The sequence below is a fragment of the Paraburkholderia fungorum genome, from assembly GCF_900099835.1.
GTDB lineage: Bacteria > Pseudomonadota > Gammaproteobacteria > Burkholderiales > Burkholderiaceae > Paraburkholderia > Paraburkholderia fungorum_A.
This window is the reverse complement of sequence record NZ_FNKP01000003.1, coordinates 346029-807401: the sequence shown is the minus strand read 5'-3', so window position 1 is coordinate 807401 and position 461373 is coordinate 346029. Positions and strand designations below refer to the sequence as shown.

388 protein-coding genes, 2 tRNA genes, 1 pseudogene and 1 riboswitch (2 of these 392 running past the window's edge) are annotated in these 461373 nt (G+C 60.8%); of the genes and pseudogenes, 221 read left to right on the top strand and 170 right to left on the bottom strand.

What is annotated here, in order from left to right; translation table 11 throughout:
• On the top strand, positions 1 to 833 hold the 3' portion of the coding sequence (locus BLS41_RS32850; RefSeq protein WP_074771919.1) for a GntP family permease. It extends 676 nt beyond the left edge of the window; 833 of the gene's 1509 nt are visible here — the last part of the coding sequence; its start codon lies beyond the left edge, outside the window; it ends in the stop codon at positions 831 to 833.
• A gap of 152 nt (positions 834 to 985) precedes the next feature.
• Here BLS41_RS32850 and BLS41_RS39785 read toward each other — a convergent pair whose 3' ends face one another.
• The 3 genes from BLS41_RS39785 to BLS41_RS32840 form a co-directional block, all read right to left on the bottom strand.
• Positions 986 to 1090, bottom strand: coding sequence for a YadA-like family protein (locus BLS41_RS39785; RefSeq protein WP_290439542.1), 105 nt, complete (start codon positions 1088 to 1090; stop codon positions 986 to 988).
• 9 nt (positions 1091 to 1099) lie between these two features.
• Positions 1100 to 1381 carry a hypothetical protein gene (locus tag BLS41_RS39240; protein ID WP_253189865.1) on the bottom strand — a complete coding sequence of 94 codons (282 nt, stop codon included), beginning with the start codon at positions 1379 to 1381 and terminating at the stop codon, positions 1100 to 1102.
• Between the two features lie 219 nt (positions 1382 to 1600).
• On the bottom strand, positions 1601 to 3004 hold the full coding sequence (locus BLS41_RS32840) for a replication initiation protein (RefSeq protein ID WP_074773336.1): 1404 nt from the start codon (positions 3002 to 3004) through the stop codon (positions 1601 to 1603).
• A gap of 1054 nt (positions 3005 to 4058) precedes the next feature.
• Here BLS41_RS32840 and BLS41_RS32835 point away from each other — a divergent pair.
• Positions 4059 to 5270: a ParA family protein gene (locus tag BLS41_RS32835; protein WP_171910365.1), complete on the top strand. Its 1212-nt coding sequence runs from the start codon at positions 4059 to 4061 to the stop codon at positions 5268 to 5270.
• The gene (locus BLS41_RS32830; RefSeq protein WP_074771917.1) at positions 5267 to 6241 is read left to right on the top strand and encodes a ParB/RepB/Spo0J family partition protein; all 975 of its coding nucleotides are present in this window, start codon (positions 5267 to 5269) and stop codon (positions 6239 to 6241) included. The genes BLS41_RS32835 and BLS41_RS32830 overlap by 4 nt, the downstream gene beginning before the upstream one ends.
• Positions 6242 to 10057: 3816 nt before the next feature.
• On the opposite strand, the gene BLS41_RS32825 is transcribed toward BLS41_RS32830, so the two are convergent.
• Complete coding sequence (locus BLS41_RS32825; RefSeq protein WP_143026439.1) at positions 10058 to 12076, bottom strand: esterase/lipase family protein; 2019 nt, start codon at positions 12074 to 12076, stop codon at positions 10058 to 10060.
• A gap of 1564 nt (positions 12077 to 13640) precedes the next feature.
• On the opposite strand from BLS41_RS32825, the gene BLS41_RS32815 reads away from it, so the two are divergent.
• The 3 genes from BLS41_RS32815 to BLS41_RS32805 are packed head-to-tail and all read left to right on the top strand — an operon-like array spanning position 13641 to position 19358.
• The gene (locus BLS41_RS32815) at positions 13641 to 14762 is read left to right on the top strand and encodes an efflux RND transporter periplasmic adaptor subunit (protein ID WP_143026438.1); all 1122 of its coding nucleotides are present in this window, start codon (positions 13641 to 13643) and stop codon (positions 14760 to 14762) included.
• On the top strand, positions 14759 to 17830 hold the full coding sequence (locus tag BLS41_RS32810; RefSeq protein WP_074771913.1) for an efflux RND transporter permease subunit: 3072 nt from the start codon (positions 14759 to 14761) through the stop codon (positions 17828 to 17830). The genes BLS41_RS32815 and BLS41_RS32810 overlap by 4 nt, the downstream gene beginning before the upstream one ends.
• Positions 17817 to 19358: an efflux transporter outer membrane subunit gene (locus BLS41_RS32805; protein WP_253189864.1), complete on the top strand. Its 1542-nt coding sequence runs from the start codon at positions 17817 to 17819 to the stop codon at positions 19356 to 19358. The genes BLS41_RS32810 and BLS41_RS32805 overlap by 14 nt, the downstream gene beginning before the upstream one ends.
• A gap of 163 nt (positions 19359 to 19521) precedes the next feature.
• Here BLS41_RS32805 and BLS41_RS32800 read toward each other — a convergent pair whose 3' ends face one another.
• On the bottom strand, positions 19522 to 19827 hold the full coding sequence (locus BLS41_RS32800; protein WP_074773321.1) for a hypothetical protein: 306 nt from the start codon (positions 19825 to 19827) through the stop codon (positions 19522 to 19524).
• A 561-nt stretch (positions 19828 to 20388) separates the two neighbouring features.
• Between BLS41_RS32800 and BLS41_RS32795 the strand changes: the two genes are divergently transcribed.
• Entirely contained in the window at positions 20389 to 21825 is a 1437-nt protein-coding gene (locus BLS41_RS32795; RefSeq protein WP_074771911.1) for a basic amino acid/polyamine antiporter, read from the top strand.
• Positions 21826 to 21845: 20 nt separating this feature from the next.
• Here the strand turns inward: BLS41_RS32795 and BLS41_RS32790 are convergent, their stop codons facing one another.
• The 8 genes from BLS41_RS32790 to BLS41_RS32755 all read right to left on the bottom strand — a co-directional run bounded on the left by BLS41_RS32790 (position 21846) and on the right by BLS41_RS32755 (position 29411).
• Complete coding sequence (locus BLS41_RS32790; RefSeq protein ID WP_074771909.1) at positions 21846 to 24941, bottom strand: complex I subunit 5 family protein; 3096 nt, start codon at positions 24939 to 24941, stop codon at positions 21846 to 21848.
• Complete coding sequence (locus BLS41_RS32785) at positions 24935 to 25309, bottom strand: sodium:proton antiporter (RefSeq protein ID WP_074771907.1); 375 nt, start codon at positions 25307 to 25309, stop codon at positions 24935 to 24937. The genes BLS41_RS32790 and BLS41_RS32785 overlap by 7 nt, the downstream gene beginning before the upstream one ends.
• Before the next feature lie 16 nt (positions 25310 to 25325).
• Entirely contained in the window at positions 25326 to 26021 is a 696-nt protein-coding gene (locus BLS41_RS32780) for a Na(+)/H(+) antiporter subunit B (RefSeq protein ID WP_074771905.1), read from the bottom strand.
• Positions 26018 to 26362 carry a monovalent cation/H(+) antiporter subunit G gene (mnhG, locus tag BLS41_RS32775; protein WP_074771902.1) on the bottom strand — a complete coding sequence of 115 codons (345 nt, stop codon included), beginning with the start codon at positions 26360 to 26362 and terminating at the stop codon, positions 26018 to 26020. Before mnhG ends, BLS41_RS32780 begins: the two co-directional genes overlap by 4 nt.
• A 3-nt stretch (positions 26363 to 26365) precedes the next feature.
• Positions 26366 to 26608 carry a hydrogenase subunit MbhD domain-containing protein gene (locus BLS41_RS32770; protein ID WP_074773318.1) on the bottom strand — a complete coding sequence of 81 codons (243 nt, stop codon included), beginning with the start codon at positions 26606 to 26608 and terminating at the stop codon, positions 26366 to 26368.
• A 2-nt stretch (positions 26609 to 26610) separates the two neighbouring features.
• Positions 26611 to 26871, bottom strand: a complete 261-nt coding sequence (locus tag BLS41_RS32765; RefSeq protein WP_074771899.1) for an MrpF/PhaF family protein — start codon at positions 26869 to 26871, stop codon at positions 26611 to 26613.
• A complete protein-coding gene (locus BLS41_RS32760; protein ID WP_074771897.1) occupies positions 26864 to 27391 on the bottom strand; it encodes a Na+/H+ antiporter subunit E in 528 nt (175 codons plus the stop codon). The genes BLS41_RS32765 and BLS41_RS32760 overlap by 8 nt, the downstream gene beginning before the upstream one ends.
• 466 nt (positions 27392 to 27857) lie before the next feature.
• A complete protein-coding gene (locus BLS41_RS32755; RefSeq protein WP_143026484.1) occupies positions 27858 to 29411 on the bottom strand; it encodes a phospholipase D family protein in 1554 nt (517 codons plus the stop codon).
• Between the two features lie 380 nt (positions 29412 to 29791).
• On the opposite strand from BLS41_RS32755, the gene BLS41_RS32750 reads away from it, so the two are divergent.
• Positions 29792 to 30544, top strand: coding sequence for a ceramidase domain-containing protein (locus BLS41_RS32750; RefSeq protein WP_074771893.1), 753 nt, complete (start codon positions 29792 to 29794; stop codon positions 30542 to 30544).
• 21 nt (positions 30545 to 30565) lie between these two features.
• On the opposite strand, the gene BLS41_RS32745 is transcribed toward BLS41_RS32750, so the two are convergent.
• On the bottom strand, positions 30566 to 31042 hold the full coding sequence (locus BLS41_RS32745) for an Lrp/AsnC family transcriptional regulator (protein ID WP_074771891.1): 477 nt from the start codon (positions 31040 to 31042) through the stop codon (positions 30566 to 30568).
• A gap of 133 nt (positions 31043 to 31175) precedes the next feature.
• Between BLS41_RS32745 and BLS41_RS32740 the strand changes: the two genes are divergently transcribed.
• The 9 genes from BLS41_RS32740 to BLS41_RS32700 all read left to right on the top strand — a co-directional run bounded on the left by BLS41_RS32740 (position 31176) and on the right by BLS41_RS32700 (position 41065).
• On the top strand, positions 31176 to 32399 hold the full coding sequence (locus BLS41_RS32740; RefSeq protein WP_074771889.1) for an amino acid aminotransferase: 1224 nt from the start codon (positions 31176 to 31178) through the stop codon (positions 32397 to 32399).
• 15 nt (positions 32400 to 32414) lie between these two features.
• A complete protein-coding gene (locus BLS41_RS32735) occupies positions 32415 to 32807 on the top strand; it encodes a RidA family protein (RefSeq protein ID WP_074771887.1) in 393 nt (130 codons plus the stop codon).
• A gap of 113 nt (positions 32808 to 32920) precedes the next feature.
• Entirely contained in the window at positions 32921 to 33994 is a 1074-nt protein-coding gene (locus BLS41_RS32730; RefSeq protein WP_074771885.1) for a porin, read from the top strand.
• A 113-nt stretch (positions 33995 to 34107) separates the two neighbouring features.
• Positions 34108 to 35556, top strand: a complete 1449-nt coding sequence (locus BLS41_RS32725) for an amino acid permease (RefSeq protein WP_074771883.1) — start codon at positions 34108 to 34110, stop codon at positions 35554 to 35556.
• A gap of 104 nt (positions 35557 to 35660) precedes the next feature.
• The gene (locus BLS41_RS32720; RefSeq protein ID WP_074771881.1) at positions 35661 to 36455 is read left to right on the top strand and encodes a hypothetical protein; all 795 of its coding nucleotides are present in this window, start codon (positions 35661 to 35663) and stop codon (positions 36453 to 36455) included.
• Between the two features lie 416 nt (positions 36456 to 36871).
• Entirely contained in the window at positions 36872 to 37309 is a 438-nt protein-coding gene (locus tag BLS41_RS32715; protein WP_074771879.1) for a PRC-barrel domain-containing protein, read from the top strand.
• A 166-nt stretch (positions 37310 to 37475) separates the two neighbouring features.
• Entirely contained in the window at positions 37476 to 38021 is a 546-nt protein-coding gene (locus BLS41_RS32710) for a sugar dehydrogenase complex small subunit (RefSeq protein WP_074771877.1), read from the top strand.
• A 30-nt stretch (positions 38022 to 38051) separates the two neighbouring features.
• Entirely contained in the window at positions 38052 to 39650 is a 1599-nt protein-coding gene (locus BLS41_RS32705; protein WP_074771875.1) for a GMC family oxidoreductase, read from the top strand.
• 2 nt (positions 39651 to 39652) lie between these two features.
• Complete coding sequence (locus BLS41_RS32700; RefSeq protein WP_253189863.1) at positions 39653 to 41065, top strand: cytochrome c; 1413 nt, start codon at positions 39653 to 39655, stop codon at positions 41063 to 41065.
• An 87-nt stretch (positions 41066 to 41152) separates the two neighbouring features.
• Here the strand turns inward: BLS41_RS32700 and BLS41_RS32695 are convergent, their stop codons facing one another.
• Positions 41153 to 42061, bottom strand: a complete 909-nt coding sequence (locus tag BLS41_RS32695) for a LysR family transcriptional regulator (RefSeq protein ID WP_074771873.1) — start codon at positions 42059 to 42061, stop codon at positions 41153 to 41155.
• A gap of 143 nt (positions 42062 to 42204) precedes the next feature.
• Here BLS41_RS32695 and BLS41_RS32690 point away from each other — a divergent pair, with 143 nt between their 5' ends.
• The 6 genes from BLS41_RS32690 (at position 42205) to BLS41_RS32665 (ending at position 46617) form a co-directional block, all read left to right on the top strand.
• Entirely contained in the window at positions 42205 to 43257 is a 1053-nt protein-coding gene (locus tag BLS41_RS32690; protein WP_074771871.1) for an aromatic ring-hydroxylating dioxygenase subunit alpha, read from the top strand.
• A gap of 37 nt (positions 43258 to 43294) precedes the next feature.
• Positions 43295 to 44254 carry a PDR/VanB family oxidoreductase gene (locus BLS41_RS32685; protein WP_074771869.1) on the top strand — a complete coding sequence of 320 codons (960 nt, stop codon included), beginning with the start codon at positions 43295 to 43297 and terminating at the stop codon, positions 44252 to 44254.
• An 82-nt stretch (positions 44255 to 44336) separates the two neighbouring features.
• On the top strand, positions 44337 to 44996 hold the full coding sequence (locus BLS41_RS32680) for a M24 family metallopeptidase (RefSeq protein WP_074773311.1): 660 nt from the start codon (positions 44337 to 44339) through the stop codon (positions 44994 to 44996).
• Positions 44997 to 45246: 250 nt separating this feature from the next.
• Positions 45247 to 45765: a chromate transporter gene (locus tag BLS41_RS32675; RefSeq protein WP_074773307.1), complete on the top strand. Its 519-nt coding sequence runs from the start codon at positions 45247 to 45249 to the stop codon at positions 45763 to 45765.
• A gap of 39 nt (positions 45766 to 45804) precedes the next feature.
• A complete protein-coding gene (locus BLS41_RS32670; RefSeq protein WP_074771867.1) occupies positions 45805 to 46341 on the top strand; it encodes a chromate transporter in 537 nt (178 codons plus the stop codon).
• Positions 46342 to 46422: 81 nt separating this feature from the next.
• Positions 46423 to 46617, top strand: a complete 195-nt coding sequence (locus BLS41_RS32665) for a hypothetical protein (RefSeq protein ID WP_074771865.1) — start codon at positions 46423 to 46425, stop codon at positions 46615 to 46617.
• Between the two features lie 96 nt (positions 46618 to 46713).
• Here BLS41_RS32665 and BLS41_RS32660 read toward each other — a convergent pair whose 3' ends face one another.
• The 3 genes from BLS41_RS32660 to BLS41_RS32650 form a co-directional block, all read right to left on the bottom strand.
• Positions 46714 to 49227 carry a TonB-dependent siderophore receptor gene (locus BLS41_RS32660; protein ID WP_253189862.1) on the bottom strand — a complete coding sequence of 838 codons (2514 nt, stop codon included), beginning with the start codon at positions 49225 to 49227 and terminating at the stop codon, positions 46714 to 46716.
• 151 nt (positions 49228 to 49378) lie between these two features.
• Positions 49379 to 50425 (bottom strand): FecR domain-containing protein, encoded by a 1047-nt coding sequence (locus tag BLS41_RS32655; protein WP_074771861.1) that lies wholly within the window; start codon positions 50423 to 50425, stop codon positions 49379 to 49381.
• Complete coding sequence (locus BLS41_RS32650; RefSeq protein WP_074771859.1) at positions 50404 to 50931, bottom strand: sigma-70 family RNA polymerase sigma factor; 528 nt, start codon at positions 50929 to 50931, stop codon at positions 50404 to 50406. Before BLS41_RS32650 ends, BLS41_RS32655 begins: the two co-directional genes overlap by 22 nt.
• 252 nt (positions 50932 to 51183) lie before the next feature.
• On the opposite strand from BLS41_RS32650, the gene BLS41_RS32645 reads away from it, so the two are divergent.
• Positions 51184 to 51492, top strand: a complete 309-nt coding sequence (locus BLS41_RS32645) for a hypothetical protein (protein WP_074771857.1) — start codon at positions 51184 to 51186, stop codon at positions 51490 to 51492.
• Positions 51493 to 51669: 177 nt separating this feature from the next.
• Positions 51670 to 52128 carry a Fur family transcriptional regulator gene (locus BLS41_RS32640; RefSeq protein ID WP_074771855.1) on the top strand — a complete coding sequence of 153 codons (459 nt, stop codon included), beginning with the start codon at positions 51670 to 51672 and terminating at the stop codon, positions 52126 to 52128.
• 55 nt (positions 52129 to 52183) lie between these two features.
• On the opposite strand, the gene BLS41_RS32635 is transcribed toward BLS41_RS32640, so the two are convergent.
• From BLS41_RS32635 to BLS41_RS32610, 6 genes are all read right to left on the bottom strand, one after another.
• Entirely contained in the window at positions 52184 to 53548 is a 1365-nt protein-coding gene (locus BLS41_RS32635) for a cytochrome-c peroxidase (RefSeq protein WP_074773303.1), read from the bottom strand.
• Between the two features lie 83 nt (positions 53549 to 53631).
• Positions 53632 to 56109, bottom strand: coding sequence for an alkaline phosphatase family protein (locus BLS41_RS32630; protein WP_074771853.1), 2478 nt, complete (start codon positions 56107 to 56109; stop codon positions 53632 to 53634).
• A gap of 298 nt (positions 56110 to 56407) precedes the next feature.
• The gene (locus tag BLS41_RS32625; RefSeq protein ID WP_074771851.1) at positions 56408 to 58666 is read right to left on the bottom strand and encodes a multicopper oxidase family protein; all 2259 of its coding nucleotides are present in this window, start codon (positions 58664 to 58666) and stop codon (positions 56408 to 56410) included.
• Between the two features lie 369 nt (positions 58667 to 59035).
• Positions 59036 to 60478, bottom strand: coding sequence for a CHASE2 domain-containing protein (locus BLS41_RS32620; RefSeq protein WP_253189860.1), 1443 nt, complete (start codon positions 60476 to 60478; stop codon positions 59036 to 59038).
• A 76-nt stretch (positions 60479 to 60554) separates the two neighbouring features.
• Positions 60555 to 61172 (bottom strand): OmpA family protein, encoded by a 618-nt coding sequence (locus BLS41_RS32615; protein ID WP_074771846.1) that lies wholly within the window; start codon positions 61170 to 61172, stop codon positions 60555 to 60557.
• The gene (locus tag BLS41_RS32610; protein ID WP_074771844.1) at positions 61169 to 61636 is read right to left on the bottom strand and encodes a FecR family protein; all 468 of its coding nucleotides are present in this window, start codon (positions 61634 to 61636) and stop codon (positions 61169 to 61171) included. Before BLS41_RS32610 ends, BLS41_RS32615 begins: the two co-directional genes overlap by 4 nt.
• Positions 61637 to 61966: 330 nt before the next feature.
• Here BLS41_RS32610 and BLS41_RS32605 point away from each other — a divergent pair, with 330 nt between their 5' ends.
• The 3 genes from BLS41_RS32605 (at position 61967) to BLS41_RS32595 (ending at position 65203) form a co-directional block, all read left to right on the top strand.
• The gene (locus BLS41_RS32605; RefSeq protein WP_074773300.1) at positions 61967 to 63037 is read left to right on the top strand and encodes an MBL fold metallo-hydrolase; all 1071 of its coding nucleotides are present in this window, start codon (positions 61967 to 61969) and stop codon (positions 63035 to 63037) included.
• A gap of 128 nt (positions 63038 to 63165) precedes the next feature.
• On the top strand, positions 63166 to 63924 hold the full coding sequence (locus BLS41_RS32600; RefSeq protein WP_074771842.1) for a tetratricopeptide repeat protein: 759 nt from the start codon (positions 63166 to 63168) through the stop codon (positions 63922 to 63924).
• Between the two features lie 121 nt (positions 63925 to 64045).
• Positions 64046 to 65203, top strand: a complete 1158-nt coding sequence (locus BLS41_RS32595; protein WP_074771840.1) for an FUSC family protein — start codon at positions 64046 to 64048, stop codon at positions 65201 to 65203.
• Here BLS41_RS32595 and BLS41_RS32590 read toward each other — a convergent pair.
• The 3 genes from BLS41_RS32590 to BLS41_RS32580 form a co-directional block, all read right to left on the bottom strand.
• The gene (locus tag BLS41_RS32590) at positions 65198 to 66751 is read right to left on the bottom strand and encodes a phospholipase D family protein (RefSeq protein WP_074771838.1); all 1554 of its coding nucleotides are present in this window, start codon (positions 66749 to 66751) and stop codon (positions 65198 to 65200) included. The genes BLS41_RS32595 and BLS41_RS32590 overlap by 6 nt on opposite strands.
• Positions 66752 to 66775: 24 nt before the next feature.
• On the bottom strand, positions 66776 to 68188 hold the full coding sequence (locus tag BLS41_RS32585; protein ID WP_074771836.1) for a DUF2252 domain-containing protein: 1413 nt from the start codon (positions 68186 to 68188) through the stop codon (positions 66776 to 66778).
• 237 nt (positions 68189 to 68425) lie between these two features.
• Positions 68426 to 69340, bottom strand: a complete 915-nt coding sequence (locus tag BLS41_RS32580; RefSeq protein WP_074771833.1) for a LysR family transcriptional regulator — start codon at positions 69338 to 69340, stop codon at positions 68426 to 68428.
• Positions 69341 to 69574: 234 nt separating this feature from the next.
• On the opposite strand from BLS41_RS32580, the gene BLS41_RS32575 reads away from it, so the two are divergent.
• From BLS41_RS32575 to BLS41_RS32515, 13 genes are all read left to right on the top strand, one after another.
• Positions 69575 to 70906, top strand: coding sequence for an MFS transporter (locus BLS41_RS32575; protein ID WP_074771831.1), 1332 nt, complete (start codon positions 69575 to 69577; stop codon positions 70904 to 70906).
• A 15-nt stretch (positions 70907 to 70921) separates the two neighbouring features.
• A complete protein-coding gene (locus BLS41_RS32570) occupies positions 70922 to 71662 on the top strand; it encodes an SDR family NAD(P)-dependent oxidoreductase (protein ID WP_074771829.1) in 741 nt (246 codons plus the stop codon).
• Complete coding sequence (locus BLS41_RS32565; RefSeq protein ID WP_074771827.1) at positions 71659 to 72507, top strand: sugar phosphate isomerase/epimerase family protein; 849 nt, start codon at positions 71659 to 71661, stop codon at positions 72505 to 72507. The genes BLS41_RS32570 and BLS41_RS32565 overlap by 4 nt, the downstream gene beginning before the upstream one ends.
• Positions 72504 to 73328, top strand: coding sequence for an amidohydrolase family protein (locus tag BLS41_RS32560; protein ID WP_074771825.1), 825 nt, complete (start codon positions 72504 to 72506; stop codon positions 73326 to 73328). The genes BLS41_RS32565 and BLS41_RS32560 overlap by 4 nt, the downstream gene beginning before the upstream one ends.
• A 52-nt stretch (positions 73329 to 73380) precedes the next feature.
• On the top strand, positions 73381 to 74232 hold the full coding sequence (locus BLS41_RS32555) for a shikimate dehydrogenase family protein (protein WP_074771823.1): 852 nt from the start codon (positions 73381 to 73383) through the stop codon (positions 74230 to 74232).
• A gap of 563 nt (positions 74233 to 74795) precedes the next feature.
• The gene (locus BLS41_RS32550) at positions 74796 to 75353 is read left to right on the top strand and encodes a GNAT family N-acetyltransferase (RefSeq protein WP_074771821.1); all 558 of its coding nucleotides are present in this window, start codon (positions 74796 to 74798) and stop codon (positions 75351 to 75353) included.
• A gap of 48 nt (positions 75354 to 75401) precedes the next feature.
• On the top strand, positions 75402 to 76343 hold the full coding sequence (locus BLS41_RS32545; RefSeq protein WP_143026437.1) for an ABC transporter substrate-binding protein: 942 nt from the start codon (positions 75402 to 75404) through the stop codon (positions 76341 to 76343).
• Between the two features lie 272 nt (positions 76344 to 76615).
• Positions 76616 to 76843 carry a hypothetical protein gene (locus BLS41_RS32540; RefSeq protein WP_074771819.1) on the top strand — a complete coding sequence of 76 codons (228 nt, stop codon included), beginning with the start codon at positions 76616 to 76618 and terminating at the stop codon, positions 76841 to 76843.
• A gap of 181 nt (positions 76844 to 77024) precedes the next feature.
• Positions 77025 to 78026: an LLM class flavin-dependent oxidoreductase gene (locus BLS41_RS32535; RefSeq protein WP_074771816.1), complete on the top strand. Its 1002-nt coding sequence runs from the start codon at positions 77025 to 77027 to the stop codon at positions 78024 to 78026.
• Between the two features lie 35 nt (positions 78027 to 78061).
• A complete protein-coding gene (locus tag BLS41_RS32530; RefSeq protein WP_074771814.1) occupies positions 78062 to 79384 on the top strand; it encodes an LLM class flavin-dependent oxidoreductase in 1323 nt (440 codons plus the stop codon).
• A gap of 93 nt (positions 79385 to 79477) precedes the next feature.
• Positions 79478 to 81274 (top strand): amino acid ABC transporter permease/ATP-binding protein, encoded by a 1797-nt coding sequence (locus tag BLS41_RS40035; protein ID WP_074771812.1) that lies wholly within the window; start codon positions 79478 to 79480, stop codon positions 81272 to 81274.
• A 19-nt stretch (positions 81275 to 81293) separates the two neighbouring features.
• Complete coding sequence (locus BLS41_RS32520) at positions 81294 to 82232, top strand: ABC transporter substrate-binding protein (RefSeq protein ID WP_143026481.1); 939 nt, start codon at positions 81294 to 81296, stop codon at positions 82230 to 82232.
• A gap of 132 nt (positions 82233 to 82364) precedes the next feature.
• Positions 82365 to 82709 (top strand): DUF3088 domain-containing protein, encoded by a 345-nt coding sequence (locus BLS41_RS32515; RefSeq protein ID WP_074771808.1) that lies wholly within the window; start codon positions 82365 to 82367, stop codon positions 82707 to 82709.
• Positions 82710 to 82752: 43 nt separating this feature from the next.
• On the opposite strand, the gene BLS41_RS32510 is transcribed toward BLS41_RS32515, so the two are convergent.
• The 3 genes from BLS41_RS32510 to BLS41_RS32500 form a co-directional block, all read right to left on the bottom strand.
• Positions 82753 to 85353 carry a fused MFS/spermidine synthase gene (locus BLS41_RS32510; protein ID WP_074771806.1) on the bottom strand — a complete coding sequence of 867 codons (2601 nt, stop codon included), beginning with the start codon at positions 85351 to 85353 and terminating at the stop codon, positions 82753 to 82755.
• A 21-nt stretch (positions 85354 to 85374) separates the two neighbouring features.
• On the bottom strand, positions 85375 to 87042 hold the full coding sequence (locus tag BLS41_RS32505) for an arylsulfatase (RefSeq protein ID WP_074771804.1): 1668 nt from the start codon (positions 87040 to 87042) through the stop codon (positions 85375 to 85377).
• 208 nt (positions 87043 to 87250) lie between these two features.
• A complete protein-coding gene (locus BLS41_RS32500; protein ID WP_083380264.1) occupies positions 87251 to 88318 on the bottom strand; it encodes a formylglycine-generating enzyme family protein in 1068 nt (355 codons plus the stop codon).
• A gap of 453 nt (positions 88319 to 88771) precedes the next feature.
• Here BLS41_RS32500 and BLS41_RS32495 point away from each other — a divergent pair, with 453 nt between their 5' ends.
• Genes BLS41_RS32495 through BLS41_RS32470 form a run of 6 tightly spaced genes read left to right on the top strand, consistent with a single transcriptional unit; the run spans position 88772 to position 95117 of the window.
• Complete coding sequence (locus tag BLS41_RS32495; RefSeq protein WP_074771802.1) at positions 88772 to 89731, top strand: AAA family ATPase; 960 nt, start codon at positions 88772 to 88774, stop codon at positions 89729 to 89731.
• A gap of 10 nt (positions 89732 to 89741) precedes the next feature.
• On the top strand, positions 89742 to 90704 hold the full coding sequence (locus tag BLS41_RS32490; RefSeq protein ID WP_074771800.1) for a DUF58 domain-containing protein: 963 nt from the start codon (positions 89742 to 89744) through the stop codon (positions 90702 to 90704).
• The gene (locus tag BLS41_RS32485; RefSeq protein WP_074771798.1) at positions 90701 to 91225 is read left to right on the top strand and encodes a DUF4381 domain-containing protein; all 525 of its coding nucleotides are present in this window, start codon (positions 90701 to 90703) and stop codon (positions 91223 to 91225) included. The genes BLS41_RS32490 and BLS41_RS32485 overlap by 4 nt, the downstream gene beginning before the upstream one ends.
• Complete coding sequence (locus tag BLS41_RS32480) at positions 91212 to 92228, top strand: vWA domain-containing protein (protein ID WP_074771796.1); 1017 nt, start codon at positions 91212 to 91214, stop codon at positions 92226 to 92228. Before BLS41_RS32485 ends, BLS41_RS32480 begins: the two co-directional genes overlap by 14 nt.
• A gap of 1 nt (position 92229) precedes the next feature.
• The gene (locus tag BLS41_RS32475) at positions 92230 to 93810 is read left to right on the top strand and encodes a vWA domain-containing protein (RefSeq protein WP_074771794.1); all 1581 of its coding nucleotides are present in this window, start codon (positions 92230 to 92232) and stop codon (positions 93808 to 93810) included.
• Positions 93807 to 95117 (top strand): BatD family protein, encoded by a 1311-nt coding sequence (locus tag BLS41_RS32470; RefSeq protein WP_074771792.1) that lies wholly within the window; start codon positions 93807 to 93809, stop codon positions 95115 to 95117. The genes BLS41_RS32475 and BLS41_RS32470 overlap by 4 nt, the downstream gene beginning before the upstream one ends.
• A 146-nt stretch (positions 95118 to 95263) precedes the next feature.
• Here the strand turns inward: BLS41_RS32470 and BLS41_RS32465 are convergent, their stop codons facing one another.
• The 3 genes from BLS41_RS32465 to BLS41_RS32455 all read right to left on the bottom strand — a co-directional run bounded on the left by BLS41_RS32465 (position 95264) and on the right by BLS41_RS32455 (position 97338).
• Positions 95264 to 95785 (bottom strand): hypothetical protein, encoded by a 522-nt coding sequence (locus BLS41_RS32465; RefSeq protein ID WP_074773291.1) that lies wholly within the window; start codon positions 95783 to 95785, stop codon positions 95264 to 95266.
• 152 nt (positions 95786 to 95937) lie between these two features.
• A complete protein-coding gene (locus BLS41_RS32460) occupies positions 95938 to 96438 on the bottom strand; it encodes a hypothetical protein (protein ID WP_429253276.1) in 501 nt (166 codons plus the stop codon).
• Between the two features lie 120 nt (positions 96439 to 96558).
• On the bottom strand, positions 96559 to 97338 hold the full coding sequence (locus tag BLS41_RS32455; RefSeq protein ID WP_074771790.1) for a DUF2092 domain-containing protein: 780 nt from the start codon (positions 97336 to 97338) through the stop codon (positions 96559 to 96561).
• 301 nt (positions 97339 to 97639) lie between these two features.
• Here BLS41_RS32455 and BLS41_RS32450 point away from each other — a divergent pair, with 301 nt between their 5' ends.
• Positions 97640 to 98737 (top strand): HAD family hydrolase, encoded by a 1098-nt coding sequence (locus BLS41_RS32450; protein ID WP_074771788.1) that lies wholly within the window; start codon positions 97640 to 97642, stop codon positions 98735 to 98737.
• A 20-nt stretch (positions 98738 to 98757) separates the two neighbouring features.
• Here the strand turns inward: BLS41_RS32450 and BLS41_RS32445 are convergent, their stop codons facing one another.
• Positions 98758 to 99549 (bottom strand): hypothetical protein, encoded by a 792-nt coding sequence (locus tag BLS41_RS32445; protein ID WP_143026435.1) that lies wholly within the window; start codon positions 99547 to 99549, stop codon positions 98758 to 98760.
• A gap of 319 nt (positions 99550 to 99868) precedes the next feature.
• On the opposite strand from BLS41_RS32445, the gene BLS41_RS32440 reads away from it, so the two are divergent.
• Both BLS41_RS32440 and BLS41_RS32435 read left to right on the top strand, forming a co-directional pair.
• Positions 99869 to 99953, top strand: a tRNA-Leu gene (locus BLS41_RS32440).
• A gap of 414 nt (positions 99954 to 100367) precedes the next feature.
• Positions 100368 to 100577, top strand: coding sequence for a hypervirulence associated TUDOR domain-containing protein (locus tag BLS41_RS32435; protein WP_074771784.1), 210 nt, complete (start codon positions 100368 to 100370; stop codon positions 100575 to 100577).
• Between the two features lie 67 nt (positions 100578 to 100644).
• Here BLS41_RS32435 and BLS41_RS32430 read toward each other — a convergent pair whose 3' ends face one another.
• The 3 genes from BLS41_RS32430 to BLS41_RS32420 form a co-directional block, all read right to left on the bottom strand.
• Positions 100645 to 101295: a trimeric intracellular cation channel family protein gene (locus BLS41_RS32430; RefSeq protein WP_074771782.1), complete on the bottom strand. Its 651-nt coding sequence runs from the start codon at positions 101293 to 101295 to the stop codon at positions 100645 to 100647.
• On the bottom strand, positions 101292 to 102560 hold the full coding sequence (locus BLS41_RS32425) for a M20 family metallopeptidase (protein ID WP_074771780.1): 1269 nt from the start codon (positions 102558 to 102560) through the stop codon (positions 101292 to 101294). Before BLS41_RS32425 ends, BLS41_RS32430 begins: the two co-directional genes overlap by 4 nt.
• A gap of 428 nt (positions 102561 to 102988) precedes the next feature.
• Positions 102989 to 104290 carry an aspartate aminotransferase family protein gene (locus BLS41_RS32420; protein ID WP_074771778.1) on the bottom strand — a complete coding sequence of 434 codons (1302 nt, stop codon included), beginning with the start codon at positions 104288 to 104290 and terminating at the stop codon, positions 102989 to 102991.
• A gap of 78 nt (positions 104291 to 104368) precedes the next feature.
• On the opposite strand from BLS41_RS32420, the gene BLS41_RS32415 reads away from it, so the two are divergent.
• On the top strand, positions 104369 to 105253 hold the full coding sequence (locus tag BLS41_RS32415) for a LysR family transcriptional regulator (RefSeq protein WP_074771776.1): 885 nt from the start codon (positions 104369 to 104371) through the stop codon (positions 105251 to 105253).
• A 7-nt stretch (positions 105254 to 105260) separates the two neighbouring features.
• Here BLS41_RS32415 and BLS41_RS32410 read toward each other — a convergent pair whose 3' ends face one another.
• From BLS41_RS32410 to tssJ, 4 genes are all read right to left on the bottom strand, one after another.
• Positions 105261 to 105830 (bottom strand): DsbA family protein, encoded by a 570-nt coding sequence (locus BLS41_RS32410; RefSeq protein WP_074771774.1) that lies wholly within the window; start codon positions 105828 to 105830, stop codon positions 105261 to 105263.
• 354 nt (positions 105831 to 106184) lie between these two features.
• Entirely contained in the window at positions 106185 to 106964 is a 780-nt protein-coding gene (gene icmH / locus BLS41_RS32405; RefSeq protein ID WP_074771772.1) for a type IVB secretion system protein IcmH/DotU, read from the bottom strand.
• Positions 106961 to 108307 carry a type VI secretion system baseplate subunit TssK gene (tssK, locus tag BLS41_RS32400; protein ID WP_074771770.1) on the bottom strand — a complete coding sequence of 449 codons (1347 nt, stop codon included), beginning with the start codon at positions 108305 to 108307 and terminating at the stop codon, positions 106961 to 106963. The genes icmH and tssK overlap by 4 nt, the downstream gene beginning before the upstream one ends.
• Before the next feature lie 107 nt (positions 108308 to 108414).
• Positions 108415 to 109053: a type VI secretion system lipoprotein TssJ gene (gene tssJ, locus BLS41_RS32395; protein WP_074771768.1), complete on the bottom strand. Its 639-nt coding sequence runs from the start codon at positions 109051 to 109053 to the stop codon at positions 108415 to 108417.
• Positions 109054 to 109390: 337 nt separating this feature from the next.
• Between tssJ and BLS41_RS32390 the strand changes: the two genes are divergently transcribed.
• The 9 genes from BLS41_RS32390 (at position 109391) to tssA (ending at position 120062) form a co-directional block, all read left to right on the top strand.
• Positions 109391 to 110083 carry a tetratricopeptide repeat protein gene (locus tag BLS41_RS32390; RefSeq protein WP_074771766.1) on the top strand — a complete coding sequence of 231 codons (693 nt, stop codon included), beginning with the start codon at positions 109391 to 109393 and terminating at the stop codon, positions 110081 to 110083.
• 34 nt (positions 110084 to 110117) lie between these two features.
• Positions 110118 to 110666: a type VI secretion system contractile sheath small subunit gene (gene tssB / locus BLS41_RS32385; protein ID WP_074771764.1), complete on the top strand. Its 549-nt coding sequence runs from the start codon at positions 110118 to 110120 to the stop codon at positions 110664 to 110666.
• An 11-nt stretch (positions 110667 to 110677) separates the two neighbouring features.
• Positions 110678 to 112168 carry a type VI secretion system contractile sheath large subunit gene (tssC, locus tag BLS41_RS32380; RefSeq protein ID WP_074771762.1) on the top strand — a complete coding sequence of 497 codons (1491 nt, stop codon included), beginning with the start codon at positions 110678 to 110680 and terminating at the stop codon, positions 112166 to 112168.
• 72 nt (positions 112169 to 112240) lie between these two features.
• Entirely contained in the window at positions 112241 to 112744 is a 504-nt protein-coding gene (locus BLS41_RS32375) for an Hcp family type VI secretion system effector (RefSeq protein ID WP_074771760.1), read from the top strand.
• A 69-nt stretch (positions 112745 to 112813) separates the two neighbouring features.
• A complete protein-coding gene (tssE, locus tag BLS41_RS32370) occupies positions 112814 to 113293 on the top strand; it encodes a type VI secretion system baseplate subunit TssE (protein ID WP_074771759.1) in 480 nt (159 codons plus the stop codon).
• Positions 113294 to 113353: 60 nt separating this feature from the next.
• Positions 113354 to 115192 (top strand): type VI secretion system baseplate subunit TssF, encoded by a 1839-nt coding sequence (gene tssF, locus BLS41_RS32365; protein ID WP_074771758.1) that lies wholly within the window; start codon positions 113354 to 113356, stop codon positions 115190 to 115192.
• Complete coding sequence (tssG, locus tag BLS41_RS32360) at positions 115156 to 116241, top strand: type VI secretion system baseplate subunit TssG (RefSeq protein ID WP_074771757.1); 1086 nt, start codon at positions 115156 to 115158, stop codon at positions 116239 to 116241. Before tssF ends, tssG begins: the two co-directional genes overlap by 37 nt.
• 34 nt (positions 116242 to 116275) lie before the next feature.
• On the top strand, positions 116276 to 118942 hold the full coding sequence (tssH, locus tag BLS41_RS32355; RefSeq protein ID WP_074771756.1) for a type VI secretion system ATPase TssH: 2667 nt from the start codon (positions 116276 to 116278) through the stop codon (positions 118940 to 118942).
• Position 118943: 1 nt separating this feature from the next.
• On the top strand, positions 118944 to 120062 hold the full coding sequence (tssA, locus tag BLS41_RS32350) for a type VI secretion system protein TssA (RefSeq protein WP_074771755.1): 1119 nt from the start codon (positions 118944 to 118946) through the stop codon (positions 120060 to 120062).
• A 91-nt stretch (positions 120063 to 120153) separates the two neighbouring features.
• Here tssA and BLS41_RS32345 read toward each other — a convergent pair whose 3' ends face one another.
• The 4 genes from BLS41_RS32345 to BLS41_RS32330 form a co-directional block, all read right to left on the bottom strand.
• On the bottom strand, positions 120154 to 121104 hold the full coding sequence (locus tag BLS41_RS32345; protein ID WP_074771754.1) for an OmpA family protein: 951 nt from the start codon (positions 121102 to 121104) through the stop codon (positions 120154 to 120156).
• Between the two features lie 4 nt (positions 121105 to 121108).
• The gene (gene tagF / locus BLS41_RS32340) at positions 121109 to 122098 is read right to left on the bottom strand and encodes a type VI secretion system-associated protein TagF (protein WP_074771753.1); all 990 of its coding nucleotides are present in this window, start codon (positions 122096 to 122098) and stop codon (positions 121109 to 121111) included.
• Positions 122095 to 125955 (bottom strand): type VI secretion system membrane subunit TssM, encoded by a 3861-nt coding sequence (tssM, locus tag BLS41_RS32335; RefSeq protein ID WP_074771752.1) that lies wholly within the window; start codon positions 125953 to 125955, stop codon positions 122095 to 122097. The genes tagF and tssM overlap by 4 nt, the downstream gene beginning before the upstream one ends.
• 97 nt (positions 125956 to 126052) lie before the next feature.
• On the bottom strand, positions 126053 to 126898 hold the full coding sequence (locus BLS41_RS32330; RefSeq protein ID WP_074771751.1) for a M15 family metallopeptidase: 846 nt from the start codon (positions 126896 to 126898) through the stop codon (positions 126053 to 126055).
• Positions 126899 to 127022: 124 nt separating this feature from the next.
• On the opposite strand from BLS41_RS32330, the gene BLS41_RS32325 reads away from it, so the two are divergent.
• The gene (locus tag BLS41_RS32325; protein ID WP_074771750.1) at positions 127023 to 127970 is read left to right on the top strand and encodes a hypothetical protein; all 948 of its coding nucleotides are present in this window, start codon (positions 127023 to 127025) and stop codon (positions 127968 to 127970) included.
• Between the two features lie 305 nt (positions 127971 to 128275).
• Here the strand turns inward: BLS41_RS32325 and BLS41_RS32320 are convergent, their stop codons facing one another.
• From BLS41_RS32320 to tauA, 3 genes are read right to left on the bottom strand one after another with little or no spacing between them, the layout of a single operon-like run.
• Entirely contained in the window at positions 128276 to 129130 is an 855-nt protein-coding gene (locus BLS41_RS32320; RefSeq protein ID WP_074771749.1) for an ABC transporter permease subunit, read from the bottom strand.
• Positions 129127 to 129921, bottom strand: coding sequence for a taurine ABC transporter ATP-binding protein (locus tag BLS41_RS32315; RefSeq protein ID WP_074771748.1), 795 nt, complete (start codon positions 129919 to 129921; stop codon positions 129127 to 129129). Before BLS41_RS32315 ends, BLS41_RS32320 begins: the two co-directional genes overlap by 4 nt.
• Positions 129918 to 130943 carry a taurine ABC transporter substrate-binding protein gene (tauA, locus tag BLS41_RS32310; RefSeq protein ID WP_074771747.1) on the bottom strand — a complete coding sequence of 342 codons (1026 nt, stop codon included), beginning with the start codon at positions 130941 to 130943 and terminating at the stop codon, positions 129918 to 129920. The genes BLS41_RS32315 and tauA overlap by 4 nt, the downstream gene beginning before the upstream one ends.
• Before the next feature lie 299 nt (positions 130944 to 131242).
• On the opposite strand from tauA, the gene BLS41_RS32305 reads away from it, so the two are divergent.
• Together BLS41_RS32305 and BLS41_RS32300 are read left to right on the top strand one after the other, a co-directional pair.
• Positions 131243 to 132649: a selenium-binding protein SBP56-related protein gene (locus BLS41_RS32305; RefSeq protein WP_074771746.1), complete on the top strand. Its 1407-nt coding sequence runs from the start codon at positions 131243 to 131245 to the stop codon at positions 132647 to 132649.
• Positions 132646 to 133323, top strand: coding sequence for a hypothetical protein (locus tag BLS41_RS32300; RefSeq protein WP_074773288.1), 678 nt, complete (start codon positions 132646 to 132648; stop codon positions 133321 to 133323). Before BLS41_RS32305 ends, BLS41_RS32300 begins: the two co-directional genes overlap by 4 nt.
• A 26-nt stretch (positions 133324 to 133349) precedes the next feature.
• Here BLS41_RS32300 and BLS41_RS32295 read toward each other — a convergent pair whose 3' ends face one another.
• Entirely contained in the window at positions 133350 to 134267 is a 918-nt protein-coding gene (locus tag BLS41_RS32295) for an AraC family transcriptional regulator (RefSeq protein ID WP_074771745.1), read from the bottom strand.
• Between the two features lie 104 nt (positions 134268 to 134371).
• Between BLS41_RS32295 and BLS41_RS32290 the strand changes: the two genes are divergently transcribed.
• The 3 genes from BLS41_RS32290 to BLS41_RS32280 all read left to right on the top strand — a co-directional run bounded on the left by BLS41_RS32290 (position 134372) and on the right by BLS41_RS32280 (position 137462).
• Positions 134372 to 135109 carry an SDR family oxidoreductase gene (locus tag BLS41_RS32290; protein WP_074771744.1) on the top strand — a complete coding sequence of 246 codons (738 nt, stop codon included), beginning with the start codon at positions 134372 to 134374 and terminating at the stop codon, positions 135107 to 135109.
• A 182-nt stretch (positions 135110 to 135291) separates the two neighbouring features.
• Positions 135292 to 136614: an MFS transporter gene (locus BLS41_RS32285; protein WP_074771743.1), complete on the top strand. Its 1323-nt coding sequence runs from the start codon at positions 135292 to 135294 to the stop codon at positions 136612 to 136614.
• 476 nt (positions 136615 to 137090) lie between these two features.
• Complete coding sequence (locus BLS41_RS32280) at positions 137091 to 137462, top strand: DUF1842 domain-containing protein (protein WP_074771742.1); 372 nt, start codon at positions 137091 to 137093, stop codon at positions 137460 to 137462.
• Between the two features lie 73 nt (positions 137463 to 137535).
• Here the strand turns inward: BLS41_RS32280 and BLS41_RS32275 are convergent, their stop codons facing one another.
• Complete coding sequence (locus BLS41_RS32275; protein WP_074771741.1) at positions 137536 to 138954, bottom strand: inorganic phosphate transporter; 1419 nt, start codon at positions 138952 to 138954, stop codon at positions 137536 to 137538.
• Positions 138955 to 139251: 297 nt separating this feature from the next.
• Here BLS41_RS32275 and BLS41_RS32270 point away from each other — a divergent pair, with 297 nt between their 5' ends.
• Both BLS41_RS32270 and BLS41_RS32265 read left to right on the top strand, forming a co-directional pair.
• Complete coding sequence (locus BLS41_RS32270; RefSeq protein WP_074773286.1) at positions 139252 to 140682, top strand: MFS transporter; 1431 nt, start codon at positions 139252 to 139254, stop codon at positions 140680 to 140682.
• Positions 140683 to 141173: 491 nt separating this feature from the next.
• Positions 141174 to 143804 carry a beta strand repeat-containing protein gene (locus BLS41_RS32265; RefSeq protein ID WP_074771740.1) on the top strand — a complete coding sequence of 877 codons (2631 nt, stop codon included), beginning with the start codon at positions 141174 to 141176 and terminating at the stop codon, positions 143802 to 143804.
• 587 nt (positions 143805 to 144391) lie between these two features.
• Here the strand turns inward: BLS41_RS32265 and BLS41_RS32255 are convergent.
• Entirely contained in the window at positions 144392 to 145117 is a 726-nt protein-coding gene (locus BLS41_RS32255; protein ID WP_074771738.1) for an SDR family oxidoreductase, read from the bottom strand.
• A gap of 123 nt (positions 145118 to 145240) precedes the next feature.
• On the opposite strand from BLS41_RS32255, the gene BLS41_RS32250 reads away from it, so the two are divergent.
• Both BLS41_RS32250 and BLS41_RS32245 read left to right on the top strand, forming a co-directional pair.
• Complete coding sequence (locus BLS41_RS32250; RefSeq protein ID WP_074771737.1) at positions 145241 to 146206, top strand: LysR family transcriptional regulator; 966 nt, start codon at positions 145241 to 145243, stop codon at positions 146204 to 146206.
• A 65-nt stretch (positions 146207 to 146271) separates the two neighbouring features.
• Positions 146272 to 146679 carry a GFA family protein gene (locus BLS41_RS32245; protein WP_074771736.1) on the top strand — a complete coding sequence of 136 codons (408 nt, stop codon included), beginning with the start codon at positions 146272 to 146274 and terminating at the stop codon, positions 146677 to 146679.
• A gap of 24 nt (positions 146680 to 146703) precedes the next feature.
• Here BLS41_RS32245 and BLS41_RS32240 read toward each other — a convergent pair whose 3' ends face one another.
• The gene (locus BLS41_RS32240) at positions 146704 to 147219 is read right to left on the bottom strand and encodes a GFA family protein (RefSeq protein ID WP_253189859.1); all 516 of its coding nucleotides are present in this window, start codon (positions 147217 to 147219) and stop codon (positions 146704 to 146706) included.
• An 87-nt stretch (positions 147220 to 147306) separates the two neighbouring features.
• Between BLS41_RS32240 and BLS41_RS32235 the strand changes: the two genes are divergently transcribed.
• Positions 147307 to 147795: a CPBP family glutamic-type intramembrane protease gene (locus BLS41_RS32235; protein ID WP_074771734.1), complete on the top strand. Its 489-nt coding sequence runs from the start codon at positions 147307 to 147309 to the stop codon at positions 147793 to 147795.
• Positions 147796 to 147809: 14 nt separating this feature from the next.
• Here the strand turns inward: BLS41_RS32235 and BLS41_RS32230 are convergent, their stop codons facing one another.
• Complete coding sequence (locus BLS41_RS32230) at positions 147810 to 148565, bottom strand: CerR family C-terminal domain-containing protein (protein WP_074771733.1); 756 nt, start codon at positions 148563 to 148565, stop codon at positions 147810 to 147812.
• A 130-nt stretch (positions 148566 to 148695) separates the two neighbouring features.
• Here BLS41_RS32230 and BLS41_RS32225 point away from each other — a divergent pair, with 130 nt between their 5' ends.
• Genes BLS41_RS32225 through BLS41_RS32215 form a run of 3 tightly spaced genes read left to right on the top strand, consistent with a single transcriptional unit; the run spans position 148696 to position 153009 of the window.
• Complete coding sequence (locus BLS41_RS32225) at positions 148696 to 149838, top strand: HlyD family secretion protein (RefSeq protein WP_074771732.1); 1143 nt, start codon at positions 148696 to 148698, stop codon at positions 149836 to 149838.
• The gene (locus BLS41_RS32220; RefSeq protein WP_074771731.1) at positions 149831 to 151444 is read left to right on the top strand and encodes an MDR family MFS transporter; all 1614 of its coding nucleotides are present in this window, start codon (positions 149831 to 149833) and stop codon (positions 151442 to 151444) included. The genes BLS41_RS32225 and BLS41_RS32220 overlap by 8 nt, the downstream gene beginning before the upstream one ends.
• Positions 151444 to 153009 carry an efflux transporter outer membrane subunit gene (locus BLS41_RS32215; RefSeq protein ID WP_253189857.1) on the top strand — a complete coding sequence of 522 codons (1566 nt, stop codon included), beginning with the start codon at positions 151444 to 151446 and terminating at the stop codon, positions 153007 to 153009. The genes BLS41_RS32220 and BLS41_RS32215 overlap by 1 nt, the downstream gene beginning before the upstream one ends.
• An 8-nt stretch (positions 153010 to 153017) precedes the next feature.
• Here the strand turns inward: BLS41_RS32215 and BLS41_RS32210 are convergent, their stop codons facing one another.
• Positions 153018 to 153956: a LysR family transcriptional regulator gene (locus tag BLS41_RS32210; protein ID WP_074771730.1), complete on the bottom strand. Its 939-nt coding sequence runs from the start codon at positions 153954 to 153956 to the stop codon at positions 153018 to 153020.
• 115 nt (positions 153957 to 154071) lie between these two features.
• On the opposite strand from BLS41_RS32210, the gene BLS41_RS32205 reads away from it, so the two are divergent.
• The 4 genes from BLS41_RS32205 to BLS41_RS32190 all read left to right on the top strand — a co-directional run bounded on the left by BLS41_RS32205 (position 154072) and on the right by BLS41_RS32190 (position 158461).
• On the top strand, positions 154072 to 155259 hold the full coding sequence (locus tag BLS41_RS32205; protein WP_074771729.1) for a M20 aminoacylase family protein: 1188 nt from the start codon (positions 154072 to 154074) through the stop codon (positions 155257 to 155259).
• A gap of 116 nt (positions 155260 to 155375) precedes the next feature.
• Positions 155376 to 156608 carry a porin gene (locus BLS41_RS32200; RefSeq protein WP_171910363.1) on the top strand — a complete coding sequence of 411 codons (1233 nt, stop codon included), beginning with the start codon at positions 155376 to 155378 and terminating at the stop codon, positions 156606 to 156608.
• Between the two features lie 45 nt (positions 156609 to 156653).
• Entirely contained in the window at positions 156654 to 157028 is a 375-nt protein-coding gene (locus tag BLS41_RS32195) for a BON domain-containing protein (protein ID WP_074771727.1), read from the top strand.
• A gap of 140 nt (positions 157029 to 157168) precedes the next feature.
• The gene (locus BLS41_RS32190; protein ID WP_074771726.1) at positions 157169 to 158461 is read left to right on the top strand and encodes an MFS transporter; all 1293 of its coding nucleotides are present in this window, start codon (positions 157169 to 157171) and stop codon (positions 158459 to 158461) included.
• Positions 158462 to 158565: 104 nt separating this feature from the next.
• Here BLS41_RS32190 and BLS41_RS32185 read toward each other — a convergent pair whose 3' ends face one another.
• Positions 158566 to 160035, bottom strand: coding sequence for an MFS transporter (locus tag BLS41_RS32185; protein WP_074771725.1), 1470 nt, complete (start codon positions 160033 to 160035; stop codon positions 158566 to 158568).
• Between the two features lie 352 nt (positions 160036 to 160387).
• Here BLS41_RS32185 and BLS41_RS32180 point away from each other — a divergent pair, with 352 nt between their 5' ends.
• Together BLS41_RS32180 and BLS41_RS32175 are read left to right on the top strand one after the other, a co-directional pair.
• Entirely contained in the window at positions 160388 to 161170 is a 783-nt protein-coding gene (locus BLS41_RS32180; protein WP_074771724.1) for an ABC transporter substrate-binding protein, read from the top strand.
• Between the two features lie 128 nt (positions 161171 to 161298).
• Complete coding sequence (locus BLS41_RS32175; protein ID WP_074771723.1) at positions 161299 to 161691, top strand: DUF1090 domain-containing protein; 393 nt, start codon at positions 161299 to 161301, stop codon at positions 161689 to 161691.
• A 35-nt stretch (positions 161692 to 161726) separates the two neighbouring features.
• Here the strand turns inward: BLS41_RS32175 and BLS41_RS32170 are convergent, their stop codons facing one another.
• The 4 genes from BLS41_RS32170 to BLS41_RS32155 all read right to left on the bottom strand — a co-directional run bounded on the left by BLS41_RS32170 (position 161727) and on the right by BLS41_RS32155 (position 164887).
• Positions 161727 to 162143 carry a DUF1801 domain-containing protein gene (locus BLS41_RS32170; RefSeq protein ID WP_074771722.1) on the bottom strand — a complete coding sequence of 139 codons (417 nt, stop codon included), beginning with the start codon at positions 162141 to 162143 and terminating at the stop codon, positions 161727 to 161729.
• Between the two features lie 28 nt (positions 162144 to 162171).
• Complete coding sequence (locus tag BLS41_RS32165) at positions 162172 to 162555, bottom strand: hypothetical protein (protein ID WP_074771721.1); 384 nt, start codon at positions 162553 to 162555, stop codon at positions 162172 to 162174.
• A gap of 233 nt (positions 162556 to 162788) precedes the next feature.
• Complete coding sequence (locus BLS41_RS32160; RefSeq protein ID WP_074771720.1) at positions 162789 to 164168, bottom strand: ATP-binding protein; 1380 nt, start codon at positions 164166 to 164168, stop codon at positions 162789 to 162791.
• Entirely contained in the window at positions 164165 to 164887 is a 723-nt protein-coding gene (locus BLS41_RS32155; protein WP_074771719.1) for a response regulator, read from the bottom strand. Before BLS41_RS32155 ends, BLS41_RS32160 begins: the two co-directional genes overlap by 4 nt.
• A 337-nt stretch (positions 164888 to 165224) precedes the next feature.
• Between BLS41_RS32155 and BLS41_RS32150 the strand changes: the two genes are divergently transcribed.
• The 5 genes from BLS41_RS32150 (at position 165225) to arsH (ending at position 169227) form a co-directional block, all read left to right on the top strand.
• The gene (locus tag BLS41_RS32150) at positions 165225 to 166067 is read left to right on the top strand and encodes a MipA/OmpV family protein (protein WP_074771718.1); all 843 of its coding nucleotides are present in this window, start codon (positions 165225 to 165227) and stop codon (positions 166065 to 166067) included.
• Between the two features lie 462 nt (positions 166068 to 166529).
• Complete coding sequence (locus BLS41_RS32145) at positions 166530 to 166862, top strand: ArsR/SmtB family transcription factor (protein ID WP_074771717.1); 333 nt, start codon at positions 166530 to 166532, stop codon at positions 166860 to 166862.
• A 73-nt stretch (positions 166863 to 166935) separates the two neighbouring features.
• Positions 166936 to 168012, top strand: coding sequence for an ACR3 family arsenite efflux transporter (arsB, locus tag BLS41_RS32140; RefSeq protein ID WP_074771716.1), 1077 nt, complete (start codon positions 166936 to 166938; stop codon positions 168010 to 168012).
• Positions 168013 to 168016: 4 nt separating this feature from the next.
• Positions 168017 to 168442: an arsenate reductase (glutaredoxin) gene (arsC, locus tag BLS41_RS32135; RefSeq protein ID WP_074771715.1), complete on the top strand. Its 426-nt coding sequence runs from the start codon at positions 168017 to 168019 to the stop codon at positions 168440 to 168442.
• The gene (gene arsH / locus BLS41_RS32130; RefSeq protein ID WP_074771714.1) at positions 168439 to 169227 is read left to right on the top strand and encodes an arsenical resistance protein ArsH; all 789 of its coding nucleotides are present in this window, start codon (positions 168439 to 168441) and stop codon (positions 169225 to 169227) included. Before arsC ends, arsH begins: the two co-directional genes overlap by 4 nt.
• A 168-nt stretch (positions 169228 to 169395) precedes the next feature.
• Here the strand turns inward: arsH and BLS41_RS32125 are convergent, their stop codons facing one another.
• Positions 169396 to 170367 (bottom strand): LysR family transcriptional regulator, encoded by a 972-nt coding sequence (locus BLS41_RS32125; protein WP_074771713.1) that lies wholly within the window; start codon positions 170365 to 170367, stop codon positions 169396 to 169398.
• A gap of 99 nt (positions 170368 to 170466) precedes the next feature.
• On the opposite strand from BLS41_RS32125, the gene BLS41_RS32120 reads away from it, so the two are divergent.
• The 6 genes from BLS41_RS32120 (at position 170467) to BLS41_RS32095 (ending at position 176824) form a co-directional block, all read left to right on the top strand.
• Entirely contained in the window at positions 170467 to 171543 is a 1077-nt protein-coding gene (locus tag BLS41_RS32120) for an ABC transporter ATP-binding protein (RefSeq protein WP_074771712.1), read from the top strand.
• A 69-nt stretch (positions 171544 to 171612) separates the two neighbouring features.
• Positions 171613 to 172326, top strand: a complete 714-nt coding sequence (locus BLS41_RS32115) for an HAD-IA family hydrolase (RefSeq protein WP_074771711.1) — start codon at positions 171613 to 171615, stop codon at positions 172324 to 172326.
• Between the two features lie 2 nt (positions 172327 to 172328).
• Positions 172329 to 173663, top strand: coding sequence for an NAD(P)/FAD-dependent oxidoreductase (locus tag BLS41_RS32110; protein WP_074771710.1), 1335 nt, complete (start codon positions 172329 to 172331; stop codon positions 173661 to 173663).
• Positions 173664 to 174572, top strand: a complete 909-nt coding sequence (locus tag BLS41_RS32105; protein ID WP_074771709.1) for an ABC transporter permease — start codon at positions 173664 to 173666, stop codon at positions 174570 to 174572. It begins immediately after the preceding gene.
• The gene (locus tag BLS41_RS32100) at positions 174572 to 175378 is read left to right on the top strand and encodes an ABC transporter permease (RefSeq protein WP_253189856.1); all 807 of its coding nucleotides are present in this window, start codon (positions 174572 to 174574) and stop codon (positions 175376 to 175378) included. Before BLS41_RS32105 ends, BLS41_RS32100 begins: the two co-directional genes overlap by 1 nt.
• Positions 175379 to 175396: 18 nt before the next feature.
• Positions 175397 to 176824: an aldehyde dehydrogenase family protein gene (locus BLS41_RS32095; RefSeq protein WP_074771708.1), complete on the top strand. Its 1428-nt coding sequence runs from the start codon at positions 175397 to 175399 to the stop codon at positions 176822 to 176824.
• A 101-nt stretch (positions 176825 to 176925) separates the two neighbouring features.
• Here BLS41_RS32095 and BLS41_RS32090 read toward each other — a convergent pair whose 3' ends face one another.
• The 10 genes from BLS41_RS32090 to BLS41_RS40030 all read right to left on the bottom strand — a co-directional run bounded on the left by BLS41_RS32090 (position 176926) and on the right by BLS41_RS40030 (position 187548).
• The gene (locus BLS41_RS32090) at positions 176926 to 178620 is read right to left on the bottom strand and encodes a GMC family oxidoreductase (RefSeq protein WP_074773277.1); all 1695 of its coding nucleotides are present in this window, start codon (positions 178618 to 178620) and stop codon (positions 176926 to 176928) included.
• 81 nt (positions 178621 to 178701) lie between these two features.
• Positions 178702 to 179772 (bottom strand): ABC transporter substrate-binding protein, encoded by a 1071-nt coding sequence (locus tag BLS41_RS32085; protein ID WP_074771707.1) that lies wholly within the window; start codon positions 179770 to 179772, stop codon positions 178702 to 178704.
• Positions 179773 to 180051: 279 nt separating this feature from the next.
• Positions 180052 to 181380: an NAD(P)/FAD-dependent oxidoreductase gene (locus tag BLS41_RS32080; protein WP_074771706.1), complete on the bottom strand. Its 1329-nt coding sequence runs from the start codon at positions 181378 to 181380 to the stop codon at positions 180052 to 180054.
• A gap of 54 nt (positions 181381 to 181434) precedes the next feature.
• A complete protein-coding gene (locus BLS41_RS32075) occupies positions 181435 to 181779 on the bottom strand; it encodes a cupin domain-containing protein (protein ID WP_074771705.1) in 345 nt (114 codons plus the stop codon).
• A complete protein-coding gene (locus BLS41_RS32070) occupies positions 181776 to 182768 on the bottom strand; it encodes a M14 family metallopeptidase (protein WP_074771704.1) in 993 nt (330 codons plus the stop codon). The genes BLS41_RS32075 and BLS41_RS32070 overlap by 4 nt, the downstream gene beginning before the upstream one ends.
• A 2-nt stretch (positions 182769 to 182770) precedes the next feature.
• Positions 182771 to 184249 carry an NAD-dependent succinate-semialdehyde dehydrogenase gene (locus BLS41_RS32065; RefSeq protein WP_074771703.1) on the bottom strand — a complete coding sequence of 493 codons (1479 nt, stop codon included), beginning with the start codon at positions 184247 to 184249 and terminating at the stop codon, positions 182771 to 182773.
• An 83-nt stretch (positions 184250 to 184332) separates the two neighbouring features.
• On the bottom strand, positions 184333 to 185421 hold the full coding sequence (locus BLS41_RS32060) for a tartrate dehydrogenase (protein ID WP_074771702.1): 1089 nt from the start codon (positions 185419 to 185421) through the stop codon (positions 184333 to 184335).
• Between the two features lie 111 nt (positions 185422 to 185532).
• On the bottom strand, positions 185533 to 186456 hold the full coding sequence (locus tag BLS41_RS32055; RefSeq protein ID WP_074771701.1) for a 2-hydroxyacid dehydrogenase: 924 nt from the start codon (positions 186454 to 186456) through the stop codon (positions 185533 to 185535).
• A gap of 6 nt (positions 186457 to 186462) precedes the next feature.
• Positions 186463 to 187347, bottom strand: coding sequence for a GNAT family N-acetyltransferase (locus tag BLS41_RS32050; RefSeq protein ID WP_074771700.1), 885 nt, complete (start codon positions 187345 to 187347; stop codon positions 186463 to 186465).
• 78 nt (positions 187348 to 187425) lie between these two features.
• Positions 187426 to 187548: a hypothetical protein gene (locus BLS41_RS40030; RefSeq protein WP_290439541.1), complete on the bottom strand. Its 123-nt coding sequence runs from the start codon at positions 187546 to 187548 to the stop codon at positions 187426 to 187428.
• 124 nt (positions 187549 to 187672) lie between these two features.
• Here BLS41_RS40030 and BLS41_RS32045 point away from each other — a divergent pair, with 124 nt between their 5' ends.
• From BLS41_RS32045 to BLS41_RS31995, 11 genes are all read left to right on the top strand, one after another.
• Complete coding sequence (locus BLS41_RS32045) at positions 187673 to 188287, top strand: helix-turn-helix domain-containing protein (RefSeq protein ID WP_074771699.1); 615 nt, start codon at positions 187673 to 187675, stop codon at positions 188285 to 188287.
• 454 nt (positions 188288 to 188741) lie between these two features.
• Positions 188742 to 190235, top strand: coding sequence for an aldehyde dehydrogenase family protein (locus BLS41_RS32040; RefSeq protein ID WP_074771698.1), 1494 nt, complete (start codon positions 188742 to 188744; stop codon positions 190233 to 190235).
• A gap of 103 nt (positions 190236 to 190338) precedes the next feature.
• Positions 190339 to 191007, top strand: coding sequence for a haloacid dehalogenase type II (locus BLS41_RS32035; protein ID WP_074773274.1), 669 nt, complete (start codon positions 190339 to 190341; stop codon positions 191005 to 191007).
• Between the two features lie 81 nt (positions 191008 to 191088).
• On the top strand, positions 191089 to 192366 hold the full coding sequence (locus tag BLS41_RS32030; protein WP_074771697.1) for an NAD(P)/FAD-dependent oxidoreductase: 1278 nt from the start codon (positions 191089 to 191091) through the stop codon (positions 192364 to 192366).
• Between the two features lie 76 nt (positions 192367 to 192442).
• Positions 192443 to 193246 carry an ABC transporter substrate-binding protein gene (locus tag BLS41_RS32025; RefSeq protein ID WP_083380191.1) on the top strand — a complete coding sequence of 268 codons (804 nt, stop codon included), beginning with the start codon at positions 192443 to 192445 and terminating at the stop codon, positions 193244 to 193246.
• Positions 193247 to 193358: 112 nt separating this feature from the next.
• Positions 193359 to 194015 (top strand): amino acid ABC transporter permease, encoded by a 657-nt coding sequence (locus BLS41_RS32020; protein ID WP_074771696.1) that lies wholly within the window; start codon positions 193359 to 193361, stop codon positions 194013 to 194015.
• A gap of 18 nt (positions 194016 to 194033) precedes the next feature.
• Complete coding sequence (locus BLS41_RS32015; protein ID WP_074771695.1) at positions 194034 to 194825, top strand: amino acid ABC transporter ATP-binding protein; 792 nt, start codon at positions 194034 to 194036, stop codon at positions 194823 to 194825.
• A complete protein-coding gene (locus tag BLS41_RS32010; protein ID WP_074771694.1) occupies positions 194822 to 195133 on the top strand; it encodes a (2Fe-2S)-binding protein in 312 nt (103 codons plus the stop codon). The genes BLS41_RS32015 and BLS41_RS32010 overlap by 4 nt, the downstream gene beginning before the upstream one ends.
• Entirely contained in the window at positions 195112 to 196488 is a 1377-nt protein-coding gene (locus BLS41_RS32005; protein ID WP_074771693.1) for an FAD/NAD(P)-dependent oxidoreductase, read from the top strand. The genes BLS41_RS32010 and BLS41_RS32005 overlap by 22 nt, the downstream gene beginning before the upstream one ends.
• Positions 196485 to 197666 carry an NAD(P)/FAD-dependent oxidoreductase gene (locus BLS41_RS32000; protein WP_074771692.1) on the top strand — a complete coding sequence of 394 codons (1182 nt, stop codon included), beginning with the start codon at positions 196485 to 196487 and terminating at the stop codon, positions 197664 to 197666. The genes BLS41_RS32005 and BLS41_RS32000 overlap by 4 nt, the downstream gene beginning before the upstream one ends.
• Before the next feature lie 12 nt (positions 197667 to 197678).
• Positions 197679 to 198101 (top strand): helix-turn-helix domain-containing protein, encoded by a 423-nt coding sequence (locus tag BLS41_RS31995; RefSeq protein WP_074771691.1) that lies wholly within the window; start codon positions 197679 to 197681, stop codon positions 198099 to 198101.
• A 158-nt stretch (positions 198102 to 198259) separates the two neighbouring features.
• Here BLS41_RS31995 and BLS41_RS31990 read toward each other — a convergent pair whose 3' ends face one another.
• The 3 genes from BLS41_RS31990 to BLS41_RS31980 form a co-directional block, all read right to left on the bottom strand.
• Positions 198260 to 198763 (bottom strand): Lrp/AsnC family transcriptional regulator, encoded by a 504-nt coding sequence (locus BLS41_RS31990; protein ID WP_074771690.1) that lies wholly within the window; start codon positions 198761 to 198763, stop codon positions 198260 to 198262.
• Positions 198764 to 198851: 88 nt separating this feature from the next.
• Entirely contained in the window at positions 198852 to 200252 is a 1401-nt protein-coding gene (locus BLS41_RS31985) for an aspartate aminotransferase family protein (RefSeq protein WP_074771689.1), read from the bottom strand.
• Between the two features lie 279 nt (positions 200253 to 200531).
• Positions 200532 to 201431, bottom strand: coding sequence for a GNAT family N-acetyltransferase (locus BLS41_RS31980; RefSeq protein WP_074773268.1), 900 nt, complete (start codon positions 201429 to 201431; stop codon positions 200532 to 200534).
• Between the two features lie 494 nt (positions 201432 to 201925).
• Here BLS41_RS31980 and BLS41_RS31970 point away from each other — a divergent pair, with 494 nt between their 5' ends.
• The 7 genes from BLS41_RS31970 (at position 201926) to BLS41_RS31940 (ending at position 212319) form a co-directional block, all read left to right on the top strand.
• Positions 201926 to 203506, top strand: a complete 1581-nt coding sequence (locus tag BLS41_RS31970; protein ID WP_074771687.1) for an ABC transporter substrate-binding protein — start codon at positions 201926 to 201928, stop codon at positions 203504 to 203506.
• A 105-nt stretch (positions 203507 to 203611) separates the two neighbouring features.
• Complete coding sequence (locus BLS41_RS31965) at positions 203612 to 204565, top strand: ABC transporter permease (protein ID WP_074771686.1); 954 nt, start codon at positions 203612 to 203614, stop codon at positions 204563 to 204565.
• Positions 204562 to 205572, top strand: a complete 1011-nt coding sequence (locus BLS41_RS31960; RefSeq protein ID WP_074771685.1) for an ABC transporter permease — start codon at positions 204562 to 204564, stop codon at positions 205570 to 205572. The genes BLS41_RS31965 and BLS41_RS31960 overlap by 4 nt, the downstream gene beginning before the upstream one ends.
• Complete coding sequence (locus BLS41_RS31955; protein ID WP_074771684.1) at positions 205572 to 207551, top strand: ABC transporter ATP-binding protein; 1980 nt, start codon at positions 205572 to 205574, stop codon at positions 207549 to 207551. Before BLS41_RS31960 ends, BLS41_RS31955 begins: the two co-directional genes overlap by 1 nt.
• Before the next feature lie 175 nt (positions 207552 to 207726).
• Positions 207727 to 209769: a hydantoinase/oxoprolinase family protein gene (locus BLS41_RS31950; protein ID WP_074771683.1), complete on the top strand. Its 2043-nt coding sequence runs from the start codon at positions 207727 to 207729 to the stop codon at positions 209767 to 209769.
• 20 nt (positions 209770 to 209789) lie between these two features.
• On the top strand, positions 209790 to 211802 hold the full coding sequence (locus BLS41_RS31945) for a hydantoinase B/oxoprolinase family protein (RefSeq protein ID WP_074771682.1): 2013 nt from the start codon (positions 209790 to 209792) through the stop codon (positions 211800 to 211802).
• 106 nt (positions 211803 to 211908) lie between these two features.
• Positions 211909 to 212319, top strand: coding sequence for a helix-turn-helix domain-containing protein (locus BLS41_RS31940; protein ID WP_074771681.1), 411 nt, complete (start codon positions 211909 to 211911; stop codon positions 212317 to 212319).
• Positions 212320 to 212359: 40 nt separating this feature from the next.
• On the opposite strand, the gene BLS41_RS31935 is transcribed toward BLS41_RS31940, so the two are convergent.
• The 3 genes from BLS41_RS31935 to BLS41_RS31925 form a co-directional block, all read right to left on the bottom strand.
• Positions 212360 to 213061: a DarT1-associated NADAR antitoxin family protein gene (locus BLS41_RS31935; protein ID WP_074771680.1), complete on the bottom strand. Its 702-nt coding sequence runs from the start codon at positions 213059 to 213061 to the stop codon at positions 212360 to 212362.
• A gap of 12 nt (positions 213062 to 213073) precedes the next feature.
• Positions 213074 to 214792, bottom strand: coding sequence for a DarT ssDNA thymidine ADP-ribosyltransferase family protein (locus BLS41_RS38110; protein WP_143026434.1), 1719 nt, complete (start codon positions 214790 to 214792; stop codon positions 213074 to 213076).
• Positions 214793 to 215079: 287 nt separating this feature from the next.
• Positions 215080 to 217179: a phosphatase PAP2 family protein gene (locus tag BLS41_RS31925; protein ID WP_074771679.1), complete on the bottom strand. Its 2100-nt coding sequence runs from the start codon at positions 217177 to 217179 to the stop codon at positions 215080 to 215082.
• Between the two features lie 650 nt (positions 217180 to 217829).
• On the opposite strand from BLS41_RS31925, the gene BLS41_RS31920 reads away from it, so the two are divergent.
• The 4 genes from BLS41_RS31920 to BLS41_RS31905 all read left to right on the top strand — a co-directional run bounded on the left by BLS41_RS31920 (position 217830) and on the right by BLS41_RS31905 (position 222933).
• Positions 217830 to 219353, top strand: coding sequence for a sugar ABC transporter ATP-binding protein (locus BLS41_RS31920; protein WP_074773262.1), 1524 nt, complete (start codon positions 217830 to 217832; stop codon positions 219351 to 219353).
• Positions 219354 to 219365: 12 nt separating this feature from the next.
• Positions 219366 to 220391, top strand: a complete 1026-nt coding sequence (locus BLS41_RS31915) for an ABC transporter permease (protein WP_074771678.1) — start codon at positions 219366 to 219368, stop codon at positions 220389 to 220391.
• 101 nt (positions 220392 to 220492) lie between these two features.
• Positions 220493 to 221434, top strand: a complete 942-nt coding sequence (locus BLS41_RS31910; RefSeq protein WP_074771677.1) for an ABC transporter substrate-binding protein — start codon at positions 220493 to 220495, stop codon at positions 221432 to 221434.
• A 200-nt stretch (positions 221435 to 221634) separates the two neighbouring features.
• Entirely contained in the window at positions 221635 to 222933 is a 1299-nt protein-coding gene (locus BLS41_RS31905; protein WP_074771676.1) for an L-fuconate dehydratase, read from the top strand.
• Between the two features lie 10 nt (positions 222934 to 222943).
• Here BLS41_RS31905 and BLS41_RS31900 read toward each other — a convergent pair whose 3' ends face one another.
• Positions 222944 to 223858, bottom strand: coding sequence for a LysR substrate-binding domain-containing protein (locus BLS41_RS31900; protein WP_074771675.1), 915 nt, complete (start codon positions 223856 to 223858; stop codon positions 222944 to 222946).
• 178 nt (positions 223859 to 224036) lie between these two features.
• Here BLS41_RS31900 and BLS41_RS31895 point away from each other — a divergent pair, with 178 nt between their 5' ends.
• From BLS41_RS31895 to BLS41_RS31880, 4 genes are all read left to right on the top strand, one after another.
• On the top strand, positions 224037 to 224924 hold the full coding sequence (locus tag BLS41_RS31895; RefSeq protein WP_074771674.1) for a transketolase: 888 nt from the start codon (positions 224037 to 224039) through the stop codon (positions 224922 to 224924).
• Positions 224921 to 225919 (top strand): transketolase family protein, encoded by a 999-nt coding sequence (locus tag BLS41_RS31890; protein WP_074771673.1) that lies wholly within the window; start codon positions 224921 to 224923, stop codon positions 225917 to 225919. Before BLS41_RS31895 ends, BLS41_RS31890 begins: the two co-directional genes overlap by 4 nt.
• Before the next feature lie 10 nt (positions 225920 to 225929).
• The gene (locus tag BLS41_RS31885) at positions 225930 to 226775 is read left to right on the top strand and encodes an NAD(P)-dependent oxidoreductase (RefSeq protein WP_074771672.1); all 846 of its coding nucleotides are present in this window, start codon (positions 225930 to 225932) and stop codon (positions 226773 to 226775) included.
• Between the two features lie 87 nt (positions 226776 to 226862).
• A complete protein-coding gene (locus tag BLS41_RS31880; RefSeq protein ID WP_074771671.1) occupies positions 226863 to 228188 on the top strand; it encodes an MFS transporter in 1326 nt (441 codons plus the stop codon).
• 145 nt (positions 228189 to 228333) lie between these two features.
• Here BLS41_RS31880 and BLS41_RS31875 read toward each other — a convergent pair whose 3' ends face one another.
• Both BLS41_RS31875 and BLS41_RS31870 read right to left on the bottom strand, forming a co-directional pair.
• Positions 228334 to 228870, bottom strand: a complete 537-nt coding sequence (locus BLS41_RS31875) for a cytochrome b (RefSeq protein WP_074771670.1) — start codon at positions 228868 to 228870, stop codon at positions 228334 to 228336.
• A complete protein-coding gene (locus BLS41_RS31870; RefSeq protein WP_074771669.1) occupies positions 228867 to 229928 on the bottom strand; it encodes a catalase family peroxidase in 1062 nt (353 codons plus the stop codon). The genes BLS41_RS31875 and BLS41_RS31870 overlap by 4 nt, the downstream gene beginning before the upstream one ends.
• A gap of 331 nt (positions 229929 to 230259) precedes the next feature.
• Between BLS41_RS31870 and BLS41_RS31865 the strand changes: the two genes are divergently transcribed.
• Together BLS41_RS31865 and BLS41_RS31860 are read left to right on the top strand one after the other, a co-directional pair.
• A complete protein-coding gene (locus BLS41_RS31865; RefSeq protein WP_074771668.1) occupies positions 230260 to 230790 on the top strand; it encodes a hypothetical protein in 531 nt (176 codons plus the stop codon).
• Positions 230791 to 230960: 170 nt separating this feature from the next.
• Positions 230961 to 231335 carry a hypothetical protein gene (locus BLS41_RS31860; RefSeq protein ID WP_074771667.1) on the top strand — a complete coding sequence of 125 codons (375 nt, stop codon included), beginning with the start codon at positions 230961 to 230963 and terminating at the stop codon, positions 231333 to 231335.
• Positions 231336 to 231493: 158 nt separating this feature from the next.
• On the opposite strand, the gene BLS41_RS38105 is transcribed toward BLS41_RS31860, so the two are convergent.
• The gene (locus BLS41_RS38105) at positions 231494 to 231949 is read right to left on the bottom strand and encodes a hypothetical protein (RefSeq protein WP_083380189.1); all 456 of its coding nucleotides are present in this window, start codon (positions 231947 to 231949) and stop codon (positions 231494 to 231496) included.
• Between the two features lie 243 nt (positions 231950 to 232192).
• On the opposite strand from BLS41_RS38105, the gene BLS41_RS31850 reads away from it, so the two are divergent.
• On the top strand, positions 232193 to 234094 hold the full coding sequence (locus tag BLS41_RS31850) for a S9 family peptidase (RefSeq protein ID WP_074773259.1): 1902 nt from the start codon (positions 232193 to 232195) through the stop codon (positions 234092 to 234094).
• Between the two features lie 409 nt (positions 234095 to 234503).
• Positions 234504 to 234818, top strand: a complete 315-nt coding sequence (locus tag BLS41_RS31845) for a hypothetical protein (protein WP_074771665.1) — start codon at positions 234504 to 234506, stop codon at positions 234816 to 234818.
• Positions 234819 to 235092: 274 nt separating this feature from the next.
• Here BLS41_RS31845 and BLS41_RS31840 read toward each other — a convergent pair whose 3' ends face one another.
• Positions 235093 to 235509, bottom strand: a complete 417-nt coding sequence (locus BLS41_RS31840; protein ID WP_171910362.1) for a GtrA family protein — start codon at positions 235507 to 235509, stop codon at positions 235093 to 235095.
• A 19-nt stretch (positions 235510 to 235528) separates the two neighbouring features.
• Positions 235529 to 236218, bottom strand: coding sequence for a class I SAM-dependent methyltransferase (locus BLS41_RS31835; protein ID WP_074771664.1), 690 nt, complete (start codon positions 236216 to 236218; stop codon positions 235529 to 235531).
• Between the two features lie 382 nt (positions 236219 to 236600).
• Here BLS41_RS31835 and BLS41_RS31830 point away from each other — a divergent pair, with 382 nt between their 5' ends.
• Together BLS41_RS31830 and BLS41_RS31825 are read left to right on the top strand one after the other, a co-directional pair.
• The gene (locus tag BLS41_RS31830; RefSeq protein ID WP_083380187.1) at positions 236601 to 237599 is read left to right on the top strand and encodes a glycosyltransferase family 2 protein; all 999 of its coding nucleotides are present in this window, start codon (positions 236601 to 236603) and stop codon (positions 237597 to 237599) included.
• The gene (locus tag BLS41_RS31825) at positions 237596 to 239224 is read left to right on the top strand and encodes a hypothetical protein (protein ID WP_074771663.1); all 1629 of its coding nucleotides are present in this window, start codon (positions 237596 to 237598) and stop codon (positions 239222 to 239224) included. Before BLS41_RS31830 ends, BLS41_RS31825 begins: the two co-directional genes overlap by 4 nt.
• 97 nt (positions 239225 to 239321) lie before the next feature.
• Here BLS41_RS31825 and BLS41_RS31820 read toward each other — a convergent pair whose 3' ends face one another.
• From BLS41_RS31820 to BLS41_RS31810, 3 genes are all read right to left on the bottom strand, one after another.
• Entirely contained in the window at positions 239322 to 241049 is a 1728-nt protein-coding gene (locus BLS41_RS31820; RefSeq protein ID WP_074771662.1) for a SulP family inorganic anion transporter, read from the bottom strand.
• A 90-nt stretch (positions 241050 to 241139) separates the two neighbouring features.
• Complete coding sequence (gene ppk2, locus BLS41_RS31815) at positions 241140 to 241955, bottom strand: polyphosphate kinase 2 (RefSeq protein ID WP_074771661.1); 816 nt, start codon at positions 241953 to 241955, stop codon at positions 241140 to 241142.
• Positions 241956 to 242799: 844 nt separating this feature from the next.
• Positions 242800 to 243717 (bottom strand): LysR family transcriptional regulator, encoded by a 918-nt coding sequence (locus BLS41_RS31810; protein WP_074771660.1) that lies wholly within the window; start codon positions 243715 to 243717, stop codon positions 242800 to 242802.
• 138 nt (positions 243718 to 243855) lie between these two features.
• Between BLS41_RS31810 and BLS41_RS31805 the strand changes: the two genes are divergently transcribed.
• Both BLS41_RS31805 and BLS41_RS31800 read left to right on the top strand, forming a co-directional pair.
• Positions 243856 to 244620 (top strand): SDR family oxidoreductase, encoded by a 765-nt coding sequence (locus BLS41_RS31805; protein ID WP_074771659.1) that lies wholly within the window; start codon positions 243856 to 243858, stop codon positions 244618 to 244620.
• Positions 244621 to 244695: 75 nt separating this feature from the next.
• Positions 244696 to 245487 carry an SDR family NAD(P)-dependent oxidoreductase gene (locus BLS41_RS31800; protein ID WP_074771658.1) on the top strand — a complete coding sequence of 264 codons (792 nt, stop codon included), beginning with the start codon at positions 244696 to 244698 and terminating at the stop codon, positions 245485 to 245487.
• Positions 245488 to 245785: 298 nt separating this feature from the next.
• Here BLS41_RS31800 and BLS41_RS31795 read toward each other — a convergent pair whose 3' ends face one another.
• The 3 genes from BLS41_RS31795 to BLS41_RS31785 all read right to left on the bottom strand — a co-directional run bounded on the left by BLS41_RS31795 (position 245786) and on the right by BLS41_RS31785 (position 248948).
• Positions 245786 to 247270, bottom strand: coding sequence for a catalase (locus BLS41_RS31795; RefSeq protein ID WP_074771657.1), 1485 nt, complete (start codon positions 247268 to 247270; stop codon positions 245786 to 245788).
• A gap of 136 nt (positions 247271 to 247406) precedes the next feature.
• Entirely contained in the window at positions 247407 to 248087 is a 681-nt protein-coding gene (locus BLS41_RS31790) for an alpha/beta fold hydrolase (protein WP_074771656.1), read from the bottom strand.
• 225 nt (positions 248088 to 248312) lie between these two features.
• On the bottom strand, positions 248313 to 248948 hold the full coding sequence (locus tag BLS41_RS31785; protein ID WP_074771655.1) for an HD domain-containing protein: 636 nt from the start codon (positions 248946 to 248948) through the stop codon (positions 248313 to 248315).
• A gap of 492 nt (positions 248949 to 249440) precedes the next feature.
• Here BLS41_RS31785 and BLS41_RS31780 point away from each other — a divergent pair, with 492 nt between their 5' ends.
• Positions 249441 to 250421: a helix-turn-helix domain-containing protein gene (locus BLS41_RS31780; protein WP_074771654.1), complete on the top strand. Its 981-nt coding sequence runs from the start codon at positions 249441 to 249443 to the stop codon at positions 250419 to 250421.
• A 61-nt stretch (positions 250422 to 250482) separates the two neighbouring features.
• Here the strand turns inward: BLS41_RS31780 and BLS41_RS31775 are convergent, their stop codons facing one another.
• A complete protein-coding gene (locus BLS41_RS31775; RefSeq protein WP_074771653.1) occupies positions 250483 to 251271 on the bottom strand; it encodes an MBL fold metallo-hydrolase in 789 nt (262 codons plus the stop codon).
• 350 nt (positions 251272 to 251621) lie between these two features.
• On the opposite strand from BLS41_RS31775, the gene BLS41_RS31770 reads away from it, so the two are divergent.
• Positions 251622 to 252539 (top strand): LysR family transcriptional regulator, encoded by a 918-nt coding sequence (locus BLS41_RS31770; protein ID WP_074771652.1) that lies wholly within the window; start codon positions 251622 to 251624, stop codon positions 252537 to 252539.
• 14 nt (positions 252540 to 252553) lie between these two features.
• Here BLS41_RS31770 and BLS41_RS31765 read toward each other — a convergent pair whose 3' ends face one another.
• On the bottom strand, positions 252554 to 252796 hold the full coding sequence (locus tag BLS41_RS31765; protein WP_074771651.1) for a hypothetical protein: 243 nt from the start codon (positions 252794 to 252796) through the stop codon (positions 252554 to 252556).
• Between the two features lie 199 nt (positions 252797 to 252995).
• Between BLS41_RS31765 and BLS41_RS31760 the strand changes: the two genes are divergently transcribed.
• A complete protein-coding gene (locus tag BLS41_RS31760) occupies positions 252996 to 253553 on the top strand; it encodes a helix-turn-helix domain-containing protein (RefSeq protein ID WP_074771650.1) in 558 nt (185 codons plus the stop codon).
• A complete protein-coding gene (locus BLS41_RS31755; protein ID WP_074771649.1) occupies positions 253537 to 253953 on the top strand; it encodes a VOC family protein in 417 nt (138 codons plus the stop codon). The genes BLS41_RS31760 and BLS41_RS31755 overlap by 17 nt, the downstream gene beginning before the upstream one ends.
• Positions 253954 to 254011: 58 nt before the next feature.
• On the opposite strand, the gene uca is transcribed toward BLS41_RS31755, so the two are convergent.
• The 7 genes from uca to BLS41_RS31720 form a co-directional block, all read right to left on the bottom strand.
• On the bottom strand, positions 254012 to 257635 hold the full coding sequence (uca, locus tag BLS41_RS31750; protein WP_074771648.1) for an urea carboxylase: 3624 nt from the start codon (positions 257633 to 257635) through the stop codon (positions 254012 to 254014).
• 191 nt (positions 257636 to 257826) lie between these two features.
• Positions 257827 to 258468: an urea amidolyase associated protein UAAP2 gene (locus BLS41_RS31745; protein ID WP_074771647.1), complete on the bottom strand. Its 642-nt coding sequence runs from the start codon at positions 258466 to 258468 to the stop codon at positions 257827 to 257829.
• A gap of 16 nt (positions 258469 to 258484) precedes the next feature.
• Positions 258485 to 259189, bottom strand: a complete 705-nt coding sequence (locus BLS41_RS31740) for an urea amidolyase associated protein UAAP1 (RefSeq protein ID WP_074771646.1) — start codon at positions 259187 to 259189, stop codon at positions 258485 to 258487.
• An 11-nt stretch (positions 259190 to 259200) separates the two neighbouring features.
• Entirely contained in the window at positions 259201 to 259992 is a 792-nt protein-coding gene (locus BLS41_RS31735) for an ABC transporter ATP-binding protein (protein WP_074771645.1), read from the bottom strand.
• Positions 259989 to 260804, bottom strand: a complete 816-nt coding sequence (locus BLS41_RS31730; protein ID WP_074771644.1) for an ABC transporter permease — start codon at positions 260802 to 260804, stop codon at positions 259989 to 259991. Before BLS41_RS31730 ends, BLS41_RS31735 begins: the two co-directional genes overlap by 4 nt.
• A 43-nt stretch (positions 260805 to 260847) precedes the next feature.
• Positions 260848 to 261915: a putative urea ABC transporter substrate-binding protein gene (locus BLS41_RS31725; protein ID WP_074771643.1), complete on the bottom strand. Its 1068-nt coding sequence runs from the start codon at positions 261913 to 261915 to the stop codon at positions 260848 to 260850.
• Positions 261916 to 261973: 58 nt separating this feature from the next.
• Positions 261974 to 262082: riboswitch (guanidine-I (ykkC/yxkD leader) on the bottom strand.
• 210 nt (positions 262083 to 262292) lie between these two features.
• Positions 262293 to 263114: an META and DUF4377 domain-containing protein gene (locus tag BLS41_RS31720; RefSeq protein ID WP_074771642.1), complete on the bottom strand. Its 822-nt coding sequence runs from the start codon at positions 263112 to 263114 to the stop codon at positions 262293 to 262295.
• Positions 263115 to 263312: 198 nt separating this feature from the next.
• Here BLS41_RS31720 and BLS41_RS31715 point away from each other — a divergent pair, with 198 nt between their 5' ends.
• On the top strand, positions 263313 to 264491 hold the full coding sequence (locus BLS41_RS31715) for an MFS transporter (protein ID WP_074771641.1): 1179 nt from the start codon (positions 263313 to 263315) through the stop codon (positions 264489 to 264491).
• A 219-nt stretch (positions 264492 to 264710) separates the two neighbouring features.
• Positions 264711 to 266477, top strand: a complete 1767-nt coding sequence (locus BLS41_RS31710) for a cytochrome c biogenesis protein DipZ (protein WP_074773250.1) — start codon at positions 264711 to 264713, stop codon at positions 266475 to 266477.
• A gap of 56 nt (positions 266478 to 266533) precedes the next feature.
• Here the strand turns inward: BLS41_RS31710 and BLS41_RS31705 are convergent, their stop codons facing one another.
• Both BLS41_RS31705 and BLS41_RS31700 read right to left on the bottom strand, forming a co-directional pair.
• On the bottom strand, positions 266534 to 268225 hold the full coding sequence (locus tag BLS41_RS31705; RefSeq protein ID WP_074771640.1) for an FAD-dependent oxidoreductase: 1692 nt from the start codon (positions 268223 to 268225) through the stop codon (positions 266534 to 266536).
• A 370-nt stretch (positions 268226 to 268595) separates the two neighbouring features.
• Positions 268596 to 268832, bottom strand: a complete 237-nt coding sequence (locus BLS41_RS31700) for a DUF4148 domain-containing protein (RefSeq protein WP_074771639.1) — start codon at positions 268830 to 268832, stop codon at positions 268596 to 268598.
• A 416-nt stretch (positions 268833 to 269248) separates the two neighbouring features.
• On the opposite strand from BLS41_RS31700, the gene BLS41_RS31695 reads away from it, so the two are divergent.
• Positions 269249 to 270517 carry a condensation domain-containing protein gene (locus BLS41_RS31695; RefSeq protein WP_074771638.1) on the top strand — a complete coding sequence of 423 codons (1269 nt, stop codon included), beginning with the start codon at positions 269249 to 269251 and terminating at the stop codon, positions 270515 to 270517.
• Positions 270518 to 270523: 6 nt separating this feature from the next.
• Here the strand turns inward: BLS41_RS31695 and BLS41_RS31690 are convergent, their stop codons facing one another.
• Positions 270524 to 271732 (bottom strand): cytochrome P450, encoded by a 1209-nt coding sequence (locus BLS41_RS31690; RefSeq protein WP_074771637.1) that lies wholly within the window; start codon positions 271730 to 271732, stop codon positions 270524 to 270526.
• Between the two features lie 272 nt (positions 271733 to 272004).
• Between BLS41_RS31690 and BLS41_RS31685 the strand changes: the two genes are divergently transcribed.
• A complete protein-coding gene (locus tag BLS41_RS31685; RefSeq protein WP_074771636.1) occupies positions 272005 to 273558 on the top strand; it encodes a methyl-accepting chemotaxis protein in 1554 nt (517 codons plus the stop codon).
• A 269-nt stretch (positions 273559 to 273827) separates the two neighbouring features.
• On the top strand, positions 273828 to 274919 hold the full coding sequence (locus BLS41_RS31680; protein ID WP_074771635.1) for an alpha/beta fold hydrolase: 1092 nt from the start codon (positions 273828 to 273830) through the stop codon (positions 274917 to 274919).
• 55 nt (positions 274920 to 274974) lie between these two features.
• Here the strand turns inward: BLS41_RS31680 and BLS41_RS31675 are convergent, their stop codons facing one another.
• A complete protein-coding gene (locus tag BLS41_RS31675) occupies positions 274975 to 275280 on the bottom strand; it encodes an H-NS histone family protein (protein WP_074771634.1) in 306 nt (101 codons plus the stop codon).
• A gap of 168 nt (positions 275281 to 275448) precedes the next feature.
• Here BLS41_RS31675 and BLS41_RS31670 point away from each other — a divergent pair, with 168 nt between their 5' ends.
• Positions 275449 to 276075, top strand: a complete 627-nt coding sequence (locus tag BLS41_RS31670) for a TetR/AcrR family transcriptional regulator (protein ID WP_074771633.1) — start codon at positions 275449 to 275451, stop codon at positions 276073 to 276075.
• Positions 276076 to 276125: 50 nt separating this feature from the next.
• On the opposite strand, the gene BLS41_RS31665 is transcribed toward BLS41_RS31670, so the two are convergent.
• Both BLS41_RS31665 and BLS41_RS31660 read right to left on the bottom strand, forming a co-directional pair.
• On the bottom strand, positions 276126 to 278153 hold the full coding sequence (locus BLS41_RS31665; RefSeq protein ID WP_074771632.1) for a secretin N-terminal domain-containing protein: 2028 nt from the start codon (positions 278151 to 278153) through the stop codon (positions 276126 to 276128).
• Positions 278154 to 278883: 730 nt separating this feature from the next.
• Positions 278884 to 279837, bottom strand: coding sequence for a carbon-nitrogen hydrolase family protein (locus tag BLS41_RS31660; protein ID WP_074771631.1), 954 nt, complete (start codon positions 279835 to 279837; stop codon positions 278884 to 278886).
• A gap of 493 nt (positions 279838 to 280330) precedes the next feature.
• On the opposite strand from BLS41_RS31660, the gene merB reads away from it, so the two are divergent.
• The gene (merB, locus tag BLS41_RS31655) at positions 280331 to 281020 is read left to right on the top strand and encodes an organomercurial lyase (RefSeq protein ID WP_074771630.1); all 690 of its coding nucleotides are present in this window, start codon (positions 280331 to 280333) and stop codon (positions 281018 to 281020) included.
• Between the two features lie 80 nt (positions 281021 to 281100).
• Complete coding sequence (locus BLS41_RS31650) at positions 281101 to 281586, top strand: RidA family protein (protein ID WP_074771629.1); 486 nt, start codon at positions 281101 to 281103, stop codon at positions 281584 to 281586.
• Positions 281587 to 281970: 384 nt separating this feature from the next.
• Here the strand turns inward: BLS41_RS31650 and BLS41_RS31645 are convergent, their stop codons facing one another.
• A complete protein-coding gene (locus BLS41_RS31645; protein WP_074771628.1) occupies positions 281971 to 283701 on the bottom strand; it encodes a hypothetical protein in 1731 nt (576 codons plus the stop codon).
• 317 nt (positions 283702 to 284018) lie between these two features.
• Here BLS41_RS31645 and BLS41_RS31640 point away from each other — a divergent pair, with 317 nt between their 5' ends.
• Genes BLS41_RS31640 through BLS41_RS31610 form a run of 7 tightly spaced genes read left to right on the top strand, consistent with a single transcriptional unit; the run spans position 284019 to position 291716 of the window.
• On the top strand, positions 284019 to 286190 hold the full coding sequence (locus BLS41_RS31640; protein WP_074771627.1) for a TonB-dependent receptor: 2172 nt from the start codon (positions 284019 to 284021) through the stop codon (positions 286188 to 286190).
• Between the two features lie 14 nt (positions 286191 to 286204).
• Positions 286205 to 286894 carry a MotA/TolQ/ExbB proton channel family protein gene (locus BLS41_RS31635; protein WP_074771626.1) on the top strand — a complete coding sequence of 230 codons (690 nt, stop codon included), beginning with the start codon at positions 286205 to 286207 and terminating at the stop codon, positions 286892 to 286894.
• Positions 286895 to 286896: 2 nt separating this feature from the next.
• Positions 286897 to 287295, top strand: coding sequence for an ExbD/TolR family protein (locus BLS41_RS31630; protein WP_074771625.1), 399 nt, complete (start codon positions 286897 to 286899; stop codon positions 287293 to 287295).
• 1 nt (position 287296) lies between these two features.
• Positions 287297 to 288055, top strand: a complete 759-nt coding sequence (locus BLS41_RS31625) for a TonB family protein (protein WP_083380186.1) — start codon at positions 287297 to 287299, stop codon at positions 288053 to 288055.
• Complete coding sequence (locus tag BLS41_RS31620) at positions 288052 to 289614, top strand: alkaline phosphatase family protein (protein WP_074771624.1); 1563 nt, start codon at positions 288052 to 288054, stop codon at positions 289612 to 289614. Before BLS41_RS31625 ends, BLS41_RS31620 begins: the two co-directional genes overlap by 4 nt.
• Positions 289615 to 289651: 37 nt before the next feature.
• Entirely contained in the window at positions 289652 to 290326 is a 675-nt protein-coding gene (locus BLS41_RS31615; protein WP_253189855.1) for a response regulator transcription factor, read from the top strand.
• The gene (locus BLS41_RS31610) at positions 290313 to 291716 is read left to right on the top strand and encodes a sensor histidine kinase (protein WP_074771622.1); all 1404 of its coding nucleotides are present in this window, start codon (positions 290313 to 290315) and stop codon (positions 291714 to 291716) included. Before BLS41_RS31615 ends, BLS41_RS31610 begins: the two co-directional genes overlap by 14 nt.
• 211 nt (positions 291717 to 291927) lie before the next feature.
• Here BLS41_RS31610 and BLS41_RS31605 read toward each other — a convergent pair whose 3' ends face one another.
• The 4 genes from BLS41_RS31605 to BLS41_RS31590 form a co-directional block, all read right to left on the bottom strand.
• Positions 291928 to 292212 (bottom strand): DUF4148 domain-containing protein, encoded by a 285-nt coding sequence (locus BLS41_RS31605; protein WP_074771621.1) that lies wholly within the window; start codon positions 292210 to 292212, stop codon positions 291928 to 291930.
• A 224-nt stretch (positions 292213 to 292436) separates the two neighbouring features.
• Entirely contained in the window at positions 292437 to 293591 is a 1155-nt protein-coding gene (locus tag BLS41_RS31600) for a porin (protein ID WP_074771620.1), read from the bottom strand.
• 89 nt (positions 293592 to 293680) lie between these two features.
• Positions 293681 to 294664, bottom strand: coding sequence for a LysR family transcriptional regulator (locus BLS41_RS31595; RefSeq protein WP_074771619.1), 984 nt, complete (start codon positions 294662 to 294664; stop codon positions 293681 to 293683).
• Between the two features lie 663 nt (positions 294665 to 295327).
• Positions 295328 to 295837 carry a hypothetical protein gene (locus BLS41_RS31590; protein ID WP_074771618.1) on the bottom strand — a complete coding sequence of 170 codons (510 nt, stop codon included), beginning with the start codon at positions 295835 to 295837 and terminating at the stop codon, positions 295328 to 295330.
• A gap of 434 nt (positions 295838 to 296271) precedes the next feature.
• On the opposite strand from BLS41_RS31590, the gene BLS41_RS31585 reads away from it, so the two are divergent.
• Entirely contained in the window at positions 296272 to 297426 is a 1155-nt protein-coding gene (locus tag BLS41_RS31585; RefSeq protein WP_074771617.1) for a hypothetical protein, read from the top strand.
• 122 nt (positions 297427 to 297548) lie between these two features.
• Here BLS41_RS31585 and BLS41_RS31580 read toward each other — a convergent pair whose 3' ends face one another.
• Both BLS41_RS31580 and BLS41_RS31575 read right to left on the bottom strand, forming a co-directional pair.
• Entirely contained in the window at positions 297549 to 298907 is a 1359-nt protein-coding gene (locus BLS41_RS31580; protein WP_074771616.1) for a sensor histidine kinase, read from the bottom strand.
• On the bottom strand, positions 298894 to 299577 hold the full coding sequence (locus tag BLS41_RS31575) for a response regulator transcription factor (protein ID WP_074773244.1): 684 nt from the start codon (positions 299575 to 299577) through the stop codon (positions 298894 to 298896). Before BLS41_RS31575 ends, BLS41_RS31580 begins: the two co-directional genes overlap by 14 nt.
• A 151-nt stretch (positions 299578 to 299728) precedes the next feature.
• Between BLS41_RS31575 and BLS41_RS31570 the strand changes: the two genes are divergently transcribed.
• From BLS41_RS31570 to BLS41_RS31550, 5 genes and pseudogenes are all read left to right on the top strand, one after another.
• Positions 299729 to 300418: a response regulator transcription factor gene (locus BLS41_RS31570; RefSeq protein ID WP_074771615.1), complete on the top strand. Its 690-nt coding sequence runs from the start codon at positions 299729 to 299731 to the stop codon at positions 300416 to 300418.
• Positions 300419 to 300543: 125 nt separating this feature from the next.
• Positions 300544 to 302037: an efflux transporter outer membrane subunit gene (locus tag BLS41_RS31565; protein ID WP_083380185.1), complete on the top strand. Its 1494-nt coding sequence runs from the start codon at positions 300544 to 300546 to the stop codon at positions 302035 to 302037.
• Positions 302034 to 303245 (top strand): efflux RND transporter periplasmic adaptor subunit, encoded by a 1212-nt coding sequence (locus BLS41_RS31560; RefSeq protein WP_074771613.1) that lies wholly within the window; start codon positions 302034 to 302036, stop codon positions 303243 to 303245. The genes BLS41_RS31565 and BLS41_RS31560 overlap by 4 nt, the downstream gene beginning before the upstream one ends.
• Entirely contained in the window at positions 303242 to 306355 is a 3114-nt protein-coding gene (locus BLS41_RS31555) for an efflux RND transporter permease subunit (RefSeq protein ID WP_074771612.1), read from the top strand. The genes BLS41_RS31560 and BLS41_RS31555 overlap by 4 nt, the downstream gene beginning before the upstream one ends.
• 763 nt (positions 306356 to 307118) lie before the next feature.
• Positions 307119 to 307440, top strand: a pseudogene (locus tag BLS41_RS31550) (SOS response-associated peptidase family protein); the annotation flags it as partial.
• A gap of 267 nt (positions 307441 to 307707) precedes the next feature.
• Here the strand turns inward: BLS41_RS31550 and BLS41_RS31545 are convergent.
• Positions 307708 to 308502 (bottom strand): SDR family NAD(P)-dependent oxidoreductase, encoded by a 795-nt coding sequence (locus BLS41_RS31545; protein WP_074771611.1) that lies wholly within the window; start codon positions 308500 to 308502, stop codon positions 307708 to 307710.
• A 681-nt stretch (positions 308503 to 309183) separates the two neighbouring features.
• On the opposite strand from BLS41_RS31545, the gene BLS41_RS31540 reads away from it, so the two are divergent.
• The 5 genes from BLS41_RS31540 (at position 309184) to BLS41_RS31525 (ending at position 313683) form a co-directional block, all read left to right on the top strand.
• Positions 309184 to 309906, top strand: a complete 723-nt coding sequence (locus BLS41_RS31540; protein ID WP_074771610.1) for a sulfite exporter TauE/SafE family protein — start codon at positions 309184 to 309186, stop codon at positions 309904 to 309906.
• 237 nt (positions 309907 to 310143) lie between these two features.
• The gene (locus BLS41_RS31535; protein WP_074771609.1) at positions 310144 to 310746 is read left to right on the top strand and encodes a hypothetical protein; all 603 of its coding nucleotides are present in this window, start codon (positions 310144 to 310146) and stop codon (positions 310744 to 310746) included.
• A gap of 379 nt (positions 310747 to 311125) precedes the next feature.
• Positions 311126 to 311791, top strand: coding sequence for a hypothetical protein (locus BLS41_RS38705; RefSeq protein WP_143026433.1), 666 nt, complete (start codon positions 311126 to 311128; stop codon positions 311789 to 311791).
• Positions 311792 to 311933: 142 nt separating this feature from the next.
• Complete coding sequence (locus tag BLS41_RS31530; protein ID WP_083380184.1) at positions 311934 to 312809, top strand: tetratricopeptide repeat protein; 876 nt, start codon at positions 311934 to 311936, stop codon at positions 312807 to 312809.
• A gap of 259 nt (positions 312810 to 313068) precedes the next feature.
• Positions 313069 to 313683 carry a hypothetical protein gene (locus BLS41_RS31525; RefSeq protein WP_253189854.1) on the top strand — a complete coding sequence of 205 codons (615 nt, stop codon included), beginning with the start codon at positions 313069 to 313071 and terminating at the stop codon, positions 313681 to 313683.
• A gap of 240 nt (positions 313684 to 313923) precedes the next feature.
• On the opposite strand, the gene BLS41_RS31520 is transcribed toward BLS41_RS31525, so the two are convergent.
• The 3 genes from BLS41_RS31520 to BLS41_RS31510 form a co-directional block, all read right to left on the bottom strand.
• Positions 313924 to 315480: a DUF1254 domain-containing protein gene (locus BLS41_RS31520; protein WP_253189853.1), complete on the bottom strand. Its 1557-nt coding sequence runs from the start codon at positions 315478 to 315480 to the stop codon at positions 313924 to 313926.
• A gap of 547 nt (positions 315481 to 316027) precedes the next feature.
• Entirely contained in the window at positions 316028 to 317497 is a 1470-nt protein-coding gene (locus tag BLS41_RS31515; protein WP_216350636.1) for a DUF1254 domain-containing protein, read from the bottom strand.
• Positions 317498 to 317966: 469 nt separating this feature from the next.
• Positions 317967 to 318860, bottom strand: a complete 894-nt coding sequence (locus BLS41_RS31510) for a LysR family transcriptional regulator (RefSeq protein WP_074771606.1) — start codon at positions 318858 to 318860, stop codon at positions 317967 to 317969.
• Between the two features lie 127 nt (positions 318861 to 318987).
• Here BLS41_RS31510 and BLS41_RS31505 point away from each other — a divergent pair, with 127 nt between their 5' ends.
• Complete coding sequence (locus tag BLS41_RS31505) at positions 318988 to 319983, top strand: zinc-binding dehydrogenase (RefSeq protein ID WP_074771605.1); 996 nt, start codon at positions 318988 to 318990, stop codon at positions 319981 to 319983.
• A 112-nt stretch (positions 319984 to 320095) separates the two neighbouring features.
• On the opposite strand, the gene BLS41_RS31500 is transcribed toward BLS41_RS31505, so the two are convergent.
• Entirely contained in the window at positions 320096 to 321001 is a 906-nt protein-coding gene (locus BLS41_RS31500) for an alpha/beta hydrolase (RefSeq protein ID WP_074771604.1), read from the bottom strand.
• 100 nt (positions 321002 to 321101) lie between these two features.
• Positions 321102 to 321830 carry an AraC family transcriptional regulator gene (locus tag BLS41_RS31495; RefSeq protein WP_083380183.1) on the bottom strand — a complete coding sequence of 243 codons (729 nt, stop codon included), beginning with the start codon at positions 321828 to 321830 and terminating at the stop codon, positions 321102 to 321104.
• Positions 321831 to 322240: 410 nt separating this feature from the next.
• Between BLS41_RS31495 and BLS41_RS31490 the strand changes: the two genes are divergently transcribed.
• The 3 genes from BLS41_RS31490 to BLS41_RS31480 all read left to right on the top strand — a co-directional run bounded on the left by BLS41_RS31490 (position 322241) and on the right by BLS41_RS31480 (position 323225).
• A complete protein-coding gene (locus BLS41_RS31490; protein WP_074771602.1) occupies positions 322241 to 322525 on the top strand; it encodes a hypothetical protein in 285 nt (94 codons plus the stop codon).
• A gap of 25 nt (positions 322526 to 322550) precedes the next feature.
• A complete protein-coding gene (locus BLS41_RS31485; protein ID WP_074771601.1) occupies positions 322551 to 322871 on the top strand; it encodes a hypothetical protein in 321 nt (106 codons plus the stop codon).
• Between the two features lie 153 nt (positions 322872 to 323024).
• Entirely contained in the window at positions 323025 to 323225 is a 201-nt protein-coding gene (locus BLS41_RS31480; RefSeq protein ID WP_074773235.1) for a hypothetical protein, read from the top strand.
• 252 nt (positions 323226 to 323477) lie between these two features.
• On the opposite strand, the gene BLS41_RS31475 is transcribed toward BLS41_RS31480, so the two are convergent.
• From BLS41_RS31475 to BLS41_RS31455, 4 genes are all read right to left on the bottom strand, one after another.
• Positions 323478 to 323885 carry a DUF2000 domain-containing protein gene (locus tag BLS41_RS31475; RefSeq protein ID WP_074771600.1) on the bottom strand — a complete coding sequence of 136 codons (408 nt, stop codon included), beginning with the start codon at positions 323883 to 323885 and terminating at the stop codon, positions 323478 to 323480.
• Between the two features lie 44 nt (positions 323886 to 323929).
• On the bottom strand, positions 323930 to 324787 hold the full coding sequence (locus tag BLS41_RS31470; RefSeq protein WP_074771599.1) for an AraC family transcriptional regulator: 858 nt from the start codon (positions 324785 to 324787) through the stop codon (positions 323930 to 323932).
• 607 nt (positions 324788 to 325394) lie between these two features.
• Positions 325395 to 327119, bottom strand: a complete 1725-nt coding sequence (locus BLS41_RS31460; protein WP_074773227.1) for a tannase/feruloyl esterase family alpha/beta hydrolase — start codon at positions 327117 to 327119, stop codon at positions 325395 to 325397.
• A gap of 766 nt (positions 327120 to 327885) precedes the next feature.
• Positions 327886 to 328821 carry a hypothetical protein gene (locus tag BLS41_RS31455; RefSeq protein WP_074771598.1) on the bottom strand — a complete coding sequence of 312 codons (936 nt, stop codon included), beginning with the start codon at positions 328819 to 328821 and terminating at the stop codon, positions 327886 to 327888.
• A 31-nt stretch (positions 328822 to 328852) separates the two neighbouring features.
• Here BLS41_RS31455 and BLS41_RS39235 point away from each other — a divergent pair, with 31 nt between their 5' ends.
• Positions 328853 to 329017, top strand: a complete 165-nt coding sequence (locus BLS41_RS39235) for a hypothetical protein (protein WP_171910361.1) — start codon at positions 328853 to 328855, stop codon at positions 329015 to 329017.
• A 92-nt stretch (positions 329018 to 329109) separates the two neighbouring features.
• Here BLS41_RS39235 and BLS41_RS31450 read toward each other — a convergent pair whose 3' ends face one another.
• A complete protein-coding gene (locus BLS41_RS31450; protein ID WP_074771597.1) occupies positions 329110 to 330039 on the bottom strand; it encodes a LysR family transcriptional regulator in 930 nt (309 codons plus the stop codon).
• Between the two features lie 147 nt (positions 330040 to 330186).
• On the opposite strand from BLS41_RS31450, the gene BLS41_RS31445 reads away from it, so the two are divergent.
• Together BLS41_RS31445 and BLS41_RS31440 are read left to right on the top strand one after the other, a co-directional pair.
• Complete coding sequence (locus BLS41_RS31445; protein WP_074771596.1) at positions 330187 to 330879, top strand: SDR family NAD(P)-dependent oxidoreductase; 693 nt, start codon at positions 330187 to 330189, stop codon at positions 330877 to 330879.
• Between the two features lie 119 nt (positions 330880 to 330998).
• Positions 330999 to 333038: a M3 family metallopeptidase gene (locus tag BLS41_RS31440; RefSeq protein WP_074771595.1), complete on the top strand. Its 2040-nt coding sequence runs from the start codon at positions 330999 to 331001 to the stop codon at positions 333036 to 333038.
• 54 nt (positions 333039 to 333092) lie between these two features.
• On the opposite strand, the gene BLS41_RS31435 is transcribed toward BLS41_RS31440, so the two are convergent.
• The 3 genes from BLS41_RS31435 to BLS41_RS31425 form a co-directional block, all read right to left on the bottom strand.
• Positions 333093 to 334403 carry an Nramp family divalent metal transporter gene (locus BLS41_RS31435; RefSeq protein WP_074771594.1) on the bottom strand — a complete coding sequence of 437 codons (1311 nt, stop codon included), beginning with the start codon at positions 334401 to 334403 and terminating at the stop codon, positions 333093 to 333095.
• A gap of 154 nt (positions 334404 to 334557) precedes the next feature.
• A complete protein-coding gene (locus BLS41_RS31430) occupies positions 334558 to 335184 on the bottom strand; it encodes a superoxide dismutase (RefSeq protein WP_074771593.1) in 627 nt (208 codons plus the stop codon).
• Between the two features lie 31 nt (positions 335185 to 335215).
• The gene (locus tag BLS41_RS31425) at positions 335216 to 335707 is read right to left on the bottom strand and encodes a DUF2753 family protein (protein WP_074771592.1); all 492 of its coding nucleotides are present in this window, start codon (positions 335705 to 335707) and stop codon (positions 335216 to 335218) included.
• A gap of 167 nt (positions 335708 to 335874) precedes the next feature.
• On the opposite strand from BLS41_RS31425, the gene BLS41_RS31420 reads away from it, so the two are divergent.
• Positions 335875 to 336303: a low affinity iron permease family protein gene (locus tag BLS41_RS31420; RefSeq protein WP_171910360.1), complete on the top strand. Its 429-nt coding sequence runs from the start codon at positions 335875 to 335877 to the stop codon at positions 336301 to 336303.
• A 365-nt stretch (positions 336304 to 336668) separates the two neighbouring features.
• On the opposite strand, the gene speB is transcribed toward BLS41_RS31420, so the two are convergent.
• From speB to BLS41_RS31380, 8 genes are all read right to left on the bottom strand, one after another.
• Positions 336669 to 337628 carry an agmatinase gene (speB, locus tag BLS41_RS31415; RefSeq protein ID WP_074771591.1) on the bottom strand — a complete coding sequence of 320 codons (960 nt, stop codon included), beginning with the start codon at positions 337626 to 337628 and terminating at the stop codon, positions 336669 to 336671.
• 10 nt (positions 337629 to 337638) lie between these two features.
• Positions 337639 to 338160 carry a helix-turn-helix domain-containing protein gene (locus BLS41_RS31410; RefSeq protein WP_253189896.1) on the bottom strand — a complete coding sequence of 174 codons (522 nt, stop codon included), beginning with the start codon at positions 338158 to 338160 and terminating at the stop codon, positions 337639 to 337641.
• A gap of 150 nt (positions 338161 to 338310) precedes the next feature.
• On the bottom strand, positions 338311 to 339030 hold the full coding sequence (locus BLS41_RS31405) for a DUF1989 domain-containing protein (RefSeq protein WP_074771589.1): 720 nt from the start codon (positions 339028 to 339030) through the stop codon (positions 338311 to 338313).
• 13 nt (positions 339031 to 339043) lie between these two features.
• Complete coding sequence (locus tag BLS41_RS31400; protein WP_074771588.1) at positions 339044 to 340303, bottom strand: M20 family metallo-hydrolase; 1260 nt, start codon at positions 340301 to 340303, stop codon at positions 339044 to 339046.
• Positions 340300 to 341184: an amino acid ABC transporter ATP-binding protein gene (locus BLS41_RS31395; protein ID WP_083380181.1), complete on the bottom strand. Its 885-nt coding sequence runs from the start codon at positions 341182 to 341184 to the stop codon at positions 340300 to 340302. Before BLS41_RS31395 ends, BLS41_RS31400 begins: the two co-directional genes overlap by 4 nt.
• Entirely contained in the window at positions 341181 to 341834 is a 654-nt protein-coding gene (locus BLS41_RS31390; RefSeq protein ID WP_074771587.1) for an amino acid ABC transporter permease, read from the bottom strand. Before BLS41_RS31390 ends, BLS41_RS31395 begins: the two co-directional genes overlap by 4 nt.
• A gap of 35 nt (positions 341835 to 341869) precedes the next feature.
• On the bottom strand, positions 341870 to 342532 hold the full coding sequence (locus tag BLS41_RS31385) for an amino acid ABC transporter permease (RefSeq protein ID WP_074771586.1): 663 nt from the start codon (positions 342530 to 342532) through the stop codon (positions 341870 to 341872).
• A gap of 33 nt (positions 342533 to 342565) precedes the next feature.
• Positions 342566 to 343423: a transporter substrate-binding domain-containing protein gene (locus BLS41_RS31380; RefSeq protein ID WP_074771585.1), complete on the bottom strand. Its 858-nt coding sequence runs from the start codon at positions 343421 to 343423 to the stop codon at positions 342566 to 342568.
• 447 nt (positions 343424 to 343870) lie between these two features.
• Here BLS41_RS31380 and BLS41_RS31375 point away from each other — a divergent pair, with 447 nt between their 5' ends.
• From BLS41_RS31375 to BLS41_RS31360, 4 genes are read left to right on the top strand one after another with little or no spacing between them, the layout of a single operon-like run.
• On the top strand, positions 343871 to 344956 hold the full coding sequence (locus tag BLS41_RS31375; RefSeq protein ID WP_083380180.1) for a FecCD family ABC transporter permease: 1086 nt from the start codon (positions 343871 to 343873) through the stop codon (positions 344954 to 344956).
• On the top strand, positions 344953 to 345777 hold the full coding sequence (locus BLS41_RS31370; protein WP_074771584.1) for an ABC transporter ATP-binding protein: 825 nt from the start codon (positions 344953 to 344955) through the stop codon (positions 345775 to 345777). Before BLS41_RS31375 ends, BLS41_RS31370 begins: the two co-directional genes overlap by 4 nt.
• Entirely contained in the window at positions 345777 to 347975 is a 2199-nt protein-coding gene (locus tag BLS41_RS31365; protein WP_216350635.1) for a TonB-dependent receptor, read from the top strand. The genes BLS41_RS31370 and BLS41_RS31365 overlap by 1 nt, the downstream gene beginning before the upstream one ends.
• 10 nt (positions 347976 to 347985) lie before the next feature.
• Complete coding sequence (locus tag BLS41_RS31360) at positions 347986 to 349008, top strand: ABC transporter substrate-binding protein (protein WP_171910359.1); 1023 nt, start codon at positions 347986 to 347988, stop codon at positions 349006 to 349008.
• Between the two features lie 124 nt (positions 349009 to 349132).
• Here the strand turns inward: BLS41_RS31360 and BLS41_RS31355 are convergent, their stop codons facing one another.
• Complete coding sequence (locus BLS41_RS31355; protein WP_253189852.1) at positions 349133 to 349612, bottom strand: DUF302 domain-containing protein; 480 nt, start codon at positions 349610 to 349612, stop codon at positions 349133 to 349135.
• Between the two features lie 124 nt (positions 349613 to 349736).
• On the bottom strand, positions 349737 to 350657 hold the full coding sequence (locus BLS41_RS31350) for a LysR substrate-binding domain-containing protein (RefSeq protein WP_074771583.1): 921 nt from the start codon (positions 350655 to 350657) through the stop codon (positions 349737 to 349739).
• A gap of 109 nt (positions 350658 to 350766) precedes the next feature.
• Between BLS41_RS31350 and BLS41_RS31345 the strand changes: the two genes are divergently transcribed.
• The 9 genes from BLS41_RS31345 (at position 350767) to BLS41_RS31305 (ending at position 370333) form a co-directional block, all read left to right on the top strand.
• Complete coding sequence (locus BLS41_RS31345; RefSeq protein ID WP_074771582.1) at positions 350767 to 351861, top strand: tartrate dehydrogenase; 1095 nt, start codon at positions 350767 to 350769, stop codon at positions 351859 to 351861.
• A gap of 269 nt (positions 351862 to 352130) precedes the next feature.
• Positions 352131 to 353441 carry an MFS transporter gene (locus BLS41_RS31340; protein ID WP_074771581.1) on the top strand — a complete coding sequence of 437 codons (1311 nt, stop codon included), beginning with the start codon at positions 352131 to 352133 and terminating at the stop codon, positions 353439 to 353441.
• 424 nt (positions 353442 to 353865) lie between these two features.
• Positions 353866 to 354969: an acyltransferase family protein gene (locus BLS41_RS31335; RefSeq protein WP_074771580.1), complete on the top strand. Its 1104-nt coding sequence runs from the start codon at positions 353866 to 353868 to the stop codon at positions 354967 to 354969.
• A 497-nt stretch (positions 354970 to 355466) separates the two neighbouring features.
• Positions 355467 to 356855, top strand: coding sequence for a class I SAM-dependent methyltransferase (locus BLS41_RS31330; RefSeq protein WP_074771579.1), 1389 nt, complete (start codon positions 355467 to 355469; stop codon positions 356853 to 356855).
• Between the two features lie 21 nt (positions 356856 to 356876).
• A complete protein-coding gene (locus BLS41_RS31325) occupies positions 356877 to 358211 on the top strand; it encodes a sensor histidine kinase (protein WP_074771578.1) in 1335 nt (444 codons plus the stop codon).
• Between the two features lie 7 nt (positions 358212 to 358218).
• Positions 358219 to 359340: a hybrid sensor histidine kinase/response regulator gene (locus tag BLS41_RS31320; protein WP_074771577.1), complete on the top strand. Its 1122-nt coding sequence runs from the start codon at positions 358219 to 358221 to the stop codon at positions 359338 to 359340.
• Positions 359340 to 360341: a response regulator gene (locus BLS41_RS31315; RefSeq protein WP_074771576.1), complete on the top strand. Its 1002-nt coding sequence runs from the start codon at positions 359340 to 359342 to the stop codon at positions 360339 to 360341. The genes BLS41_RS31320 and BLS41_RS31315 overlap by 1 nt, the downstream gene beginning before the upstream one ends.
• 528 nt (positions 360342 to 360869) lie before the next feature.
• Complete coding sequence (locus BLS41_RS31310; protein ID WP_074771575.1) at positions 360870 to 370127, top strand: hemagglutinin repeat-containing protein; 9258 nt, start codon at positions 360870 to 360872, stop codon at positions 370125 to 370127.
• Entirely contained in the window at positions 370124 to 370333 is a 210-nt protein-coding gene (locus BLS41_RS31305; RefSeq protein ID WP_074771574.1) for a CPCC family cysteine-rich protein, read from the top strand. The genes BLS41_RS31310 and BLS41_RS31305 overlap by 4 nt, the downstream gene beginning before the upstream one ends.
• A 44-nt stretch (positions 370334 to 370377) precedes the next feature.
• Here BLS41_RS31305 and BLS41_RS39770 read toward each other — a convergent pair whose 3' ends face one another.
• Positions 370378 to 370479 carry a SymE family type I addiction module toxin gene (locus tag BLS41_RS39770; RefSeq protein WP_366487162.1) on the bottom strand — a complete coding sequence of 34 codons (102 nt, stop codon included), beginning with the start codon at positions 370477 to 370479 and terminating at the stop codon, positions 370378 to 370380.
• Between the two features lie 17 nt (positions 370480 to 370496).
• Between BLS41_RS39770 and BLS41_RS39765 the strand changes: the two genes are divergently transcribed.
• The 8 genes from BLS41_RS39765 (at position 370497) to BLS41_RS31260 (ending at position 376294) form a co-directional block, all read left to right on the top strand.
• Positions 370497 to 371060: a hypothetical protein gene (locus BLS41_RS39765; protein ID WP_074771572.1), complete on the top strand. Its 564-nt coding sequence runs from the start codon at positions 370497 to 370499 to the stop codon at positions 371058 to 371060.
• Positions 371061 to 371367: 307 nt separating this feature from the next.
• The gene (locus tag BLS41_RS31290) at positions 371368 to 372078 is read left to right on the top strand and encodes a hypothetical protein (RefSeq protein WP_083380175.1); all 711 of its coding nucleotides are present in this window, start codon (positions 371368 to 371370) and stop codon (positions 372076 to 372078) included.
• A 9-nt stretch (positions 372079 to 372087) separates the two neighbouring features.
• A complete protein-coding gene (locus BLS41_RS31285) occupies positions 372088 to 372483 on the top strand; it encodes a hypothetical protein (protein ID WP_074771571.1) in 396 nt (131 codons plus the stop codon).
• Between the two features lie 281 nt (positions 372484 to 372764).
• Complete coding sequence (locus BLS41_RS31280) at positions 372765 to 373088, top strand: ribonuclease domain-containing protein (protein ID WP_083380174.1); 324 nt, start codon at positions 372765 to 372767, stop codon at positions 373086 to 373088.
• 60 nt (positions 373089 to 373148) lie between these two features.
• Positions 373149 to 373379 carry a barstar family protein gene (locus BLS41_RS31275; protein WP_290439540.1) on the top strand — a complete coding sequence of 77 codons (231 nt, stop codon included), beginning with the start codon at positions 373149 to 373151 and terminating at the stop codon, positions 373377 to 373379.
• Between the two features lie 255 nt (positions 373380 to 373634).
• Complete coding sequence (locus tag BLS41_RS31270) at positions 373635 to 374108, top strand: hypothetical protein (protein ID WP_074771570.1); 474 nt, start codon at positions 373635 to 373637, stop codon at positions 374106 to 374108.
• A 46-nt stretch (positions 374109 to 374154) separates the two neighbouring features.
• The gene (locus BLS41_RS31265) at positions 374155 to 374457 is read left to right on the top strand and encodes a colicin immunity protein (RefSeq protein ID WP_253189851.1); all 303 of its coding nucleotides are present in this window, start codon (positions 374155 to 374157) and stop codon (positions 374455 to 374457) included.
• Positions 374458 to 374539: 82 nt separating this feature from the next.
• Positions 374540 to 376294 (top strand): ShlB/FhaC/HecB family hemolysin secretion/activation protein, encoded by a 1755-nt coding sequence (locus tag BLS41_RS31260; RefSeq protein ID WP_074771569.1) that lies wholly within the window; start codon positions 374540 to 374542, stop codon positions 376292 to 376294.
• A gap of 144 nt (positions 376295 to 376438) precedes the next feature.
• On the opposite strand, the gene BLS41_RS31255 is transcribed toward BLS41_RS31260, so the two are convergent.
• The gene (locus tag BLS41_RS31255) at positions 376439 to 377494 is read right to left on the bottom strand and encodes a branched-chain amino acid ABC transporter substrate-binding protein (RefSeq protein ID WP_253189850.1); all 1056 of its coding nucleotides are present in this window, start codon (positions 377492 to 377494) and stop codon (positions 376439 to 376441) included.
• A gap of 341 nt (positions 377495 to 377835) precedes the next feature.
• Between BLS41_RS31255 and BLS41_RS31250 the strand changes: the two genes are divergently transcribed.
• From BLS41_RS31250 to BLS41_RS31235, 4 genes are all read left to right on the top strand, one after another.
• The gene (locus BLS41_RS31250) at positions 377836 to 379866 is read left to right on the top strand and encodes a PAS domain-containing protein (RefSeq protein WP_074771567.1); all 2031 of its coding nucleotides are present in this window, start codon (positions 377836 to 377838) and stop codon (positions 379864 to 379866) included.
• A 256-nt stretch (positions 379867 to 380122) separates the two neighbouring features.
• Positions 380123 to 380467: a response regulator transcription factor gene (locus BLS41_RS31245; protein ID WP_253189849.1), complete on the top strand. Its 345-nt coding sequence runs from the start codon at positions 380123 to 380125 to the stop codon at positions 380465 to 380467.
• Positions 380468 to 380534: 67 nt separating this feature from the next.
• Entirely contained in the window at positions 380535 to 381164 is a 630-nt protein-coding gene (locus BLS41_RS31240; RefSeq protein WP_074771565.1) for a response regulator transcription factor, read from the top strand.
• A gap of 234 nt (positions 381165 to 381398) precedes the next feature.
• Positions 381399 to 382511, top strand: coding sequence for a sensor histidine kinase (locus BLS41_RS31235; RefSeq protein WP_074771564.1), 1113 nt, complete (start codon positions 381399 to 381401; stop codon positions 382509 to 382511).
• 161 nt (positions 382512 to 382672) lie between these two features.
• On the opposite strand, the gene BLS41_RS31230 is transcribed toward BLS41_RS31235, so the two are convergent.
• On the bottom strand, positions 382673 to 383230 hold the full coding sequence (locus BLS41_RS31230; RefSeq protein WP_074771563.1) for a thioredoxin family protein: 558 nt from the start codon (positions 383228 to 383230) through the stop codon (positions 382673 to 382675).
• Between the two features lie 354 nt (positions 383231 to 383584).
• Here BLS41_RS31230 and BLS41_RS31225 point away from each other — a divergent pair, with 354 nt between their 5' ends.
• The 4 genes from BLS41_RS31225 (at position 383585) to BLS41_RS31210 (ending at position 386839) form a co-directional block, all read left to right on the top strand.
• Positions 383585 to 383980: a BON domain-containing protein gene (locus tag BLS41_RS31225; protein WP_074771562.1), complete on the top strand. Its 396-nt coding sequence runs from the start codon at positions 383585 to 383587 to the stop codon at positions 383978 to 383980.
• 115 nt (positions 383981 to 384095) lie between these two features.
• On the top strand, positions 384096 to 384533 hold the full coding sequence (locus BLS41_RS31220; RefSeq protein ID WP_074771561.1) for a DUF3331 domain-containing protein: 438 nt from the start codon (positions 384096 to 384098) through the stop codon (positions 384531 to 384533).
• 324 nt (positions 384534 to 384857) lie between these two features.
• Positions 384858 to 386258 (top strand): amidase family protein, encoded by a 1401-nt coding sequence (locus BLS41_RS31215; RefSeq protein ID WP_074771560.1) that lies wholly within the window; start codon positions 384858 to 384860, stop codon positions 386256 to 386258.
• A 113-nt stretch (positions 386259 to 386371) separates the two neighbouring features.
• A complete protein-coding gene (locus BLS41_RS31210; protein ID WP_074771559.1) occupies positions 386372 to 386839 on the top strand; it encodes a RidA family protein in 468 nt (155 codons plus the stop codon).
• 68 nt (positions 386840 to 386907) lie between these two features.
• Here BLS41_RS31210 and BLS41_RS31205 read toward each other — a convergent pair whose 3' ends face one another.
• The 4 genes from BLS41_RS31205 to BLS41_RS31190 form a co-directional block, all read right to left on the bottom strand.
• A complete protein-coding gene (locus BLS41_RS31205; protein WP_074773200.1) occupies positions 386908 to 387435 on the bottom strand; it encodes an RNA polymerase sigma factor in 528 nt (175 codons plus the stop codon).
• 43 nt (positions 387436 to 387478) lie between these two features.
• On the bottom strand, positions 387479 to 388750 hold the full coding sequence (locus BLS41_RS31200) for an epoxide hydrolase family protein (RefSeq protein ID WP_074771558.1): 1272 nt from the start codon (positions 388748 to 388750) through the stop codon (positions 387479 to 387481).
• Between the two features lie 149 nt (positions 388751 to 388899).
• On the bottom strand, positions 388900 to 389316 hold the full coding sequence (locus BLS41_RS31195; protein WP_074771557.1) for an organic hydroperoxide resistance protein: 417 nt from the start codon (positions 389314 to 389316) through the stop codon (positions 388900 to 388902).
• A gap of 62 nt (positions 389317 to 389378) precedes the next feature.
• Positions 389379 to 389603 (bottom strand): DUF4148 domain-containing protein, encoded by a 225-nt coding sequence (locus tag BLS41_RS31190; protein ID WP_074771556.1) that lies wholly within the window; start codon positions 389601 to 389603, stop codon positions 389379 to 389381.
• Positions 389604 to 390151: 548 nt separating this feature from the next.
• On the opposite strand from BLS41_RS31190, the gene BLS41_RS31185 reads away from it, so the two are divergent.
• Positions 390152 to 390931, top strand: coding sequence for an alpha/beta fold hydrolase (locus tag BLS41_RS31185; protein ID WP_074771555.1), 780 nt, complete (start codon positions 390152 to 390154; stop codon positions 390929 to 390931).
• A 67-nt stretch (positions 390932 to 390998) separates the two neighbouring features.
• On the opposite strand, the gene BLS41_RS31180 is transcribed toward BLS41_RS31185, so the two are convergent.
• Positions 390999 to 391907, bottom strand: coding sequence for a helix-turn-helix domain-containing protein (locus BLS41_RS31180; RefSeq protein WP_074771554.1), 909 nt, complete (start codon positions 391905 to 391907; stop codon positions 390999 to 391001).
• A 232-nt stretch (positions 391908 to 392139) separates the two neighbouring features.
• Between BLS41_RS31180 and BLS41_RS31175 the strand changes: the two genes are divergently transcribed.
• From BLS41_RS31175 to BLS41_RS31165, 3 genes are read left to right on the top strand one after another with little or no spacing between them, the layout of a single operon-like run.
• On the top strand, positions 392140 to 392820 hold the full coding sequence (locus BLS41_RS31175) for a response regulator transcription factor (RefSeq protein ID WP_074771553.1): 681 nt from the start codon (positions 392140 to 392142) through the stop codon (positions 392818 to 392820).
• Between the two features lie 46 nt (positions 392821 to 392866).
• Entirely contained in the window at positions 392867 to 397891 is a 5025-nt protein-coding gene (locus BLS41_RS31170; protein ID WP_074771552.1) for an AAA family ATPase, read from the top strand.
• A 1-nt stretch (position 397892) separates the two neighbouring features.
• Positions 397893 to 399755, top strand: coding sequence for a hybrid sensor histidine kinase/response regulator (locus BLS41_RS31165; protein WP_074771551.1), 1863 nt, complete (start codon positions 397893 to 397895; stop codon positions 399753 to 399755).
• A 42-nt stretch (positions 399756 to 399797) separates the two neighbouring features.
• Here BLS41_RS31165 and BLS41_RS31160 read toward each other — a convergent pair whose 3' ends face one another.
• The 10 genes from BLS41_RS31160 to BLS41_RS31115 form a co-directional block, all read right to left on the bottom strand.
• Positions 399798 to 401069 (bottom strand): multidrug effflux MFS transporter, encoded by a 1272-nt coding sequence (locus BLS41_RS31160; RefSeq protein WP_074771550.1) that lies wholly within the window; start codon positions 401067 to 401069, stop codon positions 399798 to 399800.
• A gap of 369 nt (positions 401070 to 401438) precedes the next feature.
• Positions 401439 to 401792: a RidA family protein gene (locus tag BLS41_RS31155; protein WP_074771549.1), complete on the bottom strand. Its 354-nt coding sequence runs from the start codon at positions 401790 to 401792 to the stop codon at positions 401439 to 401441.
• Between the two features lie 91 nt (positions 401793 to 401883).
• Positions 401884 to 403071, bottom strand: coding sequence for an NAD(P)/FAD-dependent oxidoreductase (locus BLS41_RS31150; RefSeq protein WP_074773195.1), 1188 nt, complete (start codon positions 403069 to 403071; stop codon positions 401884 to 401886).
• Between the two features lie 25 nt (positions 403072 to 403096).
• Positions 403097 to 404503, bottom strand: a complete 1407-nt coding sequence (locus BLS41_RS31145; RefSeq protein ID WP_074771548.1) for an NAD(P)/FAD-dependent oxidoreductase — start codon at positions 404501 to 404503, stop codon at positions 403097 to 403099.
• Complete coding sequence (locus BLS41_RS31140) at positions 404493 to 404864, bottom strand: (2Fe-2S)-binding protein (RefSeq protein WP_074771547.1); 372 nt, start codon at positions 404862 to 404864, stop codon at positions 404493 to 404495. Before BLS41_RS31140 ends, BLS41_RS31145 begins: the two co-directional genes overlap by 11 nt.
• Positions 404865 to 404871: 7 nt before the next feature.
• On the bottom strand, positions 404872 to 406008 hold the full coding sequence (locus tag BLS41_RS31135) for an NAD(P)/FAD-dependent oxidoreductase (protein ID WP_074771546.1): 1137 nt from the start codon (positions 406006 to 406008) through the stop codon (positions 404872 to 404874).
• Positions 406005 to 406802 (bottom strand): ABC transporter permease, encoded by a 798-nt coding sequence (locus BLS41_RS31130; protein WP_074771545.1) that lies wholly within the window; start codon positions 406800 to 406802, stop codon positions 406005 to 406007. Before BLS41_RS31130 ends, BLS41_RS31135 begins: the two co-directional genes overlap by 4 nt.
• A gap of 16 nt (positions 406803 to 406818) precedes the next feature.
• Entirely contained in the window at positions 406819 to 407691 is an 873-nt protein-coding gene (locus BLS41_RS31125; RefSeq protein ID WP_074771544.1) for an ABC transporter permease, read from the bottom strand.
• Positions 407678 to 408757, bottom strand: coding sequence for an ABC transporter ATP-binding protein (locus BLS41_RS31120; protein ID WP_074771543.1), 1080 nt, complete (start codon positions 408755 to 408757; stop codon positions 407678 to 407680). The genes BLS41_RS31125 and BLS41_RS31120 overlap by 14 nt, the downstream gene beginning before the upstream one ends.
• Positions 408758 to 408815: 58 nt before the next feature.
• A complete protein-coding gene (locus BLS41_RS31115; protein ID WP_074771542.1) occupies positions 408816 to 409871 on the bottom strand; it encodes an ABC transporter substrate-binding protein in 1056 nt (351 codons plus the stop codon).
• A 159-nt stretch (positions 409872 to 410030) separates the two neighbouring features.
• Between BLS41_RS31115 and BLS41_RS31110 the strand changes: the two genes are divergently transcribed.
• Positions 410031 to 410984 (top strand): LysR substrate-binding domain-containing protein, encoded by a 954-nt coding sequence (locus BLS41_RS31110; protein ID WP_074771541.1) that lies wholly within the window; start codon positions 410031 to 410033, stop codon positions 410982 to 410984.
• 136 nt (positions 410985 to 411120) lie between these two features.
• On the opposite strand, the gene BLS41_RS31105 is transcribed toward BLS41_RS31110, so the two are convergent.
• Positions 411121 to 412212: a porin gene (locus BLS41_RS31105; RefSeq protein ID WP_074771540.1), complete on the bottom strand. Its 1092-nt coding sequence runs from the start codon at positions 412210 to 412212 to the stop codon at positions 411121 to 411123.
• Positions 412213 to 412854: 642 nt separating this feature from the next.
• Between BLS41_RS31105 and BLS41_RS31100 the strand changes: the two genes are divergently transcribed.
• From BLS41_RS31100 to BLS41_RS31090, 3 genes are all read left to right on the top strand, one after another.
• The gene (locus BLS41_RS31100; protein ID WP_074771539.1) at positions 412855 to 413838 is read left to right on the top strand and encodes a LysR substrate-binding domain-containing protein; all 984 of its coding nucleotides are present in this window, start codon (positions 412855 to 412857) and stop codon (positions 413836 to 413838) included.
• A 287-nt stretch (positions 413839 to 414125) separates the two neighbouring features.
• Positions 414126 to 415097: an ABC transporter substrate-binding protein gene (locus BLS41_RS31095; protein ID WP_074771538.1), complete on the top strand. Its 972-nt coding sequence runs from the start codon at positions 414126 to 414128 to the stop codon at positions 415095 to 415097.
• Positions 415098 to 415570: 473 nt separating this feature from the next.
• Complete coding sequence (locus BLS41_RS31090; protein WP_253189848.1) at positions 415571 to 416797, top strand: porin; 1227 nt, start codon at positions 415571 to 415573, stop codon at positions 416795 to 416797.
• A gap of 163 nt (positions 416798 to 416960) precedes the next feature.
• Here the strand turns inward: BLS41_RS31090 and BLS41_RS31085 are convergent, their stop codons facing one another.
• A complete protein-coding gene (locus tag BLS41_RS31085) occupies positions 416961 to 417986 on the bottom strand; it encodes an ABC transporter substrate-binding protein (protein ID WP_074771536.1) in 1026 nt (341 codons plus the stop codon).
• 263 nt (positions 417987 to 418249) lie between these two features.
• On the opposite strand from BLS41_RS31085, the gene BLS41_RS31080 reads away from it, so the two are divergent.
• The 6 genes from BLS41_RS31080 (at position 418250) to BLS41_RS31055 (ending at position 425916) form a co-directional block, all read left to right on the top strand.
• On the top strand, positions 418250 to 419227 hold the full coding sequence (locus BLS41_RS31080) for a LysR substrate-binding domain-containing protein (RefSeq protein WP_074771535.1): 978 nt from the start codon (positions 418250 to 418252) through the stop codon (positions 419225 to 419227).
• Between the two features lie 450 nt (positions 419228 to 419677).
• Positions 419678 to 420679 (top strand): Bug family tripartite tricarboxylate transporter substrate binding protein, encoded by a 1002-nt coding sequence (locus tag BLS41_RS31075; RefSeq protein ID WP_253189847.1) that lies wholly within the window; start codon positions 419678 to 419680, stop codon positions 420677 to 420679.
• 131 nt (positions 420680 to 420810) lie between these two features.
• Positions 420811 to 421674 carry an amidohydrolase family protein gene (locus BLS41_RS31070; protein WP_074771533.1) on the top strand — a complete coding sequence of 288 codons (864 nt, stop codon included), beginning with the start codon at positions 420811 to 420813 and terminating at the stop codon, positions 421672 to 421674.
• 227 nt (positions 421675 to 421901) lie between these two features.
• The gene (locus BLS41_RS31065) at positions 421902 to 423938 is read left to right on the top strand and encodes a tripartite tricarboxylate transporter permease (RefSeq protein WP_074771532.1); all 2037 of its coding nucleotides are present in this window, start codon (positions 421902 to 421904) and stop codon (positions 423936 to 423938) included.
• A 35-nt stretch (positions 423939 to 423973) separates the two neighbouring features.
• On the top strand, positions 423974 to 424558 hold the full coding sequence (locus BLS41_RS31060) for a carboxymuconolactone decarboxylase family protein (RefSeq protein WP_253189846.1): 585 nt from the start codon (positions 423974 to 423976) through the stop codon (positions 424556 to 424558).
• Between the two features lie 158 nt (positions 424559 to 424716).
• Positions 424717 to 425916: an MFS transporter gene (locus tag BLS41_RS31055; protein ID WP_074771531.1), complete on the top strand. Its 1200-nt coding sequence runs from the start codon at positions 424717 to 424719 to the stop codon at positions 425914 to 425916.
• Between the two features lie 77 nt (positions 425917 to 425993).
• On the opposite strand, the gene BLS41_RS31050 is transcribed toward BLS41_RS31055, so the two are convergent.
• Positions 425994 to 427229, bottom strand: coding sequence for a LysR family transcriptional regulator (locus tag BLS41_RS31050; RefSeq protein WP_074771530.1), 1236 nt, complete (start codon positions 427227 to 427229; stop codon positions 425994 to 425996).
• Between the two features lie 143 nt (positions 427230 to 427372).
• Here BLS41_RS31050 and BLS41_RS31045 point away from each other — a divergent pair, with 143 nt between their 5' ends.
• The 9 genes from BLS41_RS31045 to BLS41_RS31005 all read left to right on the top strand — a co-directional run bounded on the left by BLS41_RS31045 (position 427373) and on the right by BLS41_RS31005 (position 436741).
• Positions 427373 to 428224, top strand: a complete 852-nt coding sequence (locus BLS41_RS31045; protein ID WP_074771529.1) for an amidohydrolase family protein — start codon at positions 427373 to 427375, stop codon at positions 428222 to 428224.
• A gap of 14 nt (positions 428225 to 428238) precedes the next feature.
• Positions 428239 to 429168: a substrate-binding domain-containing protein gene (locus BLS41_RS31040; protein ID WP_253189845.1), complete on the top strand. Its 930-nt coding sequence runs from the start codon at positions 428239 to 428241 to the stop codon at positions 429166 to 429168.
• Between the two features lie 68 nt (positions 429169 to 429236).
• Positions 429237 to 430595 (top strand): C4-dicarboxylate transporter DctA, encoded by a 1359-nt coding sequence (gene dctA, locus BLS41_RS31035; protein WP_074771527.1) that lies wholly within the window; start codon positions 429237 to 429239, stop codon positions 430593 to 430595.
• A 162-nt stretch (positions 430596 to 430757) separates the two neighbouring features.
• Positions 430758 to 431789, top strand: coding sequence for a porin (locus tag BLS41_RS31030; protein WP_074771526.1), 1032 nt, complete (start codon positions 430758 to 430760; stop codon positions 431787 to 431789).
• Positions 431790 to 431850: 61 nt separating this feature from the next.
• Complete coding sequence (locus BLS41_RS31025; RefSeq protein WP_074771525.1) at positions 431851 to 432876, top strand: amidohydrolase family protein; 1026 nt, start codon at positions 431851 to 431853, stop codon at positions 432874 to 432876.
• A 2-nt stretch (positions 432877 to 432878) separates the two neighbouring features.
• Positions 432879 to 433562 (top strand): 4-carboxy-4-hydroxy-2-oxoadipate aldolase/oxaloacetate decarboxylase, encoded by a 684-nt coding sequence (gene ligK / locus BLS41_RS31020; RefSeq protein ID WP_074771524.1) that lies wholly within the window; start codon positions 432879 to 432881, stop codon positions 433560 to 433562.
• Between the two features lie 82 nt (positions 433563 to 433644).
• Positions 433645 to 435582, top strand: coding sequence for a thiamine pyrophosphate-binding protein (locus BLS41_RS31015; RefSeq protein WP_074771523.1), 1938 nt, complete (start codon positions 433645 to 433647; stop codon positions 435580 to 435582).
• An 11-nt stretch (positions 435583 to 435593) separates the two neighbouring features.
• Positions 435594 to 436235 carry a c-type cytochrome gene (locus BLS41_RS31010; RefSeq protein ID WP_074771522.1) on the top strand — a complete coding sequence of 214 codons (642 nt, stop codon included), beginning with the start codon at positions 435594 to 435596 and terminating at the stop codon, positions 436233 to 436235.
• A 248-nt stretch (positions 436236 to 436483) separates the two neighbouring features.
• Positions 436484 to 436741: a DUF4148 domain-containing protein gene (locus BLS41_RS31005; RefSeq protein ID WP_074771521.1), complete on the top strand. Its 258-nt coding sequence runs from the start codon at positions 436484 to 436486 to the stop codon at positions 436739 to 436741.
• Positions 436742 to 436901: 160 nt separating this feature from the next.
• On the opposite strand, the gene BLS41_RS31000 is transcribed toward BLS41_RS31005, so the two are convergent.
• From BLS41_RS31000 to BLS41_RS30945, 12 genes are all read right to left on the bottom strand, one after another.
• Positions 436902 to 436979 (bottom strand) — tRNA-Gln (locus tag BLS41_RS31000).
• Positions 436980 to 437163: 184 nt separating this feature from the next.
• Positions 437164 to 438270, bottom strand: coding sequence for a lactonase family protein (locus BLS41_RS30995; RefSeq protein ID WP_436972045.1), 1107 nt, complete (start codon positions 438268 to 438270; stop codon positions 437164 to 437166).
• Between the two features lie 85 nt (positions 438271 to 438355).
• Entirely contained in the window at positions 438356 to 439912 is a 1557-nt protein-coding gene (locus BLS41_RS30990; RefSeq protein WP_074771520.1) for a methyl-accepting chemotaxis protein, read from the bottom strand.
• 178 nt (positions 439913 to 440090) lie between these two features.
• Positions 440091 to 441386 (bottom strand): cytochrome c, encoded by a 1296-nt coding sequence (locus BLS41_RS30985; protein WP_074771519.1) that lies wholly within the window; start codon positions 441384 to 441386, stop codon positions 440091 to 440093.
• The gene (locus BLS41_RS30980) at positions 441383 to 443152 is read right to left on the bottom strand and encodes a GMC family oxidoreductase (RefSeq protein ID WP_074771518.1); all 1770 of its coding nucleotides are present in this window, start codon (positions 443150 to 443152) and stop codon (positions 441383 to 441385) included. The genes BLS41_RS30985 and BLS41_RS30980 overlap by 4 nt, the downstream gene beginning before the upstream one ends.
• A gap of 38 nt (positions 443153 to 443190) precedes the next feature.
• Complete coding sequence (locus tag BLS41_RS30975) at positions 443191 to 443910, bottom strand: gluconate 2-dehydrogenase subunit 3 family protein (protein WP_074771517.1); 720 nt, start codon at positions 443908 to 443910, stop codon at positions 443191 to 443193.
• Between the two features lie 458 nt (positions 443911 to 444368).
• The gene (locus tag BLS41_RS30970) at positions 444369 to 445997 is read right to left on the bottom strand and encodes a GMC family oxidoreductase (protein ID WP_074771516.1); all 1629 of its coding nucleotides are present in this window, start codon (positions 445995 to 445997) and stop codon (positions 444369 to 444371) included.
• Between the two features lie 91 nt (positions 445998 to 446088).
• A complete protein-coding gene (locus tag BLS41_RS30965; RefSeq protein ID WP_083380171.1) occupies positions 446089 to 446661 on the bottom strand; it encodes a sugar dehydrogenase complex small subunit in 573 nt (190 codons plus the stop codon).
• Positions 446662 to 446726: 65 nt separating this feature from the next.
• Positions 446727 to 448196 carry a cytochrome c gene (locus tag BLS41_RS30960; RefSeq protein ID WP_083380170.1) on the bottom strand — a complete coding sequence of 490 codons (1470 nt, stop codon included), beginning with the start codon at positions 448194 to 448196 and terminating at the stop codon, positions 446727 to 446729.
• 131 nt (positions 448197 to 448327) lie between these two features.
• Complete coding sequence (locus BLS41_RS30955; RefSeq protein ID WP_083380169.1) at positions 448328 to 449143, bottom strand: cupin domain-containing protein; 816 nt, start codon at positions 449141 to 449143, stop codon at positions 448328 to 448330.
• A 118-nt stretch (positions 449144 to 449261) separates the two neighbouring features.
• A complete protein-coding gene (locus tag BLS41_RS30950; RefSeq protein WP_074771515.1) occupies positions 449262 to 450560 on the bottom strand; it encodes an MFS transporter in 1299 nt (432 codons plus the stop codon).
• A 115-nt stretch (positions 450561 to 450675) separates the two neighbouring features.
• A complete protein-coding gene (locus BLS41_RS30945) occupies positions 450676 to 451758 on the bottom strand; it encodes a lactonase family protein (protein ID WP_074771514.1) in 1083 nt (360 codons plus the stop codon).
• A gap of 319 nt (positions 451759 to 452077) precedes the next feature.
• Between BLS41_RS30945 and BLS41_RS30940 the strand changes: the two genes are divergently transcribed.
• Positions 452078 to 453289, top strand: coding sequence for an alpha-hydroxy acid oxidase (locus tag BLS41_RS30940; protein ID WP_253189895.1), 1212 nt, complete (start codon positions 452078 to 452080; stop codon positions 453287 to 453289).
• Between the two features lie 61 nt (positions 453290 to 453350).
• Positions 453351 to 454055, top strand: coding sequence for a molybdate ABC transporter substrate-binding protein (locus BLS41_RS30935; protein WP_143026474.1), 705 nt, complete (start codon positions 453351 to 453353; stop codon positions 454053 to 454055).
• A 22-nt stretch (positions 454056 to 454077) separates the two neighbouring features.
• Here BLS41_RS30935 and BLS41_RS30930 read toward each other — a convergent pair whose 3' ends face one another.
• Complete coding sequence (locus tag BLS41_RS30930) at positions 454078 to 455172, bottom strand: LacI family DNA-binding transcriptional regulator (RefSeq protein WP_074771512.1); 1095 nt, start codon at positions 455170 to 455172, stop codon at positions 454078 to 454080.
• A gap of 84 nt (positions 455173 to 455256) precedes the next feature.
• On the bottom strand, positions 455257 to 455925 hold the full coding sequence (locus tag BLS41_RS30925; RefSeq protein ID WP_074771511.1) for an aspartate/glutamate racemase family protein: 669 nt from the start codon (positions 455923 to 455925) through the stop codon (positions 455257 to 455259).
• 140 nt (positions 455926 to 456065) lie between these two features.
• Between BLS41_RS30925 and otnK the strand changes: the two genes are divergently transcribed.
• Both otnK and otnC read left to right on the top strand, forming a co-directional pair.
• Positions 456066 to 457367 carry a 3-oxo-tetronate kinase gene (gene otnK / locus BLS41_RS30920; protein WP_074771510.1) on the top strand — a complete coding sequence of 434 codons (1302 nt, stop codon included), beginning with the start codon at positions 456066 to 456068 and terminating at the stop codon, positions 457365 to 457367.
• Positions 457364 to 458026, top strand: coding sequence for a 3-oxo-tetronate 4-phosphate decarboxylase (gene otnC / locus BLS41_RS30915; protein ID WP_171910356.1), 663 nt, complete (start codon positions 457364 to 457366; stop codon positions 458024 to 458026). The genes otnK and otnC overlap by 4 nt, the downstream gene beginning before the upstream one ends.
• Positions 458027 to 458213: 187 nt before the next feature.
• On the opposite strand, the gene BLS41_RS30910 is transcribed toward otnC, so the two are convergent.
• Entirely contained in the window at positions 458214 to 458987 is a 774-nt protein-coding gene (locus BLS41_RS30910; RefSeq protein WP_074771509.1) for an AraC family transcriptional regulator, read from the bottom strand.
• A 93-nt stretch (positions 458988 to 459080) separates the two neighbouring features.
• On the opposite strand from BLS41_RS30910, the gene BLS41_RS30905 reads away from it, so the two are divergent.
• The gene (locus BLS41_RS30905) at positions 459081 to 460556 is read left to right on the top strand and encodes an efflux transporter outer membrane subunit (RefSeq protein WP_074771508.1); all 1476 of its coding nucleotides are present in this window, start codon (positions 459081 to 459083) and stop codon (positions 460554 to 460556) included.
• Positions 460557 to 460611: 55 nt separating this feature from the next.
• Positions 460612 to 461373: the 5' portion of an HlyD family secretion protein gene (locus tag BLS41_RS30900; protein WP_074771507.1), read on the top strand. The gene runs 363 nt beyond the window's last position; the window shows 762 of its 1125 coding nt (coding positions 1-762); the start codon lies at positions 460612 to 460614; its stop codon lies beyond the right edge, outside the window.

Below are 461373 nucleotides of genomic sequence, written 5' to 3'. Positions count from 1 at the left end.
TCGGCGCGGCGGCGAATGTCGCCGTGAATGAAGCGAAGCCCGCACTCAATGCAAACCTCGTGCGTGAACGCGCCACCGTTTCGCAGAGTTTCGATCCGGAGGAAATCGAGCACGGACATATCAGCAGCGACCTGCCGTCGTTCGGTGTCGCGATGACGCCGCTCGTGCTGGTGGTCGTCGTGAACTTCATCATGAGCATGATCGTGCTGCCGCGACTGGACGCCGACTATCTGTCGGATATCCGTTGGGGCGAGACGTCGCTGGCCGCGGTGGGCGGTGTGTGGGGCGTGTGCGTGGCGCTCGCGGTGGCGATTGTCGCGCTGGTGCTGCTCAACCGCCGTCGCCTGCCTGCCTTGCGCGATACCGTCGACGCCGGCGCGAACGCATCGGTGCTGCCGGTGTTGAGCGTCGGCAGTCTGGTGGGTTATGGCGCAGTGATCGCGGCATTGCCGGCGTTTGCGCTGGTGCGGGAATGGGTGCTCGGCGTGGGCGGCGGCCCGCTGGTGTCGCTTGCGGTCGCGACCAACCTGCTGGCCGCGCTGACCGGATCGGCATCTGGCGGTCTCACGATTGCACTCGATGCACTCGGTGGCACCTATCTGCAACTGGCCGCGCAACACGGCATCGACCCTGCGCTGCTGCATCGGGTCGCGGTAATTTCATCGGGCACGCTCGACAGCCTGCCGCACAACGGCGCGGTGGTCACCTTGCTGGCGGTGTGCGGATCGACTCATCGCGAGAGCTATCGCGACATTGTGATCGTCGGCATTCTCGGGGCGTTGCTTGCGCTGGTTGTGGTGATCGTTCTCGGATCGATTGTTGGGTCGTTCTAGTTCGCGCTCGCGCGGCTGGCGTTTTTCTGCGCACGTTACTGATTTCATCAACCGACGACTGGAATACGGATACGTTAGTGAGGCACAAAAAAAGCACGGTCTGCCAGGGCGGGCAAGACCGTGCAACACTTCTGTTGTCGCTTCGTATGTAGTTAGAACTCGCAGCCGACCCGGGCACGTCCGCCGGCATCGCCCGTGGACGTCACTGATACAGCGCCGTTCATCAGCCAGTTACCGCCCTGCGAACGATACGTCATACCTGCTGCCTACGCGCTGCCGTTCTTGTAATTGCCCACGCCTGCGGCAACGATCGTACGGCCGGGACCCGACGACGTCATGTTCGGCATCGCCATCGCTGCAGCGACACCGGCATACGCACTGCGCGCCACCTGATTGATCGCGTGATTCGCCTGATTGGACTGCTGCACACCTTGTGCGATTCCTTGCGGCAGCAGGTTGTTCACCGAGCAGGAATGTAAATGTTTGGCGCCACGGCGCCGGCAGAGTCCGTACCCGCCCTCTTCTCGAAGCGATACTGGCAAGGGCATGAGTAATGCTCATCCATCGCGAGGCGCGGGTTAAGTCCTACGCGATGACTTTGAAATATCCGTTGCCTGGACGCGATCTCATGTCGCTCCAGGTTCCCAGCTGTATCACGGACAGGAATTGAAAAAAACGGTAGCCTTGTGAGCGAAAGCAGTCGCACAGTCGTTACTGCTGGCGGCGGTGTGAGAAAACGAAATCGCGCGCCCGACGCAACTTGCCATTCAAGCCAATGCACGCGACGAATTCATCCGCCCAAATACGAACTGCCCGAGATACCAGACCAATTCGGTGTTCGCCAGAACAACGTCTTCAGTCACCGTTGACGGCTCGAGTTTCATGCGCCGAAGCATCAGCTTGCCTTCCCGCGACGTCGTCCACGCGTGCAAAAGTTCGTTCCGCGTTCTCGCGTCGGCAGCGTTGAAGAAATCGCGCCCCTTACCCGAATCCTCGTTCATGCGCGCACGAACTTCTTCCTCACGCGACGCCACGCTCCGCGCCACCGAGTTTCTCACTTCGGTTTTTGCGACCTGCTCCTGTACTTCGTCGGCTAAAAGCTTTGCCTGCACATCGACCATGGTCCGCTCGGCGTCGGACATTTTCCAGTTATCGCGGAGCGCTCTCATCAGATAGCCGGCCGGACTCTTTTTAACCTGGCCTCGGTTAATCCTGAATCGCGTGTATTCGATCGCCTGCTGGATACGCTCGTCGGTCCAGACGTCGCGGTTTTCCGAGATTTCGCTGAACTGCTTGGTGGAGAGCGTGAACTCGTCTGTAAGGGTCTTATAGAGATGGCTGGCGTCGGCCAAGCTCGCCAGCACGGCATCAGCCGTGTCCTTACGTTTGAGCAAGAACCGGATGCGGTCAATTTTTTTTGACGACGTCGACGCAGTCCTCGTCTCGTACGTCAACTCGATGTCTGACACATCGTTGATCTCACGCACGGCCGGTTCAAGCCAGTCACGCTTGAAATATTTGAAGATAGCGGCATTCGCGCCCATTCTGCCGGGCCAATTGCGCATCTCATCGAGCTGAATCCAATCCGTACGGCCCGCCGGGACGTGCGGCATCACCTTGTCGTAAATTGCGCGCGCGAGGCTGCGCGTGAACGCAGTTGAAATGCGCAGACTCAGCCAATGAGATTTTTGCGGATCGCGGATATGCGGAACAAGACGAGGGTGGACGTCGAAGCGCATCCGCCCGCGATGAAAACCAACCATGCCGATGAGCTGGACTTGAACCCACAGATCATTCTCATTGGGGTCCCGGTCCATAGGCGTATTCGTTACCCGAACCTTGGCGTTCTGAGCTTCGTCTGCAATGGTGCGCAAGTGCTTGAGATTGCGGCTGTCATAGCGCATCAACCACTTGAAGTAATTCAGCTCGACGTCGTACTGGTCGCGCTGTTCGGGCTCTTGTGCAACGATGAAATATGCGGCGTCGAGGAAGCGACGCGCCGGTAGCCCCATATTGACGATTTCGGTGAAGAAATCGTTGCGCTGATAGCCGATTTCGCGATTGGCCTCGTTGATGCGCAGTCCCAGGTCGAACATGTCCTCAAATAGCGCAAGTGCCATTTGTCGCGACGTTACCTTCGACTTGCCTTCTTCCGGACTGTCCGCCGCCATGTTTTTCATCCACTCTTTTTTGCTTTCGGGACTTTAAGCATGCGGTGGTGAGCTGTCAACACACAGAACCTCACCATCAAGTCTGACTGGAAGGCTGAGGTGGTGGCCGAATCCCGGGCGCGCACATTAAACCTCACCGTTGACACAATTAACCTCACCTTTTACGTAGCGTCTTCTCGGTGGAAATCCCTTGTAGACGGGCTCGAAGGGTAATTCCATCGCGTTCGCACAATGCACCTCACCCTGTGCGTTTAAGCCGCGTCTAAACACATCTAACCTCACCAACGTGCGGAACAGGTCTCACCTTGCTGCACATTCAACCGCACCTTCAGGCACAGCCAACCTCACCTTTTACACATATAACCTCACCTTGAGACCATTAAGTACTTGAATTTAATTGGGATAGAGATTCCCTGTTTGTTGGTTGGCTTGTTTACGATTTAAAAAAAACAAACAAACCAGCGTTCAGACATGAATGTGAGAGCCGGACATCAAGGTGAGGTTTGTTGTGCCGGGAACGAATGTAGCGTGGATGGTGAGGTTCATTGTGCTGCGCGTGGCTTACGAGGCAGTGATTGGTTCGCTAGGTTTGAATCGATCACCGGTTTTTAACCTGGAGGATGGTGAGGTTCATTGTGCGTGTGCTCGAGACTATCCTATTTCGGCAGAAATGCACCGAGGATCCAACCGTTCAGTGGACGAAGGTGAGGTTGGTTGTGCTGATTGTCGTTCCACGCATTTGGACAACGGGCTGATCTGCACAACGGGCCTCACCTTGTGGTTATTTTTTGAGCATTTTTCTGTATTTTTACGATGTTTAAACAAGGACGGTGAGGTCATTTGTGCAAATTTGATTCTCAACTCGCGGCTCTGCAGGTATATGAAGTTGGATGCATTGGAGCGCTCGAAGTCCGAAGTCATGTCTACCCGCCGAGAAAATGCAAAAATGCGGTAGATTTGCAAAAAAATCCACGTATAAACAGCGATTTGGAAAGCTATCTTCGAGTATTTCCTGTATTCTGAGGTTTCTAGAATTTTATGGAAAAACCTCAGAATGGTCAGAACGAGCCAACTCCCTGCCGTAGACCGAACAGTGCATTTTGAGCAGATTAGCCAGTTTGCGGAAAAGGTCACGATTTTCACAAATGAACTGCGTGACACGATTCTGGCTCCTCGTCCGCGAAAGACGGCTCCCGTTTTCAAAACGGGAGAAATCGCCGAGATGTGCAATATCTCCCACTCGCAGGTTCAATATCTCGCCACCAAAGGCGATGGTGAATTGCCCCCGGGTACCGCAGCCGGCACCGGCCGGACGCGAACTTTTACCTTGGAAGAAGCGCGGATCTGGGTGCAAAAGGTGTCGGACATATATCAGACATCGCTCGTTACGCGTCTGAAAGAGCCCGATGGAAAAATCGTCATAACGGCGCAGTTAAAAGGCGGGTCCGCCAAGACGACCACGACTATGTGTCTGGCGCAAGGGCTGTCACTACGCGGTCGAAAGGTGTTGGTGGTCGACCTCGATCCGCAGGCGTCACTGTCGGAGCTTTGTGGACTGTATGCAGAAAAAGACGTGACGCCCGAGGACACGGTGCTGCCGTTTGTCTACGATCAGGACATTGAGGGCGGTCTGGAGGCTCGAGTGCAGTCAACTTATTGGGATGGCATCGACGTGATCCCTGCTCACACTGAGTTGATTGGGGCGGAGTTTCATCTGCCTGCGATGCAAAAGATGAAGCCAGGCTTCCGATTCTGGACTGTGCTTCGCCAGGGTCTCGAACCTCTGCGAAAGAAGTACGACTACATTCTGATGGATACGTCACCTTCGCTCTCGTATCTAAATCTGAATGCGCTGATGGCCGCCGATGCAATGATTATGCCGATGGTTCCTGAAAACCTGGATTTCATTAGTTCGCTGTCGTTCTGGAGGCTTTTTTCAGACGTATCGAAAAGCTTTATCAAATATGAAAAGGATAAGAAGTACGACTTCGTTTCACTCGTGCTTTCGCGAGTGGACTACGGGCGAAACTCATCCGCGCCGATTGTGCGCGCCTGGGCGCAAAGTGCTTACGAAAACTGGCTGCATTCAATTGAGGTTCCGGCGAGTTCGGTAATGAGCACAGGAGCTTTAGCCTTCTCGACGGTCTTCGATATTAGCAGTACCCATAGTGCGGCCAAGTCGCTGCAACGAGTCAAGCAGCCACTCGTCGACTACTGCCGATGGATCGATGAGATCTATTCGGAAAAATGGAGGAATGCGCAATGAGCAATATGCGAGAACAACTGCTGGCAAAGACGTCTGGCATCCGTAAGACTTCGTCTATCAATGAAGAGGAAGTTAAGCGTAGCAATCGTACGCAGACTGCGCCAGGCCTCGCCGGTGCTTTGGCCGTCGCGCAACTTCGCGTACAGGAGTTGGAGTCAACAGGCGTAGCGTCGCTGTTGCAGGTGGGTGGAATCTTGCCGAATCCTTGGCAACCTCGACGCGTGTTCAACGAAGCCAAGCTGACAGAACTCGCGGAATCCATCCGCGAGGTGGGTTTGATGCAGCCTATCGTCGTCCGTCGTACCGGGGATGACTATCAGATTGTTGCTGGCGAACGCCGTTGGCGTGCCCACAAGATGTTGGGTATTGATGCAATCAAAGCCGTCGTCGCGGAATGTACTGATTCAGACATGGCCGTGCTTGCGATGGTTGAGAATATTAGTCGGGACGATTTGGCTGATTACGAAATCGGTGTTGCCATTCGACGATCGGAATCAGAGTTTCCTAACCGTAAGCGATTGGCAGAGGCGATGGGTTTGTCGCGCGCGGGTCTCTATCAATTTCTAGCGTTTGAAAATTTGCCTGATTTTGTAAAAAAAGACCTCGACATTCAGCCTCGCTTACTTGGGGGAACAGCGGCACAAGCTATCGCCGCCAGTATCAAAAAGCATGGTGAAGATGGCGTCAAAGCCGCCACGGAGATTTGGCCGCTTGTAGCGAGAGGGGAAATGGACCAAGGCAAGGCAGCCGCTGCTATTGCCGCGCTGGCGACGCGAAAGACCTCGTCAGAGGCGACCACTGGACGTAGCATCGATAAATTTTTCTCGGGACGAGAGCAGGCCGGAAGCATCACCAAAGACGTTAGCAACTTCACCATTAAGATTAAAGCGGGTGTGCTGACCGAGGCGCAAGAGGTGCAGATACGGCAACTCATCGGCGAAATGTTTCAGACACAGCCAAAAACAAGCTGATAGAACTGAATTCAAAAATACGGCCCGCATAATGCGGGCTTTATTTTTCGCTCTGCGGGGAGATTTGCTTTGCTGACGAGGTGTCTAGAGTCTAGACACCTGTATGGGGTGAGTGTCTAGAGTCTAGACACCTTAACAACGTTTTCATCCGTCGGCTAACTAAGGTAGATAAGGCAGACGGCGACCATTGAGGTAATCGAAATAGGTGCAACACGTACTTGCGTCACTCAAAAATTAAAACGGCTCAATATTTTGCCTGGTCTTTAAAATCGTAGGGCGTCGCTCACGCAAAAGTAGAGCCTCTGACAGGACCGGGTCAGTAGAGGCAAGGGGATGAATACTTAAGTTTCACGTGAGAACACCGGTTTGTATTCTCAATTGTGATTTTGAGCGTCAACTATACGCCTGCACTCCATCCGCGGAGGGTGCCAGTGTCGCCGCTAAGTCATCCGGCGAACTTTTGTCTAACGGTTGCAGTTGCTTTCGCGCCGTCATTTGGATTGCCTTTAAATCGGCTCGGGCATTGATATAGCTGCCGTACAGCTACTAGGTCGCATCCCTCCTGCACCCTAATTTGTCATTCACGTCGAACCTTGAACCGGGGCAATCGAAGCTATCTCCAGCCTAGGAAGGGCCGTTAGCATCGTCCGTGGAGTTTGACCAATGAGTAAAAAGCGCACAGGTGACATCTTGGTGACGATGGGCTTTCGTTCGGGGCCATGTAATCTGAGACCTAATTTGAATTATCTGCATTACCCTCAGAGGGCGTCTGCACGTGCTGCTTTACAGAGGCGGCGAAGCTAGCCGCGTTACGGTTAAAAAAGATGCCAATTTAGCGGCCATACGTTTTTTAGCGTGATCGCTATCGTGTTTTCATCCCAATACGCCCCAGTACAACCGGACGGCGATCACATGACCTATTAGGCCAGGATCACGCTGACTATTGGAGGAAGGCGACGGGGCCTCTCAGACAGAAACTCCCCTATCTGCTTGAGTACCGCCAATAGTGGTGTCCACCGAGCAATGCATAACGTCTGCCGCGGCATATTTTCATTGTTAGGGGATGTGGCTAGTAGCCCATCGCAGTTGTCGTCGGCTTGTAAAATGCTGAATTGCCTCTCGGCTTGCTTATTCGCGAGGGTAGCGACAGAGCTATATCCGCTGTTGATAAATCTTCATTCGGGAATAGCCGAGCGGTAGGCAGACAAACCGACCTGCAATCGAAAGCCGGATACCGCTGGACTCGATGCCCGATGAAGTACCGGTTTTAGTGAAAAACCTCAGTTTTCAACTTTGTCATGGAGAGCGGCTCATAGGAGCAGCTTAGCGGTGAAATCGCCATCGCTCCTTTTTTGTGGCTGCTGCTGTCGCCGTCTATGTGAACCCGATGCGCCAAAGATTTTGCTCCGCCCTCGCAGCGAACCGAAGTAGTCGCGTCACCGCGAGGCATATTTCTCGCATCGCGTTGGGTTTCTTGAGATCTCACCTAAAATCGACGTGTATATCGCATCAGCGAAGCGACGCGTGATCGAGTCGACGGTGGTCAAAGCAGGTCATCGGCCCATTGTCGAATGCCCGCAATCCTCATTTGTCCACGCCCTACCACGGCCGCAACCTCGCCCTTCCTTTAGCGTTTGTAACCGCCAGGAAACTCGGACCCTTCTAACCGGAGTAGAGTGTCAACAACTCCCTGCAGTCATAGCGCTTTCTACTTCTAATGCGCGCGAGGCAGTAGTTCGGAAGAATTGCTTAGACGCCGATCGAGTTTGCATATCTCTCTCGTGTACGAACAGCTTACCTGTACGCATTCAGACGAGCTGGCCTATGCCTTTAATGGTCTGCTCTTAAGCTGGAGACATACGGGGTCCAGATCGGTTGCTCGCTTTAACTAAACGCCTTGTTGTCAAGCGAGGCCGCTAGCGGCCATGCCTGGGGAGCAGCTAGGGGAGAGTACCGGCCTAAGCTGGACAACGACACAAATTACCAATGCCGCGGCGATGCTAATTGTCTTGCTCAGACGTAAGCGATTCGCTTGATCACGTTGGAGCGAGTGATTCAGACGGCACTTGCAGTTAGCTCGACACGGCTATTTCAATCAACCATACGAGATACGCCAACGCCGCGCACGGAATCACAAACAGTCGCCCAACTGTCTGAAACAAAAACTCTCGTACCATAAAAATATAGGGACATATCGAATCGCTTCAGGAATCGAATCTTTATCGGTTCGCAATCAGTACGAAACCTGTTGTTATGAGTATCGGAACCTCCTGCAGAGCGAAGCTTGACGGACCCGACTCCCAAATGTGGAGCAATCCGATCAGCGTCTACGACAAATATCGTCTCGCGGGCTACTTCGTTCGTCTTTGATTCTGTGAAACATTAGTGAATATTTGTTTGCCAAAATAACTTATTGTTTAATATGGTTTTTCTTTAAGTTTAGAGCATATGTTTCACGAAAATAGATGCTTTGATAACCCGCGTCAGCTTGTTTCCTTGAAATCCGTTCTTTTCCAATCAGAACTAGGATCATGCTTGGCGATTTGTATTATTTGCTACGTAATGTGTAGTGGGGGGGGGTAAAGGAGTTTTTATCGCAAGAAGTGGCTTTTGAAAGATGCCAACTTTTATTAGCATCGTCAGCGCCTTTGGCTCGCTTCGGCGACAACCGTGAGTGCCATCATTCACGACTCGACAGTGCTCTGCGTAAGAGGTTAGCCATAACTAGAACCGGCGGAAGCCGACTCATTCGCACTGCCGTGCCGCCAGTTTCAAAGCCTCACTGAGGCAGTCAACTTTGACCGCGCCGTCCACGCGACAGAGCATCCACGCCGAATCGCACTTGCCGATCAATTTCATATTCCGGGCGACCACATAGTTGGCAAACACCTGCGCAACGGAATCGAAAGATCTGCAAAGGAAATCCCGCCCCGCGTCGCGATATAACGCGCATCTTCGCAACCTGGGACACGCCGGGTGGCGCAGACGCGGACCAACATACGCTAGTGCAAGTAGAAATTCGCAATCATTGGCACGCACGCCGCAGACCCTCGCGCTACTTAGGTTCAGCTACTCGCCGCACCAACGGTCATTGCCGGTCTGCAAAGATTTCCAGCGCACCGTTCTGCGTTTGCGGACGCTCGCCCACCAGCAACTCGCTGAGAGCGCGACCGGCGCGGAGCGGCCCTTAAGGGCGTGATAACTTATAGGCCACGTCTCACCGAACCGAACCGAACCGGAGTCAGAAGCGAGCGGCGGAGTCGGTCACGAAGACGATCTAGGTGTGCTTGCCAATTCGCGGGAAGCCAATTCCGCGTTCGATTCATTGACTATGCTGATCTGCCAGACAACGGCGCATGGCCGAACCCAGGCGCGGTCGCAACGACCAGGTCAGCCACAGCCATCCCCGTAATTCATCTGGCTCCACACGTCCGCCCGATTCCCCTCAATCAGACTTCCCCCGATAAAGCGTTCGCTCGGCTTCTCAGTCGACGATATGAACTGCAATCCTAATCAATTGGACATCTTCCATAAGATGTTTCGTCAAAGACGCGCGTCGACAGAATGAGAGCCTGAAGGCATTGCCAATGAGGCAACCCGCACCTTCATCCGTGAGCGAATTATCGGCCCACATGTTTATCAGGCACGCTCGGACTTTGCAAATGCCATGGTGCCTCCTTCATGGACAAAGACAGCGATAACCTCAGTTAGCAGTCACGCCCACGCAAACCACAAACCGGCCGAATCCCAGGTCTCCCCAAAAACTGCCCCTCGCAATCACCAGGCCACCAACCCGAGCACGCAACCCCACTGCACTCACCGCCCACACCCCACCGCCCCATCTTCCTTCGCCACTTCCGCAATATCCTCATGCAAAATCCGCCGAATTTCCCGGATGGCCTGCGGCGTCTCCTGCACGCTATGTCCCGAGACGATCACCATTTCAGATCGTGCGTCGGCGAGATGCGCGCTCCGATACGGCACCACACCATCGTCGGAATCTTCAAGCGGGCCCGTTTCCCTACGCCTCGCGATAATCGAGTGGAAGCAGACTTCGGGGCTGATCGGCAACTGCGCAGTCGCCTGAATCAGCGGATCGCTCTCACGCAACTGCTCGATACTGTTAGGCACATGGAACGTCTGCCGCTCCTTGTCCCCGCTTTCAATGTTGGTCGCGCTCTGCATCACTTCTTCGAATTCGTGCAGCAGCGCAAGCGGCAGGCGCACCAGGTTCGCCGCCCAGCGAGCGATGCGATTGCTCGCGAACGGCGTGCCGCGGTGAGGCGCGGCAATGAAAATCGCCCGCTCGACCTGCGGCATCGGCGAAAAGCGTAGCAGCCGGTTCAGCCGTTCATCCTCGCGGTCTAACTCGGCGCCCTCGGGTAAATACTTGTCCTGGAACGTGGTCCATAGTTCTTCATCGGATGTCGAAACCAACAGCCTCGCGATAACGCCGCCCATGCTGTGTCCGATCAACACCATGCCGTGCGATGCCGTCGACGTGCCGTCCGGGTCGAAGTGTTGCAAGGTCTGCCGCGCGGCTCTGCGAATTCGCGCGAGACTAACGAGAATCGGCACGTTGGTCGGGTAATAAACCTGCCACACCTGAAAATGCTGACGAAGCACATCGTCGCCTTGAATGTCGTTCGCGACATTGACCCACGCCTCGGGACTGCTCGCCAGCCCGTGCAGCATCAGAATGATGCGTCGATCGGGATCGAATGGCTGCATCATATAAATGCGCGGAGTATCAATGCCGCGTGCGCGGCCAAACAGCGTGCGTAACGACTGTCCGGCAAAACCCGAGCGCGCGAGCCAGATCCCGTAACCCGCACTAAAGTTGGCCGCTAGCGGCACGGTCTGGTCATGCCGCTGAACACTTGCTTCGCGATAGGGGTCGTAGACCGCCAGAATCACATCACGTGTGTCGCGCAATTCTTCCAGCGTCTCGACGTTGAACAGAAACAGCGCGGTGACGTTCGGCGATGGCATTTCACGAAAGACCGGGGCCGACGTGGGACGTCCCGATGTCCCGGTAGTTGTCGTGCCGCTCGTGGAATCCTCTGCGGCTTCGGTCGCGCTGGCCGCGTCGTCGGCATGACCCGGTTCGGCGCGTTCGGCTGGCGAGGGAGTGTTCATCACCGCGACCAGCTCCGCGCCCAAACCGTCGCGGCGATAAATACTGCGCAGTCCTGCAAAAGAAAGCCTTGATGCCGGTATAACTTCGCGTGGTTCGCGCACACCTTCAGGCAATCGAAACCGGCTTAAGTCGATGTGAATTGTCCAGTTTCCTATCACCTGCTTGGCGGGGTCCCGATTGTCCGCGTCGGTGCCGACCGCGCCTCGGCGGAATAGGGCAGTCGCGAGTTCCTGCGCCGCGTAGTTGTAATAGTCACGCACCTGCGTCTGCCGATCTTCGAACGCACGTTCACCCGCCGTGCGCTGCCCGTAGAAGAGATAGGCATAAGCGTATCTGACCGTTCTCAGCCAGAGATCGAATTGGGCGTCACTCCAGGACGCGTTGTTGGCCGGCGTTTGAGCCATCGCCATCTGAAGCGAAAGCTCGGCCAGGCTGGCAAGACGCTGGTCGATATTGATACCCGGAACGGTCGCGATCGAATCGATGCACGCTTGCGGGTTTTGTTGACATGCGCCTTCATCGAGCGCCGCGATGCGCAACGTGTCGCGAGTCGCCGCGCTCAACCGACCCGTGGAAAGAATATCGCCGCGTCGCATGGCGATGTATTGCTGGGGGCCGAGCGAGCTGACGGTCACCATCGCGCACCCGGAGAGGAGGCTGGCGACCAGTAGGGCGAACGTAAGGCGCCACGGCATACGCAGTGACCGAGTGCGCGCCATTGTCAATTCGCCCACGCCATGCACCTGGGTATCTCCAGATTGCCGATCCGTTTAACTATACAAACGATTCGCGTTGATGATAGCTGCGCAGCACACCGACTTCTCGAACGATTGCGTCGAAGCATTGGGGCGATTACCTCATCTGCGTGGTTGACGGGACCGCTTGCGCGAGTCAGTTGAGCCGCGCTACCCATGTGCGCAGACATAGGAAATTGGAGGATACGCTGCAATGTGGCTTCACTGACCCAACCTCCGGTCGACCAGAAAGACCACCACGGTGACAGCAGTCTATTCGCCCTATGCGACCTCAGCAGGGGAAACTATATCTGCTTCATCGCAGAGCGCTTTGCGCGTTGTTACTCTCGCGCGAGAAACGCAGTTGGCGAAGCGCTCACGCATGAACCATGAAGTTGATGAAGCTGGGGATGCCTGATCGATATCACGGTCTTCGCTTGTACATAGATGGCGAGAATTAACATTTTCACACGACCGAAAAAACGGCACATCGACGTCTGCAGTCATGATATGAAGCTGAAAACAACCCGCCTTGATGTCCCCTTACAGTCCGTCCATTCAGCTATTTTCTTTTGACATGATCGGAGACTGAAGATCGGTATCCTGATCATGATAGAAAATGAGCGTGTGAATTTCCGGCCTCAATTTGTCAAATGTCGCGCCGCGCGCTAATTATTTGCATAAGGCAATCAAGCAATTGACGGACTTAGTATCGATCGGCCATCATGCATCGTAGCGGGTGCGCTGCATGATCGCCAGAACGTACGGTGCCCCGAGCACAGCGCAGGCAATCGTGCAATATGGGTGAGGGCAATGACGTGCTCATGACATTGTTTGTACGTGCCACGCGCAAACATTCAGGATTCGCTCGCAGAAAATGCATGATGTGCTTACCGTTAGCGAAGCGGAGCAATTGGATCAGTGCCGGGATTGGCAACGCCATACTTCGCTCGGTTCCGCACTTGTAGTTAAGCGCTTGACAATGAATTGTTTGGGAACTTAAATACTTTGTCAGGTAGCCTGAAAATCATGAACGGGTGTCCCGCGTTATGCGCAGACAATTCGCAAGAGATTTCGTTGGCCAGTTACCTTCGTTTATCTTTCGCCGGTGCTACGGGGCAGGCTGGCGCATCGACTGGAACACTCAGGTTCTGGTCATTGTCTTCCACCCCAAATGGCTCACCCTCGCGGTCGCATGGTCGGCGGTCCGGCCATCATTTTCGTTGTCGCGACGGGCAGGATTAAATTTTCAATCCGAGGTGCGGACATGAACGATATCAAGCAGGGTAAAGCAGCCCTCGATAGCCCGAACACAACACACTCGCACATCTCGCCAAGCAAGGAGGAGGTCGATGCCGCGACCATCGCGAGTGTCGACTGTCGCCACGCCGGACACTCTCATTGCGGCTGAACCTTCACTTTGTGTCGCCTACCTGAAATGCACGGTTTTAGATCGTCGCAAAAGGTCGGCAGGTTTCGTCATATCGCTCATAAGCGTAGTGGGTTAACCATACGAGAGGCCTGAATGACCGCTCACGAAAGCCGCCCCGCAGTGCGGTCCTGTGTGCTGCACGAGGTAGAGCGGCCGGTACGCCGGTCGCGAATAGTCATCGTTCTGGCACTCGCCGCATTGAGTGCATGCGGGCGACAACAGGAAGTCGCAACCGATACCGGGCCGCGTATGGTGCAGTTGGTGCCTGTCACGCAGGAAGGGGCCAACGAGTTGCGCGAGTTCACCGGCCGCGTCGAGCAGACCAGCATTTCGCCGCTGGCTTTCGAGGTGTCCGGGCGCGTCGTCCAGATTGCCGTGCTCGACGGCGGCCGCGTGCGCAAAGGTCAACTGATCGCGCGAATCGATCCCGAGCCTTATGAACTGGTGGTGCGCCGCGCCGAAGCGCAATACACGCAACTCGCCGACGACCTCAAGCGCAAGGCCGTACTGCATAACGAAAACATCCTGTCGGGCGGCGCCTTCGATCAGCTGAAGGCTGCGGTGGACGTCGCCGGAGTGCAGCGCGATCTGGCGCGTCGCGATTTACGCAATACCCGCCTGATCGCGCCGTTCGATGGGCGGATTGCACGACGCACCATTGAAACCCAGCAGATGGTGCAGGCCGGTGCACCTGTATTCAACCTGGAGAACGCGGAGCGAATCGAGATCGGCGTGGAGCTGCCGCAAAGTATCGCCGAAAGCTTGCCGCTCAATAACACCCTGCACGCGGAAGCGTGGACGCCGGACCGCCCCGACAACGTGTTCCCGCTGGTTTATCGCGAGCATTCGACACAGAGTTCGCCCATCTCGAGTTCTTACCGGTTGTTGTTCAGTGTCAAACAGCCCACGCAGCTTTCGCTGCTGCCGGGCATGGCGATGCGCGTGCGCATCGGCGCAACCCAGGCGCCCACGACGAACCTCGCCCTGTCGGTGCCGGTCGCCGCGCTTTCCGTCACGCCCGACGGCAAGCACAGGATATGGCGTTACGACCCCGGATCGAGCAAGGTCCACGCGGTGCCGGTCGATCTGCGCGAGATTCGCGACAACTCGGCCATCGTGGCAGGCGACCTGCATGTCGGCGACAAGGTAGTGGGGGGCGGCTCGCAGTTCGTCGCCGAAGGGCAGGCGGTGCGGCCACTGGATGAGAATCAATGAACCTCGCGCGCCCTCTTATCGAGAAGCCGTTGATCGCGTGGGTGATCACGCTCGTGTCGCTATTCGGCGGACTGTTCGCGTATATCAACATCGGGCGGCTCGAAGATCCGAAGTTCACGATCAAGACGGCCGTGGTCGTCACGTTCTATCCCGGCGCCAGCGCGAAGGAAGTCGAGAACGAAGTGACCGACCGGCTCGAAAGCTCGATCCAGCAGATGGAGCAGGTCGACTTTCTGCGTTCGCGCTCGATGCCCGGTTACTCGGAAGTTCGTGTACAGATTCGCGACCGCTACACCTCCGCCGATTTGCCGCAAGTGTGGGACGAACTGCGCCGCCAGGTCGGCGACGTGCAAGCGCGGCTACCTCCCGGCGCAGGTCCAACGGTCGTTCTCGACAAGTTCGGCGATGTCTACGGGATGTTTTACGCGATCACCGGCAAGGGCTATACGCAGGCGCAGCTTTTTGAATACGCGCGCGAATTGCGCAAGCAATTGCTGACGATGCCCGATGTCGCCGATATCGTGATCGCCGGAAATCAGCAGGAACAGATTACGGTCGAGGCCGATCAGGCGAAACTGGTCGCCAACAATCTTTCCACCGACGACCTCGCGCAAACACTCGCGCTGCAAAACGAAATCCGCCCGGCGGGACGCGAGCGCGTCGGCGATCTGCTGTTGCGGGTTGCGCCAACCGGTACATTGGATTCGCTTGACGCAGTTCGCTCAGTGCCCGTGGGTTCGACCGCAGGTCCGGTTCTACTCGGCGATCTGGGTAATGTGTCGTATGGCTACGCGAGGATTCCAAATAATCTGATTCGTTATAACGGCGAGCCCGCGCTCACCATCGGCATCAGCGCGCGGTCACGCGTAAACGTCGTGAAAGTGGGCGAGGAAGTGAAGGCGCGAATGCGCGAGCTTGAGCGCAGTCGTCCGCTCGGCATGGAACTGCATGTGCTTTACGATCAGCCGGAGGCCGTCGATGCGGCCGTCAAAGGCTTCGTGTTCGACGTGATGCTGGCGGTGGTCATTGTCGGCGTTGCGCTCGGTATCGGACTCGGCTGGCGCGCAGGTGTCGTGCTCGGCGTCGAACTCTTCCTGACGATTCTCGGCACCCTGTTCGTGATGTACGCCGCCGGCATCGAGTTACAGCGAATCTCGCTCGGCGCGTTGATCATCGTGATGGGGATGCTGACCGACAATACGATTGTCGTGTGTGAAGGCATGCTGGTTCGCGTGCAGAAGGGCATGTCGCATATCGATGCCGCCAACGAAGTGCTGCAGCAGGGGCAGTGGATTCTGCTGGCATCGACCGTGGTTGGCATTCTGGCATTTTCGGGCATTGGTCTTTCACCGGACGCGGTCGGCGAATTCTGCGCGTCACTGTTCGCGGTTGCGGCGATATCGCTGCTATTTAGCTGGGTGATCGCCATCGGCCTGACGCCGCTGTTTGGTTCGTACCTGTTTAAAGCCGATGAAGGCGACCAACCCGATCCGTTCGAGTCACGGCTGTATCGCAAGTATCGGGGTCTTTTGAACTGGGTAGCGGGCCGCCGGGTGCCGGTGGTGATTTCGCTGGCGGTGCTCACCGGCGTATGCATGTGGGGATTTCGTTTCGTTGAGCAAAGCTTCTTTCCCAATTCGACCACGCCTATCTTTTATGTAGACATGCGCTTGCCACTCGGCTCCGACATTCGCGCGGTCGCCGAAAAGACGCGTGGCGCGGAAAAATTCCTGCTTGCGCAAAATGGCGTGGCGAACGTCGGCACTTATATCGGCGGTGGCGCGACGCGCTTCTTCCTTGTCTACGACCCTGAAACGCGCGACCCGCGATACGCGCAATTCATCGTCACGGTGAAGGATCAGCGCGATATCGACACGATGATTCCCACCGTGACCGAGCAACTCGAGAAACGTTTTCCCAATGCGAGCTGGACGGTGATACGACCAAGCTTCGGCCCCGGCGGTAGCACGCCGATTCAGGCGCGCTTCATGGGCTCCGATCCTGGCGTGTTACGTGGTTTGAGTCGTCAGGCGCAGGCGATTCTGCACAACGATGGCGGCATGATATCGATCCGCGACGACTGGGAAACGCCTATCAACGTCGTGCGGCCGATATTCGACGAGTCACGCGCGCGCTCTGCCGGTGTTACGCGTCGGCAGGTGAACGACGTACTCGCGTATGGGACAGAAGGCCTCACGGCCGGCATCTTCCGCGAGCACGACCAGTTGCTGCCGATCGTACTGCGCGCACCCGATAGCGAGCAAGGCATGGAGCGCCTGCTCACGATGCAGGTTTTCAGCGCCGGGCAACGCCGTTATGTTCCGCTCGGCGACGTGCTCGACGGCGTCTCGCCGCAGACGGAAGAAGCCAACATCTCGCGCAACGATCGCATTCGAACGATCACCGTATCCGCTGGCGTCACGTATGGCAGCAACAGCGTGGCCGCGTTCAATCGCGTGCGGCACGATATCGAATCGATTCCGCTGCCGCCCGGTTACAGCTTCGAGTGGGGCGGTGAACACGAATCGTCGACCATCGCGCAGGAAAGTTTGTTCCGCCAGTTGCCGATGGGGTTCATCGGCATGATCCTGCTGGTGCTGTTCATGTTCGGCCGGCTCAAGCCTGCGCTGGTGGTGCTGCTTGTCGTGCCGATGTCGATCTGCGGCGTGACGGTCGGCCTGCTGCTGTTCCGTGGCGCGTTCGGCTTCATGGCGCTGCTCGGCCTGCTCAGTCTCATCGGCATGATGATCAAGAATGGCGTGGTGCTGGTTGAAGAGATCGACGGCCAGATTTCATCGGGCGTGCCGCGAATGCAGGCGGTCATTTTCGGCTCGATGAGTCGTCTGCGCCCGGTTGCGCTCGCTGCGGGCACGACGATTCTCGGGATGGTGCCGCTGTTATGGGACCCGTTCTTCAAAGACATGGCAATCACGATGATGGCAGGTCTCGCGTTCGCGACGGTCCTGACCATGGTTGCCGTTCCAGCGCTTTACGTGCTGCTCTTCTCGATCAAGAGCAACGAGTGGGAAGAGGGCCAACAAGCCGGGGATCAACATGGCAAGCCTTGATAACCGGAACCGCTCAGTGCCGCCTACCGCTTTTCGTTCGATCTTGCGTGCCACTTGCCATGCGTCGCTGGCTTCGCTGTTCGTCGCGATCGTATCGGGTTGCTCCGGTTCGCTGAGATTGGATTCGCCGAAGACGCTGCCGCAGAATTTCAACGAAGGCTTGTCGGCGGCAACGGACACGCACGCATCGCTAACCGACGAACAACTCGCCACGTGGTGGATGCAATTCAACGACCCGGCGTTGACGCAGTTGATCGAAACGGCGATCAGGAACAACTACGACATTGCCATTGCCGCGGCGCGGGTTGATCAGGCGCGCGCGGGCATACGTCTCGCTCGCTCGCAATTGTTGCCGTCGGTGGGCGTGGGTGCGCAGGCCGCGTCATATCACGGCGGAGAAACGGCGCTGGAGTTTCAGGAGTTTCTCGGCATCAACGATCTCGATGCGCAATTCTGGCGAATCGGTCTTCAGACCCAATGGGAGATCGACGTGTTCGGACGCGGACGTGCACGTCTTGCGGCAGCGCGAGCCTCGACGCTTGCAGCAGCCGGTGATGCGGAGGCCGTGCGGCTTGGTGTGATCGGTGGAGTGGCCGATCTTTATATGACGTATCGCGGGCTGTTGCAACAGCGGGAACTGCTTGCGCAAAGCCGTCAGATCGCCGCTGACTTCGTCACGATTGCCGAGCACAGTTTCAAGGCGGGCGTGGTGTTGAGCACGGATATCGATGTCGCAAGCGCAGGGCTCGCGCAAGTCGAGGCGCGTCAACAGGATGTCGAGACCGCTATCGCTGCTTCGCAGCTTGGGCTCGAAAATCTATGCGGCGTCCAGCCCGGTGAACTGACTACGACGTTGAGTTCGGCCAGCGGTTTGCCGAAGCCTTTACCGGATATCGTTCCCGGACAACCTGTCGATCTGTTGATGCGGCGACCCGATCTGATCGCCGCGCGAGACCGCCTGTTCGCAAGCGTGAAGCAATCGGATGCGGCGCGTCTGAATTACTGGCCGACCTTCTCGTTGAGCGCGCTGCTCGCACGCAATGGTTGGGAGATCGCTGGACAGGGGCTGGGGCCGAGTACGTTCTGGCTGTTCGGCGCAGCCGCCGCCATGCCGTTGATCGATTTCGGCGCGCGCGAATCGCAGGTGGAGTCATCGGATGCGCAGGCGCAACAGGCGCTCCGTGCGTATGAGAAAGCGGCATCCGGTGCACTATTCGATGTCGAGCAGGCATTGTCGAGATTGAAGCGCCAGGAGCAATTGCAGCAGGCACGCAATGAAGAGGTCGCACGTCGCGGCGAAGTGCTGCGAAAAACCACGCGTCAGTTCACGGTAGGCGACGTGGGGCGTCTGGATATCGACCAGGCGCGTATCGCGTTGCTCGAAAGCCAGGCGACGCTGGTGCGGGAGCAGGTCGGGCAGTTGCAGGCGCAGGTCGCCTTGTTCCGTGCGATGGGCGGCGGCTGGCAGCCGGCAACGTCTGCCGTTAGCGCATCGCCGCCGTATCCGATGCCGCCTGTTAGTCAGTAGGTGAGTCGCGCGCGACTCGTCAAACGGCATTTCCCCTCTCACGAAAAAAGCGCTGCTGCCGGAATGTCACAGCAGCAGCGCTTTTTTTGAATCTCATCGACAGAACAGTCGCGCTTCGCTGACAGCATCAACCCGCAACACTGCCAGCGGCAAGCTATTCACATTATTGCGGAGCCGATGCGCTCATCGCCGCCGTCGCACGCGCACGCGATTGCGATACCGACTTGTCGCGTTCGGCTTTAGCCTGAGCTTGCTGCTGCTTCGCCTGCTGCCTGGTCTTTGCATTCGCCGCGCGCTGCTTCTGATTGGCGCTGCGAACCTCCATCCGCTTCTGGACAATCGGGTCGCTGTGAGTGGCGCTGGCCATGGCCGGTGCATCGGCTGCGGGTTGCTGTGCAATTGCTGCGCCCGAGGTCAGGACGCTGAATACCACCAATGCAGTGGCGAATTTGAAAGTAGTGCGTGCCATCATTTGTGCTCCATTAACCAACATGATTAAACAATGTAAAACACCTTCCGAATTCACGCCATTCGTGGACCCCGGGTCTTCCTTTTGAGTCGACCTTCCTCGTGTCGTCGAATTCTCTTTGGCAACTTTGAGGTGCGTTGCTTTAATCATTGACCTGATTAGTACCAAGGGGGAAGCGTGCCATGCACCAGGGCTAACCCTTTGAAAATAGATGGCGTGCAAAATCTCTGTAGTCGTCCACAATGATTTCATGGCTTTGCGTCTGTCATGTGTCGGTGGTGCAATCCGTCTCGCGGGCACAAATCACCTGACCCCATAGCGAAGTTATCCTATGATGACAACAAGGCGTAAAGTGAAAAAACGACAAACGAGACCACCTGCGGCATTGTCGCCATCGGCGAAAGTTGATGGCACGTAGGTGCAGCGAACTCCGGCTTCCAACGAAATAAAACATACTGATGTCCGGCCGGAATTTCTCGCACACAACGGCCCGGTGTTCCAGTCATCAAGCCGACGCGTCAGTCACTTCTGAAAGCAATCTGCTTCCCTGAATGGTGAACAATGTCATCTCAAGTCGAGACAAAACTATCGCTGCCTGCATTGACCGCAATGGTCGTCGGATCGATGGTCGGTGCGGGAATCTTCTCGTTGCCGCGTAATTTTGCGCGCGCTACGGGACCGCTCGGCGCGATCATCGCGTGGTGTGTGGCGGGCATCGGCATGTATGCGTTGGCGCGGGTTTTTCAGGCGCTGGCCGAGCGACGCCCCGAACTCGACGCAGGCGTGTTCGCCTACGCGAGAGAAGGCTTCGGCGATTACGCAGGTTTCCTCTCCGCATTTGGCTACTGGATGGCGGGATGCTTCGGCAACGTGTCTTACTGGGTGTTGATCAAATCGACACTCGGCGCATTCGTCCCCGCATTCGGCGACGGCAATACCGCGACAGCGATCGCCGTGTCGTCTGTCGGCATCTGGCTATTTCATCTGGTGATGTTGCGAGGCGTGCAATCGGCCACGCTGATCAACACAATCGTAACCGTCGCGAAGGTGATTCCGATCATCCTGTTCATCGGCATCCTGATCGTGCTATTCCGCTTCGATATGTTTCATGCGAACTTCTGGGAGAGCGGCGAAAACGCGCTTCCGGCAAGCCTGTTTTCGCAGATTCGTTCGACGATGCTGATTACCGTATTCGTGTTCGTCGGCATTGAAGGTGCGAGCGTTTATTCCCGCTATGCAAAACAGCGCTCGCACGTCGGCGCGGCGACGATCACCGGTTTTATCGCCGTTTTGTGTCTGCTGGTGCTGGTCACGCTGTTGCCGTATGCGGTGCTCCCGCGCGCGGATATCGCCGTGATGCGTCAGCCTTCGATGGCTGCCGTATTGGGTGCGCTGCTCGGTCCGTTCGGCACGGTCTTTATCGGCGGCGGTCTGATCGTTTCGATTCTCGGTGCGTATCTCGCGTGGTCGCTGATCTGCGCCGAGGTGTTATTCGCCGCTGCGCGCACCGGCACGATGCCGACAATATTCTCGCGTCAGAACGAGCGCAAATTGCCGGTGGCCGCAATCTGGTTGACCAGTAGCGTGGTGCAGCTATTCGTCATCAGCACGTATTGGTCGAACGACGCGTTTTCGTTGATGTTGAATCTCACCAGTTCAATGGCGCTGATTCCCTATTTTCTGGTAGCTGCATTCGGCATCAAGGCTGCGCGTCGCGATATCGAAAAAGGTATCGAGCCGCAACGTGCATTACGCCGCGACTACCTGATCGCCGCGTTTGCGACGCTTTACACGGTGTTCCTGCTATTCGCAGGCGGAGCCAAATTTCTGATGATGTCGGCGTTGCTCTACGCGCCGGGCAGCATGTTGTTTATTCTGGCAAGGCGCGAGCGTGGCCTGGCCGTTTTCACGAAGGCTGAGTGGATCATATTCGTCGTTGCTGTCTGCGGCGCGCTTTCAGCGCTGATCGGTTTGGTCAGCGGCGCGATTGTGGTCTGAGTTCATCGTAGAGCGGCGATTTATCGCAAAGCGCCGCCACCGAATCCTGTGCTTGCGAAATAGAGCACAAGGAAATAGCCGAATACATAGAGCGCGTAAGTTTGCGCATTGCCGGTGTACACGAGGCGTATTTTCGCCGCTGCCGCGAGTGCGCCGTGTGAAACGCCGCGCCAGAAGATCTGCGCAATCGGCGGCAATGCGCGACCGAATATCGGCCGATAGAAGCTGAAAAAGCCCGACAGGCTTTCGGCCTGGCGGCGTCGGCTGCGATAGAACAGCACGACGATAGCGAACAGTACGGCGACCACGGCGAGCACCACAAGCACGACAGGTGTCGGGTTCCAGAATCCGTAAATGCTTTCGAGCGACATCCCTCCCCATACCAGTGTCGAAGCGAACTGCGGGTCGATTGCCGCCGACACCGGTTCGATCAGTAGCTTCGGGAAAAACGAAAGAATCACGATGCCGATCACCAGGACGAATTGCGGCAAAAGCAGCAGAAGCGGTGCTTCGACGACATCGGCTTGTTCCGCGCGGCGCGGCCCGAAAAAAAGTCCGCCGACAATCCGCGCCATATAAAGAAAGCCGACGAACGTTGCGAGCACGCCGCACACGGCGAGTCCGTACCAGCCCTTGTCGGTCATCGCGCTCAGCAGCAGCCACTTTCCGCCGAAACCCATCAGCGGCGGCAAGCCCGACATCGACACAATCGCGATCAGCACCGTCGCGAACGTGAACGGCATGGCGCGCGCGAGTCCACCGGTTTCCGCGAAGTTGCGGGTACCCGTGCGCATGATGATCCCGGCGAGCGCGAGAAACAGAATGCCCTTCACCAGCATGTGATTCGCAACCAGATAAAGCGCCGTGACCCAGCCGAGATGACTCATCAACGCAATCGCGGTGACGATGTAGCCAAGCTGACTCATGCTCGAAAACGCGAGCAGTCGCTTGAAGTCGTTTTGTCTGACCGCCATCAGCGCGCCTGCAATGGTGGTGAGCATGCCAATCCACGCCATCACGTGCGCCAGTTCCAGTCCGACTTCCGAGCGTATCGTCAGATACGTGCAGATCAGCAACCCGAACATCGACACCTTGCTGACTACTGCCGATAGCATCGCGGTCACGTCGTCTTCGGCTTCGGTGTACGCGCCGGGCAGCCACACATGCACGCCGATTGCGCCCGCCTTGATCAGAAAACCCGCTGCCAGCAGCACAAACGCGCGGCTTGCGTCCGGTCCCGACCGGATCAGCGCGGAGAGCTGGATGCTGCCGTCGAGCGCCGCGACTTCCGCGAAACCGGCAAGCAGGCAGAACGCGGACAGCAGCGAAAACAGCAGGAAGGTCAGTACATGTGGTCCAGCATTCCTGCATTTTGCGATCAGGAAACACGATGACAGCGTGACGATTTCCCAGCTATAGAAAAATTCGAGCGTGGTCGTCGCACGCAGCAACGCGGGGATCGAAAGCAGAAGAACCACGAGCATCGGATAAAAGCCTGCGCGAATATCGTCGCGATAGAGACTGGCCGCCGCGATCACGAAGCTCCCCGCCAGCAAAAGCCATGCGAAAAGTCCGGCGATGCCGTGCGCGTCCGACGCGAGCCATGAGCCCACGAGTGCGAGCACGATCAACGTCAAGATGCCTTTCAGGCGGCCCGGCAAACGGTCCGCTGCGTAGAACAGCGCACCGGCTATCAGCGGAGAAAAGAGCCATAGCGATCCCGCGCCCGAGAACGACGCGGCGGCGTAACCAGCCGCAATCAGAAGGGCCGCGACACAAAAGAGCGGGAATAGCGCAACCAGATCGGGACCGGCTTTCACCTCGTCATCCGATGGACGCAGTGCGCGCACGAACCAGTGAAACATGTAGGCGGCTTCGAGCAGCGAGCCGGTCAGAATCAGCGCGATCCAATAGGGCTTGCCGGCAATGGTCAACTGCATTACGAGTTCCCACTTCGCCCAAAAAGCGGGGAAGGGCGGTAGCCCGGCAATCGCTACGAGAAAGAGCCCGAGCAGCCCGATCAGCAACGGACTGCGCGACAGGATCGCGAACGCGTCGTCGCCGTGTCGTTTCAATATGCCGACGAGCCAGAACAGTCCCGCCTTCGCGAACAGGTGATTGATGAACAGACCGCCGACCACCAGTGGAATCGAAGCTTCCGCGCCGACTTGCCGAAGCAGTGAGAGCGCGAGCATCAAAAGTCCCATCTGTCCAATCGACGAATAGCCGAGTACACGTTGAGGCTTCGTCTGTTTAAGTGCGAGCAGATTTGAAAACAGGAAGGTCAACCCGCCCGAGATCGCGATCAGACCGAGTTGACCTTCGAACAAAGGCAGCAACTTGAGCAACGCGAAAAACACGCCCGCGGATACGCCGACCGACACCATCGCCGCGATGCCGCTCGGCGCGGTTTCGTAGACGTCGAGTCCCCAGCCGTTCGCCGGAAACGGCTTGAGCTCGATGACAAGGCAGGCGAAAACGAGCAGTACGGCAGTGACCGCAATCGGTCCGTTGAGTTGGGCGCGGACCGCGATCAGGTCGTCGATGTTCAGCGTGCCGCTCACGTAATAGAGCAGCACCGCGCCGAGCAGGAAGAAGGTCGACGCAATGACCGTTGCGATGATGTACTTGAACGCCGCCGATAACGCGGCCGGTGTGCGATCCAGTCCGAGCAGGCCGTACGTAGCAATCGAGACGATCTCGAGAAACACGAAGAGATTGAACAGATCGCGGGTCATCACCATGCCGTCGATGCCCATCACGAGAATCAGATACAGCAGCAACGCCGCGTAATTGCCACGCAGACGGTCCCACAGATGCAGCGCGCCAAGCAGCGCCACCATGTTCACGCTGAACGCGAAGAAGCCTTCCCAGATGCCGAAGCGCAGATTGATCGACGCAGGCGGCAGTGCGCCCGCCGTGAGGACTTCGATGGTGTCGCCGCCTTCGATCAGTCCGAAAAACGACACGCCGCTGACCAGCACGATTCCGCCGAGTGCGACGAAGAATCCGCCCGTCAGCCACGGCTTGCCGAGCCGGTACAGCAGCGGCATCACGAAGCCGCCACCCAGCCCGAGAATGAAGATGTTCAGCGGATGAAACAGCCCGGCTACCATTTCGACTCGGAGAACGCGTCGATGGAAAGCGTCTTTTTGGCCGCGTAAAGGCGAATCGCGAACGACAGCATCACGGCCGTTACCGACAGTCCGATCACGATCGCGGTCACCACGAGCGCGGACGGAATCGGATCGATCGCGCGCCGCGCGGCGTCCGCTTTGCTCAAGGCCGAGTCGATGATCGGCGCGGTGCCGCCGGTGATATAGCCGGTCGCGACCATCACGATATGCAACCCCGTGTCGATCACCGCGAAGCCGATGATGATGCGCAAAATGTTGCGCTGGGTCAGCATTCCCCATAGACCGATCAACGAGAGACAGAAGCCCGTGATCAGAAGGATGGTCGAAACCGGTAGGCCCGTGGTCATGCGCTGTTCTCCTTCGTCAGCTTCTGAACCGGTCGAGGATGACACTCAGCTCCGCGCCTACTTTGACGCCGAGCAATGCCGAGATCAACGGAATGGCGCCCGCACTGAAAAACGCGCCGAACTGGCCGCGCGGCAGAAAGCGTGCATCGAGAAAGCCGCCTGCCAGCACCAGCCCGAGAATGCCGATCAACACATAGATCACGCCCGCGAACGATTCGACGATGCTCAGCAACGCGACGTTCAGCGTGGCGCCGGGTCGCGCGAGCAGCATCAGCATTACGCCCGATGCTACGATTGCGCCGCCCTGAAAGCCGCCTCCCGCCGACAGATGCCCGTTCACGATCACATACGCGCCGAAGGTCAGGATCATGGGCAGCAATACCTGTGTGCCAGTTCTGACAATCTCGCCGGCTTTGCGGCGCGGGCTGTCTTCGTCCGCCGATTCAGCCGTTGTGCTTTCTTCTTTCAACAGCAGGCCGACGCTCGCCGCAACCATGAACAGCACGGCGACTTCACCCAGCGTATCGAAGCCGCGATACGTGATCAGAATGCCGGTGACGATGTTCGGTGCGCCGAGATCGATTGGCCCCCGTACGACGTAGTATTCGGCCAGCGGCCGCAGCGCCTGCAACTCCTGATAGCCGCCGACAATGCGCCAGAACACCACGGCGAACAGCGCGACGACCAGCAGCGCGAAGACGCGGCGCATCATGCCTGCTTCTCCCCGGCGCCGCGCTCTTCTTCGTCGACCAGCGCATCGGTCATCGTGGTCGATGCCATCGGAGTACGAATCAACCATGCCGCACGCGACAACGCATGCGACGACACCGGATTGGTCACCAGCACGAAATACGCGACGAGGATCAGCTGGAAGGTCCAGCCCGGGTGATAGAACGCAAGGCCGATCAGCACCAGCATGTTACCGAGCGTCGACGCCTTGGTGCCGGCCTGGATGCGCGTATAGGCATCGGGCATGCGCAACAGGCCGAGACCGGCCGAGAACAGAAAGATCGCGCCCGCCAGAATAAATACACTGCCGATCAGCTCGATCATGCGTTAGCCCCTCTCGTAACCGGTTTTGCGGATTGCGTAGAGAAAGATGAAGGTAGCGAGTCCCGACCCGATCGCGGCCTCGGCCATTGCAACGTCGGGTGCGGCGAGCAGCAGAAACGCGACTGCTGCAAACAGGCTCGCCAGTCCCGAACTGACCATCGCCGCCATGATGTTTTTCAGGCACACCGCCAATATTCCGCTGACGAGGATACTGGCGCACATCAGCAGAAGCAGGAGTTTCAACACGGTCAAAGGCCCCTTTCGAGAAAGCGTGCAATCGCGAGAACGGCCAGAAAACTGAGCAATCCGTAGACGAGCGCGACATCGATATAAACGATACGGCCCGACGTTTGCGCGTACAGCGCAATCAGCGAAAGCGAGATGACGGTGAGCGTGTCGATGGCGACGACCCGGTCGATGAGCGTCTTGCCGAGCACGAGGCGGATAACAGCGAAAAGAATGGCGAAAAAGATCAGGACAGTGGCGAGCTGAAGCATGATCTCAGCCAAAGACTTTCTCCAGATGCTTTTCAAAAGGCGTGACCAGCGCCTCGGTGGCTTCATCGATATCGGTAGTCTTGACGTCGAGCCAGTGAATAAACAGGATGTCGTCGCGAATATCCATCACGAGCGAGCCTGGTGTGAGCGCAATCGAATTAGCGAGCGCGAGGCGGCCCATGGGCGATTTCAGGTTGGTGCGAACCTTGATGATGCCAGGCGTTATGTCGATACGGCGCGCGTAGACATAAGCCATCATGTTCAGATTGGAGCGCACCAGTTCGACGATGAAGGTGCCGCTATAAGCGAGAAAGTGATAGAGCGAGCGGGGCGTCAAGCGCACCTGCCGCCATGCGTCGCATGTCGACGCAAACACATGGGCCAGCACCAGTGTGATCACTGCGCCCACGAGCGCGGGTGCGATGGCCAACGACGCGTTGGCGACCATCCAGATTGCAAACAGGATGACCCAGAGGCCGAACATCCCCTGAGGAAATAACGACGAGACAGGTTTTTCGTTGTGCGAAGCCACGTCTTCAGTTTCCAAAAGAGGGTCCCAGAAAAATTCTAGGTGACAACCTGTGGCAAATCAACCGACAGGCGGCGCAGGCAGTTCGACTGGGCGGTGATTCTTCAATGGAAAAACATAAGCAAAGCCCGGCGCTCTGACATCGCAAATCTGTGTCGTTGTTGACGGGTGAAACAAGCGCGAAGCCTTTGAGTTCGCTTCAACGATTCGGTCAATATAACGCAACTAACCGTCCGCGCCGTTTAGCGACCATAAATTGAAAACGCGCGGCAGCAAGTTTTATGTTCTCGCTACTGCTGGCTTACAGAAAGCGGAGGGCGAGCCTACTCGCGTTGAGCGCCATTTTCGGATCTTCTCTTAACGAATCGAAAGCGTTCTTTCTCTGCGGAGAATGCTGCTGCGGTGCCGTCGATTTACAAGCCATCTTTCTCCACGAACTCTTGGCCTATCAACCCGACGCATTCAAATGCTACAAAAGAGATTCAATAGGAAGAATCGACAGCATCCACACGCCCATCCGCCCATACCACGTCGTATTAGGCTCCGTGTTGTGGCGGATTTCCTGGTCGCCGTTTCGCTCGATCCAGTAGAGCTTGCCATTCTCGTCAAGCTGCACGACGTACGCGACCTTCGGCAGCAACGCGAGGAACTTGGTCTCGATCTGCGTCGCCAGTTCCGGGCTGTCGATCACGAGACCCAACTCCGTATTCAGATGCGCCGAGCGCGGATCGAAATTGAACGAGCCGACGAATACCCGCTGCTGGTCCACCACGAAAGTTTTGGCGTGCAGGCTCGACCCCGAGCTACCGAAAGGACCCGGCGACTGCTCCTTCTTTTGAGCCACGGCAGGATCACGCCGCAACTCGTAAAGATGGACGCCGCTCCTGAGCAATTCGACCCGCCGCCTCATGTAGCCGGAGTGAACGGCGGCGACATCGGTGGCTTCGAGCGCGTTGGTCAGCACGCGAACTTCCACGCCGCGAGCCGCCAGGCCAGTCAGATATTGCGTGCCCGAAGTGGCGGGCACGAAGTACGGCGAAACCAGATCGATCTCGTGTTCAGGGTCGCCCAACACTTCTCTCAACTGATGAGAAATCAGCGCTTCCGGCGGCGCATTGTTCAAACCCTTCGCCGGGTCGTCGCTGATCATCTCCGTCTTCGCCCATTCGAGCGGCAACGTCGCGTCGAGCATGTTCTGCACGATATGCGGACCGCGCAGTGCATTCATATAGGCTTCGGCGGCCGGGTCCCGCTCGATTGCCTGCGCCTTGCGCGCCAGTTCATCGAGTTGCGCGGCGCTCACGTGCGGCACGATCCGGTCGACGGGATAAGACGACGCGCTCGCCCAATAGCGGTCGAAGTCCCGAGCGACATCGGCGGCGGCAGGACCGACCGCGAGCACGTCGAGATCCGCGAAGACGATGCCGTCGGTGGCGTCGAAGTATTCGTCGCCGATGTTGCGGCCGCCGAGAATCGTCGCGGTGCTGTCGGCGGTCATCGACTTGTTGTGCATGCGCCGGTTGGCGCGCGAGAAGTCGGTCAGGAAGCCGATGAATTTGGGTCGACGGACCGTGAACGGATTGAACAGCCGGACTTCGATGTTCGGATGCGCATCCAGTGCCGCCAGCGTCGGGTCGAGCGAAGAGGGAATGCCGAGGTCGTCCAGCAGCAGGCGCACACGCACACCGCGATCGGCGGCCTCGTGAATTTCCTCAAGCAGCAGAGTGCCGGTCAGATCGTTGCGCCAGATGTAGTACTGGATGTCCAGCGTGCGTTGCGCAGAACGGATCAGGTCCATGCGCGCGGCAAACGCCATGTGCGCGTCCGACAGCGGATAGATGCCCGCGAGGCCCGCGTGCGTCGCCAGTTCGGGGGCGACCGCGCGGCCGAGTTTCGTGGATGCGGCGTCCGCGGGACTCAGCGACACCGACTCCGTGCGATTCTCCAGCGACGGCAGCGCGCAGCCCGACAGCACGCTCGCGCAAAGCAGCCACGCCGACGCCCTGCCGACCGAACGACGCATCACGCGCAACGAAAACGGATGAGCTTTCAACGCTTGCATTCGGTCCAAGATATCCTCGGGGCTCGGAATCGGCCGCCCGGTTTTACAATGGAGACGTCACATGAACCGGCCTGGGAGATGACCCTTGGGACGGCAAACATGGCAATATCGCAACGACGTTTTGCCGCCGCCGAATGGCTTCCTGAATTGCGCGGCTTGCCCAGAATACTATGGCCGGAGGATGGCCGTTAATCGCAAACCGGTATTTCATTACAGCGACCGGCTCGCCCGATGGTAGCGGCGGCCCGGGCAAATTCGAACGAGGACCAACCCTGGCCCGTCCCGACCGTGCATCGACGGAGCCAGGTCTACTAGCGTTTCGTCTTACCGGAGTCGAGCACGTGAACATTGCCCGTTTGCTGGTTGCCAGCGTCCTGATCTTCGCAGTTGGCACGGCGCTGCAATTCATCTGGCCGTTACCGCAACCTGCGTCCTACCATCACTTCGCCGACGAGCGCTCGCTCGGCATGTTGCCCAACGCAGCGGACGTGTTGTCGAATATCGTGATTCTGGTCGCGGGCCTGATCAATCTCCGATGGGTCGCGCGTCACGCGAGGCACCAGCCAGCGCAGTTTCCGGGCATGCTGGTCGTGGCCATCGGGCTGATCCTCACCGCTTATGGCTCGGCTTACTATCACTTTGCACCGTCGGACGCGACGCTCGTGTGGGACCGGCTTCCCATGACGATCGTCTTCGCCGGCATTCTGGCGATGCTGTGGACGTCGGTCACCGGACAGCGGGTGGGCTGGGTGCCGATCGCGATACTCGTGATCGTTTCGGTGGGCACCATCGGCTACTGGCTCGCATTCGACAGCCTTTGGCCATATGCCGAACTGCAGTTTGGCGGCCTCGCGGTGATCGTCGTGATGACCCTCATTCGCAAGGTCGACGCGCCGCTCGGTTGGGGCATGGTGATCGGTTTCTATGCACTGGCCAAGGTATTCGAAACGCTCGACTGGCAGATCTGGGCGCTCACCGATCACCTGTTCGCAGGCCATGCGCTCAAACATATCGCGAGTGGTTTTGCCGGTGCGTCGATCATGCTGATTGCGAGCCGGTCGCGGGCAAACGTGGCTCGCGGTGTATCGGCGTGAACCGCCGCGAGCGCGACTGACTCAGGACACCTTGTCGGCCAGATCGAGAATCGAGCCTTCCGGCTTGAGCGTCGACAGAACGATGTTCGAATTGGTCGATAGCACGCCCGGCATTCGGTGCAACCGGTTGATCACGAAGTCCGAATAGTGGTCGAGGTTGCGCGCGCGCACGACGAGCACGTAGTTCGACGTGCCGGTCACGATTCGCGCGGAAATCACTTCGGGCCATTCGTTGATGGCCTCGATAAAGCGTTCGTGCCACTGGTCGATTTCCGGCCGCATGCACACGTGGACCAGCGCTTCGAATTCGACGCCGATCTTTTTCGGCGCAATCACGCAGCGATAGCCTGCGATCACGCCTTGCTCCTCCAGTATCTTCACGCGCCGCAGACACGCGGACGGCGATAGCTTGACCGCGTCGGCCAGGTCCTGATTGCTGATGCGCCCGTCTTTTTCGAGGACGCGCAGGATACGCATATCGGTTCGGTCGAGGTCCATGTCGAAGGATCATTCAATTTTCAGGTTGGAATTCACAGACTCTATCACGCACGGCTTTACCGGCACACGAATACCGAAGCCAATTCTATTTTTTCCTCGATAACATGCACGCAACATTTTTTACGGAGCGCACATGTTTGAGCACGTCACGCCTTATCCCGGCGATCCCATCCTCTCGCTGTTTCAGGACTTCCAGAAGGACGCCGCGCCGCGCAAGGTCAATCTGAGCATCGGTCTTTACTACGACGAGAAGGGCGCGATTCCAGTGCTGTCGAGCGTTCGCAGCGCCGCCGCGCGCGTCGCCGAAACGGGTGCGCCGCATACCTATTTGCCGATGGAAGGCACGCCAGCGTTTCGCGCAGCGGTGCAGCGCCTCGTGTTCGGAGAAGACTGCGCGGCGGTCCGCGAAAAACGCGTGGCGACGATCCAGACGCTCGGCGGCTCCGGCGCGCTGCGGCTGGGCGCCGAATTCATCAAGCGTTATTTCCCGGATAGCGCGATCTGGCTGAGCGACCCGACGTGGGACAACCATCGCGTGCTGTTCGTCGGTGCGGGGCTGGACGTTCATTCGTATCCGTACTACGACCGCGAGACCAACGGCATCCGTTTCGACGACATGCTCGCGACGCTGGACACGTTGCCCGCCCGCAGCGTGGTGCTGTTGCAGCCGTGCTGCCATAACCCCACGGGCATCGACATGACGCGCGAGCAATGGCAGGCGGTGATCGCCCGCCTGACGCAGCGCCAGTTGATCCCGTTCATCGACATGGCCTATCAAGGTTTTGGCGACGGCCTCGCCGAAGACGCGTGGCCGATCCGCGCGCTATGCGATGCGGGACTCGCGTTTCTCGTCAGCAATTCGTTCTCGAAGAATTTCTCGCTGTATGGCGAGCGGTGCGGCGGTTTGTCGTTCGTCTGCGCGGGCGAGCGTGAAGCCGCGAGCGTGCTGAGTCAGGTGCAGGCGGGCGTGCGCCGGATGTATTCGAGTCCGCCGCTGCACGGCACACAGTTGATTTCCACGGTGCTGAACGATGTCGAACTGACCGCTCAATGGGATGCTGAAGTGGCCGGTATGCGCAGCCGCATCAAGCGGATGCGTGCGGCGTTGCGTGAGCGTCTCGAAGCGGCGGTGCCCGGCATGTCGTTCGATTACCTGACGACGCAGCGCGGAATGTTCAGCTACACGGGAATTCTCCCGGCCGAAGTCGATGTGCTGCGCGAACGCTACAGCGTTTATCTGCTGCGTTCGGGGCGTCTGTGCGTCGCGGGGTTGAACGACGCGAATCTCGATCTCGTCGCTGACGCAATCGGCACCGTGCTGAACGCGCGTAGCAACGCGTGTGCGTCTCTTTCCTGACTTCGGGTATCAGCCATGCCAAACCTTATTTCAACGGGTCTTCCCGAACCCCGTCAGCCGTTTTCATGGGCCACGCACGCGAGCGGCCTGATGTTCACCGCGCACGGTCCCGTCGATGCACACGGCGAAATTGCCGGTGACGGCATCGCCGAACAGACGCGTCTGACTTTGCAGAATCTCGCTCAGGCAGTGATGGCGGCAGGCGCGCAAATGCAGGATGTCGCGCAGGTGCTGATCTACATGGCGAACGCGAAAGACATGCCGGCCATCGACGCCGAGTACCGCAAGTTTTTCGCCGCGCCTTATCCGAATCGCACGAGTGTTGCGGTGGCGGGCTTCGCGCATCCAGACATGTTGATCGAACTGGTGGCGTATGTGGCGCTGCCATCGGGTACGCCGTCGCCTTAATCGAGCCGGAACGAAACACCTGCTGTCGGACGTTGACGGCAGGTGTTTGGCGAAACGCAAAACGTCCGGCAGACACGTCGTGAGATTTACCATAACCACAAAGGGGAAGTCCAATGAAGAAATCAATAAGATTGGCATTGCCAACTATTATCGGAATCGCGGCGTCAAGTAGTGTCTTCGCACAAAGCTCGGTGACGCTGTACGGCATTCTCGATCAGAGCGTGCGCTTCACGACGAACGCGGACGCCGCGAACAACAGCAGCGTGCAGATGACCAACGGCGCGATCACCAATAGCCGCTGGGGCATGAAAGGATCGGAATCGCTCGGCGGCGATCTGAAGGCAATCTTCCAGTTGGAAAACGGCTTCGAACCGCAGAACGGCAAGATGGATCAGAACCTGCTGTTCGGCCGCTATGCGTATGTCGGTCTCGAAAGCGGCTACGGCACGCTGAAACTCGGCCGTCAGGCGACCGAGGGCTTCAATCTGTTCGGCGATCTCGATCCGCTGACTATCGGCAACTATACCGCCAACATGTGGCCGTATTTCCTGACGCAAGGACGCGTGAGCAATACCGTCAGCTATGCGGGTTCCGCAGCGGGCGTGAGCGTCGGCGCAAGTTATGGCTTTGGCGGTCAGCCGGGCAGCATCAGCGCCGATTCGTACTGGGGAGTGCGCTCGTCGTATGCACATGGCCCGCTGATGGTCGGCGCCGTCTACCAGAACACCCGCGACGCCGCAGGCAAATCGCAGCAGATGTGGGGCGCAGCCGGCCGCTACGCGATCGGCACCGCCACGCTGTTTCTCGGCTATATCGGCGGTAATGACGCCACTGGAATGATCGACGAGGACTACCTCAACGACAGCAGCCGGACCGTCACGTACGGCTCGTTTGCGGATAACCCGCGCAAGGACACGATCGGCTATACCGGCTTCACCTGGCAGATCAATCCGGCCGTTTCGCTGACGAGCGCGTTCTACTACGACAGCATCAAGAATGTGAACGGGATCGGCGGCAACAGCGGCAAGCGCTATACCGGCGTGGTCGAGGCAGAATACGCGTTGTCCAAAGCCACGCAGGTGTACGGTACGGTCGACTACAACAAGGTCTCGGGCGGCGCACAAACCGAATTGCCTGGCAACAGCAATCAGACGGGCGTCGCGGTGGGGCTTCGTCACATTTTCTGATTGCCGCGTGCGATAAGAGCTTGATTGAACAGTAGGCCGGACAGCGCGGGTCCGCGTAGATCCGGCCATTCAGAATCCAGTCACGCGGGTTAAATGCATCACGGAGGGTATTGATGAGACACGAAGATCAGTTCCAGAAAATCGTCGAGCGGGAAAGCGGTTTGCGTCGCGGCCTGAGCGCCACACAAATGTCGATGATCGCGATTGGCGGCGCGATCGGCACGGGTCTGTTCCTCGGCAGCGGATTCGCCGTCAGCTTCGCGGGCCCGAGCGTGCTGATCAGCTACGCGATCGGCGCACTGATTTCGTTGCTGCTGATGGGCTGTCTTGCGGAGATGACCGTCGCGCATCCCACCTCCGGGTCGTTCGGCGCATATGCCGAGCATTACGTCAGTCCGTGGATGGGTTTTCTGGTTCGCTACGCGTATTGGGCATGCATCGTACTCGCGGTCGGTACCGAAGTGACGGCTATTGCGCTGTACATGAAGTACTGGTTCCCGACAGTGCCGGGATGGCTGTGGATCGTCGGCTTTTCGAGCGTGCTCGTGATCGTCAACGCGCGCAGTGTCGACGTGTTCGGCTCGGTCGAGTACTGGTTTTCGCTCATCAAGATTTCGGCTATCGCGGCGTTCATCGTGCTGGGTGCCTACGTGGTGTTCATCAATCCGTCACTGGTCGCGGTCGCGCAGCCGGGGCAGGAAGCTTCGGCTGCCGGCTTCCATCACTATTTCGCGGATGGCGGTTTCTTCCCTAAAGGCGCGTGGGGAACATGGGTCGCGGTGATCGTGGCTATCTTCAGCTATCTCAGCATTGAGATGATCGCGGTTGCCGCAGGCGAAGCGCAGGACCCGGAGCGCGCGGTGACCAAAGCGTTCCGCTCCACGATCGTCCGCCTTGTGTTGTTCTATCTGGTGACGCTGGCACTGATGCTCGCCATCGTGCCCTGGACTGCAGCCGGCAAGGACCAAAGCCCGTTCGTCAAGGTGATGGAAGCCATGCACATTCCGGGCGCTGCGGGCGTCATCAATTTCGTGGTGCTGGTCGCGGCATTGTCGGCGATGAACAGCCAGCTCTACATCACCACGCGGATGATGTTCAGCCTGTCGCGCGCCGGACATGCGCCGCGCCGTCTGGGCGAAGTGAACCGGCGCGGTGTGCCGATGGGCGCGCTGTTGCTGTCCACGAGCGGCATTGCGCTGGCGACCATTCTGAGCGTCGTGTATCCGGATGCATCGTTCACGATCATGATGGCGATTTCGATGTTCGGCGCGCTGTTCACGTGGACCATGATTTTCGTCACGCACTATTTTTTCCGCCGACATTGGGTGGCAAGCGGTCGGCCGACGCTGCGCTTCAGGATGCGGGGCTTCCCGGTGCTGACGTTGCTTGGCGCGGGCCTGACGCTCGCGGTGACCGTCACGACATTGTTCACCCCCGAGTTCCGCATGACGCTGATTTTCGGCGTGCCTTTCCTGACGGTGCTGAGCGTTATTTATTTCGTCGGTTATCGTCGGCGTTCGTTGTCTGATCAGACGGTGCGCATTGCCGAAGAGGCGAGTTAAGCGGCGGGTAATTGTTTGCTGGTCGGTTGTGGAGGGCTCGCGTGACGAGCCTTCCTTTCCGGCGACGAGGGTATGATTTCGCTTTAAATCCGCTCGCCCCCGGCATGCTCGCGCTCAAACTCACGCTTGTCCCATTGTTCCTGCTGATCGTTTCGATGTCGGGCAAATGGTGGGGGCCATCCATCGCGGGGTGGCTGGCGGGTTTGCCGGTCGTAGCCGGTCCGATTCTGTATCTGCTGGTACTCGCGCATGGCCCGGATTTCGGCGCGCGTGCCGCCACGCTTTCCCTCTCTGCGATCCTCGCGTCCGAAGCATTCAATTTCGCCTATGCGTGGACCTGCCGTTCACGCTCGTGGCCGATTGCGTTGCTTGCGGGACTCGCCACCTGGTTGATCGCGGCCTTCGCTTTGTCCATGTTGCCGACCTCGCCGTTATGGGCCGCAATCGCCGCTTTGTCCGCCGTATGTTTCGGCCAGTCGTTCCTGCCCCGTAGTTCCGCGGTTGCTGCAGGTGCGCCGCTTTCGCGCGCCGATCTCGTCGGCCGGATGGTGGCCGGTGCAGCGCTCACGATCGTCGTCACATCGTTATCTGGATGGGCCGGTGCGACGTGGAGCGGTTTGCTTGCCGTATTTCCGCTGCTTGGCTCCGTGCTGTCGGTGTCGTCTCATCGCGCGCATGGACCGGCGTTCGTGATCTCGCTGCTGCGGGGCATGGTGCTCGGCAGGTTCTCGTTTGCAGCGTTCTGTCTGGTACTGGTATTCGTGTTGCCTCACCAGCATCCATTGCCCGCTTTTGCAGAGGCCGCATTCGTCGCGATGTTTGTGCAGTGGTGTACCAAACGGCTTGCCACGATGAAGAATCCAGAGAACGAGAAGCCAGCCGTTGTCGCTGCGGAATGATTACCTATGCCGATTTGCGCGGCCTTCGCTTCTACCTAGAAGCAACTCGCTGTGAAAATATTTTATTCGGCCGGATGGCAACGCTTCTTTTTATCGTGTTAAGCAAAGTGTGCGTATTCGCGTGAATTAATTTCGCCTTTACGGACTGCTTTCACGTCCTCGCTGCGCGAACATGTCTATTCGCGCCGTTGGCGCAACACCGCCGAAACGGATTGACGTTTTTATATTTTTCGTGGCGTTCTTTATTAAAAGAAAACCTGTTCTTCTTCTCGCCTCGCGCATCGAATAGAAAAAATTCGACGGAAATTCGATAGATGTTTTCAAGGATCGAATTCTTTACTTTTTCTTTTCTGTAGCCTTTAATGAGAGCGTCCCGCATCGCCCTCCCCCGAAGAACGATACCTCCAGAGGAAGTCATGAAATCAAAAGTCGCCGCACTCGTGATTATGTCTGCCTCGCTCGGTATGCTGTCGTCCCATTCTTTTGCGCAAGTCGCGGGCGCTCAGCCGCTTGGTGTAACCGTCACGCAATCTACCGATCTGATTCTCGGCTGGAGCGCCAAGAAGTCGATCCTGAATAAGGCCGTGTACAACGAAAACGGCGAGAAAGTGGGCGTTATCCACGACATCATCGTTGCGCCCGATCATTCGGTTTCGTTCGCGATCGTCGCGGCCAATCAGTTCCTTGGCGTGTCTCATCACGACGTCGCCATTCCGGTCGAACAGCTCGACTACCAGGACGGCAAGCTGATCCTGGCTGGCGCGACCAAGGCCGCGATCAAGGCGCTCCCCGTATTCGAGTACACCAGGGTGAAGGCGACTCCAACGCCGCGCTCGGAGTATCCGCATCACTAGTCGTGATTTTGCTGGGCGTTATGTGTAGCGGCTCGCCGGGTGTCGTCAGAAAAGGTTGAGGGCGAACTTTATTGCGTGGAACTGTCGGGCGGGAACCCATCGCGCGAATGGGATTGCGGCGCCTGGCCGTTGACTGTTCATCGGCATTGGAAGATCAGGATAGATCATGACGACTCCGCTCGACTCCGGCGCGCGCCCACCCGCGCCCAATTCCACGCGACGCCTTCTGCTGACCAGCATTCTGGCGAGCTATGCCAGTTCGTTCATTCCATGGACGCTTGCCGGGGCACAGACGCCTGCGTCGGCGCCGGCATCCGCGAACGTGCTCGACGACTTCCTGAGCGTGTCGCAACTCATCACCGGCCATGCGACGCTCGACGCGGCGCAAGCAAAGCGTCTGCATGACGGCCTCGTTGCGACGATGCCGTCATTCGCGGAACAGTTGAGCGCGTTGGCAGCATTTGTTGCCAGCAACAAACCCGCCGCCCACGATCTGCAAACATCGCTCGATGCGGCCAATGCGCCATTCGCCAAACTGCCCGCGCAGATCGCCACCGCCTGGTACATCGGCGTGGTCGGCTCGGGCGCGGCGGCGCGCTGCGTCACCTACGAGTCGAGCTTGATGAACATCGTGGTCGCGGACCGCCTGAAGCCGCCGAGCTATGCGTATGGTCCGTACGGAAGCTGGGGGCGCAATCCCCTGGCCGCCTGAAGTTCGTGCAGCCAATCCAGGGAATCCAACATGCCTGATCAGCAATCAGCGGACATCGTCGTGATCGGTTCGGGTATTTGCGGTGCACTCGCGGCCCAACGGCTTGCGTTGCAGGGCGCTTCGGTGCTGATTCTCGAAGCCGGCCCGCGACTGGATCGCGGACGCATCGTCGCGAATTTCCGCAATTCGCCGCGCAAGAGCGATTTCATGTCGCCGTATCCGTTTTCGTCGTGGGCGCCGCATCCGGTCTATCAGCCCGAGGACAATGGTTACCTCGTGCAGGCCGGGCCGTATCCGTACAAACCGGAGTACATCCGCATAGTAGGCGGCACGACCTGGCATTGGGCCGCGCAGGCGTGGCGGATCCTGCCGAACGATTTGCGCATCAAGACGCTTTACGGTGTGGGTCGCGACTGGCCGATCTCGTACGACGATCTCGATCCGTTCTATCAGGAAGCGGAAGTGAAGATGGGCGTCTCGGGCGCGCCGAATACCGGCTCGCCGCGCACGCAGCCGTTCCCGATGGAGCCGGTCGCTGAGTCGTATCTCGAACAGCGTTTTCGCGAACGGCTCGCGCCGGGCGGCTTCGAAGTCGTCACCAATACCACCGCGCGCAACAGCCGCACCTACGACAGCCGCCCGGCCTGCTGCGGCAACAACAACTGCATGCCGATCTGTCCAATCGACGCGCAATATCACGGCGGTCTCGCTGTCGATGCAGCGGAAAAAGCGGGAGCAAAACTGATCGCGAATGCGGTGGTGTACCGCATCGAACACGACGAGCGCGGCCTTATCGCAGCGGTCCATTACTACGACCCGGACAAGACCACGCATCGTGTGACGGGAAAGACGTTCATTCTGGCCGCGAACGGTATTGAAAGTCCGAAGCTGTTGTTGCTGTCCGCGAGCGATAAATACAGAAACGGGCTCGCGAACAGCTCCGATACGGTGGGCCGCTTTCTGATGGATCACCCGAGCAACGGCCTCGTATTCGACGCCGAAGAGGAACTCTGGCCTGGCCGTGGCCCGATGAGTCCGAGTTCGATCAACTCGCTTCGCGACGGCGCATTCCGCTCTGAGCACGCGGCGTTCCGCATCGACATTTCGAACTCGTCGCAGGTGCAATCGGTGACGCAGGCATTGATCGCGAAGGGCGTGTACGGCGCAGAACTGGAAGAGCAGATCCGCTATCACGCGGCGCGGCAGTGCAGCCTGAAGAACGTGCTGGAGATCCTGCCTGATCCGAATAATCGCGTGACGCTCAGCGACAAAAAAGACGCGCTCGGCATTCCCACTCCGCAAATGCACTACGCGATGAACGATTACGTCGATAAAGGCATGGCGGCGGCGCGCGAGGCGTACACCCAGATCGCCGGATTGATGGGCGGCACGAACCTGCGTTATAGCCCGGACGGCGTGTACGGCAACAATCAGCACATCACCGGCACGATGGCGATGGGCAGCGACCCGAAAGACTCCGTCGTCGACGCATTCGGACGCGCACACGATCACGAGAATCTGTATATCGCGAGTACCGGTGTGATGCCCACCGCCGCCACGGTGAACTCCACGCTGACGGGCGTCGCGCTCGCGCTGCGGTCGGCCGAACACATTCACGCGAACGCCTGACGATGACTCAATTACAGACCATGAAATTGATGCGTCGTCTTGGCACGGCGCTGCTCGTGTCGGCCGGGTTTTCGCTGGCAGTGCACGCAGCGGACGACGATCTCATCAAACAGGGCGAATATCTCGCGAAAGCCGGCGATTGCGTGGCGTGTCATACCGCACCGCATGGCAAGCCGTTTGCCGGCGGTTTGTCGTTATCCACGCCGCTTGGCAATATCGTGTCGACCAACATTACGCCTTCGAAAACGCACGGTATCGGCAACTACACGCTCGAACAATTCAGCGCGGCCTTGCGACGCGGGATTCGCGCGGATGGCCAGCATCTCTATCCGGCGATGCCCTACACGTCGTACACGCAAGTGACCGACGACGACGTGAAAGCGCTCTACGCGTACTTCATGCAGGGCGTGACACCGGTCGACGAATCGCCGCAGGCCACTGCGTTGCCGTTCCCGTTCAACGTGCGTCTTTCGATGGCTGTGTGGAATCTGCTGTTCCTCGATCATGGGCCGTTCGTGCCGGATTCGTCGAAAGGTGTTGAATGGAATCGCGGCGCTTATCTGGTGCGCGGCCTCGCCCATTGCAGCACGTGCCATACACCGCGCAATGTGCTGATGGCCGAGAACGGTGCGATGGGTCTCGCCGGCAGCGTGGTCGGCACATGGTACGCACCGAACGTGTCTTCCGATCCGGTCAGCGGCATCGGCTCCTGGAGCGAAGCGCAGATTGCGGACTATCTGCGCACGGGTCATGTGATCGACCGCGCCCAGGCGGCCGGCCCGATGGCCGAAGCGGTGGATAACAGCCTGAGTCATCTGAACGCCGGCGATCTGAGCGCGATGGCGACTTACCTCAAGTCGACGCCGCCAATCCGCAATGCCGGCGATGTGCAGGCCGCGCATACGTGGGGTGGTCCGAAAGGCAGCTTCGACGAGATTCGCGGCGTAGCTTTGCCCGCCGACGCCAACCAGATGAGCGGTCCGCAACTCTACGACGCGTATTGCGCGAGTTGTCATCAGGCGAAAGGAGAGGGGGCGGGTCAGGGTATCGACGGTCCGGGGCTGCCTTCGCTGTTTCACAACACGGCGCTCGGTCACGCGAACACCAACAATCTCGTGATGGTGATGCTCGAAGGCGTGCACCGGCAAGCCAGTGCACCGGATGTGCTGATGCCCGCGTTCGGCAACCTGCTTTCCGACCAGCAGATAACGACGCTCGGCAATTATCTGCTGGCACAGTATGGCAATCCGCAAGCGCACGTGACGGCCGAGCAGGTGAAGACTTTGCGCGCGGGTGGCGAGGCATCGCCGCTGGTGTTGATTGCGCGTGCCGGGCTGGTGCTGGCGGCCGTTATCGTGTTGATACTGCTGTTTCTGCTGACGCGCAGACGGCGGCCACGAATGGCGCGGCGTTGAACGGCCGATGGCGGCATCGTCGATGCAATGACCCATCTCGTCGAGTTGAGCGGAGCGTGTCGCCGAATCGCAATCGGACCGGCGATCTCACGTTAGCCCGATACCTGCCATGCCCGTTTCGAAATAACGGATCACCTCACGCGCGCCGTGCGACAACTGCCGCCGCGCGGCCACGCAGAGATGCAGTTGCAGCGGCTTCAGATGCGTGTCTTTGAGCGGCCGGAATTCCATCTGACCGGCTGCGACATCGACCGCCACATCGAGCCAGCACAGCACCGCGACGCCCACGCCCTGGCGCACCAGCGAGCGCATCATCTGCGTGTTGTTGCATGCCATGAAGCGCTGCGCGTCGACATCGTGCCGATCGAATAACGACGTCACGCGTTCGCTGATCACCAGCGGCGGCGCGGGAAGAATCGGCTTGTGATCGAGCGTATGGCTCACTCGCACATCGGCGTTATCACGCAACGAGTGGCCAGGTTGGAACGCCACGCCCAACGGCGCATTCGCGGACGCGCGGATCTGCAAATCTTTGGTCGATTCCGACGCCAGCAGCAAGCCGAAATCCACGTCACCGGCGACTATTTTTCGCGCCACCTCGTCGTTGTCCAGCACCTGCACGCCGACCGTCAAACCCGGATGATCCACCGCGAGCTTCGCGATGACTTCCGCGACGAAGCCTTCCGTTAGCGCGTCGATGATCGCGACTTCGATGTGGCCGCGCTTCAATCCCTGTAGCTCGTCGATCTGCGTCAGCGCACGGCGATAGTCGCGCTGCCAGCCGCGCACGAGATTGACGAACACTTCGCCTGCGGCGGTCAGACGCAAGCCGCCGGGTACGCGCTCGAACAGCGGCGCGCCAATTTCCTTCTCCGCCTGAAGCACCTGGCGGTCGATCGCGGAAGCCGACACATGCAGCGCTTCCGCTGCCTTGCGAATGCTGCCGTGTTCGACGATAGCGCTGAAGTAATTCGTGAAGCGTGAGAACGTAATCATGAGGGTGTTGAGTTTTTTGCAACGGGGTGACGACAATTTGCTTGTTTATTGGAACGGCGGCGTCCGTAAAAATCAAGTCATCAAATTTCGCAAACCGCATTGCTGCGGAATGCGGGCCTCGCCCACACAAAAAGGACGCCCCCATGACACCGACCAAGGCCATCGTCTCGCCCCCGCCCAATTGCACGTTCGATGCTGAAGACTGGCAGCGTCTCGCGATGCACTGGTATCCGATAGCCTTGAGCGACAGCGTGCGCGACGCGCCCGTCGCCGCGATGCTGCTCGACGAACCGCTCGTGGTGTATCGCGTGGACGGCAAACTGGTGGTCGCGCGTGATGTGTGCCCGCATCGCGGCGTGCCGTTGAGCATTGGCAAACATGATGGAGAAGGCGTGGTATGCCGCTATCACGGTTTGCGTTTCGGTGAGGGTGGTCGTTGCAACCGTATTCCCGCCAGCCCGACTATCCCGATTCCGGCCAAGCTGCATTTGCGCACGTATCCGGCCGTCGAACGCTATGGCCTGGTGTGGACCTGCATCGGCGAACCGATTGGCGCTGAGGCCGTGGAGCCGGTGATTCCCGCGATGCCGTTCTGGGACGACGCGAATTTCCAGCAGATCGTTTGCCCGACCGTCGATATCGGCGGATTTGCGGGTCGTCAGATGGAAGGCTTTCTCGATGTCGCGCATTTTGGCTGGGTACATACCGACACTTTCGGCGATCCCGACAACACCGAGGTGCCCGCCTATACGCCGGTCGAAACACCGGTGGGCTTCTTCGCGGACTATCGCAGCAATGTCGGCAACTATCCGATCGGCGCGATTCAACGCGGTCAGGAAGGCTTTGAATGGCTGCGTCATTTCGAGGTGCATCTGCCGTTCACGGCAACGTTGACGATTCATTTTCCGAACGATGGCCGGCTCGTGATCATGAACGCGGCGTCGCCGGTGTCCGCACGCAAAACGCGCCTGTTTGCGCCGATTGCGCGTAATTTCGACAAGGACCAGCCTGTCGAAGCCGTGCATGAATTCAATCTGCGTGTGTTCGAGGAGGACCGCATCGTGGTCGAAACGCAGAAGCCGGAATGCCTGCCGCTCGACCCGTCGCTCGAAGCGCACATCCCTGCAGATCGAAGCTCGATTGCGTATCGCAAGGGGCTCCGCAAGCTTGGGCTCAGCCCGATTTTTGCCGCGTGAGCGTTCACGCCAACGCGCATTTGACTACGGAGCAATCATGAACTCGTTACGCGTGACGGTGGCGTCGATCGACGCGCAAGGCACAGGGAACCGGCGTATCTGTCTCGTTCCCGCCGACGGCTCGCCGCTGCCCGCGTTCGATGCGGGCGCGCACATCGACGTGAAGTTGCCGGGCGGCATGGTTCGCCAATACTCGCTGGTCAACGCGCCGTGGTATCGCGACGGCTATGAGATCTGCGTGCGGCGCGATGCGCAGTCGCGTGGGGCGTCGGCTTATCTGCACGATGTGCTGTCGCCCGGCGACGTGCTCGATATCTCCGGACCGCGTAACTGCTTCGCGCTCGAACGCGCCGCGCGTTATGTGCTGGTTGCGGGCGGGATCGGCATTACGCCGCTGCTGGCGATGGCGCAGAATTTGTCGGCGCAGCGGATTCCGTTCGCGCTGCACTACTACGGCGGTAGCGAGAGCGACACGCCTTATCTGAAGGAACTGCGCGCAGGATTCGAAACGGGCACGGTGACGCTGCATTTTAGCGAGAGCGGCGACAGCTTGCGTCACGCGATGCCGGCCGAACTCGACGCGCCGCTTGCCGACTCGATGATCTATTTGTGCGGACCGTCGGGCTTCATGGAGTGTTTGCGCGGCGGTGCGTTGGAACGTGGCTGGTCGCCGTCGCAGATAAAGAGCGAAGCGTTCGACGCGCAGCCCGTTGTTGCGCAACACGGCGACGCTGCGTTTGAAGTGGAAATCGAATCGACTGGACAGGTGTTCGTCGTGCCGCCCGGCGAAACGATTGCGAGTGTGTTGCAAGCGGGAGATGTCGCGGTTTCGTTGTCGTGCGAGCAGGGTATTTGCGGCGCGTGCCTGACGGGAATCGTCTCAGGCCGCGCCGATCATCGCGACGAGGTGTTGTCCGGCGATGAACGGGACGCGCACACGCAGATTGCAATCTGCTGCTCCAGATCGACGACTTCACGAATCGTTCTCGCGCTCTGATCCTTACGCTGGACCATCTTCGCTAGACGTCTGCGGCTTCCATCGCTATATTCATAAGGATATAGCGATGCAGGAGTGGCAGATGGAAGTCGATATGAAGCAGGCAGTAGGCAGCAAATTCTCATTGGAGTCGATGCTTGTCGCTCGCGACAGGACGTGGGAAGTCGTCGAGCGTATGGCATCGATTATTCAACCGGGCATGCTTGAATCTGAAGCAAACGCGCAGTGCATGACCGTGATGAAAGAGATGGGCATGGACCGCATCTGGCATCCGGTGCTGATCCGGTTCGGCGAAAATACGTTGAAGACATTCAAGCAACGCTCGCAAGGCGACCCGCGTTTGCAGGAGCGCGACATTTTCTTTGTCGATCTCGGGGTAGTGTGGGACGGGCACGAGGGAGATGCGGGCGCGACGTTCGTGGTCGGCGGCGATGAAGAAATGCAAGCCTGCGCAGACGCCGCCAAAACCGTGTTCGACGAAGTCGAGCAGCACTGGCGCACAACGGGCGCGGGCGGCAAGGCGTTATACGAGTACGCGGAGCAACGTGCTACCGCACTTGGCTGGCGATTGAATCTCGACATTAAAGGTCATCGCGTCAGCGATTTTCCGCATGCAATTTATAAAGCCGGCAATCTCGGCGATTTCGACGCGTCGCTGAATCCGGGCGTGTGGATTCTCGAGATTCAACTGGCACATCCGACACGGCCTTTCGGCGCATTCTACGAAGATCTGCTGGTGTAACGTCGCCGCTGCGCGAAGCAGGAGACTCGCTGACAGGTTGCAGATATCATTCTGTGCTTGTCGCGGTCCGCGGTGCTGAAGGCTCTCTGAAAGACACCCGTGACCTCTGGCCAAGTCATCGAGTTCGTGAGGAGGCGCATTGGCAAAAGATACCGGCGAGCGAGAGTTCGAAAACTCTCCATCGGCCCGCGATAACCCACAAGGGGACAGCGGAAGCCTTGCAGGAAAAGTCACCGCAACAGGGCTATTCCTGATCTTCGCGCGCATCGGCCTCACGAGTTTCGGCGGCGGCTTGAGCGGCTGGTTCATGCGTGAGTTCGTGCACGACCGGCATTGGCTCTCAGAAGAAGAATTCCTTAACGGACTCGCCTTGTCGCAAGCGCTGCCGGGCGTCAATATCAAGAACCTGGCAATCTGGATTGGCTATCGTCTGCTCGGCTGGCGCGGCGCGCTTGCGGGCTTTTGCGGCATTATCTTTCCGCCGGCGATCTTTATCGTATTGCTCGGCGTGTTCTTCTCGGCAATCGCCTATTTCCCGCTCACGCATATCGCTTTAGCCGGCGCCGCCGCCGGTGCAATCGGGCTGTCGCTATCGATGGCGATAACTGCCGCGCGCAGATTGCCGCGACGCTTTTTCCCGTATCTCGTGTTGATCTCGACCTTCACAGCCGTCGCGTTATTCAGGGTGTCGCTCGTGTGGACCGTGCTGATAGCCGGGGTGTTGAGCGTCGGCTACGAATACGCGCGTTCAGCCCGTTCATCGCAGTGACGTTAAGTCCGTCGATCAAGTTCAGGAGAGTCAGACGAAGTGTCCCGATCCCTTATCGCACTCCTTTCGCTATTCGCGCCTCTGTCGATCGTGACGGTCGGCGGCGGCCAGGGGATTATTCCCGAGGTGCAACGGCAAGTCGTCGATGTTCATCACTGGATGACGCACGCCCAATTCCTCAGCGACTTCGCAATTGCACGTCTCGCTCCAGGTCCCGGGTCGTTGCTGGCGACCTTGATCGGCTGGCAGGTCGGTGGTTTTGGCGGAGCCGTGGTGGCGACTCTGGCATTGTTCGGACCGACCGCGTTCCTGATGTACGGCGTCGCGCATGTGTGGAACCGCCATGAAGGCGCGCGCTGGCTGAATGCTTTGCAGGCGGGGCTGCGGCCTGTCGCTGCGGGGCTTATTCTCGCAGCCGTGTACGTACTGGTAAAAGAACTCGACGGCGGCTGGATTGCGTGGGTCACAGCGGCAATTGCAACCGTGCTCGTGATGACGACCCGCATCAATCCACTGCTTCTGATTGCAGGTGGCGCGGCCGTGTTTGTCGGCGCGCATTTTGCGGGTTTGCTTTAGGGCATTGAGTACGTGACCGATCGGCCACGCTCACCGCTAAGATCACCCCGACCACATCCAATCAACGTTAGAAAAAAATCTATGCTGCGTTTCATCTTCATTCACGGCATTCTGAAGTTCGGCGTTCCCGCTACGATCATTTATCTTGCCGTCATTTTTGCATGGCACCACGTCATTACACTACCCGACGTAAAAGCGGCATTGCTCGGCACGTTGATACTTTACGGCGGCGTTAGCGGCTACATTGAATGGCGCAAACGCTTGCGGCGGATGTGAAACGGTTCGCTCCGCCATTCTTCACCGCCTGCATGACGACGACCACGCACACACTCGCGGCCTGCGTCACGCAGTCGTAAAGCTCAAGCGCGCTCGTTACCAGCGATAGTTCGCGCCGGCGAACACCTGGCGCCCATACCCGAAGAAACATGCAGTCGTGAAGTTGCACGACGCCACATAACGCTTGTTCAGCAGATTCTGCGCGTTGACGTACAACTCCGAACCCTTCATACGCGACGAAAGACGCCCGAGGTCATAACGCAGCGTCGCGTCGACGAGCAGAAAGCTGCTGACCTTATACGCGTCCTCATAAGCGTAAGTGGTGCCTGTAAAACGCACGCCCGCGCCACCGGAAAGTCCGGCCAGCGGACCGCGATGCAGCGTGTAATACGCCCACGCCGAAGCCTGATGCTGAGGCACCGAAGGCAGGAATTGCCCTTGCAGACCGCTGTTGTCCTTCGTGTACTTCGTATCGAGGAACGTATAGCTCGCGGTCACATTCAGCGAATCCGTCAGGCTCATCTTGCCTTCGACTTCGACACCGCGCGAACGCGCTTCACCGGCTTCGCTCTGGAAGGCCGGATTGCTGGCGTCGGTGGTCAGCAGGTTCTTGCGGGTCAGATCGAATAGCGCGACCGTGAACATCGCGTCCCAGTCGTTGGGCTGATACTTGACGCCGATCTCATACTGACGCGCGCGCTCGGGGTCGAACGGCTTGCCGTTCACGTCGAAGCCGGATTGAGGCGCGAACGATTCGGTGTAGCTCACATATGGCGCAATGCCGTTGTCGAACACGTAGGTCAGACCGGCACGCTTCGTGAACGCGCGAGCGGATTGCGTGGTGTTGGTGTTGTCGGTGACATCACGGGTCGACGAATTCGACCAGTCCTGGCGTCCGCTGATCGTGAACACGACATGATCCCAGCGCATCTGATCCTGCGCATAGACGCCGAACTGATTGTTGCGGACCTGGTACAGCGTGCGGTCGGGATCGGCGACCGATTGATAGTAGTCGGGCGCGAGAATGTCGAGCGAAGGCGCGGAGCCGTAGCCGATCAGATAGGAGCTGCCCACGTGCTGATAGTCGAAGCCGGTCAGCACCGTGTGATGAATCGGACCGGTCGAGAACTTGCCTTCGAGCTGGTTATCGAGCGCGACGGTGTTCATCTGATCCGTCGATGCAATCGAATAGCGGTCGAGGGTGCGGTTGTCCGCTTCCAGACCACTGCCGTACACGCTCGCGTAGTCCTGGCTCAAATGGTAGTAGCGGCCGTTCGCGCGCACCGTCCAGTTCGGATCGAACTTGTGCTCGAACTTATAGCCGACCGATGCCTGCGTGCGGCTGAATCGCTCGAAGCCCGCGTCGCCGTCGTAGAAGTCGGACGGCAATTGGCCGTAAGGGCTCGACAGAACCGAGCCTTGCGGCGGCACGCTGCCATACGACGTGCTGCGCGGATCGCGTTGATAAAGCGCCAGCAGCGTCAGCGTGGTCTTGTCGTCGGGACGCCATGTGAACGACGGTGCAATCGCGATGCGTTCGTTGCGTGTGGTGTTCACCTGGCCTTCCTCGTCGCGCGCGATGGCGGTGAGGCGGTACAGGTAGTGGCCGTCCGCGTCGAGCGGGCCGGAGAAATCGAAGGTCGCCTGCTTGTGCGCGTAGTTGCCGAACTCGACGCCCACTTCATGAAGCGGCGTGCGCGTCGGCAGCTTGCTTTCCTGATCCAGCACACCGCCCGCCGATGCCTGGCCGTACAGCACCGACACCGGACCCTTCAGCACTTCGATGCGGTCCATCATGAACGGATCGAGTTGCGGCACCGAATACATGCCGTTGCCGAGCAGCTTGAGTCCGTTCCAGTAAGTGTCCGCGTCGAAGCCGCGTACGGTCAGCATGTCGTAACGCGTCGCGACGCCGCCGCGAGTTTCCGCGGTGACGCCGGATGTGTAGCGCACGGCCGCGTTCAACGTCTGCGCGTTCTGCTGGGTCATCTGATCGCGCGTGATGACGGAGACCGATTGCGGCGCTTCCAGCAGCGACGTGCCGGTTTTGGTCGCGGAGTTGGTCGTCGATGCAACATAGCCGACGGTCGGTCCATAGGAGCTGTCCTGCACGCTCTGCCCGGAGACCTTGACGGCAGGAAGCGTTTCGCCGTCGGTTGCGTCGCTCGTATTGGCGGGACGCGACTTGACCGTGAACACACCGGGGCTGTTTTCCGCTGCCTCAAGCTTCGTGCCCGCGAGCAGCGCCGCGAGGCCGCCGCTGACCGTGAAATTGCCGCTGATGCCCTTCGTGCTCAAGCCGTCGACCAGACGCGAGTCCAGTTGCACGGTCACGCCGGCCTGACTGCCGAAGTCGGCCAACGCCGCACCGAGCGGTCCCGCCGACACGGTGAACGCCTGTTGCGCGGATTTAGCGGAGACCGCAGGGGCGACGGACGTGGCATCGGCCGCGCGGCTGGCGGGGGCCACCGCGATGCTCGACAACGCGAGCGCGGCGGGGACGCCGCGCAACGCGATCACCATCGCTTGGCGGGAAAGTGAAGCGGCACGACTGCGGGAAACGGTTCGGCGGGAAGTCACTGCGGTTTTACGAAGACGGCGTGCGGACATGAATGTTCCTGGTCAGGCGGTTGCTGTTTGTTGCTCCTATATCGATGACACGCGAGATCGGGAAAGGGGACATGCAAACGCGAAATTTTTCCGGACGTGACGGCAGCGGGGGATTGAGCGGCGAACAGCGGCGACGATCAGGCAGACGCGTTCAGGTCTCAGTTGCTTGATGGCCGGCGGCGATCGTCACCCAGTAGCGGGTTCGATAGATAACCCGCACCGGCAAGGTGTCTGGCAGCGCGGCGAGGATGTTGTCGGTATTGCCGATCTGGAAAGCACCCGTGATCCGCAGATTCGCCACCGCCGGGTCGCAGCGCAATACGCCTGGCCGATAGCGGCTGAGTTCCGCGGCAAAGTCGTCGAGGCGCACGCTGTCGGCGAACAGCACGCCGCGCGACCAGTCGGCGATATGGCGATCCACAGCGGAAGCGGGGTCGATCGATGTGGCGGTGAAGCGGGTCTGCTCGCCCGCCGCGATCACGCGTTTCAACGCTGGCATCGAAACCGGTGTGATCTCCACCGCTCCGTGCAGGACGGCGACGCGCGTCGCGTCGTCCGGTTCGCGGCGCACGTCGAAACGCGTGCCGAGCGCGCGAATGTCACCCTGAGAGGTCTGCACGATAAACGGCCGGTAACTACCGGATACGCGATTCGCGTCCGGACCGGTCTCGACCAGAATCTCGCCGGTGTGAAGCACGACCCGGCGTTCGGTGTCGCTGAACGCGATATCGAAAGCGGTGGACGTGTTCAGATCGACGCGCGTTCCGTCCGCGAGCACGACGGTGCGGCGCTCGCCGGTGGCGGTGCGTTCGTCCGAGGTCCACTCGCGCCAAGGTGCCACCCGATACGCCATATAACCCGCCGACCCCGCGACGAGCAACGCGCTCAGCGTCTTGATCGCCGCGCGCCGGTCGAAACGGTTTTCGCGCCCGAGCGCAGGCAGTCCCACGCCGGGCTGAAGCATGCTGAATTTCCGGTCGATTTTCTGTGCCCGTTGCCATGCCCGCTCATGCTCGGGATCGGCCGCGCGCCAGCGTGCGCAGGCCGCGAGATTCTCCGGCGTCGCGTCGTCGTGCAGACGCACGAGCCAGCCGGCGGCGGCGCGCGCAACCGCGCGTTCGAGCGGACGCGAATCGTTGGAATTGTCGGAATCGTCGGTAGCGGCTCGCGCGGACTTCAGGTCGTCAGCAGGATGCATTCTTCGTAGGCCGCGGCCATGTAGCGTTTCACCGTGCGGATATTTACCTGAAGCCGTTCGGCGATCTCGGCGTAGGTCAGCCCTTCGAGTTGCGCGAGCAGGAACGTCGTGCGGGCCTTGGCACTGAGACGGTCGAGCATCGCGTCGATCTCGTGCAGCGTTTCGAGAATCACCGCCTGATCTTCCGGCGACGGCACCAGCGATTCCGGCAGCGTGGAGAGCGCGTCGAGGTAAGCGCGTTCCAGCGAAAGCCGCCGGTAATGGTTGAGCACGAGCCGTCCGGCGACCGTGGTCAGGTACGCACGCGGTTCGCGCAGATCGAGGTCGGGATCGAGCGCGTTCTGCCGGTCACGCGCGCAGAGGATGCGCAGAAACGTGTCGTGCGCCAGATCGGCGGCGTCAAACGCGTTGCCCAATTTGCGATGCAGCCAGGATTGCAACCACCCGTGATGATCACGGTACAGCGCGCGCACCCCCTGCTGCGCGTCGAGTGGAACGGAAGACATCGCACAATCCTCTTGCATCGATTGGAATAAGAACCATTCTCATTTATAACTCAATCGGCATATTTCCGCAACGCGCTGAAAGGGAAGTGTGCTTGATTTGCAACGTTTTACGGCGGGACACGCATGTTGCACATGGCTTATTAATCCTACTATCAGACGGATGATGCATTGCAGCGGGCGGTAGTCTGCGAAGGTCCGCGCAGCGCAAAGCAGACCGGTCTTTGCGCGATGCGTGATTAAAAAGGAAAGGCCATGGCCAGCCACTCCTGCGCCCCGTATCGCGGATACGGAATCGAGGTCCACGTGAGCCCTGATGAATCGGGGACGCTGGGCGCCAACCTAGCCGGTTACGCGCTTCGCTGGAGGGTGTCGCCGCCGGGTGCTCCGAACGATGACGTGGTGAGCTTCGCGGAGGAGCCCATCTTCATTTCCGAATTCGACGCGATCGCCTATGGTGAGGGCCGCGCTCACGCGTTTATCGATCAGCTGCTGTCCCTGCAAGGCCCGAAAAATGACGCAGCGGATACGCAGGGCAACACCGAGCAAACGTTCAAGGCCTGATCGGCATCGCGCAATGCTGTGCCGCAGAGCCCGCACTATCTATTCCCGGCTGACCGCAGCCGGTGATCCGGCCGTCCTTAAGGTTGCCTTAAGCAGCCTCCCTACATAGTTCGGCAAATTGCAATTCGCCCGACTGACGCAGGACGTCGGCTTTCTGACGCTCCCTCCACCAAGTTCATGAACATTCACCGAACCCTTAAGCGCGCCGGTTTGCGCTCCACGCGCGCGCGCGTGCTGGTGCTGGAATTCTTTCAACAGCATGCTCATGACCACCTTAGCGCCGATCGGGTTTACAGCCTTCTGAACGAAGAAATCCGTAATGTGAGTTTGTCTACCGTCTACCGTGTGCTCAATGAACTCACGGATGCGAAGCTGCTGTCCGGCCTCGTGTTCGGAGGCGGCCACATGGCTTATGAGTTGAATGACGGTGCCCGGCACGACCATATCGTGTGCACGGTGTGCGGCAGCATCCGCGAATTTTTCGATCCCGAGATCGAGGCGCGACAGCAAGCGGTGGCGGAAGACCTCGACTTCTCCGTGTCGGGACGACAACTCGTCGTGTTCGGTCTGTGCGCGGAATGCCGGGATCGCGGCGCGCACGTGAAGCGGGCGATTCCGAGCAGCATCGCGCGTTAGAGTGCTTTGGATCGATGAGTCCGCCGAAGGCTACGCGGACTCACCCCCTCTGCTGTTATCGCGCTTGCACTTTCGATCCACCTGCCGTTGCCGAGTAACCGTCGTTCAACGTCTGCAGGAACGCGATCACGTCGCGAATCTCCGTCTCGTTCAACGCGGGTTTGCCGCCGAGTTTGCGATCCATTGGTGCGTCTGCAAAGTCGACGTTGTCGCGATCGCGCGGCGGAAGATCGTCGAACTTGTCGACCTTGCCGTTGGCGCGCTTCGGATACCACTTGCCCGGATTCGTATCCCGTTCGACGTAAAAGTGCATCACGTCCTCGAGATTATGAAAGCGGCCATTGTGGAAGAACACCGAACGCGTCGCGCTATTGCGTAGCGTCGGCGACTTGAACATGCCGCAAAAATCCGTTTCCTTCGCCAGATCGCGGCGATAAGGACCGCACAAACCGAGGTCGAAATACTTCGGGTCGCGATTGACCGGAATCTCAGGATTACGCGGTACACCAAGCGCAATAAACGAAAAATCCGCGAATTGCGCAGGACGTCCGCCCGGTCCCGGCGTATCGAGATGGCACTTCGCGCAGTTGCCCTTGTCGGGATTGTTGAACAGCGCATAGCCGCGCAATTCCGCCGCGGTGAAATCCGCGTGACCGGACATCGCCGCGTCGAACTTGCTGGTGTACGGATGAAAGCTCGCGTCCTCGGTCTGGAACGCTTCGAGCGCTTCGCCGAGGCGCACGAATGCCTGGTCTGTCTGCGAAAAAATCTGCGCGCCGAACACCTTCCTGAAGTTCTCCGCCGATGCGCCGTGCTGAAGTTTTGCCACGACATCGGCAGCATTGAGGTTGGCCATCTCGTTCGGATTGAGCAGCGGCATCGACGCCTGCTCATGCAGCGAAGCAGCGGAGCCGTCGCGCATGAAACCACCGGTTGGGCCTTCGTCCTCGGTGTCTTCGGAGGCTGGCGTGTAGAAGTGCCGGCTGAATAGCGGCGTGAAGTTCAGGTAGCGCAGCGACGGCACCGAGCGCGTGCCGGGCCGGCGCATGTCTGGTCCGCCGAATTGGACGGCGAGACCGTTCGGCGGCCCGTAGGCATGCTCGGGACTATGGCAGCTTGCGCACGACATTTTTCCCGACGCCGACAGCGACGCATCGAAGAAGAGCTGCTTGCCGAGCTGCGCTTGCGGGCTCAACGTGGCGGGGCTCGCCGGATAACGCACCCATCGTTGCACCGACACTTTATTGCCGCTGGCCGGCGCGGCTTTCGCGGCAGCAGGTGCATTCTTCGCAGCCGCAGCAGCACCCGTACCCGCCGACTGCGCCGCCGCCAGCCCGACGCCCGCACCCGCGATCAATATGACAGCGGCGATTACCGCGACGCTCAAGCGAGTCGCCGGTTTGAAGCCAATTCGAATCATCTGCATGCCTGCATCTTTTCAACGGAAAACGGTGGGGCTACGCGCTCCACCGTTGCATTCATCTACGGCCCGACATCGCCCGATCAGAAGTTGAACATCGACATCAGATCGCCAATCGACGTCGTATTGACCGGCAAATACGGGCTCTGCGTCGACGTCACCGGATTCGGCAAGCGGTCGCGGCTACGCGTCGACAGAGGCTGCATGCGCCAGTTGCGCTCGATGAATTTGAGCACCGATGCGTGGTCGTAATACGTGTGATCGACCATGCCCGTGCGAGCATACGGCGACACCACCAGCATCGGAATCCGCGGACCATCGCCGAAGAAATCGAGGTTCTGGATCGCGCCGGTGTCGAAGTGACCGCCGCCTTCGTCGGTCGTGATCAGGATCGCCGTGTGCGCCCACAGCGTCGGATTGGCCTGCACGTTCGCCACTACGGTCTTCAGGAACGCCTCGTAAGTGGCCGGTGCCGAGTAGCCCGGGTGACCGCTGTCCAGGTTCTTCGGAACCACGAACGATACCGACGGCAGCGTGCCGTTCTTGATGTCGTTGGTGAAGGTCGTGAGATCGGTCAGGCCAGCTTTGAGCGCAGGCGTGCCCATCACGTTGCTCGACGCCACCAGCGGATCGCCGATGTTGTTGTACTGCGCCGACTGCGCGAGTGCTGCCGCCTGCACAGCGGGCAGGCTGTCCGCGAGTTCCAGAAGCTGGGTCTCGGCGGTGAGGTCGGCGGTGGTGCGTCCGCCCGTATACCACTTCCACGACACGCCCTTGGCCGCCAGCGCTTCCGCGATAGTCGGCACCGTCTGCGGCGGATAGTTGTAATTGTTCGCGCCGATCGGCTGCACGTTGCCGTTCAGGTCATAGCCGGGGTTGTAGTTGTTGACGAGGTAGTACTTGCCCGCATCGCAATTGCTCGCGACTTTCTTCGTCGCGAGGAAGTTGAGAATCGCGCTGACACCCGGCTGGCTCGTGTCCGAACAGTTCACGTACGAACCGCCTTCATAGCCGTCCTGCGTGTAGAAGTTCGGCGTACCCGTCATCGGATTCGGGTTCTCGATCTGGTTGGCCGGCGGCGTGGCGACTGCGCCCGCCGTGTTGAAGTACGGCGAGTCGGCGGTGGCGATCGAGAAGAAGTTCGCGCCCGTGCCGCCCATGACCGACTGGTGGTAGTTGTCGCTCACCGCGTAGGTTTGCGCGAGCGACTGGAAGTACGGCGCGTCACCCGTGGACATGTTCATGAAGCCCATCAACTCGCCGCCCTGCGACGGATTCGCCGGCGTGATGCCGGTCGTGTCGCCGCCCTGGCCGACCGTGGTGGCGACCCACGTGAACATGTCGTGCTTGCTGTTGTCGCCGCCGGTTTGCTGCCACATCTGGAAGAAGCGGTGAACCGGGTCCCCGGTCATCGCGTACAGCGTCAGCAACGGCGCGACGGCGGTGACCTGCTGCGCGTACGGCACGTACTTGGTGATCTGGAACGGGCCGTTCGGCAACGTGGCCGGGAAGCGCGTGTCGGGCGTGCCGCCGCCGGTCGTGAACGTCTGCAGGTTCTCGATGCCGATCTGTTCCGGTTGCGGCAGCGTCGCAAATGCGGACGAGCGCGCCGGGTCGATCGTATAGGCCGTCTGCGTCGCGCCCTGGTTCTGCGCGGCTTGCGAGAAGTTCGGACCGGGCGTGCCGTCCGCATTGATGATTCCTTCGGAGAGCAGGTTCTTCACCGTCTGACCAGTCGGCGCAACGTAGCCGCCGAACAGTCCGTCGAACGTCTGGTTCTCGCCGACGATCACGATCACGTGCTGGATCGGCGTCGTGGTCGGGCCGTTGCTCAGTGCCAGCGCGGAGGTCGCGGCGGTGGCCGGCATTACGCCGGAAACCGCGCCGGCCGCCGGAATCGAAACCTGCGCGCGGCTCGTGTCGGTACCGGCGGCAACCGTGCCGGCATGCACGTTGAAGTGCGCGATGTCGAACAGGTTATCGAGCGCGTTGGCCGAATTCGCCTGATACGTCGAGCCGATCGGATCGGCAACCGTGGCGGCCGGCACGTTGAACGCGGAGAACAACGGCTGCAATGCAGCGGCGACGTCCGCGTCCGCTTGCGCGATGGTCTTCGTCGAAATTTTCGCCGACGTGATTTGCGCGCTGGTCGGTGCGCCGCCCGGCACGATGCCGAGTACGCGTTGCGTGATCAGCGACGTGAACGGATTCAGATTGGCTGTCACAGCCGCGGGATTGTTCGTCGATGTGGGCGCGGGATCGATCACGGCCGAGAGCGTGGCGGGCGTGCCGTCGATATCGTTGAACGGCGCGGTGAGGATGAATGGCGGCTGGCCGGTCATCGACACGGTGAATTTGCCGGTCGAATCGGTGACGCCCGATTGCGTGCTCTTGCCGTTGCTGTCGGTCACTGTGATGCTCACGCCGACAATCGGCGCGCCTGCCGCCACAACCCCGGTTGCGTCGATGCTGGCGTTCGGCGAGGTGATGTCGTCGTGGCCGCAGGCGGCGAGCGAAAGTATGGCGCCCAGGCAGGCGAGTCTCGATGCACGTATTCTCATGTTTGTGGTGGCTCAGTCGTGTGGGTGATCTTGCTGATGTCGTATTTTTTCTACCCTGAGAGGCCGCATGACGCTGTGGGCCCGTTGGTGCCGCGATCATCCCAATGTCATATGACACGGTCGTGATGAGGCTGCATGGGGGCGCTGAGGCTTCTCTCTAACTGAACGTGATGGATCGCAATGCGGCGATTCGCATCTGTAGACGGCGCGCAAATGAAACGGCCGCACTCTCACGAAGAAGAGTGCGGCCGCAGTTTGAACTTGGATGATGGCGCGAGAACCCGTACCGCGCTTTATGTCATTTCTCTGCGAAATATTTCGCCGAACACATCGACGCTGTCAGCGCCAGTTGCGTCGGGTCGGGCGTTCTGCCTGTAATTCTGTTGTACCACTCTCCGGCTTTATCCGATGCGAGCCTGACCGGCTTTGCAATCCGTTGCAACATGGCCGTGGTCGGCGACACGATGCTGACGTTCTCCATCATGCCGCGATCTTCGTGATCGAGAATATGGCAGTGCATGACGAATTCGCCGGTGAAGTCTTCATACTTGGTGCGCATGACAAGCGTATAACCCGCCTTGATGAACAACGTATCGCGCACTACGCCACGCAGATTGCAATACTCCTGATCGCCCGTCGCGATTTCCGCTGCGGTGCATCCACCATTGACGGGATCGAATATCGATACATTCGCCGCGTTCTTGATGTCCATGATCTTGAACTTGTTGGTGTGAATGTGAAAGACGTGCGTGGCTAGCGGAGTGGCCTGCACATCCCACTCGTCGATGTGGCCCAGCGTACCTGTATAGGCGATTACGCCCGGATCGTATGGCAATCCATTAATCAGGAACTTCGCCGGATTGACGAATACATTGATATCGAAGATAGCCGGTACGACCTTGTCGATCTGACCATCCACCGGCGCGACGGGCGCGAACGCGGTGAGAGTCAGCGAAGCAAGATCGTTCTTTGCAGGCGTCGCGAGTGAAGGATTGGCGGCTACCAGTTGATCGCGAATGTACTGCCAGTACTTCGAATGCGAGCCGACGGTGGTATTGGGAATGTTCACGCCAGGACCGACGCGTGCAAGCGAGAGCAACCGACGGTCTTTGACCTTCTCGGCGTTGGGCCGGAAATTGATCGTCGCGGAACTGTCGGCGGCTTCGTCGAGAATGCAATAAAGACCCGGTGATGGAAATGCAACCAGCACGTCGCTGCGATAACCGGGGTTCATCGAATTGACGGTTTTCTCGACCATCGCGGGCATCGTAATGCCGTCTTCGGCGAACTCCAGTTGATTGACGGTTTCGCCGCTGCACAGCGCATCGAGTGTGGTCGCTTGTGTTGCTTTCGAGGTCGCGTTAGCCAGTTTCGTTGCCGCTGTGGTTGTCGCCGTACTGACCTGCGCGGCGCTTAGCGATTGCGAATCCGCGAGACCCAGCGCCGACAGATTCGCACGCACGATCTTCACGTTGATCGTGTCGCGATTGCCGCCGTGAACCATGCGCAGGCGGCGGATATCGCCGGCAGGAACGAGCGAAAGTGCGTTTGGAAATACGGGTTGCACGACGCCGTTGATCTGCGTATAGCGGCCCGAGATTTCCCATGTCGAATTCAATTGACCGGCATGACCCGGGCGCGGATCGGTCACAAACGAGAGCTGATTCGTGTAGCCGCGTATTGCTCCAGCACTGCTGCCCTTTGGACAGATCCATTCGAACGTGGTGGGGTCGGCGAGCGGTACGTCGGATGTGTCGCTACTGAAGCAGCCGTATTCGATCTGCTGGAACAGCATCACGTGTTCGCGCAGCGGCAGGTTGAACAATTTGTAATGCAGGATCGTGTCGATATCGGCGGTGCCGTCCGAGACACCCGCGCGAGCCGCGCGCGAACCCCGCACGATCAGTACGCCTGCCATTCCGCTCGCCACGTCGATAGCGGTCGATCCATGTAGATGCGCGTGATACCAGAATGTGCCGGAAGGGTGATTGGCCGGAATGTTGTACGTGTAGCGTTGTGACTTGGTCGGCAATACTGACAGCAGCACGTTGTCAGATGTGCCTGACGGCGACACATGCAGCCCGTGCGTGTGAATATTGGTGTAGTTGAAACAGTGCGGCGTCGTATGGTCGTTCGGAGCGCCCGGACACACGTCCAGCGGATCAGTGGTCGGCAGATTGTTATTTAAAGTCAGATTGAGCGTCGCACCCGGTTTGATCGTGATGGTCGGTCCTGTCGGGCAGCCGTTATACGAGCGCATCAGCACGTTATCAAACGAATTCGTGTCGGGGTTGTAGATGCTGTACTGACCCATCTTCGCCGTCAATGTCACCGATGCTGAATTGCCCAGTGGATTGAGTCCGGCAAGACATTGCAGACGCGCAAGAATCGATGCGAGTCCACTAGTCGTAGCGGTCGATGAGTTGTCGGAAACCGCAGCGGCTGTATCGCTCAAATCGGAGAAGGATCGCAACGTGGTCGTACTTTGTGCATGAGCCGGTGCAATGGACACAGCAACAAAAGCCGCTGCGACGAGAGTGATGAGATGGAATCGCATCGGAGGCTCCTCGACAATCAATCGGTTTGACGTTGATCTTCCTAGACGACAATAGGCTGTCGGGAAGATGTAAAAAGCCTTAACCGGAAGGCATGTGTGCGATAGCACACATAAGCGAGTCGAGCGCTGAATGTGATGAGACGCAGTAGCGTTCAAAGGGGAAAACAGCTGTTAATTCGTATTGAACGTTAATGAACGTTGTTGCTCGGCGTGAGTCAATGAACTCGAATGAGGAAAGACCAGGCAACGCGAATTGCAGTGCACGGCGTAGGGATAAGGCACCTATCAGGTGCAATAAATCGTGCACATGAACAGGGCGGCGCAAACAAAATAAGCCTTTATTAAAGCCACTTTATCGATGTCGATCCGTCAAGGCAGCGGTGCGTTACCTCTGCCATGCTTCCTGTCCGAATCAGCTTCACGTTCCGCTGCTTGCGCTGCTTCGGCCTTCACCTGTTCCTGCGCGTGAAGCAGCGAAGATGAAAAGAAACATCCCATAACCGCAGACAGAATAATAAAAATAGCCGCGGCATCGACCAGCAAACCGAATCGAATGAAGATGTAGTAGCAACAGAGAAGATTCGCAAAATGCAGCAGTAGGCCGACAAAAGCGGTTCCTTTCGGCACCGCCCTGATGAACGCAGCAAATCGTGAATCCTTGCGCGGCACGTACCAGACGATCAACAAGCCGAAGATCATGATAAATGCGCTTTCGGCCCACTTCAGCCATGTGGGGCGACGCAAAAAACGTCCCTCGAAAATCGTCTCGATGACCTGCGCCTGAATCTCGATGCCAGGCACCAGTTCTCCGAGCGGTGTAGTGCGCATGTCCGTCACACCGGCACCGGTGAGTCCGATCAGCACGAGCTTGTTGCGGATCCGCTCGGGATCGACCTTGCGCTGCAAAACGTCGCGCGCGGAGATGTAGCGGCTCAGCGTCGAGCGAATCGATGCGAAGTGCAGCCAGATGTCGCCGCCGGGTTGCGTGGGCACCAGCACATCCGCGACGCCCATTGCCTGCACGCCCGATGAGTTTGCAAACACTTCTACTGCTGGCGAGTCAGTGGCAAGGCGGAGCATTTCCATCGGCAGACTGGGGACCAACTTTTCGCCGAGGCCCATGACGAGCGGAATATGACGGACCACGCCTTGTTCGAGCGCGACGCTCAACATGGCCTGGCCGTGAGCGGCAGCCTGCAGCTCCGGCAAACTGGCGAGCACGAATTCATAGCGCGGCACGCTGTTCAGCGGGTCGGTGCCGTGCACGAGAATCGGCGCGCTGCGTAAATCGGTGCGTGTCGTGAAGGCGGCGTGATCGAGCGCGGCGGCACCGAGAATGGTTGGCGCGGCCCGCAGCGATCGCGCGAGGATCGCGTCGTGGCTCGGAAGCGTGCGCAATTCGGCAGCGAGCGACGCCGCCGATTTAGGCAAGTTGTCGGCCACCTTGTCGGGCGAGGTCTGGTCCGGCTCCGGCATGTAAATATCGAGTCCGATAGCCAGCGGTTTTTGTGCCGCAATCGCGTCGATCAGCCCGGCGAGCCGGTTGCGCGGCCACGGCCACTGGCCGACGCTCGCGAGTGTCTCTTCATCGATCTCGACGATGGTGACCGGCTGAGTCGTCGGAATTCGCGGATAGTGACGTTGAAACTGGTCGAATAGCAATTGCCGCGCGGTTTTGAACGAGTCCGGCAAAGTTTCGTCGAGCGTGTTCACAAAAGCGGGACGCGGAAGGTTGCTCGGCCATTCGCTCGACAGGTTGAGCAGGCTCAGCGCGAGCAGCATGATGAGCGCGACGGGACGCCCCTGGATCATCTTCAGCCAACGCCTGATCCGCGGAAACCATGGGTCGTAGACGCGTTTCATCAACGGGAGATTTTGTCGGCGCGGATCATTGAATCGTGATGACAACCCGGCGATTCATCTTGTTCGGAACGCCGTCCGCCGTTGGAACCAGCGGCTCACGCTTGCCTCGTCCCGCAGTCTCGATCTGCTGAACAGGAATGCCTTCCTTCACCAGAAACGATGCAGCGCTCTGGGCTCGCCGCATCGACAGCCTGTCGTTGAATTCCTGCGAGCCGGCCAGATCGGTGTGGCCGATCACGACAACCTGAGGCGCGGGCCAGTGCGCCAGAACCGCCTTCATTTTTTCGACCGTGGCAGGCGACTCGGGCGCGAGTTCCGTCGCGGAGTCGAACAGGAAAAATAACGTGAAGGTCATCGGGCGAGGCGGGCGTGCGGCAAGTAGCGCGCTGTATCGCGTCTGCACGTTCGACGAGCTATCCATGGTCTTTTCCATCGAGCCGTTGCTGGCGACATCGACGCCCGCGTACGCCTTGTCGATTGTTTGCTCGCCGTTGGCGCTGTGCACAACGACGGCGCCGACCTTGCCTTCCGGGTCGGGCAGCAGGATGATTCTGTCCGGCGGCGTGCTGCATCCACCCAGTAACGCGAGCGCGGCGAATGCCGCAGCGGTGATCGGCGGGACACGTCGAAGCTTGCCTCTCATCGCGCGCTCTCCTTGCTATCGCCGACTTCGATAATGAACTCGGTGCCACGTACGCCGAGCGTGGTGGTCGGCGTACTGAAACGAACGGCGTCGGGTCTCGCCTTGGCCAGTTTTCCGGAAATCACCGCTAGCGAGCCATGTTTGACGGTGGCGTCGAGCACGCCGTCGTGAGTCGTGGCATCGAACGCGAACTTGTTGAGTTCGAGAATCGTATTGGCACCAGCAGACAGTTGGGTCGTATCGCGCAACGTGATGCCGACCGACGACTCGGGGCCGGTCACGACGCGATCGCTGCTATAAACATCGCTGCCGATGGCGGCGCCCAGGCTCGCTCCGGCGTGCTCGATCTGCACGTTGCCCTTGACGGTTTTAACGACGCCGGCCGCGTCGTCGGCGACGGCATTGACGCTGGCCACGCATCCGCAGATCAGGATCAGTACGCATTCGAAGGGCGGGAGACGCATCGCTGGCACCTGATGGTGTAAACGCTACGCTTTGCGGTAGCGGGACATCCCCGAGGTCGGCGTCGTGTTGTAATTGAAGTTCGTGAGGCTGCTCGCGAAGCGGAGCAAATGAAGGATATGCAGAATTGCCGCCTCTGGACATCGGACCAGGATGTCATTGCGCCGTCCAGCAGAGTATGGCCCCAACCGGAACGGCTCTGTGCGCTTGCGCGCATACCGCGAAAGGAAGAACTTGCGGTAGACGATATTTCGTTTTTGGAGCGGTCGCCGTTCGAGCGGGATGCTTTTCGGCGCTTTTTTTAAAGGTACTTTGTAAGGAGCCAAATTGTGTTGATCTTCCGGCAACTCTTCGATCAGCAATCGTCGACCTACACGTATCTGCTTGCCGATAGCTCGACGGCAGAAGCTGTGTTGATCGATCCGGTATTCGAGCAGGCACGCCGCGATGCGGCATTGATCGAAGAACTTGGCTTGCGTCTTCTTTATACGATCGACACGCACGTCCATGCCGATCACGTCACCGGTGCGTGGTTGCTAAAACGCGGTACAGGTAGCCAGATTGCGATCTCCGCCGCGAGCGGGGCCGAAGGCGGCGACCGCTATCTGAGTGAGAGCGAGCGGGTCGAATTCGGTTCACGGCATCTGCTGGTTCGCGCTACGCCGGGTCATACGAGCGGCTGCATCAGCCTGGTACTCGACGACCGGAGCATGGCTTTTACCGGCGACTGTCTGCTGATCCGGGGTACAGGTCGCACGGATTTCCAGAATGGCGACGCGCGTGCGATGTTCGAGGCAATCCACGGCAAGATCTTTTCTCTGCCCGCCGAGTGCCTGCTGTATCCCGCTCACGATTACCGTGGATTGACGGTGACGAGCGTCGGCGAGGAGCGGCGATTCAATCCACGGCTCGGCGGAGAGTTGTGCGCAGACGATTTCGCGGGGTATATGTCGAATCTGCGCTTGCCGCATCCCAAACAGATCGACGTGGCCGTGCCCGCGAATCTGAAATGCGGCGTCGCGGCAAACGACCCGACGCAACTGGGTCAACCTGTTTGGGCGCCATTGACCTACACGTTTGCGGGCATCTGGGAAATCAATCCTGAATGGCTGGAGGAAAATCTGCATTCGGTGCAGATCGTCGACGTGCGCGAACCCGACGAATTCGACGGACCGCTCGGGCGTATCCCCAATGCGCAACTGGTTTCGCTCGGCGATCTTGCGAACCGCACCGGCGAGCTTGAGAAAGCGCAGCCAATCGTGACAGTTTGCCGCGCGGGAGGACGTTCGGCGCACGCCACGGTCATACTCCGGCAGGCTGGATTTGACGCGGTGGCGAATCTCGCGGGCGGCATGCTGCGTTGGCGAGCCGAAGGGCGGGTGGTTGAAAACGGCAGCGTGTAGTCAGGTTAAAACACCCTGCGGGGCGTGCAGAACCTCGGCACAAGGCACCTGCTGTAATAAAATTGTCAGCTTCAAGTCGGCGCGACCGTCACCGGCGGGCGCTTCCCTAGGTCGAGAGTTAAACGCACATGCCATATTTTTTCGGAATCGGTCTTCACGTCATCATCGCGATTTATTTTGCGGTGCATGCCGTGCGGAATCAGCAGAGCATCTACTGGCTTTTCATTCTCTTCGTCTTCCCGATGCTGGGAAGCGTGGTGTACCTGTTCGCCGTCTATCTGCCGAGCCTGCGTCAATCGCGCGGCGCGCGCGCGGCCACCCAGGCGATCACGCAATTCGTCGATCCGAATCGCGCGGTGCGCGAGGCACGCGCCGATTTCGACCGCTCGCCGACGGTTCAGCATCGACTTCGTCTGGGCGATGCATTGTTGGCCGCCGGTAACGCAGGCGAAGCGCTGGAGCATTTTCAGGCGGCCGCGAACGGGCCCTTTGCAAACGATCCCGCGTTGCTGCTCGGCCTCGCCAAAGCGCAGTTTGCCGTGAACAACCCCACAGCCGCCGACGCAACCCTGTTGCGTCTGTTCGACGCGAATCCGCAAGCCCGTAATCAGGGCGAGCCGGCGCTGCTATACGCGCGCGTCCTCGCCGCGCTTGGAGCGCCCGGCACGCGTGCGGCGTTCGAGCAGGCGTTGACGTGCGCCGGCGATGTCGCGCCGCGCTGCCTGTTCGCCGACTGGCTGGCAAAGCAACCGGACGATGCCGACCGCCGTCGCGCCGACAGCCTGTACGCGGAAATCGTTCAGGATGCGAGACACTGGCCGCGTCACGCGAAGGAACATAACCGGGAGTGGCTGCAACGCGCGCAGGCGGCGTCGGCGCGTCGGTAGGCGCGGTCTTCTCATGGCCCGATAGCGGCCTGCAAAGACTGCATTTCCGGGCAAGCTGCGTTATCGCCTAGACTGGGATGTACCCCGTTTCCCGCACGCGCCGCGAGCCGTGCTGCGAAAGATGATTCCCAAGGACAGCAACGAGAACTTCGGCGCCGACGGACAAAAACCCGCGTCCCAGGTTCTCATTCGACCTGAACCCAATGGCGATGGCGCACGTGGCGTCATCGGGTCGGCGGTTGCATGGCTGGAGCGGGTCGATCCCGGCACGCATCGGCGAATCAAGGGACTGCGGCTCGTCACCGCCTATGGCATCGCCGCCGCGTTGGGCACGTTGCAGGACATCATGCACAACCTGCCCGGCGCGACCTCGGTCGGTTCGCTGGCCGCGAGCTTCGCGCTTTGGGCAAGCGTGTCGGAAGCACGTATCGAACGGACGGAATCCAGCCGGGACCTGGTGGTGCTGTGCGCCGCCGCCGCTTTCGGCGCGGCGATGTTCATCGTTCTCTCGCTGCCATTGCGGGCAATCGCCACGGCAGGCCCGGAACTGACGCTCGTAACCGGCGCATTTCTGGTCGGCTATCTGAAGCGCTTCGGCATTCTCGGCGGTGGCACGGGCTCGCAAATCTATATCGGGCAGTTGCTCGCATACGGTGCCCATCTCACGATGGTGGAGTTGCCTGCGGTCGCCGTCGCCAGCCTGATCGCGATGCTCGCGTCGATCGTGCCGCGCATGCTCAGCGGCCCCGCCGAACATCCCGCCACGACGCTGCTTTCTCCGGTCGATATACCCGACAGGTGGACGCTTTCTCCCGAACTCATCATGGGCTTGCAGGCGGCCAGCGGCGCACTCGTCGTCGTCGCGTTGAACGAGGTGGTCGGGCTCAAGGAATCGGCGTGGGCGATTACGGCGTGCACGTATGTCGTCGCGGGGTCCGCGAGCGGCACGGCGGAGCGTGTACGGCGGCGGATTATCGGCACGCTGGTGGGCGTGCCGCTGGGTCTTGTGTGCCTGCCGCTGGTCGTTCACGCGCCGCTGCTGGCCTGGGTCGCGGCGGCGATGGCGATGATCGTCTACGCGATGGCGTTGCCCAACCGCTACGACATCGCCTGCGGAGCGTTCGCTTTCACGCTGATCGTGACGCTGGCGATCGGCGGCGTCCATTCGGTGCCGCTGCTCGCTGCGCGCGCCTGGGAGACGCTGCTCGGCGGCGCGCTCGGCCTCGCGGCTTCACGGTTCATTTTTCCGCTGCGATTGGGAAGAGACACACCGTCATAGCTCCGATTCGATCGGCAGCAGGCTGAGGAACCAGATTCCGACGCGCTTGAGTCCCGACACGTCCGGCTCGTCGAGTTCTGTTTCTTTTCCATTGGCGTCGGTGTCGATCCAGACGATCCGCTTTGTACCGTTCGCGTCGGTCCGTTCTTCGAGTCGCCACGCTATCTGATCCAGTTTCGGCTCCAGGCCGTCGACGACCTGTGCCGCGAGCGCACCGCTTTCGCAATACACGCCGATTTCCGTATTCAGCGTGATCGAACGAGGATCGAGATTCATCGAGCCGATGAAGATGCTGGACTTGTCGAACACGTAAGTCTTCGCATGCAGCGACGCCTTCGACGAACCCAGCAGCGACTTCTTCTCCTTCGAATCGCCGGAAGAAGCCGCCGGTTTCAACTCGTACAGATGAACGCCCGCATCGAGCAGATCCTTGCGATAGCGCTGATATCCGGCATGCACGGCCGCCACGTCGGTGGCTGCGAGCGAGTTGGTGAGAATGGTGACGCGAACACCGCGCGCGGTTTCTTTGCTCAGCCATTCGACGCCCTTTTTGCCGGGCACGAAGTAGGGCGAAACGATCAGCATCTGCTGACTGGGTTCGACGCTCAACGAATTGAACTGCGTCAGCAGATGGCCGGTTGAATCGTCCGGGGCACGCGTGATTTTTGCGGGGTCGTCATAGAGCAGGGTCGCTTTCCCCCACGCAAAATCGATGTCGCGCATCTGCATCAGCTCCGCGTAGCGCTGCGTGGCCCGGGCGACGTAGGGTGTATCGCGTTGTGATGCAACGAACGCATCCAGACGCTTGCGATAAGCGTCGAGCGCGCCAGGTTCCGCCGGATGACCCGTCAGGTTTTCGATCGGATACGCCGCGTCGGAATTCCAGAACTCGTCGAACGCGACGGAGATTTTGCTGACTACGGCGCCATGCGTCAGCACGTCGAGATCGCCGAACGACACGTCGTTAGACGCGCCGAAATACTCATCGCCGATATTGCGGCCGCCGACGATGGCCGCTTCGTTGTCGGCGATGATCGACTTGTTGTGCATGCGCCGGTTCACGCGGCTGAACTCCAGCGCCGCGCCCACTTTCTTGAAGCTCCGGCTCGCAACCGGATTGAACAGCCGCAACTGAATGTTCGGATGCGACGCGAGTGCCAGCAGTACCTGGTCGTCTCCGTTGGTGCCGAGGTCGTCGAGCAGCACGCGTACTCTCACGCCGCGATCCGCCGCGCGCAGCACCGCGTTCGCCAGGTGCCGGCCCGTCAGGTCGTCATGCCAGATGTAGTACTGGAGATCGAGCGTGCGATCCGCGGCATCGGTGAGTGCGATTCGGCCGAGCAAGGCGTCGACGCCATCGGGCAGCAGGTAAAACGCGGTCTGACCCGGATGCTTGCGCTCCTGCGGCGTGAAGGCCGCGCCGAGACGCGTGCTGTCCGACGGCGCGACGGCGTGGGTTTCGGTTCGCCCTGCCTGCGGCGGCAGGCTCGCGCAAGCCGACAACAGGACCACCAGCAGGACCGCGAACGCGGCGCGAAACTTTGTCATGGCAACACTCCGTACTACACGCGGTTATGCGACGAAATCGGCGGCCATGTCGGCGTCGGTGCGCGCTTCGAGTCGTCCGCTACGGCAGGCGTCGCGGAATACCTCGTAGTCCCGCTCCACCTGGTCGGCGTACGCGCGCGAATAGCCGACCAGCGCTTCCGTCATCTGGTCGCCGTTGCCGAGATAGGCGGCCACCTCGGTGGCCTGTCCGCCTGCTTTGGCGTGCGCCCGCGCGAGTACCCAGCCGCACAGGCCCGCATATTCGCGGAACGTCTCTTTCGAAAAGAGTTCGAGCGTGGCCGAGACTTTCATGTCGCGCAGTTGACGCCCGTAAATGTGCCGTCCGAACGGACCGGTAGTCCAGCCGAGGAACGGATCGCTCGCGCCCTGCATCAGACGCTGGCCATGCACCACACGCTGGCCCTGATGTTTCGACACAGGCGCTTCGAAATACCGTGATACGACTGAGGTCGACGCTTCCTTGAACTGGATGAACAATGGCTTCTCATGAGGATCGACCATCAACAGGATCAGGCACCGCGTTCCCACGCTGCCGACGCCGACAACCTTGAACGCAACGTCCTGCATCGAGAAATGCGCGAGCAGATTGCAGCGCACCGGTCCGAGTGACTTCAGATAATGACGGTAGATTGGCGCCATCAGCTTGGGCCATTCGCCGAGACCCAGCCAGTCGTCGTCGTGCGTGAAGAGGGTGTTTTTTCCGTGGACGTGAAACACGCCTGGTGGCGTATCGCGAATCTGCCAAACCCCGTTTCGGTGACTGGCAAGCTTCGGCAGCATCGTCTCGTGCGTGCGGCGCGACGCTCTTTCGATGCCGCTGCGGATATGAACGCGCGCATCTTCCGAAGTCGAAGTCTGTTCGAGGCGATCGAACGTGATGAGTTCGTACCAGAGTTCGAGCGGGCTCAGCGCCGAATAGGTCGAGGTCCACCGCTGATAGCTTTGTGCGACGATCGAGACGACTTCGTCGGCCAGTTTGTCGCCGTGGCCGAGATGCCGCACTGCAATGTAAAGACTCGCCGCGAGCCGCTTGAGGTCCCACTCCCACGGACCGACGGCGGTTTCGTCGAAATCGTTGATGTCGAACGCCAGTGCGCGCTCCGGCGTTGCGAAGCCGCCGAAGTTCATCAGGTGGCAATCGCCGCAAATCTGAAAGTGGAAGCCGCTATTGGCCGTGGTCGCGAGATCGTGCGCCTGGATGATCGCGCTGCCGCGATAGAACGTGAATGGCGACGCAAGCATGCGTCCATAGCGCAAGGGGATGAGTGCTTCGACGCGCCCCTGGCTGTTTTCGCGCAGTAGCTGGACCGGATCGCGGTCGGTGTTGCCGATCTTCGCGTGTGCGCTGCGCGGCGTGTTCTTGCGTGCGCTACGGCCGATTGCGCGGCGTTCCTCGAGCGAGTCAGACGGCGTCATCGTGAGCCCCTTGGGAATGCGGTGTTATTGAATTCGTTTCTAACGCGACGCCTGGACCGTGCCAGGGTGAATGTCGCTGAAGCTCATCAACCGGTTTTGCGCATTGCGTGGGCTGGGCTGTGCAGTCACGGTATGGACTGCGCCGGGTCAGCCGGTTAGCCTGTTCAGACTTTAGCGTGTCTGTTCGATTATTTCCATTTCCATCGAGCCTTACGGTTTGCCTTTCCAGCCGCACAATCAAACCGGCAGCGACGCGCCGGGAATCTGCCGGTTGATCCGCTGCGCCTGCCTGTAGACCTCATGCATCAACAGAGCCGTGTTGCGCGATGGCGGCGAGAACTTCGAATAGACGAAGGTCGACACGAGTTCAAGTTCCTCCACCAGCGGACGGATGAGGAAGCCCTGGCCGTCCGCAGCGAATTCGTCGACGATAGCGAGCCCGAGGCCGCCCTTGACCAGCGCCAACGCCTGGTCCGCGCGCGTGACGTCCACCACCGATTGCAGATCGACATTAGCCTGCTGACACGCGCGCGCGATCATCGTGCCGAACGGAATGTCGCGCCGGAACAGGATCATCGGCTCGCCGATCAGATCGGCGAGCGCAATCGGCCCGGTCGCCGCGAGGCGATGGCCGGACGGCACGACACACACCATCCTGCCGCGCATGAACGGCACGACGTCGAGATGCTCGTGTTCGATCGGCATCGACGTGATGGCGACATCGACGGCTTTGCTCAGCACTTCCATCGGCATATCGGCCATCAGCGTGGTATGCCAGTCGACGCTCAAGCCGGGCAATTGCCGTTTCAACTCGACAATCGCGGGCGCGACGATCGACGTCGCCAGTGACGGGCTGCACGACACCCGCAGCAAACTGGCCGGTCCCAGCGACAGCGCGCGCGCAAATTCATCGACACTCAACGCCGCCTGATAGACCTGCTCGACCTCACGGAATAGCGCCTGCGCTTCCGCCGTAGGAATCAGCCGACCCTTTGTGCGTTCGAACAGCCGCAGGCCCAGGGTGGTCTCCGTATGCGAAACGAGCTTGCTGACGGCGGGTTGCGACACGTACAGCATCTTCGCCGCCGCGTTGATCGACCCCGTCAGCATGACCGCGCGAAACACTTCCATCTGCCTGAGCTTGAACCGCATGCGTCCTCCAGAAGATGTAATCCGGGGATCTTAACCAAAAGTTATAGGGTAGCTGAATCTCGGCATACGACAAGCTGACGACAACTATCTAGTATCTGCTCAACGGAAGCCCCGGCTTCCGCATGGCGTCCCCGGCACCGCGAAAGTGGCGCTGCACCGGTGAAAGCGGCGGCCCGAACGATCCGCGGACCGGCTCGCGGGACGCGCTAAAAAAGCAGACAGGAAGGAGACACGATGAATCACGCAACCCAGTCCGGCGTCGCGTCACTCGACATGGCGACAACCGCGCGGCGCACCCGCGCCCGCTTCGGCATCCTCGCGCTGCTGGCGGTCGGCACGATGATCAACTATCTCGATCGCAGCGTCGCCGGCATTGCCGCGCCGAGCATGAGCCACGAACTCGGCCTCAATCCGGCGCTGATGGGCGTGATCTTCTCTGCCTTCTCGTGGACCTACACCGCCTCGCAGATTCCCGGCGGCGTGATGCTGGACCGCGTCGGCACCCGCTGGACCTATTTCTTCGCGCTCACGCTGTGGTCGCTTTTCACCGGATTGCAGGGACTCGCAACCGGCTTCGTGTCGCTGCTGATCATGCGTCTGCTGATCGGCATCGCCGAGGCGCCGTGTTTTCCGACCAATAGCCGCGTGGTGGCGATCTGGTTTCCGCAGAGCGAGCGCGCCCGCGCAACCGGCATCTATACCTTCGCCGAGTACGTCGGCCTCGCCTTTCTGAGTCCGCTGCTGTTCTGGCTCGAACAGCGCTATGGATGGCGCACGCTGTTCGGCATTGTCGGCACGGTCGGTGTCGTGTTCGGCGGTATCTGGCTGATGCGTTTTCACGAGCCGCATCAATCGAAAAGCGCGAATCGCGCGGAACTCGATTACATCGCGAATGGCGGCGGTGTGGTCGACGGAAGCCAGAAGGCGACGCACTTCCGCTGGTCCGATATCGGCGCACTGTTGAAACGCCGCAGCATGCTCGGCATCTGCATCGGCCAGTTCGCGTGCAATTCGACCAACGTGTTTTTCCTGACGTGGTTCCCGACTTACCTCGTGACCGAGCGTCATATGCCGTGGCTGCGAGTCGGGCTGATCGCCGTGCTGCCGTTTATCGCCGCGTCGGTCGGTACGCTCGCCGGTGGCTGGATTTCCGACGCGATGCTGCGCCGGGGCATCTCGCTGAACTGGTCGCGCAAGCTGCCGGTGATCGCGGGACTGCTGGCCGCGTCGAGCATCGTTCTCGCCAACTATGTCGAATCCACGCCAATGGTGATCGCGATTCTGTGCGTCGCGTACTTTGCGCAAGGCATGTCGGCGCTTGCATGGATGATCGTCTCCGACATCGCGCCGAAGGGTTTGCTCGGCTTGAGCGGCGGTCTCTTCAATCTGTTCGCCAACGCGGCGGGAATCGTCACGCCGCTGGTCATCGGCCTGATCGTCAATGCGACCGGATCGTTCGTCTATGCGCTGGCTTTTATCTCGGCGGTCACGCTGGTTGGCGCGCTTTCGTACATTTTCGTGGTCGGCGATATCAAGCGCATCGAACTACCGAACAACCTCATTTAAAGGAACAAGCTGGATATGACTCGCTATCACGAAGGAAAAGTGGCTATCGTCACGGGCGCCGCGCGCGGCATCGGTCTGGGCATCGCGAAGAAACTGAAAGCGGACGGCGCGCGTGTCGTGGTGTGGGATCTGAATGTCGGCGAGTGCGGCGCGGAGCAGTTGGGCTTCGAGCCGGATCATGTGCAGCAGGTGGACGTTGCATCGATCGAATCGGTTGAACAGGCTTTTGCGGTCACGCTCGATAAAGTGCGGCATGTCGATATCCTCGTCAATAACGCGGGCATCAACGGGCCGGTCGCGCCGTGCTGGGAGTATCCGGTCGATGCATGGCAACGCGTGATCGCCGTCGATCTGAACAGCGTGTTTTACTGCTGCCGCGTCGCGATTCCGCACATGCGCGCGCGGGGCGGCGGCCGCATCGTCAATGTGGCGTCGATTGCGGGCAAGGAGGGCGTGCAGTTCATTTCAGGGTACTCGGCGGCGAAAGCGGGTGTGATCGCGTTCACGAAAGCGGCCGCGAAAGAGTTGGCGAAAGACAACGTGCTGATCAACTGCGTCGCGCCCGCGATGGTCGAGACCGAACTGTTCAGCGAGATGTCCGACGCGCACATCGAAGCGAGCAAGGCGAAAATCCCGATGGGCCGCTTCCTTCAGATCGACGAAGTCGGCGCGATGGTGAGCTGGATCGCAAGTCCCGAATGCAGCTTTACCAGCGGCTTCACGTTCGATCTGACCGGCGGGAGGGCCACCTATTGAACCCGCTGACCGTAGCGCCGAAGCTGGCGGTCGCGCATCTCACCGCGCTGGAACTGACGCCGTGCGAACTGGTGCGGCACGCCGCGCGCGCGGGCTTCGGCGCGGTCGGCCTGAGGCTGAACCCGACCGCCCCTGGCGCGGTTGCGTATCCCTCTCTCGTGGGAAGCAGCGCGCATCGCGAATTGCGGCGTGTTCTCGCAGACGAAGGCGTCTCGGTGCATGACGTCGAGTTCATTCCGGTCATGCCCGACATCGACGTCGCCTCGTTTGCGCCGATGTTCGATGCCGCCGCCGATCTCGGCGCGCGTTGCGTGACGGTTTCCGGCGACGACCCCGATGCCGCGCGACTCGCGGCGAACCTTGCCGCGTTGTGCGAACTCGCGGCGCGGTCCGGCTTACGCGTCGATCTGGAATTCATGCGCTGGCGTCATGTCGGCACGCTGCACCAGGCGCGCGCGATGGTCGAACGCGCGGGCAGCGCCAACCTCGCGATTCTCGTCGATGCATTGCATCTCACGCGCTCGGGCGGATCTCCCGCCGATGTCCGCGCGCTGCCCGAGCACATGGTGCGTGCGGTTCAGCTTTGCGATGCATCGTCCATCGACCCAATCGGCGACGACGCGACGATTCTCGAAGCACGCGCCGGCCGCTTGCCGCCTGGGCAAGGTGCGTTGCCTTTGGGCGAATTGCTGAACGCTTTGCCTGCGGGAACGACGCTCGGCGTCGAAATGCCATTGCCGTCACTGCCCGCCGATGAGCGGCTCGAACTCGCCTATCGCAGCACGCGCGATATGCTGGCGTCTTCGCACTACCGTTACGAACTGTCTGGAGCATCTCGTCAATGACCATTTTCGACGAAGAAAAAATCGACTGTCATAATCATATTTTCGATCCGGTGCGCTTTCCGTATCGCGACGACACCGCGTATCGTCCGTCGATGCAGGAGATCGGCACCGCTGCGCAATTCGCTCGCGTAATGGACGCGTGCGGCGTACAGCACGCGCTGCTGGTCGGTCCAACGAGCGGCTATCGCACCGACAACCGCTGCATGCTTGACGCGATCGGGCAGGGCGGCAATCGCTTCAAGGGTATCGCCGTGGTGGACAACGACGTGAGCCGCGCGACGCTCGTGGAGATGAAGCGTGCGGGCGTCGTGGGCGTCGCGTTCAACCCGGCGATGGAAGGTGTCGAAGCGATGAGCGATGCCGACTCTCTCTTCGACACGCTTGCCGACCTCGATATGTTCGCGCAAATACAGGTCATCGGCGATCAGCTGATTGCATTGGAACCGTTGATCGCGCGCACGTCGACGCGAGTGCTGATCGACCATTGCGGCCGTCCCGAAGCGGCTGCGGGTTTGAACCAGCCGGGCTTTCAGGCACTGCTTCGTCTCGCCGACGCGGGCCGAACCGTGGTCAAGCTTTCGGGGCTGCAAAAGATTTCGCAACTCGATTACCCGTACGAAGATGCGCAGCCGTTCGCGTTGCAACTGCTTCGCACGTTCGGGCCGGATCGTTGTGTGTGGGGTTCGGACTGGCCGTTCCTGCGCTCGCCGGTACGGATGGATTACGCGCCGCTGTTGACGCTGATCCAGCGCCTGATTCCCGACTCCAACGCACGCCGGCGCGTCTTGTGGGACACTCCGCGCAGCCTGTTCGGCTTTTGAAGCCGACCCTCTTGCAGGCATGTTTCGGTTACCACCTCAGACCTCGATTTTGATGACCATTACCGGCAATACCCAAGTATTCATGATCGTCGGCGACCCTGTCGCTCAAGTGCGCGCCCCCGAGATCTACAACCATCTTTTCCAGCGGCACAACGTGGACGCCGTGCTGGTGCCCATGAAAGTGCCCCCCGCGAGCCTCGCCGGTTTCGTGCGTCATACGATGGCAGCGGGGAATGTCGGCGGCATGTGGGTGACGATTCCGCACAAGGCCGCGATGCAGAACCTGATGGATCGATGCGATCCGCTTGCACAGATCGCGGGCGCGGTGAATGCCGTGCGACGCGGCGACGACGGCGCGATTGAAGGCGCGCTGTTCGACGGTCTTGGCTTCGTCAACGGGCTGGATTATTTCGGCATTCCGCTTGCCGGCCGACGTGTGCTCGTGGTCGGTGCGGGCGGAGGCGGCCAGGCCGTGGCCGCCGCGCTGGCACAGCGAGGCGTGGGCCATCTGGCTATCTACAACCGCACGGCGGCGCGTGCTGCCGAACTGGTCGCGCGTTTGGCGCCGGTGTTCGGCAACATCGTGTCGGTCGCTGAAAGCGCCGATCCGGCGGGCTATGACCTGATCGTCAATTGCACGTCGCAAGGACTGAAGGCGGACGATCCACTGCCGGTCGACGTGCTTCGGGTGGACGAGGGCGCGTCGGTGGTGGACATCATCATGACCCGCGAACCTACGCCGTTGCTGAAGGCGTGTGCGCAACGCGGCATTGCGGCTCACGCCGGATTTGAAATGCTGGTGCAACAGATTCCCGAATACCTGAAGTTCTTCGGTATGACAGACCTCGCGCAAACGCTGCAGAACGACCTGACTGAAGTGCGCTCGCTTCTCTATCCGAAGTGACGGCTGCCTGATTGCGGTTCAAGCTAAGATTCGAAGACCGCGTCGGCACGCTCGCAATCCGCGTGAATGGCAGCGCGATTGCGGGCGAGTCTCGCCAATTTCAAAAGGAAACCGCATGACCCAGGCTTCGAGCTATGTGAACGGGCAGATTATTTATGTCGACGGCGGATGGTTGGCGGTGCTCTGAATACGCCCTTGCTCTAACGAAGAACCTGTTGCACCCATTGCGATGGCCCGGCCTATAAAAACTCAGGCTGCAAGCCATCGCAATTAATCCCGTCATACCGATCTCAATCCAGTTCAACAGCATTAAATACGCTCGATTGGAATTAAATTCGAAATGAATAATTGCTCTTAAATAGCAATTCATCCAGTATCGGCCGTTGATTTGTTTATACCAATTAGTTGGTTTGGTGGAAGTTGCCTGAGCGCTATCGTAGCCATCTCAATCAAGAAGTGATGCAGTACTGGCTTTCAATGAAAGCCGCTACAGCGTCATAAAGATGGCGATAGCCCGTGCAGTGCGTACCAAAGCGCACGCATAACCTCAGCCCTTCACAACAATGAGCGACAGCTTCCTCGATACCACGCCGCTAGATCCGCGCGCCAAACCCCTCATCGACGCTCTGACCATCGAGTACGACACCCGATACCAGGACTTCAGGGCCAAGGGCGTGACCGCTGCACAGGAACTTGCCCGCTATCCCGCCGAATTATTCGCGCCACCGCATGGTGCATTCGTGTTGCTGCTCCGCGATGGACAGACGATAGGCGGCGGCGCATTCAAACTTTACGACGAACGTACCGCCGAATTGAAGCGTGTATGGACGCACGGTGATTTCCGCCGGCAGGGACTGGCGAGGCAGGTGCTTCAGCAACTCGAAGCGCGCGCTATCCGGCAAGGCTACAGCCGTGTTTATCTCACGACAGGTTTCCGGCAACCGGAAGCGTGGGGTTTATATGTCGATTCCGGCTACGCGCCGTTATTCGATACCTCGCTCGATCCTCAGGTGATTCTTCATTTGCCCTTCGGCAAAGATCTGCTGGAGCCCGCGCGAACCAGCAGCCTCGACGATCTGAGAAAAGCCGAACTCGCGGTACCCGCCGAGTGGCGCAAGTAAATCCGCGCTGGCAAACCGCTTCGTAGATAACCTAAGGAAACCCCAATCATGACGAGTGGAAACATTCGCAAGTCGCTCGTGCTGAGCGCGATTGCAGTTGTGGTCTTCGGCCTCGGTTCAACAGCCTTCGCGGCCAATACGCTGGATCTGACGCCCGAGCAACGTATCCACATTCGCGCGGATCAGGACAAGGACGCGATCAAGTCCCTGCCCACGAGCTTCAGGTTTGTGCAGAACGACTCGTTGACAGTGGGCATTGCGGTGGCGTTGCCGCCGCTTAGCACCTACGCGACCGACGAGAAGACAGTGGTCGGCTTCGACCCGGACCTCGCGCAACTCGTCGCCGACAGCATTGGAAAGAAGCTGAAGCTGGTTCCGGTTGCATGGGCGGACTGGCCGCTGGCGCTCGCGTCGGGCAAGGTCGACGCAGTGATTTCGAACGTGACCGTGACCGAGGAGCGCAAGGAGAAATTCGATTTCTCGACGTATCGAAGGGACCAACTCGGTTTCTATACGAAGGTCGATAGCAAGATTATGTCGATCAAGGAACCGAAGGATGTCGCGGGTCTGCGAATCATCACCGATGCCGGCACGAATCAGGAAAAGATTCTGCTGGAATGGGACAAGGAAAACGTGGCGCACGGTCTGAAGCCACTCAGCATTCAATACTACGATGACGAGGCGGTGCGGGAAGTCGCGCTGCAGGCCGGACGCGCCGACGCGATTTTTAGTGTCAATGCGATGCTGGCTTATGTCGCGGCGCGGCAAGGGAAACTGCACCAGGTCGGTACTGTCAGCGGCGGCTGGCCGCGTACCGCCGAAGTGGCGATCACGACCCGCCGGGGCAGCGGTCTCGCCGATCCGCTCACCACGTCGCTGAACGATCTGATCGCGGACGGGAAGTACCATCAGATTCTGGATAAATGGAATCTGGATTCCGAGGCTATCAACAAGGCCGCGACCAATCCGCCGGGCTTGCCAAAACTCTGATAAAGCAAAGCCGTCATCCCGGTCGATGCCAACGCCGGGATGACGGCGGCGATGATTTTTCTGCCATGCAAAACATCAAGAAGCGGCCATTGCTATCCGCCCGCATGCGTCCGCGCAAATGTAGACCGCTCCTCGGTGTTTAAGAACTTCTCTTTAGCCAAAGGTGTTCTCACCTGCACAACCGCAGGGTGATTGCGCACGTCCGCGAGATTGCGTGAACACCAGAAAAAGCGATTCATATTCAGGGCATCGATGAACAAAATATTCACAGGGTGGAACCGACCGGCGCGGCTCCGCTGAAGCCTGAAAAATCCACGAATTTCGATCTCGGACTGGCGCTCAATCCGCTGCCGAAACTCACCCTCATGTTGGCGGTTCGCGCCAACAATCTGTTCAACGTTTACCCGAAGACTTTGCCCGCCGATAACCGGTTGCCCGGTATTCAATATGAAACGGCTTCATCTCAGACCGGCGTGAACGGCGAGTCCTATTACCACTGAGAGAAATATCTGTTTTAGCAGCCGAATCTCCACCCTGAAACCTTCATATGGATAGCTCTATTTAGTGAAAGTACTGGAGTGGGGTTCGGTGATAATTAATCAGAGCAGTTTGCCTTTACGTCAAAGTACGCGCACCCAGCAAGTGCTAACGACAATTGCCCGAGACGAGTCGTCACAAATCATGTCCTATTCAATTTCCCTGCTCGACAAAAGTCCCATTGCCGACGGTGCAACCGCAGCCGATGCACTCAAATTCACCATCGCATTGGCGCAGGCGGCGGAGCGGCTCGGTTACCATCGCTTCTGGGTCGCGGAGCATCACGGCGCGCCGGGTCTCGCCAGCTCCGCGCCGGAGATTGTCGTTTCACATCTGCTGGCTCATACCTCGAAGATTCGCATTGGTTCGGGTGGCGTGATGCTTCAGCATTACAGCCCGTTCAAAGTGGCGGAGAACTTCCGGCTGCTCGCTTCGCTTGCGCCCGGGCGCGTCGATCTCGGCGTCGGTAAAGCGCCCGGCGGATTGCCGTCGACTACGCGTGCATTGCAGTGGTTTCACGACAAATCGAAGAAGCCCGATTTTGCGGGTCAACTCGCGGAACTCGATGCATTCCTCGGTGCTGGTGTTGCGGACGATCATCCGTTAGCCGGCGCGCAGGCTATGCCTGTGCCGCCAGAATCGCCAGAACGGATTCTGCTGGGTGGAAGCGCCGAGAGCGCTGCGCTGGCGGCGCGTTATGGGTGGTCGTTCTGCTACGCTGGGCATTTCAATGGCGACGATGCGAACATCGAACGCTCCATTCAAACCTATCGCGACGCAAGCGGGCGCGCGCCGCTACTCGCCCTGTTTGCATTCGCTGCAGAGACGAAAGAGCAGGCCGCGCAACTGGTAGGTCCGCTGCGCATCTTCAAGCTGCAACTGTCGAATGGACAGAGCTTCAATCTGGGCAGCGCACAAGCCGCAGAAGAGTTTGCGCGTCAGACCGGCGCATCCGGTTATCGCATCGACGAACAGCGTCCTTACGTCATCGCGGGCACCCCCGAAGACGTTCATCGCGAACTCGACCGGCTCAGCGAGCGCTTCGGTATCGAGGAGTTCGTGATCGATTCGCCTGTCTCCAGTTACGCCGAGCGCCTTGCATCGGTCGAGCTTCTCGCCGCAGCTTGCGAAGTCGCCAGCGTTTGATCCTGTTCCCAACATTCTGAATAGCGACAATCACCATGACAACGCGAAACATCAATTTCGGCATCATGTTGCACGGAGCCGGCGGCCACATGAATTCATGGAAACATCCGGCGGGGCCAGCCGATGCCAGTGTCAATCTCGACTTCATTATTCGCACGACAAAAAAGGCTGAAGACAACGGCATTGCCTTCGCTTTTGTCGCGGACGGGTTGTATATCAACGAGAAATCGATTCCTCATTTTCTCAACCGTTTTGAGCCGATTTCGATTCTTTCCGCGCTGGCCTCGGTGACTTCGAAGATTGGACTCGCCGGAACGATTTCGACTTCGTATAGCGAGCCGTTCACGGTGGCGAGGCAGTTTGCATCGCTCGATCTGATCAGTGGCGGACGTGCCGGATGGAATGTCGTGACTACACCGCTCGAAGGCACCGCGAAGAACTACAGCGCGACTCATCCCGAGCACGCTTTACGCTATCAGATTGCCGACGAGTACCTGAGCGTAACGCAAGGGTTGTGGGATAGTTGGGATGACGATGCAGTTATCCGGAACCGAGAAACAGGCGTCTTTTTCGACAAGGACAAGCTGCATACGCTGGACCACAAAGGCAAGTTCTTTCAGGTCGCTGGACCTCTGAATATTGGCCGATCTCCGCAAGGGCAGCCGGTCATTTTTCAGGCGGGGTCGTCTGAGCCGGGCGTTGCGCTCGCCGGTAAATACGCCGATGCCGTGTTCACCCATTCGCCTTCGCTCGAAGAAACGCGGGTCTTTTCGGAGCAGGTCAAGAATAGTGCGGTAGAACATGGGCGCAGTCGCGACGATGTGAAGATCTACCCCGGCATCGGTCCGGTTGTAGGGGCGACGGCCGAAGAGGCGGAAGCGAAGTATCGCGCGATACGAGACCTGCTGAGTATCGACGAAGCGCTCGCCTATCTCGGCCGCTACTTCGATCACCATGACTTCAGCGCTTATCCGCTCGACGAACCGTTTCCCGAACTCGGCGATATCGGCAGGAACAGTTTTCGTTCGACCACCGACCGCATCAAGTCGGAGGCTCGCCGGAAGGGTCTCACGTTGCGCCAGGTCGCGCTGGAAACCGCTACGCCAAAGCCGCAATTCATCGGCACCGGCGAACAGGTCGCGGACGAGATCATTCGCTGGATCGATGCAGGCGCGGCCGACGGCTTTATTCTTGGTTTCGCGGTTCAGGCGCAAGGCCTCGACGATTTTATCCAGTACGTGATTCCGGTTCTCGAAGCACGCGGTCGTTATCAACGCACGCTGCAAGGCAAAACCTTGCGTGACCATCTCGGTTTGCCGCGTAAGGAAAGTCGCTACGCGCTGGCCGAAAAAGTCTAAAAAATAGGCGGTCGCGGATTCGCCAGCCACGTCAGATGCGCGGGTGCGTCCGGGCCGCCATGGTATCCCCCATGCAATAAAGGACAGAGAATCATGAACAAGTCCACCGAGCTCATGAGCCAGGCACTTTCTCCTGGTCTCGCCACGACGCCGACCGACTATTCGCGCTTGCGCATCGTTCCGGCTCGCTACCGGGCCCGGACAGCAGGGACCATTCTCGCTGTCGTGCTGATCGTTTTGTTGCTGAACTCGGTTCTGGGCAATCAGCATTGGGGATGGAGCGTATTCGCCGAGTGGTTCTTTTCCGGGCCGGTTCTCGCGGGCTTGGGGAAGACCCTGCTGCTGACCGCATTGGGTGCGTTATTCGGATTTATGCTCGGAACGCCGATCGCACTCGCGAGAGTGTCGCGCTCCCCGTTGCTCGCCGCCAGCGCCTGGGCTTTCGTGTGGGTTTTTCGCTCTGTCCCGTTGCTGGTTCTGCTATTGCTGCTGAACAACCTCGGCTACCTGTACGAAACGATCTGGATTGGCGTGCCCTTTACCAGCATCACTTTTGCCAATCTTCAAACTACCGAACTGATCAGCCCGTTCTTTGCGGCAGTACTGGGGCTCACGCTCAATCATGCCGCGTATGCATCCGAGGCAATCCGCGGCGGCATTCTGTCGGTCGATCAGGGGCAACTCGAGGCCGCTGCTGCGCTCGGATTGCCACGAATCCATCAGGCGTGGCGAATCGTGTTGCCGCAAGCCATGCGTTCCATCCTGCCGACCGCGTTCAACAACCTGATCGGTCTTGCTCAGGGAACCTCGGTCGTATATGTCCTGGCCATGCCGGAACTGTTCTATACGATCCAGGTGATCTACCGGCGCAATCTCGAAGTCATTCCGCTGCTGATGGTCGCGACGGTCTGGTATCTGATTATCCTGACCGTTCTGTCCGCCATCCAGGTGCATATCGAACGCTACTACTCGCGCGGTGCTTTGCGTAATCCGAAGCCGTCGTTCGTTATGTCGTTGCTGACGCGCTGGCGTCGGCGTGAGCAATCTGGCGCGGCGGAAAATGTTTCCAGCGTCGCTAATGCTGCTACGGGTGCGGCAACGATCTGCGGATGGAAGCGTAGTGAGAGCCGGGGCGGCGAAGTAGCGATTCACGGCGTCTCGAAGAGTTTCGGAACGTTGAAGGTTCTCGACAACGTATCGCTCACCGTGCGCGCCGGCAGCGTCACGGTCATTCTCGGGCGCTCGGGATCGGGTAAATCGACACTGCTGCGGACGATCAATCATCTTGAGCGTGTCGACGACGGATTCATCGATATCGACGGCGAACTGATTGGCTACCGGCGCGACGGCAACACGCTCTACGAATTGAAGGAACGCGAGATCTTGCGGCGTCGGATCGATGTCGGGATGGTGTTCCAGAACTTCAACCTGTTCGCGCATCTGACCGTGCTGGAGAACATTATCGAAGCGCCGCTGGCGCTGAGTGAAATCGGCAGGCCGGAGGCTGAAAAACTGGCACGCGAGTTGTTGGCGCGCGTTGGGCTCGCCGGCAAGGAAGACGTCTATCCGCGGCAGTTATCTGGTGGCCAGCAACAACGCGTGGCGATTGCGCGCGCGCTTGCGTTGAAGCCCAAAGTTCTCCTGTTCGATGAGCCGACTTCGGCGCTCGACCCCGAGCTTGTCAATGAGGTGCTCGATGTGATCAAGGAGTTGGCGCAATCAGGAACCACGCTGATCGTCGTCACGCATGAAATCGGGTTCGCGCGCGAAGTCGCCGACACCATTGTTTTTATGGAGCAGGGACGCATTCTGGAGACCGGCAGCCCTGACAAAGTGTTCAATGCGCCGGACCATTCGCGTACGCGTGAGTTTTTGTCCAAAGTGTTGTGACGCGGAGCTAAAGCCGATGATGAACCTTCACCGCAAGTTGCTTGCGCTCACCGTACTTTCGCTGAGCGCGATCGGGTTGTCGTCCGTTGCGGCCGAGCCCGTCGAGAAATTCGACTTCGGTCCCCAGCAAACCGGCCGCATTCGCGCGGAAAAAGACCCGCTCGCTGTCAACGCCATCAGGAAGAATTTCAGGTTTGCGAAAGAGGGCTTTCTGACAGTGGCGATCGCACCCTATGGGCCGCCCATTGCCAGCTATGCCACCGACGCGAAAACCGTGGTGGGCTCCGACGCCGACTACGCTCAATTGATTGCCGACGAACTCGGTCTCAAACTGAACATCGTGCCGATAGCCTGGGCGGATTGGCCGTTGGGGTTGACGTCGGGGAAATACGACGCGGTTATCTCCAATGTCGGCGTCACTGAACAGCGCAAGCAGAGGTTCGATTTTACGACTTACCGGCTGGGTCTTCACGGGTTCTACGTGAAAACATCCAGTCCGATCAAGGAAATCAAAGAGCCCAAAGATATCGCGGGCCTGCGCGTCATTACGGGATCGGGAACGATTCAGGAGAAGATCGTTCTGGAGTGGAGCAAGGAAGACGTCGCGCATGGATTGAAGCCCGTGCAAATCCAGTACTTCGACGACGACGCTGCTGCGCGCATTGCGCTATTGTCCGGCCATGCCGATGTTCACTTCGATCCCAACGCGCCGCTCGCATTCGAAGCGGCGCGGACCGGGCAAATCCGTTTGGTGGGGACCGTCAATGCGGGATGGCCGCTCAAAGCGGATGTCGCCATCGCGACGAGAAAGGACAGCGGCCTCGCCGACGCATTGACCATTGCCACCAACGACCTCATTAAAGACGGTAAGTATGCACAGGCGCTGGCACGTTGGGGTCTGCAAAGAGAAGCCGTCAGTCAGTCGGAAACGAATCCACCCGGACTGCCGACATTCTGATTGCTGCGACGTGTGAATTCGAAGCCGTCTGCCGATAGGCGCTAGAAGCTGCATGCATCGAGTTTCGTTTTGCCCGTATGATTTTTTCGGATCGGCCATAGGCCGGTCGACATCAACCTGCGAGTGCCATTTATGAGCCGCGATATTCTCTTTCTGCTGGAACCAGGTTTTACCGATCCCGCTCATCCCGGTGAGCGATTTATCTGTCCGCACGGCGCGCCGATTGAAGGATTGCTCGCGAGCGATCCCGCGCGTAACGACAGACTCGACATTCACCGGGTAGCGTTTTTGCGTCCGCGTGCCGACGTTATCGAAGCACTCGACGACGCGCATCAGGGACTGCCGGTTCTGATTCTCGGCGACGAGCGTCCTGCACCGGACGATGCGCAAAAACTGGGGGACAAGTATTTTGTCACCGACAGTGCGCGCATTCTTGCACTACTCGCAGAGCGGCACGGATTTCCCAAAGTCCATTGAGGTAAGCGGCGTTCTTCAGATCCGGCCTTCGAAACCGGGTCGATCAGTTTGCCGAACCGAAAACCGACCGGTAATACGGGTTCGAATCATCGGCACCTAACACCGTGCGGATTTCCTGCGCCCACGCATTACGGTCGCCGCGATACGCGTCGAGTCCCGCGCGGTAGAACGCATGCAACGTGTCCCGTTCATGGCGCAACGCGGACGTGAACGCGGTGTCCGCGTTCAAGAGCGGCGGCTCCATCTGCAAGGCGAGAAGTCGCGCGAGGGTCGAAGGAAACTCGGCGGGATTCACCCACGGCGCGTATTCGATTCGCGGATCATCGTCGGTGACAGGGCGCGCGTCGGCGGCGTAGTAGGCGAGCGCCGGACGGTCCGCGATCCACGTCGACAAAAGCGCTTCAGGCGAAGCAATGCCGACTTCGTTCAGCGCGCGGGCCACCTCAGGTTGCGCAAACCGCGCGCGGATGAGCGGCACGTCGAGCGTCAACGGTTGTAGCGAGCCGACCAGCATCATTTCGTGGAACTCCGTGGTCCATAGCGCCGCATACGGAAACACCTGCAGGAAGCTCTGAATCAGCGAGCGCGTCTCCTGTTCATTTTGCGTCGCGAGCGGCAGCCATTGCGCGACGATTCCGCGCTGATTCAATCGCGTTGCAGCGAGCCGGTAGAAGTCGGTCGAGTAGAGATTGACGACGCCCGCTGCCGATGGCGGCGGCGGCTCCAGCGTCATGAGATCGTAGCGATCGGTGCGCGAAAGCAACTCACGCCGCCCGTCCGCGATACGGATGTCGGCACGCGGATCGGCGCTCACATTCAGATTGCCTGCGAAAGCCGGCGAAGCACGCACGACCGCAGGCAGCAGTTCCGCGATCACGCGCTTCTGGAGATCCGGCCACGCGAGCAGCGCGCCGCCGGTAATTCCGGTGCCCAGTCCGATGACGAGCGCGGAGTGCGGCGTGCCGTCGTGGACGATCAGCGGCAGCAGTGCCTGCAGACGCATGTATCGCAGCGAAGTCATCGCGTCGCCGGAATTCGAAACGCCTTGAATATAGAGGCGCCGGAAGCGTTGCGCTGCGGGACCCTGTTCGAGTACCGCGACCGTGCCGCCCGTGCTTTCCTCGTAATAGACGAGATCGCCGCGATGCGCATCGGCGAGCAGGAGGCCGAGCCGGTTCGACGGCACGGCGACGACGGCCACGACCGCCAGCGCGGCAATGCAGACGCCTGCGGCCACGGCGGCTTTCTGCACGATCTGCGCGCTCAATGTCGCTGACAAGCCGATCAGACTCGCCGCGATCGCCAGCACGCCGATCGACCGGATCAGCCCGAGCGACGGTATCAGCACGAAGCCCGCGAACAATGTTCCGGCGATACCGCCTACGGTATTCATCGCGACGAGCCGTCCCACATGGGTTGCCAATGCGGGCGCCGGTTTTTGCCGGTCGCCGCCGGTCATCATTGCGAGCGCGAACGGAAACGCCGCGCCGAGCAGAAGCGTCGGCACGAGCACGATCGCGCACGCGGCGACCGCGAAGCCCGCGCACATCGAAGCGAGCAGGTTGCCGGTCAGGCTCAGAACGAAGTCGGCGGTGTGGCGCTGCGCGAGCATCAGCGAGTCGCCTGCGCACGCGAGGCCCGCGAACGCCGTGAGTCCGGCGAGTGCGATCAGCACGCCGAACACGCTGGACGGATCGCGCACACGACTCACATAACGCGCCGCGACAGCACTGCCGAGCGCCAGCCCCAGCAGGTAAGTCGCGAGCACGATGGAAAATGCGAAGCTGCGCGTGCTGATGAACTGCCCGATCGCCTGCGACCAGATCACTTCATAGCCGAGCGCGATGCCGCCCGCGACGGCATACAGCGCGATGGCGACGCGCGCGCGTCCAATGTCGGCGAGGGTGCGCGCAGCGGGTTCATCACGCGCGACGGACGGCACCGATGCCGTCGACGATGCATAAGCGCGACGCGCCAGCCATATCGCGCCGAGCGCCGCAAGCGCGTTGAGACCCGCTGCGGTATATGCGCTGGCCTTAACGCCGACGAGCGGGATCAGCAGGAACGCGGGAAGCAGCGCGCCGATGATCGCGCCAGCCGTGTTGGCCGCGTAGAGTCGTCCACCTGCGCCGCCGAGTTCCCGCTGCGATGGTCCGAGGGCGCGCAACAGCACAGGCAGGGTTCCGCCCATCGCAATCGCGGGCACGCCGACCAGCGCGAAGGGCAACAGCCACGCGAATGCGCCGACACTGTTCTGCAATCTGGCGAACACCCATGCCGAATGCCCCAGCGCGTGAGTCGCGCCGATTCCGAGCACCAGCACGCCGAATTCGAGCGCCGCGTAAAGCAGCAGTGGACGCGCGCTCCGGTCCGCGAGCCTGCCGAAGATCCACCCGCCGAGTGCGAGGCCCGCAAAGAACGCGCTGATGCCGGTGGTGACCGCTTGTACTTCGATGCCCACCACGAGCGTCAGCAGCCGCACCCACAGCACCTGATAGATCAACGCCGCGCTGCCGGATGCGAACAGCAGTAGCGCGGGCCATGCGAGCTTTAGTGCGGGCGCGGGCAGCGCTTCGCTGTGTGCCCGCGCGCCGCGCCTGCTCGTGCTTCGTTCAGCCTTGATAGCAGCGCCGAGGTCGATCATCGTGTGAATCGCGCTCCCTGATTATTTGCCTGGGGTTTCCATGCTCTTCGTCAGCGCCTCGGTCATCTGGTCGATGCTGAAGCTTGCAGGCCGCTGGCTCGGCGGATATTGCTTGAACGTCGCGAGGAACGGCCCGACCTTGGATACCGCATAGGACGCAAGGTAAGCGTTCTTCGCGGTCCAGTCATAGTACTGATCGGACACGATATCGGCGCGTTCGTACGGGTCCATACGGAGATTGAATATCTTCGGCACGCGCAGGCAGGTGAACGGATTCGCCCAGACCTGCATGCCGCCAGGCTCCCGCTGCTCGCAGAAAACGAACTTCCAGTCGTCGCTGCGCATGGCGACGAGGACGCCGTCGTCGTTGAAGTAATAGAACTCGTGACGCGGCCCCTGCTTCGCTTGCCCCGTCAGATAGGGCAGAAAGTTGTAGCCATCCAGATGATTCTTGAAATTCTTGCCGCTTATCGATACACCCTTGAGCAGGCGATCTGAGATGTTGGTGTCCCCGGCGGCGGCCAGCAGCGTGGGAAACCAGTCGAGTCCCGACATCATTTGCCGCGATACGCTTGCCGGCTTGATGTGCCCCGGCCACCGGATCATCGCGGGCACGCGGAAAGCGCCTTCCCAATTGGTGTCTTTCTCGCTGCGGAACGGGGTTGTTGCAGCGTCGGGCCATGAGAATTGATTCGGCCCGTTATCGGTCGTATAGATGACAATCGTGTTGTCATTGAGCTTGAGGTCGTCCAGGGCCTTCAACAGTTTGCCCACGTCGCCATCATGCTCGATCATGCCGTCCGCGTATTCGTTGCCGGGCATCCCGCTCTGTCCCTGCATCGAAGGGCGCACGTGCGTGAAAAGGTGCATGCGCGTGGTATTCATCCACACGAAGAACGGCTTGTTGGCTTTCGCCTGTCTCTGGATGAAATCGATCGCGGCTTGCGTGGTTTCGTCGTCGATCGTCTCCATGCGCTTGGTGTTGAGCGGACCGGTGTCCTGGATCTTGCCATCGGCGAACGAGTGAATGACGCCGCGCGGCGCATTGGCTTTTACCCACGCCTTGTCGTCTTTCGGATAGTAGGGGCGTTCAGGCTCTTCCTCGGCATTCAGATGGTAGAGATTGCCGAAGAACTCGTCGAAGCCATGAGCGGTAGGCAGATACTCGTTGCGGTCGCCCAAATGATTCTTGCCGAACTGGCCTGTCGCATAGCCGAGTGGCTTCAACGCCTGGGCGATCGTGATATTCGACGCCTGGAGGCCCACTGTTGCCCCAGGCAAACCCACCTTCGACAAGCCGGTTCGCAACGGCACTTCGCCCGTAATAAACGTCGAGCGTCCTGCCGTGCAGCTATTTTCAGCGTAGTAATCGGTGAAAATCATCCCTTCATTGGCGATGCGATCGATGTTCGGCGTCTCGTAACCCACCACGCCCTTGCTATACGCGCTGATGTTGGTTTGCCCGATGTCGTCGCCGAAGATCACGAGAATGTTCGGTTTTCCGGATGCCTTGGCGTTGTTCTGCGGCGCGGCAGCGGGTGCAGGCGCGGCCGGCTTCGCGGGGGCGGCGGGTTTGGCGGGCGTCTGGGCCGTGGAAACTACCGGCGGAACGATCAGCACGCAGACCGCCGCGATCGCAACGAGGGCTCCCGTGATGTAACGGACGCGTCGAAGTTTGGCTGTCGTCATCGTTGTTCTCCCGGGGAGTGTTCCCGATGTGAACGGTTGCCCGTTCGTGCGAACGCACGTCGTCTCTCATCGACATGCGTTCGCCGGATCAATCGTGTTGCGGTGTTGTGCGTGCGCCGTGCGTGATTCTGAAACCGGATCTGTTTGCGGCCTTGAGTCCCCGTCGTCGTCGTGAAAAGCGCGATTTGCATTGACTCAAAGCGAGCCCTTAACGCGCGGCGGTTGTGACTGCGTTGCCGTGTGTCTTGTCCCAGATGTCCTTGTCCATCACAAGCCGGAAGCCGAGATGCGACATGCTGTTGTAGGGATCGGTGCCGCGCCGTGCGCTCGGGCGATAGCTGAGGCAGTAAGCCTCGTTGCAGAGGAACGAGCCGCCGCGCGTGACGCGCTTGGGCGCTTCGACCGGCACGCCGGGATCGGCGGGGTCCCACGAACTGACAGGTCCGATCGGCTCGTTCACCACGCCGTCGGTCGCCGCCTCGCGCCGGAACTGATCCGCGCGATACCAGTCCGCCACCCATTGCCACGCGTTACCGGTCATATCGGAGAGACCATACGCATTCGCCGGAAAGCTACCGACCGGACTCGTGCCGGCCGCGCCGCCCGCCTTTGCATTGACGACCGGAAACGGCTGCGCTTCCTGGCCCTGCCAGACGTTCGCCATCTGCTTGCCGTCCGGGGCGAACTGATTGCCCCACGCGTAGGTTGCCTGGTCGAGTCCGCCGCGCGCGGCGAATTCCCATTCGGCTTCGGTCGGCAAGCGCTTGCCCACCCACTTCGCGTAAGCCTCGGCATCTTCGTAGGATACCTGCACGACAGGGTGATCGTCCTTGCCGTCGATATTGCTTGCCGGACCCAGCGGATGCCGCCAGTTTGCGCCCGGCACGAAGCGCCACCAGCGCGAATAGTCCTGCAGCGACACCTGTTCCTTCGTGCCGACAAACACCATCGCGCCGGCCTGAAGCGCACTGTCGGGCGGCCGTGGCGTGCCTGGCGGCAACTGCACTTCGAGCGTCTTCCAGTCGGGCTTTTTCTCGGCCGTAGTGACGTAGCCGGTCGCCTCGATGAACTTGCGGAATTCTGCGTTGGTCACGTGATGCTCGTCCATCCAGAACCCATGCACGCGGACCTCGTGGGCGGGTCGCTCGTTGGGCTGCGCGAGCTTGCTGTCGCTGCCCATCATGAAGTCGCCGCCGGGCACCCACGCCATGCCGGCGGGCCCTTTTGTGCCGTCACCGAGTACGGGGTGAATCGGCTGCGCGGCGCGTTCGCTCATGGCGCGGCTTACCGCGTAGCCCACGAGCGCCGGACAAAGCAGAAGCAGAACGGCCCACAGCCCAATGCGTTGAATGCGCGAACCGAGCCCGTTGCGCCGTGCACGCGACGACGCGTCAGACGCAGGGACGTCCGCACGCGATTGCGCCGGTTGCCGCTTCCTCGATTTCTCCGTCAATTCCGCCCCCTCGATAGAGCCGAAATGAGAACGCATCTTTGTGCAACCTATCCACAAATATACGAACTCCCCAGCGAATGCAATCATTTTTTCTTGAGCGAAAACTGCCCGAAAATCGCATGACGTACCGCTTCTTTTCGTCGATAAAGGAGTTTCCACGATGCTTTGACGAAAGCGCTTTACTCCAGTAACTTGTGCTTCACATTCGGCCGTGGCGGCACCCGGCGGGCAGGGTAGAAGCGAATCATCGAGCGAACCATCGACAGAGAGCGAGCCATGCGCGACACCATTCTTCGTTTCGAAGCGAGTATCGGGGAAGCGGTCATCGGTCAGGAGGCGGTCGTGCGGCAAATTCTGATCGCGTTGCTCGCCGACGGTCACGTGTTGCTCGAAAGTCTGCCGGGTCTCGCGAAAACGCGAACCGTGAAGGCCATCGCCGCGCGCCTCGCCGTGACGATGAAGCGCATCCAGTTCACACCCGACCTGCTGCCGTCCGACATCACCGGCGGCGAGACGCTGCTGCAATCGGGCAGCGAACGCACGCTGCGATTTCAGCCGGGTCCGATCTTCGGCAACCTGATTCTCGCGGACGAAATCAACCGCGCGCCGGCGAAGGTGCAGTCCGCGCTGCTCGAAGCGATGGAGGAACGGCAAATCTCCGTAGCGGGCGAAACTCACCTGATGCCTGGCTTATTCCTCGTGATGGCAACGCAGAATCCCATCGAGCAGGAGGGCACGTATCCACTGCCCGAGGCGCAGATGGACCGGTTCCTTCTCAAGGTATTGATCGGTTATCCGTCGCCGCAAAACGAGGCTGACATGCTGCGCCTGTTGCGGCGCGAGAGCGAAGGCACGGTCACGCAATTCGACACGCTGTCGCAGGAAACGGTGATCGCCGCGCGCGAGCAGGCACGGCGCGTTGCGGTGGCGCCCGCTATCGACGAATACATCGTGTCGCTCGTCAACGCGACACGCCACGGCGCCACGCTCGACGCGGATCTCGGCAAGTGGATCGAAGTGGGCGCGAGCCCGCGCGGCGCGATTGGACTGGATCGCGCGAGCCGTGTGCATGCGTGGCTCGACGCGCGCGATTTCGTCACGCCCGACGACGTGCGCGCGGTGATTCATCCGGTGCTGCGGCATCGGCTGCTGCTGTCTTACGACGCGAACGCGGACCACGTGAGCGCCGACCAGGTGATCGACCGGCTGGTGGAAAAGGTCGCGGTGCCCGCGTAGCACGGAGGCCATGATGCCGAGCGTGGAAGGATCGATTGGAAGCGTGTATGTCGATGCCGCGCATCTCGTGCAGCTGGAATGGCGCGCGCGCGGCTTGAGCTTCGTCGCGCCCGCGCCGGTATCGAGCATTCTGTCGGGGCGTCAGGCGTCGCGTATGCGCGGGCGCGGCCTGAACTTCGAGGAACTGCGCGGCTATCTTCCCGGCGACGATATCCGTCATCTCGACTGGCGCGTCAGTTTGCGAACGGGCAAGCCGCACGTACGTGTCTATACCGAAGAACGCGACCGGCCGCTGCTCGTCGTCGTCGATCAGCGGATGAGCATGTTCTTCGGATCGAGCCGCGCGTTCAAGTCGGTGGTCGCCGCCGAAGCTGCCGCACTCGCGGTATGGATGGGGTTTGCCGCAGGCGACCGGGTGGGCGGCGTGGTCTTCGGCGACGATGAAATCGTGCGCGTGCGGCCATTGCGCAGCCGCAGCCGCATCGACATGCTGTTCAACGCCATCGCGAGAATGAACGCGTCGCTCGCTGCCGAGAGTCCGGCGCGCACCAACTACCTGCAACTGAACGCCGCGCTCGAAGGCGTGTTGCAGATCGCGAGTCACGATTTTCTGGTCTGCATCATCAGCGATTTCGCGGGCGCGAACGAGCGCACACGCGGGCTTTTGCGCCAGCTATCCACACACAACGATGTGGTCGCGACGCTGGTCTACGACCCCTTGTGGCAGCGGATGCCCGAACATCGCGCGCTGGTTGTCAGCGAGGGGCGCTTGCAGGTTGAACTGCGCATCGAACACGAACGTGTGCGTGCGCCGCTTGCGAGTCTTTTTAGCGGACGTGCTGCCGAGATTGCTGAATTGCTACGCGCGAGCGGCGTTCCGTTGATGGCGCTCTCGACGGCGGAGCCTGTCGTCGATCAGGTGCGCCGGTTGTTCGGCGAGCGGCCGCGTCATGTACCGGGGAGCGGGATATGAGTGGGCCGCCCTTGAGCACCCTGGTGCCACGCGATACGCCAGCCGCGTTGCAGCCGCTGCGCGAATTGCCGTTGCCCGACACGGTGTCTTACACGCCGCAGACCATCGGCTGGCTGTTCGTCGCAGTGTTGCTGATCGCGGTGCTTGCCGCGTTCGCATGGCGCGCGAGGCGCCGTTACGAGCGCGCACGCTACAGGCGTGAAGCGTTGGCGGAGCTTGCGCGCATCGAAGCGAATCTGAATGACGACACCACGCGTGTCGCCGCGCTCGCCGGGATCGGTCCGCTCATCAAACGTACGGCGCTCGCTGCCGCGCCGCGCGCGCAGGTGGCGTCGCTGAGCGGCGCGGCGTGGCTCGATTATCTGCGTCAGCACGGCGCATTCGATGACGAAAGCGGCGCGCTTCTGTACACCGCGAGCTACGCACCGGCGGCGCGCGTCGCGACAATCTCGCCCCAACAGGCGCAGCGTCTTGCGCAAACGGCGCGCGGCTGGATCGAAAGTCATCATGTGGAAATTTGAATTCCCGTGGATGTTCGTGCTGCTGCCGCTGCCCGCGCTGGTGTGGTGGCTCGCGCCCGCGTATCGCACGACGGCGTCGGCGGTGCGCATGCCGTTCTTTCAGGAAATGGCCGACGTGACGGGCGAACGGCCCGCGCCAGGCGGCGTGCGTCTGCGCAGCAACTGGCTGCAACGTCTGCTGATGCCGTTTCTATGGCTGTTGCTATCGATCGCGGCGGCGCGTCCGGTGTTCGTCGAAGCGCCCGTCACGCGCGACCTGCCCGCGCGCGACCTGCTGCTCGCCATCGACCTGTCGCAATCGATGAGCGAGCGTGATTTTGTCGAGGGTGCAACCGGCGAGCACATGGACCGGCTCACCGCGGTGAAGCACGTCGTCGCGGATTTCATCGCGCGGCGCAAAGGCGACCGCATCGGCCTCGTGGTGTTCGGCGACGGCGCGTATCCCCAGGCGCCACTGACGCTCGATCACGACAGCGTGCTCACCCTGCTCGACGCGATGCGGATCGGCATGGCGGGTCCGCGTACGGCGATTGGCGACGCAATCGGCCTCGCGGTCAGGCTGATGGAGAACACGCCCGCGCAGGAGAAAGTGCTGATCCTGCTGACCGACGGCAACGACACCGCGAGCGCGATTCCCCCCGAGCAGGCGGCGCGGATTGCGAAACGGCACGGTATCGTCGTACATACGATCGGCATCGGTGATCCGCAAACCGAAGGCGAAGACAAGGTCGATCTCGACGCGCTTGCCCGCATTGCGCAGATCACGGGCGGCAGTGCGTTTCATGCGCTAGGCCGCGAAGAGGACCTCGCAGCGGTCTATTCCACGATCGACAGAATGACGCCGGAGAAGATCAAACGCGAGGTGTACCGGCCGCAGCGCGAGTTTTATTGGGTGCCGCTCGCGCTCGCTGTGTCGCTGCTCACGCTGTATCACGTGCTGGCGTATCTGATTGCGTGGCTGCGCGCGCCGCGTCGCGTGCTGGTCGAACGGAAGGAGGCGTGAGATGACGATCGATCTCACTGCATTCCATTTTTTGCGACCGCTCTGGCTGTTGCTGCTGATCCCGGCTGTGCTGCTGCCGTTCGCGTGGTTGCGGCGCAACGATGTGCGCGCGCGATGGCGCGCCATCATCGCGCCGCCTCTGCTCGAACATCTGATTGTCGGCGAGAAAGCGCAGCGCGGCGTGCGACCTGTGCATACGCTCGCCGCGCTGATCGCGCTCGGCGCGGTTGCGGCTGCCGGGCCGACGTGGCAGGAGGAGCGGCCTCCGTTCGATCAGGACAAGGCGCCGCTGGTCGTTGTGTTGGAACTCGCGCGGTCGATGGATGCAAGTGATGTCGCGCCGAGCCGCATCGAACGCGCGAAGCAGAAGGTGCTCGATCTCGCTGCCGCGCGCAAGGGCGCGCGCACCGGGCTGGTGGTGTTCGCGTCGAGCGCGCATCTGGTAGTGCCGCCGACTGAAGATCCCGCGATGCTTGAGCTATACGTCCCCGCGCTCGCGCCCGAGTTGATGCCTCGCGACGGCAGGAATGCGGCAGCCGGCCTCGCGATTGCCGAGCAGATGCTGCAAAAGGAACAGGCGGCGGGAACCATTGTGTTCGTGAGCGACGGCTTCGACGAGAGCGGCACCGACGCATTTTTGCGCATCGCCAAGCAGACGAAACACCAGTTGTTATGGCTCGCTGTGGGGACCGAAAACGGCGGCCCGGTTCGCGACGCGAAAGGCGACATTGCCACCGACGACGCAGGCGGCCCCATCGTGGGCGCGTTCGACGCGGCGGCGATTCGCAGAATTACGCAGGCCGCGTCGATTCCTTTGGCGAGCGTGCGCGCCGACGATGACGACATCGAATGGGTGCAGCGCCGCGCGCAGGTCTATCTCGAAGCAGCGCAGGAATCGAAGATCGTGCCGCGCTGGAAAGAGTCGGGTTACTGGCTCGTGCTGCCGATACTCCTGATCGCGCTATATAGCTTCCGGCGTGGCTGGACGGTGAAGTGGCTGCCAATTTTATTGATGACGTCGGCGGCGCTGTTCGCGCCCAGGCATGCGCAAGCGGCATCGTTTGAATGGCTTGATCTTTTCGCGACTCACGATCAGCAAGGGCGATGGAATTTTGATCACGGCAACTATGCGCGGGCTGCGGCGCGATTCGACGACCCGATGTGGAAAGGGCGGGCGCAATATCTCGCGGGAGATTACGCCGGTGCGCTCGAAACATTTTCGCGAATCGATTCCGCGCAGGCAGACTTTTACATCGGCAATTCGCTGGCGCACATGAAGGACTACGCGGGCGCGCTGAAAGCCTACGACAGTGCGATTGCGAAACGCGCCGGGTTCGCGGAAGCCCTCGCGAACCGTGACCTGGTGGTGAAGCTCAGCAAGGACAAGCCGGACGAAGGCGACGAATCCACCACGGTGAAGCCGGACAAGATCGATCTGCAGAAAAAGAAGGGCAAGGAGGGCAAGCCCATGCTCGTGCAGCAGCAGGCGCCTTCGGAAGACACGTGGATGCGCAATCTCAACACGTCGCCTGCAACGTTCATGCAGCGGCGTTTCGCGCAGGAGGCGCAAGGCGCACCATGATCTCGCGCTTCGTTGCGATCCTGTTCGCGTGCATGCTCATGTCCACCGCCGCGCATGCCGATGACGCGCCGCGCACGATGCTGCGCGCGCATCTGGAACCGGCGGGACCGGTGGTCGCGGGCAGCGCGGTGAAGCTCGTCGTCGATACACTCACGACGACGTATTTCTCCGAAGCCCCCGACTGGCCGCTGTTCGATCTGCACGACGCATTTGTCACGCTGCCCGACGACAGCGGCCAGAACCTGAACGAGACGATCGACGGCGTGCGCTGGTTCGGCGTGAGCCGCGAGTATCAGATCGTGCCGCGCGCGGCGGGCACGTTCGAGGTGCCGTCGTTCAGGATCACGCTGCATCCGGGCGGTTCCGATACGCCGGTCACGTTGGAGACGCCGACCCTTAGCTTCTCGGCGACGCTGCCGCCTGGTGCCGAGAATATGGCGACGTTCTTTCCCGCACCGAAACTGACGGCGACCCAGGTTGTCGAGCCTAAGGACGGGCGGCTCGAAGTTGGCGGCACGATCACTCGCATCATCACCCAGCGCGCGGAAGCGACCGCGCCGATGCTGATTCCACCGCTTGCTTTCGGCGACGTCGACGGTTTGCGCCGCTATGCGAAAGCGCCTGCCACGCGTGTTATTTCCGATGGCCGGGGCGGCCTCATCGCCGGCGAGCGTGTCGACACGGTGGCTTATGTCGTGAACCGGCGCGGACACTACACGTTGCCGCCCATCGATATCGAATGGTGGAACACGGCGACGAAACAGCGTGAGATGGTTCATCTGCCCGCCGTCACATTCACGGCGCGGGCTGCCCAGGAAAAACCGCTATGGGCGATTCCCGCCGATGCGCTCGCGGGTGCAGCCCGACATACGGTGATTTTCCTGAGTGCGCGCGATCTCGTGCTGGCGGGCGTCGTACTTGCGTGCATCGTCGCTGTGGTGGCGTTTTATTCGCGCATGCGCGGCTGGGTCGAGCTACTCTCGCGATGGTGGTCTGCGCGGCGCAAGCGGCGCGCGCAAGGCGAGTTTGCCGCGTGGCGGGGGTTGCGTACGGCGGTGGAATCCGGCGCGATGCAGCGTATCGTGCCCGCTCTCTATCGATGGATCGATGCCAGTCCGCGCTTTGCGCGTCCGGCACGTGTCGCCATGATCGACGATCCGCAACTCAAGCCGCTCGCCGATGCCGTGCAGCAGCACTACACGCAACGCACCACGAACACGCCGCACGTGCGGCTCGATTTTCGCCGGATACGGCCACGCGCACGCAAACAGAAGCGCGACGCTCTTCCGCCGTTGAACGAGAGGTGACACCGCTGCGCGACACGCGATTTGGTGCGACGCACATCGCAAAAGGTAGCGCATTGGCGACGCGGGTTCTGACGGACCGCTGCCCGCAGGCCGCAGCGTCGTGAACGAGGTCAATCCTTGCTGCGCCAACCGCGCGACAGGTGCCGTCAGCGCGACGATCCGCGCGAAACGTCGAGCGGCCCGAAAAAGATGGCCTTCAGCGTCCCGCGCCCCATCACCCGAGACAATTCGGCGATGACGCAATACATGAGTATGAGCGTGACCAGCAGTATCTGGATCGCCCAGAAGCGCGGCCAGTTTATTTCGGTTACCAGTACGTGATTCGCAGCGAGCAGAGTCGGCGCGTCCTTCCAGGCGTCGTACAGCCGCTCCAGATAATGGACGACGAGCGCGACCATCGCGTACATCAAGGTTTTCCACGCGACGTTCCAGATCAGCGGCTTGTCGGGAAAGCGGTTGATGAACGGCAGCATATCCGCGACGAGGACCGATTTGCCGAGTATCAGCGAGGCGATCAGAACCGAGCCCGAGGTTCCGATCGAAATGCCGGTGCCCTTGATCATCAGCGCGCGAATGAGCGTGACGATATGGAGAATGAAGAAAAAGAACAGGGTGGGCGGGATGGCCTTCATCACTTCATGCTTGATCCTGCCGGGCAGCGTGCTCACGATGAAATCCTCCGCTTCACCTGCGGCTAATGCGGCGATGACGCCCACTCAAACGCAGTTGCAGGACGTCATTGGCGGGCCGCCGCGTTCGCAAGCCTATCGCTGCCGGCAAGGGCGGCCCGGAAACCTGATAACCGGGCTACCTGTCGGTGTCAGTACGGCGCGCGCACCACGACGTATTGCGCGCCCTGTGGCTGATACCAGGTGCTGCCGCACTGCTGGTAGATCAACCCGCCGTAGTTCACGGGTACGCAATTTGCGGGCACCGTGCGCACCATCGATCCGATAACCGCCGAAGTGACAGCCACCGTCGCCGTGACGGCAGCCGCCGTCGCGATCGGGTGATAGTCGTCGTCCCAGCCGCCGTGGTGGTAGTAGTCGTCGTGATGATCGCCGCCGCCGTGATGGTCGTCGCCGTGATTATTGCCGTTCGCATTCACGTTGACATTGCGGTTGACGTTCACGTTGTTCACGCTGGTGTTGCGGACGTTGTTGGTACGCGGATCGGCGTGGACATTGTTGATCTGTCCGCCGCCGTGAGGGCCGCCGCCACCACCGTGAGGGCCGCCGCCGCCGTGAAATCCACCACCGCCGCCTCCGCCCCCACCACCGTGAAATCCTCCACCTCCGCCGCCACCGCCGCCTCGCTGCATGTGACCGCCGCCACCGCCAAATGCGAGCGCATCGGTCAGCGGCGCCGCGCCGAGGGTCGCACCAACGGTCACCAGAATCGGAAGCAGGGTTCGATTTCGCCAAAGTACGGTCTTCATGGCCTACTCCCGTTTTCCGTCAACCGGAACAACCTCGATCTTCTTCGCGCCCGCCGGGGGCCGGAACGTGAACTCGGAGTCCTTGAAAGTGGGCGAGGTCGTCCAGTCGATGATCGAGACCGACTGCGGACGCGCATCGTCATCCCGTCGCGTGATCACCAGCTTGCGCGGCAAAGGCTTGTCGCCGGTCGTGATCCAGATCTGCCAGTCGATATCCTTCTGGCGGAACGCGTAGTGGTCGGTCAGGTCCGGGCCGATGTAGTCCTGGCCCGCGAACATCGCGGATTCGAACTGGTCAACCGGCGCATCGGGCGTGCCCCAGACGAACAGGTCGGCAAGCGGAAATTCGATACCGTACCGTTCGTGCAGGCGCGCGACGAGCGCCGAGATATTGCCGTCGAAGGCGACCGTCGAGTAGTACTTCTGCTGCGGCACATAGAGCGATACGGTTTTGCCGTCGTAGAAGATCTCGCGCTCGCTTCTCGCGCTTCGCATCACTGTGCGAACCCGGTGAGGGCGGTCCACGTCGAGTTGCGCGACAGCAGTGTGCTGGAGTTTCTGGCCGTCTTCGAGAACGCGCTCACCAGTCAGGTCGAGCGTGACACTGAACCGCTTGAGCGACTGGAGATGCGTGCCCATTTTCTGGAGCGCCTGAATGGCGGCAGGATCTACCGGATTCGCGGGCGCGCTGGCGGCGACGGGGGCCGACGCCGTTTGCGCCTCGATGTGAGGCGCGAGCATCGTTCCGGCCACCGTCAGAATGGCAAAAACGCTTCGCTTCATTGTGCTCTCCCAATTCGTGAGAGAAACGCCTGGTGAATCTGAAGGCGTGTCGGCGGCGAGCATTTTCGCGGTATCCGCGGTGCACTCGCGCAGTCTAATGTAGTGTTCATCTGCGTGAAATGAAAGAACGAAATTCAATATTGCCCGAAGGGGAAGCGGGCTTGCCGCAAGTACCTATGGCTCGCTATGGTCTTCTGTGGGAAAACGCTTAACGGCGAACGGGTGCCTTCACATCACCGCGATCCGCCTCGACCGGGCACCCACCATGTCAGACACTGCCCCACTATCCGGAGGGAACACGATGGCATCTGAAACCGGTTTTACGGCGCTTACGAGGCCTGCGCTGTTGCAGCAGATCTCACGCTGTCTCGGCGGAATCGTTTTCTGCGCAGGCGTGCTGCTGAGCGGCTGCGCCAGCCATCAAACGCCGGGGGTGACATCGCAACCGGCGCAATCGGCCGGGCAACTGGCCGCGGCGTTGCCGTCATGGCAGGACGGCGCCGCGCGCACGGCCATCGTCAAGTTCATCGCCGATGTGACGCGCGAAGGTTCTTCCACTTATGTGCCGCCCGAGGCGCGCATTGCGGTGTTCGATAACGACGGCACGTTGTGGAGCGAGCAGCCTGTACCGTTCCAGTTGTCGTTCATGATCGAACGATTGAAAGCGGCTGCGCCGCAGCATCCGGAATGGACGCGTAATCCGGCGTATAAGGCGCTTCTCGCGAACGACACGGCAGCGCTTGCGAAGAACAGCAAGGCGCTTCTGCAGATGCTGGCCGTGGCTAACAGCGGCATGGCGACCGACGAATATGATCGCTCGATTCGCGCGTGGCTCGCCAGCGCGAAGCATCCGGTGCTCAATCGTCCGTATACCGAACTCGTGTATCAGCCGCAGCTCGAATTGCTCCGTCTGCTGCGAGCCAACGGCTTTCGCGTGTGGATCGTGTCCGGCGGCACGGCCGAATTCATGCGCGTGTGGGCGAAAGAGGCTTATGGAGTGCCGCCGGAACAGGTAGTAGGCAGCGAAGAGAAGCTGAAGTATGAAGTGCGCGACGGCAGGCCGGTGCTGATTCGCCAGCCTGGTTTTGATTTTATCGACGATGGTCCGGGCAAACCCGTCGGTATTTTTCGCTCGATCGGCAAGCGCCCGATTCTCGCTTTCGGCAATTCCGACGGCGACCGGGAAATGCTTGAGTATGTTGCAAGCGGTCCTGGCGAAACGCTTGCGTTGCTGTTGCATCACGACGATGCCGATCGGGAATTCGCTTACGACCGGCAGTCGTCAATGGCGCGGCTCGATAAAGCATGGGACGAAGCCAAACGCGAAGGATGGATCGTCGTCAGCATGAAGCAGGACTGGACTATCGTGTATCCGCCCAAGGCCGGCGCAATGCAATGACCGGTTGCCAATCCGGTCGATCACGGGTTCTCGAGCAGAGCCCGTGCGAACCGCCGGTACAACCAGCACGCGCATGTCGCGCCGACGACCATGCCTACAGAGGAGAATAGCGACACGACAATCGCAATGGGATAGAGCGATGTCGATCTATCCCCCGTGCTGAACCACGCGCGAAGAATAGCGAACAGGGCGATCAAAAAGACTTCGAGCGGCGCCAGTGTCAGCATGTGTGAAACGACGATTCGCCAGAAATGCCCGCGTGTATCGCGCCATGATGCACGCCAGCGAATGGCGCGTCCGATCCCGACATGACAGAACAACAAGCTGAAGCGAATTGCGATGAAGGTGACGACGCATATCGCAATCACGCTCCATACGAACAGTTGCAATCCCGTTTTGCCCAGATAGCCATTGAAAGAGTGGGTCACAGAAAACCCGACGGCGACTATCAGAGCGCCGACGACAATACTGCCGAAGCCGATTGCAAGACACAAACCGAAGTAGCGCCAGAATTGCTTTCCGAACACGGAGCGAGGATGGGATTCCTGCTCCCCGAGCATGACGTACCGCACAACCTGAATGGGCAGCGCAATCATGACCGCGAACCTGACGGGTATGAAAATCCATTGCAATAAATTCGATGCAATAGCTGATGACGAGAGGCCGTGCAAACCGCCTGATTCGATGGAAATAGCATTATCGGCAAGCAATATTGCAAATGCAGCGGCTACGGTAAAAGGCCTGCGGCGGACAAAACCTGTGGCATCCACCCACGCTTGCCGGACACATTCCCAAAAGGCCATTGCTCCCATGGCTCCCCCGTTCTCTGTTGTTTGAGGTCTGCTGCGCGGTCGTTGTCGGCCGCTTGTCCGATTTGTATTCCGACTGTCAGCTTAGCGGCGACGCAGCGAATTCCACGATATCACGGCTTGTGTCGTTCTCTCCGCGCTGCACCGTCACGCGAGAAAGTGCGATGTAACCGGTCACGCAATATTCACAAAAGCGAATTTAGTGGTTACAATGGCGCCCCGTTGCTTAGGTGACGGGACTGGCAGACGCCCCGGCTTGAAGGGGTAGTGCCGAAAGGTGTGTGGGTTCTTATCCAGACATCCTTTGTTGAAGAAGAAAGATGCCGACGTGGTGAAATTGGTAGACACGCTATCTTGAGGGGGTAGTGGCGAAAGCTGTGCGAGTTCGAGTCTCGCCGTCGGCACCAGATGTATGAGTTGTGAAGCAGGACCCAAGCGGACTATTCCGCACGCTATAACCCTGTAGGCGCCGGTAACCGGTTGTCCGACAGCGGCCGCATGACCCTTCAGTTGCAAGAGCCCCGGAGCAAATATTGTCGGATCGACTTTCGGTTCGCCGACGACAATCGCTCGCTCTCGCTCCTTTGGTGGCTTCAAAAATGATGCCGTCTCTTGGCTCGCCTCTGCAAACATTCCATTTCTGCGATTGACGCTCCGGACATCGCATACGGCTAGCAAGTCGCACACTCGTGGCAGTCCCTTTTTATCACTGCATACGCTTCCCGTTCGTTGCCAAAGGCAGCGTCCGGCGCGGAACAGAAATTGCGACAAAAGATCGCAGGCAGCGAGAGAAGCAAAACGACTATCCAAAGGAGTTCGACATGCCGACTCTATCCAAGGGCGACAAGGTGCAATGGCAAACCTCACAGGGACGCACCGAAGGCACCGTCACGCGCAAAGTGAGCGGCACAGCAAAAGCCGGCGGCCACGTTGCGAAGGCGTCCCCTGACAATCCTCAGTACGAGGTGGAAAGCTCGAAAAGCGGCAAGACGGCCATTCATAAGGCCGATGCTTTGAAGAAAGTCCGCTGATAAAGAGCGCGACGAGAGCGGGGTGCCTCGCCGCCTGTTTAGTACATGGAGGCGCAGGTCAGTGCGCTCAGGCTTGATCCGTATGCTGCGTATTCCGCGCATGCCGGTTGGCAAACGTAGGCAGATGCCACCTGAGCCGCAGCGAAGCGAGGCGCAAGCCGACGCAGGCGAGCGTGGCGACCCATGGCGTCCACGGCTGAGCCACGCCGAAGTGTTCGCATGCCACCATCAAGGCCGAACCCAGCAATGCGGCCGATGCGTAAATTTCCCTCTGCAGAATGACCGGTACGCGGGCGAGCAGAATGTCGCGCAACGTGCCTCCGCCAACCGCCGTGACCACACCGAGCAGCACTGCTGCTTCTGCGTTATGCCCATACGTCAGCGCTTTTTGCGCACCGGACACGGCAAATAGCCCCAATCCGATGGCGTCGAAAAAAAGCACGGAGTGCCGCAATTTTCTGATCTGCGGATACGCGACGATCACCATGAGTGCGGCGCCGATCGAGGTGGACAGATAGCGCCAGTTCGACAGACCAGCAGGCGGTATCGCGCCGATGCACACATCGCGCACGATGCCGCCGCCGCAAGCCACCACGAACGCGATAGCCAGCACGCCGAACAGATCGAGATTGCGCTGCTTCGCCGCCACCGCGCCGCTGATCGCAAAGACGAATGTTCCGACCAGGTCGAGTAGCAGAAAGAGGGCGTGTCCACTCATGACGCTGCGTTCCCCTCGCCGAGCCATTCCGCCGCCGCGCCCAGCATCGCGAGCAGGCCCGTTTTCAACGTGGGATGCAGCGTCGGCGCGAATTTCGGCGAGTGATTGCTAGGGATCTGGTTAAGCTGCTTCTTCGCCTTTGCGTCGGCATATTGCTGCGGGTCGGTTCCGCCGACAAACCAGAAAACGTAGGGCACATTCCAGCGACGCCCGAATATGCTGAAGTCTTCGCTGGCTGCGGCGGGTGGTGTTTCGTACGCACTTTCGCCGAATTGGGCGGCGAATGCCTGTGCGACGCGTGCAGTCGCTTCCTTGTCGTTCTCGGTCAACGGGTAGCTGCTGAGCGTGGTGAACTCCGGTTCCCTCGGCGCGTTGGACGCCACACACTCTGCGCAGCAGATTCGTTTGATGGCCGACAGCATGTACTCGCGCACGTCTTCGTCATAGGTACGCATGTTGAGTTTGAGCGTCGCATCGTCGGGGATGATGTTTTCTTTCGTGCCGGCCTGTAGCGATCCGATTGTCAGTACCGCGCTTTCGCTCGGCGCGATTTCGCGCGACACGATGGTTTGCAGCCGCAAGGTCGTCGATGCCGCCATGATCACCGGGTCGACCGATGTTTGCGGCTGCGAGCCATGCGAGCCGCGTCCGAAGAGCTTGACCTTGAGGCTGTCGCCCGCGGAGAGAATCGCGCCGCTGCGATAACCGACCGTGCCGGCCACGCCGACCATCACGTGCTGACCCAGGATGATGTCGGGCTTGGGAAAGCGCTCGATCATGCCGTCGTCCATCATGCTTTGAGCGCCACGGCCCACTTCTTCGCCGGGCTGAAAGACCGCGAGCACCGTTCCGCTCCACGTGTCACGATGCTGCGCGAGCAGGCGTGCGGCACCCATTAACCACGTGACGTGAAGATCGTGTCCACATGCGTGCGAAACGCCTACCTGTACCCCGTCTTCGTCTTTCGCGATGACCGTGCTCGCATAGGGCAGGCCGGTGGCCTCCGCGACCGGGAGCGCGTCCATATCGGCGCGAAGCATGACCGTCGGCCCCTCGCCGTTGCGCAACACGCCGACCACGCCGGTGACACCAATCTCGCGCGTCACCTCGAATCCCTGAGCGGCCAGGTAGTCGGCGGCGATTTTTGCAGTACGCACCTCCTGCATCGAAAGCTCGGGATGTTGATGCAGGTCTTTGTAAATGGCTTCGAGTTCGGGCAGCAGAGCGTCCGCGTCGGGTATGAGTGCGCTGATCAGTTGCTTCATGGGTCCTCCGTTGGCGGCGAGAGAGAAACTACGCATAGTCTGATGATCGGCCGGCGTCGCGATGACGTTTCAGGCGGAGCTGAGCGTGGACAAGGATAGCAGTGTCCTTTCCATCAACAGGCTGGCGCAAATGATCAGATCAAATACTTTTTGAGGAAATCAGATCGTGGAAGCCGGACCGCACTTTCCAGAAGGAAGAAGCGTAGCACCAGTCCCAAGTTTATATAGTTGAAAATTGCAACTATATGCTCGTGCTGTGCCGGGAGGAATGTGCCTGAGGGTAGGCGGGAAAGCGAATGGAGGAGTTGCATAAAAAGAAGCCGCGGCAGCGGCCGCGGCTTTTAAGTGCACTCGCCGAAGTCAGCCGGCGAGATGCCAGTATTACATATTGCTTTCAGTCGCGCTATAAATTGATGTCGAACCCGCGACTACAGCGACCGCTCAATGGCTTGTCCCAGTAACTTAAGGCCCAAATCGATTTCGTCTTCGCTGACGGTCAACGGCGGCGCGATCCTGAATACGCCGCCCATCCCCGGCAATTGCACAATGTTCATGCTGAGCCCCAGCTTCATGCACTCTCGCGTGATCTTTGCGCCGAGCCCGTCCGCCGGCTCCTTCGTGCGGCGATCCTTGACGATCTCCATGCCCAGAAGCAGTCCGCGTCCGCGAATGTCGCCGATGCATTCGAAACGTTCCATCAGATCCAGCAGCCCGCGCCTGAGTCGCGCGCCCATCACGTTGGCACGCGCGACCAGCCCTTCGCGTTCGACCACGTCGAGCACGCGCAAACCGACGGCGGCGGGCAGCGGATCGGACACGTGGGTCGTATAAAACAGGTACCCGAGTTCGTGAGCGCGCTCCTCGATCTGCGCAGAGGTGACGACCGCCGCCAGCGGCAGACCGGCGCCAAGCGTTTTCGACAGCGTAAGAATGTCGGGTGTCACGCCGTCGCGCTGGCAGGCGAACATCGTGCCCGTGCGGCCGACGCCGGTTTGCGCTTCATCGAGAATCAACAGCATCCCGCGCTCTTCGCATTTGCGCTTGAGCGCGGCCATGTAGCCTTCCGGCAACTCGATGATGCCGCCGGAGCTGAGAATCGGCTCTGCGATGAAGGCCGCGAGATTGCCGCTCGACTGACGATCGATGAGGTCGAACGCGTAATCCAGTTCGGCCAGATAGTCGTATTCGCCGTGCCGCTCGAATTTTGGCCGATACGTAAACGGCGCGGGAATCGCAAACGAGCCGACGGAGGCCGGACCCACGCCCTTGCGACCGGCGCTGTAGGTTGCGGAAGCGGCCGCGCCGGTCATGCCATGCCAGGACTGCGCAAAACCGACAATTTCATATTTACCGGTAACGAGCTTCGCCATGCGAATCGCCGCTTCGTTCGACTCCGCGCCGGTACTCAGGAGCAGCGCGCGGTCGAGTCCCTCGGGTGTGATGTCGGCTAGCCGCGTTGCCAGATCGACCACCGGCCGCGACAGCATTCCGCTGAAAAGATGATCCAGTTTGCCCGCGTATTCGTTGATGACCGACACGATTTCCGGGTGACTATGCCCGAGCACCGCGCTCATCTGGCCCGACGTGAAATCGAGAATCGCACGACCGTCCGCGTCATAAACGAAACTGCCCTGCGCGCGCTCGATGATCATCGGCTCGAAGGTGCCGCCATAGCGAATCAGGTGCTGCCTGGCATTACGCCAGAAAGTTGCATCGTCGTTGCGGGACACGTGGCTTCTCCTTGAGCGAGGGCGGGAATAACTTGCAGTCTAGATGTCACTCTGCTTTCATAGAATCGAATACTTCTAATGGAAGCTAGAAACGGGGCTTATACCTTGAGTCTTTCACTTGAAATCGATCTGCTGCGCTCGTTTATCGCCGTCTCCGAAAGCCGGGCACTGAGTCGCGCGGCGAGCCGCGTTGGCCGCACGCAATCGGCGCTGAGTCAGCAGATGAAGCGTCTCGAAGAAATCGTCGATCAGCCACTCTTTCAACGGACGGGGCGCGGTGTGGTGCTGACCAATCCTGGCGAGCGTCTGCTGGTCCACGCGCAACGGATTCTGCGCGTGCACGACGAGGCGATGGCGGATCTCTCCGGCAAAGGGCTGTCGGGAACGATCCGTTTCGGTTGCCCGGATGACTACGCCGCCGTTTTCCTGCCGCATTTGCTGCGTCAGTTCGCGAGCCAGCATCCGCATGCGCTGGTGGAAGTCACGTGCGCGCCCACGCCGCGTCTGCTCGAACAACTGGAGATGCACGCGCTGGATCTTGCGATGATTTCGTTGCCAGAAGGAGCGCCGAATGACGACGTGATCCGTCGTGAGCCGCTGGTGTGGGTCGGTTCTCCGGGGCTGGATTCCGCGTATTTCGACCCGTTGCCGCTGGCGCTTTCCGATCCCGATACGCTCGATCACGTTGCGGCCTGCGAGGCGCTGCAACAGGCCGGCCGGGCGTATCGCATCGCTTATGCGAGCAGCAGCCTGGCGGGTCTGACGGCGCTGGTCCGCTCGGGCCAGGCGTTCGCCGTTATCACGCAGATTGCCGTCGCGCCCGATCTTCAGATACTCAACGGCGATCCGTTATTGCCGCCGTTACCGGGCATCGGCATAAGCCTGAAGTTCGAGCGGGCGCGTCCGGCGCATCTGACTCAGGTATTCGCGGAGCACATCAGGGCGACGTTACCCCTGCTGTGAGCCGCGTTCAGTCCAGCAACGCCGCCCACGCCGATACCTCGTCGCGACTGCCCACCTTCGGATCGACAATGCCGTCGATCATGAAAGTAGGCGATACGTGGATGCCGTTCTGACGCGCATACTTCGCGTGCCATTTGACTTCGCGATCGAGATCGGGAATCGCGAAAGCGGCACGCAGTTCGATACCGCTATAGCGTTCGATGCGGTTAATAATGTCGTTGGGCGTCGCATCCATATTCGGTCCGCTGCAGTGACGTTCGAACTCGAATTCCTCGCGATGGGCAGCGACGGCGGCCATCACTGCCTTCGCCGCCTCCTTACCGCCGGGCAGTGTCGAAGCAGCGAGAATGCATCGCACGATCACGCCGGAATACATGTGCCACGACTGTGATTGCAGCCGGATTTTCACGGTGACGCGATCCGCGCCTGCTTGCTCCAGAAGCGCGTCGAGCTTACCGAAAGCCCGCACCGAATGCGGACAGGTTGGCTCCAGAAATACTTCGAATACGCGCGGACCGTGACCCCATGTGAGCGGATCGGCTTTCCATGCCGGGGTGGCGGTTTCGTTCTGCGTCATTTAGTTGGATCCTCGTTGGATTGGCAATGTGGTTCGACAGATTGGAGCGGGCGGCGCGGTGTCCGCATGCCCGCATCAGATCAAGCTTGTATCGCAGCCGTTGTTAATAGCATCTTTTGATCGGTAATGCCATGCGCAGGGCGCGCCGATCAGAAGAACGGATGGCGCCATAAACAACGGGCATCGTGTCGAGGTCTACTGCCGGAAATGCGGTACGTTCCGCCGTTTTATGGACGTCGGCGGAAGTGAGTGTGGGTGAGATCTTGAACAACAGGCTGGGTACGCAGGAATCACATCGGCGGAATCTCGTGCACACGTGCATGCACGAATTCCGCCGCTTCCTGCTACAACGCGTTACGGCAACGAAATAGTCAGATTCGCCGACTGCGGGCCGAGCTTGACGATCTGCGAGTATGGGGCGAGCGTGCGCAATGTCGAATCGCGCAGCCATGTATTCAGGCCAAGATAACCCAGCAGCGCGACCAGCAGGAAAACCGCGCCGATACTCCACAACGGCACCTCGCGCTTCAACCGGTGCGCGACCTGATCGGGCAGCGGCCAATGCGGCGCGAAGCCGGCACGTTTGCCCTTCATATGTGCAATTTCATCGCCGAGACGCGCGGTCAGATACGCAAGCTTCTCCGGCCCTTCCAGCAGATACTTGCCCTGAAATCCGAGCAGCAGGCACATATGAAAAACTTCGAGCGATTGCAGACGCACCGCGCCGAGCGCGCGTCCTTCTTCGAGTAACTGATAGAACTTCTCGCCCGCGAGTTGTTCGCCGAACAACACCAGTTGCAGCGGACGACGCTCCCACTCCGCGCGAATCGCGAACTGCGACGACAGCACCGATTCGTCGACGGCCGCGCAAAACGCAAATTTCGCCGCATACGTGTCGTCCGCCGACGCATTCAGTTTCTTCGCGCCGCGCTCGAAATCCTGCAGGAACTGCTGCACGCGCTGACGGAATTCGTCGGCGGAACCGGGCTCGCGGCCGTTCTTCAACAGGAACAGCATGAAGAAGCCGTCGTACAGCAGGTCGAGCAACGAGCGCACCTGATAGGTGGGTTCCTGCGCGGGCGTCGGAGCGGCGGACGGCTTGCTGCCGTCGAGGAGTGAAGGCGCGTAGCTCATGAGGTCACCGCGATCAGTTCGAATTGAAGGTTTTGAATACCGGACGGCGCGTAGATCATGGCCGACTGCGACTGCAGCATGCGGTCATAAAGCGCCCCACGCGGCTCGAACGAGAAATAGCAGGCGCCGGGCCGGACCGGGATCGCGGGAGGCACCTGGGGCGTGTAAGTCAGCCGTACCCCCGGCATGGCGGACAACACCAGCTTGTCGACGTCGTCCGGTGCGCCGACCTTGAAACGCGCGGGCACTGCTTCGACCAGTTCGACCGTGGGCATGTCGGCGGATACGGAGATGTAGAACTGCGTTTTCTCGTCGATCTTGCCCGAGTCGAGGCGGCCCACGTGAAACGACGGCCGCACTTCATCGAGCGAAATCGCGAAGTAGCGCGTGGAGATCACCGTTTCCAGCAGGTCGCGCAGCATCGTGTCGAGTTGCGCGAAGCCGGGGCCCGGATCGTCGTGACGATAAATGGGCAGATCGGCAAGTGCATAGCCCTTCGAAAACGTCATCAACTGACCGGCGAGGCGCAGCAGCTCCTGAAACAGCCGCTCGGGATGCAGCGCCGAGTGCTGGTACAGATGCGCGAGCGCGGCGAACGCGGCATTCGCGGTATGCAGCAGCCAGAACGAAGCAATATCGCCTGAACGGAATTCGATGATGTTCTTGGTCGGCTCGCGATGAAAGCCGTACAACGCATTGACCTTGGCCTGCAACGCATCGATCAGCTGACGCAGCCGTTGATGAAGAATGGGCGAAGCGTCGATCGCGATGCACGGCGGCACGAAACTCTCGTCGAGTTCGAAGCCGGAGGTCGCGGTACGGCGCACGCGTGCGAGCGGCACGGACAGCAATTGATCGCGCGGCTCACTATGCGCGATCAACTTCACGCTCGTTTTGAGGAAGGTGATGTCGGCTTCGGCTGCGTCGGTGAAATTGTCCGCCACCGGCAAATGTTCGCTGACGTAACGCGAGACGAAACCGGCGTCGCGGTCCGCCGCGTAATTCGTGCCCGCGTCGCGAAGCGGGTGCAGCGCCAGATAAAACGTGAATTCGTTGATGCCGTCGGGCAGCGTGTCGAGAGCGACCGGCGCCGGCAGATCGTCGGCCTGCGGTGCGGAATACAGCGCGCCGTCCGGAAACACGAGCGACAGTTCGCTCAGACGCAGCACATTGCTGCCGAGCGCATCGCGGTCGATGCGCACCGAGCGCACACCCCAGTTATAAGGTTGAATGGCCTGTATCGATTCGAACAGACGCGCCTCATGATAGGCGTCCTGCCGCTGAAAGTGCTGAGGCCTCAGAAAAAGGCCTTCTCCCCAGAGTACCTTTGCCGAATAACTCATTTTTTAAACCTGTTTTAAACAATCGTGCAATGAGTTTTAGTCTGGTGTGCAATGAGCGCAAACCGACCGGATAAATCGAAGCCATTTAATTACAATTGGCTTTCTTGTTAGCCGCAACTCACCGAAGAGAGCATATTCAATGACTGGACCGGCATTCCCTGTTGTGCCGGAATGACAGTGCCGCTTGTCACGGTCATTGCACAGTTATGCAGGCCGATCATTATGCCCGCTTTCTCCGACTTTGCCGGATCGAATGCGAATTTCCATCGCTGCATTGCCGGATCGCGGAACAGGGCGACAATACCGAATGCCTGAGCTTCGCGAGAAACCTTTTCCGTAACGTTATAGCGCTGGCCCGGCACCAATGTCACTTCCCTGACACTTAACAGATCGGAGCCCAGTGTCGATTTTTCCAATGCGGGATCGATAAAAGTGTTGAATGGCGCCTGCTGGAAAGAGGTGGGATCTTTTAGCGTATAGAGGCGCACCACCAATGCCAACGGGCGTTTGTCGTTCGCGGCGTTCAGATTGGGCGCGGCGTAGAGCGTCACACCCACGTTGCGCGGTGGTTTCTGCGCGTCGGGCACGTCCGGCTTGGTCAGGCCGGTAGCCTGGAGGGCCGCGCTGGCGGCCGACCCGAGCAGTGGCACGGCCGCCGCGCAGCCGCCAAGCAGCGTCACGCCGGCCAGAATCGACACGCACGCAAGCCAGTCCAGAGAGGTATGTCGAGTTATGCGCGGAATCATTTATATCGATCGGATCTCACCGTCGCCCCAAAAAACATTCAATAGAATCAATCGTGAAAATGAATTTTTATGCGTATCGCGTTATTCTGATCTATTCATTTTGAATAATTGAACATCAGGAAAAAATTTCCTGGAATTTACAATTCACGGCAAATCAATAAGAAATAATTGCCAGCACTCCGTTATTAGAGAAAGCAATTAAATTCTTTTGCTTGACGTTTCCTCACATGAAAGTTGAAATATAGAAAATTGGGCTGTACTATACCCGCGCAATTGGGGCAAGGCAAAACTCCGGTTTATTCCTTGAATTAAAAAAATTCGCACGTCGGTGATAACGATGAAACAACGGCTCTTCGCTCAAATATCTGGGGTGGTGTTGGCATGTGGCCTGATGGCCGGATGCGCGACACAAAGCAATAACACCGCGTCGACGCCGGAGGCCTTTGATAAGGCTTTAGCCGACGCCGATGCAGCATCTGCAAAGGGCGACGATCAGGATCACGCTATTGCGCTATACCAGCAGCTCGCTCAGCAAAATCCGACGCGCGAAGAACCGTGGTCGCGGATCGCGCAAATCCAGTTCACGCAAGGTCATTACGGCCAGGCAATCGTCGCCGCACAGGAAGCGTTGCAGCGCGATCAGTCCGACCGCCGCGCGAAGAGCGTGCTGGCAGTAGCCGGTTTGCGGGTCGCCACGCAATCGCTGGGCGAATTGCGTCAGGATGCGTCGCTCGCGGGCGATGCAAAATCCGATGCGCAGACGCTGGCGAAGCAGTTGCGCGACACGCTGGGCGAAGCCACGTTGTTCCCGCCCGAGGTCGACGCGAAGCCCGCGCCGAAGAAGCGTCGTTATGTCCGCAAGGTAGCGAAGGCGCCGGCAGCCGAGGAATCCGCGGCGACAACCAGTGCCGCGATCGCACCGGCAACGCCCGCGGCACCGGCAACCCCCGCTGCACCCGCCGCCCCCGCGGCACCGACCAAAGCTGCGCAAAGCCGCGGCGCGTCCGACCCTTTCAGCGCGCTACGCTGATCCACGCCTGAACCACAGCTACCGGGAGCCTTCGATGGCGAAAAAAGAAAGTATCCAGAAGCGCCTGCAGAAGGTGCGGCCGCCGCGCGTTCAGTTGACCTACGAGGTCGAGCGTGGCGATGCGATCGAAATCAAGGAACTGCCGTTCGTGGTCGGCGTGGTTGCGGATCTCGCGGGGCAGTCGGAAATCGAACAGCCGAAAATGCGTGACCGCAAATTCGTCAACATCGATCGGGACAATATCGACGACGTGATGAAAGCGATCGAGCCGCGTGCCGCGTTCCAGGTTGAAAACCGTTTGAGCGATGCTGGCGGCAAGTTTGCAGTGGATCTGCGATTCCGCTCGATGACCGATTTCAATCCGGACGAAGTGGTGGCGCAAATCGACCCGCTGCGCCGATTGCTCGAAGCGCGCTCAAAGCTCGCGGATCTGCGTAACAAGCTTGCTGGTAACGACAAGCTCGAAGACCTGTTGAACGAAGTGCTGAAGAACACACAGCAGCTCGAAGCGCTCGCCAAAGCTGAAGGCGGCGCGGCAGACTCGCACGGCGACACGCCGGATCACCAACGCGACGGCGAATAAGGCGGATCGAGATGAACCAGCAAGCGGCTGCGGCCCAATTCGCCGGTGCGGACTTCACCGAAGGCAGCTCGTTGATCGACCAGATCGTCGAGAAGAGCAAGGTGGCGAAATCCGATTCCGAACACGCGCGCGCGAAAGATCTGATCGGCGAACTCGTCAATCAGGTGCTCGAAGGCACGGTGATCGTGTCCGACAATCTGTCGGCAACTATCGATGCACGCGTTGCAGAACTCGACCGATTGATTTCCGAGCAACTCAGCGCCGTGATGCATGCGCCTGAATTTCAGCGCCTGGAAGGAACATGGCGCGGTCTGGACTATCTGTGCAAGGAGAGCAACACCGGCGCGACCGTCAAGATCAAGGCGATCCATGCGCCGAAGCGCGACCTCGTACGCGATTTCAAGGCGGCCATCGAATTCGATCAGAGCGCGTTGTTCAAGAAAGTTTATGAAGAAGAGTTCGGCACGTTCGGCGGTTCGCCGTTTGGCGCGCTGATCGGCGACTTCGAAATCACGCGTCAGCCGGAAGACGTGTACTTCATCGACCAGATGGCGCATGTCGCTGCTGCTGCGCATGCTCCCTTTATTGCATCGGCTGCGCCTGAGTTGCTTGGCCTTGAAACGTTTGCCGATCTCGGCAGGCCGCGCGATCTGGGCAAGGTATTCGACACCGTCGAATACACCAAATGGAAGTCGTTCCGCGATTCAGAAGACTCGCGCTATGTCGGCCTGACGCTTCCGCGTTTTCTCGGCCGTTTGCCGTTCAACCCGAAAGACGGCGCAACGGCGGAGAGTTTTAACTTCGTCGAAGATGTCGACGGCACGGATCACAGCAAGTATTTGTGGTGCAACGCGGCGTGGGCTTTTGCCGCGCGCCTGACTGCGGCCTTCGACGATTTCGGCTGGTGCGCAGCCATTCGTGGCGTGGAAGGCGGCGGTCTGGTCGAAGATCTGCCGACGCATACGTTCAAGACCGACGACGGCGAAGTCGCGTTGAAGTGTCCGACGGAAATTGCGATTACCGATCGTCGCGAGAAAGAACTGAGCGACCTCGGCTTTATCCCGCTCGTGCACTGCAAGAACTCCGACTATGCAGCGTTTTTTGCGGCGCAGTCGGTGCAGAAGCCGAAAAAGTACAGCACCGATAGCGCGAACGCGAACGCGGTTCTTTCCGCGCAATTGCAGTACATTTTCTCAGTATCGCGCGTCGCCCATTATCTGAAGGCGATGATGCGTGACAAGATCGGCAGCTTTGCATCCGCACAGAATGTCGAAGTGTTCCTGAACCGTTGGATCTCGCAGTACGTGCTGCTGGACGACAACGCCACGCAGGAACAGAAAGCGCAATTCCCATTGCGTGAGGCATCCATACAGGTCTCGGAGATTCCGGGTAAGCCGGGCTCGTATCGTTCGGTCGCATTCCTGCGCCCGCACTTCCAGCTCGACGAACTCTCTATCTCCTTGCGCCTTGTCGCTGATCTGCCGAAGCCGGCAAATTCGTAAACGAAATCCGTGAATGCGGGCCGGATGGCCCGCTCACACGGCAAAACCACCACTTTGGGGAGTCGATGAATTATGAAGGATATCTATTTAAAATTCGGAAATCCGGCGATCAAAGGCGAGTCCGCCGATAAAGATCACCAGGGTTGGGTCGAAATCGATTCGTGGAGTCATTCGATTCTGCAACCGCGTTCGGCAACCGCATCGACTGCGGGCGGCCACACGGCTGAACGCTGCGAACACGCCGATATGCGCTTCACGAAAGACATCGACGTCGTCAGCCCGTTGATGTATCAACACGCTTCAGGCGGCACGACGTTCGACGAAGTGACGATCGACTTCATGCGGTCGGACGGTGAAGGCAATCGCGTGAAGTATCTGGAAGTGAAGCTGAAATACGTGATCATTTCGAGCATCACACCGGCGGTTGTCGGAGAAGGCCTGCCTACTGAAGAGTTCTCGCTGAAATATGCTGCTGTGCAGTGGAAGTACACGCAGCAGAAGATTGGCGGCAACCAGGGCGGCAACGCGCAGGGCGCGTGGAGTCTCACGAAGAACGACAAGACGTATGCAGTGTGATGCAAATAGCGAACGCGCCGCTTGTGCGGCGCGTTTCCGCTTGATGTCGGAAGAGCCTGGCCGCACCTGATGAAACGATTCGAACCGAGCTTTCTCGACAAGCTGTTTGACGACGAACCGCATCTGCCGGCTTCTCCGGCGATGCGGCAGTTGTCGCTGGATGAATTGAAAAGTACCGTGGCGCGCGACGTCGAGTCGATCCTGAACACGCGGATTGCTTTGACCGAACACGATCTCGAAGCGCTGCCCGAATGCCGTCAATCGGTGCTGACGTACGGGCTGAACGATTTTGCCGGACTGAGCCTGGCGAGCCATTACGACAGGACTTTTATCTGCAAGTCCATTCAGCAGGCGATTGCGCGGCATGAGCCGCGTCTCCAGCGCGTGTCGGTAGCGCTCGAATTGAACGAGCAATCCACCAACGCGCTGTACTTTGCCATTCAGGCTTTGCTCGTCGTGCACCCGGCTGAAGAACCGGTGAGCTTCGACGCCATGCTGCAACCATCGACCTTGCAGTATTCGGTCACGCGCGCGCGGGCCCGACTTTGACGCAAGTGCTGCGGACCAGTTTGATTCGGCAGAAAGTACCAGCAGTCCGGGGATAGAAAGATGGAAGAACTACTGCCGTTTTACGAGCGTGAACTGGCATTTTTGCGCCGCTACTCACGCGATTTCGCCGAACGCTATCCGAAGATCGCGGCGCGGCTCGCCATATCGGGCGAGCATTGCGAAGATCCTCACGTCGAACGGATGATCGAGTCGTTCGCGTTGCTAGGCGCACGGATCAACAAGAAGCTGGACGACGATTACCCGGAATTCACCGAGGCGCTTCTCGAAGTGCTTTATCCGCATTATTTGCGGCCTTTCCCTTCATGTTCGATTGCGCAGTTCGGTACGTCGGCCGCGATTAACCAGTTGACCGAGGCGGCGGTGATCGAGCGTGGAACTGAGCTGAAGAGTCGTCCGGTCAACGGCGTGCAATGTCGTTTTCGAACCGCGTATGAAGTGAAACTCGCGCCGATCCGCGTATCCGAAGCGAAGTTTTCGCCGGTCGCGATGGCGCCTGCCGCAACGGTTCTGCCGAACAACGCAGCCGCTGTACTGTCGATTACGTTCGAGTCCACGGCGCCGCAATTCGATCTCGGCGCAATCAAACTCGATACCTTGCGCGCGCATTTGCACGGCGAGCAGTCGTTCATCGCGGCGCTACTCGATTGTCTGTTCATCAATCAGATGGCCGCTTATGTGGAGGCGGATCGCAACGGACGGTGGAAAGCGCTGCGCACATCGCCGGTTACGCACACGGGTTTCGACGAAGCCGATTCGCTGATCGACTACCCCGCAAAAGCCCATCCCGCATACAGGTTGCTAACCGAGTATTTCGCGTTTCCCGAGAAATTCAATTTCGTGAATTTCGACCTCGGTGCGATGACTCGCGCAACGGGTCGTTGTCAGCGAATCACGTTGCACATCGTGCTGAAGGAAATGCGCAGCGACTCGCATGTCGCGCGTCTGATGGAATCGCTAACGGCGACGCATTTCCGCCTTTTCTGCACGCCGGTCGTCAATCTGTTCAAGCAGCATGGCGAACCGATACGCGTTAGCCATCAGTCGATTTCGTATCCGGTGATCGCCGAAGCGCGCCGCGCATTTGCCTACGAGGTTTATTCGATCGATTCGGTGCAACTGGTCAAACAGACCGCGCGAGAAGAAACCGTGATCGAATTTCGCCCGTTCTATTCGCTGCATCATGGCGAGCCGCAACGCGCGGGGCATTACTGGTTTGCGCGACGTGATGAATGGGTCGCACAAAAGAGTCCCGGCTACGAGACCGAAATCTCGATTGTCGACATCGATTTCAATCCCGCAGCTCCGCAGACCGATACGCTGAGTCTCGACCTGACCTGTACCAATCGCGATTTGCCTGCCGCGCTCGCGGTCGGCCTCGAAGGCGGCGATCTGTTTCTGGAAGGTGGTTCGTTGACCGGCAGCATTTCAATGCTGCGCCGTCCGACACCGAGCGTGCGTTTCGAACGGGGCCGCTCGTCGCACTGGCGTCTGATTTCGCATCTCGCGTTGAATCATGTGTCGCTGGCGAATAACGGCTTGTCCGCGCTTAAGGAAATGCTGGTGCTCTATGACCTGCGACGCACAGCAGTGTCGTCGCGTCACATCGACGGCATTACGGCTATCGAGCAGCGTGCGGCCGTGCAGTGGCTGCAAGGCAAACCATTTGCCACTTTTGTTCGCGGTATCGAAATTCGTCTGACCATCGACGAAGAGCATTTTGTCGGCACCAGTCTCGCGTCGTTCGTTCGCGTGATCGATACATTCTTTGGGCTGTATGTTCATCTGAACAGCTTTGTACAACTGGTCGTGCTGTCGAGGCGCACCGGCGAGGAGATCCTTCGATGCAAACCCCGCAGCGGCGAATCGATCCTGGTGTAGTCGAGCAACTGCTCGATGAACCACATCGCTTCCAGTTTTTTCAGGCAGTGCGGATTCTGGAGAAATGGTTCGCGGAGCAATCCCCCGAGCGGGCCGGAAAGGCCGTTGCGGAGCATATTGGTTTTCGCAACTCGATTTCGATGTCGTTTCCGCCGAGCGAGATCGAGCGGACAAATTCATTCGGGCGCGACGGCGCCGCACTCAGAGGCAAGGCAGAGCAAGTCGCGGCTATAGCAGACGGCCAGGTCGACCGCGTAGATATTACGCCGGCGTTTTTTGGTTTGCTGGGTACGCAAGGCGCGTTGCCGATGCACTACACCGAGCAGATCATTGCGCGCGAGCAGATCAATCGCGATCGTGCCGCGCGCGAGTTCTTCGACGTGTTTTCGAATCGCGCGACTGCGTTGTTTTACGCCGCGTGGAAGAAGTACCGTTTGCCGTTGCACTACGAGCTGGATCGCGACGAACGCTATTTGCCGTTGTTGCTGGCGCTCGCCGGGGTGGTCAACGAGGACACTCGTGACGGTCTGCAGCAAGGTAGCGGCGCGTTATTCGACGAAGGCATTGCGGGTTATGCAATGGCGGCACGCCATCGTCCGATGTCGGCTGCTTATCTCGAGCGCTCGCTGACCGAGTATTTCCGCGTGCCGGTGCGTGTCGAGCAATTCGTCGGCAAGTGGTACACCGTGCCCGAAGATCAGCTGACCGTGCTCGGCGGCGTGAATGCGACTCTGGGGGCAACCGCGCTTGCCGGCGAGAGGGTGTGGCAGCGCGACATGCGTGCGCGCCTTGTGATCGGACCGCTCGCGAAGAAGGACTATGAAGCGTTCTTGCCGGGCGCGGAACTGGCGGCGGCGCTCGAACGGATGTTGACGTTGCTCGCGGGCGTCACGCTCGAATATGAGGTGTCGCTGGTGCTCCGGCGTGACGATGTCGGCCCGAGTCATTTAGGCGGTGGCGCGCGTCTCGGCTGGGACGCGTTCCTTTGCACGCACGACGCCGACCGGGACCGTGCGGACGCCCGTTACGAATTGCACGTCATCCATTGATAACAACGATCGAACTGAAACTGGACAGCCCGACATGAGCACGCCTCTAAAAACGCTGATTGCGAAACTGAATTCGACCTGCCGGCAGGCTACGGAGCGCGCAGCAAGTAATTGCCTGTCGCGTGGTCACTATGAAGTCGATCTCGAACATCTGTTTCTGGCGTTGCTCGAACAACCAGCCAGTGACGTGTCCGTCGTGCTGCGTGCTAGCGACATCGACGCACACGCTTTGCGCGCGGATCTGGAGCGTGAGTTGGCGCGAGTCAAGACCGGCAATACGCGCACGCCGGTTTTCTCGGTGCATCTGATCGCGCTATTCGAACAGGCGTGGCTGATTGCTTCGCTGGACTCGCAGATCGGACGTATTCGGACGGGGCATCTATTGCTTGCGTTGTTGAGTGCGCCGGACCTCGCGCAATTCGCGCAGCGTATGTCGCCGTTGTTCGCGAATGTGCGCGTGACCGACCTCAAGCATCGCTTTGACGAATTGACCTCGGACTCGATAGAAACCGAGCGCGCAACAGATTCCCTGAGCGATACCAGTCAGGACGACATCGCCGATCCTGCACGCGTTGCTGTGTCGAAAACTCCGGCGCTGGATACGTACACGACTAATCTGACGCAGCGCGCCCGCGACGGCAAGATCGATCCGGTAATCGGCCGCGAAGGAGAGATTCGTCAGACGATCGATATCCTGATGCGTCGGCGGCAGAACAACCCGATCATGACCGGCGAGGCGGGCGTCGGAAAAACAGCGGTGGTCGAAGGACTCGCATTGCGGATCGCTGCCGACGACGTGCCCGCGCCATTGCGCGGCGTCGCGCTGCATGTACTCGATATGGGCCTGTTGCAGGCAGGCGCGAGCGTGAAAGGCGAGTTTGAAAATCGCCTGAAGAGCGTGATCGACGAGGTGAAGAAAAGCTCACATCCCGTGATTCTCTTTATCGACGAAGCGCACACGATCATCGGCGCAGGCGGCCAAGCCGGGCAGAACGACGCGGCCAATTTGCTGAAGCCCGCACTTGCGCGCGGCGAACTGAGAACGATCGCCGCGACGACCTGGAGCGAGTACAAAAAGTACTTTGAAAAAGACGCAGCGCTTGCTCGACGCTTTCAGGTGGTCAAGATCGAAGAGCCTGGCGAAGCATTGGCCGCCGCGATGTTGCGCGGTATGTCGGGACTCATGGAGCGGCATTTCAACGTGCGCGTGCTCGACGATGCGATTACAGAAGCGGTGCGCCTTTCGCATCGGTACATCACCGGGCGGCAGTTGCCAGATAAAGCCATTAGCGTGCTGGATACGGCGTGCGCGAAGGTCGCGCTCGCGCATAGTTCGACGCCTGCCGCAATCGACGATACGCGCAAGCGTATCGAACGGATCGACGTAGAAATTACCGCGCTGGAGCGGGAATCCGCGAGTGGCGCGGTGCATGAAGAGCGTCTTCTCGAATTGCGCACGCTTCGCAACGAAGACGCGCAATCGTTGCTGCGCGCCGAAGCACGTTACGAAGAAGAGCGGGCGCTTGTCAAAAATATCGAGAGCCTGCACGCGCAGATCGACGAGATGCGTCGTCATGCCGATGCGGCATCTCGCGAAGGAAAGCTCGACGAAGCACGCGTCATTCTGAGCGCGCAACTCGACAAGCTGCGAGCGTTGCAAGGCGATCATCCGATGGTCCCGTTGCAGGTCGACGCGCACGTCGTCGCGGAGATCGTTGCAGCGTGGACCGGTATTCCGCTTGGCCGGATGATCAAGGACGAAATCCAGACCGTGCTGAATCTTCAGCCATTACTGGCGGCGCGTGTCATCGGTCAGGATCACGCGCTCGAAGCGATTGCGCAACGCGTTCGAACCGCGAATGCGAATCTCGAAGACCCGGACAAGCCGCGCGGGGTGTTCATGTTCGTCGGGCCATCGGGCGTCGGCAAAACCGAAACAGCGCTGGCGCTAGCCGATATCCTCTATGGCGGCGAGCGCAAGATGATCACGATCAACATGAGCGAGTACCAGGAGGCGCATAGCGTGTCCGGCCTCAAAGGGTCGCCGCCGGGTTATGTCGGATATGGCGAAGGCGGTGTGCTCACCGAGGCCGTGCGGCGCAATCCCTATTCCGTCGTCCTGCTGGACGAAGTGGAAAAAGCGCACCCCGACGTGCTCGAAATGTTCTTCCAGGTTTTCGACAAAGGCGCGATGGACGATGCCGAAGGCCGCACGATCGACTTCCGCAATACGTTGATCATCCTGACCTCGAATGTCGGTTCGACGGCCGTCATGCAGGCATGCCTGAACAAGACGGCAGAAGAGTTGCCGGATGCCGATGCGCTCGCCGAAACACTGCGGCCGCAGCTATACAAGACTTTCAAGCCGGCCTTTCTCGGACGGATGAAAGTCATTCCGTACTATCCGATTTCCGACGACGTGCTCGCGGAAATCATCGAACTCAAACTCGAACGCATTCGCAGGCGGATCGAAGCGAATCACAAAGCCGTGTTCTCGTGGGACGAGTCGCTGATCGATGCGGTACTCGCGCGCTGCACAGAAGTCGATTCGGGCGCACGCAATGTCGACCACATTCTGAATGGCACGCTGCTGCCGCAAGTTGCGCAGGAAGTGCTCGAGCGTATTGCGGATGGCAAGTCTATCGCGAGTATCGCCGTCCGTGCGAACGAAGCTAACGAGTTCGACTACACCATTGCCTGATATGCCGATTGATCTAGCCACACTTACCGCACCTCTCTCCGACACATCGCCTTGCGGCGAAGACATGCTGTTTTCAACAGAGTTCGACGCGATCCAGCACGCGCGCCGTTTCGACGATCCATCGCTCGATCAGGGCGAATGGGTTACCGAAATCAAGGAGGCGGACTGGAGCTTTGTCGTCGAACGAAGTGCAGCGTTGATTGCGACGCAAACTAAAGACCTGCGGCTCGCCGCATGGCTGACCGAAGCGCTCGCGCTGGAAGAGGGCGTGAAGGGTTTGACGCAGGGGTATGCGTTGTTGACCGCGTTGTCGGAGCGTTACTGGGCGCATTTGCATCCGTTGCCTGACGGCGACGACTCGGAATATCGTCTCGGCAATATCGTGTGGCTGGCGGCCCGTACCGCCGAATTGCTGCGCGCCGTGCCGCTCACGCAAACCTCGGGCGTGATGTATAGCGCGCTTGATTGGGACGTGGCTACGCACGTCGCGCAGGCCGTCAAACGCGATCCCGATCACGCGGACGATATCGCGCGCGGCAAGCCGTCCGTCGATCAGATCGAGGCCGCGAAACGCTCTACGCCGCCCGCGTTCTACTCGGCGCTGCTCGCCGATCTGAAAGCGTTCGAGACGGCAATGAACGCGCTGGAACAGGAACTCGACAAGCGCGCAGCGGATTCCGCGCCGAGTTTCCGGCAGACGAAATCGGCGTATGAGTCGGTGTATCTGCTGGCGGAGCGATTTGCGCGCGAAGTCGGCGTGACGCCCGAGACCGCGACTCAACCCGCGCAGACGGAACGGGCCGACGACGCCACGCGCGTGGAGCGTGCGGAGCCGACCTTCAAAACCGAACCTCACCTCGACACGGCCGCCATGACGACAACGCCCCCCCCGACTCACGCGGGCATTCGCAGCCGCTCGGACGCCGTCGCGCAATTGCGGGCAGTCGCGAAGTTTCTGCGTCATACCGAGCCGCACAGTCCCGCAGCCTATCTCGCGGATAAAGCGGCTGAGTGGGCCAACATGCCTTTGCATGAGTGGCTTGCCGCCGTCGTGAAGGACGATGGCTCGCTGTCGCATATCCGCGAAATTCTGGGTGTGAAGCCCGACGAAACCCGCTGAGTCCTGGCGATCGTTAGTGATGGCATAAATGCAAACGGCCCTTCAGGAAGGGCCGTTTTTGCAGACTCCGCGCTTGCAACGCCTGAGGAATTCAAACCCCCGCGCGGAATTCGATCCGGCGATTGCGCGCGCGTCCGTCGTTCGTATCGTTCGGCGCGATGGGCTGATCGGGACCGACGCCTGTCGTTGTCAACTGGGTGGGCGTAATACCCCGCGCGACCAGATAGCCCTTCACCGCATCGGCGCGCGCCTGGCTCAGCGCGATGTTCGACTGGCGGTTACCGGCATTGTCGGTATGGCCGATGATCTCGACGGTTTTCGTCGTCATCTTGACCAGCACAGCCGCCATCTGATCGAGAATCGCGCGGCCTTGCGGGGTCAGCGTCGCGCTGCCCGTTTCGAATTCGATCGTGCGGTTGGCGAGCGTCTGGTCGAGCAATCCCTGTTCCGACGCGCCCGGCGCGCTGACGCGTAAGCCGTTCTTGATCGTATAGGTCGGATTGAGCGCGTCGGCCATATCGCTGGCGAGTTGCTGACGTTGCGCTTCATTGCGCACCTCGCCCTTCACGTCGACCTGCGTGCCGTCGATTTTCAACTGGCCTTTGCTGATCTGCTTCAATTGCGGGCCGATCAGCTTTTGCACATTCGCGCCCCAGTTCGGCGGTGTCGCGACATCACCCACTTCGATCTGATCGACCACGTTCGCCGCGCCGTAGGTGTCGCGCAGACGCGCGAGCACCGCCGACTTGGTTGCTTCGTCGGGCACCTTGCCGCCCACCACGACCTGACCCGGCGACGCATTCGCCGCAGGCGGCGTGGACGCGACCGGCGCATTGCCGCCATACGTTGGCGACGAAGCCGTGCTGCCCTGAGCGGCCAGCACGGTCGTATGAATCTGGACGCCGCTGTTGTCGACCGGCGTCACGCGTGCGGGACTGGCGTCGTCGGCAAAGACGGAGGCATTGACGAATACGGTGGAAAAAAGCGCCACCGCCAGGGATAGAGCGCGGCGCTTCATCGGCGCGCGGATCGGGGCGGTCATCGTCTCAAACCCCTGTAAAAGCTTCGCGGAACGTGTCGATGCTGACGCGCAGCGACAGTTGCGGTTGATCGAGGTAACTGACGAGCTTGCTGATGCCATGATCGTTCTGTGCGTGTTCGTCGATCCATTCGGGATCGTCGATATCGATGTTGTGCGCCGCGTACGCCTGCGGATCGATGACACTGTGCAGCGTTTTCGCCGACGCGCCGTTAAAGCCGATCACCAGGCGCTCGCGCTCCGCAATCGTGCCGATGAAAATCGCGAGTTCGAAATCGGCCTGCGACACGAACGGCGCGATCAGTTCGAGCCAGAACGCGGCGACGAGGCTGCGATAGAACGGGTCGACCGGCAGAGGCAGCGTCAAACCGCGTTCGAGATGCGACGAGCCGCTGCTCATTACCGGCTTGAGCAGCGAGCCGAGCGCGAGCATCGCGCCGCGCAGACGCACCGGATGGCCGCTTGCCAGCAGCATCTGTTCGAGACCAGACAGTGTCTGATGTTCGACGAAATCGTTGAACGTGCCATCGTGCGGATTGCCGGGTCCGGCGACCTCGATGGGCACCTGAGTATCCCCGAGTGCCTGCAACGCGCCTGAGGGCTCCGTAGCGGCCTGCAACGGAGCCATCTGAGCCGAGATGCGCGACCATAGCCGCGCGAACGCCAGCGGGCTGCGCGCAAGGAACGCGAGCGGGCGGTCCACTTCGAGCGCGGTTGCGGCGAGGAACGGAAAGCGCCGCGACGACACATCGTGGCTCACCACCATATGCCCGGCAATCGCGAGCTTGCTGCGCGAGCCGAGAAACGCGAAATGCAACGGCTTCGCGGCTTCATAGACGATCTTCCAGCGCGGATCTTCCGCCAGCAGTTCCATGGCCTGCGCGACCCAGCGGTCGAGCGTCTGCAGCAACTGCGGATTGTGCGCGCTCTTGACGAAGTCGCCGCGCGACGGGATTTTGCCGAAATAGGCGATTTGCGCCTGCACGGTCTGCGTCATTGCGCGCTCCCTGTGTTCGAGGTTGCCCGGGCGGCGGCGGGGACTGCCGCCGTCGACGTCGCCGGTGCGGAGCCGGGTGCTGCGGGCGAGCCCACGGCAGTCGCATTCACCGCGGCCCCGGCGCTGACATCCGCCACTGACGACGGCAGTGTCAGGCCGCGCAAGCTCTGCTGTTGCGGTGCGTCGCCGCTGCCCGAAGACGGCTGCGACGTGCTGATGATGCGCATGCTCATCGACACGGTGACGCTGCCCTGAGTCCATGTGAGGTCGAACGTGCCGTCAGGCTGACGCTTGCGCTGAGCCGAGTTGATCAGCTTTTCCAGACCATAACGACCCGGCTCGTTGACCAGTTGCAGCGTGCGGCCGTCGAACGTGGTCGCGGTCAAAGTCGCGCCCGGCGAACCGGCGGGATTCGGCCACACGAAGTTAGTCCATTGCGGCGGCGTGTTGCGATAACGCAGCTGCTGGCCGTCGATCGCAATCGTGTATTCGGTCGTGCCCGTGCTCGGCTGCGGCAACAACTGGAACACCGTTTGCGGCTCGGACGAACCTTGTGCCGCGCCCGACGCACCACCCGCGAGCGGTGCGACCCAGCGCGCGAAACCGGACGTGAAGTCGGGTGTCAGCGCGAGCCCCATGTCGCCCCACGTGCGCGGCGTCAACGTGTCGCCGCGACGCACGGCGAGCGGCCCGAGCGTAGTGCCGACGAACTTCGCCACCGCCCCGTCCGGCCCGAACACCTGCGCGATTTCCGCCGCGCCGGCCTCGACCTTCGCGTCGGATGCAAACGGGTACTTGCCCGCAAGCGACGTCTGGAACGGTTGATAAACCTGCGCGTTCCACACCTTGTTGACCTCGGCGCTGGCGGGCTGGATCACGACCGCGTAAGCCTGAACCAGCGGACGCACCAGCAGCGGGCGCAGCGCTTTACGCTGCGAATCGCTGAGGCCGGTGAGCATCTGTTCGTCGACGAGCTTCAGCGAATCCGCGAGTTCGGAGCCGCTGCCGTCGAGCGTCTGCTGCATCAACTGACGCGCGCCCGGTCCCGGATCGCCCTGGTTCTTCAGCACGTTAAAGCGCGTGCGAACCTTCGACAACGAATCCATATACGCACGCAGCATCGACGTGTTGTCGTGCGCGGACACGATCCGCCCGAGTCCGGCGAATTCCTGACCGATCGGACCCATCGGCAATTCGACCGGATTGCCGTTGATGTCGATATTCGCGTTGATCTGCGCGGTCGGCGCGCGCGAGAACCACTGCTTGAACCAGCCGGTCACGCCACTTTGCGCCGCTTTCAGCGTGACATTCGCGAGCGACGGGTTGTCCCACGAGGTCTGGTCGTAGGCGGTTTCGAGCACCTTGCGGATCGGCGAGTCCTGCGGGTCGCCGAGACGGTTCATCGCTTCGACGGCCTGATTGAAGTTGCCGAAACTCTGCACCGCGATGCCCTGCATGAACTTCTGCCAATGCTGCGCATACTCGGTTTTGTACATCGTCACCAGCGCTTTCTGGATCTGCTCGGGACTGCCTTCGAGCGTCAGGTCGTCGTGCGCGGACGTATTCAGTACCCAGTCCTTCGCCTGCAATTCCTTGGTCGCCGCATCGCGGATGGCGGGTTGCACGTACTGGAACCACGCTTCGCGCGTGAAGGTGCCCGGAATTGCGTAGCTGCCTGCAATCAGGCTCGAATTGCTGTCGCCGACAATACGGTTGATCGTCATCGGCGCAAAGCGGGTCGATGCGCGCGCCTTGATTTCTTCGTAGACGCGCTGACGCGCCGGCATGCCGCGAACCACGTGGCGCAGGTTCTCACGCGTCTGATCGACGAGCGCCAGATTTTCGTCGACCATCGGCCAGTCGTCGTCGGAAACGCGCGACAGGTAGAACGTAATCATCCGCTCGGCGCTGCGGATCATCTCGTCGCGAGGCATCTTGCCGCGATTCGTTTCCAGCCAGCCGCGCCAGAAGCGCGCAATCTGGTCGGTCAGATGCGCGGTTTCCACATGACGCTTGTCCGACAGCATCAGATAGGTTTTCAGCGCGTTATACGCGTCTTCGACGTTGGCGGGCGATGCGTCGCTGTACAGGCCGCCCTGACTGTTCGCCGCCATGGCCGAGTGCGCCGACACCGGAATCGCGCCGGAGTCCGGCGTGTGCGTCATCGGCGACAACTGCTCGGGGTGGGCGTTGACGTCCTTCAGGAACGATTGCAGGTTGTCCGCCACCGGTGCGAGCATGATCTGGCGCACGCCGCTGTAGTACTCGGTCAGCAGATGTTCTTCGAGACGATCGCCCTGATACAGACCGAGCGACACCGCAAGCGGCTTGTCACGGCGGAACTGTTCGAGCTGGTCGATGCGGTCTTCGAGAATGTCCATCGCCTGCAGGCGCGATTGCAGGTCGTTGCGGTTCTGCTGCAGGCGCACCACGTTGTCGAGATCGGCCTGCACGTTCGCTACCAGTTGCTGGTTGCCGATCGTCGACCAGGTCCAGCCGCCGAGCGCCAGTGCGAGCACGGCGACAAAGCCGAAGAAAGTCGCATAACGCATGCGCGTTTTCGCCGGACTGGCAAACTGCTTGACGGTCTGACGGTCCGCGAAAATGACTTTCGAAAACAGGTCGCGCAGGAAGAAGCCGTTCTTCGTCACCGCGCCGACAGCCTTCGGAAAGCTGTCCGCATTGAGTCCGAAACGCGAGGCGATGCGCTGGGTCGCTGCGCTGTTCGTTTCGCCTTCCTGCAAGGCGCTGGTGAAATAAAAGCCCCGAAAAATGGGCTTGTACTGAAACGGATTCGCCTCGAACAACGTGGCGAGGAACGAGCGCAACGCGGGCTTGATGGTCGAGAATTCGAGCGGAAAGCTGAGCTGCCCCGGCGAGAGACGATTGCCGCGATTGATCGACATCTGCGCGACGCTGATTTCTTTCAGGCCGTCGTAAAGCTCTTCGAAATGTTCGTCGAACTGCGCGACAACGTCGCGTTTTTCATCGGGCGAGTAGGGGAGGGTGGCGCCCCATACGCGGTCGTATTCGGCGCGGTCGTTGTCGCTGAAGAATTCGGCGAAACCGGTAATCAGGTCGGTCTTCGTGAACATCACGTAAACCGGCGCGAATACTTCGAGTTTTTCGGTGAGTTCCTGCACGCGCTGGCGCAGGTTCTTCGCGAGATTGATCGCGAATTCCGGCCGATTGCCGGTCAACTCCGCAATGCTCGCCGTCACGATAATGCCGTTGATCGGCGCTTTCGGGCGATAACGTTTGAGCAGACCGAGAAAGCCGAGCCACTCGGTACGGTCTTCTTCATGCACCGCATAGCGGCCGGCCGTGTCCAGCAAAATGCCTTCGGTCGTGAAGAACCAGTCGCAATTGCGGGTGCCGCCGATGCCGTGAATCACCGCGTCGTTCTTTTCCGCGAACGGAAATTGCAGACCCGAATTCAGCACCGCGCTGCTTTTTCCTGCAGCCGGATTGCCGATCACGATGTACCAGGGCAACTCGTAAAGCGCGGAACCGCCCGACACCTGGCCGATTTTCGACGTCTTGATCGTCTTGACCGCATCGGCGAGACGCGTGCGCAGCGTGTCGAGTTCGGCCGGTTTGACGGGCGCGGACACCTTGCCGGTTTCGGCCTGCTGTTCGAGCATCTCGCCGAGCTTGCGATTGCCGCGCCGCGCGCGCAGTTTCCGCACGAGCCACACCAGCAGCACGAGTGCGATCACCGCGCCGAGCACGACAGCGGGCCACAGTGGATCGATTTGCAGCGCATCGGCGCCGATGAACAGAGCCGCCGCGAGCGCGAGCAAACCGACGATCGATAGCGTGCGCGGATGGATCAACACGTTGAGAATGCGTTGCATAAGCCGTTCAGGTCTTGGAGTTATTCGTGACGTGCGGTTCGACGACAGGTGAAGCGTATTCGAGCGCTACATGCTGCATCGCATAGGGCCGGTCTGGTCAGTGACTGCGCCCGAGTACGAAGCCGGGTTTGTGATATTCGACGTGGCCGAGGTCCATCATTTTCCAGCGGCCGCCCCAGACCAGTCCGACCTGTTCGGCGACCATGCCGTACAACTGATAGCCCCGCATGGCCCACGGATCTTTTTCGCTGATGACCAGCTTGCCGTCGCGCAGAAACGCGTTGTCGGAAGCGAGGCCGTATTGGTGATAGCTCTGGAACGCCGCCGCATTGGTGACGTTGCCGCCCATTTGCGCGAGCCGGTTCTGCCGCTCGGGACTCCGGTACCCCTCAAGCAGCGCCATTTCATATCCGTATTGCTCACGCATGATCTTGTAGACGAGCAGCAAACGCGTTCTGAAATCGGGATCGAGCATATTCCAGTCGCGGCTTGCGTCTTTCAGTGCCGGCCGGATCTGTTCGACTTCCTGGGTGGCGAATACCTCGGGCGGGAGCGGCGGAGGTGGAACGAGTTGTTCGCCATTCAATAATGCTGAAATCTTTTCGTCAGGAATGCGGACATCATCATCGTACTGGAATAAAAGTCGACTACGAAATGCAATTGCCACTAATGGCGGCGCCGCAAGAATACCCGCGGCAGTAAAAATCAGCAAGCGACGACGCGCGAGTAAATTTTTCGTATTGACTAATACTGATTGCGAAGTTCTTGCCGATTGAGAAATGTTGTCGAAAATGCGAGTAGTGCTATTCGAAGCAATATGCATAAATCGATTATGCAAACTGGATATGGCACCGAAAAACATCGCGCGTGCCGCAGGTAACAGCAGCAATGCGGCAATGGCAACCGCGATTGCAAAATAAGCGGTAAGTGCGGCGGCAATCAATGCAGAACCCCGTTGAGTAGAAGCAATTGTATTTTGTGATACTTGAACATAGAATCAGGCCTGCCCCAGATGGGCAGGCATCTATTATTGCGGCGAAATAAACCAGAATTCAACGAGATACTGAATGAGCGCGCCGGACAAATCAAATTCCAAAGCACCGCCGAGTCTGCTTTCAAATGCAGGCAATGGTACCGATGCGAATGGCTCGCGCATTCTTGCCAATCTCGAGGGGCGCGTCGAGCCTCAGGCCGATGCGCCGCGCAGCTCCAGAACGCCGTTGATTCTCGTTGCGTTGCTCGTGGTGTGTGTGGGTTCGTGGGGCGCGTGGCGCGTCCAGCGTCATGCAGCGGGCAAGCCTGCCGAGGCGGTCGCCACTGGAAATGTGGTGGTGAAAGCGCCCGCGGCCGTGGCTGCCAGCGCGGCAGCGCCCGCCACGACACTCGCCGCCGCATCGCAGGCCGCGCCGGCATCGGCTCCGCAAACGGCGACCATCATTTCCGACAGTTCCGACGGCGCGTCTACGCCAGGCACGGCTGACGACAGCCGGCTGTCACGCGCGCTTGCCAACGGTGCAGATGGCGACAATCAGGCTTCGTCCGCGAAAACGGTGGCTGCCGCCGAGACAAAAAATGACGGGCCCCAGGCGACAAGGAAACCTGCAGAGGTCGCGAGTTCGGGATCGGCTTCAGCGTCGAGGAAGAGCCATCATGACTCCGTGCAGGCGCGCGGCAAACATGAGCTTGCCGATTCGAAAGCGCATCCGGCGAATAACAAGGTTCTCGCCCAATCGAAAAAAACGGAGTCCGGCGCGCATAAGCACGAGGATACGGATGCCGATTTGCTGGCGGCATTAGTATCGCGTACGGAACCGTACGATCCTAAATCGCCGGTTAGCGCGAAAACGTCGAAAGTCAGTGCTTCGACTCGGCCTGCCAATACGCATCTCGCTGAACAGGTCGCGGCTTGCGGGAAAAATGGTTTCTTTGAAGAGCAATTATGCCGCTGGCGGGTTTGTGACGGACATTGGGGTAAAGATCCTTCATGTCCTCAATCGGATTCGCGGCGTCCGTGATGGTTTAATCGTTGAGCGTGAGCAAGCGCCACGTTTAAAACAATTGACTCGCCTGCCGCAAACGGTCGGATCAACGGGGCGTTCGACGTTCACACAATATTGGCAATCTCCAATTGCAAGCATCGTAAGTCAGATGCCGATGCCGTATTAAACACGCTCATTCACAGATATCGTGTCAATTGCAATGCGTATCTGAATTGAATTCAGTGCGGTTTGTGTCACCCTGGCGATTTGAATCTTTATTTTTAAACGGCGAAAATGCAATGGTTGAATTCGCATTTTCGCCGACCGCCATTCGCGGTGCGTTAGGACTTTCCGCGCCACGGCACGAGACGCCGTTCGAGTGCGCGCATTCCGAGGTCGAAAGTCCATGCGATCAGACCGATCAGCACGATTCCCATCACAACCACATCGGTACGCAGAAAACTGGATGCGTTGAGCACCATTTGTCCCAGGCCCGCAGTCGCCGCGACCATTTCGGCGGCGACCAGTGTCGTCCATCCAAAGCCGATGGCGATTCGCAAGCCCGTCAATATTTCGGGCAATGCGGCGGGCAGCACGACATGCCGGACGACCTGAGGAAAGCTTGCGCCAAGCGAATAAGCGGCATTGACCTGTTCGGCGGTCGCGCTACGCGCCCCGGCGCGCGCGGCCATCGCAACTGGCGCAAAGCATGCGAGGTAAATCACGATCAGCTTCGCGGTCTCGTCGATACCGAACCAGATGACGACCAGCGGCAGATAAGCGAGCGGCGGCAGCGGTCGATAGAACTCGAGCGGCGGATCGAGCAGGCCGCGCGCAATCCGGCTCACGCCCATCAGAATGCCGACAGGAACAGCGGTCAGGCTCGCCAGTGCAAATGCGCAGAATACGCGAATCGCGCTCCACATCAAATGCTCGGAGAGCGGCAGGCCGCCCTGGATCCGTCCGTTCCATGCATCGACGAATGCGGTCCAGACAGCTTGTGGCGACGGCAGAAAGAGCGGCGGGATCCAGTGAAAGAAGGTCGCGGCCCACCACAGCGCCGCAATCGCAGCGACAGAGGTGAGGCTCAGCGCAACGGTCGAACCTTCGCCGGGAAGACCGCGCCGAGGCTTGCGGCGCCGCACTTCACGCTTCTTTGCCGGTGCGGACGAAGCCAGCGATTCAATGCTGCTCATGACAGCGCCGCCTCACGTGCGACGTGTGGCTCGCCATGCAGGCGTCGCACGAGACGCTCGCGCCACTGAATGAATTCCGGTGACGACTTCACTGCGCGCGCGTCGCGGGAAGCGAGAAACTGTTGCGCGAAAGGCAACTCATGACTTTCGGCGATTCGGCCGGGACCAGGCGTCATGAGAACGAGGCGCGTGGCGAGAAACAGCGCTTCTTCAACGCTATGAGTGATGAAGAATATGGTCTTGCGCGTGCGGCCCCAGACATCGAGCACGAGTTCCTGCATGGTTTCGCGCGTGAGTGCGTCGAGTGCGCCCATCGGTTCATCCATCAACAGAACCTGTGGATCGCTCGCGAGTGCGCGGGCAATGCCCACGCGTTGCTGCATGCCGCCGGAGAGCGCGTACACACGTGCGTCCGCGTGTTTGTCGAGGCCGACCAGCGCCAGCGTTTCGCGTGCGATTTCGCGACGGCGCTTACGATCGACGCCCTGAAAGCGCAAGCCGAGCGCGACGTTGTCGAGCACGTTGAGCCACGGCATCAGCGCGTACTTCTGGAACACGACACCACGTTGCGCGCCCGGTCCGTCGATCGGCTCGCCATTCAGTTTTGCGAACCCCGAGGTTGGATCGATGAACCCGGCAAGACAGTTCAGCAACGTCGTCTTGCCGCACCCGGACGCGCCGAGTGCGACCACGAATTCGCCGCTCTCTATCTGCAGGTCGACGCCTTCGAGTGCGGGCGTCGACGCACCTTCATAGGTGACGCCCAGCCCGCGAATTTCCAGCGTGCTCATTTGGCCGCTTGCTGCACGAAGCGCGGATCGACACCCGCCGAGTAGTCGGGCAGCACGTTCTGTATCGTGCCTTGCGACTTGAGGAAAGCCGCCGTTGCGGCAAGGGACTTCGCCGCGCCGCTCTGCGCGCCACCGCCGAGCCACGTCGACGACGCCTGGTCCGTCAGCGTCGGAAACGCGTAGAGCGCGAGGCTGGCGGGGACGTCGGCGGCATTCGCGCCCGACTCTTTCGCTACACCTTCGACTTCCTTCGATCCGGACGTCCACGCGGCCTTGTGATCGCGATACTGCGCGTCGGTGTCGGCGAGTACCTTGACCAGGCCGACCAGGAATGCATCGTTATCCTGCGCAAACTTGCGATTCACCGCGAAGCCGTCGAAGGTCGCTTTGCCCGATTCGCGCGCCACTTCCCCGGACGTAATCAGCACCTTGCCGTTCTTCTTCACTTTCGCGAGAACCGGGTCCCAGATGTAAGTCGCGTCGATATCGCCACGCTCCCATGCGGCCGCGACTTCGGGCGGGCGAAGGTTGAGGATCTTCACGGTCGACGGGTCCACGCCGGCATTTTGCAGCGCAACGAGTGCATGAAAATGCGAGGTCGATACAAACGGCAAGCCGATCTTGTGGCCCTTGAGATCGGTCAGCTTCGTCACGCCGGAACCGTCTCTTGCCACTAAAGCTTCTGCATCGTTGATGTTGTCGAGAATCCAGAACAGCGAAATATCGACGCCTTGCGACAGACCTGCCGCGATCGGACTGGAGCCTGCCTCGCCGAGCTGGATCGAACCCGACGCCAGCGCGCGGATCACGTCGGCGCCGCTAGCGAGCTTGCGGTAGGTCACTTTATAACCGGTGGCTTTTTCGACTGCGCCGCTGACCTGCGCGTATCGCCACGGCACCACCATATCCTGATAGCCGATCACCACTTCGCGTGGTTCGGCGGCGTGTGCAACGCCGATGGCGGCAGCGAAAAGGGCGATGCCGGCGGCGGCGATTCGCAGCGAGGAAAGCAGTGGTTTCATCAAAGACCCCGATCCTGGTGAGATTTGGTTTAGGCGTTCAACTATAAGCAATCCATACGCCGCCAGTTCGAACCATTCATGCATTGCAAATCACGTTCTTTGCGAACGCCGACCGCCGTTTCCGGAAGGAGAGAGCCTATGACGAAAAGGAAAGCCGGGACGCCGCCAACTTTCGGTTGATCTCCCCGTGCCCGTGGACTACAAATCTAGCAGCCAGGCGAGTGGGAGCAGAAAACGTTAATAAACGTCCGCCTATTTCGTTTGCCGCCAAAGCCGGATAAACCAAGGAGAGCCCTGCCATGGGTATGCGCCCCGATCCCACTTTTCACGCCTCTCCCAAACTCGCGATGGACGCGCCCGCGGAAGACTTCGCGTACACGCTCCTGCTGAGCCCGGATTTCTCGCGGCCCGACGCGCTCGCCGTGATCGACGTGCAACCCGGCTCGCCGACTTACAGCCAGGTCGTTCATACGGTGTCGGTGCCGAACAAGGGCGATGAATTCCATCATTTCGGCTGGAATGCGTGTTCGTCGTCGCTGTCGCCGCTTACCGGGCATGCGTTTCTCGAACGCCGCTATCTGATCATTCCCGGCATGCGGTCGTCGCGTATCTATATCGTCGACACCAAGCCGCATCCGACCCAGGCGCGGATTCACAAGATCATCGAGCCCGAGGAAATCTTCCGCAAAACAGGCTATTCGCGTCCGCATACGGTTCATTGCGGGCCCGAGGGTATTTACGTCAGCACGCTGGGCGGCGCAGGGCCGGATGGCACCGACGGGCCGCCGGGAATCTTCATCATGGATTGCGAAACGTTCGAGGTTCTCGGCCGCTGGGAAATAGATCGCGGTGCGCAGGAGAAGCACTACGATTTCTGGTGGAATCTGCCGCGCGACTATATGGTGTCGAGCGAGTGGGCGCTGCCGCCGCAATTTGAAAACGGCATCGTGCCCGAGGACCTGCTGTCGAACAAATATGGGCACCGTATCCACTTCTGGGATTTGCGCGCAAGGCGCAACGTGCAGACGCTCGATCTCGGCGCGAATCATCAGATGGCGCTCGAAGTGCGGCCCGCGCACGATCCGAGCCGCGAGTACGGGTTCGTCGGCGTGGTGGTGGATACGACCAATCTGGAAGGGTCGATCTGGACCTGGTGGCGCGAAGGCGGACAGTTTCATATCGAGAAGACCGCGACCATTCCGGCTGAGCCCGCGGCCGCCGAATTGCTGCCGCCGTTGCTGCAGGGGTTCGGCGCGGTGCCCCCGCTCGTGACTGATATCGATCTTTCGATCGACGACAAATTCCTGTATGTCGCGTGTTGGGGCACTGGTGAAATGCGTCAGTACGATGTGACGGAACCGCGCAAGCCGAAGTTGACGGGCTCGGTTCATATCGGCGGAATTGTGCGGCGCACGCCACATCCGAATGGGGAGACGTTCGCGGGCGGCCCGCAGATGGTCGAGATCAGCCGCGATGGCAAACGGGTCTACTGGACCAACTCGCTTTATTCGACGTGGGACAACCAGTTCTATCCAGACGGTGTGCCGGCGGCGCAGGTCATGGCGCACGCGGAACCGGGGGGCGGACTTACGCTCGCCGACGATTACTGGGTGACCTTTCCCGCTGGTTATCGCGCGCATCAGATCCGCCTGGAAGGCGGAGATTGCTCGACCGACTCGTTTTGCTATCCGTCGGTGGGCGTTTGATCGGCGGAGAGTGGTCGCGCACCGGCCTCTGGCTCGCCATTCTCGCAAGCGGTCTTTATCACGGCATCAATCCCGCAATGGGATGGCCGCTTGCTGTCTCGAACGGCTTGTTTCAACGACGCGCGCGGGCGTTGTTTACCGCGCTGGCCTATCTCGCCGCCGGACACGTGCTCGCGATGTTCTCGGTGATGCTGCCGTTTGCGCTGCTCGCGGTCCTGCTCGAATGGCAACGCGCGATACAGGGCGGCGCGAGCGTGCTGGTCATTGCGTTCGGTGTCGGCCCGCTGATCTGGCGACGCCATCCCCGGATGCTGGCGCGCATTCCGCCTACGCGTCTCGCGCTCTGGTCGTTTGCGATCGCGATTGCGCACGGGGCCGGGCTGATGCTGGTCCCGATCTATCTCGGCCTCTGCCGGTCATACGGCATGGATCACGCGCACCACGCAGCACAGGTGTTGATCGCGGATAACCTGTGGATGGCGTTGCTGGTGTCCGCCGCGCATGGTGCCGCGATGGTGACCGGCGGCGGACTTCTGGCGTGGCTGGTGTATCGCTATCTTGGGCTCAGATTCGTGTCGCGGAGCTGGTTCAATCTGGATCGGGTCTGGGCGGTTAGCCTCATCGTGGTCGGCATGCTGTCGCTTTCGAATGTCGCCTTCAATGTAGCAATGTGAATGGCGATTTCACGCTGCACTCGTCGTTAAAGAACGAGTGCGGATTCGATCTGCGTCATCGCATATCGCGACGGCGGCAATCCCACATGACGGGTGAACGCAACGCTGAACGTGCTCGCGGAGCTATAGCCGACCCGTTGCGCGACTTCCGAGACGCTCACCTCGTTGCGCAGCAGCAGGTTCTTCGCCAATGCCATGCGCCACGCGAGCAGGTACTCCATCGGCGCGACGCCTAACGCCTGAGTGAATCGCGCGAAGAATGCCGAGCGGGATAACGCGGCTTCTTTCGCGAGTTGCGCGACCGTCCATGCGCGGGTGGGGCTCTCATGCATCTGCCGGATCGCGACCGCGAGTCGGGCATCGGCGAGTCCACGCAATAAACCAGGCGCCGTTCCCATGCCCGCCGTCGACCTGAGCGCTTCGATCAGAAGTACCTCCATTAGCCTTTCCAGTACCACCTCGCGGGCAGGACGTCGTGCGCGGGATTCCTCGCCGACAAGCTGCATGAGCGTCGCGAGCCGCTTCTCGCCGCGAACGTGAACGAGTTGCGGAAGCAGCGAAACCAGCAACGCAGCATCCGGCGAACCGAAGACGCAATGTCCCACCAGCATCAGAACATTAGCCGGGCCGCTCTGATCGCCGAGCCGGAACTTGCCGTCGAGCAACGCGACGGGAACGGTATCGAGGTCGTCCGGTGGAGCCGGTTCGGCACTCGACACCGCGAACCCGGACGACGAAGGAATCAGAACGAAGTCGCCTTCGTGGAGATCGAGCGGTTCCTGTCCTTCGACACTCAGGCGGCACGAACCTTCGAGGATCGCCCAGTAGAAGGGCTGCCCGACGTCGAAACGTCGAACACGCCACGCCCCCGATCCGCTGACGACCTTCGAAAACGGTGCGCCAGGCTGGAGCAGCAGCACAACTTCGGCAAGCGGATCGGTCACGGCAGGACTCCTGCAAATGAAATCTGGACTTTCAATTGTAGCAAGTCCAGGTCCGACGCCTTATCGTTTGAGGACTGCCAACCCCACCATTACGGGAATTCTCGATGAAAACAATTCTGATCACCGGATGCTCGTCAGGCTTCGGCCTGGAAATCGCGCGGTATTTTCTCGATCGCGACTGGAAGGTGATTGCGACGATGCGTACGCCGCGCGAAGACCTGTTGCCTCGTTCGGAGCGGCTGCGCGTGCTCGCGCTCGACGTCACGGACGCTGAGAGCATTCGCCAGGCGGTGGACGCAGCGGGACCGATCGACGTACTCGTCAACAATGCGGGAATCGGTTTGCTGGGCGCTCTCGAAGGCATCTCAATGGGCCGCGCGCGCGAAATCTTCGAGACCAACACCATTGGCACGATGGCGATGACGCAAGCTGTGCTGCCTCAATTCAGACAGCGGAAAGCAGGGGTGATCGTGAACGTCACGTCGAGCGTGACGTTGAAATCGCTGCCTCTCCTTGCTATCTACTCCGCGAGCAAAGCGGCGGTGAACGCGTTCACGGAATCGCTTGCGCTTGAACTTCAGCCATTCGACATTCGCGTGAGTCTGGTGCTGCCGGGGCGCGCGCCAACCACCCGTTTCGGGGAAAACGCGCAGACGCGGATGCAAGGCACGATCCCCGAAGCGTACGCCGGGCTCGCGCAGGATGTGTTCGCGCAATGGGCACAGTCGTCTGTTGTCACGACCGCCGACGATGTCTCCGAAGCCGTGTGGCGCGCGGTGAACGACCCGTCGAGTCCGATTCGTCTCGTGGCCGGTGCCGACGCTTTGGCGTTGGTCGAATAACGCCAGTCAGCACGAGTCGATAACGGAAACGGTATCGACCCATTCGGTTTCGACATTGGAGTAGAAAGGTTTCCGTCCGTACACTGGCGTGCAGTGCGTTCGCAGACGAACAACGCACAACGCGGCGACACGCCAAAAACAACGATGAATGGCCACAACGGCCATCCGGACGGAGACACGAGTTGGACAAGCAAACCATTCCCGTATCGCCCGCCGCGAGTCAAACCACTCGCATGAGTTACCGCTGGCATGTGCTGATCTGGCTGCTAATGGGCGGCATCATCAATTATCTGGATCGTGCAAGTCTGTCGATTGCGGCGCCTGGAATGATTCAGGAGCTCGGCCTGACCCGCACACAAATTGGTCTGCTCGGCAGCGTATTCGCGTGGACCTACGCGATGATGCAGTTGCCAGCAGGATGGCTGATCGATCGATTCGGCGCGAAGCGTGCGTACGCTATCGGCATGATCTGGTGGAGTATCGCGACGTGGCTAACGGGCGTGGTGGGTTCGATCGCTGCGCTGGTGGTGATGCGTGCATTGCTCGCCGTGGGCGAAGCGCCGTGCTGGCCGACCGCGGCAAAAATAACCGCGGCGTGGTTTCCCGCCAAGGAGCGCGGCTTTGCGACCGGCATCTGGGACTCGTCATCGAAATGGGGACCCGCGCTGGCTCCCGCACTACTCGTTGCGTTGATGATTGCGTTCGGTTGGCGCTCGCTCTTTCACGTAACAGGCGCGTTCGGGATTGCCTTCGCGCTGCTGTTCCTGATGCTGTATCGCAATCCACGCGACAGCAAGCGCTTATCGAAAGACGAACTCGGATACATCGAAGCGGGCGGCGGCGGCCATGAGCGTTCGCTCGCGACGTCCTCGCTCAAATGGCGTGGGCTTTTTGTGCGCCGTAGCGTGTGGGGGATGATTCTCGGGTACTTCTGCACGATCTGGCTCTGGAACATTTTTCTTGTGTTCTTGCCGCTGTATCTGCTCGACCGGTTCCATATCTCGTTTGCACAACTCGGTGCCGTCGCGGGCATTCCCTGGGTTGGTGGCGCACTGGGTGAAATCGCGATCGGGTATCTGGCGAAGAAGCTTGTCGATCGCCATCTCGCTACGGCGATTGGCGCGAAGCGCCTGTTGATTGCGTGTTGCGCCGTCGGTGCAGGCGTGTGCGCGGTCGCATTGCCGTTCGCCGATTCGTTGAATGCGACGCTCGTTCTGTTCACGGTCGGCCTCGCGTTTCTTGCCGCGATGATCGGTTCGGCTTGGGCACTGGCGTCCGATATCGCGCCGTCGTCGATGGTGGCGTCGGTGAGTGCGATTCAGAACTTCGGCGGCTATTTCGGCGGCGCGTTTTCGCCTCTCGTGGCGGGCTTCATCGTCGATCATACTGGCTCGTATGCACTCGCCTTTATTTCGGGCGGGTTCATTGTGGCATGCGCAGCACCGTTCTACTGGTTCATGGCGCGCAAGCCGATTGTGGAAGACGCGCAAGTGGCGACCGCATAACACGGGGACGGTTATAGGCGGCAGAGTCGACTTCGGTTTGCGAGGTCACTCGCTGCCTGCATGGTAAAAAGCTGGTCATTCGTTAATGGAAACAGCTTCTTTGCTATTGAACGGCCGCGAAGTATCTTTTTCCCTCGCAATGTTGACAGGTTGTGAGAGTCTGCCGCCGATAGCATCCTGTCTCTCGCTGGGTCGGATAAAAAAATAAAGGCCAAAGGCAGCGAGGGCTTCAATCAGGCGCCTGACCGTTTGTGGCGCTGTCGTTTTCTGACGATTGCTTCTTCATTGCAGCGACGAATGAAGGCAACCGGACAGACATATCCCCTCGGATTCACCGATTTCCCTTTGGGTTCAAGATTGCCGATGCGCCTTCGCACGCCAACGTGTGATGAGGCGAACCAGTTGTCGTTCTATGACGTTAGTTTTCTGCATTCAATTGCTGTGCTCACTAACCGCTGAACAATCTGGAAATAATCATGGACCAACTCTACAAAGTAGACGGGACTGCTGGAAAGAACATTCCGGGAGCACCGATCCTTCACTTCTCGCTTCTGGTCAATCCGCCGTCGGGAAGCGTGTCGGGCATCGTCCGAATCACGCAGGCGACGAATCCGCCGCTGGATGCCGAGATCAGGGTGTCGGGCACCATTCACGCTCTTGGCAATCAGTCGGAAACCAATGTCGTGCTGCTCGAAGGCACGTATCCGCACGTCCTGCCGCCGCCCGCGATCGGAACGTTTCTGGAGCAGTTCTCCGCGGTCCTGTGGGTCGATACCAAGTGGAACGGCTACGGCGACTTCAAGCTGGGCTCGATCGGCGTGAAGAACGTGCCCGTTCATTCGTCGTAGTAACGGCTGCGACGGCGTTCTGGGCCGCATGACCCGGCACGCCGTCTATCGGGCGTAAGCGTCGGCGCCGCGACTAGAAGCGCGGATTCGCCAGCACATAAAACAGCCCTGCAGAAAGGCCGATCGTGACCGGCAGCGTCACCAGCCACGTGATCACGATGCGAACCATCATGCCGCGTTGCAGCCCCTGTCCGCCGACCGCCATCGTCCCCGCAATCCCTGACGTGATGATGTGGGTGGTGCTCACCGGCAGCCCCGTGAATCCCGCTGTGCCGATCAGCAATGAGCCGATCAACTCCGCGCTCGCACCCTGACCCGGCGTCATGTGCTGTTTGCCGATCCGCTCGCCGAGCGTGCGTACCACCCGTTTATAGCCGACCATCGTGCCGATTCCCAGGCAGACGGCACTCAACATACGAACCCACAGCGGCGCGTATTGAACGGGCAGGCTCATCTGTTTGAGAAGATCGGCTGCCTCTTTCTTGTCGGCAGGCGTCGCCGATTTGACCTCGCCGACGTGCTTCATCTGCGATACGACGTCGTAAATCGCGCCGCGCAATTGCGCGCGCGTGGCTCGCTCGCCGTCGACATGCTGTTCCTTCGATTGCAATTCCGAAGCCTGCTTTTGCAGCGACGGTCGCGCGTCGCGCAGCATCTGCGCTGCCTGCAACGCGTGAGGCTTGACGTCGTCGCCATATTTTTCGATGAGAGGAATTGCCGCTGCGGCATGCTCGCTCAGTTGCGTCAGTTGACCGGTCGCGTCAGGATTGAGCGCATAGGCGGCGGGCAATAATCCAATGATCGTCAGCATGATCAGGCCGATGCTTTTCTGGCCGTCATTGGTGCCGTGAGAAAAGCTGACCGACGTGCATGTGAGTATCAGCAGGCCGCGCAGCCACCAGACCGGCGGTTGGCCTTCCTTGGGCGGCTCGAACAGATGTCCGCTACGCACGATGAGTTTCAGCAGGCCATAGAGGCCGCCCGCGAGCAGAAAGCCCAGCACGGGCGATAGCGCGAGTCCTTCGAGTACCGTGATGATCTGCTTCCAGTCCACGCCCTGAACCACGCTGCGCGATTTCAGAAGCGCGTCGGCGACGGCCACGCCAATCAACGCGCCGATGATGCAATGAGAACTGCTATTCGGAATGCCGAAAGCCCACGTCAGCACGTTCCAGAACAGTGCCGCCGCGAAGATCGACACGAGCATCGGCACAGCGGGCGAGCCGTCGGGTGGAGTCAGGACATCGGGAGGGAGAATCTCGACCAGCGCGTAGGCGACCGCGATACCGCCCACCATCACGCCGATAAAGTTCAGCAGGCCCGACCAGACGACGGCTTGTACGGGCTTCAGCGATTGCGTGTAGATGACGGTGGCGACGGCGTTCGACGTGTCATGAAAACCGTTCGTCGCTTCGAATACGAGCACCATGACCAGGCACACCACCAGCATGCCGACGACGATACCCGAGGACGGGGTGAAGTGCACGAGCATTCGCGCTCCCTTAGGGAAGGAGAGGGACAACTCGCGGATGTCGGCCGACACTGCTCCGTGAATGCGAACAGTCGATCGTAAATCGTTACCATGACGCTTTTGTTACGCAGACGATCGCCGGGTGTTTCCATTTCGCTTACAGAGGGACAGCGTACGCACGAGGAACACACAGACTGGCCGCGAGGGTTCACCCTTAAAATCGTGAACAACGAGGCGGCTCGCTGACAGGGCAGCCCCGTTGCCCGCATGTTTCGTTTTTTTCGCTATTTCAGCCCGCAATTCAGGGAGTATTTGCCGATGTCGGCTTCATCCGCCACCGAGCGCCAGGGAAGTTCCGCACTAATTACCTCGCTGGTCGCGGCCGCGTTGTTCATGGAGAACCTCGACGGTTCGATCATCGCGACCGCGTTGCCGCAAATGGCGCAGTCGTTTCATATCAGGCCGGTGGAGTTGAGTATCGGCATCACGTCGTATCTGTTGACGCTCGCCGTGTTTATCCCGATCAGCGGATGGATTGCCGATCGGGTCGGTGTCCGCACGGTGTTCGCCACGGCGCTCGCCATTTTCACCGGCGCATCGATGCTCTGCGGGATGACCGACAACCTCGTCGAGTTCACCGGTGCGCGGATTTTGCAGGGCATCGGCGGCGCGATGATGGTGCCGGTCGGGCGGCTCGCGGTGCTGCGCGTCACGCCCAAAGAAAACCTGATGCGCGCGATTTCGATCATCACGTGGCCCGGGTTGATTGCGCCAGTGCTCGGACCGCCACTCGGCGGATTCATCACGACGTACTCGTCGTGGCGCTGGATTTTCTATCTGAACGTGCCGCTCGGTTTGCTTGGAATAGTGCTCGCCTGGCGCTTCATCAACACCGAACGCGAAGCAGATTGCCGTCCGTTCGACGCGCTGGGTTTCGTGCTGACCGGCGTCGCGGGCACCTGCGTCATGTATGCGATGGAGGCGATCGGCCGCGTCGGCACGTCGTGGCATTCATCGCTGCTGTTTCTGGCGATCGGTCTCGCGGCTTGCGTGGCGGCGTGGTTTCATTTGCAACGCAGCGCGCATCCGATGATCGATCTGTCGGCGTTCAGGATCAAGACATTCATGGTGTCGATTTGCGGCGGATCGCTGTTCAGGATCTCGATCGGTGCAGTACCGTTTCTTCTGCCGTTGATGTTTCAGGTCGGCTTCGGCATGAACCCGTTTCAGTCGGGCTTGCTGACGCTCGCGGTATTCGCGGGCAACCTGTCGACCAAACTCGTTACGACACAAATCCTTCGGCGCTTCGGGTTCAGAACGGTGCTCGTGTTCAACGGCGCGTTTGCCGCGGTGACGCTGGCGAGCATGAGTTTGCTGAGGCCTTCGACGGCATCCGGCTGGATTCTGTTTGCGCTGTTCGTGAGCGGCGTAGCGCGGTCGTTGCAATTCACCGCGATCAATACGCTCGGTTTCGCCGATGTCCCGAAGCAGCAGATGAGCGGCGCGTCGACCTTATCGAGCACGCTGGGCCAGATGACCATGGGCATGGGCGTCGCGGCCGGTGCGATTGCATTGCGGATCGCCGCGTGGTGGCACGGCCACGATGGCCAGTCGTTGACGCCGTCCGACTTCAGCATTGCGTTTGTGCTGGTGGCGGTGTTCAGTGTGATCGCGATTGCCGACGTGTTTTCTTTGTCGCCCGATGCAGGCAATCACGTAACCGGGCATCGACGAAAGGGTGCTGGGTGACGAGCGTCAAGGTTTGATGGTGTCGTGCAGTGCAAAGCGGGTGGCGCTTATTTTTACTTCCAACTGACGGCGCGGGTTTCTCTGCCGATCGCTGACGACTCTATGCTTGGAACCGCCATGAGATTTCCTGCTTGAGTCGTGATCGACCCTGTCTGGCGATGCGTTATGAATTTTCATTCGGCCTGGTTGGAGGTCGTGTTGTTTAGTTTGGAATCAGCAGCAGACGTTATTTGATGCTGTTGATATCTGTCGCCGCTTCAGGATTGGAAATGGGGCGCGTCACGTTACGTGGGCTCGGAACATCGCCCGTTTCTCACGTGACATCAGGCAATCTATCGAAGTAATCCGTCGTGGTTCTCCCTACGTTTGACGCGGGCTGTGTCTCTACATCGCCCGTCTGCAGGGACGTTGCGCAAATTGGCACGTTCTCTGCAATTGCTTGCCGTGCACTCAACAGCGCGGCACTCGTCAACACAAAAAGGGGAATGGAGATGGATAAGAATTTCGCAGGCACGGCGGTTACGGCAATCGCGTTTTGCGCGGCCGCCGCGTTTGGTATGGCTGCGAGCGGGGCGGCTCTGGCAGATTCGACCACGCCGAGCACGGGCCTGGTGCTCGGCGCGATCGCGACGCCCGGATCAATAGCGGTGGGCGGCGCGGCAGGCAGCGTGACGTCGATCAGCGGCGTGACCGTGGCCTTGGGCGGAGCAGGCGGTTTTGCCATTAGCCTGGGCAACCAGCCGTTGGCGCCGTTGACGGGGATTTTGGGATCGTTGGGGAGCTTGTCGGGGGTTGGCGGGAGCGGGGTGCTGGCGCCGGTTACGGGCGCGGTTGGGGCGGTGACTGGGGCATTGTCGGGGGCGGCGGGAAGCAATCCGTTGGCGCCGGTTACCGGAGCGATCGGGACGATCACGAGTACGTTGGCCGGGGCAGGTGGGGCGGATCCGCTGGCGCCGGTTACGGGCGCGATTGGGGCGGTGACAGGCGCGCTGTCGGGCGCGGCGGGAAGCAATCCGTTGGCACCGGTTACGGGGGCGATTGGGGCAATCACGGGTACGTTGGCCGGGGCAGGTGGGACGGATCCACTGGCGCCGGTTACGGGCGCGCTTGGGGCGGTGACAGGCGCGTTGTCGGGCGCGGCGGGAAGCAATCCGTTGGCGCCGGTTACCGGAGCGATCGGGACGATCACGAGTACGTTGGCCGGGGCAGGTGGGACGGATCCGCTGGCGCCGGTTACGGGCGCGGTTGGGGCGGTGACAGGCGCGCTGTCGGGCGCGGCGGGGAGCAATCCGTTGGCGCCGGTTACCGGAGCGATCGGGACGATCACGAGTACGTTAGCCGGGGCAGGTGGGGCGGATCCGCTGGCGCCGGTTAGTGGCGTCGTGAATGCGGTGACCGCTTCGCTGTCGAATGTTGCAAGCAGCAATCCTCTTGCTCCGGTTTCGAGCGTACTGAATTCCGTGACGGGTACGCTGACGAACGCGGCTAACTCGACAACCAGCAATTTATCGAACTCGATAAATGCGACTACAGGTGCGCTCGCGAATTCGGTCAACTCCGAAGCCGGCGCCTTGACGACGGCCGTCAATGCGACGACGGCCAATGTGACGAATACCGTCGACTCCACCGTAGGCGTGGTCACGAATGCGGTCAACTCGGGAACGAGCACACTCGCTGGAACCGTGAATTCTTTGACGGGGGCGCTTGGGGGCGTGGCTGGAAATGATCCGCTGGCTCCGGTGACGGGCGTGGTCAACTCGGTAACCAGCACGCTTGCAGGCGCAGCGGGAAGTAATCCGCTTGCCCCGGTAACGGGCCTCGTCAACTCGGTGACGGGTACGCTGGCCGGTGCAGCTGGAAGTGATCCGCTGGCTCCGGTGACGGGTGTGGTCAACTCTGTGACGAGCACGCTCGCAGGCGCAGCAGGAAGCAACCCGCTTGCGCCGGTAACAGGCCTCGTCAACTCGGTGACAGGGACGCTGGCTGGTGCAGCTGGAACTGATCCGCTGGCTCCGGTGACGGGCGTTGTCAACTCTGTGACGAGCACGCTCGCAGGCGCAGCGGGAAGCAACCCGCTTGCGCCGGTAACAGGTCTCGTCAACTCGGTGACGGGTACGCTGGCTGGTGCAGCTGGAAGTGATCCGCTGGCTCCGGTGACGGGTGTGGTCAACTCTGTGACGAGCACACTCGCAGGCGCAGCAGGAAGCAACCCGCTTGCGCCAGTAACAGGTCTCGTCAACTCGGTGACGGGCACGCTGGCTGGTGCAGTTGGAAGTGATCCGCTGGCTCCGGTGACGGGTGTGGTCAACTCGGTGACCAGCACACTCGCAGGCGCAGCAGGAAGCAACCCGCTGGCCCCAGTAACAGGCCTCGTCAACTCGGTGACAGGTACGCTGGCCGGTGCCTCTGGAAGTGATCCGCTGGCTCCGGTAACGGGTGTGGTTAATTCAGTAACCAGCACGCTCGCAGGCGCGGCAGGAAGTAACCCGCTAGCTCCGGTAACGGGCGTGGTGAATTCAGTAACCAGCACCCTTGCAGGCGCAGCAGGAAGCAACCCGCTGGCTCCGATAACAGGCGTGGTCAACTCGGTAACCAGCACCCTCGCAGGCGCAGCCGGAACCAACCCGATCGCGCCCGTCACCACCGCGCTCAACTCAGTAGTCACTCCGCTGGGCACCACGGTGAGTGGCGTGACCAGCGCCCTGTCCAGTGCCAACCCGATCGTGCCGATCACCAGCGCACTCAACACCATCACGGGAAGCGCCGGGTCGCTGACCGGCACGTTGTCGAGTATCGGTAAGGCCATCCCGATCGTGCCGCTCACGACGACAGTGACAGCCACGCTCGGCACCACGCTCGCATCGACCGGGGGGATCGTTGCCTCGGCCACAGGCGCAATTGGCGCTGGTGTCAGTGTCTCGAGCAACGTCGTTAGCGCAGGCGCCGGTGCCACCGCCGCAGTGAACGGCACGGCCGGTTCGACGGCATCGGGCTTGCTGACGCCCGTTACCGGACTTGTCGCATCGCTGAACTCGACGGTTTCGCACACGGGTACCGGCAGCACCGCGCTCGCTCCCGTGACGAATCTGCTCACTGCCGTAACAGGTGCGCTGCCTAAATAATCGGGCGGCGATTTCAACGGGTCGGTTCTGCGTCCTACGTGACGATGGAGCCGACCCGGCTTTGCATCTGCGTTGCCAGTCGAATAGCGTCACACGCCTTTGTCTCTTCCGACTCCGTTCAACTCCCTTCGCTTTACACAGCACCGCGCGCTAATCGGTGACGAAGGCGAGCGCGTTGCTTATCTATTTCTGTCGCGCCGATCTTCTTCGTTCGTCTATCAGTTGGGAGGACGCCCGCAATCAGGCGGCGCTCCATTTGGAGGCCTTCTATCGCCATTGCTATTGTCGTGAGGCGGCGGAGGAGGTGGGCGATCCGAGTCGGACGGCGGCGGCCCCGGCGGATGATCGTGGCAAGGCGGCGGTGGACGGTTGTCGCCATCAGTGCCATTGGCTTGAGCATGCGCCGCCACGGAGAAGCTGAATGCGCACACGGCGAGCGTGAGCGTGATGAATCCGGTTTTCATCTGCAATTCCTTATTCGAACGTTGCCAGTGCGACGACATTGCAGACAATACCTTTTGGGCGGCGAAATATTCGAAATCGTAAACTTCGGGAAGCTTTCCGTCGCCCAACGCAATCATCAACCATCAAAGCAGCCGCAATCCCCCATCACATTCGACAACCGCTCCCGTCATGAACGTGTTCTCCATCAGAAACTGAAGAGCGTGCGCGATATCGTCGGCATGGCCCACGCGTCCCACCGGCAGCGTTTCAGCCTGCTGGCGGAACAGGTCCGTCTTGACGCTCGCGGGAAATCGGTCCCACCACGCTGTATCGATCACGCCCGGAGAAACGGCGTTGACGCGCATCGGCGCCAGTTCGCGCGCGAGCGTGCCGATCATGCTTTCGAGCGCGCCGTTGATCGCCCCCAGCCCGGCCGTGCCGGGATTGGCGATGCGCGCGGAAATGGCGGTCACGAACGTCAGGCTGCCGTCGCGGCGGAGCGCGGGCAGAGCGGCCTGCGCCGCTTCGAGTTGCGGCCAGACCTTGGCCTCGAAGCCTCGACGTAACGCAGCCAGATCGAGTTCGCGAAACAGACCGGCGCCTTCGCCGCCGGAGAGCGTCAGCACGAGATGATCGACGCGTCCCACACGGCCGAAGAACCGGTCGAGCGCGGCGCGGTCGGTGCAGTCGAGCGCCTCGCCAACCACATTGCCCGTACCTTCGAGTCCGGCAAGCGCCTTATCCAGTTTGTCCCGGTCGCGCCCTACCGCCACGACATCGGCACCGGCCGCCGATAACCGCGCCACCGTCGCCAGCCCGAGGCCCGACGAACCACCCATCACCACGACTTTCTGCGATTGCCAATTCATCTTGTTCTCCTATCGATTAAAGAAAGAGGGCGCCGCCCGGCACGCGCTCAATTGCGTGTTGCAGCGCTCTCCATGGGAGATAGAATGAGCGTCTGACGGCTATCATTCAAATCGTTCATTCCGATGAGCAACATCATTGAAAATGATTTCAGGCATTTCGACCTGAACCTGCTGCTGACCTTCCGCGCTCTACTGGAAGAGCGCAGTGTCACGCGTGCCGCGCAACGACTCTTCCTCGGTCAGCCGGCGGTGAGCGGGGCGCTCAAAAGGCTCAGGGACGCATTCGGCGACGAACTGTTCGTGCGTACATCGCGCGGCATCGTGCCGACTTCGCGTGCGCTCGAACTGTCGCGGCAGATCGAACCATTTCTGCAATCGCTTCATCAGGTGATGACGCAATCGCCGGTATTCGACCCAGCGAGTGCGCAGCGCGTATTCCGCATCGGACTGAGCGATTCGCTGGAAGTGCTGATGACGCCGGAAATCATGGACCGCCTGACTGTGTCGGCTCCCGGCGTGAAGCTGATCGTGCGTCCAACCGACTCGACGCGCGCGGCAGCCATGCTCGACGAAGGTGAGATTGAACTCGCGGTTGGCGTATTCCCCGACGGTGCGCAGTGGCACCGGCGCCGGCGGCTGTTTCAGTGGCGCTTCGTGAGCGTCTTTAATCCGCACCTCGTCAAAACGCGGCGCAAGCGTCTGTCGATGGAAGAATTCCTGCGTCACCGGCACATACTGACTTCGTTTAGCGCAGGGCTTCACGGCTTTATCGACGAGCGGCTGGAGTTGCAAGGACTCAAGCGCGACGTGGTGTTTTCCAGCGCGAATTTCGCCACCAGTCCGTTCATCGTGCGACGCACGCCGGCGATTGCCACGGTCCCCGATTTCATCGGCCGCGTCTGGCGTGATGCGTTGGATCTGGCGATCAGTCCGCTACCGTTCGAAGTGCCCGGCTACGAGGTCTCGCTGATGTGGGCCGCGGCGCGGGACCAGGACCCGGGCCTTGCGTGGCTGACGCAGGAATTCGCGGACGCTTTTGGCGAGGGCGAAGGCGAGCGTGAGAACGGGAAAAGACAGCGACGTGCGTGATGCACGCACGAATATGACGGCAGCGTTCGCGCCACATAACGGTTGTCCGCAAAAGGAGAAGGTTCGTGTCGACTTCGTGGAAAGGGCGCTGCCTGTGCGGCGCCGTGCATTACCGCGCCGATGGTGCCGCAACGGCGCAACTCGTTTGCCATTGCCGCGACTGTCAGCGAGCTTCGGGCTCGGCGGGTTTGCCGGTTGTCGTAGTCAAAGCTTCCGGGTTCTCCTTCGCAGGCGAAACCAGGCCCTATACAAAAACCGGCGGAAGTGGAATGCCGACAACACGTCATTTCTGTGCGCATTGCGGCAGTTTGCTATTTGGAACGCCGCATCATGCACCGGAAATCGTGACGATCTACGCGGGCACACTCGACGAACCTTCGCAATTCAAGGCCGATTTCGTTCAATTCACCGCGGAGCGACATCGGCTCGACGCCCGTGAGCCGGGAGTGGCTCAATATACGGGCAGAGCGTAACCCGCCGGACTATCCGTGACCTGATCAAAGATGACGGGTTTCCGGCGCAGGATTGCCCCAGTCGTTCGCGAGCCCATTGTGATAGACAATCGGTGCCTGCAAAACTTCATTCAGATCGAGTTCATCGATGCACGCAATATTCACGTTGATATAGGGATATCCCGTGCCGTTCGGCATCTCGATGCGGTCGAATACGTGCACACCGCATTGTTTGCAAAACGGATGATGAGCGACGGGGTTTGCGCCAGAGTACTGCGTCAGTGCGTTATCGCCGGAGAGAAGGCGGAACTCTTCCGGTCGAACTTTGACCAGCCATAGTCGCAATCTGCTGCAGAAGCTGCAATTGCATTTGCCGGTGCCTTTGCTGAAATCGATCCGCGCTTCGAATGTCACAAATCGACAATGGCAACTTCCGTGATATGTCCGCAGCATAGTTTCTCCTCGATCGGATACGCGTGGCGAGGCCTTAAGTTTATCGCCCGTTTCCTTTCGCATGACATGACCGGTGCGCTGCATATCGCGCGTCGGAGTCAGATTCATTGACCAGCGGTAATTGCGTGGGCAATACTTCCCGCTACAAATAAAAATTGCGGCGACCATCGAACAGGCCACGGGCGGCGAATGACAATGTCGGGTATATACCTGCAGAAAATCAAATTCTGGCTACTTGAGTTGCCGACCGTAAAGCTCATCGCGCTGGCACTCGTTAGCACCTATGCAGCGGCACTGCCGGTGATTCTTTATTTGCTATTCGTCGCGCCGGGGCAATCCCTGAACGGTCCTCATCTGGGAAAACACGATGCTCTAAAAGTTATCGTGATGGGCTGCATTGCGGCCCCGCTCATTGAAACTGCCGTGATGCAGTGGGGTTGCCTGCGGCTATTAAAGAAACTCCGTTGCAGAACGGGCGTTGCCATTGGCATCTCAGCTTTGCTATTCGGCCTGAGCCATAACTACAGCAGCGCCTATATTTTATTGGGAGTTCTGGTAGGCGCTGTGTTGGCCACGGTCTTTGTCATCGAAGATGCACGCAACGGGCGTCCCTTTCTCGCTACCTGGGCCGTGCATCTTCTGCGTAACGGGATAACAGCGGCGATTACGTTGTTCGCGCTGTAGCCGGTCTGTAAGCGTTATCGTCGCTTACGCGACTTCTCTTTATCCGCATCCGCTTGCGCAGCGGCCTCGTCCCGCTCACGGCTCCAGTGTTCGAGCAGCGTGCGGGTCTGTGCGCGTACCGTCGACTTGAGTTGCTCGGCGTTCTCTGCGTCAATGTTTTTCCAGCCGAGCATCGACAGCGTCGAGCGATGCGCGACGTGAAACACCACCAGTTGTCCATGCAGGCTGAAAGTGCGGATCAGCGTGACCGGATCGTCGGGGGCGCGGCCGGAAATTCGCGCGACCAGCGCCGCGCTCGCATCGTTCAGCGGCTGACGGATCTTGCACGTGAGAATCTGCGTGGCGCTTTCCGGCTCATAGCCGGCCTGCTCGCGCGCGAAGAAAAGCCGCCGGCCAGGTTTGTTCGCTTTTTCGAACGCGCGGTCCGCGATCACTTCCTGAATGCCGATAAACGCGTCAATCAGCGTCGCGGTGTCGGCGTTATCGCGCAGCGCCTGTTGCGCGCGCTCGATCGCCGGTCCGACCGTCTTCATGGTTTCGTCGGCGAGTTCTTCGATGCAGGCCCGGTAAAGGCCTTCCTTGTTCTCGAAGTAATACTGCAGCGCGGGCGCGTTGACGCCGGCGCGGGTCGCGATGTCGCGCGTCGACGCGCCGTCGAACCCGTGTTCGCCAAATAACTCGACCGCCGCCTCGATGATCCGGTGCCGGGTTTCATCACCACGCGCATAGCCGCCCTCGGGCGAGCGGCGCAGCTTCTTTGCGGTGTTCATGCTTTTCTCCGCCTTTCTCTCAAAGACCCCCGAATGATTTGCATCGGGAAGGAACGGTCAGAAATATATCACTTGACACAATTTTTCCGGCTGGAATAATTGTGCCACCTGGAAATAATTGGACCGCTAGATGTCAACCACCGCAGGCTCTCCCTCCCGCCCGATTCCCGCCGACGACGCGCCCGCGTCCGGCAAGCGGCGTTCTTCCCGACGCACGGTACTGATCGTGGTCGGCGTCGTCGCGCTGATCGCAGGCGGGCTCTGGCTCGCGCGCTGGTGGACGGTGGGGCGCTTCATCGAAAGCACCGACGACGCGTATCTGCAAGCCGACAGCGTCACGGTCGCGCCAAAAGTCTCGGGTTATATCACCGACGTTTACGTCGCGGACAACCAGGTCGTTAAGCCTGGTGATCCGCTCGTGCGTCTCGACACCCGTCAGTATCAGGTCGCGCTCGACCAGGCGCACGCCACGATCGACGCGCGCAAGGCCGACATCGCGCGTGCCGAGGCGGATATCAAGCAGCAGCAGTCGAATATCGCGCAGGCTCAGGCGCAGCAGCAGGTGGCGCGGGTGAGCGCCCAGCATGCGAGCGACGAAGTGAAGCGTTACGCTCCGCTGATCGCGACCGGCGCTGAAAGCAGTGAAAAGATGGCGGAGCTGACCAGCACGCGCGATCAGGCGAACGCCACGCTCGCCGCGAACGCCGCCGCCGTCGAGGCCGCGCGCTCGCAGATCGGCTCGGCTACCGCGCAACTGGCGCAGGCTCGCGCGCAACTCGAAGCCGCGCAGGCCAGCGCGCAGCAATCGCAACTCGATCTGGACAACACCGTGGTGCGCAGCGCGCTCGGCGGCAAGGTCGGCGACCGCAGCGTGCGGGTCGGTCAGTACGTGCAACCCGGCACGCGGATGCTGACGGTCGTGCCGGTGCAAAACACCTATCTGCTGGCCAATTTCAAGGAAACGCAGGTAGGCAGCATGCGCGTCGGCCAGCCGGTGGAGATGCATGTCGACGCGTTGCCGGGTCATACGCTGCACGGCGTGGTCGACAGTTTCTCGCCGGGTACGGGCTCGCAGTTCGCGCTGCTGCCGGCCGAGAACGCAACGGGTAACTTCACGAAGATCGTGCAACGTGTGCCGGTGCGGATTCGCATCGACACGGGCGCGGAGACGCGTAGCGTGTTGCTGCCGGGGCTGTCTGTGACCGTGGATGTCGACACGCGTTCGGCTCGCGACCGCGACGCGCGTATCGACGCCGAGAATCACCGTGGCTGAGTCGAGCGCCGCGGCACCTGCCGCGCCAAACGTACCCGCCGGGCCGCACGCCGAAGAGCGGGCCAGCGTCGGCGACTGGATCGCCGTCGCGGCTGGTGCACTCGGCGCGTTGATGGCTACGCTCGACATCTCGATCACGAACTCGGCGCTGCCGCAGATCCAGGGTGAAATCGGCGCCACCGGCACCGAAGGCACGTGGATCTCGACCGGCTATCTGATGTCGGAAATCGTGATGATTCCGCTCGCGGCATGGCTCACGCGCGTGTTCGGCCTGCGCAATTTCCTGCTCACCAATTCGGCGCTGTTCATCGCGTTCTCGATGATGTGCGGCTGGTCGCACACATTGCCGATGATGATCGCCGGCCGCATCGGTCAGGGCTTTACGGGCGGCGCGCTGATTCCGACGGCGCAGACCATCATCCGTACGCGGCTGCCGATGTCGCAGTTGCCGGTCGGCATGACCATGTTCGGGCTGATCGTGTTGCTCGGGCCGCTGCTCGGGCCGGTGGTCGGCGGCTGGCTCGCGGAGAACATCAGCTGGAGTTGGTGCTTCTTCATGAACCTGCCGATCTGCCTCGCGCTGATGACGCTGCTGATCGTCGGTCTGCCGTCGGACAAGCCGCATTGGGAAGCGTTTCTGAAGGCGGACTGGCTCGGCATCGCCGGTCTCGCAATCGGCCTCAGTTCGCTGACGGTGGTGCTTGAAGAAGGGCAGCGCGAACGCTGGTTCGAATCGCCGATGATCGTCGGGCTCACATGCCTGTCGCTGTTCGGCATGTGCCTGATCGCGGCATCGCAAATGACCGCGAAGAAGCCGATCCTGCGGCTGAGCCTGATGCGCAACCCCAATTACGCGAGCGTGATCGTGATCGTGTCGGCGGTCGGCGCGGCGCTGTATGGCGTGTCGTACCTGGTGCCGCAGTTTCTCGGCGTGGTCGCGGGTTACAACGCCGAGCAGTCCGGCGCGATCATGCTGCTGTCCGGCTTGCCCGCTTTCATGATCATGCCGGTGCTGCCTAAACTGCTCGGCAAGTTCGATTTCCGCGTGCTGGTCATCACCGGGCTGGTGCTGTACGCACTCAGTTGCATGATCGACATCAGCCTGACCGCGCAGAGCGTCGGCCACGATTTCGTCTGGTCGCAACTGATACGCGGCACGGCCCAGATGCTCGCGATGATGCCGCTGAATCAGGCGTCGATGGCAGCAGTGTCGCGTGAAGATTCCGGCGATGCCGCCGGTCTCTACAACATGGCGCGCAACCTTGGCGGCTCGATTGGTCTCGCGATCATCGGCACCGTGATCGACCGGCGCACGACCTTCCATACCGCGATGATCCGCGAGTCGGTCAGCGCCAATTCGACCATCGGCCAGGAGAGCATCGCGGCCAACGCGGCGAACTGGTTCGCCCATACCGGCGACATGGCGTACTCGCAGATGCGCGCGCTCGGCCAACTCGGCGCGCAGATCCAGGTGCAGGCCACTGTGATGACCTATTCGGAAACCTTCTATCTGCTCGGTATTGCGCTGCTCGCCTGCATTCCGCTCGCGCTGCTTCTGAAAACACCGCGCAGAGGCGCGCCGCCGCCTTCGTCTGCTGGACACTAATGCCTTCTCATCTCAACATGATGTTCAACCGTCCTTCGTGTATTGCAGCGGCCGCCGTGGCGCTTCTGTCCGGCCTGACCGTTCTGTCCGGCTGCACGGTCGGCCCCAACTATCACGGTGCGCCGATGGTCGCGCGCGACGCGCACAGCAGCGCGACCTTCGTGCGCGCGCCCGCTTCCGGCACGAGCACGTCGCCCGCGCCGAAGCAGTGGTGGCTCGCGTTCGGCGATCCGCAGCTCAACGATCTGGTCGCCGCCGCGCTGGCGAACAGTCCTGATGTGCATATTGCGCAGGCGCGTCTGCGGGAATCGCGTTCGCAATTGCAGACCCAGCGTGCGAATGCGTTGCCGAAGATTTCCGGCGATGCCGCCGCCGTGCGCATGCGCGAGCCCGATCTGAGCGCGCTGAGTTCGAGCAGTTCTTCAAGTTCCTCAGGCAGCAGCGCTGCGTCGTCGGGACGAGGGCCGTTGCAGCTTTATACGGCGGGTTTCGACGCGTCGTGGGAGATCGATCTGTTCGGCGGCACGCGGCGCGCGATCGAAGCAGCGTCGGCCGATGCGGAAGCCGTCGACGCCGATCTCGCGGACACCCAGGTTTCGCTCGCGGCGGAAGTCGCGCAGACCTACATCGATCTTCGGGATCAGCAGACGCGGCTCGAACTCGCGCAGCGTCAGGCGGAAACCGAGCAGAAAATGCTGACGCTCACGCAGCAGCGCCGCGAACGCGGCACGGCGGCGGACGTCGACGTCGAACGCCTGAACACGCAGGTTCAGAACACGCGCGCCACGCTGATTCCGCTCGACGCACAAGTCACCGATTCGCTCGACCGACTCGCCGTGCTGACCGGCCGCGAGCCCGGCGCACTCGACCAGCAACTCGCGGGCACGCGGCCATTACCGGCAATGCCGGCGACGGTGGCGGTCGGCGATCCGTCGACGATGTTGCAGCAGCGCCCCGACATTCGCGCGGCGGAGCGGCGGCTTGCATCGAGCAATGCGCAGATCGGCGAACACGTTGCCGATTTTTTCCCGAAGTTGACGCTGCTCGGCGATATCAGCTTCAGCGCAAGCGATCCTGGACATCTGATCCGCAAGAACAACTTCAGTTGGGTCGGCGCGCCGTATCTGCAATGGAATGCGTTCGATTTTGGCCGCACGCTGGGTAGCGTGCACGCGGCTGAAGCGTCGCGCGACGAAGCCGAAGCGCGTTATACGAAGTCGGTGCTCAGCGCGCTTCAGGACGCGAATTCTTCGTTGTCGCGCTATGGGCATCAGCGCGAGCATGTCGTCACGTTGCAGAAGGTGGAAGCCTCCGCCACGCATTCGGCCACGTTGATGCGGCAGCGTTATTCCGCAGGCGTCTCCACGCTGATCGATCTGCTCGACACGCAGCGCGAAGAATTTACCGCGCAGCAGAATGTCGTCGCAGGGCAGGCCGAGTTGCTGAAGGACTTTGTGTCGCTACAGAAGAGCCTCGGCCTGGGCTGGCAGGCGCAGGATCCGGCACAAGCGCAAGCGCAGCCGCCACAGTCGCAACCGCAAGCTCAGCCCCAACAGCAGGGCTGACGCGATCCCTATCGACGATTCCCCGCCGCGCGTGACGCCGCGAGCGAAGCATCGCGCTTCTTCGCGGCGGTCCCGCTCAGAATGCAGTCGAGAAAATACGCGGCCGGTCGCGTCAACTGCAACCCTGGCGGCGTCAGCAGATACAGCCGCAATGGCGGCGGCGTCTCGGGCAGCGGCAACCTGACGAAAGTCCGGCCGAGTTCGGTTTCATCGAGCGAATGCTGGGTCCAGACGAACACCGAATCCGTATTCACAGTCAGGCTGTAGAACAACGCGTACGACGTGCAGCGCGTAATGCAATGCGGCGCAGCGAGACCCGCGCGCTCATACATCTCGCGAATGAACGTGGCGTGATTCTCGGTGACGTCGGTGTGAATCCACTCCGCTTCGCGCAAGGCTTCGAGCGAATCCGCGCCTGCATAGATACCGGCGGCGCGGGTCACGAAAACCGTGTCGAACGAGAACAGTTCCTTCGCGTCCCCTGAATCGGGAAGCGGTTTCGCAAACGCGGTAAAGGCGAGATCGAGCGTGCGGTTTTGCAGTTGCTCGCCAAGCTGATTGAAGCCGAGTTCGCGAAACTCCACCGTGACCTTCGGCCAGCGTTTGCGAAACTCGACGAACGCCTCGGTCAGACCCGCCGTGCCGGTGATCGGCGTCACGCCGATCACCAGGTTGCCGTCGCGCAGCCCTTTCAGATGCGCCATATCTTCTTCGGCGCGCTCCATCTCCCGTACCACCGTGCGCGCCCGGTTCAGCAGCGCGGCGCCTTCCGCCGTCGGCACCACGCCCCACTGGTTGCGCTCGAGCAACTGCACGCCGAACTCGTCCTCCAGTTCGCGGATGGCCTTGGTAATCGCCGGCTGGCTGACGTGCAGCGACACGGCCGCGCCCTTGATGCTGCCCGTCACCGACACGGCGACCAGCGCCCGTAAATGATGAATTTTCATAATGCGGGAGATATTACCACTGGTTATGCGCATCACAATTTGTGCTTTTTTATTTTCGCCGCGCGTCTCTACGCTCTGTCCTGACGGCTGATGACAGCCAGCTACGGAGTCACGAATGACGCAGGAACATGCACAGCTACTCGCGGATTTGCGCGAGTCGGAACAACAGTTCATCTCGGTCCGGCGCGATATCCACGCGCACCCCGAACTCGGTTTCGCGGAAACCCGCACGGCGGATCTCGTCGCCGGCAAGCTGCGCGAGTGGGGCTACGAGGTCACGGTGGGGATCGGCGGGACGGGGGTGGTGGGGCAGATCCGCCGCGGCACGTCGGAGCGCAAGATCGGCCTGCGTGCCGACATGGACGCACTGCCGATCCAGGAAGAAACCGGTTTGCCGTACGCGAGCACGGTCGCCAGCACGATGCACGCGTGCGGTCACGACGGCCACACGGCGATTCTGCTGGCCGCCGCGCATCACCTCGCGACGCGCGGCACGTTCGACGGCACGCTGAACGTAATTTTCCAGCCCGCCGAAGAAGGCCTGGGCGGCGCGACGCGGATGATCGAAGACGGTCTCTTCACGCGCTTTCCGTGCGACATGGTGTTCGCGCTGCATAACGCGCCCGGCTTGCCGATCGGCCATTTCGCGCTGCGCCACGGCTGCATGATGGCGTCGTCGGACACGGTGACGATCACCGTCACCGGCAAGGGCACGCACGGCGCGACGCCGCAGTTCGGGTGCGATCCGATCGTCGCCGCGTCGAACATCGTGCTGGCGCTGCAATCCATCGTGTCGCGCAACATCGAACCGACCCGCGCGGCCGTGGTGACAGTGGGCGCGTTCAATTCCGGCTCGGCGGGCAACGTGATCCCGCAAACAGCCACGCTGAAGCTGTCGGTTCGCGCGCTCGACAGCGAGACCCGCGCGATGCTCGAACAGCGGATTCGCCAGATCGCGGACATGCAGGCGCAAACCTATGGCGCGACCGCCGAGGTCGACTACAAGTCGATTTCCCGCCCGCTGATCAACGACCGCAACGCCGCCGAACTCGCCATCGCAACCATCGAAGCGTTGGCCGGACCGCAGTCGCTGACCGTGATGCCGGACGCCGTGATGGGCAGCGAGGACTTCTCGTGGATGACCGAACAGTTGCCGGGCTGCTATGTGCTGCTGGGCAACGGCGTCGGCTCGACGGGCGGCTGCATGGTCCACAACCCGTCGTACGACTTCAACGACGCCGCGCTGAGCTGGGGAGCGGCGTACTCCGTCGCGCTTGCCGAACGCTATCTGCGCGCAGGCTGATCCACTGATTTTTTAACCCAACGCAACGCCGCGAGATACCGCGCGTTTCAGAGAAGCGCGCGTTTACCGACCAACCAGAAATGAGTTCATCAATGGCCACAAGAAGCCTTCGGATTTTGAATAAGACCAACCCGCAGTCTGTGTTCTCCTGGTGTTCCACTGCTTCATCGAAGCGTCCCGGCCGCCGTGTCGCGCGGACCGCATTGCGCACGGCGGTGCTGGCCGCGGTGGGCGTGGCCGGCCAGGGCGCGTGGGCGTCGGACTCGTTCTTCAACGACTATTTCGCGGGCATTCCGTACGTCGGGGTGAATGCGTACTCGCCTGGGGTCAGCCTGTACGGTGTGGTCGACGAGGCGGTGGGCTTCACCAAAGGCGCGCAAACCGCATTCGTGCAGCAGAGCGGCGGACAGTGGACCTCGAAGTTCGGCTTCTATGGTGTCGAAGACCTCGGCGGCGGTTACCGTGCCCGCTTCAATCTCGAAAGCGGCTTTAACGCCTCGAACGGACAGCTTGGCACGACCAACACGCTGTTCAATCGCGAGGCGTGGGTGTCGATCGGCTCGCGCAGCACGGGTGAACTCAAGTTCGGCTTGCAGGACGATGTCGGCGTACCGCTGTTCGTCGATATTTTCGGACAGGTGGGCACGGTGTCCGCCGTTGCGTTTCTGACCGCGTGGACTTACGACCTCGGGCCGGGCGCAAGCTACGAACCGGCGCGTCTGCCGAACGCAATCAGCTATTCGACGCCGTGGTTCGGGCCGCTCAATGCGCAGGTCGCGGTGTCGCTGGCGAGCCAGGGCAGCACGGCGCCGACCGTGACGACCCGCGCCATCGCGCTGAATTACTACGACGGCCGCGTGTTCGGCACGCTCAGCTATCTCGGCAACTACGGCCTCAATGCGCTGACGACTTCGTCGTACGTGCGTACCGACAACTTCGCGGCGGGCGCGGTGTACGACACCGGGCACTACGTGCTGTCGGCGGGGTACAGCTTTCTCGCGCCGCGCCTGGCCGGTGACCGCGTGGCTTCGCTCTATACCCTGGGTGGCCTGTACCGCTATCAGCGCAACGATTTTCGCGCGGAACTCGCGTATCGCACGGTGGCCGGTTTCAGCGATCGTTCGTACGGCATAACGCTCGGCTACGACTACAACCTGTCGCAGCGCACGGCGCTCTATGTGCGCGGCTCGATGATCACCAACACCGGTTCGACGCCGCCTTATGGCAAGTATCCGGGTGAACAGCCGACTGTCGACTACGTCAGCACCAGCTACACCGGGGCCAACGGCGCACTTGAGAACTACCAGTCGCCGCGCGTCGTGCTGGTCGGCATGTACCACAAGTTTTAAAGTACGCCGCGCATCCGGCGTCGTCCCTGCATGAGGAGATAAGGCATGAAAGCAATAAAGATAGCGGGCGCAGTGCTGCTGATGGCGGCCTGCATCAACGGATATGCGCAAGGCGCGAGCGCGGCCGAAGCGGATTCCGCTTCGGCTTCTGCTACCGCCAGCGCGGCAAGCGGTGCTGTGTCGAACAAACAACTGGCGGCGTCGGTGCGCAGTGCGCTGCGCAGCGAACGTCGCCACGGCCTGAAGTCCAGCTATATTCGCGTGCGCGCCAACGGGGGCGTGGTCACGTTGACTGGCGTAGTGGCCGACAACAGTCAGATCGGTCTTGCGACCAGCGTCGCGCAGCGCGTGCCGGGCGTCAGTTCCGTCGTCAACAAGCTGAAGCTGCGTGTGGTGGCGGGTGTGAAAGGCTCGGAATAAGCACTGCTCGATGCCGCAGGTCCGCGAGCGATTAACTGCCGGGTTCACCGTGCAGTTGAACAGCGTTAGCGGACCTGCGGCGCGCTTCGTTAGCCGCTAACGGGCGCGTTTTTTTACTTCATCTCTGGGCGTGTCTCGGCATGAACGCAACAAACCAATCCGACACCGTGGCTCAGGTGGCGCACGTAGCGCCGTCGAACCGCGCAATCCGCTCGACGATCGTCGCCGCCGCGCTCGGCAACGGCCTCGAATTCTTCGACTTCACGGTCTACAGCTTCTTCGCCGCGCTGATCGGCAAGCTGTTCTTTCCGGTCGATAGCGAACTCGGCTCGCTGATGCTGTCACTGGCGACGTTCGGCGTCGGCTTTGTCGTGCGTCCGCTCGGCGGGATCGTGATCGGCGCGTATGCCGATCGCGCGGGCCGCAAACCGGCACTCGTGCTGACCGTGCTGATGATGGCGCTCGGCACCGGCGTGATCGGCTTCGCGCCGACGTTCGCGAGCATCGGGTACGCGGCGCCGGTGTTGATCGTCTGCGGACGTCTTTTGCAGGGCTTTTCGGCGGGCGGTGAAGTGGGTGCAGCGACCACGCTGCTGATGGAGTCCGCGAGCAAGGGCCAGCGCAGTTCGCTGGTTAGCTGGCAGATGGCGAGCCAGGGCGGCGCGCTGCTGGTGGGTGCGCTGGTGGCGGTGACGCTATCGAAGAGTCTCCCGCACGAAGCCTTGCTGTCATGGGGATGGCGCGTGCCGTTCCTGATCGGCTTGCTGATCGGGCCAATCGGCTTTTATCTGCGCCGTCATCTCGACGATACGTTGCCCGTCGCACACGAAACCTCGACGCCGAAACCGAGGGCGCGTCTGCCGTTCCGGCAGATTGTCGCGGGCACGATGCTGGTGATTGGCGGCACGTCGTCGATGTACACCATCGCATTCTTTCTGCCGTCGTTCCTGACGTTGACGCTCGGGATGCCGTCGGCCGTGGCGTCGCTCGCCGGCTGCATGGCGGGTGTCGTGCTGCTGATCGGCTCGCCGCTCGCCGGCCGTATCGCGGATCGCGTGCCGAGCCGCAAGAAGCTGCTTTACGCGGTGTCGATCGTGTCGCTGGTGTTGCTGTTGCCGGCGTTTCACGTGATCCGCGCGTGGCCTTCCATCGGCACCGTGCTGGCAGTCGTTTTCGTGCTGATCGGGCTGATGACGCTGTCGGGTCCGGCCGGCTTCGTGATGATCCTGGAGTCGTTGCGTCCCGAAGTGCGGGCGACGTCGCTCGGCATCATCTATGCGCTCGGCGTGACCGTATTCGGCGGCTTCGCGCAGTTGATCGTCAGTTACCTGTGGCGGATCAGCGGCAGCTTCTATGCGCCCGCGTGGTACGTGCTGGGCTGCGGCGTGGTGAGCCTGGTCGGGCTGACGATGTTCGGCGAGGGAGAGAAGTAAGGGCCGTTCGCGGCGCCTGAATATCAAGTGGCCGGATCAACCTGGTTGTCTGGAAAGCAACCAGAGCTTGATCCGGCCTTAACGGTCAACGCAATCCAACCAACTTACGCGTTGACCTGAAAATCCTCTGCATCGACGTCGTAACCCGACGGCTCCCAGCGAATCGCCAGCAACGCGATCAAACCGCACAGCGGCGCGAACGCGATGATCCAGAAAACGCGCGTGTTCAACGCGGCGGCCAGCACCGGAAACAGGAACAGCGACGCCGCCGAACTCGCGCGCATCAGCGTCTGATTGAAGCCCACGCCGACGCCGCGCAGCGAAGTCGGATAGCTCAACGACGCGAAAGTCATCGTGTGCGATCCCGGCCCGACGCCCTGGCCTAGCAGGAACGTCGCGAGCAGCGCAACGGCGGCGACCACCTCGGGCGTCGACGACGGACGTCCCACGATCGCGAGACCCAGCAGCGCGATCAACTGAAGCGTGTAGCCGAACACGGTCAATTTCCACGCGCCGACCGTCGGCACGATCCGCACTGCAATCAGACCGCCGACGAACGCGAAGCCGAGATTCAGCACGAGCGACGCGAGAATCGTGGTCAGCATCGACTGGGCGAGAAAGCTCGAAATGATGACGGGCAAGCCGAACGCGACTGCGTTGTAAGCGAATGCCGATGCAATGCCGGTCACCGTCGCCAGAACCGTCCGCTTCAGATAAACGCCGCGCAGCAACGCGCCGTAGTTGCGCCACGAGCCTGCGCGAACCGGCGCGCGACCGGCGGCTGCTGCGTCTCGCGAGACCTCCGCGTCGATTCCGTACGAGCGTTTCAGGATACGCGCCGCGCCCTCCAGATCGCCCTGATTGGCGGCCCAAACCGGCGATTCACTGATATACCGGCTACGAACCGCGATGATCACGAGTGCAGGCACCGCGCCGAAACCGAGAATCAGACGCCACAGCAAACCTGAATGGCTGGCGGGCAGCGTCGAATAGAAACCCAGCACGAGCAGATACGAAATGCTGATCGCGGCGTACCAGACAGGGCACCACGTCGCGATACGGGAGGCCTTGTTGCCGCGTCCCGAGAGCCGCGAGAACTCCGCGAGAAACGCCATCGCGACCGGCAGGTCGATACCCACGCCGAGACCCATCACGAAGCGCGCGCCGCCGAGCACCCACGCGTTCGGCGCAAAAGCGCACGCCAGCGCCGCGACCACGAAGAAGAACATGTCGGCCATGAAGACGCGATAGCGGCCGATCTTGTCAGTGAGGAAGCCGCCGAAGAACGCGCCGAAGATCGCCCCGAACGTGATCGCCGATGCCACCAGCCCTGTGCCGGCAGGTGTCAGCGAGAATTCGCGGGCCACGTCCTTCAGGCCGAAGGCAAGCGCGCCGAGATCGTACGCATCGAGAAAAACGCCGCCGAGCGCGATCGCGACGACGATGCGAGCGTTGCTTCCGGCCGCCGCGCCTCGATTGACGAGGTCCGACACGTCGGACGCGGAACGGATCACAGGCTTTGCGGGCCCGGTAGGAGAAACAGCGGGCGAGGAGGGCGCAAAGGTGGTTGACATGCGGAGGCGACCGGCAAAAGGCGCAATCCTAACCTTACGGGAGTGCTCGCACAAATCCACATTGGTTATTTGCTAATGGGTGTTGCTGGCGGGAAACGCGTGCGTTTTCGTCAGACGTATAGGCGGAATGGGTGTTTGTCCTGCGTTTCGGGCGTCCTTGGGCGCGCAGGCAGTCTCGCGTCCCATCTCACTAACATGCGCCCCGCGCATGAATTGATTTTCTTAATGAATTTGCGCGGATCGCGAGATTACGTTCGAATGTCAGGTTTTGCGCGCCGGATGTGGCCCCGCAAGCATCGTGGCTGTCGATTCCACGCCGCCCATCGATTTAAAAAAGAGTGAAAAGGAAAACATGAAAACCCTGCTTGCAACCCTGACGATGGCGCTGCTCGCCGCGTCGTCCGGCAGCGCGATGGCGAAAGACTGGTCGACCGTGAAGTTCGGTGTCGACCCGAGCTATCCGCCGTTCGAATCGAAAGCCCCCGACGGCAAGCTCGTCGGCTTCGATATCGATCTGGGCAACGAAATCTGCCGTCGATTGAACGCGAAATGCGTGTGGGTCGAGAATTCGTTCGACGGCATGATTCCGGCGCTCAAGGGCCGCAAGTTCGACGGCGTGCTGTCCACCATGTCGATGACGCCCGCGCGCCAGGCGCAGATCGCGTTCTCGGCCAAGGTGTTCCGCATCCCGACGCGCCTCGTCGCGAAGAAAGGCTCGTCGATCCTGCCGACGCCGGAGTCGCTGAAGGGCAAGCGGATTGGCGTCGAGCAGGGCTCGATTCAGGAAACGTACGCGAAGGCGAATTGGGAGCCGCTTGGCGCGACGATCGTGTCGTACCAGGATCAGGATCTGGTGTACTCGGATCTGATCGCGGGCCGGATCGATGCGTCATTGCAAAACGCGGTGCAGGCCGACGTCGGCTTTTTGCGCACGCCGCGCGGCAAGGATTTCGCGTTCGCCGGCAATCCGCTGTACGACGCAAAAACGCTGGGCAGCGGCACTGCAATCGGTTTGCGCAAGGAAGACGTCGATCTGAAGGCGAAGATCGACAAGGCTATCGCCGACACGCGCGCCGACGGCACCTACGACAAAATTGCGAAGAAGTATTTCGACTTCGACGTGTACGGGCAGTGATGATCCACCGGCCCGTGCTGTAAGCAACGGGCCGGGGCGCAATGGACATCGGTAATATGGTGGTTCGTTCGCGCCTGATTTTCTGGTTAGCGGTCAGGTGCGTCGTTCAAATACCACCGGGATTGCAGATGAAAAACACTCTCAGGGCCGTGATGTTGTGTGCGTTGTCGTTCTCCGCAATGTCTCCGCTTCTTGCATCGGCGCAAACCGGTGGCTGTGACGCCAAGCGAGCGTCGCTGGAGAAGGAGATTGCATACGCCCGCGCGCATGGCAATGCGAAGCGTGTCGACGGTCTGGAGACGGCGCTTGGCCAGGTGAACGCGCACTGTACGGACGCGTCGCTGCGTCGCGATAGCGAACGCAAGATCGCGTCGGCGCAGAAGCGGCTGGACGAGCGCGAGAAGGATCTGCAAGAGGCGAAAGCGCAGGGCAAGAGCGCGAAGAAAATCGCCGACCGTCAACGCAAGGTGGATGAAGCGCACGCCGATCTGGAGCGCGCGTTAATCGAGAGTCACAACTGATTGAGTGCGAGTGGGCGGCCGGTTCCGCCCGCCGCTTATTTCGCGGGCTTCCGCCGTGATTTCACTTTGGACGTGTTGAGTTCGATCGCGGCGCGGATCAGCGCCTTGAATGCTGTCGCGTCGACTTCTTCGCCTTCGTGAATGTCGATCGCGCGCCGCGTGTTGCCGTCGAGGCTGGCGTTGAAAAGCCCGCTCGGGTCATCCAGCGATGCGCCTTTCGCAAAGGTCAGTTTCACCGCGCTCTTATACGACTCGCCCGTGCAGATGATTCCATCGTGCGACCACACAGGTGTGCCCATCCACTTCCATTCCTCTACGACGTCGGCGTCTTCCTCGTTGATGAGCTTGCGCATCCTGCTCAACGTTTTTCCGCGCCAGTCGCCGAGGTCGGCGATTCTTTGATCGATCAGTTCGGATGCCGGACGATCGTCAGTTGAAGCCGCTTTGCTCATGTCATCTCCTCGATGGTGAGAGGCTGATTTACGCGTCCGGCAGACTGGATTTGCGGCCACGCTTGCGCGGTTTCGGCTCGACACCGATACGCGGGTCGCGTGCCAGTACGAGCGCGGTTATCTGTTCAGCGACGGTCTCGAAGGCGGGATTCTCCTGCGAGACATATAGCCATTTGCCGAGCACAGGATGCGGCTGCAATGCAGGCATTCCTGCAATGAGCGCAGCATGACGGTCCTGCGACGTACAGATTAAAAGGCCGTTCCACGGCTCGCCGCGATCGGCGGCGACCAGGCACAACAGCCCGTCGATATAAGCGGCATCGCAGCCGAACATCCGCTTGCTGATGTAGGTCGGATCGCGCTCGAATGCGTCGAAAATCCAGACGAGCGAGTTGCGGACGGTGGCGGGCATCGAAGGAAAATCCGTGTCGGCTGTGGCGAAGTGTGACCGGCGTCGATTCGCGCTGGCAGGGCAGCGGCTGCGCGTGCGAGGGAGAGCATCGTCTCCGGTCATCGCGGAGATAGTAATTTCATTTTCCTACTCGATGCAATCTCTTCGCATGGGCCGGCATGCAATCCGGGAACACAGCGCGAAAAACCCGGCTGACGGCACAACACGATTCACGTCGAACTCAGCCGTGCTCGCTACGCCTTCGAGTTTTTCCCGCTTCCCACGATTTTCGCCGCCACCGGAAGCGTCACGCGCACCGTCAACCCGCCACCGGGCCGGTTGCTCAGCGCGATATCGCCCGCATGAGTTCGAATGACGGCCAACGCGGAGGTCAAACCGAGTCCCATGCCGCCTGTGGAACGGTTTCGGGATTGCTCAACCCGGAAGAACGGGCTGAAGACTTTTTCGAGCGAATCAGCGGGAATGCCGGGTCCCCGGTCGCTGACCGTGAGCGCCACCCCGGTCGGCGTGGGCGTCAATTCCAGATCGGCGCTTCCACCCCATTTCACCGCGTTGTCGATCAGGTTCATGCAGGCTCGCCGCAACGAGAAGGGCCGTCCGCTGATCGCGAGGCGATCGGGACCGGTGTAGCGGACCGCTGCGCCCTGGTCGCTGTAGTCGTCGGCGATAGTGCGCAGAAGTCCGGCGAAGTCGAACACGGTCGACTCCTCGTCCTTGTAGTCGTCGCGAAAGAACGACAGCGCGGAGTCCGCCATGGCCTGCAGATCGTCGACGTCGCGGAACAGGCGAAGCCGCTGCTCTTCATCTTCGATGAACTCTCCGCGCAGGCGGATCTTGGTCAACGGTGTTCGCAGATCGTGCGAAATAGCGGCCAGCATCAGCGTGCGGTCGTCGACGAATTTACGGAGTTGCGCCTGCAGCGCATTGAATGCGTTGATCGCTGCACGCAACTCCTTCGGACCCGCTTCCCGGACAGGCCCGGCTCGCGGATCGCCGCCTATCTGACGAAGTTCTTCCGCGAATTGCCTGAGCGGTCTTGCCAGAAAATAAGTGGCAAGCATCGACGCCGCAAGGATCAATGACGCCACCGACGCCAGTGTCGTTGCAATCCTCGCGGGGAGCAGATTCCCCCACGGCCGGCGATTGGCGATAAACATCACCCAGCTATCGTCGCGGAGTTGCACGGCCATGAAGTAGGCATCGGGATGGGCAACCCGATCGAAGTCGATCGTCCTGGACAGCGGGTCGCTGGAAGTAAAGATCATTGAGCGGCGCTCGTGTCCGTTGTCCCGGAACCAGCCCATCGTTTCCGGAGACGGCGCATGCAGCCTGGCCGCTTCCAGCCGCTTCGCTATCGATGATCCGGCTGGATACAAGACCACCTTGTCCGCAACCGTGATGGTGTCCGCCAACTGCTGGCGGTTACCGGACGGCGCGACCTCGATCATCCTGATAGCGTCGTCGGCTCTCTCCAGCCGCGCGCGCTCGGCGGCCGACGGACCTGCAAAGCGGTCGAACAGTGCGCTGAAAACGAGCACGCTCAGGATCGCGGCGCCAACGGTGAGCGCTATTCGCCACGCGATCGTGTCGGGCACGCGTAAGCGGATGTTCATCCGCGACGAACCAGTCGGGTGAACATATAGCCACCGCCCCGAACCGTGCGAATGACCGATTCGACATCGCTGTTCGTGTCGAGCTTGCGACGCAGGCGCGCAACCTGGACATCGATACTTCGATCGTAGACTTCATAGGTCGAGCCACGCGCCATGTCGAGCAACTGGTCGCGCGTCAACACCCGTTGCGGATGTTCTGCAAATACGAGCAGAAGATCGAACTCGTTACTCGACAGTATCGTCAGTGTGTTGTCTTCCGATCGGAGTTCACGCTTGGCAATGTCGAGCCGCCAGCCGGCAAACGTGAGGACGGGCCGTGTCGGCGAATTGCTCACCACGGTGTCGTTTTGCGCGGTTCGTCGCAACACCGCCTTCACTCGCGCCAGAAGTTCTCTCGCGTCGAACGGCTTGACCAGATAGTCGTCGGCGCCGATCTCGAGTCCCACCACCCGGTCGACGTGATCGGCGACCGCGGTAAGCATGATGACGGGTATTTTCGATGTCGCGCGCAACTGGCGGCAGAGACTGAAGCCGTCCTCGCCCGGCAGCATGACATCGAGGATGACGAGATCGATCCGTTGATGTTCGAGTGTGGCGAACAGCGTCTCTCCGTTCGTCGCCACGCTGACCTCATGGCCGTGTTTGCGGAAAAAACCGGTAAGCAAGGACCTGATGTCCTCTTCGTCATCGACAACGAGAATGTGCGGCATATAAGTCATTTCCGAATGCTAGCCTGGACGGCGCCCTGCGTGATGTCAGCCGTCCATCGCGAATAGTGCAACTCCGACACATTATTTCAGCGCCGAAACAAACGGCACATCATACCGTCGATTCTCCTGCGTAATCTGAGGTCCTCGACCGGCCATTCGCCAGCGGAAAGCTCATTGGCATCCCCTTCATGAGTCGAACCGTCCACCTCCGAATCATGGACGTGACTCGATGGACGTGACTCGCTGGCAATAATCCGCGCTCTTCAGAAAAAGAGCGTCCTGCGAAGGGTTCTGCCGAATCGGCACCCTTGCACCTTCATCTTTCGCGCAGTTTTAGGAGAATTACATGCACGTCACGAAGCGCCCCGTTTGCCTGGGACGTCTGGTCGCTTTGAGCGCTCTCTTTGCCGCCTTCCCCGTCTTCGCGCAGAGCAGTTCGACGCCGGCCGCCGTCGCGTCGACGGCTCCCGAGGTTACCGACGATGGCTGGCGGTTCTCGCTGGGTGTCGGCGTGTTCGCCACGCCAAAATATCAAGGCGCAAGCTCAACCCGCTTTCAGCCCGCGCCGCTCGTGAGCGTCGGGTATGGGCGCTTCTTCGTCGGATCTGTCGCTGACGCTAATGTACCTTTGGGACTCGGCGCCTATCTCTACCGCGACAGCCATTTCCGTGTAGGCGTTGCGCTTTCTTACGACCTGGTGAAGCCGCGTAAGGCGTCCGACGACGATCATCTGCGCGGTTTGTCCGATATCGATAGCACGGCGCATGCGACGCTGTTCGCGAGCTACAACATCGATTGGCTATCGGTCGTCGGCGCGGTTTCTCAGGACGTTGCGGGCAAGCACGAGGGAACGACGGCTTCGCTGGATCTGCTGGGCAAATACAGTCCGGTCAATCAATTGACGTTGACCGCGGGGCCGGGCGTGACGTGGGGCAGCTCCCAATACAACCAGACGTTTTTCGGCGTGAATGCCGAGGATAGCGCCCGGTCGGGTCTGCCCACATACTCGCCGGGTTCGGGCATCGCAGCGGTTCGGCTGACCGCAGGAGCCAGTTACGCACTCAACAAGCACTGGAATCTTGGCGCACGCATCGTTGCGTCGCGGTTGCCGGGTGCCGTGGGCAACAGCCCGATTGTCGAGAAGAAGACGCAGATGACATACGGCGCCTTCGCCAATTATTCGTTCTAGCCCGCTGATCAAAGAGGCCGCGCGGTGTCATCGCGGGTGAATTGGGCCTCTGCTTGATGTTGAAGCATGATCAGGGATGTCCACTGGGAGCCGTCATGACCCGCTGTCGCTTACGCGTGAAGGGCTTCCTGCTTGCCATTTATCGCGTGGTAACCGGCCGGTTGTGAGCGCGGGCGATTCTCTCGCCGTTTGCGTCCTGTAGCTGTAGCGAACCTTAGCCTCGACAGAACAGGCAGAGTATCTGCGGGCAGACTGGTGGACGGCGGGACACAAGCCGGTCGCAGCCTTACGCGACCGGCATTTCGCTACCCGAAGCGACGCAGATTCCAACTGGCCGTGTGGCCTGTACGACCGCGATTGTGCCGACGATCAACCACTTTGATCACCCTTCTTCAACGTAGCAAGTCACGATCATTTCAATATTACTTGAAATATAAAAGCGAATGATCTATCGTTCGTCGCATGGACTCAAATCTCGTTGTACGTGCCCTCGGCGCGCTCGCTCATGAATCGCGGCTCGCAGTTTTTCGACTGCTCGTTGTCGCCGGTCCGAATGGTATGGCTGCAGGTGAGATTGCGCAGCAGGTTGGACTTTCGCCATCAAGCCTGTCATTTCACCTGAAGGATCTGACCCACGCGGACCTGGTCAAGCCGCGACAGGACGGCCGTTTTGTCTTCTACGCAGCCAATTTCGACGCGATGACAGGTCTGATTGGTTTTCTGACGGAGAACTGCTGCGCTGGCGCAACGTGTGCAGCGAGCAACCTCTCCGATTGCTGCGGGCAGAATCCGTGAAGTGTGTGATCGTCGGCTTGGCTATTGAGCATTCCAACGCGCCACACCGATTTGAGGCTAACCGGGAAACTCAATGAGCAGCCTTGACAAGATCGGCGACGACCTACGTCCCGCGATTAATTCCTTCGAACGTTACCTGACGGTTTGGGTCGCGCTTTGCATTATCGGCGGCATCCTGGTGGGTCAGGCTTTTCCCGGATTCTTCCACTCGATCGCGCGGCTGGAAGTAGCGCAGGTCAACCTCCCAGTCGGCGCGCTGATCTGGGTGATGATCGTTCCGATGCTGATCAAGATCGACTTCGCCGCAATGACTCAGGTTAAAAGCCAATGGCGAGGCATTGGCGTGACGTTGTTCGTGAACTGGCTGGTCAAACCATTCTCGATGGCTCTGCTTGGCTGGATTTTCGTTCGGCATGTGTTTGCGCCGTGGCTGCCCGCCGAGCAGCTCGACAGCTACATTGCCGGTTTGATCCTGCTCGCCGCCGCGCCGTGCACGGCGATGGTTTTCGTCTGGTCCCAACTGTGCAAGGGCGATCCGTACTTCACGCTGTCGCAGGTCGCGCTCAACGACTCGATCATGATCGTGGCATTCGCGCCGCTGGTCGCGCTGTTGCTTGGCCTCTCCGCCATCTCGGTTCCGTGGGACACGCTGAGTATCTCCGTCGGCTTGTACATCGTCATTCCGGTCGTACTTGCACAGGTGCTACGCAAGCGATTGCTTGTCAGAGGTGAGGGCCATTTCCAGCGGACCGTTGCGCGTCTCGCACCGTATTCCATCTGCGCGCTTCTGGTCACCTTGATTCTGCTGTTTGCGTTCCAGGGTCAGGCCATCATCAGGGAGCCACTTGTTATCGCGCTGCTGGCGGTGCCGATCCTGATTCAGGTGTTCTTCAATTCCGGCCTCGCTTATCTGCTCAATCGTCGTCTGGGCGTCGCGCATTGTGTCGCTGGACCATCGAGTCTCATCGGGGCCAGTAACTTCTTTGAACTCGCCGTGGCGACTGCCATCAGCCTGTTCGGTTTCCAGTCGGGAGCTGCGCTCGCGACGGTGGTAGGCGTGTTGATTGAAGTGCCGGTCATGCTGCTGGTCGTCGGCGTAGTGAACCGGTCACAGCACTGGTATGAAGCAGGTAACGCTATCAAAGGATAAAGCGATGAGCGTCACGATTTATCACAACCCTGATTGCGGCACGTCTCGCAATACGCTGGCAATGATTCGCAACGCGGGCATCGAACCTCGAATCATCGAGTATCTGAAAACGCCGCCGGACCGTGAGACGCTGAAGGCGTTGATCGAACAGGCGGGTCTGAGCGTACGCGCGGCGTTGCGCGAGAAAGGTACGCCATACGCAGACCTCGGGCTGGATGACACATCCTTGAGCGATGAAGCATTGCTGGATGCGATGCACGCGCATCCTGTTCTGATGAATCGCCCGTTTGTTGTCACGCCTCACGGTGTGCGTCTGTGCCGTCCTTCGGAACTTGTTCTGGATATTCTGCCCGGCGCATCGAATCGACCTTTCACGAAGGAAGATGGTGAAGTCGTGATCGACAGCGCAGGCCGGAGAGTGGGAAAGTGATCGACGATCTGCCCAACATCAGCGCTCCGCACCTCGATACGCCCGACCTGCATAAGCTCACGCCTCCGGTCGAATTGCAGCACGCGCCGCGAATCCTGCTGCTCTATGGGTCGCTGCGCGCGACATCTTTCAGCCGTCAACTGACGCTGGAAGCGGAACGTATCCTGCGCCACTTCGGCGCTGACACGCGAGTGTTCGATCCGCAGGGTCTACCGATTGTGGACAGCGTTTCCGCCGATCATCCGAAAGTGGCGGAACTGCGAGAACTCTCGGAGTGGTCGGAAGGACAGGTCTGGTGCAGTCCCGAACGTCACGGCACACTCACGGCGGTTTTCAAGAACCAGATTGACTGGCTGCCTCTGGAAAGCGGCGGGGTCCGTCCCACCCAGGGACGCACACTGGCCGTCATGCAGGTGTGCGGCGGCTCACAATCGTTCAATGCGGTGAATGCTCTGCGTGTGCTTGGTCGATGGATGAGGATGGTGACAATCCCGAATCAGTCTTCAGTAGCGAAGGCGTGGCAGGAGTTTGACGCAGAAGGACGGATGAAGCCGTCTTCGTACTATGACCGCGTGGTCGACGTCATGGAAGAACTGTACAAGTTCACGTTGATGGTGCGCTCCCGCTCGGCCTATCTCACCGACCGCTACAGCGAGCGCAAGGAAGCCCATCCCGGGCTCGCCGAACAGTTGGCCGCCGTCGCGATGGATCACGAAGCTCCGGCGACCGATGCCGACACCGACACCGATACAGATACCGACACCGACGAGAACGAAACCGAATAGGTGTTCATCAGGTTCGCATTGATATTGCAGACTGTATGAGCGCGCCGGTGATGAAGCCAATCCCGGCGCGCAAATTGGCCCGGCGCGCTGACGCTTTCGGCGTGTGACGCGATTCCGGCAAACGAAACACCTTCGTCAAGGGCATCAATCGGCTTACCGCAACACGCCTCACTCCAGCACCAACCCCGCCCGTTCGAACGCATCACGCAGACCCAGCCCCGGATATTTCTGTCCGACGATCCTGATATCGTTGCGCGCTTCTTCGATCAGCCAGTCGCGCACAGCGGCGACGATCGGCCGGATTGGGCGGTTCGGCGGCGTCAGCATGCAGCAGCGCCGGCTCGTCACGATCAACTCCTGTTCGGCCGGCACCAGCGCGCCCTGCGCCAGCCAGTGCGACGTCACGTTCAGCCAGCCGAGCGCGAGGCCCTGTCCGAGCAATGCAGCCTGTACGACGATTGCGTAATCGTTAAAGCTCAGCATGCTTTGCGCGTGCCGTGCTTTCGACGCGAATGCATGAAACCGCTCGTGCCAGCCACGCTCCTCGTCGTCCATCACGATTACGCTGTCGCCTTGCGCGCGGCCCGCGTCGCTTTGGGCGATCTCGTAGTAGCGCTCGTTGCACAACGGCAGCAGCGCTTCGGGCATCACGAGCACCGCGTTCTCGTCGATTTCGTCGTCGTGCAAAAAGCGCATGCCGAGATCGACATCGACGAGCGGCCCGCCGATGCGCCCCGAGATCAGCTGAAAGCGTAGATCGACGGAAGGGAAGGCGCGATGCAGCCGGCTCATGCGCGGCATCAGCCAGTGCGTGGTGAACGCGGTGGAGACCGACAGCGTGACCGTTTCGACGCCCGTCGCGCGCGCCTCGATCTCGCGTATCGCACTTTCTATCCCGCTGAATCCTTCGGAGATCTTCTGGTACAGGATCTTGCCGTTCTCGGTCAGCTCGATGCCGCCGCGAACGCGTTCGAACAGGCGCACGCCGATATGGTCTTCCATGCGCGCGAGCATCCGGCTCACCGCAGGCTGACTGACATACAGCTCCTGCGCCGCGCGTGTGAAGTTTCCGCAGCGCGCGGCGGCCTCGAACACGAACAGCGCATTGGCGCTCGGCAGCTTCTTCCGAAGGTTTGGCATGACCTGATGTTATGCCCGACACAACAATTTTGGAATTGCCGCCAAAAATATCGCGCCGTATATTTTTTCAACATCTGTTTCAACCTCGGGACTCTCGACATGGATGCACGCGTTAAAGCCGGAGTGTCAATCAGGGCGGCGACCAAACGGTATGGCCCTGTCACAGCGCTGGACGACGTTTCGCTCGAGATCGCGCCGGGGGAATTCGTCTCGCTGCTAGGTCCGTCGGGATCGGGCAAAACCACTCTGCTGGGCATTCTCGGCGGATTCGTCACACCGAGTGCCGGCAGCGTCTGGGTCGGCGAGCGTGACATTACATTTGCGCCGCCGCACAAGCGCAACATCGGCATCGTGTTCCAGAACTACGCGCTGTTTCCGCACATGACGGTGGGCGAGAACGTCGCGTTCTCGTTGCGCGCCCGGCGCGAACCGAAATCGACGTGGGGTAAACGCGTGGCCGACGCGCTCGACATGGTCGAACTGAAAGGCTACGAAAACCGCGGCATCCATCAACTGTCGGGCGGACAGAAGCAGCGCGTGGCGCTCGCGCGCGCCATCGTGTTCCAGCCGCAACTCATCCTGATGGACGAACCGCTGTCCGCGCTCGACAAACAATTGCGCGACGCGATGCAGATCGAACTGCGCAGGCTGCATCGGCAATTGGGCGCGACGATCATCAACGTGACCCACGATCAGCGCGAGGCGCTCACGATGAGCGACCGCGTCGCCGTGCTGAAGGACGGCAAGCTGGTGCAGATCGACACACCCGAACGCCTGTACGACCGACCGTGCAATGCGTTCGTCGCGAGTTTCATCGGCGAGGCGACGCTGCTCGGCGTCAGCCGCGCCGACGACCACGCCGTGCGGCTCGGCGACACCGTTCTGCGCACCGCGCATCCGGTGCCGCGCGCGGACAGGCTGCTGCTCGCGGTGCACACGGAGAAGCTCGTCATCGACGCCGATCATCGACACGAGAACGCGAATCGCCTGTCGTGCCGCGTCACCGAAGTGATCTATCAGGGCGAGAGCCTGCGCGTGTTCGCGTCGCTCGCCGACGGCACCGCGATCAGCCTGAGACAACCCGGCGGTCACGCCGCGCGAAGGCGCATCCCGGAGCCGGGCGAGACGATGGTCGTCGCGCTCGATCCGCAGGACACCATTGTCGTAGCCGCATGATTTTTTTGCCGCCTGTGCACGGGCGATTCCGACTCAAACGCAGATACGCAACCCGCAAAGGATGAAGCAATGAATCTCACCGATTTCAAAGTCCTGACGTTCGATGTCGTCGGTACGCTGATCAACTTCGAAAAAGGCGTGCTCGATTCCGTGCGACGCCTCGGCGGCGCGAAGGCGCAGGAACTGAGCGACAGTCAGATCTTCGAGCCGTATATGGAAGGCCGGGCAAAATTCTATGGCCGTTCAAGCCATGAAATGGCGAACGTGTACCTGCATCTGGCGAACCGGCTGGGCTTGCCGAACGATCCGCAATCCGCCGCCGCGTTTCAGCGCGACGTGCTCGACTGGCCCGCGTTCGAGGACTCGGTTGCCGCACTCAAACGTCTGCGCAAACACTTCCGCCTCGTCGCGATGACCAACGCGGACCGCGTCGCGCTGTCGGCCTATGCCCACACGCTGGGCGACCCGTTCGACGACACCGTGTGCTGCGACGAAACCGGCGTCGCGAAGCCGGACCCGCAATTCTTCGCGTACAACCGCGGACGTCAGGCGGCCTTCGGCTACAAATTCAGCGAGATCCTGCACACCGCGCAGAGCCAGTATCACGACATCGGCGTCGCGACGAAACTCGGTTACGCGACGTGCTGGATCGAGCGGCGTCAGGGTTTGAACGGCTTCGGCGCGACGCCGGTGCCGGAAGCCGTGACCACGCCGACCTTCCGCTTCGCGACGCTTGCCGGTCTGGCGGATGCGGTAGACGCCGAGCTGCGCGTCGCGGCCTGACGATGCGCGCCCCGACCCCAGGCCCGGTTGCGCAAGCGGATTCACTGTGGCGCGCGATGGCCGCACGCGCGCCGGCGCTGGACGCGTCCGTGGCCGCAGCCGCGCCGCTCGCCGGCGACCTCGACGTGGAGGTCGCGATCGTCGGCGCGGGTTACTCGGGCCTCGCCGCCGCATATGCGCTGCACAAGCGCGGTGTCGGCTGCGCGGTGCTGGATGCAAACCCGGTTGGCTGGGGAGCGAGCGGCCGCAACGGCGGTGTGGTGTCGTCGAAGTTTCGTCTGTCGTTTCCTTCGATTGCGAACACGCATGGGCTGGAAACCGCGCGGCGCATGCATCGCCTCGCGCATGACGGCGTGCGAGCGGTCGAAGCGCTGATCGACGAGTTCGGCCTCGACCGTGCGCGCTTCGAGCACACCGGCAGCCTGCGTTGCGCACACACGGAGCGCGCGCTGTCGGCGATCGTGGCCGAAGCCGACTGGGTGCGCACGAATCTCGGCGATGCGTCGATGACCGTGCAGTCGCGCGCGCAGATCGAACATGAAACGGGCTCGAAGGGTTTTATCGGCGGAGTGCTCAGCGCGGATGCCGGGACGATTCTGCCGCTCGAATACGTGCGCGGGCTCGCGGCGGGGCTGACCGCGCGAGGCGTGCCGATCTACGAATCGAGTCCGGTGACCGGCATGTCGCGTGCTCAGGACGGCCGCGTCGTGCTGCTTGCGCCGGGCGGGACGGTGCGCGCGAAGCAGGTGATCGTCGCGACCAACGCCTACTCGAATCTTACGGACGCGACCGCGCAGTTTCATCGCGAACTCGTGCCGTTCCGCAGCGCGATGATCGCGACCGCGCCGCTGCCGCCCGAACTCGATGCGCGTGTGATGGTCAACGACCGTAGCTACACGGAAACCCGCCGCATGATGAAGTGGTTCCGCAAGGTGGATGGCCGCATGCTGTTCGGCGGACGCGATGCGTTCGGCAAGGAAGGCCAGCCGACCGGCTTCGAAGCGCTGCATCGCGCGATGACTGCGCTGTTCCCGGATCTGCGGGAGGTGCCGGTCGAATATCGCTGGTCCGGCTATGTCGGTATGACTTTCAACGGATTGCCGCATGTTGGCCGCAGCGATTCCGCGACGACCTTCTGCCTCGGCTACAACGGCGCGGGTGTCGCAATGGCCAGTCTGATCGGCCAGCATGCGGCGGCGCTCGCGCTCGGCGACAAGCCCGAACTGTCGATGCTCGCACAGGACGGGCTGCGGCCCGTGCCCTTCCATTCGCTGCGTGCGCCCGGCGTGAGGCTTGTCGCCGCGTGCTACCAGCTTCTCGACGCCGTGGGTGCATGAATGACGATAGCCAAACGGATGTTGCAAGACCCGACTATGATGCCTTCCGCCACGACCGACCCGTCAGTCCGCTACCGGCAACGCGAGGACCGCGCGATGCTGCTTCTCATGACGCCGGCGTTGCTGGTCGCAGTGGTGCTGGTGGTGGTGCCGCTCGCGTGGCTGTCGTGGCAGTCGATTTATCAGGACGGCGGTTTCACGCTCGCGAACTACCGGCGCGTGTTCACGGAAGCCTATCTCTCCACGTTCGTGCTGACGTTCAGGCTCAGCCTCATCGTGACCGCGTTGACGCTGCTGCTCGGCTATCCCGTCGCGTATTTCGCGGCGTCGATCTCGCCGCGCTGGAGCGCGCTCGTGCTCGGCATGGTGATCCTGCCGTTCTGGACCAGCGTGCTGGTGCGGACCTACGCGTGGCTCGTGTTGTTGCAGCGCACCGGGTTGATCAACAAGGCGCTGCTCGGCATGGGACTGATCGACCGGCCGTTGCAGCTTTCGTATAACCAGCTCGGCACCGTCATCGCGATGGTGCACATCCTGTTGCCGTTCATGGTGCTGCCGTTGTATTCCGCGATGCAGAAGATCCCGGCGAATCTTTCCCAGGCGGGCGCGAGCCTCGGCGGCTCGCCGTGGCATGTGTTCTTGCGCGTCTTCCTGCCTTTGTCGATGAGCGGCGTGCTGGCGGGCGCGACCCTGGTGTTCGTGTTGTGCCTGGGCTTCTACATCACGCCTGAACTGATGGGCGGCGGCAAGTCGATGATGGTGTCGATGATCGTGAGCCGCAATGTCGATATCTACAACAGCTGGGGCGCGGCAAGTTCGGTGAGTGTGGTGCTGCTCATCTGCGTATTCGCGGTGTTTTACGCCGTGAGCCGTGTGATTCCGCTCGAAAAGACATTGGGAGCGAAGTGATGGACATGACCCGGCAACTGTCGTTCGGACGCATGACGCTGGGGGCGTGCGTCGTGCTGATCCTCGCGTTCCTGATGGTGCCCGTCATCATCATCGTGCCGCTGTCGTTTTCCGATGCGAGCTTCCTGACCTTTCCGCCGCCGGGCTATTCGCTGCGCTGGTATCACGCGTTCTTCGACAACCCGGCGTGGATCGCCGCGGCGCGGACTACCTTCGTCGCGTCGACCTGCGCCGCGCTGATCGCGACGCCGCTCGGAATCATGGCCGCGTACGGCATCCAGAACGGCTCGCACTGGTCGCTACGCTATCTGCGCACGCTGCTGATGTTGCCGCTGATGGTGCCGATCATCATCGTCGCGGTCGGTGTGTTTTTCGTCTATTCGCAGGCGGGTTACGTGAATACGCTCGGCGGCCTGATCGCGGCCGACACCATGCTCGGCCTGCCGTACGTGCTGATCTCGGTCGGCGCCGATCTGCGTACGTTCGACCCGACCCAGGAGATGGTTGCGCGCAGCCTCGGCATGAACCGCTTTCGCGCGTTCATGACGGTGACGCTGCCGCAGATCCGGTCGAGCGTGATTGCCGCGGCGGTGTTCGTGTTCATTCAGGCGCTGGACGAAACCGTCGTCGCGCTGTTCGTGTCGGGCGGCGACAACCAGACGCTCACACGCCGCATGTTCGTCACGTTGCGCGACGAGATCGACCCCACCATCGCCGCGATCAGCACGATGCTGACGGCCATCACGCTGTGCCTCGTGATGATCGTCGTCGTGAGCCGGCGTTCGTCGGCGGCGGCACGAGCCTAGTCATTCCAGAGAGAACCTATGCGACATCTACAGCAGTTCTATATCGACGGCGAATGGGTCGAGCCGTCGGGCACCGCGCGCCTGGCCGTCATCGATCCCTGCACGGAAGAATCGCTGGGCGAGGTTGCGCTCGGCAATGCACACGACGCCGATCGCGCGGTAGCGGCCGCAAAGCGCGCGTTCGTATCGTTCTCGCAGACGAGCGTGGCCGAGCGCGTCGCGTTGCTCGAAAGCATTCTCGAAGCGTATCTGAAGCGCTACGACGAGATGGCCGAAGTCATTTCGCGTGAGATCGGCGCGCCTGCGAAGCTGTCGCACGACTGGCAGGCCGCGCTCGGCAAGCGGCATCTCGAGGAGACGCTGCGCACCGTCGAACGTTTCCCGTGGCAGCGTATGAAGGGCAGCACGCTCGTCAATCACGAGCCCGTCGGCGTCGCGGCGCTGATCACGCCTTGGAACTGGCCGATCAATCAGATCGTCTGCAAGGTTGCGCCGGCGCTCGCGGCGGGCTGCACGATGGTGCTCAAGCCGAGCGAGGTGTCGCCGCTGAACGCGTTGCTGTTCGCCGAGATCATCGACGCAGCGGGGGTGCCGAAAGGCGTCTTCAATCTCGTGAACGGCGACGGTCCGACGGTCGGTGCGGTCCTTGCCGCGCATCCCGATGTCGACATGGTGTCGTTCACCGGATCGACGCGGGCAGGCGTCGAGATCGCGCGGCTCGCTGCGCCGACGGTCAAGCGTGTGCATCAGGAGTTGGGCGGCAAGTCGGCGAACCTCCTGCTCGATGATGCCGATTTCGACACGGCGGTCGCGGCGGGCGTTCGTTCATGCTTCGGCAACAGCGGCCAGTCCTGCAACGCGCCGACGCGCATGCTGGTGCCGGCGGCGCGTCACGACGAAGCCGTGGCGATTGCAACGCGTGTCGCGCAGACGCTGCGAGTCGGCGCGGCGGACGATCCGGCAACCGGCATGGGTCCGGTCGTCAGCAGCGTGCAGTTCGAGCGCGTGCAGCGGCTCATTGGCGTGGGCATCGAGGAGGGGGCGACGCTGGCCGCCGGTGGACTCGGCCGCCCCGAAGGTCTGCAACGCGGCTATTACGTGAAGCCCACGGTATTCGCCAACGTGAATCCGTCGATGACGATCGCCCGCGAGGAAATCTTCGGTCCTGTTCTGGCGATCATGCCGTACCGCGATGAAGAAGACGCCATCGCCATCGCGAACGACACGCCGTTCGGCCTCGCTGCTTACGTGCAATCCGCCGATCAGGCGCACGCGCGGCGCGTGGCGTTGCGGATGCGCGCGGGCAGCGTCTACGTGAACTATCCTGCGTGGGATCCGGGCTCGCCGTTCGGCGGCTACAAGCAGTCGGGCAATGGCCGCGAGTACGGCGAGTGGGGGCTGGAAGCGTTTCTGGAAGTGAAGGGCGTCGTGGGCTACGGAAGCTGACAGGCGCGCCTGACGTCCGGGTTGCAAGAGGCTGCCAAACGGGTTACGCGTGGCGGCCTCTTTTTATTCAGTCCTGCGAGTCACGCCTGGCATTTTTTTATTCAACGCGCTCGACCGGCATCTGCTTTGCGCAAACCATCGGCCACTTTCTCCGCGATCATGATGGTCGGCACATTCGTGTTCGCGCAGGGAATCGACGGCATCAGCGACGCGTCGCAAACGTACAGACCGTCGACGCCATACACCGCGCCATGCTGATCGGTCACGGCCAGCGGATCATCGGGCGAACCCATCCGGCAAGTGCCTGAAGGGTGCCACGTGCCGCCAACCGACCGCGTGACGAATTCCGTCATGGCGCGATCGTCGGCGAGCAGATCGTCGATACCGACCCCTTGCGTCACCACGCGTTTGATCAACGTGCCGCGCAACGGCCCGGCGATATCGAGCAGCCCGCTCAACGCGCCGCGCTGCAGCGCATTCCAGACACCCGGCACCGCCACCGCCGCCACGCGAGGCGAATAGCTCGATGGAAAGATCACATCGCGATGCGCCGCCAGCGAAGGCGAGGCGAGTTGTGCCGCGCCGAAGCGCAGCGCGAGCTTCAGGCGCGCCAGATCGCGCGGATCGGACAGCATCGCAAAATCGACGTGGGGTTCATCGTGCGCGTCGGACGAGGCGAGCGTCACCCGTCCGCGCGAATACGATTTATTGACCCAGAAGAACAGCGTCCCGAGCCGATAGCCGACCGAATGCCACCCCGAGCGCGACAGGATTGCGCCGTGCATGTCGCCGGGAACGGTGTTGGGCAGCCCCGATGAAAACCGTACGACGGCCTGCTCGTGATGTTCGTCGGGATACGGCGTGCGAGCGTTGCGCGGCAGGAACGTGGAGACGGCGATCGAAGGATGCTCCATCAGATTGCGTCCGACGCCCGCCCGATCCGCGACGATTTCGATGCCGTGCGTCTTCAGTTCGGGCGCGGGGCCGACGCCGCTGCGCAACAGCAACGCGGCGCTATGAATCGCACCGGACGACACGATCACCCGGCGCGCACGCACGTCCTCGCTCGTGCCGTCCGCGCGGACGATGCGCGCACCGCACGCGCGCCGGCCGTCGAACAGGATGCGCGCGGCGACTTCACCCGTGCGTATCGTGAGATTGGGGCGGGCGCGGGTCGCATCGTCGAGATAGCAGACGGAGGTCGGCAGGCGCTCGCCGTTCGCACTCACGCCGATCGAGCCGATGAACGTGCCGTCTTGCCACGGTCCGTTCTGATCGTCGTGCAGCGCATGGCCGTTTTCATCGAGCGTATGCAGCACCGCGCGCACGAACGGCGAGATGCGCGCCCAGGCGGGGCGCTGGATCCGCAGCGGTCCGTCGCTGCCGTGGCGCGGTCCGCTAAAGTCGCAATCGGTTTCGAGCTTGCGGAAGTAGGGCAGACACGACTCCCAATCCCAGCCCGATGCGCCGAGCGATGCCCATTCGTCGTAGTCGGCGGGCGCGCCGCGATTGGCCATCAGCGCATTGATCGCGGAACCGCCGCCGAGCAGGCGCGCCTGTTCGTACCGGCGGGGCGAGCCGCTCGTGCGCATGCGCGCCTTGAGTTGCCGCCAGATGTTGCGCGTGTCGAGATAGGCGCGTCCTGGGTAACGGCTGCGGATCGCGTCCGGCATCGTCGCAGCCGAGATATCGCGACCCGCTTCGACGAGGCATACGTTCGTGCCTGCGTCTTCCGACAGGCGCGCGGCCAGCACGCAGCCGGCGGAGCCGCCGCCCAGAATCAGATAGTCGATCACGTTGGAATCAGTGAGCCGCGCACGTGACGCCGTGCGCGGCAAGTGAAGAACGATTTAATCAGGATGACTGATCGCGGCCGCTCACTGCATGAACTTGAGCCAGCGCGCCTTGGCCTGGATGCCCGCGTCCGATGCCCACCAATCCTCCGACATCAACGCCTGCTTCGCGGCGTTTGCAGGCGAGCTGGGCAACTGGGCCGCGCGGGCTTCAGTGATCTTGCCGGTCTTGAACGCGGCCGGATTGCCCGGTCCGTAGTCGATGTAGAGCGGCAGATTCGCCTGCAATTCCGGCGACAGCGCGGCGTTGATGAAGCGGACCGCGTCGTTGAGGTTGGGCGCGTTCTTCAGCACGCAAAGCTGCGTGTTCTGCAGGATGCCGTCGTTATAGGTGAACGCGATATCCGGGTCGTCTTTCATTACGGCGCTCGCTCGGCCGTTCCAGATCATCGTCATGTCGACTTCGCCGTCGTGCAGCAATTGCGCGGACTGCCCGCCCGAGGTCCACCAGACCGTCACGTTCGGCTTGATCTGTTCGAGCTTTTTGAAAGCGCGATCGACGTCGAGCGGATAGAGCTTGTCGCGTGGCACGCCGTCTGCCAGCAACGCGGCTTCGAGCACCGTCATCGGATCGTTGCGCAGCGCGCGCGTGCCGGGGAAATTCTTGACGTCCCAGAAATCTTTCCAGCTTTGCGGGACTTTCTTCAGGTTCTTCTTGTTGTAGCCGATGACCGTCGAATAAAACTCATACGCCACCGAATACGGCGTGCGGTATTTGTCGGGGACGGCCGCCGCGTTCGGCATCTTCGAGAAATCGAGCTTTTCGAGCAGGCCGGCGCGGCCACCGCGCAGACAGTTCGAGGTCGGTGTGTCGACCACATCCCACACCGGCTTGCCGGTGTCGCCTTGCGCCTTGATCTGCGGCCACGCGTCGGGAATGCTGTCCTGATTGATGGTGATGCCGAGTTGCGTGGCAGCGGGATCGAGAATCGCCTTGGTCTGCGCTTCCTGATAGGCGCCGCCTTGCGAGACGAAGGTGATCTTGCCCGCTGCGAATGCGGGCGCCGTGCCCGCGATACCCACGATACTCAACGCTAAAGTCATGGCCAGCGGACGCAACGGGAACATCGAGCGGCGGAGCCTTGCAATATTCATCACAGTCTTTCCTCGACAGGGGTAAAACGATGGACGTCTTGCAGTTCGAGCCTCGCGCCTGATCTCCGGCAGCTTCGGAAGACGCAAGAGTGATGTCGAATATATTGATTCATTATTTCGACGGCAACGCCAGAATTGTTGGACTCGCCATGATCTGAAGTTATGTCAGAGCAATGCGGCGTTGGCTGGGTCCAATGAGATCGCTGCGCTCGCGAATGGGGAGCGCAGCGTGCGGGTGCCACGGTGTTTGTGCCGCCGGTTAAACAAGGCACGAGGCCGTCACATCATCTCGGGACTGGTCAGCCGAGTTCCATCGGAAAAGCGCGTCAAACGATAGGGCTCTAGCTCGTTACCACTTGCATCGCCGGTCACGATGCGGCTGACCAGCATGCCTGCTCCCGGCCCGAGACCGAAGCCGTGACCGCTGAAGCCGGACGCAATCACGAGGCCCGGCATGCTCTCCACGCGCGACATGACCGGCACCAGATCGGGCGTGGTATCGATCGCGCCTGCCCATGCATGCGCGACACGCAGGCCCGACAATTCCGGGAACACCTTCGCGACGTTTGCCAATGCACGGGTCGGCCATTCGGCATCGGGCGCAGGGTTGAGCACCCGCATCACTTCGAACGGCGAGATGTCGTCGTGACTCCAGTTCGCACTGCCTTCGGGTCCGCCGAAAAAGCGTTGCGCGAGCCGGAACTTGAGTTTCTTGTTGAGCTTGCTGCGGAACATCTTGCGAAACTTCACCGCGTGCCGGAGATTTTGCGGCGCGATTTCCATCCGCCCATAACCGGGGACTGCAATCGTGTAGCCGCCGTCGAGCCGCCGCCGGATCGCGAAGTTCGGGCCGGAGAAACAGCCGTCGATCACGGCAGGCGCTTCCGCCGTACGCAGCGCGGTGCCGATCACATTGACGGCAGGCAGATCGATTCCGTGATGCCGGCAGAACAGTGCGCTCCACGCGCCTCCGGCGAGCACGACGCTGTTCGCGGCAAGCCGCCCGCGCTCGGTCCAGACACCGGAAATCCGGCCCGCGCTGATATCGAGTCCGCGAACCGCGCAGGTTTGATGCACGCGGGCGCCGAGCCGCTGCGCGCCTCGTGCGATGGCGGGCGCCGCTTTCGACGGCTCCGCGCGTCCGTCGGAATACGACCACACGCCGCCCGCCCACTTCGTTTGTCCAGTGGGCACGCGCGCGGCCAGTTCGCGCGCCGAAAGCAACTGACTGTCGAAGCCGATTGCGCGCGCCTTGCCGAGCCACGTTTCCCACTGAGCAACGTCGGCGGGCTGCTCGCTGCCGTACAGAATGCCGGACTGGCGAAAGCCGATGTCCTCGCCGAGTTCGTCGCTCAACTCGCCCCACCGCTTCAGGCTCTGCATTGCGAGCGGCAATTCGTAGAGGTCGCGATTCTGCTGACGCACCCAACCCCAGTTGCGCCCCGACTGTTCCGCGCCGATGACGCCTTTTTCGAGCAGCGCGACCGAGAGTCCGCGCCGCGCCAGTTCGTACGCCGTACTGACGCCGATAATGCCGCCGCCTATCACGGCTACGTCGCAGCGATCGGGAAAACCGTCGCTATTCGGAACTTCGTCGATTCTTAGCATGGATGAGCAACCGTGATTGACATGACCTGCAGATACGAAGCGCGTGCCGCGCGTTCAGAAGATCACGTAGATCTTGCGCAGCGTTTCGTCGATGTTCCAGAGTCCTTCGGTATTGGCCTCGAAGAACAGCGTGTCGCCGGCGGCGAAGCGGATCGTGGTTTCTCCATCGGGCGTGAAGCTGCCGCTGCCCCTGATGAAATGCATCACTTCCGCCTGTTTGACCGAACGCCGGTAGGTGCCCGGCGAGCACTCGAACACGCCGGTGTCGACGGCTTCCTGACCGGGAATCACATACTGCCGTCCCGACACGCGCGCCGGTTCGGTGCCGGGCAACCCGGCGGTTCCCCAGTCTTCGAGGGCGGTGACTTCTGCGGCTTGCGAGATCTGCTGGACTTTCATGCGGCGTGTTCCTGTTGACGTGAGGTGAGGTCGATACGGCGTTCGATCCGGCCGAGCCGGACGACGGTGACGCCCGCGCGCAACTGGCGCAGCGATGGCATCACGAGCATGCAGTCGTCGTACGGCGTCGCGACCGGCTGGCCGTCGGACCATGCGATCACGGTGCCCGCCTTGTCGAAGGTTTCGAGGCCGGTGTAGGGGCTCGCGAAGCGGAAATCCATGCTTTTGGCGACAACCGGTTCGGTCACGCGCACGATGCACATTTCGTCGGCAAGCGGTGTGATCCAGCCGCGCGGCAGGTCGTCGGCATCGACGACGCCCGACAGCAGCAGGAAGCGCGCACAGCAGTCGCGCGCGACTGTTACCGCGCTGGCTTCCCAGTGCTGGCCGCATTCGACCAGCAGCGCGTTCTTCGGACTCGCGTCGTCGCCGAAAGCTTCGTAGTCGCGCATGCGGCGGCCCTCGGGATGGCCTTCGTCCTGAATCACGGTGGCCGGCGTGCCGAGCCGCTCGGACAATTCCGCGCCTTTGCGCAGCGGCCCCGCGACGATCAGCGGCGCGCTTTTCTCATGCATCGAATGAAGGTCGAGCAGCAGGTCGACCGTGTCGATCACGGGACGCATCGCGCGCGCGCGGTCGAGTTCCGACGAGCGGGTGGCGAGGTCGTCGAGTTTCGCGGCGGTCCACACGCGGTTGAAGTCCTGGTCGACGAAACGCGCCTTGTCCGGCGCAGCGGGATCGAAGCGCGCGTACGCGTCGACATTCGCGAATGCCAGCGTGAGCTTGCCGCGGCGCGGGCGCAGGCCGCTTTCCAGCAACCCGGCGACGGCGATCGCGCCGCACACTTCGTTGCCGTGCGTGAGCGCGTTGATCATCACGTGCGGTCCGGGCTTGCCGGAGTCGAACGTATGGACATAGGCAATGCCGGTGTTGCCGGCGGCGTGCGCCGAGATGTCCGGAAATTCGACTTCGATCGGATAGGCTTCCATGATTACTGCAATCCTCCCTGGCACAGGTACTTGATCGACAGATAGTCGTCGAGTCCGTATTTCGATCCTTCGCGGCCGTAGCCGGACTCCTTGACGCCGCCGAACGGCGCCGCCTCCGACGCAAGCGCGCCTTCGTTGATGCCGACGATGCCGGCTTCCAGCGCCCGCGACACGCGTTCGATGCGGCGCATGTTCTCGCTGTAGAAATACGCGGCGAGTCCGAACGGTGTGTCGTTCGCGGCCTGCACGGCTTCCTGTTCGCTGTCGAACGGGAACAGCGGCACGACCGGGCCGAAGGTTTCCTCGCCGCACAGCGCCATCGCCGAGGTCGCGTTGCCGAGCACCGTGGGCGCGTAGTAGTGCGGCCCGAGTTCGGTGAGCCGCCGTCCGCCGGTCAGCACGAGCGCGCCGTTTTCGACTGCGTCGTCGACATGGCGCGCGATCTTGTCGACGGCGCGCAGGTTGATCATCGGGCCGATCTGCGAGGTGGGTTCGCTTGCCGGGCCGACTCGCAGTTCGGCCACCTTCGCGCGCAGCAGCGCGGCGAAATGGTCGTACACGTCGCGCTGCACGTAGACGCGATTCGGGCACACGCAGGTCTGTCCGCCGTTGCGGAATTTCGCGGCCAGCAGGCCGTTGACGGCGGCGTCGAGATCGGCGTCGTCGAAGACGATGAACGGCGCATTGCCGCCGAGTTCGAGCGACAGCTTTTTCAGCGTGCCCGCCGATTCGCGCGCGAGATGCTTGCCGACCGGCGTCGATCCGGTGAACGTGATCTTGCGCACGCGGCTGTCGGCAAGCCATTCGCCGACCGTCTCGGCGGCGGACGCGCGCGATGCCGAAACAATGTTGAGCACGCCGTCCGGCACGCCTGCTTCGTGCGCCAGCATCACCAGCGCGATCGCGGTGAGCGGGGTGTCTTCGGCCGGTTTGGCGACCACCGTGCAGCCTGCCGCGAGCGCCGGCGCAATCTTGCGCGCGATCATTGCTAGCGGGAAATTCCACGGCGTGATCGCCGCGACGACGCCGATCGGCTCCTTCACCGCGCTCATGCGTTTGCCGCGCTGTTGCGCCGGAATCAGGTCGCCGTAGATGCGCGTCGCTTCGTCGGCGAACCACGCGACGTATGACGCGCCATATCCGACTTCGCCGCGTCCTTCGGCGAGCGGCTTGCCCTGTTCGAGCGAGATCAGTGCGCCGAGCGCGTCGCGATTGGCGATGATCAGCGCGTGCCAGCGGTGCAGGATGGCCGCGCGCTCGCTCGCCAGCAACGCGCGCCACGCGGGCAGCGCTTTGGCGGCGGCGTCGGTGGCGGCGCGCGCGTCGGCCGGGCCGCTGTCGGCGACATCGGCGATCAGGTTGCCGGTGGCCGGATCGGTCACGGCGAAACGCCGGCCGCTCGCCGCTGCGAGCCACTGGCCGTTGATGAAATTGTCCGTGCGGATCAGCGCGCGGGCCTGCTGTTCGAGATTCGTGCTCATGTGAGCGCTCCGTGTTTTGCGGCTTGCGGTGGCGAAGGGCCCGGCCTGCGCCGGGCGGTCGAGGCGGACGACGCCGCGAGTAATCAGCCCGCGTCCGCGACGCGCGCTGCGATCGCCGCGCCGACTTCGGCAGTCGACGCGCGGCCGCCGAGGTCGCCCGTGTGCGGACCGTCCTTCAGCACCTCCGTGATCGCCGCGACAATCGCGTCGTGCGCGTCGCGTTCGACACCGGTGCTGTGGCCGAGGAAGTCGAGCATCATCGCGGCCGACCAGATCATCGCGACTGGATTGGCGATGCCGCGACCGGCGATGTCGGGCGCCGAGCCGTGCACCGGCTCGAATAGCGACGGGAAACGCCGGTCGGGATTCAGATTGCCCGACGGCGCGATGCCGATCGTCCCGGTGCAGGCCGGACCCAGATCGGACAGGATGTCGCCAAACAGATTGGACGCGACCACCACGTCGAAGCGGTCCGGGTTCAGCACGAAGCGCGCGCACAGAATGTCGATGTGTTGACGGTCCATCTTCACGTCCGGGTAGCGGGCGGCCATTTCGTCGGCGCGCGCGTCCCACCACGGCATGCTGATCGCGATCCCGTTGCTCTTGGTCGCCACCGTGATCTTCTTCGCGCGACGCTGCGCGAGATCGAATGCGAACTTCATCACACGCTCGGTGCCGTGGCGCGTGAAGATCGACTGCTGCATCACGACTTCGCGCTCAGTGCCCTCGAACATCGTGCCGCCCACCGACGAGTATTCGCCTTCGGTGTTCTCGCGCACGATCATGAAGTCGATGTCGCCCGGCTTGCGGTTCGCGAGCGGGCAGGGCACGCCTTCGAACAGGCGAGCGGGGCGCAGGTTCACGTACTGGTCGAATTCACGGCGGAACTTGAGAAGCGAACCCCACAGCGAGATATGGTCGGGCACCTTGTCGGGCCAGCCGACCGCACCGAACAGGATTGCGTCGCAATCCTGAAGTTGTTCCTTCCAGTTGTCGGGCATCATCTGGCCGTGCTGCGCGTAGTAGTCGCACGACGCCCATTCGATCCGGCGGTAGTCGATGCCGATGTCGAAGCGTTTGCACGCGGCGTCCAGCACGCGCAGACCTTCGGGCATCACTTCGGTGCCGATGCCGTCGCCGGGAATCACAGCGATGCGATATTTGCGGGTCATACGTATCTCTCCTTGCCGTCTTCGCGCGCGGTCTTCTGACTGCACGGGTCCGGCGAAATGGTTGCGTCCGGTTGTCGGGTTGCGCGTGGTGTTACGTGTTGTCGCCTGATGTCAGTAGCCGCGCGTCCGGTCGATCAGGCCATTCATCGGCTCGCCCGCGCGAAAGCGGCGCAGGTTTTCCAGCACCGCATCGACCGCCGATTCGGGCCGCGTCGCGCTCGCGATATGCGGCGTGATGCGCACGCGCGGCTGTGTCCACAACGGATGGTCCGGGGGCAGCGGCTCGGGATCGGTGACGTCGAGCACGGCACTGTGAATCTGGCCGCGTTCGAGCGCGTCGAGCAGATCGTCACCGACCAGTTGCGGTCCGCGCCCGACGTGAACCAGCGACGCGCCGCGCGGCAGCGTGTCGAACACCTGGCGGCCCAGCAGCCCGCGTGTTGCATCGGTCAGTGGCAGCAGGCAGATCAGCACGTCGGTGCGCGCGAGAAACGTCGCCAGTCCGGCCTCGCCCGCATAACAGTCGATCCCGGCGATCTCGTGCTGCGAGCGGCTCCAGCCCGCGCACGCGAATCCGAAAAGCCGCAAGCGTTCGAGCACCGCGGTGCCGAGCATGCCGAGCCCGAGCACGCCGATCCGGCGCGACGCGGCGGCGCGCAACGGCATCGGCTGCCAGGCGCGCGCCTGCTGCTGCAAGTGGTAATCGAACAGATCGCGGTGAATCGTCAACACGGCTTGCGTGACGTATTCGACCATGCCGTCGACGATGCCCGGCTCGACCATCCGCACCACCGGCAGATGCGCGGGAATCTGCGAGAGATCGAGTTGATCGACGCCCGCGCCGACCGAAAACACGATCTCCAGGTTGGGCAGCGTGACGGCGAGATCGCCCGGTTGCCACGCGACCAGAAAACGCACGGACGCGGGGTCGCCGATATCCGGCCAGACCCGGAACGGCATCTCGGGCGCGAGCTGCGCGAAGCGCTCGGCCCACAGTGCGCCGCGCACCGGGTCGGCTTTGTAGAGGACGGTCATCGCCGCTTACGCCATCGCCTGATTGACGATGCCGTACGCGCGCCAGGTCGCGTCCGGGGCGGCTTCGCGCAAGTCGGCGGACGCGTTGCGCACCATCTTGTCGACGGAATCGACGCGTGCCAGGCCGAGCCCGGACAGCCAGTCGTTGATCCCCGCATCGCCCGGTACGTCGATCCGCACGAAATCGCCTTCGTGCTGCGCGAGCCAGTACGAAATCAATGCGCGGGCGCGCAGGTCGTCGGACGAACGCTGCGTGACCACCGGTCCAATCGCGTAGCCGCGTCCAAATGGACGGAACAGCGAGAAGCCGAGTACTTCGCCGTCGCGTTCGAGCACCACGCCTTGTGCGAATGCAAGCAGCGCCGGAATCGTCGCGCTGCGGTCGAAACCGCTTGCGCGCGATGCGAGTTCGATCAGCGTGGGCAGGTCTTCCGGCGTTGCCGCACGCAGATGCTCGCCGGGCGGCGGCGGGACTGCGGCCACGCTGCCGGGCGTGCCCTGATGCTGGGTGAGGCCGCCGCAGGTCACGAAGCCGAGCTTTTCGTACAGCGGCTTGCCTGCGACGGTGGCATGCAGGAAGGTCACGCGATTGCCCAGTTCTTCGAGCACCAGTTCCATCAGCTTGCGGCCGATGCCACGGCCCTGTTCATCCGGCGACACGATGACGAGGCCGAGCGTGCCGCGGTCCGCGCCGAATTTCCAGCACAGTGCCGTGCCGATCACGGCGCCGTTGTCTTCGGCGACGAAGCCCGTGCCTGCGTCGTGCATGAAGCGCCAGTCGTCGGCGCGATGCGGCCAGCGCACGGCAACAGAAAGGCCGTGCGCGGCCGCGATGTCGGCGGACGTGAAACGGCGGTAGCTGGGTGATGTCTTCACAGATGATTCGGACACTGCAAACTCCTGCTTGTCGGCATGATCGTGCCTAGACTGTCGCATTCCCGGTGCCCGCTTCATAGGACGATCTTTTTGTCATTCGCGATCGTCGGCAGTCGGCGGGCTTGCATCTCGGGAGTGCGAGGCGGCCCGCATCGGGCGGGTATTTTTGACGTTCACCGCAACAATGATGAATTCAATATAATGATGATAATTCATGCGGGTGTTCATTGCAGCAACGCGGCGGCCTCCGCCGTTTTGGGTGCAACCGGTCCACACCCGGCACAACAACAGTAGCGGCGGCGCGTAGCGGGCCGTCCGCCCCGTCATCAACAGGAAACACATGCAGCGAACAGAGTCTGTCAAGAAGCGCGCGGTCGACCTGAGTCACGGCGACGTCGGCGGCCGTCTGCGGGCGCTGCGCGTCGCGCAAGGGCTGTCGGTCAACGAGCTGGCGACGCGCGCGGGCGTGTCGGTCGGCACCGTCAGTCAGGTCGAGCGCAACAAGGCGAATCCGTCGGTACGGATTCTCGAGCGCCTGCGCCAGGCTCTGGGGGTTCCGCTCACCGCGCTCCTCGAAGAAGACGACGCGGTGTCCGACCCGTTCACCGGCGATTTCGTGCGCAAGGCGGCCGAGCGGCCGTTGTTCGAAGTCGGCAAGAACGGCATGCAGAAGGAATTGCTGTCGCCGCACGGCGACCACGATCTGCAGATGATGATCATCATGCTGCCGGCCGGTTCGGGATCCGAAGAAGTGCTGGTCGGCATCGGCGAAAAGGCGGGGCTGGTGCTGGAAGGCACGGTCGTGCTGAATGTCGGCGACCGGCGCTCGGAACTGCGCACAGGCGACAGCTTCCAGTTCAAGAGCACGGTGCCCCACAGCGTGCGCAATGAAAGCAGCAAGACTGCGCGTTTGCTGTGGATCATGAACACGCAGCCGCCCGTTATTCATCTTTGATCTCTACGTCGTTTTAGAGCCGCGTGCCGGTGGCCGGCGGCTCTATCTTCCTTCTCTCCCTCGCTTTCCTCTGATGCGTCGCGCCCAGATCACCCGGGTTATCACTGACGTCTACCTTTTTCTTTCCGCTGTTCATTTTTGCGCTGCACGATCAGGTCGATCCCGTGCTGGCCGTTGCTCTCCAGCGCCATAGCCGGTTGGACTTGCGGCCTATTCCGGCCGCTCATGCAGCGCCCCCGCGAGGGCGCGCGGCCTGTCGCACTGCACCACGAATTTTTCGCAAACTTTTATTTTTGATCACTGGCAATTCATTTTGTGTTCATTAAAATGAATTTCATTCGATGTTCGTTCATTCGGCGGTTGCGATGGCGAACGGCAGCACCGGGTGGAGTCGTGGCGCAGTGGGCTCAGCGTACGCGGCGCCGCACAGTTGAACCTACTGATCAGGCCGGACATGTCTACACCGTCACTCGATTTCGATCCTTCAGCCGTGCCGTTGCCGCAAGGGCATTTCATTGGCGGTACGTACTATTCGGCGGGCGAACCTCAGATCGCCGTTCATCGGCCGTCGGATGGCGCGCTGCTAGGCCATGTGCCCGATGCCTCCGAAGCAACCGTCGATTACGCGGTCAGCAATGCGCTGATCGCCTGGAAGACGAGTGGCTGGGGCACGCGCTCGCCGCGTGAACGGGCCAAAGTGCTGAGCCGCTGGGCCGATCTGATCGATCGCGACGCCGTGAGTCTCGCGCAACTCGAAACCGTCAGTTCGACGCGCCCGGTGGCGGAAAGCTATGCGTCGGACGTGCCGTTCACAGCCGAGGCGATCCGCTTTTTCGCGGAACTCGCCGACAAACTCGGCGGCGACATCGCCGCCACGCGCCGCGACAGTCTCGGTTTCATCACGTCGGAGCCTTACGGCGTGATCGGTGCAATCACGCCGTGGAATTTCCCGCTGTCGATGTGTTCGTGGAAATGCGGCCCCGCGCTGGCGGCCGGCAACGCGGTCGTGATGAAGCCATCGGAGATGACGCCTTTTTCCACGCTGCGTCTCGCCGAACTCGCGATCGAAGCCGGCATGCCGCCCGGCATCTTCAATGTAGTGAACGGCCGTGGCGCCACCACTGGTGCGGCGCTGACGCGTCACCCCGGCATCTCGAAGATGAGCTTCACTGGCTCGACCCGCACCGGCGCCGCGATCATGAGCGATGCGGCGATGCACGGCACCAAGCCCGTCACGCTCGAACTCGGCGGCAAGAGCCCGCAACTGGTGTTCGAGCACGTGCGGGACCTCGACTACACGGCAGCCTGCATCGCTCGCGGCTTCACGTCCAACGGCGGCCAGGCGTGTGTGGCCGGTACGCGGCTGATCGTGCACAAGCGCATTGCCGAACCGCTGATCGAGGCGATTCAACGGCAATTGCAGCCGATCCAACCGGGCCCGCTATGGGACAGCCGCACCGCCTATTCGCCGATCATCAGCCCCGCGCAGGCGCGGCGCATCGAAGCGCTGGTGGATCAGAGCCGCGAGAGTGGCGCGGAAGTGATCTTCGGCGGCGGCTTTTTCGAAGGAACCGGCGAAGGGTATTTTCATCGTCCGACGCTGCTCGCCAATGTGAATGGGACGACGCCCGCCGTACGCGAGGAACTGTTCGGCCCGGTGTTGACCGTGCAGACATTCGACGACGAAGAAGAGGGCATCACGCTCGCCGCGCATCCGGTCTATGGGCTGGCGGCGGGTGTTCATAGCAGCGACATCGGCCAGGCGTTGCGCGCGATGCGGCGCATCGCGGCGGGCACCATCTGGATCAACCGTTATGGCCGCAGCGGCGACATGATCATTCCGACCGGCGGCTTCGGCCAGTCCGGCATCGGCAAGGATCTCGGCCGCGAGGCGATGGTCGCCAGCATGCGGCACAAGAGTGTGCTGATCGATTTCGAAACACTGTGAAGCACTGCGTTACACCGGATTCACGCAAGCAACCTCACTGACTCAACCCGAAACTGAACCCCGAACCTGCAGCCAGGTTCGCCCCGACGACAGGATGACGACCATGATCGATTTCGAGCCGAAGTACATCACTTTCGACTGCTACGGCACGCTGACCAACTTCCAGATGGGCCAGAGCGCGCGCGCGCTGTACGGCGACAAGCTGGATAAGGCGAAGCTGGAAGAATTCGTCGAGTTCTTTCGCGGCTACCGCCTCGACGAAGTGCTGGGTGCATGGAAGCCGTATCGCGACGTGGTCGTGAATTCGGTGCGCCGCACCTGCGAACGCACGGGCGTGCCGTTCGACGAAGCGACCGCGCTGAAGATCTACGAAGCGGTGCCGAGCTGGGGCCCGCACGCCGACGTGCCGGAAGGGCTGTCGCGCCTGGCGTCGAAGTACAAGCTGGTGATCCTGTCGAACGCGTCGGACGACCAGATCCAGAGCAACGTCGACAAGCTCGGCGCGCCGTTCCACAAGGTCTACACCGCGCAGCAGGCGCAGGCGTACAAGCCGCTGCAGAAAGCCTTCGAATACATGTTCTCGCAGCTGGACTGCAATCCGGAAGACGTGCTGCATGTGTCGTCGAGCTTCCGTTACGACCTGATGACCGCGTACGACATGGGCATCAAACACAAGGCGTTCGTCAATCGCAGCCACGAGCCGCTGAATCCGTATTACGGCGTCAACGAAGTCTCGGGCATTCCGCAACTGGCATCGTTGCTCGGCCTCTGATCCACCGGCCAGGCCTGTTCACCCCATCGCTCTGCGCGCGCCGCCGCCGGCGGCGCAATCAACCGACAGGATCGCATCACGATGAAGCTCGACTCGTACTGGCTCGACACGGCGCCACGCTTTACGAACGCCGCCCAGGGTCCGCTCCCGCAGCGGGTGGACGTTGCCGTGGTCGGCGGCGGTTTCACGGGACTGTCGGCGGCGCTGGAGCTGGCGAAGCGCGGCATGTCGGTGGTCGTGTTCGAAGCAGAGCGGCTCGCGGGCCAGGCGTCGGGCCGTAACGGCGGCCACTGCAACACGGGGGTCGCCCAGGACTATGCGGCGTTATCGGCGCGCATCGGCAGCGAGCGCGCGGCGGAGTTCTACCTGGCCTACGCGGGCGCGGTCGACACGGTCAGGACGATCATCGCCGATGAGCAGATCGACTGCGACCTGCGTCACTCCGGCAAGATCAAGCTGGCCGCGAAGCCGCAGCATTTCGCTTCGCTCGCGAAGTCGTACGACGTATTGCGGCGCGAAGTCGATCCCGATGTCGAACTCGTGCCGCCTGAACGGATTCGCGACGAGATCGGCTCGGACGGATTTTTCGGCGGCCTCGTACAGAAGAACGGCATGCAGATGCACATGGGCAAATTCGGCGTGGGCCTGGGCGAAGCGGCGGCACGCCGTGGCGCGCAGATCTACGAGAACATGCCCGTCACGAATCTGAAGCCGCTCGGCGGCAACGCGTTCGAGGTGACATGCGGGCTCGGCACGCTGCGCGCCGAACGCGTGCTGATCGCGACCGGAACGTCGCAGGTCGGTCCGCTGCAATGGTTTCGCCGCCGGATCGCGCCGGTGGGCAGCTTCATCGTCGCCACCGCGCCGCTCGGCAAGGCGCGTCTCGATGCGCTGTTGCCCACGCGCCGCTCGTATGTGACCACGCTGAATATCGGCAACTATTTTCGCGCGACGCCCGACGAGCGTCTGCTGTTCGGCGGCCGCGCTCGCTTCGCGATGTCGAATCCGCGCTCCGACGAAAAAAGCGGGCGGATTCTGCGCGACGCTCTCGCGCGCTATTTCCCGCAACTCGCCGATGTAGGTATCGACTATTGCTGGGGCGGTCTCGTCGACATGACGGCCGACCGCCTGCCGCGCGCGGGTCAGCATGAAGGACTGTTCTATTCAATGGGCTACAGCGGCCACGGTGTGCAGATGTCGGTGCACATGGGTCGTCTGATGGCCGACGTGATGTTCGGCGCCGCCTCGCGCAATCCGTGGCGAACGCTCGAATGGCCCGCGATTCCAGGGCATTTTGGACGCGCGTGGTTTTTGCCGCTGGTCGGCGCGTATTACCGGTTGCAGGATGTGCTGCATTAAATGAATTCGGCGAGCCCGGCCGGCATCCGGCAGGGCAGCGCGCAGATTGAAAATCACTAATCCCAGAGGTCAACCCATGTTGCGTTTCAAGTTCGAACCTGCTTCCGCCGTCCGCTTCAACACCATGCAACGCCTGGCTGTCGGCGCGGGCCTTGCGATGACGATGATGTTCGGCGCCGCACACGCAGCCGAAACCGCCACGCTCACCGCCGGCTCGCCGCCGTCGAGCGCGCCGACCACGTTCATGAACGTGAAGACGCAGCAGATCGAAGGCCTGATGCCCGATGTCGTGAAAGAGATCGGCAAGCGCGAGGGCTTCAACGTGTCGTACGACGCGGTGCCGTTCTCGGCGCTGATCCAGTCGGTGATCTCCGGGAAGATCGACATCATCGTGGCGGGCATGACGCCGACGCCCAAGCGCGCCGAAGTGGTCGATTTCTCGCAACCCGTCACGGCGTTCGGCGAAGGCATCATCGTCAAGGATTCGAACAAGGCCGTCTATCACACGGTGCAGGACATGAAGGGCATGACAGTCGGCGCGCCGACCGGCACCGATTACGGCGACCAGTTGAAGAAGCTCGGCATCTTCACTGAAGTGAAGATGTATGACAGCCCTGCCGACATGACGCGCGATGTTGCGCTCGGCCGTATCGTCGCGGGCTTCAACGACTATCCGATCCTGAAGGCTCAGGAATCGGCGGGCGCAATGGCCGGCACGCGGGTCGAAGACGCGTATGTGCCGATGGAAAAATTCGACATCGCGATCGCCGTGAAGAAGGGCAACAGTGCGCTGATGGCGAAGATCAACGACGCGCTGACGAAGATGAAAGCCGACGGCTCGCTCAACGCGATCCTGAAGAAGTGGCATCTCACGAGCTGATGCGGTTCTCGTGAGGCGTGGCGCGCCCGCGGCAAAGCGGGCGCCGCCCGGCAATGTCCGCCGCCTGAATGCGGCGGACTGAACGAATACAAAGAGCAATGGAAGGCACCACATGCACTGGCACGATGTAGTCGACTTTGTACCGATTCTGCTTCAAGGCGCGATGATGAGCCTTGTCATCACGGTGGGCTGTCTGCTGCTGAGCACCGTGCTCGGGCTGACCTGGGCGTTGTTGAAGATGTCGCGTTATCCGCTCGTGGTACGCGGCGTGAGCACGATGATCAACGTCGTGCGCGGTCTGCCGATGATCGTGCTGCTGTTCTACATCTACTTCGTGTTGCCGGAAATCCATATTCAGGTGTCGGCGTTGCAGGCGAGCATTATCGGACTGGGTTTCGGCTACTCGACTTACGTCGCGGAAATTTTCCGTTCGGGTATCGAGGCGGTCGATCCGGGCCAGTACGAAGCCGCGCAGTCGATCGGCATGGGCCGCGTGAAAACGATGGTGCGGGTGATCCTGCCGCAAGCCATCAAGGTCGCGCTGCCGCCGTACAGCAACACGCTCGTGATGATGCTCAAGGATTCGTCGCTGGCATCGACCATCACGGTCGCGGAAATGACGCGTGAAGGGCAATTGATCGCGGCATCGACGTTCCAGAATCTGACGGTTTATACACTTGTCGCGATCGGCTATCTCGCGATGAGCCTGCCGCTGATGAGCATGACACGCTCGCTCGAACGGCGTTTCGGTCGGCACAAGGCCAGATAAGTGCGAAGTGAGGATGCAATGATCGAAATCACGAATGTGCACAAGAGTTTTGGCGCCGTACCGGTGCTCAAGGGCATTTCGCTCAACGTCCGCCAGGGCGAGGTGGTGTGCCTGATCGGTGCGTCGGGCTCGGGCAAGTCGACGCTGCTACGCTGCATTAACGCGCTCGAATCGTACGACGAAGGCGAGATTCATCTGCTCGGCCAGCGCGTCGAACAGCGCGCACGCAACATCAACCAGTTGCGCACCCAGGTCGGCATGGTGTTTCAGCGCTTCAATCTGTTTCCGCACCGCACCGCGCTCGAAAACGTGATGGAAGGGCCGGTGCACGTCAAGCGGCTGTCGCGTGCCGATGCGCAGCGCGAGGCTTCCGAACTGCTCGTCAAGGTGGGGCTCGGCCACAAGCTGCATGCGTATCCGCATCAGTTGTCGGGCGGGCAGCAGCAGCGGGTGGCGATTGCGCGGTCGCTGGCGATGAAGCCGAAGGCGATCCTGTTCGACGAGCCGACCTCGGCGCTCGACCCGGAACTGGTCGGCGAAGTGCTCGGCGTGATGCGCACGCTGGCACGCGAAGGCATGACGATGCTGGTGGTCACGCACGAAATGGGTTTCGCGCGCGAAGTCGCGGACCGCGTGTGCTTCCTGCATGCGGGGCTGATCATCGAGGAGGGCACGGCGCAGCAGGTGCTGGGTTCGCCGCGCGAGGCTCGCACCCGCGAATTCCTGCGCCACGTGCTGACCAATCACAGCAACGATCACGCGACGCCCGGTGGCGTGGCGCCTGACGGTGTGGCGGGAGCCGTGGCATGAGCGGCAGATTCATCCGCGTAGGCGAGACGGCTCGCGCCAGAGTCGAGCTGACGATCGACGGTGTGACGGTCGACGCGCTGGCCGGCGACACGCTGCTCACGGCGATGCTGTGCTCGGTGCGGCAGGTTCGGCAATCCGAATTCGGCGATGAAAAGCGCGCCGGCTTCTGTCTGATGGGCGCGTGCCAGGACTGCTGGGTATGGACGGCAGACGGCGGGCGGCTGCGCGCCTGCACCACCGTGGTCGAACCAGGCATGCGCGTCGTCACGACGCAACCGGAGGCGCAATGGGCGAACCTCGCATCGTAATCGTCGGCGCAGGGCCTGCGGGTGTGCGCTGCGCGGAAACGTTGATGGCGGCCGGCATCCGTCCGGTTCTCGTCGACGAAGGCAGACGCGACGGCGGGCAGATCTATCGGCGTCAGCCCGAGGGCTTCACGCGGCCGTACGCGAAGCTGTACGGCACCGAAGCCGCGCGGGCCGAAGACCTTCACCGGAGCTTCGAACGGCTGCGTCCGCGAATCGATTACCGTCCGCAGACGCTCGCGTGGAACGTCGCGCAAGGCAAGCTGCATATCGTGCATGAAGGACACGCGAGCGCGCTGGGCTACGACGCGCTGATCCTGTGCCCCGGCGCGACCGACCGGTTGATGCCGGTCAAAGGCTGGCAGTTCGCGGGCACCTACAGCCTCGGCGCCGCGCAGATCGCGCTGAAGTCGCAGGCGTGTGCGATCGGTCGCCAGGTTGTGTTCATGGGCACCGGACCGCTGCTGTACCTGGTCGCGAACCAGTATGTGCAGGCCGGCGCGAAAGTCGCCGCGGTGCTCGATACGTCGAAGACCGGCGCGCGCTTGCGCGCGCTGCCGAAACTGCTAGCGCGGGTCGATGTATTGCTGAAGGGCCGCACGCTCGTCGCTGCGTTGAAGCGCTCAGGCGTGCGGGTCGAAAACGGCATCGAGCCGCTCGAGATTCTTGGCAATCCGCAGGACGGCGTGCTCGGCGTACGCTTTCGCGACGCGCGCGGCAAGCTCGCGCAGATCGATTGCGACGCGGTCGGACTCGGCTATCACTTGCGACCCGAAACCCAGCTCGCGGATCTCGCGCGCTGCGCGTTCCGCTTCGATCCGCCCACGCGCCAATGGGTGCCGCAGATCGACGAACTCGGCCGCAGCAGCGAAAAAGGCGTCTATATCGCGGGCGACGGCGCGCGCGTGCTCGGCGCGGACGGCGCCGAAGTCGCCGGACGGCTTGCAGCCTACGCGGCGCTGAGCGATCTGGGACACACGGTGCCCGCCGCGACGCTCGACGCGTTGGGCCGCGAACAGCGCAAGATGGACCGCTTCCGGCTCGGTCTCGCCGAGGCGTTTGCGTGGCCAGCTGCGCAGGCCGCACGTCTGCCGGACGACACGATCGTGTGCCGCTGCGAAGGCATCACAGCGGGCGAACTGCGCCGCGTGGTGCGCGACGAAGGCGCGCAGGAAGCGAATCGCGCGAAAGCATTCAGCCGGGTCGGCATGGGGCGCTGTCAGGGACGTTACTGCGGCCATGCAGGCGCCGAGGTGATCGCGGCGGCAGCGAACGTGCCGCTCGAACAGGTCGGCAGATTGCGCGGGCAGGCGCCCGTCAAACCGCTGTCCATTGCGACTGTGGAGGATGTCGAATGAGCGCGAACCGCGTACAGGCCGATGTTCTGATCGTGGGCGGCGGCTTCATGGGTGCGTCCGCCGCCTTCTTCCTGAGGCAGCGGGGCCGCTCGGTGATCCTGCTCGAACGCCAGCTCGTCGGTCAACAGGCGAGCGGCACCAACTTCGGCAACGTGCGCCGTCAGGGACGTTTCCTGCCGCAGTTGCCGCTGGCGAACCGGTCGCGCGACATCTGGGGCCGTCTGCCGGAACTGATCCAGCACGACGCCGAGTTTCTGATGTCCGGCCATGTGCGCGTCTGTTATCGCGACGAGCAGGCCGACCAGTTCGAAACCTACGCGAAGGAGGCTGCCCACTACGGTCTCCAGCTGGACCTGCTGCGCGGCGACGCACTGCGGGCACGCTTTCCCTTTCTCGGCCCCGACGTGCTGGCGGGCTCGTATTCGCAGATGGACGGGCACGCGAATCCGCGTCTCGCGGCCCCTGCGTTTGCGCGCGCGGCGGCGCGGCTCGGTGCGCAGATCGTCGAGAACTGCGACGTCGTGACCGTCGAAAAGGAAGGGGCCGAGTTTCGCGCGACGAGCGCCGACGGCCGCACGTTCCATGCACCGGTGCTGCTGATTACGGCGGGCGCGTGGGGCAATCTGCTGTCGGAACAGTTCGGCGAGGGCGTGCCGATTGCGGTCAACGGTCCGCAGATGGCCGTGACCGAACCGGTTCCGTACGCGATCCAACCGGTGGTCGGCGTATCGTCGCCGCAGATCGAAGAGGTGGTGTACTTCCGGCAGGTCGCGCGCGGCAATATCGTGATCGGCGGTTGCGCGCGTGCGCCCGCGTTTCTCGACGAACGCCGCGCCAAGGTGCTGCCGCACAGCACCCTGCTGCAGTTCAGCCAGGCGCAGCGGGTCGCGCCGATGCTGCGCAATCTGAACATCATCCGGGTGTGGAGCGGCGTCGAAGGTTACCTGCCCGACGACAAGCCGATCATGGGCGCGAGCGGCACGACCAGCGGCCTGTTCTATGCGTTCGGTTTCTGCGGTCATGGTTTCCAGCTCGGGCCCGGGGTCGGCGACACGATGGCCGAGCTGATCGACACGGGCGCCACCAGCACGCCGCTCGAACCGTTCGACATCCGCCGCTTCGCGGTTGAGCGGGAGGCGTCGCCAGCGGTGCCGCCCACCTCGCGACGCGTTGCGTGAACGGAGCGCCGGATGCTGAGCCTGAGCCCGATCTCGTCTTCATCCCCGTCCTCGTCTGCCGTGGCCGCGCCGGAGCTTGCGGGCGCGAGCCGCCATAGCGCGCAGAAAACGGATCGCGTGAGTCGCGCGGTGCAGCGCGCGCTCGACTTCATCGACGCATGTTTCGCCGATCCGATCAGTCTGTCGGAACTCGCGGGCGTCGCGCAATTGAGCATTTCGAGGTTTGCGGTGCGCTTCAGCGCCGAGATCGGCGTGTCGCCGCAGCAGTATGTGCGGCTGGTGCGGGTTCGGCATGCACAGCGCCTGTTACGGCGCGGCCTGCCGCCGTCGATCGTCGCGACCGAGGTCGGCTTCTTCGATCAAAGCCATTTGTGCCGGCACTTCAAACGCGTGCTCGGCAGAACGCCGGGTGAGTGGCTGAGCGCCAACGGCTGAGTTCCGGCAACTGACTGCCGATTACCGAACGCCGGTTGGCTGATTCGCCGATTTTCCGATTGGACAAATGGAAAGGCCACCGGCATGACGCCGGTGGCCTCGAATGGTTTCGCGTTTTTCTCGTGCCGCCGCCATGCGCGCCCGGCACCACGCGCTCTTCATTGATGCTGTTGCGAGAACAGCGCTTCAAGCGGGTATTCGGATTTCACGAACGGCGTCTTGATGATGACGTAGCTGAAATACTTTTCGATGCCGATATCGCGCTCCAGCAATCCTTCGATCACGCTCTGATAGTGATTGACGCTGCGTGTGACGAACTTCAGCAGGTAATCGTAGCCGCCGCTCGCGAGATGGCATTCGACGATCTCGTCCACCGGACGGATCGCCGCCTCGAACTTGGCGAAGTCTTCGCGGCGATGGTCGGCAAGCGTGACTTCGGTGAAGACGATCTGCACGTCACCGAGTTTTTGCAGCTGGATATGCGCGCCGTAGCCGACGATGTAGCCGGCCTTTTCGAGTCGCTTGACGCGGATCAGACAGGGGCTCGGCGAGAGCCCCACGGCGTCCGCAAGCTCGACGTTCGTGATCCGGCCTTTCTTCTGAAGTTGCGAAAGTATCCGCAGATCGATCCTGTCCAGCTTGGTGTCGCCGCTTGTCGTCATGTATCGGTCTGCCCGTCGAAGTGTCTGCTTTTCGCTTCGTCGCACGACGCCTGAGTGAGGCGCTGCGCAGGCCGATGTTATCACGCGCTCAGGCGGCCGCGCGGCTCGCTCCGCGCAATGCCGCACGCACTTCCGCTTCGTCCAGCACTTCGTCGAGCGTGCGCCGCAGACGGCTGAACATCTGCTCGAATTCGGCCTCGCCGAAGCACAATGCCGGCGCGAAACCGAGAATGCTGTCGCCGAATGCGCGGAACACGAGACGGTTGCGGTACGCGGCGGCGGCGATCCGGTCCGGCAGCTTGAGCGTCGGCTCGAAGCGCGCGCGCGAATCCTTGTCGGCGACCAGCTCCAGCGCGCCGAGCAGACCGCGATGGCGCGAGTCGCCCACGAGCGGATGATCGAGCAGTGCATCGAGTCCGGCCGCAAAGCGCGGTGCCTGCGCATTGCCGTTCGCGAGCAGGCCGCCTTCCTGATAAAGACGCAGGACTTCGAGCCCGATCGCGGCGCTGACCGGATGCGCCGAGTAAGTCTGGCCATGACCGACGATCGCGGTATCGCGCGCATCGCCGGCAATGCCCTGGTAGATTTCGTCGGACATCAGCACGGCGCCCATCGGCGCGTAGCCCGAGGTCAGCCCCTTGGCGACCGTCATCAGATCCGGCTCGACCTGTTCCGCCTCGCAGGCGAACAGCGGACCGGTGCGGCCGAAGCCGGTGATGACTTCGTCGGCGACGAACAGGATGTCCAGACGCCGGCACGCGTCGCGCATGGCCTTCAGCCAGCCGGCCGGCGGCACGATCACGCCGCCCGATCCCTGAATCGGTTCGCAGAAGAACGCCGCGACGTTCTCTGCACCCAGCGCTGCTACTTTCGCTTCGAGCGCCGCGACGGACGATGCGATCAGCGCCTGCGCGTCGCCGCCTTGCGGCTGACGGTACGCATACGGCGACGGCAGATGATGCTGGGTCGGCAGCGGCAGGTCGAAGTTGCGGTGGAACGCGGGCAGCGCGGTGAGCCCCGCGCCGACCGACGACGAGCCGTGATAACCGCGTTCGAGTGCGATCATCTGCTTCTTCGACGGACGGCCGGTCGCGTTGAAGTAATGCGTGATGAAGCGGATCGCGGAGTCGACTGCATCGGAGCCGCCGAGCGTGAAATACACGTGCTGCAGCGACGCGGGAGCGAGCGCGACCAGCTTTTCGGCGAGTTCGATTGCAGGTTCCGACGAGAAGTGGAAGTAGGTGGTCGCGTACGGCAGCTTGGTCATCTGACGCATGGCCGCGTCGACGATGCTCTGCTGGCCGTAACCCACGTTCACGCACCACAGGCCGGAAAACGCGTCGAGCAGCTCGTTGCCGTCGATGTCGCGCAGATACGCGCCCTGTCCGGATTCGAGTACGGTGGCGCCGCGTGCTTCGTGCGCGCGGTAGTTAATGACCGGATGAATCAGATGCTTGCGGTCGGCGTCGATAAGCGATGAATTTGACATGTTGGTATTCCCGGCACGTTTCGGTCAGTGAGACTCACCCCCTGATGGTAGCGACAGGCGGATGCGTGCCGTTCCGCCAAAAAAAAGCCGAAAGAGTGTGCGCGCAGCGTTTTGCACCTCACAGACAGCATTTTCTGCTGCGCGTGCTTAATAGCGTCAGGAAGACGGGCGCGTCGATGCCGTCCCGGCGGGATTGGCGGGTCGAGGAGCGCAGCGGCATGGCGGGCTGATCGACGGTTGGTGAAGTCCTGGGCGCTTGGAAGCCCAAAGCCCGGCGCTTCAGGCAAGCGACTGCGTGATCACCGCATACTGATGCAGCCCGCCGTCAACGCGACCGGCTTCTGTATTGCGTGTATCGCGCGGTGTCGACCCGAGCCGCTGCATCTTCACCACCGTCTCCGAGCGGACGATTCCAAGTCCGCTCAGCCATGTCCGCAAGCCGTGTCCATGCGGTACGTCGATACGAACCAGCGCACCTTCGTTCAGCGCCAGCCAATGGCGGATCAGCGCCTTCGCATGCACCGCGTCGGGCGTGTCGCCCGCGATCACCGGGCCGATCATGAAGCCGCGTCCGAAGCGGCGAAACAGCGAGAAGCCGAGCAGTTCGCCGTCGCGATCGAGCGCGATGCCGTCGGCCAGATCGAGCAGTGGCGGCAGCACCTCGCTCCGGTCGAGACCGCTCGCGCGCGAAGCAAGCGCGACGAACTGCGCCGCATCGCTTGCGCCGAGCGGACGTAGCCGCTCATTGGCAGGCAGCGCGACGAGCGGCGGACGAAACGCCGCGCCCTGCATCTGATCGAGTTCACCGCAGGCTACAAAGCCGAACGCGTCGCACAACGGCCGCCCGGACTCGGTCGAGTACAGCGTGATGTCGCGTTCGCCGAGTTCGTCGAGCGCGCGCGTGAGCAACGCGCGGCCGATGCCCGCGCCGCGATGCTCCGGTGAAACGAGCAGCATCCCGAGCGTCGCGTGATCGGCGCCGAACTTCCAGCCGATCACGGTGCCGACCAGCGCACCCGCCACCTCGGCGACGAAGCCGATGCCGGTGCGCGCCGAGAAGCGCCATTCTTCCCGCCGATGCGGCCAGCCAATCGCGGCGGACAGCCGTTGCGCAGCGGGGATGTCGTCGGCGCTCAGGCGTCGGCAGGTGAAAGGTGCGTGAGTGCGTGGGTCGGACACGGGGCGCTCCGTCGAATAGTCGGCCGTGCCGCGACTGTTGCACGTTGCCACGCGGATGAATAGTACGAATTTCTTATCGTGGTGCATCGCGCCCAAAGAAGCGCGGCGCGTGCATGTCCCTGGGGCCTGCGACGCGAATGCGCCGTCAAGTGTTGCAGATCGCGTGCGTCATGCTGAATCCGGCCATTTTGTCGGTGCAATCTGCGGTGCGCCCGCTCGTACGATGGTGTTCATGCAGCGGCGCCCGGGTTCAAACCGGCAGCGCGGCGCCGGGCAGGCATCAGGGTCTACGCCAGGCGCGGCAAATCATGCTGTTTGGACCACGCAAAACCGCGTTTTCGAATGGTCGGGTCCACGCATACGCGATCAACGGCATTTTTTGCAGTGCTTAAATCGATTCATGCAGTCACATCGCGCCGCGACCAGCACGCGGTGCGCCGTCGAACACCAATGCTGGATATCCCGCGTTCAATCTCGAGTGAGGAGCAGTTCGCATGTACGACGACGAAATCAAAACGGGCGGTTTTAGCCGCCGTGACATGATGCGTTTGCTGGCCGCCGGCGGCATGCTCGCCACCGGCGCGGGAGGCCTGCTGTTGGGGGCGAGTCCGGCACTCGCCGCGCCCGTGCCGAAGAAGGGCGGCAAGATCCGGGTCGCCTACGACGCATCGTCGACCGCTGACACGCTCGACCCGGCCAAGGGTTCGGCAGGCTCCGATTACATCCGCTTCTTCATGTTTTACAGCGGCCTGACGCAACTCGACGCGTCGCTGACGCCGAAGATGAATCTCGCGGAATCGGTGGACAGCAGCGACGCGAAGGTGTGGGTGATCAAGCTGCGCAAAGGCGTGACCTTTCACGACGGCAAGTCGCTCGCGCCCGCCGATGTCGTCTACTCGCTGATGCGTCACAAGAATCCGGCGACGGCGTCGAAGGTGAAGACGCTCGCCGACCAGTTCGTCGACGCGAAGCAAACCGGTCCGAACGAAGTCACGCTGACGCTCACGTCGGCCAACGCCGATCTGCCCGTGATTCTCGCCACGCCGCAATTCGTGATCGTCAAGGACGGCACCACCGATTTCACGACCGCAGTCGGCACAGGCCCGTACAAGGTGAAGACGTTCAAGCCGGGCATCTCGACGGTGGGCGTGCGCAACGACAGTTTCTGGAAGACCGGCGGCGGCCCCTATCTGGACCAGATCGAACTGATCGGTATCGGCGACGATGCGGCGCGCGTGAACGCGCTGCTGTCCGGCGACGTTCATCTGATCAATTCGGTCGATCCGCGCGCGACCCAGCGCATTTCCGCGACGCCCGGCTATGAAGTGCGCGAGACCAAGTCGGGCCTCTATACCGATCTGATCATGCGCCGCGACAATCCGCTGTCGGGCAACCCCGATTTCGTGCAGGGGATGAAGTATCTGTTCGACCGCGACCAGGTGCGCACCGCGGTATTTCGCGGCTATGCGGTGATCGGCAACGATCAGCCGATTCCGCCCGGACACCGCTACTTCAACGCGTCGCTGCCGCAGCGCCCGTACGACCCGGATAAGGCGAAGTTCCACTTCCAGAAGGCGGGGGCGATCGGCACCACACTGCCGCCGGTTTACGCCACGACCGACGCGAACGGCTCGGTGGAAATGGGCGTGCTGCTGCAGCAGGCCGGCGCGAAGATCGGCGTGAACCTGAACATCAACCGGGTGCCGGCGGACGGCTACTGGTCGAATCACTGGATGAAGCATCCGCTCGGCTTCGGCAGCGTCAATCCGCGCTCCAGCGCCGACGTGCTGTTCACGCAATTCTTCAAGTCGGATGCACCGTGGAACGAGTCGGGCTGGAACAGCCCGAAGTTCGACCAGCTGCTGGTCGCCGCCCGCTCGGAAACCGACGACGCAAAGCGCAAGCAGATGTACGGCGATATGCAGGTGCTGGTCTCGGAGCAGGGCGGGATCGGCATTCCGACCTTCCTGAGCCTGCTCGACGCAAACGACAAGCATCTGCAAGGGCTCGCACCCGTGCCGACCGGCGCGATGATGGGCTTCAACTTCGCCGAGTACGTGTGGTGGAACGCGTAACACGCACCAGCGCGTGCGCGCGCTGCTGGCAGTCGTAACGGGTCTGGGCGGCACGGCGCGGAGTTCCCGCGCCGTGCCCCGGAGCCTACCGAGGAGGTCTCGCCAATGAACGGGAATATCGCCCAGTTGATCGGCCGGCGCGTCGCGGTCACCGCGCTGACGTTGCTGATTGTCTCGATCATCATCTTCGTGATCACCAATCTGTTGCCGGGCGATGCCGCGCAGGCCGCGCTCGGCCAGGCGGCGACCGCGGAAACGGTCGCGGCTCTCCGCCAGCAGTTCGGCCTCGATCAGCCCGCTTATCTGCGCTACTTTCATTGGCTGATCGGGCTGCTGCACGCGAATTTCGGCGTGTCGCTGTCGAATAATCTGCCCGTGACCGATCTGATCGAAGGCCGCTTGCCGAAGTCGTTGACGCTGGCCGCGATCACCACCGCCGTGTCGGTGCCGATCGCGGTGTCGGCGGGCATTCTTGCGGCGGTAAGGCGCGATTCGCTGATCGACCGGATCGTGAGTCTCGGCACACTCTCGCTGGTCGCTACGCCCGAGTTCCTGATTGCGACGCTCGCGGTGCTGGTGCTGGCCGTCAAGCTGCACTGGTTGTCGGCGCTGTCGTATAGCGGCGAGATCGACAGCCTGCACGATTTTCTGCGCGCCTATGCGATGCCGGTTGTCACGCTATGTGCGGTCGTGATTGCGCAGATGGCGCGCATGACGCGCGCAGCGGTGATCGAGCAACTCAGTTCGTCGTATGTGGAAATGGCGATGCTCAAGGGAGCGAGCCCCGCCCGCGTCGTGCTGCGCCATGCGCTGCCGAATGCGATCGGCCCGATCGCCAACGCGATTGCGCTCAGCCTGTCGTATCTGCTCGGCGGGGTGATCGTCGTCGAAACCATCTTCAACTATCCAGGCCTCGCCAGCCTGATGGTCGACGCGGTGAGCAACCGCGACTTCCCGCTCGTACAGGCCTGCACGCTGCTGTTCTGTCTCGGCTATCTGCTGCTCGTGCTGCTAGCCGACCTGTGCGCCATCATCTCGAACCCGAGGCTGCGGACATGAGTATTCTTCGACCTGCTTCCCAATCGCCTCAATCGCCCCGTTCTCCTCACCGGCTCGGCGCGCTCGAACCGGTGCAGCGCAGCAGCATGTTGCCGCAAGGTGCCGAGCCGGGCCGCTCGTGGGGCGGCGGCAACAGTCCGGCGCCGCAGCCGGTACGCCGCCGCAGCCTCGCGCAGCGGATGAACCTCTCGACCGGCGGCTGGATCGGCTTCGTCATGGTGAGTTGCGCGCTGTTCGTGGCGGCGTTCGCGCCGTGGATCGCGCCGCATCCGGTCGGCGCGATCGTCACCACCGACGTCTTCGCGAGTTTCAGCGCGAAGCTGCCGCTCGGCTCCGACTACCTGGGCCGCGACATGTTGACCCGCATCATCTACGGGATGCGGCTGACGGTCGTGCTGGCGCTCGCGGCAGCACTGCTGGCGGCGCTCACGGGAACGATCCTGGGGCTGCTCGCCGCGGTGGCGGGCCGCCGTATCGACGAAACCATGAGCCGGCTGCTCGATGCCGTCACGTCGATTCCGTCGAAGATGTTCGCGCTGATGATCGTGGCCGCGTTCGGTTCGTCGCTGCCGCTGCTGATCGTGACGGCGGCCGTGAGCTACATGCCGGGTTCGTACCGGATCGCCCGCTCGCTCGCGGTCAATATCAGCACGCTCGAATACGTGCAGGTTGCGCGGGCGCGCGGCGAGAGCGCGCTCTACATCGCGTGCTTCGAGATGCTGCCGAACATGCTCCACCCGATGCTCGCCGACACCGGCCTGCGCTTCACCTTCGTCGTGCTGCTGCTGAGCAGCCTGAGCTTTCTCGGGCTGGGTGTGCAGCCGCCATATGCCGATCTTGGTTCGCTGGTGCGCGAGAACATCGCGGGACTCGGCGAAGGCGTGCCGGTCGTGATCCTGCCCGCGATCGCCATTGCGGTGCTCACGGTCGGCGTGAACCTGCTGATCGACGGCCTGCCGCGGCGCGGTCGCCGCAAAAACGCGGCCGATGCCGACGGAGGTCATTGATGAAAGCTCATCTTTTCAGACGGGCTCATGCAGCCTTGACGGCCATCTCGGGAGCCGCGCCGTTGCCGTCGTCAAATCTCGTCGAGGTGCGCGGCTTGCGCGTGGTCGGCAGCCGTCCGGGCGAAGCGGATACGACGATCGTCGATGGCATCGACTTCGAGATTGCGCGCGGTGAGGTGCTCGCGCTGATCGGCGAGTCGGGCTCGGGCAAGACCACCATCGCGTTGTCGCTGATGGGCCACGCCCGCAGCGGCTGCCGGATCGCAGGCGGCGCGATCCGGGTAGGCGATACCGACGTGCTCGGCCTGTCGCCGAAAGGGCTGGCGGGAATCCGCGGCCGCAAGGTGGCTTACATCGCGCAGAGCGCGGCGGCGTCGTTCAACCCGGCGCGCACGATCATGGACCAGGTGATCGAGAGCGCGCTGATTCATGGCACGCTCGGCAAACGCGCCGCCCAGGCGAAAGCGGTCGAACTGTTCCGCGCGCTCGCGCTGCCGGAACCGGAGACGATTGGCCGGCGCTACCCGCATCAGGTGTCGGGCGGGCAGTTGCAGCGGCTGATGGCGGCGATGGCGCTGATTACCGATCCTGAACTCGTGATCCTCGACGAACCGACCACGGCGCTCGACGTCACCACGCAAATCGATGTGCTGCAGGCGTTCCGCCGCGTGATCCGCCAGTACGGGATGACCGCGGTCTACGTGTCGCACGATCTGGCGGTGGTCGCGCAGATGGCGGATCGCATCGTCGTACTGAGCAACGGCGAAATTCGCGAAACGGGCCGCACGGAGCAGATTCTGCATGCGCCGGCACATCCTTATACGCAAAGCCTGATCGCCGCGGTGACGCCGGTTGCGCCTGCGGCGTCGGCGAGTGGCGAACCTGCTGCCGCAAAGTTTGAGACAGAAACACCGGCACAGCCCGCGACCGCACCGCTGCTCGAACTGCGTCGTTTGACTGCGGGCTACGGCGGCACTAACGCGAAGGGCTGGCCGAACAAGGTCATTCTGAACGACGTCGGTCTCGTGATCGGCCGGGGTCAGACGGTGGGGGTGATCGGCGAATCCGGCTCCGGCAAGACGACGCTCGCGAAGGTGATCGCCGGGCTCGTTCCGATGGCGCGCGGCAGTCTCCTACTCGACGGCAAACCGCTAGCCGCCGATCTGCGCCGCCGCAGCCGCGAGCAGTTTCGCTGCATCCAGATCGTGTTCCAGAACGCCGATACCGCGCTCAATCCGACTCACACGGTCGAGCGCACGCTGGCGCGTCCGCTGAAGTTTTATCACGGTATGAAGGGCGAGGCCGCGCGTCGCCGCGTCGCCGAACTGCTCGGACTGGTGCGGCTTCCTGCCGAACTGGCGCAGCGGCGCACCGGCGAGTTGTCGGGCGGTCAGAAGCAGCGCGTGAATCTCGCGCGGGCGCTCGCCGCCGAGCCGAAGCTGATTCTTTGCGACGAAGTCACGTCCGCGCTCGATACGGTGGTCGGCGCGGCGATTCTCGACCTGCTGCGCGATCTGCAGAAGAAGCTTGGCGTGTCGTATCTGTTCATTACGCACGACATCGCCAAGGTGCGCGCGATCAGCGACGACATCGTCGTGCTGTACGCCGGGCATCGCGTCGAAACGGGTAATCGGGACGCGTTGTCGGCACCGCCGTATCACCCGTATTCGCATCTGCTGGTGTCGTCCGCGCCGGAATTGCGCGCCGGCTGGCTCGAGGAAGCGGACGAGCGCTGCCATCAGACGCTGCCGCCGATCGGCGAATCGACCCACGAACCGGAGCTGTGCACGTTTCTCGCGCGCTGTCCGATGCGTATGGACGGCGTCTGCAATCGGACCGCGCCGGCCGAGCGCACGCTGGCGAGCGGCGCGCAGGTGCTGTGCCATCGCAGCGAAGCGGAACTGGAGCAATTCCAGAACGTGCCGCCCGACGACGCAGCCGCCGCGGTGCTCGCGCAGACCGCTGCGCTGCGGGTCTGATGTTGAATTCACGCTAGCGCTGGCGCTAACGCGGGTCGGTGAAACGCGTGCGTGCCTGTGCGCGGCGGGTCCGAATCGAGGTTTCTGTTCAAGCTTCCGCGGCGATATGCAGCGGGGCGCGGTGCGTCTCGTCCGATGCACGCAGGTGCCGGACATTTTGCGAGGATACGGGTCAATGGGCTTGAGAATCGGAGTCGACATCGGCGGATCGTTTGCCGATTTCGCGGTGCTGGACGATGCGACGGGCGAGCTGAAAACGCTCAAGGTGTTTTCGCGGCCGGATAGCCCCGGCAGCGAAGTGCTGCGCGGCATGGAGCAACTGCGCGAACGCGACGGCATCGCGCCCGCCGACGTCACGTACTTCACGCACGGCACGACCGTCGGCGTGAATGCCGTCGTGCAACGCAAAGGCCTGCGGCTGGGCCTGATCACGACGCGGCATTTCGAGGACGTGCTGGATCTCGCGCGCCTGAAAGGCCCCGACATGTACAACCTGTTGTCGAAACGGCCCGCGCCGCTGGTGCCGCGTGAGCGCGTGTTCGGCGTGACCGGACGGCTCGCGGCGGACGGCAGCGTCGAGACCCCGATCGACGAAGCGAGCGTGCTCGACGCGCTCACCCGGCTCCGGCAGGCAGGCTGCGAAGGAGTGGTGGTCGCGCTGCTGCATGCGTACCGCAACCCGGCCCACGAGCACGCGGTGAAGGCGATCATCGAACGGGAGATACCGGGGTTCTTCGTGTCGTGTTCGAGCGACGTGTGGCCGATCATCCGCGAATACGAGCGCACGTCGACGGCGGTGATCGGCGGATATGTGCAGCCGAAGGTCTCGCACTACCTGAGCTCGCTGCAACGCGCACTCGTCGAGACGGGCATCACCGCCGACATGAAAGTCACCAAGTCCAACGGCGGCGTGATGAGCGCCGAGGCGGGCAAGACCAACTGCGTTCAGATGATCCTGTCGGGCACCGCGTCGGGTGTGATCGGCGCGGCGTATGTCGCGCGTCAGAGCGGTATCGATCACTGCATGAGTCTCGACATCGGCGGCACCACGGCGGATGTCGCGCTGATCGTCGACGGCGAGCCGCAATACGCGAGCGGCGAATATCTCGGCGATTTCCAGATTCATATCCCGTCGGTGTCGGTGTCGTCGATCGGCGACGGCGGCGGCTCGATTGCGTGGGTCGACGACTTCGGCGTGCTCAAGGTCGGCCCCGAAAGCGCGGGCTCGAATCCCGGCCCGGCGTGCTACGGACGCGGAGGCTCCCGCGCGACGATCACCGACGCCTTCGTCGTGCTCGGCGTGATCGGCAACGCGAGTCTCGGCTACAACTCGGTGAGCGTCGATCACGACGCTGCGCATCGCGCCGTCGGCGTGCTCGCCCATCGGCTCGGGATCGATGTGTATGCGGCGGCCGAGGCGGTTGTCGGCGTCGCGGTGTCGGGCATGTACGCGGGCGTGAGCCGGATCGTGTCGCGCTTCGGCATCGATCCGCGCGCGTTCGCGCTGCTGCCGTTCGGCGGCGCGGGTCCGATGCTCGCGTGCTACTTCGCGCGCGCGCTCGGCATGGAGAGCATCGTCGTGCCGACCGCGCCGGGTGTGCTGAGCGCGCTCGGCGGACTGATCGCCGATACGCGCAATGACTTCGTGAAAACCACCTACTACGATCTCGACGCCGGCACGCTCGCGCGTCTCGCCGACGATCTGCACGCGCTCGACACGGCGGCGCGCGCGTGGCTGCGCGAACAGACCGGCGACGACACGCGGGCGGAACTCGCGGTGTCGGCGGACATGCGCTACAAGGGCCAGTCGTTCGAGATCGATACGCCGCTCGACGCGGCGTGGCTGCCCAACCGCGACCTCACGGCGCTGAGCGAAGCGTTCCATCGCGAGCACGAGCGGCTGTACGGTCATCGCGATGGGCGGGCGACGGTACAGGTCATCGCGCTGCGGCTCGTGATCCGCGCGGCGACACCGAAACCCGTCCCGGTGCCGATCGCGGCAGGCGACGGCGCACCGGTGTCGGCGGGGACGATTCGCGTGTACATGGACGGCACGTTTCACGACGCCGCGCTCTACCGGCGAGCGGATCTGAAAGCGGGCGAGCAGTTCGACGGACCCGCGGTGGTCGCGCAGGACGACTGCACGACCAGCGTGTTGCCGGGCTTTCGCGGCCGGGTGGACCGCTTCGGCAACCTCGTTTTCACACTCGTTCACTGAGCCCCGACGGAGCAGCGCACATGCAATTCGACAAGGCAGTGCTTCAGATTTTCGCAAACTATTGCGTGGCGGCCGCCGAGAGCATGGCCTACACGCTGGTGCGGACCGCGCATTCGACCTTCGTGAAGGAGACCGAAGACTTCTCGTGCGCGATCACGACCCCGGAAGGGCTCACGTTCGCGTCGCCGAAAACGCTCGGCGCGACGTGGTACGTCGGTCTCGACTACAGCGCCGTGATCGGCCTGATCGACGACTACGAGCCCGGCGACATCGGCATGACCAACGACGCGTATAGCGGCTTCGTCGCGACCCATACGCCGGACATCGTGCTGTGGAAGCCGGTGTTCTACGAAGGCGAGATCGCGTGTTTCGTCGGCGGCCATATTCATAACACCGACATGGGCGGCGCGGTGCCCGCGTCGCTGTCGCGCACGCTCACTGAGATCCAGCAGGAGGGCATCCGCTTCCCGCCGTGCAAGATCGTGCGCCGGGGCGTGGTCGACGAATCGTTGATCCGGCTGATGGCGACCAATGTGCGCGTGCCCAACCAGAACACCGGCGATCTGCATGCGCAACTGGCGTCGCTGCATACCGGCGAACGACGCGTGCTGGAAATTATCGAGCGCTTCGGCATCGACGGTTTCAGGGCCGGCATGAGCGCGTTGCTCGAGTACTCGGAGGCGCAGGCGCGCACCATTTTGCGGGGCATCCCGGACGGCGATTATTTCTTCGCCGAATTCGCCGACGAAGACTCGGTCAACGGCAAGCCGATGCGCGTCGCGCTGACCGCGCGAATTCGCGACGGTCTCGTCGAGATGGACTACACGGGCAGCGACCCGCAACTGCAGTCGTCGCTGAACATGCCGACCGGCGGGCGCGAACGGCACGCGCTTGCGCTGGTCGGTCTCGTCTACGTGCTGTACACGCTCAATCCGGACATCCTGCTGAATACGGGGATGCTGCGGGTGGCCCGCTGCATCCTGCCGGAAGGCACGGTGGTCAACGCGCAGCCGCCCGCTGCGGTCGGCATGCGCAGCCTGACCTGCAAGCTCACGCATCTGCTGACCTTCGGCGCGTTCTCGCAGGCAGTGCCGGAGCGCCTGGGCGCGTGCCCGGCAGGCGGCCTGTCGATCCTCAGCGTCAAGACGACAAGTGCCCAAGGTGCCACCGTGATGGCGTCGATCGGCCCGATTGGCGGCGGCGCGGGCGGCGGTCCCGGCGACGATGGCGAAGACGGCTCCGGCGCCAACAATGCCTTTCTGCGCAACACGCCGGTCGAGATCAACGAGGCGGAAGTGCCGATCCGGATTCTGCGTTACGGCGTCGCGCCGGGCTCGGGCGGTGCGGGGCAGTATCGCGGCGGCCAGGGGCTCGTGATGGAGTTCAAGGTGTTCTCGCCGAATACGCTCGTCACCGCGCGCAACCGCGACCGCACGCGCTTCGCGTCGTGGGGTGTGCGCGGCGGCCACGCGGGTGGCAACGCGCGTTTTACGCGCAATCCCGATACGGCCCACGCGGAAGAACTGGACAACAACGATCTCGTCGTCTGCATGCCGGGCGATGTGATCCGGCTGATTGGCGCAGGGGCGGGCGGTTATGGGCGTCCGGTCGATCGCGAGCCGCTGCGGGTGCGCGACGACGTACTGCGCGGCTACGTCTCCGCCGACGAGGCGCGCGAAGTCTACGGTGTCGCGCTGGCTGGCGATAACGTGGATGAAACCGCCACGGCGTCGCTGCGCGGCGCACTGCGTGACAGGCTCGCGGGAGCGGATCTGCCCGCGTTCACATACGGCCCGTACCGCGAAGCCTTCGAGGCGAAATGGACCCGTGAACGTTATGCGGCGCTGACCGACATCCTTGCGCGCGTGCCGGTGCAGTGGCGCTACTTCATCAAGCACAGATTGTTCGACGCGCTAGACGCGCGTCTCGCCCAGCGCACGGCGCAAGGCGAGACCGACTCGGGCGATGCTGCCCTGGTGCATCAACTGTTCGGGGAGCTATGTACCACTTACGCGGAATTGAAGGTTGCGTAGTGACGCGCATCGTACGGAGCGATCGATGACAGCTGCTGCGCTGCAAGCACCCGAATCCATGCAACCTGCAAGTGAGCGCCTGAGAGGGTGGCGCAGGGGAGACGACATGAGCGGAGTCGTCGACCACACTGCAGCCGACACGTCGCCGTCGATGTCGCGGGCCATCAGACGGAGCGTGGCCTTCATCGAGCGTTCGTTCGCGCAGCCTGTCAGTCTCGCGACGCTGGCGGCCACGGCGGGGCTAAGCGTCTCGCGTTTCGCCACGCTGTTTCGCCAGGAAGTTGGGATACCGCCGCATCGATACGTGTGTCTGGTGCGAATTCAACATGCGAAGCGGCTATTGCGCGACGGTGTCCCGCCTTGTGAGGTGGCGGCCGAAGTGGGGTTTTTCGACCAAAGTCATCTTGGCCGGCATTTTCGGCGCGCGGTAGGGGTGACGCCCGGCCATTTCGTTGCTTCACCGGATTCGGCGACGGACAGTTCTTTCGCGCGAGTGCGGCCGTTCGCCTTCAGATGAGGCTCGTCACGAAACCGCTTGCCGCCGTGCTTTCTTCACTTCAGAACAGCGACGACTGCTGAACAGTATTCAACGTCGCCTGGCTGATGGGTCGCTCGCCGACAAGCGCGAGATACGCGTCTCTGCCTTTCACGACGGCGTCCAGTTGACCACGAGCGGCCAGTGACGCATACAGGGCGACTGTGTACGCCTGACAGTTGATCGAGCGCTCAGGATTGAACTCGATGTCTGTGAATGCCTGGTAGCCGGCAATCTCGTCGCGCAGGTCGTCGTGTTCCAGCAGCGCCGCCAGATAAAGCCAGTCGTAGAAAGCCGTTCGTGGTTCCAGCGGCCAATCGATCTGACCCAGACGGAAGCCGGTCAGCCGCCCCGACTCCTGCAGGCGAATGTCACGCTTCGCATCGCGCGACGTCATGTCGTAGAGGTCGCGATAGGGACCGCCGCGTTCAAATACTTTGCTTCCCTGAAATGCGCATTCGACGCTGAGTCTTTTCGGGTGCGCGTCGGTCGTCAGCATGAGATTGAAAGCGCTCAGGCGTGAGCCTAACGCGGCTCGCGATCTGGTGGAGACCTCCAGAATCGCACCGAGGCCGAATCGTTCGAGCGCGTTTGCGTGCAGTGCATCGATCGAGCGTTGTTTCTGCGTAATGGCAAGTCCAGCGAACCATTCGAATTCGACCTGCTCGGTCCGCACCAGAATCGGGCCGTCAAGCTCGGGAATGAAAACGGGACGCTTCGCCATGAATCAGATTCTCTATCGGGTCATGAATTCACGTGAGCCGAAAAACCCTTTTCCTTCTGGATAGAGCAGGGCTTCACGCGGGCCAAGAAAGTGCGCATTTCGCGCCTGGATCCCGGCGTTCTCGAAGGCGACGCCCTCGATCATACTGGGCTCGATGCGATCGAACACCAGCACCTCAGCTTGCGAATCGGTTGGATCGAACGTGTTCAGATGTTGCGCTTCACGAGTCGGCAGGCCGTCAAGAGCGTCGTACATCGACTCAAACGCCTTCACGGTTTTCTGACCGTCCAACGGCAAGTCGCGCATCCGGTGGTCGGCCGCGTTGCGTGGATAAAACGCGCAATCTTTTTGCCAGAGTACCGCGCGGTCGATCAGCAACACGACCCAGTTCTCGTGCTCGTCGAGCATCCGGTACTTGTAGAACATCTTGTGATTCGGCGCTGCTATCGAGAGCGAGATGCTCCACGGATGCCCGTCGAGCCGCTGCTTGTCGTTCACCTTCGGGTTTAACCCTACCATCCGGGCCGCGCTCACGGAACACAGCCCATGCCGCAGAATCGACTCGAGATTATCGGCATGCGTGAAATGCACGAGTCGCAGGATTCCCCGCTTTTTTGCAGCGGCTTCGAGTTCATTCGAGACCGTCTCATGCCGGTTTAGTGTGTCCGTGAATATCCGGGGCGTTACTCGCGGAGCCGGGGTTGCGACCGGTGCCGTGCCTAACACCATCTTCACCGCGGAGCCCGAAGGTGATTTGGGCTGTTCGGTGAGAGGAGCACTGGTCACCAGACCTGCACCTGACGCCGCTCGCACCGCAACTGCATCGGACGTCACCTTGGCTGAATCTCGAAAGTCAGCCGGGTTGCGCCAGTCCACGCCGCTCTTTTCGAACGCCGAAATTCGCCGCAACAGATCGGCCGCTTTCAGTTCGGTCAGACTTCTTTGGAAAACCGGCGTCAGGCCAGGCTCCTTCAACGTGCGGACTAGTGTCGAAAGGAATGCCGCGTAGGACGCGATCTCCGCTTCGATCTTTTCGCGAATCCCCTGCTGGACCCGGACATCCGGGTGGCGCGGCATCGCAGTCAGGTCGCCGCACACGATTGACTCCAACGCGGGCTGCGGTGCGCCGCCGTTCAAGGTCGCGTCGATGTTTGTCATCGTCTCGCGCGCCTTCGCGGAGCTGGCGTCATAGAGGGCCGCGAAGTTCGGGTCGTTCGCTTTTTTACGCTCGATTGCGAGACGAGGCCGAGCCCTTTCGAGCGCCTTCTCGATGCGCAAACGCTCCGCAAAACACACCGATAGCAACGGTGCGCACGCGGTATTGATCGCATTGGTCCGCGCGATGCGGTCGTCCCAGTCGCGCAGTGTCGCAATCAGGGAAGGGGGTGCGGGTGTCGGGATGTCTACCGATCTGGCCGGTGCCGGACGCAACGGTTCAGGTGTGCCGAACGTGACAGGTCGCAGTCCTGTGGCAGTGTTGCGCGCTGAGGCTGTCTTCTGTGCAGGTCCGCTGGCGTGGTTGGACGGCGCAGACTTCTTTTCGGCCGGCTGGATTGTCCCGTATGTGATCCAGATCACCAGGAGTTGAATCACCATCAACGGTGGCCAGAAAACGTTGAAGAGCGTAAGCGCACTCCAGATCAGGCAGGCTGGAAGCAACCGTCGCGGAGCGATGAGCCGTACGGCGAACAGACTGCCCACGATCATGAGCTGATAAAGAAGGATCCCCACACATTCCCCGAGTAACTATTTTATTTTTACAACCGTCTCGGGCGACGCGCGCACGAGACGATAAACAGAAAGCTTTCAGAAGGAAGTTGTAAGCATACACTGAGAATTATCAATGTATGAAGCATCGATCTCGAGGGAAAAAGGAGGGGGCAACCGTGCATCGTCGGCAACCTGGAGGCTCCAAAAAACAGAAACCCCGCAGAGCCTGAACTCTGCGGGGTTCTGTCTACCACTTCAGGCTGACGAGTAGATGGCTACCCGTCAGCCAACATATCTGCCTCTGATACTCAGGCAGACAGCTTGATCGACACTCCGCTCGACGAGTACGTCAGCGTGCCATTCAAGCCGCCATCCACCACAACCGAAGTGAACTTCGCGCTGGCGGCCGCGCCGTTGATCAGCGTGATCGTATCGCCCGCCTTCGGCGTATAACCGTTGACGAATTTCACGTGCAGCGTTCCACCGGCAATGGTCAGTTGGTCGCCCACGGTCAGTTGGCCGCCGCTCTGGCCGTCGATGTCCAGTTCAAGCGTGCCGTCGGTCAGCACGGTGAACTTGCCCGGCACCTTCACCGGCGTCGCCGATGCGGCAATAGTGATGCCACCCGCCCCCAGATACACGTCGCCGGTACCGAACGCTTTGGCCGACCCGGCCGCGAGCGTGCCTCCCTCGACTTCGGTGCCGCCGCTGTAGGTGTTGGTGCCAGCCAGTTTGAGAGTGCCATCCCCCTTGAACGTGAGCTTGCCCGCACCCGAAATGTCATTGCGCCAGATGTCGTAGGTGGCGAAGCCGCCGAGTGACGAATTCATGGCGATCGTCACCAGACCGTTGAACGCGCCATAGCCATCACCAGCCTTGAACATGTCGAGACGGCCCCAGCCCTCGGCATCGGTCATGACCGGGTAACCCGACGCAAACTCGGTGGTCTTGAGCATGACGCGGCGCTGATCGGCGCTCAGGTACGGGTAGCGCGTTTCGAGCAGCACTTCGGCCCCCTTCGGCACGACCGGATCCGTGGTGGTCGGGTAAAGGCTGGAGTAAGCCGACATGCCAATAGTCATGCGGCGCTCGAAGTCGGTCTTGTTCTTGTCGTGGTCGTAGTACAGGTCGAAGCCACTGGCCGTGCTGTCGGTGCTCTGCGTACCCGAGTGCAGGTAGTCGTAAAAGTCTTTCCACGTGGTTTTGCCGGCCGCAGACTGCATCGCCGAGAGCGCCTGGCTACGCGTCGTGGTCTTGAAACTCGTGGTCAGGATGCTGTTGACGTTCGTGCTGGAGAGCGCGGAATTTTCGGCGCTGTACAGGTTGGCGGCCGCTGCTGCGAGGCCGACCATGCGGCCGCCGATCACGTCGAGCGGCGAGTGCACGCCCGCGATGATGCGGTATTCGCCAAACTTGAGCGCAGCGGCGTAGAACTCCTGGAAGCGTTCCGGCAGCGCATAGGCCATCGCGGCGGCGCGACGCACGTATTCGGCTGTGTGGCCGCTTGCGAAGCCGGCGTTCTTGGCGGCACTCAAGCCGGCTGTCGTGGTCTGGGCGGACTGCAATGCCGGCACCACAATGCTTATCCCCTCGCTGGACCACAGGTACGGGCGGGCGTACTTGAAGTAGTACTTCGACGTGTTGCCCGTGGCAAAGTTACCGACGCCGCTGCTGCCGGCCATCGTGTAGAGGTTGCTCAGCTGGCCCGAAGCATCGCCTTCTGAAACAGTGGCGCTGCTGCCGGAGGTCGCATTGACGTAAGTGATGGTCTGGGTCGCGTCGAGACCCGTGCGCCAGGAAGTCGCCAGCACGCCCGCAGCTTCGCCGAGGTTGTAATCCTTGGAGCCGACATCGACCTTGTAGGCGACTTCACCATCGCTGTCTTTAGCGGTGTTGGCGGTGCTGTTGACGCTGTTGTCGCGGCTGGCCGCGACGGTTTCGACATATTGGGTGTTGGTGCCGATGATGCCGCTATTGAGAATCGTGCCGCCGCTGCTCGCCATGCCGTCCCAGGTGGAAGCCGGAACGGATGCGCAGGCGGCTCCGGTAGTCGGGTCTGTACTCGCGGTCAGGCCGGTCCCGCCGTAGGTATCGGCGTCGACAAAAGAGGTCACCGGCGTCCACAGATCCAGCAAGCCCTTGAGCGCCCGAATCGAGGCATTGGTGCTGACCGCGTCATAGCAGGAGTTGTCCGCCAGATTGGTGTAGTAGGTGTCGACGTAGGCCGGAATCGACGTATTCACTGGCGCGCTGTCGACGGTAGTCGGGTCGGCAGGTGCTGCCGGCACGGCAGCCGAGCTTGTTGCCGTGGGCGTGAGTGAATTGGAACTACCGCCACATGCAGAAAGGAATGCCAGGCTCGCCAATGCTGCAACCTGGATGGATTTGCCATTTAACTGGAACACCATACGCGGAAATCCTTAATGTCAAGACAGGGAAATCGCGCATCGTAGATTTGCTTTTTTAAAATTTGATTACAATTTCAATTCATGTTTATTGCAATTGGCTAGCTCACACGTAGGCCGACTCATTCGACCATCGTCGAGACTTCACGCCCGGCCTTGAGCACGGAAATTCTGCAGCGGTAGTTCTGGCCCGGCAGAGAAAGAAAAGGGAAGCAAACTGGCAAAGGGCCAGTAATTCGGCGAGGCGGGGAGTGATGGAATCCAGTGTGCAGTCCGGCATTGTGCAAACAAAGCGCGTCGGCGTCTTTGTCATTAGGTGACGAAGGATGTCGATCTGACTGAGGCAATCTACGTTTGCCAGCCGCTTTTCGCCGTCTGTTGTTTGGGGCAACCGGTTCGTTTCCTCGTCGTTTGCATTTTTCTCACTCCGCTTGTGCAAGGGCACAAAACCCCCTGACACTGGGGAATGCCTGGGCTTGAGCCGCCACTTGCCAGCGTCGTAGAATCGTCGCACATCGGTTTTGGGGCCCAGCAATGTGTCTGGTTTCTCTCTGCGATTTCTGTCATAAAACGGTGGGACGCGCGACGTCCCGGCTGCCGCTTTTTCGCGGTGACGCCCTCGTGTGTCGCAGACTTCCCTCGCGAACCGCGCCGTGACCCCCCTCATTTCCGTCAAAAGACTCAACAAGAGCTTTCCCGGGGTGCGGGCGCTCCATGAGATCCAGTTCGAACTCATGGCGGGGGAGGTTCATACGCTGATGGGCGAGAACGGCGCGGGCAAGTCGACGCTGATGAAAATCCTCGCCGGGGTGTACACGCGCGACTCGGGCGAAATTCTCTACGACGGCCAGCCGGTCGATTTCCAGCATCCGCGTGACGCGCAGGCCGTGGGCATCGGCATCATTCATCAAGAACTCCAGTTGATGAACCATTTGAGCGTCGCGCAGAACATGTTCATTGGCCGCGAGCCGCGCGGCCGCTTCGGCCTGTTCCTCGACGAAGACCGTCTCAATGCGCAGGCCCGTGAGATTCTCGAACGCATGCATGTGAAGATCGACCCGCGCGCGGTGGTCGGCAGTCTGACGGTCGCCAAACAGCAGATGGTCGAAATCGCCAAGGCTTTGTCGTTCGACTCGCGCGTGCTGATCATGGACGAACCCACGTCCGCGCTGAACGACGCCGAGATCGCCGAGCTGTTTCGCATCATCCGCGAGTTGAAGGAGCGGGGCGTGGGCATCGTCTACATCTCGCACAAGATGGACGAGTTGAAGCAGATTTCCGACCGCGTCACCGTGATGCGTGACGGCGAGTATGTCGCCACCGTCACCGCGAAAGACACAACCATCGAGGCGATCATCGGCATGATGGTCGGGCGCACGCTGACCGATATCGAGCCTTCCCGCAGTGCAGCAGAGCAGGGCGAGGTCGCGCTCGATGTCAGGAACCTGAACGCGGGGCCGATGGTCAGGGACGTGAGTTTCACGTTGCGCAAAGGCGAGATTCTGGGCTTTGCCGGGTTGATGGGCGCGGGCCGCACCGAAGTCGCCCGCGCGGTGTTCGGCGCGGACCCGATCGAGTCGGGCGAGATTGTCGTGAAGGGCGTGAAGGGCGTGAAGGCGGTGATCAGGACGCCGAGCGACGCGGTGGCGCGCGGCATCGGCTACCTTTCCGAAGACCGCAAACGCTTCGGCCTCGCCACCGGCATGGACGTCGAATCGAACATCGTCATGTCCAATCTGAGCCGTTTTCTCGCGTTCAACTTTTTCCTGCGACGCACGCAAATACGTCGCACAGCAAGCCACTTTATCAATCTGCTCGCGATCCGCACGCCGTCCGCGACGCAGGAAGTGCGGCTTCTTTCGGGCGGCAATCAGCAGAAAATCGTCATTGCAAAATGGCTCGAACGGGATTGCGACGTGCTCTTTTTCGACGAGCCGACACGCGGCATCGACGTGGGCGCGAAGAATGAAATCTACAAGTTGCTGCGCTCGCTTGCCGCAGAGGGTAAAGCGATCGTGATGATCTCGTCGGAACTGCCGGAGATTCTGCGCATGAGCGACCGCGTCGTCGTGATGTGCGAGGGTCGCATTACCGGCGAACTCTCAGCGGCCGAAGCGACGCAGGAGCGCATCATGCATCTGGCGACGCGGCGCGAAACCTTGAAAGCAGCGGCATAACCAGGGGTCAAGATGACATCGCCATCGGAGTCACCGGCGCTAGGCAAGCAAGGACGCGTGGCGGGTTTCAGAGCGCGCATTTTCTCGCCGACCGCTCTGCAAAAGCTGCTCGCGTTCGCGAGCCTGATCCTGCTGCTGATCTTTTTCAGCTTCGCGTCGCCGTCGTTCATGCAGATGGACAACATGCTCGGCATTCTGCAGGCGACCGCAGTCAACGGCGTGCTGGCGATTGCGTGTACGTTCGTGATCATTACCGGCGGCATCGATTTGTCCGTCGGCACGTTGATGACGTTTACGGCCGTGATTTGCGGGGTATTCCTCACATTCTGGCATCTGCCGATGTGGATCGGCGTGCTCGCGGCAATTGCCACGGGCGGCATCTGCGGGACGATTTCGGGCACGCTCACGGCGAAAATGAAAATCCCGCCGTTCATTGCGACGCTCGGCATGATGATGTTGCTGAAAGGTCTCTCGCTGGTTGTTTCCGCCGACAAGCCGATCTATTTCACCGACACCGAAAACTTCTACCGCATTTCGCAGGACTCGCTGATCGGCTATGTGCTGCCGAGTCTGCCGATTCCGAACGCGGTGCTGATCCTGTTCTTTCTCGCGGTAGTCAGTTCGATCACGCTTAATCGCACAGCACTCGGCCGCTATACGTTCGCTCTTGGCAGCAACGAAGAAGCGGTGCGGCTGTCGGGCGTCAACGTCGATCGATGGAAGATCGCCATTTACGGCCTGAGCGGCGCGATTTGCGGCATTGCCGGTTTGCTGATCGCGTCGCGGTTGAACTCGGCGCAACCGGCTTTGGGACAAGGCTACGAACTCGAAGCGATTGCCGCCGTGGTGATCGGCGGCACTTCGCTGAGCGGCGGTTCGGGCACGATTCTGGGCACGATCATCGGCGCGTTCATCATGAGCGTGCTGACCAACGGGCTGCGCATCATGTCGGTTGCGCAGGAATGGCAGATCGTCGTGACAGGCCTCATCATCATTCTCGCGGTCTACGCCGACATCTTGCGACGCAGAAGGAGCTGACGCCGCGCCGGACAATTTCAAAGAAGGGAGCAGAAGCACGAAAAGCAAAAAGCTCCCGCAACGACTGAAGGTTGCTGGTCCACCTTAGGAGGAGATATTCCATGTTGAATCGAAAAATATTCGGTGTCGTGGTCGGCTTGAGCGCGTTGGTTGGCGGGGCAAATGTTGCACAGGCGGATGATGTTTATATCCCGCTTATTTCGAAGGGCTTCCAGCATCAGTTCTGGCAGGCAGTGAAAGCCGGCGCGGAACAATCGGCGAAGGAGCACAACGTCAGGATCACGTTCGAAGGTCCTGAAACCGAGGCGATGGTCGACAAGCAGATCGACATGCTGTCGGCGGCGCTCGCGAAAAAGCCGCAGGCGCTGGGCATTGCGGCGCTCGACAGCAAGGCCGCGATTCCGCTTCTGAAGCGCGCGCAGTCGTCGAAGATTCCGGTGATCGCATTCGACTCGGGCGTCGACAGCGATATTCCGTTGACCACCTGCTCGACGGATAACCTCGCCGCCGCCGGACTCGCCGCCGACAAGATGGCCGAGGCGATCGGTAATTCGGGTGAGGTCGGCGTGATCGTGCACGACCAGACGAGCCGCACGGGCGTGGATCGCCGCGATGGCTTCCTGAATCAGATGAAGGCCAAGCACCCGAACATCAAGATCGTTTCCGTGCAGTACGGCGCGGGCGATCACCTGAAATCGGCGGAAATCGCCAAGGCGATGATTCAGGCCAATCCGAACCTGAAGGGTATTTTCGGCGCGAATGAAGGCTCGGCGGAAGGCGCGGCAATCGGCGTCAAGGAGTCGGGCAAGAAGCTCGTGCTGATCGGCTTCGACTCCGGCAAGGAGCAGAAGGCCGACATCACGTCGGGCCTGATGCTCGGCGCGATTACGCAGAATCCGGTGGGGATCGGCAAGTGCACTGTCGACTCGGCCGTGAAGGCGCTGAAGGGCGAGAAGCTGCCGCCGAAAATCGACACGGGCTTCTTCTGGTACGACAAGACCAATATGACCGACCCGAAGATCGCGGCCGTGCTCTACGACTGATTCCCGCGAACCAGCGATTCAGCGCGATGAATCGAGTATGGGTGACGCAATAAGCGATGTCTTCGCGACGTATTAGCGAAGCAATGACGCAATCACGAAAGAGGACGGGCACAGCCTTTCCTCTTTCTCTTATTCTCCGTTCCGCCTCGTGATTGTCCGGCAGGCGGAAATCGAACGTTGTCGCCCAGGAGCCTGTGCAGATGACCACGATCACCAAGCTGTCCGTCAGGGACATCCGCTTTCCGACTTCACGTTCGCTCGACGGCTCCGATGCAATGAATGCCGCGCCGGATTATTCGGCGACCTACGTCACGCTCGAAACGGATTCGCCGCACTCGCTCACCGGGCACGGCCTCACGTTCACGATCGGACGCGGCAACGAGATTTGCGTGAGCGCGGTGCAGGCGCTCGCACCGCTGATCGTCGGCATGACGCTCGAAGATATCGCCGCGAACATGGGCGCGTTCTGGCGCACGATCACATCCGACAGCCAGTTGCGCTGGATCGGCCCGGACAAGGGCGCGATTCATCTGGCGACCGCCGCGGTCGTCAACGCGACATGGGACCTGTGGGCCAAATCGGTCGGCAAGCCGGTGTGGAAGCTGCTCGTTGACATGAGCCCGGAAGAACTCGTGCGTTGCCTCGATTTTCGCTACGTGACCGACGCAATCACGCCGCAGGAAGCGATTGCGCTACTGCATCGGCATGCGAAAACCAGGGGCGAGCGCGAGAAGGAAATGCGCGCGCAGGGTTATCCGGCTTACACGACGTCGGCGGGCTGGCTCGGTTACGACGACGACAAGATTCGCCGGCTCGCGCGTGAAGGCGTCGCGCAGGGCTGGACGCACTTCAAGCAGAAAGTGGGCGGCAATATCGACGAAGACATGCGCCGCGCGCGGATTCTGCGCGAGGAAATCGGCGAAAACCTGAAGCTGATGATGGACGCCAATCAGGTCTGGGATGTCGACGAAGCGGTCGCGAACATGCGGCGTCTCGCGGAATTCGACCCGTGGTGGATCGAAGAGCCCACTAGCCCCGACGATATTCTCGGCCACGCGGCGATTCGCGAGCGGCTCAAACCGATTGGCGTGGCGACGGGCGAGCATTGCCAGAATCGCGTGATGTTCAAGCAGTTGCTGCAGGCGAATGCGATCGACTTCTGTCAGATCGATAGCTGCCGGCTGGGTGGTCTGAATGAAGTGATCGTGGTTCTGCTGATGGCCGCGAAATTCGGCGTGCCCGTTTGTCCGCATGCGGGCGGTGTCGGTTTATGCGAGTACGTGCAGCATATTTCGCTGTTCGACTACATCTGCGTGTCGGGGTCGCTGGAGAATCGGGTGCTCGAATACGTGGATCACCTGCACGAGCATTTCGTCGATCCGGTGGTGATCCGCAATGGCCGCTATATGCCGCCGGATAGGCCGGGTTACAGCATCGAGATGCATGCGGCGTCGCTCGATCAGCATGATTTTCCGAACGGGCCTGCGTGGCGTTCCTGACGGCGGAGGGTTATGCATTGGTGCCGCTGTCAGGTGCTGGATGCTCTACACCTAGTTCCGTCAACAGCCATGTCCTGAACGTATCGAACGCCTGGTGATGGTGAAGCCGTTTCGGATACACGAGATAGTGCCCGATATAGGGCACTTCCCGCGTACTGCCGAGCAGCGGACAGGCCAGCGTCCCGTTCTTCAATTCGCGATCGGCGAGCAGCGTCGATTCGAGCACCACGCCCAGCCCGTCGACCGCCGCCGCAATCGCCATCGAACTACGGTCGAAGTGCAGCCCGTAATGATTGGGCGGCGTCAGATCGTTGGCCTCGAACCAGCCCTTCCACTGGAACATCTGCACGTCGCACTGGATCAGCGTGTGCGCGTAAAGATCCTCGGGGCTGCCGATTCGCGCGGCAAGCTCGGGAGAACATAACGGGGTGAGCTTTTCCAGCGCCAGCGGAATCTTCTCGTGCGGCGACGGCTTCGGCTCGCCGTACACGATATCCAGATCGAAGTCGTCGTTCTCGAAGCGCGCGTAGTCCGTGCTCGCTGAAAACCGCAAATCGATATTCGGATTTTCGCGGACAAACCCCGACAACCTCGGCAGCAGCCACTGCGTCGCGAAACTCGGCGCGGTGTGCAGCCGCAGCGGGCTCTGGCCGTCGGCCGTCACCAGCGCGAGGCCGCGCTGCATCTCGTCCATCCCGCGCTGCACGTGTTCGAGCAGGATCGCTCCCTCGCGCGTGAGCTTCACCTCGCGCGTGCTGCGCTGGAACAGCCGCAGATTCACGGTCTCTTCGAGCTTGCGGATCGAATGACTGACCGCGCTCGGCGACAGATCCAACTCCTGCGCCGCCGTCGCAAACGACGCGGTGCGCCCCGCCGCCTCGAAGACGCGCAAAAACGGTAACGGCAACTTGCGGAACGGCTTCATGGGTGAATTTCATTCATGAGTTGGTGCAATCTTTTCTTTTGTCACGCGAATTATCCAAATGATACGCTGCCTTCACGTCGAACTGACTTGAAACTGGTGAATGAAAGACACCTGTCGAGCCAGATCGGCATCAACGCGGACACCGCGCAAAACATTCCGAAGGCATCAGGACGGAGACATGACACCGATCACCGAAGCACGGCGCCCGGCCGCCGACACCCGCCAGAATCTCCACGCAGAACTCGCGCGCAGCGCCTATCGAATTCGCCGCTTCGCGCTGCGAATGGGCGAAGTGCAGGGCCAGGGCTACATCGGCCAGGCGCTCGGCCTGTCCGACGTGCTCGCCGTTGCCTTCTGCCACGCGATGCAATTCCGCCCCGGCGAACCCGAATGGGAAGGCCGCGACCGCTTTCTGCTGTCGCACGGCCACTACGCGATTGCGCTGTACGCGGCGCTGATCGAGGCCGGCATCATCGACGAAACGGAACTGGAAACCTACGGTTCCGACGACAGCCGCCTGCCGATGTCCGGCATGGCGACCTACACGCCCGGCATGGAAATCTCGGGCGGCTCGCTCGGCCAGGGCCTGAGCATTGCCGTCGGCATGGCGCTCGGTCTGCGGGCCAAGGGCAACCCGGCGTGGGTCTACAACTCGATGTCGGACGGCGAACTCGACGAGGGTTCGACCTGGGAGGCGGCCATGGGCGCCGCACATCATCAACTGGGCAATCTGATCACGCTGGTCGATATCAACCAGCAGCAGGCCGACGGCCCGTCGCAGCGGATCCTCGGCTTCGAGCCGCTGGCGGACAAATGGCTGTCGTTCGGCTGGCACGTGCAGCGCGTGAACGGCAACGACCTCGCCGCCGTCATCGAAGCCTTCGACCGCGCGCGCGCCGTTACCGAACCCGTGCCGCGCGTGATCCTGTTCGACACGCTGATGGGCAAGGGCGTGCCGTTCCTCGAGCAGCGCGAGAAAAACCACTTCATTCGCGTCGAGCAGCCAGAGTGGCAGGAAGCCATCGCCGTGCTCGATGCAGCGCAACCGGCAGGAGACCGCGCATGAGCACCGTCATCACCAAACCGCGCCTGACGACCTCGGCGATGATCGCGTCGATCGCGTCCGAAGGTCAGCGCACCAAAGCGGCACCGTTCGGCCACGCGCTCGTTGCGGAAGCGGCGAAGCGGCCGAATATCGTCGGCATGTCGGCGGATCTGTCGAAATATACCGACCTGCATATCTTCGCCAACGAATACCCTGAACGCTTCTTCCAGATGGGCATGGCCGAGCAGTTGTTGATGGGCGCGGCGGGCGGCATGGCGAAGGAAGGCTTCATTCCGTTCGCGACCACCTATGCCGTGTTCGCGACGCGTCGCGCGTACGATTTCATCCATCAGGTGATTGCGGAAGAAAACCTCAACGTGAAGATTTGCGCGGCGTTGCCGGGTCTCACGACCGGCTACGGCCCGAGCCACCAGGCAACCGAAGATATCGCGATGATGCGCGGCATCCCCGGGCTCACGATTGTCGATCCGTGCGATGCGCTCGATACCGAACAGGCGGTGTCGGCGATCGCCGCGCACGATGGCCCCGTGTACATGCGCCTGCTGCGCGGCAAGGTGCCGCTGGTGCTCGATGAATACGATTATCAATTCGAACTCGGCAAGGCGAAGCTGCTGCGCGACGGCCGCGACGTGCTGATCATCTCGTCCGGAATCATGACGATGCGCGCGCTCGAAACCGCGCAGGCGCTCGCCGACGGCGTGGCCGACGTGGCCGTGCTGCACGCGCCGACCATCAAGCCGCTGGACGAAGCGACGATCGTCGAACAATGCCGCCGCTCGGGGCGTCTGGTGGTGGTCGCGGAAAACCATAGCTGCGTCGGCGGATTGGGCGAAGCGGTCGCGTCGGCGCTGATGCGTGCGCGGGTGCAGCCGGAATTCCGCCAGATCGCGTTGCCGGACGAGTTTCTTGCGGCCGGCGCATTGCCGACGCTGCACGACCGGTACGGCATTTCGACCGCGTCGATGGTCGAAAGCATCAAACAGTGGTTGAAGTAAGGAGACGGCGATGAACGTGACTTTCGTAGGCGTCGGCGCAATCGGTTTGCCGATGGCGTTGCGCATCCAGCAGGCGGGGCATGCAGTGACCGGTGTGGACGTGTTCGGCCGCGCGCGCGAAAACGCGCAGATGAGCGGGATCGACGCGGTGGCAACTTTCAGCGCGGCGCCGCGTGCCGAGGTGGTGGTCGTGATGGTCGCGACGCCGGATCATCTGGCGACGCTGGTCGACGGAGCGCTTGGCGCGGTGAAGGACCAGACCTGGGTGATCATGTCGACGGTCGGCCCGGCGAGCGTGCGCGAGCAGGGCGAGCGGCTGCGTCAGGCGGGCGCGCGCGTGGTCGATGCACCGGTGACGGGCGGCGTCGCCCGCGCTAAAACCGGCGCGCTGGTGATCTTCGCGGCGGGCGAGCAGCAGGACATCGACACGGTTCTGCCGGTATTGAGCGCAATGGGCAACGTCCAGGTCACCGGCCAGCAACTCGGCGACGGCCAGGCGATCAAGGTCGTGAACCAGCATCTGTGCTCGGTTCATATCGTGGCGGCTGCCGAGGCGCTGAACCTCGCCAGCACGCTGGGTCTCGACCCGGGCGCGGTGCTGAAGCTGATTGAAAAAGGAGCAGCCGGTTCGTGGATGCTGACCGATCGCGGCCCCCGGATGCTGGAAGGCACCGATGTCGAAGTGACCAGCTCGATCAATATCTTCGTGAAAGACAGCAGTCTGGTCGCCGATGCGGCAGCGCAATGCGGCGCTCAGGTGCCGCTGCTGACCCTCGCGCACTCACGCTATCAGCAGGCGGCAGACTCGGGGCTTGGACTACGCGACGACAGCCGCGTGATCGAAACCTGGCGCTGACCGCACCGCAGCCGGGACACCACGCCGGGACGCAAAACCCGGCCAACGCGCTTCTCGCTTATTAAAACGATTCGGAGACAAGTAACCATGAGCACCTCATCTGCGACAGTTCCCGCGAAGGACAACCCGTTCAAGGTGTCGTTTGCGTCGATGATCGGCTCGGCGGTGGAAAGCTATGATTTCTTCATCTATGGCACCGCCGCCGCTGGCTGGTTCGGCAAGATCTTCTTCCATACGAACGAGCCGGTGATCGGCATTCTGGCGGCGTTCGCCACGCTGGCCGTCGGCTTCCTGATGCGCCCGCTCGGCGGCTACCTCGCCGGGCACTACGGCGACCGGCTGGGCCGCAAGACCGTGCTGTTCTGGTCGCTGCTCGCGATGGGCGCGGCCACCGTGCTGATCGGCGCGTTGCCCACGTACGACCAGGTGGGCGTGCTCGCGCCCATCCTGCTGATCCTGCTGCGGATGGTGCAGGGCATCGGCTTCGGCGCGGAATGGGGCGGCGCGGTGCTGATGGCATGCGAACACGCGCCCGCGAAACGTCGCGGCTTCTTTGGCGCAGTGCCGCAAGTGGGCATCCCGTTCGGGCTGCTGCTCGCCAACGGCGCGTTCCTGCTGTCGTCGCATCTGTTCGACGGCAACTGGGTGTGGCGCGCGCCGTTCCTCGTGTCGTTCGTGATGGTCGCGATCGGTATCTTCATCCGGCTGAGCGTGAAGGAATCGCCCGCTTTCGAAGCGATCAGGGCCAGCGAGACCATCGTCGAGCGGCCCGCGATGCAGGTGCTCCGCAGCGACTGGCGCATCATTCTGAAGATCATCGGCCTGCGTCTCGCGGAAACCGGCGGCTACTACATCACCACGAGCTTCATGCTGTCGTATGTGATCCTCGCGCATGTGTCGACCAAGGAGCACGTGCTGTGGGGGACGATGATCGGCTCGGCGCTGGGCCTCGGCAGCCATCTGCTGTACGGCATGCTGAGCGACAAGGTGGGACGCCGGCCGCTGTTCCTGCTCGGCTCGCTGTTCACGATCGCCTTCGGCTTGCCGATGTTCATGCTGATCAACACGGGCGCAGGGATCATGGTGATTACGGCGGTCACGCTGTCGCTGCTGTTCAGCCACGATCCGATTTTCGCGGTCGAATCGAGCTGGTTCTCCGAGCAGTTTCCGGCGAACGTGCGGTCGTCGGGGATTTCGCTGGGCTATAACGGCGCGTCGGTGGTCGCGGGGTTGCTGCCGTTTATCGCGACGGGACTGTTCGCCGTAGTCGGCTGGATGGGCCCGGCGATCATGTTCTCGCTGCTGGGCGTGATTTCGAGCCTGTGCGCGCTGTCGATGCGCGAAACCGCACCGGCGGTGGTGGAACGTCGCTCGGTTATGCCGATGAATCAGCCGAAGGTGGGCACGCAGTAAGGTCGCGCTGAGGCTGTCGTCGGTATGTTGGCGGCCTCGCTGTGAGTTGGCATGTGTCTGCTAGTCGGTTTGTCGCAAAGGGTGCCCGTGCATTTGCCACCGGGCACCCTTTGCATTCAATGTCGCGCCTTCAGGACGGCGTGCGTCACCGCCACGGCGACATCGCCTGAAACACGCCGTCGCGCCTGACCAGCGCGTGCAACAACGCCGCCGCCAGATGCAGCACGATCAGCGCGAAGAAGCACAGCGCGAGAGTTCGGTGCGCGTTCCACAGCAGCGTGTGCAAGCTGTTGCTATGCGGCAGGATCGCCGGCAGGTGCACGCCGAACACGACAACCGGATAATCCGCCGCCGACAGCATCCCCCAGCCGAGCAGCGGCAACGCGATCATCAGCGCGTAGAACGCGAGATGCGACAGGTAGGCGGCGAGCTTCATCGGCGCGGGCATCGATGCGGGCAACGGCGGCGCGCCGCGCGTCAGCCTGACCACCAGACGGATCAGCGCCAGCACGAGAATCACGATGCCCAGCGGCTTGTGAATCGACACCAGCGACAGATAATCCGGACGAACCGTCGACACCATGCCGACGCCGATGAACAGCATCGCCAGAATGCAGACCGCCATGATCCAGTGAAGTGCGCGCTGCAACGGAGTGAAGCGATCGTGGATCGGCGTGGTCATGGCGTGGCTCCTCCCGCCGGGTGGCGCGGATAGTCCTTGTCCTCGGCGGTCCGCCGGTTGAACGAGACGGAATACGCGGCCGAGCGCGCGGCGGGAAACGGATCGTCCGAGACGCGCATGCCCGTCGGCAGCACGGTCGGATCGAAGTTGATGTCGCGGCATGGACCGTCCGCCTCGGGCTCGATCGTGCTGACCACCAGCGTGCCCGCTTCGACCTTGCGGCGGTCGTCCGGCCAGGCCTGGCTGGGGTCGGCGGTCGGATCGCCGGGATTGGCGACCGACACCACCAGCGTCCATTTTTGCGGCGCACCTTGCACCCGTTGCGTGATCTCCGAAGCGAGGAAGTCGGCGCCGCGTGCCGCGAGTTGATCGTGCGGCACCGCTTCCGGTTGCGCCTGCGGGATGAACGACCAGCGCACCGCCTGATCCTCGCCCGACGCATTGGTGAAGATGAAGCTGTTCAGGCTGTTGAAGCGCTCCTGCGCATACGAGCCCATCCACGGCGCACTGCCCGCCCACGCGACAAAATGACCGAACTCGGGATGCGCGGCGGCAAAGTTTTTCATCGCGTCCGGATCGCTCTTGTTGGCCGATGCCTGCAGCAGTCCGTAGAAGGCCTGAGGCGTGGCGACCGGGAAGAACGGTGCGTCGATCATTGCCGTGCGCCATTCGCTGCCGCCCGGCGCGACGATCCGCAGACTGAGGCCGCGCACCCGGACCGTGGCGTCCGGCGCTTTGGGATCGGCGGTGGCGAGGTTGAACCGGCCGGTCACCGGGAACGAACCGGCCGCGAGCATGGGCGCTTGCGACAGGGCGGCCGCCGCGCCATTCGATTCGAAACTGCCGGTGAAGCAGATGCCCTTCGCGTGGTTGCGCCGGAAGCCGAGCGCCGCGCCTCCCGGCGGCGCGAGGCCGTTGACGATCTTCGCGGGCGTGAGGCGCCCCGGCGAGAGCCAGCCGGCCGTATAGGCGAAGGCCGCGACCAGCGCGACCACGACGACGGCAATCAGGACCAGCGAGCGGACTGTGGACGTACTGGAGGACGGTCTGTCGGCCATCTATCTCTCCCGATCAATGATTCGGCTGAGTTGAAATCTAGCAGGGCGCCGACAATAGTGCCATCGATCAGAATGCCGTGCCCGGTTGCACCCGGCGCGACGCAACGTGCGAAGTCAAACGTTCCGGTGCGCGTCTGCGGCCCGCAAGCCATGCGCGCGCATCTTTCCCGTATGGGCATACCCGTCACATTCAAGTAGCGGGAAACAAATGACTGACTACAATAAGTAAGTGCAAGCGAGGCGGCCAGGACGGTCTTCTGGTCGGGCGCATTCGGTCTGGACACAACGGTCAGTAGTGTGACGTTCCAATTTTTTCATTGGAGGCATACGTATGACGTGCCTGAACGAAAAGGTTGTCGGCGCAATATTCCTGATGCTGAGCAGTTCTGCGTTCGCAGACGGCTTTGGCGTCGACTCGCCCGAAACAATGACGGTGGCGAACATCGCGTCTTACCCGATGGAGGTGGTGCCGCCCATCCCCGACCCGCAACGCTATCTGCAGCGTTACGCGATGGAGTATCAGCCCGACAATCACGCGGACCCGTTCCATGTGCCGATCGAGGGCTTTTACAGTGCCGAAGTGACGCACGACTTCCAGCTCCATTCCGGGAAGGCTAAAGGCGGCACAGGACCGAACGACGTTTCATCGCAGACGGCGTCGAACTATCTTCGACTGGGTCCGTCGACAGCGCCTCTGGTTTCGATAGTCGATCTGCCGAACTCGACCCTCGCGCTCGGCGCGCAGCCGCAGCGAAGGCTTTCCGTGACCGTCGACAGTTGGGTCTTCTCGGCCACCGCGCGAATCGCGGTCTTTCACTCGCACAGTACGGGCGCAACCGTGTCGGTGCGGCGCGGCTTCTGATCGCCGAGGACTGAATTGCTTCTCGTGTTCCAACGAAATACGGCTCCTCAATTCGCATGATGGACCGCACCCGTGCGTCGATCAGCACGTCGCCCAACACAGCAACAATGCCAATGGCTGGCCGCGAATGATCATGCTAGGCTTTCTCGCAAACCACTACGGAGACTGTTATGCCGTTCGTCTGCGAAAACGTTGAATGCCGCGCCGTTCTTGCGCGCGGACAGGTCAAATCCATTCGTGAGGAAGGAGGGTGGTGCTTCTATTGCCCGGACTGCAAGGCGCGCAATGAGTTGAACGACATTGGCGTGGCTGGCGGTCCTGTAGAGTTGGTTCAGCCGGAGAAATCCGCTTTGCCGCACAAGGTGATAGCAACAGCGCAACCACTGGAAGACGGCCGGTACGCGGCGCAACTGCGAATTCAAAGAGCGCTCCGTACAAAAGGCACTTACGCGGCCGAGGAGCGTTGGGACCAGCTCGGCACATTCTCCAATGCCCAGGAGGCGGTCGCACACGCGAAGTCCGTCGCAGCCGATCGACTGGGCTGACAGTAAACAGACACTTGCCAGCCGGGACTCTGGATTCGCCGCGCGCTTTATGTCCGGCGTTGGCGGCCAGTCTCCCGCTTGTGTTCGCGCCTGCCTCTACTCTCGTTGAAACTTTCTCCGCGCCACTACGTGACGGGTTTGAGTTCGCTCAGGCCCGCTCACGAGCCTTCAACGGGCGCGAGCTTGACGAACAGCCGGGCCGCTTCATTGCCGTGAGACAGAGCGCGCAGGGCCAATGAGAGCGCCAGTTGCGAGTCGTGCGCGGCTGCACTTCGGTCCTGATCGAATAGCTTGATCGCGTGGCGCATATGCTGCGCCGCCTGCTCGTGAAGCTCCGCAGCCGCTGCGTGCTGCTTTGCCGCCAAACTGTTTATGCCCGATTCCGAGCCGCTCGATGCAGCCGTCGGCGGCGCGTTGCTGTGCGCACCGGCGTCGTGTGCATGATCGATCGCGTGCAACGTATGTCCATGCGCCAGCATCGCCTGATGGGCCGCGTGGGCGAAATCTTTCCCCTCCTCGAAATGCCACGATGCTCCGTGGTGATAACGCGCCGCCTGCTCGTGATGTGATGCCGCGGCTTCAAGATGTCCTTTTTTGCTGTGCTTCGTATTCATGGCCGCTCCTGTACGAATGTACGACGAACTTCATCAAGCTTAGTCCAACCTCCGACCGTATGCGTTGCCGGCATACCCGTACGTAGATGGCCTCGATACGTGAATCGCCCGTCTGTAACGCGCTCGCGAAAAAATGCAGTTCGACAACCTTGGGGCTGTTTCAGCGTGTCAATTCGTAGCAGGCGATATCATGCAATATCGTCACGTTATTACGTGTTCAATGCGATTTTTACGGAGGCGCGCATGGCGACTGAAGGTCAGCAAAAGAGTAACGGCAGTAGCGTAGTCAAACAGTATGCGGTGCGAGACTTCTTCCGCAGGCCGGACAAACATGGATTCACGCTTGCGCCTGACGGACGTCATCTGTCCTTTCTCGCGCGACGCTCCGGTCGTCAGAACATCTTCGTGCAGAAGATCGATGCGGATGGCACGCCGCTTGGCGAGCCGCGTCCGTTGACCGACGAAACAGAGCGCGACGTGCCCGGCCATGCATGGAAGGGCAATGACCACATTCTGTTTGTCAAAGACTTTGGCGGTGACGAAAACTTCCATGTGCTGTCGGTACCGGTCGAAGGCGGCGAGCCGCGCGACCTGACGCCGTTCGGCGGCGTGAAGGCGAGCATCGTCGACGACCTCAGGGACGATGACCGCCACGTGTTGATTCAGATGAACCGGCGTGATCCGCAGGTGTTCGACGTTTTTCGTGTCGATGTCGTGACTGGCGAACTGACGCCGATCGCCGAGAATCCGGGCAACGTGATGGGCTGGATGACCGATCACGAAGGACAATTGCGCGTCGCAATCGCGACGGACGGCGTCAACAACACGCTGCTTTATCGCGACGTGGAAACCGAGCCTTTCCGCGCGATCGTCACCACCAATTTTCGCGAGTCCGTTTCGCCGATGTTCTTCACGTTCGACGACAAACGGCTTTACGTGTTGTCGAACCGCAATCGCGACAAAGCCGCGCTGTTCGAATTCGATCCGCAAACCGGGCAGGAGGGCGAGTTGCTGTTCGAGACATTGCATGTCGATGTGGGCGGTCTTGCATACTCGGAGCATCGTCGCGTGCTGACTGCCGCGACTTATGTCGACGACCGCGTGCATCGTCATTTCTTCGACGACTGGGCGCGTGATGTCATCGCCGATCTCGAACGTCAGTTGCCCGGTCAGGAAGTCAACCTCGTGAGCATCACGCGTGACGAATCGCGCGCGATCGTGCGAGCCGGAAGTGATCGTTCCGCCGGTTCGGTGTGGATTTACGATGTTGCGAGCCGGCGTCTTTCGCAGCTAGCGGAAATGATGCCGTGGCTCGACTCCGCCGATATGGTGCCGATGTCGCCGATCCAGTTCACGGCGCGCGACGGCTTGCAGCTCAACGGCTACCTGACGTTGCCTGCCGGATTCGAGTTGGGGCAGAAGCTCGACAAGCCGTTGCCGCTGATCGTCAATCCGCATGGTGGTCCGTGGGCGCGCGACAACTGGGGCTTCAATGTCGAAGCGCAATTGTTAGCGAACCGGGGTTATGCGGTGCTGCAGGTCAATTTCCGCGGCTCGACCGGATACGGCCGGGCCTTCTGGGAAGCGAGTTTCGGGCAATGGGGCCGCACGATGCAGAACGATATCGACGACAGCGTCGATTCGCTCGTGGCGCAAGGCATTGTCGATCCGGCGCGCGTGGGTATCTACGGGGCGAGTTACGGCGGCTATGCGACGCTCGCGGGTGTTGCGTTCACGCCGGAACGTTATGCGGCTGCGGTCGATTATGTCGGCGTATCGAATCTCTTCACGCTGCTCGAATCGATGCCGCCGTACTGGAAGCCGATGCTCGACATGATGTACGAGATGATCGGCAATCCGCAAACGGAAGAGGGAAAACAGGCATTGCACGATGCGTCGCCACTCTTTTTCGTCGATCGGATCGTGACGCCGCTACTGGTTGCGCAGGGTGCGAATGATCCGCGCGTCAAGCAGGCAGAGAGCGATCAGATCGTGGAGGCATTGCGTGCGCGCGGAGTCGATGTCAAATACGTGCTCAAGGAAAACGAGGGGCACGGCTTTCACAACGAAGAGAACCAGATCGAATTCTATGAGGCGATGGAGATGTTCTTTGCAGAGCATCTGGGAGGTTTGTCGCGGCAATAGGCGGTTGCGCTTCTGCTTTTGATTGATGCTGATGGGTCTTTTGTTTCCGTCCTTTGGACGAGGCAGAGGCCCATTTTTTTTGGGGTGCTCCATCTGGCGATCATTGCCACGAATGGGGGTATCGATACGCGCCTTATTTGCCGGATGTAACGCAACTGCAAGGCTTGTCTGCAAAGTTTGCCGATTGGGTCAAGGCGATGCGGCTTGAAGATATTTCAAGGCAGCTTCCTTGAAGAGTTTCATCTGGATTTCGTGCCATATGAAATTGACCGGTGCGACATATCCCAATCGAAAGCTGAGTAGGGCGTTTCAGTAAAAAACGAACCAGCGGCACGGCGCTTGCTCGATTGAGTATCAAGCAGGCGATGGTCGTCTGCGTCATATTCCAGTCAGTAAGGAGGAACGGATCATGAACAAGGCAATGAGTACTTTAATCGCGGCCGTCTCCGCACTCGCGCTGTCGGCTGGCGCTTATGCACAAACAGCCGGAGGGACGGCTGGTGGCGGTTCGAGCGGCAGTACTGCAAGCCCGGCAGCGAGCCAGATGAACAACACATCGGGCGGCTACGGTATGCCTGGCGCCACCAATTCGGATAGCGGCATGAGTGGCGGATCGGCGAACTCGACTATGCAGAAGGGCATGAACGATAACTCGACGACTACCAGCGCTCCGAAGACCAACAACACGCTGGCGACGCCGAGCGTCGTGTCACCGGCTAAGTAACCAATAGTCGTCAGGTGCGCGTGACTCGGCGCAGGTAGGCGTGAACGCAAATCGACAACGCGAATGTTTGGTTAATTGCGCTTCGCGTTAGCGCTGAAGCCGACTTTCTATGTGTATCTTCGTGTCTTCATGAGATGCGGCCGCTGCTCTTACCGGCAGCGGCTTCTCCATTTGTTCTTCGACAATCTGGCGCGAAGTCCGCAGGACAGACGTCGTTTCAGCTATCGAGAATGACATGCTGATTCTCGAAGGGTAAAGCTGAAGTATTGGCCGCCTACGTCGTTGAATGCGTACGATCACGCATCGCCCAAAACTTATTGCCGATAAAACCCACGATCACATACACGGGAATGCCGCACAATTGTGCGACATAGGGTGCATCTGTGAGATGCAACACCGAAAGCATGGTCGCGAGATTGGCCAGATACGAGATCAGGACGACGACCAGAAAGCGCATGGCAGAGTGCCGCGTTGCCGTTGTCCTGAACGTGAATTTGCTATTGAGCGCGAAGCTCAATACGACGCCGAAAGCGTAGCCGACTACGTTGGCTACGACAGGACGCGCACCCGCTGCCTGGACAATAAAAATAATGATGGCCGAGATTGCCGTATTGAGGCCGCCAACCAGAAGATACCTGACAAACTGCTGAAAAGACTCGTTACGTGATGCAGTTGCGCGCAATTCTTTCATTGAATGATTGCCTTTGTGCTCAGCTCGCGTAGACGGAATATTGGGCGCCGAACGGCACATGCGTCAGGTATTTTTCAAGCGGACGAAGTTTGGCGAGTACGTGTGGAAAGAAGATGCGAAAGCGCGCATCTACATTGAAAAATCCGGCCTCGACACAGGCCTCTTTCATATTGCGCGCGGTGATCAGTTTCGCGTTGACATCGAACTCGCAGGTGTTGACTGCCTTGACGGTTAGCGGATTCAACGGATTGTGTTCGAAGATGACGACCGTGCCCGCCGGACCCACGACGCGTTTCAGTTCACGCAGCAGATGAACGTGCTCCGTTTGATCGATATGATGGAACACACACATCGCATAGGCGAGATTAAATTCGCCCGCTTCAAAAGGTAGCGTGTGGCCGTCGAAATGAATGAAACGCGACGAATCGGGGAAGCGCTTTTGCGCCACTTCCAGCGAACGCTCGGAGACATCCACGCAGGTCAGTTGCACGTCAGGAAAATAGCGCTTCACCCAGGGGATCGACGTGCCCACGCCCGATCCGAAATCGAGCATGCGTGCGGGCGAGGAATGACGGCGCACCATTTCTTCGGCGATATCGCGAATCTTGTACTCCGCAAAAAACTCTGGACCTTCTCCCGATGCCGCGATATTACGGGCGTGCATCGCAAGGTACTCGTCAGCAAAGCTGTCGAATTCTGCCTTGTCCATTTGATTGAATTCCTCCCGTAAAACGTCGGGTCAAAGATGATTGCAAACAATTCGACGTATCGATTTACCTGAAGCCTATTGCCGTACAGGCATCATGATACGGGAATTACCGAGACATTCTTCATTGATTGACCGGATCTAACACGACCACCATGTCAGGAACGTTTCGTAAATAAACCTCATGTTCGTATTCCGAATCATGCAATCGTATTCTGCGTTTTTATCGCTGTTTTAGTGATTTTCAGACAGGTGAAGTATCGGTGCTTTTTTTTGCACTAGTATCTGCGATGAATCCGCTGTGTCGGCGGCGACTCGCGCGAATGAACGCGAGCGGTAAAACTCTCCTCGATTATCGTTCGCAAGTCATTGGAGGCGCGTATTAATGGCCGAATACGTTGAAAGCCTGACTTTGGGTCGTGGCATCTTCAGAGATGAAGCATTCACCACGACGACATTGAATCTCGTTGTGCCGTGCTACAACGAAGAAGAGGTTCTTCCCGAAACAAGTACGCGACTGGTCGCTCTTCTGGACAGATTGATCGACTCCGGCGAGGTGAGCGGCGAAAGTCGCATCATTTTCGTCGACGATGGTTCTCGCGATCATACGTGGTCGCTCATCGAAGCGCTGCATGCAACCAACGACCGCTGTGGCGGCATCAAACTTTCGCGCAATCGTGGTCATCAGAATGCGCTGCTGGCCGGTCTGTTGACCGCGCAAGGCGATGTGCTGGTGAGTCTCGACGCCGATCTTCAGGACGATATCGAAGCGATTCCGCGCATGCTCGAAGAGTATCGGCTTGGCGCAGAAATCGTATTTGGCGTGCGTCACAAACGCAATACGGACACGTTTTTCAAGCGCTTTACCGCGCGCAACTACTACAGGCTTCTCGGCATGTTTGGTGTCGATATCCAGCCCGGTCATGCGGATTTCCGGTTGATGAGCCGCAAAACGGTAGAAGCGTTGCGGCAATTTCAGGAAGTGAATCTGTTTCTTCGCGGGATCATTCCGCTGCTCGGATTCAAGACTGCGGTTGTCGAATACGAGCGCGCGCCGCGCTTTGCGGGTGAGAGCAAATACCCGCTTAGCAAGATGCTCGCATTCGCATTCGACGGCATCACGTCGTTCTCCGCCGTGCCCTTGCAATGGAGCACGCGCATAGGCGCTTTGCTGGCATTCGGCTCGCTGTGTTTCGGCGCGTGGGCCGCATTTGCACGCCTCTTCACCGACCTCACCGTGCCCGGCTGGGCTTCGACGGTTATTCCGATGTACTTCCTCGGCGGTATTCAATTGCTGTTCCTCGGTGTCATCGGCGGCTATATCTCGAAGACTTATGCCGAGACCAAACAACGCCCGCGTTTCATCATCGAGCAAACGCTATGAACATGCCTGCCGATCGCTCCGCACCGGCGAGTGCCGGCATCGACGCAACGTCTGGACACGCGCTGCTGCCGCGCGCAGGTAGACTCGTTGCGATTCTGCCGCGCGTGCTTTTCATCGTGACCGTGCTGTATGGCGGAGCGTTGTTCTGGATCGCGCCGCGCCCGCCGATGGTCGACGTGCCGCAGCACGCGGGGCAGGTGATGCTGCTGCGCGATCTGCTTGCGCATACGTCGCCGTGGCAAAACCTCGTGCAGATCAATCTGCTCACGCCCTATCTCGTCGGATATGGCCTCGCATTGCCGTTCACGTTCCTGATGCCGATCGGCGCCGCGCTCAAGTGCATGCTCACGCTCGCCTACTTCGCGTTCGTTGCCGTATGCGTCGGCTATCGTCGTTATCTGCATGGCGACGCACGGCTCGACTGGCTGTTCGTGCCGGGATTTTTCGGCTTTGCATTCGTGTGGGGTTTTTATACGTTTCTGGTGGCCGCGCCGTTGGGCATTCTATTTATCTGGCTCACGCACGCTTATGCGACGGCGACATCGGTCAGGAAAGGGATCGGGATACTCGTTGCTGGCACAGCGCTGTTCTTTTGTCATGGGCTCGTGTTTCTGTTCGCCAACGCGATAGGTGTCGGCTTTGTGCTGTTCAAACAGAAGCCATTCGCGCGCAAGGTGTTCGCGCTTGCGCCGTTCGCGCCATTGGGCGTGCTGTGCATCGCCTATGCGTTGTGGAGCCGCGCGACCGATCCACTGCTCGGACAGACAGTGCCGGGTATCGATGTATTCAAATGGGGCTTCGACTTTCAACGTCTGATCGCGTTGCCGGTGTACGTGTGGGGCATGAACAAGGGCGCGGCCGTGTATTTGCCGCTAGTCGCGTTGATGTTCGCTGCACCGTGGCTCTGGCGCGACCGGATCAATGCGGATCGATCGGTGGTCGTGCCGATGCTCGCCGTGGCGTTCGTCTGGTTTCTCGTGCCGGGCACGGCGCTCAAAACCGCCTACCTGTATCACCGATTCGCGGTATTTCTACTGCCCGCGTATGCGCTAATGTTCTGTGCGTCGCGCTCTTCCACGAGCGGCGCAGGACACGCGTCGTCCGGTTATCGTTCGCGTGCGAGCATGGTTTTGGGTGTCGGCGTACAAGCTGCGATCATCGCAGGATGCTGGATTTTCTTCGCAAACCAGACGGTCCGTTTGCATCGATTCGCTATTGAAAATGCACCGCTCGACAAGCTGCTTTCGCAAACCGAACCGGGTCAGCGAGCGCTGAGCCTTATATTCGACCGTGCGAGTCCCGCGTTCAGGAGCACGGCGGCGTACGCGCATCAATCGCTGTGGTATCAGGCGGAGCAACACGGGTTCGTGGATCTGAACTTCGCGACCTTCGTGCCGCAAATCGTACGCTTCAGGCCGGGGATGATGCCGCTCCAGCCGCCCGCGCTCGAACACGATCCGGGGAGTTTCGAATGGACGAAGGACAACGGTCGTCAGTATCGCTATTTCTTCGTCCACAAGATCGGACCTTTGCCGGCGAATTTCTTTGCCAACAACGAATGCGATGTGGCTCTGGTCGTGCAGGAGGCGGAATGGTCGCTTTACGAACGGCGCAACTGTCGATAACGGCGCGTATGCAGTTGCGTTGCGCGTTCACGAACGACTACATCAGTTCATGTCGTTCGACGAGACGGCCGCGGGTGTCTGCATACTTTTAAACATTTTATAGGTCGTCCGGCATGACATCGGGCGCCTCCCCGATGGTGACCATGTCGTATCGGGCAATGACCTGTTCGAGGTTGTAGAACATTCGTTCATGGCCCAACTGCGCGGCCAGCGGCGAGCGTTGCACCATGGCGAGCACGCCGGGGTTGAGGGCCGCGAGCCAAAGCACCACGCCGGCGTTACGCATTTTCTTTTCTGCTTCGATCAACATCCGCAATGCTGTGTACTCGATATCGAAGACACCGCTTAGGTCCAGCACCACGATGCGGGGTTTGTTCGACGCAATGCGCTGACGAAATTTCAGCGCGACGTTATCTGCGTTTGCGAAAAAAATGCGGCCCTCTGGCCGCAGAATCAGCATGCCGGGAAATGATTCGTCGTCTGAGTGTTCGGCGGACATGGGGCGAAATACATTGGTGCCGCGTTTGCGCGTCAGTTCATGTACCGGCGGGTCCGATACCTGATAGGCGAGTGCAATCAACGACACGACGATAGCGACAAGAATCCCTTCCAACGTACCCAGCAGGACGACACCGGCCAGAGCAACGAGTGCCCAGATCAGTTCAGTACGCCGTACCGAAAGGATCGCGCGGAATTCCGCCGGATTGAACAGGCCAATCGAATAAACAATGACAACGGCCGCGAGCGTTGCATGAGGAATTAATCCGATGAGCGGCGCCAGCAATAACATGACGCCCAACGCGGTTGCCGCCGTCACGCACTCCGCTGCCTGACTGCGAGCACCCGCGCTGCGGTTGACAGCCGTCTGCGTTGTGCCACCGCCAGCAGGCATCGCGCCGAACAGCGAACCACCGAGGTTCGCCAGCCCCGTGGCGAATAACTCCCGATTTGCGCCGGGCGTGGGCTCTCCGTCGCGAACAAAGGCTCGACCCGCCGCAATGGTTTCGGTAAAGCTCATTAGTGACGTGCCGAGGGCGACCGGCCAAAGGTCGCTCATCAACGCGAAGTCGGGCAAGGTAAGTGCGGGCAAACCAGTCGGCACATGGCCAACCGTTCCCACACCATGTGTCGCGAGGCCGAACAGACTGGCACTTCCGATAGCGCCGGCCACGGCAATGAGCGGCGCGGGAGCGCGCGGGAAAAAATGCTCCATTCCCACGAGTGCGACTAGCGTCAACGCGCCGACAACAATGGTCAGCAACGACGCATGCGGCAACCCCTGAACGATCGCCATTAAGTTGTGTACAAACGAGCCCTTCGGAAAATGAATACCGAGCAGTTTGGGAATCTGATCGACTACGATAACCACCGCAATCCCCGCCTTGAAGCCGATCAACACAGGCTCGGAAATAAAGTTCGCCAGGAAGCCCAGTCGCAGAACCGAGGCTAGCGTCAGGATCGCGCCGACCATCAGCATCAACGTCGCGGTTGCGGCGATTAGCCCGGCTTCGTTTCCGTCTGGCACGGCCTGGTCGAGTCCTGCCGCAACCAGGATGGCCAGCGTCGTGGTCGTGCTGACGCTCAAGGGCCTCGATGTGCCAAGGAATGCATAGATCAGCATGGGCACGAACGCCGTATAGAGACCCACCTGAACCGGTAAGCCCGCCACCGTTGCGTAGGCAAGCGCCTTCGGAATCACGACAGCCGCTGCGGTCAAGCCCGCGACAAGATCCGGTCTAGCCCACGACCTGTCGTAATGGCGAATCCATTCCGGTATCAGGAGCGACTGCGTCCCTGTGGCGCGGTTCGACGTTTCGTTAGCCATCTTTAATCCTGGACCGGTTTCGACAGTTGAGCAGACCTGTATCCAGCTGCAGGCGCAGTATTCTGCGAGCGCCAATACGGCCGCACCGGATCAGTACGTCGCCGGGACAACTCTGTATGGGTAGTCCGGTTCGACGTAGCCGTTGGCTTTCTGCCGCTTCGGCAGCGTGATCTTCTCGCGCGGCATGGCCTTATAAGGCACGCTACTCAGCAGGTGACTGATGATGTTCAAACGCACACGTTTCTTATTGTTGGAGTCGGCAACGAACCACGGCGCGATATCGGTATCGGTGGCTTTGAACATGTCGTCGCGCGCACGGGAATAGTCGTACCAGCGGCTATATGAATCGAGGTCCATCTTCGAAAGCTTCCAGATTTTCCGTTCGTCCTTGATACGCGCTTCGAGTCTTCGGGTCTGTTCTTCTTCGCTGACTTCGAGCCAGTATTTGAGCAGAATGACGCCGGACTGAACGATAGCCCGCTCGACAAGCGGAACTCCTTTCAGGAATTCCGTAACCTGCTCGTCGGTACAGAAGCCCATGACGCGCTCGACGCCTGCGCGGTTGTACCAGCTGCGGTCGAACAGCACGACCTCGCCCGCAGCCGGCAGATGCGGAAGATAGCGCTGCACGTACATCTGGCTTTTCTCGCGTTCGGTAGGCGCGGGCAAGGCGACAACGCGAAAGATGCGCGGACTCACGCGCTCGGTGATCGCCTTGATGGTGCCGCCTTTGCCGGCACCATCGCGTCCCTCGAAGACGATACAGATTTTGGTGCCGGTTTCCACGACCCACTGCTGCAACTTGACCAGTTCGCCGTGCAGGTGCTTGAGTTCTTTTGTATAAGCCTTGTTCGACAAGATATCCTGATCGCCCACGTCGTTAGCCTTCTTGCGTTTGTCAGCCATGATTTCCGACTCCAGAAAGGTCTTTGTCGCTCACTGCGTGAATGCCAGTTGACCGGGCGAAGAGAGGGCGGGCGCAGTGACCAGGATGCTTCCGCCCGCCGACGTATCGAGGCCGCGGTCGAGTGCAGGATTGAAGTTGGCCAATTGCATGCGTTGCTCGCTCTACACGCGAAGCAGAGTCAAACGGGAGAACATGTACACCAGTTTCTGTTACGCGACGGAACGGAAGTCGCCTGATTCCACTCTGTAGCTAACTTTTTTCAGCGCAAAGAGCCGCTCGTTTTCCGTACTGGCGTGAGACAGCAACGACTCGCAGTCACGCAACGCGGCTTCAGCTGAGAGCGCATTCTCCAATTCACCGAACGCCTGTCGCGCGCGGGAAAATGGCAGTTAAGCTTGCGTAGAGAAGCGGCTATTCACGTCTCGCGTCGCATTAGATTCTGGATTTATGTAAACAAATAAAGCTCGCAGATTTATTTCGAATCGAGCGTTTCAGCGTATTGCTTTGGACTGGTATTAAAAACGGCCGCTTTAAGCGAAGTAGGAGGAATTGGTGTCCTGCTGTTTTATCCTAGACTACTCCCCAAGTTTCCTCAAACTTCTATTGGGAAATTGCTGGGGCTGCGGGTTTTCTGCGTATCGAGTTATTGTTGCTGCGATGCGTCGGCGTCCTGCTTGTGGCTACGGTAAGTCCGAATGGATTGAACGCCTTTTGTTTGAGAACGCTTAGTGCATACCGGTGAATCAGTGATCCCGTCTCGCCGGTTAATCGCAGCCTTAACCTTCACCCATTTCTATCGCACCCATGCCCGGACGGTGCGTTCAACCCGTTCCTGACTTCCGTTCAGCTTGCGTCATTCCGGTCCCATGGAGGCACACCACTGAAAGCATCGACCAGGAAGTCGATCATCACGCGTACGCTGGCGCTCAGATGTCGGCGGCTTGGATACAGCGCGAGTATGTCGATATCAGGCAGACGATAGTCGGGTAACACGCGCACGAGTTTGCCCTCGCGCAGATCGCGGCCGATCAGGAAAGTGGGTTGCCAGATCACACCTTCTCCGGCGAGTGCCGCCGCTCGGGCCGTATCCCCGTTGTTGGTATGCATGTGACAGTCGACCCTCACCGGGTGAGGCTTGCCGCGAGAGTCGGTCAATTGCCAGTCGTCGCCGGTGGTTGAATACGTGTAGCCGATACAGCGGTGCCCGGCCAGAGCCGCCGGGGTTGCCGGAACGCCGGAGCGAGCCAGATAGGCCGGTGACGCACACAGAATGTTTTGCGATGTCGCCAGCTTGCGGGCTGCATGACTGGTCGACCCCGCGCGTGAGATGCGAATGGCGAGATCGTAGCCTTCGTCGACGATATCGACGACGCGGTCAATCAGTCCAACGTCCAGTTCGATTCCAGGGTGTTTCTGCATGAACCCGGGCCACAGCGGCGCCAGATACAAAATGCCGAAGCTCACAGGGGCATTGATGCGCAGTCGTCCGCGTGGTTCGACTGATGCGGATGAGACGAGCCCCTCTGTTTCCGCAACATCGTCGAGGATCGCCTTGCAGCGCGCGTAAAGCGTCTCGCCGCCCTCGGTAAGAGACAGCGTGCGCGACGTGCGATTCAGCAGGCGCGTGCCCAGGTGCGTCTCCAGTTCGTTGATATAACGGGTGACGTTCGCGGGCGACGTGTCGAGCGCATCGGCCGCGCGCGCAAAGCCGCCGCGACTCACCACGGTCACGAAAACCTCGAATGCACGCAGGCGATCCATTGCTATCTCCAATTATTCACAAAAACTGAATGATACGACCATGTTTTATGCCTTTCCGCAAGCAGGGCTGAAGCCTATATTGCTTTCACTGGCCGGGGCATAGGGCACTGGCAGATGAAATGCATCAGGAGAATGAACATGCAACGCTTGACAGGAAAAGTCGCCATCGTGACCGGTGCCAGTGCAGGAATTGGCCGCGCTACGGCAAAACTGTTCGCGAAGGAGGGCGCCAAGGTGGTGCTCGCGGCGCGCCGTCCCACCGAACTCGAAGCGCTCGCTGCGGAGATCGCCAACGACGGCGGCGAAGCCGTGTATCTGGCGGGCGACGTGCAATCGGAGGACTTCGCGAAGTCGCTGGTCGCGCTCGCGGTCAGCCGCTTCGGCCGGTTGGACATTGCCTACAACAATGCCGGTACGCTCGGCGAGATGGGTCCTTCCACAGGTATTTCCGAAGCGGGCTGGAATGCCGCACTGGCGACCAATCTGACGAGTGCCTTCCTCGGCGCGAAACACCAGATCCCCGAAATGTTGAAACAGGGCGGTGGATCGATCATCTTCACGTCGACGTTCGTCGGTTATTCGTTTGCGTTTCCCGGCACTGCGGCGTATGCGGCGAGCAAAGCGGGGCTGATCGGCCTGACGCAGGCACTCGCTGCCGAATACGGTGCGCAAGGCGTGCGCGTCAACGCGATCCTGCCGGGTGCCGTCGACACGGAGATGTATCGCGATATGAACGACACTAACGAATCGCAGGCATTCGTGACGGGGCTACACGCGCTCAAGCGCGTCGCAAAGCCGGAAGAACTTGCGCGCTCGGTGTTGTATCTTGCATCGGACGATTCGTCGTTCGTCACCGGTACGGCTTCACTGGTCGATGGCGGTGCGTCTATTACCCGGACATGATCGCTCTCTGGCGGCATCCGGCTTGCAGGTGCCGATGCCGCCAGTCCTATTTCATCCACGGAAAGGAGATTACTGATGGACCTGAATCTGAAGAACAAACTCGCACTCGTGAGCGGCAGTACCGCCGGCATCGGCCAGGCTATCGCCAGTACTTTGGCGCAGGAGGGCGCTCGCGTGATCGTGAATGGCCGCTCGCAGTCATCGGTGGATGCGGTGGTCGCGCAACTGAAAGCGGAGACGGGTGGCGATATCCTGGGCTTCGCGGGCGATCTCAGCACAGCCGGATCGGCGGAGGAACTCGCAAGGCGCTATCCGGGCGTGGAAATACTGGTCAACAACCTGGGTATCTTCGAGCCCAAGCCGTTTGAGGAGATCCCCGACGCGGACTGGTTGCGATTCTTCGATGTCAACGTTCTGAGCGGCGTACGCCTCGCCCGCCTGTTTCTGCCCGCGATGAAGCGTGCCAACTGGGGCCGCATTATTTTTATCTCGAGCGAAAGCGGAGTGCAGATTCCCGCCGAAATGATCCACTACGGGATGACGAAAACCGCGCAGCTCGCGGTCTCGCGCGGGCTGGCCGAAGCCGTCGCCGGCACAGGCATTACGGTCAATAGCGTGTTGCCGGGCCCGACGAAATCGCGCGGCGTGGGCGATTTCGTGGAGACGCTCGCCAAGGCCGACGGCAAATCTTTCGAAGAGTTCGAGAAGGAGTTCTTCGAGAAGGTCCGTCCCACATCGCTGATCAAGCGATTTGGTTCGCCGCAGGAAATTGCGTCACTCGTGGCCTATATCGCGAGTCCTCTTTCGTCGGCGACGACGGGAGCGGCGTTGCGGGCCGATGGGGGCGTCATCAAGAGTGCGTTCTAGACATCACGCAGATGTTGCGCCGGTCTTGCCTCGAACAGGTTGGCGAGGCGATCGGCGTAGTTGGGTTGATATTGCCGTCGAGGTACTCGTTGTCGATTACTACTCGGCACGCGTACCGGAAACGCCAATATCTCCCGGTTGATGCAAAGCGTAAGTAGGTCAGGCGGCTCAACCGTTAGGCTTGCAGGCAAATCGCGGATGAAATCCCAGATCTGTCAGGCGGGGAGTTTGCGGATCATCTATCGCTGCACGCCCGCAGAAACGCGGCTCCTGCGAGCCGCGCTCCGCGCGAGCAGGATTACTTCGACATTTCCGGTTCCGATCTCACACCGGTTGTCCCCGGCGCATCGAGGCTTTCAATGGCCTGGCGTACGCCTGCGCCATATGCCGGATCCGCCTTGCCGCAGTTTTCTATATGCAGGTCTTTGACTGCTTTGGACACGCCGTGCATCGCACGCGCCGTGTTTTCGAACAGCACCTGGCGCTGCGCCTCCGACATGAGGCGAAACAGGTCTCCCGGCTGTGAGAAGTAATCGTCGTCGACACGGTGATTCCAATGATCGGCCGCACCCTCGATAGAGAGCGGGGGTTCGCTGAAGTCGGGCTGATCCAGCCAGGCACCCTTTGTATTAGGGTTATAAGGGGTCGTCCCACCGTGATTGCCGTCAACACGCATGACGCCGTCGCGGTGATAGCTGTTGTAGTGGCTCGCGGCTCGGGGTGAGTTGACGGGAATCTGGTGATGGTTCACAGAAAGCCGGTATCGCTGCGCATCGCCGTAGGAAAACAGCCGGCCCTGCAGCATCTTGTCCGGCGAGAAGCTGATCCCGGGGACGACATTCGCCGGGTTGAAAGCGGCTTGTTCGACATCGGCAAACCAGTTCTCCGCATTGCGATTGAGTTCGAAAAAGCCGACCTCGATGAGCGGATAGTCCTTTTTCGACCAGACCTTGGTCAGATCGAACGGGTTCACTTTATAGGCCGAGGCTTCCTTCTCCGGCATGATCTGGAAGTACAGGGTCCAACGCGGGAACTCACCCTTTTCAATCGATTCGTACAGATCCCGGTGATGAGTTTCGCGGTCGGAGCCAACCAGCTCTACAGCTTCCGCATCGGTCATGTTCTCGATGCCCTGCTGCGTGTGCATGTGGAACTTCACCCAGAAACGCTCACCCGCCGCATTGATGAGGCTGAACGTGTGGCTGCCGAACCCGTGCATGTTCCTGAACGTGCGCGGAATGCCTCGATCGCTCATCACGATGGTGATCTGATGAAGCGCCTCGGGCAGTTGGGTCCAGAAGTCCCAATTGCTTTCCGCACTACGCAGTCCCGTTCTCGGGTCGCGCTTGATTGCGTGGTTGAGGTCCGGGAATTTCAGTGGGTCACGCAGGAAGAAAACTGGCGTGTTGTTTCCGACGAGATCCCAGTTGCCTTCTTCGGTATAGAACTTGAGTGCGAATCCGCGGATGTCGCGTTCCGCGTCGGCGGCGCCTCGCTCTCCGGCAACCGTCGAAAAGCGCGCAAACATCTCTGTCGTTTTTCCGACTTCGGAAAATATTTTGGCGCGCGTGTATGCAGTAACGTCGTGCGTGACGGTGAACGTGCCGAAGGCGCCGGACCCCTTGGCGTGCATACGACGCTCGGGAATGACTTCGCGGTCGAAGTGGGCCAGCTTCTCGAGAAACCAGACGTCCTGAAGCAACGCGGGTCCGCGCGGGCCGGCCGTTTGCGTGTTCTGGTTGTCGGGTACAGGGGCTCCAAACGCCGTCGTCAATTTGCTCATGGCACTCTCTGTGGAGTATTGGAAGGGGGTGAATACAGAGTACAAACAAACGCATAAAACGCAAGCTGGCGCGTCATGGGGCAATCGTCCGCCCCGTGCGCGCCGGCCTGCTCAGACTTGCTCTATCAGGCGATGCTTATTTAGCCGCCGCGAGGATCGCTTCGCTCACCTTCGCTGCGTGAGAGAGCATGACGAGGTGGCTGGAGGCAACCGCCGTTTTCTGCGATTTCGCCCTGTCTGCCATTCTATGTTGCAACGATGGCTGAATAGCACCATCCTGTTCGGCGACCACATACCAGGATGGCTTCGACTTCCACGCGGGGGCGGAAACATTGTCTCCCAGTGCCTTGACTGACGTCGGACCCTGTGTGACGAACGCGACCAGCCGTTCCTCTTCCGTCAGGTCCTGACCGAAGCTCGCATCGATGCCTGGTCGTGTGATCTTGAGGAAGCCTTGTGAATCGGGGCGGAGTTCTGCACCGAGCGGCGCCGGGTCCACGCTCGCGCCGAGTGAGCCTGCCGATTCGCCTTCGTCCGGTGCAAAGGCCGCGACAAATACCAGGCTCTGTACTTTGCTGTCATTGCCCGTCGCAGTCGCGACGACGCCACCGTAGGAGTGGCCGACCAGCACCACCGGCCCATCGATCAACGCGAGCGCGCGATTGACCGCAGCGGCATCGTCCTCGAGCGAGGTCAATGGCAATTGCACGGCGACGCTGGATAATCCGCCTGTCTGCAGGAGCGGAATGACTTTGGACCAGCATGCAGCGTTTGCCCATGCTCCATGGACGAGTACGGCGGTTACAGATTGACTCATGGTCGCTTCCTTAATGAATGCTGTCTGAAATGCAATGGAAAGAAGACGCGGGATTGAAGCGGGACGACGGGGGGACTTCTGAAGCAAACAGGTTTTGATGCCGTTTGAACGATTTGACCCAACCGGTCATTGAAGGCGGGAGGCGCGACAACACTGCCGCCATCAGACGTTCGCAAAACAGCAATCAATAGATATTTCTTTACTCCGATGCGATCGGCGTATTTGTCAGGACCGCCAGGCCGAATGACGGATGACGCTGCAGAAGTTGCCTGCGTGAAAATGCGGCTCCTTGTCTGCAATCACATCGGCTTTGACATTGCCGAAGGTCGTGTCCGGTTTATGCTTGATGCCGTCGTAAAAGGCCTGGATGATGTTTTCCTTGAACTGATCGCCGCGCGGATGCGCTTCGACAATGGCCTCACGTGTGGCGTCGCTGTATTGATCGTAGGTGAGTCCCAGCACGTCCATCTCGACGCCTGCGGTGACCAGCGCTATGACAGGATGCATGTGTTGCGGGATTCCCGGCGTGGTATGCAGCGCGATGGCGGCCCAAACAGTGTCGATATCGCTCTGCGAGATACCATGCCCTTTAAGGAAATCCCGCGCAGCGTTTGCTCCATCTACTTCGAATCGTTCGTTGTCGCTGCTGTAATTCTTCATCAGCCCGAGATCGTGAAACATGCAGCCGCAATAAAGAAGCTCCGGGTCGAACTTCAATCCCCGCTCTTTTCCGGCCAGTGCGCCGAAATAAAAGACCCTGCTGGAATGATGAAACAGAAGGGGTGTGACCTCTTCGCGGACCAGTTCGGTGATCTCCCTGGCAAACGCGCTATCCGGAACCTTGATGCCATCGATATCCATTGTTTCTTCTCCACCAAGATGAAAGAACTTAAAGGCATTGAACGGCGGGTGATTCAGGCGCGAAAACGCGCGTTGTAAGTCAATGGCCCTGCGTACTTCTTTTTTCTGTGTTTCAGATTACGGTCGGATAACGGCGGCGCAGAGTTCGCCCGGCTGCACGGACGCCTGGAGAATAGCGTCGCCATATGTCGGCCCCGTGTGATGAGCGGGTTCTATATGTCGAACGTGAATGCTGGCTGACTCGACTTCGTATCGTGCCTGGAGTGTAACGGAGCGCGGACGCCGCGCCATAACCGTGCCGCCTGACTACATTCTTTATTCCCTTTGACGAAAGTCGGGGGCAGGTCGCGCGAAAAATTGACATCGTCTATCATCACAAAGCGTTGGGCGGCAGCACAACGAGATGGACGGGACGTCCCATTGTCGGGATGATTATTCTGGCGAACGCGCAAAGAATCGACCTACGCAGCTCTTCAAAAGGGGCGCACGCGCATGAACAGTACAGCGATGAACCGGGCCCCTGTCCTCATTTCCACCGACCGCGTGCCGCCTGGCGCGAGACTGGCCTTCTGGCAAACCAGGGTGGCGAATCTTTTGACTCATCTGGAGTGTTCGAGCGAGAGGGATGAAGGTTTCTCCGGGTCGATTACCGCTCACCTTTCGAGTCCGGTCAACCTGATTGAAATCGTGGCGGCGTCGCATGAAATAGCTCGGGTCAAGCCGAAAATCTCACAGATTGGGGAAGAGCAGGTATTTGTCTGCATACAGATGACAGGCGAGGCGATTGTCGAACAGGACAACCGGCGCAATGTTCTCCGTCCAGGCGACATTACCTTGCTCGATACATCGAAAACTTTTCGCGCCGAGTTTCCCAAGGCTCAATCCCAATTAGTTCTGCAGATCCCAAGAACGCTCGTGCGCAAGCAGATTGGCCCCATCGAAAACCATACGGCGACCGTCGTCACGACGGACAATCCGCTGGGCACGATGACGAAGAATTTCGTCAGTTCGCTGGCGCAAAACTTCGAGAGCTTTAGCACCGATATCGCGCAACGGTTAACCGGACAGGCGATAGACATGGCCCTGACGGCATTCATGTCGCGACCGGACAACACGTCTCCGGGTACGACAGGAAACACGGTGACGAGGACAATGCTCGCCTATCGTGGTCGAGCTTTTATCGAAGCGAATCTGCGAGATCATTCACTGGCACCCGCTGATGTCGCCGGGCATCTGGGCATCTCGAAGCGATACCTGAGTTCGGTTTTTGCCAGCGACGGTCAGTCGGTTGAGCGGTACATCTGGGAGCGAAGATTGGCCAGGTGTGCTCGCGATCTCGAAGACCGGGGGCAGTTGAGTCGCGCCATCGGGGAGATTGCTTCTTCATGGGGATTCAACAACCCGACGCACTTCAGTCAGTCATTTAAAGCGGCTTTCGGTAAAACGCCTCGCGAGTTTCGAAAGGGCGTGTAAAGAGTTTCCTGCCAGATCCAGGCATCCCTGCAAGCAATTGGGCAGGCCATGTCTTAGTCACTCAACTTAATTCAACCAGCTTGCGCTTCGAGCAGTCACACCCAATAGTCTGCATTCCATATTGGCGACCGGGCTTCTGGTTCTGCAAAGAGAGCGCGTGTCGACGCACTTCCGTGGCAGGCAGCGGGCCGCCATGGCCCATGTGAAAGCGTTGCATGCCCGCGTCCACCATGCCGAGCAGTTCTGAGCTGACCGCTTGCGGATCGTCTTCGAAAGGTGGGCGCATGGCGTGCCCTTTGCGTATCAATCCCCCCAGAAAGACGCCTGAGGCGACCAGGTCACCGACCAACGCATCTCCACTGCCTAGCTCAACCGACACCGACCCGGCTGTGTGACCCGGCGTGTGCCTCGCCACGCCGTCGATTCCATAGCGGCTCAGGTCAACGCTGGCCTGATCCTGCAGCAGGATGTCGGGCGTAAATGGCAGGTACGGTTCGACGGGTACGCCCGAGCGCAGGAACAGCGGTCCCCACCAATGGGCGACGCAGTATGTCATTTCCTTGCGCCGCTCGTAGTAGTCCAGATCGTCGGCGTGAGCCAGGATCGGTGCCCCCGTCAGTTCACGCAGTCGCGCGGCCGAACCGGCATGGTCGGTATGCGCGTGAGTGACCACGATCAGGGTGACATCGCGAAAGCCGAGACCCTGTTCGTTCAAGGCGCGACCGATCTTGTCCTCGGACCCGGGCGTACCCGTGTCCACGATAACGCAGCCTGTTGCACCGATGATCAGGTGGCAATTGACCATGCCGAACGGCAGGATGGGAATCGTGACGATAGTAGGTTGATTCATGATGTGCGTTGATGTTGGTCGGTTATGGCGTTGCAGTTGTAGCGCCGGTCAGTTCGGTCCACGCGGAGTCGAGATTTGCAGCCGCCATCCATCGTCGCGACGCGGTCCCATCGCCTGCATGGCTGCGCTGCTCATGTGCGACGAACCGCCGTGGTGGTGCAGGCGCACCCGCGCCAGGTCGCCGCAGCCACTTCGCGTGACATGAATCCGCGTACCGTTCCGCCTGATATCCAATTCCGGGTCAATAGACCTTGAGCTGATACCCGAATCGTAGATTCAATTCCCCGGTTTGATAATTGGCGAAATAGTGTTTTGAGTCGATAATCCAATTATCGAATGGGGAAATAAGAATGGACCGGCTCACCAGCCTTGGAGTATTCGTCGCCGCCGTCGAGGAAGGCAGCTTTGCTGCAGCGGCGCGTCGCTTCGGATTATCGGCAGCGATGGCGGGCAAGCACGTGAGCGCCCTTGAGACCGAACTGAATGCGCGGCTACTTCAGCGCACCACGAGGCGCCTGAGCCTGACCGATACCGGCCAGACTTACTACGAACGCAGCAAGCGGATTCTGGAAGCCTTCGACGAGGCAACCCGCGAAGCGAGCGATTCGCAAGGCACCGCGCGCGGCGTGCTGCGTGTCGCGGCACCGGTGACGTTCGGCGCGATGCACCTTGGCGGAGTGGTGGCGCGCTATCTGGAGGACCATCCGCAAGTCAACGTGGAAGTGCTGCTTGGCGACCGCTATGTCGACCTCATCGACACGGGCGTCGATGTCGCTATCCGCGTCGGACGGCTGGAGGACCCGGCACTGGTGACCCGCAGACTCGCGCCTTGCCGGATGGTGGTGTGCGCGTCTCCCGCCTATCTCGCGCGCCATGGCACGCCGCGCAAGCCGGAAGACTTGCGGCTTGCGCAGCGGCTTGCGTTTAGCGAAGCCGTGTCGGCCGGCGACTGGACCTTGCTCGACGCGGAGAACCGCGCGCACGTCATTGACGGACCCTGCCGGATGGCAGCCAACAATACGCAGATGCTTCTGGCCGCCGCCCTTGCGGGCGCGGGCATTGCGTATGGTCCGACCTTCGTGTTCGGCGAGCATCTTCGACGGGGTGAGCTGGTGGTTCTACTGCCGGCTTATCACGCGGCGAATCTGACGATTCAGGCGGTTTATCCGAGCGCGCAGCGCATACCTCTCAAGGTGCGCCGGTTTGTCGATTACCTGACCGAAGCGTTCGGCGACGAACCGCCCTGGGATCGAAAGGAAATCCCCTGACTGCGCCGACGACACTAGCGGTAGTTCACGAAGTCGATTACGTCGTTGAGGAACCAGGGCAGAATGAGTTGCGTGTCTGGATAGCTGGTGCCGACCGTGAGTCTCGGTGGTCTTGACGCAGAGTCGGCATACGGTGAACGACCCGGACTGTGCAGGACGTAGGTCCCTGAATCGGTTGCCTGCTGATAACTCGCCGGAGTCGTTGTGCAGCCAGTGGCGAGAACGGCGAGAACTGCGGCAAGGCAACGGGACTTCATGATGGGATGAGCTCCGGCGATGTTTTTGCCATTATGGTTGAACTCCAGCGAACTCTGGCAACGAATCGTGCGTCGCCTTTACAACACCCATGTCGTCATGCCCACTTTTACACGTGCGCCATCCGCTATGGGCACCTATAAACAGCGTTATCCGCGATCTGGAAACACGGCCTTCAGTCGCCCTCCCAGATTCCCCCCAATGACATCATCAACTTCGTCAACCGCCGGTAGTCAGCCGTCCGCTGCAACGGCCGAGGCCGATCAATTGCTGGACCCAGTCCTGCTGCGTCGTCTTCTGCGCGCCAAAGATCGCATGGATGCTGCGTCGCACGAGGCCTGGCCTGTCGAGCGGCTTGCTTCGGTCAGCGGCGTCTCCGAGGCCCATTTCGCGCGCTCGTTCAAACGAGCTTTTGGCGTCCCGCCGCATCGCTATTTGCTGACACGTCGCATCGAACAGGCGAACACCCTGCTGCGCGACACCGACCTGAGCATCACTGACATCGCGTTCGCTACCGGTTGGGAAAGCCTGGGCACCTTTGGCCGCATCTTCCGCGACATTACCGGCCGAAGCCCGAGCGCGATGCGCCGAGAAGCGCGTGCCGCCATGCAGCAACTCGACCGTGTACCTGCCTGCGTGCTGAAGGCCGCGCAGCGCCCGGACCTCACCATCGCAGTTTTGGAGAAGCGGCGCCGCGTGGCGAAAGGTACATTGCCGACTCCACAACCAGGGAGAAAGCGTGATGAACCAGGGCATTAGCGTAGTGGGCCTGTACGTCGACAACCAGGACGAAGCGCTCGTGTTTTACGTCGACAAACTCGGATTCCGCGTGCACACGGACGTGCGCAACGGTGCCTACCGGTGGTTGACGGTCCAGCACCCGGATCAGCCGTCGTTTCAGCTGGGCCTGTTCACGCCGGGGCCGCCGATCCACGACGAGTCTACCGCGCAGACTTTGCGCGCGATGGTCGCCAAAGGTGCGATGCCGCCGCTTGTCCTCGCGGTGTCCGACTGCCGCGCGACTTACGCGAGGCTGAAGGCCGATGGCGTGGAATTCACACAGGAGCCGGTCGAGCGGTACGGCAGCATCGACGCCGGTTTCCGCGACCCGGCGGGTAACGGCTGGAAGATGATTCAGGCCGGGCCGGATAAAGCGTAAGCACGATCGGCCGGCTGCATGGTGCATCGCAGCCGGCCTCAAGGTGCGCGCGTCGATATCACGCGCGCGCTATCACGACCACGCGTTGGCCCGCCCGCACCGGCGAGCCAGGCGCGACATGCACTTCGTCGATCACCCCTGCGCAGGGGGCCGTCACCGAGATTTCCATCTTCATCGACTCGATGACGAGCAGCACGTCGCCCGCCGCGACGGTTGCACCGGGATTCACGTGGACCTGCCAGAGATTGCCTGCAATCTCGCTGTCCACCGCGACCTGGTGATCGTCGAGCGGTGCTGTGCCGGTCTCGATGGCGACGGGTTGTTCCAGAGTTTCTTCGACGGTCCCGGCTTCATGCCAGCGTTGCCGTTCGGCCTGGAACGCGGCTTGTTGCCGTATGCGAAAACCGTCGATGCCGTCAGCTTCCCGCTCCAGAAAATCCTGATAGTCCGATAACGACAGTTCGGTTTCTTCGATACGTAGCGGATAGCGGCCCAGCGGAAAGTCGCTACGTATGCGCAAAAGCTCATCGGCGGGGACCTCGTAGAAGCGGATCTGATCGAAAAAACGCAGCAGATACGGACGGCCCGCGAAGTCCGCCGTCTTCCTGTAGCGATTCCACATCTGCAGCGTGCGGCCGACAAACTGATATCCGCCTGGTCCCTCCATGCCGTACACGCACAGATAAGCGCCGCCGATGCCCACCGAGTTTTCTGCGGTCCATGTGCGCGCGGGGTTGTACTTGGTGGTGACGAGCCGGTGACGTGGATCGAGCGGTGTCGCGACCGGCGCGCCGAGATAAACGTCGCCGAGACCCATCACCAGATAGCTTGCATCGAACACGATGCGCTTCACGGCATCGATCGAATCGAGATCGTTGATCCGGCGAATGAACTCCAGATTGCTCGGACACCAGGGCGCATCCTTGCGCACGGTGGTCATGTATTTATCGATTGCGAGCTGGCACGCGGGGTCTTCCCACGACAGCGGCAAATGCACGATGCGCGACGGCACGCGCAAATCCTGCTGCAACAACACGCGTTGCCATGTGGTTTCGATTGTCGCGAGCAACGTGGCGAGCGGCAGACGTTCCGGCCGATAGTGAATCTGCAGCGAACGGATGCCCGGCGTCAGATCCGTTACGCCGTCGATGTCGAGCGCTTCGAGCGATTGCATCAACGCATGCCCGCGAAAGCGCAATACGAGGTCGAGTTCGGCGGGGCCGATTTCGAGCAGCAGATGCGTGTCGCCGGAAAGTCGCGCGACGAGTCGCTCGCGGTCGGTGCCAATGTCCAGCACGATCGGCGATATCAACGCGGGCGTCGCGCTAACACTGTCAGCAGCGAGCGGCGCAGCGGCGGCCTGTGCTTCGAGCGTGGCCGTTTCGATATTGCGGGCTTGCGCGGCGGCGCGGGCCGTTGCGATATCGACGGGGGTGAAGCGCACCTTGTCGCCGGCCTTCAACTGACCGATCTGCCACAGATCCGCCTCGATGATCGTCACCGGGCAGACGAAGCCACCCAGGCTTGGACCATCGGGGCCGAGTATCACGGGCATGTCGCCGGTGAAATCGATTGCACCGACTGCGTACGGATTGTCATGAATGTTCGACGGATGCAAACCCGCTTCGCCACCGTCTTCGCGCGTCCATTCGGGCTTCGGCCCGATGAGGCGCACACCGGTGCGGCTCGAATTGAAATGAATCTCCCATTCGGTCGCGAGAAAGCGGTCGATATACGCGGCGCTGAAGTACTCCGGTGCGCCATGCGGGCCGTAAATCACGCGCAGCACGCGAACTGCCTGCAAAGGCGGCGTGAGTATCGCGGGCAATGCTTCACCGGCATTATGTTCGGCAAGCGGATGAAGATGCAGCACGTCCCCCGCGCGCAATGCGCGGCCGCCATGTCCGCCAAACTGGCCCAGCGTGAACGTGCTGCGACTGCCCAGATACTGCGCAACATCGAGTCCACCGCGCACGCACAGATACGCGCGCGCCCCTGCGCCGCGTATCGTGCCGAGTTCGAGCGTCGAACCGGCCGCGATATACAGCGCGGTGTTCATCGGCTGAACGCCGCCGTTCAGCGTAACCGGCAGCGTCGCGCCGGTGATCGCCACGACCGCGTCGGTGTTGAAGCGCAGCGTCGGGCCGCTCATCGTGATTTCGAAGCCTGCTGCGCCGGAGTCGTTGCCCAGCAGGCGGTTGCCGAGGCGCAGCGCGCGGTCGTCCATCGGGCCCGAGGGAGGAATGCCGACCGCCCAGTAGCCGAGCCGCCCCGGATAGTCCTGCACCGTCGTTTGTGTGCCGCCACTCAATACTTCGACGGTGGTCGCGCGGTAGCGCAGGTTGTCGAGGCAACGCGTCCACGGCTCGCCGTTCGCAAACGGCGTGTCGTCGATGATCTGACGCAGATAGTCGCGATTCGTCTCGACACCGTAGAGTCTCGTTGCAGCGAGCGCGCCGTCGAGCGCGTGACGTGCTTCGTCGCGGGTCGGCGACCACGCGATCAGCTTCGCGAGCATCGGGTCGAAATAGGGCGGCACTTCGCAGCCGGCTTCGATCCATTTGTCGATACGCAGCGCGCGGCCATCGGCGACAGGAAACGCGACATCCGTCAAAAGACCTGGGCTAGGTTTGAAGTCGCGGCCCGGGTCTTCCGCGTAGAGCCGCGCCTGGATTGCATGGCCCGAGGGTTGCAAGTGCCGTGCGAGCGTCGCGAGTGGGGCGAGAGTACCGGCGGCCAGTTCGATCATCCAGCGGACGAGATCGACGCCCCACACCTGTTCGGTCACACCGTGCTCGACCTGCAAACGCGTGTTCACTTCGAGAAAATAGAAGCGCTGCGCGAGACTGTCGTAGACGAACTCGACAGTACCTGCCGAGCGATAATTTACCGCTTTCGCCAGCTTTATTGCCGCTTCGCAAAGCGCATCGGCCATGCCGTCGGGCAGGTTTGGAGCAGGCGTTTCCTCAAGTACTTTCTGGTTGCGCCGTTGCACGGAACAGTCGCGCACGCCCAGTGCGATTGCGTCGCCCTGACCGTCGCCGAAAACCTGCACTTCGAGATGCCGTGCAAGCTCGATATATTTTTCGAGGAACACGCCCGCATCGCTGAAATTGTTCTGCCCGAGTCGCTTCACTACATCGAAATGCGCGGCCAGATCGTCGGCCGAATTGCACACGCGCATGCCGATGCCGCCACCGCCCGCCGTGCTTTTGAGCATCACCGGAAAGCCGATGCGCTGCGCCGCGTCCAGTGCGGCGGCGACATCGTCGAGCAAGCCGGTGCCTTCGAGCATCGGCACGCCCTGGGTCGCAGCGATCGCGCGCGCTGTGTGCTTGAGGCCGAACGTGCGCAACTGTTCGGGCGTCGGTCCGATGAACGCAATGCCGGCCGTCTCGCATGCATCGGCAAACGCCGCGTTTTCCGATAGAAAGCCGTAACCCGGATGGATCGCCTGCACCCCTTCGGCGCGCGCGATATCGAGAATCTTGCCGATGTCGAGATAGGTCGCGCCCGCCGCGCCTTCGCCGAGGCAATGAGCGGACGACGCCTGACTCACATGCAAACTCGCGCGATCGGCTTCGCTGAATACAGCGATCCCCGCGACATCGAGTTCACGCAGCGTACGCAGGATGCGGCACGCAATCGCGCCACGATTGGCAATCAGGACTTTGTCGAACATGAGTGAGCGTTTTAAGGCGTGGGCGGGCCGTCCCGCCACGTGGGCATGCGTGCCGTGGTCGTCCACGGCAAGGGTGATGATCGCTATGCGGCGTTCGACGCGTGGCTACTTGCGCGGGTCAACGCGTTGTATCCGCCAATGACGTTCGGCACGCACTCGCAATACGTCGTAGATCCAGTCGCGCAAGGTGCTCAGTTCCATATCAACAGCTCCGCCGGGGTCGGGTTGTACGCGTTGCACGGGTTGTTCAGTTGCGGGCAGTTCGAGATCAGCACGATCACGTCCATCTCCGCGCGCATTTCCACATACTTGCCGGGCGCGGAAATGCCGTCTTCGAATGTCAGGCCGCCGCTCGCGGTAACCGGCACGTTCATGAAGAAATTGACGTTCGCGTTTATGTCGCGTTTCGTCAGACGTCCGTCGTGCGCGCAGGCACGCAGGTAGTTATCGCGGCAGCTATGCATGTAGCGCTTTTCCAGCGCATAACGCACGGTGTTGCTTTCCTGCGCGCATGCGCCGCCGAGCGTGTCGTGACGCCCACACGTATCGGCGACGATAGTCAGCATCGGGCGGCCGAGGTTCGAGTACAGCACGGTCCCCGTCGTCAGATAAAGGCTTTGTTGACGGCGTAAAGTGCGTTGCGCGTCGTAGCGCTCGCGCGGATCGGCGACGCTGTAGAACAGCGTATCGACGGCCTGGTTGCCTTCGAGGTCGTGAATGCGCAGTGTCTGGCCCGCTTTTACTTCCTTGAGCCACGGTTCGCCTGCGGCCAGCGTTTCACGAAAGATTGCGTCGGCGGGATTTCGGGTGCTTTCAGTGAGCGTTGTAGTCATGTGACGTGCGTCCCGTTCAGAGAAAGAAGCGTTCGGTGTTGATGAAGCCGCGCATGTTTTCGTCGCATGACGTGCGGCACAGTTCGGCGACCTGCGGGTCGGCTGCGCTCAACGCGAGCTTGACGGGCTTCGGGGCATATTCGGCAGACGGGTCGAGCGGATGCTGAATCGCGGTCAATACGATCAGCGTGTTCATTGGCGCGTACAGTTCGACGTAGTCGCCGGCCATCGAATTGCCCGGCACGAAATTGAGCGCGCCTGCTTCGGTGACGTCGACGCGGCTGAACAGGTTCAGCGTCATCAACAGATCGGGCAGCCCGAGTCCCCATTTGCCGAGTTCCACCAGCAGGTTGTCGGTGCCGTTGCGAAAGAACGCATTGCGCAGTTCCTGATAACGGCCCGCGCCGTATTTGTCGAAAACTTCTTCCGCATTCGACACGCCTGTGAGCGTGTCGTGCCAGCCGCATGTATCGGCGACGATGGCGGCGAGCACGCGGCCCATGTCCGAGTACAGGCAATGGCCTGCAGTGAGTTTGGCGGTGTGCTGGCACTTGAGCGTGTCGGGCAGATTGAGGCGTTCGCTTTTCTCGCTGGCGTTGACCATCATCACGCTGACGTTGGCGCCGCCGCGCAAATCGGTAATACGCAGCGATTGTCCGCGCTTGACGATCAGCGATGTGTGTCCGCCGCCAGGGACGTTTTCTTCCAGTAGCAGAGTCATATCGAGTCTCCTTATGCCGGGACCACGTCGGCGCGCGACGCGCCTTTCACCACGGCCTGTGCCATGTGAAGGGACGACGCACTGGCGCGGCTGTGGTCGAGTGGGATGTTGTAGGTAATACGCGCGCCGTAAGCGTGCGGCGCCTGCGGGTCCACGCGCACCTTGTCGAACACCAGCACGCGGCTGCCGAGCGCAAAGCCCTCCTTCAGATCATGCGTGACCATGAAAATCGTCAGGCCGGTTTCGCGCCACAAATCGAGCAGCAGATCCTGCATGTCTTTGCGGATGCCGGGGTCGAGCGCGCCGAACGGTTCATCGAGCAGCAGCACGCGCGGCTTCATCACCAGCGCTTGCGCGATCGCCAGACGTTGCTGCATGCCGCCCGACAGTTGATGCGGATACTTGTCGAGCGCGGCACCGAGGCCCACGCGCTCCAGCATCGCGACAGCCTGGTCTTGCGCGGCGCGGCGGCGCGCGCCGAACAGCCGTCCGGTGAATTTCGCGTGCGGCAATTCGAGTCCGAGCAGCACGTTGCGCATCACGCTCAGATGCTCGAATACCGAATAGCGCTGAAACACCACGCCGCGATGCGCGTCCGGTTCACCCGGCAGCGGCTGGCCGTCGAGCAGAATCTCGCCGCGCGTGACGCGTTCCTGACCAAGCAGCAGCCGCAGAAACGTCGACTTGCCGCAACCCGACGCGCCGACCATCGAACAGAACTCGCCTTGGGCAATGGTCAGGTTCAACCGTTCGAGCACGACCTGTTCGCCGTATTCTTTCCAGACGTTGCGAACTTCGATCATCGCGAGCCTCCGCCGTACCAGGGAAACGCCCACGTCGTCAGCCGCCGCAACGCTTCGTCCATCAGCCAGGCGAGCAGCGTGATCCACATGACGTAAGGCAGGATTACGTCCATCGCGAGATAACGGCGTACCAGGAAGATGCGGTAGCCGAGGCCGTCGGTCGAAGCAATCGCTTCAGCGGCGATCAGGAACAGCCACGCGGAACACAACGACAGACGCAGCGCGACCAGCAGACGCGGCAACAGTTGCGGCACGATCACGCGCAGCATCAACGTCCAGCTCGTGGCGCCGAGCGTTTGCGCTTTCACCCACAATTCATTCGGGATTTCGCGCGCGCGTTGCTGCAGATCGCGGATCATCATCGGTGTAATGCCGATCACGATCAGCACCACTTTCGACAGTTCGTCGAGCCCAAATACGATGAACAGAATCGGCAGCACCGCGAGCGGCGGGATCATCGACATCACGGTGATGAACGGCGATAACGTGGCCGTGACGAGCGGAATGCTGCCCGTCACCAGGCCGAATATCAGCGCAATCGCCGCGCTCACCACGAGCCCGATGCCGAGCCGCCGCAAACTTGAGACGGTGTCGACCCACAGCAGATGCTCGCCGGTGCGCTTGTCCTCGGTGAACGCGAACTGTTTGACCGCTTCGCTCATTTGCGTCGCGCTGGGCAGCAGTTTGTCGTCGGCGTTCGCCGCGAGCCGCAGCGACGAACCCGTGAAATAAACCGCTATCAGCACGATGAACGGCATGAGAAGAAGCATCAGCGCGCCGCTGCGCGTTGGGTGTCGGTTGATGAGTCGCATGGCTGACCGCCTCGTGATTCAGAAACGTTCCGGGAGCCGGCGATCAGAGCTTGCCGTCTGCGGCGAGGCGCACGTACGTCGGATCGAAACGCAGCTTCACATTGCTTTTGCTGCCGACAATGACGCCCTTATCGAATGCCATGCCGACCGCGTTTGCGTCGGGCGCACCTTGTCCGAGCAGGCCGTGATCGAACGAGAACTTCGCCACGCGTGTCATGGTTTGCGGCAGCGTCGGGCTGGTCGCGAAATCGAGGGCGGCTTTCGGCGTGTAGAAGAGTGCGGTGGTCGAGAGCTGGCCCTTGAAGCCTGCGAGATCGGTGCCCGAGGCCTTCGCCATCGACGTCAACGCGGTTGTACTGCCGGCATTGTTCGCGTGCATCAGCGCGACCATTTCGAACCATGCGCCGGTTAGCGCCTTGCCGAGTGCGGGGTTCTCCTGGAGCGTCTTCGTGTTGACGACCATCATGTCCATGATCTCGCCGGGAATCTTGCTCGAATCAAACACTTCAGTGACGTTCGGCTTCGCTTTCAGATCGGCGAGCATGGGGTTCCACGTGACGGCATCTCTGACCGACGGTGTTTCGAATGCGGCGGAGATATCGGCGTCAGACGTATTGACGACCTTCAGGTCGCGCTCGCTCAGTCCCGCGGATTCCAGCGCGCGAGCCAGCAGATAGTGCGACACGGAGAACTGGACGAGATTGACCGATTGACCCTTGAGGTCGGCCACTTTCTTGCCGTTGCCTTTGATCAGTACACCGTCGTTACCGTTCGAGTAGTCGCTGATGATCAGCGCGGTCGAATCGACGCCGCCGGTCGCGGGAATGGTCAGCGCGTCCATGTTGGTCATCGCGCAGCCGTCGAACTTGCCCGCCGTGTACTGGTTGATTGATTCGACGTAGTCGTTCAGTTGCACGACATCGACGTTGATGCCGTATTTCTTGGCCCATTTAGACACGATGCCCTGGGTTTTCGCTTCGCCCCACGGCATCCAGCCGGCGTAGATCGTCCAGCAGACTTTGAAGTCGGTGCGCCCGGCGGCGAATGTCGGAGTGGAGGCGAGAATGGAGAGAGCGGCGGCTGCGGCAGCGAACAGGCGGAACTTGCGCATGAGGTTGACCTCGAGATGGCGGGTTATCGACGGTAGGAGCGGCGCGACGAATCGCGTTCTCTCCCGGGCTTTTGTCCCGCCGTGTAACCTCGCCTGAGGTCGACAGCTCTCGGACCAGCATCCGCATCGCCGAGGCGATGCGGACCGGAACCCTAGCCGTCCATTGCAAATTGTGACTACTTAAACCGGTTGTTGCGCCGGCTCCTGCTTTTACAAAAAGCGAGAAGCGTGCCAGTGATGTGACGCCCATCTGGTGGGTGATTGCCGGTTTGACAGAGCACCGGCATGCGATCAGACGGCGTGTTCGCGCCCGCTTATGGTGCGCGATGGCACCTGTTGGGGCGCGAACCCGAAGGACGTGTGTCGCGGCGTGATGCTCATTGCTGAACCTTCTCCGACTCGACCACGAGGTCCAGCACATAAGCAATGGACGATCCGTCAGCGGGCGGATTGGCGACGGTATAGCGCTTCACGCGCAGCACATTGCGGATGCCCGGTGTATGCGTATAACCCTCGATATCCTGATTCAGCGGCTGCCATGCGCCGGGCGTTCCGGTCGGCAGGCCATGCTCGTCGTAATGAATTTCGCGCACCTGCAGGCACTGTTTGTCCGGCATCAATGGATGATTGCATGGCGTGGTTTGTGCGGCGACTTCAAGGAAAGCGGTTTCGCCGGGGCCGCCGAAGCGGGTTTGAGCCGTGGCCGTGCCGGTGAAGTTCAACGTGTCGCCAGTGGCCGTGACTAACTGAAGGTGCGGCGTGTTACCTCCTGCCAGCATGCTGACGCTCGAGGTGCCTTGCAGGCGTTGCGAGATGGCGTTGTCGAGCGCGGCGAGGGCGGGCTCGCGGCAGGCCATCATGGTGCTCACCATCGAGCCTATTTGCAGCTGGCCTTTCCTGATCGTGTAGCCGGCTCCCATGCTGTTGCAACTGTTGACTACATTCAACCGGTCGGGACTGAAGTCGAGTTGCACGGGTTTGTCTTCGCGGACGAACAAAGCGTCGATGCGGTTGCCGTTGCTGTCGGTCGCGTTGGTGAGTTGCCAGTGGTACTGGACGAGCTTGCTGCCGCCGGCCGCTGGCGACGCATTCGCCGGTGCGGTGGTTGTAGTTGTTGTCGAAGGGGCAGGGCCGGTCGCTTCGGGTGCCTGCGCACAGGCGGCAAGGGCGAGCGGCAGCAGGAGCAGGCGGAATTTCACGTCGTACCTCCGTTGAATGAGTGGGTAATAGAGGTGGCGTTTCGATGAACTCCTGATTGTATAGGACGTTGAATGACGGTTTGAATCACGTCGGCGCGACTGCGGGTGTTATCCCCGCAAGCATTTGAGCCCTGTTTTCCGGGCATAATATTTCATTCGACCATCGCGCGATCTTCACCCGATCATTCGAACTTCACCATGCGCCTATTCAACTCTCTGTTTGTGCTAATCGGCACCTTGTTCGCGGCGGGCGGGTACGGAGCGACGTTTTTCCTGTCGATGCATTTCAACTCGCTTGGCGGCAGCGATATCGACACTGGCCTGGCACTCGCGGAAGCCACGCTCGGCACACTCGTTGGTGTTCTGCTGGTCGGCTGGTTTGCACAGCGCATCGGGGCTGCGCGAACCATGGCGCTCGCGGCGTTGTGCATCGGCGCAGGGGTCACCGGTTTCGCGCTGATCGAACGAATCAGTCCGTTCAGCTTTTTCCCCGGTTTTCTGGTGGGTTTGGGTTGGGGCGCGTTCTGTCTGGCCGCGCCGATGTCGCTTGCCGAGCGCACCAGCGACGCCGAGCGCGGCGCGTGGTTCATGCGCTTTGGCACGGTGCAGATGGCCGGTATCGGCGGATGCCCGGCGGTCGCCGCATTCGCCATTCATTCGCTGCGCTGGCCGCTGACTAGCGTGCTGTTGGTGATCGGCGGATTGTGCGGAGTAGCGGCGCTGTTGCTGGAAACCTTTGGCCGGATTTCGCCGCGTTCATCAGCGTTGCCTGCGTCGCCGGTACAGGAAAGATGGCTGCGCGAATTCGGCGCTATTTCCCGCACGCGCGCCGCGTATCCGATCGTCATGATCTCTCTGTGCGCGTGCGTTTTTTCCGGCCTGATGACTTTCCAGATGTCGCTCGTGCAAGGCACCGGTTTGCAGGCGGGCACGTTTTTCAGCGTCTATGCGGTCACGGTCGTGGCGGCGCGCTGGTTGCTTGCGCGCGTCGTGATCCGGCTTCATCGCGAGGTCGCAACAAAGGTGCTGCTCGTGATGATGCTGCTCGGCGTCGCGGCGGTCTCGGCGGTGCCTTATAACGCGATGTTCCATCCGGCCAGCGCGATCCTGCTCGGAACCGGTTACGGGCTCGTCTATCCGACTATCCAGACCCAGGCGGTCAACGATTCCGCGGAAATGCACCGGCCGGCCGCGTTGACGTGGTTTGTCGTCGCGTACTTCATCGGCACCTTCGGCTTTCCGGCGATCGGCGGATGGGTACTGGTTCACATGGGCCGGGACGCACTGGTCGCGCTGATCGCCGCATGCGGACTCGCGGCGCTGATGCTGGCGATCATGCAGGACAGGCGCGGGGTCAAGGCGCTGTCGAAAGCGTGAATACGGTGGCGCTCTATTAACAGGCGCGTAATAACCCCGCGTAGTTTGTATCCCCATGTATCTCCCGCTGCAACCGATACATAGCGTTGCACGCGCCGCGATTCGCGACATCACTGCGATACATGAGGGCGGTGGAATACAGCACATAGCTTGACGTGCCGTTGCCGCCCGGCGTTCGACGCCGGTCCGTCCACTGTCTACTGTTTCAACATCGACCTCATGTTACTCATCGTCATTGCATTCATGGGCGGCGTGTTCACCGTGCTGAGCCCGTGCATTCTGCCGGTCGTCCCGTTCGTTTTCGCGCGCTCCGACCGGCCGTTCGCAACCGACCGCCTCCCGCTGCTGCTCGGCCTCGCCGGCACCTTCACCCTGGTGACGGGACTCGGCGCGGCCGGTCTGAGCGGCGCGGCGCAATTGAGCCAGTACGGCCGCTGGATCTCGCTCGCACTCTTCGCGCTGTTCGGCGCGGCGCTGCTGTTTCCGTCGATTGCCACGCGCCTCTCGCGTCCGCTGTCGGCGCTTGCCGAGCGCTTCGTCACCCATTCGCAAGACCAGCGAACGACGCGCCGGATCGGCGCAGCAGTCCTGCTCGGTGCCGCGACGGGCTTGCTGTGGGCGCCGTGTGCGGGACCGGTTCTCGGCCTGATCCTGACCGGTGCCGCGTTGCATGGCGCGACCTGGCAGACCGGCGCGGCGCTCGCCGCCTATGCGCTGGGTGCCGCGTGTTCGCTGGCGGTGGTGTCGGGTCTCGGCAAGCGTTCGCTGGATTTTCTCAAGCGCTCGTTCGGCATCGGCGAAGGAGTGCGTCGCGCGATGGGCGCGCTCGTGCTGCTCACGGTCGCGGCGATTTCGCTGGGTGTCGACACGCAGATTCTCGCGCATGTGCCAGGTGCGCCGACGAATGGAATCGAGAGCCGGCTGGTCGGTTTGCTCGAATCGAACGAGCCGGTGTTGAGGGCGCGGCCCGCATCGCCGATCATGCGCGTGTCGCTGAGCGCTTCCCATCCGGATGCGTTGCCGGTTCAGGGCCGCCTGCCATCGTTCGACGGCGCGACGACCTGGCTGAACAGCGCGCCGCTTTCCCGCGATGCATTGCGCGGCAAAGTGGTGGTGGTCAACTTCTGGACTTACTCGTGCATCAACTGTCTGCGCACGTTGCCGTATCTGAAGACATGGGCGGATCGTTATCGCGATGACGGTCTCGTCGTGGTCGGCGTGCACACGCCCGAGTTCGGCTTCGAGCACGACACGGCGAACGTGCGCCGCGCGCTGGACGATCTGAAAATCCACTACCCGGTCGCGGTCGATAACGACTACCGTATCTGGCAGGCGTTCGGCAATCAGTACTGGCCCGCGTTCTATATCGTCGATGCGCAAGGCCGTATCCGGTATCAGCACTTCGGCGAAGGCAACTACCGCGAAGCGGAGCAGGCAATCCAGCAACTGCTGGCGGACAACGGCCGTGCGATGCCTGCTGTCGATCCGAAGCCGGTGCTGGCGAACGGTTCGCAAGCGGCGGCTGATCCGTCGGACATCGGCTCAGACGAGACGTATGTGGGTTACCGGCAGGCGCAGGGTTTTGCGTCCCCACAAGCTGTGCAGTCCGATAACGCAGCGGCTTACACGTTGCCCACGCAATTGTCGTTGAATAGCTGGGCGCTTTCGGGGCAGTGGAACATAGGCGGCGAATTTGCGGAGCCAACCGTGCAGCACGGTCGCATCGCCTATCGTTTCCACGCACGCGATCTGCATCTGGTGCTCGCTCCGGCAACGGATGGCAAGCCGGTGCGATTCAGGATCACGATTGACGGAGCGCCGCCGGGTGCCGCGCACGGCGAGGACGTCGCGAGCGACGGCACGGGTACGGTGACGAGTGCGCGTTTGTATCAACTGGTGCGTCAGCGTGGTGAGGTGGCCGACAGGACGTTCGAAATCGAATTCCTCGATCCGGGCGCGAAGGTATTCAGCTTTACGTTTGGTTAAGAGAACTGTGGGTGGCGCTGCAAAAAACATGTACTTATGCCGCGCCAACTCGACCCTCAAGCCGTATTCGCCGACGACGACAAAAACTGATGAATCTCGGACACGACCGCCGCGCCATCGCCGACAGCAGCAGCCACGCGTTTAGCCGACGCCGCGCGCGTATCGCCAATAGCGAACACGCCGGGCACGTTGGTCTGCAACGCGAAGCACGCGGTTTCAGGCAATACGCCCGACATGTAGCCCGTTTTGACAAAACCCTTTTCGTCGATCTCGACGCTGCAATCATGCAGCCACTGCGTATTGGGAGCGGCTCCGGTGAACAGGAAGAGATGCCGCGTTTCGATGCACTGCTCACCGCCGGGTGTCTCGCAGACGACGGAGTCGAGTCCCCATTGATCGCGTGTCACGGCTGTGACGACTGTTTGCGCGTGCAGCACCACATTGTCGAGCGATGCAATCCGGTCGATCAGATAACGCGACATGCTCCTGGCGAGATCGGCGCCGCGAATCAGCAGATGCACGCGGCTCGCATGCGACGCGAGAAATACCGCAGCCTGTCCCGCGGAATTGCCACCGCCTATGAGCACCACCTCGGTTCCCCGGCACAAACGGCCTTCAACAGACGACGCCCAGTAGTGGACGCCGCAGCCGTTCACTTCATCGAGCCCGGCGATGGCGGGCCGTCGATACGCCGCGCCCGTTGCAATGACGACGGTATGGGCGGCGATGCGCTGCCCGTCTTCGAGCACCAGTTGACGCGGCGTCTGTGCGCAGTCGAGCGTGCGGACGCGGGCGGGCATGATGATCTCCGCACCGAATTTCACTGCCTGCACGAACGCGTTGGCCGCCAGTTCGTGACCCGATACGCCGGTCGGAAAGCCGAGATAGTTTTCGATGCGCGCGCTTGCACCAGCTTGTCCGCCGGGACCGTGTCCGTCAAAGACGATGACCGACAGGCCTTCAGATGCAGCGTACACCGCTGCAGCGAGTCCTGCCGGCCCTGCGCCGACCACGGCGACGTCATAAGTGCGGGCCGTGTCGATTTTCAGCAGGATGCCGAGCCTCGCGGCTAATTCACGCGGGCTCGGTTGACGCAGCAAGGTGCCGTCCGCGAGCATCACGACGGGGTACTCGTTGGCCCATCCGTCCAGACTGTCGAGAAGCAGGCGTGCTTCAGGATCGGCTTCAGGATCGACCACCGAATACGGATGACTCAGCCGATGTAGCAATCCTTCGAGCGCGATCAGATTCATGTCGCTTGCGGGTCCGATCAGGACCGGTCCGCCGCCGTCCTGTATCAGGCCGAAACGACGCAGCATGATGGACCGCATGATCGTTTCGCCGATCTGCGCCTCGGCCACCAGCATCGTGCGAATCTGCTCCGGCGGGATCATCAGCGCTTCGACGTCGGTTAGCGCGAGGCCGTCCGCGAGCGCGGGTTTGCCGGTCAGTTGAGCCACTTCGCCGAGAAACTGTCCGTCGCTCAATTCGGCGATGATCCGCGAGCGGCCCAGGCCATCGCGTCGCGTCAATCTCGCTTGCCCGCGGATTAGCACGCGCATGCCGAGACCGGCTTGACCCGTGCGAAACATCGCGTCGCCTGCGCGCCAATGTTCGATCGTGCCGAAGCGCCGCATTCTGTCGATCTGCGCAGCGTCGAAGCGCGGATAGAGATGATCGCGGGATGCGCCCTGCAACGCAGGAAAGCGCGGCGCCGATGCGTGTTTGCTGCCTGAGTCGGGAGTCATCGGGTACCTTTGCTTGCTTGCACGTCGGTTGAATTCGCTGCGGGCCGCTTCTCTTTGCGCAGGCCCGCGTGCTTCCGCACGGCGAGACCGTCCCTTCATCTGGGAGCGCTTCGACTTGAAAGAAGATCTCGTGTGAATGAGTCGGCAAGAGTCGACAAAGCGTCGACGGATGTCCCGAGATAGACGGTAGAGGCCGCAGGAATCGCTGCCGGATATGATGCCGTTCGCCGGTTTCGTGGTCAATACAGACGAAGGTATTGGTCGCCGCGGGACGGCGGTAGAAACATTGAATGACGATTTGTCAGTGATACGGACCGGGCAATGCTGCTATGAGATCGCCCGATCCTGGCACTACGGGTGAAACCCGAGATCAACTACCTTGATAGAGCTTGTTGAGCGCCGCAAGCTGGCCGTCCTGTTGTGCGCGCGCCAGTTCCTGACGGACTTCGGCGCGTGTCTTCGCATGCACAGCGGCCTGAGACGGGACCCATTGCGACGTTTGTCGAGCGTTGGAACTCGCGACATTTGCATCGACGGGACTGGATGCAAAAGCGGAGACAGTCGTTACACACGCAGCGAAGGTCAAAGCGATCATCGAGACTTTCATTTTCATACTCCTTAATCAATTCGAGAGGAAAGAATCCGTCCGGGCATCCAATGTCTGACTGAGCAGGATTCCGTCGTTGGATGCATTTAAACTCGCGGAAGTATCTGGCCTGTGTCTGCGCAAAGGGATATTGCAATACTGTGTATTCACGCAGACCGTGTACACAGAGAGACACAAATCCGTCCCGTCGATCAACGCGAAATGGCCGGATACACAAGTTTGCAAAAGCCATTTTTGCGGACACAAACGGGATACATGGGGATGCTGCAATGCCATATGCGTTGGTCGTTGTCGCGACACAGCGCAGATCACGAATAGCCGGCCGATGCATCGACGCGTACCCAAAATCGGGCATTGCGTGAATGCGATTCACGGCTCCATACGAACAGGCAGTTATCCCATCCCGGAGTACCGTAGTGCAGACTCATCTACAGGAAATAGACGGCGTCAACGAAGACGATCAGACACGCGTACGCGATCTCGGTAGTACAGAACACCTGTTCTGGCTACTCGATCAAAACCGTCCGACGCACTTCGCGATGGTCGCCGAGATCGACCAGGTTTTTTCGCGCGAAGCATGGCAACGCGCCTTTCGTGCAGCGCAAAGAAGGCACCCGCTGCTGTCGACTTATATCGGCAGTGACGAGCGGATGAATACCGCGTTCTATGGTCAGCCCGATACAGAGGTTCCGCTGCGCCTGGTCGAGCAGAGCGCAACGTCATGGCAAGCAGAAGTTGCGCGAGAAATCGCCACTCCTTTCGACTGGTCGCGTGCTCCATTGCTGCGTGCAACGATATTGCAGGGTGAGCAGGGCTCGACATTGATTCTGGCTGCGCATCATTCGGTGCTGGACGGAATGGGCGGCGCGTATCTGATCGAAGATCTATTGCTCGCGCTAACGGGCGAGTCGCGCTCCTCATTGCAACTGGTTCATTCGTTAGAAGATGTGCTGGCAAGCGATATGAAGTCTGCTGTCGATTTGCCTCCCGCGCCATTGGCTCCTATGCCCAAGCCATTTCGCGCAGGCGGCACAGAGACGCCGCAGATCGACGCGCTCGCTCTCACCGCGCAGTTGACGCAGCAACTCATCGCGCGAGCCCGTATCGAACAGACGACAGTGCACGGCGCAATGGCGGCCGCAGTAAATGAAGCGGGGCGTCGTCTGTCGCCTGAATGGCGCGCGCGGCCGGTGCGAACCGTGACGCCAATCGACGTGCGTTACCTCGCCGATGAAGTGGGTACCGCTAACGGCGTGTATATTACGCAGACCATAACGGTCGCCGATCATATCGACAGCAGGTCGTTCTGGCATGCGGCCCGCAAGATCAAACGGGATCTCTCGCCATCGCAGACACGCGCTACCGTGGCGGCAGAACTGAAAGCGCTGAACGCCGCGATGTCGGCGAGACCGAGCGTGCAGCACGCGGCGGGATTTCTGTCGGCTGTGCTGGCCTTCGACGTTCTATTGTCGAACCTGGGTAATCAACCCATCGCTTCGTCGTACAACGGTTTGACGCTGAAAGCGCTATGGGGGCCCATCGTCACGTCGGGTTTCGCGGATGACCAGATCATCGGTCTATGTACTATCGACGGCATGCTCCGTCTTACGCATGTGAGCTTTGCCGCGTTGCCCGGACTTCTCGATGAAGTCCGGGCAGTTCTCGAAGCTGCCGTGACCGCCTAAAAAGGCTCAAGTCGCTGCGGTATTGATCCGCAGCGACTGCACGCCGCGCAGATTATTGCGCGGATGCCATTTCAACTGATCCAGATCGACCGGTTGCATATCAGGAAAGCGATCGAGAAGATCGGCAATTGCCACTTCCATTTCAAGCTGTGCCAGCCGCGCTCCGAGACAATAGTGAATGCCGCCGCCGAATGCGAGCGACGGCACGTTGTCGCCGCGATCGAAAACAAGTTGATCAGGATGCGAGAACACAGCCGGATCGCGATTCGCTGCGCCGATCAACATGAACACAATCGTGCCGGGCGCAAGCGTCACATCGTGAATAACGACTTCTTCGAGCGCCGTGCGTACCACCATCTGTATCGACGTGTCGTAACGCATGCACTCGACGACCGCCTTCGGGATCGACGCGAGGTCGCGCTTGAGTGCATCGAGTTGAACTGGTTGACGAAACAGTGCGACCATTGAATTGCCGATCATGTTCGATGTCGTTTCATGTCCCGCAATGAACAACAGAATCACATTCGAAACGATCTCGTCGTCGCTGAGCGTAGCGCCTTCGTCTTCGACGCTGGTCAGCGAAGAAATGATGTCGTCGCCCGGAGTAATGCGGCGCTGCTCGACCACCTTCTGAAAATATCGTTCGAGCGTAAGCGCGGCTTCGTTTGCGGAGGCCAGTGAGGTTTCGTCGAGCGGTGCGAGATCGAACGCAGCGACGAGACGGCTGGCCGCAATGCCTAGTTCGTTGCCATGCGAAGACGGAATATCCAGCAGACGACAGATGATGTCCACCGGCAACGGCAGAGCGTAGTCGCTTATCAAATCGAATTCGGACGCGTTGCCGATCCGGTCGAGAAGATCGCGACTCGTCATCGCTACCACGTCTCTGAGCTTTTCAATTTGTCGCGCGTTGAAAGCCTTCATGAGAAGCGTGCGTAACTTCGTATGAGCGGGCGGATTCATCATCAGAAAGGTGCGGCTCAGTGCCTGAAATACGGGGTACTGGGTCGCGGCCTCGCCATAACGTGCGCGTACGCTTTGGAGATAGGTTTTGCCCATGCGCCGGTCACGCAGCAATGTATCGATGATTTCAAACCGGCCGGTGACCATTGCGTTGGGGCCTACTGGCAGCAGCGCGCCGGCTTCGCGCACTTTTTCATAGAGCGGATAAGGGTCGGCGAAAAATTCGGGGGACGAGAAATTAGCGAAGTTCATCGGACAATCACATTCCTGTAAGACAGTTGACGGATGGCGAAACCGGTTGCAACTGCCATAACACCTGACAGGCCGGTCTATTCCATTACCGGCGAAATATTTCGATTGCGGAATCACCCGGTCAACAGCCTTAAGTTTCATTGCCCGCAAGCCGTAAACCAGCGTGGAGACATATAGCTGGCGCTTACGGACTTCGCTCCGGCAGCCTTATTGCCCGTTACAAGATTCCAATATCCATGGGACGCCGACGGGAATCACACTTTCCTGACATCATGTTCAAGAACATTACGATTCGCGCCCGCCTTGCGCTGGCGATGAGCTTTCTCGGTTTGCTGCTGATTGTTGGCGGGGCAATGGGCATTGGCGGTGTCCTGATGAGTAACGACAACGTCAAGAGCCTTTACTCGAATCAGCTCGGTTCGTCGGTTGCACTCGGCGACGCCAGCGTGGCGCTGGCGAGAACGCGTCTGTGGCTGTTCCGTATCGCTATCGACCCGGGCGCATCCAGCGTTCCTCAATATGCGCAGAATGCCCGCGCGTTGCTCGATCGCTCGAAGAAGAGTTGGGCTGCTTATCGCGCATTGCCGTTCGCGGATGCCGACGAAGAACGCCAGGCCAACGAGTTGACTCAGAAACTCGAAAGCCTCGTCACGGTCGGCCTCGATCCGATTTTTCAGGCTGTCAGCAGCGGTGACGCGACCCGGATCAGGGACGCCGTGCTCAATGCGTCGTCGGCGCAATACATCGACGTGACCGCCGGTATCGACGCGTTGCAGGCGAAGCAGGCGAAAGTGGCGCGCGAGATTTATCTGCAGGCGCAAACGCGCTTTCAGTGGTTCGTCGGCATTGCATTGGCAGGCATCGCTTTCGCGCTGGCTGCCGCCGCGCTTGCATGGCGCTCGCTGCAACGCGCGATCGGCCAGCCGCTCGAAGAAGCGCTCACGCATTTCACGGCCATTGCCAACGGCGATCTGACCACGCGCGTCGAGGTCCGCTCGCAGGACGAGATGGGTCAGTTGATGAGCGGCCTGCAAACCATGCAGGGCAAGCTGATTGAGACCATTAGCGTGGTCCGGGAGAACGCGGGCAACATCAATACGGCTGCGCAGGAAATCGCGGCTGGCAATACCGATCTGTCGCAACGCACAGAGCAGCAGGCGGCGTCGCTCGAAGAAACGGCTTCGAGCATGGAGCAATTGACCGCGACCGTTCGCCAGAACGCGGACAACGCGAAGCAGGCGACCTTGCTGGCGGGCACCGCGTCCGATACGGCGCAGCGCGGCGGCGATGTGGTCGGACGCGTGGTCGGCACGATGAATGAAATCTCGGAAAGCTCCGCCAATATGGCCGAGATCATCAGCGTGATCGAAGGCATTGCATTCCAGACCAATATTCTGGCGCTGAATGCGGCCGTCGAAGCTGCGCGCGCGGGCGAGCAGGGCCGTGGATTCGCGGTGGTGGCGTCCGAAGTGCGGGTGCTGGCTCAACGCGTTGCAACGGCTGCGGGTGAAATTCGCGGACTTATCGGCGAAGCGGTGTCACGCGTCGACACCGGCTCGAAGCTGGTTCAGGAGGCCGGCGGCACGATCGAAGAAATCGTTGGCGCGGTGAAGCGGGTGAACGATATCCTGCAGGAAATTGCATCGGCTTCGGAAGAGCAGAGCACGGGTATCGGCCAGGTCAACACGGCCGTCAATCAGATGGACCAGGTGACCCAGCAGAATGCGGCGCTTGTCGAGGAGGCTTCGGCGGCGGCGCACTCGATGGCGACTCAGGCGCAGGGGCTGCGCGATGTGGTCTCGGTTTTCAAGGTCGGCGCCCGCTAATTTCGATCTCATGGATCTGTCCGGCGGACGTGTCGAATGCGAACGGCCCGTTGTTTCGTTGCGCGAGCAGGCGACGCAAATTTGCGTTGCGGCTCGCGCTTTATTTTTTGCGCTAGCGATTGCTGGTTAAAAAAGCGCGCATCACGGTATCGGATAACGTATTCGCCGGCGCAATGGTCTCGCTAAGTGTGATGCAATGTGCAGCGCGCTTCGTCGGATGACATGGCGCTTTCCATCGACCACTTCCCAACACGGGCCCAGAAAGGAACATGCTTAAATCCAGATTGCTGCAAGCGGCTTTCGGTCTTTGCATCGCGGCGGCCGCCGGTATCGACACCGCTTATGCAAGCGAAGCCGCCCAGTCAGCCGCACCGGAACTGTCGGCTGACTTCGTCGCGCACGACTTCCAGTTTTCCGACGGTACGGTGTTGCCGGACGTGCGCATTCACTATGTGACGATCGGTACGCCGCATCGGGATGCCCATGGTCGTATCGACAATGCGGTGTTGCTGATGCATGGCACGACCAGCAGCAGCCAGGAATTCCTGACGCCGCTCATGCGCCGCGAGCTTTACGCACCTGGCCAACCGCTCGACGCGCAACGCTATTTCGTCGTGATCCCCGATGGTCTGGGGCGCGGCGGTTCCAGCAAGCCGAGCGACGGCCTGCGCACGCGCTTTCCGCGCTATGGCTACACCGACGTGGTGGAAGCCAACCATCAATTGCTGGTCGACGGATTGCACGTGACGCACTTACGGCTGGTGCTCGGCGTTTCGATGGGCGGCATGCAAACGTGGATGTGGGGCGAGCGCTATCCCGACATGGCCGACGCGCTGATGCCCGTGGTGAGTCAGCCGATTGCCATTGCCGGGCGCAACTGGCTATGGCGGCAGATGGTGATCGGCGCGATCCGCAACGATCCCGACTGGCACAACGGCGACTACGCGGCCGAGCCGGTTCAATGGCTTCGCGTGATGCCGCTGTTCGCCGTGCTCACCGGCAATCCGGCCCGTTTGCAGGCGCAGGCGCCGGATCGCAAGACCGCCACCGACCTCTATGACAATCTGGTCGAGCAGGCCCGCAAAAGCGACGCCAACGACGTGCTGTACTGGTTCGATTCGTCGTATGACTACAACCCGACCGCGCAATTGAACCGGATTCGCGCGCGCGTGCTTGCCGTCAATTTCGACGACGACCTGCTTAATGCCGTCGATCTCGATGTGATGCAGCGCCTGATACCGGCCGTCGCAAATGGACGGTTCGTCGAAGTGCCGGAAACGGCGCATTCGTATGGGCATCAGACGCAGACTCACCCCGAAGTCTGGAAGCAGTATGTGAGCGAGTTACTGGCTCAACATTGAGCTAATGCGGCTTTAATGGATCGTGTAGCGCTCACATTTAAATGTGGCGCTACTTTTAAGCCGCTTTCTTTGAACGCTCGATTAAAAAATCGGCATAGTCGCGATTTTTAATCCACGAAGGCGCCCGTCCGCGACCGCTCCAGGTCGCCCCGCTTACCGGGTCCCGATATTTCATCGTGACAGGCCTGGTGTTATAGGTACCGCGCCGGTCCACCCGTAACTCATTCGGGACGAGCTTGAAAAAGTTCATGACCTGGCGAATATGTTCGATTGCCGCATGCTGCTCATCCCGCCATGCGGATTCAATCTGCTTATCGAGTTGTGCGAGTTGCTGCTTAAGCGTCGCAATCCGGCTGCTCATGCTGTCTTTTCCGTATTACACGACCGGGCCTTTCACGCAGCGGTCGTTTCGTTCAAGAGAATGCGGTAGTACGTTGATGCGCTCCCACTTCACATATCAAGTGAAATATGAAATGAAGTCGTAATAATATCAGTTGAAATTTAGATTTCAACTGATATTCTGCGCTTCATGAATTCATCGACCAAACCTCCACGGCTGACTCGCGAAGAAAGCCGGCTACAAACTCGCGGCCATCTTCTCGATGCGGCGAAGCGTTTGTTCGTACGGAAGGGGTTCGGCGCCACGTCGCTTCGGGATATCGCGACGGAAGCCGGTTATTCGCAAGGCGGCTTTTATTCGAATTTCGCCGATAAGGAAACGTTGTTTCTCGAGTTGATGCGGCAGCGGGCGAGTTCGGAGGTGTCGGGGCTGGCGCACCTGCTTGGAAACTCGAATGCGTCCACGGACGACATTCTGAACACGCTGGATGTCTGGTCGCAATCGCTGGACAGCGACCCCGACTGGTCGGTCCTGGCGGTTGAGCTGGAGCTTCACGCGAGCCGCAATCCCGCGTTTGCGGTGGCGTCTCAGGCGCTGTGGAGCGCGCATCGCGAAGGGCTGGCGAGGTTCTTCGAGCAGCTTTTCGCGCGGCTGGGGCGGGTGCCCCCGGAGTCGCCGGCGTTACTGGCGACTTCGTTCATGGGGCTGGCGCATGGGTTGGCGTTACAGCGGTCGGCGGTCGCCAACGTGCCGGTCGGGCGAATGATGATGGTGTTCTTGCGCGGTTTGGTTGCGTCGGCCGAGCGGGTGGGGTGAGGCCGCGCTAACGGGGGCGGCCTCATGCGTCACAACGGAAAAGCGGTCATTCACTGCGCGTTGCTGATGGCATTGCCATCGAGCTTGTGCTCCATATGCGTCAGGTCGAACACGTTTGCCGCGCCGTCTTGCTGATTGCCGCTTTCCGGTGGCGGAACGGGTAGCGTATCGTCCTTTTCCGTCCAGTTGTCCGATTTATAGTTGAGCGATTTTCCGCGGATATATCCATACCTGTCCGACGAGATCGCTTTCAAGGTGGACGCGTCTTTTATAATCACGGGCCGTAAAAAGACTAGTAAGTTTGTCTTCACTCTACTCTTTGTTTCATTCCTGAACAGATAGCCCAACAAGGGTACTTTCGAGATCCACGGTAGCCGGCTATTCGCATTGTCATAGGCGTCGCTGATTAACCCGCCCAGTACGACGATCTGACCATCGTCGGCGAGGATCGTGGACTGCAGCGAGCGCTTGTTAATACTGGATCCACCGGCGTTGTCGGCCGATCCGCTAATGACACTCGAGTCTTCCTGATAAAGCTGTAATTTGATTGTTCCGCCCTGATTGATCTGCGGTTTCACGTCCAGCATGACCCCGACATCCTGCCGATCATAAGTATTGAATGCGGACGCAGACGAAGAACTCGTGCTGGCGGTTGAATATGTACCGGTCTCAATGGGAATGTTGGTGCCGACCAGTATTCGCGCTTCGTGATTGTCGAGCGTAACCAGACTCGGCGTGGATAAAATGTTGACGTCGGAACTCGTCTGTAACGCCTGAAACAGACCCTTGGTACCCAGAATATTTCCGAAGCCCGCGACTATTCCCACATTGGTCGTCGTTTCGGCCACGCTCGCGAGACCCGCTGTGGTCAGCCACTGAATACCGAATTGCCCGGTTTTATCCGACGACACTTCCATGATCAGCGATTCGATATAGACCTGAACCTTGCGTTGATCCAGCCGGGCGATAACCGTGCTGAGATTCCTGAAGACGGGTTCCGAGGCGGTAATGATCAATGAATTGGTCGAGACGTCGGCGACGACTTCTCCGCTCCCTTTATCGCCGTCCTGGTCGCCGGAACCCGACGCCGAGCTTCCGGCGGTGTTGCCGGTAAGAGGCGAAGCGCCTCCCGATGCGGACGATGAAGTACTTGAGCTACCCGATGTTCCGCTGCCGGAACTGGGTAATGGAGGCAGCGAGCCGTCGCTATCCGAAAACTTGGACGCGCTTTGACCGCTGCCTTTGGTTTGCGTGCTGGTGTCTTTCGAATCGGTTGAACTCGACAGGCCCAATATCTTGCGAAGCGTTTTTGCCAGGTCGGTGGCATCGGCATTTCGCAGACTGACGATGTGGATATTCCCCGGGGTTCGAGCGGGGGTATCGAGTTTTATCACAAGCGCTTCCGCCTCGTTCAAGCGGGAGGCTTCATTCGAGCGAAGCACGATCGAATTGGTGCGCGGGTCCGCTGCTACGGTTACTTTCTGTGTCGGGTCCGATTCGCCGATAGCACCTAAATCCAGCAGCTTTTGAAGTTGCGGAACGAGGGTGGGGGCATCCGCGAAATTGAGCTGTACCACGTCGATATGGGATTGGGACGCGGCGTCGATGCCGGCGATAACCGCCGCTATTCTACGGATATTGTCCGCATAATCGGTCACGACAATCGTGTTATTACCCGAATATGCGTTGATGGTGTTATTGGGCGAGATTAATGGGCGGAGTATGGGCAATAGGCTATTGGCAGATTCCCTGCGCAGCTGAAATACCTGCGTAACGATCTGATCGCCTTTGGCAACAGGGTTATTTCCAACATACGTCGACACGCCCTGTAGTTTTGCGTCCGCTTCCGGCACAATCTTGAATACGCCATGATCCTGTAATAAAGAGAAACCCTGCATACGTAATGCCGATTGCAGTGTTTTGATCGCTACGTCTTCAGACACGGGATTTTCCGATGTCAGATTAAGAACGCCTTTCACGCGAGGGTCGACGATGATGGTCTTTCCCGTGGCCGCTCCGATTGCGCGCGCCACCTGCGTGATGTCCGCATCTGCAAAATTCATCGTGACATTGGCCATGGACAATCGTGAGCAAAGCAACAGCGATGTACACACGAAAGACGAAAGTACTCGATGGAAAGATTGTCGTGTCATTTAATTTGATTGCCGCATAGCCGATAATTCGCCGTGTAATTTTTCTGACATAATTCCGACGATATTTATTTACCGGGCTGCACAAGCACAGACGTTGCAGGAAGTGGAGACGGTTTTGTGCTGCAATGCTCTCGCCTATATATTGAAAATATATATAAGGTTTTGTGAGGTATAAAAGCCGGATTATATATTTATGCGGTTTCGGTATGGGAAAGATTACTTTTGATTTTCTAACCGAAACTTTTAAGAATATTTGGTCAAATGTCGTAGCACCCAAGGCGCCCATGATCCCCGGCGCGTTGGGCTTGCGCGACAATTGTCGGTGAACAGAAGGACCGAAAACCCCAATTAAGGTTCTGCCCGCTTGACTAGCACCCGGCAAGTTTTCAGGCAGGTTTGTGCATCCCTTCGGTGTAAATCTCCACGTTAAGACTGGATGGTTGGCTTAATGAAAGGAGCGTTTCGGGGTATTTTGTGTTGCGAGATTCGTCAGGTATCACAGTGTTCACTCCTTCCAGTGTCACATTCATCGGCCGCCTGACGCTGGCCATTTCCCTCCAGGAGCCATCGAATACCGCACCCTGGCACCGGCCGAGCGATGGCGTGTTGCGCACCGCAAACGGAATTGGCGATTCGTTCAATCCCGCGTTGATCATCAGGAGCCTTTGCCAAATCCGTTTCTCTCGAACACCACGGGCGGCATCGCCGCTTCGTTGACATGCAGACAGAAGACGTCCGGGCGCGCGTAGTGACCTGCGACGTCAAAATCGTACTTCGACCGGGCAAGATCGTTGAGGTCCAGGTCTGATACGAGCAATGCATCCTGGTCGAAGAGAGGGCCAGCAATGAATTGGCCAAGCGGGCCGACTATGCAGCTTCCACCGCTCATCAAGACGGTGGAAGGATCGTTACCCTGGATGGCGGCGTAGTCGACTGGGCAATCCGATCGGCGCAGATGCTGGCAGGCTGATAACACAAAGCAACGTCCCTCCAGGGCAACATGCTGCATGGAGGAAGCCCACGTCGGCCGGCTATCGGCAGTGGGAGCGCAGTAAATCTGGACGCCCTTTGCGTACATAGCCATACGCATTAATGGCATGTAGTTTTCCCAGCAAATGACTGCACCGAGCCTGCCGAACGGCGTGTCGAAAACCGGGAGGGTCGACCCATCGCCAAAGCCCCAGATCAGCCGCTCGCCACCTGTTGGCATCAGCTTTCGATGCTTGCCGAGCATCACGCCGTCCGGACCAAAAAACAACGCTGTGCAGTACAACGTGCCATGGTCTCGCTCGATTACACCGATCACGATGTACTGTTTGTGGTCGGCGGCAACCTCGCCCAACCGGCGAGTGCCGGGACCTGGAATATCGATCGCACTGTCGTAGTAGCGGCGATAATCGTCGCGCCCGGCAGCAGTTCTTCCACCAATTGTCGAGCCGAAATCGAGACCCTTTGGGTAGGCCGAAACGAATGCTTCGGGAAATACGACAAGCTGAGTGTTCTGTCGTGCCGCGTCGGCGGCAAACATCGCGACTTTGTCGATAGTTCTGTCGGCATCGAAGACGACCGATCCCGATTGCACAACCGCGGCACGTAGTTCGTTTTGCATCCGAGTTCTCCACAAAACGCAGGATTCCAAATCGAAAACGTTTCGTTTCACCTGCAGATAGCGTCTACCCACGTATGCCGATCGCTCTCGTTGCAAGCTTGATCGCAACTGGTTTGAGCCGGATAGTTCGCCGATTGCGAACACGACTGCCCGGAGTCGAGGCCAGTACAAGTATAGGTTGCCGCCAGACAAGATTTGCTACCTGTTTGTCGGGATTTAACGAAACGTTAGACGATTGCCCGTTCAAGCTTAAGAAGGAGTTCGAACGATGAATCCGACGGTCAACTCCTTCCGCGAACGCCTTGTCATTCCCCTGAAACAGTCCACAATACAGCGAATGCGATTGCATGCGCGCCCCGTCTAACCGGCTGCCCGCCTGAACGGATCCAACCCCGCGCATGAGTTGCCGTTGGCAACATCCTCGCGGTCGTTGTTATCTAAACGGAGCATTTTTTCAAGACCTCCACCTTGAGCGGCGTTCGCCGCAATAATCATGAGCCAGCTGCAATTCGACTCGCTGCTTCACCACCATATCGTTACGACTTTCATCGAAGAAGGTCACGCGCCGACTAACGTGCAACTGGCGTCGAAGGTTGGGGTGAGCGTCGGCGACATTGAAGCTGGGCTAATGCGCCTTCAGGCTTCCCATGGCCTCGTGCTCCATCCCGATCGATGCGAGGTGTGGGTGATTCATCCGTTTACTTCGTCGCCTACGCACACCTGGGTGCAAGCGGGGAAGAAGGGATGGTGGGCTCCGTGTATGTGGTGCGCACTTGGTATAGCGGCTCTTGTTAAGGGACGACTGACTGTGCATACCCGGATCGGAGGCGAAGCGGAGTCAGTAAAAATAGATGTCGTGGAGTCGGTTCCATTGCAAACTGAACTGTTCGTTCATTTTGCTGAACCCCCGCGCAGCGCATGGAACAACGTTCATCACTTTTGCGCGCGCGTTCTTCCATTCCGATCTCCAGAAGATGTTGCCGACTGGGCAGCAAGACATCAGCTTCCATTGGGTGAGGTCATGCCGATTGCGCAACTCGCGGATCTGGCTCAGCGCTGGTATTCGCACCACGCCGACTCGGACTGGGAGAAATGGACGCCGGCTCAAGCCATGGAGATATTCCGCTCGACCGGTCTGGTGAGCAATTTCTGGAAGCTCGATAGTTCAGCCGAGCGCTACTAAGCGCTTGCTGCAGGATAGGTAGTGGTTTTCGAACGTCTTATCGAGAGAGTTGACGGACGGTTCAGGATCAGGAGTCGGCCATGGCTAGAATCGAAGCGAAGTTGGCGGCAATGGGTTTGGTCCTGCCGCAGCCACTACAGATGCCGGCATCGGTGCGTATGTCACTGCCTTTTGCGTGGGTACGGGTGAGTGGGAAGCGTGCGTTTGTTTCAGGGCATGTGCCGTTATGTCCAGATGGGACCATAGCGCAGCCCCTTGGTAGAGTCGGCGCCGAAGTCTCTCCAGATGAAGGTTATTCAGCTGCGCGACTAGTGGCGCTTGCCCAACTGGCAAGTCTCCAGAGAGCATTAGGTGACCTGGATCGTATTACAGCGTGGCTGCGCGTTTTCGCGATGATCAATGTCGCACCGGGTTTCGACCAGACGCCGCGAATCGCGAATGGCTTCTCCGATCTCATTGTTGAGCTATTCGGCACCGACGTCGGGACGCACGCTCGCTCCGCAGTCGGCATGGTGTTGCCTCTGGGCGTTCCTGTTGAATGCGAGGCGGAGGTTGAGATCGACTGACTGCACAGATCGTCTATCTGTGAAAGTGGCCCGGATCTATCACTGATTGCCGTCAGGCAGAGGTCGGCCCAGGTGACACTGATACGCTACCTGCCTTTGAACTTGCGGGGCCAGCCAGTAGAAAAGTTAGACTTGCGTGAAAGTCGCTTCCAACAGCCTCGGCTCGATGACTGACGCCACCCTCGAATTATTGGCACGTGTTGGAGCGGAAGTTGCCAGCTCGAAATGTAAGTTACCAACTGCGCTGCTCCCGCTAATTGTGGGCGCCAACAGCTGTTGCAGGCGGAGAAGATTCAAGGGGTTTCGGCGTGGGCCGGGACCCTATAGAGAAAGCAGTGGACAACTCTGGGCTGTCCACTGCTGTAGTTCAATACCAACTCAAGCTTAAGACTTCGGAACCATCGCAACGCCGCGCAGAGCCTGACCGTATGGCGCAGTTTGCATCAACGTGAATCCAGTTGCCGAAGCCGCCGTCGAACCCGTGACGTTCAACGTGATCTTCACGAGCTGATTGGACTCCGCACCCGCATCGAACGCGCTGCCCAGGCTAGATCCGATCGTGGAAGTCGTCGCGTAGATCGTGAACGAACCATCGCTGTTGACCTGCCCGGTGATATCGCGAAGGCCGTCCGTAGTCGTGGTGTAGCTCGCGCCCTTCACGCCATACACGCCGGTCGTATCCGTGATCGGATAGGCCGTGCCCAGATTGAGGCCGGCCGTGAGGTGTGCAATCGGCGCCCACGTCGTGCCGGTCTTTTGATAGACCCACAGGCCGCCGCTGCCCGACACCTGATCGCCGGCAACGCCGTCGCCTTCGTCGGCGACGAACATCAACGACGGGTTCGACGCTGGAATCCACATACCGAACGGATAGACGGTTCCTGTCACCTGGCTAGGCGATGTGAGGTTGGTCAGATTCGTCGCCAGTGCAGTGGTGAAGCCGGGCAGGATCGAAATCGCAGCGTTCTGCGGCAGTTGGCCGCCGTTCGCCAGCGCGGCCGTCGCACCTACCTGATACACCGTGTTCACGCCGTTGCCGCCGCTGCCCTTCGACGTGTAGACCGTGCCGTCCGGCCCCACGTAAAGACCGCGGAAGTTGGCGTCCTTGCCGGTCTTGTCCGCTGCCGTCGCGGGGGTCGTCGCGAGGCTGGCGATCGTGAAGCCGAACTGGTCGCCGGTCGAACTGCCATTGGTGATCGTGCCCATCGTCGCCAGCGAGCAGGCGGTGCCTGCGGGCGCGGTCGCGTAAGTGCCGGTGCCCGTGCCGGACTGGAATGCGCCGATGACCTGGGTGAACGCGCAACTGCTGCCTGCCGCGATGCTTTGAACGCCGCTCGACATGGACAGCATGTCGAGTATGGCGGTCGTCGGCTTGGGACTTTTGCCCGAGTTCCCCGCATTGCCGACAATGTAGTACATGCCGTTAGCGAGTACCGCCGACCGGCCGTTATTGCCCGCATACGCATTCGTGTTGGTGAACGACAGGCTGCTGTCGGCGAAGTTGAGCTGGGCGACGGTGCGATACGTAGGTGCGGCAACGTCGGTATTCGTCGTGTCGATCACGCCAGGCGTATTCGAGTTCGAAATGTCGAGTTGATCAGGCGACGTGTTGTAGCCGACGAAGGTCACCGATTTGCTGTCGAGCGAAATATTCAGCGCCATTTCCGATTTCGACGCGAAGCTGGTCGCGAACTTCGCGCCATTCTTCGCGGCTTGGGCCGTGATATCGAGCGTTTGAGCCGCAGCGCTCGCGCCGGGTGCCCACTGGTCGATATAAGCCTCCGAGGTGACGCCGAAGTTCGCATCGTTGGCGTCGTTGGTGAAGACGTTCGGGAACGTGCCGGGCGAGACGGCGCTGATCGGCGCGGCGTTGGTGGTGGTCGGCGTGGCGTTATACGGCAGCGTTCCTGTCACCGAGAAGGCCGGATCGTAGGCGGTGCGTGCAACCAGCAGATTGCCGGCGCTATAGGCGCTGGCCGACGTGGCCGGCGTGGTGGAGGAAGCGGGTGTGGGCGCTGAGGTGCTGGCGGGCGTAGACGAGTGGTTCGATCCACCGCATGCGGCCAGGAAGGAAACGACGGCTGCAATCGGCAAAAGACGGAGCGTGGTTTGCATTGATATTGTCTGCCTGAAGAAATGGGCGGTAAGGAAGTGCGTTGTGGACAATACAAAGCAGACGAGGCGGTCGCATGAACCAAACATTACTAAGCTAAATTCTGGTTTTAATCTGAATCAGAGACCTGGACTTAAGGTTTCCTTCAGGAACTTATGCTGTCGATTTTTAAAAAAAACGTTCTACATAGTCGACTGCAGTACTTCGTTTTCTTTAAATTAACTTCGTAAGCTAGACATCACGACCAATTAACGCCCTGTCTCTAGCATGTCCTCATTCGTTGATCGCACTACTGTCATTCAATCGAGGACGCAAATAAATGCTACGGGTCAGGTCGAATTTCCGAAAAAAACCGATTACGCAATTTGTTCTGGCTTCGCTCTGTGCAACTGGCGCGCAGCTTTCTTTCGCACAGGCTCAAGGCGATCTCGGCTCTGTACAAAGCACGGCAACAACAACGGGTAACGCTGCCGCGAGCACCGGCAACAACGTGCAGTCGGCTCCGGCTCAAGCGCCTTCTCAGGGTTCGTTGAGCGCGACCGAGCCGAAGTCGATCATCAGCCGCCACTACATCGAGAACAGCACCACGCCGGCATCGAACTACAGTGACATCATCCAGATTGCGCCGAGCGTATCGGGCATCAATCCGAACGGCGCGGGGTTGATGGAATCACAAAGCCTGTCGATTCGCGGCTTTCAGGACGGTCAATATAACGTCACGTTCGACGGCATCCCGTTTGGCGATTCGAACGACTTCACGCACCACTCGACCTCATTCTTTTCGTCGCGAAATATCGGCTCCATTGCGGTGGATCGCGGTCCGGGCGACGCGTCGCAAATCGGCTTCGCAACGTTCGGCGGCACGATTGCCGTGCAGTCGGTAGAACCCTCGCTGACGCCGAAGTTCTCCGTGTTCGGTTCATACGGCAGTTTCAATACATGGACGAGCGGGGCCGAATTCAACACCGGCGACCTGCAACAATGGGGTGATGCGCGCGCAGTGGTCGGCTATAACCACGTGGGCAGTGACGGCTATCTGACCAACTCGGCACAGCGCCGCGACAGCTTCTTCTTCAAACTGGACAAGCCGATCGGCGATAACACGCTGCTTACGCTGTATGCCGATTACACGCGTATTCACCAGAACGTGTCCTTGGGTGCGACCGCGGCTCAGATCCGCCAGTTCGGGCCAGATTTTGGTCTCAGTAGCGATCCGTCGAGTCAGTCGTATTACGGTTACAACTTCGACCGGATCAATACGGACTTCGAATATATCGGCCTGAAAACGAGTCTTGCGGACTGGAAGATCGAGAATAAGCTGTACACGTACGCTTATTATCACGACGGCTTCAACGGACTCGACCCGAACGGCGAAACCCCCAACGGTACGTCGTTCGGGCCGGACAACGTGCCGGGCCAGCAAATGGCCAACAACTATCGTGCATTCGGCGACGTGATCGATGCACAGCGGCAACTCGGTCCCGGGAAATTGCAGCTTGGCGCATGGCTCACGCACCAGTCGAATTTCCGCGACAAGTTCAACGTGGACAGCTCGCTGAACTTTGCCTACGAGCAGACCAATTACTCGATGCACGACACGTTCCTCACTTTCGAACCGTTCATCCAGTACGAGTGGCAACTGGGGCACGGATTGACGCTCACGCCTGGCGTGAAGTATGTGTCGTTCAATCGCAGTATCGATTCGCCGATCAACCAGGGTTCGGGTGTCGCGGCGGATTTCAGCCACACGTGGACCAAGGTGCTGCCGTCGCTGACCTTGCATGAGCAGATCAATTCGAACTGGAGTGCGTATCTCCAGTACGCGCAAGGTTTTCTCGCGCCGAACCTGAACGTGTTCTATGTGCAGGACCCGTCCGTATCGGGTCAGCCCGATCCCGAGCAGACCGATAACTATCAGCTCGGCACGACGTATAAGAGCGACCGGCTCACGGTGTCGGCGGATATTTACTACATCAACTTCCGCAATGCAGTGACGAGCCGTACCGTGGGCGGCAACACCGTGTTCACGAACGCGGGCGGCGCGGTGTACAAGGGCGTCGAAACGGAAGCGACCTTTTACGCCGGTCTCGGTTTCAGCTTCTACGGCAACCTGACCTTCAATTCGGCGAAGCAGAAAGAGACCAATTCGTGGATGCCGAACGCGCCTCAATCGACCGCCGCGTTGGGCGTGCTCTATGAACGCGGGCCGCTGTACGGTTCGCTGATCACCAAGTTCGTCGGCCACCAGTTCGGCGATACCGGCGACACGCAGCCGCTCGGCGGCTTCGCGGTCACCAACCTGTCCACCGCCTACACGATCAAAAGCCCGACACCGTGGATGCACAACACGCGCATCGGCTTCGAAATCGACAACCTGTTCAACCGCACCAGCATCAACGGACTGGCGGGCTACACCGCCGCCGACAACACGCCTTTGTACTGGACGATTCCGGGCCGCGCGTTTGTCGCGTCGCTGTCCACCGACTTTTAACTGGAGACGAATTCATGAATACCGACAACCTGCTGCATCTCGCCAACGATTCGGGCGGCGTGCTCTATGTGATCGCCGCGATGCTGTTCGTCGCGCTGACGGTCATCGCTGAACGCTTCTGGTTTTTGCAGCGTGTGGCCTCGTCGGGTCATGCCGCGCTCGATCAGATCGATCGAATCGATCATCTCGACGCCGCGACGCTGGCCCGACTGACGCGCGACTACCAGGACCTGCCTGCCGCACAGCTGTTCGCAGCCGCTACGCGCTTGCAGAACAGCCAGGATCGTGACGAACTCGACGCCCGCTTCAACGAGGTCATCATGCGGCAGGCGCCGCGTATCGACCGCTTTCTGTGGGTGCTCGACACGATCGTGACGCTCGCGCCGCTGCTGGGTCTGTTCGGCACGATCATCGGCATGTTCAACGCGTTTCAGGTGCTGTCGAATCCGGGTAATGCGCCGACCCAGGTTACTGGCGGCGTCGCTGAAGCGTTGATTGCGACCGCCTCGGGGCTGTTCGTCGCGATGGTAGGGCTGGTGTTTTTCAATGGACTGCATAACCGCGTCCGGGCTGTCGTGCATCAACTGGAAACCCTGAAGGCGGCGCTCGTCAACCGCATGGCGCGGCACACGCAGGAGCCTGCGAAAGTGGAGCGTGACACGCCGCGCGCGGTGTCGGGCCAGTTCGCGTCGCAGGGGGCGTGAGCATGAAGTATTTCGAAGTGCGCAAGGCACGCATCGAGATCATTCCGATGATCGACATCATGTTCTTCCTGCTGGTGTTCTTCATCATGATCACGTTGCACATGATTCCGAACGCCGGTCTGAGAACGCAATTGCCGTCGAGCGCGTCGACTCAGGCGCTGCCACCCGCGAAGGTGATGGTCACGCTCGACGACGACGGCGCGATGTCGGTCGACGGCAAGGTACTGAGCGCGAGCGCACTGACGGCGATGCTGGCGGCGCGTGCGGATGTCGCGCATACGTCGGTCACGATTGCGGGCTCGAAAGTCGCGCAGATCCAGAAGCTGGTCGCCGTGATGGACGCCTGCCGCGCGGCGGGGGTATCGCAGATCGCGCTGGCCGCCCAACCTTCGGCGAAATGAAATGGCAACGATTCCCGCTCGTGTCAGCGTGCCGGAGCGACAGCGGCTCTATCTCGCGGCGGCGCTCGCGCTGGTCGTCGAGGCAGGTGTGCTTGGTGGTGCTTATCTGATGGCGACGCATCGGCAGGTTGTGCCGATCGAGCCGCCGCCGACCGTGTTGTCGCTCGTTGCGGCGCCTGCACCGGCTCCAGTGACCGCGCCCGCTCCTGCGCCCACTCCTGCGCCAGAGCCGAAACCTGTTGAGCGTCCGGTGGCTGCCGCGCCTCACGTCACGCATGCAATCGCACCTCGCGCGCGACTTGCGGCGGCATCGCCCAGAGTCTCACCGCAACCGGCAACGCCGCCGCGCGTGGCTCAGTCGATGACGCCGTCCGAGCCGCAACAGCCGGTCACGCCGTCATCGCCATCGCCCGCACCTGCACCTGCACCCGCACCGCCCCCGACGCCCGTCGTGCAGCCACCCGCGAGGCCGAACGCCAGCTTCGAGGGCGCGCTGCGCGCAGCGATTCAGGCAGCGCTGAATTACCCCGAATCCGCCCGCATGAGCGGCATGGCAGGCCGCACCCGCGTGGCCTTCGATTACCGCGACGGCGTGGTGTCGAACGTACGCGTGGTCGGTTCCAGCGGCATCGGCCTGCTCGACCGCGCAGCACTCGCGGCGGTGCGCGACGCCGCGTATCCGAAGCCGGACGCCGCGTTCGCAGGAAAAACCTTATCCGAACAACTGTGGGTCACTTTCAATCTAAACGAGACCGAATGAAACCGATTTATTCCGCCCTTACGGCCGCCGTGCTGTTGTCCACTCTATCGATTGCGCGCGTGGCGAGCGCCGCCGCCACGCTGCCGTCTGACGCACCCGTGCAGCACGTTCTGCTGATCAGCGTGGATGGCCTGCATTCCGGCGATCTCGCCAACTTCATCGCAGCGCATCCCGACAGCACGCTGGCGAATCTCTCGAAGCAGGGCGTCGATTACACCAACGCTCATACCGTCGAGCCCGCCGACTCATTTCCCGGTCTGCTGGCGCTGGTCACGGGTGGCACGCCCGCGGTCACCGGCGTCTACTACGACGACTCCTACGACCGCGCGCTCGCCGCACCCGGCAGCGATTGCAGCCGCCTCGGCACGCGGGTTCGCTACGACGAATCGCTCGACAAGATGGGCGCGGACGGCCACGACATCATCGATCCCGCCAAACTGCCGCGCGACCCTCAACGCGGTTGCGTACCGGTTTATCCCCACGCTTACCTTCGCGTGAACACGATCTTCGAAGCGGTGCGCGACGCGGGCGGCTACACCGCGTGGACCGACAAGCATCCGACTTACGAACTGGTCGAAGGACCATCGGGGCAGGGCGTCGAAGATCTTTTCCTGCCCGAGATCGGCGCGAACTACGAAGGCCTGACTAACGTGTCGAGCAGCGCGATCACCGGTTCGCTCGGCAAGACGGAGGCGTATGACGAAATGAAGGCGCGTGCCGTTCTCAACCAGATCGACGGCAAGACGCACGACGGTAGTCGCTCCGCCGCCGTGCCGAATGTGTTCGGGCTGAACCTGCAGGCGGTGAACGTCGCGCAAAAGCTCTACGGCTATCGCGACGCCGACGGTAGCCTGACGGCGGGAGTCGATCGTGCGATCGGCCATGTGGATCAACTGATCGGGCAATTCGTCGGCGAACTGGACCGGCAGCATCTTCGCGACGGCACGCTGGTGATCGTGACGGCCAAACACGGCAACGGTCCGATCGATACCGCGCGTCTGGATAAGGTCGACGAGCGGCGCTTGCAAAAAGTGATCGACGACGCCGCACCGGGCGCGCTCGCGCAACTCACTACTGATCACGGCGCACTGATCTGGCTGCACGATGCCTCGGCGACTCAACGCGTCAGCGCCGCGCTGAAGGCCCGGGCGAACGCGCTCGGTATCGCCGACGTGCTCAGCGGCGAGCGTCTCGCGCAGCGCTTTCCGGCGCCCGCGCAGGACAGCCGCACGCCGGACATTGTGGTGGTGTCCCGCGACGGTGTCATATTCACGCCGCCAAAAGATGGCAAGCTGGCCGAACACGGCGGCTTTCATAACGACGATACGGCGGTCGCGCTGCTGCTCGCCAATCCGCATCTCGCCGACGCCGGCCGCCGCGTGACGTATCCGGTGTCGACGACTCAGGTCGCACCGACCATCCTGGCTGCGCTCGGCGTGCCGCCTGACGCGTTACAGGCGGTCGCGCAGGAAGGTACGCCGGTGTTGCCCGCCGCGACGTGGACGCCGCTGCGGCAATTGACTCAGGATCAACGGGGAACTCATCCACTTGGCAAGTGACAAGGCCGTCCCGCGGCTGTGCGGGAGTACGCCACGCGTGCTGGTCGTCGAAGACGACCAGCATGTCGCGCTCGAAATCGAGGCGGCGCTCGAAGACTACGGTTTCGAATCCGAATGCGTGGCGACCGGTCACAGCGGTTTGCTGCGTGCACTGAACGGCGACTTCGACGTCGTGGTGCTGGACCGCATGTTGCCGGACCTCGACGGCCTCTCGATTCTGGCGACCTTGCGCAACGTCGGCAAGCGGACCCCGGTGCTGATTCTCAGCGCGCTGGCCGCGGTCGACGAGCGCGTGCGCGGACTGCGTGCGGGAGGCGACGACTACGTCACCAAGCCATTCGACGGGCTGGAGCTGACCGCGCGACTGAACGCACTGTTACGCAGGCATTCGTCGGTGACGGGGCCATCGCTGCTGCGTGTTGGCGAACTGACGCTCGACCCCGTCACGCACGATGTGCAGCGCGGCGGCGAGGCGCTCGAACTGCAGCCGCGTGAATTTGCGTTGCTCGAATTTCTGATGCGGCACGCGGGGCAGGTGGTCACGCGCGCCATGTTGTTCGAGTCGGTCTGGAATTACCATTTCAATGCACAGACCAACGTGGTCGATATGCACATTTCCAATTTGCGCCGCAAGGTGAGTTGCAATGGGCGCCTTCCGCCCATGATCGTGACGGTCCGCAACGCGGGTTACATCATCCATGCCGACAGCTAGTTCGACCGCACGCGTGAATGCAGGCAGCGTAGGCTGGCTGCTGGCGATCTTCGTCAGTTCGGCGGTGGCGTTATTCGCGCTGCTTTACTGGCTGACCAGCGGCTATCTGCTGCACGAAGTCGACGAGCGTCTGCGCGGCGAGGTCGGCGAATTCCATTCGATCGGCCGCACCGAAGCGATCGCCAGCATCGCTGCACTGAGCCGTCGCGATATTGCCAGCAGCCGCCCGTACGGTGTTTTCGATGCGGACCGCACATGGCTGGCGGGCAATGTCCCGCGTCTGCCGAACGAGCCGGATCGTCGGCCGTTCAATTACACGCAGACTTTCAAGGGCGGCGGCCGGACTACCGAGGGCCATTATCGCGGCATCATCGTGCCCACTACCGGCGGCGTGCGCATCGTGGTCGGGCATTCCATCGACGAAATTATGGAGTTCGACCGCACGCTGGTGAAGACCCTGTGTGCAGGCATGCTGCTGACCATTCTGCTGGCGATCGCGTGCGGCTTTGCGCTCAATCGCATTTCGAATCGCCGCATTCGTGCGCTCGGCGAGGCCAGCCGCGAGATCATGGCGGGCAAGCTCGACCGGCGCCTGCCGACGCGCGGCACGAGCGACGATCTCGACCGGCTGGCGTCGATCGTCAACACGATGCTCGACGAGATCGAACGGTTGGTTCAGGAAGTGCGCGGCGTATGTGCGGGTATTGCACATGACTTGCGAACGCCGATGACCCAGTTACGAGCAGGCCTCGAACGCGCGGGCAGACGTGCGCGCACCACCGGGGACTACGCGTTGGCGCTCGATAACGCGATTGCGCAATCGGACGTGGTGCTCAACCGCTTCACGGCCTTACTGAGGATCGCGGAGATCGAGGCAGACGGCCGTCAGGCGAGCTTCGCGGCGGTGTCGCTCGATCAGGTATTGCGCGATGTCGTCGAACTGTACGAACCGCTTGCCCAGGAGCGTGGGTTGACGATGACACTGCACGCGTCGGCACAGGTCGCGGTGATCGGCGATGTCGACCTGCTATTTGGCGCGGTCGAAAATCTGCTGGACAATGCGTTGAAGTTCACGCCGCGAGGCGGCGAGATCACGCTCTCCGTGCAGCAGGCCGACGAGTTCGCGCTGCTCCAGGTGAATGACACGGGGCCCGGTATCGAAGAGGGGGAGCGAGAGGCGGTGTTGAGGCCGTTTTACCGCAGCGGTGCCAGCACGACGCAGACCACATCGGGGCACGGCCTTGGCTTGAGTCTCGTGGCAGCGGTCGCGCGCGTTCACGGCGCGAGCATCACGATCGGCGATAACGCGCCGGGTTGCGCGATTTCATTATGCTTCAGGCTTCGTCCGGCTTTTGCAACATCACCTCAGTGCCTGGCGCTCTGTTCCTGAAACGGATCGGCACGTTGTGCATGTTCGCTCCCGGGCGAGCGATGGCTCGGCCGCGTTATCGGCCGCGCACATGACAGACCACCAACTCGCTTCACGCTATTGAAGGCCCCGTGGCAGATTCGAGCCGAAGCGCCACTTTGCCGTACCTGGTTATGGAACGAGTAGGTGTCCAACCAGGTGGCGCAACGTGGCTCAACCTGAACTCCCCGCATCAGTTCGACGCCGCCACATCCTGCGACTCGCTGACGGCTGCCGTGCGCGTCGTCGTCGCGTCCGCGCCATGCTGGATGGCGTAGAGTTCGCGGTTGCGTGCAACGGTGGTCGCTGATGGCGGGTAGTCGTTACTGCGTGTCGGCACGAGACCTTCAGCCTGCGCCTGCTTCAATTGTTCGATCACCTGAGCATGCGTGAGCCCTGACGGGTTGGACTGGGCAAAAGCGGTTGCGCCGAATGGCAGGCTGAGCGCAGCGACGGCGAGAGCGGTAAGCAGTTTCATGATTTGACTCCAGAAGTAGGAAAGATAAGTGGCCTGAACCACGCTTCCTATTCTGGCCAGTTCACCTGTCCACGCCCTGACCCGTTGATTACGGTTTTGTCATCCGGCAGGGCGGCTTCGCGTCGAACCGCGACATCTCTTTTCGAATCCGCGCAATCCGAATACATTCGAACAGGTGAGGCCATTGGGCATGCATTACCAAATGGCCTCGAAACGTGCGTCGTTTAAAACTTGTGCCGGATACCAATGCGTGCGAGCACCTGATTCGCGCTCGACGACGGCGCATCTGCGCCCGTGATGTAGGCGGTATTCAGCGGCGCGGCTACCTGCCCGCCACCCGACGCGTGCTGATACAAGCCCTGAACATACACGTCCGTTCGCACCGACAGGTTGTAGTCCGCCATCAACCCGAACTGTTGGTATTTAGGCTTCGAATCGCCTGCGCTACTGTTGAAGTGAGCGATCGTATAGTTATACATAGCTCCGACAAACGCCGCCTTGGTGAACTGATACTTCGCGTTGATTTCGAAGTTGTCGAATTTGAGGCTGCTGGCGGTGTTCGCGAAGCTGCCGACATAGACGGAGCCGGTCGCGTCGTTCAGGCTCGTGTGGCTATAAACGAACCCCAACAATGCCGATCCGATTGTGTAGTTGATCCCCGCGCCCCACACCTGCTGACGGCTGGCGAGAAAATTGGTGTCGTCGGTGGCGAGCGAGCCGCCCGTGGTGCCTCCTGGATTGTTGATCTGCATATAGGCCGCCGCCACTGTCAACGCGGAGCCAACATACTGCGCGCCCAGGCTGTAAGAACGATTGTTCGCGAATCCCCCAGCCTGATTGCTGAATCCGTACAGGCCGCCGAATGTCACACCGCCATAGGTGTTGCTTGTGTATTTGACGCTGTTGTTCAGGCGAAACGAGTTATCGGTGTTGTCGTTATCGTACGGGTGCGACATCAGATAGCCGGCCCAGTTTCCATTCGCTGTGAGCGGTGCAAGATAGTCGACGACAGAGTCGTACTGACGACCCATCGTCAAGGTACCGAACTGATCCGAACTGAGGCCGACGAACGCCTGACGTCCGAACATCCGTCCGCCCTGTCCGAGCTTGCCGGAGTTCACGTCGAAGCCGTTCTCCAGCTGGAACACTGCCCTGGTGCCTGCGCCAAGATCTTCCGAGCCTTTAAGTCCCCAGCGGCTACCTTGCGTAAAGCCACTTTCCATCTGCACATTCGAGTGACCGCCGGTATTGTTGGTGTAATTCAGACCTTCGTCGATCAAGCCATAGAGCGTGACACTTGTCTGCGCCATTGCTGCAACGGGAGCCAGAGAACAACCGATAACTGTATTCGCGGCTGCGGTAATCAGAAGCTTTTTCATCGATGCAAGTCCTTGTGGTTGGGCACTCTGCGCCGGTATCCCGGTTGCGCCCAGCGCATGTCCGGCGTCAGATGCCCGCACTTTAGGACCTACAAAATCCTGCTCCGTAGCAATTCAGTATTGCTCGATGGGTGTTGTACGGCACCTACGTCCAGTTCATTCGGCTCCTTGCGTTGGTGTGCGCGATCGCGATATTGCGCCACCGCGAAGTCGACGAAATGGCGCAACGCGATTGGCATATGCGGCTGCCCGGAATACAGCAGCCAGACCGTGCGTTCGTCGTCGCAAAGGTTGGCGTCGCCGAGCAGAACCTGGAGGACGCCGCTTTCCAGTTCATGACGCACGAACGAACGCGACAGCCGCGCGATGCCGAGCCCCGCCTTGACCGCGCGCTTGACGACCTCGGGACTCTGCGCGTTCATGATGGGCTGCACCACGACGCGCCGCGTACCGTGTGTGTCGCGGAACTCCCAGTACCGGCCGGGAGAATCTGCTGCGATCAACACATCGTGAGAGGCCAGTTCTTCAGGCGTGTCTGGCGCGCCGTGTCTCGCCAGATAGTCCGCACTGGCTACGATCACATCGCGCGTGTGCATGAGCGGTCTGCACACCAGCGAAGAATCGCGCAGGCGACGTTCCGCGCTGAAACACACATCGAACTCGCCGACTGCGACATCGTTGAGATTCTCGAATACGTTGAGATCGAAACGCATCCCAGGCTCGCGGGCCCGATAGGTCGCCAGCAGATCGAGCAGATCGGTGCTCGCATACGAAGACGCGGCGGCAATACGAAGCGAGCCGCCTGGCTGCTGCACGGCGGATGCAATGCACTTGTCCATCGCGTCGAGTTGCTTGAGCAGTTCGGTGGCGTGTTCCCAATACTGCTGACCTGTGTCGGTCAGCGAGACGTGCCGCGTGGTGCGGTTGACCAGTCGAACACCGAGGTGATCTTCGAGCGAGGCGAGACTGCGCGTCACAATCGAATTCGAAATGCCCAATTGACGGGCTGCTTCGGCGAAGTTCAGGCACTCGGCTAATCTCGCGAAAATTCGGATCGACGCTAACTGGTTCATGAGGCGCTCCGATGCCAGACCCAATTTCTGCTGGGAGATGGTGGCTTGAAACGGCAAAAGTGCATAGTTGACCGAACTCCATCTGTGACGACACATTGCCTGCGCGGCCGGGACTATTTGCTACGTATGGTTAGGCGCGAGGAGATAGCACCCAGCATAGCGATTGGTTCGTTACCCAAAACCGTCCAGTGGATTACAGAATTGTTATTTGATCTATTGGAGGTCCTGTTAAGGCTCTCTTCATATTCGCTATATGTCGAAACTGAGGCATCGCTGATATAGAGGGCTTCGTGTAGCCAATAGCCGTTGCGAAAAGAATGCGAGCACATCGTGAGTTCGCGGGTCGCGGTATTGAAGAGGACTAACGGTATTGAAGAGGACTAACTAGAGGCAGTGGCTGCAGATTGATGGCAGCGGTGCGAACACAGCGCGGACCAAGGCCTTGGCCTGAGCCTCGAGGCGGCATTGTGCTCTTGAAACGAGGCGCCCCGCAGTGCATGTTTGTTACTGCGCTAGCCTGGCCCAATCCATACCTTCTAAGCTAATGCGCGACCGCTCGCGTTGCCGCGGATAAACCGCCTGGCGGCGGCTTTTGTAGAGGAATCGTAGAGCACTACCAGAGCCACATTGCTCTTTGCAAACCGCCCGCGGCTGTTATATCTGTTACCTGGAGATGGTCGGCCCGCTATGGGCGAACAACGCGTCTCGCGACTTGATGTGTCTGGCGATAGCGTTGCGAATTCCCATTGATTGCAGCACGAAAGTCTGTTCCGATTCGCCACGATGATAGGCGTAGACGATGCCGAGTGCGCCGATCGTATTCTTTTGATTGTCCATCAGCGGCACGAGCACGCCAATGCGAACGCCGTCCTTCTGAACTTCCACAAGCGATTTTCCGGTTCGAATGACACCGAGATCGTCGTCTCCAGATGCCTTTCCGCGCTCGCTGGCCGAGTACGAGGCAATCGCCAGGTTCTCCGTCTGTCCGGGTGGAGTGACGTGGAGGATTACGTCCGTGATGCCGGGATGACTGGCGACAATCTGATCCACAACGCGTTGTGCGTAAATCACCGAATCGACGTCAGGAGACGTGGTTTTTAATAACCCGGCGTTCGCATAACTGGCGAAAAGCAGTGACGCGCCGATAAGCGAAGTTTCGAAGATAGTCTTCATTCTGTGATTTCGACCTGTTTGTCGAATATTACGAATTGGGGGAAACAGGTCGATGGCGGATAAAGTCGATCGATCAACAATAATATCAGTTGAAGCTTAAGAAAATCTGAGCGGCTTATCGATTTATACAGTCATTGTTGCTCAACTGATTCGCGCGCCGATAAGGCCGTGGGCAGGCGTCGTTCCGATTTTATCGCTTAAGGGTTTCATAATCTGTTTCGTGTTATCGGGGCCGTAGAAGATTTAATCGTTATTATTTTTAGAATGAAATAAGCATCTGATTTTATTTCACGCATTTGTAATGTCTTGTAATTAAGGTTCGCCAGATCAGTTTTCAAATTACAAGATCAGTAGTTTTTTTAAAAACAGTTCCGAAAAATTTTCCGATTAATTTCGATCGGTGGCTTTCTATTAACTGTAAAAAAGGAGTAGTGATGCGAAAGATCAAACTTATCCTGTCGGCTGGTGCGGTTGCGGCGTTGCTGAGCGCATGCGGCGGTGGAAACAGTGTCAATTCGTCCGCTATTCCGTTGCCGGCGGGCGTCGCGGCCGTCCAGTCTGGATACACCATTTCTGTTTTTGCGCGCGGCCCTTCCGCATCGACGCTGCCTGACGACATCGTTGTCGCCGCAGACGGAAAGAGTGTCTTCGTCGCCTATCAGGACGACCAGGATCCGGGCGGCAAGCCGGTTGCGTCCGGTAAAACCACCGGCGAGGTCATTCAGTACGATCTCAGCGGGAATGTCCTGAAAAGCTTTTCGGTGCCCGGTCATTGCGATGGGCTGTTGAGCGTGGACGCAGACACGTTGTGGGCGTCGTCGAACGAAGACGGCAATCCGATCGTTTCCGTGATCAGGATTTCGACAGGCAACGTTTCCGCTTACACGTACAACAAGGCTTTGATGCCTCAGTCCGGCGGCGTGGCAGGAACTGGCGGTCTCGACGATATGGTGATCGTCAACGGCGAGGTGTACGCAACGCTATCCGGCGAGTTCAAGACGGCTGCGAGCAAACTGACGCCGCCGGGCGCGAACTCCAATCCGTTTCCGGTTCTCGCGAAACTCAGCATCGATCCGGACGGTAAGCATTTCGATCTGGCCGGGGATTCGGCCACAACGACGGCACCGGCCTATACCCTGATGGGTAACGGAGCTGCCACCGACAGGATTACCGGCTTGCCGCGCGCCTTGAACGTACTGGATCCGGACTCGCTTTCGCTCGATCCGTCCGGCAACGTTCTGCTCGACGATCAGAATGGTCACAACGTGGTGATCGTCAGCAATCTCGGCACGACATCGCAGAAGGCGGCTGTTCTGGATCGCACGCTGAACGGCACGCCCGTTAAAGTCGACGACACGCGGTTTGCGCCGTCGGGCGGCAAGTCGTTCATGCTCTTCACCGACAATACAGCGTCGAGCCTGATCTACCGCGTCGACTACACGAACAGTTCGTTTCCTGTGAATCAGGCTTACAGCACGTCCAGCAGTTCGACCGACTCGATCCTCGCGCTGAATTACTCGATCGGTGTTTACACGACGGTGATCAAGGGTCTGTCTGGCGCACATGGCATGCGCTTTATCAGCAACTAATTCGTCGGGCCGATGATTCAATACGCGGATCAGGCGACGCGCTATTGCGCCGCCTATCCCTTCGCTGCATTGAACAGGGGAATTCGCAGCCATCGCGCCGGGACGTGTCATGTCGTTGCAGTTCAAGCATCGTTCGGCCTGTACAGCGTCACTTCGCAGCCCGGCGTTGCATCCCTGAAGCGAATCGACATGCCATGCATGCCCGCGACGGCCTGAACGAGGCTCAAGCCGAGGCCGCTGCCCGGCGTGTGACGGCTAGCCTCACCGCGATAGAAGCGCCGCATGACGGCCTGCTGTTCGGTGGGCGCAATGCCTGGACCATTGTCCTCGACCGTCATTCCGGCGCCGGTTTGGTCGCGGAATAGCGTGAGCCGGACGTGACCTCCCTCGGGCGCGAACTTGATCGCGTTTTCAACAAGGTTCGCGAGCGCCTCAAACAGGAGGTTGGGTTCGCCAGGCATCTCCATCGGGCCGGACTCCGCGTTATGCAGTTCGAACGTGATCTGCTTTTCGTCGGCGGTAGGTTCGTAGAATTCGAACACGTCATCGGCTAGTGCTTTCAGGTCGACCGTGGTGAAGCCAGCACGGCGCACGCCACTCTCGATTTCGGAGATTCGCAGTAGCGCGTTGAACGTGCGCAGCAACCCGCTCATTTCGACGATGGTTTCGTCGATCGTCGCGCGATATTCCGCTTCGGTTCGGGGACGCCGTTGCGCGCGTTCGAGTCCGGCCAGAACACGCGTAAGCGGCGTGCGCAGGTCGTGGGCGATTGCGTCGCACACGCCTTTGACCTCGTGCATCAGCCGCTCGATTTCATCGAGCATGCCGTTCACCACGACGACCAGTCGATCCATGTCGTCACGTTTCGAATGCACGGGCAAGCGCTGGCTCAAATTACCCGCCACGATTTTTTCGATCGACGCCGTGACCGCATCGAGCCGCCGCATCGCCGAGATGCCGATCAGGCTCGCGCCGATCAAACCGATCGTGAGCGTGATCATGGCAGCGGACAGCAGCGCGTGAAGCAACTCTTCGTCGAAGTGATCGAGCTCACGCGTGTTCTGGCATTGCAGTGCGACTCGACCATCGGGCAGGCGCGCCGCGATGCAGCGGGCGGGCGGATTGCGCGGCAGATCGTGCAGACGCATTGAAAACGGTTGATCGAACGAAGGGATCGCGGGCAGCGTGCCAGGAAAGCCGCCCGCAAGAAGCTGGCCGTGCGTATCGAACAGGCCGAACGGCCGTTGATGAGTCGGATCGAATTGATTCTGATGCTCGAATCGTGCCGCCAGTTCCTGCGGCGGCTCACGTTTGAGTTGCGAGTGCTCGCGAAGCAGCCAGTCGTCGATACGTTCCTGCTCGAAACCGGTTATCTCGCGGTACAGGTAGCCGAACAGCAGAATCGCAACCACGCCGAACAGCACCAGAAACAGCGTGGCGAGACGAAAGCCGGTAGTGCGATGCAGTTCAGTCAGGCGCATGCAGCAGGTACCCCGAACCACGTACTGTGTCGATCATCGGCGCGGTGCCGTCCGGGTCGAGCTTCTTGCGCAGACGGCTGATGTGCACATCGATCACATTGGTGCGTTCGTCGAGCCGGTAATCCCATACGGCCTCGAACAGCATCGTGCGGCTTACTACCTGACCTTCGTGTTGCATCAGATATTCGAGCAGCCGATATTCGCGCGGTAGCAGGGCCACGGGCCGGCCGGCGCACGTCACTTCGCGTTTGAGCGGATCGAGCCGCAGCGGCCCGACCTGATATTCGCGCACGCTGGGCACGGCTTCGCGCCGGCGCATCAACGCGTCGAGCCGCGCAGTCAGTTCGATGAACTCGAACGGTTTGGTGAGGTAGTCGTCGCCGCCCGCACGCAGGCCCCGCACACGCTCATCGACCGCGGAAAGCGCGCTCAGGATCAACACGGGCGTGAGGACGCCCGCGCTGCGCAAGGCGGCGAGCATGCCGAGGCCTTCGAGTCCGCCCGGCAACATGCGATCCAGTACGATCGCGTCATAGCTGGTGGCGACCGCGAGCATCAGACCTTCACGGCCCGTGGATGCAACCTGCACCTGGCAGCCGTGATCGTTGAGCGCTTCGACGATTTCCGCGAGTGTCTGCTCGTCGTCCTCGACCACCAATACGTTGGACATGCGTTGTTCCACCCAGTGAGCGCGAGAGGTGTGGTGCATCTCCGCACGTTTTACACTATGCCGTCACGGCATCTTCCCGAAGTATGACGCGGCACGTCACACAGGCGTTTCGCGTGAACGTGAAAAAATTTTAATGTAACCCGGATAGCGTATGCGAGTTCTGCTGATCGAAGACGACGCGCGGGCCAGTCACTTCCTGTCCCGCGGCTTGAGCGAGAGCGGTCTGATCGTCGACGCGGTGGCGGACGGGGCGACCGGGCTCGCGTATGCGCGCGAGGGCATCTACGACGTGATTGTCGCCGACTGGCTGCTGCCCGCGCTCGACGGCCTCGCTGTCGTGCGGCAATTGCGCGCCGACGGCCACACCACACCGGTGCTGATGATGTCGGCGCTCGGCGGCCTCAACGAGCGCGTCGAGGCGATTCGCGCCGGTTGCGACGACTACCTCGTCAAGCCCTATGCGTTCGCCGAGATGCTGGCGCGGATCGAGGCGCTCGCGCGCCGCGCGGATCGTAGCCGGATGAGCGAGCGTCTCGAATGCGCCGATCTTGTGCTGGACACCCGGGCGCGCAGCGCAAGTAGGGGAGGACGCGATCTGCGGCTTCAGCATCGCGAGTTTCTGCTGCTCGAATGTCTCGCGCGCCGCGAGGGGCAGGTGGTCACGCGCAGCATGCTGCTCGAAGCCGCGTGGAATTACGATTTCGAACCGCGCGGCAATATCATCGACATGCATATTCACCGGCTTCGCACGAAGGTGGATCGTGATTTTCCGGTCGCGCTGATTCATACGGTGGTTGGCGCCGGGTATGTGCTGAACCCTTCGCCCGAGACGAGCCGCTAGCGGTTTTTCAGACGAAAGTGCGCGCCTTTCGCGCTGCATGAATTTTTTTTAATTATTGGGCGAAAGCGCCGACAGGACCCGCTGACTAAGCTGGCCAGCATTCCATCGTTGCTGGAGCTTTCCCCATGTCTGGGCTGTTCCGTTCCAGTCTGTGCGCACGCGTCATCCGTCCTGCACGGCGATCCCAGCTTCGACGCGGGTTGATGTGGGCGAGCGTGGCCGCCTTATTCGCGGGCTGCTCGCTCGTACCGGCTTATCAGCGGCCGGACACGCCGCTGGCGTCGACCTTCGACGGCGCGGCGAACCTGTCGCTCGGGACGACCGTTCCGGTAAAAAGCGGCTGGTGGCGCGAGTTTCACGATCCCGCGCTCGACGCGCTGATCGAACGCAGTCTCAGCCACAGCTATACGCTCGCCTCGGCTATCGCAACGGTCGAGCAGGCGCGCGGCAACGCAGAGAAAGCGGGCGCGCCGCAGTATCCGTCGCTGTCGCTTGGCGCAACGTTCGATCGCAGCCACCAGGGACGCGGCTCGACCACCAAATCTCAAAGTCTCTTCGCGGAAGCCAGCTATGAGGTCGACTTCTGGGGCTTCAACGCCGCGAACGCCAATGCCGCCGATCTGCTTGCCCGCGCGTCGGAGTTCGATCGCGACACGGTGGCGTTGACACTGACCGCCTCTGTCGCGGATACGTATTTCCAGGTGCAGAGCCTGCATCGCCGACTCGACATCGCCCGCTCCATTGCCGACGACGCGCAGCATATTCTCGATTTATTGCTTGCGCAGCAGCAGGCCGGCGTGGCGACCGGTTTGCAGGTTCAGCAACAGCGCAACGCGCTGGCGACGTTCCGCGCCGCCGTGCCCGCATTGCAACAGCAACTCGACGTCAATCTTCACGCTCTGGCTGTGCTGGCCGGCACCGCGCCCGAACATTTCTCGATCGATAACGTCGCGTTCGACCAGATCGCCATTCCCGAGCCACGGCCGGATCTGCCGGCTAGCTTGCTGGAAACGCGGCCCGACATCCGCTCGAAAGAAGCGCAATTGCAGTCCGCCAACCAGAGCGTCGGCGCAGCGCGAGCCGCGTTCATGCCGAATATCGTCCTCACCGCAGACGGTGGGCTCAGCAGCAAGTCGCTCTCGCATTTTCTGTCGAGCCCGTTCGCCAGTCTGGCGACCTCGCTCGCCGCGCCGTTGTTCGACGGCGGCGCGCTACGCGGTCAGTTGCACGCGAGTCGCGCGGCGGAAGTGAAAAGCGTGGCCGACTACCGGCAAACAGTCATCGCCGCGTTGCAGGACGTGGAAGATTCCCTGACCGCGCAGCAGCAACAGCAACTCGCGGAAATCGCCGACCAGCAGGCTGCCGACGCCGCCCGTCAGGCTGCGATGCTGGCCGACGCGCAATACCGGCTGGGCACTGTCGACTTTCTCACCGTGCTCGACGCGCAACGCACGCTCTATCAATCCGAAGACACGCTGGTGCAAGCCCGGCTTGCACGTTTGCAAGCGTCGGTGAGTCTTTTTCGCGCGTTTGGCGGCGGTTTCGGCGTCACTGGCGATGACATCCGTACCGACGCCGCCGGCACTGCCGCATCCTCTACTACTTCCCCACGCTCATGACTTCTGCCGATTTTTCGCAGCACGGTACGCCGCACCGGCGACACCGTGCGCCGCTCGTTGTTGCGCTCGCCCTCATCGTCGCGCTGCTCGTCGCGTGGTTCTGGCCGAAGCATCAGGCCGCCAAACCTGCCGCGCCCGTGCCGGTCAATGCCGGGCATCCCGTGAGCCAGAGTTTCCCGATCCGGGTCGCGGCAGTCGGCACGGTGCAGGCGCTCAATACGGTGGACGTGAAAGTTCGCGTCGACGGCCAGTTGCAGCGGATCGCTTTCACCGAAGGCCAGGACGTCAAGGCCGGCCAGTTGCTCGCGCAACTGGACCAGGGGCCATTGACCGCGCAGTTGCGTCAGGCGCAAGCCGCACAGCGCAAGGACCAGGCGTCGCTCGATAACGCGCGCCTCGATCTTGCGCGCTACTCGAAGCTGGTCGGCATCGGCGCGGCGACGACACAGGCCGTCGATACCGCCAGGGCGCAGGTCGATTCGCTCGCCGCCACCGTGGCGGCCGACGCCGCGCTGGTCCAGAGCGACCAGTTGCAGTTGAGTTTCACCACGTTGCTGGCGCCGTTCGCTGGGCGCGTCGGCATGCGCGAGGCCGATGTCGGCGCCATCGTGCATCCCGCCGACACGACCGGAATCGTCACGCTGACGCAAATGGAACCGATCACCGTGCTGTTTTCCGTGCCGCAGGACGTGTTGCCCGAATTGCTCGCGAATCAGGCGAAAGCGCCACTTGCTGTGAGCGTGACGGCGCGTTCCGGCGATACCGCTCTGGCCGACGGCTCGCTGGTGTTTATCGACAGCAGCGTGGATGCAACCACCGGGCAGATCAGGATGAAAGCGTCGTTCGCGAACAAGGACCGCAAGCTGTGGCCCGGAGAGCTGGTGAATGCGCGCGTGCTGGTGAGGGTGGACGGTCAGCGCGTTGCCGTGCCGAGCCGAGCCGTGGTGAACACGCAAACCGGCACGCAACTGTATGTGATCGACGCGAACGGCACCGCCCGCATGCGCGCCGTGCAGACCGGCGTAACGGTAGATGGCATGACCGAGATTCGCCAGGGCGTGACGCTCACGGACCTCGTGGTATTCGACGGGCAAAGCCGCCTGAACCCGGGTGTACATGTCGCCGCGACGACGGTGCCCGCCGTTGCCGCAGCGCCGCCCAACGCCAACGCAACCGGCAGTCAGACTAATCAGGACGGTCCGGCATGAGTCTCATGGAGTTGTTCATCAAGCGGCGCATCGCCACCAGTTTTCTGGCGATTGCGGTTCTGCTGATCGGCGTGGTCGCTTATTTTCTATTGCCGGTTGCGCCACTGCCGCAAGTGGATTTTCCGACCATCCAGGTTCAGGCCAAATTGCCGGGTGCGAGTGCGGAAACGATGGCGACGTCGGTGGCGACGCCGCTCGAGCGGCAGCTTTCGCTGATCGCGGGCGTGACGCAGATGACCTCGTCGAGTTCGCTGGGCGTAACCAATATCGCGATCCAGTTCGATCTGACGCGCGACATCAACGGCGCAGCGCAGGATGTGCAGACCGCAATCAACGCGGCGGGCGGCACACTGCCGAAGAACCTGCCCAATCCGCCGACGTATCAGAAGGTCAACCCCGCAGACTTCACGCTGCTTTCGCTCGGGCTGACTTCGCCGTCGCTCACGCTGACCCAGCTCGACAGCTATGCCGAAGACTATCTCGCGCAGCAGATTTCACAGATGCCGGGCGTCGGTCTCGTCGATTTTCACGGCCAGCAGCGGCCCGCAGTGCGGATTCAACTCGATCCCGACAAGCTCACCGCGCGCGGCCTGACATTGGAAGACGTGCGTTCGATCGTCGGCGTACAAACCGTGAACGCGCCGAAGGGCAGTCTCAACGGCCCGGACCGTTCGGTGATTTTCAACGCGACCGACCAGATGACCACGGCCGCCCAGTATCGCGATCTGGTGATCGCCTACAGGAACGGCGCGCCGATCCGCGTGTCCGATCTCGGCACCGTCCTGAACGCCGCCGAAGACAATCAGCAGGCTGCGTGGCTGCAGCACGAACGGGCGATCATTCTCGACATCCACAAACAGCCCGGCTACAACGTCGTGCAGACCATCGCCAACATCAAGGCGAAGCTTCCGGCGCTCGAATCGCAGCTGCCCGCCGCCGCGCACCTGCGCGTGGTGGGCGACCGAACGCAGACCATCGACGCATCCGTGCACGATGTACAGTTCACGCTGATGCTGACCATTGCGCTCGTTGTGATGGTGATCTTCTGCTTCCTGCGCAACCTTTGGGCGACGCTGATTCCGAGCATGACCATTCCGCTGTCGCTGGTCGCGACTTTCGGCGTGATGTATCTGCTCGGATATAGCCTCGACAATCTGTCGCTGATGGGCCTCACCATTGCAGTCGGCTTCGTGGTGGACGACGCGATCGTCGTCATCGAAAACGTGATGCGACATATCGAGGAGGGCGTGCCGCGCATGAAGGCCGCGCTGCTGGGGGCGATGGAAGTGCGCTTCACTATCGTCTCGATGACCATCTCGCTGATCGCCGTGTTCATTCCGATTCTGATGATGGGCGGTATCGTGGGTCGGCTGTTCCGCGAATTCGCGGTGACGGTCAGTGCGGCCATCGTGATGTCGGCGCTCGTCTCGTTGACGCTCACGCCGATGTTGTGCGGCTGGTTGATCCGCTTGCCGGAATCCGGCGCGCGCGGTCCGATGCGCCGCTTCGAGGGCTGGCTCGAACGCGGTTTCGTCGCGGTTGAACGGCGTTATGAGCAAGGACTCGATTGGGTGCTGGACCGCCCGAAGCTGATGCTCGGCGTCACCATCGCAACTGTCATGGCGACCGGCGCTTTGTTCGTGCTGATTCCAAAGGGCTTCTTTCCGCAGGAAGACTCTGGTTTGATCATAGGTATTGCGCAGGCCGCGCCGGATATCTCGCCGCGCGCGATGTCGCAGAAGATGCAGCAGATCGGTCACATCGTCGAAGCCGATCCTGCGGTCGACAACGTGTTCTACTGGATTGGCCCGAATCCGACTGTGAGTCAAGGGCACGTGATGATCAACCTGAAGGTGTTCAACCAGCGCACGGTCAATGCGGCACAGGTGCTCAACCGTTTGAAGCCGCAGTTGGCGACGGTGATGGGCGTGTCGGTATCGATGCAGGTTCGCCAGGATATTCAGGTAGGCGGCCGGATCAGCGCCGCGCAGTACCAGTACACGTTGCAAGACCCGGATATCAACGAGCTCAGTCATTGGGCCGGTGTGTTGACGGACAGATTGTCCAGGCTGCCGCAACTCGCGGATGTCACGTCCGATCAGCAGGCGGCCGCGACCAGCGCCACGCTCGTGATCGATCGCAGTACGGCCTCGCGCTTCGGCATCACCGCGCAGGCTATCGACGATACGCTGTATGACGCCTTTGGTCAGCGGCAGATCGCGACGCTGTTCACGCAGTTGAACCAATATCACGTGGTCGAAGAAGTCGATCCGTCATTTCAGTTGACGACCGATGCGCTCGCGCACCTTTACGTACGTTCACCTTCGACGAATGAACTGGTGCCGCTCAGCACGCTCGCCAAAGTGGAGAACAACGTGTCGCCGATTTCGGTGAATCATCAGGGGCTATTTCCGGCCGTCACCATTTCATTCAATCTCGCGCCGGGTCAGTCTCTCGGCAATGCGGTCACGGCGATTCACCAGGCCGAACTGGCGGCTGGCAAGCCCGATAGTCTGACTGGTTCGTTTCAGGGTACGGCACAGGCTTTTCAGGCGTCGCTCGCGAGCGAGCCTTATCTTATTGCGGCCGCACTGGTCGTTGTGTACCTGATTCTCGGCATTCTGTACGAGAGTGCGATTCATCCGCTTACGATCATTTCCACATTGCCGTCGGCAGGAGTTGGGGCGCTTCTCGCGTTGATGCTGTGCGGGCAGGATCTATCGATCATGGGGATGATCGGCATAATTTTGCTGATTGGCATTGTGAAGAAGAACGCGATCATGATGATCGACTTCGCACTCGTCGCCGAGCGCGAGCATGGCCTATCGCCTCGCGAGGCGATTCGTCAGGCGTGCGTGCTACGTTTCAGGCCGATCATGATGACCACGCTGGCCGCGCTGTTCGGTGCACTGCCGCTCGCACTGGGACACGGCGCGGGTGCGGAGTTGCGCGTGCCGTTGGGTATCGCGATCGTGGGCGGGCTGATCCTCTCGCAGTTGTTGACGCTATTTACCACCCCAGTCGTGCATCTATGGTTTGATCGGCTTGCGCATTGGTTCGCAAGATCTCGCGCGAAGGACACATTCGCGGAACGTGAGTCTGCTGTCTGATGGGATCGGCTAACTAACTGGTTGTCTATGCGGCATTGATGATTGCAGCGGCCGTAGTGATGGTATTCCTGGTGCTACCTCAGGGCGTACCTGAGACCGATCGCCAAATGAATGAGATATCTTGTCTCCGGCGAGCTGCAATCTATGCGATGGAGTAATCTGAAGAAATCCTTAAGGAGGACGATTGAGAATTCATCTCGTTGTGATCGTCAATCCGAAGTGGTATTGAATAAAAAAACTCAATGGTTTGTGTCGCTTTAAATGATTCTTAAGACACACTTATGCTGCGTATAAATTTAAAAAAATATAAACTTCAAGATCAGTGAGTCGATGCCGATAGAAGCAATGCAGTCCAACGTTCTTCCATCGGAGATCACAATGTCTATTCAAACAATCAGTCAAACTCTCTCTCAAACTCCGGCTTCGTCTAGCGAGACACAAGCATCCGCTACGTCGGTAACAACATCCCCAACCGCAACAAATAGTTCATCCACTTCGTCCGGCTCGTCCGGCACATCGGCCTCCTATACAGTCAGCATCAGTAGCGCGGCACGTGCAATGATGGCCGAAGCCTCCGAAACATCAGTCCAAACCGCCCAGGAAGCGGGTAAAGGTGATCATCAGGCGCAACGCTTACTCGCGAAGGAGGCGGCGGCGAAAGCAGGTTAGGGAAATGACCGCTCGCTAGTCGATTAATGCAGGCCGCCGCGAAAGGAGGCCGGCGGTCTGCTCACTGATATACCCAGAATGCGCGTACATGTTCGAGCAGGAGTTATTCAGGCAGCGCACGAGACTGACTGACCCAGACAGGACACTTCAAACCAAAGTCACCAAATCGGCGACCGAGAGCAAACGCATTGCTGCGGATAAGATCGACGCGATGATTCGCCGACTGGACGATTTGAAGCGTACCGACTTGAAAGATCGCGACTCACGAATTTTCGGGTGATTACGCGCCAATCATGGTCATGGAACATGGCCAGCGCGTGATAAAGCCAATGCGCTATCAATTCCGTATTGCCGGCAGGCCAGCGTCCTACGACGTGAAATACGCTGGCACTTATAACGCGCGTCGTGACAACCTTGCGATTCTCGATGACCGCGACCGTCCATACGAGTAGGCATAGGCTCTTTGGGTCACGTCATAGGGGCCGGAGTGGATAGGGCAAAACCGATCCCGGCGATCAGCGGTCAGTCGGCGATCCGGGTGAGTTCGTCGACAATCTTCGAAGCCTCGCCTCGTTGCGCGAGGTCGCGAACGTGCTTCTACTAGCGGCCAACCCTTTCCCCGGAAGTTGCCATGCCACTACCGCTCGTCAATCGGCCAAACCGCCGGGCGAGAATCGGCTTTATTACGACCAGCCACCCGTCACCATGACATCCTCCGACGTGATCATGCGGCTGTCGTCGGCCGCGAGGAAGAGCGCCATGCGCGCGAGATCGCCGGGCTCCATTTCCTCGTCGATGCACTGGCCGCGTCGTATCTCGTCGCGGCCTTCGTCGGTAAGCCACAGGTTGCGCTGCTTCTCAGTCAACACCCAGCCCGGCACGAGCGTGTTCACGCGGATCCCATACGCGCCGAGGTCCTTGGCGAACCCGCGCGTCAAGCCCTGTACTGCCGCCTTGCTCATTGCGTAGACCGGGAACTGGCTGCTCTTGAGCATCCAGCAATGCGAGCCGAGATTAATGATCGAACCCGCGCGTGCGGCCTTCATATCCTCGACCACGGCCTGCGCTGCGAACAACTGATGCCGCACGTTAACTGCAACGCCTGCATCGAACGACTCGGGCGTCACGTCGGCGAGCGCGTGGCGGCGATCGTTTGCCGCGTTGTTCACGAGCACCTCGATCGGTCCGAATGCTGCCCGCACTTCGGCGATGGCCGCGTGCAACGCGGGAATGTCGGTGACATCGCAGGCGACGAAGAGCGGTTGATGGTGCGCGTTATCGAGCGATTTGGCGAGCGCTGTTCCCGCGTTCGTGTCGATGTCGAGAAAGCCCACACGTGAACCTTGCGCAACGAAGTGCTCGACGAACGAAGCGCCAATGCCGCTCGCACCGCCCGTAATGAGCACGACCCGGTCTACCAGACTGGGATAGCTCGCGTAACGTGCTTGTCCCGAAGATTTTTCGCTAGAAGTTGCCATACACATCCCGTATTGATTAATCGCTACGACTAAGAAACCGACTGTGCGCCATGGAAGCTTTCTTGTGAGCCAGGCAGATCCGGCTTCGTGGCGCCCTCCTGTCTGAAGCCCAAATGGTGCATTGTCCACGAGAAGGTGGCGATCCGCAAAGACGTGCTCGTCGTCGTGCGTTTCCAATACAACGCCGCCGAGCAAACGTCATAGAGGCAAGTGATCAAGCTGATGGACGACCCGTTGCGCCTCGGGGCCAACCGGCAGCCCGCGAAGGATGGATTTTCAACCCGAAGCGGCCTTTGCAGGCTCTCCTGCAATAAGAAAATGTCGGGCTATCCAGGAGACGCGCGTCGCGTCTTACGCTCTTGCACGGTGTCCAGTGAGTGACGCTCGGCGTTGTCATGAGGTCGTCTCCTGGCAAACAGTGTCGGCGTTTGAACGACCGCTTTGGGGAAAATGTGACGGTCCGCAGTTAGTCGCATGTGGAGCGTCGCGATGCTGCCAGATTGATCCGGCATCGTTTGATGCAATCTTCCGATTCCGACCATCTTCTGCCTTTCAACGAAACGGAGACTGAGACACTTGCGCGATCGTTTCTAACCGTAAGGCAGCCGATGGATTCGTCGGCGAATCATTCCCATCGTATGACTATAGAATCACGCTTTTGCCCACGGTGGAGAGCCTGAGATGGGATACCTGCTGGTGCTTTGCGTTGGTTTGCTTGCAGGAACGTTGAGTGGCGTAATCGGCACGGGATCGTCGATGCTGCTCATGCCTGTCCTGGTCATACTATATGGCCCACAACAGGCCGTTCCGATCATGGCCATTGCCGCAATCATGGGTAATCTCGGCAAGGTACTGTCCTGGTGGCGCGAGATCGACTGGCGCGCATGCTTTGCCTATTGCGTGACAGCTGTACCGGCAGCGGCTTTGGGCGTGCGCACGCTACTGGCTTTGCCGCCGCATGCTGTCGAGTTGGCGCTCGGCGTATTCTTTGTTGCCATGGTTCCGGCACGGCGCTGGCTTGCGCGTCATGCAATCCAGTTCTCGCTGCTGCAACTGGCGGTGATCGGTGCGGTAGTGGGTTTTCTCACTGGCATTGTTGTTTCAACCGGCCCGATTACCGTACCGGTGTTCATGGGATATGGTTTGGTGAAAGGCGCATTTCTTGCGACCGAAGCCATGGGCTCTCTCGCGGTCTACGGTGCCAAAGTCGCCGTCTTCAATCACTTTGGAGCACTGCCGCTGCCCGTCGTGTTCGATGGATTAATCACTGGTTCGGCGCTGATGGCCGGGACGTTCGTCGCACGTCGTATTGTTACCCGAATGAGCCCTGGGACTTTCAAGCTGGTCGTGGATGGATTAATGCTGTCGTCTGGGCTATCGCTGCTGTGGGCGGCAGCACGCTAGTTGAAATGCAAATGGCGGTTAAGTGAAAGCCGCCATCGACACGACGCACTGTCGACCGTTCTTTACGGGCCCGACTCAGGCCTTTCGCTGCATGCTGCGATTAGAGATCGAGGTTTTTGTCGGGCCGGGTTCGACCAATTGCGGACACTCGACACTGGCGCTCGGATCGCTGACAATCCGTCCGCATCGGTCGCCGATGCTACGCTGCGACGCTTACGAGCCTTGGAGAAATAGAAAATGAAAATCCGGTCGGTAATGGGGTATATCCTGTTCTTCGGCCTGATTTCGATTTTTCCCGTTGCGTTCGTCCTGTCCAGTGCTGTCTCTGATTCTTTCGCAAATGGTGCGCTCCGTGGCCGATTCGATCCTGTATGGCTCGGGTTTGGCGTCGCCACGCTAGTTGTTGCCGCGATCTGTATGCTGACTCGAATGTCGGCAAAGCAAGTAAGTTCGAACAGGCGGATTAGCAGCCGCCAATTGATCGCCTTCCTATTCCTTGTCTTCGCGTATCTCGTCTTTTCCGGGTGGATGCTGACGGATGCCAGTGAACGACTACTTGTCCGAACCACGTCCCATGAAAGCCGCTATTACCTAACATCCGCGCAGCCGATTTCAAGGAAATGCCCAAACTCCGTGACGTGGTATGACCGTCAAGTCGACGGCATGGTATTTACCTGCCCGACATTTGCGCTCTTTAACTACCCTGCAGACTGGAATGCGCGAAGAGCGTCTATCGTTCATGTTCTGACCGGTCCGTATGGTATCCGTGTACTTTCGATTCATGCCATTGATTCGTTTTTCGGCCAGCAAGACTTAGAAGCGATGAAGGACCGTCGCTGATCACTTGAGGTTCACCGAACCGTCCAAGGTTGCCAACGTAGCCTTTTTGAATGTCCGATGCGGGGAATGCTCATCGTCCGCTCCGGTCGGGCAGGGCCCTTCGATTGTCACTCACCTCGATCTGAGAATGCAAACTGCATGAGGCACTGAACGGCCAGTAATAGACCTTCGACCTTGATACCTAGATCGTCGACAATCCATGCGCGGGCACCCGCTAGGTCAATAGCGACGCGCATACAGCAAAGTTGGTCCGTGCAAGCAACATCAAAGCTTTCTGAAATATTTAACAATATTACACTTGCGAAAATTTGACATTGTCGGTCGAGAAGGAATTGCGGTGTTTCAGACTAATCGATATCTTTAAGCCTGAGGCGTAATAATGCAGGGCAATAGATTGATTGCGGCTGATCTCTTACGGTCAATGTGTACAGTAGTTGCTGCTTATAACGCGAAAGGCGAACGGCGAAAATTTCTACATGGAACGTTATCACTTCAATATTATTTAATGAAATTTCTAAAGTTCGAGGCAAGCTTTGATCCTCCCGGGCGAGACAATATTTGGGCCTCTTTTTTGGCTATTTTTGCGATCTTATCTCTGATTAGCGGTGTGATCTCTACACACTGGATGTTGACTTATCGAAAAGGAGATTCGCTTATTCCGAAATTAGAGGAAATACGGGAAATTGGTCCATTCGTGATGTCGGAAACAAGAAATCGAAATGATACTCTAGTGCGCTTCAGTGGTTATGGCGGGCTTCGATACGATGAAAGCATTCACGATCTCGGCATGGCAGCCGATGAAGTTCAAGCGTTGATTGACTACCATGCCGGCGATGCTGTCGCGTATTTATCAGTTTATCCCGAAAATCCTTTTCGTCAAATATGGGCTATTCGAGTGGACGAAATTGAGGTGCAATCGTACCAAAGGTCGGTTTCTGACTATAGAATCGACGAATCCGTGAAATACATGGATTTTCGTGCTTTTGTTTTAGCCGCATTATGGTTTTTGGTATCAATTGTGAAAGTTAGGCGACTAGGAAGTTAAGTGGGTCGGTGAGATTTTATTGACAGGATATTCACGTTTTCACTCCTGCGGTTTTTTTAAAAAGATCAGTTTTCGAGCAGTACAAAAGATCGCGGCGGATCGCCATCGGAAAATCATGGCGCGATAGGATCACAAAAAGCTCATGCATGCACAACGAACTTCCCTGTCTGGACCAAAGCCGCCGCTTGACATCAACGCTCGCCGACAAATGTGGCGTTGTCGAGACATCTCATTGCGTAGCTTATGCGTGGCGGCCTTTTTTGCTTGTGGGCTTGTTGGTGCAGTCCACGCAGATCAGCTTAGCGACGCTGAAACCGCATATCAACACAGGGATTTTCCGACTGCGCTTACCGTTTGGCAACGCTTGGCGGAGCAAGGGAATCCTGCTGCGGAAAGAGGACTGGGTATTCTCTACGAAAACGGCTATGCCGTTGGAAAGGATAGAACGCAAGCGGTTGCCTTGTATCGTAAAGCTGCAGCGCAGGGTGACGCTGAGGCCGAGTGTCGCTTGGGCTTGGGCTATGTTTTGGGTCCGCGTGGCCCCTTCGGCCTGCCTCATGACGTCTCACAAGGATTGGCTTTGATGACGAAAGCCGCCGACCAAGGGCTGGCTCACTGCCAAAATGAGATGGGCAGTCTATATCAGCATGGCATGTGGGACGTCCCGAAGGACATGGCTCAAGCCGTTGCTTGGTATCGAAAAGCAGCAGAAGCGGGCTATGCAGTTTCTGAAGTTAGTCTCGGCAACGCCTATAAATTCGGAGAAGGAGTCCAGCAGGACGAAAATCAAGCAGCATTGTGGTATCAGAGGGCTCAAGTGCAATACAAAAAAGAGGCAGACCAAGGCGATGTTCCCGCAGAACTGGCTCTCGGCATGGGTTACGAAATAAGGTATATGGATCTTCCAAGGGACAAGACCAAGGCCCTGTTTTGGTATCAAAAAGCGGCTCGACAAGAAGGCCCTTTAAAAAGCATGGCGGAGAAAGACGTGAAAAGGGTTGAAAGCCAGTCCTACTGACGGGTCCGTATGGATCATGTGCGCGATCTTGAATGAAGGTCCGCTTCCTGGAAAGTCGAATGTCTCTAGTGGGTCGCCTAGGGGCGGTCGTTCGCAACCGCTCGCGAACGTGCCGATGCAAGATGCATGAGGCCGTGTGCGGCCACAAAGAGACGGTCGACGAAGCGATGTAGATCGTTGACAATGAGCCCTCGGTTCAATGTTCACGCATCCAGCCCCCCATGATTGAATACTCGAATAAAGGTGACCGGTGAAGCAAATGCTTCTCGCCATGTCGCTCGCGTCACTCCTATGCGTCGGAGGATGCGTGCAGCACACGGTGGTCGACGTTCGGTCGCAGTCTTTAGCGAATGCATCGCTGGCTGGATGCCCGAATTTGAGCGGCCAGTACGCCGGTGCAGGTCGAATGGTGCGCGGCGATCCAACTCAGCAGATCGGGACGAAATTGCCGATCAGTTTGATATTTCCTGTCGAGGACATAGATGCATGGAAAGCAATGGTCGGCCGTTACAGGACGGATGATCACGGCATCGTTACGCCTCCCGACTACGCCACCCTGACGCCGTCGAGCGAGAATCAGTACCTCGTCGCTACGTTCTACGGCGATGTCAAGATCGGCGAGTATCGAACTGGCTTCATGAAAGCGCAGCGTGTCACTTGCAAAAGTGGGGTGATGCATCTTACTTTCGCACCTGAAGAAACACGGTCCGACTATGGGCCGAATCATGTGACAACAGACGATACGTTGCAGATCGATAGCAATGGTGATCTGATTGTTCGGCGCAACATGGATATCGAATATCACGCGCAGTTGCTCCACCTGCCTATGGGAACCGGTCATTTTTTCGAGGAATACCGCTTTCCACGCATCTAGCCTGCGACGCGGCATGTGCTGTTGCGATGATCAAATCATCTGTTTCTGGCGTATCCCCTGCGCGTCGAAAATCCAGTGGTCTCGAAGAAAGCGAAAACGGGTAGGGGCTGATCTTCTGCGTACGACCAAAGCCGGCCCTTCGGATATGCCGCTTGCCGGTCGTCTGAAGGTCAGCATTGACCTCGGAAACGGCCGCTCACTCAGTGCAAAGCGAACGGCCGGCCTCTCACATAAGCCTCTCTATTGCGAAATGCGCTTGAGGTCGTCAGGCTTCCAGGTCTTCTTGAAGAACGCCTCCTTGGGGCTATACAGACGCAAAATAATGAAATAGCCCTTGCCCGGAACCGTCCTCACTGAGTTACGCTCCTTGCCTGCCGGTGCGTTCGGGCCAAAGTAAAGATCGTATGAACCATCGGCGTTCTGCACCGGCTTGTCCATCGAATTCAACGAGGGCAGGGGCTGACCGTTTTGCAATCCGGACGCATTGATCGAGTCGTACACCGTGACTGACCAGAAGTTGGCAGCAGGAATATCGCGCGGCAGATGAAGTTGATAGCTGCTTCCGCCCTCCAGAAAATTGCCATCCGCGTCGCGCCAGGTCGACGGATATTTCGCGCCCTTTTCGACGAGGTCTACGACCATTCCTGGGCTGGTCGCGTAAGCAGTTGTGAAGTACGCATCCCGTTGAGCGAGGTTGGTGAACGATCTGCTTGCCTGGAACAACGGGTTCTGGCCGGCGAAGACGTTGACCCATTGCCGGTCTGGATAGTATTTGGCCTCGGGCTGGTCCACCAGACCGTTATAGATTTCGACCTTGCTCATCCCAAACGCGGTTTTCGCCGCCTTGTCCAGCAGCTCGCGCTGCCGGGCCGTGGGCTGGAACGGTTTGCCTTTCTCAATACCGATCGCCGCCATCATGCCGCGCCAGTCCATATCTGCGGGGTCGACCGTTTCCTGATCGACAAAACGGGCCAGCATGTCGAAATACGTGCCGTCATGCGGAAACAGCATATCGGCAGGCGTCGCCGATCCATCGGGGAACTGCATCGGTTTGGCAGAATCCTTTTTGCCGTAAGGATAAATGCGCGTGCCTGCAATCAGCGCGTTAGCGGGTTTGAGATCTTTCGGGTCGGTGAAAAAGCCCCGGTAAAACACGAATACATTGTTGGTCCGGGAACGGTAAAGGTAATAGCCTTTGGGCGCGGCTCCCTTGTAGTTCCACGGGACAATCAGATACTTGCCACCCTTGCCGCCGTCAGGCCCGGCAAATCCAAAGTCGCCCGTATACGTTTTCCCGTCTATCGTCGGGCCCGAGAGCGGCCGTTGATAGAAGTCGTCCAGGATACCCTGATTCTTGGGAGGCACTTCGACAACGATCGGGCCGTCTTCGGCAAGATTGACGTACGTCATCGCGTAAAGACAATCGGAGTTCGGCGTGGTGACTTGCGTTTTCGCATTAAGGCGCTCTTTCCAGACCGGAAGCACGTTGTATCCAGCACCGTAGATTTTCTCCGAGCCCTCTTTCATCGCGAACATGTTGATCGCGGGCAGCGACCATAAATAGACCTGAACAGCTCGCTGGAAGTACAGTTCGTCCCGAAGCAGTTCGGCTGATTCATTAGTGGGAAAGTCCCCGGAAAACGGCGCATTCGCCAGCGCGTCATGGCTTGCGGCAAGTGTCTGAGCGGGCGTCGGCTGCTGTGATTGAGCAAATGCTTCAGGGTAATAGCCCGCAACGGCTAGCGCGACCAGCGCGGCAGCAAGATTTTTCGTGATTGCGGATTGCGATGTATTCACGGCTGTACTCCTGTGGCTTCTCAGAATCGTAAAGTGCAGTCCTGCTGCTGCGGCCGGAAGACCTATCTTCGAAGAGACCGAATGTGAATTCGGACCTCTCAGCAACGCCAACCATGGCCATGCTTACGCGGTGAAAATCTCTACGTGAAAGAGTCATCGTTACGTGCTCTAAGGAAGCGCGTAATCTTGTATGCCCTGAGAATATTCTCGGGTCGCTTACTGGCAGGAGGATCGAGTTTTTCTGGAGAATTGGCTATTGGGACAAAGGGCAACGGAATTGCCCGTGTGGGCAATCAGACTATGATTCGATGTCTTTGGAATGAGGATTCAACCGCTACGCCCGGCGGATTCAACCGGTCGATGCAACACAATGAACGTCGGCCACGGTTAAGCCATGGGGCGACATTTGCCCTCATGGCCAACTGTTTCGGGTAAACGTCTGCTTCAAGCCTGAGCTCTGCCGATTGCGAACCGCGTTTCGCGCCGCCAGTGCCGATACTCAATCTCACCAGACCTGCAAGCCTGGCGAATAGCCAGATCCCTTTCCCTATTTGCCCACAACTTCGAAATCAGGGAGCCTGAACGATTTGTTCATCAACTCCTCCGTCGGTCCGTAGAACCGTACCGTCGGAGCAGGACGCCGGCCAGCCGTCGGAATCCAGTTTGATTGCAGTCCCTTTGGCGCGTGCGGGCCGACGTAGATCGTTACGCTGCCGTCGCTATTCAATTTCATCTTGTTCATGTCGTACGAAGACAAAGTGGTGCGTTCGCTGTTGCTGTAAATGTAAGTCCACGTCGCATGGTCGTAGACGGTGATGGCCCAGAATTGCTTTGCAGGCATCGCCGCCGGAAGCGTGATCTTGTAGTTCGTCTTTGCGTCGAGCAGTTTGCCGTTCTTGTCGGCCACGGCAACCATATACATGGTCCCCGGCGAATCGCTCAGCGTCTTGGGCATGTAGATGCACCAGAAGAAAGCCCTGGCCCGTCCTACATAGTCAACCCGGTCGTCGTACACATAATCGAATTGCTTTTTTTCGTCGGGGAGCAGTAATGAAATGTAGTGCCGGTCGGGCCAGTAGAGAACCTCTTTGGGTGGATGATCGAAGTATGACTGCAGGCTGAACCATGCGTCGGCAGCGCCCTGGCGCATTGCCCGGACCGTCTCGGCATCCGGATTGAACGGTTTGCCTTTCTGGATTCCCAATGACGCGAGCATACCCATCATCACTTTGTCTTCGGGCCTGACGGGCTCGACGTTAGCTATGTCGGCAAGATCATTGAAAAACCGTTCGTCGAAAAACGGGAGTGTCGAGTAGCGCTGATTGCCTGGGTCGACGAACCGTTGCTGCGGTGGATTGGCAGCGTCCGAAAGATAGTACAGGCGTAGCCGGTGCGAGAAATTGAACGCATCGTCGACCGTTTTTCCGGGTTGCACGATCGAGCGGAATGCCATCGTGATCCGATAGTTGGGAGACGCAACGTGGATATATCCCTCAGGGATCGGTCCGGTATAGCCCGGCGGGGTGAACAGATATTTGCCGCCCTTTCCCTGATCCAGTCCAGATGGACCGACGTCGGCAATCGTAAATTGCCACGCGTCGACGACCTGTCCATACAGACTGCCGTCTGTTCCAGACGGTGGAATTTCGAGCACTACCGGTCCCTTGCGAAGGTCCGTAAATGCGGAGATATAAGGCGTCGAACTATTACCTGTCACTACTTCGAGATTCGGCGTTGCCGGTTTCGAATACGCCAGGATATCGTTGTCCTTCAAACCGAGGGCTTCGGCGCCAGCGGGACGAAAGCGATAAATCTCCACAGCGGGCAGCGCCCAATTGACCGCTTCGAATGCACGCTGCCTCAATATCTGATAATTGAGGTCTGCGGACGGTCGGCTGCCCGCCGCCGGCTGGCCTCCAAGCGGCTCTTTACCATCCTGGGCACCGGCTGTGCCGGATGCGAGGGCGAGCAGGCAAATCATTGCCATCGTAAAGCGCCGTTTTGTCATGTTCATCATGAGTTGACACCGCCTCGATTAACAGAATGACCACGTCGGGACCGGACGCGCGCGTGAGCCTATTGCTGCATTGCACCGCGGAGCATTCCACAGGACCGCGGGCTGGTCTCAATCCGAACGCAATGCGGTCGCTACTCACGTCCCTTAGTGTCGCTGATGCCACGGTACGACGCGATAGGGGATAGGGGCAACCAGATTGCCCTTTGGTGAAAGGTCCGTCCCATTTACCGGGCCGTGCCCCGCAGACAATCGGCCATCGGTCGCTCCCAGCGACAATGAATGACTCGCAACGAGTTGGGGAACAATCGTACCGTCGGTATCGGAGCGGCCGGCCGTTATGGGTAGGCCTCGTCTAATCACGTCGGGCTCTATATGGTCACTATGAGCCTTTCAGGCGGCACACGTAGCAAGCGACGATTCTGCGTGGCGGCGTTGGTGCACTTGCAATCCGAGGTGACGAAACTGCACTTCAAAGTTCTGAACGCGCAAATGCCGAAACAAGATATTCGATGAACACTCGAACCCTCATCGGTACCCGGCGACCCGCTGGATAGACAAGGTGAATAGGCACGCGATCGGGTTGCAAATCTGGCAACAACAACTGGACCTCGCCGGACTGAATTTCTTTCGCCATGAGCCAGAAAGGCGCCTGTGCGATGCCAAGGCCGTGCAGCACAGCCGCGCGAATGTGCTCCGCATCGCCAGTCAGCAGCGACCCGTGCGGCACGTAGGAGACGCGCTCCTTCCCGTTCCTGAGCGACCACGGGTAGCGCTCGCGGCCATTCGCAAAGACGATGCAGGCGTGCTTATCAAGGTCCGCAAGCCGCGTCGGAATACCATGATCGGCAAGATAGCCAGGGCTGGCCGCGAGCACGAAGTCTGTCTCGGACAGCTTCCGCGCAGTGAGGGAAGAGTCCATCAGTCGCCCATGGCGAACCGCCAGATCGACGCCGTCGCCGACAAGATCGACATGCCGTTCCGATACCGACAACTCAATCGCGACATCCGGATACTGCCGGAAGAACTCCGGTAACAGCGGCGTGATGCAAAGCCGGCCATGCGCCGGAGCCGTATTGACTCTGACCACGCCTCGTGGCGACTGCTGCCGCTCCCCTACGGACGACTCGAGCGCGTCGAAGTCATCCACCAGTTGCCTCGCCGACTCGTAGAAAGCTTGTCCCGCGTCCGTGATCACAACCTGGCGCGAGGTCCGCAAAACGAGTTGGGCGCCAAGGTGCCGTTCCAGCGCGCCGATCTGCTTGCTGACCGCAGGCTGTCCAATCCCTTCCTCCCGCCCAACGGCAGAAAAACTGCCGCATTCGACGAGGCGTACAAACAGGCGAATCGCGTTCATTCGATCCATAGGGGCTATCCGCATCGATTCCAGAGTGGAATGGATGGTATGCCCTGAGACAGCGTTTCGGCAATGAATGAAGTTGCTTATCGTACGGTCATGCCATCACCGACATGTAACCCGGAGGAGTTGAACGATGAAAGCAATTTGCGTAACACCTGACCGCGAGCTCGAGGTTCGTGACATCCCGACCCCGATCGAGCCTGCGCCCGGCCATGTGCTGATCGACATGGACGCCTCGGCAATCAACCACGGCGACAAGACTTTCCTGAGGATGCCCACGGCAGCGGGTAACGCCCTTGCGCTGGGTCCGCATGGAGTATGGGGTGCCTCTGGGGCTGGGCGCGTGGTCGCAGTGGGCGCAGGCGTCCCCCTGGCATATACGGGCAAGCAGGTGGCGGTATACCGGTCGCTTGACAGAAGCCCGGAGAGTGTCGGGCTTTGGTGCGAACGGGCGCATGTACCTTATACGACCTGTTTGATCTTGCCGGACCATGTTCGCGCGCGCGACTATTGCGGCTCGCTCGTCAACGTCATGACGGCCTACGCCTTCCTCGAAGAAATCACTAGCGCGGGCCACAAGGGCGTCATCGTCACTGCTGGTAATTCGGCCACCGGACACGCGCTCGCTTCGCTTGCGCGCAGAAGAAACATACCGGCGATTTTGCTGGTGCGTACAACGGCAGCGCGGGACGCGCTGGCCCGTCTGGGCGTGGAGCATGTCATCGTCACTACCGAGGGCTTCAACGACAGGCTCAGTGTGCTGTCCGCCGAACTGGGGGCGACGGCGGTATTCGATGGGGTCGGCGGCGACTTGCTAACGAGCATCGCCCCTGCGTTGCCGATGAATTCGACGATCTATTTCTACGGCTTTTTGGGAGGCACTGCGCCGTTTTCCATTCAGTCCGTACTGTTCATGATGAAGAACCTGAGTATGAAGCGGTTCAGCAATTTCGAAAGCCGGACAGTGAAGGAGCAGGCGAGGCTTGTTGCCGCGCTGAAAACGCTTGAAGGCGTGATCGACGATTCCATGTTCACGACCAGAATCGGTAAAGAATTTCATCGCGATCAGATCAGGCTCGCGATGGCTTACGAATCTGCGGATGGCGCCAAAGCTGTCCTCGTCACTTAGGTTGTCAGCGGAGGGGGCGCCTCGGTGCCGCGCAGGAGTCGGTCATGACCGATGGTGTATGTCAGCAATTCGTAGACAACAAGGCACGGTCAGATCCGGACCGTGCCTTGCATCAATGGTCGGCGCTCAAATGACGCTTGAACCAGTCCGCAGCGCACCGGCTGGTAGTGTCGAAGTGCTCTACATAGGGCGTAAAGTGTCCGTCCGCGATCATCTCGAGTTGCTTGGGTTGCAGCGCTTCCTCATACGCACGCAAACACAAATCGGTGGCAGTCAACGTGTCGGCATCCGCGACGATCATCAGCAACGGTGTGGGGCTGATGCGCGCGATGTACACACCGGGCTCATGTTCGCGAGAAAGCTCGGCGCTGCGCAGCGTTACCTCGTTGCGCCAGTTCGGCGAAAAAGCCGCTGTGCCGGCGAAAAATTCGTGGCTGTCCGCGCCTGGCATCGCGCATGGCTCGGCGGAGTCGGCACTCGTCGCGGGCAGCATGGCGGGCGATCCTCCGGCGAAGCGCCGCGCACGGTCCGACTCGAAACGGCTTAGCAACGCCGGCACGTGATCGGCGCGGGTTCGGCGCAATGCCGACTGATAACCACTAATCTGCGGCACTTGCGAGACCACGCACTTCACGCGCCGATCAATCGCAGCAACTTCAAGCACATGCCCACCGCTAAAACTTGAACCCCAGATGCCCATGCGCGACGCATCCACCTCGGGGCGCGTCGACACATAACTGAGCGCATCGCGATAGCCTCGCTTCTGCAAAGCCGGGTCGACTTCCTGGCGAGGCATCCCTTCACTCTCGCCGAAATTACGGTGATCGTAGACGAGCACAGCGAAACCCGCGTTCGCAAACACCTCGGCGTAGCGATCAAGATACTGCTCCTTGACTGCGGAGAATCCATGCGCCATCACGATGGCCGGATGCTCGCCCGCCAGCGCCTGTGCGGGCAGATAGAACCAGCCGCGCAGACGCACGCCCTCTGACAGAAACTCCACGTTTTGACGTTCCATTGCGTATCCCTGGTGAATTACCTGACGCGCTTCAATTCGGCGCATGAGGCGTCACGATACCCGGCCGCGGCGCGCAACTCACCCTCGGTCTGGACATCCACTACGCCGGATCGGACAAGCTGAAATAGGCGCTCGGTGTCGTGCCTGTCACGCGACGGAACATCGCCGTAAAGGCGCCCGGCGTTTCGTAGCCGAGCGCGATGCTCACTTCAGCGACGGGCCTGTCGGCCGCGAGTAGCGGCAACGCATGCTGGACGCGCACGAGTTGGCGCCAATGCACGAACGACATGCCGGTTTCGGCGACAAAAAGGCGCGCGAGCGTGCGCGTCGACGCACCCGCTTGCCTGGCCCACGCGTCGAGCGTACGCGCGTCGGCAGGCGCACTGAGAATCGCGTCACAAATCCTCTTGAGTCGACGATCGCCGCCACTCGGCATGCGCAGTGGATGGCCCGGCACCCATTCGATTTCGGCGAGCAGATGCGCGATGACAAGGCTATCGCGCCCGGCAGGTTCGTCGTCGAGCGGAATCGATGCGGCGCGTATGATCAGTTCGCGCAATAGCGGAGTTACGTTGACGGCGAGCGGTTCATCAGGAAATCCAGGTGGACAGTTTTCGGTGCGGATGTACGGGCTGCGCAATGAAACGGCCCCCCGCGCGCGCATCGCGTGTGGCATGCCGGCCGGCATCCAGAGCGCCCGCTGCGGCGGAACGAGCCAGAGCTTCTGCCCAGCTATGACTTCGATGGTGCCGCGCGTTGCATGGATCAATTGCGCGCGAGCGTGCCTATGCTCACCGACGGCAAAACCGTCTGCATACTCCTTGGCCATGACGGAAGCTAGACCGGGAGCACCCTGATAGTCTGCGGGATTGGTGCTGCGGGACGTGCGCTGCGCAGAAGAGTTGCGCGGTTGGGCTACAGACGACATTGGCAGGCTGGCTGGGCGGGAGCGAGTCAGTATAGTTCAGCCTGCATCGTCTGGCGGAGCGGCGGTCTCTCTGAAAGAAATGCGGCCATTCACTGCATCGAGTGCCGGTAGTCGAGAGCGCTCCGGGCTATCAAGAAAATATGTTCGTCTGACTGAGGCCGCCTACGTTTGCATTTTTTCTTATTTATTGTGAAGGGACAACAATCCGCAGACAGGCCGAAAGTCTCGTTTGCGAAAATTACTGTATGAATGTACAGTATCCGGCATGAGCGGTTGAAACAGTGAACCGGCACTTTTCTGGAGTCCAATTGATGGACATGCGCGTGCGGAAGCCTGTCAGTCATCCGATGCCGGAAACAGCGGCATTCGTTGCCGACATGAAGTCGGCATTTGGCGAGCAGGAAATTGACGAAGCCATTCGTCGCGGCAAAGCCGGCGAGCCGACGTTTTATGCCAGCGAAAACGGGCGCTCGGTGGGTACCGCGGCGCCGGTCGCATTGGGTGCATGGCGTGTCGACCGTTCGGTGCGCGACCGCCATTACTGTGACGGCTGCGACGGTTCGTGCATTGGTACGGCAAGGTCTTGTCGTCCGTAGACGCAAACAGATAGACGGAGAGAACATGCTTCGAGTTTTTGGCGCCGGCGTACTCCTGCTGACGATCGCTTCATCGGTGTCGGCGGGGGAGCGCTACGTGGAGATATGGAATCCGCCAGAGGCACGCATTGGCGCACCCACGAGCAAGTCTGCGCCGAAGACTCACGGTGCGACTGTCACCAGCCGCAATGCCGGCAAGGTGGTGCCGCGGCGTGTGGCAGATCCGCTGTCCCGATCGGCCCCGGTCAAACATGCGCCGGTCGCTGTGGTAAAGAAGCCGTCTGTTCCGCCGTCCCTCTATATTCCGAGAGTGATTACGCCGGAAGGTAACGTGCTTCGTGTCTGAACTCGTAATAAGTCAGTTCGGGTTGGCGGCTGCCTTCGTGTAACAGGTTGCGGGAGAACTGATGGGACCCGATACTGGTACCTGTGAGGCCATCGTATTGCCGCGCTGAAAGTCGCTAAAGCAGTTCAATGCAGCTCAATGCAGAGACAGAAAGTGGAGTCGGAAAACTACAAGGGATATTCCGTTTGGGGCCACGCCATTCTGCAGAACGGCGGATATGCAGCGGGCGGAACCATCATGCGCGAGGGCAAGCTCGTCGAAGGTTCCGGCGTACTCGGCACCTATGAGTCGGACGATGAAGCGCGCATAGCCGGGCTCGACTGGTGCCGGGCGTGGGTCGATAGTCACGGCTGAGAGCTGAGAGCTGAGAGCTGAGAGCTGAGAGCTGAGAGCTGAGAGTGGCAGTGGCAGTGGCAGTGGCGGGCGGACTCGCGCGGCGAGCCGCCACGTGAAGCAGATCGACGGCCGACAGGTCAACATTCAGGACGGTGGGTGCACGCGGACATAGGCAGTCAACGACGATGGCAAACGCCCGGTTGACAAGCTGTGTTTGTCTATCGCCACGCGCTCACCGGTTCAGCGCTGCGAGGCTGCTCACGTCCACGCTTACGCGTGCAAAGACAAGCCCTTCACGGCCTTGTCCACGGCTTTCTTGGGGCCATGCAACGCGAGGCCCACGAAGTCGAGATTCGCCGCATCGCCGGCACGAAAAACTTCGCGATTCGCTGCATCGTGCCCGGTCGAAAACATCGCATGGACATACGGCACGATCTTGAGTTCGCGGGTCAGTGCCTGCCGGTGCGCAGCCTGAAGACCGGGCAGGTCGGCGGCGAATACCAGCATCGGTTGACCAAGCATGCGGCCGTATTGACGGTTGGCTGCATCCTCGTAGGGCTCACCGAGTGCTTCGGGCATTGCAGCGGCAACGCCGGTCGCGAGAAACGCGACTACATTGAGTTTTTGCCAGACCGCGAGATCGTCGCGCACGATCAGGGCCACTTTGGTATCGAACATGATTGCTCCTCGTTGAGACGCTCATGATCGGCGACCCGAGGCAATCAGTCTGGAACGTTTGTGCACATGCGCCGGTAGGCGGCCGGCGTCATCCGGTAAGCGCGGCGAAACCAGCGGCCAAGATGGCTCTGATCGGCGAAGCCGACTTCGGCGGCGACCTGTGCGGGCGTACGGCCGACCGCCAGTAGTCTGCGCGCGGCGCGCAGGCGCAAGCGCACCAGATACGCGTGCGGCGACGTGCCGAACGTGCGTTGAAACAGGCGAGTCAGGCGGAACCGGTCAATGCCGGCCATATCGGCAAGTTCGTCGAGTCCGAGATTGCCGTCCATCTGCTCGTGCAACAGATCTCGCACGCGGGCGACGGCGGGCGGCGCGGCGAGTTCGTCCGTCAGTGGTGCGTCGCGCAACTGGCCGCCGAGTTGCATTAGCAGGCGGTCGAGAGTCTGGTCGCGTGCAAGCCTGCCTTCGTCGCCGTAAATGGCCACGAATGCCTGGCGGATCGCATCGACGAGGCTGCGGTCGTCAACCAGCGTATGGCCGAAGGCCGCTTCGACGCCACTTAGTCCGGCAATATTCAGCCGCCGCGCCGCCTGCTCGACCCAGGCTTGCGGCAGATACAGCATCGCGTAGGTGAAGCCGCTCGCGTCGGGCGCGTGGCCGTCGTGCAGCGCGCCCGGTTCGATCAGGATCGCGCGGCCCGGCACGCTCGTGTGCAGCGACCGGTGGCACTGGAAGCGTTGCACACCCTGCTCGGTGTAGCCGATCAGCATGTCGTCGTGATCGTGAGGGTCGTACGCGTGGCCGCTGAAGTGCGCGCGCAAACCTTCGATGCCGGTCTCCTGATCGCGTCGCGCGACCAGCCAGTTGTCCGCGCGGCCGTCGCGTGTCGTCGCGCTCGTCATAACTTGCTTTGCTCCTTGTCATCACTCGGCATTACTGCGCAGAAGTGTACGTCAGCGGTCGGTGGACGATGTGGCAGGAGGGCGTCCGCGTTCCCTGTGCGAAGAGCCGCGCCGCGTCGGAGAGTGAGCGTGCAGGCCTTCGCGCAAAGGAAAGCGCGCGGCGCTGTCTGCGAAAGCCATCCTTCAATGGTCGAGCCTGCGCGTGCAGCCGCCGACTGCCGTCATCCGCGAGTCGCTCCTTTCACCGCGCGCCGAAGAGTACGCCCCGATGGCAGATCGAACGTCAATCGGGCAACTTTTTCCGGGCGCCGCTCGGCTTCATCCGCCAGTCAAAGACCGTTAGCGAAAGCAGGACAAAGCAAAGAAGAATACAAGAGCGTCGCCCCTGCCATCATTAATGCACGACGGCACGACGGCACGACGGCACGACGGCACGACGGCACGACGGCACGACGGCACGACGGCACGACGGCACGACGGCACGACGGCACGACGGCACGACGGCACGACGGCACGACGGCACGACGGCACGACGGCACGACGGCACGACGGCACGACGGCACCGCCGCACCACCGCACCACCGCACCACCGCGCTACAACACCACCTCACTGCGTCGCACACGTAAAGCTCGACGCGGCATTCACGTCGCCGGAACCGCTATACCGCGGGAAAGCCGGATATTCGCAAAGCGGCCGCGTGCGCCCCGGTACGCCCGCTGTATCCGCGACAGTTTGGGCGGGCGGCGCGACACCTTTCTCGACCCAGTTCTCCAGCGTCGTGAGCGAATCCCACGCTGCGTTGAAGACTGAACTCACCGCGTGTCCGTAGCCCGGAATCTCGTAGAAACGCACAAAATTAGCGACGGTAGAAGCCCCCATCGTCGATTGCAGGCGCTGATAGTACTGCTCGGACGAGCGCGTGCTGACCAGTGCGTCGGCCATCCCATGCGCCATCAGGATTTTGCCGCCCTTTGCGTTGAACGCCGACAGATCGGTTTTGTTGACGTCCTGCAAGCCCGTCAGTTGGCTGATCCGCGCCTGCAGACTGCCCGGGTTTTGCGGATCGACATTCAGCGAGTTGTAGCTCGCGTCGCGCGTGACGAAGTAGCGGATCCACTGGTCCCAGAAAACGCTCATGTACGGAGCGGTGGTGGGCATCGGCGACGCGGGTTGCGAAGTGCCCATGGCAAGCGTCGTGACGGTCGGCTGCAAGGCCGACGCGTTGACAATACCCAGATCGGCGCCATACACGTTGAAGCCGGGATACTGCGTTTCGCCGCTGGCGAGCGTGTAGCTGAACGTGATCGGCGTGTTGTACACGTTGAGCGCCGAAATCTGTGCATCCGACAGACACGTATCGCCGGTATCCGTGCCGCCGGTACAACGCAGAGGCGTGCCGTTGAGCGTCGCGGTCGATGGATCGAACGTGGCGTTGCAGGCCGCGACGTTGCTGATCAGGCCGTCGGCGACGCCGTCGAGCGTATCGCAGGCGGCGAGCACGGCGTTGAGCAGGACCTTGCGCTTGGCCTGATCCACATAAGCGCCGGGCGCGGCAAGAGCGCGCGTGATGCGGCCAAACTGCAAGTCGAGGCTGGCGGCCGCCCACGCGGGGTAGAGCACGATCGAGCCGTCCCAGTCCTGCGGCCAGCGCTGCACGACGGCGAGTGCCTCACGACCGCCAGACGACCCGCCCGCAAAGTACGCGCGCTTCGGTGCTTTCACCGCGTAGCGCGCGTCGATCAGATAGACCGCGACGTCGCGCGTTTTCTTCAGCGCGTCGCCGTCGAAGTTGTTGATCGCTTCGTCGTTCACGCCAAACGACGCGTCCTCGCTGCCGAGCGCGTTCGCCTGATGTCCCGAATCGCTGGCGAAGGTTGCGTAACCGCGTCCGAGCGGTGTGAGTTGCGTCGTGGGTCCGGCAGGGACGTTGCCGGTCGGTGCGGGAATCGTGCCGTCGTAGCCGCCGCCGCCGAACATCATGACCTTGTTGTTCCAGGTGGTGGGCATCGCGATCTGGAATTTGATCTGAGGTGCGTTCGGATCGACAGGACTGATCGCGCCGCTCACCAGGCAATATTCGCCAACCGCCGTCGCGCCGCTGCCCGACGCGGGCATCGTGGTGGCGGCCGACACGGTCGCGCCGGTAGTCGGTAAGCCGATGGACGCCGCCGGCACGGTCTTGCCGACGAGTTGCGAGCAGGTGAGCGGCGTAGCCGCCGCCGCGGGCGGGTTGAGGCTGTCGCCGCAACCGCTTAGCGAGAGCGCGGTAAGCACGGGCGCGACGATTAACGAGGAACCGATGCCGCCGGATTTCCGGGCGGTACGCTGCATCTGCATGGCCTGTCTCCGATAGTTGGATTGGTGCGTTCGCCATGTCGTCTGCGTATCGCCTGGTTTGCAAGACGTCGGGAGAGCGCCTTGCAAATCTGGTATTACTTAGCCTTCCTGTCAATAGTCTTGCCGCAAGGTCCTGAGTTTGGCGGCTGTGATGACGACAACAAACGTCCACTAGGCGGCAACCTTGACCTCATGCGTGAACGAGTTCGGCAACCGTTGCCGGTTAGTCATGCGGTGGTGGGTTCGCATGAATCCTGGACGCGTTACTTTTCTTAATCAGGTCGATGCGGGCTGACAGCAGCGGAGAATTTCAGGTTGACGGCGCTCCTGACGCAGACCGGCGAAAACCTCGCCTCCAGCGTCAGCCCTGGCCTAAGCCCCTGCTACCGCCGATTCCGCCGCGCAGCATACGCGCAACAAGCCCCGATGACGAACGCACCAAATGCCGCCATTGGCAGCGCGAGCACGAGGAAAACCGCGCCAGTCGCGACGGACACCCATGCGACAAACGAAGACTTTCTCCAGCTAACCAGTGCGCGTTGAACCATGACGCATCCCCCAGATTGGCGCGGTACGAATGTCGCGCTTGCGGCGACGATCGCTAAGGCGGCCGCCGGACGACCGTCCGGCGATCCACAAAGCGTCGGCGCTCAATGCCAGAACAGCGCGATCAGAATGATGATTGGAATCGGCACGCCGAGCATATAAAGAAGAATGGAACGCATGAAAACCCCCTTCGGAAAGTGAATCGAAGTCCCAATTAAAGCTGGCGTTCCCGCCCGCCGTACGTTGCCATCAGACTCGCGGAAAACGCGCCCATCAACAGCGAAACAAACAGCCACAGCGACGCGCCGATCGTGATCTTGCGCGCCTTGTCGGCGGCGTCTTTTGCGGCCGCGTCGAGTGCGGTGATTTTTTGCAGCAGGCGCGTGTAGGTCGTCGTCACCCGCGCCTGAGCCGCGTCAGGCGCGAGGCCGGTACGCTGCGCCACGAGTTGACCGACATAGGCGGTGTCTTCCGGCGACAGTTGATCGCCCGTTGCCGCGCTATTGAGGAAGATGCGCGCGGTTTCGAGACGCGGTGTTTCGTTGCGGCCCGAAGCATCCGGCGACGAAGAAGCGGGCACCCCGGCGGGCATGCGGAACAAAGAATCGATGAAATAACCGAGCGGCCAGGTGTTCATCTGACTGGCTGGATTGCCGCGCTGCATCGTCTCCATCGTGATGGTGCCGCCGCTCGACGCTGTGAGCGCCGCGGCCTGCGCGCCCGTGCGCACGATGCCCGAAATAGCCGACGTCAGGATCGCCGCCGTGAAGAGCGTCGCGACCGCCCAGCTCAGGAAACCGTGAGCGGTATCGCGAAAGTGCATTTCGTCGATATCGACGGCCAGCCAGCGGCGGCGCAGCCGGCCCGCGAGATAGCCGCCCAGGCCCGACGTGAGGATCGACGTGACGCAGACCCACAGCACTGCCGCAAAGCCGAATGCCTTCGCGTTCGACGGCGCTGACGACCACGGTGAGATCGACGTCAAACCGAGGCCGGTGCCCAACGTCAGCAGGATGAGCGCGAACGCAGCCGCGCCCACACCACCGGCAAATATGGCGCCCCAGGAGACCACGCCGTCGTGCCGATGCGCGAACGTCACCGGATCGTTTGCCGCCAGCGTGGAATCCGCTGGATATCTGGTCTGGTCCATTGTCTGCCTCCATGTCTTTGTCGATGCCGGTATGCCCGCAATGCAGACTGCGCTGCTGCGCAAGGTGGGACCCTCGTACGGTACGCATTTTTTGTGCCGCGAGGGCGGAGGAAGCAGCGGGATGCGTCAGCGACGCGGCATCGCGGGCTTTTTGCCGATTGCGATGGAAGCCTTCGACGGCTCGTGGCGTCGCTAATGGCGGCGGTCGCTTCCGCGCCGAATAGGAAAACGAGTGCCGAAAAGTGCAGTCACACCGACAGAATGGCGAGTGAACCCGTCGTTACGAATTCACGGCGGCAAGCGCTCGCGACAAACCGACAGCACCAGCTGACGCAACCAGCGATGAACCGGATCGACCTCCAGACGCGGATGCCACATCTGCGACACGGTAATTTTTTCGGTTACCACGGGAAGCTCGAAGACGAATGTTGCGGCGCTCGCAGCATCGTCGTGAGATTCCGCCCGGTCGCCGAGAAAGGACGCGGGCACGAGTGCGATCAGATCCGAAGTGCGGGCCACGGCGAGCGCCGTGGGAAAGCTCGGAACCACGGCCACGATCGTTCGTTCGAGACCCAACGCAGCCAGCGCTTCGTCGACGGGGCCGCTCATACGCCCCTGCCGCGACGCGACGACATGGCCGAACGCGACGTATCGCCCGACGCTCACTTCGCCGTCCAGTTCAAGCGGATGCCCCTTCCTGACGACGCCCACGAAGCGATCGCGAAATAGCGCCTGCACACGGACCTCGGGGCCCATTTCGCCCAGCACGCCAATCTCGAGATCGGCCGAACCGTCGCGCAAGTGCGTCGCGGTCTTGTCGGATTTCGGCGCAAACCGCAGGCAGACATGCGGTGCGACCGCCGTGGCCGCGGCGATCAGCGGCGAGCCGAGCGCTTCGACAAAACCGTCGTTGACACGAATCGTGAAGGTCCGCCGCAACGTCGAGAAATCGACTTGGGCCTGCGTTGGACGCAGCAACGCGCGGGTCTCATGAGCCGCATTTCGCGCGCGCTCGCGGATTTCCGCGGCATAGGGCGTCAATACCATCTGACGACCCGCGCGGACCAGCAACGGGTCGCCGGTGGCCGCACGCAGCCGCGCGAGCGTTCTGCTCATCGCGGATGCACTCAGCCCCAGGCGACGGGCAGCGCCCGCGACGCTACCGTCGGCGAGCAGTGTATCGAGCGCAATCAGCAGATTCAGGTCGGGTTCGGACATGCTTCGATCGTAACATCGCATCGCGTGACAAGGCGTTGGGTGCAGGTTATGAATGCATGTGTTGCGTCTTCCGCCATGTGCCGGACGCGGATACATTGGCCTTGATCCGACGCGATCCGGCTTCGGTGATTGACAAGGACAGTTCACATGCAAACTCCGGCTCAGCAGAAAACCGCGCTTCTCATCGGCGCATCGCGTGGTCTCGGACTGGCGATGACCGCCGAATATCTCAAACGCGGCTGGCGCGTGATCGCCACCGGCCGTCCCGACTCGCTGGACAAACTTCGGCAACTCGGCGGCGCGCTCGAAGTGGAAACCGTCGATATCACGATCCCAGCGCAAGTCGCCGATTTACGCACCCGTCTCGCAGACCGGCAGATCGATCTGCTGTTCGTAAATGCCGGCGTGAAAAACGCCGATTGGGAAACTATCGCGGATGTCTCGACCGAAGAATTCGCCCGCGTGATGGTGACGAACTCGCTGAGTCCGATGAAGGTGATCGAAGCGCTTCAGCATCTCGTTCCAGCGACGGGAACGATTGGCGTGATGTCGTCGGGGCAGGGGAGTGTCACGAATAACGTCAACGGGAATTACGAGGTTTATCGGGGCAGTAAAGCGGCATTAAATATGTTTATGCGGAGCTTTGCCGCTCGCCACGCCGACGACCCGCGAACCTTGTTGCTGATGGCGCCGGGTTGGGTGCGCACGGACATGGGGGGACCTGACGCGCGTTTGACCATCGAGGAGAGTATTCCGAACCTGGTGAATACGATAAATGAATACGAAGGTCGTGCAGGGCTGCATTATCTGGATTATCTCGGGAGAGTGGTTCCGTGGTGAGTGGCGGCGCGGCTCGCAATCACCAATACAAGAGACCTGCGGGCGCGGTCCTCTGACCCACACGCACGATGTCTTATCATATTGGCTCCACCACCTTGACGCCCACAAGGCAGATCGCGATGACCGACCACAGCAATCCGCTGTTACGAGACTGGCAAACCCGCTACGAACTGCCGCCGTTCGCGCAGATCCAGCCTGAACACTTCGCACCGGCTTTCGCCGAACTGTTCATCGAGCACCTCGCGCAAATCGACGCGCTGGGCGCCAATCCCGACGCCCCCACGTTCGACAACACCGTCGCCGCGTTCGACGCCGCAGGCGCGAGGCTGGATCGCGTCCGGCTGACCTTCGAGAATCTGTGCTCGTCGGAGTCGCCGCCCGCGTTGCAGGCGGTGGAGCGTGAGATGTCGCCGCTACTGGCCGCGCATGGCAGCAAGGTTTTCATGCACGCCGCTTTTTTCGCGAGGCTGCATGTTGTGCATGAGCAGGCGGCATCGCTCGAATTGAACGAAGAGCAACAGCGTCTGCTGTCGCGCGTGCATACCGATTTCGTGCGCCAGGGCGCGACGCTGCAAGGCGCCGCGCGCGAGCGCTTCGCGGCCATCGCGGAACAGCTTGCCGGGTTGTACACCCGCTTCTCGCAAAACGTTCTCGCCGACGAATCCAGCTATCAATTGCCGCTGACGACCGAGGCCGAGCTTGCCGGACTCCCCGATTTCGTGCGGCAGTCAGCGCGAAGCGCGGCTCAGGAACGCGGTGTCGATGGTTACGTGATCACGTTGTCGCGCTCGCTGGTGCAGCCGTTCCTGACCTGGTCCACGCGACGCGATTTGCGCGAAGCCGCGTGGCGCGCGTGGACGAATCGCGGCACTGCGCCGGACCGGGACAATCGTCCGCTGGCGCATGAGATTCTCGTGCTGCGCTCGGAACAGGCGCGTTTGCTCGGTTACGACAACTACGCCGAGTACGCGCTGACCGACCGCATGGCGGCCACACCCGAGGCCGTGTACGCGCTGTTCGAGCAGGTCTGGGAGCCCGCCAAAGCGAGCGCCGCGCGGGAGCGCCAGGCGCTGGTCGCGCAAGCCGAGGCACTCGGCGAACCCACGGACATCGAACCGTGGGACTGGTACTACCTCGCCGAAAAAGTGCGCATGGCGCGCTATGCGCTGGACGACGCCGAAGTGAAGCCGTACTTCAGTCTCGAGGCGATGCTGAACGCGATGTTCGATTGCGCTAACCGTCTGTTCGGCGTCCGCTTCGTCGAGCAGACAGGTGTGCCGCTCTATCACGCGGACGTGCGTGTGTGGGAAGTGCGGCGCGGCGACGAACTGGTCGGCGTATTCGTTGGAGACAACTACGCGCGTCCCAACAAGCAGGGCGGCGCGTGGATGAGCGTTTATCGCCGGCAAGCGCGTAACGGCGGCAAGGCGATTCCAGTCGTAGTCAACAACAATAATTTCGCGCGCGGCGGCGACGGCCCCACGTTGCTGAGTTTCGACGACGTGCGCACGCTGTTTCACGAATTCGGCCACGGTCTGCATGGCTTGTTGTCCGACGTGAATTATGGGCGGCTGTCGTGTACCAATGTGCCGCAAGACTACGTGGAACTGCCGTCGCAGCTCATGGAGAACTGGGCCACCGTGCCGGAGGTTCTCGCTAAACACGCGCGCCATGTGACGACCAACGCGGCGATTCCCGCCGTGCTGATCGACCGCATTCGGGCGTCGCAAACCTTTAATCAGGGATTCGAGACCGTGGCTTATGCGTCGTCGGTGCTGATCGACCTGGCGCTGCATTTGCAGAAAGACCCCGCCGATATCGACATCGCCCGTTTCGAGGAAGAAGAATGCAGGCGCCTCGGTGTGCCTCGCGAAGTGGGCATGCGTCATCGCTTGCCGCATTTCGGCCATATTTTCGGCGGCGATTATTATGCGGCGGGGTACTACGTCTACATGTGGGCGGAAGTGCTCGAAGCCGAGGCGTTCGATGTCTTCGAAGAAGCGGGCGACGCATTCGATCCGGCGCTCGCCGGCAAGCTGCTGCATTACGTCTATAGCGCGGGCGACAGTCGTGAACAACGCACGGCGTTCCGGGCGTTTCTCGGACGCGATCCGCAAGCGGCGTCGATGTTGCGCAAACGGGGTTTGCTAGCTGCGTAATGCGTGAACGGCGTGTAGTCGAACAAAGTTGAGCCTGTCTGATCGCGGCAGCGGTCAGACAGCGAAGCCGTACACGCCGAAGCCAACAGTCTGAAGCAGCAATACAACGTTTAGCACAACGATAATCACTGTCGCCACGATGGCGACGAAGTCTGTCACGCGACTGTTGACGAATTCGCCCATCAGGTCGCGGCGTCGTGTGAAGAGCACCAGCGCGATCATCGGAACAGGCAACGCGAACGACAGCACGACCTGGCTCAGCACCAGCGCCTGCGTCGCGTTCACGCCGAGCGCCACCACGATGAACGCGGGCACCATCGTCACGAGCCGCCGCAACCACACGGGAATGCGAAAGCCGACGAAGCCCTGCATGATCATCTGGCCCGCCATGGTCCCGACGACGGAACTGGAAATGCCCGAGCTGATCAGCGAGATCAGGAAAATGGCGGCCGCGCCTGCGCCGAGCAGCGGCGTGAGCGTGTGATAGGCCGTTTCGATTTGCGCGACGTCGCTGTGACCCGCGTGGAACGCGGAGCTTGCCATGATGACCATGGCCATGTTCACGAGCCCGGCGATGGCGAGCGCGACTACGACTTCGCAGTTCGAAAAGCGCAGCAGCAGGCGACGCTCTCGCGTATCGCGTCCGGCGATGCGGCTTTGGGTCAGGCCGGAGTGAAGAAAGATGGCGTGCGGCATCACCGTTGCACCGACGATGCCCACCGAGATGGTCAGCGCCTCGGCGTTGGGCATCGACGGAACGATGGCGTGGAAGCCTACCTGTGCCCATGCGACCGGCGCGATGAACATCTCCACGAGATAACAAAGACCGATGACACCGACGAGCGCACCGATCACGATTTCCATCGGACGGAAGCCGTTTTTCTCGAACAGCAGAATGCCGTAGGTCGCGGCGGCCGTGATCGTCATGCCGACCATCAGCGGCAGGTTGAAGAGCAGCGACAGCGCAATCGCGCCGCCCAGAAATTCGGCGAGATCGGTCGCCATCGCGGCGATTTCGCTGACGGCCCACATCAGGTAGACGACGGGGCGCGGAAACTGCTCGCGGCACAATTCCGCGAGGTTGCGGCCCGTTACGATTCCGAGTTTGGCGGACAACGCCTGGAACAGCATCGCAACCAGGTTCGCCAGCACCACCACCCACAGCAGCGAGTAGCCGAATCGCGCGCCGGCCTGGATGTTGGTCGCGAAATTGCCGGGGTCCATGTACGCAATCGACGCGATCACCGCCGGTCCCGCAAACAGCAGCATCGAGCGAATGCCACCGCGCCGCTTGCCGGTGAGCACGTCCAGGATCGCCGTCGAGGTGCGTTCGGTGAGCGTGGTTCGGTTCGCCACCGTGTTCATCGAAGTCTCCGGGCTATGTTGGTCTTGTGCGATGGATGATGCGGGCAGCGTGAAAAGTGGTGTATCGACGGAAACATTCTGCATGGCGAATCATCTTGCCGGTAAGCGATCGCAAAACGACTCGCCCCGGCAAGAGAACCGTTGAGGCGCAAGCTTACTGGCTGCGAGCCGCCGCGCAGCGTCGCGCGACTTCCGGCCAGTTGACCACGTTGTAGAACGCCGCGATGTATTCGGGACGGCGATTCTGATACTTCAGGTAGTACGCGTGCTCCCACACATCGAGGCCGAGAATCGGCGTGTTGCCGGACATCGGGCCGGCCATCAACGGGCTGTCCTGATTGCCTGTGCTTTCGACCACCAGCTTGCCCTGCGCGTCGACGCTCAGCCATGCCCAGCCGCTGCCAAAACGTGTCAGCGCCGCTTTCGTGAAGGCATCCTTGAACGCGTCGAAACCGCCCAGATCGCTATCGATTGCCTGCCTGATCTCGCCAGTGGGATCGCCCCCGCCTTGCGGCGACATCACCTGCCAGAAAAGGCTGTGGTTCGCGTGTCCGCCGCCGTTGTTGCGTACCGCCGGTTGCAACCGCTCGGGCAGTGATTCGAGTTGTGCGACCAGCGCCTCGACCGGCAGATTCTGATAGTCGGTGCCATCTAGCGCCGCATTCAGATTGTTGACGTAGGTCTGATGGTGTTTCGAGTGGTGAATCTCCATCGTGCGGGTATCGATGTGCGGCTCGAGTGCGTCGACCGCATACGGCAGTTCGGGCAATACGTACGGCATGAGGCGGCTCCTTGCGGATTGTGAAGGATGGTCAGTGTCGGGTCGGGTTGTCTACGTTCATCGCCAGGCAGCCCGCACGGAGCGCTCGCGTAATCAGCGGATCAGGGCCGTGGCGTGACACGTGACCGATCAGCGCCATGTGTGTTTCGCGGCTGTGACGGACGGCGGCTTGCTGAAGAGCGGGGTCGCGGCTGGCATCCAGAAGGAGCGCGATTAACGCTTCGTGGACGCCGCTTAGATGCTCGGCGGCGAGATCCGGCTCGCCTTGACCGGCGTGCAGATCGGCGAGGTTATGACAGGAGACGACCAGCGCGGCTACGCAATCTTCGGCACGCCCTGGTGGAGGGCTGTCGATCAACTGGCGCGCGATTGAAAGCGCCCGTCGGTAACCGGCGAGCGCGAGCACGATCTGGCCTTCGCGTTCCGCGATGAGCGATTCGCGCGTGATGGATTCCCACAACGGCAGGCTCGGACTCGCCGAAGACGAGCCATCCTGGGTAAAGCGGTCAGTGTGCTGGTGCATGACGAAGGCTCCTGGTATGCACCCTTTGCGTGGGACTGAGCGCCTTCGTACTCGGGTTGGTGAATGATAACCATTATCATCTGGATTGGCTAGCATTGCGTGTTTAGAGCGCGTGGGTCTCCTGATCAATTACATTCGATAGATTGACCTGAACAATGGAGATCGTGATGAGCGGAAATTGGTTTTCGAAGTTTTCGAGCTACCTTTCCACGATGACGGGCAGGCCGGTCACCTTTGTCGCCGCAGCCGTGCTCGTGCTTCTATGGGCGGTCACCGGTCCGGTTTTTCATTACAGCGATACATGGCAACTCGTGATCAATACGTCGACGACGATCGTCACGTTTCTGATGGTCTTTCTGATTCAGAACACGCAGAACCGCGACACCGCAGCGATGCAGATCAAGCTGGACGAACTGATTCGCGCGATGGCGGGCGCGCACAACGCGCTGCTCGATCTGGAAGAGCTTGAGGAGAAAGATTTGAGCCGCTTCCGCAAGCATTACGAAAAACTCGCGGATGAAGCGCGCAAGGCGCTGCGCGCCGGCGGTAGCGATACGGATTCGCCGTTTGTCGATAACCGCGAAGGGAACGACTAGACGCAATAGGTTTGATCGAACCGCTATTGAAGCGGTCCGGCTGGCGTTTTTTGCGGATGCTCACGAAAAAATCGACATCAGGCGCGACCATATGCCCGTGCGGTCTCGGCCGACCTGGGTGGCTGTATTCCTATCACCGTCGATTGGCGGGTGTTCTCCGCATTCCACCGAGTGCTTGAGCACGATGAGTTCAGGCGTGATGTGCGGGAGCAGGTACATGGTCGACCTCCGTCGTCTGGCAGTGAGATCGTTGACGCAAGAATAAGGCCATGAACCAGGCCTTATTCCAGCCTGTGAGCCACGCGTTTCAGGCCCATTCGGGTGCGCCAGCGCACCCGAGTGAAACTATGGCACGGCAATCCGCGCTACGTCAGTGCGTCTGCCGCCGCACTTACCCGTTTTGCGAACAGGCAAAGCATTTCATACATCAACGTTGCGGCGACCAGCGCTGTATTGCCACTCGGATCGTACGGCGGCGAAACCTCGACGACGTCGCCGCCGACCCAGTTCAGACCGTCGAGTCCGCGCAGCAACGCCAGAGTTTCGCGCGTCGTGAGTCCACCGATTTCCGGCGTGCCTGTGCCCGGTGTGAACACCGGATCAAGTCCGTCGACATCGAGCGACAGATACACCGGCATATCGCCGACCACCCGCCGCGCTTCTTCAGCAATCGCGGCCGGTCCTAAGGCATCGAACTCTTCGATGAACACGACACGCATGCCGTTATCGAGCGAATAACGCCAGCCCTCGTCGGAATTCTGCGCACCGCGAATGCCGATCTGAATGGTGTGTTTCGGATCGAGCAAACCCGCTTCGACCGCGCGGCGGAACGGCGCACCATGCGTAAATTTCGAACCTTTGAAGCTGTCCCACGTATCGGTGTGCGCGTCGATATGGACCAGCGCGATGGGTTCTTTAGGCGCCATCGCCTGAAAGATCGGATAGGTGATCGAGTGATCGCCGCCCGCGCTCAACGCAATCTTGCCCGCCGCGAAAACGGGTTCGAAGAAGCGGCGAATGTCTTCGTGCGCACGTTCGAGATGATAGAGATCGGTGAACGGCACGTCGCCGATATCGCCGATCCGGCATGCGTCGAACGGATTGAAACGCGTCACGTGATGAGTCGAGCGCGTCAGCGTCGACATGTTGCGAATCTCGCGCGGACCATAACGCGCGCCTGGCCGCGCAGTCACGCCGCCGTCGAACGGCACGCCCGCGAGAACGATGTCCAGTGCGTTCAGGTCGGTACAGGGCGGCACACGCATGAAAGTCGGAATGCCGCTGAAACGCGGCAACTGCATCTGCGAGAGATCGGTGCCTGACACGTTGAAAGTCCTAGAAAGTAGGGGGCGTATTGATCCACAGCACGCGTGCGACGACCTTGCCCGGATTGCGATAACTGTGCGGGCGGCTACTCGGGAAGTAGAACGAGTCGCCGGTTTTCAGCAGATAGCGTTCGTCGTCGAGCGTCAGTTCGAGTTCGCCTTCGATCACATAGCCGAGTTCTTCGCCGAGGTGCGAGATCTGTTCGTCGCTGCTGGAATGCGGTTCGATGACGTGAATATCGCCTTGCAGCAGTTGACCCGGCGACGGCACGACGACGCGCTCCAGCATGATCGATCCGCGCTTGCCTTTGGTCGGAAAGCTGACCGAGGGCCGTTCGTTCGCGCGCTGCACCGGCGACGTGTTGATGTCCGGGCCGGAGACAAGCGCGGCGATATTGGTCGACAGTGCAAGCGCAAGCTTGTGCAATGTCGCGAGCGAAGGCGTTGCGTGACCGCCTTCCACTTTCGACAGCAGGCTTTCCGAACAGCCGGCCTGCTCGGCGAGCGCTTTCAGCGTCAGTTGACGCACCATCCGCGCATGTTTCAGGCGCACGCCGAGCGAGTCGGCCGGCGTGGCCTGCGATGGCGCGGCGGCAGGGCCGTGGCCGCTGCTCGTGGGGGAGGTTGTTTTTCTGGTGGCCACCGTAGCACTATCGGAAAGGTTGGGAGAGCGTCTGGCTGATTACGCGAATACCGTGAACTCGACTTCGAGCGGGTTCAGCGCGTTGATCGGAATGATATCTTGCGGGCAGGCGGACATCACCACGACGCAATCCATCATTGCCTTGATGTCGACATGATCGCCCGCTTTCGATACCGGCGGCAGCCAGTCGATCGAGTAGTCGGACTTGATCGGAATGTTCATCCACAGATTGAAAGGTTGCGGCACTTCGCGCGCGCGCAGGCCGATCGCCTTCAGCGCGAGACGCATGTTGTCCGCGCAATTGTCGTGATAGCCCTCGACGCCGAGGTTCTTGTAGCGATACAGGTCGCACGCGGCGATCATCGTGTCGTGTACACCCGGCGACGTATCGACCACCAGCTCTGCAATCGGGCGGCGATGATTCGTCACGAGCGGATCGCCCGCCTGCGGAATCACCTTGTCGATAAACGCGCGGGTATGTTCGAACGACAGGAATTCGTTCAGATGCTCCGCGTTAAAGATCCACGTATCGCAAACTTGCGTGCCATGCGGATTCGCAATGCGGATCGTCTGTCCGGCCTTCACGCGAACCGCGCGGCCACAGCGTGCGGGAACGGTGTAGGTCTTGCCGAGCTCCGGCGTACCGTCTGCGGAAATCGGTTCGTTCAGCGTCGCGTTCAGGCCGGTTTCGATGCCGTTGTCCTGCACGTGATCGTGCGAATGGTCGTGTGCGTGCGTGTGGGTGTGAAGCGTGCTCATCGTCAGTCCTTTATCAAGGTTCGTTGCAAAGCGTGGCCAGGCAGTGCGCAAGCGCGCGTGTGCCCAGCACGAGGTAATCGTCGTCGGTATGTTCGAGCGGGTTGTGACTGATGCCGTCGCGGCTTGGCACGAACAGCATCGCGGTGGGACAGTGTTGGGCCAGATACATCGCGTCGTGGAAAGCGCCGGACGTCATCGTCATCGTCGGCGCATTCAGTGCTTCGGCGGCCTCGCTCAGCCGATCAAGCAAGGCCGGCTCGAAGGCGACCGGCGCGTGGGAAAACATCGCCTCCAGGTTTGCGCGATGCCGCTGCGCGCACGAAGCGATCTGTTGATCGAAGGCGGCCAGAACGGCGTCATCGGGGTGACGGAAATCGACGGTGAACGTGACCGACGACGCAATCGTATTGATCGAATTCGGCGATACGTTCCAGCGGCCGAACGTGACGCGGGTGTTTTCCGCGCCGAGTGTTGTGGCGAACGCTTCGATCTCGGCGCGCACGTTGATCGCCAACGTCATCGCGTCGTGGCGTGCGTGCATTGGCGTGGTGCCTGCGTGCGCGGCGACGCCCTTGCATGTCACCGAATACCAGCGCACGCCCTGAATCCCGCTGACAATGCCGAGCGGAATATCCGCGAGTTCGAGTTGCGGACCTTGCTCGATATGCAACTCGATGAACGCATGCGCGGCCAGCTTTTCATCGCGGGTTGCCAGCGCTGGAAATGCATGCTTATGTGCGGTCAACGCGTCGGCGAGTGTGACGCCTTGCGCATCGCTCGCTAGCCGGTAAGTCTCGATCAAACCGGGTTCGACGAATGCGCTCGATCCCATCGCGCCCGGCTGAAAACGGGTGCCTTCCTCGTTGGTCCAGACCACCACGTCGAGCGGACGGCGCGTACGAATACCTGCATCGTTGAGTGCTTCGATGCATTCGAGTCCTGCCAGCACGCCATAACAGCCGTCGAGCTTGCCGCCGCTCGGTTGCGTGTCGGCGTGGCTGCCGGTCATGACCGGCGGGAGGTTCTCCGTGCCGGCGCGGCGGACGAACAGGTTCGCGCAGTGATCGGTGGTGACGGTGCAGCCGAGTGCGTGTGCGCGGTCGATCAGGTAGCGGCGCGCATCAAGGTCGCGCTCCGAGAGAGCGGGGCGATCCACGCCGCCGTCGGCACGCGCGCCGAAACTGGCGAGCGCTTCGACCGCGGTCAGCAATCGTGCGGGATCGACGTGAGCCGCTGTGGCGCTCGCTGCGTTGTCAATGAGATGAGCGCTCATGCGGGTCCCCGATCGGCTGTGACAATCAAAGCCGCTTCTGGCACGTTTAAACCGGTCGTGGTGGCGTTCGTGGCCCCGTTTGAGGTGGTAGGGGCAGGCGACAGGCTCCGATCGAACCACGGCTTCAAAAACTGCTGCAAACGAGGGGTGCGCGTGTTGCCGAACAGTTGCGCGGGCGGCCCGGCCTCGACAATCTGTCCGGCCTCCATGAACACGACCTTGTCGGAAATCTTGGCGGCGAAACTCATTTCGTGCGTGACCATGACCATCGTCATGCCGTCCTGCGCAAGCGAGCGGATCACGCTCAACACTTCTTCGACGAGTTCGGGGTCGAGCGCCGACGTCGGCTCGTCGAGCAGCATCACTTCAGGCTCGATAGCGAGCGCGCGCGCAATTCCCACCCGCTGTTGCTGACCGCCGCTCAGGCGAGCCGGATACGCATCCGCCTTGTGTTCGAGGCCGACACGTTGCAACGCGGACAACGCGGCACGGCGCGCTTCGTCCTTGCCGATCTTCTTCGACAACACCAGCGGCGCGGCCACATTCGCCAGCACCGTCATATGCGGCCACAAATTGAACTGCTGGAATACCATTGCAACCGGTCGACGGACTTCGGCGAGGCTCGCCTCGCTGTCGCGATCGCGCTCGGTGCGGCCGCTCGATTTATAGCCGAGCAACTGGCCTTTGATCCACACTTCGCCTTCGTCGTACGCTTCGAGAAAATTCATGCAGCGCAGCGCGGTTGTTTTGCCGGAACCGGAAGGGCCGATCAGCGTGACGATCTCGCCGCGCATCACGTCGAGGTCGATGCCTTTGAGCACGCGAGTCGCGCCATAAGACTTGCCGACCGCTTTGAGTTGAAGAATGGGGAGTGCGCTCATGACGTCTTCTGCATAAAAGGAATCAACGCGGTGGCGCGCGCAGCGACGAGTGCGACGGCCTGGGTCAGCAGCCAGTAGCAGACGATCAGCATCGCGTACGGGCCGATATACGTGTAGGTGGACGCGACGATGTCGCTCGCGGTCATCGTCAGTTCGGGCACGGTGATGATCGACGCCACCGCACTTTCCTTGATCACGAGAATCACCTGATTGGCGAGCAGCGGCACTGCGAATGCGAACGCCTGGGGCAATTCGATCGAGCGAAAAGCGGCCCATCTGCCGATACCGAATGCGCGTGCAGCTTCAATCTGACCGTGGGGAATGCTCGACCAGCCCGCGCGGAAAATCTCCGCGAAGTAGGCCGCTGCGTAGATCGACAGCGACACGACGGTGGCCTGCACGGCGGTCATCGTCAGCCCGAGTACTGGCAAGCCGAAATAGACGATCACCAGTTGCGACAGATACGGCATGCCGCGTATCAACCACACGTAGGTTTTGTACGGCGCGCTCAACGCCTTGCTGAAGCGCATCCGCAACGCGTTGAGCGCGAAGCCGCCGAGCATGCCGAGCAGCGCAGCAAGCAGGCTGACCTCGAGCGTCACGAGCATTGCGTCGGCAAAGCGCGGTATGAGAGAGAAAAATGCGTTCATAAGAATCGGCCGGTCCCTGTATCTTGTTTCGCGGATCAGACGCGCTTCGCAAGACGGCGCTCGTAGCCGTGCGCGGCGAGAGAAAGCAGTGTCGTGATAGCCAGATAAAAGCACGCAGCGAGCGTATAGACTTCGAGCGGCCGGTAACTTGACGACGCCAACTGTTGACCCACGCGCATCAGATCCGTGACGGCGATCACCGAAATCACCGCCGACGCCTTCACGATATCGATCATCTCGGACACTAGCGCAGGCAGCGTCACGGCAACCACTTGCGGGACTTCGATATGCCACAGCGTCTGACGTCGCGTGAGATTGAAGGTGCTGGCCGCTTCGATCTGGCCGCGCGGAATCGAACGGAAACCGGCGCCCAGAATTTGCGATTGATAAGCCGCGGTGTTCAACGACAAGCCGATGGCCGCGGCCACCACGCCCGGCAGCGTGATGCCGATTGCCGACGGCACGTAATAGAACACCAGCAACTGCGCGAGCACCGGTGTGCCACGAAACACGCTGACATAGACCCGCGCCGTGCGCGACATCAGCGCGCTATGGCTGACCGACATCGTGTAGATGAAGATGCCGGCGAAGAAGCCGCACAGCACCGCCACCGCCGATAGCCACAGCGTGGTCAATGCGCCGTCCAGTAACTGCGGCAGATAGCCGAGGCAGCGGGTCAGAAGGTCAGGCGTGTTCATGTCGTCTCGATGATCGGATGCGGGAGGTGGTGCTTACATCGTCGGCGCGGGCAGTGCGTCGGCGGGCACATCCATCGTCGAGCCGAACCATTTCTCCTGAAGCTTCTTCATCGTGCCGTCCTTGTTTGCGCGCGCAATGCCGTCGCTGAACAGTTTGGCGAGTGTGGCGCTGTCCGCGTCCTTGCGCACGACCCACGCGAAATAGCTCTTCGGGCCGATGGTTTGCGGCATCACCATGAATACGCCGGGGCGGGCTTTCATCAGCGGTCCGAGATTCGCGACCGATTGCGCGACCGCGTCGAGACGGCCTACCGCGAGATCCGCGTAGGCTTCGTCGAACGCGACGTATTGCTTGATCTGCTTGAGGCCGGGGCCGCCTGCGTCCTTCAGTTTCTTGTCGAGTGCGACGAGTGCCTGCAGTTGCGCGGAGCCGGTTTGCGAACCGACGATCTTGCCGTTCAGGTCGTCCGGGGTCTTGATTGCGGTCTCGTTGGTGCGCAACAGGACGCCGGTGGTGGCATCGGCAACAGGCAGCGTGAACGCGAAATGACTCGCACGATCCTTGTTGACCGTGACGGCAGTGACGACGATGTCGAAACGTTTTGCATCGAGGCCCGGCAGCAAGCCCTGGAACGGCAGGTCGAGTTGCTTGACCTTCACGTCGGGCAACGACTTCAGCACGTACTGCATCAGATCTGCGTCATAGCCGACGATCTTGCCGTTGTCGACGTATTCGAACGGCGCATAGCGCGCCTCGGTGGCGATGGTGATTTCCTTGTTGGTCTTGACGCGCGACAGTAAGTCGTTGTCCTGCGCCCAACCCGGGACCGATGCGCAAAACGCGAGTGCGCCGGTCAATGACAGTACCAGAGTGCGGAAAGGCTTATGCATGTTGCTCCCGTGCAGTTCGATGCTGTTGAAATGAGTGTGAATTAAATTCAAGTGACTTGAATGATGTTCACTATGCATGAAGCGTGCCAGTCGGTCGGGCCTGATTTAACCGCTGTCCGTGCGCTGAGAAGTGCACCGTGAGAGTGAAACGGGAGTGCGACGCGCACCCTGGGAGTGCCTGAAGCACAACGTTGGGTGGCATGAGACGCGCGCATCGCTTTTAGATGGATACGTGCAGTTCGGAGAGCGCGGGCGCATCGGATCGACGGTGTGACGTTACGTCGCAACTAACCAGTTGGTACATTTATAAAGTCGTATAAGCGGTAAAAACACTGGAAAAAGCGCGGTTTGGTCGATAAGTCTTATCTGGATTACGTCCTGGAAGGTTAATTTGCCGACCGTTATGTCCAGTAATATACGACGCTCTTTCGTCACAGTTGGACCGCCATGTCGCCGCCTATCACGCGGAACACGCTTGCCGATGCCGATCCGCGCGCTGCATCGCATGAATCTGGCGCATCGAAAAATCGCCCTCGCGCGCTGCCTGCCGCCTTCGTTTTTCTCGTGGCCGCCGCGTTGGTGTCGCTGTGCGCCGGTCGCTATCCGGTTTCAATCGCCGACATATTCGCGACCTTCACCGCGCGTCTGCATTTGCATGCGCCTCCTGAACACGCTGCGCTGCTGAACGCGGTCGTTGTCGATACGCGCCTGCCGCGCGTGTTGTGCGCGGCGCTAGTCGGCGCGGCGCTGTCCACTGCGGGCGCTACGTATCAGGCGGTATTTCGCAATCCGCTGGTGTCGCCGGGCTTGCTCGGCGTGCTGAGCGGGTCGGCATTCGGCGCGGCGCTCGGCCTCGTGCTCGGCGCGCACGGCGCGTCGGTGCAGATGTTCGCGTTTGTCGGCGGAACGCTGTCGGTCGCGATGGGACTTGGCATCGCGCGGATGCTGGGCGGTGGTGGCGTGCTGATGCTCGTACTTGGCGGACTCGTCAGCAATGCGCTGTTCTCTTCGTTGCTGTCGCTGATCAAATACGTCGCCGATCCGCTCAATCAATTGCCTGCGATCGTCTACTGGTTGCTCGGCAGTCTCGCGCAAAGCGGCTGGCCAGATCTTGCCCGGCTCGCGTTGCCGCTCGTGGCGGGCATCGCGCTGCTGTGCGTGTTTGCTCCGCTACTCGACGCCTTGACCTTGAGCGACGACGAAGCGCGCAGTCTCGGTGTGCCGGTCGGCGCGATCCGGCTCGGCGTGATTGTCGTCGCTACGTTGATATCCGCGCTGACGGTGTCGCTCGCGGGCGTGATCGGGTGGGTCGGCTTGCTGGTGCCGCACATCGCGCGCGCGATTGTCGGCGCGTCGAACCGGCGCGTGCTGCCGTTGAGCGCGGCGCTCGGCGCGGCCGGTCTGATTCTCGCGGATACGTGCGCGCGCAGCGTATCGGCGGGAGAGATTCCGCTAGGCATCGTCACCGAACTATTCGGCGCGCTGGCCTTCGTGTTCGTGTTGCGGCGGCTGCGGCAAGGGGGACTTGAATGAACGCCACCCTTGCTTGTCGCGACATCGTATATCGACGCTCGCATGCACTGATACTCGACGGCGTGAGCCTGTCGGTTCAGACGGGAGAGATCGTGTCGCTGCTCGGCGTGAATGGAGCGGGCAAGAGCACGTTGCTGCGCATCCTGCTCGGACTGTTACCCGCCGAATCGGGAACTGTCGTGCTCAATGGCACGGCGATTTCGAAGCAGCGCCGCCAAGCCATCGCGCGATGTGTCGCTTACGTGCCGCAACTCCACGTCGCACATTTTCCATACACGGTCTCGCAGATCGTGGCGCTCGGACGCGTGCCGCATCTCGGCTTGGGCCGCACATTGCGCTCCGCCGACCATGCCGCTATCGACACCGCATTGGCACGCCTCGACATCACGCATCTCGCCGCGCGCAATTACATGGCGCTGTCCGGCGGCGAGCGGCAGCGCGTGCTGCTCGCGCGCGCACTCGCGCAACAGGCACGAATTCTCGTGATGGACGAACCGTTGACCGGTCTCGACTACGGCCATCAGTTGCGCATGTTGTCGCTGCTTGCCGCACTCGCTGCGGAGGGCTACGCAATTCTGAACACGACCCATCGTCCCGAAGACGCGTTTCATGGCGCGACGCGCGCGGTGTTGCTCGAACGCGGGCGCGTCATCGCCGATGGTGCACCGCGCGACGTGATCGACGCACGTGCAATCGGCAAACTGTACGACGTCGCCGTGGATCAACTCGATGTCGAGCGATACCGCTTCTTCGTTCCAGGGCATGCCGACACAGCTGCACCGACATCTTCTCTCTCTTCTCCCGAACCTCCCCCGTGCTAATGAATCTCAAACGCCGCGCCATCGACCGGGCGCTCGCCGCCGTGTCGCTTGTCATCATGTCCGGCCATGCGTTCGCGCAAGCCGCGCCGGTTGCATCGAGCGATGCTGTCGCCGCGAACGCTTCCGAACCGGCCACAAAAAGCACAGCCGCCACAACGGTGCTTCCGACGGTGGCCGTCAGTGCCGCGCCGTCTACTGCATCCACATCCGACAGCCTGCGCGTCGATAACGCGACGTTAGGCCCGCTGGGCAAACTCGACCGGCTCGACACGCCGTACACGATCAACGTCGTGCCGCAGCATCTGATCCAGAATCAGCAACTGAAAAGCGTCGCCGATGCGTTGCGCTATCTGCCCGAAGCGCAAGGCGACGGCGCGCGTCCGCAGACGCGCGGGATTCAGGGCAGCGTCGTGCAGAACAGCCGCATCGACGGACTCAACGTGGTGTCGACGACCGACTATCCGCTCGAAGAGTTCGACCGCATCGAAGTGCTCGACGGTCTCGCCGGATCCTTATACGGGCCGGCGAATCCGGCCGGTACGTTCAACTATGTCCAGAAGCGTCCAACCGATGACCGGCTGATGCGCTTCACGCTCGGCTATAGCACGCAGAGCCGCTTTCTGCGCGGCGTCGATCTGTCGGATCGCGTCGGGCCGTCGAAAGCGATTGGCTACCGCCTCACACTGCTCGACGAAACCGGCACTGGCTATACGGATCACAGCTCGGTGCGTCGTCAGCTAGGCAGTCTCGCGCTCGATTTTCATCTGTCGCCAGACACAGTGATTGAAACCAACTTCAGCCACTATCACTATGTGACGAAGGGCTTTCCCGCGACGTTCGCACTGGCGAGCGGGGTCCATTTCCCGGCTGCGCTCGATCCGACCAACTCTGCATATGGCTCGCAAAACGCAGGTAACGACGACACCACCGACACCGGTTCGATTCGCGTGCGTCACGACTTCTCAGCGGACTGGCATCTGACCGCTGCCGTGTTGCGACAGATCGCAGATCGCGAGTCGACGGCGCCGACCAACACGCTGACCAGCAACGCGGGCGCTTACACGACGACGATCGGCACGGCGACTGCGAGCCGCTTCACGATCACGAGCAACCTGCTGTACCTGAATGGACACGTTAAAACCGGTTCTATCGATCACGCAATCAGCCTTGGTACAAGCGGTTTTACGTGGGACAACTTCAATCCGGAGGGGGGCGCGACGACGACACTCGGCACGGGCAATCTGTCGAATCCGCAATCGTTCGATCTGACCGGCGTGCCTGACTTCACGCATCGCTATCAATCGGCGCAGAGCACGCAGCAATCGTTCATGGCGGGCGACGACATCACGTTTTCGCCGTATTGGTCCGTGCTGCTGACCGGCAGCCAAAGCTGGCTGTCGACGCACAACTACAGCGTGAAAGGCGTACAGACCAGCGAATCGGCGGATCAGGGTTTGTCGGGCGCGGCGAGTCTCGTGTTCAGACCGAGCGACAATCAGAGCGTGTACGTCACCTATGCAGACAGCCTCCAGCAAGGCGACACTGCGCCGACCGGATCGACCAACGCGGGCAACATTCTCGCGCCGTATCGCAGCAAGCAATGGGAGGTGGGCTACAAGCTCGCGCTGGGCGGTGTGAATGCGTCGGTGGCGGCATTCCGCATCACGCGTCCTTATGCGTACACGCTCGCGGACGGCACCTACGGCACGGCCGGCGAACAACGCAATCGCGGCATCGAGCTGATGATGGATGGCGACGTAACGCGCGATCTCTCACTATTCGGCGGCGTGACCTGGCTCGACCCGCGTCTGTTCGATACCGGCTCTGCGTCGACGGAAGGCAAGCGCATTGTCGGCCTGCCGGAGTTCGCGCTGAACCTGCTCGCCGAATATAAAGTGCCGCAAGTGCCGGGTCTTTTCACCGACTTCAACGCGCATTTCATCGGCTCGCGTCCCACCGATAACGCCGACGTCTACTCGGTCGGCTCGTATGCGACCTTCGATGTCGGCGTCGGTTATCTGACGAAGATCTACCATCGCGCGGTCACGTTCCGTCTCGCTGTCGACAATCTGACCAATCGCAGTTACTGGACCAACATCGTGCCGGGCGGCCTGAATGGCTACACGGGCGCGGGTAACGCGAGCGCGTCGCTCGGTGCGCCGCGCACGGTGTCGGCGTCGGTGCAATTCGATCTGTGAGGGCGCATTCATGACGCGAGGCTGGCGATTTTTTCAGCGATGGACAGCGAGTGCGCTGATATCCGCCACGCTGGGTTTGAGCGGTACGCACGCTGCTTTCGCCCAACCCAAAACCCATATCGCCGATGCGTGGTACGCGCATAACGCGGTGTTGCTGATGCTTGGCGCGGCCAGCAACGTGGTCGCGACTGTCGCGCGTTCGTCGGCGTTCCCGTGGATGTATCGCGTGGCGCCCGGTCTTTCGCATGCTGAAGCAGTGGACGGCGCGACGATGAACGGCGAGGAACTGCTGCGCCTCGATACCGATGTCGTCTTTACGACGACCGCCGATCCGTCGATCGATGCATTGCGGCGCACCGGTCTCGACGTCGTGCCGGTCAACTTCACCGACTTCGACTCGATGCTCGCGTGCATCGACCTGACGGCGCGCACGCTCGATACACCGCTCGCGATGCAACGGGCGGCGGGCTATCGGCGTTATTTGCAGCAAACGCTTGCCGACACCGCGAAATCGCTCGGCGATCTGCCTGCGCAAAACCGGCCGCGCGTGCTGCATGTCGCGTCGATCAACCCTTTGAAGGTGGACGGCGCGGATACGATCGTCGATCAGTGGATTCAGGCTGCCGGTGGCCGCAACGCCGCCGATGGCCTGCGCGGCAACCTGAAGCCGGTATCGATCGAACAGGTGCTGGCGTGGCACCCGGATATCGTGGTTCTGGCGGCGAATGCGGGCGCTATCGACGATTCGCCGCAACATGCGCTGTGGGACACGCTGGACGCAGTGCGCGACAAGCATGTCTATCGCAATCCAGCAGGCGTTTTTCCGTGGGACCGCTATGGTCCCGAAGTCGCTTTGCAGGTTCGCTGGGCGACGCAGATGTTTCATCCTGAGCGTGCGCAACATGACGATCTGGTTGCGCTGACACGTCAGTTCTATGCGGCTTTTTTCAGCTACGCGTTATCGGAAAAAGACGCGCGGCGAATGCTCGCAGGCCTGCCGCCCGAAGCCGAACGCGGCGGTCACGCGCGATGACATGACGGCAGGGCGGCCGGCGTAGCGGCCTATTCGATCTCGACCACGACTTTCGCACGCGCGCCGCCGCTCGTGACGAGTTCGTAGGCCGCTTCCGCCTTCTCGCTCCTGTATTCAACGTGCTTTATCGCGCAACCGCATCTACGAGCGCCGCGACACCGCTGACCGGTTTCATAAGATCGCCGGGGAGCGCGTGGCGCTCGCGGAGGTAGTCGGTCGAGTTGAACGACAGCCACGCGCGGCTGTCCGCGTCCTCCCAGACGAGCACCTTGAGCGGGAGATCCAGCGCGGCCGTTGGCGCGTATTGCATCAGCGGCGTACCGGCTTTCGGGTTGCCGAAGATCACAAGCTGGCTGAACGGCAGCGCAAGCCCTGCTCGCCCGGCGTCGCCGCTGAAATCGATGCAGGCGAACAGCGTCAGCCCCCGCTCGCGGATCAATGCCTGAAAGCGCTCGACGGTAGTGGCGCCCGAATGCGCGCTTGCCACGGTGACGACGCCGTTATCGGCGCTTCCTGCATTTGGCGCGATGATCATCTTGATTCCCATGAGGGCAGGGTGCGCTTGTAGCGTCGCGGAAAGAGTGCTGGCGGGCAGCGCGTTCACCGTGGCGCAGCATCCTGATGAAGTGAACGTCCGTCCAGTTTAGGCGTTCCCGCGCTGACAGGGGGCCGATTGTGCGGCCATTTCCGTGCCTGCCAACGGGCCGGCCTACGCCGGGCTTTCAAACCTAAACCTTCAACCCCTCACCCAACTCCAGCGCAATGAAATCGACGAACGCGCGTATCCGGTTCGACATCTGATGCCGCTGCGAGTAGACCGCGAAGATGTCGGCGTTCGGCGTTTCGTGATCGGGCAACACCTGCACCAGTCGTCCATCGGCGAGATATTCGTTGATGTCCCACTCCGCGCGCAGCAGGATGCCGTGTCCTTCCAGCGCCCATTTGACGGCGATCTCGCCGTCGTTGGTCGTCAGCGTTCCGTTGATGCGCACGGCTTCCGTCTTGCGTGCCGCACCACGCCCGGAACTCAGACGCCACACGCCGTAGGCTTCATCCCCTTGCCGGATGCCGATGCAGTTATGCCGTGTCAGATCATGCGCGCTCAGCGGCACGCCGCGTGCGGCCAGGTAGGACGGCGCGGCGCACAGCAGCCTTCGATTCGGCGCCAGACGCCGTGCGACGACACGCGTATCGGGCGGCTCGCCGAAGCGGATGCAGACGTCGAACGTATCGTCGGTCAACGGCGGCGGGGTCACCGAGAGTTGGAGCTGAACGGAAACATCGGGAAAGCGCGCGACGAAGCGTGAGACGGCGGGCGCGACGTGGCTGCGGCCGAAGCCGAGAGTCGAGTTGACGCGCAGCAAACCCTTCGGGCTTTTCTTCGCGCTGCCGAGCAGCTCGGCCAGGCTGTCGATTTCATCGAGAATGCGCCGCGCGTGTTCGAGATACAACTCGCCCTCGGGCGTCAGCATCATCCGGCGCGTGGTGCGGTTGATCAGCGCCACGCCCGCGCGCGATTCCATCTGCGTCAGCCTTTTGCTGACCGCCGCCGCCGTCAGCCCCAGCTCGCGGGCGGCAGCGCTCAGGCTGCCGGACGATGCCAGCGTCGAAAAGAAGCTCAGGTCGGCCGCCTGGACAGTATCGCGCATCGGCTGATTGGTGAATAAAAGTTAAAGATGCTTTGAGTTTAGCACCGGTTTTTTCCTCCGAACGTGGGTAGAGTTCATTCACACCGATTAAACGAGAAGGAACGGAGACATGAAAACCTATCGCATCGCAACCATCCCCGGCGACGGCATCGGCAAGGAAGTCGTCCCGGCCGGTCAGCAGGTGCTGGCGGCACTCGCCAGCACCTCCAACGCGTTCGCCTTCGAGTTCGAAAACTTCGACTGGGGCGGCGACTACTACCGCAAACACGGCGTGATGATGCCGGCCGATGGGCTGGATGCGATCCGCGACAAGGACGCGATCCTGTTCGGTTCGGCGGGCGACCCGGATATTCCCGATCACATCACGCTGTGGGGCCTGCGCCTGAAAATCTGCCAGGGGTTCGATCAGTACGCGAACGTGCGTCCGACGCGCATCCTGCCGGGCATCGACGCACCGTTGAAGCGTTGCGCGCCCGAAGACCTCAATTGGGTGATCGTCCGCGAAAACTCGGAAGGCGAGTATGCGGGGGTCGGCGGCCGTGTGCATCAGGGGCATCCTATTGAAGCGGCAACCGACGTGTCGATGATGACGCGCGCCGGGGTCGAACGGATCATGCGCTTCGCGTTCCGGCTCGCGCAGTCGCGCCCGCGCAAACTGCTGACCGTCATCACGAAGAGCAATGCGCAACGTCACGCCATGGTGATGTGGGACGAGATCGCCGTGCAGGTGTCGAAAGAGTTCCCGGACGTCAAATGGGACAAGGAACTGGTGGATGCATCGACGGCCCGCATGATCAATCGTCCCGCGAGCCTCGATACGATCGTCGCCACCAATCTTCACGCCGATATCCTGAGCGACCTCGCTGCCGCGCTCGCGGGCAGCCTCGGTATTGCGCCGACCGGCAACATCGACCCGGAACGCCGCTTTCCGTCGATGTTCGAGCCGATCCACGGCTCTGCTTTCGACATCATGGGGAAGGGGCTTGCCAATCCGGTCGGCACGTTCTGGTCGGTCGTCATGCTGCTCGAACATCTCGGTGAATTCGATGCGGCAAAGCGCGTGATGCAGGCCGTCGAAGCCGTGACGGCCGATACTTCTCTGCATACGCGGGATCTCGGCGGCAACGCCACTACGGCCGATGTGACCACTGCTGTCTGCGCGCTTCTCGGCAAAGCGGTCGCGCAACCGGCGCGTGCTGCCTAAGCGTGCGTGAAGCGGGCTCTCGTTTGAAAACACCTGAAAAAGCAGGGGTTTTCGGATAACGCCGGCGAATGACGAACGACGAATCCGACAGGCGCCGCTCGCAATGCGCGGCCTGTCCCAACTCGTCCGCGCAATAACAACAAGGTGGGAGACACGACCTGGTCAATCAATGTAACGACGTATCGACAGAGCTGGATTGACCGGCCCAGATACGCGACGCGTTCTCGCTGTTTCAGGCAGGGCATGGCCCAACCTCCCAGGAGGAGACAATGATTTCAGAACTCGAAAACCGGGTGTCCCGCAAGCTCATGTTGCGGATCATCCCGTTTGTGATGCTGCTTTATTTCGTGAGTTTTCTGGACCGCGTAAATGTCGGTTTCGCGGCAATGACGATGAACAAGGCCATCGGCCTGTCACCGACAGCATTCGGTCTTGGCGGCGGATTGTTTTTTATCGGCTACTTCCTGTTCGAAGTGCCGTCGAACCTCATTCTTCACAAGGTGGGCGCGCGCAGGTGGATAGCGCGTGTGATGATTTCGTGGGGCATCGTGTCGGCAGCGTCTGCATTCGTCGTCGGGCCGACCAGCTTCTATACGCTACGGTTTATTCTGGGTGTCGCAGAGGCAGGCTTTTTCCCCGGCATCATCCTTTATCTGAACCTGTGGTTTCCGAGCCGGCAACGCGCTGTGGCTGCTGCGTGGTTTATGGCGGCTGCACCGATCTCGACTGCGATCGGTTCGCCGCTTTCCGGCGCGATCATGAAATTGCCGCCTATCGCCGGACTCCACGACTGGCAGATGCTCTACATTCTCGAAGCGGTTCCCGCCATCATTCTTGGCTTTGTCGTGCTCAAGTACATGACGGACGCACCGGCGAAGGCGCATTGGCTCCAGCCGGACGAACGTGAATGGCTGATCGCCAGGCTGAAAGTCGAAGCCGAAGAAAAGCACTCGCACGCCGGACATACCGCAGGCGCACTCAGCGCATTACGCGACCCGCGTGTTCTCGCGCTTGCGCTGATTTACTTCGGGACCTCGGCGGGTCTTTATACGTTGGGTCTCTGGGCGCCGCTGATCATTCGTCAGTATGGCTTCGGATCGTTCGAAACCGGTTTGCTTGCCGGTGTTCCCAGCGTTCTCGCGGTGGTAGCGATGATTGCCTGGGCACGGCATTCGGACCGCTCGCAGGAAAGAACGTGGCATGTGGTCATTCCCTGCGTGGTGGCGTTCGTCGGCTTCGCGCTGGCGGGCGGCGCGAGCAGCGCGCTGATGATCATCGTCGCGCTCGTGATCGTGAACATCGGGATCAGCTCTGCCAAAGCGCCGCTGTGGGCGATGCCGAGCATGTTTCTGTCGGGTGCCGGCGCGGCGGCGGGCATTGCGATGATCAACTCCGTCGGGAATCTCGGCGGGTTCGTCGGGCCATTCGTGATCGGCTGGCTCAAGAACGTCACCGGCGGCTATTCAGCGGGACTGTATGTGGTGGGCGCGACACTCGGCGTATCCGCAATCGTCACGTTGATGTTGAGCCGCCAGGCCAGGCAGACACCGATTGCAGTAGAAGAACGGCACGGGCATTAGAAACTACCGCGTATTCCTGCATGCAAGTGGAAAGAAATGCCTGCATGCAGGGGGCGCGTTTTATTGTTATCGAGTCACTACCGCCGGCGACCGTGCGACGCCCGCGCGTCTCTTCCAGAGTTCTCAGGTTATCAAAGCCATCGCGCGCATAGAGCCAACGCCTCTATTTCCCGCGACAGAATCAGCTTCCTTTCACGCACGAAGCCTTACGTTTCGTAATGCTTTATCGCCTTGCTTAGTGAGCCTTACCGTACAGAGCGCACGATTTCTCACTGTAATAGTGACGGGCCGCACGACGAACCGGGCACCCCGTTACAGGGTGCCCGACGCCACACGCCAAGACGTGAACGCGAATGGAAGCGAGGTGATAATGGGATCTGCAAGTGCTCGTCGAATGCTCACGCAGTCCGGGGAAATTCGTCCAATGACGGGAGTGCGCGGTATTGCGGCTTTGTCGGTCGTATTTCGACACTTCTATGTGCAGCCGGATACCGTCGGAAATCCATTGCAGCATGCTTATCTTGCTGTCGATATGTTCTTCATGCTGAGCGGCCTGGTGCTGGCGCTCAACTATGCATCGACGGTGACGCTCGGTGCAGGACGTCAGCCGTATTTCGCTTTTATCCAGAAGCGCATTGCGCGCGTGTTTCCGCTTTATCTTTTCGTGACGGTCGTGAAGACGGCCTACGATCTGAGCAAGCACATCGGTCTCGGACTCGCGATGCCCGACACGTGGACACTGAAAGCGATGATCGCCAATGTGTTCCTCGTTCAGGCGTGGGGATTCTCGGAGAGTGCCGTTGGCCCTGCGTGGTCGCTGAGTACCGAATTGGGCGCCTACGTCCTGTTCCCGGTTCTGGTCGCACTGACGATACAAAGCCAGACAGCGCTGGCCTGGGTCGTCGCTATGCTGAGCGGCGCGCTTCTTCTGGCCGCCGCAATCGGCAACAGCGATTGCACCGTGTGCACAGGCTATCTCGACATTTTCCATGGATACACGCCTTATCCGCTGATGCGATGTGTGGCGGGCTTCACGTTCGGCCTGATCGGCTACCGGCTCATGCACACGCCGCTATTGCGCGCGATTGCGTCGGCCAATCTGTTCGCTGTCTTGTCCGTATTGGGCACGCTGGCCGCCTATTTAGCGGGCCTTCCCGACCTGATTATCTACGCGTTATTGTTTGCGACGGTGATGGCGTGTTTCGGCAATTCAAAGGCTGCAAATGCGATGTTCGGCAATCGTGCAGTATTTTTCCTCGGCCAGATTTCCTTTTCCATCTATCTGGTTCACATCCTTCTTGCACCGGTGATGAAACGGGCCATGGTACTTTCCGATGCGCATCTGGGCGGCCTCTCCGTCGTCGTGTCCGCATCGTTCGCGTTTGCACTGGTGATTGCGTGTTCGGCGGCGTCCTACTATCTGGTAGAAATGCCGGGGAGACGGCTCGCATTGAGGTTGATGTCGGGCAGAAAGAACCACAACCCTGTGACCATAATCACCTCCATCAAAGAGACCGATGCCGCCTGATAACCGATGCCGCCGCTCCGCGCAATCCGCTCCATGTCACATTCCCCATTCCGCACCGGATCCCGGGTCCTATACCGGGTCATATCCATTGGGCATTGAATTCTGGAATCCATCGCAGGTGACCCGGTGGCAGCTTTTTTTGCGGTTTTTTGCGCACCATCAGGCAAATCCATCCGCAACGCCTGTAACGTCTGCTTCGAGCAAGTCTTCGAAAAAATTGTTTACCAGAAAATCAATTTTTACCGCATGTTAATGTTGCGCAAGGGGAGTTGGCGTACATGGTTCATTCCGAATTTGGCATAGTTCAAGATTGAACTTGTTGGTGTTACACTGCCATTCGCCAAAGCCTCTCTGGCATAGGGTTTGGATGTTTTCAAGTGCAATCCGATCTGAATCGCATCAACGGCCCTACACAATGCCGTGTGCGCGGCGGCCATTCACGGGACCTCATCCGAACACCCAACTGCGTTTTTCCAGATTCCTCAGGTTCTTATACCGTGTACTCTCAAACGCAAATCGACCCGGTAGTCAGTTTTCGCAATTCGCAGCGCGAACAGGTTCGTGGCACGATCATTAACCTCCAGAGAAAATCTTTGGTAATGGAGGTCTATAACCCCTATTCCATTGTCCAGGTCAGTGAGGTACTCAGCGACCTGAGCGTGCGGATGGGTGCCAGGAATGCCTACCTCGGCAAGGCCGTCGTGGTCAGTCTGGTGAATACCGGTCTCACCGCGGTCGTTTCGCTGGCGCTGATCGACGAATGGCGCGAGCTGAGCGTTCTTTCCAACGAATCCAGATCGGTCGGCCGGGAAGCGGAACTCTTTGTCACCGACTGGGACGCGCGCTTCAACATCCGCCGCGACTACCAGATCGTGGTCAACGAGATGCGCGCGTTCCTGTCGGAAGTGTCGCGCTGGGTCGAGCAGGTCGATCTGACCGAAAGCCTGCCGAAGACCGATGGCAAGCTGCGCGAAGATCTGTTCTACGAACTCGCCACGCCAATCATGCACAAGGTCAAGTCATACCTTGTGCGTCTGGAAGAAGAGGCCGAGCGCGTCGATGTCGAGATCGCACCCGTGCATCGGACCTATGCGCAAGCGGCGCTTCATCCGTTGCTGCTTCGTGCGCCGTTTGTCTACCGGACCTTTACGAAGCCGCTCGGCTACGCCGGCGACTACGAGATGGTCAATCAGATCCTGAACGACCCGCAGCAAGGACCGACCACCTACTTCCAGATCGTCAATACGGCGTTTCTCAAAGCCGCCGTGGCGACCGCGCACCGTAACCGGATCACGCTGCTGATCGACTTCCTGACGCGCCAGGCCGAAGCCGCTCGCGTTGCCGGCAGACCGTTCCGCATTCTCAACGTCGGCTGCGGGCCGGCTTTCGAGATTCAGCGCTTCGTGCGCGAATACGCGCGGCCCGATCTGCTGTCGTTCCAGCTGGTCGACTTCAGCGAAGAGACGCTGGCTTTTACTAAAGACGCCATCGAGCGCTCGGCGGCTGAAGCCGGGCACAAGGTCGTGGTGGAAACCGTGCACCAGTCGGTACACGACCTGCTCAAACGCAAGATCACGCCCGACGCATCGTTGCGGGAATTCGACGCGGTGTACTGCGCGGGTCTGTTCGACTATCTGTCGGACAAGGTCTGCGCGCGCCTGCTCAGCTATTTCGCTTCGCGCACGCGGCCCGGCGGCAAGTTGCTCGTCACCAACGTGCACTCGGCGAATCCCGAGAAGTTCGGCATGGAGCATCTGCTCGAGTGGTACCTGATCTACCGGAACGAGAGCGGCATGGAATCGCTGTTGCCTGAACAGTCCGACGGACACAAGCTCTACGTCGACGAGACTGGGGTGAATGTGTTCGCAGAAGCCACGATCCTCTGAACGTCAGCAGACACGTCATCCATGAGCACTGCCCAACTGCACACAGGCTATCAAACCGAGCTGGCGGATTTTCGCGTGACGTTCAGCCGCGGTGGAGCCTATACGGCCATCGTGCTCGTCCTGCTCGGCGTGGGGCTGGATTACGCGCAGTATCCACAACTGCTGGCACCGTTCGCGGCGGCGCGCGTGCTCGTCTCGCTGATGATCGGCGGCATTGTGGTGCTGCTGAGCAATTCGACGGGACGGAATCTGAGTTCATGGTTGACGCTGTCGTGGCTGCTGCTGCCGCAGATCATGATTTCGTGGATGATCTGGCAGACCGACGGCGTGCTGTCGCCGTACTACATGGGCTTGAATCTCGCCATCTTCGCGTCCGGCATCGCACTGCCGTTCGGCTTGTGGCAGAACCTGGTGTTCGGCGTGCTGTCGTGCGTTCTGTACCTGTTTGCATGCCTGCTGCACTCGCGTGGCGCCGCGCCGGCGGGCACGCTCACCGTCAACGTCCTGTTGCTTCTGTTTGCTGCAGCCGCCAGCGCCGTCTATACCTTCTTTAACGAGCGGGTGCGCTTCATGCTGTTTCGCCTGAAGTCCGAGGTCACGGCGAAAAATGCCGAACTTGAAGTGATCAACCGTCAGTTGGTCGATATCAAGGGGCAGTTGCTACAGCAGGAAAAAATGGCGGCGATCGGTACGTTGGCCGCGGGCTTGCTGCATGAAGTCAACAATCCGGTGAATTTCTGTCTGATGGCGATCGAAGTCGGGTTGGAAGAACCCGTGACCAAGACCGAGCCGACGCTGCAGGAATGTCTTGTCGACGCGAAACAGGGTATGCAGCGCATCCAGCACATCGTGTCGGACCTGAAGACTTTCGCGTACCGCAAGCCCGGCGCCGAGGCTGAAGTGGGAACGCCGTTCCTGTTCGAGAAGGCGCTCGATTCGTCGATCCGTCTCGTCGCGCATGAATTGCGCGGCGTAGCGGTTACGCGCGACCTTCCGATGGATACGCTCGTGCAAGGCGACGAGGCCGCGATTATCGGCGTGCTGATCAACCTGCTTTCCAACGCAGTGCTGGCCATGCGCAAAGCAGGCACGGTCAAACCGGCCATTCACATCGCGGTCAGGTGGGAAGAGGAACGTCTGCACATCACCGTGAAGGACAACGGACCCGGTATCCCCGGCGAAAATCTCGCGCGCGTGTTCGAGCCGTTCTTTACCACGCGCGACATCGGGCAGGGTCTGGGTCTGGGGCTGTCCATTAGCTATGCGGTCATCGAACGCCACGGCGGTCTGCTGTTCGCCGAGAGCGAGCTTGGAAGCTGGGCGTCGTTCAGCTTCGATCTGTCGCGCGCGCCGTGAGGACACGATGAATGACATCAGACAGACACGGCCCACGCTTCTCTACGTCGACGACGAAGAGCTGGCGTGCAAGTATTTCGCCCGCACATTAGGCGCGGATTATGAGGTGTTGCTCGCCAGAAGCAGTGACGAGGCGAGCGCCATCCTGCTCCAGGACAGTGCCCGCATTGCCGTGCTGGTCACTGATTTCCGCATGCCTGGGCGCGACGGCGGCGATCTGCTGCGACAGGTGGCGCAGGAGTATCCGCATATCATCCGCATCCTGGTCACGGCTTATGCCGACAAGGATGTGCTGCTGCAAACGGTCAACGCCGGCGAAGTGTTCCGCATCCTCGAAAAGCCGCTTACGCCGACGATGGTGCGTGAGACGCTGCACGTGGCGTTCGAGCGCTTCCACGAACGCGCATTGCAGAATCAGCGCTTGATGGCGATGGGCGAGACCCTCGCTTTCCTCGCACATGAATTGAACACGCCGCTCGCGGCTATCGCGCTGAACGCGCGCAGCATCGAAAATCGCGCCGACGGTGAGCACGATTCCGACGGTGAGATCGCCGGCGCAGCGAAATCGATGCGTGAGAGCGCGCAATACTGTATATCCGTGGTCTCGTCTTTCTGGCGCTCGGTCCACAACGGGCACCGGCGGCTCGCGGGCAGCGATCCGCGCAGCGAGGTCACGGCGCATGGGCTGATTTCCGCTCTACTCGACACCTACCCGTTTGCGACGACGCAGCGGACGTGGGTGGAGGTCGAGGTCGTCGGCGACTTCCCGGTGGTGACGCAACCGAATTGCGTGGCGCTGGTGCTTTCTTCGCTGTTGTCCAATGCGCTGCGCGCGCTCGCGGATGTATCCGCGCCGTCGGTGCATTTCACCGTGATAGCGGAACCCGAGCCCAGCATCCGCATCTGCGACAACGGCCCTGGCATTCCGCCTGAGGTGAAAGCCAGCCTGTTGACAGACCCGATCACCACCCACGCGAAATCCGGTGGGAACGGCCTCGGCCTGATTCTATGCAACCGCGTCATGCAGTCCTGCGGCGGCGGCATCCGGATCGAGTCGACGCCGGGGGGCGGCACCACCGTCATGCTGGATTTCCCCCATATCAAAGATAAAACGCACAGGAGTTATTGATGAACGAAACGAAAGCCACACAGGAGTCGGCGCCGGCGATCATCTTCGTCGATGACGAGGCCACGGCCGTGAAGTACTTTCAGCGTGCTATCGGAAGCCTGGCGCCGGTCCTGACTGGCGGCTCGGTGGAAGAGGGCAAGGCTCTGCTGGACGAGCACGGTGACAGGGTGGGGGTCCTTGTCTCCGACCAGCGCATGCCGGGCGAATTCGGCAACGAATTGCTCCGCTATGCGAGCGAGCGCTATCCGCATGTCGTGCGGATCCTGACCACCGCGTATTCGGAGATCGATCAGACCGTCGCGGCCGTCAACCTGGGGCATATCCACCGCTATATCAAGAAGCCGTGGGATATCACCGCGTTGCGCATGGAACTGAAGCAGGCGCTCGAACTGGCCGAGTTGCGCAAGGAGCGCGATCATCTGGTGCGCGAGAAGTTGGGCGTGCTGCAGAAGCAGACTATCGCCACGCGCATCGGCGTGGTCCGCTCGATTTCGGCCACGCTGATCGGGCCGGAGCGTTTCCAGCCGGTCGAGACCTACCTGGCCGCAGCGGTACTCGCCAATGTGCAGATTTCCGAGCCGGACTGGCTGCTGCTCGACTACTCCGATCTGGTCGCGGCGGAAAGCGACCGGAGCGGGATTTTCGGGCACAAAGTGGCGGAGAATCTCGCGGCGCTGCGCAACCGGCATGCCGGCTCGGGCGTGAGCGGCGCGGTGTCGGCGGTGGCCGGCACGCTGGAGGAGGCGGGCGTCAAGGTTCGTCGCGAAGGCGATGCGCTGGTGTGGAACGAGCTTCCCGCGCTGGCCGAATTCCTGAGTGAACCGGTTAGCAAGGCGGTGTCGGATCAGCACGCTGTCTGGTTGGCGAGCCTTCTCTGGCTCGACGGCAACGACTTCGCGCTCGAGTCCGCTCGTGAGGGCGACGCTATCGCATTCCGCCCGGCGCAACGCAAGACGGAGTTTGGCGCCGATCGCCTGGCGACGTGGATCGAGCAGTTCTGATTTTTTTGCCGGGTTGGGGCGTTCCCGACCTTGGTATTCGTTTTAAAAAAACAGGCGACCTGGTTGCCTGTTTTTCTTTGTGTCTTCGCCAAAGCGCGACTTGCGCGGCTCGCGAGTTCGCCGCGTCTGCCGACGAAAAATTCCCTTTGCGCCTTCCGGCATTGCTGCGCGATGGACGGAAGCGCCTCGAAGTACCCCCCTTGTTCATATCCCTCAGTCTCCGCTGAAACATTCCCCATCGATCGGCGCGTCTCAAGACAAAAATCAAGCTTCAGATTTTGATAAATCTATTTGCTAAGTATGACTAATGTCTGGAGTTAAAAGTCTGTCGAGAACGTCATCGGTGTAGGCGCTGATGTATCGCGCGTAACTAACGCGTCACAAGGAAATCGATTCAATTCCATCAGATTTTTCCTGTTTTCCCGACGTGTGGTGAATTTGCCTCGAATCTGACAATTGTTGACCAATGGTCCGGTGCGATTGGGTTAGCTTTCGCACCGACCAAATTAGTTATGCATTGCAAAACAAATGAACAGGAACATTTTCAGGCTGGTGTTCAGCCGGCCCAGGGGGATGCTGGTTGCCGTTGCGGAAACTGCCACCGGTACGGGCAAATCAGATTCGAGCGAGACCAGCAGTCAGCATCCAGCGCGACACATCTCATTATTCTCAATGCGCCATACGGCGTTCGCCGCGCTGATGCTGTTTGGCGCGGCTCCCTTTCTGGTTGACGCGCAGGTCACAGCAGCGGGCGCGCATGCGCCGACCGTGATCCAGACCGCAAACGGTGTTACCCAGGTCGACATTAACCGACCGAGCGGGGCTGGCGTATCCCGGAACACGTACTCGCAGTTCGATGTGCCGAAGGCTGGCGTCATCCTGAATAACTCGCCAACTATCGTGCAGACGCAGCAGGCCGGCCAGATCAACGGCAATGCGAATCTGCTGCCGGGGCAGTCGGCGCGGATCATTCTTAATCAGGTCAACAGCAATTCGCCGAGCCAGTTACGCGGGTTTCTTGAGGTGGCAGGGAGCAAAGCGGAAGTGGTCGTGGCGAACAGCTCAGGCATCGTGGTCGATGGTGGTGGCTTTATCAACACGACGAGAGGAATTCTGACCACGGGCTCGCCGATCCTTGATGCAAGCGGAAACCTGAGCGGCTTCAACGTTACCAGTGGCAATATTGCCGTGCAGGGTGCAGGCCTGAACGCGACGAACGTCGATCAGGTCGATCTGATTGCACGCGCGGTGCAGGCCAATGCGGCGATCTATGCGAACAACCTGAATGTGGTCACGGGCGCGAATCAGGTCACGCATGACACGCTGGCGGCGACACCCATCGCAGGCACTGGCGCAGCGCCCGGTGTGTCCATCGACGTTAGCCAGCTTGGCGGCATGTACGCGAACAGGATCGTTCTGGTCGGCACCGAAAACGGTGTCGGCGTGTCGAATGCAGGCGTGATTGCAGCACAGGCTGGTGATCTGACGCTCACGACGCAGGGCAAGCTGGTACTCACCGGCAAGACGAACGCGAGCGGCATCCTCGTCGTATCCGCGCACGACGGCGTCGATAACAGCGGGACGACCTACGGTCAGCAAGGTTTATCTGTCAGCACGGCCGGCGATCTGGAGAACAGCGGCACACTAGCCGCGCAGCAGGATTTGACCATCACGGCTGGCAGTGTCGGTTCGAGTGGCACGCTGGGTGCGGGCATCAACAGCGACGGCTCGATTGCACAAGCGGGCGATCTGGGCGTGAGCGCAACCGGCGCGCTTTCCGCGACAGGCCGCAACGCAGCCGGTGGCAACGCGATGCTTCAAGGCGCGTCAATCAACCTGTCTGGCAGCAAGACCTCGGCGAACGTCAATCTCGCGCTGAACGCTAGCGGCGGGGACCTGAATCTGTCCCGCGCGACGACCACCGCCGGCGGCACGGTGAACGCCACCGCCCGCGGCACACTGACGAACGATAACGCTGTGCTCTCCTCGGACGGCGCACAAACGATCACCGCAGGTGCGCTATCAAACCGTAGCGGCCAGATCGTCTCGGGCGACACGCTGACGGCGAACGTCGCGGGCGCGGTTTCGAATCAGGGCGGCACGATGCAGGCCGCGGGCGCGCTGACCGCGCACGTAGGGAGCCTCGACAACACGGCGGGACATATTGCGTCACTGAACGCTGCCGGCCTCGCCTTCTCGACGGCTGGCCTGCTGAACAATGGTGCAGCCGGTACGATCGGGAGCAATGGGAGCGTGACCGTCCAGACGGGACAGATCGCGAACTCAGGTTCGATAACGGCCGTGCAGAACCTGATTGCGACCGCCGTGCAGACGCTGGTCAATGGCGGCACGCTGGCGGCGAATGGGAACGTCAATGCATCGGCTGGCATGACGTTGAGCAACAGTGGCACGATCTCAGCCGGACAGAACGCCACCTTGAGCGCCGCGACGCTCGATAACAGCGCGGGTTCGCTCCGCGCGGACCAGCTTGCGCTGAGCGCGGCGAATCTCGTCAACCACGGCGGCACGATCACGCAGACCGGCAAGGGCGCGACGACGATTGCCGTCTCCGGCACGCTCGACAACACAAACGGCTCGTTGCAGACCAATGCCGCGAACCTGACGCTCAGTCCCGCGACGCTCGTCAACGATCACGGCACCATTGCGAACTCGGGTAACGGAACACTGTCGGTGAACACCGGCTCGCTGTCGAACAACGGCGGCACGATTGCCACGAATGGCGCGCTTGCCATCGACGGCGGCGCAGTGTCGAACCGTGGCGGCACGCTCGCGGGCCAGTCGTCGGCGGTGCTGAAACTAGCCTCGCTCGACAACAGCGCGGGCGGTTATATCGGCGCGCAGAACGTCACCGTGACCGATGCGGGTGCGCTCGACAACACTGGCGGCACGATTCAGGCCAATGACGCGCTCACTGTGGCAGCGCAGAGCGTCGCCAATGATGGCGGCACGATTGCGAACGGCGGCAAATCGTCGATGACCGTGAACGCCAGCGGCGCACTCACCAACACCGGCAACGGCCTGATCGGCGGCAATGGCGACGTGTCCGTGACTGGCGGCAGCATCGATAATTCGGGCGGTACATTGATTGCGGGTGGCGCGGCGTCGGTGCTATCCGGCAGCACGCTCGGCAATCGCGCCGGGATGATCGAGGGCAACGGCACGGTCACGGCCTCCGCACAGCGCGCGATCGACAACACCGGCGGCCAGATCGGCGCCAATGGCGCGGCGTCGACACTCACTGTCGCCGGCGCATCGCTCGACAATACGGATGGCCGCATCGCCAACATTGGCAACGGCGCGACGACAGTCGATGCCGCCACCGTGACGAACGCGAACGCGGGCGGCGTAAGCGGCGCGGGCACCATCGGCGGAAACGGCGACGTGACCGTGAACGCGCAAGTGCTGTCGAACACGGATGGCGCGCAAATCGTGTCAGGCCATGACCTGGCGCTGAACATCGCGCAGTCGGTCGACAACACGGGCGGCTCGCTCTCGGGGACGAACAATCTCACGCTCGACCAGGCGGGCGCGTCGGTCGTGAACCAGAACGGTTCGATCCACGCCAATGGCGCGCTCGGTCTGAACACCGCGACGCTCGATAACACATCGGGCCGGATCGGTAACGATGCCGGCAGTGGTGGCAGCGTAGCCATCACTGCCGGCACGCTGGCAAACCAGGGCGGCGCGATCGGCAGCGACCAGAACCTGATCGTGACGACGAACCAGCTCACCGGCGACGGCAGAATCGTGGCAGGCAACGATGCCGCAGTCACGCTCAACAGCGACTACACGCTCGGTGCAGCCAATCTGATCCGGGCGAATCACGACCTGACCTTCACCACTGCGGGCAGCTTCACGAATCAGGGCACGCTGGGCGCGGTCAATGCGCTCACGGTCAACGCCGCGAACTTGGACAACCAGACGGGTGCCGATCTCAATTCGGCCACCACGACCGTCAACGCCGCGAATGCGATTACCAATGAAGGCCGCATCGAGGGCGACAACGTGACGACGAACAGCGCCACGCTGACCAATACGGCCACCATCATCGGTAACACGGTCACGCTCAATGGCAGCCAGTCCATCGTCAACACCGGGACCGCCGCCATCATGGCCGCTGCGTCGCAACTGCACCTCTATTCGCCCGGCGATATTTCGAACACGGGCAGTGCGAACCTGTTCAGCCTCGGCGATATCAACATCGCCGCCGATGCGACACGCGACGCTGGCGGCCTGCTCGCGAATCGCAGCAATTCGGTCACCAACGACCAGTCCACCATCGAGGCGCAAGGCAATATCGAAATCGCCACGCAGACGCTGACGAACTCGCGCCCCGCGCCGACCATCGATACCGTGACGACCGACATTTCGTCGCTGCATCAGACCAAGCGCAGCAAGTACATCGCCTGTACGCCGAGCAACGGCGACGGGAATGCGGGCTGTGGCGATTCAGTCTGGTCAGGTCCCTACAAAACGCCGCTCACGACGACCTACGCCGCCCCGGATGTGGTGTCGGAAACCTCGGGCGCAAACGCCACCGACCGCGCCCTTGTCGTGAGCGTGAACGGTGTCCAGCAGACGATCTGGTACAACACGGCCACGACGAATCCCGATGGCTCGGTCACGGTCACCTACTGGGACGGCTACGATCCGCATATCAACTACGACCCGGCCACCGAATATCCGACCCGCAGTGATGGACACAAGGGATACCAGCGTGTAGAGACTGCGCGCGACACCACGACGACCACGCAGCAGGATCAGGTGACGGACCAGGCGCAGCAGGGGCAGTTTCTTGCCGGCGGCAACCTGACGCTCGCCAATGTCGGCGCGCTGAACAACAACTACAGTGCGATTGCGGCAGGCGGCTCGATCCGGATCGGCAGCACCACGCAGGACAGCACGCTCGATACATCGGCCAGCGGCAGCTATGGCGGCACGCAGGTGAACAACCTGGGCCAGACGCTGTACCAGTACCAGCGGCAGGACATCGTGTCGACCTACGCATGGAACGAAGATCCTACGCAGGACGTCGGTCAGGTGGCCGAACCGTCGATTGTGCTATCGCCGGTCGCCATCGGCGGCACGGGCGGGACGATCATCGCGAACAACACGGTGCAGATCAGCGCAACCGACATCAACAATACGAATGTGGCGGCGGCGAACTCAGCCACCGGCGCGACGGGCGGCACACTCGGCGCGAATGGTGCCGTGGGCGGCATTTCGGGTGGCAGCGCGCAGACCGTCAATCTGGCCACCGGCCAGACGCAGACGATCGATGCGCCGCAATCGGTCGCGGGCGCGACTGGCGCGCTGAAGATCACGCTGCCTACAAGCGGTCTTTACACGTACCAGGCTGCGCCCGGCGCGTCCTACCTGATCGTCACCGATCCGCGCCTGACCAGCTATACGAGCTTCATCTCCAGCGACTACATGCTCAGGCAACTGGGGCTGAACCCGCAGAGCGTCGAGAAGCGCCTCGGCGACGGCATGTATGAAGAGCAGCTGGTACGCGACCAGATCACGCAGCTCACCGGCCGCGTGTACCTCCAGGGTTACACGAACAACCTGGACGAGTATCAGGCGCTGATGACGAACGGCGTGAACGTCGCGCAGCAGTTCGGGCTCGAGCCCGGCATTGCGCTGACGGCCGCGCAGATGGATGCACTGACCAGCGACATCGTGTGGCTCGTCAGCCAGACTGTCATGCTGCCGGACGGCACCACGCAGCAGGTGCTCGCACCAGTCGTCTACCTCGCGCAGACCCATGCGAATGACCTGCAACCGACCGGCGCGCTGATTTCCGCGGATGACGTGGAGATTCACGCGACAGGAAGTGCGGTCAATTCCGGCGTCATCAAGGGCGGCACGCAGACGGTGGTCAGCGCGACCGATATCCTGAACCGGGGTGGCACGATCGGCAGCAGCAGCGTGAACGGTACGACGGTGGTATCGGCGACCAACGACGTCGTGAACGCGTCGGGCACGATTAGCGGCAACCGGGTGGCGGTGCTGGCGGGCAACAACATCGTCAATACGACGCTGGTTGATATCGTTGGTGTCAGCGGCGCTGCGGGCGACAGCAAGGTCAGCCAGACCCTGCTCGGCGCGCACGGCACGATCGCATCGACCGGCGACATGGTGATCGCCGCCGGCAACGACCTGATGGTGCATGGCGCGAACATCAGCGCGGGTGGTCGTGCGCAGATCACGGCGGGCCACGACATCACGGTGGATGCGGTGCAGTCCACCACGTCCCAGTCTGTCACGCTGAACGACCAGCATCACTGGGAAGCGAGTGGCACGACGAACCAGACCAGCGCGATTTCTGCGGCCGGCGACCTGGCCATACAGAGCGGCAACGACATGACGCTCAGGGGCGCGACGGTCAGTGCTGGCGGCGACCTTGCTGCTGTGGCGGGCGGCAACCTGACGGCAACCATCGTCACGGATACCGCGAAATATGACAACGTCGCCACCGACGGCCGTTCGCGCAAGGAAGTCGACCATACGTACGATGAGCAGGCGGTTGGCACAACCTTCACGGCAGGCGGCAATGCGACGCTGGGGGCGACCAGCACCGACGCCAGCAAGGGTAACGTGACGCTGACCGGCTCAAGCCTCACGGCGGGCGTGACGAACGGTGTAGATAACGGCACGGGGACGGCAACCATCGCCGCCACCGGCAACGTGATCATCAGCGAGGCGCGTGAAGAGCACGATAACTATCAGGCGGTCCAGTCGAAGCGCGGCAGTCTCGTCGGCGGGTCGGTCACTGACACGAAGCAGAACTCGAACGCCAACATCGGCGTCGCGAGCACGGTGTCGGGCGATACCGTGATCGTGCAGGCGGGCCGCGACCTGATGGTTCAGGGCAGCAACGTGGTCGGCACGAACGACCTGAAACTCGCCGCAGCAGGCAACGTCACCATCACGACTTCGCAGGACACCCAGCAGTCACAGAGCGACTACAGCAAACGGGAATACGGCTTCCTCGGCGGCCTGAATCCGCTGAACCAGTTCGACGGCGGGCTGCAGGGTTACACCATCGGCATGCGCACCACGACCGACGCGCAGCAGGCCACGCAGATCACGAACAATGGGAGCATGGTCGGCTCGCTGAACGGCAACGTCACCATCACGGCCGGCAACGACCTGCACGTGACGGGCAGCACGCTGCATGCGGCCAGCGATCTGGATCTGACCGGCAAAGCCGTCACCGTCGATGCGGCGCAAAACACCACGACGCAGAACGAGCAGCAGTCGTTCAAACAGACCGCGATTTCTGCGGGCATCAGCAATGCGGTCCTGGCCGTGGTGCAGACCGCGAACCAGATGCGCAAGGACACGAAGCAGACGAAAGGCGACGCGCGGCTCGACGCGCTCGCTGCTGCGACAACCGGACTCGCTGGCAAGAACGCCTATGACGCGGTCATGAGCAACCCGACGGCGGTGGGCGGCGTGGGCGTCAACGTGTCGCTTGGGACGAGCCACAGCAACAGCAATTCGGTCGCGTCGTCGAGTACGGCGGTGGGCAGCACGGTATCCGCAGGCAATAACCTGACGATCAAGGCGGCTGGTGCGGGAGCCGCCAGCAACATCGATGTGACCGGCAGCAACCTCACCGCAGGCAATAACGCGATGCTCAACGCCGAAGGCAACATCAACCTTCAGGCCGCGCAGAATACCGACAGCCAGCAGAGCACGAACAGCGGATCGAGTGCGAGTATCGGTGTGACGTTTGGCATTGGCTCGCAGAACGGGATTTCATTCCAGGCGGGTGTTTCTGGCACGAAGGGTGATGGCAACGGTAGCGATACGACGTGGACGAACACTCAGGTCAATGCGGGCAATACCCTGACGCTGCAATCGGGCGGCGATACGAACCTGAAGGGAGCGGTGGCGAATGGGGAGCAGGTGGTCGCCAACGTCGGCGGCAATCTGAATATCGAAAGTCTCCAGGACACCAGTACCTACGGTTCGAAGCAGCAGAGCGGGGGCGTGTCGGTGAGCGTGTGCGTACCGCCGATCTGCTATGGCGGCTCCAGCGTGTCGGGCAACTACAGTCAGCAGAAACTGAACAGCAACTACGCGAGTGTCACCGAACAGTCGGGTATCAGCGCGGGCGACGGCGGTTTCCAGATCGATGTGAAGGGCAACACCGACCTCAAAGGCGCGGTGATCAGCAGCAGCGACACGGCGGTGCAGAACGGCGTCAACAGCCTGGCGACCGCGACGCTCACGCATAGCGATATCGAGAATCGAGCCGAATACAGCGGGCAGTCGGTGGGTATCAGCGGTGGTTACGGCGGCGACATCGGCAAGAGCCCGTCCGGGGCAGCGACCAACGTCAACCCCATCCCAGGCACGACCCTGCCCACGAGTGGCGGACTTTCGATGGCACCGCCCATCGTCATGAGTGCATCGGGCGACGCGAGCGGGACGACGAAGAGCGCGATCAGTGGTGGAACCATCACGATTACCGATGGCGCGAAGCAGCAACAACTGACCGGACAGACGGCGGATGAGGCAGTCGCTGGTGTCAGCCGCGACACGTCGGATACGCTGGGCACGATTGCACCGATCTTCGATAAGGACAAAATTGAAGCGGGCTTCGATATCACGAGCCAGTTCGTCAATCAGGTGGGCACGTTCGTAAACAACCGCGCGAAGGAAGCGGAGGCGGCGAAGGCGGCGGCCAATGATCCAACGCTGACGCCGGAACAGCGGGCGGCGGCGCAGGTACAGGCGGACCAGCTGACGGCGGAATGGGGGCCGGGCGGGAGCTATCGACAGGTGCTGACCGCGCTGACGGTGGCGGCTGGCGGTAACGTGACGGGAAGCGTGGGCCAGTTCGCGCAGAGTGCGACGGTGGCGTATATCCAGCAACTCGGCGCGGCTGAGGTCAAACAGATCGCGGATAGTCTGGATCAGGACAGTACTGCTGCTGGCGAAACGGCACGTGCGGCGCTACATGCGATTGTCGGCTGTTCTGGAGCGGCGGGGAGTAGCCAGAGTTGCGGCGCTGGTGCACTCGGGGCCTCGGCGAGTTCGTTGCTCGGTACGTTGCTGGCGCCGACCACCGACATGTCAGCGGAAGACCGTCAGGCGCGGGAAAATCTGGTGACGAGCCTGGTGGCAGGCATTGCGACGGCGTCGGGAACGAATGCCGCAACCGCAACTGGTGCGGGACTGATCGAAGTGGAGAATAATCAGCTTGCGGCCGTTGCTCCTCCGCCGGCGTGGCTGGCAGGATTCAAGCTACCGGGCTTCACAGGGCAGAGCCGTGGAAAAGACGATGGCATCATTGCCGATCCCGCGACCGAGCTTGATCCATCGATGAAGGCCGGGCCGTTGATTTCTCCGATGTCGGATGCGAAAAGCGTGAATGACTGGATCACGGCGATCATTCCGGATCAGGTCAAGAATCTGGTGGATTACGTCTTTACGATGGCGGGTGGAGACGGTGGAAATAGCGCCTTCTGGTCTTCAACAAAAGCCAAGACGCCCGTTGAAAACGCCTATGACCATTCGACCAAGCACGGTGGAGAGTTCCCGGAGTATCAGAACTCGGTGCAATATGTTCAGGCAGCGCAGGACCTCGTGAACAATCCACCCGCTGGGACGCTTACCAAGACACGACCCAATGGCGATACCTTGTATTACGATCCGGCGACGAACACGTTTGCATCAAAAACCAAAGACGGTGCGCCAAAGACGATGTTCAAACCGACGGCTGGAATGGACTATTGGAATAAACAATGATGCAAGAGAATGAAAGTCGCTTACCGTGCCCATGCTGTGAGAGCTTGACAATTGGTGTACGAGACGATTATGAAATCTGTCCTGTGTGTGGCTGGGAAGACGATCCAGTGCAGTCAGGTGATCCCACATTCGCAGGAGGTGCCAATCAAAGCAGTCTGAATGAGGCCCGTAAGCATTGGCAGACAACGAAAACCAAGGTGGATTAAAAACAAACCCGGCCTTGAGCCGGGTTTGCTGTTTGTAGCGTCGTTCAGTCTGGCGTGATGACGAGTCTGCCGAACTGGACCTCGATCCTGACGCGCTGGCCGGGCGGGAAGCCGGCCTGCTCAAGCCACATACCGGCGATGCGCAGCCACGGAAAGAAGGTGGGTGTACCACCGCTTCGGCTGTAACGCGTCGGGCACGGTGCTGGACTGGGTGATGAAAACCCAGGGCGTGTCGTTGCCGCATGCGGTGCAGCTGCTGCGAAACGATGCGCCGCTAGCGGGTGCGGAAAAAGTAGGCGTGAACCGTTCGCAGACGCGGCACCTGCCCTCGTTGGCTGCGGGTTCTGACGAAGCCGTGCTGCTGCGTGAAGTGGCCGACACATATCACGCGACGCTGAAGCAGAGCCCGGAGGCGCAGGCGTATCTGGTGCAGCGCGGGCTGGTGCATGGTGAGCTGATGGATACGTTCCGGCTGGGCTATGCGAACAAGAGTCTGACGTACCGGTTGCCGCCGGGGTATTCGAAGGAAGGCCGGGAAGTTCGCGAGCGGCTGCAACAGGTGGGCGTGTATCGGGCATCGGGCCATGAGCATCTGAACGGGTGTCTGGTGGTGCCGGTGTTCGATCTGGAAGCCGCCGTGTCGTCTTGCACCGCATGGCCGAGCGTAGAACCCTGGTGGCCGTCAAGACTGTCCTTCGGCGCGCGTTGCGCGGCCTTGACGGGGTAAGCGTTGGGGCAGCATGCAAAGGCCTGCGCGGTTCTGGAGCAGTGGAACACGACGGCCCTGTTCCGCCGGGTTTGCCGTCGGCCTTCGACCGCCGTCAAACCCGGCGGGACGATGATGCCTGCAAACGTGACAGTCCTTAACAAAGGCCGGATGCGTTACGGGCAAACTCGCGTCTTAAGGCCGGAACCCGTGTCGGGGCAAAAAAGTGCGGGCACGGACCTGTGTCAGGCAGAACCTGTTTGCAGATGATTGATGCGTCAGGGGAAAAGCGGTTTCGACAACAGCGCGTGCGTCGGATGCTGATGTTGTGGAGAATAATCAGCTTGGCATCCTTACGCCGGAGAAAAATCCGCTGACAACCGATCTGGTGAAGGCGTTCTGTGCAACAGGTACGTGTACGGACGAACAGGTGAAGCAGTTGGTTCAGGCGCAGAATCAGATAAATGAGGCGAGCGGTAAGAATGCGGTGATTGCGGCCGGTGCAGTGGCGATTATTGCGGCGGTGCCTGCCCTCGCGGTACTGGGGCCGGAAGCTTTAGCGTTGGCGTTGTCGAATCCAGCGGCAGCGGTGAATGCTGGCATCATTACGGTGGAAACGGCTGCGGCGATTGCGACGAACTCGGTCACGCCAGGGATGGCTATCGAGGGCGCGGGGGCGAAAGCAGGTACGGTCTGGGATTCGATTGTTGCGACCCAGCCCGTTTATCCCGGCTCAGTTCTCCCAAAATCGTTTGAACTGATATTGGAAGACGGCCAGAGTGTGTGGGTTCATGGAAACGCGACAGAGCATATTGCGGAATACGCCCAGATGATTGCAAAGAACAATTCACCTGAGGTCGTTCGACTTGCGACACAACAACAACTTGCGAGCCTGGAAGGTGCCGTTAACGCTGTTACCAAAGATGGGGTGCCATACAATCAGCTAATCAACTCCAACGGTTGGGAGTTAAAGTTTGCTCCTCCACGGCAACCAGGGCAGCTTCCAGTGCTCATTCACGCACTGCCTACAGGTAAATGAGATTCGCATATGGAAATTAGACTTGAAAAGCCGTTTCGGTTGAGTTTCGATGTGGTCGAAACGGACGAGTATGTTCCGTCCATGCGGATGCAAGTATCTGCTGAGATACAGCAGTTTGGACAAGATATTAATTGCCGTAGCAGCCTATGGTTTGCTTGCTCCAGTTGGGATGAGTTCGCATCAAGATTGAACGATCTTGACGCGGGGGAGGCACGTCTTGCAGATATGAATAACTATTTTGTTTTGCGACTGGGAAAACCCGCAGGGATCCCGGAGATTTCATGGGAAATCAAGCGAAGTGGCTTAGACGGCGCGACTGTGATGGTGGCGTTTAGCTCGCGACTCGACGAAGACACAATGGCACATATAAAGAGTCAAATTGAACAATTTCCGGTGTGGTGGTAAGTGATCGGCGCGACCGACATGCTGACACGAGAAATCCCTCGTCACGCTTCCCCTAGGCGAACGCGTCGCGCAAGTTAAGCAGACTGCTCAAACTGCAGCGGCCGACAATGGCTGGCAAATGGATTGCCAGCTTAGTCGCATTAATGGCCGTGACGTATATCGGGCAGATGGTGGAACCTTATATGCTGTAGATAGTTGGCACAGGCGATTTGAACAGGTCAACGGGAAAACTGGCGCACCCATGGGCGAGGTCAGCATGATTGATCTTCAGCCAACCAAAAATGGTTGAAAGCCCTCGGTCTACGGGACAGCTCCCCGGCAACTACGTGACGAAGGCAGAAGCGGCTAAACAAGGATGGCAACCGGGAAAGGCTCTGAGTAACAGCGTTCCGGGTGGGCAAATGGGCGGTGATGTCTTCAACAATGCGACCAATATTTTGCCTTCGACTACCGGTCGAATATGGTTTGAGGCAGATATTAGAGTGAGTAGCGGCATGTCTCGCAGTAATCAGGCTGGAACCAGGTTGTTATATTCGAGCGATGGCTTGCTGTATATAACGACCGATCATTACAAGACCGCGACTCCTATCGGGAATTGGAAGTAGATCATGACGATAGAAATTAATGGTGAGAACATGTTGTGTGAAAACGACTTCCATTGAGAGTTGGCGTCTGCTCTTGGAATGAAGGAATTTTACGGGTGCAATTTAGACGCGTTGTTGGACGTGCTCAGCACCGGAGTGGAGCGTCCTGTCACTTTGATTTGGAAAAACTCCCACGCTTCTAAAGCAGCTATGGGCGTCCCTTTCGAGAGAATCCGCGAGATATTGGAGCGCGTGAAGTTGCAAGACGAGGAGTTCGGCTGGGACGACAAATTTACGTATCAGCTCTGTTGAAACAACAAACCCAGTCTTCTAGCTGGGTTTGTTGTTGTAGAGAACAATCAGCTTGGCATCCTCGCGCCGAAGAAATGTGTTCTTCATGCATTGCCTAGAGTTAAATGAGATCCGCATATGGAAATTATCCTTGAAAAGTCGTTTCGGTTGAGTTTTCCTTCCGGACGCACCGAACTCTGTCAATAAATTGCTGAACAAACCGGGCTTCAATGCAGCGATCGAAAAGGAATTTAACAAATATATCGGAGGTAACTGATGAAAATTAACTCAGCAATGAAGCTGCAACTGAAGGAGGCAAAGTTTGATCAGATACTTGAACCATCTTTGAAGGCAATTGCAGATGCGGGGTTCGAAGAGAGGGATGATTGTCATCTTCTTCGAGCCCTTCTCGCGCTCGCTAAAGATGCCCGAAAAGCAACCTTTTGCGATTGCGCTGCGTATGAGTGTTTTGTCAACTCTGTGCATGTCGAAGACTATGAGAACAAGATGCCGTTGATGCAGGCGATACGGTTTGTTATGCGGATCTTGACGGATTGGAATACATCTACGCCGCAGCAGATATTGATTGCGATCATCAGCGCCGACGAGTTGAGCGTTGTTGTGAAGTTTCATGTCAAGCGTCAGACCGAACAGTGGCTAAGCGAGAATATTGAAGCTTATGACGACCCAGTCATGTCAATCGAATCGACGGAAGATATTCCAACAGTGCTCGCAGCTTCGCTGACATAGTGGTTTTCTGGATTCCTGATAGTCGAATCAATTGGAAGTGAATGGAATGAATATTGATCTGCAGAGGCTTTACGTATCACCGAATGACTTCTTCGAACTCGGTGGAAGCGTCGTGATGAAGGTGTCGGCCGAAGCTGCGGTGGCTATTTTCATCTCTGCCGCAGAGCACGGCTTGGGCGTTGCTCGAGTGGAGGGCGGGATATGGCATGCCCCGGGATTTAAAGCCAGGTCCGACTGCATTTGGGACGGGGCGGACCCGCCTGTGAGCCAGGATGTCGCTGAGGTGAAAAATCTTGCGGCGCCGAATTCATACAAGCGGAACAACAGGAGCATGAAGTCTTCGTCATAACGGCACCTTTGATAGCGAGTTGGTAATCCGAGCAACCTTGCTTGGTTTGCCCGTTCCAACTGATTTGCACCTCTAAACGAAAATGAAGATAGGAAAGAGGCTGGCGGGCCTGCCGCTCACAGCCATGGTATCGCTCGCGTCCCACGCGCAGCAGACGACAACACCCGCCGACACGGCAGCCGCGGCCCGCGCCAACGCAGAACAGAACCAGCAGGTTCAACAACAGCGCGACGCGCAACAACGCGAGGCGGCCGTCAACGCACGCTCAGTACGCTCGACCGTCAAGCGCGCTTCGAACCGGCCCGACCTGCCAATCGAAACGCCATGCTTCCGCATCGACACATTCGTGCTGGACATACCAGCGACGCTACCCGATCTAGTGCGTGCGCGAGGCGCATCTGCACTGCCGCTCGACCGCTTTGCTTTCGCGCGCGAATGGCTCGACCATTACAGGGGGCAATGCGTCGGCAAGTCAGGACTCGACACGCTCACAAAAGGATTGCAGCAAACCATACTGAGCCGCGGCTACATCACCACACGCGTACTGCTGCCCGAACAGGACCTCTCTACTGGGACGCTAAAATTCGCGCTGGTGCCGGGCGTCATCGGCAAGGTCCGCTTTGCCGATAAAGCACCACGCGGCACATGGAAATCCGCATTCCCCACGCGCGACGGTAACGTGCTGAATCTGCGAGACCTCGAACAGGGACTCGAGCAGATGAAGCGCGTCAGCAGTCAGGACGTTTCCATGCAGATCGTGCCGACTGACATACCCGGCGAAAGCGACGTTGTACTCGACGTAAAGCGCACGAAACCGTGGACCGTGGTCGCGTCGGTGGACAATTCAGGCACCCGTGCTACCGGAAAACTGCAAGGCAACCTGAGCCTTGGCATCGATAACCCGCTCGGGTTGAACGATATCTTCAACGTGGGTGTGAGTCAGGACCTCGAATTCGGCGACAAGAATCTCGGCTCGCACGGCTGGAACGGTTCATATTCGATGCCATGGGGCTACTGGACAGCTACACTGTCGGCCTATACGAATACGTACTATCAGCAGATCGCGGGCGCTAACCAGACGTTCGTATCGAGCGGTAACTCGCAGACTGTGGACTTCAAGTTGCAACGCGTGCTCATGCGCAGCCAGAACAATGTACTCGGCGCGCAGTTCCGGCTGACGAAGCGCTTTGGCGAGAGTTTCATCGAAGACACCGATATCCCGCAGCAGCGCCGCAACAACACGTTCATCGAAGCCGGTCTGACCGATCGTCATTATCTCGGCGCATCGCAGTTCGACGGCAGTCTCGCCTACCGTCAGGGCATCGGTGGACTCGGGGCGACGCCGGACTATCACGTGGATGGCCCTACGTACCGCTTCCACATGGCCGTACTCGACGCGAATCTGTCCGTGCCATTCCAGATATCAACGCAGCCGCTACGCTACGTGACAAGCGTCCACGGCCAGTTCACGAACAACACGCTCAACTACATTGACGACCTGACGATAGGCAGTCGCTACACGGTACGCGGCTTCGATGGTGAGACGATGCTTGCGGCCGAGCGCGGCTTTTTTTGGCGCAACGAGCTTCAATTGCCAATCGGATCGACAGGGCAATCGCTTTATGCAGGCATCGACTATGGTCATGTATTCGGGCCGAGTGCGGCATTTCTCGCCGGAACGCAGCTAGCGGGTGCTGTAATCGGCGTGCGCGGTAGTGCGTCGGCGAAGGCGGGTGCACTGGCCTATGACCTGTTTGCTGGCACGCCGATCTACAAGCCATCAGGTTTTCCCACCGCGCGCGTCACGGTAGGTTTCCAACTGACTGCCCAGTTCTGAAACCCGATCTTTCGCTAGTCCCGAAATGGCGGCGCATCCCGTCGCCTTTCTATTTACTTCCGCTCAACGCAGGCACTAGCGGGACGTCGAAGCTTGTGCCCTATCGCAAGCGGGCAGAGTAATCAGAAGCTCACAGCGAGCCGCCTATTTTCTGATCTCCAGCAGCGTCAGCTTCTTCTGATCCTTGAACGTGGAGATGGTCGCCGACGCCGCGCGCAGCTCGCCCGCGTCGTCAAAAGAAATCTGGCCGGTCACACCATGAAAATCGACACGTCGCAACGCATCGACGATCTTCCCAGATTGCGCGGATTGCGCCTGAACGACAGCGTGATACACCGCCATCATCGCGTCGTAGGCATATGGCGCATACAGTTGCACGTGCTGGCCGTATCGGGCAAAGAAGCGCTGATCGAACGACGGACCGCCGGGCATCGCGGCCAGGCTCAAACCACCGTCCGCACAAAACAGATTGCTCACAAGCGCGTCACCGGCCAGTTGCGGCAACTCGCGCGTGCAGATGCCGTCACCTCCTAACATCGGCGCTGTCACACCGAGCTTTTTCATCTGACGCAGCATGGCACCGGCTTGCGCGTCGACGCCTCCGAAGAAAATCGCGTCGGGCCGTTTGTCCTTGAATAGCGTGAGCGACGAATTGAAGTCCACTGCCTTGTCGGTCGTATATTCACGAGCGACGATCGTGCCGCCCGCGCGACGCGTGGCGTCCACGAATACATCGGCCACGCCCTGGCCGTAAGCGGTCCGGTCGTCGATCACGGCCACGCGCCGCGCGTGCATCGTGTCGATCAGATAACGGCTCATGGCCGTGCCCAGAAAGTTGTCGTCTGCAATGACGCGGAAAGTCGTGCGATAGCCGAGTCGCGTGAATTGCGGGTTGGTGGCGGAGGGCGTTATCTCGGCAATGTTCGCTGCCGCGTAGAGCCGTGCCACCGCGATCGAGGTTCCCGAACTCTGGTGTCCAATGACAGCGTTCATACCGCTATCGATGAACCGTTGGGCGATCAATGTCGCAATGCGCGGATCTCCAGCATCGTCTTCTGCGTCGAGTTTGAAGGTAGTGGGAACACCCGCGATAACCGGATGCGACGCATTGATCTCTTCGATAGCGAGCCTGATGCCGTGCTCGACATCCTTGCCGAGATGAGCCTGCGGGCCGGTCAATGCACCGGCATATCCGATCATTACTACATTGTCGGCTCGTGCCTGAGAAGCGGTTATTGCTACGACTGCAGCGGCAAACAATGCCTTGAGCGGGTGGTAATATCTCAACGGCGGCCGCCGGGATTGATCAGGCACATTGCACCTTATGTGTCGATGATTAGCGCTTTGCATGGCGCTTTTTTTGGAAGGCATGAATTTATGGTAAGAGTCTGCGTCAGTCAATAGCGCGTACTCAATGACTTTCCATAGATAAGTACTTATCGGTACATTCCGCCGGCGCATTAGATCTCGCGAGAAACCATTGCCTTCTCGCTTTGCCTGTCTATCGGGAATGGCAATTAACTCTCCAGGCCACCAACGGAATGGAAATAGAACTTCTCCACGTCATGGATGCGCTGCCCGGTCTCGTATGGACCGCGCTACCCAACGGCCAGGTCGACTTTCTCAATCGACGCTGGTGTGAATATACCGGCATGAATGCAGAGATCATCCTTCAGCACTGGCAGGATGCAATTCATCCCGACGACTTGCCCGAACTGCTCGAACGCTGGGGCGCCGGTCTGGCTTCCGGAGAGCCACGGGAAGTAGATGCACGGCTGCGCCGCTTCGACGGAGAGTATCGCTGGTTTCTGATTCGTACGCGCCCGATCGTGGATGCGTCCGGCCAATTGGTGAAGTGGTGCGGGCTGAATACCGACATCGAAGACCGGCGCAGAATGGAGGCTTTGCTCGCGGGAGAAACCGAGCTGCTCGAAATGGTCGCGGGCGGCCGTCCCATGCCGGTCATACTGGAATGGCTTTGCCGTCTGGTTGAAAGTGTCACCGTTGGCTGTTATTGCAGTATCGCGGTCATGCAGCCAGGCACCACGCGTCTGGAAGATTGCGCAGCACCCAGTTTGCCCCCGGAGTTCATCGAATCGATCATGGATGGTACGGTCGATAGCGACCCATACCTGAGCGCGGCCCAATCCAATAAACAGGTGATCGTTTCCGATCTTCTATCCGACCCGCGCTGGGAACATTGTTCGTGGCGTCCAATCGCCGCGCATTACGGAATTCGTGCGTACTGGTCGATACCTGTAGTGTCGGCGAGCGGCAAGGTGATGGGTGTGTGTTCTATCTATTACGACAATCATCGAACGCCAATTCCGTTCGATCAAGGCCTGATAGAACAGATCTCCCGTATTGCGAGCATTGTCGTCGAGCGTACGCAGAATGACGCGACGCTTAGATTGAGCGAAGCTTTTCTCGCCGAAACGCGTCGGCTGAGTTCAACAGGCGGCTTTACAAAGCGGGTGTCGACGGGCGAGATCATCTGGTCCGAAGAGGTCTACCGGATGTTCGAGTTCGATCCGACCAAGCCAGTCACGCTCGAATCGATCCGTTCGCGTGTGCATCCCGAAGACCGTCTTTCATTCGACGACATGCTCGACCGTCAGCAGCGTGCAATCGATTACGAGCACGAGTACCGCCTGTTGATGCCCGACCAGTCGGTCAAGTACATGCATGTGGTCGCGCATGCCACGAAAGATTCGAGTGGCCAACTCGAGTACATTGCCGCGATTCAGGACGTGACCGAGCGGCGCCGGTCCGAAGTCGCATTGATCGAAGCAAGATCGGAACTCGCGCGAGTCTCGCGAGCATCAAGCTTCGGGGTATTGACTGCCTCCATTGCCCATGAGGTCAATCAGCCGCTCTCCGGCATCATCACGAATGCGAGTACGTGTCTGCGGATGCTAGGTGCAGATCCTCCGAATCTCGAAGGCGCCCGCGAAACCGCGCGGCGCACTATTCGGGACGGTAACCGCGCGTCGGACGTGATCAAGCGATTGCGCGCGCTATTCGGCAAGACGGACGCCACGATGGAAAGCGTCGATCTGAACGAATCCATCAACGAGATCATTACGCTGTTTCGCAGCGAACTGCATCGTAGCCGGGTAACGCTTCAGATCGACTTTGCCGAAAGTTTGCCGCTCATTACAGGAGACCGGGTGCAGCTTCAGCAGGTTATCCTCAACCTCATCCTGAATGCGCTGGAGGCGATGAGCGGTATCGACGACCGTCCACGACAGTTGCTCGTAAAGACCGGGCAAGACACCGACGGAAGCGTGTGTGCTTCAGTCGCCGATACCGGCCCAGGTTTTGGGACGGATGACCCTGCGCGCGTGTTCGATGCGTTCTATACGACCAAACCTGGCGGCATGGGTATTGGCTTATCGGTGAGTAAATCGATTATCGACAATCACGATGGCCGTTTGTGGGCCGCCGCCAACGAAAGCGGCGGTGCTACGTTTTCATTTTCGATTCCGACGCACCAGAAGCAACGAAAAGGCGCTTTCGGCAGGAGTGCGCGCTGGATTGCCGGCGTCACGGATATGCCGAAATTCCGGTGATATCGCGGCATTGACACAGTATTGACACGCGCCGCCGGACTCAAAAAACGTCGGTCGATGCGCTGCGGGTTTTGAATCGATACTAAAGTATCATATCCATATGGCCCCAGAAAGGCGCATGCTTGAGGCTGTCGCCCGTCCCGACAGATGTGGCAGAGAACAATTGCCGGCAGGCTCCGGTGTCCGGGCGCAGGCATTTGAATAGCCAGCATGTCGTGGGGAAATTATGATGGTCTTGCGGCCGCTCGTGTCGGTTGTGGATGACGACGAATCCGTGCGCGAGTCGCTGCCCGATTTGCTGAATGAGTTGGGGTTTGCCGCGCATGCATTTTCGTCGGCAGAAGCGTTTCTCGCATCGGATAAAGTCGATGCAACGGGTTGCCTGATTCTGGATATCGCCATGCCGGGGATGTCCGGCCCCGAGTTGGCGCGCGAACTTGTTCGCCGGCGAAAGGCCGTGCCCATCATTTTCATTACGGCGCATGGCGATGGGGCAACCGGTTCCGAACTGGTTGGAGAGGGAGCAGTCGCCTGTTTGCTAAAGCCCTTTAGCGAGACCGCCTTGCTTGAAGCATTGCACGAGGCGTTCAAAAAGAATTAGATGGATGACAACGCCGAACTTATACCAGTTTCAACAGCTAACCTGGCCCTTGTCGAGGTCGCCGTCCATGGAGAAGCCGGTTCCAATCATATTTATCGTCGACGACGATATCTCGGTTCGTGAATCTCTGGAATTGCTCATGGTCAGCGTTGGCTGGCAACCTGTCACTTTTGCGTCCGCGCAAATGTTTCTCGCCTATCCGCGAGCTCGTGTGCCGAACTGTCTGGTACTCGACGTGTCCCTGCCGGATCTGAGCGGTCTCGATTTGCAAAGGTTGATCGGCGCCGAGCGCGCCGACATGCCGATCGTGTTCATTACGGGCAATGGCGATGTACCCATGACCGTACAGGCCATGAAGGCCGGCGCAGTCGACTTTCTGACCAAGCCGTTCAGCGACGACGCATTGTTGAGCGCGGTCACCCACGCCCTCGAACGAAGTGCTGCGGCATTGGCGGACGAGGCGCAATTGTGCGAACTCCGCGAGGGTTACGAGTCGCTCACGCCGCGCGAGCGCGAAGTGATGGCATTCGTTGTGGCGGGGCGTCTGAACAAGCAGGTGGGTGGTGAATTAGGCATCAGCGAAATTACCGTGAAGGCCCATCGCGGCAATGTGATGCGAAAAATGAAAGCGTCATCATTACCCGAGTTGGTGATCATGGCTGCGCGACTACACCTTTCCGTCGAGCCGACACGCTGACGCTGCGTCACGCAGCTTTTCCCGTCGCTGTTTTCTTCGATGCCGGCATGGATTCGGCTACTCACGCTCGTCGAGGCTGTCACGGGTTCGAAGCGATATTTGAACATCGCCGGAGTATCGATTAGGTATCGACCAACACCATCGTCCAATAGCTGCCCGCGCATTTTAGCGCTTTAATTGCGGTGGTCGACTTCGTATTGTTTGTCGCGCCTTGCCTTCCACATGGAGCTGTCGATGATGAACAAGTTACCTTTAGCGAGACTACTGTTCCTTGTATCGGCAGCGAGCGTGGTACTGACTTATGCGTGTGCGTCAATCGCATTGTCGCTTCTGCCGCAGGTCTCCGGGTTCGTGTGGATGTTTCTGGCGCCGTTGTTGCAATTGATCCTGCTGGCCGTGCTTTCTTCACATTGCGGGAATCTGATTAGTCGTTCGATTATTGCGCTGACTGATGCCGCAAATCGCCTCGGCCCGGACATGACTGTTCGGGAATTGCCCGAAGACGGCCCTAAGGAAATCGTTCAGGCTATTCGTGCCTTTAAAGGCATGCAGCAACGACTCGCGCGTTGTACTGCGGAACGCGTACAGGTTCTCGCCGCAATTTCCCACGATTTACAGACTCCGATTACGCGCATGCGCCTGCGCGCTGAAATGCTGGAAAGCAAACAGGATAGCGCCAGGCTTTTGCAGGATCTCGACACGATGCACGCCCTTGTCGAGGAGGGCGTCACCTACGCGCGCACGCTTCACGGTACGACAGAGGCGCCGTCGCGTATCGATCTTTGTGCCTTGCTCCAAAGCATAGTGTCGGACTATGAAGACTCGGGGCATAACATGATTCTCGACTCACCTATCGTGGATCCCGTGCTCACGCTTCCGCACGCTTTGCGCCGGATTCTCGTCAACCTTATCGATAACGCGCTGAAATTCGGGAGCACGGTGCAAGTACGTGCGAGCTGTGAGTCGTCTCGACTCGTGATTTCCGTGCTCGACGACGGCCCGGGTATTCACCCGGATCAACTGGAAGAGGTGTTTAAGCCTTTTTATCGTGGCCAGTCGTGTGGCTTGCGGAACTTGAAGGGTTCCGGGCTGGGGCTTGCGATTGCCCGTCAACTTGCGATAGCGATGAACGCGGAATTGCGGTTGGCGAACCGTAGCGGGGGAGGCCTGGAGGCGCGGCTCAGTTTCGGCCATTCTCCAGGTGCAGTTTCTGTTGTAGAAGGAAAACCCGGTGTGGCGCCTCGTTCGGTCGACGCAAACATGGCTGGCGCACATGCCGTTATCGCAGAGACGCCGCGGCGTGTGCTACGAGCAAGGCCACTCATTCATTCGACCGTGTCGCGTTGAAGAAGACGCTGCGGCATCTGATTCTATTTCATAACGCGGTTGCGTCTGCGAGCGTCAATTTTCTCCTGCGTCATTCGAGATGTACGGCAATGCGGCAAGAGTAGCCCGCCGCGTATGCCGGTTATCTTCATGACCGTTCGCTGCAAGGACGTTCTCTAACCCTATTTGTTATTAAGCCCTAGCAGCGCGCGTATCTGTTGCTCTGTCTCGTCATAGCGACCCTCGCCGAAATGGCTATACACCAGCCGGCCGTTTTGATCGAACAGATACAGCGCCGGCCAGTACTGATTGCCATAAGCATTCCACGTCGCGTACTGGTTGTCTTGCGCGACCGGGTATTGAATGCCGAAACGCTTGACAGCATTCTTCAGATTGTCCGCATTGTGTTCGAACGAGTACTCGGGCGTATGCACGCCGACAACAACGAGCCCCTTGTCGCGATAACGGGAGTACCAGTCCTCGACATGAGGAATCGTGTGTGCGCAGTTGATGCAATCGAAAGTCCAGAAATCGACCAGTACGACTTTGCCTTTTAACTGTTTCACGTCGAGTGGCGGACTGTTGAGCCAGCCGTCGATACCCTTGAAATCGGGCGCCGATGCACCGGTTTGCAGGGAAGCGGCGGGTGTGGCCGCGTTGCCGGTATAGGCGAGGCCGGCCAGCAATGCGACAGCGCTGACACCCGCAGCAACAGCGGCCATCCTGAGTCGATCGAACATGAGAAACCTTCAATAAGTCAGCAATGAACGTATTGGAGCGCGCGGACGTATCTCGCATATGTCCGGCGTAGTGGTGATGCGAAACGTCCTGTATCGATGAAGCGCGTAGATACGTGGCGATACAAAACTGCGCCAGATTCGGGTAGTAACAAACGCCGTTGTGCCTGCAGTCGGGCGACTGGCAGCTCATCGACGTACCCGCCATCGAGATACATTTCGATACGTCGCGGAAACACGCAGGATACATTGGGCGGTTCTAATCTCCCTATGCAGCCTCACCATGCAATGACGCCGATGTGTGCTGGCTCCACGCGTTTCTCACGTTTCACCAACCGAAAAAATAAGGATAAGACGATGAACCTTCGACAAGTTGTGGTGAGTGGCAGCCTTGCTGCGTTATTGGCGGCATTTTCAACCGTACCGGCATTCGCAGCGGACGCAACCGACGCGGCCCAGAATACCAACGCGGCAAACGCCGTAACCAGCCAACCCGCCCCTGCGACGAAGAAGTCGATTCGCGCGGCGAATCGCGCATTCTCCCGCACGGTGCAAAAAGCACTTCAGAAAACCAAGGGTCTGGAACAGGCATCGATCGCGGTCTTCGGTAATGCGAAGACGGGTCAGGTGACGCTGGCGGGCCAGATCCTCAGCGAAGATCAGGAAGCTGTGGCGGTCAACGCGGCGAAGCAGGTGCATGGCGTCACGCTGGTCAGCAGCAAGCTGTCGCTGCATCAGCAAGGCGGCGGCTAAGCTCGCCGCTTCGGCACGCTGAAGCATCGCACGACGGGGGCGTCCTCGTCGTGCGATGCCGTGTGAGCGCGGCCGCTTTCGCCCTACGATCACACCGGCTACTGGAGATCAGTCGATGACGTCGCTATCCGACGACAACATCGTGGTTCGCACGCTGCTGAACGTCCTCGATCCGTCTGCGGAACAACTCGACGTATGCGCGAGAAAACGCCATGTGGCGCTAACCCGATGCCGTATCAACAAGCGCTTGTCTACCGCCGAAGCGTGCCATCGCGCGATCAGACGGCCTGCGCAAATCACGGTGACGGAATGGTTGTCGTCTGCCACGATCAGCGTGTCGTGGGGCGACTCGTGCAGCGGTCGCTATATCGAGCAGATCTGGTGCAGCGGCTTGTCCCGCGTCACGTCCACCTGCGTGCTGACAGGCCGCACTATCAGGCGTGGCGACCGCGTATTTCGGCCCCGTACTCGCGGACTTCGCGTGCCGGCCAATGAAGATCAGATGATCCTCGTCGACGCGGTCGAGTACCGCACCGATCTGCCAATCGGTTGATCGGATCTCGCAACGCGCGACTCCCAAATCAAATTCAGCCTCTTTTCCAGCCTGCGGCGCGGCAAGCCTCAACTGACGCCGCGCGCCATGTGTGTCGCAATGTATCTGCCGCGCGCCTGGAAAAAGTAGCTTGCATTTTTACCATCGACAGACATACACCAGATACGTCGACCCGGTTAAATAAGAACCTGCAAAAAGACGATTCGGTCCAGACGTGGACGGCCAAGTGCTGCGCCATACCGGACGCTGGAATCTGCAACGATGTGCGTGTGCACAAATGCTCACGCAGCCGGAATTCCGTACAACGTGCTTATTGGAGGCAACATGAGTGAACTATGGCGATTGTCCGCAGTTGAACTGGCCACGCGTGTGAAGACCCGCGAAGTGTCCGCGCGCGAGGCGGCGGAGTCCGCGCTGCAGCGTCTGGAAGCCGTGAATCCGATGATCAACGCGGTGGTCGCGCATCGGCCCGAGTGGGTGTTGCAACAGGCGGACGACATCGATCGCGCAATCGCACGTGGCGAGGACCCGGGGCCGCTTGCGGGCGTGCCCGTCACCACCAAGATCAACATCGATCACGCCGGGTTTGCGACCACCAACGGTACGCGTCTGCAGGAAGACCTGATCGCGGAAGTCAGCAGCCCCGCCGTGAATAATCTGCAAAAAGCCGGCGCCATCATGCTCGGCCGCACCAATTCGCCGACCTTCGCTTTACGCTGGTTCACGTCGAATCAGGTTCACGGTCGCACGTTGAATCCGCGCAATCCGTCGATCACGCCCGGCGGCTCGTCGGGCGGCGGCGCAGCGGCGGTCACGGCGGGCATCGGGCAGATCGCGCTCGGCACCGATATCGGCGGCTCGGTGCGCTACCCGGCGTATGCGTGCGGTGTCCACGGACTGCGGCCGACGTCGGGGCGCGTGCCCGCGTTCAATGCGTCGTCGCCGGAGCGCGCGATCGGTGCGCAACTGATGTCGGCAGCGGGCCCGATGGCGCGCACGATCGGCGATCTGCGGCTCGGTCTTCTCGCGCTCGCCGCGCCCGATCTGCGCGACCCCTGGTATATGCCGATGCCCTTGGTGGGGCGCGACGTGCCGTTGCGTGCCGCACTCTGTTTGCGTCCGGGCGGCATGCAGATCGCCAGAGAAGTCGAGGATGCCTTGCGTGATGCTGCGCAACGCCTCGCCGACGCGGGCTGGACGATCGAGGAAATCGACGACACGCCGTCGATGCGCGAAACGGCGCTGTTGCAGGAACGGCTGTGGCTCGGCGACGGCTTCGACGCGCTGGTCGATTCGGTCGCGCGTGACGGCGATCCGGGTGCGCAGGCGGTCGTCAACGCGGCGCGTCTGAAGGTGAAGGATCTCCCCGCCGATGTCATCAGCCGTTCGCTGGTGCGGCGCACGACGTTGTTGCGTCAATGGCGTCTGTTCCTCGATCAGTATGCGGTCGTGTTGATGCCGGTATCCGGCGAGCTACCGTTTCCCGACGATCTCGATCAGCAAGGGGCGGCGGGCTTCGATCGCGTGTGGGAAGCGCAGCTCACGATGCGCGCGCTGCCGGCAATGGGGCTGCCCGGTCTCGCAGTGACGACGCAACTCGTCAACGGCGTGCCCGTGGGTGTTCAGATTGTCGCCGCGCATTATCGCGAGGATCTGTGCCTGCTCGCGGGCGAAGCGATCGAAGCGCGCGGTGTGCCGGTTTCTCCGGTCGATCCTGGCGTTTGAGCGAAGGGCCACGGCGGTAGCATCGCTTTTGGCACTAGTGAACCGATGAAATCACGCAGACTGGCGCGCATCGCCGTCTGCGTTTCCTGCTAACCCATCCAATGGAGCATTGCATGAGCAGCCATGACGTTTACGCAAAACTGAAAGAACTTGGAATCGAATTGCCGTTGGCCGGCGTGCCGGCAGCAGCGTATGTGATGAGCGTACAGAGCGGCAATATGGTGTACCTGTCAGGACATCTGGCAAAAAGGGACGGCAAGGTATGGGGCGGCAAGCTCGGCGATACGCTGAGCACCGAAGAAGGCCAGGCCGCTGCACGCGCGGCCGCAATCGATCTGTTCGCTACCTTGCATGCGCAGATTGGCGACCTCAACCGTGTCACGCGGATCGTCAAGGTAATGAGCCTCGTCAACTCGACACCGGACTTCGTCGAACAACACCTCGTGACCAATGGCGCGTCGGACCTGATCGCCCAGGTGTTCGGCGAGAACGGCAAGCACGCGCGCTCGGCATTCGGCGTCGCGCAAATACCGCTTGGTGCATGCGTCGAAATTGAAATGACGGTTGAGATTGCGGCGTAATCGTGCCTGGAAACGAAACGGAGATGAAGTACCTCTCACTCGTTCGATCTCAGCTACGTTGATAGAAATTATTGACGTCGGCGAGTTGCTACCGGGCGAGAGCGGTCGTCGAATAACGCGCCGATGGTCTGTCGAGCCCTTGAAAGCCGGCTCATGATTGTCCCCACCGGCACGCCGAGCGTCTGAGCTGCTTCGTTATAGCTGAGTCCTTCGATTCCTACCAGCAGCATCACCCGTCGTTGGGTTTCGGGCAGACGTTGCACAGCCTGAACAATCTGCCGGTTCATTGCCTGTTGTTCGGGCGTGCATGCAGCCGGGTCGGCTACCGTTTCGAGAAAGAGGTCGTCCCAATCCATCCCGATTCGGTTACGCACGCTTCGCGAGCGCAGTTCGTTGATCCACGTTGATTGCACGATAGAGAACATCCAGCTCAGCGGAGCAGTTCCCGGTTGCAACTGATGCGCGCGTTCGAGTGCGCGCAGGCACGCGCGCTGCACGAGGTCGTCGGCGTCGTGCCGGTCTCCTGAGATGCGCAGCGCGAACGCCCACAGCCGGGGAAGCATCGGCGGCAGCAGAGCCGGCAATTCTGTTGTCATCGACATAGGCTGTCGCCGATAGTGCGCTGCTTCGTCGCCAGTCTCAACGCAGCGGACGAAATGCCGCGCGAACTTCAGTAGCGAAAAGCTCCGGTTGCTCCCACGCGGCGAAGTGACCGCCTTTATCGACCTCGTTGAAATAAATGAGGTTGTGATACGCGCGTTCGGTCCAGCTACGCGGCGCGCGATAAATCTCGCCCGGGAAAATCGTCACCGCGGCGGGCATTGAAATATCGACGGCGTTGAAGTTGTTCGAATGATCTTCCCAGTAAATCTGTGCAGCCGATGTCGCGCTGTTCGTGAGCCAGTACAGCGAAATATCGTCGAGCATTTCGTCGCGCGACAGCGAACGCTCCGGCACGCCGCCGCTATATGTCCACTGCGAAATTTTGTCGTACATCCACGCGGCCTGTCCGACCGGCGAGTCGGCGAGCGCGTAGCCGACCGTTTGCGGGCGCGTCACCATCATCGACGAGTAACCGCAGTTGTCCCGATAGAACACGCTCAGCGATTCGTACGCCGCTTTTTCTTGCGGCGACAGGTTAGCCGGTGCGGGATCGCCGAGTGAAAGCGAACGGGCGATATCGGGTGGCACGGTTGCAGGCATGTTGACGTGAATGCCAATCAGGCCTTTCACTTTCTGCATGGCCATGCGGTGCGAAATCACCGAGCCGCAATCGCCCCCTTGCGACACGAAACGCGTATAGCCAAGCCGCGCCATCAATTCGCCCCACGCGCGCGCGATGTGATCCGAGCCCCAGCCGGTTGTTTTCGGCTGCTCCGAAAAACCGAAGCCAGGCAGCGACGGGATGACGATATGGAACGCGTCGTCGGCGCTACCGCCATGTGCGGTGGGATCGGTGAGCGGTGCGATAACCTTGATCAATTCGAAGATCGAGCCAGGCCAGCCGTGAGTCATGATCAACGGCATCGCGTGTTTATGGCGTGAGCGCACGTGAATGAACTGAATGTCGAGTCCGTCGATTTCGGTCATGAACATCGGCAATGCGTTGAGCTTCGCTTCGCCTTTACGCCAGTCGTAGTCGGTGGCCCAGTAATCGACTAGCGCCTGCATTCGCGCCAGCGGCACGCCTTGCGATTCGTCGTTGACGGTTTCTTTCGCGGGCCAGCGCGTGGCCGCGATGCGCCGACGCAGATCGTCGAGTGCGGCCTCGGGCACGTTGGCTTTGAACGGGCGAATCGGTTCGCCGCCGGTTGCGGCGAACAACGTGCCGGGGATCAATCCCGCTGCGGCCACGGCGGCGGAGGTCGCGAGAATCTGGCGTCGGCGAGGCGAGAACGGTGATGAAGTCATGGTTATTATCCTGGCGCTAAAAAAAGCCGGCGCACCGATTACGGTGCACCGGCGTGTTATTCACGAGAAGGGCGCTCGATTTCGCGCGGCAGTTTTTAATACCTGAGCCGGCGGCGAGCCTTGAGTGCGGGTAAAACCCGCAACGCCGATCAAACGACCGTGATGACCACATCGATGTTGCCGCGCGTGGCCTTCGAGTACGGGCAGGTCTGGTGCGCGGCATCCACGAGTGCCTGGGCGACTTCGCTATCGACACCCGGCACGCTCACGTTCAGGCGAGCCTGCAGGAAGTACGCGCCGTCGGCGGTGACAAGATCGATTTCGGCATCGACAGCGGTCTCTTTCGGCAACGCGACTTTCAGCTTCTGCGCGGCCAGTCCCATTGCGCCGATGAAGCATGCCGACCAGCCTGCCGCCAGCATCTGTTCGGGGTTGGTGCCGGGCGCGGCCGAGCCGGGGCTGGACAGCTTCACGTCGAGGCGGCCGTCCGAACTGCGCGCAGTACCATCGCGTCCGCCGGTGGTGTGGGTCTTGCCGGTGTACAGCACTTTTTCAGCTTGGGTCATGATCGATTCCGGTTGTTCAGGTTGAGTGATGAACGATGAATGTTCTGTTGGCTGAAGCTGGCTTAACTGCCTTGATAGAACTTGTTCAGCGCGGCGAGCTGACCGTCTTTCTCGGCGCGCACGAGTTCCTGTCGAACTTCGGCACGCGTTTTCGCGTGCGGAGCGTTTTGCGAGTCGAAACTGGCTGCGTGTGTGTCGGCAATAGAATTAGCTGTCGGATTGGCTGCATAAGCGGAGCCAGTCATCGCGCAGGCCGCCAATGCCAAAGCGAGCATCGTTACTTTCATGTCGTTCTCCTGAAACAGGGACCAGATTGGAAGCATCCGCTCGGTATCCGCAGACCGCAGAGCGTGGTGTCTGCAGGAATGTCTTCAGCGGATTCCGTCGTTGGATGCATTAAAGCCAAACGAGGTATCTGGGTTGTGTCGGGAGTGGGAGGTATTGCAAGGCTGTGTATCTGCGCGAACGGCATACACATTGAGAAACAATTCTGTCAGTTTGCTTGCGATGAATTAACGAAAGAGCAGGCATGCGGCCTCGATACGTCGAGTTCATATCGGACTTATTTCTGCCGCCGCCTTTTGTATCCCAATGTATCTATCCCACGTCTGGATAAGGACGCTTGCATAGCGTGGGCACAGCGAACACATTGCAGATACATCCGCGAGATTAAATGTGCGGACGCAAGGTTGATCCAACTCTGCGTTGAACTCGGGCTGCGCGGCGATCTGCGTGCACTGATTTCATTCCCTCACCCGTACCTATGATCCCGGTGCCTTATGCCTGTCAGCGGGTCGCTCAATTCAACGCTATTTCAATTCCGCCGGAAAGAACCATGACTGATTTTCTGAAGAGATTCCTCGGCTCCGCAGTATTGATCGGTGGCCTGTGCGCATTTCAGGTTTCGCACGCGGCACCGCCACAGGATCTGAAGGGCAAGAATGTCGTGCTCGTGCATGGCGCATTCGCCGATGGTTCGAGCTGGGAGAAAGTGATTCCGCTGCTCGAAGCGCGCGGCCTTCATGTGGTCGCCGTGCAGAATCCGTTGAGTTCACTGGCAGACGACGTTGCCGCGACCAAACGCGTGGTCGATCAGCAGACCGGCCCTGTGGTTCTGGTCGGCCATTCCTGGGCGGGCGTGGTGATTAGCGAGGCGGGCAATGACGACAAGGTTAAGAGCCTCGTCTATGTCGCGGCGTTTGCACCCGATAGCGGACAGTCAATCGACGATATGACGAAGGGTATGCCTGCGCCCGTCTGGGCAAGCGAATTGCAAAAGGATTCCGCCGGCTATCTGACGCTTTCCACCCAAGCCGTGCTCGCCGATTTCGCGCAGGATCTGCCGCTGCCGGAGCGTCGCCTGATTGCCGCCACTCAAGGGCCGTGGGCCGCCGCGTGCATCGGCGAAAAAGTCACGACCGCTGCATGGCATGACAAGCCGTCTTATTTCGTAGTCGCAGCGAAGGACAAGATGATCGATCCGAACCTGCAACAGAGCATGGCCAAAAACATTGGCGCGCATGTCACGAATGTCGATACGAGTCACGTGGCGATGCTCAGCCAGCCCAAGGCCGTCGCCGATACGATTATTGCTGCTGCGCAATCCGCAGAGTAAGTGGAATTGCCCGGTTTTCCTCACAAGGCGAGACCGGGCATTTCCGAATCGTGCAGACTGTGCTGTGTTATTGCGACCTGCGCCATGTGCCTGGCGGCACGCCGACGATCTGCGAGAACATCCGCGAAAAATGGCTCTGATCGGAAAATCCGCAAGCGACCGCAATCTCCGCGAGCGACGCATCCGAACTCACCAGTAGCCCACGCGCGCGCGCAATGCGTTGCTGAATCAGCCACTGATGCGGCGTGCAATGCGTCGTCTCACGAAACGCGCTGATGAAATAACTGCGCGACAGATTGCACGCGGCCGCAATCTCTTCGATGGATATATTCCCGTCGGCTTCCGCAAGCAGCATTTCCTTCGCGCGGGCCTCCTGCGCACGCGACAGGCGCCGCTTCGAGCGAGTAGGTGCACCGGACGGTCCGGCATACTGGTCGACTACATACGTCGCGATCGCGGTGCCGAGTTGCTCGACGAACAGTGGACTCGCTTTGCCCGGACCTTCCAGCGTGAGCGCGAGAATTTGCGCGAAGTGACCCAGCACCGGGTCCTCGCGAACCAGCGGCGTCGCAAAGCCGCGCGGTTTGGAGCCTTGACGTTCGTCTAAAGCTTTAGCGATCGATTCAGTGGACAGTTCCATGAGTACAAAGTCGAAGGCGCCGTACATGTCGGCCTGGTAGTCGTCGGAGAAATCGCGCAGGTAAACCGAGTCGCGGCCGAAATGTTGCGACGCCTGATGTCGACCGGAAATCACCCGCCTGTGATGTCCCGTTTTCAACGACACGCCCACCAGCATGCCCCGATCGGAAGCGGGCGTCGCGACCGAACTGAGCGGGCCATTGTGCGTGCATTTTCGATAAAATTTGAATTCGCCTGCATCCAGTTCGAAGTCTTTGAGCAAGCGGTTCGACACGCAGCCCAACGAGTCTTTGGGTCGTACCGGTGCCGCAACGGAGCCGTTTGTCTGGGAGGGCATGCTTCGTTACCTCGATTTCTTCACTGTCGGAGCGAATCGTAAGCTACCGAAATCGGGTTTGCGGGAATATGAACGATATTTAAGGTAAGACTTGCCGCGCGATCTCCGAATATGAACAAAATTTAATCCGTGACGCGCGGCATTGCGGGTAGATTCCAGCCCGATAATGGCCGTAGAGTACGTTGCGCCATCGTTTGACCAAACTGAACGTGCATCACCATAAGAGAGCCGAATGAAGATCTTGCTCGTCGAGGACAACGAGCCGGTTGCCCACTTCCTGAAGAAGGGTCTGGCAGAAGCAGGGCATGCAATCGACCACGCGGACAACGGGCAAGCCGGCTTGCAACTGGCCACGCGCGGGTCCTACGACGTGATCGTGATGGACCGGATGCTGCCGGGCGACCTCGACGGACTGGAAATCATCGCGAGGCTACGTGCTGCGGGCAATAAGGTGCCGATACTGATCCTCAGCGCGCTCGCGGCGGTCGACGAACGCATTAGCGGCCTGAAAGCCGGTGGCGACGACTATCTGGTGAAGCCTTTCGCATTCGGCGAACTGCTCGCACGAATCGATGCGCTGGTGCGGCGTACGCAGGAAGTGCCCGCCGAGACCACGCTGACCGTCGACGGCCTGACTATCGATCTGATCTCCCGCAAAGTGACGCGCGACGGCAAGCCCATCGCGCTCCAGCCCCGCGAATTCAAGCTCCTCGCCTACCTGATGCGGCACGCGGGGCAGGTCGTCACGCGCACCATGCTGCTCGAAAATATCTGGGACTATCATTTCGATCCGCAGACCAATGTGATCGATGTCCACGTCAGCAAACTCCGGCAGAAAATCGACGCGGGTTTCGCGCGCTCGCTGCTCCACACGGTTCGCAATTCCGGCTACATGTTGACGGCCGACGACTGAACCCCAAGCTCAGCCGGCGGGTTGGCCGGGCTGTCGAGGAACGCGTATGTACGACCAGACCATCGTTGCGCCTGAGGTCCTCGTGGACGATGGGGAGCTTGTGCTGTCGCGCGTCATCGGCAGGCAGGACGGTGAAGCGGCGCTTCTGCTGACGCCGTCTCACGATTGCCGGTTGCCGTCCGCCCGCGTGGTCGAGCGGCTCACGAATGCTATGTCGTTGCGTGCATCGCTCGATATACGCGGTGTCGCGCGGCCGCGCCGGTTGATCGAACTTGATGGCCAGCCCGCGCTCGTCCTCGACGATCCCGGCGGCCTGCCGCTCGCGGGCATGCTCGGTGCGCCGTGGCCGCTCAGACGGTTTCTCGACGTGGCACGCGCGCTCGCCGCCGCACTCGCCGGCTTGCATCGACACGATCTGATCGTGCGCGACGTGCGGCCCGCGACCATTCTCGTGACGGATGAAAATTCGGTTGCGCTAACGCGCTTCGGCATGACGTCGGTTGCATCGGATGGCGGCGCTGCGCCCGATCCGTCTGTTCTCGCCATGACGGAAGTCGGCTCGCTGATCTATATCGCGCCGGAATTGACCGGCCGCATGAGCCGCCGGGTCGACCGGCGCTGCGATCTTTATTCGCTCGGCGTCGTGTTGTATCAGATGCTCACCGGCGAATTGCCGTTCGACGCAACGACCGCCGCCGAGTGGATTCACTCGCACATGACGCGGCAGCCCGCGCCAGTTGCGGGGCGCGTGGCCGACGTGCCGCCCGTGGTCGCGTCGATCGTGACGACGCTGCTCGCGAAGAGTGCCGACGACCGCTATCAGAGCGCGACCGCGCTCGAAGCGGACCTGGGTCGCTGTCTCGATCAATGGATCGCGCAGGCCGCAATCGACACATTCGAACTGACCACGCACGATGCCGTGCAGCGTTTGACGATTCCCGACCAGCTATACGGACGCCGCGCGCCGCTCGATGAACTCGACGCGGCGTTTGCGCGTATCGCGCGAGCGGGACGCTGTGAACTGGTGCTGGTGGCTGGGCATTCCGGGGTTGGCAAGTCGGCGCTGGTCAGTCGCTTTGCACGCGATCTGACAGGCCGCTACGTCGCCGGAAAGTTCGATCAGTACAAGCGCGACATTCCATATGCAACGCTCGCGCAGGCGTTTCAGACACCAATCCGCCAGATTCTGACGGGCAGCGACGAACAGGTCGCGCATTGGCGCGAGCGTCTGCGCGATGCGCTCGGATCGAACGGGCAGTTGCTGGTCGACGTCATTCCCGAACTGGAACTGGTGGTCGGCGCGCAGCCTCCGTTGCCCGCGTTGTCGCCGCAAGATGCGCAGGCGCGCTTTCACACGGCGATGCGCCGCTTTATCGCCGTATTCGCGCAGCCGGGCGAGCCGCTCGTGCTCTTTCTCGACGACTTGCAGTGGATCGACGCGGCTACGTTGTCGCTGCTGGAACAACTCGTGGCCGTCGCGCCGGTACACGATCTGCTGATTGTCGGCGCCTATCGCGACAACGAAGTCGGCGCGACGCATCCGCTGGCTCGCGTGATCGAGTCGATCAGGACGGCGGCCGGCAATGTCAGCGAGATCGTGCTGCAGCCGCTCGTCGCGGACGATCTGTGCCAGTTGATCGCCGACGCGTTGGGTAGCGACTGCGCGAGCGCGCGTCCGCTTGCGGGTTTGCTGTACGACAAAACCGGCGGCAATCCGCTGTTCGCCAGCCAGTTGCTGATGACGCTCGCCGACAGCGGCCAACTCGTGTTCGATCGCTCGTCGAGCGCATGGCGCTGGACTGTCGATACGATTCGCGAGCATCTGTCGTCCGGCGATATCGTCGATCTGATGGTGGACAAGATCGACGGGTTGTCGGCCGAAAGCCGGGATGCGCTCGCCTATCTCGCCTGCCTCGGCGACGCCGTGCCGCTCGCCACGCTCGCGCAGGTGAGTGGTCACGCGCCCCGGCGAATCGAAACCGCGCTCGCGGATGCGGTGAGCGTCGGCCTGGTTCAGCATGTCGACGGCGCTTACCGGATGACCCACGATCGGGTGCAGGAAGCCGCCTACGCGCGAATCGCACCCGACGCGCGCCCGGCGCTGCATCTGAAGATCGCGCGCGCGTTGCTTGCGCAGACGCGGCCCGATCAGATCGAACGCGGCGTGTTCGAAATCGTCAGCCAGTTCAATCGCGCGCTCGATCTGCTGGCGAGTCCCGCCGAACGCGAGCAGGCCGCAACCCTGAATCTGATGGCCGCGCGGCGGGCGAAAAGCTCGACCGCGTTTGCGTCGGCGCGGCTGTATCTGACAACCGGGCTCGCGCTGTGTGACGCGAACGCGTGGACCGACAACTATCCGCTGGTGTTCGCGCTCGACTACCTTCTCGCCGAGTGCGAATTCTTGACCGGCGAGACAGAGCACGCGCGAATCCGCCTCGAAACGCTGGCAACGCGGGCCGCGAATCTCGTGGACCGCGCGTCGGTCGCCTGGCTGCGCGTCACGCTTTTCACGGCGCTCGATCGCAGCGACGTCGCGGTGGAGCTGTGCCTGGAGTATCTGCGCAGCGTCGGCGTCGATTGGTCCGCGCACCCGACGCGCGACGCGGCGTGCGACGAATATCAGGCGTTGCTCGCGCAGATCGACGGGCGGCCGATTGCATCGCTGATCGACTTGCCGTTGCTGAACGACCGCGACCGTCAGGCGACGCTCGACGTGCTGACCGCCGTGTTGCCGCCCGCGTTTTTCAGCGACGAGAACCTGGTCTGCCTCGTGTTGTGCCGGATGGCGAATCTCGGTCTCGCGCATGGAAATAGCGATGCGTCGTCGCTCGGTTACGCGTATCTCGGCATGGTGGCGGGGCCCTGTTTCGGCGACTACGAGGCGGGCTTCCAGTTCGGCGAACTCGGTCTCGCACTGGTCGACGAGCGCGGGCTCGACCGCTTCCGTGCGCGCGTCTACATGTGTTTCGCGTACCACGTGATGCCGTGGACGCGCCACATCGGCGCGGGCCTGCCACTGCTGCGGCGCGCGTTCGACGCCGCCAGCGAGCAAGGTGATCTCACGTACATGGGCTTCAGTTCGTGCACGCTGATCACGAGCCTACTGGCCGCAGGGACGAACCTCGCTGAGATCGAGCGTCAGGCGCAGGAGCGGCTGGAACTCGTGCAAGCCGCGAAGTTCGGCCTGATCGTGGATATCATCACCGGCCAGTTGCGACTGATCCGTATGCTGCGCGGCGTGCCTCAGGATGCGGCGTTCGACGAAGCCGATTTCGAGGCGCATCTTGCGTCCGACCCGTGCCTGGCGATTGCCGCTTGCTGGTACTGGATTCGCAAATTGCAGGCGTGCTATCTGGCCGGCGACATCGACGGTGCGCTGATAGCAGCCGATTTTGCGGAGCCGTTGCTATGGACGTCGTCCGGGCATTTCGAGGTCGCCGAATTTCATTTCTATGCGATGCTGGCGCGCTCGTCGAAGCTGGAGTCCGGCGCGGCGCTGCCGGCCGGGTTGCACGCGCATTACGGGCAGTTGTCGCAATGGGCTGATCACGGTCCGGATAATTTTGGTTGCCGGTTCAGCCTGGTGCAGGCGGAACTGGCGCGCATCGCCGGTGCACAAATGGACGCGATGCGTCATTACGACAGCGCGATTGCGCAGGCCCGCGCGCATGGTTTCGTTCAGATCGATGCGCTCGCGCATGAACGGGCCGCCGCCTTTTACGATGCCGCAGGTTTCGCTGCCATCGCGCAGCTTTATTGGCGCAATGCGCGCGTTGCGTGGTCGACATGGGGCGCGGCGAGCCGGGTTGCGGCTATCGACGCGCGTGGGCTCGGCATCGAAGAAACGCCTGGCTCCGCGATCGTGCGGACGGCAACGAGTGTGGCGCCGTCCGTCCACGGGATGCCGCTCGACAGTCTCGATCTTGTCGGGATCGTCGAATCGTCGCAGGCGCTGTTTGGTGAGGTAGAACTGGAGCGCGTCATCCGTATTCTGATGAACGTGATGCTCGAACATGCCGGTGCCGAACGCGGACTGCTCGTGATTCCGCGAGGCGACGCGCTGTGTATCGAAGCCGAAGCCACGACGGGCCGCACCGGCATTCAGGTGGGCGTGAATGCCCGCGCGGTGGCGGAGAATGCGCTGCCGCTTTCGTTGCTGCACTACGCAATCCGTACCCGGCAATTCGTCCTGCTCGACAACGCGCAACCGCTGCCGCCCGAGTTTTCCGCCGATCCCTATCTGCTCGCCGCGCGGCCGCGTTCGGCACTGTGTTTGCCGTTGATGAACCAGAAGCGGCTGATCGGCGCGCTATACCTCGAAAACAACCAGATGTCCGGCGTATTCACGCCGTCGCGCGTGTCAGTGTTGCGGTTGCTCGCATCGCAGGCCGCCATCTCGCTCGAAAATTCATCGCTACAACAAAGAGAAGCGCTGCTTGAAGAGAAAGACGCGCTGCTGAAGGAAGTCCATCATCGCGTGAAAAACAATCTGCAACTGATCAGCAGTCTGCTTAATCTGCAGGCTGCCAACGTGACCGATCCGGCCGTCGCCGAACTGTTTTCGGATAGCCGCAATCGGGTTCGTTCAATGGCGCTCGTGCATGAAAACCTGTATCGCGCCGGCAATTTCGCGCGTATTCCGATGGCGACGCATATCGAGCGATTGTGCGGGCACCTTGCGCGTGCGTACGATCTGCACCGTCAGCGGGTCGTGCTGGAACTCGCTGTCGACGAGATCGAACTGGACATGAACACGGCAACCTCATGCGGGTTGATCATCAACGAACTCGTGTCGAATGCGCTCAAGCATGCGTTCGCGGGACGCGGCGGGAAGCTGTGCGTGTCGTTGCAACGCGATGTGCAGCACGATGGCAACGCGCACTACGTGCTGCGTGTCGCGGACGACGGCGTCGGCATCGACAAGGACTTTGCTGCGGGCAATGCAAGTTCGCTCGGCCTGCAACTGGTCGGCGACCTGACGCAGCAGATAGGCGGCGCGCTTGCCGTCGAGACCGGGCCGGGCACCGCCTTCACGGTCACGTTCAACACCGCTGGCGAGCGGGCTCACTGATATGGAGCACGCACGCATTCTGATTGTCGAAGACGACCGGATCGTCGCCCGCGATATCCAGCAACAGCTTCAGCGCATCGGCCACACGATTGTCGGCATGACCGCGCGCGGCGAAGACGCGTTGCAGCTCGCGCTGGATACGACGCCCGATCTTGTGCTGATGGACGTGCGTCTCGAGGGCGAAATCGACGGGATCGAAGTGGCGCGCGAGTTGCGCGATTGTTGCCATATTCCGGTGGTGTTCCTGACTGCGTACGCTGACAGCGAAACGGTAAAACGCGCGGCGCTGGCCGAACCGTTTGGCTACATCCTGAAGCCGTTTGAAGATCTTCAACTGGTGACGGTTGTCGAGATGGCGCTGTACAAGCACCGCGCCGAAGCGCGTTTGCGCGAAAGCGAGCGGCGCTATGCGATCACGCTGTCGAGTATCGGCGATGCGGTGATCGCGACCGACTGCGAATGCAGGATCACGTTTATCAACGCAGTGGCCGAGCGGCTCACGGGCTGGCAGCGTAGCGATGCGTTAGGCCGCAGGTTCGACGAAGTCTTCGTCGCGATCGACGAAGCGAACGGACTGGGCATCGACGATCCGGTGCCGCGTGTGCTGAAATCCGGCACGCGCACGTCAACGCTTACCGGCACGTTGCTGGAATCTCTCGGCGGCCGCCGCACGCCGGTCGAAGCGAGCGTGTCGCCGATCACCGACGATCGCGCGAAAGTCGAGGGCGTCGTCGTGGTATTCCACGATGTGTCCGAGCGTCGTCAGGCCGAGCAGGCCACGTGGCTGCGCAAAACCAACGCACGTCTCGAAGCTGCGATGTGCGGCTCGGACATCGGCGTGTGGGAAGTCGACATGCCCGACGGCGATGTGATGAGCGGCCGCGTGCATCTGACGAACATCTGGGAACGTCTCGGCTATGGTCCCGCAGCGGAAACGATGACCTCGGCGCAGTACATGCAGATCATCCATCCCGACGATCGCGGGAAGACCGAGCGTGCGATCGAAGATTATCTGGGCGGAAAGACCGCGTCGTTCGAACTCGAAAATCGTGTCATGCGCGCAGACGGCGCGTATCGGTGGATGCTGGTACGCGGGACCGCGCTGCGCAATCAACAGGGGCTGCCGGTGCGTTTCACCGGCACCGTGGTCGATATCACCGAGTTGAAGCGCGTGCAGGCCGAGCTGACCGAGATGATGCACGGCGTGCGCAACGTGTCGAATGCGATTGCTCACGATCTGCGCACGCCGTTGGCGGAGTTGCGCTCGCGTCTCGAATCGCTGTCGGTGTTACGGCCCGGCCCGGACGAAACGTTTTCCGAAGTCGATGCGGCGCTCGTCGATATCGATCGCGTGATGGCGATTTTCAATGCGCTGCTGCGGCTTGCGGAGATCGACTCGGGCATCCGTCGCGCGGGTTTCGTCGAGGGCGATATCGGCGATCTGGTGTTGGAGGCCGCCGAGTTCTATCTGCCGGTCGCGGAATTGCGCAATGTGAGCTTGTCGGTCGAATGTGCGGGCGATTTGCGCGCGGTGGCCGACCATCTGCTGATTGCGCAGGCGGTCGGTAATCTGATCGACAACGCGCTGAAATACGCGCCGGTTCAGGGGACCATTCGCGTGTCGGCCACACGCAATGCAGACGGCGCGATATCGATTGCCGTCGCGGATAACGGCCCCGGCATTCCCGACGCGGAGAAGGCCAAGGTCACCGGGCGCTTCTATCGTGGCGACGCAAGCCGGGGAACGCCGGGGGTCGGGCTCGGGCTCTCGCTCGTTGCCGCGGTGGCGACGTTGCACGGCGGCAGCGTCGCGTTCACGGACAATCATCCGGGCACGGTGGCGACGTTGTTGCTGACGGTTTAGGCGTGTGACGCAGGTGCATGACTCAGGCGGAGACGGCGAAAATCACGCCGTCTCACCATGAGCGCTCACCGCTGTTGCAGGCTGAAGTTGCGCCAGATGGCGCAGCAGTTTCGTCACCATCACCACGACGGTAATCGCGAGGATCACGAAAAACACGGCCAGCGGCGTCAGTTCCTGCACCGACACGAAGCCGGCCAGTGCCATCATCGCCGACGACACCAGCAGCAGCGCGCAGCCGAGAATCGCGCTCGTCAGACCGGCGATGTGCGGGAACAGCGAGTTGCCCTTCGCCATCAACGTGGGATACATCGCACCGGCGCAGAAGCCCATTACGAGCACGGGCGTTGCGAGCGTCCAGACGCGCAGGCCGACCGTCAGCGCGAGCACCAGCATCGCCATCGACGCGGCCGCCATCAGACGTGCGCCGAAGCGCAGCCGTTGCTCGGCGCTCGGCAGACGCGGGCCGTGAATGCGATTCGACAGACCGCCCAGGAAGTACATCATCCCGATGCCGAGCGCGAGATAGCCGAAAAAGGTCGGCGGCTTGTGCAGCGTGTTCTGCACCATGAACGGACCGACGATGTTGAACACCAGCAGGATGCTGTAGCACAGACCTTGCGCGAGGAAACAGCTCTGGAACACCGGGCTCGACAGCACCTTGCCCGCGTTCGCCATCAGCGTGCGCGGCGCGAGGTGCACCGGACGCGGCAACGTCTCGCGATAACGCCACAGCAGCCCCCACATCACCAGCGAATAGACGAGCAGGAAGACGAGGCACGCCTGCCAGCCGAACCACGTCTGCAGATGCGCGCCGATCACTGGCGCGACGATCGGCGCGAGTCCCCACGCGATCGACATGTAGGTGAACGCGTGCACGAGCGCGTGTCCGGCGAACGAATCGGTGATGATCGCCTTCGCCAGCAGGTTCGTGGTGGCGATGCCGAAGCCCTGCAAACAGCGGGCGAGGATGAAGGTTTCCAGATTGGTCGCGGCGAGCGACAGCAGACAGCCGATCGTATAGATGACGAGCCCGAAAGCCAGCACGGGCTTGCGTCCGTGTGCGTCGGCGATCGGCCCGAAGATGAGCTGGCCGAGCGCGTAGGCCACCATGTAGCCGGACACGCTCGACTGGATCGCTTGCGGCGAGGTCGCGAAGAAGCGCGCCATGGCCGGCAGCGCGGGCACGTAGATGTCGATCGCGAGTTGCCCGGCGGACGCGAACAGGCAGATCAGAAACAGCAGGAAGCGCGGCGAGTTCGCGGCGTTGGGCGCGCGCGCGGGAGTGGCGGGGCGGTCGGCGGTAGGGTTGTTCATGACAGCAGTGAGAGAGGCGGTTTTTTCGGTGACGCGGTGTGAGTGCGCTGTTAGCCGGTCGATTGACGAGCGTGGCTTCTGGCGGCCGTTGGCGCACGGATCGGCGCGATTGACGGTGAGAACGCGAGAATTGATCGTCGACGGCGCCCGGCATCGGCCCGGAAGACGCGCGCGGCAAAGGTAGGATTATGTGCGTTTAGCCGCCGGCGTGCCTGGCGGCGCGCCGGCAGTTGTCGGACGCTATTGTAGCGGAGGGGTTTTGGAGACGGCTTTGGCGGGGGGGATCGTTGAGCGTGCGAGCGCGATCCGGTCGAGGGTTTGCCGACAGGCTGTCCGGCAGGAGACAGCCCGGCGTTTTATCGGTGTGTCTCAGGCACACGCGACGACAGCGATCTCGACCAGTAACTCCGGCGCGGCTAGCTGCGCCTGCACAGTCGCGCGCGCGGGTGCGTGGCCTTGTGGAACCCATGCGTCCCACACTTCGTTCATGCCTGCGAAATCCCGGCTGATGTCCGCGAGCCAAACCTGTGCGGAAACAAGCCGGGTTTTGTCGATGCCGGCTTTCTCCAGAAAACCGTCGATTTTCTCCAGCACCCTGGCGGTCTGACCTTTGACGTCGAGCGTGACGTCGCCCGAAGTCTGGCCGCCGACAAATACCAGACCGCCTGCCTTGACGACGCGGCTCATACGTTGATTGGTGTCGATACGAACGATATCGCTCATTGAAATCTCTCCAGGGAAATAGAAAAGCAGATCGGAAAAACCCTCACGCAACCGGTTCGACAGCGCGATGGGATGACAAAACGAATCGGCGCTAATGCGCGACCGGCGATGCCGCTGCCGCGTGAGACGAAAGCGGGGAGGCGAGCGTGGAAGCGGCCGAGGCACGGCCGAACCGGTCGATGGCGAATGGGTCGAGGGAAAGAGAAGGCGCGCCGTCGAGCATCAGTTCCGACACTAGCTTGCCGCAGCCCGGCCCCAACTGAAAGCCGCTGCCGCAATAGCCGAACGAGTAATACAGATTCGACGCGGCGCGGCTCGCGGATATCACCGGCAGTTCATCTTCGGTAAACGCTTCGACGCCTGCCCACGCCCGGTTCACGCCGAGATGACGCAGATGCGGAAACAGATCGGTGACGGTCCGCGCGCTGCGCACGAGCCGGGCGAAATCGATCTCGCCGTGGCGGCCTGCCAGGTCTGCGATACCGATCAGCTTGCCGCCGATCACCACCGTGCCGTTGTCGAACTGTTTGAACGACAGCGGCCTGCCGGTTGCGCCGAGCGTCGCGTTGCAGAACGGTGCGACGCGGTGCGTGACCATCAGCATCAGACCTTCGGGATGCACGGGCACCGCTTCGCCGACCTGTTTCGCCAGTTCACCGGACCACGCGCCTGCCGTGACGAGCAGCTTGTCGGCGCTGAACGTGCCGCACGGCGTGAGCGCAAACCAGCGCGTGCCGCGCTGTTCGATACGGCGCACGGGCGTGCCTTCGAGAAAGTTCGCACCGAGCCGTTGCGCCGCCAGCCGGAAAGCCGTGGTGGTTCGATAAGGCAGCGCGTAGCCATCGCGCGCGACCCAGATGCCGCCTGTCACGTGCCGGGCGAGCGCCGGCTCGAGTTCGAGTACGGTCTCACGGTCGATCACCTTCTCGTGCGTGAAACCGTGTGATTCCAGCAACGCGACGCGCTCCCGGCACGCATCGAGTTCGGCGTCGGTCTCGGCGATTTTCAACTGACCGGAGGCGACGAAACCGCCATCCTCGCCATCGCCGAGCAGACTGGGCATGTCGTGCCAGATTTCGCGCGACATCAACGCGAGCGGAATTTCCGGCAACGGGCGACCCAGCGTGCGCACGCCGCCTGCATTCACGCCCGACGAGTGGCGCGCGACGTAATCGGCTTCGAGCACGATGACTTTCGCGCCGCGTCGTGCGAGGTGGAAAGCGCTGCTTGTGCCGTGCAGACCACCGCCGATCACCAGCACGTCGGCTTCCTGAACCATGGTTGCGCGGTTGACGTCGGACGTGTCATTCACCGGCGAGTTCTCCGAGCGTGAGCGGCTTGATCGGCGGACGAATCCGGTAGTAGCCGACTTCGGCGGGCGAGACGCGGCGCGCGTCGGCAATCACCTCCGTGACCGTGAGCCCGCACATGCGCCCCTGACACGGTCCCATGCCGCAGCGTCCAAACGACTTCGCCTGATTCGGCCCGACGCAGCCGAGTTCGACGAACTTGCGCAACTCGCCGGCCGTGACTTCCTCGCAGCGGCAGACGACGGTTTCGTCGCGCGGAATGCGGTTGATGTCGCGCGGACGATACAGGCTGTCGAGAAACGGCCTGATGCGCATGACTCCCGCCAGCGCATCGCGAAGCGCGGCGGCTTCTGCATCGCGCGCCGTGCCGGTGACGGCACCGAGTTGCGCGGCGGCGGCGAGACCTGCGAGCGAGCCCTGCAACGCGGCTGCCTGCGCACCGCCGATGCCCGCACCGTCTCCCGCGACGAAGATGCCAGGCACGTCGAGTTCGCCCCATGCGTCGACGTTGGGCGTGAAGCACAGTTGGGCGTTGTCCCAGCGATGCGACGCCCGCAGCGCCTGCGTGAATTGGGTGTTCGGCACGACCCCCTGGTGCAGCAGGATCACATCGGCTTCGACACGATGTGCATTGCCTTGCGTGGTGAAGTGCAAAGCGGCGGCACGCCCGGTCTGATCTTCGCCGATGCGCGCTTCGACGCGCAGATCGTCGGCCGCCTCGAAAATCGGCACACCCGCCTGCCGCAGCGTGCGAATCAGTTGCAGGCCTTTGCTCAGGAACGGCCACGCGCGCAGCGCCGCGAACATATGCCGTTTCGCGCGCCAGCGATCTTCGTGGCGCGTGGTGTCGACCAACGCGCGGATCGGCACACCGGCGCGCACGTACTGCCAGCCGAGCAGGTACAGAAGCGGCCCGCACCCGGCCAGCACGGGCGGCGCGGCAGGCACTTCGCCCGCGCTCTTCAGCAGGATCTGTGCGGCGCCTGCCGTGAGCACCCCCGGCAGCGTCCAGCCCGGAATCGGAAAAGGCCGCTCCAGTGCGCCGCTCGCGAGAATCACCCGTTGCGCGTCGAAGCTGCCGATCTTGCCGTCCTTCAGATAATTGACGCCGCGCTCTCTCGTGACCTGCCAGACGCTCGCCTGGGTGATGTGCTGTGCGCCGGATGCCGCGAACGCGTCGGCGATCGCGCTGCCGGCGGCATAGTCGGGTCCGAGAATCTCCTTGCGACGCGCATCGGCGCGGCCAATGCCGCGATAGATCTGGCCGCCCACGGCGTCCTGTTCGTCGATCAGCACGGTTTTCAGGCCCGCGCGCGCCGCACGCGTCGCGGCGCTCATGCCCGCAGGACCGGCGCCGACCACGACGACGTCGACAGATTCAGCAGCGAAATCAGCGGGCATGGGCATTCTCCAAAGGGGCGCCGATCGGATCGGCCGTGCCGAACGGTGGCAGATCGCGTGCGCCTTCCTGCGAGCGGATGCGCATCCCTGCCTTGACTTCGACCATGCAGCTCTGGCGGCTCGGCACCCCGTCGATCTCGACCAGACACTCGAAGCACGCGCCCATCATGCAGAAGGGCGCGCGCGGGGCGCCCGATACGGGCGTCGCACGAAAGCGCGAGACGCCGGCCGCGAGCAACGCGGCGGCAACCGAGCGGCCTCCCGGCACGGACAGAGGCTGATCGTTGAACCAGATGGCGACGTTCGCGGCGGTCGCGCCCGGCAGCGGCTTGAACAGGGTAGGAATCGATTGGGCAGTCATATCGGTTTCAGTGAGCAGGAGTCAGTTCCCGGGCGTGCTCGAAGCGCCGCGCGGAGAAAGTGGGCAGTTCGTCGGGCATGGGCGCGCCCATGATCCACGGCGCCACGCGCAGCGCATGAGCCGCCGCCAGCGTCACACCGCTATGGCAGGTGACGACGAACGCACCGGGGTGCGCATCGGACTGGTCGTAGACCGGAAAGCCGTCGGGGCTGTAGACCCGCAATGCCGCCCACATGCGCACGAGCCGCACATCCTTGAGCATCGGAAAGGCGCGTATGCCGCGTCGCGCGATATCGGCGAGCACGTGCGTCGTGGTGAAGTCGTTGAAGCCGACTTCTTCCATCGAGTCGCCGAACTGCACGCTGCCTTCGTCGGTCTGGCGCACGTTGAGCGTCGGATAGTCGAGAAAGCGCGCGACGCGCTCGCTGACCAGCACCTGTCCGCGATTGGGCGCGACCGGCGCATTCAGTCCGACGAACGGCGCGAGCATGCGGTTGCCGAGTCCGGCAGCGAGCACCACTTTCGACGCGCGATACGTGCCGCGTTTTCCGTGTACGACGAAGCCATTCGCCTGCGGTTCGATCCGTTCGGCCCGTTCGCCGGAGACGAGCCGCACGCCGCGCGCCTGCATGGCCGTGTGCAATCCGCGCAGCAGCTTCAGCGGATTCACGTGACCGTCCATGGGCGAGTAGCTTGCGCCGATCACGTCGGGTCCTATCTGCGGGATGCGTGCGCGGACGTCCGCGGCATCGAGCATCCGGTACGGGTAGTCGCCCAGTTCCGTTTGCAGCGTCGAGAGGCGCTTGTCGCGTTCGGCGAGTTCGTCGTCGGTGAAGCAGAAGTGAAAGCCGCCCGGCTGACGCAGCGCGACATCGACGCCGGTTTCGTTGCGCAGTGCGTCGGCGAGTTGCGGCCAGCGCGTCGCCGAACTGCGCGACCAGCGTGCGTAAGGCGACAAACCATAGCCCTTGCCCTGAATCCACACGAGGCCGAAGTTGCCGCGCGACGCACGAAAGCCGCCGTCGTCTTCGTCGAGCACGGTGACGCGCGCGCCTTCGCGGGCGAGTCCGTAGGCCACGGCCGAACCGACCAGGCCGCCGCCAAGCACCAGCACGTCGGGACTGGTAGTGCCTGTCAATGTCATCGGGCTTCTCCAATCAGAATGCGGTCCAGGCCGACCATGCGGTCGAGCAGGACCATCAGAAGAACCGTGCCGACGATCAGCACCGCCGACACCGAAGCGACCAGCGGATCGATCGTCTGCGCGATCTGGTTGTACATGGCGACGGGCAGCGTGGTGGTGCCGGGCGTCGCGACGAAGATGGTCATGGTCAGTTCATCGAAGCTCTGGATGAACGACAGCACCCAGCCGCCCGCGACCCCGGTGCGGATCATTGGCAGGACCACGCGGCGAAATGCGGTGAAGCGGCTCGCGCCACATGAAAGCGCCGCGCGCTCGGCGTCGCGATCGAGTCCGACCGCCGCCGACAGCGCCAACCGCAACGCGTACGGCAGCACGATGATCACGTGCGCACACACCAGCGACCAGAACGACCCGGACAGATGCAGCAGCGACAGAAAGCGCAGGAACGCGATGCCGAGCACGACGGCGGGAATCATCATCGGCGAGAGGAAGAAGCTGGTCAGCGCGGCGCGGCCCGGAAAGCGGTAGCGCGCGATGGCGAGCGCAGCCGGCACCGCAAGCAGCACGCCAATGGTCGCTGCCGCGAACGCGAGCCGCACCGACAGCCAGAAAGCCGACACGATGTCGTCGTTGGCAAGGATCGCGCGGAACCAGCGCAGCGACGCGCCATCGAAAGGCATCGAGATAAAGCCTTTGTCGGTGAACGCCACCAGCATGACGACCGCCAGCGGCGCCAGAATGAAGGTCAGGAAGAACGCGTTGTAGACGAGCCCGAGAATGCCGTTCTGTTTCATGATCGCTCTCCCACGCTTAATCGAAGATGTGCCGGAAGCGGCGTTCGGCGAGACGGCTGCAACCCATCACGATCGCCACGTTGGCGATCAGCAGCAACACGGCGATGCTCGCGCCGAGCGGCCAGTTCAGCGTGCCGAGGAATTCGTCGTAGGCGGCGGTGGCGACCACCTTCAGGCGCCGTCCGCCGATCAGCGCGGGCGTGGCGAACGCCGACGCCGACAGCGCGAACACGATGATCGAGCCGGATAAAACGCCGGGCAGGATCTGCGGCAGCACAACGCGGCGGAACACGGCGAACGGCGAACCGCCGAGCGAACGGCCGGCCCATTCCACTTGCGGATCGAGCTTCTGCATGTTGGCCCATACCGACATCACCATGAAGGGCACCAGCACATGCGTCAGCGCGATGATCATGCCTGTCATCGTGAAGACGAGGCGGATCGGTTCGTCGGTGATATGCAATGCTTGCAGGAGGTTGTTGAGCACGCCGTTGTTGCCGAGCAGAATCTGCCAGCCGAGCGTGCGCACCACCACCGAGATCAGCAGCGGGCCGAGCACGATCAACAGACACAGCGATTGCCACGGACGCTTCATCCGGGCGAGCACGATGGTCTCGGGCACGCCGAGCACGATAGACAGCAACGTGACGCCGAACGCGAGACCGGCGGTGCGCAGGAAGATCGTGCCGTAGTACGGATCGCTAACGACTTCCCAGTAATTCGACAGCGTATAGGCGGAGGTAACGCCCGCCGTGTCGCTGAAGACACGAAACGACAGCATCAACGTGAGCAGCAGGGGCACCAGCAGCAGGCCCACGAAAAGCAGCAGCGCAGGTCCCGACAGCAGCCAGGGCGCAGCGCCGGGACGGCCGTCCTCAAGCGTGGCCATGAGCGGTCTCCTGATCGTCTTGCGTGAGTACGCGCAGGTCGTCGTCGGTCCAGACGAGGCCCACCCGATCGCCTTCATCCGGTGGCGGCGCGCCGTAGTTCGGCTGCGCGACGCGCAACTTGCCGAGTTCGGTCTCCACTTCGAGCAACCACTGATTGCCGACGAATACCCGCGTCGCAATGCGTCCGTGCAGGCGCGCATTGCCGTTGGCGAGGTGAACCTTTTCCGGGCGGATATAGACGTTCACTGCACCCTGCACATGACGTCCTTCGTGCGGTACGTGGAGCGTCGTTCCCGCAACCTCGACTTCCGCGCAACGTAGATTGCGCCGTAATACTTCCCCGGCAATCGCATTGGTGCGGCCGAGAAAGGTGGACGCGAACGGCGTGGCCGGACGTTCGTAGGCGTCATACGGTGTGCTCAGTTGCGCGATGGTGCCGCGATGCATCACCGCGATGCGGTCGCTCATGGTCATTGCTTCGACCTGATCGTGCGTGACGAGAATCGTCGTGATGCCGAGGCGCTTCTGGATCGCGCGCAACTCGATGTGCATCTCTTCACGCAGCTTCGCGTCGAGGTTGGACATCGGCTCGTCGAGCAGCAGCAGTTCGGGCTGCATGGCGACGGCGCGGGCAATGGCCACGCGTTGCCGCTGGCCGCCTGACAGTTCTTTCGGATAACGATGACCCAGTCCGTCGAGACGCACGAGCGATAGCGCTTCGGCCACGCGCGCGTCGCGCTCCTTGCGTTTGACCTTGCGCATCTCCAGGCCGAAGCCGACGTTGGCCGCCACCGTCATGTGCGGAAACAGCGCGTAGCTCTGGAACACCACGCCGAGACCGCGCTTTTCGGGGCGTTCATGGGTGATGTCGCGTCCGTCGAGCAGAATGCAGCCGGTGGTCGGCGTGACGAAGCCCGCGACCATTTGCAGCGTGGTCGTCTTGCCGCAGCCGGAGGGGCCGAGCAGTGAGAGCAGTTCGCCGCGCTCGACCGACAGGTCGAGTTGTTCGATTGCCGTGAAGTCGCCGTAGCGTTTCGAGATGCCCTGCAGAGTCAGGAAGGCCATGCGTCTTGCTCCTTCATCAGATCGCGCGCCGCGCGGAAAGAAATGCCGGTGACGGAGTTCAACGCTCGACCGAGCGATTCCAGCGTTCGGTCCACTCGGTCCGATGCTGGTTGATCGTCGCCCAGTCCATTGCGGTCAGCTTCGAGATCTGTTCGGGACCGTAAGGCACGCGCGCGGCGATGTCTGGCGCGAGCTTGACGGTCTTGTTGACCGGACCCAAACCGATGCCTTGCGCCTGTGCCGCCTGCACTTCCGGGCTCAGCAGGTATTGAACGAACTGCTGCGACAACTGCGGCTGGGCGTTTTCGGCGATCACGCAGGCTGCTACCTGCAATGCGACCGCACCTTCCTTCGGGTAGACGAATTTGAGCGGGAAACCGGTGTTCTGCAAGGCCACCGCGCGGCCGCTGCCGTAGGGGGCGAGGATCACGTCGCCGGCCTGCATCTGGCCGTCCATCTCGCCTGGCGTCGGCGCCCAGGACAGCACGTTCGGCGCAACTGCCTTCGTCATTTCGGCGAAGCCAGGGTCGATGTTCTTCTCACCGCCGCCCGACAGACGCGCGAGCATGACGAGCGTATGCAGGCCGTAGGTGTTGGTGATCGGCGGCACACCGATCTTGCCTTTGATGCGGCTATCGGTAAGTGCTTTCCACGAATCGGGCGGCGGCAGGCCGGCCTTCCTGAACGCTTCCTCGTTGTAGCCGATGCCGGTTGCGACCATGCCGACGCCGATCGAAGTCGGTCCGAGTTTCGCCAGCGGGTAGACGTCCTTCATCACCGGCGCGTCGTCGAGCTTCGCGCACAGGTTCAGTTGCATCGCCTGATACATGGGACCGTCGTCCATCACCGCGACGTTGATCTGCTGATGCCCTTTCTGCGCCTGCAGCTTGGCAAGCGTATCGCTCGAATTGCCCGCGACATAAACGATCTTGACGTTGTGCGCCTTCTCGAACGCCGGGATGATTTTTTGCCGGTAGACCTGTTCGTTCGAGCCGCCCACATTGGCGACGTACAGGGTGGTCTCGGCGTGGGCGACGAGGGCGGAAGCGAAGGAAAGCGCCGCGACGGCGGCGCGCGAAGGGGCGGACAGACGGCGATGCAACGCGCTTTTCATGACGACGATCTCCAGTTCCGATGTGGGGTGGCGCGGGCTAGTCGGCCCGTCGATAAAATGCAGTGTCGCGCTGGCTGGCTATGTCGTCCAATACGAATAAAATACCTATCCATGCAAGAATGATATGGGTTGAAGGTGCTGGTCTAAGGGAAAATACGTATGAATCTCAAGCACATAGAAGCGTTTCGGGCCGTGATGGTGTCGGGTTCCATGACGGCTGCGGCCAAGGCGCTCTTCACGTCCCAGCCGAATGTGAGCCGTCTGATCGCGCAACTGGAACGCGACACGGGCTTGCAGCTTTTTCAACGCAGCGGTGTGCGGCTGATTCCGACCAGCGAGGGCGAGGCGTTCTTTCGCGAGGTCGAACGCGCGTTTGTCGGTTTGCAGGGCCTCGCGAACGCCGCCGCGCAGATTCGCAATCTCGGCAGCGGGCGGTTGCGCATCGCGGCCATGCCGTCGGCGGGCATGACGCTGGTGCCGCATGCAATCAAACGCTTTGTCGGGTTATTCCCTGACGTCACGGTGTCGCTTCACGTCAACACGTCGGCGACCGTCAATCACTGGACGGCGTCGCAGTTCTGCGATCTCGGCGTGGCGGTGTATGTGAGTGAGGCATCCGATTGCGAGGTCGAGCAGTTGTCGAACGTGGCGGCCGTTTGCGTGATGCCGGACACGCATCCGCTCGCGGCGAAGCGCACCGTCAAGCCTGAAGATCTGGAGGGGGAGTCGTTCATCTCGCTATGTCACGGTGACGGTACGCGAGCCATGATGGATGAAGTGTTTCTGCGCGCCGGCGTGCAGCGTGTCCTGGCGATCGAGGCGCAATACACCGCGATGTGCTGCGAGATGGTTCGCCACGGTATGGGCGTGACGTTGGCCCATCCGATCGTCGCTCGCGACTTTGCCGGGCCGGGCATCGCGATCAGGCCATTTCTACCGGCTACGCTGTTTCCAACTTACCTGCTATTCCCGCCGCACAGGCCGCGGGAGCGGCTCGCTTCGGCATTCGTCGACGTGTTGAGGGGATTGCACGAGGAACTGCTTGCGGAAGTCGTGACGCCTATGCCGGGCGCGACGAAAGGCGCCCGGCGCAGAGCACGGGCGCAGGCGTAGTTGCCTGCGCCCGAATTCCGCACCGGGCTGTTTGAAGATATCCGCTGTGCCGGTTTGGAAACGGCCACGCCCAATAACAGTGAGACTGCCCAACCGGCGCATCTGGACAGCCCCGGTTGGTGTTTCTGCCGCATCCTCAGAACTTGTGAACCAGACCCACTCCAATGCCGCGCGTATTGGTACCGGGAGTGACGGCGAGGCCCGAATAAGCGGTACCCGACAGCGTGTATTGAGCCTGGTTCCTGTTCTGGATAAAGCCGGCCGCCGTATAGAGTTCAGTCGACTTGGACAGTGAGTACTCGAAAAGCAGACCCAACTGCTGCGCGTTGTTGCCTTCTCCCGTGCGGTCGTACAGGTAACCGTACATCAGCGAAATCAACGCAAATGGCGAGATCTGATACGAGTCCGAGATCTGGTAGACGTCGTGCTGCTTGTATTTCGGCGTATTCGTCAGATGCTCCGTGTGATAAGCCAGCCAGATGCGGTTGGCTCCGATCGCATACGACGCACCCGCGTTAAACACGGTAAATACCGCCCCCGGACCTGCCAATGCACCGCCTGCGAGCGTATAGCTGCCGCCGGCGCCGACGCTCGGCTCGTCACCGCGTTCATAGCCGGCCGCCACATTCAATGGCCCGTTGATGTACTGGAGAACGACGTTGTAGAACCCAATGCCGTTGCCCGACCCACCTGCCGACGAATCGCGCAATGCCACCATGAACTTGGCATTCAGACCATCGAAGGTCGGCGTGTAGTAGGAGATACCATTGTTCGCGCGGATGATCAGGCCATTGAAGTTATTCATCGGCGACGCGATGCTCTTGACCCAGGACGGGTCCATTGCTGCCTGGAGGACGTCGTAAGAAGGCGAGTTCTGCAACCCGAAGCGGACTTCGCCGAAGCCGCCGGACATGCCGACATACGCCAGACGATTGAACGCGTCGGCCGGATTGGTCGCGGCGCCCGTTTGACCTGAGAACGCTTGCTCCAACTGGAAATTGACGTGCAGGCCGCCGCCGATATCCTCAGTGCCCTTGAAGCCGTAACGTGTTGCGAAGAGTCCGCCTGGTACCGCGCGGACCGCCGAACTGTTGCTGCCCGACGAACTTTGATAGACGAAACCATTGTCGAGTACGCCGTAAAGCGTGACCGACGACTGCGCGAACGCGGCCGGAGTGGACGCGCACGACAAGACCGTGCCGCATGCGAGAGTGGCAAATTTCTTCAAGCGATATCTCCGTTGTTATCTGCATCTGGTTGCCGATGCTTTTTTGAATATTTATTATTCTGGATGCCTAATATATTGGCGATGAATCGACCATCGAGCATTCCTGTGTGCTCGCGTATGCCGGGGTTATAACGAGGAAAGTCTGTTCGGATCGGATGCCCAAATTATTGGCTGCCGAATCGAAGACCGGTAACGACGACGCAAACCAACAGCCTCAGTTCATTTCTCCATTCAATTCGATCTCCGTTGACTGCAGGTATTTATTGCCTGGTCGTTATCGATTCGGGAGAAAAAGTTATCGAAACTCATTCGTTAAGGTTAAGTGCGCGAGAGGCGATCGGTCCATGCATAAAACTTAGATTGAATGGTATTTTTTAACTGACAATCTGGCCGGGTAAACCAGTATCGGCCACGCAGTGGAATAGCGTCCAAACCGCTGCGCCACCGTGCGAGCGGCGGCTTATCTGCGACGTTTGCCGATGTTTCGCACTCGACGATGCAAAGGTCCTTGACGAGTGTCAGTGCTGGAGTTGTAGCGAGTCGGAATGGCAGCGTCGCTATGAAGCGGAAATCCGCACAAGGGTAAAATGCGGTGAAAACCGTGTGCGGAGTACCGCCTGCGGTGACGAATACGGAGACCTGATGAGTCAACTTGACTGGTATTTGACTGCAAATCTGAAAGCGCGCCACTTGCGTTTGATCCTGGCCGTCAATGACTTTGGAAATCTAAGCGAAGTCGCGTCGAACTCCTTCATTACGGTGTCGGCGGTTTCAAAAGCGCTCAGTGAAATCGAGGGCGCACTCGGTGTAAAACTGTTTGAGCGTACCGTCAACGGCTTGCGACCCACCGCATATGGTGAATGCGTGGTCCGTCATGCTCGGGTTCTTCTGAGTGGGTTGGGGCGTGTTGCCGAGGAAATCAAGGCACTGCAAACGGGACAGTCAGGAAAGGTTCACGTTGGGGCGCTCCCCAGTCTGATTCCAACGATCATGCCGAAAGCGCTCGCGCGGCTCAAGCAACAATCGCCGCACGCCAATGTGTCGATTTTCGAGGGGCCGATGACGACACTATTGCAGGAACTACGGCGAGGCGAGCTGGATCTCGTGGTTGGACGGCTCCCTAATCAGTCGGCGATGGTTGGATTGCAGGGGAAGGTTCTCATGTATTCGCAGGTCCGGCTGGTGACCGGGCCGCATCATCCGCTGGTGGGAAGAAAGGATTTGAAATGGAAAGATCTTCAGGACTTTCCGTGGGTGCTTCCGCCTCCAGGATCGCTATTGCGGGAGCCGATCGAAAGTACCTTTGCGCGTAATGGCATGTCCATGCCGCTCAATTACATCGAGACCCTTTCCGCTCATCTTAGCCGCGCCTATATCCAGTCCGAAGATGCAATCGCGCTGTACACGATAGATATCCAGTATCCGTACGCAGAAGTCAGTCCTATCCACGTATTGCCACTCGATCCGGGTTTTGTCAGATCTCCGCTCGGCGCTGCCTGGCGCGCCGATAAACCGCTCGTGCCAAGCGCAATGCTGATGCTGGGTTGCCTCGAAGAGGTCAGCCCGCTACTCGTGTCTACCGAGGTGGAGCGGTCGGCGGGCTCCGTGGGCTCAGGCGGGCAGTGATCCACAAGGCGTGACGCGCGTCATCGACAAAATGTCCTTCGATACCTCGTATTCCCGAGGTTTTACCATTTGGTTAAGGCTCAAGTAATTTTATTCAATCGACCGCATGACCGTGCGCTGGCAACATCCTGATCGCCTGACAGCCGGGTGTGGGGGGAGCGTGAATCATTGTCTCGACCTTCCGGCACTGAACAGCCGGCCCATTCCGGAAGGCCAGAAATTTTTTGTGGTGACGAGTCGCAGGCGCGGATCGGGTTTCGCCACAGCCAATTATTCAGGAGAGACAGATGTCAACGAAGGTTCACCTCAAGATCGCCATTGCGGATCATCCGCAGACGTCGGCCGTTCGTAACGGATCAATTCCCATTGAAGGTGTGGACGCGGAATTCGTCACCGTCAAACCGCAGATCGGCGCATTCCGGCGGATGGTGCGTGACGTCGAATTCGACGTGTGTGAACTGGCGCCGACCACCTACATCATTGCGCGCGCCTACGGCGCGCCGTTCGTTGCCCTGCCGATCTTCGTGGTGCGACGCTTCCATCATGGCGGACTACTGGTGCGGCCTGACGCGGGCATCAAGCATCCGAAAGACCTCGAAGGGAAAAAGGTCGGCGTGCGTGCGTACTCGGTCACGACAGGCGTATGGACCCGCCAGGTACTGATGGATGAATTCGGCCTGGATTCGTCGAAGGTTACGTGGGTAGTCGACGATGAAGAACACGTCACGCAGTTGAAGCTGCCGTCGAACGTGATTCATGCACCCGAGGGCAGCTCGCTCGCCGACATGATGGCGAAAGGCGAACTCGCCGCAGGCTTCGGCGCGAACGCGGGCATTGGGCGCACGGGTGCGCCCACAGGTGGCTGGAAAGAAGTCGAAGCCGACTATCCAGATCTGCTGCCGAACGCAACCGAACTCGAAACGGAATACTACGCACGTACCGGCGTTTATCCGATGCATGGCACGATCGTCGTGAAAGATTCGGTGCTGGCCGAGCATCCGTGGATCGCGAAGTCGATTTACGACGCGTTTGCGCAGGCGAAGAAGGAGTGGCTGGCGCGTCTCGATGCAGGCGAATCGACCAGCGCAGGCGACAACAAGTACCTGAAGCTGCGCCAGATTGTCGGTCACGATCCGCTGCCTTACGGTATCGAGGAAAATCGCAAGACCATCGAAGCACTGGAAGCCACTGCGTTCAAACAGGGCCTCACACCGCGCCGGATGTCGATGGACGAGTTGTTTGTCGACCCGCGTGTCTGAGTTGTGTGGTCATGAGCGGGTGACTGGTCACGGCTGCCATGCGATCAATGCGGATCGCTGGCGCCGTTTCATGAAGTAGACGCCCGGCTTTTGACAACCAGTTCCTGTCGCGCTTCGAGAGCGAAGGATCCTGTTCGACTATCGTTTGCGCTTTCGACAACGCGTCGTCCGGCGGGGAAGTTTCTTTTCCGCTGGACGACGCGTGCTCCGTTGCATCGCCCATTCGCGGCCTCTGCAGATTTCACAGGCTCGTTCCGAGCCGCTCCAACGCCGATCCTCCGCACCCGCTTCTCTCTTTTGGAAGCGGGTACTTTGCATGGCCCCACTTTGCCTGACGATCCCGTTTTTTCATTCACCTGATCGATACGCGTCTTGCTGCCAATCGAACTCTTCGGCGAATCACTTGACGGTTTCCTCAAGCCACGACCAGATTATTTCAATAGACCTACGGCGACAAGCTAGCAAGAATTGCGGTGCTTCGAATCAAAAAGCAAAACAGAGACAACGCGATCCACCTCGAGACGGCCAACGTCTATGAGGCGTCACAAAGATGGATCGCGGATTACTACATGGAGACAGAAGCAGATATGAATCACAAGCTCGCATTGTGCGCTTGCGTGGCGTTGATGTATGTTGGACCGGCATCGGCTCAGGAAGTCAGCTCCAGCTCGGTTACGTTATACGGCTCGATCGACGAAGGCGTGCAGTACCTCAGCCATGCGGCCACCGGCAAAACGACTGGCAGCGCTTTCCAGATGGGATCGGGCATGGCGACCTCGTTCTTCGGCATGCGCGGGACAGAGGATCTCGGCGCGGGAGTGCAGACCATCTGGAACCTGGAAGGCGGTTATTCGCCGCAGAACGGTACGTCGAGCCAGGGCGGACGTCTGTTCGGACGGCAGGCCTACGTGGGTCTCGACGGCCCCTATGGTCGGCTGACGTTTGGCCGCCAATACACGATGCGCTTCTATGCGATGTCCGCGATCAACCCGTTTGGCGACGGTGCGCAGGGCCTGACTACGCTGGACAATGGCGTGGCGAACCCTCGTGCGGACAACGCCGTGAGCTATCGCGTCCACCTCGGTGCATTGGAAGGCGGCGTGAATTACAGCTTCGGCCGCGATGGAGTCGCAGCCACTCCTGTCAGCGTGGTCGGCAGTAATTGCCCCGGCGGAACAACCCCTTACCAGGAATGCAAGGAATGGTCCGCGCTGCTCAAGTACACCGGCAACAACTGGGGTGCAGCCACCGCCTATGAGCGCAACAATGGTGGTACGTCGGCGACCTACGGAGGACTCACGGCCCCGAACCTGACAGATAGCCGATATGTCCTGGGCGGTTACTTCAACGTGGACGGGGCGAGGTTCGGTGTTGGCTGGATCCGGCGTATCAACCTGGGCATCGCCACACCGAGAAGCGATCTGGTCTGGGTGACGGGAACGGTGCCTGTGGGGCACAACATTTCAATCGACGGTATGGTTGCCAATCTCAGATACGATCATTCGCCGAATAAAGCTCTGGTCGAAGTATTGCGCGGCGTCTATACGCTGTCCAAGACCACCTCGCTGTACGTCACGGCTGATCACATTCATAACAGCGGCAATCTCGCTCTTGCGGCGAGCACCATGTTGCCAGTCCAGGCGCCACCGCCGGGCGGCTCGCAGTTGTCCGTCATCGCCGGCATCAAGCATCGTTTCTGACCGCGGCGAGCCCGACCGAACTTCGTTGATCTGGTCCCCGGAAATTCAGCTTATATTGAACGTTTCGGGTGCCTAATTGAAATGGGGTAGAAAAGTAATCCTCTCGCAGATACCTCAATAGGGTGTCGCGCGAGGATTCAGTGATCGTGCCAAAGTTGTTCCGCTAAGGTGTTCCGACGCGCAGCATCGCTGCGTCGTTTGCCGGCGACATATCCGCTATCGAATGGAAAGGCAGTTTCTGCTTCAGGCTGCCAAAATTGATCTCCATATCCTGCAGATAGTCGATGTCGTCGTGGGTCAACGACAGGTCCCGTGAGTAGGGTCGCTGGACCTGGTTGAAATTCCAGACTGCCTGCGCCGAAGCCTTATCGAATTTCTTTTGCGCATGCTTGCGCGCTTCGAAGAATGCATCATGCGCAGCCGGCGACATCAGGTAGTCGTAGAGCGCGCCGTAAGCCGCCATGACCGCGACGATGTTCGCGTGCTGGTCACGGAGAGCGGAATCGGCGGCATAAGCGGTCTGGAAAACACATCGGGGCAGAGTCTCCCACAAGTTGCCGCCGCTGATGGTCACGAGCCCATCATCGTCATTCAGATGCGAAATGCTCGAACAGCAAGCATCGGCCTCGCCTTTAACCACGGCTTCATGGCATTCGTCGTTGCTTCCCTTATCGATGAAATTTACCTGCGACGCGTCAATGTTCGATTCCCGTAAAAGCTGGATTACCAGCATATGCAACAAGCCCTTTGCGGGGCCCACGGCGACTGATTTTCCTGTCAGGTCGGCAAGCGTTCTGATGTCGTCGGGCCGGGCGAAAATGGTCAACGCGCACTTTCGCATCCCTGCACCGACGATCTTCACCGGTGCGCCTTCAGCAATTCGCGGCAGCACAATGTTGGAGCCAGATACCATGCAGATATCCGCGGCACCTGTGGCGATTGCGTTGAATGGACCGCTGGTGCCCGCGGCTTCGACGATGAGCGCATTGGCGCCGAACTGTCTGAAGAAGCCCTGTTGCTCCATCAATATGTTGAGCGTCGCATTCTCCAGGCCCGGATTGCTGACCACTGTCAGACGTGATGCACTGGCTTTCGCGATATACGGTGCCGTCAATGGGGCTGCGACGGCGCTTAGTGCGAGGCGTCCTGTCGCGCGCAAGAAATGGCGACGATTGAAAGTCTGCGGCATCTGAAATCTCTGTCTATGCTGTCGATGCACGTGTCGTGCGGCGCCTTGCGTTGTTGTCTGCTTCGGCGCGTGGACATTCACGGCGTTCGAGATGCCGGACGCACGAATCGCACTTCACGGTCTCGCGAGCCGCTCGCACCGACGCAATCCGCGATCGACGTTTGTTGAAAGATCCGGATATTGCGCGCTACAGATCCCACGGTCGATTGAATAAGATTACCGTGGACTTAACCAGATGGTAAAACCTGCGAGGGAGACACAACGTGTCAGAGCTTGATTGGTATCTCAAGATTAACGTGAAGGCGCGGCATCTGCGTTTGCTCGCGACCATCGACACCTACCGCAATCTGACTCAGGTCGCCGAGATCACACATGTCTCAGTGCCGGCGGTGTCCAAGTCACTGGCCGAACTTGAACGTGGACTCGGACTCACGCTATTCGAGCGCACCACGCACGGCATCGTGCCCACGCCGTACGGCGAGTGTCTGATTCGACATGCGCGATCGATCCTGACCATCCTGCATCAGGCCAGCGACGATCTGAAGGCGCTGAACTCGGGAACGGCGGGGAAGGTTCACATCGGCATGTTGCCGGCTTCGGCGTCGGTGTTGCTGCCGCAGGCGCTCAATCTGCTGAAGCAGCGCTCGCCCGGCACCAATGTGATGGTGACGGAGGGCACCACAGCGTTGCTGCTGCCGGAGCTTTGGCAAGGCCAACTCGACCTCGTTGTGGGCCGCTTGCCACCGACCGACACGCTGGGCAGCTTCGAGGAGAAAGAGCTTGTCGAGGAACCCGTGACATTGATGACGGGCGCACATCATCCATTGGCGCGCAAGAAGTCGTTGAAGTGGTCCGACCTGCGGCCTTATCCGTGGATCCTGCCGCCGCCCGGTTCGATCTTGCGCGATCCGCTGGAGCGGACGCTGGAAGCGCACGATGTGCCTCTGACCAACAACTACATCGAAACACTTTCGATTCACGTTGCGCGAGCTCATCTTCAGGTGTCGGAGTGCATTGCGGTGATGGCCGGCGCACCTGTCAACGATTCGGGTCCGCGTCTGCACACGCTGCCTCTGAGCCTGCCGCAATTGCTGCGGCCCGCAGGCGTGTTGTGGAATCGTAATCGCGGCCTGAGCCCCAGCGCGAAACTGATGGTCGCGTGCCTGGAGGACGCTGCGCAGAGTATGGCGGTTGCCTCTGACAGCGCAGGCCGGGCGTCGTCCGCGCGCAAGAAGAAGTGAATGATTAAGCGCTTCCGCGAGCGTTCAAAGCTTGATGAGGCGGTCGTTGCTTCCTGCCTTGATTTGCTCCTGCTCCGGTGCGAAATTCCTTTCCGGTTCTAACATCCCCCGCACACGAATCCGAACGACTTCGCGCCGTGACATAAAGCATTGGCGCCGACGCATTCGGCCGACGAGACAGTCGTCGCTGCAGGGTCAGTGGAATCCTGCGATCATGCTTTCGCGCGTGGCTTGACCATTTGCTCAAGTGCAGCCCAGTTTTTATCAATTGACGGAAAGCGGCGTAGTGGCAAAAATTCGTTCTGTCGACTCGCTAACTGCTGGCGACAACACGAGCCACTATCGGTGGCAGCGACCTCGCACAGCTTGCCGTGATGACGGATCGCACAACAATCGGAGACATGCAGAACTATGAACTACAGGACCGCATTGCGCGCTTTCGCGGTGCTGATGGGTGTCGCCACCACGGCGGTTGCCGCGCCGGCTTCTGATCAGTCAGTTGAAAGTTTCTACAGCGGCAAGACGGTCACGCTTGTGGTCAGCGCCGATGCCGGTACACCCACCGATATCATTGCGCGGCAATTTGCACGCTTCTTCGTCAAGTACATGCCCGGACATCCGCAGGCAGTCGTGATGAACGTGATCGGAGCCGGAGGGATGGTGGCGGCAGCGTCCCTCCAGTCCCGACAGCCGGCCGACGGAACTGTCATGGGCTTCCTTCAGCGCAACAATCTCTATATACCGTTGCTCGATCCACGGCAAAGCAGGTTCGACCCGCGCAAGGTGAAGTGGCTTGGCAGTCTGAACAAAGTCGATTACTGCATGGTTGCGATGACTCGTTCAGGCGTCACGACCGCCGACGATCTGTTTAAAAAGAAGATGTTCAGTGGCGCGACAGGGTTCTCCAACGAGGATCGGACCTTACCGGCGCTATTGAATGAGTATCTCGGCACGAAGATGAGCGTCGTACCGGGTTATACGGGACGAGGCGAAGTCTATCTCGCGATGCAACGTGGCGAAGTCGACGGTTGGGCGTCGACCGTCGACGGGTTGAAGCAGGGCGATCCCGTGAGGCTGCTCGCCAGTGGAAAGATGAAAGTGTTGCTGGAACTCGGCTGGAAAAGCCCGCCTGAGTTTCCCAATGTTCCAAACCTGAGCGCCTATATCACCAACCCGGAGGTGAAGGCGGTCTTCAATCTGTTCCTTCTTCCCTTCGCGGCGGGACGGCCCATTGCGGTGCCTGCCGGCGTGCCGCCCGAGCGACTCGCGGCGTTGCGTTCAGCCTTCGCCAGGACGATTGCCGATCCCGGGTTCCAGTCGGCGATGACAAGCGCCGGATTTCCAATCGATCCGATCGACGGCGCGGCAGTGGAGCAGATTGTCGACAAGCTTTACGCGACACCCGCGCCGCAACTGGAAAGCGCACGCAAGCTCATCTTTAGTCCGGGTTGAAGAGCGCGGGAGCGCGCAGGTTTTGCATCTGATTCCGCGCGCTCCAGGTCGTCATTGAAATAGCCTCAAGTCGGGTAGGTCATACATCTGTCGGAGACGGATGACATTACATTAGTTAGGAATACGGATAAATGAAAATGGAAATAATCGATATTCATCCCCATATCGTTTCGAACGATACGGTCCGCTATCCGATTGCTCCGCAACATGGGCATCGCTCTGACTGGTCCGCCACGCGTCCGGTGACATTCGAAAGAATGATCGCGGAGATGGACGAGGCGGGCGTGTCGAAGGCCGCAATCGTGCACTCCTCGACAACCTACGGTCATAACAACGCGTACGTTGCGGACAGCGTGGCGCAACAGCCGAAGCGATTCACGGGCGTCTATTCGTTCGATCTGCTGGCGGTCGACGCGCTGGCTACGTTCGACTACTGGCTGGCCCGCGGAATGGGCGGCATTCGACTTTTTACCGGCGGCGCGACCCATCAGGGGGACGGGCGCTGGCTCGTCGATCCGGCGACTTTCCCGATCTGGGAGCGTTGTGCGGAGATCGGCATGACGATGGTGGTCCAGACGACGCTTACTGGTGTTCCCATGGTGGCTGAGCTGGCTGCACGATTCCCGAACGTGAGGATCGCGGTCGATCACTGCGCGCGGCCGGTTCTCGAAGGCGGACCTCCATACGCCGCTTGTGCCGAATTGTTCGAACTGGCGAAATACGAGAACGTCTATATGAAGGTAACGCCTCGCACTTTCGACCTCGCGCAGGCAGCGCCGGGCGGAGCAGATGCGTTCTTTCCTCATCTCGTGAAAGTGTTCGGTGCCGATCATCTGGCATTTGGTTCGAACTACCCGGCGTCGGCGGGGCCGCTCAGGAAGTTGATCGATCAGGGGCACATCTGTTTCGCGTCGCTCAGCGACGAAGAACGTGCGTGGGTCTGGGGTCGTACGGCGAAAATTCTATATCCGGCGCTGGCGGATCAGGAGCGGTAATGGGTTGCAGATGCGGGCAGCGGAAAGAAAGAATTGTCGACCGACAGCCTCCGTGCGCTCCATTTGCATCCGCTGGTCCGTACTGAAACCGTGCTTGAAGCAATGAGGCTGACAGTGGCCGAATCCGGGATTTCGCTCGATTGACCGTCTGATACGATGCCTGATCTTTGCCTCCGGCCGCCTTACAGAGTGAGCCTGCTGGGCTTGCTCGCCAATCTGGATGACTCATGGAATTTTTCAACGATGCAACCTTGTTGGCAGCAGGTCATGCTCTGTCGACACTCTTACAGTTCCACCGTCTCATCTTTCTCGTGTTCGGCGTCGTGGTCGGACTCGCAATCGGACTGTTGCCAGGGATCGGCGGACTGACCGGCTTTGCGTTGCTGGTGCCTTTCACGTATACGATGGACCCGTATGCTGCTTTTGCAATGTTGCTCGGCATGGCGTCAGTCATCACCACGTCGGACGTGATCCCCGCCGTGCTGTTCGGCGTACCGGGCCACGCCGCTTCGCAGGCGACCGTTCTCGACGGTCTGCCGATGACCAGGCGAGGAGAGGCTTCACGTGCGCTCAGCGCGTGCTACATGTCGTCGCTTCTGGGCGGACTGATCGGTGCGGTTATCCTCGGCGTCTCCTTGCCTCTGGTTCGACCATTCGTGCTGTCGATCGGTACTCCCGAGATGCTCGGACTCACTATTTTCGGCATCTCGATGGTTGCGTCATTGTCGGGTAACGCGCCGCTGAAAGGTATCGTCGCGGCATGTTTCGGCATTCTCATCGGCATGATCGGCACGAATGTCGAGACCGGGCAAATGCGTTGGACCGGCGACCTTCTTTATCTGCAGGACGGCATTCCACTGGTACCGATCATTCTCGGGATCTTCGCATTGCCGGAGTTGTGCGAGCTCGCAATCCGGCGCACGGCGATTGCGCAGAACGTGCAGTTCAGTTCACGCGAAGGAATGCGGCAAGGCGTGGCCGATACGCTGAAAAACTGGTTCCTGGTTCTTCGTCTGGGCAGTCTTGGTGCTGCACTGGGTGCGATCCCCGGCATCACCGGAGCGGTAACGGACTGGATTGCTTATGGTCATGCAATGCAAACCTCGAAGGGCGCGAGAGAAACTTTTACGACGGGCGACGTACGCGGTGTGATTGCCCCGGAGGCCGCCAACAATGCACGAGAGGGCGGCAGCCTGGTGCCGATGCTGGCGTTCGGCGTGCCCGGCGGCGCAGCCCAGGCCATCTTGCTGGGCGCGATGATGGTGCATGGTTTCATACCCGGCCCGGACATGTTGACCAAGCATCTGGACCTGACCTATTCGATGGTCTGGTCGATTGCGCTCGCCAATATCTTCGGCGCAGGCCTGTGCTTTTTACTGAGCGGGCAATTCGCCAAAATATCGACGCTGCGCTACACACTTATTCTGCCGGTCATCATGCCCATCATTTACGTGGGCGCGTTCCAGGGCTCGCGTAGTTGGGGTGATCTCTTCGTCCTGCTGATTGCAGGCGTGATTGGCTGGATCATGAAGCGGATGAAATGGACACGCCCGCCGCTTATTCTCGGTCTCGTGCTCGGCGTGCTGATGGAGCGCTACATGACCATCTCTTTCATGCGCTATGGCACCCACTGGTTATTGCGGCCGGGCGTGATGGTCCTGCTGGTTCTTGCTGCGGCGATCTTTTTCAATCCTCTGTTCAAGCTGGTACGCAGCGGCGGACTTGCGCGGCTTAAGCCGAGTGGGAAAGTTGTTTTCAAGCTCGAAGATCTGACCTACGCGTTCTTCATCGGGGTGGGCATCTACATGCTGGTGAGCGCACAGGGCTGGCTCTTCATGGCAAGAATAGGACCGACAGTGGTAGCGGGCATCCTCGTCGTTGCCGCGACGCTCAGTCTGGCGAATAAGGTTCTCGTGGCGTCTCCTTCGGGAACGGCGCGCGCTGGCAGCATTCACATGGATGTAGCCAGCAGCAACGAAGAGGCCTTGCCGAACAGAACGGTGTTGCTGCGGGCAGCGAAATTCCTTGGCTGGTTTATCGCGTTTCTCGTTTGTATGGCTCTGATCGGCATGATCCCGACCATCCCGCTGATGATCGTGGCCTTCATGCGTGTCGAAGGGCGCGAGTCGTGGCGACTTAGCCTGATTCTCGCGCTGTGCGTGACGGCCGTGGTGTACGGCATCTTCCAGCAGGTTATCCACATACCGTGGCCGAGCAGTTTGCTGGGACAGTATTTCCCAATGCTTGCGGCAGGCGGCGCGTAATGACTCCGGTGGTCGAATAGCGCGCGATGCAATCCGTGTTGCGCGCGCGTGAAATTAATCTTGGCATCGTTTCATTGGAAGAAGAGAACATGACGGACAAAAGACTTGAACCTGTCGATCCACAGAAGGCCAGCGAAGAGCAGCAGAAAGTGATGGCGAGGCTTGGAGAAGGCCGAGGGCGCATTCCGACGCCGTTCAACATCTGGCTGCACAATCCGCATCTCGCGGAAGGAATGGAAATCATCGGTACGCATGTCGATCATTCGCCGGTGCTTAGCGAAGCCGAGACAGAGGTCGCGATCCTCTCGACGGCGGTGTTCTGGAACGCGCCTTACGTGATCGCCAATCACCGTCGGCATGCGCTTAAATCCGGGATTCCGGAATCGGTGGTCACGGCGATTCTTGAAAAGCAGCGACCCCAATCGGTCGACGGCCGGCTAGGCGTACTGTGCGAAGCGGTAGCCGATATTCTCGCAGGCGGTGTGATAGACGATGCGCGATTCGCTCGTTATGCAGCCGAACTCGGCCGCCCGGTGATCGCCGAATTGCTGATTACCATAGGCTATTTCACCTCCGTTTCACTCGCGATGACGTTGCACGCGCTTGAGCCCAAAAACTGATCGGGCGCTTCGCGCCGGAGGTTCTCCGCTCCTGGCGCGAGGTTTTCCTACCGGATATGTGTGCCCACGCTTTTACATCTGCATCTGTAAAAAAAATCGATTCCTGAATGACATCCCCTCGCGATACAACGCCGCATGCAATCGATGCAGGCACCGGCATGTCGGCACTGATTGGCCGTGCGTCGTTCAGACGCTTCATGACAGCGCGAGTCGGCTCCATTACCGCCCAGCAGATGATCTTGCTGGCGATCAGCTGGCATATGTATGACCTGACATCCAGCGCATGGGATCTGGGCCTCGTCGGCCTCTTCCAGTTTCTGCCAGGACTCGCGACGACGTTTGTCGCAGGCCACTGCGCCGATCGCATGCATCGCGGCCGGATCGTCGCAGTCTGTCTTGCCGCTCAGGCTGTCACAGCTTCGGTGCTCGCTGCAGCGACGGTTTCTCATGCCGTGACGCGCGACGTACTGCTCGGTCTGTCTCTTGTCCTCGGCGCCATCCGCCCGTTCCAGATGGCGGGGCAGCAGTCGTTACTGCCGATGCTGGTTCCGCAATCGTTGCTCGCGCGTTCGATGGTGCTCAGCACGGTCGTCCAGCAAATTTGTGTAGTCGGCGGCCCGGCGTTGGGCGGTCTCCTGTTTGCAATCGGAGTCAACGCCGTTTACATCACATGTGCCGTGCTTTTCAGTGCGAGCGCGGTCATGTGCGCATTCGTCCGTTACGACTACGTGCCGCCGCCGCGCGAGCCGGCCACGGTTGAGTCGATCCTTGCCGGTCTGCGCTTCGTGTGGAGCAGCCCTCTCTTGCTCGGCGCTATCTCGCTTGATCTGTTCGCTGTTCTGTTTGGGGGCGCCACCGCTTTATTGCCGGTTTACGCGAGAGAGATTTTGCACGTTGGGCCGCAAGGGCTCGGTTTGCTGCGTTCCGCCCCGGCTGTGGGAGCGTTATGCGTCGGCCTGATTTTGTCTCGTCATGCGATTCGAAGCGGGGTCGGCAAAAAGCTGCTGGGCGCCGTCGCCGTTTACGGATTTTGCATCGGAGCGTTTGGTCTGTCCCGGTCGTTTCCCCTATCGCTCGTTCTGCTGGCTATCTCGGGCGCGGCCGATACGATCAGTGTCGTCGTGCGGCAGACGCTGGTTCAACTGGAAACGCCCGATCGCATGCGCGGGCGGGTTTCCGCTGTCAACACCCTGTTTATCGGCGCAAGCAATCAGCTTGGCGAATTCGAATCGGGCACGACCGCTACGGTGTTCGGCGTGATCGGCTCAGTCGTGCTCGGGGGATGTGCAACCATTTTTGTCAGCATCGCGTGGAGTCGTTTGTTCAAGCCGCTAGCCCAACGCGACAGCTTGCACTGAACGTAGCGAGCCGGGTGCCTGAGGTTTTTTGCAGCGGGCAATGAGCTACAACCACTGCGCCGCAACCACCGCGCGATTCATTGCTCAGACTCGCTTTCCGCTCGCAGACCTTCGACGAACGCTTGCTGAAGGGTCGTGCCGAGCCAGTCGGTTCGCACCGTATATCCGACTGCGCGGCTCGCTTCGGGCAATTCCAGTTCCAGCGCGACCAGCTCGCGTCCAGGGTAGGCATCGTGAATCTGTGCGCGCGAGAGGAGCGTGAGGCAATCGCTTTCCATCAGCATGGCCAGCATCATCGCGAGCGAACTGGTTTCGAGGACTAGCGGCGGCTTGACAGGCAGTTGCGCAAAAATGGAGTCGATCACCGCGCGGCGCGGCACATTGTGCTGCGGCATCACCCAGTCGTGGTCGGCGAGATCGGGGAGTGCGACGCTCTTGCGTCTCGCCAGGCGATGCCCTTTGCGCACGGCCACGACGTACGGGTCGGCGAATAGTTCGATTTCCTGTGCGACGCCGGCAAGACGCGGCTCGCGTAAGCCGCCAATGATGAGGTCGAGCGTTCCGCTGCGCAATTCCCGCAGCAGATGGGCATGCGAGCCTTCCTCGACGGTGACGCGCGCGGCGGGGTAGCGCTCCCTCAACCGTTGAATGGCGCGCGCGACGAGGCGCGGCGGCAGCAGCGGCAACACGCCGATTGCCACCTTCCCTGTGAGTTGACCCCGCGCATACGCCAGCTCCTCTCCCGCTTGCGCGATCTCATGGAGCGCGAGACTCAGGCAGCGCGCGAATTCGATTCCCGCCACGTTCGCCGACACGCTATGCACCCGACGGCGATACAGCGACACGCCGACGTTCTGCTCGATTTGGCGTGCAGCGCGATGCACCGCCGGCTGTGAAATGCCCAGCGACAGCGCCGCCTCTGCCGCAGACCCCGTTTCGGCGATCGCGACGTGACAGCGAATCTGCCCGTCGGTCAGGCGCCGGCAGATTTTGGCCGCCTGCGCCTGTGCCGCCGCTGTCTGACCGAGCAGATTCGTCACGGCGCGCTCCATCTGATCGAGCATGCGGCGCACGCGTCGCTGCAGAATCTGGCCTTCACCCGTTAATTCACTGCCCCCGAATCCGCGTTCGAGCAATCGACTGCCGAAGCTCGCTTCGAGCTTGCTGATGGCGACGCTGACTGCCGGCTGGGTACGCCCGGCAAGGAGCGCCGCCTGTCCGATTCCTCCCGCCTCGCACACCGCGTCGAACAGGAAAAGACGCCTCAAACGTGCCTGATCGTCGTCCTGCGATGCCTTTCCGACAGCCCCCATTATTCCTCCCGGCCGACCTCTCCAAAACCCTCAGCTTAACGTAAATTTATGAGCTGGGCCTCACTTCATATTGAGGTGTTTGACGTGATCGAGATTACATTAACGTTCATTCAAGCAGAACATTTTCAGTCAGGAGCACGTTCATGGCCGTTGTTGTCGACACGCACACTCACGCAATTTCCTCAGATAAACAGAGCTATCCGCTTGCGCCGGTCGGCGGTCACCAGTCCGAGTGGTCGGCGAAGCGCCCCGTCAGCTTCGAAGGGCTGCTTGCATCGCTGGACCAGGCGGGCATCGACCGGGCTGTGGTGGTGCAGGCGTCGACGGTTTACGGCAACGACAATAGTTATGTGGTCGAGGCGGTGCGCAATCACCCGGACCGATTCGTCGGCGTATTTTCGATCGACGTGCTGGCGAACGACGCCGTCTCGCAACTGCAGCGCTGGCTCGACGCAGGACTCTCCGGGCTGCGTCTGTTCACGACCGGCACGACGATGCCGGGGCAGGCGGGCTGGCTCGACGACGAGCGCTCGTTTCCCGTGTGGGAATACGCGCAGCGTCACAACGTGTCGATCTGCCTGCAGATGACCGCACAGGGCATTCCCGCGCTTCTCAACATGCTCGCGCGCTTTCCGGATATCCGGGTGCTGCTCGACCACCTCGCGCGTCCTGACCTGGCCGGTGGTCCTCCGTACGAAGCGGCCGCGCCGTTGTTCAGCCTCGCGTCGCATCAGGGCGTGTTTCTGAAGTTGACGAACCGGACGATTGCCGAAGCGGGCCGGGGCGCTTCCACGCCGGCCGCGTTTTTCCCGCGCGTGCTCGACGCGTTCGGCGCAAACCGGATTGCGTGGGGCTCGAATTTCCCGGCTGCCGAAGGTGCGTTGCCGCAACTGCTGGCCGAAGCCCGCGAAAGCCTTTCGATGCTGCCCGCCGACGCGCAGGAGGCGATCTTCGGCGGCACTGCGTTTGAGGTGTATCCCGCACTGGCCGCCTGAGCCGTCGACTTCGAATGCAACTGGAACACCCGATCATGAGCAATACGACGCAACCTGTGCGACTGAAGACTGCGCTGAAAACCTATCCGCACACGCGAGCACTGAAAGCGGGCGAACTGACCGATCCCGCAGTCGAACTGCTGTTCGAGGAGATCGAACCCATTCACGGTGCGTTCGCACCGATGGCCCGCCGCCAGGCCTACGACGTGAGCGAACTGGCAATCGTCACGTACCTGCAGGCGAAAGCCTACGGCAAACCGCTCGTGCTCTTGCCCGCCGTCGTTGCGGCACGTTTCCAGCAAGGCTGCATCATCTATAACGCGCAGCGCGCCAAACCCGACCTCGGCAATCTCGCTGGCAAGCGCGTCGGCGTGCGAGCTTACACGCAGACCACCGGCATGTGGGTGCGCGCGATTCTCGGTGAGACCTATGGAGTGCCGCTCGAAGAAGTCGACTGGGTGACGATCGAAGGCGGCCATCTGGAAGAGTATGCCGATCCCTCCTTCGTTCGTCGGGCAGCGGGCAAGCAATTATTGCCGATGCTACGCGCGGGTGAAATCGATGCCGCGATTCTCGGCAACGATCTTCCCGACGATCCCGAATTCAAACCGCTGATTGAAAATGCGGCGGCGGCCGATCGCGAGTGGTATGCATTGCATCACTATGTGCCGATCAACCATGTGGTGACGGTCACGAGCGAATTGGTGAATTCGAATCCGCAAGCCGTGCGCGCGGTGTACGACCTGCTGAAACGCGGTAAGGAATCGGTGGCCGCGGACAATGCAGGGAAACCGGATAAGCTGCTGTTCGGGTATGACGCGCTTCGCGGGCCGTTGGAAGAAACTCTGACGTTCTGCGAGCAGCAGGGTCTGTTACCCCGCAAGCTGACCGTCGACGAAATCTTCGCCGACAGTATGGGCGTTCTGGGCGACGCTGCGCGCTAACGCTGCATTCGTCCGTTTTACGATTTTTGAGCGAATCCGAATTCGCCGTAGTCTGTCAAGGAGACACCATGAGCCTGCCCGGCAAATCCGCCGCCGCGAAATCGAGGGAACGTCGCCCGTTCTATCTCGACTTATCTTTCCAGGTGCTGGCTGGCATGGCGATCGGTGTCGCCACGGGTTACTTCTTTCCGAAGTTCGGCATCAACCTGCAGCCCGTTGGCGACGCCTTTATCCGCATCATCCAGATGCTGATTGGCCCGATCATTTTCTGCACCGTTTGCAGCGGCATTGCGGGCGTCAACGACTTCAAGAAGGTTGGCCGTGTCGCGATCAAGGCGCTGCTGTATTTCGAAGTCGTGACGTCGATCGCACTGGTGCTAGGCCTCGTGGTCGTCAATGTGCTGAAGCCCGGCGTTGGTATGAACGTTGACATTCACAGCGTGCATTCCGCGGCAGTGGATACGTACGTCGCCAGCGCGCATCACGTCATCACGACGAGCGAATTTCTGCTGAATGTGATTCCGCACACCGCGATCAGCGCGTTCGCGGGCGGTGATGTGCTTCAGGTGCTGTTCTTCTCGGTGCTGTTCGCGTTCGGTCTCGCGGCAATCGGCGAACGTGCGCAGCCTGCATTGAATCTGATCGAAGCAGTGTCGGGATCGCTGTTCTGGATCATTGGGCTGACGATGAAAATCGCGCCCCTCGCGGCATTCGGCGCGATTGCATTCACGGTCAGTAAATTCGGTTTCGGCACATTGCTCTCGCTCGGCAAGCTGGTGCTCGAGTTCTATTTGACCTGCTTACTGTTTCTTCTGCTGGTTCTGTGGCCGATCGCGAAAGTGAATGGTTTCAGTCTGCTGCGTCTGATGCGGTATATCGGTGCGGAGCTATTGCTCGTGATCGGCACGAGTTCGTCGGAAACCGTATTCCCGCAACTGATCGATAAGCTGGAACGACTTGGTTGCGAGAAATCGGTAGTGGGTCTGGTTCTGCCGACTGCCTACACGTTCAATCACGACGGTACGTGTCTGTATTTTGCTGCAGCGGCAGTGTTCCTCGCTCAGGCGACCAACACGCCGATGACCTGGCACGATCAACTGGTGCTGCTCGCCGTTCTGTTGCTGACGTCGAAGGGCGCAGCAGGCGTTTCGGGTGCCGCCATCGCAGTGCTTGCGGCGACGCTCACAGCGTCGAACACGATACCCGTCGAATCCATTGCGCTGATCCTCGGCATTCACAAGGCGATGTCCAGCGGATTCGTTTTTACCAACATCATCGGCAATAGCGTCGCCACGATCGTGGTGGCGAATTGGGAAAAGGCGCTCGACCGCGTCGCATTACACCGTGAGCTGAAAGCGGGCTTCAAGGCACCTTCATCGTCGCCGGCCCGCCTCAATCAGACGACCAGCGGACACGCAGGCAACTAGCAGCATCTTCTCGCAACGACGGTGGCATCGAAGATCCGATGCCACCGGCCTGAAACGACCGGAACAGGTATCCAGATCGATACGCGTAATTAGTTATACGTATCGTGGGGAGAACTTTGTCCACCGTATCCTGCTTTATAAAAAATATATTGGAGACACTTGATGAAAGCAAAGGTTTGGAAAAGCATTGGCGTCGGGCTCTCGCTTGCTTCTGGCGCAGTTCCCGCATATTCGCAAAGCAGCGTGCAGATCTACGGGACCGCAGACGGTGGCGTCCGTTATCAGACGAATGCGGCAAAGGGCGGCGGCTCAGTGGTGACGATGAACTCGAACGGCTATTACAGTTCGAACAAGCTCGGTTTTCTGGGTAGAGAAGATCTGGGTGACGGCTGGAATGCTCACTTTCGCCTCGAAAGCGGTTTCAACCTCGGCAATGGTCAACTGGATAATACGACGGGCGTTCTGTTCAACCGGCAGTCGTACGTGGGTATTGGGCATGAAAAATACGGGATACTCGATCTCGGACGCCAATACACGATTTCGCACGACATCATCAGCATTTACGATCCGTTCGGCTTTCACTTCACGCCGATCCTCCCGTTGACCACTGCATCTGACGGCACCCGCAACAACAATTCCATCAAGTACAAGAACAACTTCGGGCCGTTGCTGTTCGAAGTGGACAACTCGTTCGGCGGTGTGCCTGGCAATTTCAGCAGTGGAGCAACGCGCTCCGTCGGTATGAGCTACGAAATGGGCCCGGCCGACATCGGCGGGGTGTATGGACACCGCAATATTCTGACCGGCACCGCTTATCTCAGCGACAGCTATTACATGGCTGGCGCGGGCTACAGAATCGGCCCGGTGCGTCTGTCCGGCGGCTTCATGTCCGAAGACCTGCAAAACCCCACTACACCGCATCAGGTGACCAACAACGCGTTCGGCGGTCTGTCGTGGACCATCAGGCCCGATGTGATTTTCAACGGTGGCTATTACCAGACCACCGTGTCGACCGACAAGGCGAGCCGGCGCGGCCTGTCGATCATCTCGCTCGCCTATTTGCTCTCCAAGCGCACCACGCTGTACGGCGAGGTCGATTACACGACGTACAAACATGCAGTTGTCAGCACGCTTAATCCGACCGGTTCGTCAAGCCAGACGGCAGTGACCGTCGGTATCGACGTGCTGTTCTAGCAGACCGGACACCTAGCCAGACGCGCGTGAGCGATGCACGCGCTGAATTTCAGGAGCCAGAATGATCATCGATATCCATGGGCATTACACGACTGCACCCAAAGCGCTGGAGAACTGGCGCAACAGACAGGTCGCCGCGATCGGCCAGCCGTCGCTCAGTCCGAATCCTTCCGAACTGAAGATCAGCGACGACGAACTGCGTGAATCGATCGAGACCAACCAGTTGCGCCTGATGCGCGAGCGCGGGCTCGATCTCACCATCTTCAGTCCGCGTGCGAGTTTCATGGCGCACCATATCGGCGATGTCGAAGTGTCGAGCACATGGGCGGCAATTTGCAATGAGTTGTGCTATCGCGTGAGCCAGCTGTTTCCGCAGCATTTCATTCCTGCCGCCATGCTGCCGCAGAGTCCGGGAGTCGATACCGCGACGTGCATTCCAGAGCTGGTTAAATGCGTCGAGCAGTTCGGCAATGTCGCGATCAATCTGAATCCCGATCCATCGGGCGGCCACTGGACCAGCCCGCCGCTCTCCGACCGCTACTGGTATCCGATCTACGAGAAGATGGTGGAGTACGACCTGCCTGCAATGATTCACGTCAGCACAAGCTGCAATGCGTGTTTCCATACCACCGGCGCGCACTATCTCAATGCGGACACCACAGCTTTCATGCAGTGTCTGACCTCGGACCTGTTCCACGATTTCCCCACGCTGCGCTTCGTGATTCCGCACGGCGGCGGTGCGGTGCCCTATCACTGGGGACGCTTTCGCGGTCTTGCGCAGGAAATGAAAAAGCCGCCGCTGGAAGATCATCTGCTCAATAACATTTTCTTCGACACCTGCGTTTATCACCAGCCCGGCATCAATTTGCTGACGGAAGTCATTCCCGTCGACAACATTCTGTTCGCAAGTGAAATGATCGGCGCCGTGCGCGGCATCGATCCGTACACGCAGCATTATTTCGACGATACGAAGCGCTATATCGAAGCCGCCGACATGCAGCCCGAGCAGCGCTACAAGATTTACGAAGGCAACGCGCGCCGGGTTTATCCACGGCTGGACGCCGCGCTGATTGCACAAGGACGTTGAATATGTACGAACTGGGCGTGGTTTATCGCAACATCTCGCGCGCGGACAGTCGCGTCGCGGAGGCACTCGGCGCACTGGGCAGCGCGACCGTGCACGAGGCAATGGGCCGCACCGGATTGCTCAAGCCGTATATGCGGCCGATCTATTCCGGCGCGATTGCATCGGGCACGGCCGTGACCGTGTTATTGCATCCCGGCGATAACTGGATGCTGCACGTCGCTGCCGAACAGATTCAACCGGGCGACCTCGTGGTCGCCGCCATCACCGCCGATTGCACGGACGGCTATTTCGGCGACCTGCTTGCCACCAGCTTCAAGGCGCGTGGCGCGCGAGGTCTCGTTATCGATGCAGGCGTGCGCGACGTCAGCGTGCTCGCCGACATGAATTTCCCGGTGTGGAGCAAGGCGATTTCGTCGAAGGGGACGATCAAGGCGACCCTCGGTTCGGTCAACGTGCCGGTGGTATGCGCGGGCGCGCTGGTCGTGCCGGGCGATGTCGTCGTCGCGGATCAGGATGGCGTCGTCGTGGTGCCGCAGGCAATGGCGGCGCGAACGCTCGAAAGCGCCAGCGCGCGCGAGGCGAACGAAGGGCAGAAGCGCGCGAGGCTAGCGTCGGGCGTTCTGGGGCTCGACATGTATCAGATGCGTGAGCCGTTGGACAAACTGGGGCTTCGCTATATCGATTGACGACGTCCACGAGTCGACTCACGGCATGCGCCAAGCCCATAAGCCACGCCGCTCAATGAATAATAAAGAGGACATTGGAGACATGACTGGCCGACGTAAGTTTCTCAAAGAGGCGCTCGTCACCGGCACGGCAGCGGTGCTGGCAAAACCGGGCGCGAGCGCTGCGCAGTCTGCCACTGACAAAGCGCCCGACGTCGAGCGTCCGCATCCGGCGCTGATCGCGGCCGAAACCCAGGCGCCGTCGTTGATGGAAGCACCGGCGGCCGACGCGGCGCACATCGGCAACCCCGGTTCGGATTTGATGGTGGACCTGCTGCGAATCGCAGGTATCGACTACGTGGCCGCGATGCCTGGTTCGACCTTTCGCGGCATTCACGAATCGATCGTCAATTACGCGGGCGACGTGCATCCGCAATTGATCGTTTGCACGCACGAGGAGGCGTCTGCCGCGATTGCGCATGGCTATGCCAAGGTCGCGGGCAAGCCGATGGCGTGCCTGGTTCATAGCACAGTGGGTCTGCAACACGCGTCGATGGCGATCTACAACGCGTGGTGCGACCGGGTGCCGATGATGGTGCTGGCAGGCAATATCGCCGACGCAACGAAGCGCCGTCCCGGCGTGGAGTGGTATCACACCGCGCAGGATCTCGGCGCGCTCGTGCGCGACTACACGAAGTGGGACGACTATCCGATGTCGCTTCAGCACTATGCCGAGTCGTTCATGCGCGCATACACGATGTCGGTCACGCCGCCGATGGAGCCGGTGCTGATCGTCGCCGATACCGAATTGCAGGAGCAGCCGATCGCCGATCCGCGCGATATTCGCGTGCCGCCGCTGCGCGTAGCGACGCCGCCGGTTGCCAGCGGCGATGCACTGGCGACCGCAGCCGCCATGCTGTGTGGTGCAAAGACACCTGTCATCGTGGCCGATCGGGCTGTCAGGACGCAGGCGGCGATGGACACGCTGGTCAGGATCGCCGAGTCGCTCAACGCGCCGGTCGTCGATCAGCTCGGGCGCATGAATTTCCCGACCGGTCACTACCTCAATCACACGTCGCGACAAGCGAAGCTGCTCGCGCAGGCGGACGTGATTCTCGCGCTCGAAGTGGGCGACGTCTGGGGATTGACCGGCACCGTGCCCGATACGATCGAGCGCCCGTCGAAACCGCGTGGTCACGGCGATGCCAGGGTCGTCAGTATCTCGACGGCTTATCTGTACGGTAAGTCGAATATGCAGGATTCGGAACGATATTCCGCACCGGCACTTGCTATTGCCGGCGATGCCGAGGCATCGTTGCCCGGCTTGCTTCACGCGGTGCTCGCGGCCATCACACCCGCGCAACGCGAGATCGTTGCCGCACGCGAGCAGCCGATGAAACTCGCGTTCGCGGAAATGCGCAACAACGCGCGCGAAGCCGCGACGCGTGCGTGGGATGCCAGTCCAATCAGTACCGCGCGCTTGTGTCAGGAAGTCTGGAACGTGATCCGTCACGAGGACTGGGCAATGGTGTCGCCGCCCAACCCGATCAGTATGTGGCCGCTGCGGCTGTGGGACTTCACGAAGACTTACCAGTTCATTGGCTCGGGCGGCGGCTATGGAGTGGGTTACGGCGCGCCCGCGGCGGTGGGCGCTGCACTTGCCCATCGCGACGCGGGCCGCATCGCGGTCAATATCCAGACCGACGGCGATCTGATGGTGCTGCCCGGCGCGCTCTGGACGGCGGCCCATCACGCGTTGCCGTTGCTGACGGTGATGCACAACAACCGGGCGTGGCATCAGGAGACCATGCACATCCAGCGCATGGCGAGCCGTCGGGACCGGCATCCCGAAAGAGGGACGATGGGCACGCTGCTTCAGGACCCGCCGATCGACTTTGCCGCGCTGGCGAAAAGCATGGGGATGTGGGCGGAAGGGCCGGTATCGGAACCTGGCGAACTCGGGCCGGCACTCGCGCGGGCGATGTCGCAAGTGAAGAGCGGCAAGCCTGCGCTCGTCGATGTGCTAACTCAACCCAGGTGATGGAGCGGGAAATGAAGGCTCATTCGCGATTGACCGCGCATCTTGTGACACTCGTCGCTGCGGCGTCATGCATCGCATGGTCGAATTCGTCGTATGCGGATGCTGGCGCCGAAATCGACACAGGTCGCGCGCTGTACATGCAGAAGGGCTGCTACGAATGTCACGGCATGGTCGGGCAGGGCAGTATCACGACCGGACCGGCACTCGCACCTCATCCGATACCACTGCCGGCCATGCAGGCCTACGTTCACGACCCGAAGGGGCAGATGCCGGTTTTCAGCCGAAAGATTCTCTCGGACGACGAGATTTCACGTATTCACGCGTACCTCGCGTCGATTCCACCAGGTCCTTCGGCTGACAGTATCGCGTTGTTGAGCAACGGCGCACCGTCGACGCCGGAAGCTGCGATGCCGCCCGAACACGGTGCGGCCATCTACCGTGCAAACTGTGCCGCCTGTCATGGGCAAACCGGCGAGGGTGGAGTCGGGCCGGCATTGACCGGTATGTCGAGCCGTCGTCAGATGGCGGATATCGAAGCGCGTATTCGGGAACCGTCGGGCAGCATCATGCCGAAGCTGTTCCCAAATACGCTTAGCGCGGCGGACGTGCGCGATGTCGCACGATACGTGGCATCGATGAAGAGTGCCGAGTAGGGCGACAGATTGGCTGCCGGAGGACGAACGTCCAGTCGGACTTTTTCGCGCAAAATTTGCCGGATGTTCTATTCGGAGGTTGGTCATTTCCGCGGCGATTCGTGCCCCTCTGAAATGCCTTGTAGCGCCGTTAAAGTTCGTAACGAAAGGGCAATAAATAAGCAATTACCCTATTGGAGGTAACCCTTATACTGGCTTCATTGGTTAAGCAGACGAACGTCTCTTACGCAAACTTCTGGAGCTGAAAAATGACATTGCTGAGCAAAGCTGTTGCCGTCGCGATCATCGCGATTCCCGCGTTCTCGTACGCTCAGTCCACCCCGAACGTCACGCGTGCGCAGGTTCGCACCGAACTCGCGCAACTCGAAAAGGCAGGCTACAACCCGAACGTCGACGAAGAGTATCCGCGCGACGTGCAGCGCGCCGAGGCAATTGTGGCGGCTCAGAAAGGCGATGTCAGCGGCTATGGTTCGGACCTGGCCGGTACGACACAGTCGCGGCAGTAAGCAGCTGGATTTCGTTGACGTAACCTGAAGCACTTCGGGTTACGTGCAACGATCTCGACGATTCAGTCGAGCACACGATATTCAAAGTGGGAGCATAAAATCCAGGCCTGACTGGCTGGATTTAAACGAGGATCGCGCTTGCGATCTCGTGGAGAAATGGTGGCAGGGGAAGAAGGATTCGAACCTTCGAATGCCGGAATCAAAATCCGGTGCCTTAGGCCAACTTGGCGACTCCCCTACGCGAGGACCGAAACTATAACCAAAAAATTGGCAGAAGCCAATCCCTTCGCAAAATTTTTTTCGACACGCCGCTCTTGTGGAATGACGCGCGTGATTTTCAGCGGCGAGTGCCATCGCTACGAAGACGCCCGCCGATCTGAACGAAGCCAGCGAGACGGCAATTGCCGCGTCGCTGGAAAGCCTTAATTACCGTTCGTGCCGTTAAACGTGACCATTTCAATCCAGTTCGCGCCCTTGCCAACCGGATACTGTCCGATTGCCGTGAGCTTGCCGGTCTTGCCGTCGATGCGATAAGCGCTCAGATTCGTCGACAGTTGGCCGACTGCAAGCAGGTACTTGCCCGACGGATCGATATTGAATCCGCGCGGCTGCTTTTCGGTGTCGTACGTAGCAAAGCGCGTCAGCTTGCCCGTTGCTGTGTTCACCTTGTACGCCGACAGCGTGCTCGACGTGCGCTCGGACACGTACAGGAAGCGGCCGTCCGGCGTCAGATGAAGATCGGCGCCCCACGGCGTCGCTGCGCCGAAGTTGGGCGGCAGCACGGAGGCTGTGTCGATCGGCTTGACGGTGTCGTGAGCGGCATCGAAAGCGAGCACGTGCACCTTGCCGTCGAGTTCGTCGATGAGGTACGTGAAGCGATGATCCGGCGAAAACACGAAGTGACGCGGACCCGATTTCGGTGGAAGCGAATAGGCAGGCGCGGCGTCTTCAGTGAGCTGTCCATTCGACGCGTCGAATTTCAGGCGCAGCCACGCGTCCGAACCGAGCACCGACGCGAACACGTAACGGTTGTCGGGAGCAGGGCGGATTGCGTGCGCCATCGGCCCGGTCTTGATGGTCTGCTGCACGTCGCCAACCACACCGTTCGTGCCGATGCTGTTCACCGCCAGCATGTTGCCGCCGTACGACGCGGAAAACAGATAGCGGCCGGTGGCATCGGTCGAGATATACGCCATGCTTTCAGCAAGCGGCGATTTGCCAAGCTCGATCAGGCGGCCGTCGAGCGGATTGACCGCGAAGCTCACCACGCGATACGGCTTCGAGCGCACACCGGCATAAAGCCGCAGATGGTCCGGCGAAAACGCCATCGGCATCACCGTTCCGCCGACGTTCACGGTTTCCACCGGCGCAAGCGAGCCGTTCGACTCGTCGACGCTGAACACCGAAATATCCTGGCTATCCGCGTTCGACACGTACGCGTACGTCGCGGCCTGTGAGGCGCCGGTAATCGAAACACCGGCACACAGCATTGCGATTGCGCCCACCACGCGTTTAACGTTCATATTCATTTCTCCGTTTATCGATAGTTCTATTTCTCTCGTGTCCAGATTCCAGGCGGACTCTGGACAATAAGACTGTCGGCCGTCGCACCTGTCAGTGCGTAGCGAGCCGGAATGCCGAGACGGCGTGCGTCATCGACTGAGCCTGCTCTTCGAGTGCGCTTGCCGCCGCGGCGGCTTCCTCGACGAGCGCGGCATTCTGTTGCGTGACCTGATCCATCTGCGTGACGGCCTGGCCGACCTGTTCGATGCCCGCGCTCTGCTCGATGGTCGCGGCCTTGATTTCATTCATCAGCGTGGCGACGCCGCGCACCGCGTGGACGATCTGCTTCATCGACTCGCCGGCCTGCGTGACCAGGCTGCTGCCGTTCGCCACGTCCTCGACCGATGCACCGATCAGCGTCTTGATCTCGCGGGCGGCCTCCGCGCTGCGCAGCGACAGGCTGCGAACTTCGTTCGCGACCACGGCGAAACCGCGTCCCTGTTCGCCCGCGCGCGCCGATTCGACCGCCGCGTTCAACGCGAGAATATTGGTCTGGAACGCAATACTGTCGATCATCCCCGTGATCTCGGAGATCTTGCGCGAGCTTTGGGTGATCGTGTTCATGGTCTGGATGGCTCGCTCGACGACCGTGCCGCCGCCCTCGGCGACGTCGGCTGCGTCGGTCGCCTGGCGGCTGGCCTGCTGCGCGTTGTCCGCGTTCTGTTTAACGGTGGAGGTCAACTGCTCCATGCTGGCCGCCGTCTCTTCCAACGCGGCGGATTGCTGTTCCGTGCGGCTGGACAGATCGAGATTGCCTGCCGCGATTTCACGCGCGCCGCCGTGAATCGCTTCGCAACTGTTGCGCACGTTCGCCACTGTCTGCGACAAACCGCGCTGCATCCGCTGCATGGCCGCGAAAAGCTGGCCGATTTCGTTGGCGCTCGCGGCGGGAATGCGCGCGGTCAGGTCGTTCGCTGCGATCTGGTCGAGCAGGTTGGTCGCCTCGCTCAGCGGCGCGGTCACAATCCGCTTCAACGCGAAGTGCGACGCGACGATGAGCGCGAGAGCGGCGCATACACCGACAACGACGAGACTGATGACCCACGAATACTCCTGATCGTCCTGGGTAATCGCGTCGTTGGACAACGAACTGGCCAGGCTCTGGAATTTCTCGACGCTCGCTGAATACGCCGCGCCGTTCGCGGTAATTTCGCGGTCGTTGATCGCCGCGTACGCGTTGGTGTCGCCGGCACGCAGCGCGTCGGCGGCCTTTTTCAGCGTTTGTGCGAGTTGGGTCGACGAGTCGATCAACTGCTGCTTTAGCGTGTCGTCGATGCCTTTGAACGCAGCGGCATTCTGGAATGCGGTGGTTTCAGCGGCCGCACGATTGATGGTCGTCCCGGCGCTCTTCAACGCGGAGTCGCGGGTCGCTTCGTCGTTGCGCTCCTTGAGCGCGGAGTAAGCGCGAGTCAACGCGGCGCGGCTGCGGGTGGAATCCTTGTAGCCGTCGTTGACGAGGATTTCTTGAGTCGCGATCTGATGGACGCGATTCAGATTCTCGTTCGCTCGACTGAGCGCGGCGATGCCGACCGCACCTCCGAGCAGAATCATCACGGCAAAGATCAGGAAAACTGCGAGGAGACTGGTTCGAACCGAGACGTTTCTCATGCCGCTTTGAATCCGGGAGTTGTACGATGACTACTTTAACGGCAGATTACACGAACTCTTTAAGAATAGATTTGCTGAAGATCGCTGCAATCAGGGCGATCGCAACCATCTTTCGGGTCAAATGAGCCTGTTGCCGAACGGTTACGCAACAGACTCATCTGACCTCTGCGTTGACGGCTTATTTGGCCGCCAGCTTGCGCGCCTTGGCGGCGTCGCTCGCAGTCACGGCCGGCGCATGATTCGACCACCCGCTGCGCACGAACGTGGCGAGTTGCGCGACTTCATCGTCGTTCAGGCGATACGCGAAGCCCGGCATAGGCAGCACTGAAGGCGCCTTCGCCGTCGAAGGCGTTTGCGCGCCCGCGAGAATGACGTGCAGCAGGCCCGCCGGGTCCTTCGCATTGACGACCGTCGCGCCGTCCAGATGCGGGAACACGCGCGGCGCTCCCTTGCCGTTCACGAAGTGACACGCGGCGCAGTTGTCGACGTAAAGACGCTCGCCCAAGGTCAATTCGCGGGCCGCCGTCAGTTTCGCCGTCGTCGCATCGGTCGCGGACGCGGACGTGGCCACCGGCTCCGCGTGCGCGGTCGCAGACGCGGGCAACGACTTCAGATACGCGGCAATCGCATTCACGTCGCTGTCCGTCATATGCGACGTGCTGTTGTAGACGACCGAGGTCATCTCGCCCGCGACGGCCGCCTTGCTGTTGCGTCCGGTCTGCAGATAGTCGACGACATCCTGCTGGGTCCAGTGGGCCATCCCGCGCAGTGACGGCACGGTCCAGCCGTTCAGATCGCCGCCCGCGAGAAAGCTCGCGTCCGAGCCGTCGAAGGCCTTCTCGTTCATCGCGACGCCGCGCGGCGTATGGCAACTGCCGCAATGCCCCAGGCTTTCGACGAGGTACGCGCCGCGGCGAACCTGTTCGGTCGCGCCGTCGGGCGCGGCAAACGGCTTGTTCGGCGTGAACGCGAAGTTCCACAGCGCCATGCCCCAGCGCAGGTTGAACGGGAGGCTCAGGCTGGTGACCGGCGCCGCTTCGTCGACCGGCGCGACACCCTTCATGAAGTACGTGTACAGAGCATGGACGTCCGCGTCCGAGATCTTCACGTAATCCGGGTAGGGCATGGCAGGGTAGAGTCGCGCGCCGTCGGAGCGGACGCCTTTGCGGATCGCGTCGGCGAATTGCTGCTCGGTGTAGTTGCCGATGCCGCTACGCTGACTCGGCGTGATGTTCGTCGAGTAGATCGTGCCGAGTCCGCTTACGATCGGAAGGCCGCCCGCGAACGGCTTCTTTCCTGCCGCGCTGTGACATGCCATGCAATCGCCGGCGCGGGCCAGATACTCGCCGTGCTTGATCAACGCGGCGTCCTGTTCCGCGGACTGCGCGAACGCGGATGTCGGTGCGAGCGTCGCGCCTGCCGTGACCAGCAGTGCCGAGCTCAGAAGAGCTTTGAGTGTTTTGATTGCCGTCATGCTTGCACCAGCGGGCCGGGATTCTTGAGGTACTGCTCCTTGATCGCGCGAGCCGCAAAAATGGTAATTGCGCCGATCGTCGCCGTCGGGTTCGCCTGGAAGTTCTGCGGGAACGCGTTGCCGCCCGGCACGAAGACGTTGTGCACGTCCCAGCTTTGCAGGTACTTGTTCAGCGCGCTGGTTTCCGGCGAGTCGCCCATCACCGCGCCGCCGACGTTGTGCGTCGACACATACTTCGTGATGTCCCAGTGCGAATCGAGCGACAGGAAGCTCTCCGAGTAGCTGTCCGGATTCAGTTCCTTCGTGACGTCGAGCACGATCTTGCGCAGATGCTGCTGCAATTTCAGTTCGTTCTGTTTCCAGTCGAACGTGATGCGCAGCAGCGGCTGGCCCCACGGGTCTTTATAGGTCGGGTCGAGGTCGACGTAATGATCGCGATACGACATGCAGCTCGTGGTGATGCTGATCCGCATCGAGTGGCCGTACCAGTCCTGCATGCCTTCTTTCCAGCCCTTGCCCCAGGCGGGCGTGCCGTGCGGAAGCGCTGTGCCGATCGGCGCGCCCGACGATTGCGCGCTCTGGATCTTCGCTCCGCCGATCACGCCAAGGCTCGGGCCGTCGAAGTTGCCCGGCGAGATGTCGTTAAAGAGACGCCCGGTCGCGCCGGCCGTCGCAAACGGATTAAAGTTCTTGTCCTTGAAGAACAGCGTCGCGCCGCCGTTGCTGAGAAACGCATAGTTGCGGCCGACCACGCCCTTGCCACTAACCGGGTCGTACGGCTTGCCGATGCCCGACAGCAGCATCAGGCGTACGTTGACGAACTGGAAGCCCGCCAGCACGACGATTTTCGCCGGCTGGAACACTTCGTTGCCGTGCTCGTCGGCATAGGTGACGCCCTTCGCCGTTTTGCCGTCCGCGTGCATATCGACACGCAGCACGTTCGCCTTCACGCGGTAGTCGAAGTTGTCCATCCGCTTCAGCGCGTCGAGCACGGCCGTTTGCGGCGATGCCTTCGAGAAGTTCAGGCACGGATACTTGCTGCAATAGCCGCAGTAGTTGCACGGCGCGATCTGGTTGCCGTACGGATTCGTCCAGGCGCGCGACACGTTCGCCGACGGGTTCGGGAACGGGTGATAGCCGAGCTTGCGCGCGGCGGCGTCGAACATCGACGTATTGAGCGTGTCTTCGAGCGGCGGCAGCGGGTGCGGATTCGAGCGCGGTCCCTCGAAAGGATCGCCGCCTTCCTGGATTTTGCCGCGCAGGTTGCCGGTAGTGCCCGACAGGCCGCAGACCTTTTCGAAGAAGTCGTAGTACGGCTCCATTTCGTCCCAGGTGAACGGGAAGTCCTGCACCTGCATGCCCGCTTCGAGTTGACCCGGCTTGTACGCCTGGTCGGCGTAGGTCTTGAGCTTGAGGTCGGTCGGGGTCGGGCGGATCAGCACGCCGGTCCAGTGAAGCCCCGATCCGCCGACGCCGGTGCCGGGCACGAACGCGCCCCACTTGCGGGTGGGCAGCGCGGTGTCGCTGGCCGAGTGGCGCACGGTCAGCGCGCCGTCGCGCGGCGTGACCATGATCTTGTTGCGTACGCCGTACGCGTACTGGTCGGCGGGCTTCGGATAGGCGAAGTCGGCGTTGCTGCGATCTTCGCCGCGTTCGAGCGCGCGCACCTTCAGGCCCGCCTGAGCCAACTCGATGCTCATCAGCGAACCGGCCCAGCCGAGACCGACGACGACGACGTCGACTGCGTCATTGGTGATTTTTGCCACGATGTACCTTGTTGAAGCTGGTGAAGTCCGTTGCCGGCTTACGCGCGCATGCCCGTCAGGCTGACGGGGCCGAGCGGATACTTGACGTTGTGCTGCGTGACCCATTCGAGGTAGCTTGCACGCGCGCCCGGAAAGCCGATGGCGATCCACGCTTTCATGCCTTTGTTGCCGCCGTAAATCGGGTCCGACAGATAGCCGTTCTTCGTATCGGACAGCAACTCCGCGAAGAACTGGCTGGCTTTCAACGCGTCTTCGCCGAGGTTCGCGAAGTTGACCTCGTTGCTTTGCAGCGAGCCGAGCGCGGCGTCCTTGCCGGCGGTGTCGAGATCGCTGAAGCGCTTGCCGTGCTGGCGCATGCACCATGCGTCCGTGGCCTTGATGCCACGCTGGAAAATCTGCTGCGGCGTGTACGGCAACTGGTAGCCGAGCGTCGCGGGTGCGTGGACGTCGAACGGACCTTGCAGATATACGTCGTGGCCCAACTCGCCGCGCAATTGCTGGTCGAGAAACACCGGGACGTTGGTTTCGAGTGCGCCGGGCCCGCGGCCGTCAGCGGGAATCAACCGGTCGCACGCGGCGAGGATGAATGACCACTCGTTGGCGGAGAAGAATTCGGGCGTGTAGCGGGCGAGATCGGGGGCCGCCATTTCGGCAGCCTCGGGGGCGCTGAGCGTGTGGACGGCGATGCCCAGGGCGGGAAGGCCGACCAACGCCGACAGCAAAAATTTTCGCCTGGAGGCGCTGGTTACCATCGACATAGTGAGGAATGCTCGTGGAGACAGAAACAATGCAGGGACGCACTGAAATGCAAAATTCGCTGTGCGCTGCGCACCGCAAAAAGGGCGGCGCGAGCGACATCGAGTGCTGTTTGGTGTGTCAGGCGATTCAGAAGCAAAGGGACAGTCAATCGCTGCGCTGAAACAGACTGCGTCGCAGCAGAAGCGGGCTTGCGAACAACGTGGGTACTGCGAGGTTGGTCGTCAGCCGCCGATCTTCACGGGGCGCTCAGTCCTGATTTGCTTAGCTGGACCACCTGGCCGCCTCAGCTTTCGGACCGCATTATATACGGGTTTCTACTATATGGTCAGTCATCGTATAAATGCGACGTTTATAACGATGAATGCGCGAAAGCAGCCAGTTCTTTATTGAAAAGGCTGCCGTTTTTATTTGATCGTGATATGAGATGTCGTACATCATTCGCTGTCAAACGCGCGCTTTAAATCTCCTTCAACAGCGTATCGGCGACCCGAATGCTGAGCGCCGCGCCCGTCAACGTGGGGTTGACGCAGCCCACGGCGGGCATGACGCTGCATCCGGCAATGAACAGATTCTGGTGATCGTGCGCGCGGCAATCGGCATCGACCACCGAGTTTCGCGGATCGCTACCCATGATCGTCGTGCCCATGATGTGCTGACGGTTCTGGTGATTCACATCGGTAGCGGTCACGTCCGCGTTCAGATAGCTCGCCATCCGCTGCAAATCCTTGACCGCGAAATCCCGCCCGGCATTCCAGTAATCGTCGACGCTGTAGTAGATGGACGGCACCGGCAAGCCCAGCGCATCGGTCTTGGTCTTGCTGGGTGTCACGCGATTCTGCGGCAGCGGCAACATTTCGAAGTCGACCGCCCAGTTCATGTCGCGCGCGGAATGCAGGCGGATCTGTTCGTCGAGCTTGCTGCCCAGCACACCTTTTGCAATCAGCTTCGACGTGAGTTGCGCGGTCGGGACGGTATTGCGCACCTTGGTTTTATAGCTGGGGAAGTCCTTGCGGAACGCGCCGTCGCGATAGTTCATGTAGATCAGCAATTCGGTCGGCCCCTGACCAGGCCACATGTCTTCGCGCGCGAGCATGCTCATGCTGATGCCGGTGTTGTCCATCAGGTTGCGGCCAACCATATCGGACGAGTTCGCGACGCCGTTCGGATAATCGGCGGACGTGGACATCAGCAGCAGCTTCGGCGACTCGATCGCATGCGCGGCCAGCACGAAATAGCGCGCGGTCAGCCGGTGTGACGTGCCGTCCGGCTGCTTGTACAGAATCGCGCTGATCTTCTTATCGGCGCCGACCTCGATGTGATAAACCACCGAGCTTTCGAGCACTTTCGCGCCGTGTTTTTCGGCGTCGTCGATATGCATCGAGCCGTCGTACTTCGCGCCGATCGGGCACACCGGGTTGCAATTGTTGTTGCCCGCGCAAACCGGCCGGTTGCCGTAAGGACGGGTGGCGCGGCCATTCGGCTCGCTGATCGGATGGTAGCCGCCCGCGCCGAGCAATTCGGTCGCCCGGTTGAAGAAGTAGCTGTTCGGCAGACCCTTCATCGGATACGGCTTGCTGCGCGGCGGGAAGGGTGCGCCGCCGTTGCCGCCCTGGTCCTCATCGTCGACGCCGCTGACGCCCAGCGCGTATTCCGCGCGGCTGTAGTACGGCTCGAGTTCGTCGTAGGTGAAAGGCCAGTCGCGGCCTCGACCGTAGAGCGTCTGGAGTTTGAAATCGTTCGGGATCATGCGCCACAGCGCCGAGCCGAAGTGCCAGGTCGTACCGCCGACAACCCGCAGATACGCGGTTTTATACGGCACCGGGCCGGTCTGCTGCAGATAGTCGCCATACGTGGACGGCGCATAAGGCATGCTCGGAAAAGGCGATCCGCCGCCTTGCAGCTTCATGTTCGCGAGCGACAGTTTGACCGGCGCATTGCGGAAGGTCTCGACGACATCCGCGCGTTTCACACGCGGGCCCGCCTCCAGAACGATGACCGATTTTCCTTCGCGGGCCAGCGAGCTCGCGACGAGTCCACCCATCACTCCCGATCCGATCACGATCACGTCTGCGTCGAAATTGCTCATTACTGTCTTTCTCGTTTGATTGCGCGGTTTTTTTCGCTGGCTTTTGCGTTGTTTGCCGCGTCGCGCTAAAGCGGCAAGCCGTCGTGCTGCGTCAGGAAGATTGCGGCTTTGCGCCCCAGGCGAGCGGGCCCGGACCGTAGGTGGGCACCGCGAGTATTCCGCGCGTGGGGCGGTACATCAGCGCATCCGCGTAGGTGATGAGTTCGGCGTCCGCTGCGTCGCCGACAATGCCCAGATACCACGCCGACACGACGCTCGTCGCAGTGGCGAGCAATGTTGCATCGGCAGGCGTTGCCGCGAGGAACGCGTCCATATTGGAGAACTTCGCCTGATCGACGTGAGCGAGCAGCGCGTCGATCTTCGTCGCGAAACTCGCGTCGCGCCGCGACAGCGCGGCGAAAAAGCGGTCGCCGGTTTCGTGATCCAGATCGCTCTGACCGGTGACGAACATCGAGACGCGCAGGAACGCAGCCGATGTCGTACCCGAAGCACCCTCGGCAGCCTGAGCGCGCGGCAGCCACGACATCGGCGTCGAGGCGAGCGCGGCGATGGCGGTGCCAGCGGCGACCGCCAGAAACGTCCGCCGTGACGGACAATGAGCGGCCGCGTCACGCTTCACGCTCGCTCGATGTTGCGGCGTGCTGGCGGTTTTAGATGTCGGCATGGTGAAGTCCTTCCGTCTGCGAGGCGAAATGAAGTAGAACGATGCGGTTGGCGGCGCGCATGGTGTCAGGCCGCCGATTGCTTGCGCGATCCGCGTGAACGCGAGCGCATCAGCAAGACGAGCACGACGATCAGGATCAGCAGCACGCCTAGACCCGGCAGCGCAAAACGGCCGGCCTGTGCGATCAGCGGCGGCTTGCCACCGTCGCGGATGGCCGCGACATCGGTCGCACTGACCTTGACGGCCGGATTGCCGTACTGATGCAAAACGAAATTGGCGACATCCGCCACGTCCTGATCCGACAGACGATCGGTGAAGCTCGCGCCTGGGCCGAAGGCGGGCATGAAGGCGGGTTTGCCGTGCGCGTCGCGCTGCAGACCGAACAGGATCACGGCGATCAGGTTGTCCGGGTTCGACGCGCCGGTAGCCGTGTTGTGATAGAGCGAAGGGTAGTCGTGATTGCTCAGCCCACCGCCGTTCACCTGATGACACGCCGCGCACGAGCCCGAGAAAATCTGCCAGCCACGGGGCGGTTTGGCTTCGTTGCCTCGCAGTGCCGCCTCGTTCAGAGGCTGGCCGTAGGCGTAGCGGACGGTCTTTCCATCGGCGGGCATCGGCGCAGTCTGCTTCAGATACGCGACGATGGCGGCAAGGTCGGCATCGCTCAGATATTGCAGACTGTGATCGATCGCTTCGGCCATGGGTCCGGCGGCCTGGGCCTTGCCCGGCACCGAGCCTGTTTTCAGGTACTGCGTCAACTCGGCATCCGTCCATCCGCCGATTCCGCTGAGCGGGTCAGAACTGATATTCGGCGCGTACCAGTTGCCAAGCGAGCCGCCCGCGAACGCACGTGCGTCGTTCTGGCCCATCAGCGCATTGCGCGGCGTGTGGCAGGCAGCGCAGTGTTCAAGCGCGTTCGTCAGATACGCGCCCCGGTTGATCAGAGGCGACACGTGCGGGTCCGGTTCGAACGGCTTGCTGTCGAGGAACAGCGCGTTCCACAGCGCCATGGACGAGCGGATATTGAACGGGAACGGTAGCGCCGTGCTGGGCGGCACCGCATCGACCGGCGCGACCTCGTGGCGAAAATACGCGTACAGCGCGTGAACGTCGTTGTCCGTCAGCGCGGCATACGACGTGTAGGGCATCGCCGGATAAAGATGCCTGCCGTCGCGGCGGATGCCCTGGCGCAATGCGCGCGCGAAGTCGGCCTCGGTGTAGTCGCCGATACCGCCTTGCGTCGACGGCGTGATGTTGGTCGAGTAGATCGTGCCCATCGGCGAGTTGATCGGGTAACCGCCCGCGAAAGGCTTGCCCCCTTGGGCCGTGTGACATGCGGCGCAATCTGCTGCGACGGCCAGATAGCGGCCCGCCGAGATCAGCGGCGAGTCGGCGGCCGACGATGCAACTGTGCCGCTGGCAATAGCCGGCGCGTTTGCATGCTCAGGTGCTGAGGCATCCTGAGCGAACGCGTACGCGGGAAGCGACGCGGCGGCTGCCAATGCAGCGCTGACGAGAATGTGTGTGAATCGCATCTTCTTGTTGGATTGCTCGGCGCAGGGGGACGCGGCGCCATATACCGTCGATGAGAGCAGGGCGACCGGCTGACGCCTTGCATGCCGCTGTCGAGACGCACGAGGTAAATGCCGGTGCGCCTCGCCGTCGATTACAGCAGCTCGTACTCGATGAGTTCGAGCGGCGTTTCGCCACCGTTGGTCAGCGTGCGCGTACCGGCTTCGGTGAAAAACGCATCGCCTTTATGCAGGGTCGTCTGTTTGCCGATGTCGCCGGGGCTCTGCTCGATGAGCCGTTCGCCGGAGAGAATCACCCGCAAGCCGGGCCCGAACTGCTGATAGGGCGCGGCGATCTCGCCGGGCTGCAAACGCAGACGCCAGCCGCGCACGCGCGGCTTGTCGAGCACCAGCGAGAATGCGCCGACGCTTGCGCGGTCCGCATTGCCGTAGTTGCCGCGTTCCAGCGCGATTACTTCGAACGCGACCTGATGAATCAGCGAGTCGCCGATGTTGCTGACCTGATCGACGATGCCCGCGGTTTGATAGTCGCCGAAGCGGACCGAGCCCGTCTTCATGTCGACGACCTTGCCCGCGCCTTCGCCCTTGCGCTCGATGAAAGAGCGCGAACCATTGATGATGGTATTGACGAACGTCAGGTTCTGCGCGTGCCACATGGTCGACTGTCCGGGGCGGATCATCACGCGCATCACCCGCATCTGACTGTTTTGCATGATGACGTGGTGCATCGGCTCTTCGGCCGTCGGCACGACCCGGTTGCCCATTGCCGCAGCGGACGGCGGCGCGCTCACGCGGGCCTGATCGTCGTTGCCGTTGCTCTCGCTGGCCGCTTGCGCCGACACCGGCAGCAACGCGGGCACGGCCGACACCAACGCGGCGCTGGCCCCGAACAACATCGCACTTCTACGCTGCAGGTCGACCCCGTCGCGCGCTTCCTGACTTGCACTCACTTGCTTACTCTCCGTCTGAAACAATGTTTGTCACCGGGACGCCGCTCGAAACACGCCGCGCGCCACGCGCGCGAATACGCGCGGCGCGGCGGTGTGTTCCCGCCGTTCCCGCCGTCCCTTACGCCTGAGATGAATCGAGCGCCGGTTCGCGGTCGCTTGTCCGCGACGTGATGAAGAACAGCATCGCGAGCACGCCGAGCAGATCGATCACCGCGCCCACCAGAAAACCGCTGTCGTATCCGCCGAGGTGCTCGACTGCCATGCCCATCAGCGCCGGTCCTACGATGCCGGAGATATTTGCGAGCAGATGCACGAATCCGCCGACGCCGCCAACATGCTCGGCCGGAATCAATTCGTGGATCGTCGCCCAGCAGCCCTGGCACGCGGCCGTGAGAAAGAGCACAGCCAAAGCGACCAGCGTGACGATCGTGACCGTCGATTGCGCGTGCCCAACCGCCAGAATCGACAGACCGGACAGCGCCAGCGGCACGATTGCGCTCATCTTGCGAGCCAGCAGCTTGTTGCTCATCTTCTTGAAGAACATATCCGCGACGATGCCGCTGCCGAAGAAGCCGAGACCGCCGCACAGCCACGGAATCACACTGACCACGCTCATCGCCTGGAGGCTCAGATGCAGGCTGTCCGTGAAGTAGCTGGGCATCCACGAAATGAAAACGTAGAGCATGTAGTTGGCGGCGAACAGACCGGCTGCCACGGCCAGCGTGCTGGGCCGGAACAGGAAGGTTTTGAGCGGCGTAGCACGCGCAGTGCTATCGCCCGTCGCGACTTCGACGTTGTGACGGCTGACTTCGATCAGTTCGCGCTCGGCGGTGCCCACGCGTTTGTTCTCTGCCGGCGTATTGGTGCCGAACAGGCGCCACGCGATCAGCCACACGATCCCCAGTGCCGCGACCACGACGAACGACACGCGCCAGCCGAGCGCAAAAGCCGTCAAGCCGACGATAGGGCCGGCAATCGCGCTGCCCACTGTCTGGCCGGAAAACGTGAAGCCGATCATCGTCGCGGTTTCCTCGCGGGGAAACCAGTTCGTGATCGTGCGGTTCGTGGTCGCGTTCATCGGACCTTCGCCGAAGCCGAACAGCGTGCGCAAGAAAAGCAGCGAGACAAATCCGCCCGCCGTCGCAGTCAGACCGCAGACCAGCGACCAGCCGCCCATCGCCCACGAGAAAACGCGATGCGGCCCGTAGCGATCCGCGAGCCTTCCGCCGACGAACGCGAACAGCGAATAGCCCACGAAGAAGCTGCTGAAGATGAGCCCCATCCGCGACGGCGAGATATGCAGTTCATTCTTGAGGATCGGCGCGACCACACCTAACGCCGCGCGGTCCATGTAGTTGATGGCGCCTGCCAGAAACAGCAGGGTCGCTACGACATAGCGATACTTTCCAGGTTTCATCTCGTCTCCGAACGAACTAAGTTTTCTGTTTTTATGAGCCCACTGCCCGATTGAACCGCGCGTCGAATGCATAGAATCGCGCTGAACCAGGTCGGCATCGCGGGCTCCCGGCGCATCACGCAAAGCTCGCTATCGCAACCCAGTTTGCGTCGCCGCCGCCATCGACGTGTTCGAGCAGCTTGAGTCGTCCACTAGCCCGTTCTATCGCGTACAAGGCCACGCGCGAGTCGTTTTGCCCCGCGACGATCGCAAACTCGCCAGCTGGATCGATCGCGAAACTACGCGGGCTTGCAACGGTTTCAAGCGTGTCGATCAGTTCGATTCGTCCGGTCGACGGGTCGATTGAAAAGTGGCTCAGCAGACCGTGACTGCGCTCCGACGTGTACAGAAACCTGCCGTCGGGCGTCATGTGAATGTCGGCGCAATAGATCGAGTCGGGGTCGGGTGTGTCGTCGGGACCCGGTGCAACGCCCGAGGGCGGGCGGGCGCGGCCCGGCACCATGCCTGCGGCTGCCGGGATCGACTCCACCCGCTGCAATTCGACGAACGGGGCGTCGGGCGAGGTTCGCTCGAACACGATGACGGTGCCGAGCAGCTCGCACAGCACATAGAGGAAGCGGCCATCCGCTGACATCGACGCGTGCCGCGGACCCGAGCCAGCGGGGGCGTCGAGTGAATACTCCGGCTGTTCGGCGAAGCGGCCATGCGCGGCGTCGAAGCGATACGCGTGAATGCGGTCGTCGCCGAGGTACGGGACGAAGGCGAGGTCCGTATGTCGATCGGGCACGATTGCGTGCGGTTTGTCGCCGCCCGCGAGCGTGCTGGCCGGATCGCCTTGCAGACATCCTTCGGCGTCGATCTGAAACGAAGCCAGGAGATTGGCGCCGTAGGAGGCGCCCAGCAGCCAGCGCCCCGACATGTCGAAGCTCAGGTTCACGAGACTGTTCGCCACGGGAATGCTCGCGAGCGGCGTCAGGTCGCCCGTCGTCCGGTCGATCCTGTAGCTGAGCAACGCATAGGGCGCGCGCCGTACGGCTGCGTGAAGCGTCGCGGTGTCCGGATCGATAGCGATCGGCATCACCATCGGGGAGGCCTTCGTCCGCGAAACGGGCGACAGCGATTTGCGCTCGCGATCGAGCACGTATCCGCTGATATCGCCATCCCGCGCATTCGAGATGAAGACAAAGGTTTTCGCCATGTCGCCTGCTGACGGCTCGTGCCGCGCTCCTGTGAAGACGCCGGTTGATCGCGCAAGTGATCGACCGGCGTCGAAATCTGCAATCGGTTGCATCATTAGGAGCGGGGTTCGCGTCAAAAATGATGCTCGATAAGTAATTTCCCCACTAAACACATCGTCTTTCGTCGTATTCGCTTGAAACATCGCAAGATTGACGAGCGGGTTGAGGGCATAATACACTAAAATTTGAAACCGATTACAAATTGAGGCACCTGTCCTGACCGCGCCTGGCAGGCAGTACATGGAAACGCAGGCTATGAAGAACCCCACCGTCGACGACATCAAGAATGAAACGGCGCAGCCGTTACAAGTAGAAAGCAAACCGGCTCCCGCGCCGGTGCCGCGCGCGTTTCGCGACCTTCTTGCGCTCGATGACTTCGAGCGCCACGCGCAGCGCGTTCTGCCGCCGATGATTTTTCAGTACGTTGCAGGCGGCGTTGAAACGCAGTCATCGGTGAGGATGGCGCGCGATGCGTACTCGCGTTACGCATTCCTGCCGCGTATGTTCGTCGACGTGTCGGGCCGGGACCAGGGCGTCACGCTATTCGGGCGGCGCTATGCGACTCCGTTCGGTATTCCGCCGCTGGGCGGATCGGCGTTCGTCGCCTATCGCGCGGACCTGCGCTTTGCCGAAGCGGCCCGACGCCGCAACATTCCGATGATCCTCAGTGCGTCCGCGCTGATCAAGCTGGAAGACGTGATTGCTGAGAATCCGCACGCGTGGTTCCAGGCTTATCTCGCGGGCGACCAGCCGCGTATCGACCGGCTGGTGGATCGGGTGGAGCGGGCGGGGTATGAAACGCTGGTCGTCACCGGCGATACGCCGATGCTCGGCAATCGCGAACACAACATCCGCAGCGGTTTCAGCATGCCGATCAAGATGACGCCGCGCGTCATGTGGCAAAGCGCGTTGCATCCGCGCTGGCTGCTTGGCACGGTCGCGCAAACGTTTCTGAAACACGGTGCGCCGCATTTCGAGAATACCGATGCCGAGCGCGGTCCGCCGATGATGTCCAAAAAGGTGCGTAATACCAATCAGCGCGACGAGCTGGCGTGGCGGCACGTCGAGGCGATCCGCAAGCGCTGGAAGGGCAATCTCGTCGTGAAAGGCCTGATGACGCCTGCCGACGTCCGTATCGCGCAGTCGTGCGGGGCCGACGGTGTGATCCTGTCGAATCACGGCGGCCGTCAGCTCGACTATGCGATCGCACCGCTCGAAACGCTGGAAGAAGTGGCGTCGTTCAAGCAGAACATGAAAGTGATGATTGACAGCGGCATCCGGCGCGGCACCGACGTGATGAAGGCGCTCGCGCTCGGCGCGGATTTCGTGTTCGTCGGACGGCCGCTGCTGTACGGCGCGGCGCTGGGCGGTGCCGACGGCGTGCTGCACGCCATCAAGATTCTGGCCGACGAAATCGATCGCGATATGGCTTTGCTGGGGGTTCGCCGGATCGAAGAACTGACGCGTGAGCACGTTCGGCGGATCGCGTAACAGGTGCTCGTTTCATGCTGATCGCCCATCTACTCCCGATTTTCATGGCGTTGAAAAAATGATGAAACAGGATTCAAACCATCGACCCGTGCATTTGATGTCGGGCTTTGTCGTTCAAACGCCATTCGCCGTCGACATTCTGCCGCGCTTCGAGCAGTCGGGCGGGCAGGTGCGGATCGAGTGGAATCCGACCTCCGTGCTGGTCAAGGAGATCGATTCAGGCAAGCGTGCAGACGCGCTGCTGGTGACTCGTGAAGCCATGGACCGGCTGGTCGAGCAAGGCGTCGTCGATGCATCGACGCGCGTCGAGTTGCTGCGCTCCAATCTGGGCGTGGCCGTCAAGCGCGGCGCGCCCGGTCCTTCCATCGGGGATGCCGATCAGTTCAGGGAGGCTCTGCTGAACGCGCGTTCGGTCGCCTATTCGGACAGCGGCGCAAGCGGCATCTACTTCAGCAAGCTAATCGCGCAATGGGGTATTGCGGACAAAATCAATGCCCGCGCGACGATCATCAAGGACGGGCTGGCTGCTGAAAAGCTGTTGAGCGGCGAAGCGGATCTCGCCGTTCAGCAGATCAGCGAATTGCTCACCGTCGATGGAATCGAGATTGTCGGCCCGTTCCCACCCGGCGCACAGAACGCGCTTTCATTTTCTGCGGCCTGTTTTGCCGGTACGGACAACCTCGATGAAACGAAGCGCTTTCTGGCGCATATCAACGACGCCGCCGCGCGTGAAACGTATCGCCGTTACGGTCTCGAACCCGTCTGAACGGGTTCGCTGAAAGGATGTATCAGGCAGTGGTGGGGCGCGTCGCTTTCGGGCGACGCTTCGTCGCCGACCTGGCCGGCGCAGGTCCCGTACTGCTGCGCACGATCAGCGCCGTTTCTATTCGCGGCGTACCCGGCGGGTGCGGGACGTTGTCGAGGCATCGCAGCAGATAGTCGGCGGCCTGTTCGCCGAGTTGCGCCAGGCCGACGCTGACCGTGGTGAGCGGCGGCGACAGGTGGGCCGCGAAATCGTAGTTGTTGAAACCGACAATGGACAGATCTTCGGGTACGCGAAGCCCTTTCGCCGATGCCGCCAGCAGCACGCCGAACGCCAGTTGATCGTTCCCGCAGACGATTGCAGTGGGCCGGTCTGACGCGTTGGATAGCATCTTGATCGCGGCCTGGCGTGCTTCGTTCAGCGTGAACGCGTCGTCGATAATCCGCTCGCGGGGCAGTTGATGCCCGCTGCCGGCAAGGCGCTTGCGAATGCCGCGAATGCGCTCGGTGACACGATCGTTGGTGGGCGGAGTACCGACGATCACGCCAATATCGGCATGGCCGAGTTGCACCAGGTGGTCGGCAATCAGATGGCCGATGGCCATGTTGTCATAACCGATGCTCGGGCGTTCCGGGTCGATGGCAAGAATCTGGATGCACGGCACGCGGTGCTGATCGATGCGTTCCCACATTTTCGGATCGTGCGTGCGGCCGACGACCAGCAGCGCATCGACGCCGTGGCCGAGCAACTTCGTCACGCCTTCCATTTCAACGGTGGGGTCGAAGTCGCTGCTGGCGAGCAGCAACGTGTAACCCGCGTCGTGTAGCCGCCTTTGAAACGCATTCAGCGAGCGTGAAAAGGTTTGCGTCTCGATGGTCGGCACCACTGCGCCGACCGTGAAAGTGCGGTTCAGCGAGAGCGCGCGGGCCGCGCCGTTCATCACGTAACCCAGTGCCTTGCAGGCCTCGCGCACGGCTTCCCGTTTGTCTGCGCGTACAGCCTCGGGACGATTGAGCACGCGCGACACCGTCGCAGTCGACACCCCCGCGAGGCGCGCGACGTCGCCGACGCTCACCCGCAGACGGCCTTCTGATTGCGGCTGATCGGATTCCGTTGCCATGCGTTGGCGTCTCCTGGATCGTAAGAATAGTGGTGGATTTATAGGCCCTATTATCGCGCTAAACCGGTTGCGGCCGCGTCGGCCTCAACGAAGTTTTACGCTTGCGTCGATCAACGCCTTCATTTGTGCGACGGCTGCATCGGGTGCGGTCAACACGGGGACGTCGGTTGTCTGGCGCACGGAATCGGCGGCGCGCGAAGTGGAAAAATGCGCGAGCATGATCGCGTCGCAGTCCGACAATTCCGGCGCGCGCGCGGCGACCAGGCGATTGTGCGATTCCACATCGCCTTTGCGCAGCAGGTCGATTGCGTCGTCCACGATGATCGTGCGCAAGGTCGCCTTCGATCCCGCTTCGCGCACGTACGCTTCGAACTCGTCGGTCATTGTTTTGACCGACGGGCCGAAGGTCGCCAGCATGCCGATGTTGTTGCCGCGCGCGATGGCCGCCTGAAACATCGCCTCGTTCGGCTTGAGAACGGGCACGCCAGCCGATGCCGACAGCGCGTCGATAGCGGGCCCGAAGGCGGAGCACGTGACGAGAATGCCGTCTGCGCCAATATCCTTTCCATACATTCCGAAGCGAACGAAGCGATCGATCATTGCCTGGCTCAACTCCGTTTCGCGGGCACGATCGATCGTCAGTCCGTCGTCAAGCAGATTGACGATCTCCGCTTCCGGCCAGTTGGCAGCGAACGCGGCATGGACGGGTTGCATGGCCACCGGGGTCGCGTGGAGTAGGACGATGCGAGACATGGCTTCTCCTGTCTAAAAGTTGATGCTAAAATTGTAACCGATTACAAATTTTGGCTGTGGTTTTGTCCAGATTTTCTTTATCCATGCTGGCCTGAGATTTCCGAAGGGTCTTCGTACCGGTTTTACTGGAAGCGCAATCCATGAACTTCGATTCGACTTTGCTCGGCTGTATCGCCGACGACTTCACTGGCGCCACCGATCTGGCCAGCATGCTGGTGCGCGGCGGCATGCGTACCGTTCAGACTATCGGCGTGCCCACCGCGCCGCTCGACACGTCGGCCCAGGCGGTCGTGGTCGCGTTGAAATCGCGTACATCGCCGAGCGGCGATGCGATTGCCGAATCGCTCGCGGCGCTGGAGTGGCTGCGCTCGCTCGGCTGCAAGCAGTTCTATTTCAAATACTGTTCGACCTTCGATTCCACCGACGCCGGCAATATCGGCCCCGTCACCGATGCGTTGATGAAAGCGCTCGGCACGGACTTCGCCATTGCCTGCCCGGCGTTTCCGGAAAACGGCCGTACCGTGTATCGCGGCAATCTGTTTGTCGGCGATCTGCTGCTGAACGAATCGGGCATGCAGAACCATCCGCTTACGCCGATGACCGATGCGAACCTGGTGCGCACGCTGCAACGTCAGACGCAATCGAAAGTCGGGCTGCTGCGTTACGACGCCGTTCAGCCCGGCGGAGAAAAGCTCGCCGCCGCGCGCGCCGCGCTCAAAGCCGATGGCGTGCGTGTCGCGATTGCCGACGCGATCTCCGATGCCGACCTCTACACGCTCGGCGAAGCCTGTGCCGACGATGTTCTGCTGACCGGCGGTTCGGGACTGGCGCTTGGTCTGCCGGGTAACTTCGCCCGCGCCGGCTTGCTGGCGCAGGGCGACGATGCGCAAGCGCTGCCCGCTGTCGATGGACTCTCCGCGGTACTCGCAGGTAGCTGCTCGCGCGCGACGCAAGGGCAGGTCGCGCACTGGCGCGAAAACGGCCGTCCTGCGTTCCGCCTGAATACGCTGCAACTGGCAGAGAACTCGCAAAAGGTGATCGACGAGGCGCTCGGGTTCGCGCAGCAGCACATCGGCAAGGAACCCGTGCTGATCTATGCGACCAGTTCGCCGGAAGAAGTCGCGGCGGTGCAGGGCAAACTCGGCGTCGCCGAATCGGGGAGCCTTGTCGAGCACGCGCTCGCCGGGATCGCCCAGCGCCTGCGCGACGCAGGTGTGCGCCGCTTCGTCGTGGCGGGAGGAGAAACCTCGGGTTCCATCGTCAATGCGCTCGACGTGAAAGCGCTTACGATCGGACCGCAGATCGACCCAGGTGTACCCTGGACCGTTTCGAATGGTGGCCAGCGCTATGCGCTCGCGTTGAAATCGGGCAATTTCGGCACCGTCGATTTCTTCGAGAAAGCACTGACGCAACTCGACAAGCTGATGGATCGCCCGCAATGAATACGACTATTTCTGCGGCTCAGCGGGCAGAGAACAGCGCGCGCGAGGAGATCGCGCGAATCGGCGCGGATCTCTATTCGCGCCGGTACACGGTCGGCTCGGCGGGCAACATCAGCGCGAGACTGGACGACGGCTGGCTGATCACGCCGACCGACGCGTGCCTCGGTCACCTCGATCCTGCCGCGATCGCCAAGGTGGATCGCGAGGGTAACTGGGTGAGTGGTGACAAGCCGTCGAAGACACTCGCGCTCCATCGCAATGTGTACGACACGAATCCGGCGATGAACGGCGTCGTCCATACTCATTCGACTCATCTGGTCGCGTTGTCGCTGGCGGGTGTGTGGAAGCCCGACGATATCCTGCCGCCGATCACGCCGTACTACGTGATGAAAGTCGGCCACATTCCGCTGATTCCGTATCGGCGTCCTGGAGACCCCGAGGTTGCGGAGCGGATTCGCGCGCTCGCCAGCAGCGTGCGCGGCGTATTGCTGGAGCGGCTGGGGCCGGTAGTGTGGGGCGCGAGTGTGTCGCAGGCGGCGTATGCGCTCGAAGAACTGGAGGAGAGCGCGCAACTCTGGTTGATGCAAACGACGAAGCCGGAGCCTCTCTCCGATGCACAGATCGACGAGTTGCGAACGACGTTCGGCGCGAAGTGGTAGTGGGAAATAGCCGCCGGAATCATGAAGACTCTGGCGGATTGCACGAGAAATAGCGGCGCAAATAATCGAAATTCACAAGCCGTCTGCTACAGAACCTGAGAGAGCGTGCCATCGCGGCACGCAGAAAAATATAAGCGGGAAAGGCCGTCGCGAAATGGACAATCCGTGGCCTCTTCACCGCACTCCATTACCCCTTGCGAAAGTATTCGCTTGGCGGCACACCTAGCGTCTTGCGGAACATCGCGGCGAATGCGCTCGGACTGTCGTAACCATGTTCGAGCGCGACTTCGAGTATCGACGCCCCCGCGACCAGCCGGGGCAGACTGAGCAGCAGACGCGTATGCCGGCACCACGCGCCTTGCGTCATGCCGGTCTCGCGCTGGAAGGTGCGCGCGAGCGTGCGCTCGTTCATGTGCGCTTCGCGTGCCCAGCTTGCGAGCGTCACCACGTCGGACGGATGGTTGATCAATTGCGTACACAGCCTGACGAGCGCGGGGTGACGCGGCATCGGCACATGCAGCGACAATGTGGGCGCAATTTCAATCTCGTCGAGAATCAACTCCATGATGCGGCGCGCGCGCGCGCTGTCCGCCGAGCATTCGTCGATCCCCGCTGCCGTGACGATCAGCTCGCGCAGCAGCGTGCTGACCAGTATCACGCGGCACGCATCGGGCAATCCTTCTCTCGCCTCCGGCTTGACGAATGCCGTGCGAATGCGCACATCGCCGGTGGTTTCAATTGCGTGCTGGGTGTCTCCCGGCACCCACACCGCGCGCCCGGTCGGCACGACCCAACTGCCGTCGTCGGTGCGAACGATCATCACGCCGGAAATCGCGTAAATCAATTGCCCCTGCCGGTGCGCATGCGATGGGAAGGCTGTCCGGCCAGGCGGATCGGTGGCGATGACTGCAACCGGATGGGTTTGCTCTGCTGGAGCGTAGTTCCGCGATGGGTTGTCCATTTTGCGACGATGAATGTTGATTCTGCGCGAGAAAAACCAGGGTCACGAGCTTAGCATTGCCGCTGTCTTTTCATCCTATTGACGTGGCAATCGATGACGAATTTCCGTTCGTGGCGTTTCTTTCAACCGACTTTGCGCCGTTCCCGCCGTGTGTTACGAGTCGCGCGTCTCGGCGCGCTTGCCAGCGTGATTGCGGGCTGCACGGTCGGGCCGCCGTACCGCGAACCTGCTGTGCCGGATGCCGCCAGCCGCCCGTTTGCGTCGACCGCTGTGGCGCCCGTTTCCGCCGCGCCGATGGTCGATTCGTGGTGGCAGTTGTATCGCGATCCCGCACTCGACGCACTCGTGCAGCAGGCGCTCGCCAACAATCGCGATCTCGCGGTCGCGGCGGCTCATCTTCAGCGCGCGGAAGCGGTGTTGAACGAAGCGGGCGCCGCGCGTCTGCCCGACACGGACGTGGCGCTCGGCGGCAACTACGGCAAGCAGAGTACGGATCAGATCGTCGCGGCGGCGACCCGCCAGAGCGCGGCCACACGCTGGGCGTATGCGCCTTCGCTGGCGGTATCGTGGGAGGTGGATTTGTGGGGCCGTGTGCGCGAACTGGTTGCGTCCGCGCAGGCCGACGCCGAAGCGACCCAGGCGGCTCGCGACGCGTTGCGCGTCGCCATCGCGGCCGAAACGACGGACGCCTACGCGCACGCCTGCAGCTTCGGTCAGCAGATCGACGTGGCGCAGCGCTCGCTGGCCATCGCCGAACGGGTTGCGCAATTGACGCAGATACAGCGCTCGCAAGGCCTCGTGTCCGAACTCGAAGTGGTGCGCGCGCAGGCGTTTGTCAGCGATACCGGGGCCACGCTGCCCGACCTGCAGGGCAAGCGCCGCGCGGCGCTGTATGAACTGGCCGTGCTGACCGGCCACACTCCCGCCGACATTCCGGTTGCGGCTTCGCAATGCCACGCCGTTCCATTGATTGCGACGCCGTTTCCCGTCGGTGACGGCGCGGCGCTTCTCAAGCGGCGTCCCGATCTGCGTGAAGCCGAACGACGCCTTGCCGCGGCCAGTGCGCGCGTGGGCGTGGCGACGGCGGAACTGTACCCGTCGGTGGTGCTCGGCGGCTCGGTGGACTGGCTCTCGACGAGCGGCAGCCTTGCGTCGCTCGGTAACCAGTACGCGGTGGCCTGGGGCATCGGTCCGCTGATCAGCTGGCACTTTCCGAACATGGCCGTGAGTCGCGCGAAGCTCTCGCAAGCGCGCGCGGACAGCGCCGCCGAACTCGCGTCGTTCGACAGTCGCGTACTGAACGCGTTGAAGGAAACCGAGCAGGCACTCACGCTGTACGGCGCCGAATGGGACCGGCATCGCGCGTTGCAACAGGCTCGTGCACAGCATGCCCGCGCGTTCGAACTGGCTGAACTGAACTACAAGGCGGGCGCGCTCGATTTCCTCGACGTGCTCGACGCCGAACGCGGTCTCGTCACGACCGATGCTGCGCTGGCGGCATCGACCGAAGTGCTTGCGTCGGACCAGGTTGCCGTTTTCAAGGCACTGGGCGGCGGATGGCAGCGCTGAAACGCTCAGCGATACCGCTCCGATCATTCGTTATTTTTCATTGAAGGTTCCAGTTATGAGCACCACTGTCGCGCCTGAAAAGCGCACGATTCCCGGAAGAAAACAGTTGATTGCAGCAGGCGTCGTGATCGTCGCCGTGGTGGCGGTCGTGGCCGGTGTTCGCTGGTGGAGCGTCGGACGCTTCATCGAAAGCACCGACGATGCGTATGTGCGCGCCGACATCGTGGCGATGAGTTCGCATGTGCCGGGCTATGTCAGCGAGGTCGTGGTGCAGGACGACCAGCAGGTTCGCGCAGGCGACGTGCTGATAAGGATCGACGACCGCGATTATCAGGCGAAGGTGAATCGCGCGGAAGCGGCCGTTAATGCGGCGCTCGCGAATATTCGCGAGCAGGAAGCGGGAGTGGCGAGTCTCGACGCGCAAGTGACCCAGCAGGGCAGTCTTATCGCGCAGGCGCAGGCCGACGTGACTGCGGCAAAGGCCGACACCGTGCGCCGCGATGCCGATGCAACGCGCTATCGCGAGTTATACGCGCAGCAGGCGTCGAGCGGTCAGCGCCTGGAACTCGCGCGAGCTGAAGAGCAGAAAGCGGCTGCTGTGCTGGCGAAAGCGAGCGCTGCCGTACAGAGTCAGCGGGATCAGCAGGACGTGTTGCGCAGGCGCCGGGAGCAGAGTCTTGTGGGTATCGAGCAGGCGAAGGCGCAGGTGAGCGAAGCGCGCGCGGCGCTCGCGCTGGCGCAGCTGGATTTGCAGCATACGGTGATCCGCGCGACTCGCGATGGTGTGATCGGCCAACGCACTGTGCGTCAGGGTCAA

Excerpts from the sequence above, each read along its gene's own strand:
- BLS41_RS31760 (WP_074771650.1), top strand. The coding sequence starts at position 252,996 with ATGACATCATCAACTTCGTCAACCGCCGGTAGTCAGCCGTCCGCTGCA.
- BLS41_RS32735 (WP_074771887.1), top strand. The coding sequence starts at position 32,415 with ATGCCAAACCTTATTTCAACGGGTCTTCCCGAACCCCGTCAGCCGTTT.
- BLS41_RS32255 (WP_074771738.1), bottom strand. The coding sequence starts at position 145,117 with ATGAATTGGCAATCGCAGAAAGTCGTGGTGATGGGTGGTTCGTCGGGC.
- BLS41_RS31100 (WP_074771539.1), top strand. The coding sequence starts at position 412,855 with ATGAGTCAACTTGACTGGTATTTGACTGCAAATCTGAAAGCGCGCCAC.
- BLS41_RS31620 (WP_074771624.1), top strand. The coding sequence starts at position 288,052 with ATGAAACCGATTTATTCCGCCCTTACGGCCGCCGTGCTGTTGTCCACT.
- BLS41_RS31925 (WP_074771679.1), bottom strand. The coding sequence starts at position 217,179 with ATGGTGTTCCAGTTAAATGGCAAATCCATCCAGGTTGCAGCATTGGCG.
- BLS41_RS32110 (WP_074771710.1), top strand. The coding sequence starts at position 172,329 with ATGCGCGCCCCGACCCCAGGCCCGGTTGCGCAAGCGGATTCACTGTGG.
- BLS41_RS31645 (WP_074771628.1), bottom strand. The coding sequence starts at position 283,701 with ATGCAAACCACGCTCCGTCTTTTGCCGATTGCAGCCGTCGTTTCCTTC.
- BLS41_RS32450 (WP_074771788.1), top strand. The coding sequence starts at position 97,640 with ATGGCATCTGAAACCGGTTTTACGGCGCTTACGAGGCCTGCGCTGTTG.
- BLS41_RS31285 (WP_074771571.1), top strand. The coding sequence starts at position 372,088 with ATGGAAATTAGACTTGAAAAGCCGTTTCGGTTGAGTTTCGATGTGGTC.
- BLS41_RS30965 (WP_083380171.1), bottom strand. The coding sequence starts at position 446,661 with ATGCCGACATCTAAAACCGCCAGCACGCCGCAACATCGAGCGAGCGTG.
- BLS41_RS32240 (WP_253189859.1), bottom strand. The coding sequence starts at position 147,219 with ATGAATCTGACTCCGACGCGCGATATGCAGCGCACCGGTCATGTCATG.
- BLS41_RS30925 (WP_074771511.1), bottom strand. The coding sequence starts at position 455,925 with ATGTCTCGCATCGTCCTACTCCACGCGACCCCGGTGGCCATGCAACCC.
- BLS41_RS31895 (WP_074771674.1), top strand. The coding sequence starts at position 224,037 with ATGACACCGATCACCGAAGCACGGCGCCCGGCCGCCGACACCCGCCAG.
- BLS41_RS32345 (WP_074771754.1), bottom strand. The coding sequence starts at position 121,104 with ATGACCGCCCCGATCCGCGCGCCGATGAAGCGCCGCGCTCTATCCCTG.
- BLS41_RS32105 (WP_074771709.1), top strand. The coding sequence starts at position 173,664 with ATGACGATAGCCAAACGGATGTTGCAAGACCCGACTATGATGCCTTCC.
- tssE (WP_074771759.1), top strand. The coding sequence starts at position 112,814 with ATGAAACGATTCGAACCGAGCTTTCTCGACAAGCTGTTTGACGACGAA.
- BLS41_RS30905 (WP_074771508.1), top strand. The coding sequence starts at position 459,081 with ATGACGAATTTCCGTTCGTGGCGTTTCTTTCAACCGACTTTGCGCCGT.
- BLS41_RS30975 (WP_074771517.1), bottom strand. The coding sequence starts at position 443,910 with ATGTCGATGGTAACCAGCGCCTCCAGGCGAAAATTTTTGCTGTCGGCG.
- BLS41_RS32780 (WP_074771905.1), bottom strand. The coding sequence starts at position 26,021 with ATGATGCGCCGCGTCTTCGCGCTGCTGGTCGTCGCGCTGTTCGCCGTG.
- BLS41_RS32415 (WP_074771776.1), top strand. The coding sequence starts at position 104,369 with ATGGAAGCTAGAAACGGGGCTTATACCTTGAGTCTTTCACTTGAAATC.
- BLS41_RS31610 (WP_074771622.1), top strand. The coding sequence starts at position 290,313 with ATGCCGACAGCTAGTTCGACCGCACGCGTGAATGCAGGCAGCGTAGGC.
- BLS41_RS31800 (WP_074771658.1), top strand. The coding sequence starts at position 244,696 with ATGGACCTGAATCTGAAGAACAAACTCGCACTCGTGAGCGGCAGTACC.
- BLS41_RS32485 (WP_074771798.1), top strand. The coding sequence starts at position 90,701 with ATGAGTGGGCCGCCCTTGAGCACCCTGGTGCCACGCGATACGCCAGCC.
- BLS41_RS32455 (WP_074771790.1), bottom strand. The coding sequence starts at position 97,338 with ATGAAGCGAAGCGTTTTTGCCATTCTGACGGTGGCCGGAACGATGCTC.
- BLS41_RS31770 (WP_074771652.1), top strand. The coding sequence starts at position 251,622 with ATGGACCGGCTCACCAGCCTTGGAGTATTCGTCGCCGCCGTCGAGGAA.
- BLS41_RS32460 (WP_429253276.1), bottom strand. The coding sequence starts at position 96,438 with ATGCAGCGAGGCGGCGGTGGCGGCGGAGGTGGAGGATTTCACGGTGGT.
- BLS41_RS31030 (WP_074771526.1), top strand. The coding sequence starts at position 430,758 with ATGAAAGCAAAGGTTTGGAAAAGCATTGGCGTCGGGCTCTCGCTTGCT.
- BLS41_RS32810 (WP_074771913.1), top strand. The coding sequence starts at position 14,759 with ATGAACCTCGCGCGCCCTCTTATCGAGAAGCCGTTGATCGCGTGGGTG.
- BLS41_RS32825 (WP_143026439.1), bottom strand. The coding sequence starts at position 12,076 with ATGCCGTGGCGCCTTACGTTCGCCCTACTGGTCGCCAGCCTCCTCTCC.
- BLS41_RS31755 (WP_074771649.1), top strand. The coding sequence starts at position 253,537 with ATGAACCAGGGCATTAGCGTAGTGGGCCTGTACGTCGACAACCAGGAC.
- BLS41_RS31055 (WP_074771531.1), top strand. The coding sequence starts at position 424,717 with ATGTCGGCACTGATTGGCCGTGCGTCGTTCAGACGCTTCATGACAGCG.
- merB (WP_074771630.1), top strand. The coding sequence starts at position 280,331 with ATGAGCCAGCTGCAATTCGACTCGCTGCTTCACCACCATATCGTTACG.
- BLS41_RS31700 (WP_074771639.1), bottom strand. The coding sequence starts at position 268,832 with ATGAAAGTCTCGATGATCGCTTTGACCTTCGCTGCGTGTGTAACGACT.
- BLS41_RS31715 (WP_074771641.1), top strand. The coding sequence starts at position 263,313 with ATGCGCCTATTCAACTCTCTGTTTGTGCTAATCGGCACCTTGTTCGCG.
- BLS41_RS31365 (WP_216350635.1), top strand. The coding sequence starts at position 345,777 with ATGAATCTCAAACGCCGCGCCATCGACCGGGCGCTCGCCGCCGTGTCG.
- BLS41_RS31440 (WP_074771595.1), top strand. The coding sequence starts at position 330,999 with ATGACCGACCACAGCAATCCGCTGTTACGAGACTGGCAAACCCGCTAC.
- BLS41_RS32835 (WP_171910365.1), top strand. The coding sequence starts at position 4,059 with ATGGTCAGAACGAGCCAACTCCCTGCCGTAGACCGAACAGTGCATTTT.
- BLS41_RS31650 (WP_074771629.1), top strand. The coding sequence starts at position 281,101 with ATGGCTAGAATCGAAGCGAAGTTGGCGGCAATGGGTTTGGTCCTGCCG.
- BLS41_RS31210 (WP_074771559.1), top strand. The coding sequence starts at position 386,372 with ATGAGCAGCCATGACGTTTACGCAAAACTGAAAGAACTTGGAATCGAA.
- BLS41_RS31590 (WP_074771618.1), bottom strand. The coding sequence starts at position 295,837 with ATGAAGACTATCTTCGAAACTTCGCTTATCGGCGCGTCACTGCTTTTC.
- BLS41_RS32160 (WP_074771720.1), bottom strand. The coding sequence starts at position 164,168 with ATGAACATCCGCTTACGCGTGCCCGACACGATCGCGTGGCGAATAGCG.
- BLS41_RS32320 (WP_074771749.1), bottom strand. The coding sequence starts at position 129,130 with ATGAGCAGCATTGAATCGCTGGCTTCGTCCGCACCGGCAAAGAAGCGT.
- BLS41_RS32070 (WP_074771704.1), bottom strand. The coding sequence starts at position 182,768 with ATGGAAGCCTATCCGATCGAAGTCGAATTTCCGGACATCTCGGCGCAC.
- BLS41_RS31305 (WP_074771574.1), top strand. The coding sequence starts at position 370,124 with ATGATGCAAGAGAATGAAAGTCGCTTACCGTGCCCATGCTGTGAGAGC.
- BLS41_RS31605 (WP_074771621.1), bottom strand. The coding sequence starts at position 292,212 with ATGAAACTGCTTACCGCTCTCGCCGTCGCTGCGCTCAGCCTGCCATTC.
- BLS41_RS32445 (WP_143026435.1), bottom strand. The coding sequence starts at position 99,549 with ATGGGAGCAATGGCCTTTTGGGAATGTGTCCGGCAAGCGTGGGTGGAT.
- BLS41_RS31320 (WP_074771577.1), top strand. The coding sequence starts at position 358,219 with ATGAATGACATCAGACAGACACGGCCCACGCTTCTCTACGTCGACGAC.
- BLS41_RS32500 (WP_083380264.1), bottom strand. The coding sequence starts at position 88,318 with ATGAGCGAACGCGCCGCGCAGCCGATTCACCCCGTACTCGGTGACGGC.
- BLS41_RS32040 (WP_074771698.1), top strand. The coding sequence starts at position 188,742 with ATGTCTACACCGTCACTCGATTTCGATCCTTCAGCCGTGCCGTTGCCG.
- BLS41_RS32560 (WP_074771825.1), top strand. The coding sequence starts at position 72,504 with ATGACCATTTTCGACGAAGAAAAAATCGACTGTCATAATCATATTTTC.
- BLS41_RS31380 (WP_074771585.1), bottom strand. The coding sequence starts at position 343,423 with ATGCATAAGCCTTTCCGCACTCTGGTACTGTCATTGACCGGCGCACTC.
- BLS41_RS31905 (WP_074771676.1), top strand. The coding sequence starts at position 221,635 with ATGACCACGATCACCAAGCTGTCCGTCAGGGACATCCGCTTTCCGACT.
- BLS41_RS31730 (WP_074771644.1), bottom strand. The coding sequence starts at position 260,804 with ATGCGACTCATCAACCGACACCCAACGCGCAGCGGCGCGCTGATGCTT.
- BLS41_RS31075 (WP_253189847.1), top strand. The coding sequence starts at position 419,678 with ATGGGTGTCGCCACCACGGCGGTTGCCGCGCCGGCTTCTGATCAGTCA.
- BLS41_RS31235 (WP_074771564.1), top strand. The coding sequence starts at position 381,399 with ATGATGAACAAGTTACCTTTAGCGAGACTACTGTTCCTTGTATCGGCA.
- BLS41_RS32805 (WP_253189864.1), top strand. The coding sequence starts at position 17,817 with ATGGCAAGCCTTGATAACCGGAACCGCTCAGTGCCGCCTACCGCTTTT.
- BLS41_RS31780 (WP_074771654.1), top strand. The coding sequence starts at position 249,441 with ATGAACAGTACAGCGATGAACCGGGCCCCTGTCCTCATTTCCACCGAC.
- BLS41_RS31195 (WP_074771557.1), bottom strand. The coding sequence starts at position 389,316 with ATGACCCAAGCTGAAAAAGTGCTGTACACCGGCAAGACCCACACCACC.
- BLS41_RS31890 (WP_074771673.1), top strand. The coding sequence starts at position 224,921 with ATGAGCACCGTCATCACCAAACCGCGCCTGACGACCTCGGCGATGATC.
- BLS41_RS32045 (WP_074771699.1), top strand. The coding sequence starts at position 187,673 with ATGCAGCGAACAGAGTCTGTCAAGAAGCGCGCGGTCGACCTGAGTCAC.
- BLS41_RS32635 (WP_074773303.1), bottom strand. The coding sequence starts at position 53,548 with ATGATTCGAATTGGCTTCAAACCGGCGACTCGCTTGAGCGTCGCGGTA.
- BLS41_RS31130 (WP_074771545.1), bottom strand. The coding sequence starts at position 406,802 with ATGAAACAGAACGGCATTCTCGGGCTCGTCTACAACGCGTTCTTCCTG.
- BLS41_RS31200 (WP_074771558.1), bottom strand. The coding sequence starts at position 388,750 with ATGACTTCATCACCGTTCTCGCCTCGCCGACGCCAGATTCTCGCGACC.
- BLS41_RS32000 (WP_074771692.1), top strand. The coding sequence starts at position 196,485 with ATGAGCGCGAACCGCGTACAGGCCGATGTTCTGATCGTGGGCGGCGGC.
- BLS41_RS31995 (WP_074771691.1), top strand. The coding sequence starts at position 197,679 with ATGCTGAGCCTGAGCCCGATCTCGTCTTCATCCCCGTCCTCGTCTGCC.
- BLS41_RS31860 (WP_074771667.1), top strand. The coding sequence starts at position 230,961 with ATGCCGTTCGTCTGCGAAAACGTTGAATGCCGCGCCGTTCTTGCGCGC.
- BLS41_RS31665 (WP_074771632.1), bottom strand. The coding sequence starts at position 278,153 with ATGGCCAATGTCACGATGAATTTTGCAGATGCGGACATCACGCAGGTG.
- tssF (WP_074771758.1), top strand. The coding sequence starts at position 113,354 with ATGGAAGAACTACTGCCGTTTTACGAGCGTGAACTGGCATTTTTGCGC.
- BLS41_RS32265 (WP_074771740.1), top strand. The coding sequence starts at position 141,174 with ATGGATAAGAATTTCGCAGGCACGGCGGTTACGGCAATCGCGTTTTGC.
- BLS41_RS32755 (WP_143026484.1), bottom strand. The coding sequence starts at position 29,411 with ATGCGTCGTTCGGTCGGCAGGGCGTCGGCGTGGCTGCTTTGCGCGAGC.
- BLS41_RS31025 (WP_074771525.1), top strand. The coding sequence starts at position 431,851 with ATGATCATCGATATCCATGGGCATTACACGACTGCACCCAAAGCGCTG.
- BLS41_RS30960 (WP_083380170.1), bottom strand. The coding sequence starts at position 448,196 with ATGCGATTCACACACATTCTCGTCAGCGCTGCATTGGCAGCCGCCGCG.
- BLS41_RS31790 (WP_074771656.1), bottom strand. The coding sequence starts at position 248,087 with ATGAGTCAATCTGTAACCGCCGTACTCGTCCATGGAGCATGGGCAAAC.
- BLS41_RS31725 (WP_074771643.1), bottom strand. The coding sequence starts at position 261,915 with ATGCGCAAGTTCCGCCTGTTCGCTGCCGCAGCCGCCGCTCTCTCCATT.
- BLS41_RS31865 (WP_074771668.1), top strand. The coding sequence starts at position 230,260 with ATGACGTGCCTGAACGAAAAGGTTGTCGGCGCAATATTCCTGATGCTG.
- BLS41_RS32390 (WP_074771766.1), top strand. The coding sequence starts at position 109,391 with ATGAAACAACGGCTCTTCGCTCAAATATCTGGGGTGGTGTTGGCATGT.
- BLS41_RS31580 (WP_074771616.1), bottom strand. The coding sequence starts at position 298,907 with ATGCGCCTGACTGAACTGCATCGCACTACCGGCTTTCGTCTCGCCACG.
- BLS41_RS31165 (WP_074771551.1), top strand. The coding sequence starts at position 397,893 with ATGGAGCACGCACGCATTCTGATTGTCGAAGACGACCGGATCGTCGCC.
- arsB (WP_074771716.1), top strand. The coding sequence starts at position 166,936 with ATGAGCAGCCTTGACAAGATCGGCGACGACCTACGTCCCGCGATTAAT.
- BLS41_RS32600 (WP_074771842.1), top strand. The coding sequence starts at position 63,166 with ATGCCATATTTTTTCGGAATCGGTCTTCACGTCATCATCGCGATTTAT.
- BLS41_RS32210 (WP_074771730.1), bottom strand. The coding sequence starts at position 153,956 with ATGAAAATTCATCATTTACGGGCGCTGGTCGCCGTGTCGGTGACGGGC.
- ligK (WP_074771524.1), top strand. The coding sequence starts at position 432,879 with ATGTACGAACTGGGCGTGGTTTATCGCAACATCTCGCGCGCGGACAGT.
- BLS41_RS39785 (WP_290439542.1), bottom strand. The coding sequence starts at position 1,090 with ATGACGTATCGTTCGCAGGGCGGTAACTGGCTGATGAACGGCGCTGTA.
- BLS41_RS31405 (WP_074771589.1), bottom strand. The coding sequence starts at position 339,030 with ATGAGCACGCTTCACACCCACACGCACGCACACGACCATTCGCACGAT.
- BLS41_RS31795 (WP_074771657.1), bottom strand. The coding sequence starts at position 247,270 with ATGAGCAAATTGACGACGGCGTTTGGAGCCCCTGTACCCGACAACCAG.
- BLS41_RS32065 (WP_074771703.1), bottom strand. The coding sequence starts at position 184,249 with ATGAGCACGAATCTCGAACAGCAGGCCCGCGCGCTGATCCGCACGGAC.
- BLS41_RS30995 (WP_436972045.1), bottom strand. The coding sequence starts at position 438,270 with ATGAATATGAACGTTAAACGCGTGGTGGGCGCAATCGCAATGCTGTGT.
- BLS41_RS38705 (WP_143026433.1), top strand. The coding sequence starts at position 311,126 with ATGCAGGGCAATAGATTGATTGCGGCTGATCTCTTACGGTCAATGTGT.
- BLS41_RS32205 (WP_074771729.1), top strand. The coding sequence starts at position 154,072 with ATGACGCAGGAACATGCACAGCTACTCGCGGATTTGCGCGAGTCGGAA.
- BLS41_RS31005 (WP_074771521.1), top strand. The coding sequence starts at position 436,484 with ATGACATTGCTGAGCAAAGCTGTTGCCGTCGCGATCATCGCGATTCCC.
- BLS41_RS31515 (WP_216350636.1), bottom strand. The coding sequence starts at position 317,497 with ATGATGAACATGACAAAACGGCGCTTTACGATGGCAATGATTTGCCTG.
- BLS41_RS31565 (WP_083380185.1), top strand. The coding sequence starts at position 300,544 with ATGTCTGGGCTGTTCCGTTCCAGTCTGTGCGCACGCGTCATCCGTCCT.
- BLS41_RS31990 (WP_074771690.1), bottom strand. The coding sequence starts at position 198,763 with ATGACGACAAGCGGCGACACCAAGCTGGACAGGATCGATCTGCGGATA.
- BLS41_RS31085 (WP_074771536.1), bottom strand. The coding sequence starts at position 417,986 with ATGCCGCAGACTTTCAATCGTCGCCATTTCTTGCGCGCGACAGGACGC.
- BLS41_RS32515 (WP_074771808.1), top strand. The coding sequence starts at position 82,365 with ATGAGCCGCGATATTCTCTTTCTGCTGGAACCAGGTTTTACCGATCCC.
- BLS41_RS31660 (WP_074771631.1), bottom strand. The coding sequence starts at position 279,837 with ATGCAAAACGAACTACGTGCCGCGGTTGTGCAATCGGGATCGGTCGTC.
- BLS41_RS31095 (WP_074771538.1), top strand. The coding sequence starts at position 414,126 with ATGTCAACGAAGGTTCACCTCAAGATCGCCATTGCGGATCATCCGCAG.
- tssH (WP_074771756.1), top strand. The coding sequence starts at position 116,276 with ATGAGCACGCCTCTAAAAACGCTGATTGCGAAACTGAATTCGACCTGC.
- BLS41_RS32290 (WP_074771744.1), top strand. The coding sequence starts at position 134,372 with ATGAAAACAATTCTGATCACCGGATGCTCGTCAGGCTTCGGCCTGGAA.
- BLS41_RS31985 (WP_074771689.1), bottom strand. The coding sequence starts at position 200,252 with ATGTCAAATTCATCGCTTATCGACGCCGACCGCAAGCATCTGATTCAT.
- BLS41_RS30985 (WP_074771519.1), bottom strand. The coding sequence starts at position 441,386 with ATGACGGCAATCAAAACACTCAAAGCTCTTCTGAGCTCGGCACTGCTG.
- BLS41_RS31940 (WP_074771681.1), top strand. The coding sequence starts at position 211,909 with ATGAGCGGAGTCGTCGACCACACTGCAGCCGACACGTCGCCGTCGATG.
- otnC (WP_171910356.1), top strand. The coding sequence starts at position 457,364 with ATGAATACGACTATTTCTGCGGCTCAGCGGGCAGAGAACAGCGCGCGC.
- BLS41_RS31420 (WP_171910360.1), top strand. The coding sequence starts at position 335,875 with ATGAGCGGAAATTGGTTTTCGAAGTTTTCGAGCTACCTTTCCACGATG.
- BLS41_RS32190 (WP_074771726.1), top strand. The coding sequence starts at position 157,169 with ATGAACGCAACAAACCAATCCGACACCGTGGCTCAGGTGGCGCACGTA.
- BLS41_RS32085 (WP_074771707.1), bottom strand. The coding sequence starts at position 179,772 with ATGAATATTGCAAGGCTCCGCCGCTCGATGTTCCCGTTGCGTCCGCTG.
- ppk2 (WP_074771661.1), bottom strand. The coding sequence starts at position 241,955 with ATGGCTGACAAACGCAAGAAGGCTAACGACGTGGGCGATCAGGATATC.
- BLS41_RS32655 (WP_074771861.1), bottom strand. The coding sequence starts at position 50,425 with ATGCATCCTGCTGACGACCTGAAGTCCGCGCGAGCCGCTACCGACGAT.
- BLS41_RS32660 (WP_253189862.1), bottom strand. The coding sequence starts at position 49,227 with ATGTCCGCACGCCGTCTTCGTAAAACCGCAGTGACTTCCCGCCGAACC.
- BLS41_RS31880 (WP_074771671.1), top strand. The coding sequence starts at position 226,863 with ATGAGCACCTCATCTGCGACAGTTCCCGCGAAGGACAACCCGTTCAAG.
- BLS41_RS30910 (WP_074771509.1), bottom strand. The coding sequence starts at position 458,987 with ATGGACAACCCATCGCGGAACTACGCTCCAGCAGAGCAAACCCATCCG.
- BLS41_RS31335 (WP_074771580.1), top strand. The coding sequence starts at position 353,866 with ATGACGGGAGTGCGCGGTATTGCGGCTTTGTCGGTCGTATTTCGACAC.
- BLS41_RS31600 (WP_074771620.1), bottom strand. The coding sequence starts at position 293,591 with ATGAAAAAGCTTCTGATTACCGCAGCCGCGAATACAGTTATCGGTTGT.
- BLS41_RS32680 (WP_074773311.1), top strand. The coding sequence starts at position 44,337 with ATGGAAGTCGATATGAAGCAGGCAGTAGGCAGCAAATTCTCATTGGAG.
- BLS41_RS32590 (WP_074771838.1), bottom strand. The coding sequence starts at position 66,751 with ATGACAAAGTTTCGCGCCGCGTTCGCGGTCCTGCTGGTGGTCCTGTTG.
- BLS41_RS31190 (WP_074771556.1), bottom strand. The coding sequence starts at position 389,603 with ATGAAAGTAACGATGCTCGCTTTGGCATTGGCGGCCTGCGCGATGACT.
- BLS41_RS31170 (WP_074771552.1), top strand. The coding sequence starts at position 392,867 with ATGTACGACCAGACCATCGTTGCGCCTGAGGTCCTCGTGGACGATGGG.
- BLS41_RS32185 (WP_074771725.1), bottom strand. The coding sequence starts at position 160,035 with ATGTCAACCACCTTTGCGCCCTCCTCGCCCGCTGTTTCTCCTACCGGG.
- BLS41_RS32625 (WP_074771851.1), bottom strand. The coding sequence starts at position 58,666 with ATGCGATTCCATCTCATCACTCTCGTCGCAGCGGCTTTTGTTGCTGTG.
- BLS41_RS31945 (WP_074771682.1), top strand. The coding sequence starts at position 209,790 with ATGCAATTCGACAAGGCAGTGCTTCAGATTTTCGCAAACTATTGCGTG.
- BLS41_RS31830 (WP_083380187.1), top strand. The coding sequence starts at position 236,601 with ATGGCCGAATACGTTGAAAGCCTGACTTTGGGTCGTGGCATCTTCAGA.
- BLS41_RS31065 (WP_074771532.1), top strand. The coding sequence starts at position 421,902 with ATGGAATTTTTCAACGATGCAACCTTGTTGGCAGCAGGTCATGCTCTG.
- BLS41_RS31140 (WP_074771547.1), bottom strand. The coding sequence starts at position 404,864 with ATGACTGCCCAATCGATTCCTACCCTGTTCAAGCCGCTGCCGGGCGCG.
- BLS41_RS32030 (WP_074771697.1), top strand. The coding sequence starts at position 191,089 with ATGAAGCTCGACTCGTACTGGCTCGACACGGCGCCACGCTTTACGAAC.
- tssG (WP_074771757.1), top strand. The coding sequence starts at position 115,156 with ATGCAAACCCCGCAGCGGCGAATCGATCCTGGTGTAGTCGAGCAACTG.
- BLS41_RS31575 (WP_074773244.1), bottom strand. The coding sequence starts at position 299,577 with ATGTCCAACGTATTGGTGGTCGAGGACGACGAGCAGACACTCGCGGAA.
- BLS41_RS32270 (WP_074773286.1), top strand. The coding sequence starts at position 139,252 with ATGTCGGCTTCATCCGCCACCGAGCGCCAGGGAAGTTCCGCACTAATT.
- BLS41_RS31385 (WP_074771586.1), bottom strand. The coding sequence starts at position 342,532 with ATGAACACGCCTGACCTTCTGACCCGCTGCCTCGGCTATCTGCCGCAG.
- BLS41_RS32720 (WP_074771881.1), top strand. The coding sequence starts at position 35,661 with ATGCTCGCGCTCAAACTCACGCTTGTCCCATTGTTCCTGCTGATCGTT.
- BLS41_RS31150 (WP_074773195.1), bottom strand. The coding sequence starts at position 403,071 with ATGGTTCAGGAAGCCGACGTGCTGGTGATCGGCGGTGGTCTGCACGGC.
- BLS41_RS31455 (WP_074771598.1), bottom strand. The coding sequence starts at position 328,821 with ATGGACCAGACCAGATATCCAGCGGATTCCACGCTGGCGGCAAACGAT.
- BLS41_RS31375 (WP_083380180.1), top strand. The coding sequence starts at position 343,871 with ATGTCGCCGCCTATCACGCGGAACACGCTTGCCGATGCCGATCCGCGC.
- BLS41_RS31530 (WP_083380184.1), top strand. The coding sequence starts at position 311,934 with ATGCATGCACAACGAACTTCCCTGTCTGGACCAAAGCCGCCGCTTGAC.
- BLS41_RS32785 (WP_074771907.1), bottom strand. The coding sequence starts at position 25,309 with ATGACCACGGGCCTACCGGTTTCGACCATCCTTCTGATCACGGGCTTC.
- BLS41_RS32740 (WP_074771889.1), top strand. The coding sequence starts at position 31,176 with ATGTTTGAGCACGTCACGCCTTATCCCGGCGATCCCATCCTCTCGCTG.
- BLS41_RS31870 (WP_074771669.1), bottom strand. The coding sequence starts at position 229,928 with ATGGCCGACAGACCGTCCTCCAGTACGTCCACAGTCCGCTCGCTGGTC.
- BLS41_RS32115 (WP_074771711.1), top strand. The coding sequence starts at position 171,613 with ATGAATCTCACCGATTTCAAAGTCCTGACGTTCGATGTCGTCGGTACG.
- BLS41_RS32165 (WP_074771721.1), bottom strand. The coding sequence starts at position 162,555 with ATGCCCGCCACCGTCCGCAACTCGCTCGTCTGGATTTTCGACGCATTC.
- BLS41_RS31635 (WP_074771626.1), top strand. The coding sequence starts at position 286,205 with ATGAATACCGACAACCTGCTGCATCTCGCCAACGATTCGGGCGGCGTG.
- BLS41_RS31875 (WP_074771670.1), bottom strand. The coding sequence starts at position 228,870 with ATGACCACGCCGATCCACGATCGCTTCACTCCGTTGCAGCGCGCACTT.
- BLS41_RS31460 (WP_074773227.1), bottom strand. The coding sequence starts at position 327,119 with ATGCAGCGTACCGCCCGGAAATCCGGCGGCATCGGTTCCTCGTTAATC.
- BLS41_RS31625 (WP_083380186.1), top strand. The coding sequence starts at position 287,297 with ATGGCAACGATTCCCGCTCGTGTCAGCGTGCCGGAGCGACAGCGGCTC.
- BLS41_RS32530 (WP_074771814.1), top strand. The coding sequence starts at position 78,062 with ATGACAACGCGAAACATCAATTTCGGCATCATGTTGCACGGAGCCGGC.
- BLS41_RS31850 (WP_074773259.1), top strand. The coding sequence starts at position 232,193 with ATGGCGACTGAAGGTCAGCAAAAGAGTAACGGCAGTAGCGTAGTCAAA.
- BLS41_RS32495 (WP_074771802.1), top strand. The coding sequence starts at position 88,772 with ATGCGCGACACCATTCTTCGTTTCGAAGCGAGTATCGGGGAAGCGGTC.
- BLS41_RS31265 (WP_253189851.1), top strand. The coding sequence starts at position 374,155 with ATGAATATTGATCTGCAGAGGCTTTACGTATCACCGAATGACTTCTTC.
- BLS41_RS32695 (WP_074771873.1), bottom strand. The coding sequence starts at position 42,061 with ATGATTACGTTCTCACGCTTCACGAATTACTTCAGCGCTATCGTCGAA.
- BLS41_RS40035 (WP_074771812.1), top strand. The coding sequence starts at position 79,478 with ATGAACAAGTCCACCGAGCTCATGAGCCAGGCACTTTCTCCTGGTCTC.
- BLS41_RS31510 (WP_074771606.1), bottom strand. The coding sequence starts at position 318,860 with ATGGATCGAATGAACGCGATTCGCCTGTTTGTACGCCTCGTCGAATGC.
- BLS41_RS32830 (WP_074771917.1), top strand. The coding sequence starts at position 5,267 with ATGAGCAATATGCGAGAACAACTGCTGGCAAAGACGTCTGGCATCCGT.
- BLS41_RS32280 (WP_074771742.1), top strand. The coding sequence starts at position 137,091 with ATGGACCAACTCTACAAAGTAGACGGGACTGCTGGAAAGAACATTCCG.
- BLS41_RS32080 (WP_074771706.1), bottom strand. The coding sequence starts at position 181,380 with ATGCTAAGAATCGACGAAGTTCCGAATAGCGACGGTTTTCCCGATCGC.
- uca (WP_074771648.1), bottom strand. The coding sequence starts at position 257,635 with ATGTTCGACAAAGTCCTGATTGCCAATCGTGGCGCGATTGCGTGCCGC.
- BLS41_RS31070 (WP_074771533.1), top strand. The coding sequence starts at position 420,811 with ATGAAAATGGAAATAATCGATATTCATCCCCATATCGTTTCGAACGAT.
- BLS41_RS32615 (WP_074771846.1), bottom strand. The coding sequence starts at position 61,172 with ATGAGAGGCAAGCTTCGACGTGTCCCGCCGATCACCGCTGCGGCATTC.
- BLS41_RS32100 (WP_253189856.1), top strand. The coding sequence starts at position 174,572 with ATGGACATGACCCGGCAACTGTCGTTCGGACGCATGACGCTGGGGGCG.
- BLS41_RS30990 (WP_074771520.1), bottom strand. The coding sequence starts at position 439,912 with ATGAGAAACGTCTCGGTTCGAACCAGTCTCCTCGCAGTTTTCCTGATC.
- BLS41_RS32005 (WP_074771693.1), top strand. The coding sequence starts at position 195,112 with ATGGGCGAACCTCGCATCGTAATCGTCGGCGCAGGGCCTGCGGGTGTG.
- BLS41_RS32125 (WP_074771713.1), bottom strand. The coding sequence starts at position 170,367 with ATGCCAAACCTTCGGAAGAAGCTGCCGAGCGCCAATGCGCTGTTCGTG.
- BLS41_RS31585 (WP_074771617.1), top strand. The coding sequence starts at position 296,272 with ATGCGAAAGATCAAACTTATCCTGTCGGCTGGTGCGGTTGCGGCGTTG.
- BLS41_RS32010 (WP_074771694.1), top strand. The coding sequence starts at position 194,822 with ATGAGCGGCAGATTCATCCGCGTAGGCGAGACGGCTCGCGCCAGAGTC.
- BLS41_RS32745 (WP_074771891.1), bottom strand. The coding sequence starts at position 31,042 with ATGGACCTCGACCGAACCGATATGCGTATCCTGCGCGTCCTCGAAAAA.
- BLS41_RS31135 (WP_074771546.1), bottom strand. The coding sequence starts at position 406,008 with ATGACATTGACAGGCACTACCAGTCCCGACGTGCTGGTGCTTGGCGGC.
- BLS41_RS32435 (WP_074771784.1), top strand. The coding sequence starts at position 100,368 with ATGCCGACTCTATCCAAGGGCGACAAGGTGCAATGGCAAACCTCACAG.
- BLS41_RS31445 (WP_074771596.1), top strand. The coding sequence starts at position 330,187 with ATGCAAACTCCGGCTCAGCAGAAAACCGCGCTTCTCATCGGCGCATCG.
- BLS41_RS32640 (WP_074771855.1), top strand. The coding sequence starts at position 51,670 with ATGAACATTCACCGAACCCTTAAGCGCGCCGGTTTGCGCTCCACGCGC.
- BLS41_RS31160 (WP_074771550.1), bottom strand. The coding sequence starts at position 401,069 with ATGAACAACCCTACCGCCGACCGCCCCGCCACTCCCGCGCGCGCGCCC.
- BLS41_RS31840 (WP_171910362.1), bottom strand. The coding sequence starts at position 235,509 with ATGAAAGAATTGCGCGCAACTGCATCACGTAACGAGTCTTTTCAGCAG.
- BLS41_RS32545 (WP_143026437.1), top strand. The coding sequence starts at position 75,402 with ATGACGAGTGGAAACATTCGCAAGTCGCTCGTGCTGAGCGCGATTGCA.
- BLS41_RS32715 (WP_074771879.1), top strand. The coding sequence starts at position 36,872 with ATGAAATCAAAAGTCGCCGCACTCGTGATTATGTCTGCCTCGCTCGGT.
- tagF (WP_074771753.1), bottom strand. The coding sequence starts at position 122,098 with ATGACGCAGACCGTGCAGGCGCAAATCGCCTATTTCGGCAAAATCCCG.
- BLS41_RS31270 (WP_074771570.1), top strand. The coding sequence starts at position 373,635 with ATGAAAATTAACTCAGCAATGAAGCTGCAACTGAAGGAGGCAAAGTTT.
- BLS41_RS32585 (WP_074771836.1), bottom strand. The coding sequence starts at position 68,188 with ATGACGCCGTCTGACTCGCTCGAGGAACGCCGCGCAATCGGCCGTAGC.
- BLS41_RS31630 (WP_074771625.1), top strand. The coding sequence starts at position 286,897 with ATGAAGTATTTCGAAGTGCGCAAGGCACGCATCGAGATCATTCCGATG.
- BLS41_RS32155 (WP_074771719.1), bottom strand. The coding sequence starts at position 164,887 with ATGACTTATATGCCGCACATTCTCGTTGTCGATGACGAAGAGGACATC.
- BLS41_RS31435 (WP_074771594.1), bottom strand. The coding sequence starts at position 334,403 with ATGAACACGGTGGCGAACCGAACCACGCTCACCGAACGCACCTCGACG.
- BLS41_RS32145 (WP_074771717.1), top strand. The coding sequence starts at position 166,530 with ATGGACTCAAATCTCGTTGTACGTGCCCTCGGCGCGCTCGCTCATGAA.
- BLS41_RS38105 (WP_083380189.1), bottom strand. The coding sequence starts at position 231,949 with ATGAATACGAAGCACAGCAAAAAAGGACATCTTGAAGCCGCGGCATCA.
- tauA (WP_074771747.1), bottom strand. The coding sequence starts at position 130,943 with ATGAAACCACTGCTTTCCTCGCTGCGAATCGCCGCCGCCGGCATCGCC.
- BLS41_RS32315 (WP_074771748.1), bottom strand. The coding sequence starts at position 129,921 with ATGAGCACGCTGGAAATTCGCGGGCTGGGCGTCACCTATGAAGGTGCG.
- BLS41_RS31535 (WP_074771609.1), top strand. The coding sequence starts at position 310,144 with ATGAAAATCCGGTCGGTAATGGGGTATATCCTGTTCTTCGGCCTGATT.
- BLS41_RS32020 (WP_074771696.1), top strand. The coding sequence starts at position 193,359 with ATGCACTGGCACGATGTAGTCGACTTTGTACCGATTCTGCTTCAAGGC.
- BLS41_RS31180 (WP_074771554.1), bottom strand. The coding sequence starts at position 391,907 with ATGCCCTCCCAGACAAACGGCTCCGTTGCGGCACCGGTACGACCCAAA.
- BLS41_RS31250 (WP_074771567.1), top strand. The coding sequence starts at position 377,836 with ATGGAAATAGAACTTCTCCACGTCATGGATGCGCTGCCCGGTCTCGTA.
- BLS41_RS31400 (WP_074771588.1), bottom strand. The coding sequence starts at position 340,303 with ATGAGCGCTCATCTCATTGACAACGCAGCGAGCGCCACAGCGGCTCAC.
- BLS41_RS31965 (WP_074771686.1), top strand. The coding sequence starts at position 203,612 with ATGAACGGGAATATCGCCCAGTTGATCGGCCGGCGCGTCGCGGTCACC.
- tssM (WP_074771752.1), bottom strand. The coding sequence starts at position 125,955 with ATGCAACGCATTCTCAACGTGTTGATCCATCCGCGCACGCTATCGATC.
- BLS41_RS32060 (WP_074771702.1), bottom strand. The coding sequence starts at position 185,421 with ATGACCCGCAAATATCGCATCGCTGTGATTCCCGGCGACGGCATCGGC.
- BLS41_RS32305 (WP_074771746.1), top strand. The coding sequence starts at position 131,243 with ATGGGTATGCGCCCCGATCCCACTTTTCACGCCTCTCCCAAACTCGCG.
- BLS41_RS31675 (WP_074771634.1), bottom strand. The coding sequence starts at position 275,280 with ATGAGCAGCCGGATTGCGACGCTTAAGCAGCAACTCGCACAACTCGAT.
- BLS41_RS32430 (WP_074771782.1), bottom strand. The coding sequence starts at position 101,295 with ATGAGTGGACACGCCCTCTTTCTGCTACTCGACCTGGTCGGAACATTC.
- BLS41_RS31765 (WP_074771651.1), bottom strand. The coding sequence starts at position 252,796 with ATGAAGTCCCGTTGCCTTGCCGCAGTTCTCGCCGTTCTCGCCACTGGC.
- BLS41_RS32035 (WP_074773274.1), top strand. The coding sequence starts at position 190,339 with ATGATCGATTTCGAGCCGAAGTACATCACTTTCGACTGCTACGGCACG.
- BLS41_RS31280 (WP_083380174.1), top strand. The coding sequence starts at position 372,765 with ATGGTTGAAAGCCCTCGGTCTACGGGACAGCTCCCCGGCAACTACGTG.
- BLS41_RS32575 (WP_074771831.1), top strand. The coding sequence starts at position 69,575 with ATGAATCACGCAACCCAGTCCGGCGTCGCGTCACTCGACATGGCGACA.
- BLS41_RS31010 (WP_074771522.1), top strand. The coding sequence starts at position 435,594 with ATGAAGGCTCATTCGCGATTGACCGCGCATCTTGTGACACTCGTCGCT.
- BLS41_RS31120 (WP_074771543.1), bottom strand. The coding sequence starts at position 408,757 with ATGGCCTTCCTGACTCTGCAGGGCATCTCGAAACGCTACGGCGACTTC.
- BLS41_RS31640 (WP_074771627.1), top strand. The coding sequence starts at position 284,019 with ATGCTACGGGTCAGGTCGAATTTCCGAAAAAAACCGATTACGCAATTT.
- BLS41_RS31505 (WP_074771605.1), top strand. The coding sequence starts at position 318,988 with ATGAAAGCAATTTGCGTAACACCTGACCGCGAGCTCGAGGTTCGTGAC.
- BLS41_RS31950 (WP_074771683.1), top strand. The coding sequence starts at position 207,727 with ATGGGCTTGAGAATCGGAGTCGACATCGGCGGATCGTTTGCCGATTTC.
- BLS41_RS31540 (WP_074771610.1), top strand. The coding sequence starts at position 309,184 with ATGGGATACCTGCTGGTGCTTTGCGTTGGTTTGCTTGCAGGAACGTTG.
- BLS41_RS31495 (WP_083380183.1), bottom strand. The coding sequence starts at position 321,830 with ATGGCCAAGGAGTATGCAGACGGTTTTGCCGTCGGTGAGCATAGGCAC.
- BLS41_RS31125 (WP_074771544.1), bottom strand. The coding sequence starts at position 407,691 with ATGGCCACGCTTGAGGACGGCCGTCCCGGCGCTGCGCCCTGGCTGCTG.
- BLS41_RS30970 (WP_074771516.1), bottom strand. The coding sequence starts at position 445,997 with ATGAGCAATTTCGACGCAGACGTGATCGTGATCGGATCGGGAGTGATG.
- BLS41_RS31350 (WP_074771583.1), bottom strand. The coding sequence starts at position 350,657 with ATGCGCGATACTGTCCAGGCGGCCGACCTGAGCTTCTTTTCGACGCTG.
- BLS41_RS32730 (WP_074771885.1), top strand. The coding sequence starts at position 32,921 with ATGAAGAAATCAATAAGATTGGCATTGCCAACTATTATCGGAATCGCG.
- BLS41_RS32120 (WP_074771712.1), top strand. The coding sequence starts at position 170,467 with ATGGATGCACGCGTTAAAGCCGGAGTGTCAATCAGGGCGGCGACCAAA.
- BLS41_RS31935 (WP_074771680.1), bottom strand. The coding sequence starts at position 213,061 with ATGGCGAAGCGTCCCGTTTTCATTCCCGAGCTTGACGGCCCGATTCTG.
- BLS41_RS32490 (WP_074771800.1), top strand. The coding sequence starts at position 89,742 with ATGATGCCGAGCGTGGAAGGATCGATTGGAAGCGTGTATGTCGATGCC.
- BLS41_RS31825 (WP_074771663.1), top strand. The coding sequence starts at position 237,596 with ATGAACATGCCTGCCGATCGCTCCGCACCGGCGAGTGCCGGCATCGAC.
- BLS41_RS32235 (WP_074771734.1), top strand. The coding sequence starts at position 147,307 with ATGTCGGGTATATACCTGCAGAAAATCAAATTCTGGCTACTTGAGTTG.
- BLS41_RS32150 (WP_074771718.1), top strand. The coding sequence starts at position 165,225 with ATGCACGTCACGAAGCGCCCCGTTTGCCTGGGACGTCTGGTCGCTTTG.
- BLS41_RS32610 (WP_074771844.1), bottom strand. The coding sequence starts at position 61,636 with ATGCGTCTCCCGCCCTTCGAATGCGTACTGATCCTGATCTGCGGATGC.
- BLS41_RS31485 (WP_074771601.1), top strand. The coding sequence starts at position 322,551 with ATGCTTCGAGTTTTTGGCGCCGGCGTACTCCTGCTGACGATCGCTTCA.
- BLS41_RS32535 (WP_074771816.1), top strand. The coding sequence starts at position 77,025 with ATGTCCTATTCAATTTCCCTGCTCGACAAAAGTCCCATTGCCGACGGT.
- otnK (WP_074771510.1), top strand. The coding sequence starts at position 456,066 with ATGAACTTCGATTCGACTTTGCTCGGCTGTATCGCCGACGACTTCACT.
- BLS41_RS32800 (WP_074773321.1), bottom strand. The coding sequence starts at position 19,827 with ATGGCACGCACTACTTTCAAATTCGCCACTGCATTGGTGGTATTCAGC.
- BLS41_RS32685 (WP_074771869.1), top strand. The coding sequence starts at position 43,295 with ATGAACTCGTTACGCGTGACGGTGGCGTCGATCGACGCGCAAGGCACA.
- BLS41_RS32645 (WP_074771857.1), top strand. The coding sequence starts at position 51,184 with ATGGCCAGCCACTCCTGCGCCCCGTATCGCGGATACGGAATCGAGGTC.
- BLS41_RS31325 (WP_074771578.1), top strand. The coding sequence starts at position 356,877 with ATGAGCACTGCCCAACTGCACACAGGCTATCAAACCGAGCTGGCGGAT.
- BLS41_RS32170 (WP_074771722.1), bottom strand. The coding sequence starts at position 162,143 with ATGAGCAAAGCGGCTTCAACTGACGATCGTCCGGCATCCGAACTGATC.
- BLS41_RS32175 (WP_074771723.1), top strand. The coding sequence starts at position 161,299 with ATGAAAAACACTCTCAGGGCCGTGATGTTGTGTGCGTTGTCGTTCTCC.
- BLS41_RS32700 (WP_253189863.1), top strand. The coding sequence starts at position 39,653 with ATGACTCAATTACAGACCATGAAATTGATGCGTCGTCTTGGCACGGCG.
- BLS41_RS32570 (WP_074771829.1), top strand. The coding sequence starts at position 70,922 with ATGACTCGCTATCACGAAGGAAAAGTGGCTATCGTCACGGGCGCCGCG.
- BLS41_RS31260 (WP_074771569.1), top strand. The coding sequence starts at position 374,540 with ATGAAGATAGGAAAGAGGCTGGCGGGCCTGCCGCTCACAGCCATGGTA.
- BLS41_RS31845 (WP_074771665.1), top strand. The coding sequence starts at position 234,504 with ATGAACAAGGCAATGAGTACTTTAATCGCGGCCGTCTCCGCACTCGCG.
- tssK (WP_074771770.1), bottom strand. The coding sequence starts at position 108,307 with ATGAGTTATTCGGCAAAGGTACTCTGGGGAGAAGGCCTTTTTCTGAGG.
- BLS41_RS32550 (WP_074771821.1), top strand. The coding sequence starts at position 74,796 with ATGAGCGACAGCTTCCTCGATACCACGCCGCTAGATCCGCGCGCCAAA.
- tssB (WP_074771764.1), top strand. The coding sequence starts at position 110,118 with ATGGCGAAAAAAGAAAGTATCCAGAAGCGCCTGCAGAAGGTGCGGCCG.
- BLS41_RS32325 (WP_074771750.1), top strand. The coding sequence starts at position 127,023 with ATGAGCGCGCCGGACAAATCAAATTCCAAAGCACCGCCGAGTCTGCTT.
- arsC (WP_074771715.1), top strand. The coding sequence starts at position 168,017 with ATGAGCGTCACGATTTATCACAACCCTGATTGCGGCACGTCTCGCAAT.
- BLS41_RS31310 (WP_074771575.1), top strand. The coding sequence starts at position 360,870 with ATGAACAGGAACATTTTCAGGCTGGTGTTCAGCCGGCCCAGGGGGATG.
- BLS41_RS32595 (WP_074771840.1), top strand. The coding sequence starts at position 64,046 with ATGATTCCCAAGGACAGCAACGAGAACTTCGGCGCCGACGGACAAAAA.
- BLS41_RS32665 (WP_074771865.1), top strand. The coding sequence starts at position 46,423 with ATGCTGCGTTTCATCTTCATTCACGGCATTCTGAAGTTCGGCGTTCCC.
- BLS41_RS32195 (WP_074771727.1), top strand. The coding sequence starts at position 156,654 with ATGAAAGCAATAAAGATAGCGGGCGCAGTGCTGCTGATGGCGGCCTGC.
- BLS41_RS31185 (WP_074771555.1), top strand. The coding sequence starts at position 390,152 with ATGACTGATTTTCTGAAGAGATTCCTCGGCTCCGCAGTATTGATCGGT.
- BLS41_RS31040 (WP_253189845.1), top strand. The coding sequence starts at position 428,239 with ATGCAACTGGAACACCCGATCATGAGCAATACGACGCAACCTGTGCGA.
- mnhG (WP_074771902.1), bottom strand. The coding sequence starts at position 26,362 with ATGATCGAGCTGATCGGCAGTGTATTTATTCTGGCGGGCGCGATCTTT.
- BLS41_RS31315 (WP_074771576.1), top strand. The coding sequence starts at position 359,340 with ATGAACGAAACGAAAGCCACACAGGAGTCGGCGCCGGCGATCATCTTC.
- BLS41_RS31155 (WP_074771549.1), bottom strand. The coding sequence starts at position 401,792 with ATGAGCGATATCGTTCGTATCGACACCAATCAACGTATGAGCCGCGTC.
- BLS41_RS31145 (WP_074771548.1), bottom strand. The coding sequence starts at position 404,503 with ATGCCCGCTGATTTCGCTGCTGAATCTGTCGACGTCGTCGTGGTCGGC.
- BLS41_RS32580 (WP_074771833.1), bottom strand. The coding sequence starts at position 69,340 with ATGCGGTTCAAGCTCAGGCAGATGGAAGTGTTTCGCGCGGTCATGCTG.
- BLS41_RS32815 (WP_143026438.1), top strand. The coding sequence starts at position 13,641 with ATGACCGCTCACGAAAGCCGCCCCGCAGTGCGGTCCTGTGTGCTGCAC.
- BLS41_RS32795 (WP_074771911.1), top strand. The coding sequence starts at position 20,389 with ATGTCATCTCAAGTCGAGACAAAACTATCGCTGCCTGCATTGACCGCA.
- BLS41_RS31175 (WP_074771553.1), top strand. The coding sequence starts at position 392,140 with ATGAAGATCTTGCTCGTCGAGGACAACGAGCCGGTTGCCCACTTCCTG.
- BLS41_RS32840 (WP_074773336.1), bottom strand. The coding sequence starts at position 3,004 with ATGGCGGCGGACAGTCCGGAAGAAGGCAAGTCGAAGGTAACGTCGCGA.
- BLS41_RS30935 (WP_143026474.1), top strand. The coding sequence starts at position 453,351 with ATGAAACAGGATTCAAACCATCGACCCGTGCATTTGATGTCGGGCTTT.
- BLS41_RS31345 (WP_074771582.1), top strand. The coding sequence starts at position 350,767 with ATGAAAACCTATCGCATCGCAACCATCCCCGGCGACGGCATCGGCAAG.
- BLS41_RS31225 (WP_074771562.1), top strand. The coding sequence starts at position 383,585 with ATGAACCTTCGACAAGTTGTGGTGAGTGGCAGCCTTGCTGCGTTATTG.
- BLS41_RS40030 (WP_290439541.1), bottom strand. The coding sequence starts at position 187,548 with ATGAATTATCATCATTATATTGAATTCATCATTGTTGCGGTGAACGTC.
- BLS41_RS31685 (WP_074771636.1), top strand. The coding sequence starts at position 272,005 with ATGTTCAAGAACATTACGATTCGCGCCCGCCTTGCGCTGGCGATGAGC.
- BLS41_RS31450 (WP_074771597.1), bottom strand. The coding sequence starts at position 330,039 with ATGTCCGAACCCGACCTGAATCTGCTGATTGCGCTCGATACACTGCTC.
- BLS41_RS31490 (WP_074771602.1), top strand. The coding sequence starts at position 322,241 with ATGGACATGCGCGTGCGGAAGCCTGTCAGTCATCCGATGCCGGAAACA.
- BLS41_RS32180 (WP_074771724.1), top strand. The coding sequence starts at position 160,388 with ATGAAAACCCTGCTTGCAACCCTGACGATGGCGCTGCTCGCCGCGTCG.
- BLS41_RS31255 (WP_253189850.1), bottom strand. The coding sequence starts at position 377,494 with ATGATCGGATATGCCGGTGCATTGACCGGCCCGCAGGCTCATCTCGGC.
- BLS41_RS32410 (WP_074771774.1), bottom strand. The coding sequence starts at position 105,830 with ATGACGCAGAACGAAACCGCCACCCCGGCATGGAAAGCCGATCCGCTC.
- BLS41_RS31910 (WP_074771677.1), top strand. The coding sequence starts at position 220,493 with ATGTTGAATCGAAAAATATTCGGTGTCGTGGTCGGCTTGAGCGCGTTG.
- BLS41_RS31955 (WP_074771684.1), top strand. The coding sequence starts at position 205,572 with ATGAAAGCTCATCTTTTCAGACGGGCTCATGCAGCCTTGACGGCCATC.
- BLS41_RS39240 (WP_253189865.1), bottom strand. The coding sequence starts at position 1,381 with ATGCCCTTGCCAGTATCGCTTCGAGAAGAGGGCGGGTACGGACTCTGC.
- BLS41_RS32250 (WP_074771737.1), top strand. The coding sequence starts at position 145,241 with ATGAGCAACATCATTGAAAATGATTTCAGGCATTTCGACCTGAACCTG.
- BLS41_RS31570 (WP_074771615.1), top strand. The coding sequence starts at position 299,729 with ATGCGAGTTCTGCTGATCGAAGACGACGCGCGGGCCAGTCACTTCCTG.
- tssA (WP_074771755.1), top strand. The coding sequence starts at position 118,944 with ATGCCGATTGATCTAGCCACACTTACCGCACCTCTCTCCGACACATCG.
- BLS41_RS31525 (WP_253189854.1), top strand. The coding sequence starts at position 313,069 with ATGCTTCTCGCCATGTCGCTCGCGTCACTCCTATGCGTCGGAGGATGC.
- dctA (WP_074771527.1), top strand. The coding sequence starts at position 429,237 with ATGAGCCTGCCCGGCAAATCCGCCGCCGCGAAATCGAGGGAACGTCGC.
- BLS41_RS30930 (WP_074771512.1), bottom strand. The coding sequence starts at position 455,172 with ATGGCAACGGAATCCGATCAGCCGCAATCAGAAGGCCGTCTGCGGGTG.
- icmH (WP_074771772.1), bottom strand. The coding sequence starts at position 106,964 with ATGAGCTACGCGCCTTCACTCCTCGACGGCAGCAAGCCGTCCGCCGCT.
- BLS41_RS32790 (WP_074771909.1), bottom strand. The coding sequence starts at position 24,941 with ATGGTAGCCGGGCTGTTTCATCCGCTGAACATCTTCATTCTCGGGCTG.
- BLS41_RS31015 (WP_074771523.1), top strand. The coding sequence starts at position 433,645 with ATGACTGGCCGACGTAAGTTTCTCAAAGAGGCGCTCGTCACCGGCACG.
- BLS41_RS31810 (WP_074771660.1), bottom strand. The coding sequence starts at position 243,717 with ATGGATCGCCTGCGTGCATTCGAGGTTTTCGTGACCGTGGTGAGTCGC.
- BLS41_RS32650 (WP_074771859.1), bottom strand. The coding sequence starts at position 50,931 with ATGTCTTCCGTTCCACTCGACGCGCAGCAGGGGGTGCGCGCGCTGTAC.
- BLS41_RS32470 (WP_074771792.1), top strand. The coding sequence starts at position 93,807 with ATGATCTCGCGCTTCGTTGCGATCCTGTTCGCGTGCATGCTCATGTCC.
- BLS41_RS32725 (WP_074771883.1), top strand. The coding sequence starts at position 34,108 with ATGAGACACGAAGATCAGTTCCAGAAAATCGTCGAGCGGGAAAGCGGT.
- BLS41_RS32520 (WP_143026481.1), top strand. The coding sequence starts at position 81,294 with ATGAACCTTCACCGCAAGTTGCTTGCGCTCACCGTACTTTCGCTGAGC.
- BLS41_RS32690 (WP_074771871.1), top strand. The coding sequence starts at position 42,205 with ATGACACCGACCAAGGCCATCGTCTCGCCCCCGCCCAATTGCACGTTC.
- BLS41_RS31230 (WP_074771563.1), bottom strand. The coding sequence starts at position 383,230 with ATGTTCGATCGACTCAGGATGGCCGCTGTTGCTGCGGGTGTCAGCGCT.
- BLS41_RS31560 (WP_074771613.1), top strand. The coding sequence starts at position 302,034 with ATGACTTCTGCCGATTTTTCGCAGCACGGTACGCCGCACCGGCGACAC.
- BLS41_RS32375 (WP_074771760.1), top strand. The coding sequence starts at position 112,241 with ATGAAGGATATCTATTTAAAATTCGGAAATCCGGCGATCAAAGGCGAG.
- BLS41_RS32275 (WP_074771741.1), bottom strand. The coding sequence starts at position 138,954 with ATGCTCGTGCACTTCACCCCGTCCTCGGGTATCGTCGTCGGCATGCTG.
- BLS41_RS31670 (WP_074771633.1), top strand. The coding sequence starts at position 275,449 with ATGAATTCATCGACCAAACCTCCACGGCTGACTCGCGAAGAAAGCCGG.
- BLS41_RS31960 (WP_074771685.1), top strand. The coding sequence starts at position 204,562 with ATGAGTATTCTTCGACCTGCTTCCCAATCGCCTCAATCGCCCCGTTCT.
- BLS41_RS31340 (WP_074771581.1), top strand. The coding sequence starts at position 352,131 with ATGATTTCAGAACTCGAAAACCGGGTGTCCCGCAAGCTCATGTTGCGG.
- BLS41_RS31045 (WP_074771529.1), top strand. The coding sequence starts at position 427,373 with ATGGCCGTTGTTGTCGACACGCACACTCACGCAATTTCCTCAGATAAA.
- BLS41_RS32075 (WP_074771705.1), bottom strand. The coding sequence starts at position 181,779 with ATGAAAGTCCAGCAGATCTCGCAAGCCGCAGAAGTCACCGCCCTCGAA.
- tssJ (WP_074771768.1), bottom strand. The coding sequence starts at position 109,053 with ATGATTCCGCGCATAACTCGACATACCTCTCTGGACTGGCTTGCGTGC.
- BLS41_RS32015 (WP_074771695.1), top strand. The coding sequence starts at position 194,034 with ATGATCGAAATCACGAATGTGCACAAGAGTTTTGGCGCCGTACCGGTG.
- BLS41_RS31370 (WP_074771584.1), top strand. The coding sequence starts at position 344,953 with ATGAACGCCACCCTTGCTTGTCGCGACATCGTATATCGACGCTCGCAT.
- BLS41_RS31915 (WP_074771678.1), top strand. The coding sequence starts at position 219,366 with ATGACATCGCCATCGGAGTCACCGGCGCTAGGCAAGCAAGGACGCGTG.
- BLS41_RS32705 (WP_074771875.1), top strand. The coding sequence starts at position 38,052 with ATGCCTGATCAGCAATCAGCGGACATCGTCGTGATCGGTTCGGGTATT.
- BLS41_RS31395 (WP_083380181.1), bottom strand. The coding sequence starts at position 341,184 with ATGAGCGCACTCCCCATTCTTCAACTCAAAGCGGTCGGCAAGTCTTAT.
- BLS41_RS32475 (WP_074771794.1), top strand. The coding sequence starts at position 92,230 with ATGACGATCGATCTCACTGCATTCCATTTTTTGCGACCGCTCTGGCTG.
- BLS41_RS31775 (WP_074771653.1), bottom strand. The coding sequence starts at position 251,271 with ATGAATCAACCTACTATCGTCACGATTCCCATCCTGCCGTTCGGCATG.
- BLS41_RS32055 (WP_074771701.1), bottom strand. The coding sequence starts at position 186,456 with ATGACCGTCCTCTACAAAGCCGACCCGGTGCGCGGCGCACTGTGGGCC.
- BLS41_RS31900 (WP_074771675.1), bottom strand. The coding sequence starts at position 223,858 with ATGAAGCCGTTCCGCAAGTTGCCGTTACCGTTTTTGCGCGTCTTCGAG.
- BLS41_RS32555 (WP_074771823.1), top strand. The coding sequence starts at position 73,381 with ATGACCATTACCGGCAATACCCAAGTATTCATGATCGTCGGCGACCCT.
- BLS41_RS31115 (WP_074771542.1), bottom strand. The coding sequence starts at position 409,871 with ATGAAAAGCGCGTTGCATCGCCGTCTGTCCGCCCCTTCGCGCGCCGCC.
- BLS41_RS31820 (WP_074771662.1), bottom strand. The coding sequence starts at position 241,049 with ATGGCTAACGAAACGTCGAACCGCGCCACAGGGACGCAGTCGCTCCTG.
- BLS41_RS31205 (WP_074773200.1), bottom strand. The coding sequence starts at position 387,435 with ATGACAACAGAATTGCCGGCTCTGCTGCCGCCGATGCTTCCCCGGCTG.
- BLS41_RS31785 (WP_074771655.1), bottom strand. The coding sequence starts at position 248,948 with ATGGATATCGATGGCATCAAGGTTCCGGATAGCGCGTTTGCCAGGGAG.
- BLS41_RS31360 (WP_171910359.1), top strand. The coding sequence starts at position 347,986 with ATGACGCGAGGCTGGCGATTTTTTCAGCGATGGACAGCGAGTGCGCTG.
- BLS41_RS31215 (WP_074771560.1), top strand. The coding sequence starts at position 384,858 with ATGAGTGAACTATGGCGATTGTCCGCAGTTGAACTGGCCACGCGTGTG.
- BLS41_RS31835 (WP_074771664.1), bottom strand. The coding sequence starts at position 236,218 with ATGGACAAGGCAGAATTCGACAGCTTTGCTGACGAGTACCTTGCGATG.
- tssC (WP_074771762.1), top strand. The coding sequence starts at position 110,678 with ATGAACCAGCAAGCGGCTGCGGCCCAATTCGCCGGTGCGGACTTCACC.
- BLS41_RS32095 (WP_074771708.1), top strand. The coding sequence starts at position 175,397 with ATGCGACATCTACAGCAGTTCTATATCGACGGCGAATGGGTCGAGCCG.
- BLS41_RS31545 (WP_074771611.1), bottom strand. The coding sequence starts at position 308,502 with ATGGCAACTTCTAGCGAAAAATCTTCGGGACAAGCACGTTACGCGAGC.
- BLS41_RS32025 (WP_083380191.1), top strand. The coding sequence starts at position 192,443 with ATGTTGCGTTTCAAGTTCGAACCTGCTTCCGCCGTCCGCTTCAACACC.
- BLS41_RS31745 (WP_074771647.1), bottom strand. The coding sequence starts at position 258,468 with ATGACTACAACGCTCACTGAAAGCACCCGAAATCCCGCCGACGCAATC.
- BLS41_RS31555 (WP_074771612.1), top strand. The coding sequence starts at position 303,242 with ATGAGTCTCATGGAGTTGTTCATCAAGCGGCGCATCGCCACCAGTTTT.
- BLS41_RS32710 (WP_074771877.1), top strand. The coding sequence starts at position 37,476 with ATGACGACTCCGCTCGACTCCGGCGCGCGCCCACCCGCGCCCAATTCC.
- BLS41_RS31500 (WP_074771604.1), bottom strand. The coding sequence starts at position 321,001 with ATGGAACGTCAAAACGTGGAGTTTCTGTCAGAGGGCGTGCGTCTGCGC.
- BLS41_RS32505 (WP_074771804.1), bottom strand. The coding sequence starts at position 87,042 with ATGACGACAGCCAAACTTCGACGCGTCCGTTACATCACGGGAGCCCTC.
- BLS41_RS31690 (WP_074771637.1), bottom strand. The coding sequence starts at position 271,732 with ATGAACTTCGCTAATTTCTCGTCCCCCGAATTTTTCGCCGACCCTTAT.
- BLS41_RS31970 (WP_074771687.1), top strand. The coding sequence starts at position 201,926 with ATGTACGACGACGAAATCAAAACGGGCGGTTTTAGCCGCCGTGACATG.
- BLS41_RS31740 (WP_074771646.1), bottom strand. The coding sequence starts at position 259,189 with ATGACTCTGCTACTGGAAGAAAACGTCCCTGGCGGCGGACACACATCG.
- BLS41_RS32510 (WP_074771806.1), bottom strand. The coding sequence starts at position 85,353 with ATGATCGACCTCGGCGCTGCTATCAAGGCTGAACGAAGCACGAGCAGG.
- BLS41_RS32425 (WP_074771780.1), bottom strand. The coding sequence starts at position 102,560 with ATGAAGCAACTGATCAGCGCACTCATACCCGACGCGGACGCTCTGCTG.
- BLS41_RS31470 (WP_074771599.1), bottom strand. The coding sequence starts at position 324,787 with ATGACGAGCGCGACGACACGCGACGGCCGCGCGGACAACTGGCTGGTC.
- BLS41_RS30945 (WP_074771514.1), bottom strand. The coding sequence starts at position 451,758 with ATGGCGAAAACCTTTGTCTTCATCTCGAATGCGCGGGATGGCGATATC.
- BLS41_RS31805 (WP_074771659.1), top strand. The coding sequence starts at position 243,856 with ATGCAACGCTTGACAGGAAAAGTCGCCATCGTGACCGGTGCCAGTGCA.
- BLS41_RS31710 (WP_074773250.1), top strand. The coding sequence starts at position 264,711 with ATGTTACTCATCGTCATTGCATTCATGGGCGGCGTGTTCACCGTGCTG.
- BLS41_RS31430 (WP_074771593.1), bottom strand. The coding sequence starts at position 335,184 with ATGCCGTACGTATTGCCCGAACTGCCGTATGCGGTCGACGCACTCGAG.
- BLS41_RS32620 (WP_253189860.1), bottom strand. The coding sequence starts at position 60,478 with ATGATCCAGGGGCGTCCCGTCGCGCTCATCATGCTGCTCGCGCTGAGC.
- BLS41_RS32225 (WP_074771732.1), top strand. The coding sequence starts at position 148,696 with ATGTCAACCACCGCAGGCTCTCCCTCCCGCCCGATTCCCGCCGACGAC.
- BLS41_RS31220 (WP_074771561.1), top strand. The coding sequence starts at position 384,096 with ATGACGTCGCTATCCGACGACAACATCGTGGTTCGCACGCTGCTGAAC.
- BLS41_RS32230 (WP_074771733.1), bottom strand. The coding sequence starts at position 148,565 with ATGAACACCGCAAAGAAGCTGCGCCGCTCGCCCGAGGGCGGCTATGCG.
- BLS41_RS31680 (WP_074771635.1), top strand. The coding sequence starts at position 273,828 with ATGCTTAAATCCAGATTGCTGCAAGCGGCTTTCGGTCTTTGCATCGCG.
- BLS41_RS32215 (WP_253189857.1), top strand. The coding sequence starts at position 151,444 with ATGCCTTCTCATCTCAACATGATGTTCAACCGTCCTTCGTGTATTGCA.
- BLS41_RS31390 (WP_074771587.1), bottom strand. The coding sequence starts at position 341,834 with ATGAACGCATTTTTCTCTCTCATACCGCGCTTTGCCGACGCAATGCTC.
- BLS41_RS30950 (WP_074771515.1), bottom strand. The coding sequence starts at position 450,560 with ATGAAACCTGGAAAGTATCGCTATGTCGTAGCGACCCTGCTGTTTCTG.
- BLS41_RS31735 (WP_074771645.1), bottom strand. The coding sequence starts at position 259,992 with ATGATCGAAGTTCGCAACGTCTGGAAAGAATACGGCGAACAGGTCGTG.
- BLS41_RS31425 (WP_074771592.1), bottom strand. The coding sequence starts at position 335,707 with ATGCACCAGCACACTGACCGCTTTACCCAGGATGGCTCGTCTTCGGCG.
- BLS41_RS32630 (WP_074771853.1), bottom strand. The coding sequence starts at position 56,109 with ATGAGAATACGTGCATCGAGACTCGCCTGCCTGGGCGCCATACTTTCG.
- BLS41_RS32480 (WP_074771796.1), top strand. The coding sequence starts at position 91,212 with ATGTGGAAATTTGAATTCCCGTGGATGTTCGTGCTGCTGCCGCTGCCC.
- BLS41_RS31705 (WP_074771640.1), bottom strand. The coding sequence starts at position 268,225 with ATGACTCCCGACTCAGGCAGCAAACACGCATCGGCGCCGCGCTTTCCT.
- BLS41_RS31110 (WP_074771541.1), top strand. The coding sequence starts at position 410,031 with ATGAATCTCAAGCACATAGAAGCGTTTCGGGCCGTGATGGTGTCGGGT.
- BLS41_RS31475 (WP_074771600.1), bottom strand. The coding sequence starts at position 323,885 with ATGTTCGATACCAAAGTGGCCCTGATCGTGCGCGACGATCTCGCGGTC.
- BLS41_RS31240 (WP_074771565.1), top strand. The coding sequence starts at position 380,535 with ATGGAGAAGCCGGTTCCAATCATATTTATCGTCGACGACGATATCTCG.
- BLS41_RS31885 (WP_074771672.1), top strand. The coding sequence starts at position 225,930 with ATGAACGTGACTTTCGTAGGCGTCGGCGCAATCGGTTTGCCGATGGCG.
- BLS41_RS31050 (WP_074771530.1), bottom strand. The coding sequence starts at position 427,229 with ATGGGGGCTGTCGGAAAGGCATCGCAGGACGACGATCAGGCACGTTTG.
- BLS41_RS39235 (WP_171910361.1), top strand. The coding sequence starts at position 328,853 with ATGCCCGCAATGCAGACTGCGCTGCTGCGCAAGGTGGGACCCTCGTAC.
- BLS41_RS31410 (WP_253189896.1), bottom strand. The coding sequence starts at position 338,160 with ATGGTGCGTCAACTGACGCTGAAAGCGCTCGCCGAGCAGGCCGGCTGT.
- BLS41_RS31595 (WP_074771619.1), bottom strand. The coding sequence starts at position 294,664 with ATGAACCAGTTAGCGTCGATCCGAATTTTCGCGAGATTAGCCGAGTGC.